This is a genomic window from Brevundimonas mediterranea (assembly GCF_014196125.1).
Classification (GTDB): domain Bacteria; phylum Pseudomonadota; class Alphaproteobacteria; order Caulobacterales; family Caulobacteraceae; genus Brevundimonas; species Brevundimonas mediterranea.
This window is the reverse complement of the sequence record NZ_JACIDA010000001.1, coordinates 949335-1398902: the sequence shown is the minus strand read 5'-3', so window position 1 is coordinate 1398902 and position 449568 is coordinate 949335. Positions and strand designations below refer to the sequence as shown.

Here is a 449568-nt window from a genome sequence, read left to right as displayed (position 1 = left end):
GCCCGAGGCCGGGGATCTGGCGGGCGCGCGTCTGGTGTTCATGGCGTTGGACGACGCGGATGAGTTGACGCGGCTGGGCGCCCTGGCGCGGGCGGCGGGGGCCCAGGTCAATGTGGTCGACAAGCCCCATCTGAGCGACTTCCAGACCCCGGCCCTGATCGACCGGGACGAGGTTGTGATCGGGGTCGCCACCGGCGGATCGGCGCCCATACTGGCGCGCGACGTGCGCTCGCGGATCGAGGGGGTGCTGCCGGCGGGGCTGGCCAATGTGGCCCGGCTGGCGCGCGAGCTGCGCGACACGGTCAAGACCAATGTGCCCGACTTCATGGCCCGGCGTCGATTCTGGGAGAAGGCGTTCCGGGGACCGGCGGCCGATCTGGCGGCGGCGGGCCGCACGGCCGAGGCGCGGCGCGAGATGTTGCGTCTGCTGAATTCGGCCGCGCCGGAACAGGGCGTGGTCCATATCGTCGGGGCTGGGCCGGGCGATCCGGAGCTGCTGACCCTGAAGGCGCTTCGGGTGCTGCAGGACGCCGACGTCATTATTCACGACCGTCTGGTGCCCGAGGCCGTGCTGGAGCGGGCGCGGCGCGACGCCAAACGCCTGTATGTCGGCAAGGCGCGCGGCGAACATTCGGTGCCCCAGGATCAGATCGAGGCCTTGATGATCGAGGAAGCCAAGGCCGGCCATCGGGTCGTGCGGCTGAAGGGCGGGGATCCCTTTGTCTTCGGCCGCGGCGGCGAGGAGCTGGAGGCCATGCGGGCGGCGGGGGTTCCGGTCTTCGTGGTGCCGGGCGTGACGGCGGCCCTGGCCTGCGCGGCGTCAGCGGGCATTCCCCTGACCCACCGCGACCACGCCCAGGCGGTGACCTTTGTGACGGCCCAGGCCAAGCCGGGCGGGGGCGACGCCGACTGGGCCAGGCTGGCCGCGCCCAACCACACCCTGGCCATCTATATGGGCGTGGACCGGGCCGAGGAGACGGCGGCGAAGCTGATCGCGGCCGGACGTCTGGGCTCGACGCCGGTCGCCGTCGTCGAGAACGGCAGCCGGCCGGACGAGCGGGTCCTGACCGGCCGTCTGGACGGGCTGGGCGCCCTGGTGCGCGGCGCCGACCTGAACGGTCCGACCCTGTTGTTCGTCGGCGAGACGGCGGCGTTTTCGGCGGCCCAACTGGACGTGCGGGCGGAGGTGGCGGCGTGAAGATCGTGACCGCCAACCGCCTGTCGGACGGCCGCGTCATCTATGCGGGCGTGGGATCTCAGCCGGTCGAGGGCATCGACCAGGCCTCGGTGCTGGACGAGACGACGGCCGAGATCGTGCTGGCCGAGGTCGCCGGGCGACCGGACATCTTCGTCAATCCCTATCTGGTCGAGGTTCAGGGCCATGTCCCCTCGGGTCGCGATCGGCTGAAGGAGCGGATTCGTTCTGCCGGACCGACTGTCGGGCACAGCGTCGCGGGAGGCGTGGGCTGATGTATCGCTACGACGAGTTCGACCACGCCCTGGTGCGTGAACGGGTCGAGGAGTTTTCCGACCAGGTGGCGCGCCGCGCGTCCGGCGCCCTGACCGAGGACGAGTTCAAGCCGCTGCGGCTGATGAACGGGGTCTATCTGCAACTGCACGCCTATATGCTGCGGGTCGCCATTCCCTATGGGACGGTCAACAGCCGGCAGATGCGCCAGCTGGCCCATATCGCCCGCGCCTATGACAAGGGCTACGGCCATTTCACCACGCGGACCAACATCCAGTACAATTGGCCGGCCCTGACCGACCTGCCGGCGATCCTGAGCGACCTGGCCGATGTCGAGATGCACGCCATCCAGACCAGCGGCAATTGCATCCGCAACACGACGACGGACGTCTTCGCCGGGGCGGCGGACGACGAGATCGAGGATCCGCGCCCGTGGTGCGAGATCATCCGCCAGTGGTCGACGATCCACCCGGAATTCAGTTTCCTGCCGCGCAAGTTCAAGATCGCGGTGATCGGGGCCGAGAAGGATCGGGCGGCGATCCGGACCCATGATGTGGGCCTCCAGATTGTCAAGGGCGAGGATGGCGGGACGGCCTTCCGCGTCTTTGTCGGCGGGGGGCAGGGACGTCTGCCGCATATCGGGCAGGAGATCGCTTCGGCCGTGCCGGCGGCGGACCTGCTGGCCTATCTGACCGCCATCCTGCGGGCATGGAATCTGCTTGGACGGCGCGACAATATCCATAAGGCGCGGATCAAGATCCTGGTCGCCTCGGTCGGGCTGGAGGCTTTCCGCGAGGAGGTGGACAAGCATTACGCCACCCTGCGCCACGAAGATCTGCGGATCCCCGAGAAAGAGGCCGAGCGGATCAAGGCCTATTTCGCCCCGCCGCCGTTCGAGGATCTGCCCAAGGCCAGCGCGCCGTTCGACCGCGCCCTGTTGGCCGACCCGGACTTTGCCAGGTTTGCGAGGAACAATGTGCGGCGTCACCGCAAGGCGGGCTACGCCTCGGTGGTGGTGTCGCTGAAGCCGCTCGGCGGGGTGCCGGGCGACATCACGGCGGACCAGATGGACGCGGTTGCGGATCTGGCCGAGCGCTACGCCTTCGACGAACTGCGCGCCGCCTATGAGCAGAACCTGGTCCTGCCGCATGTGAAGCTGGACGATGTGCCGACGCTGTGGCGGGCGCTGCGCGAGGCGGGGCTGGCGACCGCCAACGCCGATCTGGCGACGGACGTCATCGCCTGTCCGGGACTGGATTACTGCAGCCTGGCCAACGCCCGATCGATCCCGGTGGCCCAGGCCCTGTCCAAGCGGCTGGCGGACATGGATTATCAGGAGAGGCTGGGGCCGGTCCGGATCAATATGAGCGGGTGCATCAACGCCTGCGGCCATCACCACGTCGGCCACATCGGCGTGCTGGGCGTCGATCGGAAGGGCGAGGAATATTACCAGATCACCGTCGGCGGTTCGCCCGACGAACAGGCGGCCCTGGGCGACATCGTCGGCAAGAGCCTGCCGGCGGACGAGGTCGCGCCCGCGATCCAGCGGACCCTGGACCGCTATCTTGAAATCCGCGCCGAGGGCGAGCGGTTCATCGACACGGTGCGCCGCGTCGGTCCCGATCCCTTCCGCGACGCCATCTATGAGACGCTCGATGCTGCAAACGCTTGAGGGGGTTCAGAACGGACCGCGTCTGTCGGTGACGACGCCGCTGGATGAGGTCGAAGCGGCCGCCGCCGCGACCGACGTCCTGGTGCTGGAGTTCGACGCCTTTCGCGATGGGCGCGGCTTCTCGCTGGCGGCGGTGCTGCGCGAGCGGGGCTATGCCGGGCGGCTGATCGCGGCGGGCAAGGTTCTGCCCGATCAGGCGCGGCACCTGCGGCGATCGGGCTTTGACGCGGTCGAGCTGGCGCCGGGCGCGGATGCGGCGGCGTGGGACCGGATGGGTCAAGCGTTCAGCGGTTCCTATCAGCCCGCCGTCGATCCGGCGCCGACCATCTGGCAGAGGCGACGGGCGGCGTCGAACGACCCCGACCTGCAAGGTCTGGCCGACCGGCTGAACCGCGAGACGGCGGGCAAGGATGCGTCCGAGATCCTGAAGGCGGCGCTCGACCCGGCCCTGGGCCTGCGCGTCGGGGCCATATCTTCGTTCGGGGCGGAATCGGCGGCCCTGCTGCACATCGTCGCCGAGACGGACCGGGACGTGCCGGTGGTCTTCCTGGAGACGGGGCAGCATTTCCTCCAGACCCTGTCCTATCGCACCCAGCTGACCAAGGCTCTGGGTCTGACCGACGTGCGGCTGGTGACGCCCGACGCGAACGAAAAAGCGACCCTGGACGCGCGCGACGACCTGTGGCGGACCGACGCCGACGCCTGCTGCGACCTGCGGAAGGTGCGGCCGCTGGCGCGGGCGACGGCGGGGTTCAACGCCGTGATCACGGGGCGCAAACGCTATCAGGCCGCGACGCGCGCCCAGCTGAAGCCGTTCGAGGTGCTGGATGGGGTGCTGCGGATCAATCCGCTGGCGGACTGGGACGCCGACGACGTCGAGGCCTGGCTGGAGGCGCACGACCTGCCGCGTCACCCGCTGGTCGAGCAGGGGTATCGCTCCATCGGCTGCTGGCCGTGCACCCGCGCGGTTCAGGACGACGAAGAGGCGCGGGCCGGACGCTGGTCGGGGATGGACAAGGTCGAGTGCGGCATCCACCTAGGACGACGTCAGGTCGCGGCCTGATCCCCTCCCGTTCGACCTCGCCTGAAAGCTGAACCGTGTCCGTCACACCGTCCGTCATCGACCTGATCGGCCATACGCCGCTGGTCCGCCTGAACCGCCTGTCCGATGAGACGGGCTGCGAAATCCTGGGCAAGGCCGAGTTCATGAACCCCGGCGGTTCGATCAAGGACCGCGCCGCCCTGTCCATCGTCCAGGGCGCGCGGGCGTCCGGCGCGCTGAAGCCGGGCGGGACCATCGTCGAGGGCACGGCGGGCAATACCGGCATCGGCCTGGCCCTGGTCGGCGCGGCCCTTGGCCATCCGGTGGTCATCGTCATTCCCCGCACCCAGTCGGAAGAGAAGAAGTCGGCCATCCGTTCGCTGGGCGCGCGCATGGTCGAGGTGGACGCCGCCCCCTTCTCCAGCCCCAACCATTTCGTCCACTATTCCGGGCGTCTGGCGGCGGAACTGAACGACAGCGAAGAGGCGGGCGCCATCTGGGCGAACCAGTTCGACAACACCGCCAACCGCGACGCCCATTATACGACGACGGCCCCGGAGATCTGGGAACAGACGGGCGGCAAGATCGACGCCTTCGTCTCGGCCGTCGGCTCGGGCGGCACCATCTCGGGCGTCGCCGCCTATCTGCGCGAGAAGAAGCCGGACGTGACCATCGCCCTGGCCGATCCGGCCGGCGCGGCCATGTTCAACTGGTTCACCAAGGGCGAGATGACGGGCGAGGGCTCGTCGATCACCGAGGGGATCGGGGTGGCGCGGATCACCGGCAATCTGGAGGGATTCAAGCCCGACCACGCCTATCGGATCGAGGACGCGGAATTCCTGCCGATCCTGTTCGACCTGGTGAAGTATGAAGGCCTGTCGCTGGGTGGATCGGCCGGGGTCAATATCGCCGGCGCCGTACGGTTGGCGCGCGAGATCGGGCCGGGCAAGACCATCGTCACCTGCCTGTGCGATCCGGGCTCGCGCTATGCGTCCAAGCTGTTCAATCCGGAATTCCTGACGTCGAAGGGATTGCCCGTTCCGGCGTGGGCGTAAGACCCTCCGCTTGCGGGAGAGGTGGCCCGGCGTCCGCGCAGCGGACCAGGGTCGGAGAGGGGAGTCTCGTTTGAACAGAAGACTTCCCCCATCGTCAGGCGTGCCGCTTCGCGCCACGACCTGACACTTCCCCCTCAAGCGGGGGAAGGTCCTACTTCTCCGCCGCGATCCAGGCGTCCATGCGCTGGTCCAGCAGCGCAAGCGGCAGCGGGCCTTCCGTCAGCAGCGCGTCGTGGAAGGTGCGGATGTTGAACTTCGGTCCCAGTTCGCGTTCCGCCCGCGTCCGGATCTCGCGCAGGCGGATCTCGCCGATCTTGTAGGCCGTGGCCTGGCCCGGCCAGCCGATGTAGCGTTGGAGTTCGGTCTCGATATTGTGGGGCGCGAGGGCCGAGTTGTCGCGGAAACAGGCGCGGGCCTGTTCCTCGCTCCAGCCCATCCAGTGCAGGCCGGTGTCGGCGACCAGACGACAGGCGCGCCACATCTCGTAGGACAGACGGCCGAACCGCTCGTAGGGGGTGCGGTAAAAGCCCATCTCCTCGCCCAGATATTCGGCGTACAGGCCCCAGCCCTCGGTGAAGGCGCTCACATTGGCCTGACGCCGGAAATAGGGCTGTCCTTCGGCCTCCTGCTGAAGGGCGATCTGGATGTGGTGGCCCGGAACCGCCTCATGCAGGGTCAGGGCCGGCAGTTCGTACAGCGGCCGCTGGTTCAGCTTCGACGTATTGACCACATAGTGGCCGGCGACGCCGTTCTGCATCGAGCCGCCGTTGTAGCGGCCGGTGGTGTAGTTTTCCTCGATCTGGGGCGGGACCGGCTGCACGTCGTAGGGCAGGCGGGGCAGGGTGGCGAACAGGGCCGGCAGGCCGCCGTCCGCGCGCTTGGCCATCTCCGACGCCTTCTCGATCAGGGCCTCGCGCGTGGGGGCGTAGAACTGCGGATCGGTGCGCAGGAAGGCCAGGAAGCCGGCGAAGTCGCCGGTCCAGCCGGCGGCCTTCATCTCTACATCCATCCGGGCCCGTATGCGGGCGACCTCGGACAGGCCGATCTGGTGAATCTGGTCCGGCGTCAGGTCGGTGGTGGTGTGGCCGCGCACCAGATAGGCGTACATCGCCTTGCCGCCGGGACGATTTCCCAGACCGGGTTCGACCGGGGCCTTGGGCAGGTATTCGGTCTCGAGGAAGCTCAGCCAGGCCTGGCGCGCCGGAACGATGGTCGAGGCGACGGCCGACGCGGCCTGGGCCGTCAGACGATCCCTGTCCGCCTGGGACACGGTCGGGGGCAGGGTGGACAAGGGTTTCAGCAGGGGCTCGGCGTCGGGCGTGATCGCCACGTCGTTGCGCGCCCCGGCCAGGGCGCTCTCGGTCACGGAACGAGCCTGGACCAGGCCGGTGTCCAGGCCGCGCCGGGCGTTGTCCGTGGTCTGGGCGTAGATGTTTCCGAAGGCCCGGATGCGGCGGATATAGGCTTCGGCCTCGGTCACCGAGTTCAGGCGTGTGCCGCCGCCCATGTAGAGCGCCCATGTTCCAGGGCCGCCCTCGCTGTCGAAGGCCAGGCGCGAGGTGTCGTAGTCCAGCCCCTCCAAACTGCGGTTCAGGGTGTAGAGCAGGAAGGCGTGGTTGATGCCGCCGGCGTGGGAAAGACTTGCCTGGTCGATGGCGTCAAGCCGGGCGACGAAAGCCTGCAGCGGCGCGCGCTGGGCCAGTTCGAAGTTGCGTGACAGGTCGGGCACCCGGCCCATGGCCTCGACATCGCCCTCGCCGCTGGCGGCGAAGGGGTCGATCGACTTCAGATAGGCCTCGTAATCGGCGATCAGGGCGTCGAGTGCGACGTCGGACGGACTGGGGGCGAGGGCGGCGGGGGGCGACGCTAAGGCCGTCTGAGCCACGGCCGCCGCCGGCGACGCCGCAGCGAGCAGGGCCGCGACGGCCAGATAAGAGATCTTCATGACGCCCTCCAGAACAGACCTTGCAGGCAAGCCGAGCCGGACGGGCGCGTCAAGCCGTCGGGATCAGTTGCAGGCGATGAAGAAGCGTTCGATGTCGGCGCGCGTCTGGGGGTGGGCGGCGTAGGTCCGCCTCTGGTCGCCGTCCCAGACGGCGATCCAACCCAGGCGACGGAAACGCTGGAAGACCGGATCGCGTGTGCGGGCCTTGGCCTCGGCGTAATGACCGTCGGTGACGCCGGCGTCTTCGGACGTCGCCGGATAGCGTTCGGTGTCGCCGCCGGATTCCAGATGAAGCTGCCGCGACGGCTTCTCCAGTACGGCGGCCAGGTCCAGCGCGCCCGAGCCGGAGCCGCAGAACAGTTTCAGCTTCACCTCGTCGCTGTTGGCGACGCCGTAGGCCAGGGTGTTTTCACGGGCTTCCTGGTTGAGGAACCAGTCATAGTTCGGGGTCGGCGCCGGGGCGCCGGCGTCGGCCATGGAGGTCGAGACCGGCGCAGGCGTGGCGCAGGCGGCCAGGGCCGACAGGGCGAGCAGGGGCAACAGGGGCTTCAGCAGACGCATGATCGGTTTCCTATCCGGCGCAACGATCCGCGAAGCGGCGAAGCTTGGCAAGATGGGGTCGTTCGACCTTGACCGCGCCGGTTCGGTCGCCCGTCATGATCGCCATGTCGCCGGAGCCGACGAAGGCCGCGAACAGGGGATGATCGGTGCGCAGCGTGACCTCCAGCCTTCCGCCGCGCCCAATTCGCGCCGCGCTGGTGGTCGAAGCCGCGCCGGACGTCAGTCGGGCGAAGCCGGGCTGGGTCTCCGGCGCGGACCTGGCGTCGGTGTCGTAGAGAGTGACGGTCGCGACGTTGGATCGGGGCGCACACTGCAGCGTGGCCCTGAGCGCCGGGGTGTCGGTCACCTCATTGGCCAGTACGACAGGGCCTTCGCTTTCGTAAAGGGTCCAGGTCCAGGCCAATGGGGGTGAAGGCGCCTGGGCGGCCGCCTGAAGGCCCGCCGCCAGAGCGACCGCGAGAACAAGGTTCATGGATCAGCCCCCGCTGATGGCGACGCGAAATGGCGTCTCCACCCATTTCGTCAAGCGCGTGATGATCCGCAATAGGAAAGGAAGCCCGCGATCATCCGGCGCTCATCCGGGCCGGCCTTCAGGACGAACCGCCCGGAATCGCCCTGCACGCGCATCGCGCCGTGCGAAGCCAGCCCCGTCAGGCTGGCGTCCTGCAGGGAGAGGCGAGCTTCCGTGGCGTCTCCGCCGCTCATGGGATCCAGGGGCGCAGGGCCGTGAGAGGCCGCGATCAGACGCGGCGTATCCGGCTGGACGTCGCCATAGACCACGGCGGCGGCGTCGCCGGGGGAACAGGTGACCATCAGGGCCAGCTGGTCCGAGTTCTCGACTCCATAGGCCAGCTTGGCCATCGCGCCTTCATGGCTCAGATGCCAGCTCATCGTCGGCGTCTCGACGGGTGGGAAGGCGTCGAGCGGTTGCGTCCTGGCGGCGAAGGCGACCAGGGCGACAGCGGCGGCGGCGGGGATCAGAACCTTGAACATGTGAATACTCGCGTCTGACGAACAAACGCGGTTACGCATCAAGGGTTCACGGCTCGGCTTGAGCCGCCGTCGTCCTGTGGCCAAGCGGCATCAGTGGATCAGAACGGGCTGAACCGCTCGACCAGGCTCTGGGCGGCCGGCGTCGCCTGCATCCGGCTGATGTCGCCACGACCGCCGTAGGAGATGCGGGCCTCGGCGATCTGGGTGTGATTGATCGAATTGGCCGACGAGATGTCCTCGGGTCGCACGATGCCGGCGACGGTCAGTTCGCGGACTTCGCGATTGGTGCGCACTTCCTGCCGACCCTGGATCACCATGTTGCCATTGGCCAGGACGTCGGTGACCACGGCGGCGACGGTCAGGGAGACCTTTTCCGAGCGGTTGACCGAACCAGAACCGGCGGCGTTGGTCTTTCCCTCCAGCCCGACCATGTTGGCCGGGTCGAAGCCGCCGGGGAAGACGCGGCCCAGGCTGTTTTCCAGGCCGAAGAAGTTGGAGACCCCGGTCGAGGAGTCGTTCGACCGCGCTCTCTGGGTCGAATTCTGGGTCTGGGCCCGGTCGTCGATATCGATCTTGACCGTCAGGATGTCTCCGACGTGACGCGCGCGTTGATCGCCGAAGAAGGTGCGGGCGCCGACGCGCCACAGGCTGTTGGCGCTGGCGGGGGTCGCTTCCTGACGCAGGCCGGGGCCGGCCATATAGGCCTGTTGCACAGGCACAAGCGCAGCCGGATAGCCGATGGGGGCCAGTTCAGGGCCACGCACGGCCTCAATGGCGGTGGAGCAGGCGCCGAGCGAGGCGGCGGCGGAGACGGCGGCGACGATCAGGATCTTGTGCATGACGGATTTCCCTAGCGGGCGGCGAACTGTTGAGGATTGGCGCGGACCATGTCGGCGGCGGGGCCGGCGACAGCCTGGCCCGGACCGGACGCCACGGCGTCGATGACACGGTTGGAGGCGGTGTTGAGGACGGCGACGGGCTCGCCCAGCGCGGCGTTGCGCATGGCCTTGCCCATGATGCTCAGGTTCACGCCGCCGACCTGATAGGTGACGCGCACCATGTCGTTGCGAGCGATGACCTGCTGTCCGCCGCCGGCCGGACGATAGGCGGGTCGGTTCTGAGGGGCGGGGGCCTGAAGATCTGTTTGGGCGGCGGCGGCCGAAATCGGACCGGTCGAACGGCGGACGGCGACGCGACGCAGGCCGTTGGGATTGCTCCAGTCCAGACCGGCCTGGCGGGCTTGGGCCTGAAGCTGGCCGGCCTCGATCACCACCGACGGTCCGACCCGCTGGGCGACCACCACCCCGGCGGCCGCGCCGGCGCCGTCGAAGATATCGCCCAGAGTGACATTGCCGTCGTCGTCGACGGGATTGGACTTCAGCGAGACCGGTCCGGCCCATGCGGCGCTGGAAACGGCGGCGAGAGCGGCTGCGATAACCAGGGTGCGGCGGATATGGGTCATGACTTAGCCCTTCACCTGAGCGGTCACCGACAGCATTTCGTCGGCGGTCGAGATGACCTTGGAGTTCATCTCGTAGGCCCGTTGGGCGATGATCAGGGCGCTGATCTCGGCCACGGAGTCGACGTTGGAGGCTTCGGTGTAGCCTTGCATGATTTGCCCGAAGCCGGGGCTGCCCGGCGTGCCGACGTTGGCGGCGCCCGAAGCGGCCGTTTCCAGCAGCAGGTTGTCGCCGATGGCCTCGAGACCGGCTTCGTTGAAGAAGGTCGCCAGTTCGATCTGGCCGACCGTCGTCGGCGCGGTCTGACCGGCCTGGGTCACCTGGACCAGGCCCGATTTGGAGATGGTGACGTCGGTGGCGTCCTGCGGGATGGTGACGGCCGGCTCCAGCGCATAGCCGTCGTCGGTGACGATCTGGCCTTCCTGGTTGACCTGCAGATTGCCTGCGCGGGTGTAGCCGATCTCTCCCGAGGGCAGGGTGATCTGGAAATAGCCCTTTCCGTCGACCGCCATGTCATAGTCGTTGCCGGTCTGTTGGGGGGTGCCCTGCTCGGTGACGCGATAGACCGCGCCCGCCTTGACGCCCGCGCCGATCTGGATGCCGGTCGGAACGACGGTGCCCTGGCTCGACGACTGAGCGCCCATCCGTTCGACGTTCTGGTACAGCAGGTCCTGGAACTCGGCGCGCTGCTTCTTGAAGCCCACCGTGTTCATGTTGGCGATGTTGTTGGAGATGACCTCCACGTTCAGCTGTTGGGCGGCCATGCCCGAGGCTGCGGTTCTGAGCGCGCGCATTGTCCGGCTCTCCCTTAAGCGGCCTTGCCGAGGCGCTCGACGGCGCGACGGCTCAGGTCATTGGTGTTCTCGATCATTCGGGTGATGCTTTCGTAGGCCCGGCTGATCTCGATGAGATTGGTGATTTCGGTCAGCGAATTGACGTTCGACGCCTCCAGAGACCCCTGATGGATCTGGACGTCGTTGGCCTCGACCGGCTGGACGTTCGAGCCGTTGCGATAGAGGCCGTCACCGCCCTTTTCGAGCACGCCGAGCGTGTCGAAGCGGACGACCGACAGGCGCCCGGTGATCTGGCCGTTCTGAGTGATGGTGCCGTCTGCGCCGACGGAGGGGACGCCGAGGGCGGGGTCCAGCACGATCTCCGCCCCGCCGCCCAGCACGGCCTGACCCTGTTTGGTGGTCAGCCGGCCTTCCGGATCCATGGTGAAGGCGCCGTCGCGGGTGTAGGCTTCGCCGGCCGCGCCGTCTCGAACGGTGAAGAAGGCGCCCTCGCCGGCGATGGCGAAGTCGAGGGGGCGGCCGGTCTCGGACATTGAGCCCTGGCCGAAGTCGCGGCCCACGCCGTTGTCCAGCACGAAGCTGGCCGAGGGGCGGATGGAGTCGTTGCGGGCGCGCTGGCCCACTTCCGTCCCGACCATCAGCTGTTCGACCTTGAATCCGGTGGTGTCGGCGTTGGCGACGTTGTTGGCCACGATGTCGAGTTCGCGACGCAGCGTCATCTGACGGGACAATCCGATATAGGCGGCGTTTTCCACGAGTGGCGTGCTCCTTCGATTTCTCCCTCGCAACGACCGTGCCAACAGGGTTAATCCAGCAGGAATGGCGGTTTGAGAGGGCGGGAGGCCGGTGACGCCCGGCAAAAACTGCCGTTTGTAAACGTCGCGTTAACCAAGCCGGGCCGATCCTCCCCGTGAGATTCTCCGGGGCGAGCGCATGTTCAAGTTTGGCAAGAAGAAGGGCGACCCGAACGCCGATGCGCCCGCCGACAAGTCGGTCGATGCGGACGCGGCCGAGGGCGAAGAGGGCGCGCCCAAGAAAAAGAAGCTGCCGATCCTGTTCATCATCGCGCCCGTGGCCCTGCTGGTCCTGGGCGGCGGCGGGGCGGCGGCCTTCTTCCTGATGAAGCCCAAGCCGGCCGAGGCCCATGGCGAGGAAGCCGCCGCCGCAGGTCACGGCGAGGAAAAGGCTGAGGAAAAGGGCGGTCACGGCAAGGAAGAGAAGAAGGCCGAAGGCGGCGGACATGGCGCGCCCGCCGAAGGCGGCGAAGCCGATCCGGCTCTGGGCAAGATCAGCGAAGGGCCTGACGGCGTCACCTTCTACACCCTGCCGGATATGGTCATGAACATCCAGTCGGCCGACGGCCGGCCGACCTTCCTGAAGCTGAAGCTGACGCTGGAGATGCACGACGCCGAGGTGGCGACGCATCTTCAGTCCGAGATGCCGCGCCTGCAGGACATGTTCACCGGCTTCGTGCGCGAACTGCGTCCCGAGGATCTGAGCGGCTCGGCGGGCACCTATCAGCTTCGGGCGGAGATCCTGCGCCGCGTCAATCTGGTCGCCGCCCCCGGCAAGGTGGACGCGGTCCTGATCGAAGAAATGCTGGTGCAGTAGGCATGACCGATACGGCGCTCGATTCCTTCGGCGGCATGGGCGATCCGGCGGACGCCCTGTCCGAACGCGTCCTGAACCAGGACGAGATCGACAGCCTGCTGGGCTTCGACCTGGGCGACGACGACGGTTCGGAAAAGTCCGGCATACGCGCCATCATCAATTCGGCGCTCGTCTCCTACGAACGCCTGCCGATGCTGGAGATCGTGTTCGACCGCCTGGTGCGGTTGATGACGACCTCGCTGCGGAATTTCACCTCGGACAACGTGGAGGTGTCGCTGGACAATATTTCGTCGATCCGGTTCGGCGACTATCTGAACTCGATTCCGCTGCCGGCGATCCTGGCGGTGTTCCGGGCCGAGGAACTGGACAACTATGGTCTGCTGACGGTCGATTCCAATCTGATCTATTCGATCGTCGACGTGCTGCTGGGCGGGCGTCGGGGCACGGCGGCGCTGCGGATCGAAGGGCGCCCCTACACCACGATCGAACGGGTGCTGGTGCAGCGGATGGTGGAGGTGGTGCTGAACGACGCCCGCCTGGCCTTCGAACCCCTGACGCCCGTCACCTTCAACCTGGACCGGCTGGAGACCAATCCGCGCTTCGCCGCCATCGCCCGGCCGGCCAACGCCGCCATCCTGATCAAGCTTCGCATCGACATGGAAGACCGCGGCGGGCGAATCGAGCTTCTTCTGCCCTATGCGACGCTGGAACCGATCCGGAAAATGCTGCTGCAGCAGTTCATGGGCGAGAAGTTCGGCCGCGACAACATCTGGGAAGGCCACTTGGCCACCGAGCTCTGGACGACCGAGACCGAGGTGCGCGCCGTGCTGGACGAGCAGATGATGCCCCTGTCCACCGTGCTGAACCTCAAGATCGGCGATACGATGATGCTGAACGCCACGCCGGATTCGGAAGTCTCGATCCGCGCCGGCGCCATTCCCCTGACGACGGGGCGAATGGGCCGCAAGGGTCAGCATATCGCCGTCCGCATCGAAGGCCCGGTGAACCCGGAAATCGCCGCCCGCATAAGAGGACCCCGCTGATGACCGGCATGATCATGGATGCGGTGCTGATGCTGCTGCTCGTCGCGGCGGTGGGCTACGGGATCAAGCTGGAACGCAAGCTGTCGGCCCTGCGCACCGGCCAGGTCGCCTTCGCCCAGGCGGTGACCGAGCTGAACGCCGCCGCCGGTCGCGCCGAGGCCGCCCTGGCGACCCTGCGCGCCTCGGGCCAGGAGACGGACCTGCTGCACGACCGCATCATCAAGGCGCGCGAGGTGAAGCAACAACTGGAAGCCCTGATCGCCCGCGCCCCCGCCGCGGCGCCGCTGCGGCTGCAACAGGAAGAGACGGCTCCGCGCCCCGAAATTCGGCCGGTCGTGTCCGCGCCTTCGCCCGCCGCCGTGGTCAATGATGATGACGAACGCGCCCGGCGCATGGCCGCCCTGGCCCAGCGCATTCAGGGCATGTCCGGCCCCGCCGCGACGTCGCGAGCCGGGGCGCCGGCGGGTCGCGACAATGTCGCCGCCATCGTCCAGGCTCTGACCTCCGTCGGCTCCGCTAACCATTCCGCCAAACAAAGCCTCAACGCCGCGCGTCGTAATCTAGACGACGATCTGTTCGCCGCCTGAGTTCGGAACCCCATTTCATGGCTCGCATACCCCGCCTTCTGCCCCTGATCGCCGTCGCCATTGGCGGGGTTGTCGCGGTGCGCGCCGTCGGCGTCGCGCCCGGCCTGTTCGAGGGCGCCAAGGCCTGGGCGGAAGAGGCGCCGGCCGCCGCCGGCGCTCCGCCCAAGCCGGCCCTGCCCGGCACCTGCGCCCTGTCGCCCGAACAACTGGCCCAGCAGGCGGGCATTTCGCCGGCTGAGCTGAAGATCATCCAGTCGCTGTCGCAGCGCCGCACCGAACTGGACGCGCGCGACCAGGATTTCGCGACCACCCTGCCGCTGATGGTCGCCGCCGAGCAGAAGCTGGACGCCAAGGTTCAGGCCCTGGCGGCGCTGAAGGCCGAGATGAAACAGATGCTGGGCCAGGTCGACGAGCGCGAAAAGGCCGAGATCGATCGGCTGGTCCAGGTCTATTCCGCCATGCGCCCCAAGGAGGCCGCCCCGGTCATGGCCAGCCTGGAGGATCGGGTCCGCCTGCCGGTCGCCGCCGCCATGCGTCCGCGCACCCTGGCCGCCATCATGGCCCAGATGACGGCGCCCCAGGCCAAGGAACTGACCGAGAAACTGGCCGCCCGGTTCCAGGCCCAGCAGATGGCCGCCCGCGCCGCCGCCGCCGAAGCCGCGACCCCGGCCGCACAGCCTGTGGCCCAGCCGGCCGCCGCAACGCCTTCGCCCACGCCCGCCGTCGCAACAGCGCCCCAGGCGCGGCCTGCGCCTCGTTCCGCCGCCCGCCAGCCGGCCCGTCGGCCCGCCAGCCGACCGGCGGCGACCCCGGCGGCCGCCCCCGCCGCCGCCGGCCCCCAGCCCTACAAGCCGGCCGCCGCTGCAGACGCCCAGCCGCGCCAGACGGTGCAATAGGCGCATCCGCATTGATGCGTAGCCTGGCGATCTCCTGACGATAACCCTTCTGGCGGATCATATCCCTCGCGCTCCGATAGAGGGCGACGATCATATCGAGGGTGTCCGCCATGATGGGCGAGGTTCTGTATATCGCTCACCGTCTGCGACGGGTGTTGATCCTCGGACTGCCTGCTGCGGGACTGATCTGGGTCGCCGCCGCCGTTCACCACTCCCTGAGTTGATCGGCGGGTTTCGGTTGGCATGAGGGCCGGGCGCGGCTATCACCGCGCCTTCCCGATATCCGAGCCGCCGAACGATCATGTCCGACACGCCCCCCGACCGCCTTTCCGTCGATCCGTCCAGCCCCTTCCATGATGCGGACGTGCTGCAACGCGGCGTCGGCATTCGCTTCAAGGGCGAGGAAAAGACCAATGTCGAGGAATATTGCGTCTCCGAGGGCTGGGTGCGGCTGGCCCTGGGCAATCGGGTGGACCGCAAGGGCAAGGCCCTGACCGTCAAACTTCAGGGCTTGGTCGAACCCTATTTCCAGAACGGCTGAGTCTTTCTAGGCTGCGGCTCTTCCCCGAGTCTGGAGCCTGCCGATGTCCTTCCGTCTGCTGACCGTCAGCGCGCTCGCGCTCGGCCTTGTCGTCGCCTCTGCTCCTGTGGCCGAGGCCCAGGATGCGGCCACGGTCGAGCGGGCCATCGCGGTTCGTGACGCGGCGCTGAAGTCGAACATCGCCCTGGACTATGTCACCCAGCTGACCACCCGCTTCGGCGCGCGGCCGGCCGGGTCGAAGTCCGAGCAGGTCGCCGCCGCCTGGGCCGCCGACTATCTGCGCGCCCACGGCTTCCAGAACGTCCGCATCGAAGAATTCCCGCTGGTCGGCTGGGAGCGGGGCGAAGGCTCGGCCGCCATCGTCGGCAGGTACGCCCAGTCGCTGGTCGCCGCCGCCCTGGGCCATTCGCCCGCGACGCCGCGCGGCGGGGTCGAGGCGGATGTGGTGCGATTCTCCAGCCTGGAAGACCTGCAGGCGGCGCCCGACGCCGCTGTTCGCGGCAAGATCGTCTATGTCGATCTGGGTCAGATGCACCCGATGCAGGATGGCTCGGGCTATGGTGCCCAGACCCGGGTGCGCGGCGCCGGTCCCGGCGTGGCGGCGGCCAAGGGCGCGGCGGCCTTCGTCATGCGCTCGGTCGGGTCGGACGAGGACCGCATGCCCCACACGGGCACCACCCGCTATGTCGACGGCAAGCCGACCATCCCATCCTTCGCCCTGTCCGCCCCGGACGCCGACCAGGTCAGCCGTCTGATCGCCCTGGGCGAGCCGGTCCGGATGCGTCTGACCTCGACCGCACACACGTATGAAACCCACAGCCAGAACGTCATCGGCGACCTGCCCGGCGCGACCCGGCCGGATGAGATCATCGTGCTGGGCTCGCACATGGACAGCTGGGACCTGGGCACCGGCGCCATCGACGACGGGGCGGGCGGCGCCATCACGGTTGCGGCGGCCAAGGCCATCGCCGACAGCGGCCGGCGCCCCGCGCGCACCCTGCGGGTTATCTTCTACGGCTCCGAGGAAGTGGCCCAGCCCACGCCCCAGACCGGCAACGGCGGCGGCGTCTACGCCCGCAACCAGGGCGCCGCCCTGGAGAAACACTTGATCGCCGGCGAAAGCGACTTCGGCGCGGACCGGGTCTATGCGCTGCGCCTGCCGGCCGGCGCCCAGGGCTCGGACTTCCAGAAGGCGGCGACCCGCGTCCTCTATCCGATCGGCGTCCTGGCCTCGAACGAAGTCGAGACCGACGGCGGGGTCGATGTCGGTCCCATGGGGCCGCTGGGCGTGCCCTTCTTCGGCCTGGCGCAGGACGGGACCCGCTATTTCGACCTGCACCACACCGCCAACGACACCCTGGACAAGATCGACCCGGCGCAGTTGAGCCAGAACGTCGCCGCCTGGGCGGGCTTGCTCTGGCTGATCGCCGATTCCGACGTTGATTTCCGGGCCATGCAACCGGCGACGACGCCAGCGACCCCCGCCGCACACTAGGTCGCTTGGCCACACGGTCCGGTTCTGGCTATAGAGCCGGACCGGCTCGCGGGCGTGGCGAAACTGGTAGACGCAGCAGACTTAAAATCTGCCGGACGAAAGTCCTTGCCGGTTCGACCCCGGCCGCCCGCACCAGATCTTGAGGGTCCATGCGTCGTGCCCGCCAGACCGGCGCCGAAGCGCGTTGGTCGGGTCAGAACGGAAAGAAGACCGGGATGGCGATCATCGCGGCGACCCAGGTGACCAGGTTCAGCGGCAGGCCGACACGGACGAAGTCCATGTAGCTGTAGCCGCCCATGTTGAAGACCAGCACATTGGTCTGATAGCCGAACGGGGTCGCGAAAGCGGCTGAGGCGGCCATCATCACGCCCACCAGGAACGGGCGGGGATCGACGCCCAGGCTTTCGGCCAGGGCCACGGCGATGGGGGTGATCAACACGGCGACGGTGGCGTTGGACAGGAGCTCCGTCGCAAACAGGGTCACGCCGTAAAGCACGATCAGCGCGCCCAGAGGCCCCATCGGCCGGATCACGTCGATCAGCCGGTCCGCCCCGGCGGAAGCCAGGCCCGTCACCTCGATGGCGGTGCCGACCACCACCATGCCCGCGATCAGAAGCAGGATCTCGGGGCGAAGCCCGGCATAGGCCTCTTCGGGAGTGATGACCCTGAGCAGGATCAGCGCCACAGCGCCGGCGAAGGCCGAGGCCGCGATCGGGGCCCAGCCGAGCGCGGCAGAGGCGATCACCAGAGCAAAGATCGCCAGGGAGATCAGCGCGGGCCGAAGCCGGAAAGGTCGATCCGCCGCGCCGAACAGGGCGACGTCGCCCAGATGGGCGTCGCCGGAACCGTCCGACTGATTTCGGGATTCCCCCAGGCGCGGCAGGCCGAAGGGCAGGGCGCGACGGCGTCTTCCGGCCGCCTCCGCCTCGGCGCGGCGGCGCGCGCCTTCCATCTCGGCCAGACGGGCGGCCTGCGCCTCGTCCTTGGCCACCGACCGGCCAAGTTGCCGGGCGCCGACGAAATAGAGCCACAGTCCGCCGATCACGGCGATGAACAGACCCACAGGCGTGATCTCGAACAGGCCGAAGACCGGCTGGCCCGCATTGCGCGCCATGTCGTTGACCAGCAGATTGGTCGAGGTGCCGATCAGGGTCAGCAGGCCGCCCATCACCGTCACATGGCTGAGGGGCATCAGGAACCGCTTGGGCGACAGATGCAGGGACTGGGCCACGTCGCGGATCACCGGCGCCGCCAGGACCACGACCGGCGTATTGTTCAGGAAACCTCCGACGCCTCCACACAGGCCGATGACGATCCAGATGCCCATGGCCCCGATCCGGGCCGCCAGTCGGGTGGCCTGGCGGATCAGCAGGCCCAACAGGCCCGACAGTTCGATGGCGTAGGCGATGACGAACAGGCCGGCCAGGGCGATGACAGCGGGGCTGGCGAAGGCGCTCTGCACCTCGACCGGCCGCACCACCCCCAGCAACAGCAGGACGGCGGCTCCAGTCAGGGCGACGACATCGGCGCGAAGCTTGCCGTGGATCAGCACGCCGACCACGCCGATGAGCACCGCCAGGGCGGCGATCTGATCGAAGGTCATGACCCTGTGCAGACCGGTCTCCGCAGCTTTCGTCAACCTTTTTCGCACGATGGCCCCCGAAAGCGCGAACCCATGCTAGGGTGAGGTCATGCTGGAACCGACCGTGTCGCCTCGCCCATCGGTCGTCGCGCTTGCGGCGTCCCTTGTTTTCCTCGCCGCCTGCCAGCGGGAGGAGGCCGCCCCCGCTCCGCCGCCGGCCCCGGCCGTCAGCGCGCCGCCGGTCGTCGCCATCGGTCCCGCACCGGTGCTGGACCGGGCCGGGCTCTTGCAGGCCATGGATGTCGCGGCCTCGGCCTATGCCGCCGGCAAGGACCCGGGCGGGGCCACACTGGCCGGTCGCCGCTTCGTCATCCGTCAGGCCTTCGGCTGCGCCGGGCCCGCGCCGGCGGGTCGGTCGACGGTTGGGGCGACGGGGGGCGACGGGCTGGCCGCCTGGTCCTGGGGCGACAAGGGCAAGAGCCTGAAACTGACCCTGGCGCCGGCCGATTGGACGGGTTCGCCGATGGTCGCGGGCGGCGCCGACAGCTGGGAGGCGGCCGAGGGGTTCTGGCTGCCGCGCCCGTGGTTGCACACGGACGGCTGTCCGGGCGTTCCGAGCGATCCGGCGGCGGACGGCGCGACGGCGGCCTCGCCCCAGACCGTGGGTCTGGCGGCCGTATTCGAGGAAGACGGTTCGCGCCTCGGCCGCCGCAACGGCCGGGCCTATGAGTTCACCGTCCGCGCCGAAGGCGATCAGGCTCCGGTCGCGCCGACGAACGGGTATCGACTGGTGCTGGAGGGGCGGATGGCGGCCTTCGCCGACGGCCGCGCCATTCGTTGTCGCGCCGCCGGACCGGATCAGCGTCCGGTCTGTATCGGCGCGGTCCAACTGGACCGGGTCGCCTTCGAGGACGCCCAAGGCCAGGGGCTCAGCGAGTGGCGGCCGGGGTAAGGCCGGGTTTCGCCATTCGGCGGGGCCGGGTCAGGACGTGGATGGATCCTCGGGGGCGGCGCTACGGACGGACATCATCGTGGCGAGGCGATCCGCTGCGGCGGTCATCGTCTCTCGATCCATGCGCGAAAGGCCGTCGAACCGGGTCGTGAAATTCTGGCCCAGCAGGCCCGGCGACGCCGCCAACGCCTGGCGGCCAGGCTCGGTCAGGCGCGCGTGAACCACACGTCGGTCGATGCTGGACCGATAGCGAACGACCATCCCCTTGGCCTCCAGTTTGTCGAGAACGGCCACCACGGTGGGCGCCGACATGGAGACGTCGCGCGAAATGGCGCTGGTGCTCACCTCGCCCATCGCGCGGATCGATTGCAGCACAAGAAGTTGCGGCAGGGTCAGGCCTGTCAGCCGGGCGATCTCGCGCGACCGGACGTCGATCGCCTGGGCGATCCGCCGCACCGAGCGGAGCAGGGACGTGGACAGGTCTTCGGCCGCGTCGGGAGAAATATCGCTCATCCGGTTGAACTCTTTCGTGCACGAACCATTTTTACACGCTGCTTCCACAATTCAAGGAGGACCCATGTGCGGTCTTAGCGGCGAGATCAATTTCGATGGACGACCGGCCGACGCCGGCGCTGTCCAACGCATGACGGATGCGCTCTCGCCCCGTGGACCGGACGGGTCCGGCATAGTGATGCGCGGCCCGGTGGGGCTGGGGCACCGCCGGCTGAAGATCATCGACCTGTCCGAGGCGGCGCAGCAGCCGATGGTCGACGCCGACCTGGGCGTGACCCTGGCCTTCAACGGCTGCATCTATAACTACTCGGAATTGCGGGAAGAATTGCAGGGGCTGGGCTTCCGCTTCTTCTCGCATGGCGACACGGAGGTCATCATCAAGGCCTGGAAGGCCTGGGGCGAGGCCTGCGTCGAGCGGTTCAAGGGCATGTTCGCCTTCGTCCTGCATGAACGCGACACCGGCCGCACCGTGATCGCCCGCGACCGGTTCGGCATCAAGCCGCTGTATCTGGCCGAGAGCGGCAAGCGGCTGCGTTTCGCCTCGACTTTGCCGGCCCTGCTGGCGGCGGGCGATGTGGACAAGACGATCGATCCGGTCGGCCTGCACCACTACATGACCTTCCACGCCGTGGTGCCGCCGCCGCACACCATACTGAAGGGCGTGAAGAAGTTTCCGCCGGCGACGATCCGGGTGATCGAGGCGGACGGGACGGCCAAGGACCGCCTGTATTGGCAGCCCGATATGACCCGGCATCCCGAAGACGCCCGCCTGACGGCCGAGGATTGGCGCGACCGGGTGCTGGACAGTCTGCGCGAGGCGGTGAAGCGCCGCATGGTCGCCGATGTGCCGGTCGGCGTCCTGCTGTCGGGCGGGGTCGACTCCAGCCTGATCGTCGGCCTGCTGGCGGAACTGGGCCAGAAGGATCTGATGACCTTCTCGGTCGGCTTCGAGGAGGCCAATGGCGAGAAGGGCGACGAGTTCGTCTATTCCGACCTGATCGCCAAACATTATGGGACCAAGCACCACCAGATCTTCGTGCCGCATCAGCGGCTGATGGAGGCCCTGCCGGGGACCATAGGCGCCATGTCGGAGCCGATGGTCAGCTATGACAATGTCGGCTTCTATCTGCTGAGCCAGGAAGTCTCGAAACATATCAAGGTGGTGCAGTCGGGCCAGGGGGCGGACGAGGTCTTCGCCGGCTATCACTGGTACCCGCCGATGCTGGAGACGACCGATCCGGTCGAGACCTACGCCAAGGCCTTCTTCGACCGCAGCCATGAGACGCTGAAGACCCAGTTGAACGGCGCCTACATGGCCGACACCGACGTCAGCCGCGCCCTGGTCGAGGCCCATTTCGCGCAAGGGCGGGCGGCGACCCCGGTCGACCAGGCCCTGCGCCTGGACAGTCAGGTGATGCTGGTCGACGATCCGGTGAAGCGCGTCGACAACATGACCATGGCCTGGGGGCTGGAGGCGCGGGTGCCCTTCCTCGACCATGAGCTGGTCGAACTGGCCGGGCGGATTCCGCCGGAGCGCAAGCTGGCCCAGGGCGGCAAGGGGGTGCTGAAGGAGGCTGCCCGGCTGGTGATCCCGTCCGAGGTGATCGACCGCAAGAAGGGCTATTTCCCCGTCCCCGCGCTGAAATACATCCAGGGCCCGTATTTGGAGATGGTGCGCGAGGCCCTGACCAATCAGGCCGCGCGCGACCGGGGCCTGTTCGACACGGCCTATCTGGACACCCTGTTCGCCAATCCGACCGAACATATCACGCCGCTGCGCGGGTCGGAGCTGTGGCAGGTCGCCGTGCTCGAGATGTGGATGCAACAGCATGGCGTCTGACGTCCGACCTGAACGGTCCAAGGCGCACCGGCTCAAGCGGCTGCGTCATGAGGGGCTGAAGCCGCCGGTGCGGACGGGGGAGGGGCCCAGCCCCAACGCCGTGCTGGACTGCGGCTGGGGCCGGCTGCTGTTCGCCCAGACCTTCGAGACGGCCGAGCCCCTGGTGGACGCCCTGCGCGCCGAGGGGCCGGATCGTCGCGACATCGCCTTCTATGTCCGTAATCCGCATGTCCTGCTGGCCTCGGCGCCGCAGGAGCTGTTTCTGGATCCGTCGCACACCTATCGGCTGGAACTGGCCACCTATCGCGCCAGCCGCCGCCAGCCGAGGGGGTTCACCGTCCGGCGCCTGACGTCCGAGATGGACGCCCAGGCGGTCAACGACATCTACGCCAAGCGCAAGATGGTGCCGGTGCCGCCCGACTTCTTCTGGTCGCATCGCGACGACCGGACCCTGACCTATTTCGTTGCGGAGGACACGACCACCGGAGCGGTGATCGGCACGGTGACGGGGGTCAATCATGTCCGCGCCTTCGACGATCCCGAATGCGGTTCGTCCCTGTGGTGTCTCGCCGTCGATCCCCAGGCGACCCAGCCGGGCGTCGGCGAGGCCCTGGTCCGGCGTCTGGCCGAGCATTTCAAGACCCAGGGCCTAGCCCACATGGACCTGTCGGTCATGCACGACAACGATCAGGCCATCGCCCTGTATGAGAAGCTGGGGTTTCGCCGGGTCTCCTTCTTCGGGGTGAAGCGGAAGAACCCGATCAACGAGGCCCTGTTCGTCGGGCCGACCGATGATCATGACCTGAACCCCTATGCCCGGATCATCGTCAACGAGGCGCGGCGGCGCGGCATCCATACCGAGATCATCGACGCGGAAGGCGGGCTGTTCCGCCTGAACTGGGGCGGGCGCTCGGTGCGGTGCCGCGAGAGCCTGTCGGAGCTGACCTCGGCCGTGGCGCTCAGCATCTGCGACGACAAGCGGATGACGCGGCGCATCGTGGAGGCGGCCGGGGTGCGCGTGCCCGAGCGGATCGACCCCGGCGACCCGTCCGCCATCGACACCGCCCTGGCCAGGTTCGGCGCCCTGGTGGTGAAGCCCGCGCGGGGGGAGCAGGGCCAGGGCGTCGCCGTCGGCCTGACGACGATGAACGAGGTCCAGACGGCCCTGGTCCGCGCGCGTCGCATCTGTTCCGAGGTGCTGATCGAGGAGCAGGTCCAGGGCGAGGACCTGCGCCTGGTGGTGATCGACTACAAGGTCGTGGCCTGCGCCCTGCGTCGCCCGCCGCGCGTCATCGGCGACGCACGCTCCAGCCTGCGCGCCCTGATCGAGCACCAGAGCCGCCGCCGCGCCGCCGCCACAGGCGGGGAATCGACCATTCCCATCGACGGCGAGACCGAGCGGACGCTGGCCGAGGCCGGGTATCGGCTGGACGACGTCGCGCCGGAGGGGGCGGAGGTGCTGGTGCGCAAGGCGGCCAATCTGCACCTGGGCGGCACAATCCATGATGTGACGGAGGAGGTGCACCCGACACTGATCCGCGCCGCCGTCGCCGCCGCCCGCGCCATCGACATCCCCGTCACCGGCGTCGACCTGATGGTGAAGTCGCCGCGCGAGCCCGACTACGCCTTCATCGAGGCCAACGAACGCCCCGGCCTGGCCAATCACGAACCCCAGCCGACGGCCGAGCGTTTCATCGACCTGCTGTTTCCCCTGTCAGCCCCGACCTCGGCGCGCGCCGTGGTCCGGGCCGACGTCTGAAGGAGGCCCCTTGGCCCGTCCTGCGATCGACCTCGATTATCTCAAGTCCCGCCTCGCCGACCTGCTGAACACGCCCAGCCCCACCGGCTATACGGACGAGGCGGTGTGGCAGTTGTGCCGCGAGCTGGAGCGGCTCGGGCTCGCCTACGAACTGACCCGGCGCGGCGCCATCCGGGCCCGGCTGCCGGGCCGGACCGCCAAGCCCGCCCGCGCCATCGTCGCCCACGTCGACACCCTGGGCGCCCAGGTCAAACAGGTGAAGGACAATGGCCGGCTGGAGCTGGTGGCCATCGGTCACTGGTCGTCCCGCTTCGCCGAGGGCGCACGGGCCACGATCTTCTCCGAGGGCGGCGCTTATCGGGGGACCATCCTGCCGCTGAAGGCGTCGGGTCACACCTTCAACGAGGAGGTGGACACCCAGCCCGTGAATTGGCGCCAGGTCGAACTGCGCATCGACGCTGTGACCCACGGCCGTAAGGACACTCTGGCCCTGGGCGTGGACGTCGGAGACATCGTCGCCATCGACCCCCAGCCCGAGTTCATGGACACCGGCTTCATCGTCTCGCGCCATCTGGACGACAAGGCGGGGGTCGCCACCCTGCTGGCCGCGCTGGAATGCATGATCCGGGAAGAGCGCACCCCGACGGTCGACACCTGGTGGCTGTTCACCATCGCCGAGGAGGTGGGGCTGGGCGCTTCGTCCGTGCTGATCCCGGACGTGGCGGCCATGGTCACCGTCGACAACGGCACGACCGCGCCGGGCCAGAACTCGTCCGAGTTCGGCGTCACCATCGCCATGGCCGACCAGACGGGCCCGTTCGACTGGCACCTGTCGCGCAAACTGGTTCAGCTGGCGCGCGAGCATGACATCCCGCACCAGAAGGACGTCTTTCGCTATTACCGCTCGGACTCGGCCTCTGCACTGGAGTCCGGCGCGGACATCCGGACGGCTCTGGTCACCTTCGGCATCGACGCCAGCCACGGCTATGAACGCATCCACGAAAGCGCGTTGACGGACCTGGCGCGCCTTCTGGTCGCCTATGCCGAAAGCGACGTCGAGATCGGCCGCGACGCCAAACCGCTGAGCGGCGTCAAAGGCTTCACCCACCAGCCGGTGAATGAAGATCACGACTAGTTTAACCGCCGTCGCCCTCAGGGGCGCTCTTGGCCCTCCGAGCCCTTGGGAGAGGGAGATCCATCTCCACGTCCTCGCAGGAACAGGATTGCGGCGCCTCCGACCAATATGAGGCCGGCCAGGCTGGTGGCGTAGGCGGCGCCCACGAAAAAGGGCAGCCAAGGCAGGTCCACAGCGCCGAAATTCTTGAACAGCAGCAGCGCCACGCTGCCCAGATAGCCGGTGGAGTCGGCCACATAGATCAGGAAACCGGCAGTCGCGACCGTGCCCGAATAGGCGATCATCCGGTCGAACAGCATGGCGTTGAAGGGGGTGTAGGCGAGGTACAGGCCCGCGCCGCCGGCGATCATCCAGACGATCGGCGACAGCAGGCCCTGCTGAAAGGCGAGGGTCGAGGCGCCCAGGATGGCGAACCCGGCCAGAATGACGCCGTGCATGAACAGCAGGGCCCGGCCGTTGTTCTTCACCGCGATCAACACGCCCATCGCTACCAGCGACAGGGCCGCCACCGGCCCTTCGCTGGCGGTGAAGACCGAGGCGGCGTCGCCGTAGCCCAGCGCCTGCCAGATTTCGGCGGCGAAGTTGTCGCGCAGGTCGCGGAAGGCCGTCAGCATCACATAGGCGGCGACCAGCAGAAGCAGCACCGGCCAGTGCGCGGCCAGGAAGGCGGCGCGCTCCCTGGCCATCATCGGCCGACGCGCCACACGCTCGGCTTCGTCAGCGGGACTGGGCGCGGGCAGAGTGGCGAGGGCCAGCACCGAAACGGCCAACAGAGGCATGAAGACCACCCCGACGGCCGCCGGCATCCAGAACGCGCTGACCTGCCAGTTCTCCATCAAGGCCTTGCCGACCGATTTCACGACGCCGGAAGACAAAATGAAGCTGGCGCACAGGATCGCCCCAAGCACCTCGCTGGTGCGTCGTCCCTCCATGAAACCGAACACGAGGCCCCAGATCAGACCGAGCGGCAGGCCGTTGAGGAACAGGGCCGCGACATTCCATGGCGCAGGCACGACCGCGAACAGGACCAAAGCGATCCAGGACACGCCGATCAGCAGGATGATCGCGGCCGCTCGGCGTTCGGGCCGCATCTCCGCGATCACTTTGATCCCGATCAGCTTGGACAGGGCGTAGCCGGCCACCTGCGCGATCACGAGGGCGATCTTGTAGTCCAGGGCGAAATCCCACCCGGCCACGACATCGAAGGTCGCGGCGGTGAAGGGTTTGCGGAAGGCGTACATGGAGAAATAGGCGCAAAATCCCGCCAGGCCCGCGAACGCCACAAAGACAACGGGGTTGGCCTTCGCCAGCCAGAGCCGCATCCGGTTCATCGTTTGACATCATCCTGTTGCACCCACGTGGTCTAGACCACTGCTGCGACGCTTGAATGACGAGGATGATGGGATGATGGGACGGTACGACGTCGCCGTGGTAGGGGCGGGAATCGTCGGCCTGGCCTGCGCCCTGGCCGCTGCACGGCGCGGCCTTTCGGTGGTGGTGATCGATCGCGACGCCCAGGCGAACGGCGCCTCGATCCGGAATTTCGGTTTCGTCACCGTGACGGGCCAGCCGCGCGGCCGGGTGTGGCGCCGCGCGCATCGCAGCCGCGCCGTCTGGGACGAGGTCGCGGGCGAGGCGGGCGTGCCCATCCTGCAACACGGCCTCTGGCTGCCCGTGCGCAGGCCCGAAGCCGCAGCCGTGCTGGAAGCCTTCATGGCCACCGAGATGGGCGAGGGCTGTCGGCTGATGACGCCGGACGAGGCGCGGGCCCGGTCGCCGGAAACGACCGGACCCGACACGGTCGCCGCCCTCTGGAGCCCCCATGAATTGCGCGTGGACTCCCGCACGGCCATCCCGCGGCTGGCGGCGTGGCTGGAGGGGCGTTTCGGGGTCGAGCTTCTGCGTCAGACCGTCGTCCAGGCGGTCGAGCCGCCGCACGTCGTCACCGGCCGGGGCGTCGTGGAGGCCGCGCGGGTGGTGGTCTGTCCCGGAGACGATCTGGTCAGCCTGTTCCCGAATTGCCTGGCCGACGCCGGCCTGGCGCGCTGCAAGTTGCAGATGATGCGGCTGGCGTCGCCGGGCTTCGACTTGCCGGCGCCGGTCATGTCCGACCTGGGTCTGGTTCGCTACGGCGGCTACGCCGACTTGCCGGAGGCCGCCGCCCTGCGCGCGCGGCTGGAGGCGGAGCAGGGCCGGGCCCTGGCCGAGGGCGTCCACTTGATCGCCGTGCAGGACGCCGATGGCGCCCTGGTCGTGGGCGACAGCCATCACGACGCCGCCACGCCCGATCCGTTCGCCGACGAGGCGGTTGATCAACTGATCCTGGATGAATGGCGCGCCGCCACCGGCCGGCCCGCGCCGCCCGTCCTGCAACGCTGGACGGGGACCTATGCCCGCGGTCCGCACGCCGACCTGGTCGCCGCGCCGCACCCCTGCGTTCGCCTCGCCCTCATCACCGCCGGCAACGGCGCCTCCACCGCCTTCGCCTTTGGCGAAGAGGTGATCGCAGACCTGTTTCAGGAGACGTTCGAACCATGACCACCATCCGCGACAGCTTCGACATGGTCGTTTTCGACTGGGCCGGCACCATGGTCGATTTCGGCAGCCGCGCCCCGGTGCTGGCGCTGATGGAGGCCTTCGCCGTCCTCGGCGCGCCGGTCAGTGAAGAGGAGGCGCGCCGCGACATGGGCCGGGCCAAGGCCGACCACGTCCGCGCCCTGTTCGAACAGCCCCGGATCAACCAGGCCTGGCAGGCGGCCCACGCTGCGGCGCCGGACCAGCATGCGGTCAATCAGGTCATGGCCGAACTCCAGGCGCCGATGATCCGTCTGGCCGAGGAGACGGCGGATCTGATCCCCGGCACCGCGGACGCCGTGGCGCTTCTGCGCAGCCAGGGTCTGAAGATCGCCTCCTGCACCGGCTACACCCGCGAGATGATGCAGGCGATCCTGCCGCGCGCCGCCGCTCAGGGGTACGCACCCGACCTGGTGGTCTGCGCCCACGAGACGCCGCAGGGGCGGCCCTCGCCGCTGATGATCTACAAGGCCTGCGCCGACCTGGGCGTCTGGCCCCTGTCGCGTGTGGTCAAGGTGGACGATGCGGAGGTGGGCGTCGCCGAGGGGCGCAATGCCGGCTGTTTCACCATCGGCGTAGCCGTCTCCGGCAATATGGTCGGTCTGACCGCCCAGGCCCTGGCCGATCTGAACGGCGAGGAACGCGCCGTTCTGTTGAAGGTCGCCGCCGACCGGCTGCGTGACGCCGGGGCCGATCTGGTCATCGACACGGTGGCCGATCTGATCCCCGCCCTGGAGGCCGAGACGGTCCGGCGCGCCGGCCTTTCCTAACGCACCCGGATATCGACGCTGATCTTCAGGGCGTCGTGGCGCCAGTATTCGCGGTCGAACTCGACCACTCGACCCTGGGCGTCATAACTGGTGCGGACCACATTCAGCCCCGGCAGTCCCGACTTGACCTGAAGCGCCTCGGCCTCGCCGCGGGTCAGGGCGCACGGCTGCATGTCCACCCGGTTGCGGGCCACGGCGATATTATAGGCGGACTTCAGGACGCTGGTCAGCGAACCGTCCAGCGGGTGGCTGAGCAGGTCCGGGGCCAGGGCCGCGTCGACGACGATGGTCTCCACCAGTACGGCGCGGCCGTCGACTGAACGCCGTCGGCGAATGCGATACATCGGCGCGCCGACCGGGCGGCCGAAGATGGGGGCCAGGGCGGGGGTGCAGGCGATTTCCGTCTTGCTGAGGGTCTCGGTCTCCGCACGGCGGCCCTGCGCCTCGACATAGGACATGAAGCCTTCCCACCGGGTCGGATCATAGACCACCGGCGGGGGCGAGACGTACCAGCCGCTGCGGTCCTTGCGATAGATGATCCCCTCGGCCTCCAGCTGGAACAGGGCCTCCCGGATCGTGCCGCGGGCCACCCCGCCGCCCACTTGCAACTGACGTTCGGAGGGCAGGCGTTCGCCGGGCTTCAACTCTCCTCCCGCGATCCGTGTGGCGATGGCGTCGCGCACCCCGAGATAGTGAAGGCTGTCCGGCTGAGTCATGGGATCGCTCGATCGACGGTCGATTCCCGCCCCACCGGAGGATGAGAAGTCGCGTCTGTGGGGTCAAGTGAACCGGATCAGTCCCCTGACGGTTCAGACATTCGCCGCTCAAGCTTCACGAAAACTTCGCCGAAAATCTCCCTTCATCTGGTCTATACCAAAATTGAAGAGGGGGATTTGATCCATGTCAAATGATCGGCGGTCTTTCCTGCGGGGCGCGCTGGGCGGTGTAGCGGCCGGCGCAGCCTTGAACCTGCTGCCGGCGACGGTGCGCAAGGCCATGGCCATTCCGGCCAACAACGCCACCGGCACCATCATGGACGTCGAGCACGTGGTCATCTTCATGCAGGAGAACCGCGCCTTCGATCACTATCTCGGCGCCCTGAACGGCGTGCGCGGCTTCGGCGATCCCCGCCCGCAACCTCTGCCCGGCGGGGCCACGGTCTGGCGCCAGCCCAGCGATGAACATCCGGACGGTTTCGTCATCCCCTTCCACGGGGATTCGCGCACCACCAACGCCTATACGGTCGATGGGTCGGACCAGGGGCACAAGGCCGCCATCACCATCGTCAACGGCGGCCGCTACGACCAGTGGGGCCATTCAGGCGAACTGCACAAGCGGATGGCCTATTACAAGGCCTCGGACCTGCCGTTCTACTACGCCCTGGCCGGCGCCTTCACCGTCTGCGACGCCTACCACTGCTCGACCCTGACCCAGACCTATCCGAACCGTCTGCACCTCTGGACCGGCTGCAACGGCGGCGGAAAGGTCGGCGGCGATCCGGAGATGAGCAACTACGGCGAGGACGAGACGCCCAGCGCCGACATGGCCGAGGACAGGCCGATGGCCCGCGGTTCGCACGAATGGACCACCTACGCCGAACGGCTCCAGGCGGCGGGCGTCAGTTGGAAGGTCTATCAGGAATACGACAATTTCGGCGACAACATCCTGTCGGTGTTCAAGCCGTTCCGGCCCTGCCCCAAGAATTCGCCCCTGTATCAGCGCGGCCGCGCCTGGGTGTCGGAAGACAAGACCGGCGCGGATCGCACCCGCTCGGACGGCGAGCAACTGGTGGAGGCCTTCCGCGCCGACATCGCCGGCGGGCGGTTGCCCCAGGTGTCGTGGATCGTTACGGCGGCGGATCTGTCCGAACATCCCCAGGCCGAGCCGTCCAAGGGCGAGCATGTCTGCGCCAAGCTGATCGAGGCCCTGGTCGATCATCCGGAGGTCTTCTCCAAGACCGTCTTCATCGTCAACTATGACGAGGCCGGGGGCTTCTACGACCATGTCCAGCCGCCCATGCCGCCCCTGACGCCGGACCAGGGGCACAGCACGGTCTCCGTCGCCGGAGAAGCCAAGGTCTATGGGCCGGACGCCGATCCGGCCCATCGTGGGGCGCATCCCCTGGGGCTGGGCATTCGGGTGCCCGCCATTGTGGTCTCGCCCTGGAGCCGTGGCGGCTTTGTCTGTTCGGAGGTGTTCGATCACACCTCCACGCTTCAGTTCCTGGAAAAACGCTTCGGCGTCAGGGAAGAAAACATCAGCGACTGGCGTCGGACCGTCTGCGGCGACTTGACCTCGGCCTTCGACTTCGCGCGCCCGAACCAGGACTGGGCGGCCCTGTCCCTGCCGGCCACGGCCGACTACATGCAGCGCGTCGCGCGTTCCAAGGCCGCGCCCAGTCTGCGGATTCCGGAGCGCCAGACGCCGGCCTTCCAGGACGGACCCCAGCGCGGCGCACGTCCCTTGCCCTATGACCTGGCCGCTGCGGCCCGTGTCGCGGATGGGGCGGTCCTGATCGATCTGGTCAACAGCGGGCGGACGGGCGCGGTCTTCCAGGTGTTCGACAACACCGACCGGGCGGGGCCGTGGCGCTTCACCCTGGGATCCGGGGAGACCTATACGGCCGGACATTGGAACGACGGTCGGCCCGGCGTTTATGATCTGACGGTTCACGGTCCCAACGGCTTCCATCGTCGGTTCGCCGGCGACGCCACGCGGCCCCAGCCCCAGTTGACGATCTCCACCAACGCCAAGGGCCTTCTGACGGTCGAGCTGACCGGTGCGCAGGAAGGGACGGCGCAGGCGGTGCTGGACATGGACGCCGCCTATCCCCTGTCCGAAGGAGAGGCGCGCCGCCGCTTGACCCTTCGTCCCGGAACGGCGGCGCGTTCGGTCTGGGATCTGCGCGGCAGCGACCATTGGTACGATCTGACCGTGACCGTGGCGGACGATCCCACCTTCATTCAGCGCCTGGCCGGTCATGTGGAGACCGGTCGTCCCAGCCGCACCGACCCGGCCATCGGACGCATGCGCCTGTGACCGACGCCACGCCCGCCCACCCGATTTCGACCCAGCTTACAGACGGACTTTCGATGACTTCTCCCGTGGATGCCGACGCCTTCTTCACCGAACTGTCGGACCTGTTCAGCCGACTGGGCGCGCTGCATTACGGCGAAGACGTCAGCCAGCTGGAGCATGCGCTGCAGACCGCGCATCACGCGCGCGTCGATGGGGCGCCGCCGGCCCTGGTGGCGGCGGCCCTGCTGCACGACGTCGGCCATATGATGCAGAAGGCGGGCGAGGACGCCGCCGACCGCGGCATCGACACCCGCCACGAACATATCAGCGCCGGCTACCTGTCGCGCGCCTTTGGCCCGGAGGTGACCGAGCCGGTCCGGCTGCACGTCGCGGCCAAACGCTGTCTGGCCGCCACCGCGCCCGGCTATGTGGATCGGCTCAGCGCGGCCTCGCTTCAGAGCCTGGCCTTGCAGGGCGGGCCGATGAGCCCGGCCGAGGCCGAGGAATTCATGGCCCTGCCGGCGGCCGAGGCCGCGCTGCGGCTGCGGCGCTACGACGAACTGGGCAAGGCCCAGGGCGTCGAGGTCGACGGCTTCGGGGCCTATCGCGAGCTTCTCTGCGACCTGATCAACCGCAGGGCGGAAGCCTAGTTTTCATTTCAACGCATGGGGGTTGTTGAATGAGTGAGCGTTTCAATCGTCGCCGGTCCGGATAGGCGGACCAGACAGAAAACGAGCGACGTCGCCTGAAGCGACGTCGTTACAGCCGAACACGATCGGCCGGGGGGCCAACAGGGTGATCGACACCGACAGGGCGCGCACGTGCGTCGCTGATCGCTGACGGCTGCCGTGCGCCGACCCTGATCGGTCGAACCGAAATCACATCAGGATCAATGGAGACAGTCATGTCGCGTCATGTCATCGCCCGTGCGCGGGCCGTTCATCGTCAAATCTTCGCCGGCGCCGATCTGCGCACGGTCCTTCTGGCGGGTTCCGCCGTTCTGGCGGCCTCGTCCGCCCACGCCCAGACGGATCAGCCCCAAGCCACGGCTGCGGCCGAGGTGGACGAGGTCGTCGTCACGGGGCAGCGTCTCAGCACCGCCAACGCCATCGAGGCCCAACGCCGGTCGGGCGTGGTCTCGAGCGTGATCTCGTCCGACGACCTGGGCAAACTGCCCGACGCCAACGTCGCCGACGCCCTGGCGCGCGCGCCCGGCATCAATGTGGTGGTGAACCAGGAAACGGGCGAGGGCGAATATGTCTCGGTCCGGGGGCTGGCCGGCACCTTCAACGCCTATTCGATCAACGGCGTCCGCGTCGCCCTGACCGACCCCGACAGCCGCAAGATGTCGATGACGGTCCTGCCGCCCAACGGTCTGAAGAGCATCACCGTCTCCAAGACGCTGACGCCGGACATGGACGGCGACGCCATCGGCGGCTCGGTCAACTTCCAGACCCCGACGGCCTTCGACTTCACCAAGCCGGTTGCGCGCGCCTTCCTCAGCTACGGGATCAATGACCGGGCGCAGGAACAGGGCGAAGAAGACGGTTCGGGCCAGATCCAGATGGACTTCGCCAGCCGCCTGTCGTCCGACAGCCGTTTCGGCGCCTTCGTCTCGTTCAACTACGGCAAGAGCAACAGCCTGAACGAAGAAACCGAAAACGACGGCGAGTGGGAGCCCTACCGCTGGCGCAAAGATAGTGAAGAAGCGATCGACGAGCGTTCGATGTATCTGCCGGGGATCGACCTTGACTACCGCCGTATCGAACAGGAGCGGTTCGGCGGAAACTTCTCGCTGGATTACCGCGGCGACGCGAACGACTTCTATCTGCGCGGCCAGTACAGCCGGCTGGAACGGACGGGCACGAACGATTACACCGATTTCCGCAGCCGCAAGACCAAGCGCCTTCAGCAAGTCGATGTTGAAAACTCAAGCCTGATCCAGCCCGACAACGCCGTCGTCGGCTTCGGCGCCAAGGGCCGCATCTACAGCTACACCGTCGCGCAGATGAAAGACTTCGACGCCGACGGCGTGATCACGGACGCCGACCGCCAGAGCAGCTCGTCCTATTGGTCGCTGTTCGGTCGTTCCGGCGTCTGGAAGCCCGAGACCTTCCAGTTCGCGCGGACCTTCCAGACCCTGGACCAGGTCTCGACCCTGGGCACGATCAACCTGGGCGGCCAAAGCCGTCTGAACCGCCTGACCCTTGATTACGACCTCAGCTACAGCGCCGGCGAAAAGGGCGGACCGGACAGCTTCTCGATCGGCTACAACTGCGACGCCTGTTCGGCGCCGTTCAACCAGACCGGCCTGCTGTGGTCGTCCTACGACCCCCGCTTCCCCATGCCGCAACTGCCGGCCTTCGCCCAGAGCGCGCAGAACGATCCCAATCTGCTGCCCTATGACGGCGGCGGTCGCAGCCGCGACAAACAGACCGACGCGCGCACGGCGTTCAAGTTCGACGCCGTCTATGAGATGGAAGGCGTGGTTCGTCACCTGAAGGCCGGCGTCAAGGTCCTTCGGTCTGAGCGCGAATACGACGCCACGCCGATCTGGGGCGGTTCGTTCGACAACACGCCGCTGGATGGCAAGAGCCTGGGTCAGTCGGGCCTGATTGATCGTGAGGTCGGCTCCGTTCTGAACGGCCGCTACTACTATGGCGCCATCCTGAACCGCGATCGGGTGACGGCCGCCATCGAGGCCGCCCAGAAGGCCAATCCGGTCACCTATTCCTACGCTGATCTGAGTTCTAGCGATAAGAGCGGCGAAGAGACCATCTACGCCGGCTACGGCCTGGCCAGCTTCCAGTTCAACGATCTGGACGTGGTCGCCGGGGTGCGCGTCGAACACACCGAGGTCAGCAACACCAACTGGATCGAAGACGGCGCCCAGACCGGCTTCGGCGACACCGACAGCCACTATACCAATGTCCTGCCCAGCGTGACGGCGGTCTATCGTCCGTCGGACAACTTCGTTTATCGCGGCGCGATCTGGACCAGCTTCTCCCGGCCCGAGTTCAGCAACATCTCGCGGGGCGTCAGCGTCGGGCGGGCAAAGCCGAGGCCGGGCCAGACCTTGGGCGACATCGTCTCGATCAGCCGCGGCAATCCTGATCTGAAACCGGCCGAGGCCCTGAACCTGGACGTTTCGGCCGAATATTACCCGGATCGTTCCAGCCTGGTCTCCATCGGCGTCTTCCACAAGAAGATTGACCACTTCATCTTCACCAACGGCAGCGCGGTCGACGCCGACACCCAGGAAGGCACGATCACCATCAGCCAACCCAAGAACGGTGAGACGGCCAGGATCACGGGCGTCGAACTGAACCTGATCAAGTCGTTCGAGGGCATGGGCGCGCCGTTCGACGGCTTCGGCGTCGAGGCCAACCTGACCCGTCAGGTCAGCGAGGCCGAGACCGGTCTGGACTACCGCAAGGGCCGGTCGATTTCCTTCATCCAGGCGCCGGACCTGATCTACAACGCCTCTCTGACTTATCAGAAATACGGCTTCGAAGCCCGCCTGTCGTATCAGTACCAGGGCGCCTATATCGAAGACCTGCGCGACAACGCCGTCGATAAATGGGTCCAGCCGAACAAGAGCCTGGACTTCCACTCGCGCTACACCTTCCGCCCGGGTCTGACGATGGACTTCGACGTCCAGAACATCCTGGACGGCCATCGCTACTACACCACCAAGGGCGAGAGCCCCTCGTACCAGAAGGATTATATGGAGCCCGGTCGGAACTTCCTGGTCCGCCTGGCCTACTCCTACTGATCCGAAGACGAAGCGCCGGCCCGCTCCCGATCTTGCGATCGGGGGCGGGCTAGGCGTCCGGCGACCGAGCCTTAGTCGGGCGAAGCGCTGAAATCCTGACCCAGCCCGCGTCGGGTCAGTCCGCGACCAGGATGTCGGTGCGGCTTTCCCGCGCAGCGGCTTCGATGGCGGGAGCGGCCGGACGGTCGGTGACGATCAGGTCGACCTGAGACCATTCCGCCGCAATGATCCGGCCGGGCGCTTCGAACTTAGAAGCATCGGCCAGGCAGATCGTCTTGCGGGCGTTCGGCAGGACCGCCCTTGCATATTCGGCCTCTTCCGGCTCGTGGTCCAGAAAACCCCGCGCGGCGTCTATGGCGACAATGGAGAAGATGGCGAGATCGGGCACGAACCGGTTGGCGTAGGCCGCCGCCTCGGCGCCAAAGGCCGCGCGATAAGTCGTATTGACGGCGCCGCCCGCTAGGAACAGTCGTGCATCCGACGTCGCTGACAATTCGCCGGCGGTTTCCAGACTGTTGGTGATCACGGTCAGGTTTGTCACCGACGCGATCTCGCGCGCCATCCAGAAGGCCGTTGTGCTGGAATCCAGCAACAGGGTCATGCCGGGCTCGATCAAGTTCGCCGCGCAGGCGGCGATCCGCTTCTTGGCCTCCGCATTGACATTGAGCCGCTGACGCCAGGGCGCCTCGGCCCGCCGGTCGCGCAGGCGTACGCCGCCATGCACCTTTCGCACCGCCCCGTCCTGCTCCAGGCGCCGAATGTCGCGACGCACTGTTTCTTCCGAGACGGCGAAGGCCGCCGCGAGGTCGGTGATCGTGCACGATCCCTGATCCGACAGGGCTGAAAGAATGGCGTCGAGCCTGGCCGTCTGGTTCAAGGCGTCCCCCTGTAATGCATACTATGTGGCATGTGACGCCCTTCGTCGTCAAAAACCACATAAAAACACAAAACACCACAATAGTTCACATCCGTGTCACAGGGATGGCGTAGATCATCCACTGAGACGGCTTGGCGCCGTCCAAGATCAGGGGATGTCATCATGGTTCTTTCAAACACGCGCTTCGGCGCGCGCGCCCTGCTGTGCGGCGTCGCGCTCGCCGCGGTTCTGCCCGCCGCCGCCTTGGCCCAGAACGCCCAGGGCCAGACCACGCAGGGCCAGACGTCGGGCGAGCCCGCCAGTCTCGCTGAAATCATCGTCACGGGCTCACGCAACGCCACGCGTCGCGCCGAGGCGGAGCAACGTCAGGCCGACATCGTGTCCGAGGTGATCTCCGCCGATGAACTGCTGACCATTCCCTCCACCAGTGTGGCGGCCGCGCTGAAGCGGCTTCCGGGCGTCAGCACCGTCAACGACCGCGGCACGGGCGACGCGCGCTACGTCAGCATTCGCGGTCTGGACAGCGCCCTGAACGTATACACGCTGAACGGGGTGCGCCTGGCGACCTCGGGACGCGACAACCGCGCCGTGGCGTTGGATCTGTTGCCGCCGGACGGCCTGGACACCGTGCGCGTGGTCAAGAGCGTGACGCCGGATCTCGACGGCGATGCGGTCGGCGGCACCATCGATTTCCGCCTGCCCAGTCCCTTCGATTTCGGCGAGAACCTCGCCACCCTGTCCGCCCGCGCCAGCCGCGAGAACATCGCCGACAAGACGGCGACCGACCTGACCGGCGCCTTCTCGACCTTCCTGAACGAGGCCAAGACCCTGGGTCTCTATGGCGTCGTCTTCCACACCGAGCGGACCATCACCGGTGAGCGCAACGAGAACATCAGCTACAACACCAGCTGGCGCCCGAACGGAGTCCTCCCCGCCGACAATATCGTCTTGCCGGAGAGCACCGAGCTGCGGCTGGTCTCGCACGGCCTCGACCGGTTCGTGAACGACATTGATCGCACCGGCGGCAACTTCACTCTGGAATACCGCCCCTCGGCCGACGACGCCCTGCATCTGCGCGGCCTCTATTCGCAGTGGAAGAATGATCAGCTGCACGACTATATCGACGTCAAGACCGGCCTGAATGCCGCCGGCGCGATCAACGGCTTCTCGTCCCTGATGGGCGCCGAGGTGAAGCAGGAAGACAACCGGTTGGCCATGGTCGACTTCGGCGGCCGCCACGTCCGCAGCGCCTTCGAGCTGGATTACGATATCGCCTATACCTACGGCCGGACCGAGACGCCAAACCAGTGGTATATTGAGTATGTCACGGACAGCAGCCTGCCGATCTTCAACACGCCGATCAGCTTCGACGCCTCGGACAGCAAACACCCGACCTGGGTGATGAGCGAGGCGCAGTCTACCGCCATGCTTAACCCCGCCAACCTGCAGTTCGACTACGCCGAACTGTATCGCCGGATTTCCGAAGACTCCCAGGCCTTCGCCACGACCAATCTGACCTGGTCCCCCGAGGGCAAGGGGCCGCTGAAGACCGTCAAGGGCGGTTTCCGGTTCCGCCGGTCCCAGCGTGACTATGACCAGCAGCAGGACGTCGACAGCGGCACGCGGGATATTCCGGGACTGGCCGGCGGTTCGCCCCTTTCGAGCCATACCGACCTGATCGCGGGCTCGATCGATCATTTCGACGACGACCACTATCGCGACCGGACCCGCTTCGGCACGATCATGGAAATGAACCGGGTTCTGGCCCTGCTGCAGGCCGCGCCCCGCGTGACCGACGCGGAATATCCCTGGAACCTGAACGACTCCACCGGCCATGAGACCAGCTACAGCGGTTACGCCATGGCGGTGCTTGAGCGGGGCGCCTGGTCGGCTACCGCAGGCGCGCGCCTCGAGCGGACGGACGTCCACAATGAGGCGCTGGTCACGACCGAGGACGCCGTCACCGGCGTTGTCACACGCGAGTTCGGCGGCGCGACCGGCACCACCGAGGCCAACTACACGGAGTTTCTGCCCAGCCTGCACGTCGATTGGCGCCCGAACGCCGACTGGACCGTCCGCGCCGCCGTCTGGACCTCGTTCGCCCGCCCGAACTTCACCGACATTTCCAAGGGGATCAACGTCGAGTCCAACGGCCCCCGGATCGTCTCGATTTCAAAGGGCAATCCCGATCTGAAGCCGGCTGAGGCGCTGAACTTCGATCTGGGCGTTCAATACTCCGGCGACCAGGGCTTCTTCTCGGCGGGCCTGTTCCGCAAGGAGATCGACAACTTCATCTACCAGTCGGCGGGTTCGCAGGTCATCGTGGGCGAAGACGGCGTGCCGATCACGACCTCGGCCAACGGCAAGGACGCCAGCATCTGGGGTCTGGAACTGGCCGGTCGTCGCGACCTGGTCGCCGGCTTCTCGGCCTGGGCCAACTACACCTATCAGCCCAGCAAGGCGGATCCGGGCATCGCCTGGCGCGACGGCGTCGAGGTCGGCCTGCCCAATGCGCCCGAAGTGCTGGGCAATATCGGCATCGGCTACAAGCGCGACCGGTTCGACGCCGACCTGGGATACAGCTACCGGGGGCGCTACATCGCGACCCTGCGCGCCAACGCCCTGGATGAATATATCCAGCCCCAGGCGACGCTCGACTTCGGCGCGCGTTTGCAACTGACCGACCAACTGGTGCTCAGCCTCTATGGCGAGAACCTGACGGGCGAGGCCGGCTACTGGGCCACGCGCGGCAAGTCGGAACGCTACACCATCGGCTATCAGACCGCGCCGCGCATGCTGGGTCTGGGCCTGACCTGGCGTCGCTGAGGCGGCTCGCCTCAATCGTCGCAAGCCTGTCGCCCGCGCCGGTCATAAGATCGGCGCGGGCCCCTGTTTCGGAAAATACATCATGTCTGTCGATCGGCGATCTCTTCTGGCGGGTGGTTTGGCGGGCGGCCTGGGCGCGGCCCTGGCGGCGGGCCTTCCGGCGTCTCTGGCGCGGGCCCTGTCCATTCCGGCCGATGTCCGCAAGGGCACGATCGAGGATGTGGCCCATGTCGTGATCCTGATGCAGGAGAACCGCAGCTTCGATCATTATTTCGGCGCCATGGCGGGGGTGCGGGGCTTTGGCGACGCCCATCCCATTCCCGTCGCGGTCGGTTCCGACGGCGCGCCGCGCGACGTCTGGACCCAGACCGACCGCACGGTCCAGCCGCCTGCGGACATCAGCCCCTTCCATCTGTCGACTGAGGCGAATTTCGACCTGATGCGGATGGAGGGCACGCCCCACCACTGGCCCGACGCCCAGGCCGCCTGGGATCAGGGGCGGATGGCGCATTGGCCCGAGGCCAAGACCCAGCGCGCCCTGGGCTTCTACAGGCGCGAGGACATTCCATTCCAATACGCCATGGCCGAGGCCTTCACCCTCTGCGACGCCTATCACTGCTCGGTCCAGACCGGCACCAACACCAACCGGCTGTTCCTGTTCAGCGGGACCAATGATCCCCACGGCCTCGCCGGCGGGCCGGTGGTCGACAATGTCGACGACGACCTGAACAAGCCTGATGACGGCCAGCCGCGCTATGACTGGACCACCTACGCCGAGCGGCTCCAGGCGGCGGGGATCGACTGGCGCCACTACCAGAATCTGGCCGACAATTTCGGCGACAACCCCGTGCAGAACTTCATGGCCTACCGGCGGGCCTGGCGCGACGAGCCCGGCTCGGATCCGGCGCTGAAGGACCGCGCCCTGTCGACGCGCGATCTGGACCAACTGAAGGCCGACGTGTTGGGCGGCCGTCTGCCGCAGGTGTCGTGGATCATCGGCACGGCCGAGGGGTCTGAACATCCCGGCCCGTCCAGCCCGGCCCAGGGCGCGGACTATATGGCGCGGGTGATCGACGCCCTGACCGCCGATCCGGCGGTCTGGGCCAGAACCGTGCTGTTCATCAATTTCGACGAGAACGACGGCTTCTTCGATCATGTGCCGCCGCCCGCCCCGCCTTCGCCGGATCCGCAGGCGCCCGGCGGGTTCGCCGGCGCCTCGACCGTCTCGACGGCCGGCGAATACCACCGTCTGCCCGCGCCCGGCGCCGATGGCGACACGGCGGAGTTCCGCGGCCGGCCCTACGGTCTTGGGCCACGCGTGCCCATGTATGTCCTGTCCCCCTGGTCGCGGGGCGGTTGGGTCCATTCGGAAGTCGCGGACCACACCTCCGTCATCCGCTTTTTGGAGCGCCGATTCGGCGTGATGGAGCCCAATATCTCGGCCTGGCGACGCGCGGTGTGCAGCGACCTGACCACCGCCTTCGATTTCGCGACGCCCAACGACACCGATTTCACCCGGCTGTTGCCGGACACGACGGACGCCCGGTTGCGGGCCGCGGCCATTCCGCATCAGCCGACGCCCGTCCTGCCCGCCGATCACAGTCGACCGCCTCAGGAGCCCGGCGAAAGGCCGGCCCGTCCGACCCGATATCGGCTCCAGGCGACCTGCGACGTGAATGCGGACAGGAGCGAGGCCACGCTGACCTTCTCGGTTCAGGGCGAGTTGGCCGCTGTCTTCCATGTCTACGACCGGCTGCACCTGGACCGAGTTCCTCGTCGCTACACCGTCGGGGCGGGCGAGAGCCTGACGGGGGTATGGGCGCTGGCGCCCGATGGAGGACGATACGACCTCTGGGTTCTGGGACCGTCAGGGCGGGTCGGTCATTTCGTCGGCTGACCCAAGGCTGAGGCCTGGACGGCAGGGGACGAAGGCCCGAGCCGTCCAGGCGCCACGCCCTCTTCACCAGATCTGGGTTTGGGCGGGAATGCTGTTGAAATAGCTGCAGAGGTTCACATAGGGGCCGCGATTGCAGGTGGCCGGGCTCTGGATCAGGTTTCCGGAGTTGTCCGTATTCTTGGCCGGCGTGCTGCCGGGTTTGTGAGACCACAGGCCGTTGCTGTCCCTTCGATACCAGTGGAAGTCATTTCCGGGCCAGATGACCAGGCAGATGATCTGCCCCGCCGCCGGGGTGACGTTGGGATTGGGGATCAGGATCTGGCCGTCGCGCTGCGAGGCGGCGCCGACGTTGTCGCAGCTGAACGTCGTGTACATCTGACCGGACCCGCGCCCGGGCTGTGCGAAACTGTTGGTGATCTTGTCGTTGGCGTAGTTGTAGCAGTTGTTGTTCGCCATGATGTAGGGGTTGTTATTCCACTTCCCCGGATCATAGGGCGGCGCGGCGAACACCGTGGGCGCGGCCTCCGCCTTAAAACCCTCTCCGCCGATTTCCCCCGTGACATAGTCGTAGAGATCGTCCGGAAGCGCCGCCCGGCCGGTTTCGAGCAGGAACAGTTCGGTTTCGGGCGATCCGAGGTTGAGCGAAATATTGAGGCCGCCGATCTCGGCGAGGCCCTGGTGGATGAAGATGTGCGAATCCAGCGCCTTCTCGCCCGTGCTGAGGATGCTGAAGCCCCGATAGCCCAGGGCGCCGGCGATGCCGGGGGGGCGAAGAAGCGACCGCTCCTGCGTGGATCGGAGCCGTTCCGTGAGTTGAAGGACCTGGTCTTCCGCCAATTCCCAAACCGGGTCCGGACGACCAGAGAAGATGTGAAGCGTAACGATGACTGACATAGTGGCTTCTCCCTGAGTTGCAACTCGAGGGTGTTAGGTTGAGCGACAAAAGTCAATCAAAAGTAGCATCTATTTCCCGAATAAGTAGTATCGCTCAGTAATAACACGGGTTTTTTAGACTCGATCGTTACGGCCAAGGCGCGCGAAGCCGGGGTCTTAAAGCGCGATCTCGCGGCCCTCGGCCGCGCTGCGGAGACCAGCGTCGAGGATGCGCATGACGGTCAGGGCCTGGGCGGCGGGGACGGGCGGGGGGGCTTCGCCCCGGATGGCGTCGCGGACGGCGGCGTAGAAGGCGGGGTAGTCGCCGCGTTCGGGCGTGGGGGCGGTGCGGAGGGTTTCGCCGTCGATCTGTTTCGTCAGGACGCCGGGCGAGGGGTCGAGGCCCCAGTCGGGGTCGCCGGGACGTAAGCCCGCCTTGGACTGGCCCTCCTGGGCGTCGAGGCCGTGTTTGATAAAGCTGCCGCCTGTGCCGTGGACGACGTACCGGAGGCTGGCCTCGGCGGCGAGGTGGCTCATGTTCAGGATGACGCGCAGCCGGTCGTAGCGCAGTAGGACGTGGGCGTAGTCGATGGCCGTGGCGCCGACGCGCTGGGCCTGGAGGTCGGCGTAGACGCCCAGGGGCGGGCCGAACAGCTGCACCGCCTGGTCGATCAGGTGCGGGCCCAGGTCGGCCCAGACGCCGCCGTCGCGCTGGTCCTTCCAGCGGTCGGTGACGGCGGGGCGGAAGCGGTCGTAGTGGCTTTCGAACACGGCGACTTCGCCCAGTTTCCCATCCGCGATCAGGCGGCGCAGGGTCAGGAAGTCCGCGTCCCAGCGGCGGTTCTGGAAGACGCTGAATACGCCGGGCGAGGCGGCCGCGACGGCGGCGACGGCTTGGGCGTCGGCCAGAGTGGCGGCGAAGGGCTTGTCCACCACCACCGACTTGCCGGCCTGAAGCGCGGCGATCGACTGTTCGGCGTGCAGGGCGTCGGGGGTGGCGACGACGATCAGGCCGATGTCGTCGCGGGCCAGGGCCGCGTCCAGGTCGGGCAGGACTGCGACCTCGGGCAGGTCGGCGTGCACTGCCTCGGGCCGCGACGAGACGACGGCGGTCAGGGTCAGGCCGGGGGTGGCGGCGATCAGCGGGGCGTGGAAGGTCTGGCCCGCCAGGCCGTAGCCGACGACGGCGACGCCGATGGGTGCATGTGAGGTCATGCCTCGATCAATAGCGGTCCGGGCGCGGGCCATCCAGCACATAGGGCACCACGCCGCGCTCGTTCTCGGGCACGTGCAGGGCGCGGTCCAGGGGCGGGAAGGCGCGCTGGGTGCAGTCGATGCGCTCGCAGATGCGGCAGCTGACGCCGATCCGGGCGGCGGGGCCGTTCAGGTCCAGGCCGGCGGCATAGACCAGCGAGCCGGCGTACTCGACCTCGCAGCCCAGGGACAGGGCGTAGCGCCGGTCGTTGGCCAGATAGGAGCCGCTGGGCTTGGACACTGAGCGGGCGATGGAGATGTAGCGCGAGCCGTCGGGCATCTCGGCCAGCTGCACCCCGATGCGGTCGGGCGTGGCGAAGGCTTCGTGGACGTTCCACAGGGGGCAGGCGCCGCCGAAGCGGGCGAACTGGAAACGGGTGGCGCTGTGGCGTTTGGTGATGTTGCCGGCCATGTCGACGCGGGCGAAATAGAAGGGCACGCCGCGCCAGCCGGGCCGTTGCAGGGTCGAGAGCCGGTGGCAGACCTGTTCGAAACTGACCTGGAAGCGGGTGCGTAACCGGTCGATGTCGTGCTTCTCGGCCCGCGCCGCCTCCAGGAAGGCGCGGTAGGGCAGCAGCAGGGCGCCGGCGGCGTAGTTGGCCAGGCCGACGCGGGCCACGTCGCGCGCGGCCTGGGTGCGGAAGGCGGCCTGGTCCAGCTCGGTTTCGATCAGGTCGCGGAAGGACAGCAGGGCCAGCTGGTGGGCCAGCTGGAACGACCGGGTCGCGCCGGGCCGCCAGGCGTCGAGGGTCAGCACCCGGTTGGCCGGATCATAGCGGCGCAGGGCCTCCTGACCCGCGATATAGACGGTGCGGACGCCGTGCCGGTCGGCTAGCACGGTCTCCAGCGCCCGTTCGATCGGGCCGTCCTGGGGCACCTCTGCCGCCAGGGCCTCGGCCGCCGTGTCCAGACTGTCGACGTAGTTGTCGCGGTAGTGGAAGAAGTCGCGGACTTCTTCATAGGGCAGCAGGGCGACGCGGGCGCCCAGTTCGTCGCGGCCCAGGGTGTCGTCCAGCGCCTTCACCCGCTCGTCCAGCTGGCGGAAGGCCTGGTGCAGGGCCAGGAACTGATGGGCCAGGCGCGGGGTGTTGGCGACGGCCTGTTTCAGCTCGGCCGCGGTCGGGGGTTCGGCCCCGCCGCTGACCGGGCCGGCGATGTCGGTGGTGGCCTCGCGCAGGTCGGCGATCAGGCGGGCGTCGCCCTCAAGATCGAACAGGCTGGCGTCGATATGGAAGGCGCGGGTCAGGGCGATCAGGACGCGGGCGGTGGCCGGGCGCTGATTGGTCTCGATCTGCGACAGATAGGAGGGCGACAGGCCCAGACGTTCGGCGCAGGCCTCCAGCGTCCAGCCGCGCGCCTCGCGCAGCTTGCGCAGCTTGGCGCCCAGGAAAAGCTTCTCAGCCATTCGCAAGTTTGCAGTTCACAGCCGCTGCCTTTGCAAGTCCGCGCAGTTCCGCACCTTTTGCAAAGTTGCGTTTGCCATTTTGCGATGAAGCCGCCACTCCTTGCCGTTCGAACACAAGGCCGAAACCGATCATGACTCAAGCCATCCTTGAAGAACTGGAGCGCCGTCGCGCCGCCGCCAAACTGGGCGGCGGGGAAAAGCGTATCGCCGCCCAGCACGCCAAGGGCAAGCTGACGGCGCGCGAACGCATCGACGTTCTGCTGGACGAGGGCTCCTTCGAGGAGACCGACATGTTCGTCGAGCACCGCAGCCACGACTTCGGCATGGAGACGCAACGCATCCCCGGCGACGGGGTGGTGACGGGGCGCGGCACCATCGGCGGGCGTCTGGTCTATGTCTTCTCCAAGGATTTCACTGTCTTCGGCGGGTCGCTGTCGGGCGCCCATGCGGCCAAGATCGTCAAGCTGCAGAAGATGGCTCTGACGACGGGTGCGCCGATCATCGGCCTGTTCGACGCCGGCGGGGCGCGGATCCAGGAGGGGGTCGAGAGCCTGGCCGGCTACGCCGACATCTTCCTGCAAAACACGCTCGCCAGCGGCGTCATTCCCCAGATCAGCGTGATCATGGGGCCGTGCGCGGGGGGCGACGTCTATTCGCCGGCCATCACCGACTTCATCTTCATGGTGAAGGACACGAGCTACATGTACGTGACCGGCCCCGATGTGGTGAAGACCGTCACCAACGAGGTCGTCAGCCACGAGGACCTGGGCGGGGCGCGGGTCCATGCCGGCAAGTCGGGCGTGGCGGACGGGGCGTTCGAGAATGATCTGGAGGCCCTGTCGGAGGTGCGTCGCCTGATCGGCTTCCTGCCCCTGTCGAACCGCGAAAAGCCGCCGGTGCGCGAGAGCTATGACGAGCCCGAGCGGGACGAACCGTCGCTGGACACCTTGGTCCCGGCCAATCCGAACCAGCCCTATGACATGAAGGAGCTGATCCTGAAGGTGGTCGATGAGGCCGACTTCTTCGAGATCGGGGCCGACTTCGCCAAGAACATCATCTGCGGCTTCGGCCGGCTGGACGGCCAGACGGTCGGGATCGTCGCCAACCAGCCCCAGGTGCTGGCCGGGGTGCTGGACATCGATTCAAGCCGCAAGGCCGCGCGGTTCGTGCGGTTCTGCGACGCCTTCGACATCGCGCTGGTGACCCTGGTGGACGTGCCGGGCTTCATGCCGGGGACCAAGCAGGAATACGGCGCCCTGATCAAACACGGGGCCAAGCTGCTGTTCGCCTATGCCGAGGCGACGGTGCCGAAACTGACCCTGATCACGCGCAAGGCCTATGGCGGCGCCTATGATGTGATGAGTTCGAAACACCTGCGCGGCGACGTCAACTACGCCTGGCCCACCGCCGAGATCGCGGTCATGGGCGCCAAGGGGGCGGTCGAGATCATCTTCCGCAAGGAGGCCGGCGATCCGGCGGCCCTGGCGGCGCGCGAGGCGGAGTACAAGGACCGGTTCGCCAATCCGTTCGTGGCGGCGGGGCTGGGCTATATCGACGACGTCATCATGCCGCACGGGACGCGGCGGCGGCTGGTGAAGGCGCTGCGGACGCTGAAGAACAAGGTCCAGGAGAACCCCTGGAAGAAGCACGATAATATTCCGCTGTGACTCAGGTTTTTGCGAGCCGGCGCATCACTTCGATCCGCAGTTCTATGAAGTCAGATGCGGCATCGGTTGGTCCGCGTCGGCCATAGAATATGAGACTGTCCACACCGTTTTCGGGCGTGAGTCCGAGCCGCTTTCTAAGGCCAAGGATGTAATCGGTATGATAGGGTCGAAACCCTTTAATTCCCTGCTTGGAAACACGCTCCACAACCTTCCCGTCTTTCCAGACGCTGAGAAGGTTGTCGCCTTCGGGCGGATCGAGTTCGAATCCAAAGCGAGAAAGAGCCTCCTTGAGCTGCGAATACTTCAGAGGATGCTCCCCGCGTATTGCCTTACGGGAATTTGTTTCCAGCCACTGAGATATTGTCGCCACTTCGTCAACGCGCTTCTCACAAATCTCGTGAGCGGCGGCTTGGCGAGTGAACTCGTACATTTCGTTGTCCGTGGATTTTTCAAGCCATTGACCGATTTGGTCCAAGAGAACTTGAGAAGCCGTCAAGGCAATGCGTTTGTTTCCGTTGTGAAATGCATGGTTGTTGACCAGAGAATGGAAAAGCGCTGCGGCCTTATCGAAAGGCGAGGGGTATGAGTCTTTACCGCCAACTGTTTGGAATGGTCGGCCAACAGCTGATTCCAGAAGATTTCTGTTCTTTAGGCCAGGAGGCGAGATCGGGTCTTCGCTATCCTCAAACCACTCCACCAGCAATTCGTGAATTTCCAAAACTTCTTCGACGGACAGTTGCATGACATCGTTCTCCCGAGGCTACCGACGACAATGGGCACCGATAGTCAAGCTGTGACGAACGACCTGCTTGAGTCCGCCGCTTAACTAATTCCGCCCCTGTGTTGCGCAGGAACAAGGACCACCATGTTCTCCAAAATCCTCATCGCCAACCGGGGCGAGATCGCGGTTCGGATCATCAAGACCTGCCGCCGCATGGGCATCCAGACCGTGCAGGTCTATTCGGAGGCCGACGCAGGCTCGTTGGCGGTCGAGATGGCTGACGAGGCGGTGCTGATCGGGCCGGCGCCGGCGGCGCAGTCCTATCTGCTGGCGGACAAGATCGTCGAGGCGGTGCGCCAGACGGGGGCGCAGGCCGTGCATCCGGGCTTTGGGTTCCTGAGCGAGAACGCCGGGTTCGCGCGGCGGCTGAGGGACGAGGGGATCGCCTTCATCGGGCCGAACCCCGAGGCCATCGAGGCCATGGGCGACAAGATCAGCTCCAAGAAGCTGGCGGCCGAGGCGGGGGTCTCGACCGTGCCGGGGCATATGGGCCTGATCGAGACGCCGGAAGAGGCGGTGAAGATCGCCAACGAGATCGGCTATCCGATCATGATCAAGGCGAGCGCCGGCGGCGGCGGCAAGGGCATCCGCGTGGCCCATTCGGACGCCGACATGGCCGAGGGGTTTGCGGCGGTGAAGGCCGAGGCGCTGAACGCCTTCGGCGACGACCGGGTCTTCCTGGAAAAGTTCATCATCGATCCGCGCCACATCGAGATCCAGGTGCTGGGCGACAAGCACGGCCATGTGGTCCACCTGTTCGAGCGCGAATGTTCGATCCAGCGCCGCAACCAGAAGGTCATCGAGGAGGCGCCCTCGCCCCTGCTGGACGAGGCCACCCGCGCCGCCATGGGGGCGCAGGCCGTCGCCCTGGCCCAGGCGGTCAACTATGACAGCGCCGGCACGGTCGAGTTCGTGGCCGGTCAGGACAAGAGCTTCTACTTCCTGGAGATGAACACCCGGTTGCAGGTCGAGCATCCGGTGACGGAGCTGATCACCGGGGTCGATCTGGTCGAACAGATGATCCGCTCGGCCTGGGGAGAGGCCCTGGCTTTCGAACAGAAGGACCTGAAGATCAACGGCTGGGCCATCGAGAGCCGGATCTACGCCGAGGACCCTTATCGCGGCTTCCTGCCGTCCATCGGGCGGCTGGTCCGCTATGAGCAGCCCGAGGAAGGCGAGCAGGACGGCTATGTGGTCCGCAACGATTCCGGCGTCCGCGAGGGCGACGAGATCAGCATGTTCTACGACCCGATGATCGCCAAACTGTGCGCCTGGGGCGAGACGCGCGAGGACGCGGTGACGGGCATGGCTCGCGCCCTGGAGGACACCCACCTGTCGGGCCTGGGGCATAATGTGCCCTTCCTGGCGGCGGTGATGGACCAGGAGCGGTTCAAGTCGGGCGAACTGTCGACCAGCTATATCAAGGACGAGTTCCCGGACGGTTTCCACGGCCTGCGCCCCACGGTGGAGCAGGAGCGGATTCTGATCGCCTCGGCCCTGGCCATGCACGAGGTGATCGCCGAACAGGACGGCGACCCGTCGGACCGCACCGACTGGATCGTGATGATCGACAAGACGCCGCACGGCGTCGGTCTGTCCTATGACGAGGACGAGGAGATGATCCTGACCCTGACGGGCGGGGGCGACATCCGCCTGTCGGACATCGACTGGCGGCCCGGTCTGGCCCAGTTCAAGGCCGAGCTGGACGGCGAGGCCTTCACCGCCGAGGTCAAGCGCGTCGCCGACGGCTTCGACATCCGCCACCGCGCGGCGCGGGCGCGGGTGCGGGTGCTGCGGCCGCATGTCGCTGAACTGTATGCCCGCCTGCCGGAGAAGGCGGTCGCGGATACGTCGAAACTGGTGCTGTCGCCGATGCCGGGGCTGGTGGTGTCGATCCCGGTGGTGGTGGGCCAGGAGGTCAAGACCGGCGAGACGGTGGCGATCATCGAGGCCATGAAGATGCAGAACATCCTGAAGGCGGAGCGCGACGGGGTGGTGAAGGCGGTGGGGGCCAAGGACGGCGATCCTGTGGCGGCGGATGACGTGCTGGTGGAGTTCGGGTGATGCCTGCGCTTCTCTTCTTTCGTCATCCTCCGGCAAGCCGCGTTTTCGCGGCGCAGACCGGGGGACCCAGCGGCGCGCGTGAGCGCGAACCTGTCGCGGATTCGGTCTTCAACCATCGAGCGGCGGATGGATTTCGCCTTCGGCGCCGCTGGGTTCCGGGTCTCCGCTACGCTTCGCCCGGAATGACGAAAGAAGAAGGGGAGGGCCGCGCATGAGCTTCCCCACACCCAGCCCCCTCGAATGGCGCGAGGCGGCCCAGAAGGCGTTGAAGGATCGGCCGATTGAGTCGTTGATGTCCCTCGACGCCGACCAACTGGTGACGCGTCCGCTGTACGGCGGGGCGACGGGCGTCCAGTCGATCTTCGCCCCGCGTCCGTCCGACTCCGAAGGCCGGGCCTGGGATCTGCGGACCCTGGTCGAGGGGGACGACGCCGAGGCGGTCAATGAGGCCGTGCTGACTGATCTGGAGAACGGCGCCGCCTCGGTGGAGCTGAAGGGCGGAGTGCTGGAGGACTCGAGGCCTCTGGGCCGGGCGCTGGAGGGCGTGGCGCTGGAGTTGGCGCCGGTCGCTCTGGACGCCGGGATCGACGGGCCGGATGCGGCCAACGCCCTGGCGGTCGTGGCCAAGGGGTCGCCGCGCGCCAAGCTGCGGTTTCACATGGACCCTGTCTCGGCCTTCGCCGAAACGGGCGGGGCGCCGCGTTCGGTGGAAGAACATTTGAGCCTGGCGGCCAATACGGCGGCGCGCCATGCGGGCGCCTATCCCGACGCGACCTTCTTCATGGCCAGCGGGCGCGTGGCGCACGAGGCGGGCGGGTCGGCGGCGCAGGAGCTGGCCTTTGCGGCCGCCAGCGTGGTGGCCCATGTGAAGGCGGCCGTGGACGCGGGGATGTCGGTCGAGGCGGCTTTGCGCGGCACGGTGGTCGGCCTGTCGGTCGATGCGGAATATTTCGACAGCCTGGCCAAGGTCCGGGCCATGCGCCTGATCTGGGGCGGGCTGACCAAGGCTTTCGGCGTGGAGGCGCCGGCGGTGATCGAGGCGCGGTCGTCGCGGCGGATGCTGGCGGCGCGCGACCCCTGGCCCAATCTGCTGCGGCTGACGGCGGCGGGGTTTGCGGGCGCCGTGGGTGGTGCGGACGTGGTGGTGCTGGACGGCTTCACCCGCGCGACCGGGCGGTCCGACGCCTTCGCCAGGCGGCAGGCGCGGAACACCCAGCTGGTGCTGATGGAAGAAGCCAATTTGGGCCGGGTCGATGATCCGGCGGCGGGCAGCTGGTATCTGGACGCCCGGACGCGGGATCTGGCCGAGGCCGGCTGGGCCGAGTTCCAGATGATCGAGGCCGAGGGCGGTCTGGTCGAGGCCCTGAAGGGGTCGGTGATCCAGCCCCGCATCGCCCGCGCTCGCGTCCAGCGGGAGGCGGCGCTGGCGAACGGCGCGGCCCAGATCATCGGGGTGACGAAATATGTGGACGTGGACGTGCGGCCGGCGCCGGTCGAGGCGGCTGACGCGGCGCCGTCGCGGGTCGAGCGGGTATGCGAACCCCTGACGCCGATCCGCTTCGCCGCAGCCTTCGAGGAGGCGGCGCAATGAGTTTCCCCGATTTCAGCAAGATCGCCCTGAACCTCGACGCGACCGGGCAGGGGCCGACGCGCGACCCGTGGCTGACGCCCGAGGGGCTGACGGTCGAGACCGCCTATGGCGCCGAGGCGCTGGACGGACTGGATCACCAGAACGGTTTGCCGGGGTTCGCGCCGTTCGTGCGCGGGCCCTATCCGACCATGTATGCGGGCAATCCCTGGACCATCCGCCAGTACGCCGGTTTCTCGACCGCCGAGGAATCCAATGCCTTCTATCGCCGCAATCTGGCGGCGGGGCAGAAGGGCTTGAGCATCGCCTTCGATCTGGCGACGCACCGGGGCTATGACAGCGACCACCCGCGGGTGAAGGGCGACGTCGGCATGGCGGGGGTGGCCATCGACAGCATCTATGACATGCGGACCCTGTTCGACGGGATCCCGCTGGACCAGATGTCGGTGTCGATGACGATGAACGGCGCGGTGCTGCCGATCCTGGCCCTCTATGTCGTCGCGGCCGAGGAGCAGGGCGTGCCGCACGCGGCCCTGACCGGGACCATTCAGAACGATATTCTGAAGGAGTTCATGGTCCGCAACACCTACATCTATCCGCCCGAGCCCTCGATGCGGATCATCGCCGACATCTTCGCCTGGACGGCGCAGGAGACGCCGAAGTTCAACAGCATCTCCATCTCCGGCTATCACATGCAGGAGGCGGGGGCCTCGGCGGATATCGAGCTGGCCTATACGCTGGCGGACGGGATCGAATATCTGCGGGCGGGCGTCGCGGCGGGCATGCCGATCGACCGGTTCGCGCCGCGGCTGAGCTTCTTCTGGGCCATCGGCATGAACTATTTCATGGAGGTGGCCAAGATGCGGGCGGGCCGCCTGCTGTGGGCCGAGGCGGTGCGGAAAGAGGGCGGGGTCGATCCGAAGTCGCTGTCCTTACGCGCCCACTGCCAGACCTCGGGCTGGTCGCTGGCGGCGCAGGACGTGTTCAACAATGTGCCGCGCACCATGGTCGAGGCCATGGCGGCGGCGGGCGGGCAGACGCAGAGCCTGCACACCAATGCCCTGGACGAGGCCCTGGCGCTGCCGACCGACTTCTCGGCCCGGATCGCGCGCAACACCCAGATCCTGTTGCAGTCGGAGACGGGGCTGACCCGCGTGATCGATCCGTGGGGCGGCAGCTTCTATGTCGAGCGGCTGACGCACGAACTGGCCGAGCGCGCGCGGGCCCATATGGCCGAGGTCGAGGCCCTGGGCGGCATGGCCAAGGCCATCGAGGCCGGGATTCCCAAGCTGAGGATCGAGGAATCCGCCGCCAAGACCCAGGCCCGGATCGACACCGGCCAGCAGACGGTGGTGGGGGTGAACAAATATCTGAACCCCGTCGTCGACGATATTCCGATGCTGAAGGTCGATAATGCGGCGGTGCTGGCGGCCCAGATCGACAAGCTGAAACGGCTGAGGGCCGAGCGAGACCCGGCGGCGACCGATGCGGCGCTGGAGGCGCTGACGAACGGTGCGCGCGGGAAGGCGAACCTGCTGGAGCTGGCGGTGCAGGCCGCGCGGGCCAAGGCGACGGTGGGGGAAATCTCCGATGCGCTGGAGGCCGCCTTCGGTCGCCATGTGGCGACGGTCCAGACCGTGTCGGGCGTCTACGCCAAGGAGGCCGGCACCGATCCCCGCTTCGCCCGCGCCCGCGAGATGGTGGCGACCTTCGTCGAGAATGACGGCGGGCCGCCGCGCATCCTGATCGCCAAACTGGGCCAGGACGGGCACGACCGTGGCCAGAAGGTGGTCGCCACAGGCTACGGCGACCTGGGCTTCGACGTGACCGCCGGCGCCCTGTTCCAGACCCCGTCAGAGGCCGCGCGCGATGCGGTGGACAAGGGGGTCCATGCGGTGGGCGCTTCATCCCTGGCGGCGGGCCACCTGACCCTGGTGCCGGAACTGAAAGCCGAGCTGGAGAAGCTGGGCCGGCCCGAAATCATGATCGTGGTCGGGGGCGTCATCCCGCCGTCCGACGTCCAGCCCCTGCTCGATATGGGCGCCGCCGCTGTCTATCTGCCCGGTTCGGCCATCGCCGACACGGCGGTGGACCTGATCGAGAAGCTGAACCAGCGGCTGGGTTACGCCCAGCCTGCGCCTGCAAAGGACAAGCCATGATCGGCGCCCTGAACCATGTCGGGGTCGCGACCCCCTCCATCGCGGACTCGATCAAACTGTATCGGGACATTCTGGGGGCGACGAAGATCGGAGAGCCGTTCGACCTCCCGGCGCAGGGGGTTAAGGTCTGTTTCATCGACACCCCGACGGCCCAGATCGAGCTGATCGAACCCTATGACGACACCAGCCCCATCGTCGGTTTCCTGGCCAAGAACCCCAAGGGCGGCCAGCATCACGTCTGTTTCGAGGTCGCCGACATCCACGCCGCTATCGCCGAGATGCGGGCCAAGGGCGTCACCCTGCTGGGCACGGGCGAGCCGCGCATCGGGGCGCACGGGACGCCGGTCGTCTTCCTGCATCCGCGCGACATGGGCGGGGTGCTGATCGAGCTGATGGAGACGCCGAAAGGCGAGCACTGATCGCTGGAGCTTTTCGCCAGCTTCGCCGTTAAGTTCTGCGAACGGGAGAGACCTGACCATGATGCGTCGCCTGACCGCCTTCGTCGCCATCGCCGCCCTGACGGGGGTCTCCGCCTGTCAGCAGGCCGAGCCGGAACAGCCGGTCGCCCCGGTCGAGCCCCAACCGGCGGCCGCGTCGACCGCTCCGGCCGTCGGCTACGCCTGCGAGAGCGGGGCGATGGTCGAGGCGCGGTATCCCGACACGGCGACGGCGCAGCTGGCCTACAAGGGGCGGACCTATGACCTGCGCTCGGTCGAGGCGGCCAGCGGCGCTCGCTATGTCGGCTCGGGCGTCGAATGGTGGACCGCGCCGCGCGACGGCCAGGAGCGCGCGACCCTCAGCCGGCTCGGGCCCAACGAGGAGGTCGGAGTGGCGGTGCTGGAGCAGTGCGCCCGGCCGGTGGCGACGGCGGCGACCGGCGCGCCGGTTCCGCAAGTCCTGCCGGGCCAGACGACCACGCCTGCGCCGGGCGGTGTCCTGCCTGCGTCCACGCCGTGCAAGGGACCGCAGTTGAAGCTGGCGGCCGAGGGCGGCGACGCCGGGGCGGGCAATCGGGTGCGCAATTTCAGCTTCCAGAATCTCGGCGCCCAGGCGTGCAGCCTGACCGGCTATCCGGGCGTGATCCTGCTGGACGCGCAGGGGCGGCCCCTGACCACGATCCGCGCCGACCAGAGTCCCGGCAGCTATTTCCGCCAGGGCCAGGCGCCGACGCCAGTGGAGCTGGCGCCCCGGGCCAAGGCCTATTTCGAAATGGCGTGGAGCGTCGTGCCGGACGAGACGATGCAGAAGACCTGTCCGAGCGCGGCGACCCTAAGAGCCACGGCGCCGAACGATACGGCGGCGGTCAGCCTGTCCTTCGCCTTCCAGCCGTGCGGAGGCAAGGTCCGCGTCAGCCCGATCCGGGCCGAGGCCAATCCCGAGATGGCGACCTAAGACGGCTGGAATCCCGGTCGAAATCGGCGTAGGTCGCGGCCCATGACCCAGAGCTTCTACGACCGCGTCGCCGGCGAACTGACCGAGATCGACGCCCAGGGCCTGACCAAGCCCGAACGCATCATCGCCTCGCGCCAGGGACCGGTGATCCAGGTCGCCGGCCGTGACGTGCTGAACTTCTGCGCCAACAACTATTTGGGCCTGGCGGGCGACGAGCGCGTCGTTCAGGCCGGGATCGCAGCGCAGCAGAAGTGGGGCGCGGGCACGGCCTCGGTCCGCTTCATCTGCGGCACCCTGGAGATCCACAAGGAACTGGAAGCCGTCATCGCCGGCTATCTGGGTTTTGAGGACGCCATCCTGTTTGCGGCGGCTTTCGACGCCAACGGCGGCCTGTTCGAACCCCTCCTGGGCGAGAACGACGCCATCGTGTCGGACAGCCTGAACCACGCCTCGATCATCGACGGGGTGCGGCTGTGCAAGGCCAAACGCTACCGGTTCGCCAACTCCGACATGGACGAGTTGGAGACCCGGCTGAAGGAAGCCCGCGAGGCCGGCGCGCGCGACATCATCATCGCCACCGACGGCGCCTTCTCGATGGACGGCTATATCGCCAAGCTGGACGAGATTCGGGTGCTGGCGGACAAGTACGACGCCCTGATCATGGTGGACGACTGCCACGCGACGGGCTTCCTGGGCCCGCAAGGCAAGGGCTCCTTCGCCCACCACGGGGTCGAGGTGGACTTCGTCACCGGCACCTTCGGCAAGGCCCTGGGCGGCGCCATGGGCGGCTTCATTTGTGCGAAGAAGTCGGTGGTCGAACTGCTGAAACAGCGGGCGCGGCCCTATCTGTTCTCCAACGCCCTCGCGCCGGCGGTGTGCGGGTCGTCGCTGGAGGCGATCCGCATCGCCCAGGGGGCGGAGGGGGATGCATTGCGCACCCGTCTGTCGGCCAACGCCCATCGCTATCGCAACGCCATGGCCGATGCGGGCTTCACCCTGCTGGACGGCGAGCATCCGATCATCCCGGTCATGCTTGGCGACGCCAAGCTGGCGCAGGATTTCGCGGCAAGGGCGCTGGAGCTGGGCGTCTATGTGATCGGGTTTAGCTTCCCGGTCGTGCCGCGCGGCCAAGCCCGGATCCGCACCCAGATGTCGGCGGCGCATTCGTTCGAGCAGATCGACCGGACGGTGGCGGCGTTTACGCAGGCGGGACGGGAATTGGGCGTCATTTAGCCCTCTTCGCGCGCCATCGACGAAGAACAAGCGGTGAGGAGGCGTGGGGCCTCAGCCGCGGGCTTCGGAACAAAGCCGAGGCCATGATTTCAGGGAGTTGAGACTATGACCGATACGATGAAAGCCCTGGCCAAGACCGCGCCGGGCATCGGCCTGGAACTGATCGACGCCCCGATCCCCGAGGCGGGACCGGAAGACGTGCTGATCCGGGTGCACCGCACCGCTGTCTGCGGCACCGATATCCACATCTGGAACTGGGACGAGTGGTCCCAGAAGAACGTCCCGACCCCGATGATCACCGGCCATGAGTTCGCAGGCGAGATCGTCGCCGTCGGCAAGGACGTGGATCGCCCGCTGAAGATCGGCCAGCGCGTCTCGGCCGAGGGGCATGTCATCGACCTGAACTCCGAGGCGGCCCGCGCCGGTCATTTCCACCTGGACCCCAAGACGCGCGGCATCGGCGTCAACCGCCAGGGCGCCTTCGCCGAGTTCGTGGTCGCGCCCGCCTTCAACGTGATCGAACTGCCCGACGACGTCCCCTATGAGATCGGCTCGATCCTGGACCCGTTCGGCAATGCGGTGCACACGGCGCAGCAGTTCGACCTGCTGGGCGAGGACGTCCTGGTCACCGGCGCCGGCCCCATCGGCATGATGGCCGCCGCCGTGGCCCGTCACGCGGGCGCGCGCACCGTAGTCCTGACCGACATCAACGACTTCCGGCTGGAGCTGGCGCAGAAGGTGGCGCCGGGCGTGCGCACCGTGAACACGACCAAGGAAGACATCCACGACGTCATGAAGGAGCTGGGCCTGAAGGTCGGCTTCGACGTGGCGCTGGAGATGTCCGGCTCCCCCATCGCCTTCAAACAGTGCGTCGACACCCTGATCATGGGCGGCGGCATGGCGATGCTGGGCATTCCCTCAAAGCCGATGGAGACCGACTGGGGCGCCATCATCCTGAAGGCCCTGACGATCAAGGGCGTCTATGGCCGCGAGATGTTCACCACCTGGCGCAAGATGCTGGGCCTGCTGAAGGCGGGGCTGGACCTGAGCCCGCTGATCACCCACCGGCTGGGCTACGCCGATTACCGCGAAGGCTTCGAGGCGATGAAGTCGGGCCAGTCGGGCAAGGTGGTGCTGAACTGGGACAAGGCGGCCTGAGGCTTATGATCACCTCCCCGTTCGCGTAGGCGAATGGGGAGGACAGGCGATCGCGTCAGCGAGCGCCAGGAGGGGGCGACTCGGTGTCTGACGCTGGCGTGGTCATCACCGCCGTCGGAGTCGCCCCCACCTGGTCGCTGCGCGACCTGTCCTCCCCACGCGCCTTCGCGCGCGGGGAGGTGAAGTCGGCCCTCAGTTCGTCTTGCGGATCAGTTCGTCGGCCAGGGCGGCGGTCAGATAGCCGTCGGCGATGCGGCCGTTGGCCTGCTGCCAGCGGCGCAGGGCCGTGCGGGTGTTGGTGCCGATCACGCCGTCGATCCCCTGGGTGTCATAGCCCAGCCGCGTCAGGGCGGCCTGGGCGCCGATCCGCTGTTCGCGCGACATGGAGGCGTCGTTGGGCCAGGCCTTGGTCAGGCCGGGCTTGCCCATGATCCCGTCCGCCGTCAGGCCGATGGCCAGGGCGTAGGAGACCGAGTTGTTGTAGCGCCGGATCACATAATGGTTCGGCAGGGCCAGGAAGGCCGGGCCGTTGGCGCCCTGGGGCAGCAGGATGGTGGCGTCTTCCAAGGCCTCGGCGCCGTTCGGCGTGCCGCCCTGGGCCAGGCGCACGCCCTTGGCCGCCCAATAGGCCCAGTTGTGCTTGGGCCCTTCGGCCTCGGCATAGTTGAAGCCGGCGGGCAGGACGACTTCGTACCCCCAGCCCTGACCGCGCTTCCAGCCGGCCTGGGCCAGCAGATTGGCGGCGGAGGCGAGGGCGTCCGCGTCGTCGGCCCAGATGTCGACCTTGCCGTCGCCGTCCTGATCGACGCCCAGGCGCAGATAGTTGTCAGGCATGAACTGGGTCTGGCCCATGGCTCCGGCCCAGCTTCCCTTCAGGCCCGCGCGTTCACGGCGGCCGTCGACGACGATGTCCAGCGCGTCCTTCAACTGGGCCTCGGCCCAGTCGCGGCGGCGGCCGTCATAGGCCAGGGTCGCCAGCGAGCGGATGACGTCATAGTCGCCCTGAACCTGACCGAAGGCGCTCTCCTGGGCCCAGACCCCGACCAGAATCTCGGACGGCACGCCGAAGCGCTGGACCACCGACCACGGCACGCGGTCGATCCGCTGCTTGGCCTGGGCGATTCGCACCGGCGTCACCGCATTCTGGATATAGGCGCCGGCGGGCTTGGAAAATTCGGGCTGATTGCGGTCCAGCCGCACGACCGAGGCGTCGGGCGTCAGCCCGGCCAGTTCCCGTTCGTAGTCGGCGCGGCGGGCGCCGCCCTTGCGTGCCAGGAAGCCCTGTTTCCAGCCCTCGAAACCCTGCTGGTCATAGGCGGCCAGGGGCGGCGTCTGAGGCGCGGGCGTCGGCGCCGCGACGGGCGCGCCCGGGTCAGGCGTCGGCGTCGGCAAATTGACGGGCGGCTCGGGCAGCATGGGGGCGCAGGCCGCGACAGAGCAGATGAGGAGTAGGCGATAGGAAAAGCGCATGAGATTCAGACTACAGCCCCCGAGGTAATAGGTGAAATGACATCCGCGCGAATGACTTTCACGCGCCACAAAGCGCCTGTGACGCGAAAGCGTTGCCGTGAGACTCCCCTGTTGACGTCGTTAACCCTCAATTTCATCGACGCGCTAACGCACTGCGGCGTATTGGCGCAGGGTCCTCTGACGGCCTGATGGCGGAGTGGCGACGCAACGGGCGTGCAACCCCGGAAACCCTCCGTTCGACTCGGAGGTCAGGCCTCCATTTTTTTGGTGCTATCGCCCTTCGGGCTACTTGAGCACATGTTTGGGGTGCTACCGCGCTTCGCGCGACTTGAGCACGGGGTGGGGAAGGTGGTTGGGGGCAGGCAGGGACTGGCTTTTGTAGGGTTTTGGCCTGTAGCGGGTTGACCTTCTCCGGACCGCTCTCTATACGACCGCCTCCGCCGCGATCCGCCCGGATCAGCGGCTTTCTTATTGGCTTCTCTCAGGACGTCCGACCATGAAGGTCCGCAGCTCGCTCAAGTCCCTGAAGACCCGTCACCGCGACTGCAAGGTCGTGCGTCGTAAGGGCGTCGTCTTCGTTATCAACAAGACCGACCCGCGCTTCAAGGCGAAGCAGGGCTAAGCTGCTCTGTTTGCGCGCCGCTTCGGCGGCGTGCGCACGCAGGGTTCGCGCTGAAGTCGCCCAAAAGGCGATCGCGCAACAAGAAACCCTGACGATCCACAGGCTGCGGATATTGTCCGCGGCCTTTTTCGTGTTCGGCGGTTGAGCCGCGCCTCTCGGCATGGTTAGCGTCCGCGCTTGATTTCTGGAGTATTCCCATGGCTGACGACGCCGCCTTCGACGCCTCGTCCGACGTTCTGACCGCGACCGCCCAAGGCCGGCTGCGCACCATCATCGAGCGCCTCGAGCGCCTCGAAGAGGACAAACAGGCCGTCATGACCGACATGAAGGAGGTCTTCGCCGAGGCCAAGGGCGAGGGCTATGACGTGAAGATCCTGCGCAAGGTCATCCGCATCCGTAAGCAGGACAAGGCCAAGCGCCAGGAAGAGGACGCCATCCTGGACCTCTATATGTCGGCCCTGGGCGAGATTTGAGGCTGACCCGGCTTGAAGCGCACCCCCTTCAAGTCAGGCGGCGGCCTTTCGCGCTCAAGCAGCCCGAAGGGCGAGAGCGCCCCCAAGAAGCCGCTACCCAGCCCTTTTGAGATACAGCGCGAAGCGGCGAAACGCGCCGCGCTCAACGCTCTGAAACGCGCCCGCCGCTCGGCAGAGAAGGCGGGCGTTTCTCTGTCCGAATGGGAGGGGGAGTTCCTCGAGTCCGTCGGCGAGCGAGTGAAGACCCACGGCCGCGCCTTCGCCGACCCCGAAAAGGGCGCGCCCGGTCAGGCCCTGTCGGCCATGCAAGGCCGCAAGCTGAAGGAGATCACCGCCAAGGCGAAGGGCGAGGAGCCGAAGCGGCGGTGGGGACGGAAGAAGGGCGAGTGATGTTTCCCTTCTTCCCTTGCGGGAGAAGGTGGCCCGAAGGGCCGGATGAGGGGTCCGCCGGTGGGCCAGTTCGCACGACCGTGCCCCTCACCCTTTCGCGCAAGACCGATCGCTACGCTCTCGGGCGCTCAAGCCCTCTCCCGGCGGGAGAGGGAGATGTTCATCCCGCTTCCTTCAGCTGACCTTCCAGCCCTTGTTCGCGGACCTTGCGGTACAGGGTGGAGCGGCCGATGCCCAGGCGGCGGGCGATTTCGCTCATGTGGCCGGCGTAGACCTCGATGGCGTGCTGGATCAGGTCGCGTTCGATGTCTTCCAGCGTCCGCAGATGGCCGCGGTCGTCCAGGATGCGGATTGGCTGTTCCGGCAGGGGCGGAAGGTCGGCGTAGGAAGGGGCGGCGTTGGCCGGGGCGGCGGCGGCCGTGTCCGGCATGGGCGCCGTCACGCCCGAGATGGACGGGAAATCATAGGGCTGAAGGAAGGGCGAGTCGGCCAGGACGATGGCGCGGAACACCGCGTTTTCGAGCTGGCGGACATTGCCCGGCCAGTCGAAGGCCTGGAGCATGGCCAGGGTCTCGGGCGCGCAGCCCATGATTCGCTTGCCTTCCTCGGCGTTGAACCGGGCGATGAAATGATCGACCAGGGCCGGGATGTCCTCGCGACGGTCGCGCAGGGACGGGGCCTCGATCGGGAAGACGTTCAGCCGATAGAACAGATCCTCGCGGAAGGCGCCGTCCTTGACCTGTTGCGCGGGGTCGCGATTGGTGGCCGAGACGATGCGGACGTCGATCTTGACCGGCCGCTTGCCGCCGACCGGATCGATCTCGCTCTCCTGCAGGGCGCGCAGCAGCTTGACCTGGAGGTCCAGCGGCAGTTCGCCGATCTCGTCCAGGAACAGGGTGCCGCCGTCGGCCTCCCGGAACTTGCCCAGGGTCTTGTCGACCGCTCCGGTGAAGGCGCCCTTCTCGTGGCCGAACAGGATGGATTCCGCCAGATTGGCCGGCAGGGCGCCGCAGTTGACGGCGACGAAGGGCTTGCCGGCTCGGTCGCTGGCGCCGTGCAGGGCGCGGGCGATGACTTCCTTGCCGACGCCGCTTTCGCCTGTGATCAGCACCGGAATGGACGACTTGGCGGCCCGCGTTCCAAGAGCCTTGACCATTCGCATGGGGGCGCTGTCGCCGATGATGTCGTCGAAGCTGGCGCGCCCTTGCGCCCGTTTGGTCAGCCGGCCGACCTCGGCGGTCAGCTGGGTCATCTTCAGGGCGTTGCGCACCCCGACCAGCAGACGTTCGGGTCCGACCGGCTTGACGAAGAAGTCCTGGGCGCCGGCCTGCATGGCCTTGACCACAGTGTCGATGCCGCCGTTGGCCGTCAGGACGATGACCGGCGTGGTCACGCCCGCGCTGCGCAGCTCGGCCAGGCATTCCAGACCCGACATCTCGGGCATCACCATGTCCAGCAACAGCATGTCTGCGCCGCCGCCCCGGAGCATGCGGTCAATGGCTTCGCCGCCCCCGGCGGCATGGACCACGGCGTAGCCGTCGCGTTCGAGCACGGCCTGTAGCAGGCGGCGCTGGGTCGGATCGTCATCGACCACCAGAACGGTCTTGGCCATGGGAGCCCCTTGTCATCACCGATAGGCCGCCCGTGGTGCGGACTGGCCCGTTTCGGGACGATTTCTAGGGGGACGAGGTGAAAATCGGGTGAGAGGGCGTGGTGAGCGGGGGGTTAACGGGACACGGGCGGCGCGCAGCCGATCTGCGGTTGAGCCTGCAATCTCTGACCACCGACGACGAGGTCCGGCAGGCGCGCAGGAGCGACGGCGAAGCGATCCACGAACGCCTTCGCCAGTTCCTCCGACGATCCGGGCGCGCAGGCGGCGTAGATTGCGCTTTGCCACCATTGCCCCTCGCCGTTCTGTGTGAAGCTCAAGATAGAGCTGGAGGTCGCCAGCAGAACCTCCATGCGGCCGTCGCCGTCCAGATCGAGATTGCGCAGCTGGCAGGGATTGCCGACGGTGCAAGCGTACATCAGGGCGTCCTGGCGACCCAGCTGGGCGGTGAAGCTGGGCGGCGTACTCTGGCCCGCGATGGGCTGGATCCGGATGCCGGCCACCCGCGTGGCTCGGTCCTCCACCGAATAGCCCGACCGTTCCTGTCGGGCCTTGGCGGCGCGGGCCAGTTCGGCGATCTGTGGGTCCGACGACCGCGTCAGCCGGTCCAGGGCCGCGAGCCCCGCCTTGCCGCTGTCGAAGCGCAGGAAGTCAAAGTCGAAATCCTTAGCCGCCACGGCCCCACGTTCCAGCCGCGCGACCTGGTCCGCCGCCGATAGCCGCGCCGGGTCGGCGATGGGGCTGAACAGGGCCAGGATGACCGCGACCGACAGGACGGCGGCGAGGATGTTGGTCGGCTCCAGCGGCTTCATCCAGGGGCCGGGGCGGACGGCGGCGAACAGATAGCCCAGGCCATAGACCGCGCCGATCACAGCGCAGGCCGTGGCGATGATCCGATCCGGCGTCAGTCCGTGCTGGCCGATGCGCAGGGCCAAGCCCCAGAAGGCCAGGGCCACCAGGGGTGCGATCAAGGCCGAGGCGACCCGGACGCCGTAGCGCAGCACCACCGGGGGGCGATGGTCGGGACGGCCGTCCTGATAGGCAGTGTTGATCAGCACGATCAGGGCCGCCGCCGCCGACAGGACCAGGGCCGTGGCGCTGCCCGTCTGCCACAGGCCGTCCAGGCCGGTGAAGGGCAGGGCCACAAGGAAGCCGCCGACCAGCACCGTGATGACCAGCAGCAGCCAGGACAACAGCATCAGGGCCACGGTCCGCACGCCCCGGATCAAGCCGTCGCGCACATCGGTCAGATGCACCGCCGTGGCGAAAGCCAGGCTGGTCAGCGGCAGTGTGAACCAGCCCTTTTCCAGCAGGTCGCTGAGGAAGCTGAGCCCGATGATCTTGAACAGGCTCGCCCCGAGCAGAAGCAGCAGCCAGAAGGCGCCGGCGAAGCCGACCGACAGCACCCCCTGCACGCCCGCCATCCAGGCGGCGTCGAAATAGGCCGGATAGGAGGCCGCCAGCCGGCGCTCACGGTCCGCCGGCACGATCAGATGATGGGCGATGAACAGGGCCGCCGCCGCGAAGACGAACAGGGGGAAGGTCGCCTCGCGGGCGCCGTCGGCCTGACGGGCGATGTCGTGCCAGGCGAGCAGGGCCAGGACCGCGCCCGCGATCAGGCTCCAGACCACATAGACCCACAGCCGCAGCTTGCCGACGCCGGACAGCAGGACGGCGGGCAGGAAGAGTGTAGTCAGCAGGGCCGGCGCGAACAGGTCGGGATGGCGCTGCGACCAGCTGGCGCTGTCGCCCTCGGTGGCGCGCAGCAGCAGGTACAGGACTATGCCCTGCATCAGGCCGACCGCCAGGCGTACGATTGCGATCCGGCGGCGGTCGCCGTCCGGCGTGGTTCCGCCCCAGCCCGTGCCGAGAATATTCGCCGCTTCGGTGGTCATGACGCGCCCTTTTGCCCGGTTCGGAGCCCGACCTGGGCGCGCCATCTAGCCGGATCGGGGGTGTTCAGGGAAGCGGCACCTCGATCCGGCAGGCCCGCGCCAGATAGCAGCCCCGCGGGGCGAAATGGATGTGGACTTGGTCCAGCGCCGGATGGTCGAACGCCTCGGCCAGCCGCGCATCCAGATCGGCGCCGTCGATCACCAGCCCCTCCAGCATCATGTTGCGCCGGTCATAGAGGCGCAGCGACAGTGGTCGTTTGGTCAGCATCTCCGGCGCCGGTCCGGTGATCGGCGCCTGTTCCACCGCCGACTCGCGCACGAAGATCGGTCCCGAGGCGCGATAGGGCGAGTTCGGGTCGATCAGGTGGGCGTGATTGACCAGCACCAGCGCCTCTCCGGCGTCGGCGTCGCGCAGGCTGACCCGGCAGGGCGCGCGGCCGGGGGCGTCGGCGACCCACCGGCGCGCGCCGACCGCCGCTAAGTCTTTATCGGACATGGCGAAATAGGGCGCGAAAGGCGCCAGGGGCAGGGCTTCGATGCGATAGGTCATGGGGAATCTCCAGATTGAGGTCTTTCCTTGCGACGTTCGGTTCTCGCCGTCTGGCGGCTTGCGGCCGTTGCATCGCGCCCGCGCCGCCCCCACAAAGGCGGGCATGAACGCCCCCTTCAAAGCCCCGCCCCAGTCCAATCCTGCGGAAGCGCCCCTGTGGGACCTGACCGACCTCTATGGTTCGCGCGACGACGCCCGGATCGCCGCCGACCTGGATCGGGCGCGCGCTCTGGTGGACGAGATGAACGGCCTGCAAGGCCGACTGGCGGGGCAGGGCGGCGATCCGGCTTCCTTGGGCGCGGCGCTGGATCGGGCGATCAGCCTGTATGAACAGGCCTCGGACGTCCTGGGCGCCCTGGGCGCTTACGCCTTCCTGGCGGCCTCGACGGCGCGCGACGACGCGGGGGCGCAAGGGTTCGAGGCCGATGTGCGCGAGAAGATCACCGCCATCGCCACCCCGACCGTCTGGCTGACGCTGGAGATCAACCAGATCGACGACGCCGCGCTGGAGGCCGCCCTGACCGCCCACGCCGGCGCATCGCGCTGGCGGCCGTGGCTGCGGCGCGTGCGGGCGATGAAGCCGCACGAACTGTCGAGCGAGCTTGAGACCTTCATCGCCGAGCGCGGCCCGATCACGGCCCAGTGGCCGCGCCTGTTCGACGAACAGCTGGCGGCGCTTCGGGCGAAGGCCGGCAGCGAAAGCCTGACCCTGGCCGAGGCCCTGAACCGGCTGTCGGACGCCAAGCCCGCGCGCCGCAGGGCCGCCGCCGAGGGCCTGTCGGAGGCCTTGGCCGCCCGCGCGCCCACCCTAGCCCTGGTGCTGAACACGGTCGCCGCCGACAAGGCGATGGAGGACCGCTGGCGCGGCTTCAAACGGCCCGCCGACGGCCGCCACCTGGGCAATGAGGTCGACGGCGAGGCGGTGGACGCCATGGCCGAGGCCGTCGCGGCCGCCTATCCGCAGCTGTCGCACCGCTATTATACGCTGAAGGCCAAGGCCATGGGCAAGGCGCGGCTGGACCACTGGGACCGCAACGCCCCGATCGAGACCACCGCCCCGCGCGCCTTCACCTGGAGCCAGGGGCGCGAGATCGTGCTGGACAGTTTCTCGGACCTGGGCGGCGACTTCGCCGAGCGGGCCGCCGGCTTCTTCGACAAGCCCTGGATCGACGGCCGCGCCCGGCCGGGCAAGCAGTCGGGCGCCTACGCCCACCCGGTCACCGCCGACCGCCATCCCTATGTCTTCCTGAACTGGATGGGCGAGCGGCGCGACGTTCTGACCCTGGCCCATGAACTGGGCCACGGGGTGCACCAGACCCTGGCGGCGGACCAGGGCACGCTTCTGGCCGATACGCCCCTGACCCTGGCCGAGACCGCCTCCATCTTCGCCGAGGGTCTGACGTTCGACCGTCTGCTGGCGACGGCGCCCAAGCGCGAGCAGCGCGGCCTGCTGGCCGGGCGGATCGAGGACGGGCTGAACACTGTGGTGCGCCAGATCGCCTTCCACCGGTTCGAGACCCGTTTCCATGACGAGCGGCAGAAGGGCGAGGTCTCGCAGCAGCGGATCAACGAACTGTGGCTGACGGAGATGGGCGCCTCGCTGGGGCCGGCGGTGACGCTGAACCCCGGCTACGAGCACTGGTGGGCCTATGTCAGCCACTTCGTCCACTCGCCCTTCTACGTCTACGCCTATGCCTTCGGCGACCTGCTGGTGGCGGCCCTGATGGAGGCGCGGCGGGCCGATCCGACCGGGTTCACCCCCCTGTACCGCGACCTGCTGGCCGGGGGCGGGGCCAAGACCTACGTCGAGGCGCTGAAGCCCTTCGGCCTCAACCCGCGCGATCCGGCCTTCTGGAGCGTGGGCTGCAAGCGGCTGGAGCGGCTGGTGGATCAGTTCGAAGCCTTGGGGTGAGGCTGGCGTCCGGCTGAAGCCGCGCTATAGTCGCGCCAACGAAAAGACCGAGGGAGTTCTCATGGCCGACGCTCACAATCCCGCCACCGCCGAGGCAGACGCCGACGCGACCGCCTATGTCCGGGGCGGGATGCAGATCAATGAACAGGCGGCGACCTTCAAGCTGTTCATGGATTTGGCCAAATGGGGCTCGTTGGCCGTGGCCTGCCTGTTGCTGTTCCTGACCCTGTGGTTCCATCCGGGCGGCAACCTGATGGCGGCCTTGGTCGGCGCAGTGGTGCTGGGGGGCGTCGGCTTCTTCGCCCTGAAGCCCAAGGCCGACGCCGGCCACTGAGCCTCCGTCCGCAACGATGGAATAACGACGCGCTTTGACGGCGTCTTCGGAACCGGCCTAGTCTCGCGTCCCATACAGGAACAAGGGGATTCGCTTGGCCGTCGCTATCGCCGCCACCCGTGAACGTCGCGAAGGCGAGACGCGCTGCGCCGTCACGCCCGAGACGGTCAAGAAGCTGATCGCCCTGGGCGCGACCGTCACGGTCGAGGCCGGGACCGGCCTGGGCTCCTCCATTCCCGACGCCGACTACGCCGCCGCCGGCGCGGCGGTGAAGCCCGACACCCGCGCGGTGCTGGACGGCGCCGACATCGTGCTGAAGGTGCGCGGCCCCACGGCCCAGGAGACCAGCGCGCTGAAACCCGGCGCGGTGGTCGTCGCCATGCTGGACGCCTGGCGCGACAAGGCCACGGTCGAGGCCCTAACCGGCGCCAACGCCACCGCCTTCGCCATGGAATTCGTGCCCCGCATCACCCGCGCCCAGGTCATGGACGTGCTGTCGTCCCAGGCCAACCTGGCCGGCTATCGCGCGGTGATCGAGGCGGCCTACGCCTATGGCAAGGGGTTCCCGATGATGATGACGGCGGCCGGCACGGTCGCCGCCGCCAAGTGTTTCATCATGGGCGTCGGCGTCGCCGGGCTTCAGGCCATCGCCACAGCGCGGCGTCTGGGCGCCGTCGTCACCGCCACCGACGTCCGCCCCGCCACCAAGGAACAGGTCGAGAGCCTGGGCGCCAAATTCCTGGCCGTCGAGGACGAGGAGTTCAAGAACGCCCAGACCGCCGGCGGCTACGCCAAGCCGATGTCGCCCGAATATCAGGCCAAACAGGCCGAACTGACCGCCAGCCATGTGGTCAAACAGGACATCGTCATCACCACCGCCCTGATCCCCGGCCGCGCCGCCCCGGTGCTGCTGACGGCGGCTCATGTGGCCTCGATGAAGCCGGGCTCGGTCATCGTCGATCTGGCGGTCGAGGCGGGCGGAAATGTCGAAGGGTCGAAGCTGAACGAGGTGACGACCACCGCGAACGGCGTGACCATCGTCGGCTGGTCCAACCTGCCCGGCCGCATCGCCGCCGACGCCAGCGCGCTGTACGCCCGCAACCTGTCGGCCTTCGTGGGACTGATGATCAAGGACGGGGTTCTGGCCGTGGATTTGGAGGACGAGATCCTGAAGGCGGCCGTTGTGACGCACGGCGGGGCCGTGGTGCATGAGGGGGTGCGGGGATGATGTCCCGGCAAGTTCGAAGAGCTCTCACCATCCTTTCTCTTGCTGCCATGGTCGGTAGTTCGCTCCTGATTGTCCTGGGAGTGGCAGTCACGGTCTATGCCGAGATGACAGGACCACGACTTTCGGATGGTCCCTTCACAATGTTCTTGGAGGGGCGGTTGGGCGGCTTGCTCATGGGCCTGATGGCGAGTGGAATTTTGCGGACTTTGCTTAGCATTGACGCACGTCTGGAGCAGAAGGCCTGACCATGGAACACGTCGATCCCACCGTCTTCCGTCTGGCCATCTTCGTCCTGGCCATCTTCGTCGGCTACTACGTCGTCTGGAGCGTGACGCCGGCGCTGCACACGCCGCTGATGGCCGTGACCAATGCGGTGTCCAGCGTCATCATCGTCGGCGGCCTGATCGCGGCGGCGGCCGTGTCGGGCGACGTCACCGGACCCAGCGCCTGGATCGCCAAGGGCGCGGGCGTGCTGGCCGTGACCCTGGCCAGCGTCAACATCTTCGGCGGCTTCATGGTCACCCGACGGATGCTGGCCATGTACAAGAAGAAGGAGCGGCCGGCTCCCAAGAGCGCGGCATGACCGACGCCGCGCAGATCGCCATCGGGGGCTCCTGGGTCGCCACCGGCCTGGGCTTCGGCCTGTGGCTGTACGGCTGGTTCGGGACGAAGGTTCCGATCAAGCGCCAGCGGCTGCACGACTGCGGCATCGCCTTTGTCTTTTCGGCCATTCTGGTCCGGGTCGTGACCCAGGACCGGCCGTTGGGCGTCTTCGAATGGGCCCTGTTCTTCATCGGCCCGTTGTTCATCGCCGCCGCCCTGTGGCGGCTGGCGCGCACGTCTTGAGGGGAGGGGCGTGATGAACGCATCGCTGGCCGCACTGGCCTATCTGGTTTCGGGCGTCCTGTTCATCCTGTCGCTGCGCGGCCTGTCCAGCCCCGAGACCAGCCGCCAGGGCAATACCTACGGCATGATCGGCATGGCCCTGGCCATCGGCGTGACCCTGCTGACCCTGGGGACCACCGGGGCGCTGGACGCCGTCACCCTGGCCCTGATCGCGGGCGGGGTCATCGTCGGCGGCGGGACCGGCGCCCTGATCGCGCGGCGCGTCGCCATGACCGACATGCCCCAGTTGGTCGCCGCCTTCCACAGCCTGGTCGGCATGGCCGCCTGCCTGGTCGCCATCGGCGCCGTCTATGCGCCCGAGGCCTTCGGCATCCTGTCCGAGGACGGGACCGGCATCAAGACCCTGTCGATCATTGAGCTGTCGCTCGGCGTCGCCATCGGGGCCATCACCTTCACGGGCTCGGTCATCGCCTTCGCCAAGCTGAACGGCAACATGAGCGGGTCGCCGATCATCCTGCCGGGGCGGCACCTGATCAATGTCGGCCTGGCCCTGGGCCTGGTCTTCCTGATCGGGATCCTGATCGGCACCGGCGGGTCGGCGACCTGGGCCTTCTGGGGCGTCTTCCTGATCGCCCTGGTGCTGGGCGCGACCCTGATCGTCCCCATCGGCGGCGCCGACATGCCCGTCGTGGTGTCGATGCTGAACTCCTACTCCGGCTGGGCGGCGGCGGCCCTGGGCTTCACGCTCGAGAACATCGCCCTGATCATCACCGGCGCCCTGGTCGGGTCGTCAGGGGCGATCCTCAGCTACATCATGTGCAAGGGCATGAACCGCAGCTTCATCAGCGTCATCCTGGGCGGCTTCGGCGGCGCGGACGCCGCGGCTGGTCCCGCCGGCGCCAAGGAGACCCGGCCGGTCAAACAGGGCTCGGCCGAGGACGCCGCCTTCATCCTGAAGAACGCCTCCAAGGTCATCATCGTGCCCGGCTACGGCATGGCGGTGGCCCAGGCCCAGCATGCGCTGCGTGAAATGGCCGACAAGCTGAAGGAAGAAGGCGTCGAGGTGAAATACGCCATCCACCCCGTCGCCGGCCGCATGCCCGGCCACATGAACGTCCTGCTGGCCGAGGCCAACGTCCCCTATGACGAGGTGTTCGAGCTGGAGGACATCAACGCCGAGTTCGCCACCGCCGACGTCGCCTTCGTCATCGGCGCCAACGACGTCACCAACCCCGCCGCCAAGACCGACCCCCAGTCGCCGATCTACGGCATGCCGATCCTGGACGTGGAAAAGGCCGGGACCGTGCTGTTCATCAAGCGCGGCATGGGCTCGGGCTATGCGGGCGTGGAGAACGAGCTGTTCTTCCGCGACAACACCATGATGCTGTTCGCGGATGCGAAGAAGATGGTCGAGGGGATCGTGAAGGCGCTGTGAGGCTCCACTGTCGTCATCCTGGGTACGAGGCCCAGGATGACGGGTTGAGAGCACAGCTTCATGTCCGCCGTCCGGTGAAGCAGGGCAGATGAAGCAAAGGGCGCGCCGCCCATCCTCTCACCAAACACCGAAACCCCTATCGCCCGAGCTTGACCGGCGCTATCACGCGGTCGTGAACGCCCTGTCCAAACCCGCTCCCGTCGCTCATCGCCGTTTCGAGGCCTTGGATTCCCTGCGCGGGGTGTGCGCCATTTTGGTCGTCATGTTCCACATGCCGGTCGCCAGCCATTGGCGGAGCTGGGACTTCATCCAGCACGCCTATCTGTTCGTCGATTACTTCTTCGTCCTGTCGGGCTTCGTCATCGCCCATGCCTATGCCGAGCGGCTGAAGACCGGGGCGGACGCCGGGCGGTTCATGGTGCGGCGGTTCGGGCGGATCTGGCCGATGCACGTGCTGATGCTGGCCGCCTATGTCGGACTGGAGCTGGCGCGGCTGGCCTTCCATTTCGATAGTGCCGCGCCGTTTACCGGGGACCGGTCGGTGTGGGCGATCTTCACCAATCTGGCCCTGATCCAGGCCTGGCACGTCCATCCGCATCTGACCTGGAACGGGCCGTCGTGGACGCTAAGCGCCGAATGGGCCTGTTATCTGATCTTCGCCGGTCTGGTGCTGGTCGCGCCCAAGCGGTTTCGCTGGATCGGCCTTGTGCTCGCGATCATCGGCGGCGTTCTGGTGGTCAGCTACGCCCGGCGCTGGATGAACACCACCTATGACTTCGCCGTGCCGCGGGCGGTTTACGGCTTCTTCCTGGGCTGTCTGTTGCAGGGCCTATGGATGAATATCCCGCGCCTGAAGGGGCTGGCCGCCACGGGGCTGGAGATCGCCGCCGTCGTCGCCGTCTGCGTCTTCGTCGCCTGGGCCGAGGGGCCGGTGACGGTCGCCGTCACCCTGGTCTTCGTCGTTCTGGTCTGGGTGTTCGCGGGCGAGGAGGGGCGGGTGTCGCGACTGCTGGATCATCCCGCCCTGGTGACCCTGGGGCGCTGGTCCTTCTCCATCTACATGGTCCACATGTTCATCCTGACCGTGATGCTGATCATCGCGCGCAAGCTGGACTGGATGCCGGGCGGACGGCGCGTCGATTTCGGCTCGGTCTGGTTGAACGACCTGTTCGCGCTCGGCCTGTTCGGCTTCATCGTCGTGATCGCGGTCGTGGCGCACAATCGGGTCGAACGCCCGGCCCAGCGCCTGATCGACCGCTGGACCAAGCCCAAGGCCGCCTGAACCCTAGAGGCCGCGTTCAGGCCGCCATCAGCCAGGGCGTTTCCGCCGGGTCCGATCGCGCCTCGTCCCACAGGGCGTCTTCGTCCGAATAGCGGGCGATGGCGGCGGCGGAGATGACGTCCACCACCTGTTCCTCCAGCCGATCCCAGATGACGGCCAGGTCCGACGAGCCGTCGGCCTCGCACGGCACGATCAGATAGCGGTTGGCGTTGACGGCGGTGTTCGGTTGGAAGCGAGCCATTTGATGATCTCCTGAAGCGGTCGGCCTCTTGTCGATGATGGTGTTATGGCGCACTGATGCGTCAGAAACGGACGTATCATTCAGGAGCGACGGTGAGACACGACAAGGCGGCCATGGTGATCGACCTGGCGCGGCGTATGGCCGCCAGCGCCGAAGGTCTGACCATCGACGAGATGGCGCGCGACATGCGCGTCGCCCGCCGCACCGCCGAGCGCATGCGCGACGCCGTCCTCATGCTGTTCCCCCAGGTGGAGGAGGTGTCGGATCCGCCGTCGAAACGCTGGCGTATTCGCGGCGGCCTGTCGGCCTTCGAACAGGCGCCGACGGCGACCGAGATGCTGGAACTGGCCAAGGCGGCCTCGGCCCTGCGCGCGGCGGGCGAGCCGGCCCGTGCGGCGGCGCTGGAGGCGCTGGAGCGCAAGTTGAAGGCGGCCATGCGGTCCACCACACTGAACCGGATGGCGCCGGATCTGGAGGCCTTGGTTCGGGCCGAGACCATCGCCGTCCAGGCCGGCCCTCGCCCCTCGGCGGACGAGGGGTTGTTGACCGCCATTCGCGGAGCGGTGCTGGCGCAGCAGCCGCTGGGCTTCACCTATTCCCGGCCGGGCGCCGAGCCGCGCCGGCGCAGCGTCGCCCCGTGCGGGGTCATGTTCGGCCGCGCCAACTATCTGGTCGCCGCCGACCGCGAGACCGGTCGTATCCAGACCTTCCGCCTGGACCGGATGAGCAGCGTCGCCCCGCAGGACGGGGTGGCGGTTCCGCCCGCCGATTTCGACCTGGGCGTCTTCGCCAGCCAGTCCTTCGGCATCTATCAGGACGAGATCGAGGATGTGGTGGTGCGCATCGCCCCCGAGGGTGCGGCCGAGGCGAAGAGCTGGCGCTGGCACCCGACCCAGTCGTTCGAGGATCAGGCGGACGGCGCCGTCATCGTGCGGTTCCGCGCCTCGGGCATGCGCGAACTGGCCTGGCACCTGTTCACCTGGGGCGAACAGGCCATGATCCTGGCGCCCGAGCGGCTCAAGGCCGTCATGGCCGGGGAACTGGCGGCGGCCGGACGCGCTCTGGACGCGGCCCACGTATGACGAAGGCTTAAGGTGACGCCGTCGCCGGCCCTCGCTATCGCAGGCCTGACCTGTTGGAGAACTTCATGCGTCTGAAGACGGCCCTCATATGCGCCGCCCTTGTCGGCTTTTCGACCGTTGCGGCCTGCGCTTCGCCCGCCGTCGTCGCGTCGCAAGACCCGAGCATGGCCGGCGATGGCCGCGTCGACGTGGCGGTCGAACGCAACGGCGATCGCTGGACGGCGGAGTATGTGCTGGATCGTGACGCCCCGGCCTGGGCCTTCTTCCGCTCGGCCCTGCTGCGCGAGAGCCGCCAGCCGTGGCGGCCGGCCTGGTGGCGGGTGGAGACGCCGGGCGTCGTGCTGGAGCGGATCGGCGATTACGATGTGCTGCGTTCGACCGACGGCGGCCCTGTGCCGCGCAATGTCCGCATCGCCATGACGCCGCGCCCCGGCGATCTGGAGGCTGAATATGATCCGGCCCTGGTGTTCTCGGACGGGACGGTGGCGCTGTTTTCCGGTCAGTTCGACGTCATCCCGCTGGACTCGGCCGCCGCCGCCCGCGCCCTGCCGCGCGACCTGAACGGCGTCGATGTGCCCGGCGGCCCGGCTAGCGTGACCTGGCGTGACCGCGCCGGCCCCGTCCTGTTCAAGGGCGAGCGCGCGCCCAAGGTCACGGCCGTTGACGCCCAGACCTATGTCCTGTTCGGCGACGCCACCACGCGCCAAGGGGACGGCGTGACTACGGTCATCGACCCCGGTTTGCCGCGCTGGCTGGGTGACGAACTCGCCGGTTTTACGCCCCGTGTCATGGCCTATTACACCCAACGTCTGGGTCGGGCTCAGGGCGAGGCGCCGACCCTGATGGTCAGCTGGACCGGCCCGACCAAGGCCTTGTCCAGCATGGGGGGCAGCGTCCTGCCGGGCCTGATCTCGATGAATTTCGAAGGGGAGGGGGTGCTGGACCCCGACGCCCAGGCCCTGGCCCGCGCCCACTGGTTCATCGGCCATGAGGCGGCGCATTTCTGGCTGGGCTCGCAGGGGCTGAGGTACCAGTACGCCCGAGAGGCCTGGATCACCGAGGGCGGGGCCGACCTGATGGCGGTGCGCGCCCTGAAGGCCATGGATCCCGCCTATGACGACCGGGCCGAGCTGCAGCGCGAGGTGGACGACTGCGTCACCCTGGCGGCCGGCAAGCCCGTGGCCTCGGCCGGCGACCGGGGCGACAACCGCGCCTATTACGCCTGCGGCGCCGTCTGGGGCCTGGTCATCGAAGGGGCGGAGCGACGCGCGGGCGGGGGCGACTTCTTCGACGTGGTCGCCGATTTCCAACGCAGCGACAACGACGACGGCGTCCTCAGCCGCGACGAGTGGCTGGGCGCCCTGACGCGTCTGTCGCGCGACCCCACCCTGGCCAACGACATTTCGACCATGTTGGACCAGGGCGTCGCCAATCCTTCCGCCGTCATCGCCCGCCTGTTCCAGCGCACCGGCGTCGCTTTCCGTCTCGAAAACGGCCGTGTGATCCTGACCTGACGGCTTTGATGCGGATCAAGGCGGGCGGGCGCCGAAGGGCGCATCCAGGCTCCGGCAACAAGGAGCATCGCCATGACCTATGCGAGCCTGATGGTCTATGTGGACGACGAGGCCGACAACGTCGCGCGGATCGGTTTCGCGCGCGATCTCGCCGCCATCTATGATGCGACCCTGATCGGCATATCCGTCAGCGAGCCCGAGCCGCCCCTGGTGGACGCCTATGTCGCCGGCGGCATGGCCGGCGAAATCCTGGCCCTGAGGCGGGACCAGGCGGACGGCGAACTGTCCGCCGCCAAGACCCGGTTCCTCGAAGCGATGAAGGACACCGGCATTGCGCACGAGTGGCGGGCCGAGACCGGCTATCCCGCCTCCTGCGTCTCGCACCACGCGCGGGCGGCCGACCTGATCCTGGTGGGGCGTGATGCGGGGCGTCTGCCCTATCGCGCGCCGGACGCGGGCGACCTGATCATGAATATCGGCCGGCCGGTCTTGGTCGCCCCGCCTCACGCCCAGGCCGCGCCGGTCGACGGGGTCGTCCTGGTGGCGTGGAAGGAAGGGCGCGAGGCCCAGCGGGCCGTCCAGGCGGCTCTTCCGCTGTTGAAACAGGCGCGTGAGGTCAAGGTCGTCGAGATCTGCGCCTCGGCAGACGCCGCCGCTGCGGCCGCCCGCGTCGCCGATGTCGCCGCCTGGCTGCGACGCCACGACGTCATCGCCGAAAGCGAAGCCAAGGTGCGCGACGAACGCCCCGCCGGCGATCGCATCCTGGCCCTGGTCGAACAGACCGGCGCCAATCTGATCGTCTCCGGCGCCTGGGGCCATTCGCGGATGCGGGAATGGGTTCTGGGCGGCGTCACCCAGGCCCTGCTGAACCGCAGCCAATCCTGGCTGCTGCTGAGCCACTGAGGCCTCAGCGCTCTTCGCGAGCGTGGAAGATGCGGGCGACCACGACGACGTCCGCATCGACGCGGTACTGGACCACGTAGCCGCTGGCGCCGAAGGGGATGTAGAGATGGCGCAACCCGTCCAAGTCGATCCCGATCATCGGGGTCTCCGCCAGCCGGCCTATGGACCGGGTGATGATATGGCCGGCTCGTCGGGCGGCGTTTGGATTGACGCCCCGCAGAAAGCCGATGACCCGTCGGCGATCCTGAATCGCATCGAGCGACAGCCGTATCTTCAAGCCTTGGCCTTCAACATGGCCTCGATCTCAGCCTCGAAATCCGCCGCCCAGTCCTCGAACTCAATGAACTTGCCGGTGCGGTCGTACTCAGCCAGCCGACGTTTGGCCTCGGTGGTGTCGTAAGGCGTGGTCGGAGGCCAAGGCTCTGGGTTGTCCACGACGAAGGCGGCGTCTTTCTCTCGAACTTCGAAGTCGCCGGCGGCGTCGTCACGCCCGCTCGCGAGCGCCTTGTCGAGAATCGCGACGGCATAAGCCTCCGGTTCCATGCTTGCTGCGCGCGCAGCGGTCTTGAGCCGCTCAAGCGCTTCGTCGGTCAGGGGAAGGGTCAGGACGTAGTCGGCCATCAGCTCATCATGTCACAACTATGAGTAGCTGTGAACTCACATCGCCGCGAACGGATAGGGGCTGACCGACTTGGACCAGTCGTCCACGGCCAATTGCCGGTCCACCGGGGCTGCGGCGCGTTCGGCGCAGGGATGGCGGTGGCACAGGCGGCAGGCCGGGCCGATGGGGGTGACCTCGGGCCGTTCCAGATCCAGGCCGTGGGCATAGGCCAGCCGGGGCGCGTAGCGCAGCTCGCAGCCCAGGCCGACGGCCAGGTCGTGGGCGTCGCCATAGCCGTCCTGGCCCTGGCGTTCGACCGTGCGGGCGAAGGTGAACCAGCGGCCCCCATCTGGTGTTTCGATGATCTGGGTGATGATCCGGCCCGGCGTGCGGAAGGCCGAGTGCAGCCGCCACCGCGGGCAGGCGCCGCCGAAACGCGAGAAGGGAAAGGCGCCGGCCGCATAGCGTTTGGAGATATTGCCCGCCTGGTCTACCCGCATCAGGAAGAAGGGCACGCCCCGCGCCGTCGGTCGTGACAGGGTGGTCAGCCGATGCGCCGCCTGTTCGTAGCTGACCCCGAACCGGGCCTGGATCCGCCCCAAATCATAACCGGTCTCCTCCGCCGTGCGCTGAAAGGCGGCGTAGGGCATCAGGATTGCAGCGGCGAGGGTGTTGGTCAGGGCCACCTTCAGCAGGGACCGCGTTGGGCCGTCCGGGGCGTTCGTGGCCTGAACCATGGCGTTCAGGGTTGGGCCCTGCTCGGCCAGGGCCAGCTGATAGGCGATGGCGAAGGCGCGCGACGACGGCCCCAGGGCCTCGGACAGCAGCAGGCGGCGGCGGTGCAGGTCGTACCGCCTCGTCCATTCCACCATGACCTCGGCCGGCAGGGTGCGGACGCCCAGATCGTGTTTGGCCGCCAGCCGCTGGCGTGCGGCGGGTTCGAACCCGTCGGCGTGCGCCGGCGCCTCGGCCGCCAGGGCTTCGGCCAGGGCCTCGCCCATCTGATCCAGTTCGGGGAAGTGGTTGCCGCGCGACTGGATGTACTCGCGCACCCATTCGGCGGGACTGGTATCGACCAGGCCTTCGCCGTTCTCAGCGGCGGCGCGGGCACGGGCGCGGCCGTCGTCGAATGCCTGATACAGGCGCAGCAGGGCGTCGGCCACGCCCGGCGCCTCTTCCAGCAACTGCACCAGTTCGTGACGGGGCAGGGACAGGCCCGTGAACAGGGGGTCGGCCAGAACCTCGCCCAGCCGCGCCTCGTCCGCCGCGCCGCCCTGGTTCAGGCTGCGCAGATCGACGTCATAGGTCTCTGCCAGCCGCAACAGCAGCTGAGCCGAAACGGGGCGCTGATTGCGTTCTATGTGATTGAGATAGCTGGGGGAAACCCCCAGATCGGCCGCCATGGCCGTCTGAGTCAGAGCCAGGTCGCGCCGCAGCCGCTTCAGCCGGGCGCCGAGAAAAAGCTTGCGATCGGCGGCGATTTCCATGGTCGAAGAATGTCACATTATGACTGACTATGCAAAGTCACGATATGACAAACTGACATCAATGCGGGCTTCGGCGCTGTGTCATTCGTGACTGTCGCGTGTTCTTGTCTCCGAGACGGCGGCTGCGGCCGCGCCCTTCAGAGACCGAGTTCGACCATGACCACCTTCGCCGATCTGGTTCCTTCGCCCGCCGGCCGTTTCGACGGCATTGAGCGCCCCTATACGCCGGAAGACGTCCTGCGCCTGCGCGGCTCGGTGCCGGTCACCCACACCCTGGCTGAGCGGGGCGCCAATCGCCTGTGGCAGCTGCTGCACGACGAGCCCTTCATCAACGCCCTGGGCGCCGTCACCGGCAACCAGGCCATGCAGATGGTCCGCGCGGGCCTGAAGGCCATCTATCTGTCGGGCTGGCAGGTCGCGGCCGACGCCAATACGGCCGGCGCCATGTATCCGGACCAGTCGCTGTATCCGGCCAACGCCGCGCCGGAACTGTGCCGCCGGATCAACCGCACCCTGCAGCGGGCTGACCAGATCGAGCACGCCGAGGGCGGCGCCAAGCGTGACTGGTTCGCGCCCATTGTCGCCGACGCCGAGGCCGGTTTCGGCGGGCCGCTGAACAGCTTCGAGATCATGAAGGCCTTCATCGAGGCGGGCGCCGCCGGCGTTCACTTCGAAGACCAACTGGCGTCCGAGAAGAAGTGCGGCCACCTGGGCGGCAAGGTTCTGATCCCGACCCAGGCGCATGAGCGCAATCTGGTCGCCGCGCGTCTGGCCGCCGACGTCATGGGCACGCCGACCATCACGGTCGCCCGCACCGACGCCGAAAGCGCCCAGCTGATCACCTCGGACATCGACGAGCGCGATCAGCCCTTCATCGACCGCGACAACCGCACGCCCGAGGGCTTCTTCCGCCTGAAGGAAGGCACGGGTCTGGATCATTGCATCGCGCGCGGCCTGTCCTACGCCAATATCGCGGACCTGCTGTGGTGGGAGACCTCGCACCCGGACCTGGACGACGCGAAGAAGTTTGCCGAGGCCGTGCAGAAGAAGCACCCCGGCAAGCTGATGGCCTACAACTGCTCGCCCTCCTTCAACTGGAAGGCCAAGCTGGACGACGCCACCATCGCCAAGTTCCAGCGTGAGCTGGGGGCCATGGGCTACAAGTTCCAGTTCGTGACCCTGGCCGGCTTCCACGCCCTGAACAACTCGATGTTCGAGCTGGCGGACGGCTATCGCGATCGCGGCATGGCGGCCTATTCCGAACTGCAGCAGCGCGAGTTCGCCAACGAGGCTGCCGGCTATACGGCCACCCGCCACCAGCGCGAGGTCGGCACCGGCTACTTCGACCAAGTCGCCACGGTCATTTCCAACGGCACCTCCTCGACGACGGCGCTGAAGGACTCGACCGAAACCGCCCAGTTCACCCACGCGGCTTAATCAGGCTCAAGGCTTAATAAGGAACCTCTATGGAACCGCTGACCCAAACCGAAGCCATTATCGACTTCTGCCTGGCGCCCCTGTCGCTCGACGCCGGGACCGAGGCCGAACGCGAAGTGCGCCGTCGCATGACCCATGTGCTGCGGACCTATCAGGCCAAGACCGCCAAACCCATCGCCGTGGACTTCTCGTCCATGCCGTCCCAGGTGATCAATGAGGCCGCGCACGGTTACGAATAGGCCGTCCCGCGTAAAGAAAAAGGCCCGCCCCGATCACTCGGGGCGGGCCTTCGTCTGTCTGAAAGTCGCTTAGCGCGATGAGGAGGGCGTGGTGTTCAGCGAGGCCGTCGGCGACGGTGCGGGCGTCGGCGTCAGGGTGACCGAAACCGGCGAAACCGCAGCGGCGGGCGTGCTGGTCTCTTCGGGGTCGCCGACCGTGATCGAGGTGGTCAGCACCGCCTGGGTGGTGCAGGTGGCCAGGTCGCGTGCGACGTGGCGGCCCAGGCAGAACATGTCCTCATAGGCGGGGCGCGAGGCGGCCAGGCACTGGAACAGCATCAGTTTGGACATGTTCAGGCAGAATTCGCTGTTCGTCTCGACCACCAGGGCGTCGGTATTGGCCCGGGCTTCGTCACCGGCGGCCCCGAGAGCGGCCAGGGCGGCGATGGCCAGCGATCGCGTCAAGGCCGGCGTATAGGGGGGCGCCTTGCGCGACGCCTCGACCGACAGGCCCTGGCCGGTGTTGGCGGCCGTGAACAGACGGCTGGATTCATCGCCCGACGGCAGCATGGTCGCCGCCGACAGGGTCTTGGCGCCCTCCAGACGAACTTCGCGGTTGGGCACATGGGTGACGGCCCAGCGACGGCGCGGATCGTTGCGTTCCTGAACCGTATAGGCGTCAGCCTCGACGGCCTCGGCGATGGCGCGCATCGCAACGGCGTCCTTGCCGATGGTGGCGGTGATCAGGCCCGCCGCAGCGTCGGCGCCCGGCAGGGTGGCGGCATAGGCGGGATCGGCGACGATCTGGGCGATCACCTGCTGGCGTTGAACCGGATCGACGGCGAACTGGCGCACCCCGGCCACGAACTCAGGCGATTGAAGCGCGATGATCGAGCCATAGGCGATCAGGCCGCGCGACAGCTGGGCCGGTTCATACGAGGCGCCCTTGCGGATGGCGGCCTGGATGGATTCGGCGTCCGGGAAGCCGCCGGGCTGGATGGTCTCGGCTTCCCGCAGGAAGGCGACATAGATCGAGGCCGCCTGGGCCACGCCTTCGTTCAGCGAAACCGGCGGCGGAGGCGGCGGGGGAGGCGGGGGCGCCTCTGGCTCCTTGGTGGTGCAACTCGCCAGGAAAACAACGGCTGCCAGGGCGGCGATCGACAGGCCGCGGGTCATGAAGGCCTTGGGCATAGGGGCGCGTCCACAGAACTATGGCCCCGGACGGGGCGTGTACTTGAAGCCGCTTATAACGTGAGGAAAGTGGTTTGCCGAAGATTAATCGAACAACTTTGACACAGATTCTTCGTTGGCGATCCGACGGATAGCTTCACCGATAAGCGGAGCGACGGAAACCCTGCGGATTTTCGGGCACTTCAGGACTTCATCGGGTTGTTCGATGGAGTCGGTGATCACCAGCTCCTTCAGCGGCCCGTCGGTGATGCGTTGCACGGCGGGGCCGGACAGGACGCCGTGGCTGATATAGGCCGAGACCTCGGTCGCGCCCTGAGCGATCAAAGCCTTGGCCGCATTCACCAGAGTGCCGCCCGAATCGACGATGTCGTCGAACAGGATGCAGCTTCGGCCCTCGACGTCGCCGATGATGTTCATGACTTCGCTCTCGCCTGCCTTGGGGCGACGCTTGTCGACGATGGCGAGGTCGGCGTTCAGGCGGCTGGCCAGCGAGCGGGCGCGCACCACGCCCCCCACGTCGGGCGAGACGATCATCAGGTCGTCGCCGCGCGCATAATTCTCGCGGATGTCCTGGGCCAGGACCGGCGTGGCCACCAGATTGTCGGTCGGAATATCGAAAAAGCCCTGAATCTGGCCGGCGTGCAGATCCATGGTCAGCACCCGGTCGGCGCCGGCGCGGGTGATCAGATTGGCCACCAGCTTGGCCGAGATGGGCGTGCGGCCGCCGGTTTTACGGTCCTGACGGGCGTAGCCGAAATAGGGCATGACGGCCGTAATTCGACGGGCGGAGGCGCGCACCAGCGCGTCCGTGATGATCAGCAGCTCCATCAGATTGTCGTTGGCCGGATAGCTGGTCGACTGAAGGATGAAGACGTCCTCGCCGCGCACGTTTTCTTCGATGACGGCGAAGACCTCGTTGTCGGCGAACCGCTTGACTTGGGCCTTGGTCAAAGGGGCGTCCAGATGGGCGGCGATAGCCTGAGAGAGGCCGCGGTTGGAGTTGCCTGAGAGCAGCTTCATCGGCTGGTCATCCTTTCGCCGTCATCCGACCCCCATGAACGGCGGTCGGTTGGCGCGCTCTTTACCAGCGGTGCCGGGCAGGGCAAGTCGTGTGCGGAGAGTTTTCGTCGGCATGGCGCGGTCCGGTTGCGGGTGCTAGAGAACGCCGCGTTCGTTTCCGGAGCCAGGCCGAGGGCCTGTCTTCGCTCGTCATGGGGTCATCCTTGTCCGTTTCCAAGATCCGTTCCGGCCTGGTGCTGATGGCCGCGGCCGCCGCCGCAATGACAATTGCGGGCTGCGCCGGCAATGCACGCCCCAAGCTGGCTTATGAAGAGCGGCCGGTCGAGGCGCTGTACAACACCGGTTATCAGCGCCTGGAACAGAAGCGTTGGGCCGACGCCGTCGACTATTTTCAGGAGGTGGAACGCCAGCACCCCTATTCGGACTGGGCGCGTCGCTCGATCCTGATGCAGGTCTACGCCTTCTATCAGAACAATAATTACGCGGACGCCATCGCCGCCGCCGACCGGTTCATCGCCCTGTTCCCGGGCAATCCCTCGGCCGTCTACGCCTTCTACATGAAGGCGGTTTGCAACTTCGAACAGATCACCGACGTGGGCCGCGACCAGGGCTACGCCAACGCCGCCCTGGCCGGTCTGAAGGACGTCGCCCGCCGCTATCCGGGCACGCCCTACGCCAGCGACGCCGCCGTCAAGATCGACATGGTCAACGACCAGCTGGCCGGCAAGGAAATGAACATCGGCCGTTATTACCAGCGCGCCAACCAGCCGCTGGCGGCCCTGAACCGCTACAAGGCCGTCATCGCCAACCCCGAGTTCCAGCGCACCTCCCACACGCCCGAGGCCCTGTACCGCCTGGTCGAGGTCAATCTGCAGCTGGGCCTGAAGGAAGAGGCGACCCGCAACGGCGCCGTCCTGGGCTACAACTTCCCCGGCAGCCCCTGGTACGCCGAGGCCTACGCCCTGCTGACCGAAAACGGCCAGACCCCGGACAAGGCCCCCGAGGCCAAGCGCGAATCCTGGCTGCAGCGGATCATCCCCGGCTGACCCGCCAAAGACTGTCGGCGGAAAGCCTTGTGCATTTCAGCACATCTCCCGATTCTGTCGGCGTGATCCTGATTCGTTCCACCGGCGACCACCTGCCATGCTGACCGCCCTTTCCATCCGCGACGTCGTCCTGGTCGACGTGCTGGATCTCGACGTCGAGACCGGCCTGACCGTGCTGACGGGCGAGACGGGGGCGGGCAAGTCGATCATTCTGGACGCCCTCGGTCTTGCCCTGGGCGGTCGCGGCGACGCAGGCCTAGTGCGTCATGGCGCCAAACAAGCCGTGGCCACGGCTATTTTCAGCGCCCCGGACGACCCGGACCTGCTGGCCCTGATCGCCGAAAAGGGATTCGAGGTCCAGCCGGGCGAGGACCTGATCCTGCGCCGTGTGCTGAACGCCGACGGCCGCAGCCGGGCCTATGTCAACGACCAGCCCGCCGGGGTCACGGCCCTGCGCGAGATCGGCGCCGCCCTGGTCGAGGTCCACGGCCAGCATGAGACCGTCGGCCTGCTGGACTGGCGCACCCACCGGGGCCTGCTGGACGCCTATGGCGGCCTCCAGCCCCAGCTCCAGGCCGTCGCCGCCGCCTCGACCAAGCTGAAGGCCGCCGAGGCGAAACTGGCCGAGCTGAAGGCCCAGGCCGCCGACGCCGCCGCGCGTCTGGACGAGATCAGCCTGAACCTGTCCGAACTGGACGCCCTGGATCCCCGCGCCGACGAGGAGACGGAACTGGCCGGCGAACGGGCCCTGCTGGGCGCCGCCGAAAAAGCCATCGCCGACCTGGCCGACGCCCGCACCCAGCTGGGTGGCGACAAGCTGAGCCAGAAACTGGGCGCCGCCCTGCGCGCCGTCGAACACGCCCGCCAGCGCGCCGGCCAGGCGGGGGCCGAGGGCGACCATCCGGTCATCGTCAAACTGTCCGCCGCTGTCGAGGCCATCGACCGCACCATGGTCGAGGCGGCCGAGGCGGTCGCCGCCGTGGACGCCGCCGCCGACGCCTTCGACTATGAGCCGGGCCGCCTGGACAAGGCCGAGGAACGGCTGTTCGCCCTGCGCGCCGCCGCCCGCAAGCTGAACACCACGGTCGACGCCCTGCCGTCGCTGCGCATCCGCCTGCGCGAGCAGTTGCGCCTGATCGAGGACGGCGAGGAGGCCCTGGCCAACGCCGGCCGCGAAGCCGCTGAGGCCGCCGAATCCTACGACCTGGCCGCCACCTTCCTGACCTCGGCGCGCGAGGCGGCGGCCGACCGCCTGACCGCCGCCGTCATGGGCGAACTGGGCCCGCTGAAGCTGGAGCGCGCCCGGTTCCGCGTCGCCCTGGAGCCGATCGAGGGCCGGCGCGGGCCCGATGGGGTCGAGACCGTGCGGTTCCAGATCGCCACCAACGCCGGAACCGATTTCGGCCCGCTGGACGCCATTGCGTCAGGGGGCGAACTGGCTCGGTTCGCCCTGGCCATGAAGGCCGCCCTGGCCAGCCGCGAGGACATGCGCCAGCCGGTCATGATCTTCGACGAGGTGGACCAGGGCGTCGGCGGCGCCGTGGCCGAGGCCGTCGGCTCGCGCCTGAAACGTCTGTCCACCGGCGCCCAGGTCCTGGTCGTCACCCACAGCCCCCAGGTCGCCGCCCGCGGCCACGCCCACTGGAAGGTGATGAAGGCCGACCACGAGGGCACGACCACCACCACCGTCGTCGCCCTGGACGACGCGCGACGTCAGGAAGAGATCGCGCGGATGCTGTCGGGGGCGGAGATTACGGATGAGGCGCGGGCGGCGGCGCGGGCGTTGATCGGGTAGGGGCTTTGGCGCCGGCTCTGGCGGCTTGAATCAAAAGCGAAGTTACGAACGTCTGCTGTCGGCCACCATCGACCCAAGACGGGCACTAGACTACGACTGTTCCTGACATACAGGGTAAGGCAGTGGTGCTGACGAAATTGATCCGCCTTTTCCGCTGCACCGGTCCGCTACGGGTTGAGGCAATGGGTTCTTCTCTTGCTGCGAACGGTGCATTCGCGGACCACCACATCGGCGACCGCCGGGAAACAAACTATTGGGAGCCGATCTACGGACCCGAAGTCACAGTTTCGAGCGAGCCCCATAACTGGGATTTTGATAGTGATCCCAGCCCAACGCGCCAGTTCATGGCCGGCGAAAAACTAGTAAAGAAAATTCAAGCGGGCCAAACGCACAAGATAAAGGACGTCACATTTACAGAATGTGATTTTCAGGGACGATTCCATGTAACCTCCATTGTGATATTCGACAACTGCAAATTTATCGGCTGCGATTTCGCTTACTCATCTTGGAATAGCGCCCACTTCAAAAACTGCTCGTTTATCGCTAGCTCACTAGCGCTGACATCTTTTGAAAAGTGTGAGTTTCGCGGCTGCAAATGGGACCGCGTCGGTGTCTCAGGCAACAAAACAGACCTGACGCGCACCTTCATTGAAAACCCAGGTCAACTAACAGCTGCAATGTTTAGCGGCCTTGATCCGGCGAAGGCTGCTGAAAAGGAGCACGCTTGTCATCAATGGTACCGATTGGCCGGCACACGGGCGCATGTTCTGCGTTCGATCATGCTGAGCCACGCCATGGTCGGCGATGAGCACGTCTATTTCCGCACGGTCGAACTACACGAGCTTCAGCGCAATCGGGCTCGGCTTTACGAGGACTGGTATCACCTCCGCTTTTCTCAGAAGGCTCGCAAATTGAAGGCGATCTCGCAGCTACCCCTCCATGGGCTAAACCTAGCCCTTATATGGTTGCTGGGTTGGACCAATAACTGGGGCGAGTCGGTGAGCCGTCCCAGCCTCCTCTTCGGCGCGATCTTCGCCATTTTCGGCGCAATCTATGCGCTGGTGCCTTTTACGCCGGAAATCGATCATCCATGGCAAAAGAGTTTCGACATCACCCTGCTAATAGGTTTCACAAATCACAATAGCGTTGGTCAGTGGCCTCTCACGTTGCTGCAAGATATCCATGCAATCCTAGCCGTGACGCTCTACACAGTGTTCTTCGCTACACTGATCTCCAAACTTTCTCGAACGCGATGACAGGTCCAGTGCTCCTCCTTTACGGTAGCAGGGCGCGCGGCGAGGCTCGGACGGACTCTGACGTCGACCTTTTGCTGGCGTTGCCCGACAACGAGCTACTCGCACCCACCGCTACACAAGGCGTAAGCCTTCACCGCTACCCGCAGAGCTGGCTTGAGAAGAGCGCTAGGGCTGGGACGCTATTTTCCTACCATGTCGCTTTTGAAGGGTTGGCACTGGAGGACTCCGACGACTTCCTCGGTCGCTTGCGCGGTCTATTCGTTGCTAAGTCGAACTATGAGGACGAGGTAACACTCGGCGCCCTAGTCATGAGGCTTCTGCTTGATAAGGATTGGGGAGCCAACTTTGCCGTTCGCCGTCGGTTCTTCTGGGCATTACGGACCGTATTAATCGCTCACTCCACTCGCGTCGGCGCGCCCCAATTCGACTCCGACATCCTTGAGAAGCAATCTGAGATTGCGGGCGTGGCTGCCCTGATCAATGGTCGTGAGGTAGCCTCGTTCGAAGCGTGCCGACAAATCGGGCTTGAGGTACTTGAAAAATTGAATAAATCAATTCGAGTCCCTTTATCAGGCCAAGCATTGCGTGATCAACTTATGACTCAAGGCGGCATAGGGAGAGATTCGGTGCGCATACTCGAGGAAGGTGAAGCCATATCCGATATGGGTTTGCTAATCTATCTTTGATATCGAGCTGGTTGCCTAACATCCTTTCTTTAGGAATATATTTTTAGCTGATTATATAAATAGCGTTGGCTTATCTGAGCGCATCTAGCTCGCTCCAGATTCACTTTCTGTATGCCAAACTGCTTGCCCGGTGACTGCAATGGAGAACTCCAGGCAGACGATGCGGGCGCGGCGGCGGCTTCGTCCGGGGGAGACGGCCTCGACATCAATTTCCCCACATTAGCGGTCCTGTCATCATCGTGCTAAGAGCCCCGCCCTTTATAAGGGCGGCGATGTCGCCAGAGCATTTCAGTCTTCAGGAGAAGCACACATGAGCAGGGTGCTGGTCATTGGCGCCGGCGGCGTCAGTTCGGTCGCCGTCCACAAGATGGCGATGAATGCGGACATCTTCTCGCACATCACTCTGGCGAGCCGCACCAAGTCCAAGTGCGACGCCATTGCCGAATCCGTCAAGTCGCGCTTTGGCGTGACCATCGACACGGCGGCGATCGACGCCGACGACGTAGCGGCGACCACGGCCCTGATCCAGGCGGTCAAACCGGCCTTGGTCGTCAACCTGGCCCTGCCGTACCAGGACCTGGCCATCATGGACGCCTGCCTGGCCGCGGGCGTGAACTACCTCGACACCGCCAACTACGAGCCGCGCGACGAGGCCAAGTTCGAATACAAGTGGCAGTGGGCCTATCAGGACCGCTTCAAGGCCGCCGGTCTGATGGCCCTGCTGGGCTCGGGCTTCGACCCCGGCGTGACCTCGGTCTTCACCACCTATACGAAGAAGCACCTGCTGGATTCGATCGAGACGCTCGACATCCTGGACTGCAACGGCGGCGACACCGGCCTGCCGTTCGCGACCAATTTCAACCCCGAGATCAATCTGCGCGAAGTCACCGCCCCGTCGCGTCACTGGGCCGACGGCCAGTGGGTCGAGGGTCCGGCCCTGAGCCGCAAACAGACCTTCGACTTCGAGGGCGTGGGGCCCAAGAACATGTACCTCATGTATCATGAGGAACTGGAATCGCTGGCCAAATTCTATCCGGAAATCAAGCGCATCCGCTTCTGGATGACCTTCGGCGACTCCTATCTCAAGCATCTGGAAGTGCTCGAGAACATCGGCATGACCTCGATCGAGCCGATGATGTTCCAGGGCCGCGAGATCATCCCGATCGAGTTCCTGAAGGCCCTGCTGCCGGAACCCTCGTCTCTGGGACCGATCACCAAGGGCAAGACCAATATCGGCACCATCGCCACCGGTCAGAAGGACGGCGCGGCCAAGACGGTCTACGTCAAGAACATCTGCGACCACCAGGAAGCCTATGCCGAGACCGGCAACCAGGCCGTCAGCTACACCACGGGCGTCCCCGCGATGATCGGCGCGGCCCTGATGCTGACCGGCCAGTGGAAGGGCGAGGGGGTGTTCAACATTGAACAACTGAATCCCGATCCCTTTATGGACATGCTGAACAAGCACGGCCTGCCGTGGACGGTCGAGGAACTGTCCGCTCCGCTGGACTTCTGAGGATACGCCCATGGTCATGCAGACCCAGGCCGGCGGACCGGGCGCCTTCGCCCGGTTCGATCTGAACCGCGTCCCGTCGCCCGCCTTCGTGGTGGACGAGGTCGCGGTGCGTCGCAACCTGTCGGTCCTTCAGGACGTCGGGACGCGCGGCAACGCTCGGGTCCTGCTGGCCCTGAAGGCCTTCTCCATGTGGTCGCTGGCCCATGTCGTCGGGGAATACCTCGACGGCGTCTGCGCCTCGGGCCTGTGGGAGGCGCGGCTGGCGCGGGAGTTCTATGACGGCCACCTGACCACCTATTCCCCGGCCTACAAGCCCGCCGATCTGCCCGAGATCCTGCGTCTGTCGGATACGGTCATCTTCAACGCCCCGGACCAGATCGCCCGCTTCGCCGACCTGATCGCCGCCGCGCGCGCCGAGGGCCAGGTGTTCGACATCGGCCTGCGGCTGAACCCGGAGCATTCCGAGGCCGAGGTCGCCAAATACGACCCCTGCCAGCTGGGCTCGCGCCTGGGCTTCCCGGTGTCGCAGCTGAAGCCGGAGCACCTGAACGGCGTCGACGGCCTGCACATCCACGCCCTGTGCGAACAGGGGTTCGAGCCGCTGGAGCGGATCTGGGCGGCGGTGGAGCCCAAGCTGGCGCCCCTGCTGCCGGATCTGAAGTGGATCAACCTCGGCGGCGGCCACCATGTCACCCGCGCCGACTACCGGATCGACGACCTGGCCGCCTTCCTGCGCCGCCTGGGCGAGACCCACGGGCTGCAGGTCTATATCGAGCCGGGTGAGGCCGTGGCCCTGGACGCCGGCATCCTGGTGGGCGAGGTGCTGGACACCTTCCACAACGGCATGGACGTCGCCATCACCGACATATCGGCGACCTGCCACATGCCGGATGTGATCGAGGCGCCCTATCGCCCGGCCATGCTGAACGAGGCCGAAGCGGGCGTGACCTATCGCCTGGGCGGTCCTTCGTGCCTGGCCGGCGACATCATCGGGGACTATGGCTTCGCCACTGCGCCGACCGCCGGAACCCGCATCGCCTTCCTGGATCAGGCCCACTATTCGATGGTGAAGACCAACACCTTCAACGGGGTGCCGCTGCCGGCGATCGCCCTGTGGAACAGCGACACCGACGCGCTGAAACTGGTCCGCGAATTCGACTATTCCGAGTTCCGCGACCGCCTGTCCTGACCGATAGAACCTCGACAAATTCTCCAGAATTTGTCGAGGTTTTCTCCAGGTTCAGACCCCCAGAATCCAGCCTTCCTCCTGCTCGACCTGGGCGATCAGCTCGGGCGTTGCGTCCTTGGGCGGGCCGAAGGCCTTGGCCAGGTCGCCGGCCTCGTCCATCCGCGCCAGGGCCTCGGCGGTGGAACGGACCTGGGCCTGATCCTTGAACTCGCCCTCATTGGGTTTGCCGTCGAACATCGAGGGCCAGACCTCGACCACCAGGGCCGACAGGGGCTCGACATCCTCGGGCGCCAGTTCGCGCCAGCCGGTGCCGAACGGCCAGACGGCGCCGGAAGATCCCAGACTTTCCAACAACCTGCGCACGGCCGGGATGCCCACCAGGGTCTGGCCGCCCACGGCGCCCGCCCCGTGCATCTGCCACACGCTCTTGGGCTGCAGCTTGCCATTGCGCGCCGCGTTCTCGGTCGCCCGGAACTCGGGGATGTCGGCGCCTGCGCCGACCGGCGGCTTGGTCGTGGTCAGCCAGCGCTGCGCCTGTTTCGCCGGCGCGCCCCACAGCGGCCAGGCCTCGTCCGTCATCAGCCGGTTCATCTTGGCCGCCACCTGGTAGCGGTTGTTCGTATTATCGGCCTTGTCCACGACATTGGACGCGATGAACTTCCACATGGAATTCCAAGGGGTTCCGTCCAGCTTAAGCCGCGCAGCCGTGCCGACCGGATAGCCGAAATTGAAGTCCAGACCGACCAGAACCCGGTCGCCGCGCTTTCTGTGATCCGCCAGGATCGAGGCCAGCAGGGCCTCGCCCTCTGCCCGGGTCGCGACATTGTGCGTCTCGGTATAGAGGCGGAACCGCACGTCGCGCTTCGCCACCCCGATCCACAGCGAGGTGTCGCCGAGTTTCTTGGTTTCGGCGGCGGTCCAGTCGGCGACGACATAGGCGTCGAATAGGCGGGCCAAGGCGGCCTCCCGTAAAAAGGCGTGTCGATAGGAATGAGCGGGGGTTCTAGACCTCTCGCCGCCCAATCGGAAGGGGGGCGGTCAGCTCTTCAACAGGGCTTCCAGGTGCGACAGCCACCGCCGGCCCAGCCGCAGGGCCTCGCCCGGCGAGCCGGTTTCGCCCGCGAGCGCGGCGTCCCACAGGGCCAGTTCGAACTCGGGATGGCGGGCGTCTGCGAACATCAGCCGCAGCACCACCTGTTCGGCGTCGGGCGCCAGCACGTCCAGCGCCTTGCGCGCCTCGCTGCGGCGGATGCGGGCGACCACATGGCCGTCGACGATGATCTCGCCGCCCTCGACCTCCTCGAAGGCGTAGGCCAGGCCGTGGGCGCCGTTGGCCCACAGAACTACCACCTGTTCGATGTCGAAATTCAGCGCGCAGGCCCGGCCTTCGCGGGGCGAAACGGCCTCGACCTCAGGCGGGACGCCCAGGGCCTTCAGAAGGGCGCGGCGGATGCGGCGGGGCGGCTCCATCCACCAGGACAGGGCTAGAGCCAGGGTCGTCAGCAGGGCCGCCGCCAAGGCGATCAGCAGGATCACCCGCACGACCTCCGCCATGGCTCAGGCCTCCGTCCCGGCCGACAGGTCGATATCGACCACCACCGGCACATGGTCGCTGGGCTTGTCCATGTCGCGCGCGTCGCGATGGGTCTCGATCCCGCGCAGACGGTCCGCCGCCTGGGGCGACAGCAGGGCGAAGTCGATGCGGATGCCGTGGTTCCTCTGCCAGGCGCCGGCCTGATAGTCCCAGAAGCTGTAGGTCCCGGCGGGTTCGCCGCCGACCTCGTGCGCGTCGGCCAGGCCCAGGTTCTTAAGCGCGCGAAACGCCTGACGGCTCTGCGGCTGGAACAGGGCGTCCTCGGTCCAGGCGGCCGGGTTCTTGGCGTCTTCAGCCTCAGGGATCACGTTATAGTCGCCGCACAGGGCCAGCGGCTCCTCGAAGGCCAGCAGGTCGCGGGCGTGGCGGTTCAGCCGCTCGAACCAGGCCAGCTTGTAGTCGAACTTCTCGGTCCCGATCGGATTGCCGTTGGGCAGATAGATGGACGCCACCCGGAGCGGCCGGGGCGCCTCGATCATGGCTTCCAGATAGCGGGCCTGTTCGTCGGTCTCGTCGCCAGGCAGGCCGCGCCGAATGTCCGACAGCGGGTATTTCGACAGCATGGCTACGCCGTTGTAGCTCTTCTGGCCGTGGGTCTCGACGTTGTAGCCCAGGCTCTCGAAGGCCTCGCGGGGGAATTTCTCGTCCACGCATTTGATCTCCTGGAAACAGGCGACGTCGGGGGCGGCCTGCTCCAGCCAGGCCAGCACGGTGGGCAGGCGGGCGTTGACCGAGTTCACGTTCCAGGTGGCGATGCGCATGACGGCGACGGTAGGGCGCGTCACGGTTTCGGAAAAGAGGCCGCGCAAAACAAAAGGGCCGCCGGATCGCTCCGACGGCCCTTCGTCGGTTCCGCAGTGGTCGCTACGGACGGCCGCCGGCGGGCGCCGGGGCGGTGGTCGGAGCCGGCGTCAGCTTGCAGCCGCCGCCGATCTGCTGGGCGGTGGCGCAGGGATAGACCTGCTGCACAACGGTCTCGGTGTTCAGACGGGCGATGACGCCGTCGCCGGCGGCGCATTTGGCTTCATAGAAGACGCCGTTGGCGTTGCGGCCCATCAGACGAGCCTCGGTCACGTCGCAGGACGCGGCCTCAGAGCCTGCGAAATAGGACTTCACCAAAGCGGCGTTCTCAGCCGTGGTGGTGAAGGCGCAGGTTCCATTTTCAGCCAGCACCTGGATGCAGGGGGTCTTGGTCCAGGCATCGTTCAGTTGCTTGAGCCAGAAGCCGGCGCCGTCGGAGCAGCCGGCTTCGTACATGACGCCGCCGTCGTTGGCCTTGCCCAGAACCTTGACCTGATCGACCGTGCAGGCGACGCCTGCCTGGACGGCGTACTCGCGAAGGAATTTCTGCGTGTCGGTGTTAGCGGCGATCGTGCACTGGGGACCAGGGTCGGCGGCCGGGTCACGCGCACGCAGGGTTTCGGCCGAATGGGCCAGCAGGATGCAGCTGGCCGCCTCGGGCGGGGTCTTGGCTTCGATGATGAAGCCCGGACCGGCGGCGCAGGCGACTTCATAAACTGTGGTGTTGGCGGTCGTCTGGCCGAGAAGCTTGGATTCGCTGACCTGGCATCCGGTGTTGGCCAGGGTGGCCTGTTCCTGCGCGGCAGCCTGGATCTGCTCGGCCGTCGGGGCGGGGGGGCGGCGTTCGCGGCGTTGACGCGAGGCCGAGGCGCGCGAGGAGCTTTGAACGGTGGCAGGCTGGTTGTCGGGGCCGCGCTCCTGTTGCGCGAAGGCGGGAGCGACCGATATGGCGCTGAACAGGAGCGCCGCGAGGGCGGCGGCGATGCGGGCTTTCATGGAACACCTTCGGTTGGGAACGGCTGAAGGCTTCGTGGCGGTCTAATCGGGCGGGGTCAAGGCGGCTGTGGACGGCGTGGGCAAGACCTGACTAAGGTTTGATCGTTTTTATTGGAGACGCACTTGGCGGACGATGCAGCGGCCCTGAACCAGGGGATGGAGGTGCGAGGCCTGACCTATCCCATGCCCGATGCGCCCGTGCCCGGCGTGGCGGTCGAGGTCGCGCGCGGGGTGTTCTGGTTGCGGTTCGCCCTGCCGTTTCAGCTGAACCATGTGAACGTCTATGTCCTGCGTGACGGCGACGGCTGGACGGTCGTCGATACGGGACTGCGGACGCCGGACGCCGTGGCGGCGTGGGAGGAGGCGCTGGCCGGACCTTTGGAAGCGCGCTCGATCCACCGGCTGATCTGCACCCACATGCACCCCGACCACATCGGCCTGGCGGGTTGGCTGTGCGCGCGCAGCGGCGCGCCCCTGCTGATGTCGCGGCTGGAATATGTCACCGCCCGGATGTTGATGGCCGAGGGCGGCGATGCGCCCGAAGACGGTGAACGCTATTATCGCGCTGCGGGCTGGAGCGAGGCTCAGATCGATCGCTGGCGCGCGGACTATGGCGGTTTCGCCAAGGGGGTGTCGCCGATGCCGCGCAGCTATCTGCGGCTGTCGGATGAGGATGTGATCCAGATCGACGGCGACGACTGGACGGTGGTGGTCGGGTCCGGCCATAGCCCCGAACATGTCTGCCTTTGGCGACGATCAGATGATGTCTTCATCGCCGGAGACCAGATCCTGCCCCGGATTTCATCCAATATCTCGGTCTGGCCGACCGAGCCTGAAGCCGATCCTTTGGGCGACTGGATGGACTCCTTGGAGAAGCTGCGGGACCTGCTGCCTGAGGGCGCATTCGTTCTGCCGGCGCACGGCGAACCCTTCCACGGTGTTCACGCCAGGCTGGACGCGCTGAAACGCGGGCATGAAGTCGCGCTGAAACGGCTTGAGCGGACGTTGCGTCAACCGTCTAGGGTGATCGACGGCTTCCCGGCCGTGTTCGGTCGGGCGGTCGGAGACGGGGTGCTGGGCATGGCCACGGGCGAGGCCCAGGCGCACCTGAACTATCTGGAAAGACGCGGCCGCGCCCAGCGGACGCGAGACGAGAACGGCGTCGACTGGTGGACAGCCGTCAAACGGGACGAGGAAACGACGTGAGCGAACATATCCGCACCCAACTGGCCGACGGCGTCCTGACCCTGACGCTGGACCGGGCCGACAAGAAGAACGCCATCACCCAGGCCATGTATTCGGCCCTGTCTGAAGCGGTCGAACAGGCGCGCACCGACGACGCAGTGCGGGTGCTGCTGCTGCGCGCCGAAGGCGACAGCTTCTCAGCCGGCAACGACATCGGCGATTTCATCGCCATCGGGTCGCAGACCGAAAAGCCGTTCGACATGTCGGTGTTCCGCTTCCTGAAGGCGTTGGCCGATCTCGACAAGCCGCTGGTGGCGGCGGTGAAGGGGCGGGCGGTCGGCATCGGCCTGACCATGCTGCTGCATTGCGATCTGGTGGTGGTGGCGGAGGACGCCCTGCTGTCCGTGCCCTTCGTCAACCTGGCCCTGGCGCCCGAGGCGGCGTCCAGCCTGTTGCTGCCGGCCGTGATCGGCCATCAACGGGCGTTCGAGATGTTCGCCCTGGGCGAGCCGCTGGACGGCAAGACGGCCGTGGCCTGGGGCCTGGCGAACCGGGCGGTTCCGGCCGATCAGGTCGAGGGGACTGCGGCGGACCTTGCAGCCCGTGTCGCGGCCCGCGCGCCCAACTCCCTCCGCAAGACCAAACGGCTGATGCGCGACGCCGAGGGCCTGTGGGCGCTGATGCAGCGCGAGGGCGAAGCTTTCGGTTCGCAGATGAAGAGCCCGGAGGCCATGGAAGCCTTTATGGCCTTCACCCAGAAGCGGGCGCCAGACTTTTCCAAGCTGGGCTGACGCCAACGTCACAAGACTGCGCCTTGATTTGGCGCAGCTTTGGTTCTAGGTGCGCGCGCCTCTTTCTGGAGCGCCCATGTCGCACGCCCTTGCCCAGACGGCCGCTGTCGCCGGCCGTATCGACGCCGAGATCCCGGCCGACGCCGACGGCGTGGAGGCCCTGGTTCTGGCCGCCTTCGGGCCGGGTCGTTTCGCCAAGACGGCGGAGCGACTGCGCGAGGGTTCGCGCCCAGCGGCCGGATTCGTCGTGCGCCGGGACGGCCGCATCGTCGGTTCGGTACGGCTGTGGCCGGTCTTGATCGGTGAGACGCCGGGTCTGTTCCTGGGCCCCATCGCCGTGGACGCCGCCAGTCGCAGCGACGGCCTGGGCGCCGAACTAGTGCAGGCCTGTTTGGACCGAGCGCGGACCCTGGCGGTCGGCGGCGTGCTGCTGGTGGGCGACCGGGCCTATTTCGAACGGTTCGGCTTCGTCGGCGCGCCCGAAGCCGAGATGCCGGGGCCGGTGGATCGTCGTCGAGTGCTGTGGCTGGCGACGGGCGTCGAGACCGTCTCTGGGCCTGTTCGCATCGGCTGATCTTTCGCGGGGCCTTGGCGGGGCCTAAGTCATGGTCCGATATGACGCACATGGATGACCAGAAGCCGGGACTGAAAGCGATCGTCGAGGCGGCGAAACAGGCGCCCGGGCGGGGCCTGCCGCCGGTCCACCTGTGGAACCCCGAATACTGCGGCGAGATCGACATCGTCATCCGACGCGACGGCGTCTGGATGCACGAGGGATCGCCCATCGGCCGCGAGGCGCTGGTGCGGCTGTTCTCGACCGTGCTGCGCAAGGACCCGGACGGCTATCATCTGGTCACGCCGGTCGAGAAGCTGAAGATCACGGTCGAGGATCTGCCGTTTCGGGCCGTGGCGGTGCGGCGGGACGGCGACGACCTGATCTTCACCACCGACGTCGGCGACGAAACGCGCGCGGGCGAGACCGACGCGATTGTGGTGGAGACCGATCCGGAGACGGGCGAGCCGGCGCCGCGCGTGCATGTGCGCCGCGACCTGTGGGCGCGGATCACGCGCTCCGTGTTTTACGAACTGGTCGAGATGGCCGAGGAGGTCGATGGTCGGCTGGTGGTGCGGTCCGGCGGGCGGGCGTTTTCCCTGGGGGCTGTGGCGTGACCCTGGCGACCTTGAGGAACCGGCTGGTCCAGCGGCTGGACCCGGTCGAAGCCTGGCGTCCGGAAGGGCTGGCGGCGCGGTCCGACTTCGACCTGAACCCCAAGGCGGCGCGGCCGATGCGGGAGTTGCGGCCGGCGGCGGTGCTGATCCCGGTGGTGGCGCGGCCCGAGGGGGCGACGGTGCTGCTGACGCGGCGGGCCGACACCCTGGTGCGGCATACAGGGCAGATCGCCTTTCCCGGCGGACGCCTGGATCCCGGCGAAACCGCGGTCCAGGCGGCGTTGCGCGAGGCGGACGAGGAGGTGGCGCTGAACCCGGCGAAGGTCGAGGTGCTGGGCCTGTCCGACGCCTATGAGACCGGCACCGGGTTTCTGGTCACGCCCGTGATCGGCTGGCTGCACGAGGCGCCGGTCACGACGCCGGCGCCGGCCGAAGTGGCCGAGGTGTTCGAGACGCCGTGGGACTTTCTGATGGATGCGGCCAACCACCGCCAGGACTTCTATGACATGGACGAGGGACTGCGGCGCTGGTTCTGGGCCATGCCGTGGGGGGAACGCTATATCTGGGGCGTGACGGCCGGGATCCTGAAGGCGCTGCATGTCCGGCTGTACGGCGACGAGACGGCGCCCGAACTCGCGGCTGAGGAGGATGCGGCATGACCGTGTCCATGCTGGGCCAGCCCTGGCTGGAGGCCAAGGCCACACGGGCGGTCATGGCCGCCTTGCAGGCGGCCGGCGGCCCCGACTGCGCCCGGTTCGTCGGCGGCTGCGTGCGGAACAGTCTGCTGGGCCAGCCGGTGGACGACATCGACATCGCCACCCGATTGAGGCCCGAAGAGACGATGGCGGCCTTGCAGGCCGCGGGGCTGAAGGCCGTGCCGACGGGGCTGGAGCATGGCACGGTCACGGGTGTGTCCGAGCGAAAGCCCTATGAGATCACGACCCTGCGCCGGGACGTTGAGACAGACGGGCGGCGAGCAGTCGTGGCCTTCACCGAGGACTGGGCCGAGGACGCGGCGCGGCGGGACTTCCGCCTGAACGCCCTGTACGCCGATGCGGCCGGCACGGTGTTCGACCCGACCGGCGGCGGCCTGGCGGATGCGGCCGAGGGCCGGATCGTCTTCGTCGGCGAGGCCGAAACGCGGATCCGAGAAGATTATCTGCGCATCCTGCGCTTCTTCCGGTTCCAGGCCTGGTACGGGCGGGGCGAGCCCGATGCGACCGGGCTGGCGGCCTGTGCGGCGCTGAAGGCCGGGATGGCGCAACTGTCGGCCGAACGGGTGTCCAAGGAATTGCTGAAACTGCTGGCGGCGCGCGATCCACGATCTACGGTGCGGGCGATGGCCGAGACGGGCGTTCTGGGCCAGGTCTTGCCCGAGACGCAGCCGCTGAACCTGTTCGAGGCGATGTGCGGATTGACAGGCGATCCCGTGCTGCGTCTGTCAGCCCTGTTGCCGGCGGATGAGGGCGCAGTCGTGAGGATCGCGGGGAGCCTGCGGCTGTCGAACGGGATGCGGGACCGGCTGGCGGCGGCTGTTGCGGAGGGGCCGGTCGTGGCGCCCGACATGACCGAGGTCGAGGCGCGGGCGGCCATCTATCGGCTGGGACGCGACGCCTTCGAGGATCGGCTGACACGGGCCGAGGCGGCAGGCGGCGACGGCGCGGCCTTGCGACGGCTGGCGGCTGGGTGGACGCCGCCGAAAATGCCGGTGGGCGGGCGGGACCTGGCCCGACTGGGCCTGAAGCCTGGCCCGGAGACGGGCCGTGTTCTGAACGCCTTCGAAGAGGGCTGGATCGCCGACGATTTTCCCTCGGACGGTCACGAGGGGCGGCTGAAGGCCGCTATGGCGTCGCCCGCGTGAATTCGGTGACGACCGGATAGTGGTCCGACCCGGTCGGTTCGCCGATGCGGCGGCTGATCAGGGCCAGGTCCGGCGAACGATAGACCTGATCGATGGTGATGCCGGCGAAGGCGGGCAGGCGGTTCGGCCAGGTGCCGGGGAAGCCGGGCGCGGGCAACAGGTTCATGTCGGACTGGATCTGACGGCCGATCCGGGCGCTGGACACGCTGTTGAAATCGCCGGCGACGATGGTCGGATGAGGCGCTGCCTTTTCCCGTCGTGCGGTCAGGGCCATGACCTGGTTTATCTGGCCCCATTGATACTGATACGGCCAGGGGCGGGTCAGGTGGACGCCGAAGACATTGACGGCCCCAATCGGCGTTTCGACGACGGCGCCTATGGCCGCCAGATCATCGCGAAACGACGGCAGCTTGCCCTGGATCGGATAGCGCGAGGCCACGATGGACAGGGCGCGACCGCTGGGGTCTTCGATGCGGCCCATGACCGCCCGATGGGGATAGCCGGCCAGAACCTCGTCGAGCCGGTCCGACGGCGCATCTCCGACCTCGACCAGAACGACGATGTCTGCGTCGGCGGCGGCGATGGATCGGCGGATCGCGGCGACGTCGGTGTTGTCCACCCAGAGATTGGCTGAGTACAGGCGGATTATCGGCTGGCCCGGCTGCGGGCGGCCAAGGGGCGTCATCCACTGGGGCCAGGCGGCGGCCAGCAACACAAGGCCGGCCAGCACGCCTACGACAAAGGCCGGCCACAGGCGCAGGACCAGGCAGGCCAGGGTCAGCGCCGTCGCAGCCAGCAGGACGGGGGCGGTGAACTGGGCCAGGATGTCCACCCATCGATGGCCGATCCCGCTGAGACTGGCCACGCCGAAGCCCGATAGGCCGATCAGAACGAGGCTGGCCGCCGCATTGCTCGCCGCCTTCAGCAGGGACATGGCTTATTGCCTTTCTTGGTGAACGGTGTCGGCTATACCGCGTTAGGGCGACGCTTGGAGAGGCGCGACATGGCCAGACGGTCCATCACGGATATCGAGAAGATCTGGTCCAATGTCGAGGGGATCAAGAAGCTGTCGGACCGGGTGATCGGCATAGGACCGTTCGGCATCGGCATGGACGGACTGCTGACCTGGGTCCCGGTGGTGGGTACGGTCTATACGGTTGGAACCGGGGCCTGGCTGGTGATGCAGGCGGTACGCGCCAAGGCGTCGCCGGCGACCCTGGCGCGGATGGCGGCCTATATGGCGGTGGATACGGCGACAGGCACGGTGCCGATCGCCGGCGACGTGGTCGACACCTTCTTCCCCGGTCAGTTGTTGGCGGCCAGGGCGTTGCAGAAGGATATCGAGACCAGCCACTGGGTCGAGGATTCCGAAGCCAACGCCAAGGCCAGCGGCGACCACGAACGTCATTTGGAGACGGTCCGAAACGACAAGAAGCTGCGCCGCATCGTCTATCTGCACGACTGAGTTACGGGCGTCAGCGGCGCCCTGATCACCTAATTCTGGCGATTTTCTTCAACTTATACCGTGGGTTGAATGACAAATTCGCCGTTCAACCCGCCTGACCTGACCGCGCCCGCAGACTGATCTCCGACAACAACGGAGATCCTGATGAGCGACGATTTCACCGCGCGGCTAGCCCTGCCTTATCTCGCAGCCGGTCAGATGCAGAAGCATGTGACCCTGAATGTCGCCCTGACGCGGCTGGACGCTCTGTTGCAGACGGCGGTGGTCAGCCGGACCCTGACGACCCAGCCGGTCGCCCCCTTCGACGGCGATCTCTACATCCTGCCGCAAGGCGCAACAGGAGCGGCGTGGAGCGGCCGGCCCGCCGGCGCCCTGATGCGGTTCGAGAGCGGCGGCTGGAGCGTCGTGGCCGCGCCGGTGGGGCTGATCGCCCTGGTGCTGGATACGGCCGTCGTGGTGGTGTGCGGCGAAGAGGGCTGGAGCCCGTTGGGACAGTGGCTGGGCGAAGTGCAGGGGCTCTCGCGGCTGGGTCTCGGCACGACGGCGGACGCCGCCAATCCGCTGGCGGTCAAGACCAACACCGCCCTGTTCACCGCCCGCGGCGCGGCCGAGGGCGGCGACGGCGATCTGCGCCTGACCCTGAACAAGGAGGCGGCGGGGGACGTCCTGTCGCTGCTGTTCCAGAGCGGCTACGGCGGCCGGGCGGAACTGGGCCTGGCAGGTGACGAGAACCTGAGCCTGAAGGTGAGTCCGGACGGATCGACCTGGCTGCGGGCCTTTGGGGTGGATCGCGCAACGGGGCGGATCACGTTCGACAAGGGCGCGATGCGGCGGGAGACGACGGTCTTCACCGCCGACGGCGCCTATGAGCCGCCGTCGTGGGCGCGGTGGATCGAGGCGGTCTGTGTCGGCGGCGGTGGAGGCGGCGGATCGGGCATGGCGGGGTCGTCGGGAACCGCGCGCTGCGGCGGCGGGGGCGGCGGTGCGGGCGGATTGAGCGAGGCCTGTTGGGCCGCCGCCGAATTGAACGAAACCCTGATCGTCGGGGTCGGAGCCGGCGGCGTGGCGGGCACGGCCGGCTCAGGTGCGGGCGCCTTGGGCGGCGCGGGCGGGCAGAGCGCGGTGAGCCTGGGCGGAACCCTGCTGCTGCGGGCTGGAGGCGGGGCGGGCGGCCTCGGCGGAACAGGTTCGGCAGGCGCGGGAGGCGCAGGAGGGCAGGGCCTGCGGACGGGAAACGCCGGTGGCGGCGGTTCGATTACGGCGACGGCCTTCGTCGGCGGCGAGACCGCCTGTCCCGAGGGCCCTGGCGGCGGCGGAGGAGGAGGTGGGTTGAGCACAGGCGATGTGGCGCGGTCCGGCGGTCAGGGCGGTACGGGCGGCTGGGCGGTCCGTCAGGCGCCCGGCGGGGCGGCCGGCGCGGCGGGTCAGGCTTCGTCGGCGCCAAACCTGGCCTGGGTCGGCGGCGGCGGCGGCGGGGGCGGCGCTTCCGCCGTCGGTGCGGGAACAGCGGGTGGCGCGGGCGGCCTGTTCGGCGCGGGCGGCGGAGGCGGGGGGGCAGGCCTGACCCTGTCGGGCGCGGGCGGCGCGGGCGGGGGAGGCGTGGTTCGACTCACGGCTGTCGGATGAGCCGGCGGCTGAACCGACCGGAGCCTGTGGAGGTGCTGGAGCCCGAGGTCTGGGACGCACCCGACAGACTGAATGACACGGCCTGGCGCGCCCAGACCGGCTTCGACGGCCAGTGTGCGACCGAAATCTTCGACGAGGAGGACGAGGAATGACGAGATCGACGACGCCGGATCCGATCCGGCCCCAGGGCGGAACCCTGGCCGAGGGACGCTGGCTGTGGCGCAGGCTGTACGCCTTCGCCGTCAGCGTTGGTTTGTGGCTGCTGTTGATGCGGACGGTGGGGCGGATGCCGGCCGAGATGCTGCCCAAGATGACCGATGGGCTGATGGGGCTGCTGGCCCTGATCCTGATTCTGTATCTGGTTGCGCCCACGGCTGAGCAACTGGTGGCGCTCATCGCCAATGCGCGGGTGCGGTTGACGGGGGGGCGGCCATGAGCACGCCGCTGTCCGTCCGCTCCCGGGCGCGATTGAAGGGCGTGCATCCCGCCCTGGTGGCTGTGGTTGAGGCGGCGGTCGCACGCAGCCCCGTTGATTTCATGATCACGGAAGGGCTGCGCTCGCCTGAACGGCAGGCGGCTCTGGTCCAGGCCGGAGCCAGCCGAACCTTGAGGTCGCGCCATCTGAGCGGCCACGCTGTCGATGTGGCGGCCCTGATCGACGGACAGGTCCGTTGGGACTGGCCGCTGTACGGACACATCGCCTCGGCCTTCAAGACGGCGGCTGAGGAGCTGAAGACCCCCCTCGTCTGGGGCGGCGACTGGAAGAGCCTGCGCGACGGCCCGCATTTCGAACTGGACCGAAGGGCTTTCCCATGAGGGCGGTGTCGATCCTGAAGGCGCTGACGCCGCTCGGCTGGATCGCCGTAGCGGGAGTCGTCGCGGGGTTGGCGGCCACGCTTCTGGGCGGCCTGGGCTTTCGCTGGGACCCGCTGAACCTGCAGCAGCACCGGTTGGCGGCGGCCGAGGCGCGGGCTGCGGCCGGCGAGCGTGACGCCCGCGCCCAGGCGGCGGCGCGTCGTCTCGAGGCCGAGGGGGCGGACGAACAGCTGCGCCGTTTCGATGATTTTCAACAACAGCAGACGACGGCGGCCCGCTTGACCGCGACCGCCGTCGCACAGGCCAGGAGCGCCGATGACGCCGAAACTGTTCTGGAAAGCCGCCGCGCCGATCATCTGCGCGCTCATGACCGCGAGCTGTGCCGGCTCGCTCCCGATCTCGACGGTTGCGCCGGTGCGGCTCAGCCTGCCCGAGGCGGCGATGCGGCCGTGCGCCCTGGCGATCTTGCCGGCTGAACCCACAGCCGGGGACCTGGACGCCGCCTATGTGCAGCGCGGCGCCCAGATCCTGGCCTGCGACGGGGCGAGGCGGTTGGCGGTGGAGACCCTGCTGGCGGAGCGGGCCATGCAGGACGCCCATATATCGGAGGCGGCGAAAGACCGACCCTGACCGCAAAGCGGCAAAAACGACTCGGCAACTTCTGCCGCCGCGCGACGGAAGTTGCCGAGCCGATGTGCGGCTGATTTGGAAAAATTCAACAAAATCAGAAGTTCACCTGGGTTTTCTCGCCGTGCCAGCGTGGCCCCGCCTTTGCTCTTAGGAGGGCGGAGCAAAATGCTCCCGACGCCAAAACGGCGTCGTACATGCACAGAAGTGAAGAGGGCAGCCAAAATGGCGAGCATCAATACGAATTACGGCGCAGCAATTGCGCTTCAAAACCTGAACAAGACCAACGCCCAGCTGGAAATGACGCAAAATCGCGTCAACACCGGCATGAAGGTCTCCTCCGCCAAGGACAGCGGCGCGATCTACGCCATCGCGACCGGCCAACGCGCCAACATGGGCGCCATGGAATCCGTGCGGGCATCGCTGCAACGCGGCCAATCTATCGTCGACGTGGCCCTGGCCTCGGGCGACACCGTGACCGCCGCCCTGGAAGAGATGAAGGGTTTGGCCGTCAGCCTGGCCGCTTCCACCGGCGCCGCCCAGACCTCCTACTTGACCGAATTCCGTGCGCTGGGCGCTGAAATCACGTCGTCCCTGGCCGGCGCGACCTTCGACGGCGTCAATCTGTGGACAGGCGCGACCGCGACGAACCTGATCAAGGACGTCAGCGGCGGCACCACCGCCATCGGCTTCACGGTCGCCGGCGGCATGGCGGCGGACACCGACATCACCACCATCACCAGCCAGACCATCACCGCAGCAGCCGCGACGACGGCGGTCGTCGATGCGGCCATCACCAAAATCACCGGCGCCCTGTCGACGCTGGGCACCCAGTCCAAGTCGGTCGGCCGTCAGGTCACCTTCGTCAACAAGCTGCAGGACGCTACCGAGAACGGCATCGGCAACCTGGTGGACGCTGACCTGGCCAAGGAAAGCGCCAAGCTGACCGCCCTGCAAACCAAGCAACAGCTGGGCGTGCAGGCGCTGTCGATCGCCAACTCGGCCAGCCAGACCCTGTTGAGCCTCTTCCGGAACTAAGGCGGCCTTCAGGCGCGTCTCTTTCGGGGCGCGGTCGGTCGCCGGCCGCGCCACATTTTTAGACCCTGCTCGGCAAATTCTGCCGGATCATGGCCTTCAGTCGGCAAATATTGCCGGGCATCCAGGGAGGGTAAATCAATAGTAAACGCGACTTTTCAATAAGTTACGCTGATATTTCGCCGTCGCCTCTGGCCCGGCAATTGCTTCTTACCCACCGAGCAAAAAGCTCCCTTCGCCAAAATGGCGTTGGATCTCACGAAGTGAAAGGAACGCCAAAATGGCGAGCATCAATACGAACTACGGCGCGTCTATCGCGCTGCAGAACCTGAACAAGACCAACTCTGAGCTGGAGCGGACTCAAAACCGCATCAACACCGGCATGAAGGTCTCTTCGGCCAAGGACAGCGGCGCGATCTTCTCGATCGCCACGTCTCAACGCGCCACCGCCGCATCGCAGGACGCGGTCCGCTCGGGTCTTCAACGCACCCAGTCGATTACCGACGTGGCGCTGGCCGCAGGCGACACGATCACGACCGCGTTGGAAGAGATGAAGGGTCTGGCGGTCAGCATTCAGGCCTCGACGGCCGGTTCCAGCGCCGAGACCTCTTATCTGGCGGAATATAACGCCTTGAGCCTGGAAATCACCTCTGCGATCTCCGGCGCCTCGTTCGACGGCGTCAACAGCCTGACGACGCCTCTGGGCGTCGCCGGCGTGACTGACGTCAGCGGCGGTAGCAAGGCTCGCGCAGACGCCACAACCGCCAAGATCGATACCGCCATCTCCACCGTCACCGGCGCTCTATCGACGCTGGGCACCCAGTCCAAGTCGCTGGGTCGCCAGATCACCTTCGTGAACAAGTATCAGGACGCGCTTGAAGCCGGCGTGGGCAATCTGGTGGACGCTGACCTGGCCAAGGAAAGCGCCAAGCTGACGGCTCTGCAAACCAAGCAACAACTGGGCGTGCAGGCGCTGTCGATCGCCAACTCGGCCAGCCAGACGCTGCTGAGCCTCTTCCGCTAAGGCCCGGAGGCCCGGTCGTCTCGACGGCCGGGCCATAGGTCTTGAACCCCGAGCAAAACGCTCCCGGCGCCAAAACGGCGCCGGCCATCACGAAGTGAAGAAGGAACGCCAAAATGGCGAGCATCAATACGAACTACGGCGCGTCTATCGCGCTGCAGAACCTGAACAAGACCAACGCGGAGCTGGAGCGGACTCAAAACCGCATCAACACCGGCATGAAGGTCTCAACGGCCAAGGACAGCGGCGCGATCTTCTCGATCGCCACCGGACAGCGGGCGAACGCTTCCGCTCAGGATGCGGTTCGCAGTTCCATGCAGCGCGGTCAATCGATCGTCGATGTGGCCCTGGCCGCCGGCGACACGATCACATCCGCTCTGGAAGAGATGAAGGGCCTCGCGGTCAGCATCGCCGGGTCCACCGGCGCTGCAAAGACGTCTTACGAGGCTGAGTTCACGGCTCTGGGTGTGGAAATCAAGTCCGCTCTTGACGGCGCGAGCTTCGACGGCGTCAATCTGCTCACCACCGCCTCGGGCGCGACCACCACGGTCCGCACCGGCACGGGCGCTGGCGACACCAAGGTTCTGGGTACGGCTGCCGCTCTCAGCGCCAATACCGACCTGGCCAAGTTTACGGCGGCGTCGCCGACTGTCGCCGACTTCACGACCGCCAACGTCGATCTGGTCATCACGGCCGTCACCGGCGCCCTTTCGACCCTGGGCACCCAGTCCAAGTCGCTGGGTCGCAGCATCACCTTCACCAACAAGCTTCAGGACTCGATTGAAGCCGGTGTCGGCAATCTGGTGGACGCCGACCTGGCCAAGGAAAGCGCCAAGCTGACGGCTCTGCAAACCAAGCAACAGCTGGGCGTGCAGGCGCTGTCGATCGCCAACTCGGCCAGCCAAACGCTGCTGAGCCTCTTCCGCTAAGGCCCGGAGGCCCGGTCGTCTCGACGGCCGGGCCATAGGTCTTGAACCCCGAGCAAAACGCTCCCGTCGCCAAAACGGCGCCGGCCATCACGAAGTGAAGAAGGAACGCCAAAATGGCGAGCATCAATACGAACTACGGCGCGTCTATCGCGCTGCAGAACCTGAACAAGACCAACTCTGAGCTGGAGCGGACTCAAAACCGCATCAACACCGGCATGAAGGTCTCTTCGGCCAAGGACAGCGGGGCGATCTTCTCGATCGCCACGTCGCAGCGGGCCACCGCCGCGTCTCAGGATGCGGTCCGCTCGGGTCTGCAACGCACACAGTCGATCACCGATGTGGCCCTGGCCGCCGGCGACACCATAACTTCCGCTCTGGAAGAGATGAAAGGCCTGGCTGTCAGCATCGCGGCCTCGACCGCTGGTTCCAGCGCGGAAACCTCCTATCTGGCCGAATACAATGCGTTGAGCCTGGAGATCACCTCTTCGATCTCTGGCGCCTCTTTCGATGGCGTGAACAGCCTGACCACACCCTTGGCTGGCGCAACCGTCACCGCCGTCGCCGGCGGGAGCAAAGCGCGTGGCGACGCAACGACGACTGCCATTGACTCGGCCATCGCCACCGTCACGGGCGCCCTGTCGACGCTGGGCACCCAGTCCAAGTCGCTGGGTCGCCAGATCACCTTCGTGAACAAGTATCAGGACGCGCTTGAAGCCGGCGTGGGCAACCTGGTGGACGCCGACCTGGCCAAGGAAAGCGCCAAGCTGACGGCTCTGCAAACCAAGCAACAGCTGGGCGTGCAGGCGCTGTCGATCGCCAACTCGGCCAGCCAAACGCTGCTGAGCCTCTTCCGCTAAGGCCCGGAGGCCCGGTCGTTTCGACGGCCGGGCCATAGGTCTTGAACCCCGAGCAAAACGCTCCCGGCGCCAAAACGGCACCGGCCATCACGAAGTGAAGAAGGAACGCCAAAATGGCGAGCATCAATACGAACTACGGTGCGGCCATCGCGCTGCAAAACCTGAACAAGACCAGCTCGGAGCTGGAGCGGACTCAAAACCGCATCAACACCGGCATGAAGGTCTCGTCGGCCAAGGACAGTGGCGCGATCTTCTCGATCGCTACGGGTCAACGGGCGAACGCTTCCGCTCAAGACGCGGTCCGCAGCTCCATGCAACGCGGTCAATCGATGGTCGATGTGGCCCTGGCCGCCGGCGACACCATCACTTCCGCTCTGGAAGAGATGAAGGGCCTCGCGGTCAGCATCGCCGGATCCACCGGCGCTGCACTGACGTCCTACCAAGCCGAGTTCACGGCCCTGGGTACGGAAATTAACAGTGCTCTGGCCGGCGCGAGCTTTGACGGTGTCAACCTGCTGAACACCGCTTCCGGTGCGACCACTACGGTCCGGACTGGAACGGGTGCATCCGACACCAAGGTTTTGGGTACGGCGGCAGCCCTCAGCGCCAATACGGAGCTGGGTTATTTCACCGCAGGCACGGTCGCTCAGTACACGACCGCCAACGTCGACGCCGCCATCACGGCTGTCACCGGCGCCCTTTCGACCCTGGGCACCCAGTCCAAGTCGCTGGGCCGCAGCATCACCTTCACCAACAAGCTTCAGGACTCGATTGAAGCCGGTGTCGGCAATCTGGTGGACGCCGACCTGGCCAAGGAAAGCGCCAAGCTGACGGCTCTGCAAACCAAGCAACAGCTGGGCGTGCAGGCGCTGTCGATCGCCAACTCGGCCAGCCAAACGCTGCTGAGCCTCTTCCGCTAAGGCCCGGAGGCCCGGTCGTCTCGACGACCGGGCCATAGGTCTTGAACCCCGAGCAAAACGCTCCCGTCGCCAAAACGGCGCCGGCCATCACGAAGTGAAGAAGGAACGCCAAAATGGCGAGCATCAATACGAACTACGGCGCGGCCATCGCGCTGCAAAACCTGAACAAGACCAGCTCGGAGCTGGAGCGGACTCAAAACCGCATCAACACCGGCATGAAGGTCTCGTCGGCCAAGGACAGCGGGGCGATCTTCTCGATCGCCACGTCGCAACGTGCAGCCGCCGCGTCGCAGGACGCGGTCCGCAGCTCGATCCAGCGCGGTCAATCGATCGTCGATGTGGCCTTGGCCGCCGGCGATACGATCACGAGCGCGCTGGAAGAACAGAAGGGCCTGGCGGTCAGCATCGCCGGGTCGACCGGCGCCGCCCAGACTTCGTATCTGGCGGAATACAACGCCATCGGCACGGAAATCGCCAGCGCACTGGGAGGCGCCACCTTCGACGGCGTCAACCTGTACAAGGCGAACGCTGCCGCCATCACCGTGCAGACCGGTTCTTCGACCTCCTACACGCTGAAGGCCATTGCAGGTGCGGACACTGCGGTAGCGACCACGACGACGGCTGTGGCCGGCGACGCGGCCACCATCGTGGCCACGGTCGACTCGGCCATCACCGCCTTCACCAGCGTCCTGTCCGATTTCGGCACCAAATCGAAGTCGCTGGGACGCAGCATCACCTTCGTCAACAAGCTTCAGGACGCTCTTGAAGCCGGCGTGGGCAATCTGGTGGACGCCGACCTGGCCAAGGAAAGCGCCAAGCTGACGGCCCTGCAAACCAAGCAACAGCTGGGCGTGCAGGCGCTGTCGATCGCCAACTCGGCCAGCCAGACGCTGCTGAGCCTGTTCCGTTAAGACTGATCGGTCGGGACGGTTTTCGCCGTTCCGACCCTTCGCTCTCTTTCAAACCTAGAAGGGCGCGGTCCATCCGCGCGAGGAGCCATGGTAGACAATGTCGCGAGCGTACCGCCGGTAAGGATTTTTGCTTCCGAAAACACCGACCTCGCAGCCTATTCGCCTCCAGCCAAGCCGCAGTCGCCAAAGACCGCAGTCGAGGAAAAGGGCGAGTCCAGCAACTACCGCCTGACCATCGAGACGGCTGAAAACGGCCGTTACATCTATACGGTCAGCGACCCGGTAACAGGTCAGGTGGTGCTGAAACTGCCGCGAGAGGTGGTTCAGGATCTGGCCAAGGACCCGGACTACAAGGGCGGAAATCTGCTGAAGACCTCGATCTAGCGAGGCCTTTCAGTCAAGCGAACCCAACGTCGCCGGCTTGCCGGGCGGCGCAAACATGCTTTCTCCGTCGTTAACCATACGCTCACGACTCATGGTTAATCCTGCAGGGAACAGAACGTCCGGGGCTTGAAGCCATGACCACCAGCATCCACACCAATACCTCGGCGATGATCGCCCTGCAAAATCTGAACCGCACCAGCGACCAGCTGGCGTCGACGCAGAGCCGGGTGAATACGGGCCTGAAGGTCCAGGGCGCCAAGGACAACGCCGCCGTATGGGCTGTCGCCCAGGGACAGCGCGCCGACAAGGGGTCTCTGGAAGCCGTCACGACCAGCCTGAACCGGGCGACCTCGATCGCCGACGTCTCTCTGGCCGCAGGCGAACAGATCTCGGACATTCTGCTGGAAATGAAGCAGAAGGCGACCGCTGCAGCCGATCCTAGCCAGAGCACCGCGACGCGCGCCTCCTATGACCAGGAATTCCAGGCGCTGTTGAAGTCGGTGCAGTCCTTCGCCGACAACGCCATCTTCGACGGGGCCAATATTCTCGACGGCGCCGCCACGACCGACATGACGTTCCTGGCGAGTGCGGACGGCAATGAAACCATTGCGATGAAGCGTCAGAATCTGACGCTTGTCGGCCTGGGCCTGGCGGCCAACTCGTATGACTCGAACAAGGCGACTGCGGCGATCGACGCCTGGACCGACAATGCCGGCACGCCGGAAAACGAGACCCTGCTGAACGCCGCCCCTGATCTGCTCACCCAGGAAAAAGCCAAGTTCGCGCTGCAGCGGATCGACGACGCCATCTCGGTGGCCAGTTCACGACTGTCCGAACTGGGGGCGCAGGCCAAGCAGATCGAACGCCACACCACCTATGTCGGCAAGCTTTCGGACTCGCTGGAAGCCGGCATCGGCAATCTGGTCGACGCCGACCTGGCCAAGGAAAGCGCCCGTCTCCAGGCCCTGCAGGTGCAGCAACAGCTCGGCGTCCAGGCCCTGTCGATCGCCAACCAGGCGCCGCAGATGATCCTGTCGCTGTTTAAGAACTGACGCCGCGGCTTAAGACTTCGTTATCGGGCTCGGCCGCACTGTAATCGCCGGAGCCATGTGAGATGATAAACAACAGCTATCTGCTGGGTCTCTACGGGATCACGACGGACACCGGGTCGCTGATCGGCTCAAACACGCCTGCAGCTAAGCCAAAGAAGACCCAGCCCACGGCGCCGTGGGCTTCGACCGCGTCGGCGACTGCGCCCAAGGCCAGCGAGCTGGTGCGGGCGGCCCTGGCGGGACGAAACATCATCAACGAAGGTTCGGTCGAACTGGACCTGTCGGGCGCGTCCAGCGACTATCGCAAGATGTTCGCCCTTTATCAGGGACTGAACAGCCTCAGCGCCCTGGCGGATCGCGCGGGCGTCAAGGGATTGACGGCTGCGGAAGCCGCGCAGGTGTCGAAACGCTTCAGCGAGGGATTGGCCGAGATGTCGGCCTATCTTAAGACCGCCGACTTCGAGGACGTCCGCCTGGTGCAGGGCGTGTCCCAGACCAAAGTCAAGACCGGCTATGCGCTGGAGCGGGCGCCGACGACCTTCACGACCGCACCGCTTCACCAGGGCGTCGCCACAAGCCCGGTCGCCGCGTTCGAAGGCGACGTCAAGTTCTCGATAACGGCCAAGACCGAGACCGGAAGCCAGACCGTCGCCATGGACCTGTCCGAGATGGGCTCCACCGAACGGTCGATGGTCAATGTCGTCAACTATATGAACGGCAAGCTGGAGGCGGCCGGCGTCGCGACGCGGGTAGGGACGCAATACATCCCCGCGGAGCCCAAGACGATCAAGTCCGGCGACAAGACCATCACCCTGCCGGCCGGGCCGGACCAGTGGGCTCTGAAGGTCACGGGCGGTGCGGGCGAGAAGGTCAGTTTCGCGGCGGTCGATACGTCCGACGCCGTCTATGTGACCCAGGGCGTCGGCAAGGCCGGCGCGGGACAGATATTGAAGTTCCAGGCCGACGGCGGCGCTGCGCCCGCCGCGCAGCAGGGCGTAAACGATCCCTTCTGGGTCGAGGGCCGGGTCGGGCATACCGAGATGCCCGACGGCGTCGAGGCGGTGCGAGCCAGCGCCGTGGCTCCGGACGGTTCGATCTGGGTCGTGGCCGATCTGAAGGCCGGCGACGCAGCCCAGCCGATCAAGGGCACGCGCGACGTCGCCCTGATGAAGTATGATTCCGCCGGCAACCTGATGCAGACCAAGCTGTTGGGGGCGGCGTCCAGCGCGAACGGCTTCTCCATCGCCATCGACGGCGAAGGACGTGTGGCCCTGGCCGGTTCGGTCACAGGGGCGCTGGTGCCGGGCAAGAGCGGCGACAGCGCCACGACCGCCGACAGTTTCGTCACGCTTTTCGATGACTCCGGCAAGGAACTGTGGACCCAGCGTCGAGGCGCCAAGGCCGCCGACGAGGCGACGGAGGTCAGTTTCGGCGCCAACGGCGTAGTGTATGTGGCGGGACGGTCCAAATCGGCCATGTCGGGGACCGTGGCCCTGGGCGGATGGGATTCCTATCTACAGACCTTCCAGGAAAAGCCCCTGACCGTGACCGGGCCGATCGCCGGGGTGAATGTCTCCACCTTGCAGTTCGGCGGCGCCGGCGACGATTCCGTCCAGGCGATGACGGTGTCCGGTTCAGACCTCTATACGGCCGGGGTCGAGAACGGAAAGGCCATCGTCCGGCGCTTCACCCTCAATGCAGAGGGTGTGCCGACCTTGGCCTCGACTCGCGACCTGGGCTACGCCAGCGGTGAAATCGCGGGCGTATCGGTGGAAAACGGCAAGGTCGTCGTGACCGGCCATACCGATAACGGCGCGCTGGACATCGGCACGGTGACCAACGCCCACGCCGGCGGCAAGGACGTGTTCGTCGCCACCCTGTCGGCCGATCTTCAGGCGTCGGGCAGCGACCGGCTGACCTATTTCGGCGGGGCGGGCGACGACACCGCCGCCGATGTCGAAATCAAGAACGGCAAGGTCTGGATCACCGGCACGAACCGCGCCGAGGGCGCGACCAAGGACAGTCCGACCCAGGGCTATCTGGCGCGTATCGACCTGGCGACAGGCGCGGTGGACCAGAACAAGACCTGGCGCGCCGCTGACGACCAGGCCAAACCGACCAGTCTGAGCTTCGCCGCAGGCGGTTCCAGCGTGCTGGACCGGCTGGGGCTGCCGCAGGGCGAGATCATGCAGGCGGACTCCAAGCTGCTGACGATCGGGACCGCCGCGCGGGTCGGGGATCAGTTCAGCATTTCGCCGGCAGGCGGCGGGCGGGCCGTCACCGTGACGATCGAGGCCAAGGACACGCTGGAGACTCTGGCCAAGAAGATCGTGAACGCCTCGGGCCGCCAGCTGGACGCCAAGGTGGTGACGGACCTGAAGGCCGTACCCGTTACCCAGCGGCTGCAGATATCCACGGCGGCGAACCGGGAGGGCGCCATCATTTCGTCTGGCGCAGTCGGCAAGGACGCCCTGGCGGCCCTGGGATTGACCCCCGGCTTCGTCAGCCCCGTCAAGCCGGACAAGGATGCGCCAAAGACCTTCGGTCTGAATCTGTCGACCCTGTTGAACCTGAACGATCCGGCCTCGATCAAGGCGGCGAACGAGGGCATCGCCCAGGCGATGACGGCCGTTCGGTCCGCCTACAAGTCGCTGGCGCCCTCGACCGGCACGATCACCAATACCCAGACCGGAAAAGGTTCATCAAGCGCCTACTACCAGACCCAACTCGCCAACTTCCAGGCCGCGCTGAGCCGCCTGTCGGTCTGATCGGCGTCATGGGCGCCTAGGCGGTTGACGCCCGGCGCCCGTTCCGGGTTATTGGGCGCCTCAGTTGCGAAAGCCCCCTATGGCCCTTCCGAACGACAATCGCGTCATCATCGCCATCGGCGCAGGTCTGGTGATCATCGCCGCCGTGGTGCTGGCGCTTATCTTCACCGGTGGCGGCGACAAGACGCCGGAAGCCCCGCCGGCCGCGAGGGGCGGTCTGACCGTCGACCTGGCCGACGCCCCGACGCTGGAGCCGACGCGCGAGTTGCGCTGCTTCGTGGACGGCCAGTTCGTGGGCATGGCGACCCTGGCTGTCTGCGCCCAACGCAACGGCCTGGCGACGGACGCCCTGGATGTCGGCATCGACGAGACGGGCGCCCTGGCGGCCGCTCCCACCGCCGCCTTCGCCCCGCCGCCGGAACTGCCGCCGGTCGAGATGGCCCAGGCCGATCCCCTGCCGAGTCCGGCTCAGGGCGCCGCCGCGCCCAGCAATCCGGCGCCCGCGCCGTCCGCCGGCGCCCAGTGCCTGCGCCACAGCGGGTCCGACTGGCGTGTCCTGTCCAGCGGCATGAGCCTGAACGCCTGCGTCCAGGCCCTGTACGCCGGAACCTGCGTCCGTCCCGGCGACGCCCAGTACGGCCGCTGGGGCGACACGACGCTTCGCCTCGTCCCGCGTCGTGTGGAACAGTCGGGCGACAACAGCCGTTTCCGCACCCTGGCGGAGCAGGACCGCAACTGCCAATTCCCGGGTCTGAACTGATGCGCGTCTTCGCTGTTTCCGCCATCGCCGTCGCCGCCGTCCTGGCGGCGTGCAGCAACCAGCCGAAGTTCGAGTTCGAGCCGGGCGTCTGCTATTTCGTCGCCACCCCGGAGGGTCAGCCGCCGCGCCTGCAGAAGATGGGTGAGAACGTCACCCAGATCGAACTGTGCGCCGGCCAGCTGGAAGAGATGCGTTTGCGCTTCCTGCGCATGGGCGGCTCGAACCAGGAGGTCGCGGGCGCCTATCAGGGCCGCTTCATCTTCGTCGACCGCGAAGGCGTGAAATTCGGCAAGAGCCTGACGGGCAGCCGTTTCTTCGCCATGGCCCGGACCGGCGACGGCCGCCTAGCTATTCCCGGCGCCATCCAGCGTGACGAGACGGGGCGCCCGATCGCGATCGCCGCCCCGCCCCCCGAAACGAAGTAGGGCTCCGGCCGGTCGTAGAAGAGACTTGCGTGACGTGAACAAAGGTGGAACATTTCGTTAATCCACCGATTTGGCGGGTCTGATGTCGAATGCGGCTGGCGGTGACTGGCGGCGGCTCTAAGACATCCGGCTGAATTACGGAGCGGGCGAGGGACTCGCCGCTCCCTACGAGAAAGAAGTTTCCATGGCGGGCAGCGTCAACAAGGTCATTCTGGTCGGCAATCTGGGCCGCGATCCCGAAATCCGGTCGATGCCGAACGGCGACCGTATCGCCAACCTGTCGATCGCGACCTCGGAAACCTGGCGCGACAAGTCCTCGGGCGAGCGCAAGGAAAAGACCGAGTGGCACCGGGTCGTCATCTTCAACGACAACATCGTCAAGGTGGTGGAGAACTATGTGAAGAAGGGATCGACCGTCTATATCGAGGGCGCGCTCCAGACCCGCAAATGGACCGATCAGCAGGGCGTCGAGAAATATTCGACCGAGATCGTGGTCAGCCGCTTCAAGGGTGAACTGACCATGCTGGGCGGCCGTGCGGAAGGCGGCGCCTCGCAAGGTGGCGGTTACGGCGGCGGCGGCGGTGGTGGTCGCGGCGACGACGACTATTCCTCGGGCTTCTCCACCGGCGGCGCCAACAAGCCGAGCGGGCCCAAGGAGAGCTACGACCTGAACGACGACATTCCGTTCTAAGGTCGATCCGAACCAACCATGGGGCGGGGGCCTTACAGCTATCGTGAGGATCTCGCCGTTCCGGCCTTCCCGGACGACCGCCCCCTGGTTCTGTTCGACGGCGATTGCGCGCTCTGCTCCGGCTCGGCGCGCAAGATCCTGAAGACCGACGGGGCCGGCGTATTCCGGCTGGCGCCGACGCAATCGGCCTTGGGGCAGTCGCTTTTGACGCATTACGGCGTTGATCCCCAGGATCCGGCGACCATGCTGCTGATCCAGGACGGCGTGGCGCGCGAACGCTCCGACGCCGTGCTGGCCATCGTCGCCCAACTGCCCGCGCCTTATCGTTGGGCGAGCGTCGGGCGCATCGCGCCTCGGTTCATTCGTGACCGGCTGTATGATTTTATCGCGCGTCGCCGTCGTCGGTTTCCGGGCGCGACCTGGTGCGCCCTCCCTCCGGCGGGCGTCGATCTGAAGGATAGAGTGCTGGGATGAGCGGACGGGTGCTGGTGCTGGGCGCCAACGGCTTCATCGGCTCGCATGTCTCGGCCGCCCTGTCCGCCGAAGGCTGGAGCGTGAGAGCGGGCGCCCGGCGTATCGCCGAACCGTCCCGACGCGCCCCCAGCTTCGACTGGGTGGCGGCCGACTTTTTGAAACTGACGACGGCCCAGGCCTGGGCGCCGCTGCTGGACGGGGTGTCGGCTGTGGTGAACTGCGTCGGCGTCCTGCAGGACGGCGGCGGCGACAGCACCCGCGCCGCCCATGTCGACGGGCCGCGCGCCCTGATCGCGGCCTGTGAGGCGGCGGGCGTCGCCCGGCTGATCCATATCTCCGCTGTCGGCGCCGATGACGCGGCGGGCACCGACTACGCCCGCACCAAGGCGCAGACCGAACGCCTGGTCGAGGACGGCACGCTCGACTGGCTGATCCTGCGGCCGTCGCTGGTGGTGGACCGGGCGGCCTTCGGCGGCACGGGTCTGATCCGGGCGCTGGCGGCCTTCCCGCTGTTCTCGCCGGTCGTGGGCGGCGACCAGGTCTTTCGTCCGATCGCCCTCGGCGACCTGACCGCCGCCATCGTCGCGGCCTTGCGGCCCGGCGCTCCGTCGCGTCTGACCCTGGACATGCCGGGTCCGGAGGCGGTGACAATGGCCCAGACGGTGCGCCTCTATCGTGGTTGGCTGGGCTTGAAACCGGCGCCGGTGGTGCGCGTCACGCGCGCCCTCGCCGCTCCGGCCCTGGCGGTCGGCGATCTGCTGGGGCGGTTGGGCTGGTCCTCGCCGATCCGCACCACGGCCCTGCGCCAGATGGACCACGACGTCTCCGGCCACGACAGCGGCTGGGCCGAGCGTTTGGGCGTGTCTTCGCGCGGCTTTACGCGTTTCCTGGCCGAGACCCCGGCTTCGGTCCAGGACGTCTGGCACGCGCGGCTGTGGTTCGTCCGCCCGATCTCCATTCTGACCCTGGGCCTGTTCTGGCTGATCACGGGCCTGATCAGCTTCGGGCCGGGCTGGAACGGCGCCGTCGCCATTCTGCACGAGGGCGGCTACGGCCGCTGGGCCGTGCCGGTGGCCGGGTGGGGCGCGCTGCTGGACGTGGTTCTTGGGTTGGCCCTATTCGTGCGGCCCTGGACGGCGCGGGTGGCGATCTTCATGTGTCTGGCGACCGTCGGCTATCTGATCGCGGGCACGCTCAGCCTGCCCCATTACTGGATCGATCCGCTGGGGCCGTGGCTGAAGGTCCTGCCGATGATGGCGCTGTGCCTGTTCGTGGCCGCAACGGACGCCCGCCGATGAGCCTCTATTTCGCGTTGAAAATCATCCACATCCTGTCCGGCGCCGTCCTGTTCGGCACGGGGGCGGGCATCGCCTTCTTCATGCTTCGCGCCCACGCCACGCGCGACGCCCGCACGGTGGCCGAGGTCGGCCGCATCGTGGTCCTGGCCGATTTCGTCTTCACCACCACCGCCGTGGTGGTCCAGCCCATCAGCGGCCTGGGCCTGATCCATCTGCAGGGCTGGTCCCTGACCAGTCCCTGGCTGCTGGCGGCCTATGGCCTCTATGTCTTCATCGGCGTCTGCTGGCTGCCGGTCGTTTGGATACAGTATCGGATGATGAAGCTGGCCGAGCAGGCGGCGGGGCAGGGGGCGGCGCTTCCGTCCGCCTACCATCGCCTGTTCCGCTGGTGGTTCGCCCTGGGCTGGCCCGCCTTCGCCGGCGTCCTGGCCATCTACTGGCTGATGGTCGCCAAGCCTGAATTTTAAGCCGGAAACCTAAGCTCATTCAAAGTGAGCCGACGCGAGGCCTGCGTCGTGCGATAGGCGGACCATGACCGCCGCCACCCCCGCCCCGCCATCGCACAAGCCCCACGCCCTGACCGGATTGGAGATCGCCGCCATCGTGGCGATCATCGTGGTGTGGGGCGTCAACAACGCCGGCGCCAAGCTGGCGACCGAGACCCTGCCGCCGCTGCTGGTCGGGGCGATCCGTTTCGGTCTCGCAACGGCCTGTCTGATCGTCTTCGTCCGTCCGCCGTTCCCGGACTGGAGGAGCCTGCTGCTGATCGTCATCGTCGGCGGGCCGATCCAGTATGGTCTGGCCTACACCGCCTACTGGATGGCGACCGACGTCAGCCCCGTGACGGTGGCCAACCAGCTGTGGATTCCCTTTACCGCCCTGTTCGCCTTCCTGATCCTGGGTGAAAGGCTGAGCAAGGCGGCCCTGGTCGGCATGGGCGTGGCCTTTGTCGGCGTGGCCTGGATGACGCTGGACGCCCATGCGCTTCAGGACTGGAAGGCCATCCTGGTCGCCATCGCGGCGGGGGCGGCCTGGGGCGTGACGACGGTGGTCGCGCGGCGCACGACCTCGATCCCGCCGCTGAAGATGCAGGGGCTGCTGGCGCTCGGCGCCTTCCCCGTCATGGCCTTCGGTTCGGCTGTGTTCGAGCACGGGCAGTGGGAGGCGGTGAAGTCCGCCACGCCCATGGTCTGGGCCTCGTTGCTGTGGGCGGGGATCGTCTCCTCCGTCCTGGCCACCACCCTGTTGTTCTGGCTGGTGCAGCGGCGCGAGGCCGGGCGGGTGACGCCCTATCTTCTGGTGACCCCCGTGGTGTCGATGCTGATCGGCTGGGGCTTGATGGGCGACGTCCTGACGCCCCAAATCCTGACCGGCTCGGCCATTACCATGGGCGGGGTCGCCCTGGTCGCCCTGGCCGAACGGGGCTTGCGCGCGGGGGCCGCCAAGGCTTGATCTGTTTCCTGAGCGATTCAGGAATATGTCATGCCGCACGCCCCTCTCGACGCCGATCATGTCTCCCGCCGCTGGCTGGGCAAGGAGACGCATGAACTGGCTGCTAACGAGGCCAGCGTCGTTCGCAGCGCCGCCGAACGCCGCCCCATCTCGGAGGATGTGAACGAGGCCTTCGACGACCGCCAGAGTTTCGGCGACCGTTTGGCGGATCGCGTGGCGGAGTTCGGCGGATCCTGGACCTTTCTGATCGCCTTCGGCCTGTTCCTCGTGACCTGGACGTTGATCAATCTGGTTCTGAGACGGGACGCGTTCGACCCCTATCCCTTCATCTTTCTGAACCTGATGCTGTCGATGGTCGCGGCGGTCCAGGCGCCGATCATCATGATGAGCCAGAACCGTCAGGCCTCGAAGGACCGGCTGGACGCCGGCAACGACTACCAGGTCAATCTGAAGGCCGAGATCGAGATCATGGCCCTGCTGGACAAGGTCGAACACCTGACGGCACGCCAGCAGGAACAGACTGAAATGATCGAGCGGTTGCTGGCCGAGAAGGGGCGCTGACGCATCCCATCCCCCGCCATCCTCGGGTCAAGCGCGAGGATGGCGGGGAGACAGGGGACTGGCGTGGCTCAGCTCGCGCTCAGCGCCGCGCAGGCGACCCGATCTCCGGCGCCGCCGATGGGCTGGCTGGAGTGGTCGTCCGGATTGGCGTGGATGATGATCGCCGATCCGTCGGCGTCCCACAGCCATTGTCCCGGACCTTCCGACGAAATCCGCGCGCGGGTGGTGAACAGTTCGGCGTTCACCTTGCCGTCGGCGCCGGCGTAGACGTTCGGCAGGTCGCCGTCGTCGGGGCCAGCGGCGTTCAGCAGGCCGTGCGGGGCCTTGGGCTCGCCGTGGTTGATATGGGCGCCGGACGAGGTGAAGGGTGCGGCGCATTCGCCGGTCGCATGGATATGGATGCCGTGCCAGCCGGGCGTCAGGCCCGAGGCCTCGACCTTGATCACCAGGCCGGTCGGTCCCTGGCGCAGATCGACGCGTCCGATATTGGCCCCCTGGGCGTTGATCAGAACGGCCTGTCCGGTGGCGCCGACGGGCGCGCGTTCAGCCTGCATCTGGGCCGCATCGGCGGTCGAAGCGCAGGCTCCGGCGAGGGCCAGCGGGGCGGCGAGAGCGAGGGCGGCGGCGAGGGGCGTGAAGCGCATGTGGAACGTCCTTTCAGAGACGGGCTTTCACGGCGACGTCGCTTTGCCACCGAGGCCCTGGAATGCTAGAAATCGTCACAGCGGATCACGTTCCGATTCCGGCCGCATAAAGCCACGCTTCCTTGACCGACGACAGCTACGAAAACGCCGCAACTCCGATCGTTCCGGGAGGCGGCGGCTCCGACATTTCCACGATCACGATCGAGGACGAACTGAAGCGTTCGTACCTCGACTACGCCATGAGCGTGATCGTTTCGCGCGCGCTTCCCGACGCCCGTGACGGCCTCAAACCGGTTCACCGTCGCATCCTCTATTCGATGCACGATCTGAACATGACGCCCGAGCGCAGCTATTCGAAATGCGCCCGCGTGGTCGGCGACGTGCTGGGCCGGTTCCACCCTCACGGCGACGCCTCAGTCTATATGGCCTTGGTGCGGATGGCTCAGCCCTTCTCGATGGGGCTGATGCTGGTCGACGGCCAGGGCAACTTCGGCTCGGTCGACGGCGATATGCCCGCCTCGATGCGTTACACCGAGGCCAAGATGGCCCCGGCCGCCGTCGCCCTGATGGCCGACATCGACAAGGACACCGTCGATTTCCAGCCGAACTACGACGAGAAGGAGCTGGAACCGGTCGTCCTGCCGAGCCGGATCCCGAACCTGCTGGTCAATGGCGCCGGCGGCATCGCCGTCGGCATGGCGACCAATATCCCGCCGCATAATCTGGGCGAGGTCGTGGATGCGGCCCTGGCCCTGCTGGACGATCCCAACGTCACCGACGACGTCCTGCTGGACATCGTGCCCGGTCCCGACTTCCCGACCGGCGGCGAGATCATGGGCCGCACCGCGCCGCGCAACGCCCTGCGCGACGGTCGCGGCTCGGTGGTCGTGCGCGGCCGCGCCTCGGTCGAGGAGATCCGCAAGGATCGCGAGGCCATCGTCGTCACCGAACTGCCCTATCAGGTCAACAAACAGACCCTGATCGAACGCATCGCCGAAATGGTGCGCGAGAAGCGTCTGGAAGGCATTTCCGACGTCCGCGACGAATCCGACCGTCAGGGCATGCGGATCGTCATCGAGCTGAAGCGCGACGCCTCCGGCGACGTGATTCTGAACCAGCTGTGGCGCTACACGGCGATGCAGAGCTCGTTCGGCGTCAACATGCTGGCGCTGAACCACGGCCGGCCCGAGCAGATGGGCCTGCGCGACCTGCTGCAGATCTTCCTCGACTTCCGCGAGGAAGTCGTCGTTCGCCGCGTCAAGTTCGAGCTGAACAAGGCCCGCGACCGCGGCCACGTCCTGGTCGGTCTCGCCGTCGCCGTCGCCAATATCGACGAGGTCATCCACATCATCCGTTCCTCGGCCGATCCGACCGAGGCGCGCGAACGCCTGCAGGCCAAGCCCTGGCCCGTCGGCGACATGATGGCCCTGGTCGAGCTGATCGCCGACCCCCGCAGCGTCGTCATCAACGGCGACAGCCTGCAACTGACCGACGAACAGGCCCGCGCCATCCTGGCCCTGACCCTGTCACGCCTGACCGGCCTGGGCCGCGACGACATCTTCGGCGAGGCGAACGGCCTGGCCGACACCATCCAGGGCCACCTGACCATCCTGTCGGACCGCAAGAACGTCCTGGCCATCATTCGCGACGACCTGATCGACGTGAAGGACAAGTTCGCCGTGCCGCGTCGCACCCTGATCGGGGAAGGCGACGGCGAGATGGAGGACGAGGACCTGATCCCGCGCGAGGATATGGTCGTCACCGTCACCCACGGCGGCTATGTCAAGCGCGTGGCCCTGAACGCCTATCGGACCCAGCATCGCGGCGGCAAGGGCAAGTCCGGGATGACGATGAAGGATGAGGACGCCATCACCGGCGTGTTCAGCGCCTCCACCCATACCCCGGTCCTGTTCTTCGCCACCAACGGCAAGGCCTACAAGCTGAAGACCTGGCGCCTGCCGCTGGGCAATCCGCAGTCGCGCGGCAAGGCCTTCGTCAACCTGCTGCCCATCGAGCCGGGCGACAGCATCATGAACGTCCTGCCCCTGCCCGAGGACGAGACGACCTGGGGCGACTACGACATCATGTTCGCCACCCAGGCGGGCGACGTGCGCCGCAACAAGCTGTCGGACTTCGCCACGGTCAACCGCGCCGGCAAGATCGCCATGAAGCTGGAAGGCGACGACCGCATGGTCGGCGTCGGCCTGTGCACCGCCGATGACGACATCCTGCTGACCACGGCCCTGGGCCGCGCGATCCGCTTCAAGGCCGACGACGTGCGCGTGTTCAAGGGCCGGGATTCGACCGGCGTCCGGGGCGTGCGCCTGCAGGACGGCGACGAGGTCATCTCCATGGCCATCCTGGGCCGGGTCGATGCGACCCCGGAAGAACGCTCGGCTTACGTCAAACACGCCAACGCCATGCGCAAGGCCTTGGCCGGTGCGGACGCGGAAGAGGATGTCGCGGCTCCGGCTGAAGCCGAAGACGATGTCGCTGACGCCGCCCTGACCGTCGAACGGATCGCCCAACTGGGCGCCGCCGAACAGTTCATCCTGACGGTCACCGAGACCGGCTTCGGCAAGCGGTCCTCGGCCTACGAATACCGCCGCACCGGTCGCGGCGGCCAGGGTCTGACGGCTCACGGCCTGGGCGGTCGCGCAGGCGCCCGCCTGGCGGCGGCCTTCCCGGTCGAGGAAACCGACGACCTGCTGCTGGTCACCTCGGGCGGCCAGATGATCCGCACCCGCATCGACCAAGTCCGCATCGTCGGCCGCTCCAGCCAGGGCGTCACCATCTTCCGCACCGGCAAGGACGAAAAGGTCGTCTCGGTCGAACGCCTGCCCGACAGCGGCGGTTCGGATGATGCGGATGTCGCCGGTGAAGAGGGCGGCGAGGACTAAGTTCACACCCTCTCCCGCCGGGAGAGGGCTTGAGCGCACGAGAGCGAAGCGATCGTTCTGGCGCGAAAGGGTGAGGGGCAAGGGGGTGCGAACTGGCCCACCGGCGGACCCCTCATCCGGCCCTTCGGGCCACCTTCACCCGCAAGGGGAGAAGGAAGAAGGGAACGGGAGCTGGCAGTGGACATCCTGATCGACGGCCTTCCCGCCACCGCTGACGACCTGGCCCACCAGGCCCTCGTCAACTACGGCGCCTACACCTCCTTCCGCGTTGAGCACGGCGCCGTCCGGGGCCTCGACCTGCATCTCGCCCGCCTGGACCAGGCCGCCGTCGAACTGTTCGGCGAAAGCCCCGGCGAGGCCGAGTTCCGCCGCCTGATCGCGCTCGCCGTCGTTGGCCGCGACAAGGCATGGCTGCGGGTCAGCCTGTTCTCGCCCGAGATCGGCCATCGCAATCCGTCCTTCGTCGGCCGACCCAAGGTGATGACCGTCGTCTCGCCGCCCCCGCCGCCCCTGGCCACCCAGATGCGGGTGACGACCGTCCCCCATGTCCGCGAAACGCCGCACCTGAAACACGTCGCCACCTTTGGTCAGACGCGCGTGCGCCGGGCGGCGCGTGCGGCGGGCTTCGACGACGCCCTGTTCGTCGACGATCAGGGTCATGTGTCCGAAGGCGTGACCTGGAACATCGGCTTCATCCAGGGGGATCGCATCGTCTGGCCCCAGGCGCCGATGCTGGCGGGCGTGACCCAGGTCCTGATCGCGCGCGGCTTGGCTGGGCTGGGCCTATCGTCGCAGACCCGCGCGGTGCATCTTTCGGAAATCGCGAGCTTCGATGGCGCATTCCTGTGCAACAGCGCCACCCCTGCATGTCCCATCACTGCAATTGACGACACGGTTTTCGCCGTCGATCCGACCCTGCTGACGGCGATCAAAACCGCCTGGGCGGCCAATGATCCGCTGCCCTTGGCGGTCCAGCTCTCCTAATTCTGCAAGAAAAACCTAACGAATTCAGCATCGTCGTCAGCGAAATCAGCAATCAGCGCGCCTGGGTTTGCGGCGGGTGTAAAGTCGCTCAATGACCGACGTGACGCCAAAACCCGCCCCTCCGACGACCCACCTGCATTGGCGGTTTGGCGCTTTGTCACCCTGTTTTTACGACACGCCTCTACGCCAACCGGCTGCTAGGCCGAACCTTTCGCACCTGCTAAGTCACGCCGAACAGCAGGCGACAGGCTGGGGAGACACGCCATGCGCATCGGACTCTATCCGGGCACCTTCGATCCGGTGACCAACGGTCACACCGACATCATCAAGCGGGCGCTCAAGCTGGTGGATCGACTGGTCATCGGCGTGGCCCAGAACGATGACAAGGGGCCGCTGTTCACCACGGCCGAGCGGGTCGAGATGCTCCAGGCCGAGGTCGCGGGTCTGGGCGGCGATATCGTGGTCCAGCCCTTCTCGACCCTGCTGATGCATTTCGCGGAAGAGCTGAACGCCAATGTCATCATTCGCGGTTTGCGCGCGGTCGCCGATTTCGAATACGAGTTCCAGATGACGGCCATGAATCAGCGCCTCAATCAGGACATCGAGACGGTATTCCTGATGGCCGATCCGCGGCATCAGGCCATCGCCTCGCGGCTGGTCAAGGAAATCGCCCGTCTGGACGGCGCGATCGACAGTTTCGTCAGCCCCGCCATCGCCGCGCGCGTGCGGGACAAGGTCAAGAACAGAGGATGAGTGCGTCAATGCGTCTTGGTGTGATCGCGGCGGCCGCCGCCGCTCTTCTGGCGTCGGTTGCGACCCAGGCCCCGGCTATGGCCCAGGCCCAGGCCCAAGCCCCGGTTCAGGCTCCCGCTGCGGACTGGCGCACTGTCGCGCCCGAGAACCTGCTGGTCATCGACACCCCCAAGGGCCGAATCCTGGTCGAGCTGACGCCGGTCGCCGCACCCGCCCACGCCGAACGCATTCGCATCCTGGCCAACCAGGGCTTCTATGACGGGCTCAAGTTCCACCGCGTCATCCCCGACTTCATGGCCCAGACCGGCGATCCCCAGGGCACGGGCGAGGGCGGCAGCGAACTGCCCGATCTGAAGGCCGAGTTCAACTTCCGTCGCGGCCGCGACGCAGGATTCTTCGCCGTGCCGAACGCCGGTCAGGGCGTGCGCGGCCTGGTCGGCGTCCTGCCGGTCGAGACCCAGCCGGACGCCCAGATGATGATCACCGCCGACTTCAAGGTCGGCGCCCACGGCCTGTTCTGCCCCGGCGTCCTGGGCATGGCACGCGCCGGCGCGCCCGACACCGCCAACAGCCAGTTCTTCCTGATGATGGGCGACCGGGACCAGTTGAACGGCGTCTACACCGCCTTCGGTCGTGTGGTTTCCGGCCTGGATGTCGTGAACAAGCTGAACAAGGGCACGGACGCAGACGACGGCAAGGTCGCCAACCCCGACGTCATGACGCGGGTCCGCATGGCCTCGGCCCTGCCGGAGGGCGAACGCCCGACCGTGCGGGTGCTGAACCCCGCCAGCGCCGCCTTCGCAGAGCGTATCGCCGCGACCCGCACCGCGCGCGGCGGCGGCTTCAACATCTGCGACGTCCAGCCGGTGGCCGAGGTCGTCGGCGGCTAAGGACTATATGAGGGGGCAGGGGCTATGATCTTTCGAAACGCACTGATCGCGGCGGGGCTGGCCGCTCTGGTGTCCGGCCCCGTCCTGGCGCAGGAGGCGGCCGTTCCGCCGCCCCCGCCCGGCCCGACCGAATGGCGCGCCGTCGCCCCCGACAATCTGCTGGTCATCGACACGACCAAGGGGCGGATCCTGGTCGAGCTGGCGCCCGAAATCGCCCCCGCCCATGTCGAGCGGATCAAGCTGCTGGCCTCGCGCGGCTTCTACGACAATCTGGCCTGGCACCGGGTCATCGACTGGTTCATGGCCCAGACCGGCGACCCCCTCGGCACCGGCGACGGCCAGAGCTGGTATCCCGATCTGAAGGCCGAGTTCACCTTCCGGCGCGGGCCGGACATGGGCTTCACCCCCGTGGCGGCGCCGGCCGGGGCCCTGGTCGGCTTCTATCATTCCGTTCCGGTCCAGACCCAGCCCGACGCCCTGATGGCTGGCACGACCGACCGCAAGGTTCACGGCTGGGGCCTCTATTGCCCGGGCGTGGCGGGCATGGCGCGGGACGAGGGCAATGACACCGCCAACAGCCAGTTCTTCCTGATGCGCCAGGCCTATCCCGCCCTGGACAAGCGCTACACCGTGTGGGGCCGCGTCGTCGTCGGGCTGGAGGTCGTTCGCGCCCTGAAGGCCAGCCCCGAATCGAGCGGCATCGTCGCCGATCCCGACCGCATGACCCGCGTCCGCCTGGCCTCCGACCTGCCCGCCGCCGAACGCCCGGCGGTTCAGATGCTGAACACCGCTTCGCCGACTTTCCGCGCCTTGATCGACCAGGCCCGCCAGGCCAAAGGGGCGGACTTCTCGGTCTGCGACATCGACGTGCCGGTGCGGCTGGCCACGGCGGGCTGAGCCCTTATTTTTTCTGAATTATCTAAACAGACAGTAGGTTAGGCCGCCGCCGGTCCCCGGCCGCGACCCCGACGCCGCCTGCGCCGTTTGGGCGGCTTCTTGTCCTCGCGCATCTGCTGCAACAGCAGGCCTTCGCGCAGACCCCGATCGGCGACCCGGACCCGCTCCGACGGCCAGGCCCGCTGGATGGCCTCCAGGATCGCCGCCCCGGCCAGCACCAGATCGGCCCGATCCGGCCCGATACAGGCCTCCTTGGCCCGGCCGTCCGGCCCCAGGGCCTTCAGCCGCTCCGCCGCCGCCTCGCAGTCGCCGCGCGTCATCCACAGGCCATCGACCCGGTCCCGATTGTACCGGGGCAGGTTCAGGTGGATGCCCGCCAGACTGGTGATCGCGCCGGACGTCCCGATCAGATGGGCCCGGTCCCGCCGCAGCAGGTCCAGCATGCCCGGGTCCTCGATCCCGCCGCCGGCCAGGGCCGCGCCCATATCGGCGACCATGGCCTCGTACCAGTCTTCGCCCGCGCCTTCCGGTTCCGGATGCCGCTCCGCCAGGGTGACGACCCCCAGGGCCGCCGACATCCAGCCCGTGGTCGTCCAGTCCGACCCCTCGCGCTTCAGCCAGGACAGTTCGGTCGAACCCCCGCCCACGTCGATGATCACCACCCCCTCGGCCCGGGGGTCGATCAGGTTCAGACAGCCCTCGACCGCCAGCCGCGCCTCTTCCGCCGGATCGATGATCCTCAGCCTCAGCCCGGTTCCCTTGCGCACCCGATCAATGAACTCGGCCCCGTTCTCGGCCGCCCGGCAGGCTTGGGTGGCGACCGCGCTCAGCCGGACCGACTCCACGCCCTTCCTGACGATCCGGTCGGCGCACAGGGCCAGGGCGTCATAGGCGCGGTCCATCGCGCGAGGGTCCAGCCGTCCCGTCCGGGACAGGCCTTCGCCCAGCCGCACGATGCGGCTGAAGCTGTCGACCACCCGAAAGCCGTCGCGGGACGGCCGCGCGATCAGCAGCCGGCAATTATTGGTCCCCAGATCGAGCGCGCCATAGAGTTGCGCATCCCGACCCGACGCATCCCGCTCGCGGGAAGGCTGGGACCGCTCGTCGCGCCGTCGGGGCGCGCCGTGGGTCTCCGGCATGGGCCGTCATTCCGATGTGGGCGGTCCAAAGCGGCGCCCGTCCCGATCAACCTAGCCCGCTAAGATCGTCCGCGCCAAGCCATTCTGTCAGGAAGATGAACAGGCCTGCGTGGATCAGGGTCATCGGGCCAAGCGTAACAAGATCACATGACCCAGGTTCACACAGCCCGTTTCGCCATCGGCCAGATCGTCCGCCACCGCGACGACGCCTTCCGGGGCGTGGTGATGGACGTCGACCCCGCCTACGACGGCCCGGCGATCGACACGGGCGCGGTCTCTCCGGACCAACCCTTTTACCGCGTCTTCGCCCTCGGCGAGGGCGGCGGCTTCGTGGCCTATGCCGCCGAAGGCGTGCTGGAGGACGGCGAGTCGGTTCTGCTGCCCGACGACGCCCAGCGCTGGTTCACCGTCGATGCTGAAGGCCATCACGCGCCCCTGAACGAAGCCATTCACTGACCAGGCCTTTGAACGGGCGCCGAGCGGGCGTTAGGATAGGGCAAAAGAGGAGCGTCCCATGTCCGACTTCGAACACGTCTTCGAACAGCCGCCCGAGGGTGCGGCCGCCGACTGGACCATCCCCCAGAACTGGGCCGCCTATACCGAGGTCGAACACCAGACCTGGGATACCCTGTACGCCCGTCAGATGAAGATCCTGCCCGGCCGCGCGTGCGACGCCTTCCTGCGCGGCCTGGACTCGCTGGACCTGAACGCCGGCGGCATTCCCGACTTCGACGTCATCAATCCCAAGCTTCAGGCTCTGACCGGCTGGACCGTGGTCTGTGTGCCCGGCCTGGTGCCGGACGAGGTCTTTTTCGACCACCTGGCCAACCGTCGTTTCGTCTCGGGTCAGTTCATCCGGAAGCCGGACCAGCTGGACTATCTCCAGGAACCCGACATCTTCCACGACGTCTTCGGCCATGTCCCCATGCTGACCGACCCCGACTTCGCCGCCTATATGGAGGCCTATGGCAAAGGCGGGCAGCGCGCGGCGGGCCTGGGCATGCTGCCGAACCTGGCGCGGCTGTACTGGTATACGGTCGAGTTCGGCCTGATGCAGGAGGCCGGAGCCTTACGCATCTATGGCGCCGGGATTGTCTCGTCGGCGACCGAGAGCGTCTTCGCTCTGGAAGACCCGTCACCGAACCGGCTGGGCTTTGATCTGGAACGGGTGATGCGGACCCTCTACCGGATCGACGACTTCCAGCAGGTCTATTTCGTCATCGACAGCCTGGAAGCGCTGAAGGACGAGACCCTGAAGGACTTCGGCCCGATCTATGACGCCCTGAAAGGTCAGGCCGATCTGCCGATCGAGACCGTCCTGCCCAGCGATCAGGTCTTCACCCGCGGCACCCAGGCCTATGCGGCCAAGGGCGGGCGGTTCGCGGCCTAGGTCTGCTGGAACGGATAGAAGCCGCCGCCCAAATCCAGAATCGCCGTCAGTTCATCCAGCGCGCTCCGGCTCTCGTCCAGCAAGGCCGGATCGGCGAGGTCGGCGGGGCGCAATTCGTCGCGGTACCAGCGCGCGCCCCATGTCTTGAGCCGAGCGTGCAGCGCGTTCGTCAGGCGCATTGCCGGATTGGTTGCGGCCAGCTCGGCCTCGGTCAGCACAACGCGCAGGCGCAGGCATGCGGGACCGCCGCCGTTGCGCATCGACTGGCGCACATCGACATACTGGACCCGCCCGATGGGACCGTTGGAGGCGGCGAGGGATTGCGCCACCGCATGGCTGCGCGGGTTCTCGCGGGTCTCGGTCGGACAGATCAGGGTCAGGCGGTCTTCGCCCGGAATCTGGATCAGCATCGAGTTGAACAGATAGGAGCTGATGGCGTCGGCCAAGGGCAGATCGGCGGACGACACCTCGACGAAGATCGGCTCGAACAGGCCCTCGGCCGCGCGACGGATGGCGGTCTGGGTTCCGGCAGTGTCCTCGAAGGCGAGGTCGTGGAAGAACAGGGTGTCCAGCGCCCCCACGCAGACCACGTCGTTGTGGAAGGTGCCGCCGGCGATGGCGGCTTTCGACTGTTGGGCCAGGACGACGCCGCTGGCGCCGTGGCGACGACCGACGGCCTGGGACGCCTCGCGCGTCTGGCGGGCGGGGTAGGGACCGTCCCAGGGCGTGAAGGCCTCGCGCCCCCAGACAAGCAGATTGACGCCCGGCGCCCCATGCTCTGCGCACAGACGCACATGGTTGGCGGCGCCTTCATCGGCCAGATGAGCCACGGAGGGCAGGGCGTCGTGGACGGCGAAATGATCGGCGGCGGGGAACAGGGCGTCCAGCGCCCGCTTCGTCTGCTGATGCTCCAGCGACCGGTGCAGGTTGGTGATCAGATTGGCGGGGGTGAAATGCACCCGGCCGTTGGCGGCGTCGGCGCTGGGCGTCACGGTCGCGGCGTTGGCGGCCCACATGGGCGAGGCCGAGCAGGCGGCGGCGGCGAAGGACGGCGCATCCTTCCACGCCCGCTCCAGCACCTGGGCGTCCGACCCTGTGAAACCCAGGGTCCGCAGGAAGGGGATGTTCGGCCGCTCGTGCGGCGGCAGGACGAACTGGGGCAGGCCCAGGTCCGCCAGGGTCTTCATCTTGTCGAGTCCCTGCAGCACCGCCGCGCGCGGGTTGGATGCCTCGCCCTTGTTCAGGCTGGAGGCCAGATTGCCGGGCGACAGACCGGCGTAGGAGTGCGTCGGCCCGATCAGGCCGTCCGCGTTGGCTTCGACGGCGTGGGTCATTCGGCCCTCTCCCCTTGCGGCTGAGGGTCCTGCAGGCGGCCGACAGCGAGAAACCCCTCATCCGACCCGCTGCGCGGGCCACCTTCTCCCGCAAGGGGAGAAGAAATCACGACCGTAGTCCCTTGATCTCGCCCTCGATGTTCGCGACCGCGTCCGCCTCGAAGCTGGCCACCGGATATGCGCAGTAGTCGGCGGCGTAATAGGCCGACGGCCGATGGTTTCCGCTGGCGCCCAGGCCGCCGAACGGCATGTCGCCGGCCGCGCCGGTGGTCGGACGGTTGAAGTTGACCACGCCGGCGCGGATGCGACGGATGAAATGGTCCCAGTTTTTCGGATCGTCGCTGACCAGGCCCGCCGACAGACCGTAGCGGGTCGCATTGGCCGCCTGGATCGCGGCGTCGAAGCTCACAACCCGCGTAACCGACAGGAAGGGGGCGAACATCTCCTCGTCGGGGACGTCGATCCCGGTCACGTCGATGATGGCGGGCTTGACGAAGGCGCCGGGCAAATTGGCGACGGGACCGGAGGCGCGGACGACCTTGGCCCCCCTGTCGATCCGGTCCTGCAGAGCCTTCAACGCCGCCTCGGCGGCGCGGGCCGAGATCAGCGGTCCGGCGTAGGGTTCGGGGTCGCTGTCCCACGGGCCGAAGACCAGGCGGTCGGATAGGGCGGCGATGGCTTCGATGATGGCGTCGCCCTGCGCTCCCTCCGGCACGATCAGGCGTCGGGCGCAGGAACAGCGCTGGCCAGTGGTGATGAAGGCGGACTGCACCGCTATGCCCGCTACGGCTTCGGCGTCCGCCGCATCCCAGACGACCAGAGGATTATTGCCGCCCAGCTCCAGCGCCAGGATGACGTGCGGATCGTCGGCGAACTTGCGACGGAAATGGGCGCCGGCCGCGCCGGAACCGGTGAACATCAGGGCGTCGATCCCGGCGTCGAGGAGGGCCGCGCCGGTCTCGCGTCCGCCCTGGACGACATTGACCACGCCGGTCGGCAGGTCTGCGGCGGCGAAGGCCTCGGCCATGACCTGGCCGACCAGGGGCGTCTCCTCCGACGGCTTGAAGACGACCGCATCCCCGGCCAGCAGGGCGGGGACGATATGGCCGTTGGGCAGGTGGCCGGGGAAGTTGAACGGGCCCAGCACCGCCGCCACGCCGTGCGGACGGTGGCGCAGGGTCGCGCGGCCGAAGGCGGTGTCGCTGGTCCGTTCGCCGGTGCGTTCGTCATAGGCGCGGATGGAGATGTCCACCTTGCCGACCATGGCGGCGGCCTCGGTCTTGGTCTCCCACAGCGGCTTGCCGGTCTCGCGGGCGATGGCCTCGGCGATCTGGGGCGCGCGGTCCTTCAGCACGGCCTGATAGCGTTTGACCGCGTCGATCCGGTCCTGGCGCGGCCGGTCGGCCCAGTCGGGGAAGGCGGCGCGGGCGGCGTCCACGGCGGCCTGGACCTGAACGGGGCTGGCGGCTTCGCCTTCCCAGTTCACGGCTTCGGTGGCGGGGTCGGTGGAGTTGAAAATGGTCATGCCTCTATTCCAGTCCGCTCATCACGATTTCACCCGCACGCTGGCGCCGCTCTGGACCTTCAGGGTCGCAGCAGTCTCGGCGCCGATGCGAACCGTGTCGCCGTGGATGTCCGCCTTGGCGCGGACGGCGCGGAAGGCGGCGATGCTGTCGGTCGAGATCAGGGCCGGCAGTTCGGCCTCGACCCGGTCGGTGATCTCGACCGTCAGGCGGCGCGCATCGCGCACGGTGCGGATATTGTCGCGCCCGCACGACACGGTCGGACCGGCGTCGAAGATGTCCACCAGCCCATTGGGCCGAAACCCTTCGCTTTCCAGCAGGGCCATGGCCGGCACGCCCTGGGGGTGGACCTTGCCGATCACGGCGCGCGCCGGCTCGGGCAGAAGCTCGGTATAGATCGGGTGGCGCGGGGCCAGGTCCAGGATGAACTGTTTGTCGGTCGATCCGCTCATCCGGTCGGCGTGATCGAACTCCATCGGAAAGAACTTGTGCGCCACATGATCCCAGAACGGACAGGCGCCGTCAGGGGTGAAGACGCCACGCAACTCGGCCAGCACATTTTCCGCAAACAGCTCCGGCTGGGCGCCGATCAGCATGTAGCGCGACTGGCTCAGCAGGCGCCCCGCCCCGCCCTTCCTCCGATCGGCCTTGAGGAACAGCGACCCGACCTCGGTCCAGCCGGTGCATTCATTGACCAGCACCAGGGTCTGGTGATCCAGCTTGACCCCCAGGGACGGCGACGAGGCCGTGTTGTTGACGATGCGGAACGAGAAGAAGGGCCGTTTCAGCCCCACGGTCGCCTTGACCGATCCGACCCCGTCGATGTCGCCGGTGTCGCCGTCTTCCAGCATCAGGGTGTACCAGGCCTCCTGCGGCGTGACCTCGCCCCGGAAACTGGCCTGACTCAGCTCCAGCCGTTCGGCCAGGGCGTCGGGATCTTCCGGCAGGCTGGTGAAGCCGGGGCCGGACAGGATGGCCAGCTCCAGCAGATAATCGAGATCGGCAGGGCCGGCGGGACGGACGACGAGCATTCAGAGGGTTTCCATCCGCAGAGCTTTCAGTTTAGCCGCGTCGATCTCGCCCGAGGCGATCTTGCACAGGATCAGGGCGCTGAGCTGGGCGCGTTCGACGAAGCTGTCGGGCCAGGCGAACTCCTGGTCCGAATGGATCTCGCCGCCCCGGACGCCCAGGGTGTCGATGTTGGGCAGGCCGGCGGCGTGGAGGTTGTTGCCTTCGCAGACGCCGCCCGAGGGCTTCCAGGCGATGGGCTGGCCCAGCAGGGCGCCGGCTTCCTTCACCGCCTCGAACAGGGCGGTCTGGGCGGCGTCCATCGGCTTGGGGGCGCGGGTGAAGCCGCCGTGCAGGTCCAGGGTCAGCCCCTCGAACGGCGGTGCGGCGGCGATGGCGCGGACCGAGGCGTCGATCCAGTCGGCCGCCGCCTTGTCCGGCACCCGCACATTGAACCGCACCACGGCGTTGTCGGCGACGACGTTCAGGGCGCCGCCGCCTGAGATCTTGGCGACATTGACGGTGACCCCGTCCCTCTGGCCGTTCAGTCCGTGCAGGGCGGCGGCGATCATGGCCGCGCCGGCGACGGCGTTGCGGCCCTCCTCGAAGGCGCGGCCGGCGTGAGCGGCCTTGCCCGTCACGATCAGATGATAGTTGCCGCTGCCTTTGCGCGCCCCGGCCAGGGTGCCGTCCGCCAAGGCCGGTTCATAGGTCAGGCCCACATGCCCCCGCGCGCCCAGTTCGGCCAGCAGGGGGGCCGAGGCGGGCGAGCCGATCTCCTCGTCCGGGCTCAGCAGCACGGTCCAGCCGACGCCGTGCCGGTCGGGGTGGGTCTCAAAGGCTTCGAGCGCCGCCAGCAGAACGCTGATCCCGCCCTTCATGTCGGCCACGCCAGGGCCGTTCAGGGCGCCGTCCGCGCGCGTGGTCACGGTCTGGAACCGGCTGTCGGCGCCGAAGACGGTGTCGTAATGCCCGGTCAGGACCACCTGGATCGGCGCCGCCGGCCGCGTCGTGATCTTCAAAGCGTCGGCATGGGCCTCGGTCCGCACCGATCCGTCGTCGGCGACGCTGGTCGAACCCTGGGTGGCGATTCGTTCGACGACGGCGCCGGGCAGTCCCCTAGCCACGGCCTCCAGCGCGTCCAGCACGGCGTTCAAACCGGCGGCGTTGCGGCTGCCGGAGTTGATGTTCGCCCAGTCGATGGTGCGGCCGATAATCGCCTCGCGTCGCGCGGCGACGTGGTCGAGGACGGCCTGGTCCGTGGTCAGAATCCGCATCGGCCGGACCCTAGCCGCCACGACGGCAAAGGTGAAGGTCAAGGCCCTCAAGTCGGGCCGATCATGACTAGGCCTTGATCGATCAAGTCGTTCAGGCTTTTGGTTGCCCGCGAAACAAGAATGGCTTCATGACGCGTTCGACGATCGATCTCTGGCTGCGGGCGATGAATCCGTTCGTCCTGCCGCGCGGCATGGCCGAGGCCCAGCGGTCCGCGCGGGGCATGGTCGTCGGTCTGGTCATCGCCCTGGTCGTGGGCCTGGTCCCCACTTGGTGGATGTTCCACTCGGGCTGGTTCGCGACCGCGATGAACGAAGAATACAGCCGCATGAACCTTACGGCTGCTCAGCTCGCTACTCAGCGCGCGGTGATGGAGACCATGTGGCCCTATATGATCGGCTTCGGCGCGATTTTTTCCGTCGTCCTGTACGGGGTGCTGGCCGCCGTCCAGTGGCGGATGATGACCCGGGCCATTCCCCTGATCATGCTGGCCCTGGTCGCCTACAGCCTGGTCGCCAACATCGGGATGCGCCTGCTGGACAGCTTCCGGGGGCCCGAACTGCCGTTGTGGATCATGCTTCTGGTCTGGCCGGCGACGCTCGTCTCGGCCGTCATCTATGTCGCCGCCCTTCAAGGGGCGATGATGCTGCACCGTCTGCGGCGGGAGCCCTGACGCTAGTTCCGGTTCGGGCGGCGGTCGGTGCGCTGGCCGGGTTCGCGGCTTTCGCGGCGCCAGCGGATCGACAGGCTGGTGTCGCCCTGGCCGCTGAACTGCGAGCTGATGGCCAGGTTGCGACGCGGTTGCCATTCGACCTTCACGGCCGCCCCGCCTTCGCCGCCGCCGATGACCTCCAGATAGACGTTGTCGGTGATGTAGCGACCGCCGGCGACCGTCACGGCCGAGGCCTGGCCGCCGAACGACAGACGGTCAAGCCCGGCCAGCTCGCGCAGGTTCCCGATCACGTCGAAGCCGCCGCCGCCCGCCAGGGCCGCGACCCCGGCGGCCAGTTGCGCCGCCTCGAACGGCGACAGTTGCGAGGCTGAACGGCCGAACAGCACCTGGGACAGGATTTCGTCCTGGGGCAGGGCGGGGGTGGACGTCAGGGCGATCTTCGGCTGGTCGGCCGTGCCGGTCACGTCGATGGAGGCGGTCAGGGCCGTATCCTCACGCGTCGCCGACAGGTTCAGGCGGATCTGTTTCGGATCGGTCGACAGGGTCACGCGGCCGGTGTCGTCGAAGATGAATCGCTTGCCCGCGAACTCGTAATCGCCGCGCACCACATTGGCCGTACCGGTCAGTTGCGGCTGGGCGATGGTGCCCCGCACCCGGGCGTTGACGTCGAGCACGACGTTCAGGCCGCGGCCGCTGACCCGCACCTTGCCGCCGGTCGAGCGAAGACCGATGTCCAGCCCGATCTGCGGGCCACGTTGACGGGCCTCGGTCTCGACCGGGTCGCCGCCGGGGCGATTGATCTCGACCACGTCCATCGAGACGATGCCGGTGGCGCCGGGCACTTCCGGCTCGATCCGGGCCTCGTCGATATTCATCTGGCCCGACAGCTGGATGTTGCCGTCCTGACCGCGAACAATGGTGATCGGACCCGAAGCGCGGGCCTCGCCGATATCGTTGTCGATGACCCGGAACCGCGTGAGGTCCAGCCGCGCCGTCGAGCCCGAGCCTTCACGCAGCCCGATCCGGCCCTGGCCGGCGACTGTGCCGCCGGCGGTGTCATTGGCAGTGAAGGTCTCGATCAGTGCCGTGGTGTCGTCGAAACTTGTCCTCAGAGTCAGGTCGCCCAGGACCAGGCCGACCGCCTTCTCGCGATAGGAGCCCTGGGTCAGGTCGAAGCGCCCGTTCAGGCGCGGCGCGGCCAGGGTGCCGCCAAGGGTCGCCTGACCCGCGACCTGGCCCGCCAGGCTGCGGTCGCCGCCCAGGAACAGGTCCCAGATCGGCTGGATCTGGCCGTTGATCGAAACATTGCCGGACATGGGCCGCTGGCGGGCGATGGCCAGACGCAGCGGGGCGGCCGAGGCCTCGACCGGCAGAACGACATCGGCGGCCGCTTGGACCGCGCCCTCGTCGGACGCCGTCGCCTTGATCGTCAGGCTGTTGTTGATCAGGGTCGCGTCCAGCCGGCCGTCGACCGAAAGCCCGCTGGGGGCGTCGATGCTGCGGACGTCCGCCAGGGTGACGTTGGCCGACCCGGACAGGTCGTCGCCCGCGCCGCGCAGGGCGACCCGCCCGGTAGCGCGACCACGAAGATTGGGCGACAGGGTCTGCAGGTCCACGCTGGTCAGGTCGGCCTGGATGATCGCCGTGCGGGCGTCCTGACGCAGATCGGCCAGCAGCACGCCGCTGCCGACGCCCAGGTCGAGGTGGGCCGACCGGCTCTCGCCGTTCAAGGTGATCGTCGCGGCGCTGCGGGTGGTGAAGGCCACCTCGCGCACCCGGCCGCCGCCGCGCAGGGTCAGGGTCTGGGCGGCCCCGCGCCGCGAATAGACGCCTGTGCCGTTGAACTGGGCAGGAACGCCGCCGCCGACGTCCAGCGCCAGGGTGAAGGGCAGGTTGTCCAGCGTGCCGCGGCCGTCCAGGTCGATTGTGCGGATGTTCCAGCTCTGGCCGGCCAGGCGGATGTTGCGGCCGCTGACGTCCAGGATGGCGCTTTCGGATCCGCCGCCTTCGGTCAGACGAATGCGGCCGTTGGCCTCGCCCGACGCCAGGAAGGCGCCGGTGCGGGCGGTGAAGGTCAGGTCCGCGCTGGAGGGGACGTTGTTGGACAGGGCGATCGCCCCCTGGGCGGTCACCCCGCCGGCGTTGACGTCCAGATCGCTCAGCCGGATCCGCTGACCGCCCAGGAAGAAGTTCCCGGACGCCCGGGCCGGGCCGTAGTTCGAACCGCTGGTCACAGTGATCCGGCCGTCCGACGCATCCGCGCCCTTGCGGAAACTCAGGATCAGGTCGGCCTGGGTCAGGGTCAGGGCGCCGGCCGTGACCCTGTCGAACCCGGCGGTCAGATCGACGCGCGGCTGGGATAATGTGCCGGTCAGGGCGCCGCGCCCGTTCATGTCGCCGCCGATCTCGACCGGTCCGACGGCGAAGGGGCCGCGCGCGTTCCAGTCCAGCGCCAGCCGCAGCCGGCCGTCGGTCTCGATCAGGCCCTTGGCCCCGGCGCGACCGGCCGCCCCGGTCAGTTCGCCGCGATCCACCTCGATCCGGTTCCCATTCAGCTTGCCGGTCAGTTGCAGGCGGGGCGTGCGGCCCAGCAACCGGTTCAGTTCGTCCATTCCGACCGTCAGATTGCGGCCCCGGCCGTCGAAGGTCAGCACCCAGGGCGCGCCCGTTTTGGCGGACGAGGCGCGGATCGGGCCGCCAAAGGCGCCCCTGGCGTCGGGCAGGACGCGCGAGGCGTCGGTCAGTTGCGCATCGCCGCGGAAGCCCATGCCGCCCAGCAGATTGCGCGAGCCCGAGCCCTTCAGCGTCAGCCCCTGGCCTTGAAGATCAAGTTTTTCCAGCAACAGGGCGCCGTCCTTCATCCGGGCGGCCTCCATCTGCACGCGCGGCGTCGCGCCCAGCAGGCCGCCGATCAGCCCTTCGCTCGAACCGCCAACGGCGCGGATGTCCCCGTCCAGATCGATCCGGCCGTCCTTGACCTGGACGTTCAGCGGACCGGCCAAGCGGGTGGCGCGATAGCTGGCCAGATTGGCGTTCAGCAGGCTGGCCTGACCTTCCAGGGTCCAGGTCTCGGCGTCGCCCTTGAACAGGCCCGAATAGGCGGCCGGCCCGCCGACATCGGACCCGACCAGACGGCTCAGCGAGACGGTCTGGAGATCCAGCCTGATTCCATCGGGCGAACTGCGATCCGACATGCGGATCAGACCGCGCGCCTCGGACGCGACATTGTCCGACATCAGCTTCCAGCCCACGCCCTGGAACGCCTTGTCCTTGGCCGGAACCATGGCGAAGCCGAACCGGGCGGTGCGGCCCACGCGCTGAACAAAGGGTTCGAACAGGTCCGATCCGCTGAAGTCGAGGAAGCCCGAGACGCGCGAGCCGTCTTCGCCGAAGCGGCCATCGACGGTCAGGGGCGTGAACTGGCCGGTCTGGACCTTGGCGTGGACCATGTCGGCGTTCACCACGGCCACGGCCGAGAAGGGCAGGTCGGGCGAATAGCCCAGGGAGCCGGCCAGCGGCCCGCCCTGAGCCTCGTTGGCGCGCAGATTGACGCGCGTCTCTTCCAGCTTGCCGCCGAAGGTCGCCGCCAGCCGCAGATAGTCGCCGGGACGGTTCAGGCTGTCGGCGTTGACGGTGGCGTTTTTGGCGCCCCGGCGGGGCAGGGCGATGTCGCCCGTCAGGTTCCACCGGCCGTATTCCTTCGAAAAGCCTTCCAGCAGTTCGACCCTGGCGGAGAAGCGGTCGATATCGACGTCGATGGGTTGGGGGCCGCCGGGTTCGCCGCTGGGGGCGTCCAGAACCGGCCGGCGGATCAGCTGGATCACCTCTGCGCTGATGTCGGTGGCGTGGAATCGGCGGGTGATCAGCGGCCAGTAGGACCAGTCCACCCGCACATTGCGGGCGTCCAGCCAGACGCCGTCGCGGTCGGTCACCGTGACCCGGTCCAGGGTGAAGTCGTCGAACAGGTCGCCCTTCAGTCCATAGACATTGATCCGACCATAGCGGCTGATCTTCTGACCCTGGACGAAGCCGGTCACCAGGTCGCGCCCGCCGTCCGAGACGATGTACATCCGCCCGCCGATCAGGGCGATGACCAGCAGCACCAGCAGGCCGCCGACCACGCCGCCGGCGATCAGGGCCAACAGCTGCAGCAGGCTGCGCTTCTTGCGAACCTCGGCGGCGGATTCTGCCGGCGGCGCGGCGTCCTGCGTGTTTTCGGGCGGGGCTTCGGTCAAAACGCCTGCCCGATGCTGATGTAGATCTGGAAGGCGGAATCGCCCTCGCGCTTGTCCAGCGGCACGGCGATGTCGGCGCGGATGGGACCGAACGGCAGCTTGTAGCGGACGCCCAGGCCCGCGCCGTAGCGCATATTGGTCAGGTTCGGCGTCTCCTGGAAGCCGACGGCGCCCGCATCGACGAAGGCGACGGCCTGGAAGCTCTGACCGATGTCACGACGAACCTCCAGCGAGGTCTCGAACAGCGACAGGCCGCCGCGCGGGGTCAGGTCGGGCAGTTTGGGATTGACGCTCTGATAGGAGTAGCCGCGCACCGATCCGCCGCCGCCCGAGTAGAACAGACGGTCCGACGGCACGCTCAGCTCGCCGCCGCCGATGATCGAACCGATGCGGAGACGGCCGGCCAGAACCGTGCGCGCCCCGTCCTGGAGCGGCAGATAGGCCGTGGCCTGGGTTTCGCCGCGCAGGAACAGGATCGTGTCCTGGCCGGTCACGGCGGTCGGCTGGACCGAGGCGGTCACGCGCCAGCCCTGGGTCGGATTTAGCGGGTCGTTGGAGTTGTCGATATAGGCGCTGGTCCGCCCGGTGATGATGGCCAGATCGCGATCAAAGCTGACCGCACGGGGCGGGATGGAGGTGTAGTCGTACCGGATCTCGTTGTACCGGCCGGCGTCCAGCCCGACGCCATAGTTGAAGTAGGAGGTCTTGCCGATCCGCTGCTGAAGTTCGGCGGCCAGCACCAGGGCGGTGCGGTCGTAGGCGTCGGTGTCTTCCTTGACCACGCCGGCGCTCAGCTTCAGCGTCCGACCGGGCTTGCGCCAATGGGGCAGGGACAGATCGGCGCCGATACGGCTGTCGATATCGGCCAGCCGCGTTTCCAGCCTCAGGGTATCGGCGCGGCCGAAACGGTTGTAGCGGGTCCAGATCAGATCGACACCCGCGCCCTCGGCCGTGGACCAGGTGGCGCCGGCCTCCAGCACGCGGCGCGGCCGGTCCTGCAGATTGACGATGATGGGGCGGTGCCCGTCGGCGTTGGTCTGGTCGACGGGCGCCAGGGCGACGCCGACCCCGTCATAGACCCCGGTGTCCAGCAGCCGGCGTTCCAGTTCGGCCACCTGGTCGGGATCATAGCGATCGCCCTCGGTCCAGGGGGCCAGGCCCGCGACCCAGGCCGGATTGGTGCGACCGGTCCGGGGCATGACCACGCCGTCCAGCAGAACGAGCCGGCCCGAGTCTATGCGGTATTCCGGGGCGACCGTGAAGGCGGCGTGATCGACCACGACGCGGCGCGGATCGGCCTTGGCGTCGGCGTAGCCGTCGCGGACCAGGGTGGCGACCGCCCGGCCTTCGCCGGAGATGACGTCCACCGCCCGTCCGGGGGCTCCCGCCTTCAAGCCTATGGCCTTCAGGGCGTCGGCGGCGCTTTCGGCGTCAGGCGCGGGATCGGTCCAGGTAATCGTGGGCTGGGTCAGCAGGAAGCGGCGGCCAGGCTGGACGTCCACGATGGCCGACGGCCGATCCTCGCCCTCGACCACGTCTTCCAGCACGGGCTGGTAATAGGCCTCGGAACGCAGCAGGGCCTCGGCCGCCGAAAGGGCGCCCTGAGCGCGGCGACGGGCTTCGAAACGGCTTTCCGGGGCCCCATCCACCTCGCCGACCGCACGTTCCAGCATGCGGCGCAGTTCGGCGTCCATGTCGCCGCGGATCTGGGCGCGAGGATCGGCTGAGGCGGCCTGGGCGGAAAGGCTGCAGGTCGCCAGCGCAGCGAGAAACAGGGTGGGCCGGAACGTCAAACTCTAGCTTTCGTCAAGGGCGCGGACTCCAAGTCGGCGTCTCGGTACGCCCTTGCATCCTGATGTGGCGGCGAAGCGGCGCGCCTCAGTAGAACAGGGTTTCGCTTTCCGGCTGAACCGACTGTTCGGACGTCCGCTCTTCCGGCGGAAGGGGGGCTGGCGCCGGCGCCGGCGCCGGATCGGTCACTTCAGGCGCCACGACCGGCTCGGCCGAATCCTCGGCGGCGGGAGCCTGTTCTTCGACCGGAGGGGCGTCGGCATAGTCATCCTGCGATCTCGATTGGTAGTCGTCGCAGCCCGCAAGCACCAGCGCGCCCAGCGCCGTCGCGGTCAGAACGAAGATCGAGCGTCTCATCAGAAATAGTTCCCCGGATATCGTCCGTTGCAACGCCCTCGGCGCCGCCTCGTTCCCATAGCGCGGAAAACTTCAGGGGTCATCCCGCCTCTTGCTCCAGACCGCCTCGCCCAGGGAGGTCAGGGGCGGGACGGGCGGCGTTGACGGTTCGGCGCCGTCGAAGCGGGGCGCGGGAGCGGGCAGGCCGTTCCGGAAGGTCGCCCGGTCGCGATTGTGCGGATGATCCGGCGCCTCCGCCAGGCTGAGAACGGGCGTCACGCAGGCCTCGGTCCCGGCGAAATGCGTCGTCCAGTCGTCCCGGTCCCTCGCCGCGAACAGGGCGGCGAACCGGTCGTGCAGGGCGGCCCAGCCGGTCCTGTCATGCTGAGGCGCTTCGGATGGATCGATCCCAAGGCCCGCCAGCAGGGCGGCGTAGAAGCGCGGCTCCAGCGCCGCGACCGCGACGAAGCCGCCGTCCCGACAGGCGTAGCAGCGATAGAAGGGCGCGCCTCCGTCCAGCAGATTGGCTCCGCGGCGCTCGCTCCAGAGCCCTTGGCCGCGCAGGGCCTGGAACAGGCCGCCCAACAGGGCCGTCCCGTCGGTCATGGCGGCGTCCACGATCCGGCCCCGTCCCGTGGTCCTGGCCTCCAGCAGGGCCGCCAGCACCCCTGTCGTCAGCATCATCGCCCCGCCGCCGTAATCGCCGACCAGATTCAGCGGCGGGGGCGGCGGGCGGTCCGCCTCGCCCATGGCGTGCAGCACCCCCGACAGGCCGATATAGTTCAGGTCGTGCCCCACGGCGTCGGCCAGCGGCCCGGTCTGGCCCCAGCCCGTCACCCGACCGAAGACCAGGGCCGGGTTGCGGGCGTGCAAAACCTCGGGGCCATAGCCCAGCCGTTCCATGACGCCGGGCCGAAATCCCTCAATCACCGCGTCCGCGCCCTCGGCCAGACGCAGAATTCGGTCGCGGTCGTTCTCGGACTTCAGGTCCACCGGCACGGCGGACCGCCCCCGATGCAGCAGGGCCCCGCCCACCTCGGCGAAAACGGGGGCGCCCGCCGAGGCTGCGCGGGTCAGACGCAGGACCTCGGCCCCCATGTCGGCCAGCATCAGGCCGGCGAACGTCACAGGCCCCAGGCCGTCGAATTCGAGGATGCGCAGTCCGTTGAGCGGTTTCATTCGCATTGAGTAGCAGACCCGGTCTTGACCGGAAGGGCGGATTGCAACAGAAGGCGCCCTTCGACGGTTCGGGCTCGCCCCGGACGTCGCGCGGTGCGTCCTTAGCTCAGTTGGTTAGAGCATCTGACTTTTAATCAGAGGGTCCTCGGTTCGAGCCCGAGAGGACGTACCATTTTCTCCTGATCCGGAGCGCCCATGCCCCAGCCCCTCTTCTTTGCAGTCGAGACGGGCGGGACCAAGGTCGTGTGGCGCATCGCCGATGCGGCGGGCGTCGTGCTGGACGAGGGCCGGTTCGTGACCGGGCGGCCTGAGGCGGCGGTCGAGGCCCTTGTGGCTGCGGCGGCCGAAAGGCCGGTCGCCGGTCTGGGCGTCGCCAGTTTCGGGCCTCTGGTGGTCGATCCGGCCTCGCCCCAGCGCGGGCTGATGCTGGCCACGCCCAAGCCGGGCTGGACCGGGTTCAATCTGTCCAGGGCCCTGGCCGACCGTCTGGGCGCCCCGTTCGCCGTGGATACCGACGTCAACGCCGCCGCCGTGGCCGAGGCCCGACTGGGCGCCGGCCGGGGGGCGCGGGCCGTGGCCTATGTCACCGTGGGTACCGGAATCGGCGGCGGCCTGTGTGTGGACGGCCAGACGCTGAAGGGGGCGCTGCATCCGGAGATCGGTCATCTGTTCGTGCGCCGGGCCGAGGGCGACGTCCAGGCCAGCGCCTGCCCCTTCCATGCCGATTGCGTCGAGGGGCTGGCGGCCGGGCCGGCGGTGCAGACGCGGCTGGCGGGGCGAGGCCTGGAAGACGCGGATGAGGTACGGGCTGTGGTCGCCGACTATCTGGGGCAGTTGGTCGCCGGGCTGGTGTTCGCCTGGGCGCCGGATCGGATCGTGCTGGGCGGCGGCGTCATGTCCACGCCGGGCCTGATCGCCGAGGTCGAGGCGGCGGCGCGACGCCGGGTCAACGGCTATGGATCGGCGGTGGTGATGGGCGAGGGCGGCTATCTGGTGGCGGCCGAGCGTGAGCACGCCGGGCTGGATGGGGCGATGCTGATGGCGCTGGACCTGGCCGCCTGATCGCGGATAAACGCCGCCCAAGGTCGCGGGGGTTTTGATCGCGACGGCCGGGCGTGGTCTAAGAGCCGGATGAAGCCGATCCTCCCTTTGGCCCTCGCGGCCGTCCTGCTCGCCGGCTGCAACGCCGGGCGTTCGGCCATGAGCGGCGCGGAACAGGTCGGGGCGGGGCTGGGCGACGCCGTCACCGCCCCGCTGGACGATTTCAACCTGCGGCGTCAGCTGATTCCGACGGTGCTGTTGCAGGCCGAGGCCAATCCTTATGACCTGCGCAATCTGAATCAGTGCTCGACCATCGGCGCTGAGGTGGCGCGGCTGGACGAGGCCCTGGGGCCGGATACGGACGAGCCGCCACGCCAGGACGGCTCGTATCGCAGCGAACAGGCGGCCGATGCGGCGGCCAGGGCGGCCCTGGACGCCATTCGCGGGACGACGACCGATTTCATCCCCGGACGAAGCTGGATCCGCCGTCTCAGCGGCGCCGATCAGCACAGCCGCCATGTCCAGTCGGCCATCCAGTCGGGGCGGATGCGTCGCGCCTTCCTGAAGGGGATCGGCATGCAGAGGAACTGCGCTCCGCCGGCGGCGCCGAGCTGGTTCCGGCCGAAGCGGTAGGGGAACCGTATGCGCACCGGGTCTACCGACGGGATCTAACGTCTGCCGGCAGGCCGGCGCTTGTCGGTGCGATCGCCTCTGATGTGTACCGCGCCGTCCTTGGCGAAGGCCTCGAAGGACGATTTGTCGATGTTGCGGAACTCGCCGGTCCGGTCCCATTCCCAGTCGAACGAGATCCGTTCGCCCTTGTGCGCGAACTTGCCGGACCAATGGGCGAAGAATGAGTATTTGTCGCCGCCGATGATGATGACGTGGCGGTGCCGGGCCGTCTCGTTCCCCGCGTCGCGGGGCGGCTCTTCCAGATAGGTGTTGTAGGCGTGGAAGCCCGACTTCTCGACGCGCATGGTCAGTTCGACACGTGCCGCGCGTGGAAGTCGCGCCGGAACTGTTCGAAGCGGCCTTCCGAAATCGCGGCGCGCATGGCGGCGGTCAGGGCCTGGTAGAAGGCGATATTGTGCCAGCTGAGCAGGACCTTGCCGAGGATTTCGTCGGCGCGGATCAGGTGGTGCAGATAGGCCTTTGAATACTGCGACGACGGCCCGTCGATGGCAGGGTCGAGCGGATCCTGGTCCTCGGCGAAGCGGGCGTTCTTCAGGTTCAGCGGACCGTCCCAGGTCCAGGCCTGGCCGTGGCGGCCGGCGCGGGTCGGCAGGACGCAATCGAACATGTCCACGCCGCGATACACCGCCTCGACCAGGTCGATCGGCTTGCCCACCCCCATCAGATAGCGGGGACGGTCGGCGGGCAGCATCTCGGGCGCATAGTCCAGCACCGCGCACATGGCCTGGTGGCCTTCGCCCACGGCCAGACCGCCGATGGCGTAGCCGTCGAAGCCGATTTCACGCAGCTGGTCCGACGACTGGCGGCGCAGGTCCTCATAGGTCGAGCCCTGCTGGATGCCGAACAGGGCCTGGGTCTCGCGCTCGCCGAACCGGGCCTTGGAGCGCGCGCCCCAGCGGATCGACAGTTCCATGGCCTTGCGGGCGGCGTCCTTTTCGGCCGGATAGGCGACGCACTGGTCCAGTTGCATCGAGATGTCGGCGCCGATCCGGTCGGCCTGGATCTCGATCGAGCGTTCCGGCGTCAGGACGTGTTTGGAGCCGTCGATGTGGGAGGAGAAGGTCACGGCCTCTTCCTTCACCTTGGAGATGCCGGCCAGGGACATGACCTGGAAGCCGCCGCTGTCGGTCAGGATCGGCTTGTCCCAGCCCATGAATTTGTGGAGACCGCCCAGACGCTCCATCCGCTCGGGGCCGGGGCGCAGCATCAGGTGATAGGTGTTGCCCAGGATGATGTCGGCTCCGGTCGCCTTGACCTGATCCACCGTCATGGCCTTGACCGTCGCCGCCGTGCCGACGGGCATGAAGGCCGGGGTGCGGATGTCGCCGCGCGCGGTCTTCAGCACGCCGGTGCGGGCGCGGCCTTCTTTGGCGGAAATCTCGAAGGGGAAGGGCATCAGGCGATCAGTCGTTCAAGCCGTTCGACGCGCGCCAGATCCTTGGGGCGGCCGAACAGGCGGTAAAGGGCGATATGGTCCCGAATGTCGGGCACGAACAACGGGACGTCGTCGATGAAGACCCGACGCCGCGAAGTAAAGACGACCGGCCGCCATTCGGCGCCGTCGCGGGTCTCAAGGTCGGCCATGACCTCGACCAGGATCGGCTGATCCGGGGCGCGGCCGAAGACGGCCGAGCGGAACAGACCCTCGCCCGGATCGGCCACGACCTGGCCGTCCAGCGCCGCCAGCAGGGCGCGGGCGTCGCGCGGCGCGCACAGGACGTCGATGTCGGGCACATGCAGGTCGGTCAGGCCGTACAGGGCCATGGCCGCCCCGCCGAAGATCCACCAGGGCTCGCGCAGATCGCGCGCGGCCTCGCCAACGGCGATCAGGCCGTCCTGGAGATCCTGCGGAAGGTCGCTTTGGAAGTCGTCGAGGGACAAGGGGGGCTCGTTTTCGTCAGCAGGCGGCATTTAAGGGGTTGGGCGGCGGAAGGCTACAGACATGCGGCGTCATCCTCGCGCTTTCGCTGCGAAGTTATGGAGGGCTGGGCGGGGCGCCGGGCCTTCGCCCGGAGCTTTGTGTTTTGGTTACCGTTTCGACGAAGGTTTGACGCCCCGCGCGGGTGGTTGGCCTGCAAGCTCGGGGCGCCGAGCGGTGGCGGTCTTATCGCCTAACCCCATAAGCCTGCGACGGGTCGGCAGGGTCTGCGAACCCTGTCCCGAGTGCGGCCGAGTATCCCCCTCGACCCTCCGCCGACGTCCTGAGACATCGTCGGCGCGGAGGAATTTCACCCCCGCTCCCGTTCCATCCGCTCCCGCCGCCGCAAGGTCGCAGGCCTTACGAGCCCTCCAAGCGACGAGACCGGGCGTGATTATAGGGGACGGGGAAACCCTGGCGGGGAAGTTGGAGCGAGAATCTGGCAAGCGTTTGGAATCATTGGAGTGAGACCAGCGTCATTGTGACAGTTGGGCAGAGAAGGTCGTCGCTCAGATCTTCCCCCGCTCGCGGGGGAAGTGTCAGGTCGTGGCGCGCAGCGACACGCTTGACGATGGGGGAAGTCTTCTTTTTAGCGACACTCCCCTCTCCGACCCTGGTTCGCTTCGCGAACGCCGGGCCACCTCTCCCGCAAGCGGGAGAGGGTCTGGGGTTAGCCCCGGAACAGCAGGCTGCCGTCGCCGTAGGAGTAGAAGCGGTAGCCGTCGGCGACGGCGTGGGCATAGGCGGTCTTCATCGCAGCCCGGCCGGCGAAGGCGCTGACCAGCATGAAGAGGGTGGAGCGGGGCAGGTGGAAGTTGGTCATCAGCACGTCGACGGCGCGGAAGCGGTATCCGGGCGTGATGAAGATGGCGGTGTCGCCGTGGAAGGGGCGGATCTCGCCGGCCTCGGTCGTGGCGGATTCCAGCAGGCGCAGCGAGGTGGTGCCGACGCAGACGATGCGGCCGCCGGCGGCGTGGACGGCGTTCAGGGCGGCGGCGGTGTCCGGCGAGACCTCGCCCCATTCGCTGTGCATTTTGTGGTCGGCCAGGTCGTCGGCCTTGACCGGCAGGAAGGTGCCGGCGCCGACGTGCAGGGTGACGGCGTGGGTCGAGACGCCCCTGGCCCGGATGGCGTCGAGCAGGACGGGGGTGAAATGCAGTCCCGCCGTGGGGGCGGCGACCGAGCCGTCGTGTTCAGCGAAGACGGTCTGATAGTCCGACCGGTCGCGGTCGTCCTCGGGCCGTTTGGCGGCGATATAGGGCGGCAGGGGCATGACCCCGACGTCGCGGATCGCGTCGTCCAGCGCCGGGCCGGACAGGTCGAACTTCAGGGTGATCAGGCCGTCTTCGCCCTTGTCGGCCACGGTGGCGTCGAGACGGCCCAGATCGCAGGCGGCGTCGGCTTCCTGTCCGAAGCGGATGCGGTCGCCGGGCTTGATGCGTTTGCCGGGCTTCATGAAGGCGGACCAGACGTCGGGGGCGTCGCGGTGGTGCAGGGTGGCCTCTACGGCGACGGTCAGGGTGTCGCCGTCCGGCCCGGGATTGGGGTTGGGACGGGTGCGGACGCCCGACAGGCGGGCGGGGATGACGCGGGTGTCGTTGAACACCAGGGCGTCGCCGGGCTGCAGGAAGTCGGGCAGGTCGCGGATGATGCGGTCGTCCAGGGCGCCGTCCTTGACCACCAGCAGCCGGGCGGAATCGCGCGGATCGGCGGGGCGCAGGGCGATGCGGTCCTCGGGCAGGTCGAAGTCGAAATCGGCGGTCTTCATCGGCGGGGCAAAGGCCATGAGCGGGGCGGGGGGTCAAGTGCGGCGACCGGTGAACCTCCGCTCCGCTGCGGTGTTGATGGGGCATGAAAACCCTCGCACTCCTCCCGTCCGTCCTCATCGGCGCCGTCGCCAGCGCCCGCTCCATGACGCCCATGGCCGCCATAGCCGGGGCGCGGCTGGCGCACCGGAAAACGCCCGGGCGGCTGGTGCTGCTGGATCACCCGCTGTTCAAGTTCGGCGGTCTGGCCATGGGGGTGGGCGAGCTGTTCGGCGACAAGATGAAGTCGGCGCCGGACCGGACGGTGTTCCTGGGCCTGCTGGCGCGGGTGATGAGCGCGGGGATCGCCGGGTCGGCTTTGGCGCCGCGCGGGCGTGAGAAGCTGGGGGCGGCGCTTGCGGTTGGGACGGCCGTGCCGTTGGCCTATCTGGGGCTGGCGGGACGCAAGAAGGCGATGGTGCGGATCGGGCAGACGAAGAGCGGCCTGATCGAGGATGCGATCATCGTGGCGGCCGGGGCTGCGGTGGTGAGCTGGGCGGTTGGAGCGTTCGACCGAGGGCGGTGAGCGGGTATGATAGGGGCCAAATAATCAGGAGCCCTCCCATGATCACCCGCATCCAGCCCAGCGCTCGTATGAGCGAAGCCGTGGTTCACGGCGACACCGTCTATCTGGCCGGCCAGGTCGGAGAGCCCGGCGATGATGTGATCGCCCAGACGAAGACGGCGCTGGCCGAGGTCGACGCCCTGCTGGCCCAGGCGGGCAGCGACAAGTCCAAGATCCTGATGGCCCAGATCTGGCTGGCCGACATCGCCGATTTCGACGCGATGAACAGCGTCTGGGACGCCTGGGTCGATACGGCCAATCCGCCGGCCCGCGCCACGGGCGAGAGCCGGCTGGCCTCGCCGGACTACAAGGTCGAGGTGATCGTCATCGCCGCCAGGGGCTGACGGGGCGGGGGATAAGGCGGTTGACCCGGCGGTTTGCAGACTGCAAACCGCCGACATGCTTCAGAACCTCGAAATCCTCGCCCGTGAGGCCAAGTCCTGGCCGTTCGAACAAGCCCGCAATCTGCTCGCCCATGTTCTGAAAAAGCGGCTGGGCGAGAGCGAGCGGGCCGAGGCGCGGGCGCTGATCGACGCAGGCAAGGCCGACGAGGCCCTGGCGAAGTTCGAGGCCCTGCGCCGGCCGGTGGTGCTGGAGACCGGATATGGGCCGTCGGGCCTGCCGCACATGGGCACCTTCGGCGAGGTGGCGCGGACCACCATGGTGCGCAACGCCTTCCGGGCGCTGACCGGCGACCACTGGCGCACGCGACTGATCGCCTTCAGCGACGACATGGACGGGTTGAGGAAGGTGCCGGAAGGCGTGCCGAACCCGGAGATGCTGCGCGAGGACCTGAACCTGTCGCTGACCCGGGTGCGCGATCCGTTCGGCACGCACGACAGTTTCGGGGCGCACAATAATGCGCGGCTGCGGGCGTTTCTGGACGGGTTCGGCTTCGACTACGAGTTCATGAGCTCGACCGAGACCTACAGGTCCGGCGTCTTCGATGCGACGCTGCTGACCCTGCTGGAGCGGTTCGACGCGGTCATGGCCATCATGCTGCCGACCCTGGGCGAAGAGCGGCGGGCGACCTATTCGCCCTTCCTGCCGGTCAGCCCGATCACCGGCCATGTGCTGCAGGTCCCGACCCTGGAGCGGAATGTCGAGAAGGGGACCATCGTCTTCGACGACCCGGCCGGCGGACGCACCGAGCTGCCGGTCACGGGCGGTCATGTGAAGCTGCAGTGGAAGCCGGACTGGGCCATGCGCTGGGTCGCACTGGACGTCGATTACGAGATGTCGGGCAAGGACCTGATCGAGAGCGTCCGCGAGAGCGGCAAGATCTGTCGCGCCCTGGGCGGGACGCCGCCGGAAGGGTTCAACTATGAACTGTTCCTGGATATCGAGGGCAAGAAGATCTCCAAGTCCAAGGGCAACGGCCTGACGATGGACGAATGGCTGCGCTACGGCACGCCGGAGAGCCTGAGCTGGTACATGTTCCAGTCGCCGAAGTCGGCCAAGAGCCTGCACTTCAACGTCATTCCGCGCGCCATCGACGATTATCTGGCCTTCATCGAAAGCTACAAGACGCAGGAGCCGGCCAAGCGCATCGACAACGCCGTCTGGTCGATCCATGCGGGGAACCCGCCGACCCATACCTCGCCGGTGTCGTTCGCCCTGCTGCTGAACCTGGTTGGGGTGGCCAACGCCTCGACCAAGGACCAGCTGTGGGCCTATTTCGCCAAATATCTGCCCGAGGCGACGCCGCAGAACGAGCCGCTGCTGGACCAGCTGATGGACCGGGCGCTGAACTATTACGAGGACTTCGTGAAGCCCTCGAAGGCGTATCGCCTGCCCCACGACAAGGAGAAGGCGGCGCTGCTGGATCTGGCGGAGCGGCTGAAGGCCCTGCCGGCGGACACCACGGACGGCGAGCTGATTCAGAACGAGGTCTATGCGGTGGGCAAGGCGCATGAGTTCGAGCCGCTGAGGGCCTGGTTCGGGGCGCTGTACGAGGTGCTGCTGGGCGCGTCGCAGGGGCCGCGCTTCGGTTCGTTCGCGGCCATTTACGGCCTGCCGCAGACCATCGCCCTGATCGAGGCCGGGGCGCGCGGCGAACTGACGCAAGCTTGACTTAAGTAACATTTCTTAACTGTAACGCGATGGTATGTGGGCGTGGCCGGGGAGGCGACGTGCGGTACGAGATCGACGAACAGGCGCGGCTTCTGTGGTTGGACCTGGTCTCGGCCGGATCCGCAGACAAGGTGCTGACGGCGACGGTGGCGCTGATTACGGCGCGGCCGGAGCTGTGCAGTTGGGACTGGATCGTCGAGTGCCAGCCCATGCCCGACGATGCGACGGTGGATCATCTTTCGAAACTGGCCGAAGCTTGGGGTCCGCCGCCTGAGGTGGAGGCAATCACGGTCTTCGTCACTCAGGACCGGCTGCTGCACCTGTGGGCGCGGGTGCTGGACTTCCAGTTCGCGCGCCGCAAACACCTGATTGAGCGCGACACCGAGGCGGCGCGCCGATTGATCGAACGCCGACGCGGCCTGCGACCCTTAAGATGAACCGAAAATAACGGCGAAGCTCCGGGAGCCTTCAGGTTCGGCCGGGCATTGTCTCCTCATCGGCAAGCCCGATGACAGGAGATAGAGTTATGTCGAACAAGTTTCTGAAGACGGGTCTGGCCACGGCTGCGGCGTTGGCCGCCCTGGTGACCGCCGCCCCCATGGCCGCCCAGGCCCAGGCCAATGGCGTGACCAACTGCGACGCCCCCGGCGGTCGCCAGCGCGCGGGCGCCCTGATCGGCGCCGTTGTCGGCGGCGTGGTCGGCTCGAACCTGGCGCGCAATGAGCGCACGGCCGGGACCGTGGTCGGCGCCGGAGCCGGCGCGGCGGCCGGGTCCTATATCGGCTGCAATCAGCAACGCACCCGCGCGGCCGCCCAGGCCAACGCCAACACCTATCGCGCCGGCACGAACCTGCGCATCCGCAGCGGTCCCGGCACCGGCTTCCGCCAGGCGGGCAGCCTGTCGGCCGGTCAACAATTCACGGCCGTCGCCTCGCAAGGCGACTGGATCCAGATCGCCGGCGGCGGTTGGGTCAATGCGAATTACGTGACCCGCTAAGGTTCGCCTCCGGAAAGACTGTTTTCGGCGGCGGGCTGCTCACGCCCCGTCCGGTTCCGCCGTCGGGACAGTCGAAGGCTCACGGTTCGCCGTTTGAGCCGAGCCCCGTCCGGTTCGCCGGGCGGGGCTTTCTATTGGCTGACCCACAGGATGCGGGCCATCCATTCGATCTCACGCCGGGGCACGATTCGGGGCGGATAGTCGGGGTTGATCGAGGACAGGGTGGCGGCGCGGGCGGTCAGACCGCTCAGCTCCTTGGCCACCACCTCGCCCGAGGCGAGGCGCGCCACGACCCGGTCGCCGCGCCGCACAGCGGGGTCGCCGCGGTCGACGATGACGCGGTCGCCCTCGCGATACAGGGGCGACATGGAATCCCCGCTGATGCGCAGGCTGAAGGTGGTGGCGTTGACGCGGGGCAGTTCGGTCTGATCCCAGCCGTCGCCGACCGGCAGGCCTGCATCGTCAAAGAAGCCGTCCAGGCCGGCGCGGGCCAGGCCCAGCAGGGGCACGGTCGTGGACGTCGGCGGCGCGTCGTCGGCCAGGCCGGCGAACTCGGCCAGGGAGACGCCGGTCGCCTGGAGGATCAGGGTCATGCTCTCGGTCGAGGGCCAGCGGGGACGCGGCGGATCACCGGCGCCGAAGCGTTTGGACGGATTGAAACTGGTCGCATCCAGCCCTGCCCGCCGCGCCAGCCCCGACGGCGACAACCCCTCGCGCCGCGCCAGGGCGTCCACGGCCTTCCAAAGCTTTGCGTGTGACAGGGGCATGGGGTTCCCGCGACTGAGTCGGGGAATTATAGGGGATGAGATTAGGAATTTCTACCTAGACGCAAACTCGGCCTCAACCTTGCGCTCCTGCCAAGCCCAGAAGGCGCCGACGCCGATGCAGATTAGGACGCCGTAACCGGTCAAGTTTAGGATCGTGTAGAGTGAAGCGATCGGCGTTTTCGTATTGGTGAGGATCATGACATGGCTTGTTACTGCCAATAACTGAAGCGCCGCTGCCCAGATTGGCCAGGATCGGCGTGAACGCCATGATATTACACACAGAATTGCCAACATCAGCACGTCTAATATAAACACGCCATACAGGGAATACTGAGGTGACTGCTGCTGAAGAATGAGGGACGAAAACCATCCCACTATATAGGCGGCGGCCCCCGCTCGCTCAGGATTGTCGCCTTTGAGAAACGCGAACAGACAGATCGTCACGACGAAAATAGCGCCGATCTGAGCGTAAAGCATGTTCACCATAAGAAATCGCCCCCAGACGAAAGTCTGAGGACGATTATGGCGCAGTTTGCGTTAAGCCAATATGGAAACGGCTAATCTTGAATTAATTTCACGCAACATTGCGTAGGTGGGAGATGCGGCGAGTCTCCTTGGGGTCGAGCCAGTCATCGGGCTTGCCGATTGGCCCAACTGCGTAGGCGCCGTAGCCCAGGCGGCGGTGATCCTTCTGGAGTTCAGCGTGGCAGGCGACGATGGACTCGCGGGCGGCGGCGAGGGCGGCGATGGTTTCCATGGCCTTGGCCTGCGACGCCGTGGCGGCGACGGGCGAAAGGGACAGAGCGGCGCGGGCGCCGATGAAGGATTGAACCAGCGTCGTCGCCTGGGTGATGGCGGCGTCGATCGCGTGTTCGGTCGCGTGGAGATCGCCGGCGACGCTGGCGATGACTTCGGTCCGTTCCATAGAAAGCCCCTAAAACAAGGTTTACAAGAGGTGCAAGCTTAACATGGATTAACCTTGCTTGGTAGAGTCTTGTTAACCGTGAGGATCGTGGGCGTCTTTAGCGTCGATTGTTCGACGAACGGTATGCCACTTCTGTCTTTGTCCGCCCGAAGCCGCTGAAAGGCTTAGGGATTGTCCAGCAGGAAATGGGCGGTCAGGGAGGCGATGGGCTGGTTGCGGGCTTCCTGCCAGGCCTCGGCCTGGACATGGGCGACGCGCCGGCCAGCGCGGCTGATGCTGGCGCGGGCGAAGACGTCGACCGGGCGGCCGGTGCGCAGATAGGCGACGGTGACATTGATCGGGCGGGGCAGGCGCGGGCTGGGGAAGGCCAGGGCGACCTGGGCCATGGCCGTCATTTCCAGTAGGGCCGCCGTCGAACCGCCGTGCAGGGCCGGCAGCATGGGATTGCCGATCAGCCGGTCGGCGAAGGGCAGGATGACGGTGATCTCGTCGCCGCTGACCAGGGTCTGAAGGTTCAGGAAGCGGGCGTAGGGGATGCGTTCGAGAAGGTCGCTCATGCCGTGGCCTCACGGCTGGCGGCCGTCTTTTCCCGGGCGGGGCGCGCGCGGTTCAGCACATAGGCGGACTGAGCCGCCGCGACCGGGTCGGAAGGGTCTTCCTCAAAGGCCCAGGCCCGGACGAAGGCGATGGTCGGCGTCAGCCGGTAGCATTTCCCCTGGGCCAGCAGGTCCACGCGCGGATGGGCGGCGCGCATATAGTCCACCCGCAGATCCAGGGTGGCGATGGGCTGAAACTCGGCCATGGCCGTCCAGACCGCCAGGCCGCCGATGTGGTCCAGCAGGGTGGTCACGAGGCCGCCGGCCAGGACGCCGGTGTCCGGATCGCCGACCAGATCGGGCCGCCAGGGCACGCGAATGCGGGGATCGCCCTCGTACAGGCCGTCGAAGACGAAGCCTAGCGCGCTGGTGTGGGCGGACCCCGTCGCGAGCTGGGGCAGGATGGTGTCGACGAAACTGTCTTGCATGCGAAAGGAACGCCCGTGAAGCCGATGATCGTCTTCTGTATGGAGGGGGGACCCGACGGCGTCGAGAGCGTTACGGTCCCATGATCCGCCCCGAAGACCTGCTGCACCCCACGCCCGCCGGCCTGTATTGCCCGCCGGGCGACTTCTACGTCGATCCGGTGAGGCCGGTGGATCGGGCGGTGATCACCCACGGCCATTCGGATCATGCGCGGGCCGGGCACGGCGTGGTGTTGGCGACACGCCAGACCCTGGCCATCATGGCCGAACGCTATGGCGCCGAGTTCGCGGGGCAGATGCGGGCTGTGGAGTATGGCGAGGCCGCCGCAGTCAACGGCGTGGACCTGCGGCTGGTCCCGGCCGGCCATGTGCTGGGCTCGGCCCAGGTCGAGGCGAGGTGGAAGGGCCTGACCATGGTGGTGTCGGGCGACTACAAGCGCCGGCGCGACCCGACCTGCCCGGCGTTCGAGCCGACGCCCTGTCATGTCTTCATCTCGGAGGCGACCTTCGGCCTGCCGGTGTTCCGCCATCCGCCGACCGAGGAGGAGATCGGACGGCTGGTCCGGTCGCTGGGTCAGTTTCCGGAACGCGCCCATCTGGTCGGCGCCTACGCCTTGGGCAAGGCGCAGCGGATTATCGTGAGCCTGCGCGAGGCGGGATGGGAACGGCCGATCTATGTCCACGGCGCCATGGAGCGGCTGAACGCCCTGTATGAACGCGAGGGGATCGACCTGGGGCCGGTCCTGCCGGCGCGAGGTTTGGGCAAGGGCGCCTTGGGCGGCGAGGTGGTGATCGCGCCGCCGTCGGCCATCCAGGATCGGTGGGCCCGCAGTTTCGCCGATCCGGTGACGGCCTTTGCCTCCGGCTGGATGGGGGTGCGGGCGCGGGCGCGACAGCGCGGCGTGGAACTGCCGCTGGTGGTGTCGGATCACGCAGACTGGGGCGAGCTGGTCGCCACCTTCGAAGAGCTGAAGCCCGACGAGATCTGGATCACCCACGGTCGCGAGGAGGGGCTGCTGCGATGGGCCGAGCTGAACGGTCAGAAGGCGCGGGCGTTGCGCCTCGTGGGCTATGACGAGGAGGATGAGGAGGCGCTGGAGGTCCGGCCAGACTGAGCCTGGGCCTGAAGCGCGTCAGGCGCGACGGGCGGCGCGGCGCCTTGGAGCCCGGGCGTCCTCACCATCGCCGTCGCCATTCTCATCGGCGGCGGCGGCCTGGGTCGTCGAGAGGGCGGCGTTCATCGCCATGCGCAAGCGTTCGGGCTTGATCGGCTTCTCGACCACGGCGGCCATGCCGATGGACAGATAGTGTTTGGCGTCTTCCGGATCGGCGTTGGCGGTGAGGGCGACGATGGGAATGCGGCTGACGGGACCGTCCAGGGCGCGGATGGCCTGGGTGGCCTGGACGCCGTCCATGCGCGGCATCTTGATATCCATCAGGATCAGGTCGTAGCGGTTTTCCTGAACGGCCTGGAGCGCCTCGATCCCGTCTTCGGCCAGTTCCGAGCTGCAGCCGAACATTTCGCACAGGGCCTGGGCCACCACGCGGTTGGTCGCGTTGTCGTCGACGATCAGGATGTGCGGGGCGGACTGGAGGTTCAGCTCGGACAGGTCCGACACGTTCGACGGAGGCTCGACCTCGACCACGGCGCGGCGCGCGGTCAGGTCGAAGGCGAAGGTGGCGCCGCGGCCCTGGTTGTTCTCGGCCCAGATGCGCCCGCCCATGCGGTCGACCACTTGACGGCAGATCGACAGGCCCAGGCCGGCCCCGTCAGGACCCGAGCCGTGCACAAAGGGTTCGAAGACGGAATCGACGCGGTCTGCGTCCAGGCCGGGGCCGTCGTCGCGGACGCGGGCTTGCATGCGGATCTGGTCGCCCTCGACCCAGGCCTTGAGCCGGGCCTCGACCACGCCGTTGCGCGCGAATTTCAGGGCGTTGCCGATCAGGTTGTTGAACACCTGTTTCAGCCGCACGCCGTCGATGACGGCCGCCAGTTCGGTGTCGCCCTCGTAACCGACCATCAGGGTCACGCCGTCCTGGGACGCCCGCGGCTCCCACAGGGACTGGACGTCGTCCATGACGGCGCGGAGCGGGGTGGCGATGGGATTCAGCTCGAGCTCGCCCGCCTCGGCCTTGGACAGGTCGACCGCGTCCTGAAGGATGCGCAGCAGGCTTTCGGAGGAATCGACGATGGTCTGGACGTGGGCCTGGGCCGCCTCGTTCAGAGGTTGGCGGCGCAGCAGTTCGGCCACGGCCAGCACGCCGTTCATCGGGGTGCGCAGTTCGTGGCTCATGATGGCCAGGAACTGGCTCTTGGCGCGGGCGGCAGTGATGGCCTGGGCGCGGGTGTCGTTGAGGATGGCGGTCTGATCGGCCATCCGGGCGTCGTATTCACGCTGGCGGTCCGTGGCGGCCTTGAGCAGGGTCGCCGCTGTCCCGACCCCGTGGTACCGGCCGTTCCGGGTGACGATGAAGCCGCGCAGCAGGGCGGCGGGACCGCCCCGCAACATGATGTCGGAGAAGGCGTCGATCCGGGTGTCGCCTTCGACGACCGCAGGTTCGGCGTCCATGGCGAAACTGATGGGGCGATTGTCGTAAAGGGCGTGGCCGAAGCGGCCGGCGATTTTCTGAAGGAAGGCGGTGCGTTCGACCAGACCCACGGGACGGCCATTCTCGACAACCGGGATGACCAGGGTGTCGGGCTCGCGCTCGAAACGCGCAAGCACGGCGCAGCCGAGCGTGGACGGGGCGATGGGCTCGGGCCGCTCTGAAAGGGTCTCAATGATCGGCATACTGCCTGGAACTCCTTACTCCCTGACAACCTTGACCGGAAGCGCTTGCGGATTAGTTAAGCCGGATCAAAAAGTTTCGTGGATGATATGCGGCGTCAGGTCCGGACCCGCGACCGGGATTTTGCGCCATCGGCCCCTCTGGTGTAGAAGGCCGCCCCGACCCATATGGGTCCCCATCCCTTTGTGCATGCGCGCGGCCGAACGGCCGACCGCAGATTCGTCATGAGCGTCATCCTGGAAAAGACCCCCACATCGGCTCTGGTTCTGTTCTCCGGCGGGCAGGACAGCGCGACCTGTCTCGCCTGGGCGCTGGAGCGGTTCGAGCGGGTGGAGACGGTCGGCTTCGACTATGGCCAGCGTCATCTGGTCGAGATGGAGGCGCGCCAGGCCGTGCGTGCGGGGATCAAGACGGCCCTGCCGCAATGGGCCGACCGGCTGGGCGACGATCATGTGGTGGACCTGACCGGCTATGGTCGGATCGCCGAGAGCGCCCTGACCGCCGACCGTAAGATCGAAATGGACGCGCGCGGCCTGCCGACGACTTTTGTGCCAGGGCGCAACCTGATCTTCCTGGTGGCGGCGGCGGCCCTGGCGGATCGGCGCGGGCTGGAGGTGCTGGTCGGCGGCATGTGCGAGACGGACTATTCCGGCTATCCCGACTGTCGCCATGAAACGATGGAAGCCATGGCGCGGGCCCTGTCGCTGGGTCTGGACAAGCCCGTAGTGATTGACACCCCGCTGATGTGGCTGACCAAGGGGCAGACCTGGGAACTGGCCGACCGGATCGGCGGGGAGAAGCTGGTCGAACTGATCATTGAGGACAGCCACACCTGTTATCTGGGCGACCGGACGCATCGGCACGTCTGGGGCTATGGCTGCGGCGAGTGCCCGGCCTGTGAACTGCGCGCGGCGGGGTATGACGACTGGGTCGCGTCCCAAGGCGCCAGGACGTGACCTATTCGGCCAAGGAAGTGTTTTTGACCGTCCAGGGCGAGGGCGGACAGGCGGGACGGCCGGCGGTCTTCCTGCGCTTCGCCGGCTGCAATCTGTGGAGCGGGCGCGAGCAGGATCGGGCGAGCGCTGTCTGCAGCTTCTGCGACACGGACTTCGTCGGCGTGGACGGGGACGGCGGGGGCAAGTTCGCCACGGCGGACCTGTTGGCCGATCATGTCGCGGCGATGTGGCGGGGGCGGGCGGGGGATCCGAAACTGGTGGTCTGCACCGGCGGGGAGCCTCTGTTGCAGCTGGACCCGTCGCTGATCGCGGCGCTGCACGCGCGGGGTTTCGAGATCGCCATAGAGAGCAACGGCACCCTGGCGGCGCCGGACGGGATCGACTGGATCTGCGTCAGTCCCAAGGCGGATACAGGCCTGATCCAGATCAAGGGCCAGGAGCTGAAGCTGGTCTATCCGCAGGCCAAGGCCCTGCCGGAGCGGTTCGAAGACCTGGATTTCGAACGGTTCTGGCTGCAGCCCATGGACGGTCCCGACCAGGCGGAAAACACCGCCGCCGCCATCGAATACTGCCTGACCCATCCCCAGTGGCGCCTCAGCGTCCAGACCCACAAGTACATCGGCGTCCGCTAATGCCCGTCTTCGAAATCACCAAACAGGCGACGTTCGACGCCGCCCACCATTTCCCCAACGAACCCGAGGGCAGCATCTATCGCCGCGTCCACGGCCACTCCTTCACGGTCGAGGCGACCATCCGCTCCGAGACCCTGGACGCCGAGCACAACTGGGTCGCCGACCTGGGCGCGCTGGACCGGGCGCTGAAGGCGGCGGCGGAACAGCTGGACCACGGCATGCTGAACGAGCACGCGGGGCTGGAACTGCCCAGCCTGGAGAACCTGTGCCTGTGGTTCGTGAAGGCGTTGAAGCCGCAATGGCCGGGCCTCTGCCGGGTGCAGGTGGCGCGGCCGACGATCAACGAGCGGTGCGTGCTGAGCCTCTAGGCGGTCAACCACTCCACCAGCGCCGCAGTCACCACCTCGGGCTGCTCCAGCGTCGAGGCGTGGCCGCAGTTGGGCACGACGACCAGTCGGGCGTCAGGGAGGGCGGCGGCCATTTCTTCGGAACGATCCGGCGGGGTCAGGGCGTCCTTGTCGCCGACCAGGATCACGGTCGGAACCTTGATATCCGCTAGGCGCGGGCGCGAGTCGATGCGGCCGATGATGGCGGTTTGCTGTCGCACGAAGCCGGCGGCGCCGACGGCCAGGCCCATGCGGACCTGGACCTCGATCAGGCGCTGGTCCATGCGATGATCGGGGTGCAGCAGGTTGGGCGCGATCTGGCGCAGCACGGCTTCCAGCTCGCCGGCCTCGACTCGGGCGATCAGGGCGCGGCGCTGAGTCGACTGTTCGGGCGTATCGGGGCGGGCGGCGGTGTCGAGCAAGGCCAGTTTCACGACCCGCTCCGGCGCCTGGCGCAGAATCTCCAGCGCCACATAGCCGCCCATCGACAGGCCGCCCAGGGCGAAGCGGGGCGGAGCGTCGCGAAGGATGGCGGCGGCCATCCCGGCGATGGTGTCGCCCTCCAGCGTCGAGGCGATGGTAACCGGGCCGTGCGACCACAGGGCAGGAATCTGCGGCGCGAACAGTTCGGCCGTGCAAACGAGGCCGGGGATCAGGAGGGTCGGGGTCATGCCCCGACATTAGCACGGCTTTCTCTCGCCCGCTGAAGGGAAGGCGGCTTGCCTCAGTCGATCAGCAGATCTTGCCCTGGCGCTGGCGTTGTTCGCAGCGACGTTGGTCGCGTTCGTGGTCGCGCTGTTCGCGTTCGCGGCGGGCGCGGGTTTCCTCGTCGGAGGTGGTGACAGCGTCGAAGCCGGCGCCGACGACCGCGCCGGTGGCCTTGGCCGTGCCGCCCACGACGGCGGCGGTTCCGCCGACCACGGCGCCGACGACGCAGCCCTGGAGCATCAGCGCGGCGCCCAGAAGGACGGGGAGGGCGGCGGCGCGCAGGGGGCGGCGGTCGGTCATCGGAGGTTCTCTCGTGAGATGTCGAGGATACAGCCTAATGGTGAACGGGGCCTGACCGTCGCCGGGCTCACGCGCCCCGTTGCGGGAGCAGTTTGCGGCGCTGTCGCGAGATCGCCAGCGGGGTTCCGTCCGCGCCCCAGGCGGTCGCCTCGTCCACCGTCCAGCCCAGGCCCAGGTCCAGCATCCGGAACTCGAAGAAGGCCCAGCCCTCGGGCGCTGTTTCGGGCGTCGGGTCGGTCAGGATGTCGATGCGCAGATCGACGGTGGTCATGGGCGCAGGCGTGGACGAGGCTGTCCAGGCCGGGGGATAGAGGGCGTCCAGCAGATAGCAGAGCCCGACCTCGTCCAGCGGGCGGCGATCGGCCATCCGCATCCAGGTGCGCTCAATCACCGGCCGGCCCGCATTGCCGCCCAGGATGTTGGGGCCGCCGTCGAACCGGTATTCGACGTGCTGGGCGAAGTGGGGCGACATCGGCCCCTGGATGGTGGCGGCGGGGTTCAGGCTGTCCAGCGGGGGCGGCGGCAGATGAAGCGGGGTGAGGGGCGGCGTGTCCCCGTCCAGGCCATAGGTGCCGGTGGCGTGATGGGTCATGCGGCCGTCCTGCTCGGCCTCGACCGCCGCATAGACGACGTTGCGGCCGCCGCGCAGCAGGCGCGGACGAAAGGCGACCTGATCACCGAACTTGGCGGCCGACAGATACTGGACCGACAGGGTGCGCAGCGGCGCGGTCAGGGACAGGCCCTGACGCATCGACTGGGCGCACAGGGCCGCCAGCAGGCCGCCGAAGGGGAAGCCCTTTTCCGGCGCCAGGCCCGAGGGGCCGTTGGAGAAATGACCGGGAACGGGCGCCGACAGGCCGCCGTCGTCCAAAGTGTGGAAGGCCAGGGCGGCGTCGAGGGAAATGGGAGTCGTCATGTGAGCCATGGGCGCGATCCTGCGTCAGGCGAAGAAGAGGCGGAAGGCTAAAAGAGAGCCTTCCGCCAGTCGGGAACAAGGGTGGCGAACCGGGAGGTTTGTCAGTCCGTTGTCAAACAAGACTGACTTAGCGGGTTCGGTTTGGCAACCCTCTTGCCAAGCGGCTGACGCGAGGTCACTTTTGTCGCATGGGACGCACCGCAGACTACAGCCGCCAAAGCTGCTCCATCGCCGCCACGCTGGAGGTGATCGGTGATCCGTGGACCCTGCTGGTCATCCGCGACGCCTTCAACGGGGTGCGCCGATTCGAACAGTGGCAGGACAATCTGGGCGTGGCGCGCAACGTCCTGGCCGCGCGTCTGAAAAGCCTGGTCCAGCACGGGGTGCTGGAGCCGCGCCCCTATTCGGAACGTCCGCCGCGCAACGAATATGTGCTGACCGCCAAGGGCAAGGATCTGTACGGGGTTCTGGTGACCCTGCACGGCTGGGGCGCCAAACACGTCTATGGCGAGACCGACTGCGGCATCGAAATGGTCCACTCGACCTGCGGCCAGACCCTGACGCCGCGCATCGCCTGCGGCTGCTGCGGCGAGATCGTCAAGCCGAAGGAGATCCTGCTGACGCGGGCGGAGAACCGGCCGACGGTGGGGGATGTGATGCCGAGGGACGAGGCGGCTTAGGGGATCAGGCCTAGCCAAGTCTGGATAGCCGACGGGCCGTGGAGGTCGGGACGAGGGTCTGATCCTCATTCTCGTCCTCATCGGGCGCATATTCGAGAATATCGCCCGGCGCGCAGTCCAGATAGCGGCAGAGAGCTTCCAGGGTGTCGAACCTCAGCCCCCGCACCTTGCCCGATTTCAGCAGGGACAGATTGGTTTCCGAAATGCCGATGGCGCGCGCCAGGACGTTGGAGCGCACCTTGCGCCGGGCCATGACTACATCGAGACGCAGGATGATGGGCATCAGACAAACCTCGAAGCGTCGTCGTGGACCTCGGCGCCCAACTGCATCACGCGAGCGATGACCAGCAGCACAAGGCCCAGGCAGAGGGCCTTGGCGCTGTCGAGCCTGAGCCAGCCGTCATCGTCAAAGCCGCTGGCGCTGACCAGGATATGTCCCACCGTCGGCGCCACGGCGTAGGCCAGGAGCCAGAGGGCGATCCGGCCGATGCAGCGGGCGTTCTCCGCCCCAAGCACGATTCCCGCGTGGTAGAGGCCGAACAGTCGTCGCAACTCCCACAGAACGGCCAGGGCTGGACCGATCATCAAGGTGGCCGAACACGCCAGGGCCAGCTTGCGGGTGAAGGGCAGGACCCCGACCGTGGTCCAGCCGGGGGGCAGAGGCGGGACGTCGCGGCCCAGCATTATCTGCATCCCGCCTGGCCGAACCTGAAGTCGCGGTCCGTCATAGGCCAGAACGCCGACGACAGCCGTGGCCAAGATCACGGCGCCGATGACGAAGAGGGCGGCGAACAGCCATTCCAGCGGGCGGCTGAGACCTCTGATTCTCGTCAGGGAGGCGGCCTCGCCCGGAACCGGGGGCGGGAGTTCCACGATGGTGGCCATAACCACGGTCTCTTTGATTGACAGATATATTTTTATGTATTTCGATATGTGACGTTAAGCAAGCATGGGAGACGCCGCATGGGATCGCCGAGGATTTCACGATGGATCGGGCTTGTCATGCCTGTCCTCCTGTTTGCGTCCGGCGGATGCGCCACCGTGGCGGCGGTCCACCCTGTCGTCGTCTCTGAACTGGGCGCGCCCTCGCGCGCCTCCGCCCTGGAAGCCAGCCTGTCCCAGCGCGGCGTCGTGACTTTCGAGCGGGTTGTCTTCGCGCGATGGACGGCGGGACGCGGGGCGTTCATCGATCGCGATGACCCCCGTACCGCCGGCGTTCCCAAGGGGACGGAAGAGGCGGTGATCTATGCCTATGTCATCGACCACCCCCGGTTCGGTCGATATCTGATCGACAGCGGCGTTTCGGCTGATCTGGAGCCGCGGCTGAATCCGCTGATGCGGCGTGCCTTGCGCGATCTGAATATAAGGGTCGAGCAGACTACGGCCGAATGGCTGCCAAGGCGGGCGTCGCCGCGCGCCGTCTTCCTGACCCATCTGCATTTCGACCATGTGGGCGGGCTGTTGGACATGTCGGCGGACACCCCTGTCTATGTCGGTCGCGGGGACGCCGAGGAGCGGAGCTGGACGTACCGCCTGATCGGACGGCCGGCGGATATTGCGCTGGAGGGGAAGGGGCCGTTGCACGAATGGGCGTTCACGCCCGATCCCGATGGGGCTTTCGCCGGGATCATCGATATTTTCGGCGACGGGTCGGTCTGGGCCTTGAGCCTGCCGGGGCATTCACCCGGCTCAACCGGCTATCTGATCAATGCGGTGGACGGCCCGAAACTGGTGGTCGGCGACGCGGTGTCGACGCGGCTGGGCTGGGAACAGGCCATGCCCCAGCCGGCGCCGGCCTCGGGCCGGGTCGAGGCGGAAGCGTCTGCGGACCGTCTGCGCCGCTTCGCCGCCGCTCATCCCCAGGTCGAGGTCTTCCTGGGGCATCAGTCACGGACGAACCAGACCGACTAGGACTTTTGAGAAGCCCTCACCCCTGCGGCGTGATGAACACCGGGTTGGCGTAGAACCACAGGTCGCTCCAGGGGTCTTCGCCGGCGGGGTCGGGCGTGGGCTCAAGCTCGGCGCCGTTGGTTCCGCGGACGCGGATGTAGCGGGGCGTGGGCGAGGCGGGGAGGTTGTGGCGGACGGTGATGATCTCGCCGTCGCGGGTCCAGTCGGCGGCGGTGAAGCGGCGCTCGACCCGGGTGGAGGGGTTGTGGTCGGCGTCGCGGTCGGGGCGGGGGCCGGTGACGTCGCCGACGATCAGGTCCAGGCGGGCGACGGCGCTGTCCTTGCCCGAGGCGTTGGGGCCGGCGGGATCGCGCAGGCGGATGGTGACGACGACGGGCTGGTCGGCGGGGGTCGCGAGGCGGCCGCCGATCCCGGCCGAATGGCCGCCGGATTGCGCCGTCACGTCCAGTTCGGAGATCAGGTCGCCGGTGGTGACGAAGATGCGGCCCTCGCGCAGGCCGTCCAGCACATCGGCATGGTCGCGGCGGGCCAGGACATAGGTCTTGGAATATTCGCCGGGCCAGAAGTCGGCGCCGCCTTCGCTGTAGTGGCGATGGGAGTCGGAGGTCGAGGTGATCCACCAGCGGCGGCCCTCGCCCAACATGGAATCCCAGAAGCCGCCCAGCCGGGCCGTCATCTGGTCGAAACCGCCCATGGTGGGGGCGCGGCCATAGATGCCGCGCACGCCGTCGGACTTGATCGAGCCGTCGGGGTTCAGGGTTGCGGCCTGGTGGCCCGGCGCGCCCTCCATGCCGACCGCGACGCGCGGGGCGGTGTCGTTCCAGTCGCGCAGCTCTGCCGGGTCGTACTGACCGTATTCGCCCAGGCCCGTCGCCGAGCGCGACGGGTGGTTGGCGATCACCACGGGCCGGTCGTTGAGACCGTCCATGACCCGCAGGGCCTCGATCATGCGCGGCTCCTGATCGCGAGCGGGGTCGTTGGGCCAGGCCTCGCGCTTGGCGAAGCGGCTTTCGAGATCGCGCAGGGTGTCGCGCTCGGCCTCGGTGCGGGGCAGGATCAGGCTGGAATGGTCGCCGCCGGGGGTGTCGAACTCCATACCGTAGAAGAGCAGCAGGTCGGGGATTTCCCGCCGGGCCATCAGCAGTTCGGGATAGGCCTGTTCGGCGTTCAGCTTGGAATGGTTGGGGCCGCCGTGATCGGTCGAGACCATCCAGGCCAGGCCGAAATGATGGGCCATGCGGGCGTTCTGTGGGATCGGATAGACGGCGTCGCCGGCGATGACGGCCGTGGGCGGGACGTCGGGGTCCGTCGGGTCTGGCGTATAGCCGACGCTGTAGCGGCTGTGGACGTGGTGGTCGCCAGCCAGCCAGGTCCGCGCTTCGTCCGTAGCTGAGCCTGCGGCGGGCGCGACCGGCTGGAGCCGGGCCGGATGGTGGTGGTCGTGCCCCTCGTGCGCAAAGGCCGGCGCGGCGACGACGGTCAGGGCGATCAGCATCGCGGCGTGAGGGCGAAGGGTCATGCGACGGGGTCCGGCAGGGTTCGACCCCGCCTAACGGCTCCATATGACAGACTGACGAAAAGCGGGTGCGACAGATGGCGTCCAGGACGGGGTTGAGGAGGATGGATGCTGCCGCTTTCTGGCAGCAGGTCTGCTAGGATCGCGCCGTGTCCCGGTCCGAACGCCTGCTCGATCTTCTGAACGCCCTGCGGCGGCGGCGCCGGCCGGTCAGCGGCCGTGCGCTGGCGGAGGAGATGGGGGTCAGTCTTCGCACCCTGTATCGCGACATCGCCAGCCTGCAGGCCCAGGGGGCGACGATCGAGGGGGAGCCGGGGGTCGGCTATGTGCTGAAGCCGGGGTTTCTGCTGCCGCCGCTGATGTTCACGCCTGAGGAGGTGGAGGCCCTGGTGCTGGGCTCGCGCTGGGTGGCCGACCGGGCCGATGCGCGGATGCGCGAGGCGGCCCTGGGGGCGCTGGCGCGGATCGCGGCGGTGGCGCCGCCGGATTTGAGAGAGGTGATGGAGACCTCGGCTCTGCTGGTCGTGCCGGGGGCGCCGTTCCCGGTCGATCTGGTCGATCCCGCCCTGCTGAGGAAGGCGATCCGCACCGAGCGGCGGCTGAGGCTCTGTTATCGCGACGAGGCGGGGGCGGCGTCGGAACGTGTGGTCTGGCCCTTCGCCCTGGTCTTCTTCGACCGGGTGCGGCTGCTGCTGGCCTGGTGCGAGCTGCGGCAAGATTTTCGCAGTTTCCGCACCGATCGCATCGTCGAGGCCGAGGTGACGGAGGCCCGCTATCCGGCCCGCCGTCAGGCCCTGCTGAAGACCTGGCGCGAGGCGCAGGAAAAACGGGGTGAAGCGGGATCATGCTGACAGGAACTGGCAGTAGTACGGTCTAGGTTTGTTCTCATAGAGGGCGGAGGGCGAACATGACTGACATCGACGACATTCTTCTGGCGGTGGCCGATCCCGAAGCCAGCGCCCGCTTCTACGCCGGGCTGCTGGGGCGCCGACCGTTGATGGCCGGACCGGACCGAGCGCTGTTCATGATGCGCTCGGGCCGAGCGCTGGGCCTGATGCGGCGGGCTAATGCCGAGGCGGGCGTGGGGCGTGAGCTGGAGTTTCCCCTCGAAGACCCGGCGGCCGTCGAACAGGCCCACATCGACTGCTGGGACCGGGGCGCGCGCATCCTGATCCCGCCGACGGAGATGGAAGCCGGGCGCGGCTTCGTGGCGCGCGACCCGGACGGGCATCGGCTGAGGGTCTACGCCGTCTCGGCCTGAGGTTCGTTCAGTTCGGCTCGGTCGCGCGGGGGATTTCCACGGTGAACAGCGAGCCGCCGCCGACTGTGGTGCGATGGAAGGCCCGGCCGTGATGCGCGTCTGCGACCGCCCGCACCACCGCCAGCCCCAGGCCGGACCCGGAGGCATAGGTGGTGTGGCGTTTGAAGGGCTCGAAAACCTGGGCGGCGCGGTCCGCGTCTATGCCAGGGCCGCCGTCCTCGACCGACATCCGCACGACGCCGCCGAACGGGGCGGTGCGGATGCACAGGGGGCCGGGGGTGGCGTGGCAGCGCGCGTTTTCGATCAGGGCCAGAGCCGCCTGCCGCAGGCGTGTGGGATCACAGTCGATGACGGCAGGCTCCAGACGCCAGATCGTCTCGAACCCGGCGGACGTCAGGCCTGGTTGGACCACGTTACGCAGGTCGCCCACGACCTCGGCCAGGTCGACGGTCTCGAGTTCGAGGTCCAGGTGGTCGCTGTCGGCCAGGCTGACGACCCGAAGATCCTCGACCACGCGCGCCAGGCTGTCGACCTGACGCAGCAAACTGGTCACGGTGCGGTCGTCGATCTCGAACACCCCGTCCGCCACGCCTTCCAGCCGGCCTTTCAGGATGGTGACGGGGGTCCGCAGTTCGTGGGCGATCTTGGCGTTCCAGGTGATCATGCCGGCGGCCAGGGCTTCCAGCCGTTCCGCCATACGGTTGAAGTCTGTGACCAACTGAGCGGTCTCGCCCAAGGCGCGACGGCCGACCACGGCGCGGGCGGTCAGATCGCCGTCCGTGATCCGACGGGCGGCGGCGGTCAATGAGGCCAGGGGCAGGACGATGCGGCGCGCCAACTGCGCGCCGGCCAGCACGGAGACGCCGACCGCAAGGAGGACGGCGGCGGCGATCACGCCATAATCAATGGCCTGCGGCGTCCAGTGGTGCGGCGCGGCGACGGCGTCAGGATGGTTCTCGAACACCCAGGCGTAGACGAAAAAGGCACACAGGGCGCTGAGCAGGAAGCCGGTCAGGGTGACCAGAGTCACGCGAACCGCAATCTTGCGCCCCACGCCCACGCCGCGCATCAGGCGTCAGGCTCCAGCCGATAGCCGACACCGCGCACATTGGTCAGCAAACCGACGGCGCCGGCGCTCTCCAGCTTGCGGCGCAGATGGCTGACGTGGCTGTCGATCGTGCGTTCCAGCACGTCCTGGTTCGGGAAACAGGCTTCCATGATCTCGATCCGGGTAAAGACCCGCAGGGGGATGCGCGCCATATGGGCCAGGATGCGGAACTCGGTCAGGGTCAGGTCCAGCCGGCGCTTGCCGTCCGGCGTGAAGATCGCCGCCAGATAGTTCTCCAACTGCACTTCCAGCGGACCGACCCGCAGCACCTTGGCGTCCGCCGCGCCGACGCTGCGGCGCAGAATGGCGTGGACGCGGGCCACGACCTCGATCGGCTTGAACGGTTTGATGATATAGTCGTCGGCGCCGATCCGCAGGGCCTGAAGCTTGTCCAGATCCTGGTCCAGGGCGGTGACCATGATGACCGGTGTCTCGCCGCGACGGCGCAGTTCGCCCAGCACGTCCCAGCCGTCACGCACCGGCATCCTCACGTCCAGAAGGACGAGGTCGGGCTTCAGCGATGCGTGCAGGTCGACCGCCTGCTGTCCATCCGAGGCGGCGACGGTGCGGAAACCTTCGCGCCGCATATAGGCGTCAAGTATCTCGACGATTTCGCCTTCGTCGTCGGCGATCAGAATCAGGCTGCTCATGACACCTCCATTCGCCGCCATCGCGCCGGACGGCCCCGAGGTCCAGAGGAACCCGACGTCTTCGGATAAATTTCACCCGGTCTCCACAAAGACTGGATAGTCTCAAAAAGACAAACCCCCTCCCGCCGGCGGCGGAAGGGGGCTCTGGTTCGTTCCGAAGGGGAGCGATCAGTAGGAGGCGCGAAGCTCGATGCCGAAGGTGCGCGGCGTGTTGAAGTTGCCGTAGTCGCCGATCACGCCCCGGTTGGACGGGTCGCGACGATAGACGTGGGCTTCATTCAGCAGGTTGCGCGACCACAGGGCCACTTCCAGCAGCGGGCCGCCGTCACGGGTCGTGATGTCGGCCAGGGCCAGGCGACCGTTGACGATGAAGGACTTGTCGTTCTTCAGCTCGAACTGGTCAAACGCCTGGGTCGCATCGGCGTAGTTGCCGTCGACGTGCGCCTTGAAGTTCGCTCCAAACATCGGCGCCGTATAGTCGGCGGCGACGCTGAAGGCGTTTTCAGGCGTATAGGCGATGAACACCTGCTGGACCACGCCGCTGAACGGGTTGCGGGTCGGCGGCACTTCGGCGTCCGTATAGGCGTAGGAGGCCGACAGGGTCAGGGCGTCGGTGACGCGCGCCATGCCTTCCAGTTCGACGCCCTTGATCTTGGTCGTGCCGGGGGCGTTGATGGTTTCCAGCGTGTTGCGGGTCGAGGCGCCGATCACAGTGACCAGGCTGAAGTCGATCTGGCTGTCCTCGCGCTCCGAATAGAAGGCGGCGGCGTTGACGCGCAGACGGTGGTTCAGCCAGTCGCTCTTCAGGCCCAGTTCGTAGGACTTGATGTCTTCCGGACCGAACGAGCGGTAGGTCAGCGAGCGCGAGCTGGCGCCGCCGGCGCGGTAGCCCGTGGCGTATTTGGCGTAGACGTTGACGTCGTTGCTGACGTCATAGGCCACGGTGACCATCGGGTTGAAACGCTCGTTCTTCTCGTTGAACGTGAAGTTGGTCGCCGCATTGTTGACCACTGACAGGACGCCCGACTTGTCGTCCTGGGTGAAGCGGCCGCCGGCGGTGATGTGCAGGGCGTCGTTCAGAACGGCCGGGGTCCAGGTCGCCTGACCGTACACGGCCTTCGACTCGGATTCGGCGCGGCTGGCGCGGTCGATCGAGCGGGAGCCGCGGATCGTCGGGGTGGGGTCGTTGATGGTGTAGCCGGTGCCGTCCGCATTCCACTTGTTGGTCGAAGGCGTCGAGGCGTCGTCCGAGGCGGTTTCCTTGAAGTAGTAGAGGCCGCCGACGTAGTCGATGCGATCGCCCAGCGAACCGACAGCCTGGAACTCTTGGCTGAACTGGTGCTGCCAAAGGCCCGCCAGCGAGTAGCGGCTGAAGTTGCCGTTGGGTCCGGTGACGGGCGGGCGGTGGGCGCCGGCGATGTTGTCGTACTGTTCGACATCGACTTCGCGGTAGGCGGTGATCGAGCGCAGTTCGAGACTGTCTGTCGGGTGATAGGACAGGTGCAGATCGACGCCCTTGGTGTCGTCGACGCTCCATTGTTGCGGCACGCCGATGTCGGCCGACTTCATGACGCTGTCGCCATTGACCTGGACGAGCGGCGACAGGGCGCGGATGCTGCCCGAGGGAACGCTGGTCGAGGTGAAGGGGACGACTGTCAGGCCGTTGGGGTTGAAGTTCAGCAGTTGGCTGTAGAACGGAGTGTTCTTGTCCTTGCTGATGTCGGCCGCCAGATCGGCGGTGAAGTTGTCGGTCGGGGTCCAACGGACCTGACCGCGCAGGCCGCGACGGTCATAGGCGCCGAAACCTTCTTCGCCAGGCAGGATGTTCTTGGTGACGGGGCCCTGGGCCGAGATCACGCCGTCCATCTTGACGGCGAAGTCGGCGATGGCCGGGAAGTCGACGTGAAGTTCGGAGTTGTAGGAGTTGTAGTTGCCGACGCCGGCGACGGCGCGCATGCCGAACTCGCCGGTGGGCTTGCGCGTCACCAGCGACAGAGCGCCGCCTTCGGTGTTGCGGCCGAACAGGGTGCCTTGCGGGCCCTTCAGGACTTCGATGCGTTCCACGTCCAGCAGGGCGGCGCCGAGGCCGTGCTGGCGACCCAGATAGACGCCGTCAACGTAGATGCCGACGCCCTGTTCACGCGCGGGTTGGTTGGCGTCGTTCGGCACGATGCCGCGGATGCCGATGGTCAGGGCGGACTGGCGCGCTTCGAAGGTGGCGACGCGCAGGCCGGGAACGGCGCCGTCGGCCAGATCCATCAGGCTCTGGACGTGGCGGTCTTCCAGGGCCTCGGAGTTCAGGACCGAGATCGAGATCGGCGTGTCCTGCAGATTGGTTTCACGCTTGGTCGCGGTGACGACGATGTCGTCCAGACCGGCCGGCGTGGTGTCGACGGGAGCCGGCGCCGTTTGGGCGAGGGCGGAGAAAGGCGCGGCGAGTAGAGCCGTTCCCAGCAAAAGCTGGAGGCGGAGTTTGTTTTGACGGTGCATTTATATCCCCTGCTTGGTCGATGCGGGGATTACGGCGCCAATGCGATATGCAGTTTACATATCTGCAACACTGACATGCATTATTGATGTACTGCGATGCGAACAATATTCGCTATATATGCAGGCATTCTCCATTGAATCTACACAAATGGATCCGTGACGGTGCATTCCCTGGATTCATAGGGGTTCGGAGGACCATGCTCGCTAAAGCGCCTCCAAGAAAGCGACGAGGTCCGCGCGTTCCTCTGCACTGAGGTCGCGTTTGATGAGCAGGGCGTCTGTGGTTGGAAACAGCGGATCGTCGGCATGCTCGGGTTGCCGTCGCGGCCTCGCTCCTCCGACGTCATAGAAGGCGACCACGCCCTCCAGCGTCGGGAAAAGGCCGTTGTGCATCCACGGGCCGGTGCGGCTGATGTTCAGCAGGGAGGGCGTGCGGAAGGCGCCGACGTCGGCGGGGGCGGCGGTGACTTCGTAGCGGCCTAGATCCTGGCGGGCGCGGCCGTAGAAGCTGAGGCCCAGATTGTGGAACTTCTGGTCGCTGAGAAGAGGGCCAGAGTGGCAGTTGGCGCAGCCGGCCTTGGTGCGGAACAGGTGCAGGCCGCGCAGCTGTTGATCGTTCAGGGCGTCGCTCCGGCCGGCCAGGAGGCGGGCGTAGGGGCTGGAGCGGGGCTTCAGGGTGCGTTGGAAGGCGGCCAGGGCCTTGGCGATGCGGTCGGTCGTGACCTGGGGCGAGCCGAAGGCCTGGGCGAAGGGGGCGGCGTAGGACGGATCGGCGGCGATACGGGCCGTGACCACGGGCAGGTCGGCGGCCATCTCCCTGGCGTCGACGATGGGGTGCAGGCTCTGCTCTTCCAGGGTCTTCGCCCGACCGTCCCAGAACAGGCTGGTCGCCCACGCGGCGGTCGCCACCGAGGGGGCGTTGCGCCGTCCCCTCTGGCGGTCATGACCGAAGGAGGTGCGCACGCCGTCGGCGAAGCCCAGCTCCCGCGCATGGCAGGAAGCGCAGGCGATCTGGCCCGAGGCCGACAGTTTCGGTTCGTCGAACAGGCGCTGGCCCAGGGCGGCCTTTTCCGGCGTGGTCGGATTGTCGGCAGGCGCGGGCGCCGGGGGCAGGGGGGCGAACTCCGCGAAGGTCGCGCCCTCTTGCAGGAGCGGGCGGGGCCAGGTTTGGGGCGCGCCGGCGTAGGCGAGGCGCAGTTCGCCGTCGCTGGACGGCGTCTGAACCCGCGACACCGCCGCCCCTACGCCCAGATGGAGCGCGAGGACGGCGACGACGAAAGCGGTGATGTCGCGGGCGGGTTTCAATATTGGTACTTCAACGAGACCCAGAGATTGCGACCCAACTGATAGGGCTGGCTCGTCGAGGTCGAGTTGTTGTTCCGGATGGTATCGAACAGATTGTTCACTCGCAGGTCGAGGGTCGTCGTACCGTATTGAGTACGGGCGATCTCAGCCTGGATAGACAGATTGACATCGACCGAAGGATCATAGGTCACCACGCCCCACGTATCGTAGCGCGCGCCATCAACCGTTGTGGTCGTGCCGAGATCCTCGACCCGCTGAAACTCATCGCGATAACGGGCATTCACGTTGGTCCGGACGCGATCCCCCAACCAGGTTGCAGCCCAGTCCGCGTTTATCACGAGAGGAGACGCGAAGTCCTCGCGCTGGTTCTCGGATACGACCTCAATCAGGGAACGAAGTTCGCCATTATAGTAGACGATCTCGTCCCCATAGAGGGTGTCATCGCTTTGAGTGAAATAGTCGATGGCCGACGTCTTGGTCTTGGAAATGTTGGTGTTGGCGCTGATCGTGTGGCGTCCGAAGTCGCGGGTCCATTCCAGAGAAAGTCCGCGATAACTGGAGTGACCGTCGTTGGTCGGGGTGGAAGTTCTTCGGGTCGCGGTCGTGCCGATCGGGGTGGTGTAGCGTTCGGAAACCTCGACTCGGGTGATTTGGTCTTCAGCCTCGCGCAGTATGCCTTTGATGCGATAGCGCCCGCCGAGCATTCTACCTTGGGCCGCTACGGTGAATTCATCTGAATAAGGCGTCTTTAGATCAAGATTCGAATATTTGATCGGGGATGAATAGGCCGAAAGTACCCAGTTCCCGTAGACGCCTCTCACGGCTTCGCGCTTGTAAGTGTAGTTGGCGACCGAGTTTTCGCGCAGGGCGTAGCCGAGGAAGCTGTTGCTGTAATAGCGATTCAAACCGACCGTTAGGGTCGTGCCGGCCCAGGGCAGCAACCGTGCGACCGACAGGCGCGGCGCAAAGTTGTGGTTTTCTAGGAAGGATTCAAAGCCGTAGCGAAGGCCGGCGCGAACGTCGAACCCGTTCCAGTCAAAGCTGTACTCCCCCCACAAATCATAACGCTGCAGCTGCACCTCGTTGAAATAGGAAGGATAGACAAAATATGTCGTCAGGGCGTACGAGCCAGGCACGCAGGTTAGCGCCGCTGCTTCTTCAGGATATAGGCACTTGATGTCCGAGCCGGTCGCGCCGCGTGAATAGGCCCGATTGTCCTCCGGACGGTTACGAGCCGCGTCGGTCTGGGTGAAATCGAAGCCAAGACGCAGGTCGCCACCGGCCAAGGGCTGACTCCAGCTGGTTTTGAGTCCGTAGTTCTGTTGACGTTGCTCCAGGTCACCGAAACTGCCGCGGGTGCAGTTGGTCGAGGAGCACCAACCTGAAGCCGACGATGGAATACTGTAGTTGGGTGTCGGCGCGTCACGGTCGTTGTCGGAGTCGAGATAGCTGATCTGGATGCTCCAGTCGGCCTCGCCGCGGGACCCTTCCAGCTTCAGGCTCGATGCCAGGCCGCCGCCATGCTGGTACATCTGATTGTCTATGCCGTTGGCGTTGGCGTTCATGCTTTCATAGGGGCTCCAGGTTATCTGGCCGTCCAGCTTGAGGTGGTCGGCAAGGTCGTATTCGCCTTTCAGCAGATACTGTTCGCTCTTGCTTATCTGGCCGAAGGCGCTGCCGCCGTAAGTGGCGTTGCGGTAGTAGGTGACTGTTGAGTCCGAATAGCTATAGCCGGCCAAGAGGTTAAACCGCTCGGCGACGGGCAGGTCGATGGTGAAACCGTAGCGGCTCTTCTCGTATTGAGGTTTGTCCGGGTAGGCGCCCGCCAACCGCTCCCGCGCGTTGTCGGGGATGCGATAGCTGGCCATGTCGGTCTCGGTCGCCCCGTAGTAGGCAGTAAAGCCGAACGCAGAGGAGGGCGCACGGGTCTTCACATCCAGAACGCCGCCAAGGAAGCCGCCGTATTCGGCTGAGACGTTGGAGTCGAGTAGGGTGATCTCGCCGATCAAGCTGGAATCGACCCAGATGGCCTGGGCGCTGGCGGCCCCGACCTCGTCATAGTGGTCAGGGTCGCCGCTGAAGGTGTCGAGTTGGGACGTCACGCCGACACCGTCCAATATATAGAGGTTGTCCAGGCCGCTGGCGCCCGAAATGGAAATCTGGGCGGGGCGTATGTCCTGTAGGCTTTCATTGTCCGCCATGCCCTCGCTCATGCTGAACTGCACCGTCGGAGCCAGCTTCAGCAACTGGTTGCCGTCGCCGGAGCCGGGGGCGCGGTCGCGGACCGAGTCAGCGCCGAAGGTGGTCTCGCCCGAGTTGATCGGGGCGCCGTAGTTGTAGGCGGTGGAGGCGCGGGATTCGTCCGTGACGACGACGGTAGGGATGGCGGCGTCGGACTGGTCTGTCCGGCTCTGCGTCTGGTCCGGCGCCTGAGCCTGTGCAGCGCCCGCAAGCAGCAAAGCCGCTGCGCCGGCGGATGAAACGAGTGCGATACGCATGGTGATGATCCCCAAACCCACTGAGGGGAGGCGGGGTACGCCTGGCCAAATTGAATTGCAACTCATTATCAGTTGCGTTCGCAGCAATCCGGTTTTATGCGCCCCTCATGCCGTCTGAGTATGTTTCTTCGCTCGCCAAGGCAGCGACCGGGGTGGTCGTTGCGGCCGTCCAATTGGGTCTGTTGGCGATGCTGGCGGTCGGGTCTGTTCACCCGCCGACGCCCGATCAGGGCGGCGCGCCGGTGATCGAACTGACGCTGTCGCCGCGCGCGGCCTTCGACAGTGTCGATGGATCGACAGAGGCGGCGGCCTCCAAAGGAGGCGACCATCCAAAGGCGGCGCATGAACCCGAGGTCCAGACCGCGCCCGTCCGACCGGCGCCCAGACCGTCGCAGACCCGGTTTCCAACACTTCAGACGACGCCCATAGCCCTGACGTCCGCCGTTTCGGAGCCGCTGGCCTCGTTTCAGGCGGAGGGCGGATCGGAAGCTGAGCCGGGACCCGATGGGGCGCAGGACCTGCGGCGGGGCCTGACCGGCGGCGGCGCGGCGGCGACGTCCGGCGCCAACGGGGGCGCCCAGGTCGACGACTACTACGCCCAGGTTCTGCGCTGGGTGGAGACGCACAAGCGGCACCCCGGGGGCGTCACGGGCCTGGTGACGGCGGCCTTCACCCTGGATCGCCGGGGGCGTGTCAGCAACGAACGCATCTTGTCGAGCAGCGGCCGAGCGGCGCTGGACGCCGCGACCCTGAGCCAGATCAGGGCCGCAGAGCCGTTTCCCCGGCCCCCTGCCGGCACGACCTGGCGGACGCGGGAGTTCCGCGTGCGGCTGGATTATCGCCCGCGCGAGGGCGGGCGCGACGCCCGTTGAGGCTCAGACCGCGACCGCCGTCGTGTCGCGGATGAAGCCGCCGCCCAGGACGCGGTCGGGGTCGGCCGGGTCGTACAGGGCGCAGGCCTGGCCGGGGGCGACGCCTTCCTCGCCCTCGTCGAAGACGATACGGACGTCGCCGTCGACCAGGGCCAGGCGGGCGGGCGAGGGCTGGCGCGTGGAGCGGACGCGGGCCAGGACGGGGAGGCCGGCTTCTGCGGCCTCAAGGATCGTGGCTTCGTCGCCCAGCCAGTTGGTCTCTTCCAGCGTCAGGCTGGCGGTCAGCAGGGCTTCGCGCGGGCCGACGATGACGCGGCGGGTTTCGGGCTCCAGCTTGACGACGAACAGGGGCTCGCCCACGGCGACGTTCAGGCCCCGGCGCTGGCCGATGGTGTAGTCGGTGATGCCGGCGTGGGTTCCCAGCACCCGACCGTCCATGTGCACGATCTCGCCGGCCTCGCGCCCTTGCGGACGTAGCCGGTCGATCAGGGTGCGATAGTCACCCGAGGGGACGAAACAGATGTCCTGGCTGTCCGGCTTGGCGGCGATCTTCAGCCCCAGTTCGGCGGCGACGCCGCGCACCTGGGGCTTTTCCAGATCAGCGAGGGGGAAGCGCAGATAGTCGAGCTGGTCCGGCGTGGTGGCGAACAGGAAATAGGACTGGTCGCGCGAGTGGTCGATCGCCTTGCGCATCTGCGAGCGATTGCCGAGGCCATGGCGGCGGACGTAGTGGCCCGTCGCCATGGCCTCGGCCCCCAGGTCGCGGGCGACGTCCAGCAGGTCGCGGAACTTGACCGTCTGATTGCAGCGGATGCAGGGGACCGGGGTCTGGCCCTTCAGATAGGAGTCGGCGAACTGGTCGATCACCGCGTCCTTGAAGCGGCTTTCGTAGTCCAGGACATAGTGGGGGATGCCGATCATCTCGGCGGCGAGGCGGGCGTCGTGAATGTCCTGACCCGCGCAGCAGGCGCCCTTCTTCTTCAGCGCCGCGCCGTGGTCGTAGAGCTGCAGGGTCACGCCGACGACGTCATAGCCCGCCCTGTGCAGCAGGGCGGCGACGACGGTGGAGTCCACCCCGCCCGACATGGCCGCGACAATGCGCGAACCCAGCGGCAGACCGACCGCCGCCCGCGCGCTCTCGACCGCCGCATCCATGTCGGTGCGGCGAATGTCGGGAACGGGGCAGATGTCTTCGACCAGGGTCATGGCCGCCATTTAGTGCGGAACCGGCGCGATTTCGAGGCCGGTCAACGAAAAGGGCCGCATCCGTCGCCGGATGCGGCCCTCCTCGTCTTCGGGGGGAACCTTTAGGAGCGGTAGCTCTGGATCCGCGTCGTGCGCAGACCCTGCATGCCCCATTTGTCGATGGCCTTCTGCCAGGCGAGGAATTCTTCCGCCGTCAGGCGGTACTTAGCCAGGGCGTCGTCCAGGCTGAGCAGACCGCCGCGAACGGCGGCGACGACCTCGGCCTTGCGGCGGATCACCCACCGATCCGTATTGGACGGCGGCAGATCGTTCAGGGTCAGGGGCGTGCCAGTCGGTCCGACCACGTATTGTTCGCCTTTGCTATTCAGGCGTCGCTCTTGCAACATGGGCTTATGCCTCTTTCACCAACACCGTAGTGTCATGAATGTAGGCCACCCCCGCTAAGGTCGGTTTAAGGGTCGTGGTGAAGGAACTGATAAAACCCGTCCCTCCCCAAACCATTTTGTAAACCTTGCTTGAACGACGATTCATTGAGACTAACGCTTACTTACTCGCCGATCAGCGTTTGATGTTGATCAGTTCGGCGAGCATTTCGTCCGCCGTGGTGATGATCTTTGACGAGGCGGAATAGGCCCGCTGGGTGGTGATCAGGCCGGTGAATTCGGCCGACAGATCGACGGTGGAGGATTCCAGCTGCTGGGCTGCGATCGTGCCGGCGCCGCCGGTTCCGGCCGCCTTCAGGTTGAAGGTGCCGCTCTCCAGGCTGACCGCATAGGCGTTGCCGGAGACCTCTTTCAGGCTGTCGGGGCTCGGGAAGGTGGCGATGGCGACCTGGGCGATGCGGCGCATGACGCCGTTGTCGAAGATCGCGGTGACGAAGCCGCTTTCATCAATGGTGATCTCGCTCAGATTGCCGAAGGCCGTGCCGTTGGTGACGGTCGACTGCACCACGGACGCGGTGTTCAGCTGGCTGAGCCCGCCGGCGGAGGTGTTGAGGTCCAGCATCACCGTCTGGGCGGCGATGCCCAGGCCGTCGGCCCATTTGACCTTGCCGTTGTCCGACGGGTCGGCGGGATCGATCGTGTTGTTAGGGTCTGACTCGAGGAAGGAGAGGGTCGCCTGGGTCGGGTCGTCGAACAGTCCCTTGCCGGCCGGCCAGCTCTGCATGGTCTCGACATCAAGGCGGCCCGAGGGTGTGAAGGCGATCAGGCCGGTCTTGATCTGGCCGTTCGAGTAGGGGGCGCCGGTCACGACGTCACCGGCCGGGGCCGAGACGATTTCAGCATACCACTGGTTCGGTTCGGCGCTTTTCAGGAAGCGGATCTCCAGATTGCGCTGGCCGCCCTTGGAGTCGGACACCGGGATGTTCATCTTGAAGTCCGGCTTGACGCCCACCGGCGTGTCGTCGTCGGCGTTATACATCGCCATCGAGTTGACGGAGGGATCGTATTTCGTCTGGGCGACCCCGTTCGTCGCCATGCCGATTTCCGCGAAGTCGATCGCATAGGGGGTGCCGTTGACGGCCGGCGTGCCGCTGGTCGGGGTGATGGTCAGGGTGGTGGCGTTCGCCGCCGCCGATCCGTTGGCGCTGGAAGCGGCGTTGGGAACGAAGCCAGTCAGGGCGCCGGTCGCGTCATAGGTGGCCGTGCCGACGATCTTGGTGATGCCCGACTTCAAAGTGACTTCAAACGTATTGGCCCCGGTTCGCTTGTAGCCGACGGTGATGTCGTGCTTGACCGGCGGAACAGCGGCGTCTTCGACCCCGTTGTAGCTGTTGGGACCAGCGGGGCTGGACACGGCCTGGGTTGAGCGCAGGTTGGCGTTGATCTGGACGCGGGTGGTCGGCTCGGCCGTGCCGCCGACCGAGCCGATATTCACCGAGCGAAGACGCGACAGGTCGGACGGGTCGGTCGCGATCTCCCCGTTGGAATCCACCGGCCAACCCTGCAAGTACAGACCGGCGCTGTTCTTCAGATAGCCCAGATTATCGACGCGGAAGGCGCCTGCGCGGGTGAACAAGCGGGTGTCCGTGGCGCCGACGTTTTCGGCCTGGGTCGTGGTGACGAAAAAGCCCTGTCCACTGACGGCGAGATCCGTGCTGGAGGTCGTGCGCTGGAGCTGGCCTTCCTGGCTAACGAAGGCCCGGGTGTTGGCCATCACGCCGCCCGCTGAATAGGAACCGCCGGCGCGGGTCTGGCTGTTGACCAGGGTCTGGAATTCGCCCTGCGAGCGTTTGTAGCCGACGGTGTTGACGTTGGCGATGTTCTGCGAGATCGCCGCCAGGGCGGCGGAGTTGGCGGCCAGGCCGGACACGCCGGCCAGCATTGCGCTGTTCAAGCTCATGAAGACGCTCCTTGAATGGAATTCATCGGGAAGGCGGCGGAGCGCATCATGCGGCCGCCTCCTCGGTCGGGACGTCCGGATTCTCCGTATCGTCGTTGCTCGATTTGTCGGCGATCTCGTTCAGCGAGATCACGGTCGAGAGGGGAAGTATGGTCTCGCCGACCACCAGGTACGGTGCGCCATTATACATTTCGACGCCCTTGACACGGCCCTTGGTCAGAGCCTGGCTGGCGACGTTGGCGTTCTTGGAGTCCATGGCCGAGACCTTCAGCGTATAGACGCCTTCCGTCAGGACTTCGCCGCCGGTCGTCTTGCCGTCCCAGGTGAAGGAGTGAAGTCCTTCGGACTTGTCGGGCGCCGGACCTTCCCAGACGACCTTGCCCTTGCTGTCCAGGACCTTCAGCGTGACGGCGGAGGCGTCAGACGCAAGTTCGTAGTTCCAAGCCGCCTTGCCGTCCTTCAGTGTCGTGGCCGACCAGGCCGCCGTCACTTCCTTGCCGATATAGGCGGCGGCGTTGTTCAGATTACCCGATTGAGCCGCGACCAGGCTGGTCAGCAGGTCGTTGGTCAGCAGTTGCTGCTCCACACCGGCCATCTGGGTCAGTTGGGCGGTGAACTCGTTGGAATCGAGCGGCGACAACGGATCCTGATTCTTCATCTGCGTGGTCAGCAGAGTCAGGAAGGTCTCGAAGTTCGAGGCCAGCATCGTCGTGCCGCTGTTCAGGCGGCCGGAGGCGTCGACGGAAGAAACGGCGGTGGCCATGGGGTCAGACCCTCACATCGACGCGGTCACGCGTCTGGGAATGGTTGGTCCAGGCGCCTTGAGGAGGCGTGATGGAAAGATCGGCCTGGGCGGTCAGGCGCGCGCCGCCTGCGAACAGGCTCTGGCGCTGCTGCTGCTGGCGGTCGAAACCGCCGCCGGACGAGGTGTCGCGTTGGGTGAAGTCGAGCGAGTCGCCGGCGAGCTGGAAACCGGCGTCCTGAAGCTGGCGACGCAGTTCGTCGGCGCGGCCGCGCAACTCGGCGGCGGCGGCCGGATTGTCGAAGGCCAGGCGTGCGGCGAGCCGGCCATCGGCGCCGATCTCCAGGCTCACGTCCACCCGTCCCAGATCCTCCGGCGTCAGCACCATGTCGAAGCGGGTGGAGCGTCCCTCAAGCTTGCGGGCGATCTGGGCGGCGAGATGGGCGGTCGTCTCGATGGTGGCGCGCGACAGGGACGAGGCGCTGGTCGTCGGAGTCGTGGTCGTCGCCGCATCGAGCGCGCGGGCTTCCGTGGCGCCATCGACGGGCGTGGCCGGGTCAGGCGACGTCATGGCCGCATCAAGGACCGGAACGGCCCCGCTCGGCGCGGCTTCGGTCGAGGCGGCGTTTTGGGCCGGGGGCGGCGTTGCGTTCGCCATGACGATGTGGTCGCCGAGCGCGGGTTGCGCCACGTTCTGACCTGGGCTCGCCTCGGCGGGCGCGGTCTTGGTCGAGGCCGGGTGGGGTTGGGCGGCGTTCGTCACGGGCGTCGTCGCCTTGGCGGGTGCGCTTCCAGTCGGTTGCGATGTCGCGATGACCGGCGCGGGCTCTGCGTCAGACGGTTCAGTCGGGACTTCGACTTTGGCGTCTATGGCCTGAATCGCTTCGGCGACCGCCAGGCTCGAGATTACAGCGACCGTCTGGACGGGCTGCGCCGCGAGGTTGGCCGATTGGATCAAGACCTTCACGTCCATCTTCGGCGCGGCGGTCTCGATTTTGGGGGAAGTTGCGCTGGCGCCGGCGGATTGAACGGGTTCCGAGACCGGCTTCGCCGTCGTCTGTTCCGCCGGCTTCGCGATAGAGTCAGCGGCCGCCACGGCCGATTTGTCGGAGGCGGGGGCCAAGGGTGCGGCGTTCTTGACGTCAGCCGAAGACTGTCCCGTCATCCCAGAATCCGGCAAAGGCGTCTGCGTCGTCGCGTCGTCTTTGGCGACGGGGGGAGATGACGCGGCGGCGGGGACTTGCTGCGCGGCCAGAGCGGCGAGTGTCTGGTTGACATCAGGGGCGACGGGCGCAGCCGCAGCCGTTTCGTGATTCTGGGCCAGGCTCTGTTCGCGTGGTGAGGTCTCTGCCGAGCCGATGATCGGGGGCTGCCCGGGGGCGTCCGGGGTCGGCGATGGAGCTGGCGTCGCCTCGACCAATACCTTCCCGATTTCGGTTGCGGCGGTCGCGCTCTGCTGTGTGGAGATATCGGGGGTTTCGACGGTCGCGCCTGTCGCGGCGCGCTGTTCAAGGCGCGTCAGGTCAAGGGCTGCTGTCGTCGGGCCCACGCTTGCGCTGTCAGCGGCCGCTGTTTCGGGCGACGGTCCGGACGCGGTGGTCGGCGCGACAACGGGGGCGGCCAAAGGAGCCGGCTGCGGGAGAGGAGGTTGAGGCGCGGCCGCGAGATCGGAAGGCGCGACGGGCGTGTCCGTCTGTTCCGCTTCGGCGTCCGAGACCGGCGCCTCGACGGCGATCAAGGCGTCAGGTGCGGCATCGATCGCTTCCGCCAGGGCGGCAGGGGCGTCGGACGTCTCGGCCGCTTCCAGATCCGGACTGGAGATCACCGGGAGCGAGAGGCGGCCCGGCGCGCGATGTGCAGCTTCGGCCTTTGCGGCGTCTGTTTTCACGCCTTGGATGGCGTCGGCCAGGTTCGAGGAGAACAGGCCGGCCGTCTCGCTGTCCGTGACGCCCGGCGCAGCAGCGGCCGATCCGGCGGAGGCCGGCGGCGCGGAGGCGAACATGGCGAATGCGGACGGCATGAGAGGCAGGCGACCTTCAGGGGTGGGCGGCGCCTGCTGCGCCTGGTTCTTCCAACAGCCTGTCGCAAGGGGCGGGCCAGTTGCATGCTCGTTGATTTAAAAGAGAAAAATAGGCATTGACCAAAGGCTGGCCATCAAACGTGGGCCTTTCTTGCCGTGCGTTCGCTCTTTTTTGCCCGGCTTAGAATGCGTCATGTCTGGATCGAGATCGACGTCCTCAGGCCTCCGTCATGTCGCGACGGACATATTGGCCCGACGCTTGCGCACCTCGCGGACCATGAAGACTGCGCGATCCGCGATGTCGTTTAAAAACAACGCTCTGACTGAGCGGCGGCGGCGCATGGCCGGGCAAGATCTGCGCATGGCAGGGCAGGGCTTGCCGGGTGGGGCGAGAGGAACAGATCCATGTCGCTGACGTCGATCATGAATATCGCGACCTCGGGCCTCCAGACGGCCCAGGCCCAGTTGCGCGTTACATCGGACAATATCGCCAACGTCCATACGCCGGGCTATGTGCGCAAGACCGTCGATCAGACGGCGGCCGTCACCCAGGGTTATGGCGCCGGCGTCGATATCGCGCGGGTTCGTCTGGCGACCGATCGGTTCCTGCAGGCTGCCGGGATGAGCGCCAATGCGGACGCTGCGCGCGAGACCGTGCGGTATGAACTGTACGACCAGATTCAGACCCGGTTCGGCGATCCCAGCGGCGACGGCGGTTTCTTCGCGGATATAGACAAGCTGTTCGCCAGCTATGCGACCTTGGGCGAAAGCCCCACCTCTTCAGCCGCGCGCCAGGACACGATCTACAAGACCCAGGCCTTGTTCAATGAGGCCGCAGGCATCGCCGCCCAGATCCAGACAGCGCGCCAGGAAGCGGACGGGCGGCTTCAGAACGCGGTCGAGACGATCAATCCGCTGCTGGAACAGATCGCCAAGCTCAACAAGACGATCGCCGCCGGAACGGTCATCAACCAGGACGTGACGGGCGCACAGAACGCCCAACAGACGCTGATCGACCAACTGTCCAAATATATGGACGTCAAGGTGGAGGCCCGGGCCAATGGGGGCGTGACCTTGCGGACCGGGACGGGTACGACCCTGGTCGGCGAAGGGAATGCGACCCTGTCCTACAAGGCGGCGGGGACGGTGGACGCGACGACGGCCTTCTCCGACATCATGATCACCGAACCTAACGGCACGCGCTGGCCGCTTCTGGACGGGGTGTCGTCGGGCGAGATCCGTGGGCTGGTCGAACTGCGCGATATCGACGCCCCGGCCGCCGCCGCCCGTCTGGGTGAACTGACGGCCAAGATGGCCGACGAACTGAACCGCGCCCATAACGCCAACAGCGCCGTGCCCGCGCCGACCAGTCTGAGCGGACGAAACACCGGCCAGTCGCTGACGAACGCCCTGACCGGCTTTACCGGCAAGACCACGATCACGACGGTGAACAGCGCAGGCGTGATCCAGGGTTCGGCCGAGATCATCTTCTCCGGCGCGACCATGACGGTCAACGGGGTGGCCGCCGATCCGACGACCTTCCTGGCGACGGTCAACGCCCAATTGGGGGTGACGGCGACGGTCGGCTTCTCCAATGGACAGTTGCGGATCGAGGGCCAGGCCGGAAACGGAATCGCCATCGCCGACGATGCGACGACGCCGAGCAGCAAGGGCGGTCGAGGCTTCTCGCACTGGTTCGGGCTGAACGACCTGGTCAGCACCAAGACGCCGAGCTTCTATGAGACCGGTTTGAGCCTGACGTCGCAGCACGGCTTCGATGCGGGCGAGAGTCTGACGTTCCGCATCGGCAGCGAGTCCGGCGCGAGACTGCGGGACGTCACGGTGGCGGTCCCTGCCGGCACCGGAACCATGGGCGAGCTTCTGTCCGCGCTGAACGATCCGGTCGCGGGCGTAGGGCGGTTCGGCGCCTTCAGTCTGGACGCCTCTGGCGCATTGAGTTTCAAGGCCTATGACGCCAGCGCCACGACCATGAGCGTGGTCAAGGACGGCACGACCCAGGATACGTCCGGCGTGTCCATGTCGCAGCTGTTCGGTCTGGGCGGTACGGGCGCGACGCGGGCGGGGGCCTATAGCGTCCGCAGCGACATCCAGCAGGACCCGGGCAAGCTGGCGCTGGCTCAGTTGAACCTGTCGGCGGCCGCCGGAACGCCGGCCTTGAGCAAGAACGACGGTCGCGGCGGACTTCTGCTGGCGGACGCGGGCAAGAAGAACGTCAACTTCGCCTCCGCCGGCGGCAACAGCGGCGGAACCAAGACCCTGTCGTCCTATGCGGCGGACTTCGCCGGCGACATTGGGGGCAAGGCCTCGGCGGCCAAGACGCGCAGCGAGACGGCGACGGCCCTGTCGAAGGAGGCCGACAGTCGTCGCGCCTCGGCCGAAGGCGTCAACATGGACGAGGAACTGGTCAATATGACCACCTTCCAGCAAGCCTATAACGCCTCTGCCCGCCTAATCCAGGCGAGCAAGGACATGTACGACACCCTGATCGGGATGCTGAAATGACGCGTGTCGCCACCGCCGGAAACTATCAGTCCGCCCTCTTGAATCTGATGACGGCCCAGAGCCGCGCCGAACTAGCGCAGGAGCGGATCAGCAGCGAAAAGATCGCGACCGACATGGCCAGCTATGGCCGGGGCGCGGAACAGCTGACCAGTCTGACCTCGACCCAGGCCCGGCTGGAAGGGTTCATCGGCGCCGGCGAGAGCGCGGCCGCGAGACTGAGCGCCCAGGACCTGGCCATGGGCCGGATCTACGAAGCCGGCACGGGCGCCCGCGAGGCCATCGCCAATGGGCTGGCCGCCGGCAGCATCACCAATCTGATGACTGAACTGGGTCTGCACTATCAGAACGTCCAGGGCGGCTTGAACGCCGAGCATCAGGGCTCCTATCTGTTCTCCGGCGGGCGTGGCGACGTCGCGCCGGCGACGGCCAAGACCATGGCCGATCTGGCCGCCGCCCCCTCGACCGCCTCGACCTTTGCGAACGACAGCCTGAAGCAGAAGTCGCGCATCGACGAGAACACCATGGTCGAGACCGGCTTCCTCGCGAACGAAATCGGCGGACCCCTGACCGAGGTGTTCCGCAACATGCAGGCCTATCAGAACGGCACGCCGGTCACCATCGACGGCGTGACCTATACGCCCACGGGCGTCGGCACCCTGACGGGCCAGCCGGGGGCGGGCGTCACGGCCTTCCTGAACGCCCAGATGACCCAACTCGACAAGGCCAATCAGGGCGTGACCAACCAGAACGCCAAGAATGGTCTGGTGCAGAACCACGTCGAATCCGCCCTCGACGCGCACGGGTCCCAGAAGATCGCGCTCGACAAGATGATGCAGGACAAGACCGGCTATGACCCGGCCCAGGCCGTGACCGACCTGCAGATGGCGCAGGTGGCGATCCAGGCCTCGGCGCAGGTGATCAATTCGCTGCGCAGCACGTCGCTGCTGGATCTGCTGCGATAGTCTGAGCTCCAGCCTCCCTGATTCCCGAGGCGTCGCCATTCTGCATAACTAAATATACGGCTCCGCTGGACTGTGGGCCGGATTGGAACGTACCATGAACAAATGGCGCGTCTTGATCTGCGAAAAAAGCTGTCGATCCTGGCGGATGCGGCGAAATACGACGCCTCCTGCTCGTCGTCAGGAACCTCGAAGCGGGACTCGGTCGGCGGCAAGGGGATCGGCTCGACGGAGGGCATGGGCATCTGCCACGCCTATACGCCGGACGGGCGGTGCATCAGCCTGCTGAAGATCCTGCTGACCAATTTCTGCATCTACGACTGCGCCTATTGCATCAATCGGGCGTCGTCGAACGTGGAGCGGGCGCGGTTCGACGTGGACGAGGTGGTTGACCTGACGTTGAACTTCTATCGGCGAAACTATATCGAAGGCCTGTTCCTGTCGTCGGGCATCATCCGGTCCGGCGACTATACGATGGAGCAACTGGTCCTAGTGGCCAAGACGCTGAGGGAGGTCCACGACTTCCGCGGCTATATCCATCTGAAGCTGATCCCCGAGGCGGATCCGAAGTTGGTCGAGATGGCGGGCCTGTACGCAGACCGGCTGTCGGCCAATATCGAACTGCCCCGCGACGAGGCCCTGGCGCGACTGGCGCCGCAGAAGGATGTCGCCGTCATCAAGAAGGCGATGAGCCAGGTGCGGCTGGGCGTCGAGGCAGCCAGGCCGGCCAAGCGCGACAAGATCAAGCCGCCCAAGTTCGCGCCCGGCGGCCAGAGCACCCAGTTGATCATCGGCGCCGACGGGGCGCCGGATACGGAAATCCTGGACCGCAGCGCCTCCCTGTATGGCGGCTATGGTTTGAGGCGGGTCTATTATTCGGCCTTCAGCCCGATCCCGGATTCCAGTTCGGTCCTGCCGCTGTCGAAACCGCCCCTGATGCGCGAGCACCGCCTCTACCAGGCCGACTGGCTGATGCGGTTCTACGGCTTTTCCGCGCCAGAGATCGGGGAGGGGGCGGCCGGGGGCATGCTGGACCTGGCGGTCGATCCGAAACTGGCCTGGGCGCTGAACAAGCGCGCACAGTTTCCCGTCGATGTGAACCGGGCGCCGCGCGAGATGCTGCTGCGCGTGCCGGGTCTGGGGGTGAAGGCTGTCGACCGGATCGTGTCGGTGCGGCGGTATCGGACGCTGAGGCTGGAGGACGTCGGGCGGCTGACGCGGTCGGTGGCCAAGGTGCGGCCCTTCATCACCGCCCTGGACTGGACGCCGGGCGCCCTGACGGATGCGGCGGATCTGAAGGCGCGGGTGACGTCGCGGTCGCCCGAACAGTTAAGCCTGTTCTGATGAAGACGGCGGTGCTGGCGTCGGAGACGGATTTCGACGGGTGGAGGGTCGCGGCGCGGGCGTTGCGGCTGGCGGGCGTGGAGCCGGTCGCGGCGCGGTTTGTCGTGGCGGGGGCAGATGGACAGGGCGGGTTGTTCGACATCCCCTATTCCGCTCATCCCCGCGAAAGCGGGGATGAGCGGAATAGGGACGAATTCACCGTTCCCGCCGCCTTCGTGGACCTGGCGCGAGACGTGATCCTGCATCGGTCCGCCGACCGTTTCGACCTGATGTACCGGCTGCTGTGGCGTCTCCGGGACGAGCCGGACCTGACCAAGGTGGTCTCGGATCGGGACGTGGCCGATGCGATGGAGCGGGCAAGAAACGTCAGCCGGTCGTCGCACAAGATGAAGGCCTTCGTGCGCTTTCGCCAGACGCACGACGCGCACGGTGAGGCCTGGGTCGCCTGGTTCGAGCCTGCGCACCGGGTGGTGGAAAGGACCGCGCCCTTCTTTCAGCGGCGGTTCACGACCATGCGGTGGTCAATCCTGACGCCGGACGGTTCGGCCCATTGGGACACCGAGACCCTGAGTTTCGGCCCGCCGGCGACGCGGGACATGGCGCCGGCCGAGGACGAGATCGAGGCGTTCTGGAAGACCTACTACGCCTCCACCTTCAATCCTGCGCGGCTGAAGCTGAAGACCATGCAGGGCGAGATGCCCAAATCCTATTGGAAGAACCTGCCTGAGGCGGCGCTGATTCCGGGTCTGACGGCCGCGTCCCAGGGCCGGACCGAGGCCATGGTCGCAACCCCCGCGCCAGCGCCCAATGCGCGGTTCATGCGGGCGGTGGCGCGGGACCTTCACGCCGCGCGGCCCGATGCGGAGGTGGTTCCGGCGGATTTGGCGGAGGTGGAGCGCGGAGTTCAGGCCTGTCGGCGCTGCCCCCTGTATCGCGACGCGACCCAGGGGGTGTGCGGCGAAGGGCCGAAGGCGGCGCGGTTGATGATCGTGGGCGAACAGCCGGGCGATCAGGAGGATCTGGCGGGACGACCCTTCGTCGGGCCGGCGGGCCAGGTGTTGGATGAGGCGCTGGAAGAGGCGGGCGTCGACCGGGTCGACGTCTATGTCACCAACGCCGTCAAACATTTTAAGCACGAGCCGCGCGGCAAGCGACGCCTGCATCGGACGCCGGATGCGGGCGAGGTGACGGCCTGTCGCTGGTGGCTGGACGCCGAACGCCGGCTGGTTCAGCCGAAGCTGGTGCTGGCCCTGGGCGCGACGGCCGGCCTGGCCTTGCTGGGCCGCAAGCCGGCGGTGATCAGGGAAAGGGGGCAAGCCCTGACGCTGGACGACGGATCGGTCGGAATGCTGACGGTCCACCCGGCCTATCTGCTGCGACTGCCGGACAGGGCTGCCCAGAGCGAGGCGCGGCGCGCCTTCGTCGAGGATCTGTCCGCCGCGCGACACCTTATTGGTTGAAGAACGAACGAATCCGGTCTGGCGGCGTTGCCGTTGTAGCGCCAGCGTGGCGGTGAGGAATATTCCATGGGGGACGCAGGTCCGACACAGTATGAAAGGAAAGCGCCGTTGGAATGTCATCGCGCGTTGACTTCCCCCTTGGGCTTGACCATGAGGCGTGTCGGGTTTTCGGCTGTTTCTTGCGTAGGTTGGGAAAACGCTTGATTCCCGTTCTGACTTCCGGGGCGCGATGAGCCAGACCGATTACGAAATCACGGACGCGGGCGACGGGACGGCGAAGCTGCGCCTGGTCGGCGACTGGACGACGACAGCCCTGGGGCGCCTTCAGCAACGGCTGGAAAAAGATCTGGCCGGGCGCAAGGTCAAGAGCCTGGACACCCGCGATCTGGGTCGGTTCGATACAGCCGGCGCCCTGGCCTTGGTGCAGGCGTCGCATGGCGGGGTGCCCAAGTCGGCCTGGAAGGATCGGCCCGAGGCCGGTCGCATCTACACGATGATCGAGACGCTGGAGCGCAAGAGCGCGCCGCCGCTCAAGCGTCCGGACGCTTTCACCCGCTCCTTCGCCAAGATCGGTCGGGGCGTATACGACTTCGGCGGCGAGGCGATGCTATCGCTGGCCTTCCTCGGCCGGCTGATGGCGGCCGTGGTCGAGGCGGCCAAAAATCCGGGCGGCATCCGCTGGCCCGCCTGGGTCAGCCAGGCCGAGCGCGCAGGTCTGGACGCCATTCCCATCGTGATGGTGACGAATTTCTTCATCGGCGCAGTCGTGGCCTTCATCGGCGTGGACCTGCTGACCGACTTCGGCGCTCAGGTGTTCGCGGTGCAGCTGATCGGCGTGGCCATGTTCCGCGAGTTCGCGGTGGTGATCGCCTCGGTCCTGCTGGCGGGGCGGTCGGCCTCGGCCTTTGCAGCCGAGATCGGGTCCATGCGGATGAACCAGGAGGTCGACGCCATGCAGGTGATGGGCGTCAATCCGTTCCAGGCCCTGGTGATCCCGCGCGTGGCGGCCCTGGTGCTGATGCTGCCGTTGTTGACCTTCATGGGCATGATCGGCGGCCTGCTGGGCGGTCTGGTCGTGTGCTGGAGCTCCCTGAACCTGGGGCCGGCCTTCTTCTTCCAGCGATTGGTCGAGGACGGGAGCATGGCCCAGCACATGATGGTCGGCTTGGTGAAGGCGCCGGTCTTCGCCCTGGTGATCGCCGCCATCGGCTGTCGTCAGGGGATGTCGGTCGCTGGGGATGTCGAGAGCCTGGGCCGGCGGGTGACGGCGGCGGTGGTGCAAGCGATCTTCGCCATCATCCTGCTGGACGCCGTCTTCGCCCTGATGTTCCTGGAGCTGGACATATGACCGACACGACGATGTCGGCCGCCGCGCCGGACGACGAACCCGAGAATCTGATCGAGGTGCGCGGCCTGCTGAGCCAGTTCGGCGACCGGACCATTCACGAGAACCTGGATCTGGACCTGAAGCGGGGCGAGGTCCTGGGAGTGGTCGGGGGATCGGGCGCGGGCAAGACCGTGCTTCTGAACACCATCATCGGCCTGAAGGAGCCCGAGGGCGGGTCGGTCAAGGTGCTGGGCTACGACCGCGCCACCCTGACGGACGATCAGGCGGCCGACATCGAAAAGCGCACTGGCATCCTGTTCCAGCAGGGGGCGCTGTTCTCATCCCTGACCGTTCTTGAGAACGTGGCGGCGCCCCTGGTCGAACATACGAAACTGCCCAAGTCGGTGATGTACGAACTGGCCGAGCTGAAGATCGCCATGGTCGGTCTGAAACCAGAGCATCATCACCTGAAGCCGGCCGAGCTGTCGGGCGGGATGAAGAAGAGGGCCGGTCTGGCGCGGGCCCTGGCGCTGGATCCCGAATTGGTATTCCTGGACGAGCCGACGGCGGGCCTGGACCCCATCGGGGCGGCGGCCTTCGACGAACTGATCCGGCAGCTGGCCGACGATCTGGGCTTGTCCGTCTTCATGATCACACACGATCTCGATAGCCTGTACGCCATCTGCGACGAGGTGGCGGTGCTGGCGGACAAACGGGTCGTCGAAAAGGCCACGGTGCAGGAGCTGGAACGCTCCGACCATCCGTGGATCAAGGAGTACTTCCTGGGGCCGCGCGGTCGCGCAGCCCACGGTTCCGACCGCGCCTCGGCGCGGTCGGAACCGGAAATGTCAAAATGAGCGCGCAGCGGGCGGCGAAACCGGCGACCACTTTCGCCTGCTGCGCGCTCGAGACCGCGGCCTGAGGAGAGCCGAGTATGGAACGAGACGCACATTACGCCGCCGTCGGGATCGCCACCGTCTGCCTGTTGGCGGCGCTGGCGGTGTTCACCATCTGGCTGGCCCGACTGCAGTTCAACAGCGACTACGACATGTACGACATCGTCTTCTATGGGCCGGTCAATGGCCTGTCGGAAGGCGGCGAGGTGCATTTCAACGGCATCCGCGTCGGCGAGGTGACCGACCTGAACATCGACACCAAACGTGGCGACCAGGTCATCGCGCGGGTTCGCGTGGACGGGACCACGCCGGTGCGCGTGACTTCGCGCGCCCAGCTGGAGCCCCAGGGCATCACAGGCCTGAACTATATCCAGATCACCGCCGGCTCGCCCAACAGCGCCCTGCTGAAGGACCAGTATCCGGACAATGTCGTGCCGGTGCTGCAAAGCCAGCCGTCGCCCATCGCCGAGCTTCTGAGCGGTTCGGGCACGGTGCTGGCCCAGACGGTGGACGCCCTGAACCGCATCAACCGCGTCATGTCCGACGACAATATCCGCAGCTTCTCGACCAGCGTGAAGAACGTCGAGGCCCTGACGACCGAGCTGGAGGCCCGCAAGGCCATCTTCGCCGAGCTGGAGGCGGCGGTGAAGAACGCCAACGCCACCATCCTGGAATATCAGGGGCTGGCGTCCGACATGCGCGCCGTCGTCAATACCGACGGCCGCGAAGCCATCGCCAACATCAACCAGGCGACGGCGGAGGCCCGCACGGCCATCGCCTCGGCGAATCGCTCGATCACCGGCCTGGAACGACCGCTGGGCGACTTCGCGACGTCCAGCCTGCCGCAACTGAGTGGAACCATCGAGGAACTGCAGGAGGCGACCCGGTCGCTCCAGGCCCTGATCGACGACGTCCGCGCCAGCCCGCGGGACTTCATCGGGAAACCGCAATCGAAAGAGCTGGAGGTGCAGCCATGATCCGTTCCCTGGTGCAACTGGGCGCCGTCGCAGTCGTCGTCGTCTCGCTTGGCGGCTGTTCGCTGCTGTCCACGCCGGACCCGGTGCAGAACTACCGGTTCGGCCTGCCGCTGGACGCCCCGTCGGTCGAGGGCGACACGCCCGCGCCCCTGTCGGTGTCGATCCGGCGGATCGAGTTTCCGGCCGCGAGCGGGGACGACCGGCTCCTGGGCGTCACCGGGACCGAGACCGCCTATATCGGCGGCGCGCGCTGGGTGTCGCCCGCCGCGACCCTGTTCGACGACAGCCTGAAGGCGGCCTTCGCCAATCGGGCCGACCAGATCCGCGTCCTGGGTCGGCGCGAGCCCGGCACGCCGCCGCTGGTGCTTCAGGTGACGGTGACGACGTTCGAGGCGCGCTACGCCGCGCCGGGGGCGACGCCGGACGTGGTTATCACCGCCCGCGCCCAGCTGCGCTCGACGCCTGAGCGGCGCACGGGCGGGGATGCGGCGATCCGTCCTGAACAGGGGCGCTCGGTGGAGCGGGTGTTTACGGTGACCCAGCCGGCGGGCGAGAACCGGGTCTCGGCCATCGTCGCCGCCTTCGACACGGCGACGCGCGACATCAACACCCAGATCGCCGACTGGACGATACAGTCGGCGAAGTGAGGGCTGGGGCCCGGCTCAGGTGACCCACTGGAGGGACTCGGCTTCGACCGGGTTCCTGTAGGGGGTCTCGTCGCGCTGGGCGCGGAGCAGGGCGGCCTTGGAGGCGAAGTAGAAGGCGGACGGGCGGTCCGGGTCGCCGGCGAAGACCAGGGGCAGATGCGGGCTGCGGCCTTCCAGCCGCTCCAGTATGGCGACGTCCTGACGCAGGAAGGTCCGGCCCCAGGCCGACAGCAGCGGGCTGCCGAAGCGCAGGGCGGCGACCGAGCAGAGAATCAGGTTGCGGATCATGACGTCGCCCTCCGCCTGGGGGGTCACGGTGGTCAGGTTGATCAGCTCGAACCCGCGCGCGGTGACGCGCTCCAGCCGGATCGACGGCAGGCGGAACTCGATGCTCACTTTGCGATCCTCGGACACCAGATCATAGGCGGGGGTGGAGGCGAAGGCGTCCGCCGCGACGGCGGTGAAGCCGAAGGGCGAGGGGCTGTAGCTCTTGGTCTTGGTGCGTCGCGCCTGGCTGCGCCACCACCAGGCGTTATGGATCATCGGCACATGGGCCGGGTCCAGCAGACCCAGGACCGCCTGGTCATAGTCGGCGCGCGCGGGGGCCTCGGAATAGGCGATGAGGACCAGAGGAGACTCGGGCGGCGAAGGCAGGTCAGGCGGCGTCGCTGATCCGGCAGGACAGGCCCAGACCAGTCCGAACCGGTTGATCAGCCGCCAACCGCCGCACGTCGTCGTCTGGACGGCGTCCAGCGCCACCCGGGCGGGCAGGTCGATCCATTCGCCGTGCAGCCGGGTCCGCGAGGCGTTGCGGGCCAGCGCGGCACGCACCGGATACCAGGCGTGGATCGGGGCGCCGAAGCGGCGGTCCCCCGGCTGGCGCGCCGTCAAACGCGCGCCGAGGTCGAGCAGGGGGGCTGGCGAGTCTGGGCCGTCGGAGACTGCGGGCCGCGTCTGGAGCGAAGTGGCCATGTTATGGAGGTCGCCTGTTCCCGCCCCGGGAGGCGTCGGGCGCCGGACAGCGGGCGCTCGGGGTCGCTGTCCCTTCGGTCACCGAGGACCTTGGGATGAATCGACACTAGCGGGCGCGGCATTACCCAACAAGGTTCGATTAGGCGACCCCGAACGGGCCGAGGTCAGGCCGCCTTCAGTCCCGGAGCCACGGTGTAGGCGGCCTCCGTCTTGGCCGCGACCTCGTCCAGGGTGACGCTGTCGGCCAGTTCGATCAGCTCAAGGCCTGCGCCGTCAGGCTTGACGTCGAAGGTGGCCAGGTCGGTGATGATGCGGCTGACAACGCCCGTGCCGGTCAGGGGAAGGGTGCAGGATTTCAACACCTTGGACTGGCCGTGCTTGTTGGCGTGTTCCATGACAACGACCACGCGCTTGACGCCCGCGACCAGGTCCATGGCGCCGCCCATGCCCTTCACCAGCTTGCCGGGGATCATCCAGTTGGCGATGTCGCCGTTCTGGGCCACCTCCATCGCGCCGAGGATCGACAGGTTGATGTGGCCACCGCGGATCATGGCGAAGCTGTCGGCGCTGCTGAAATAGGACGATTCCGGGATCTCGGTGATCGTCTGTTTGCCGGCGTTGATCAGGTCGGGATCCTCGTCGCCCTCATAGGGGAAGGGCCCCATGCCCAACATGCCGTTCTCGGACTGGAGGGTCACGGTCATGCCGGCGGGGATGTAGTTGGCGACCAGGGTCGGGATGCCGATGCCGAGGTTCACATAGAAGCCGTCCTGAAGCTCTTGAGCGGCGCGTTCGGCCAGTTGTTCGCGTGTGCGGGGCATCAGGCATTCCCTCCTTGGGCTACCGCTTCGCTACTTGAGCCCGGCTCCCTCTGACGCACGGTGCGCTGTTCGATGCGCTTCTCGGACACGGTCTGGACCAGGCGGTCGACATAGATGCCCGGCGTGTGGATGTGGTCGGGGTCGAGCGAGCCGACGGGGACGATCTCCTCGACCTCGACGACGGTGACCTTGCCGGCGGTGGCCATCATCGGGTTAAAGTTGCGGGCGGTCTTGCGGAAGATCAGATTGCCGCGCTCGTCGGCCTTCCAGGCCTTGACGATGGACAGGTCGGCGATCAGGCCGGTCTCCATGACGTAGTCGCGGCCGTTGAAGTTGCGGACCTCCTTGCCCTCGGCGACCAGGGTGCCGACGCCGGTGGCGGTGAAGAAGGCGGGGATGCCGGCGCCGCCGGCGCGGATACGCTCGGCCAGCGTGCCCTGGGGATTGAACTCCAGCTCCAGCTCACCGGCCAGGTACTGGCGCTCGAACTCCTTGTTCTCGCCGACGTAGGACGAGATCATCTTGGCGATCTGGCGGGTGCCGAGCAGTTGGCCCAGGCCGAAGCCGTCGACCCCGGCGTTGTTGGAGATGACCGTCAGCCCTTTGACGCCGCTGCCGCGCAGGGCGGCGATCAGGTTCTCGGGGATGCCGCACAGGCCGAAGCCGCCGGACATGACCGTCATGCCGTCGAAGGTCAGGCCCTCCAGCGCGGACGTGACGTCAGCATAGATCTTTCCCATCGCTCTCCCTTTTCACCGTCTGATGAATATCGCGGCGTCTTCCGCTCATAGTCCGGAAGCGATCTTGCGGGCAAGCGGTCGCGGCGGCAATCGCGTCGCATCCGAATGTCGTCCCAAAGCGTATCCCTCGTGATCTGACGGGAGCGCCTGAATGAACCTGACCAATGTCGCCATTCGCCAGCTGCAGGACGCGCCCTTTCCGGACTTCGTCACCCGCCCGGCGATCGACAGTCTGGTCACGGAGGCGCGTCGGCGCCTGGATCGCGACGGTCCCCATGACCCGGCGGCGTTCGCGCGCGAGATGGCCGAGCGGGTCATCGCCGAACATGCGGATGCGGCGAACCGGCAGCATTACGAACTGCCGCCCGAGTTCTTCCGCCTGTGCCTGGGCGAACGGCTGAAATATTCGTGCTGCCTGTATCCGACGGGAACGGAGACGCTGGACCAGGCCGAGGTCGCGGCCTTGCTGGAGACCTGCGCCCACGCCGATCTGGCGGACGGTCAGGCCATTCTGGAAATGGGCTGCGGCTGGGGTTCGCTGTCGCTGTGGATGGCTGAGACCTATCCCCGGGCGCGGATCACGGCCGTGTCGAACAGTCACGGGCAGCGGGGTCATATCGAAGCCCAGGCCCGGGCGCGGGGGCTGAGCAATCTGACGGTCGTGACCCAGGATATGAACCTGTTCGACACCGACCAGAGGTTCGACCGGATCGTCTCGGTCGAGATGTTCGAGCATATGGCCAACTGGCGGGCCCTGCTGACCAAGGCCCGGTCCTGGCTGAAGCCGGAAGGGCGGATGTTCATCCATGTCTTCACCCACCGCGACGCGCCGTACCGGTTTGACCACACCGACAGCGGCGACTTCATCGCCCAGCATTTCTTCACCGGCGGGGTCATGCCCAGCCATGGCCTGATCCGGCAATTCCCCGACCTGTTTGCGGTCGAGCAGGAGTGGACCTGGAACGGCGGCCATTACGCCCGAACCGCCAATGATTGGCTGGCCAATATGGATCGTAACGCCGCGCGGATCGCCGTGCTGATGCGCGAGACCTATGGCGACGACGCCAAGCTTTGGACCCGGCGTTGGCGGCGCTTCTACCTGGCGACCGCCGGTCTGTTCGGCAACGACGGGGGCCGCACCTGGGCGGTCAGCCACTATCGCCTGAAACCCGCCTGAGGAGTTTGTCGTGATCAAATATGTCTTCGCCTATCTGGGCGCCGGGATCACCTTCGCGGTGATCGACGCCGTCTGGCTGACCACCATGACCGACCGGTTCTACAAGCCGGTGCTGGGGCCGATTCTGGCGGACAAGCCGGATATGAGAGCGGCGGTGCTGTTCTATCTGATCTCCATCGCCGGGACGGTCTTTTTGGCCATTGCCCCGGCCCTGAAGGACGGAAGCTGGACGCGGGCGGCGATCAACGGGGCGGCGCTGGGCTTCGTCGCCTACGCCACCTATGACCTGACCAACCAGGCGACGCTGGAGATCTGGCAGACCAAGCTGACGGTGATTGACCTGATCTGGGGGACGGTTCTGACCACGATCTCGGCGACCGGCGGCTATTTCGCGGCGCGCTGGGCCGAGGGGCGGTTCGGCTGAGGTCGCTGTCGTTTCGCCTGACACGGGACCGGCATGGCGCAGGCCGGGGTCGTTAAGCTATAGCTAACCCTGTTTTCGACGGGGGCGGTCTTGCGCGCAGGCATCAACGGATTGACGGCGGCCCTGGTCGTCGGGGTCGTGATCGGCCTGATGCTGACGCCGGACGGGCGCGGTTGGCTGCGCCATCCGACCCTGATGCTGGGCGGAACCGCCAACGCCTCGGCCAGTCCGCCGTCGGTCGCCAGTCCGGTCGAGAGCCCGGCGCCGGCGCCGGTCGTGAAGGCCGCAGTGACGCCGCTGAAGGCGCGGCTCGCGCAGGGCGGACTGAGGATCGGGGTGTTCGGCGATTCGATGGCGGACGGCCTCTGGGCCGCCCTATACCGTGATCTGCATGGCGAGAAGGGGGTCGCTGTGACCCAGTTCAGCGCGGTCTCCACCGGCCTGTCGCGCTATGACTATGTGGACATCCAGGCCAAGACGGCGCGGCAATTGAGCGAGACGCCCGTCGATGCGGCGGTGGTGATGTTCGGGACCAATGACGCCCAGGGCATCAGCCTGGACGGGGTGATCCATGATTTCGGCACGCCCGGCTGGAAGGCGGCCTACGCCAAGCGGATCGACGATCTGGTGGGCCTGCTGCGGGCCAATGACGTCGCGGTCTATTGGGTCGGTCTGCCCAAGATGAAGCGGGCCGGTTTCGACGCCAAGATGACGGTCATCAACGCCGTGGTGCGCGAGCGGATGGCGGCCCTGGGCGTGCCCCTGATCGAGACGACCGGCGTCACCGCCGATACGGCGGGCGAATACGCGGCCTATCTGCCCGGCGCTAACGGGCGGCCGCAGCTGATGCGGGCCAATGACGGAATTCACATGACCATGGCCGGCTATCGCCGCATCGGCGCGCCAGTGGCGGAGCGGCTGAAGCGCGACGCGGGTCTGGATGCGGCGGCGGCCCGGCCGCAGACGACCGGCTGACCATGAGCCTGGCGGCCGTGGGGGCGGCGGTGCTGATGCTGGGGATGCAGAGCGGGACCGAGGTCCCCTATGCGCCCATGCCCGCGCCGGCGCCGGGAGCGTCGGTCTGTCCTGAAGGCATCTGCGGCGTCGAGGCGCTGGAGGGGGTGTTCGAGGCCTTGCGGACGGCGGAGATCGGCCAGGGCGAGCGGCCGGTCCATATTCTCCAGATCGGCGACAGCCACACGGCCGGGGATCGGATCACGGGCGCCCTGCGCGCACGGTTGCAGGCTCGGTTCGGACCCGGCGGTCGGGGCGTGCTGCAGCCAGGGATTCCCTATGCCGGCTATGGGCCGATGCAGGTCGAGGTGACGGCGCGCGACTGGCCCATATCGGTCGCGTCCCTGACGGGGCTGGACGGGGCGGCGACCCTGAGGGCGGGGTTGAGCGGGGCGCGGTCGGAGGCGGGCGAGGGGGCGGTGCTGAGCCTGACCGCCGAGCCGGGCGCGGCCTTCGACATCGTGGGGCTGTGCGGCGACAGCGGGCCGCAGGCGGGACGGATCACCGTGACGACGCCGGAAGAGACGGTCGAGGCGGACTTCCGCGCGACCGAGGCGGCGCCCCTGTGCCGGAGCCTGCGGCTGGGCGCTGTGACGACTTCCGTCAGGCTGAGCCCGACGGGGGCCGTGACCCTCCACGATGTCTGGATCGAGCGGAGCGGGCCGGGCGTGGTCGTGTCCAGCCTGGGCGTGGTCGGGGCGAAGCTGCGGGATCTGGCGGCGCGGGATCAGGCGGTGGTCGCTGCGGAGTTGGCGGCATGGCGGCCGTCGCTGATCATTCTGGCCTTTGGCGTCAATGATGGATTTGAAGGGGTGGAGGCCGAGGTCTACGCGGGCCTGCTGCGGGGCCAGATCGAGCGGCTGCGGCGGCTGGCGCCGGGGGCGTCGCTGCTGATCCTGGCGGCGCCGGAGGGGCTGAAGTCGGGCTTGGCAGGCGGTTGTGGGGCGGACAGATCGCGGGCGGCCCCGGCGGCTCTGGCGGTGGTCCGGGATGTGCAGCGTCGGGTCGCGGGCGAGACGGGCGTCGCCTTCTGGGACTGGTACGGACGGATGGGGGGCGAGTGTTCGGCGGAGCGGCTGGCGACTAGCCCTGAGCCCTATATGCGGCCCGACCGGGTGCACTTCACCTCCCTCGGGGCGGAGTGGATCGGCGGGGTGTTGAGCGACGATCTGATGCGGGCCTATGACCGCTGGAAGGCGGCGAAGGGGGAGGCGGACTGATGCTGTTTCCGACCCTGGCCTTCGCGGTCTTCTTCCTGTTCGTCTATCTGGTCAGCTGGAGCCTGGATCGCGAGAACGGGCGGCGCAAACTGTTCCTGCTGCTGGCCAGCTGGTTCTTCTACGCCCAGTGGGACTGGCGGTTCGTGGGGCTGCTGATCGCCTCGGCCGTGCTGAACTGGGGCGTGGCGGCCCTGATCGTGCGCAGCGACCGGGCGGGGCGGCGCAAACTGTGGGTCGGCTTGGGCGTCGCGGCCAATCTGACCATCCTGGGCTTCTTCAAGTATTACGGCTTCTTCGTCGAACAGGCCGTTGATCTGCTGGCGCAATTGGGTTGGGAGCGTGACCTGCCGCTGTTGCAGGTGGTGCTGCCGGTGGGGATCAGCTTCTTCACCTTCCAGGGCGTCAGCTATGTGGTCGACGTCTATCGCGGCAAGACGGCGCCGGCCGAGAGCCTGCTGGACGTCATGCTGCTGATGAGCTTCTTCCCGCATCTGGTGGCGGGGCCCATCGTGCGGGCGTCGGACCTGTTGCCCCAGTTCGCGCGCGTGCCCCGGCTGACGCGCGAAATGGCGACCCATGGGCTGCTGCTGATCGTCTGGGGCCTGTTCAAGAAGACGGTGATCGCGTCCGAGCTGGCGACGCGGCTGGTGGACCCGGTCTTCTTCGACCCGTCGGCCTACGGGGCGATCGACATCGCGGCGGCGGTCTATGCCTATGCGGTCCAGATCTACTGCGACTTCTCGGCCTATTCGGACATGGCCATCGGGATCGCGGCCCTGCTGGGCTATTCCTTCCCGCGCAATTTCGACCAGCCGTATCGGGCGGCCTCGATGCAGGCCTTCTGGCGGCGGTGGCATATCAGCCTGTCCAGCTGGCTGCGCGACTATCTGTATGTGCCGCTGGGCGGGGGGCGAAAGGGGCTGTGGTCGTCGTGCCTCAATGTGATGATCACCATGCTGCTGGGCGGGCTGTGGCACGGGGCGGCCTGGACCTTCGTGGCCTGGGGCGCGCTGCACGGCGGGGCGCAGGTGGTCGAGCGCCTCGGTCGTGCGGTGGTCAAGGACCGCAAGGTCATTCCGACCTGGCTGGGCATCCTGATCACCTTCCACGTCGTCTGCCTAGGGTGGATCCTGTTCCGGGCCGAGACCTTTGACCTGGCGATGCAGATGCTGGCCGGGCTGGGGCGATTCGAGGCTTTCAGCCTGGTGACGCCCTTCGTGCTGGCACTGATCGTCGGCGGGCTGGCGATGCATTGGCTGCCGCCGCGCGCGGTCGAAGGGCTGGCGGAACGGCTGAAGACGGCGCCGTCGCCGACGCTCGGGGTGCTGATCGGGGCGGCCATATTGCTGGTCGAGGCGATGCGACCCGAGGGCGTGGCGCCCTTCATCTATTTCCAGTTCTGAGGCGTTGATCCGACGATGAGCGATCCCACGGACCCGATCGATCCCTTCCCGACACAGGCGCATCCGCCGGTGTCGCCGTTTCCGCCCCTGGACGAACCGGTGGCGGCTGATCCGTCCAGCGACTGGATCGGCGCCGCCGACGCCCACGACCTGCCGACGCGCGAGAACGCCCTGGTCGCCCTGGGCCGGTTCGCCTTTCCTCCCGCGCCGGCTCTGGACGAGGAGGGCGAGGCGTCGCGGGCGCGGCGGTGGACCAGCCAGACCCTGTTCGTGATCTGCGCCTTCCTGATGATCTTCAATGCGGGGTCTTTGCAGAACTGGGCGCGACAGCAGCCGCCGGGCTGGGGCCAGTCCACAGTCGACAAACTGGCGACGGTGTGGGTCGATCAGCTGGCCCTGCTGGGCGCGAACCTGCCGGTGGACGGCTTGCGTGACGCTTGGCGCGACGCCCAGGCGGTTCAGTTCGACGGCACGGCCAAGGACCGCTCCTAGACCGCAGGCCTCGAAACCGCATCGGCCGAGCCGATACGGTTTCGAGGGAGGAGAGTCTTAGTTGACCGTCGCCTTGACGATCTTGCCCGGCGCGCGGGGCGGCTCGCCCTTGGGCAGGGCGTCGACGTGTTCCATGCCGGATTCGACTTCGCCCCAGACCGTGTACTGGCGGTCCAGGAAGGTGGCGTCGTCCAGGCAGATGAAGAACTGCGAGTTGGCGCTGTTGGGATCGGCGGTGCGCGCCATCGAGCAGACGCCGCGCACGTGCGGCTCGGCCGAGAACTCGGCCTTCAGGTTCGGCTTCTTGGAGCCGGAGGTGCCGGTGCCGGTGGGGTCGCCGCCCTGGGCCATGAAGCCGGCGATCACGCGGTGGAAGACCACGCCGTCGTAGAAGCCTTCCGAGGCCAGTTCGGTGATGCGTTCGACGTGGCCGGGGGCCAGATCGGGGCGCAGCTTGATGACCACGTCGCGGGCTTCGCCGTCGCCGGTGTCCAGGGTGAAGGTCAGGGTGTCGGCCATTTCGGTCGTCCTCTTGGGGTTGATTTGAGGCGGGACATAGCCCGCAACGCCGGTCGGGGCTATGTGGGAACGATGAGTGAAGACGAAAAGCCCCAAGAACGCCGCCGGATGGTCAAACCGCCCACGGGCGGCACCGCCGCCGGGCGCGGCATGGGCACCAAAATGAAGACGGCCGACACCAAGTCGATGTCGAGCCAGCAATGGATCAAACGCCAGTTGGCGGACAAATGGTCCGAGAAGGCGCGGGCCGAGGGCTGGCGCTCGCGCGCGGCCTTCAAGCTGATCGAGATCGACGACAAATTCCACCTGATCAAGCGTGGCTCGAAGGTCATCGACCTGGGTGCGGCGCCGGGCGGCTGGATCCAGGTGGCGGTCAATCGCGGAGCCGGCGCCGTGGCGGGCGTAGACCTGCTGATGATCGAGCCGATTCCGGGTTCGACCCTGTTGCAGGCCGACTTCACCCATCCGGGCGTGGACCAGCAGCTGATCGACGCCATCGGCGGCGCGCCGGACCTGGTGCTGTCGGACATGGCGCACAATACGGTCGGCCACCGCCAGACCGACCACCTGAAGATCATCGCCCTGATCGAGATCGCCGCCGACTTCGCCATCCGCACCCTGCGGCCAGGCGGGAATTTCGTGTCCAAGAACTTCCAGGGCGGCGACGCCGGAGGGGTTCTGGCGCGGCTGCGCGAGGAGTTCGAGACGGTCAAATACGTCAAGCCGGAATCGAGCCGGAAGGATAGCGCCGAGGTGTTTCTGGTGGCGTTGAACAAGCTGTAGGCAGCAGAATCCGCGCCGCCGAGGCTCAAGCCGTCGCCGGCTGCCGGCCGGCGCGGCGCTGTTCGATGCGCGACCAGATGCGGTCGTGGACGGTGAAGAAGACCGTCTGGACCAGGGGCTCGATGGTGCCGATGGCCAGGGCCGTGCGGATGTCCTGGGTCAGGGCGTAGGCCACGGCCACGGCGACAGCGAAATGCATGACGCCATAGGTGACGGTCTTGACCGCCACCTGTTTGAACGAGCGGGGCAGGGCGTGGCTGTGGCCATGATGGTCGTGGACGCGGGTCTGTTCATCCGGCGACATGATGTCGAGGCGTGCGGTGAAGGCCTCGGCCGCCTCTTCGATGTTGGAGGCCATGCGGCGGCGTTCGACCCGGTGCCAGACCCTGTCGTGGATCGAATAGGCGATGGTCTGGAAGAAGGGCTCGACCATGCCGACGGCCAGGGCGATGCGCCAGTCGCGGGTGATGGCGAAGGCCACCAGAACGGCCACCACAAGGTGCATGACGCCATAGCTGGCGATCTTCAAAGCCAGTTTGCGCGCGGTGCTGAGGAGGACGCCGACCATGTTGCAAGAATGGTCATTGGCCCTGTCGGTTGCAAACCAATAAAATCTATCGGGCCCATAAGCCGCAAGACCCTTGCCGTGGCCCCCTCCGCACCGTTATACGCGGCCCGCAAAACGGAGACTCCCTATGGAGATACGCGAAGGACTGACCTTCGACGATGTTTTGCTCGAACCCGGCCCGTCCGAGTTCATGCCGGCGATGGTCGATGTCTCGACCCAGCTGACACGCGACATCAAACTCAACATCCCGCTGCTGTCGTCCGCCATGGACACGGTGACGGAAAGCCGCCTGGCCATCGCCATGGCCCAGTCCGGCGGCCTGGGCGTGCTGCACCGCAACATGACGATCGAGGAGCAGGCCGATCAGGTCCGCGCCGTGAAGCGTTATGAAAGCGGCATGGTGGTCAATCCGGTCACCGTCGGCCCACAGACGACCCTGGGCGAAGTGCGTGAGATCGTGGCGCGCAAGAAGATCACCGGCTTCCCGGTGGTCGATCCGGCCACGGGCAAGCTGGTCGGCATGCTGACCCACCGCGACATGCGGTTCGAAAGCGACCTGAACCTGACCGCCGCCTCGCTGATGACCACGGGCGACCTGATCACGGTGCGCGAGGGCGCCGGCAAGGAAGAGGCGCGCCAACTGCTGAAGACCCGCAAGATCGAACGGGTCATCGTGGTGGACGAGGATTATCGGGCCGTCGGCCTGATCACCATGAAGGACATCGAGAAGGCCCAGGCCTTCCCCCACGCGGCCAAGGACGAGCAGGGTCGTCTGCTGGTCGGCGCGGCCTCGACCGTCGGCGACGCCGGTTACGAGCGGGCCATGGCCCTGGCCGACGCGGGCGTGGACGTGGTGGTGATCGACACCGCGCACGGTCACTCGGCCTCGGTCGCGGCGGTGGTCGAGCGGATCAAGCGCGAGTCGAACCGGCTGCAGGTCATCGCCGGCAACGTCGCCACCTATGACGCGACGCGGGCCCTGATCGACGCGGGCGCAGATGCGGTCAAGGTCGGCATCGGCCCGGGCTCCATCTGCACCACCCGGATCGTCGCCGGCGTGGGCGTGCCGCAACTGACGGCCGTGATGGACTCAGCGCGGGCCGCCAGGGGCACGGGCGCCTCGGTCATCGCCGACGGCGGGATCAAATATTCGGGCGACCTGGCCAAGGCCATCGCAGCCGGCGCGAACGTGGCCATGATGGGCTCGATGTTCGCGGGCACCGACGAAAGCCCCGGCGAGGTCTTCCTGTACCAGGGTCGGTCCTACAAGTCGTACCGCGGCATGGGTTCGGTCGGCGCCATGGCGCGCGGCTCGGCGGATCGCTACTTCCAGAAGGAAGTCTCGTCCGAGAAGCTGGTGCCCGAGGGCATTGAGGGTCAGACGCCGTACAAGGGGCCGATCTCGCCGGTCCTACACCAGCTGGTCGGGGGGCTGCGCGCTTCGATGGGCTATGTGGGGGCCGGCACCATCGCGGACTTCCAGGAACGCGCCCGCTTCGTGCGCATCACCGGCGCGGGCCTGCGGGAGAGCCACGTCCACGATGTGATGATCACGCGCGAGGCGCCGAACTACAGACAGGGATAAGGCCATGACGACCGAACTGACCTATCTGGCCCTGACCTTGATCCTGGCCCTGGTGCAGATCTTCCTGCCGGCCGGGGCGCGGACGGTCGAATTCGGTTCGAAGTGGAATGCGGGTCCGCGCGACGAAACGCCGGCGGCGAAGAAGCCGCTGACCGGCCGTCTCGAGCGCGCCCAGGCCAATCTGTATGAAACCCTGCCGTTGTTCATCGGCGCGGTGCTGATCGCCCATGTGATCGGGGCGTCCGGCGCCCTGACCGTGTGGGGCGCGGCCCTCTATTTCTGGGCGCGCTTCGTCTATGTGCCGCTCTACGCCCTCGGTATTCCCTATATCCGGTCGCTGGTCTGGCTGGTCTCGCTCGCGGGACTGGTCATGGTCCTGGCCTCCCTGTTTCTTTGATCTCTGAAAGTCCGCATTGACCCCAGCCGCCCGTCTCGCCGCCGCCGCCGCCGTCCTGGACTCGATCGCCCAGGGCAACCAACCGGCGGAAACCGTCCTGAAAGCCTGGGGGACCGCCAACCGCTATGCCGGGTCCAAGGATCGGCGGGCCATCGCCGATCATGTCTACAAGGTGCTGCGCGCGCGCGGCCGACTGTCGTGGATCATGGGCGGGCGCGAAGACGGTCGGGCCCTGGTGATCGGATCGCTGCACGCCATTGACGGGCTGTCGGTGGACGAGATCGAGGCGCTGCACTCGGGCGAAGGCTACGGTCCGCGTCCGCTGTCGAAGCAGGAACGCAGCCGCATCACCGCCGCGCCGGGTGAACTGCCCGGCTGGGTCGCGGCCGGGCTGCCCGAGTTCGTGGTCGAGGATTTCAAGGCCACTTTCGGCGACCGTTGGGCCGAAGAGGCCCACGCCCTGATGGCGCCGCGCGCGCCCATCGACCTGCGGGTCAATGGCGCGACCGCCAAGGTGGAGGCTGTCGAGGCCGAGCTGCGGGCCGCCGGTCTGGAGGTCTCGCGCACCCCCTGGTCCGAATGGGGCCTGCGCGTGCCGTCGGAGCCGCCGCCCAATATCCAGGCCCTGGACGGGTTCAAGGCCGGCAAGTTCGAGATCCAGGACGAAGGCAGCCAGGTCGTCTGCTGGCTGGCGGGCGCCGAACCGGGCACGACCGTTGTGGATTACTGCGCCGGCGGCGGCGGCAAGACCCTGGGTCTGGCCCAGGCCATGACGGGGCAGGGTAAGCTGATCGCTTCGGATGTCGTCAACAAGCGGCTCGAGAACATCCGGCCCCGCCTGCAACGCGCAGGCGTCGAGGCCGAGCTGGTGTTGATCGGTCAGAACGGCGGCGGACTGGAAGCCGTCAACGGCCAGGCCGATCTGGTCTTCGTCGACGCCCCCTGCTCGGGTTCGGGCACCTGGCGGCGTCGGCCGGAGGACGCCTGGCGGCTGACGACCGAAGAGGTCGAGAAGCTGCACGCCCTTCAGGTGCGCATCCTGAGCCAGGCGACCAAGCTGGTGAAGCCGGGCGGGCGTCTGGTCTATGTCACCTGTTCGATGCTGGCGCGCGAGAACGAGGCCAGCGCTGACGCCTTCGAGGCCGCCAACCCCGACTTCCGCCCGGTCGCCGTCGCTGATGTCCTGTCGGCCCCGCAACTGACCGAGGCGGCCCGCGCCAAGTTCGCCGAACTGGCGTCGGGCGCGCGTCTGCGTCTGTCGCCGGCGACCGCGGACACCGACGGCTTCTTCGCCGCCGTCTATCAGCGCGCCGCCTGATGGGGGCTGGGCTGGCGCGGCACGGCGAGGTTTCGGTCCTCCACGTCATGGCTGCGCCCGCCGAGTACGGCGACCATCTGCGCGCCCGCATCCAGCCCCTGATGACCGGCGTCGGCCCGGTCGAGGCCGCCGTCGTCCTGACCGCCGCCCTGGCCCGGCTGGAGGCGGCGGGCGATCTGCCGGACCTGATCGTGTCGCTGGGGTCGTGCGGCTCGCGGGTGCTGAACCACGCCTGCGTCTATCAGGCCGCGTCGGTCGCCTATCGCGACATGGACGCCAGCGCCCTGGGTTTGGCCAAGGGCATGACGCCGCTGCTGGACCAGCCTGCGGTCCTGCCTCTGCCTTGCCCCATCCCTGGCGTGCCGACCGCGACCCTGTCGACCGGCGCCAATGTCGTCTCCGGCGCCGCCTATGACGCCATAGACGCCGAGATGGTGGATATGGAGACCTGGGCCCTGGTCCGGTCGGCCCAGACCTTCGGTGTGCCCCTGGTCGCTCTGCGCGGCGTGTCGGACGGCCGCGCCGAACTGAAGGCGCTCGAGGACTGGACCTCGACCCTGCATCACGTGGACGAGAACCTGGCGGCCGCCCTGGACCGTTTGATCGCCGTGCTGGAGGCCGACGGCCTCGCCGCCCTTGAAATCCCGGCCGCACAAGGCCAAGACCCCGCGCAACTCTCCCCGGATTCGATCACGCCATGACCACCCCGCACGACCACCAAAAGGTCCTCATCGTCGACTTCGGCAGCCAGGTGACGCAGTTGATCGCGCGCCGCCTGCGCGAGGCCAGCGTCTATTGCGAGATCCATCCGTTCCAGAAGGCCGAGGCCGCTCTGGCGGGGATGAACCCGGCGGCCATCATCCTGTCGGGCGGTCCCGAGAGCGTGCACGAAGAGGGCAGCCCCCGCGCGCCTCAGGCCGTGTTCGAGGCCGGGGTGCCGGTGCTGGGCATCTGCTACGGCGAGATGACCATGTGCGAACAGCTGGGCGGCAAGGTCGAGGGCGGCCACACCCGCGAGTTCGGGCGCGCCGAGATCACCGTCGAAAAGGCCTCGCCCCTGCTGGCTGACCTGGCCCCGGTCGGCGAAGAGGAGACCGTGTGGATGAGTCATGGCGACAAGATCGTCGCCATCCCCGAGGGCTTCGACGTCGTCGCCTCTTCGGCCGGTTCGCCCTATGCGGTGATCGCCGACGAGACCCGCCGCTTCTACGGCGTGCAGTTCCACCCCGAGGTGATGCACACACCGCGCGGCCACCAGATGCTGAAGAACTTCACCCACGGCATCACCGGGCTGAAGGGCGACTGGACCATGGCCGCCTATCGCGACGAGAAGATCGCCCAGATCCGCGAACAGGTCGGCGACGCCAAGGTCATCTGCGGCCTGTCCGGCGGCGTCGACAGCTCGGTCGCGGCCGTGCTGATCCACGAGGCCATCGGCGACCAGCTGACCTGCGTCTTCGTGGACACCGGCCTGCTGCGCAAGGACGAGGCGACCCAGGTCACCACCCTGTTCCGCGAGCACTACAATATCCCGCTTGTGCATGTTGATGCGTCGAAGGAATTCCTGGGCGAGCTGGCGGGCCAGTCGGATCCGGAGACCAAGCGCAAGATCATCGGCCGCGTCTTCATCGAGGTGTTCGACCGCGAAGCCAACAAGATCGAGGGCGCGGAATTCCTGGCCCAGGGCACCCTCTATCCCGACGTGATCGAGAGCGTGTCATCGTCCAGCGGCAAGGCCCACGTCATCAAGAGCCACCACAATGTCGGCGGCCTGCCCGACTATATGAAGCTCAAACTCGTCGAGCCCCTGCGCGAACTGTTCAAGGACGAGGTCCGCGCCCTGGGCCGCGAACTGGGGCTTACGGACGCGTTCGTGGGCCGCCACCCCTTCCCCGGACCGGGCCTGGCCATCCGCATCCCCGGCGAAATCACGCCCGAGGCCGTCGAGACCCTGCAACAGGCCGACGCCATCTATCTGGACGAGATCCGCAAGGCCGGCCTGTACGACCATATCTGGCAGGCTTTCGCCGTCCTGCTGCCGGTCAAGACCGTCGGCGTCATGGGCGACGCCCGCACCTACGAAAAAGTCCTGGCCCTCCGCGCCGTCTCCTCCACCGACGGCATGACCGCCGACTTCTACCAATTCCCCTGGGACGTCCTGGCCAAGACCGCCACGCGGATCATCAACGAGGTGCGGGGCGTGAACCGCGTCGTCTACGACGTGACGTCGAAGCCGCCGGGGACCATCGAGTGGGAATAGTCCCGACCCTTCGGTAGCATTCGGTATCGCTTCCGAAGCGGCCTCTAAAGGCCTGACAACATTGTGAATTCTGTCGAGACCCTTCGGAGCCATTCGGAGGGTCTTTTTTCGTTTTGTCGGACTGCCCGACGGTACGCCGCTGCATTGATCTGGCGGACTCTGGCTCATACCGTCCTGACATCGGGCCACGCCCTGACGGTATTTATTTCCAGCAAGTCGTTGAGATAAATGAGAAAAAGCCGCCTTGGCGAGACCGGATTCGAGGACCGACGGAGAGAGGCGATTATACCGTGCTTACCGACACTGCACTGAAGAATTTGCGTCCGAAAGCAAGGGCTTACAAGAGTACCGACAGGGACGGTATGTACGTCTATGTCTCGACCGGCGGCGCGATCTCATTCCGCTACGACTATCGGTTCAACGGTCGTCGAGAGACCTTGACGCTCGGTCGTTACGGTCGGGCCGGGCTGACGCTGGCGCAAGCTCGCGAACGGCTTATAGAGGTGAAGAAGGCGATCGCGGACGGGGTATCGCCCGCCGTTGAAAAGCAGCGCGCCAAACGTCGCCTGAAGGAAGCTCACGATTTCGCACAGGTCGCCCAGGGCTGGATGGACCGTGCGCCGATGGCGGACAGCACCCGAGACATGCGCCGGGCGATTTTCAATCGGGACATCCTGCCGAAGTGGAAGAACCGCCTGCTGAGCGAGATCACGCCCGACGACCTCCGAGCCCACTGCAAGGCGATTGTGGATCGCGGGGCGCCCGCCACGGCGATCCATGTCCGGGATATCGTCAAACAGATTTACGGCTGGGCGATCCTCCACGGCGAGAAGATCGACAACCCTGCGGATGACGTGGGTCCGGCTTCGATCGCCACCTTCCGGCCGCGCGATCGGTCACTCACCCCAGCCGAAATCCGGATCATGCTGATGCTCCTGGGTGAGGTGGCGACCCTGCCGACCATCAGGCTCGGCTTGAAGTTCATCCTCCTCAGCATGGTTCGGAAGAGCGAACTTCAGGACGGGGTTTGGACCGAGGTGGATTTCGAGAATGCGGTCTGGTCGATACCGGCAGCACGCATGAAGCGCTCACGCCCCCACAACGTCTATCTCTCCACCCAAATGCTCGACATCCTGGTCGCCCTGAAGACCTGCGCCGGGAACTCGAAATACATCCTGCCGTCGCGCTATGACGCCGATGCGCCGATGTCGCGGGCGACCTTCAACCGCGTCACCAGTGCAATCGCTGAAAGGGCCGGAAAGGGTGACCTGCCGCTCGAGCCCTTCACCGTCCACGACCTGCGCCGGACCGCCTCGACCCTGCTGCACGAGATGGGCTTCAACTCGGACTGGATTGAGAAAGGGCTTGCTCACGAAGAGCGATCTTCGCGAGGCGTCTACAACAAGGCGGAGTTCGAGACCCAGCGCCGCCACATGGCGCAGGAATGGTCGAACGCCGTGGATGCCTGGGAAGTCGGCCGCGCCTACACCCCGGTACTGACCGTGTCAGAGGTCAGCTCACCGCGTTTCGATCCGAGGTTCTGAACGGCCTCGCCGCAGGCCCGCTCACCAAAACCTGCCTCCCTGAGCGCAGGCGACGAGGGGCTTGTTTTGCTCCAATAGACGCCTTCGACGGTGCATCTTACGGGCCCTATGAGGCCGCCAACCGGGTCGTGGTGAGCTCCTCTGCAGAAAAATCCCGGCAGAGCCACTCCGTGCCTTTGTCGTCGGTGTGCGGGACCAACAGGTCGTCCAGAAGGCAGATTCTATACTCGAAGCGTCCGTAGGCCAGCCTGTTCCAGAATAGCAGCGCGACTGGGATGCCTGAGGCGTTCTGCGTCGCCTTAAGGTCGTTCCGGTCAACTGAAGTAATGCCGAACAGGTGGCCCTCGCTCCCCTGCTGCCGCGGCCGGTAAGTCTTCACATCGATGAGGATGCTGCCCCCGCCATAGAAGACGAGGTAGTCTGGGCGATGGGCCGTCAGGGACTTCAGGAAGGTGCTGTGGTGATCGGGGCGTTGGCCGAGGTCGATCCATCCGACACCAGCCTGATCGAAGACGCAGCTCGCGGCGAACTCACCGGCCAATCCGGCAATCTCGATGTCCTCATGATCCATCGCCACGCGGATCAGGATTTCGTCGCGACGGGTAAGGGAAGCGGAAGTTTTCTTCATGTCCGCAGGGATACTCCGTCGGCGGTCGCAGACGCGATATCTATCGTCCGGCGTGACCCTGGCCGAAGATCGCGCGTCGCGGATTTCGGAACACGGGAGGCGCCATCAATTCCGCCGGGCAGGAACCGGGCAGAGGGTCGACGTCGAGCCGTCAGATCAAGAAGCGACGCTTCTTGGCGGTGACAGCCTGCAACCCTATGTTTCCTACTCACAGCCGGTCACGCGACCCGCGAGACGACCTGGGGCCCATGACCAAGAAGAATCTTAAAAAGGCCGCAGACTGGAAGGCGGTCAAAAAGCTCGCGAAAGGCCTTGCCGCTCGACGCCCGGGCGACACCTTCCTGGCGATTGTCCTCGACGGGGCGATCCGGGTCGGGCGCGACGCCAAGAACCCCATTCGCGGCAACCTGTTGGGTGCCGCGTGCCGGGAAGCTTTGACCCACCTGCTTCACGTCATGGCCCCGGATCGCGAAGTCCGCGCGTGTCAGTGGTTCGTTCAGGCCGAGGACACCGAGACGGTGACGCGCGCTCAGCGCGCCGACTATATCGCGCGCGGCGGCCTGTCGTCGACGTACGTCGAGAAAACCCTCGGCCTGTCTCGGAAAGAGTATGTCCGGCCGCTCAACCGGGCGATTGCGCTCCTCAACAAGCTGACCCACGTCAAACCCGATACGGTCGTCGACAAACACAAACCTGTCGTCGCGCTGGCCCAAGACATCTTCGAGGCCATGGGCACCCTTCTCGATGCGGCCGATGACTGCCGAAAGGCGGTGGCCGAGGCGCTGCGCGAGGCCATCGACGAACAGGTTATGGACCGGATGATCAGCGAGACGATCGCCGAACTGGACGAGCTCTCCACCCATACGTTCATCGACGAAATCCAGGTCGAGGACATCTCGGTCGTCGAGATCGGTCCTGAACAGATCCACCTGGAGGTCGAGGGCGTGGTCTATGTGACCCTACAGTACGGGTCCGGTTCCGACGTCCGCCGGGGTGACGGTGCGACGATGGATGACAGCTATCCCTTCGAGGCGACGGTCATCGTGTCGTCGATCGACCCCGAAAAGTTTGAAGAGGTGCGTGAACCCAGGGTCGATAACCGAAGCTTCTATGAGTGAGGGGCGCCGATCAGGCGGCGCCGGCGCTCACCTCCCGCTTGGCCCTTTATCGGTGAGACTCGAGAGTGAATGCCAGTGTCGGTATCCTGCCGGCGCTGATGCGCGCGGGGTGTTCGAACGCCGTTGACGTCTAGGAGGCAGGTCGGCCCTTACGCCAGTGCTCAAGGTGTTGAAGCCGTCGCCCCCCCGCTTCGATCCTCGCGTCTGACTGGACGCGAGCGCCGTAACCGCACGTCAGGCCCGGCGGCGCGCGGGATGGGGCGGTCGCGGCGGAGCTTCAGCCAAGCTTCGATCTCGGCAAGGTCCCAAACGACGCAGCGAGGTGTCAGTAGGAACCGCCGGGGGAACTGCCCCTTCTGCTCCATCTCCCAAATGGTGCTGTCGGCCAGCGGCACCATTTGACGAAGCTCAGGCTTCTTGATGGTTCGCTTGAGCGGCGGTGAGGCGGCTTGTGCCATCGGGCTCTCCGTTGAATACGACTCAATGGAATCCGAAAGGCGACGACGGGGATACCCGCACGCCTCCTTGGGTGAAATCGCCACCGTGTCGTTGCGGATTGCCGACCCTCAGCGGGGCTGGAAAGCTCGGCCCCGGTTGCCAATCATCACCCAGCCGGCGTTGGTCGGGCGGTAACCGCCTTTTGCGACGGCCTCGGCAAGTCCGAGCACCGTCAGTTCGCGTCCGCGGTTCTCGTTGCCCGCGCGCGCCGGATCCACGAGGTCCAGCAAGGCTTCGATGCGTTCAGCGTCAGTCATGGGTTCTCTATGAACGGATCGGCAGCGAGTTCAAGGAAAGAGGTGTGTTCGTCGAAGTCAGCCGGTCGGCATGTCGGCGCGGCACGAAGGATCGAGAGCTCCAACGTACGTAGGCGCGCAAAATATGCATGGAATTTAAATCAAAATCTTTGCATAAGGGTCGGGCGCGCCCTACGTTGGTGGCGAAGGATTTTCCCAATGTCGGCGCTCAACGATGTGAAGAAGCGACTGCGGCCTGGTCAGGTCTATCGTCGTCAGGATTTCGAGAAGTGGTCAAATGCCGTGGATCGGCATCTGCGCCAGCTCGTGGAGGAAGGGCGACTGGAGAAGGTCTCCGGCGGCCTCTATCTGGCGCCGCGCCAGACGCGCTACGGCAAGGCTCCCGCCCGCCCGGAGAAGCTGGTGGAGAGCTTCCTCAAGGACGACCGCTTCCTGCTGGTCTCGCCGAATGCCTACAACGGCCTGGGGGTGGGGACGACCCAGCTGTACAACGAGCCGGTGGTCTACAATCTCAAACGCCATGGCCGGTTTGACCTCGGCGGGCGCGTCTACGACTTCCGCAAGAAGCCCTCGGTCCCGGCCAAGCTGACCGAGGAGGTCCTTCTCGTCGATCTGTTGCAGAACCTGGACCGGCTCGCCGAGACCCGCGCCGAGGTCCTGCCGCGCGCCCTGGATCGCGCCCGGCGCATGAACCCCGCGCGCCTGTTCAAGGCGGCGCGAGACTTCGGGTCCGTGCGCGCCGAACGGCTTCTCAGCCAGGCGCTGGAGGCCGCGTGAGGTCGTGACCTTCTTCCTGCACGACACCCCGGACTTCCGGGACCTGATCGAGGTCCTCGCCGGCCAGATGGGCATCGACCCGAGCCTGGCGGAGAAGGACTACTGGATCATGCATGCCCTCTGGGGGCTGCAGGTCGGCGGCTTCGTCTTCGAACTCAAGGGCGGCACCTCCCTGTCGAAGGGCTACCAGCTGATCCATCGGTTCTCGGAAGACATCGATATCCTCATCCATCCGGACGGCGATCTGCCCGTCGGGCGGAACCATACCAAGGCGGCGCATGCCGCGGCGCGGCAGGCCTTTTTCGACGGTCTGACCGAACGGATCGTCATCCCCGGCTTCCAGGCCGTCGAACGCGACGCCGCCTTCGACGACCCCACTGGCCAGATGCGCGGCGCCGGCATTCGGCTGCGCTATCCAGAACTCAATCCGCTTCCGGATGGCGTGAAGACCGGAGTCCTTCTGGAGGCCGGCTTTGACCAGGTGTCGCCCAACCGGCCCATCACCATCTCCTCCTGGGCCTATGAGTTCGCCATTCAGCAGGGTGGTGAGGAGCTTACGGACAACCGCGCCATCGATGTCGCCTGCTACGAACCGGGCTACACCTTCGTGGAGAAGCTGCAGACCATCTCGACCAAGTTCCGCCAACAGCAGGCAAGCGGCGAGATGCCGACCAACTTCATGCGTCACTACTACGACGTCTACAGTCTCCTCGGGGACGACGACGTCCAAGCCTTCATCGGCTCGGACGCCTATGTCGCGCACAAGACGGCCCGCTTTCGCGGCGCCGACGAGCCGGACATCCGGCGCAACGAGGCCTTCTGGCTGAAGGATCCCGACACCCGCAGACTCTATGATCGTGCCTACGGCGCCACCCGCGCGCTCTACTATCGCGACCAGCCGTCTCTTGAGGCCATCCTGGCGCGGATCGCCGAGGTGGCGGACCGGCTGTAGGCGGCAGAAGGGAGGCGCGGATACGGATTGGCGTCCGCCCAGTCTGACAGGCGCTGGGCTCCGCTACATTCTCCTCTTCAAGTTGCGTTGAACGCGGCTGGCTCTACCTCAATCCGACTCGGCGAAGCGCTCTCCGTCAGTCAGATCGCAGCTGTGGCGCGGTGGGGACAGCGGAATGGACGCTCGATTTTCAAAAGGCATCGTCGATACCGTGGCTCGCCGCGCGGCCAACATGTGTTCGAACCCGGACTGCGGAGCCATCACCAGCGGCCCGGCGCAAGAAGAAACACGAGCGGTCAATGTTGGGGGCCGCCCACATCTTCGGCGCTCAAGCCGGCGCGGCGCGGTTTGACCCGGCGATGGCAGACGCGGGCCGGGCGGACATCACCAATGCGATCTGGCTTTGCCGCAACTGCCACAAGCGGGTTGATGCCGACCCACAGCAGTATCCCGCTGGCCTGCTGTTCGAGTGGAGGCGTGAACATGAGACTCGTACGGGGCAGGCCTTGGGAAAGAGCGGCTCCCTAGCGCGCGAACGGTTCCGCGCCCGTGAGCCGGAGCCCTTCGCCAAGGCGAGCTACCTCGCCCAGCAGATCATTCTCGATCGTCCGGACCACTGGGAATACAAGCTTACGGTCGAGCTTCTTAGAACCGCCGCGGAGCCGATTCTAACCCGCTGGCGGCATCTTGAGCGAGGACTTTACACGCGCCCCTCGGAGCAATTGAGCCTGGACGAGTTTATGCCTTGGCACTCCGCGCATTTCGGTGAAATGAGCCGGTTCTCCGGAGCCTTGGATGGACTCATCAATCAGGTGTTCGCAGAGGCCTGGGGTGCGGATGGCGTGCCGGGGTCGGCAGTCGACATTGAAAGGGCTTGCGATCTGTTCGCCGATCTCTGTGAACAGCTTGTCCTTTGGGAGGAGAAGGTTCGATTTTCCGTGGTGCCCGATGAGTTCGAAGACGTCAGGGCGCTGATGGTCGGCGTCGGCGGTCGGCTTCTGGATCAGTTGGCGCGCGTACCGCCGAAGATGGCCGATCTTTTCTCAGGTGAGCCAAAGACGGGTGTCCATCGCTTGAGCCTGGAGCTGGACCTGCCCGACGGGTGGGTCCAACGGCACAACGCTGCGCTCTAGCGAGCGGAACGCGTGCTCAGAAAGCGATGGTGATCCGATGCAGATGACTGACGACGAAATCCGGGTCGCCGCAGCGGAGAAGCTGCTCGAAGAGCGTAATTTCGGGGCCACGATCACCGAGACGACGCCGCTGGCGATGACGCCCTATGTTATGGAATTCGCCGGCTCCCTGGGCGGCGGTTCGCCGGCGATCCTTCCGGTTTCGGAGGATCCGCTGGGGCGCTATGGCTGGTGCAACGACGGGGTCCGTCTGAAAGTCGCCGCCGAAGGCGGCGAGCCGGTTTACGGCTGGGTGATATGGGAATGGGCGCCGGCCCTGCTCACGGCCGAATTCCACTGCGTTTGGCGAAGTCCGGAAGGGGCGTTGATCGATATTACCCCGAAGCCGCGCCGGGAGGAGACCATCGTTTTCGTCGACGACGCCGCCTATCCGGCCGACTTCGATTTCGACCAACGGCCGCGCAACCGCCGCATGAACATCTACGGCCCCGCGATCCGCGCGGCGCGCCTGGAAGGACTGTTGGGCCGAATGACGCCGTCTCAACGCCAGTATGAGACCGGACGAGCGGCGAAGGCGGGTTTGTCGCTGGACCAGTGGCTCGCGCGCAAAACCTCGGCCGACGCCGTCTCCGATGCGATCGACGGGCTCATCGCCGCCTGCGATGAGTTCGAGGTCTACTATGACTCGTTGGGCATGAGCGGGTTCGTCCGCGTCGATCAGACCTTCGCCGCACTGGGACGGAAACGTCTGGCGGCTCAGGCGCGATGCAAGGTGCTCCTGAGAGGGCTGAAGAACCCCGCCGCCGGACACGCCGCGGACGTGGGAGCGGCATAGCTGCGGGAGCACGAGGGCCATGGCCAAGACGCCGACCCGCCGTCAGCACTACGTCTGGCGCTTTCACCTGGCCGCCTGGGCGGTGGAGGGGAAGATCGCCGTGCTGCGAAAGGACGGGAAGGGGTTCGTCACCAATCCGGCGAATGTCGCGGCGGAGCGCGACTTCTACAGGCTGCCCCGGCTCACCGACGGCGACGTCGAGTTCATCCACGCCTTCATTGATCACCTTCCTCAGGGCGAGGAATTGAAGTCGTCGGCGCGAGGCTGGCTGCTCAATGTTTCGATGGCAGACTGGGCCCGCCGCGAACTTGACAGTCACGCGGATGCGCACGAGGCCCGCCGCGCGCTCGAAGAGTTCGAGATCGAAGCGGACGAAAACCTGATGGGGGCCTTCGAGCTCGAAGGGCAGCCTTTGGTGCAACGGCTGCGGGAGGAGGATTCGTCTTTCCGGCGGGCCGACGAGGACGCCACCATGAGGTTTAGCCATTTCATCGCAGTTCAGATGTTGCGGACCAAGGGGACCGCCGATCGCATCGGGGATGGTGTCTTGCCCTCCGGCCATGAGGGCCGGCTCGAGCGCACCTGGCCGATCTTCCGGCATATTCTGGCCAGCAACGTCGGCTTCTCGATCTTCACCCAACGACGGGAGTTCACGCTCAGAACCGTCCGCGCCTCCGGCGGGCTCCGTTTCATCACGAGCGACCAACCGGTCGTAAACCTGGTCGCGCCCATCGGCGACAACGACCTGGCGCTCTACCTTCCCGTCACGCCCACGGTCGCTGTCCTGCTGGAGCATGCCGACGCCCGTAGCCACGTGGCCGTCGACGCCTTGTCGGACGACCACGTCGATCAGCTGAACCGGCGTCTGTTCGCGGAAGCCCACGAGCAGGTCGTGGGCGACGATTTGACCTATCTCCGGTCGCTGTCTGCTGAGATAGTCGGCCCGGCCGCGCGTTCGCCGGCGTCCGCCCGTCAGGACAGGGACGGCCAGTGACAAGGCCTCAAAGACCGTCATTCGGCGTGATAGGTTGAGCCATGATTGAACGGCCGCTCGAACACATCTCCTCCGCGGATCTGGCCACCCTCGTCACGCAACGTCGTGCCGAAGGCAGGCGCCTCGACTTCAAGCTGAAGTTTCCCGACGCCGGCGACAAGGCGGTCAGGGAACTGCTGGCGGACGTCAGCTCCTTCGCCAATACCGACGGCGGGGACATTCTTCTGGGTGTCGGCGAAGATGGGAATGGCGTGGCGGACGATATCGCGGGCGTCCCGACAGAGAGCCTCGACGCCGATATCCTTCGGATCGAAGGACAGATCCGGGACTGTCTGGACCCCCGCCTTCCGTCGTTTCATGTCCAGCCGGTGCCGCTCGAGAACGGAAGGGTCGTCGTCATTCTGCGGGTCGGAGCCAGCCTGCTCGCGCCCCATCGGGTCACCCACAAGGGCTCCAGCCGCTTCTTCGCCCGCAACAGCAGAGGGAAGTTTGAGATGGACACCAGCGAATTGCGCCTGGCCTTCGCGGCGACCGATGAAATGCCCCGCAAACTTCGGGACCTGCACGGTCGGGCGATCACGGCCACGGAGGGTCTCGATATGCCCTGCCGCCTGGCCGCAGACCCGGCGGTTGTTCTGACGATCGCGCCGCTGTCGATCCTGCGTGAGGCGCGCGATATCGCGATCACGCGGGAGACCGCCGTGCTGCCGCCTCGGCGGTCGGGCTATGAGTTCGTCGTCGGGCTGGAGGGCGTGATCGTGCACTCGCCCATCGACGAAGACACGAACGCCGTCCGGACCTGGGCGGTCAATCATCGGCGCGGCTATATCGACTTCGCCTGGAGTATCGGTCGGCGGACAGAGGCCGATTCTCTCATCTGGCGGCAGTATTTCGAGGAACTGCCCGGGCTGGCTCGCGCCTCGGTCGCGCGGTTGCGCACCTTCGGCATGGAAGGCCCATGGGTGGCGATGGCGACCATCAAGGGAGCCGTCGGGTTTCGGATGGTCCTCGGGGATTCCTACCCGACCAAAAGAGCCTGGCAGGATCCCGCCTCTCTCGGCGAAGTCATTGATGACGCCCTCGGGCCTGAAAGCCTGGCCCCCTTCGTCGACCGCTTTTGGCGGCTCTTCGGCATGGAGAGACCTCCCGCCTGATCGGTGTCGTCTCCACCGGAATCCCGTCGACCGGAAGCCGACGAAACCAGGGGCTATTCGAACCGGTCGGGCGGCTCTCGATCCCATTCGGACCGCTGGCTGATCCGGCTGTCGAGATAGGCCAGCATCTCCTCCGCCCACGCGCGCACCCGCGCATCGGGATGGTTCTGAAGCGCCTCGACCAGAGGACGACGGCTCACGAAACGGGCGTCCCGCCTGCCGCTCCAGCTGCCCGACTCGAAGCGATTGCCCAGGATGTCGAGGATGTCGGTGTTGCCGATCTCGATCAGCATCCGCGCCAGCGGCGTCCACTCGAACCGCCCCTCGGCCCCGTGCTCGAAATAGGATCCGAGATCGGCGAGGATCGCGCCCCGGGCGACCGGGTCTTCGGCCAGCCAGGGTCTGATGACGTCATCAGGGATGGCGTTGAAGAGGCTGCGCGCCGGCTGGTCGTCGTCGTCATGCTGATCGACCAGCGACCGCAGGGCGTAGCGGCGGTCATCGATCAACGCCGGCAGGAAGGCGTCGAGCGCCATGCGCGGATGCAGTCTGAACAAGGCCTTGGTCAGCTTGCGAGGCAGACCCCGGATGCGCCCGCGGCGATCCTCGCCGAGAGCGATGATCCGATCGAGCAAACTGGCGGCGGCGGCCTCTCCCTCCGGTCCCGACAGCGACCGTTCCGCGACCTTGGCCGCACGGCGATCCCAAAGGCCGTTCGGGTCGTCGCGCCGAGACAGCTCGAGTTTCGCCAACAGCCGGCGGGCGGCCTCGCGCAGGGGCGGTTCCCAGTCGCCGTCGCGGTCGCGGTAACCAAGCAGGGTCAACGCTTGCTCCGGTTCGTCAGCGGCCACGAGCGCGTCAATCAACTCCGCCTGCCGCGCGTCCTTTAAAGTCTCATCGAACCGTATGATGAACACGCTTCGGCGCTCTTCGGGGGTGGTCTTCGGATCCCGCAGTAGGGTCAGGATCCGCGCCAAACCGCGATCATTCGTGTCGCCGTCGGTCACGCACAACACGATCGCGAACGGTCGCAGCACGTCATCCGCCATGGCGGCGTCGAGCAGGGCGTCCGCCAGCTCGGGGGCCTGCGAACGAACCACGCCGAGATAGCCGGCGAACACCGACCAGTTCGGTTTGTCGGGACGAATCTCCGCCAGCAGGCGGCGGAGCCGGTCCCAGCCCGGTTGGAAGGTCGGCGCGAGAGATTGGGCGAGCCCTTGCCCGAGGTAACGCGCCTCGTAGGACGGATCGGCCAGCACGCGGCGGGCGATGTCGTCGTCGATGCCGACGCCGGCGCCTGCCGCCAAGGCGCGTCGGTGAGCTTCCGGCCAGTCATCGCGCGATTGATCGGCATGCTGCGGGTTGCGCCAGTCGTGCCAGTCCAGGCGTAGCCAAACCTCGACCTCATCGGCCAGAGACACGGGCCGCATCTCGCGCTCCAAGGCGATCACGGGGCGAGACCGCTTCTTCTTGCGCAAACGCCAGAGGGCGTCGCAGGCCGCGAACCAGCCTTTCGGCCAGAAGGTCCCGCCGGCGGCCACGCGCATCGTCTCCACCGCGGCCGGAACGACGACCGGATAGCCGGCGAGGGACGGATAGTGGGCCGCGGCGAGCTTGCGGCCCTTTTCAAGCGTGTCCGGGTCGGCCAACAGACGCCGCACCCGGACGAGGGCCTCGGCGAACCAGTCCCGCAGCTCCGCCCGGTCCTTGGGCCACCAGCCGGAATTGCGCCGTTCCGCACCGTATTCGATCTGGGGATCGGCGCCAGCGAACCGGGTTTCGAGCGCGGCGCCCAGAGCCGTCAGGCCGAGCGACCGGCGGTGCGGATCGTCCGATGACAGCCACCGGTCGATGGCGGCGAACCGCTGCGCCGGCGTCGCGTGAGTCCCGGACCGCTGGATGTGGAACATCGGGAGAATCTTGTCCCGGATGCTCTCGAAGCTGCGCTCGTCGGGGCCCTCGCGCAGGGCCAGCCGCGCCAACAGCTCGACCGCCTGATCGAAATGTTCGGCGTCGTAGGCGACCTCGACCAGCAGGCGACGCAATTCCCCGCGAAGGGGATGCCAAGACTCCAGCCGCCGGCCGTCGGCGACTAGGCGATCTGCGACGTCGAGCGCCAGGATCGGCGCCAGCGGAGCCAGATAGCGGACGGCGCGCATGTCGTGGCCGTTGTCATCGACCGGAGAAGAGAAGCGGCCACCGGGCCCCAGCAGCACCTGGGCGATCTCCGTAGCCGCCTTGACCCCCTGAAGCAGGCCAAGGCGCCGCGCGAAGGAGAGCTGCAGCCGCGGCGAGAAGATGCCGAACGCCGTCATCAGATGGTTTCGCGGCAACTTGGCCAAGGCCTCGGCGGCGAGCCAGGCGGCGATAGCCGGCGGCAAAACGGCCCTTTGGTCGCCGCGCTTCTGCGCCAGGCCGCGCTCAAGAAGGTCGGCGATCTTCTCGTGGAAGACCAGATCGCTGACGCCGGCCAACGCCGTCAGGGCGACGCCTTCGGCCACCTCCGCGCCCTCGATCGAGAAGGCGTAGACAAGCGCCGCCGCGCGGGCGACGCGCCGCAACTCCACGTCCGGATCGCGACGATCCTTCAGAAACAAACGGTCGAGCAGTTCCTCGTTCTTCAGGCCGACGATACCCTTGGCGCCGCGCGGCGCCAGGGCGATGGCCAGGGCGATGCGCGTGTTGCCGCCCGCGAACTCGATGATCCGGATCCGTTCCGCGTGGGCCAGCGTCGGCGCGCGTTGTAGCAGCAATGCGTCGATCAGATCCTCGCCGGCGTTCTGAAGCCGGAACACCTCGGTGTGATCCGGCTGATCGTCGCCGACGTCGTAGTCGATGGTCAGCAGCCGGACCCGGCTGCCGGGCTGTCGGACGATCTCCACCAGTTCGCGATGGCGGGCCGCCAGACAGTTGTCGACGATGAGCACGGCCTCGACCTGATCATCGACCAGCGATCGCGCGAGCTGGGCGGGCGAGACGGACTTGTCGAAGCCGGCGTCGCCGTAGATGGCCAGGGCCGGGTCCAGTGCGCCGTCGCCGACCCGGCGATCGAACAGGGCCTGGGCGAACCGGGTCTTGCCCATCCCCGACAGGCCGGTCAGCCGCACCGCGGACGCCGGCCCGGCCAAGGCTTCGCGCACCAAGCCCATCCCGACCAGCGCGCCGTGCAAATGGTCTTCGTCGAGGGTGGGGCGGCAAAGCCGCGCCGCCTGATCCACGAGATAGGCCTGATCCTCGGGTTCGTTTCGGGCCGACCACGGCCCCCAAGGCTCCCAGCCGTCGAGCGGACGCTTGACCTCCGATCGCAGCCACGCGGCCACGCCGGGGTGACGGACGCACCAGGTCGCGAGGTCCCGACTGTCGAGAAAGGCGACCTGATCCCTGTGCGCCGCGGGTACCTGACCGACCATCGCCGCGATCAACTCCTGCCGTCGCTTGTCGGTGAGATCCTCGCGGCCCGAGGCGATGATGTAGGTTCCTCCAGCCTTGAGCAGACCGGTGATGGACGGCCGCAGCACGCCTTTGGGGCTCATCTCCGTGCGGATTTCGGGTGGCGGCATCAGCTGCGCCTTCACCTGGATGCCAGCGGGCAACCCTTGAAGTTCGCCGGCCGGGCGCAGACTGCCGGCGACGCGAATGTCGATCCCGCCGTCCTTGGCGGCCGAATGCCCGCCCTGGGTGACCGCCGTAGCCGCGATCTCGAGGGACTGGGCTTCACGACGACATAGCCGCAGCGCCAGCTCGACGAGTTGTCCGTCGTCGAGCCGTTTCACGTCTTCGGCGGTGGGATGGAGAATCCACATGGCGTCATCCTAGGCCGCAAGCTGCGCCGGGCGACTGCCGAACCGCCGTTATCCTCTGTTTTCTTCAGCAGGCCGACGATCGCACAGCGCTAAGGGCTCCGCCCTCGCGCGGGCCAGGGTCAAGCGGCTCCGCCGCCGGACCGGCCGGTCTCCCCGACCTTCCGCGCCGGTAAAGGGCGTCACGATCATCATCAGGGTCAGGCTTGTGCAGGTCGGGCGATCCCCCTCCGGCCGGTCCGCCCTGGCCCTTGCTACCCCGGTCTCGCCGACGGGCAGGGTTGCAGGCGCGCAGTTCGCGTGCCTGCAACCCACGCCCAAAGGAGGCAGACATGACTGCTCAATCCATCGAAACCGTCGCGACCGAGGCGACCACCCCCGCGCATGGCGCGGAGATCACCGTGCCGCTCAACCGGCTCAAGGCTTCGCCGAAGAATGCGAGGAAGACGCCCCACGCGGCGGCGACCATTGAGGCCTTCGCCGCCTCCATCAAGGCCAAGGGGGTGTTGCAACCGCCCGTGGTCGAGATCGAGCGGAACGGGGAGGGCGCCCCGACCGGAAACTATCTCGTCACCATCGGCGAAGGGCGGCGTCAGGGTCTGAGGCTGCTGGCCAAGCGCAAGACGATCAAGCGGACCCATCCGGTGCGGGTTGTCGTGGACGCAGAGAATGACGCCCACGAGATCAGTCTCGACGAGAACATGACCCGCGAGGCTATGCATCCCGCCGACCAGTTCGAGGCCTTCCGCCCAGGCTCTTGCCCGTCACCAGCCAGCTCAGCGAGACCCAGGGATTGTAGGAGGCCACGCGGGTGGCGTCGGTGCCCGCGCCCACGGGGATTCCGGCCGCCAGCATCTTCGAGATCGGCGGGCTGTCGGCCAGGGCCTCGGCGCCATAGCGTTCGGCGAAGTCCTCGGCCTGGTACATCATGCGGTGCTGCACGGCGATGCCGCCGCCCAGGGCCGCGATCCGGTCGATATTGCGTTCGCTGATCGTCTCGGCGTGGTCGAAGAACCAGTGCAGGCCGTCGAACGGCATGTCCTGGTTGACCTTTTCATAGACGTCCAGCGCCCGGTCGATGGTCTCATTGTAGGTGGCGTGCAGTCGCCAGGGCCAGCGCTGCTCGACCAGCTGGCGGATCACCGGCTCCAGGTCGGTCTCCATATTGGCCGGCATGTCGGGACGCGGCTGGCGGAAGTCCTCGAAGTCGGCGGCGGAATAGACCAGCATCTCCCCCGCGCCATTGTGGCGGTAATAGTCGTCGCCCTGGCCGGGCCGCACCTGTTTACCCCAGGTCTTGAAGTCGTTCAGCTCTTCCTTGGGCTTCTGGGTGAACAGGTTGTAGGCCAGACGCACGGTCAGCTGGCCGTCTTCGTGCAGCTTCTCGATGATCTCATAGTCGTCGGGATAGTTCTGGAAGCCGCCGCCGGCGTCGATCACGCTGGTCACGCCCAACCGGTTCAACTCGCGCATGAAGTGGCGGGTGGAGTTGAGCTGGTACTCCTCCGGCAGCTTCGGACCCTTGGCCAGGGTCGAATACAGGATCATCGCATTGGGCTGGGCGATCAGCATGCCGGTGGGCTCGCCCGAGGCGTCGCGCTGGATCTCGCCGCCGGGGGGATTGGGCGTGTCCTTGGTATAGCCGACGGCGCGCAGGGCGGCGCGGTTCAAGAGGGCGCGGTCATACAGGTGCAGGATGAAGACCGGGGTTTCCGGCGCGGCGGCGTTGATCTCGTCCAGGGTCGGCAGGCGTTTTTCGGCGAACTGGTGACGGGTGAAGCCGCCGACGACGCGCACCCATTGCGGCGGCGGGGTGTCAGCCGCCTGGGTCTTCAGCATGGCCATGGCGTCGGCCAGGCTGGGCACGCCGTCCCAGCGCAATTCCATATTGTAGTTCAGCCCGCCCCGGATGACGTGGGTGTGGCTGTCGATCAGGCCGGGCACCACGCGACGGCCGCCCAAGTCGATGATCTTGGTCTGCGGGCCGGCGGTGGGGATGATCTCGCGCGCCGAACCGACGGCGGTGAAGACCCCGTCCTTGACCGCTGCGGCGTCGGCGTTGGGATTGGCGCGGTCCAGGGTGGTGAAACGGCCCCCATGCAGGATCAGGTCGGGGGCGCCAGTTGGGGCGTCGGTCATCGAGGAACTCCGGGCGAATGCGGCGGGGGCCATGCCGGCCAGGCCGAGGGCGGTGAGGGTGGTGCGACGGGTCTGGCTCATCGCGCGGCGTCGGGGGATTGGGCTTGGGCTTGGGCGGCGGCGACGGCCGGCGGGGGCGGGGTCAGCCTGTGCCGGACGTACTGTGTCGCCTGTTCGCCCAGCAGCATGCCCAGAAGGCCGAGCAGGGCCACATAGGGCGGGGCCGGAGAACGGACGTTCAGCAGGCCGTAAACCACCCCGACCAGAAGGCCGACGGCCAGGGCGATGAGGAAGGGTTTCATTGCGGGTCTTCCCGGCGGTCGATGGAGACGGGGTCGCTGGCGGGGAAGCTGTCGTCCAAAGCCTCGTCGAGTTCCTCGTCGAGGTCCGGATCAGGCGCCGCCGGGACGTCCGTTTGCTCAGGGTCGATGCGGTCGGTCATGGCGGCGCCTTTCAGATCAGGGGGTTAGAGTGGGAGATCAGCCTTCGCGGGCATGGGCGCCCAGCATGGCGCGGGCGTATTGAAGCCCGACGCCGTAGGCGCCGCCGAACTTCACCGCAGCGGCGGTGGTGGATTCGTAGGTCTCGCCGCGCGCCCAGTCGCGTTGCAGTTCGAGCAGATATTGGATCGAGGTCATCGGCCGGGCGCCGGCCTGTATCATGCGCTGGACGGCGCGTTCGTGGGCCTCGGTCGAGACGTCGCCCGAGGCGTCGGTGATGACGAAGACCTCGAACCCCTGGTCGATGGCCGACAGGACCGGACCGACGATGCAGACCGAGGTCCACAGGCCGGCGATGACGACCCGCGACTTGCCGGCGCGGTTGACGGCGTCGGTCACCTGAGAGTCTTCCCAAGCGTTCATCGTGGTGCGGTCATAGACCGGGGCGTCGGGGAAGACGTCCTTGATCTCGCTGAAGATTGGACCCGAGAAGGTCTTTTCCGCCACGGTGGTCAGGATGGTGGGCACCTTGAAATCGCGCGCCACTGTCGAGATCAGGGCGGTGTTGGTGCGCAGGGTTCCGATGTCGATCGACGCGGTGGCGAAGGCCATCTGCGACTGATGATCGACCAGGATCAGGCTGTGGTCGACGGGGGTCAATAGGCCCTTGCCGGCGGTCGGAGTAGCGGTGACGGTCATGGTCTAGTCCTCGGGTTGGCCGCAGCGCGGCGTGTCGGTGAAGGCAATGTGCCCACGCCCTCGACGGTTAGAAATGGAAACTAACAAAACTCACTGTTTCGAATTCTGAACGATCTGGGTTCGGATCCGAGCGGCGAAGGGGCGGGGGTCTCGAGGGTCGCGATCACCGAACGTCCATCCAGACGACACCGGATCGCGGCGACCGACAGCCAGTCGGAGGCCGTCGTGCGGATGGTCTGCGGTTCGGCTTGTTCGGCTCGGTGCGGCATGGCGATCTCCAGGGTCGACGCCAGGGTCGTCGCATCGCCGGCTCGGGTCTTGGACCGAAGCGCTGAAAGCTGCGGGTTCGGGTCTGTCGTCGGATCGTCCAAGCGCAGCGCTATGGTCCAAGACCGTCGCGGACCGGCGGGCCAGTCTGTCAGCGTCGATTACGGGCGCGGCCGCACCGCGTCACCCAACTGGAACAGTGCAATGCCAACCTTCGTATCCGACCTCCCCCAGGCGTCTCGTCGCGGCCTTCTGGCCGGCGGCGCGGCGCTCGGACTTTCTTCCCTCATCCCTTCCATCGCGTCGGCGCGGGCCACGACCGCCTCGGCCTCCATCTCCGGAGACGACACCATGTCTTACGTCACCACCTCGGACGGCGTTCAAATCTACTACAAGGACTGGGGCCCCAAGGACGCCCAGCCCATCGTCTTCCACCACGGCTGGCCGCTGAGCTCGGACGACTGGGATTCCCAGATGATGTATTTCGTCCTGAAGGGCTTCCGCGTCGTCGCCCATGACCGTCGCGGTCACGGCCGCTCCAGCCAGGTGTCCGAAGGTCATGACATGGACCACTACGCCGCCGACGCAGCGGCGGTCGCCAACCATCTCGATCTGCGCAACGCCGTTCACATCGGTCACTCGACCGGCGGCGGCGAAGTCGTCCGCTACGTCGTCAAACACGGCGCCGGCCGCGTGGCCAAGGCCGTTCTGGTCAGTTCGGTCCCGCCGCTGATGCTGAAGACCGCCGCCAACCCCGAGGGCACGCCGATCGAAGTGTTCGACGGTTTCCGCGCCAGCCTGGCCGCCAACCGCGCCGAATTTTACAAGGCCGTCGCCTCGGGCCCGTTCTACGGCTTCAACCGTCCGGGCGCGACCCAGATGCCGGCGGTGGTCGACAACTGGTGGCGTCAGGGCATGACCGGCGGCGCCAAGGCCCACTACGACGGCATCAAGGCCTTCTCGGAAACCGACTTCACCGAAGAACTGAAGGTCATGAACGTCCCGACCTTCGTGATCCAGGGCGATGACGACCAGATCGTTCCGTACAAGGACGCTTCGGTGAAGACCGCCGCTCTGCTGCCGAACGGCACGCTGAAGATCTATCCGGGCTTCCCGCACGGCATGCTGACGACACACGGCGACGTCATCAACCCGGACCTGCTCGCCTTCATCCAGTCCTGATCGACCGGACATGAAGAGGCCGCCCCGCAGATATGCGGGGCGGCCTTTTTCGGTTGTGAAAGGAGGGTGTTGTCCACCACGTCGCTTCTTCGCCAGGCTCAGCTACGGCGCGCTAAGGCAGCCATAGCCGCTTGAGCTCCTCCAGCTACCCGATAGGGTATTTCCCATGCCTCCGCATGAGGTTGAGATATCGGGGCGTGGTGCAATAGTCGCCGCCTTGGGGCGAGATTGCGTATTCGGTGCAATGGACGCCAAATGATCGAGTTGAACTGAGAACCCCGCGTGCGCACAGCGGATGGCTTGCTGGAGCGCCTGCGCAAGGCCCGCACAAAGACGATTGTCATGCGCTGGCGCATGTCTGCGACAGAGGTCATCCGCCATGCATGTCCTGAGCCGAAAGGTGATCGCCAGTGTCGATCCGACAAAGGACTGGGGTTGGATCGAGTCTGCCGTTCGGCGTCGACTGTCCGAAGACCGGGGCGTCGTCTGGCATGAGCTGAAAGAGGCGGACGGAACGGGCTGGCGGCTGATGAGCGCGCCCGTCGCCTCTGCGGAAGCGGTCCAGGGCCTGCAGACCTTTTATGAGACGACGATGCGGCTGTCGTCGCAATGGGTGGATTCACCCGCAGCCCTGTTGCGCAGCGACGATGAACTGCTGCTGGTCCTGGCCAGAAACCCGGGCCGCGCCGTCGCACCGGTTCGCGACAACAAGCCTGAGTCCGTGTCCCAGTTCCTGAAGACGGCTGCGGCCGCTGCAGAGGCCTTGGCCCATGTTCACGGCGCAGGGATCCTGCATCGCGCCATAAGGCCGTCCGCCTTGCTGGAAGATGAGGCGGGGGCGGTGACCTTGACGGGCTTTATTCGGGCCGTCGCGCAGGACCGGAAATCCAGCTTTCCGGTCGCCTTCGCCCATGCTCTCGATGATGCGGACATCCTGTACGCTGCGCCGGAACAGGCACGGCGGACCCGGCCGTACAGTGACGAACGCTCCGACCTCTATTCGCTGGGCGTCAGCCTGTACGAACTGCTCACCGGCAGGCCGCCGTTCGAGGCGCGCACGCGCGCCGAGTGGCTGCATGCCCACCTGGCGATCGAGCCAGCGCCGCCCAGCCGGCATCGGTCGGGCGTTCCGGCGGCGTTGGACGCCGTTATTCTCAAGCTGATGGCGAAAGATCCCGCAGATCGACATCGCAGCGCGGACAGTCTGTGCTCGGACCTGCAGCGGACGCTGACGGCGTGGCTGTCCTCTGGCGTATTCACGGCCGTCGACGCCCGTCCGGCCTACCGCGCCCGCGGCGCCGCGCGGCGGCTTTTCGGACGCGGCGACGAGGCTGCGGCCTTGGTGGAGGCCTGGCGGCGCGTTCAAGCCGATGGCGCGTTCGAGATGGTTCTGCTGGCGGGGGCAGGGGGCGCCGGAAAATCCTGTCTGGTCGAGCGGCTTCCGCAGTTTTCGGGCCAGGACAGTCTGAACATGCTGACCGGCAAGGCCGACGCCTTGCAGGAGCAGGCGCCGTTCGCCCTGATGCGGTCCGTCCTCGGCGCTCTGGTCGCTCAGCTTCTGGTCAGCAGCGCCGCCGTATTGAACGAAACCCGTACACGCATTCTCAAGGCCGTCGCCGGGCACGGCCAGCTGATCGTCGATCTTGTTCCTGACGCCAAGATCATTCTCGGCAAGTCTGCGGCCTTGTCGGACTTGCCCCCGGCCGCAGCCAGAGAACGGATCGTGCAGGTCATCCTGGCGGCCTTGTCGGCCTTCGCCAGCGAAGATGCGCCCCTGGTGCTGTTTCTCGACGATCTGCAATGGGCCGATGAAGACTCTCTGGAAGTGTTGAAGGCGGCGGTCGCGGCCCCGCCCGCGCATATGCTGTTGATCGGGGCCTATCGCGACGACGAGGCCGACCGTCTGGCCGCGCCGGGCGGCGTCATTCCCCTCGCCCGTGAGGGGGTGGCGCGACTGACGGAAATCCATCTGGGGCCCTTGAGCCAGGCCACGCTCACGGACCTGGTCGCGGCCGCCCTGGGACGAGACTCCGAGTCCGTCTTCAACCTGGCGGAGATGATCCATGAGCGTACGGCGGGGAATCCGTTCTTCGTGGATCAACTGTTGGGCCGGTTCTTCGACGATCATGTCATCGCCTATGACATCGAGCGCGGGATATGGGCCTGGAACGATGCGGATGTGGCCGCCTACAGCCATGCCGAAGACGTGCTGGAATTCCTGGGCGAGCATTTCGAACAGCTGCCGGCCGAACAGCGAGACATGCTCAGGCTTTTGGCCTGCATCGGGCGACAGGCGGACAAGCAGACTGTCGAACGGCTGGCCGGTAGCGATGCGGCCGAGGTGCGCCGCCGGATACAGCCGCTGATCGACGCCGGGCTCGTGCTTGTCCATCCGGCCCGTTACGTGATCTCGCATGATCGCGTTCTGGAGGCCGCCTACGCCCTGACGCCGCTATCCGAAAGACGTCTGCTGCACGCCCAGATCGCGCGGCTGATGATCGAAATGAACGCCTCGACCACGAGCGAAGGCGCGTTCGAGATCGCCACCCAGATCGAACGCGTGGGCGACGACGTTCCGGCCAGCGACCGGGTCCCGTTCGTGATCGCCCTGCTGGCGGCGGCCCGGGGCGCCAGGACGGCCGCAGCCGTCGTCCGTGCGCTTCAACTGCTGGAGTCCGCCCGGGCCCTGGTCCTTCCGGCGTGGTGGACCCGACACTATGAACTGATGTTCGATCTGCACCTGTTGCAGTGCGAATGCCTGATCGCCGGGGCCATGATCGACGAGGCGGAGGCCAATATCGACGCCCTGCTGCTGCGGGCGGGGCGGCCCCTGGATACGGCCGCCGTTCATCGCCTGAAGGCCATGGTCCTGACCGTGCGGTCCGATTATGTGAAGGCCATCGAGGCGGCCCTTGAGGGGCTGAACCTGTTGGGCGTCGTCCTGGAGCGGCGGCCCGTTCCCGCAGATTACGACACAGCCCTGGGGCCCATCCGGTCGGCCATGGGCGGCCGCCGGCTCGAAGACGTGTCGGGTCTGCCGACGATGGAAGATCCATCGATGCGGATGGCCATGTCCCTGCTGTCGACGCTCATCAGTTCGATGTTCGTCGAGGACGAAATGCGATTCCTACATGTCGCGAAGATGGTGGAACTGACCTTCAAACATGGGCGGACGCCGGATTCCGCCTATGGGTTGGCCTGGTTCGGGGTCATGATCGCCCATCGCTATGACGCCTATCACGAGGGTTTCGCCTATGGTCAGGCCGCGCTCGGGCTGGTTCGACGCCATGGCTACGCCGGGCAACTGACCGCAACCCTGGTGGCGGTCGATCAACTCAGCCCCTGGGTCGAGCCCCTGTCCGACACCCTGGGTCATATCCGCAGCGCGATCGCCGCAGGCCGCTCCGCCGGCGACGTCGGCATGACCTGTTACGCGCGGAACCACCTGGTCTCGGACCTGATCGTGTCGGGCGAACACCTGTCGATCATCGTCGAGGAGGCCGACGAGGCGATCGCCCTGACGCGTCAGGTGGGGTATTCGGACATCGAACATCTGATCGGCGCCCAGAGGCGTTTGGTCCGCGACCTACAGGTTGATCCGGTTCGAACCCCGATCGTCGGCGCCGAACCCCAGATCGTTTCCTATGCGTCGCAGTTCTGGGCTCGGCTTTACGAGGGCATGGGCGCCTATTTCGCCGGGGACTACGCCGACGCCTGCATCAGCCTGGGCGAGGCGGAGGCCCTGCTCTGGACGGTGCCGGCCCACATCGACTCGGCCTACTGCGTCCTGTTCAAGGCCCTGGCCGAGACCGCCGCCGCCGATGCGTCGAACGCTTCCGCCGTCGTGGCTCGGGTGCGCCCGCTTCTGGATCGACTGGCGACCTGGGCGGCGCTCAATCCGCTGACCTTCACCAACAAGCAGCGCCTTGTCGAGGCTCAGATCGCCTATCTGGAGGGCGATTCGCTTCTCGCCCTGCGGCGGTTCGACGAGTCGATCGTCGCGGCGGTCGCGGCCGGGTTCGTCCATGAAGAGGCTATCGCGCGCGAACGGGCGGCCGGCTGTTACGAAGCCCTGGGGTTTGCGGCGGCGGCGCAGCATCAACTGAACGCCGCCCATGACGCCTATGTCCGGTGGGGCGCGGCGGGCAAGGCGAGGCGGCTGGCGCAGATCCACCCCCGTCTCGCAGGACAGTCCCGAACCGAAAGAGACGCCGATGGACCTGGCCACGCCATCCTTGATCTCGACGTCATCACACGCGTCTCCCAGACCCTGTCGGAAGAGATCCCGCTGGACCGCGTGATCGAGACCCTGATGTCGAACATCATCATCCACGCCGGGGCGGACCACGGCGTCCTGGTGCTGCTAAGAGGGCCGGACCCCGTGGTCCAGGCCGAGGGCAGGGTGGTCGAGGGCGACGTGGTGATGACGACGGCGACGACGACCCCGACGAACCGCCAGGTCCCCGCCGCCATCCTGAACGAGGTGATGCGGACCTGGAAGCCCAAGGTCATCGACGACGCCAGGCTGGAGTGGAGGCGTCAGGTTCGCACCCCCATGGAGACGACGGCCCGCTCTGTCCTCGCCTTGCCGCTGCTCAGCCGGGGGGCCCTGATCGGCATGATCTATCTGGAGAACCACCTGGCCCCAGGCGTATTCACGCCCGAGCGCACGACGATGACGCAGATCCTGGCGTCTCAGGCGGCGGTGTCGATCGAGATGGCGCGGCTGTATTCGGAATTGCTGACGGAAAACGTCAACCGCACCGATATCGAATTCGCGCTTCGAAAGGCGCGGGTCGAACTGGCCCAAACCTCGCACCTGACCGTCATGGGGGAACTCGCCGCCTCCATCAGCCACGAAATCAACCAGCCGCTGGCCAGCATACTGGCCCTGTCCAGTGCAGGCGTGCGCTGGTTGCAGCGAAGCGCGCCGGACGTCGGCGAAGCATTGGAGACCTTTCACGAGCTGGAAGTCGCCGCGAACCGGGCCGCAGGCATCGTCAGCTCGCTGCGGTCCCTGGCCAAACAGACTCCGCCGGCCCTGACGTCCCTGTCCATCTACCAGATCGTCGAGGACGTGTTGCGCATCACGGCCGGGGACGTCGAGGCGAACAAGGTGGTGGTCGAGGCGCGTCTGCACTGCGCACAGCATACGGTCCACGGCGACCCGATCCAGTTGCAGCAGGTCGTCCTGAACCTGATCACCAATGCCATCGACGCCATGGAGGCGACGCCGATCTCCGAACGACGGCTGACAGTCGGATCGGCGCTCGAAGACGGGTACGTGAAGATTTCCGTGGGGGACGCCGGCAAGGGACTGCCCCAGGGCGACGCCGAACGGATTTTCGGGGCCATGTTCACGACCAAGGAAAAGGGCATGGGAATGGGGTTGGCGATCTGTCGCTCGATCATCCAGTCTCACGGCGGTCAGATCGGGGCCGTACAACGCGAGCGGGGAACCGAGCTGTGGTTCACGCTCCCCTTGCGCCCGAACTGACGGCGAGAGGAGATCGGCAACTCGCGGGATGATCGGGCGGCTTAAGCGACGCCTGGTTCCGATGCGCGAGTGCGTTAGGGCTTCGATAATACCGCGCGACTGCCAACCAATCTTACCCGAATGGGTATGTCGTATTTGTTTGTCTGCAAGTACTCCTGTGTACGGATGCCGCAGGCCGTACCTCGTTTGCGATTTTTGAGGCGTGACACGCAAATCGGAGGCTCGGCGGAGGCGCCCGTCTTGGCGATGGGCCGGGAGATTTCATGAAGGCGCTCCTGCTCGCTTTGATGGCGGTCCTAGCGGTGTCGGGTGCGGCGCGCGCTGACGGCGAGCCGCTGTCGATCTCGCAGTTCCACCATTCGCGATGGGATGTGATGGAGGGCGGGCCTTCGCTGGCGATCGCCGTCAGCCAGGCGCCGGACGGGTTTCTCTGGATCGTCTCCGCAGACGGCCTCAGCCGATTTGACGGCGTGGGGTTCGACTCCTTCACCAGCCGCCAGAACCCGGACGCCGCGGCAGCCATCCGGTCGCTGCTGACGACCCGGTCAGGCGCAGTCTGGGTCGGCTTGGGCGAGTTCGGCGGGGTCTGGACGCTGCGCGACGGCGAGCTTGTCGACACCCATATGCCCGACCCGCCCATCCAGGTCACCAATCTGGCAGAGGATCATGACGGCGTGATCTGGGCGGCGACGGCCCGGCTGGACGGGCCGTTGCAACGCTACGTCAACGGACGCTGGTCTGAACTCGACCCGTCGTGGGGCCTGCCTGAGGGGTGGGTGTTCGATCTTTTGGTGACCAGGGACGGCGCGCTCTGGGTCGCCATGATGGACCGGATCCTCGTGCTTCCAAGGGGCGCCAAACGCTTCGTCGAAACGTCTGCAGCCGTGGTGGCGGGGGCTGGTCTGGCCGAAGATTCAAACGGCAGGGTCTGGTTGGCGGACCGCAGCGGGGTGCGACGTCTGCCGGACTATCTGGACGGCGCAAAGGAGACGCGCGCAGAACCCGCCTACGCCGTTTCCGGCATAGGCCGCGCCCGTATCCGTTTCGCGCCCGACGGCAGCCTGTGGGGCGCGACGCGTGGAGACGGAATTTTCCGCATCCAGTCGCCGGACCGATCGGGAACGCTCAGCCGATACCGGGCGGCGGACGGGCTGGGCAGCGACAGCGCATCGGACGTCATGGTGGACCGGGAGGGCACGGTCTGGGTCGCGGCCGGAAGTCTGGACAGTTTCGTGTCCACGGGCCTGGTCAGGGAGGCCGAGATCCCGTCTTCGCCCGCCGGCTATAGGATGATGGTCGACGATCTGGGGCGGGTCTATGTCACCTACGAGAACGGGGTCTCCATCATCCGCCCGGGGCGCGCGCCCGAACCCCTGGGCGCGGCGGATTTCGAGGGGCTTTGCTCAGGGCGAAACGGGGCGGTCTGGGTATCGACGCGTGATCGGCTGCGCAGGGTCGTGGATGGCCGATACGGCATGTCCGTGCCGGTCGAATTGGAAACCGTGAGCTGCGGCGAGGACCGGGAGGGAAGGCTCTGGCGCATCGACTCGTCGCGTACCCTCAAGGTCTGGGAGGACGATCAATGGCGCGACATGACGGATCGGCTGCCGGTGGGAAAAGACCTGCCCTGGAGCATCGTTATGGATCGTCGGGGCGACCCCATCATCCTTATGGACCGCCGCTACCTAGTGAAGTTCGACGGGCTGCGGCCCCAGGTCCTGAGTAACGCCGCCCTGGGCGTGGGGCCGTTCATCAACTCGGTGCAGGATGGACCGAGCGGCCTGATCGTGGCGGGGACCAAGGGGCTGGCGCGCATTCGTCCGGGACAGATCCAGCGCCTGAATGTCCGTGATCATCCCTGGCTGAACTATGTGTCCTCGATTTCGTGGGGGACGAACGGCGTCGTCTGGATCATGTCGCGCGCCGGTCTGGTGCGGCTGTCCGCAGCGGATCTGGACAGGGCGTTCGATCTGCCGGGCCTGTCGATTCCGCATGTCGCCCGGCGCGGGCTGCCGGGTCTGCAAGGGGGGCGTCGGTTGATTGACGGCCTGACAGCGGCGCTGGGGGGCGACGGACGCTTCTGGTTCATCACGACCGGCGGCCTGATGCAGGTCGAGCCTCAGGGGTTGACGATGAACCGGCTGGCCCCGCCGGTGGTCATCCGCAATGTGACGGCCAGAGGCGTGTCCTATGACGCCAGCAAGCCGGTCGTGCTGCCCGAGGGCACGCGGAATCTGACCATAAACTATTCGGCCCTGAGCCTTCGCATGCCCCGGCTCGTTCGTTTTCGTTACCGGCTGGAAGGTGTTGACAGGACCTGGGTCGAGGCCGGTACTCGGCGCGAGGCCATCTATACGAACCTGGGGCCGGGCAAGCATCGCTTTCAGGTCATCGCCGCCAACGAAGACGGCGTCTGGAACACGGTCGGCGCGGGCGTCGAGGTGGAGATTCCCAACACCTTCACCCAGACCTGGATGTTCTACGCCCTCTGTGGACTTGGGCTCGCCGGCCTGTTCTGGGTGGTGGTCAATCTGCGGATGAGGGTCGTGGCCGGCCGTATCCGTTCGAAGATGACCGAACGGCTGGCGGAACGCGAACGCATCGCCCGCGAGCTTCACGACACGCTGCTGCAGGGGGTTCAGGGTCTGATCCTGCGGTTGCAGGTGCTCGTCGAGGACTTCCCGCGCCAGGCGCCGGTGCGAACCGCCCTGGAGACGGCGCTGGACGACGCCGACGAAATCGTGGGCGAGGCGCGCGAGCGGGTGCAGAACCTGCGACTGGTGCGGACCGAAGGCGATCTGGACACGGCGCTTCGCAAGCTCGTGGATTTCCGCAACGCCACCCATCAGGGGCCGATCACAATCGTGACGGAAGGCGCGCCCTATCCTCTGAATCCCATCGTCTGCGACGAGATCCTTCAGATCGTGAGCGAAGCCCTGTTCAACGCCCACCGCCACGCCCAGGCTTCGGAAATTCGAGTGGAGGTGGGTTACGCGCGGTCCGAGTTGATCGTGGCTGTCGCTGACGACGGCGTGGGGATCCCGGCCGATGTCCTGAGCCATGGCCGCGCCGGCCATTTTGGTCTCAGCGGCATGCGCGAGCGGGCGCGGACCATCGGGGCTCGGCTGGCGGTCGAAGCCGGGGCCGACGGCGGGACGACGGTCACGGTGCGAATACGCGTGCGCGGGGCCTATTTCGCACGGCTTCTGAAAGCTTTCCCGCTCTGGCTGCGGACCCCTCATGACTGAGCCCTCCCATATCCGTATTCTGGTCGCCGACGATCATCCCATGATGCGTGAAGGCATTGTGGGCCTGTTGGGGCGGCAGTCCGACATGTCGGTTGTCGGGGAGGCGCGCGACGGGCGCGAAGCCATCGACCTGTTCGAGCGGCTGAGACCGGACCTCACCCTGATGGACATCCAGATGCCCGAGCTCACGGGTCTGGAGGCCATAAGGCACATCCGCGCCCTCGATCCGCAGGCGGCCATCGTCGTGCTGACGACCTATCCCGGCGACGCCCTGGCCGTTCAGGCGCTGCAGGCGGGCGCGAGCGGCTATCTGTTGAAGAACTGCATCCGGCGCGATCTTCTAACGACGGTGCGGGACGTGGTGGCGGGACGCCGCGTCATCGCCCCCGAAGTGGCGCAGCAGATCGCGCTCTACTCGGCCGGCGACCGCCTGACCGAGCGAGAGATCGCCATTTTGAAGGACATATCCGAAGGACGGGCAAACAAGGAGATCGCGCGTCGTCTGAACGTCTCCGTGGATACGGTGAAGGCGGACATGAAGCGGATCTTCTCTAAACTGGATGTCACGGACCGGACGCGCGCCGTCATCGTCGCCATCCAGCGTGGGTCTCTCTGCATCTAGGGGGCCGGCGGCCGGTTGCAGGACCCGGTCAAGACAGCGGAATCCGATACGAGGCGGCCTAGCGCCCCTTGGTCAGGCTGCGGACCTGAAGCCCGGTCGCCAGGACGGCCGCTGCGGCCCCCAGCACGACCACGCCGGTCCAGCCGAACCGCGTCCAAGCCACTGTGGCCAGTGCCGATCCGGCCGCCCCGCCTAGGAACATCGACCCCATGAACAGGGTGTTCAGCCGACCGCGCGCCTCGGGCCGCAGGGCGTAGACGACGTGCTGGTTCGAGACCAGGGCGCTCTGCACCGCGAAGTCCAGCAGGATCACCCCCACCACCAGCCCGGCGATGGAGGTCCAGGCGCCAAACAGGATCCAGGACGCCAGGGTCAGCAGCGCGCCCAGGGCGATCACCTGGTGCGGGCCGCGCCTGTCTGCGATCCGCCCCGCGATGGGGGCGGCGACGATGCCCACGGCCCCGACCACGCCGAACAGGCCCGCCGCATCGGCTCCCAGATCATAGCGCGGCTCCTGCAGATGCAGGGCCAGTATCGTCCAGAAGGCGGCGAAGGCGCCGAACAGCAGGGCCTGGGTCGCAGCGGCCAGCCGCAGGGTCGGAAACTCGCGCCACAGATCGACCAGGGTGCGCAGCAGGGCGGGATAGGACAGGCGGCTGTCGGGACGGCTGGTCGGCAGGGCGACGGCCATAAGACCTCCGGCGATCAGGGCCAGGGGCGCGCCCAGCCAGAACATCTCGCGCCAGCCGGCGTGGGCGCCGACGAAGCCCGCCAGGGTCCGGCTCAGCAGTATGCCGCATAGGACGCCGGACATGACCACGCCCACGGTCGCGCCCCGCTTCTCGGGCGAGGCCAGGTGGGCGGCGAAGGGCACGATCTGCTGGGCCACCGTGGCGACGATCCCGACCACCAGAGACGCCACGATCACTAGGGCCGCGCCCGGCGCCACCGCCGTCGCCGCCAGGGCCAGGGCCAGGACCAGGAACTGGCCGACGATCAGCCGCTTGCGCTCGACCAGATCGCCCAGCGGCAACAGCAGGAACAGGCCCAGGGCGTAACCCAGCTGCGTCACCGTCGGCACGAATCGGGTCGCCTCGCCCGGCAGGTCGCGCTCCATCAGACCCAGCATCGGCTGGTTATAATAGATGTTGGCCACGGCGATCCCGGCGGCTGCGGCCATAGCGAACATCAGGCCCAGTCCCAGGCCGGTGGAGGCTTCGGGGGCTGTGGAAGCGGATCGGGTTTCAGCGGTCATCGGAACGTCTTTCTGCACCTCGAACGATCCGCCCTTGTCGCCCGGATGGTCCGACCGGGTCTTGTACCGGCGTGTCGTGAGACGCCCGCCCCCGCTGCGATCTAGAGGTTGGTCCGGGCCAGTTCGATCACCTCGTCGCCCCGTCCGTTCATGATCGCCTTCAGCATGAACAGGCTGAAGCCCTTGGCCTGTTCCAGCTTGATCTTGGGCGGGATGACCAGTTCCTGGCCGGCCGTGACCACGTCGATCAGCACCGGGCCGGGGTGGGCCAGGGCCTGGGCGACGACATCCTCCAGCTGGTCGGAGTCTTCGACGCGGAAGCCCTTGATCCCCATGGCCGTCGCCATGGCGGCGAAGTCCGGGTTGTTCAGATCCGTGCCGGTGTCCAGGAAGCCGCCGGCCTTCATCTCCATGGCCACGAAGCCCAGCGAGCCGTTGTTGAAGACGATCACCTTCAGCGGCAGGTCCAGCTGCGACAGGCTGATGAAGTCGCCCATCATCATGGTGAAACCCCCGTCGCCGGACAGGGAGATCACCTGCCGCCCCGGCGCGGCCGCCTGGGCGCCGATCCCTTGCAGCATCGCATTGGCCATGGAGCCGTGGCTGAAGGATCCCAGCAAGCGACGCCGCCCGTTCATCTTCAGGTACCGCGCCGCCCAGACGGTGGGGGTGCCGACGTCGGCGGTGAAGATCGCATCGTCGGACGCCCGCCGGCTGACGACCTCGGCCAGATACTGCGGATGGATGGGGCGGCCCTTCGCGGACGGCCGCGCCAGATCATCCAGACCCGCGCGGGCCGACTGATAGTGTTTGCGCGCGGCCTCCAGGAAACGCGACGACCGATCCGGCTTCAGCTGCGGCAACAGGGCGGCGACGGTTTCGGCCACGTCCCCGACCACGCCTTGGGCCAGATGGGCGCGCTTGCCCAGGCTGGACGGGTCATGGTCGATCTGGATGATCCTGGCGTCCGACGGATAGAAGTTGCGATAGGGAAAGTCGGTGCCCAGCATCACCAGGGCGTCGCAGTTCATCAGGGCGTGATAGCCGGACGAAAAGCCGATCAGGCCGGTCATGCCCACGTCATAGGGATTGTCCCATTCGACATGCTCCTTGCCGCGCAGGGCATGGACGACCGGCGCCTGAAGCGCCTCGGCCAGGGCCAGCACCTGATCATGGGCGCCGGCGCAGCCGCTGCCCGCCAGTATGGCGACCTTGTCGGCTCCGTTCAGCAGTTCGGCGGCCCGGGCCACGTCGGCGACGGCGGGGCTGATGCGTGGCTTGCCGGGCGGGGTCCAGTCGGGCGAGGCCTCCTCCGGCGCTTGGGCCAGGGCCACATCGCCAGGCAGCACGATCACCGCCACCCCGCCCTTGCCGACGGCGGTGTTCAGGGCGCGCGCCAGGACGCCCGGCATCTGGGCTGGATTGGACACCATTTCGCAGAAATCGCTGCACTCGCGGAACAGCTCCTGCGGATGGGTCTCCTGGAAATAGCCCAGGCCGATCTCGGAGGAGGGGATGTGGGCGGCGATGGCCAGGACCGGCGTGCGGTTGCGGTGGCAGTCGAACAGGCCGTTGATCAGATGCAGGTTTCCCGGCCCGCAACTGCCGGCGCAGACCGCCAGCTCGCCGGTGATCGCGGCCTCGGCTCCGGCGGCGAAGGCGGCCGTCTCCTCATGGCGGACATGCATCCATTCGATCTGGCCGAAGCGTCGAAGACTGTCGTTCAGCCCGTTCAGACTGTCGCCGGTAACGCCCCAGATCCGGCTTACGCCGGCTGAAGCCAGGGTCTTGGCCAGCAAGTCGGCAACCGTCATCGACATGAACTTGTCCTTGTGAAGTTTGCGCTCAAGGTGAGGGAAGGAACCCACCGCGTCTTGTCTGGAAATGCGTCAAGGCGTAGCCGGTTCGAACGACGGCGAAGACACCCGATCACACTTGGCGCCAACGCCTTTCGGCTGGCCGCATTCTACGATCAGGCCTCAACGCCGTCGGCGTGGGCAAAGGCCGTCCAGTGGTCCCGGCGGCGCAGGTTGAAAAGACACCCGGCCAGGCCGCGACTCCTCGCGCGGCCCGTGATGCAAAGCCCAGGGCCTGAGGCCAGGCTCTCCACCGCGCCGATCCACGGGTCTGCCAGCGGAGTCACCCAATACCTGCGTAAACTGGCAAGCTGTTCTCGCCACCGACGCCAGCTATCGCGTGAGGCGGGAGTGAACCGCAGCGTTCGTTGTCGGCGGCAATCTCTTCGGCACACCTATTCAACGGATCGGCGCTTAGGTGACATAACTATAGGCGTAAGGTCGACACCGAACGGCGGCGGGCCGGCGGATAGTCTCCGTGTCGCGCTTCTGGTCCGGGATTCGGGACTAAGGGAAGAAGCCCTGCTGCAGGGACAGGACGGCGCCGCCGAGCGATACGGCGTCGGCCGGGGCTTCGGCCTCGATCACGACCGGAAGCGGTCTGGGGCGCTGAGGGCGATCGGTCGTTGATTGGGGAGCCATGGTGAGCAATCCTCGGACTGGCCGCTTGAAATCGCCGCAGCGCTTGGCGCGCCTCCTGGAGGCGGTGTAGCCGGTGGCGAACCTGTATCGGATACGCCCGTGACCGACCCATCAACGCTTCTGAAACACTATGACGACCCCAAGGCGCGGCTGGCCGATCTGGTGGTGCACCTGACGGGTCTGGCGCTCGCTCTCGTCGGGGGCGGGATGCTGCTGGGTCTGGCGATCGGGTTCGGCCATGTGGGCCGCCTGGCGGCCTCGGCCATCTACGCAGGCGGGTTGTTGACGATGCTCGCGCTTTCGACGGCCTATAATTTCGCGCCCGCGCGGTTTCAGCCGGTGCTGCGGCGCTTCGACCATGCGGGGATATTCCTCATGATCGCAGGCTCCTACACGCCATTCACCACCCAACATCTGACGGGGGCCTGGGCGTGGGGGATGACGGCGGCGGTCTGGGCCACGGCGCTGTTCGGCGCCTTGGCCAAGTTGCTGCTGCCGGGCCTGGGGCGCGGTTTCTGGATCGCGATCTACCTGGCCCTGGGCTGGCTCATGGTGATCGCGGTGCAGCCGTTGATGGAGAGCCTCGGGATCGCGCCGCTGATCCTGCTGGCGGTCGGCGGCCTGCTGTATTCGATCGGGGTCGGCTTCTATGCGCGCAAGGCGCTCCGGTTCCGACGGACCATCTGGCACGGCCACGTGGTGGCCGCCGCCGCCGTTCACTGGGTGGCGGTGCTGCTGGCCGTGATCGCCTGAGTGCGGCGCGGCCATCGCGCGGGCTTGCGTCAGCCCTGAGTTCGGACTGGAACTGGGGCGGGAAGCGTCCCGGAGCCGTCGTCAATGATGTCGGCGATCTCGGCTTGGCCAAAGGCCTTCTGGCGATGTTCCGCTGGGACGTGGGCGCCGCGCCGAACGCCCGGCTCGAAGTCGTCGAGGGCGTATGACCGAACAGGCCTCGCCCGCTCGAACGTCTGCTGTGTGACTTTCGGAACAGCGATGACGGCTTCCGGTTACGGGTTCCATCACCCCCAGCAGGACCCTCTCAATGTTCATTCACAACAAGCGCCTGATGTACACGGTGCGCGTCGCCGAGCCGAACCCCGGCCTGGCGACGCTCATGCTCGAGCAATTCGGCGGTCCGCAGGGCGAGCTGGCGGCGGCGATGCGCTATTTCACGCAGGCGCTGGCTGAAGAGGACGCCGGCCGCAAGGACATGCTGCTCGACATCGCCACCGAGGAGCTTAGCCACCTGGAGGTGATCGGTTCGATCGTCGCCATGCTGAACCGCGGCGCTAAGGGGAAGATGGCCGAGGCGGCGCTGGAGGAGGCGGATCTGTACATGTCCCTGAACGATCGGGGCGAGAGCCACACGACCTCCATCCTGTACGGTGGCGCGCCGGCGCTGGTGAACTCGGCGGGCGTGCCGTGGACGGCGGCCTATATCGACTCGATCGGCGATCCGGCTTGCGACCTGCGGTCGAACATCGCCGCCGAGTCCCGCGCCAAGATCGTTTACGAGCGCCTGATCAACGTCACCGACGATCCGGGCGTCAAGGATGCGCTGATGTTCCTGATGACCCGCGAGGTCGCGCACCAGAAGTCATTCGAAAAGGCGCTCTACGCCATCGATCCCAACTTCCCCCCCGGCAAGATCGGCGGCGTGCCTGAGTTCAGCGACAAATACTATGACCTGTCGCAGGGCGAGGGGAATACACGCGGTCCCTGGAACGAGGGCGAGCAGTGGGAGTATGTCGAGGATCAGGAGAACCAGACGGCTGTCGACGGCGGCGACGGTTCGGCCTCGGTCGTCCTCGAGTCCGCCGACGAGTCGTCCGTGAACGCCTTCGCGCTGCGAACCGCGTCGGATCCGGACGCGAACCCCGTCACCGGCGCCGACTTGGGCGCAGGGCCAGGCGCCGGCAAGACCACCGTCCTCCTCGACTGATCCCCTCGAACCGCCGGGCGTCCATGCCGCATTATCATTTTCACATGTTGAATGGACGCCCATTCCGGGACCTCGACGGCGAGGATCTGACGGACGAGGCCGCCGCCCGTCGAATGACGTTGACGATCATGGGCGAGGTGCTGCGGGACGGCGAGATCGACATCCGGGGCGCGGGTCCGTTCCGCATTCTCTGCACGGACACCGCCGGGGCTGTCGTCACCGGGCTGATCGCCAAAAGAGATGTCGGCGAAGGCTGTGTCCCAGATGCGGGCGCAAATGAACGTCGAGGCCGTGCAAGACTAGCCTTGGAAGGATGTCCAACTCCGGACGCCGTCACGCCGTCCTCCCTGGCTGTCGAGGACACGCCACTCGGGGAGCGTCGCGCCCCGATCCGACGTAGATGAAGCAGAAGGAGGGTGGCGTACCGAAGCTCCTTCATAGGCAACCCCGAGCGCGTGTTCGACGAAGTGCATCCGCTATGTGACGACCGCTGACCCTCAACGTTCAGACCGCGGATACGTTACGCGCCAGTGGCGTGATTTTGTACGGTCTGATCGAAAAGCTGAGCCGCAGGGATGCTCTGACGCCTGAAGAGGCGGCGGCGCTTCGTGAGGTGCTGGGGCCGCTGCAACGCGTCGCCGCCGGGACCGACATCGTCCGGGAGGCGCGTGGCCGGAGCACAGCACTCTGCTCACCAGCGGCTTCACGGCTCGCTATTCGACCCTCGCGGATGGCGGACGGCAGATCACCGAACTGAACGTCAGCGGCGACTTTGTCGATCTGCATAGCTTCATGATGAAGCAGATGGACCATGGCGTCGTCGCCTTGACGGAGTGCGTGATCGCCTCTGGCGGAGTTCGATCCCGCCTTCCTGCGGCTTCAGCACGAGCCTCTCTGAGAGCCAGATCGCCGCCACCGCCTTACGGCGTCGGGGCGGGCTGTCAGAGACTGGATGTTTCGGGGCGTCGTTTACCTATGTGAATGCGCCGGCCGAAACGGAGGCGCAGGAAAGAGCATGCCCCAAGAACAATCCTCCGCTTTTGCGCCCGACTGTTTGGCAGAGGCTTGCGCGCCTGCGCGCCAACGGCCGGCCTCGGCCGCGTCGGGTCTGACGACCGAAACCCTGCGCCTGTGGAAAGCCTTCGCGCCCTTGACGCCCGAGCGACGTCGTTGGGCGCTGTCGGTGGGCGTCGTCGAGCCCCGCCGCGCGGGCGACTTCCACCTCGGGGCGGGGGAGGTGGCGGTGATCGTTTCCGGCTGCCTGGCCACCGAGGCGGCGGGGTCGGACCTGTCGGCCGAAGTCCTGGGACCGGGGCACGTGGTGGCGACCGGGACCGGCCGCTCCGTCGCCGGTCAGTGGATCACCGACGGGGAAATCTATCGGGTTGCTTTGGCCGATTGGCTTGATCGGGCAGGGGAGGCAGGGATGCTCCACCTGTTGAACGCAGAGGACCGCAGACGAGCCAGGCTGGAACGCCGTCTCGTCTGCGTCGGCCGACATCTCGCCGCCGCTCGCGTCGCGGACCTTCTGCTGTCCATTAACCGCGCGGCCCCACGCCAGGACATCCTGCTGTCGCAGGAGCGTATCGGCGACATGCTCGGGCTCCGTCGCTCCACGGTGAACGGCTCGTGCCGGGCGCTCGAGGGCGCCGGGGGAGCGCGCACCGGGCGGGGGAAGATCCGGATCCTGGATGCCTGCGGCCTGACGAAGGCCGCCTGCGGGTGTCACGCTGCCCCGTGAGACTCGGCGGGCGGTCTCCCGGCATCGGCAGTGCTTCTGGGCGGCTTCTAGAGCGGCGGGCGAACCGCTCATCTCCACCGCATAGCGCCTCCCATCGGCCGGCCGTTCCCTGTGTGCGGTGTTGGACACCCTCAGCGCCACGCGTCGTCGTCGAGCGGGTCATGACCGGCAACGGCCCGGCCTACAGCGCCAGGCTGTTCGCTAACACCCTTGGCAGGTCGGCGCCGGCCAAGAACCCGGCCTGCGCGCTTCCGCCATCAAACCTGGACCGACGACTAGAACCTGCGCCGACCATGTTTCGGCGTCAGAGGCGTCCACAGTGGTGACGCGCGTGAAATACCTCCCTGGACATGACGCCTGGTCGCGGGTGGGTTGCGGGGCTTGAGCCGTCCGTGTCCGCGGCCGACGCATAAACATCTTCATAGTTCTTGCAGGTATGTATTTCAGTATGGCGAAGCGGCCTGAAAGCCATTAGATTCCGCTCCATGGATTCGACTGAGATCTCCCCGCCGCACAGCCCCGGCGCCCTGCGCGCCCTCCGTATCAATGATCCCGCGCCGGACTTCATCGCGCGCACGACCCAGGGGGAGAAACGGCTCAGCGACTATCGCGGGCGGTGGCTGGTGCTGTTTTCGCACCCGGCTGACTTCACGCCGGTCTGCACCAGCGAGTTCATCGCCCTGGCCAGGCGGGCCGACGCCTTCGAGGCTCTGGGCTGCGACTTGATGGCCCTGTCGGTCGACAGCCTCTATTCCCACCTGGCCTGGCTGAAGGACATCTATCGCCGCTTCGGCGTGAAGGTGGCCTTCCCGATCATCGAGGATCCGTCCATGGCCATCGGTCACGCCTTCGGCATGGTGGATGCGGGCTCCAGCGACAGCGCGACTGTGCGGGCGAGCTTCGTCATCGATCCGGACGGAATCGTGCGGGCGGTCAGCTGGTATCCGATGAACATCGGCCGTTCGGTCGATGAACTGCTGCGGCTGGTGACGGCGCTGCAAACCGCCGACCGCGAGCAGGCGTCGACTCCGGCCGGATGGTCGCCCGGCGAGCCCCTGCTGGAGCCGGCCGCCACCACTCTGGATGCGGCCCTGGCACACGGCGACGGTGATGCGCCCTGGTATTATCGCGAGCGCGGCGCATGAGCGACGACCAGGCTGCGGCCATGGGACGGCTGAAGGACAAGGCGCCCCAGGCCGCCGAACTGTTGCGTCAGTTGGCCAACGCGAATCGGCTGCTGATCCTCTGCCACATCGCCGCAGAGGAGCGATCGGTCGGGCAGCTTGAGGCGGATCTGGGCATCAAGCAGCCGGCTCTGTCGCAACAGTTGGCGGAGCTGCGCCAGTACGGCCTGGTCAAGACCCGGCGGCAGTCGCGGTCGATCTATTATTCGATCGCCGACGATCGGGCTCAGGCGGTCATGGGCATGTTGTACGAAATCTTCTGCGGCGACGGCGAGGCGATCGCCGCCCGCGCCCAGCACCCTGCCGGGGCTTCGGTGCGGACGGCCGATGCGTCCGCCCGGCCGCGCGGCGACGCCGCCCAGTTCGCACGCGTCACTCCGGTCGCCCGTCGTTAGGGCAGGCGGAGGGGACCGGGGTCCTTTCGTCTAGTCAGGGCTCCGTGGGCGGCCGAAACGGTCGCAGAGGATGTCGACGAGTTGACGAACCTCGTCGTCGGCGAGGCTGTAATAGATGGTTGAGCAGTCGCGCCGCGTCTTCACCAGCCCGCCCTCGCGCAGCCGCCTCAGATTCTGAGAGACGCCGGACTGGGATGGGCCGCACAGCGCCACGAGTTGTCCGACCGACCGCTCCTCCTGCGTCAGATGACACAGCAGGAGCAGGCGATGCTCATTGGCCAGCAGCTTCAGCACTGCGGCGGCTTCGTGGGCGTGTCTGGCCAGATCCGCCACGGGGGCTCGGTGCGGCGTCATCGGGTCGCGGGTTTTCCGTCATCCCGCAGCACCACATAGATAGCCGGAATGACCAGGACGGTCAGCAGGGTCGAGGAGGCCAGACCGAACAACAGCGAGATCGCCAGGCCCTGGAAGATCGGATCGGTCAGGATCACCGCCGCCCCGATCATGGCCGCCAGGGCGGTCAGAAGGATCGGCTTGAACCGGATGGCCCCCGCCTCGATCAGGACGTCGCGCAACGGTTTTTCGGGCGAGGCCGTGTGCCGGATGAAATCCACCAGCAGGATCGAGTTGCGCACGATGATGCCCGCCAGGGCGATGAAGCCGATCATCGAGGTCGCCGTGAAGGGCGCGCCGAACAGCATGTGGCCGATGACGATGCCGATCAAGGTCAGGGGGATCGGGGTCAATATGACCAGGGGCAGTTTGAAACTGTGGAACTGGGCCACCACCAGCACATAAATCCCCAGCAGGGCGACCATGAAGGCGGCGCCCATGTCGCGGAAAGTGACCCAGGTGATTTCCCACTCGCCGTCCCACAGCAGGGTGGGAACGGATTCATCCTCCGGCTGGCCATTGAGGCGGACGGCCGGCTTTTGCAGGCCCAGCGCGTCCCAGTCATGGGCCTCGATGGCGCGATTGACCGCCAGCATGCCGTAGATGGGGGCCTCGTATTCGCCGGCCAGTTCGGCGGTCACCATGTCGAGCGGTCGGCCGTCGCGACGGAAGACGGCGTGACTGCCCGCTTCGCGGCGGCCGTCAACGACCTCGCCCAGTTCGATCAGGCGCGGTCCCGTCGGCCCGGTCGTCACCGCCACCGGCGTCGTGGCCAGGGTGCGGCTCCAGCTGCGCGCCGATTGCGGCAGGGCGACGGTAATCGGCAGGGGCGAACGGCCGTCGCCGCGCGGGGCGTAGCCGACCGTGGATCCGACCAGGATCGCGCCGATGGAATCCTGCAACTCGCGTTCAGACAGGCCGTAATAGTCCAGACGATCCCGCACGGGGACCAGCCGCAGTCGGGGCCGTTCCTGGCCGAAACTGTTGTCGACATCGACGATATAGGGAACGGAACGGAACAGTTTTTCGACCTCGAGCGCGGTCTTGCGCCGGGCCTCCGCATCGGGGCCGTAGATTTCGGCCAGAAGGGTCGCCAGCACGGGCGGGCCGGGCGGCGTCTCCACCACCTTGATCGACGCCCCTGCGGGCAGGCCCAGGGTCTTCAGCTTGTCGCGCAGATCCAGCGCGATGGCGTGGCTGGACCGGCTACGCTCATCCTTGGGCAGCAGGGAGATCATCAGATCGCCCATCTCGGGCCGGTCGCGCAGGAAATAGTGCCGCACCAGACCGTTGAAGTTGAACGGCGCCGAAGCCCCCGCATAGGCCTCCATGGCGTCCGCCTCGGGCAGGGTGCGAATCTGAGCCGCCGCCTCGTCGAGGGTGCGCGAGGTCGCTTCCAGACTGGTCCCTTCGGGCATATCGACCACCACCTGGATCTCCGACTTGTTGTCGAAGGGCAGCAGTTTCACCGTCACCGCCTTGAAGTAGAACATCGAACAGGCGACCAGGGTGGCGACGCCGACACCGATCAGGAAGTTGCGGGCCGAGGACCGGTTGTCGATCACGCGATGGGCCACGCGGGCGTAGAGCCGGCCCAGCTTGCCCCCGCCGTCTTCATGGGCGTGATCATGCTGGCCGTGCGCCAGGGTCTTTCTCGCAAACCGGATCATCAGCCACGGCGCGATCACCACCGCGACGAAGAAGGAGAAGATCATCGCCACCGAGGCGTTGACCGGGATGGGCGCCATATAGGGACCCATCAGACCTGAAACGAACAGCATGGGCAGCAGGGCCGCCACGACGGTCAGGGTCGCCACGACGGTGGGATTGCCGACCTCGGCCACCGCCTCCACGGCCGCCTCCGTTCGGCTACGCCCGTCGCGCATCCCCCAGTGACGGGCGATGTTCTCGATCATGACGATGGCGTCATCGACCAGGATGCCGATGGAGAAGATGAGGGCGAACAGGCTGACGCGGTTAATCGTGTAGCCCATCACATAGGAGGCGAAGAGGGTCAGAAGGATGGTGGTGGGGATGACCACGGCGGTGACGGCGGCCTCGCGCCAGCCGATGGCGAAGCCGATCAGCACGACGATCGACACGGTCGCCAGGGCCAGGTGGAACAGCAGCTCATTGGCTTTTTCGTTCGCGGTCTCGCCATAGTCGCGGCTGACGGCGACCTCGACGCCCTCGGGAATCAGCTTGCCTTCCAGGTTTTCCACGCGCTGATGCACGGCCTCGGACACTACCACCGCATTGGCGCCGGCGCGCTTGGCGATGGCGATGCTGACGGCGGGTGTGCTGGCCCACTGACCGTCATGTCGGGCCCAGCGCCATACGCGAGCCTGATCCTCGCGCGGTCCCTGGGCCACGTCCGCGACATCGCGCAGATAGACCGGCGCGCCGGTGACGGAGCGGACGGTCAGCAGGCCGATTTCCTGGGCTGACGACAGGGTGCGGCCCGAGGTGACGGCGACCGCTTGGCCGTCCTCGCGGACATTGCCGACCGGAAAGCTGCGATTGGCCTGAGACGCCGCCTCGATGACACGGCCCAGCGGCACGCCATACTGATTCAGCTTTGCGGGATCAGGGGCGATGCGAATCTCATCGGGCCGGCCGCCGGTGACGAAGGTCAGGCCCACATCATCGACCTTGGCGATTTCGGTGCGCAGCTTGTGCGCCAGGTCATAGAGGGCCTGATCGGTCCACTGGCCCGCCGCGCCCGGCTTGGGGGTCAGGGTCAGGACGATGGCCGGCACGTCGTCGATACCGCGCACTGTCACCTTGGGATCGGGGACGCCGACCGGAATCCGGTCCTGGTTGGCGCGCAGCTTTTCTTCGATCCGTATGGCGGCGTCCTCCGGGTTTGACCCCACCAGGAAGCGCGCCGTCACCAGCACCCCATTGTCTTCGGCCTGGGTGTAGACGTGCTCGACCCCGTTCACGCTCTTGACGATGGTCTCGAGTGGAATCCCGATCAGTTCGACCGCATCGGGGGCCGCCAGACCGGGCGCCGCCACCTGGATGTCGACCATGGGCACGCTGATCTGCGGCTCTTCCTCGCGCGGGATCGAGAACAGGGCCAGCAGGCCGACGGCGATGGCCGCCAGCAGGAACAGGGGCGTCAGCGGCGAGGTGATGGTGAAGCGCGTCAGGCGCCCGGAAAGGCCCAGTTTCATCCTTGCGTCCTCGTCGCAACCAGCCTGTCGCCGGCCTTGACGCCGCTCAGGATTTCGACCGTTTCAGGGTCGTTCGTAGGCGCCGTCTGAACCGGGACGGCGCTGGATTTCCGGTCAGGCGACATCACCTCCACATAGTCCAGGCCGTAGCGCGTCGTGACGAAACGCCGGGGTGCGGTCAGGGCCTGACGTTGGCCGATCTCGATCGAGGCGGCGACCCTGCGGCCGACCAGTTCGGTGGTCAGGCCCGGAACGGTCGCGTCGATCTGAATTCGGCCGCCGACGATGGCGGGATAGACCTGCGTCACCAGTCCCTGGCGCGCCTCAACCGGCAGGTCGTCCGACGTCAGAAGGACGCGCGCGCCGGGCTTGACCTGGCCGGCGAGGGATTCGGGCAGTTCGAGACGAAGCACGGGCGGCCCTGCGGTGATGGTCGCGACGGACATTCCGGGGCTGACCACGGATCCGGCCGTGACCTCGACCTTCAGCACCCGGCCGGCGGCCGGCGCCAGGATCGCGCCCTGGCCGGCCATGCTGGCGCTGGCGCCGCGTTCGGCGCGGGCGGCGGCGGCCTGGGCGTCGGCTGCGCGCGATGCCGCGACGGCCTGGTCCAGGCGCGCCTTGGCGTAGACATTGTGGTCATACAGGTCCTGGATCCGTCCCAGGTCGGCGCGGGCGCGCGTCGCCTCGGCCTCGGCGGCGGCGACCTGGGCGCCATAGGCGCGAGTCTCGAAACCGATCCGGTCATCGACGACCCGTCCGATCTGCTGGCCGCGGCTCACCATATCGCCCTCGCGCACCGACAGGACGACGAGGACGCCGGAGATGCGCGCCCGGGCTTGCGACTGGTCGCGGGTGGTGATCTCGCCCGCCACCGTCTTGGTGTCGGCGAGGAGGTTCGAGGCCAGGACGAGTTGTTCGCCGGCGGGCGCCGCCTTGGCGGTCGGCTCGCGCTTCTCATCTGCGCCGCCGCACGCCGACAGCGTCAGCGCGGCCGCAGCCATCAGGGTCCACATCTTCATCGCCGTCGTCCTTCCACCATCCCCGCCGATCAATCGCACGTCAGCCGCGCTCGACCGGAAGGCCCGCCGACTTCCATGCGCCGAGTCCGCCGGCCAGATGCGTATCAATCGCGGCCTGGGCCTTGGCGCAGCGCTCCAGCGCCATGCCCGACCGCTTTCCGCCCGCGCATTGCAGGACGACCGTCTTTCCGTCCGCCTGGGGAAGGCGGGCGGGGTCGAAGGACGACAGCGGCAGGTTGACGGCGCCGGCGATATGCTCGGCGGCGAACTCTCCCGGCTCACGCACATCCACCAGCATCACCTGACCCTGGGCGAGCATGGCTTTCAGATCGACCGGGCCGATCTCCCGATGGGCCTTGGGCTTTCCAAATCCGAACATTTTCAACCTCCATGGACCCGCCGACCGCGGTGTCATACTTTTATTATTGTATATATCATGTAATTATTATATTCGGTCAAGCCACATAAGGGCAATGGAAACGCCTGCGGGAGGGAAACATGGCCAAGCCCAAGATTGTGATTATCGGCGCCGGACTGGGGGGCGCCATCGCCGCCTACGAGATAAGAGCGGCCGTCAAGGGTCGCGCCGAGGTGATGATGATCGCCGAGTCCGAGACCTATTCTTTCGTTCCTTCAAACCCTTGGGTCGCGGTTCGCTGGCGCGAGCCGGAGGAGATCCAGGTTCATCTGCCGCCCATTTTCGCCCGCAAGAAGATCGGCTTCACTGCGGTGGGGGCGAACCGGCTCCACGCTGCGGAAAAACGCGTCGAACTGAACAACGGCGACAGTGTCGATTACGATTATCTTGTAATTGCGACAGGCCCCGACCTGGCCTTCGATGAAATCGAGGGGCTGGGTCCCGATGGCTATACGGTCTCGATCTGCCAGACGGCCCATGCGTCCCATGCCGCGACGATGTTCGACGCCTTCGTCGAGGCGCCCGGCCCCATCGTCGTCGGCGCGGTCCAAGGCGCGTCCTGCTATGGCCCCGCCTATGAGTTCGCCTTGATCCTGGATACCGAGCTGCGGCGACGCAAGATCCGGGACCGGGCGCCGATGACCTTCGTCACCGCCGAACCCTATATCGGCCACCTTGGCCTGGACGGCGTCGGGGACACCAAGTCCCTGATGGAAAGCAAGCTGCGTGAGCGGCACATCAAATGGATTACCAACGCCCGTGTCGCCAAGGTCGAGCCGGGCCTGATGCACGTCGAAGAGATCGCCGACGACGGCGCCGTCGCCAAGACCCATCAACTGCCCTTCGGCTATTCGATGATGCTGCCGGCGTTCCGAGGCGTGCCTGCGGTGCGCGACATCGCGGGCCTGACCAATCCGCGCGGCTTCATCCTGATCGACAAGCACCAGCGCAATCCCGCCTTCCCTGAGATTTTCGCTCTGGGCGTCTGTGTCGCCATCGCCCCGACCGGGCCGACGCCGGTCCCGGTGGGCGTGCCCAAGACTGGCTTCATGATCGAGAGCATGGTCACCGCCGTCGCCGCCAATATAGCCGCCCTGATCGCCGGCGAGACGCCCGAGGCCGAGGCGACCTGGAACGCCGTCTGTCTGGCGGACTTCGGCGACGGCGGCGTCGCCTTCGTGGCCCAGCCGCAAATTCCGCCGCGCAACGTCAACTGGGCCGCCAGCGGCAAATGGGTCCACCTGGCCAAGGTCGGCTTCGAGAAATATTTCCTGCGCAAGGTGCGCAGGGGCGAAAGCGAACCCTCCTACGAGCGGCTGGCGATGCACATCATGGGCATCCGCAAGCTTCGCATGTGACCCCTCCCTCTAGATCTGGAGCCTACCGATGAACCTTGATCGTGCTGTTGTGATCTTCGCCGGATGCGTCGTGCTGGCGGGCGTGGGCCTGTCCTACGCCGTCCATCCCTGGTGGATCGCCCTGACCGTCTTCGCGGGGCTGAACATGATCCAGTCCGGTTTCACCGGCTTCTGCCCGGCGGCCATGGTGTTCAAGGCCCTGGGCCTGCGTCCGGGAAACGCCTTCCGATGAGCCTGCGCCGCGCTGCGCCCTGGGCCTTGGCTCTGTTCCTGGCCACGCCGGGCCTGGCCCAGGCGACGACGCTGGACGAGGCCATCGCCGCCGCGCTCGCCCACGCGCCCGAGATCGCCGCCGCCGATGCCGAGGGCGACGCCGCGAAGGGCCGATTGCAGCAGGCGCAATCGGCCCGCGCCCCGTCGCTAAGCCTCAGCGGCACGGTCGGCCAGGGCCGGCTGGACCCGAAGGAATTCTTCGGCCTGGGCGCGGCGGACGTCACGCCGCGGGCGGCCCAGTTGACGCTGGAACAGCCCCTGTTCACCGGCGGTCGCGCGGCGGCCGGGATCGCCCGCGCCCGCGCCGGCATGGCGGCGGCCGACGCCGGCGGCGACGCCGTTCAAGGGCAGGTCGTCCTGGCGGTGGTTCAGGCCTACGGCGATATGCTCGCCGCCAGCGAAGTGTTGAGGCTGTATCGCGAGCTGGCGGCCCAGACGGTGGAAATCGAGCGACAGGCCCGTGAGCGCTTCCGGACCGGCGAAACCCCCAGCACCGACGTCGCCCAGGCCGCGTCACGCGCCGCCGAGGCCCGCGCCGACCTGGCCCGCGCGGAGGGCATGCAGGCTTCCGCCCGCGCCCGTTACCGCAATCTGACCGACCTTGAGTCGGTTGATCTGCAACCGATTCCACCCAATCCGCCTCTGCCCGGCTCACTCGACGATGCGATGGCGATCGCCATGGGCGGCAGCCCCGCCCTGCGTCAGGCGCGGGCCAATCTTGAGGCGGCCGAGGCCGCCGCCCGCGCCGCGCGCGGCGAACGCCTGCCGACCGTCAGCGCCTTCGTCGAGGCGGGTTCGGTTCGTGACCAGTTCTTTCCCGACTATCGCGCCGACAGCGCGACCGTGGGAATCCGCGGCCGCTGGACCCTGTTCAGCGGCGGCCTGACGTCCGGCAAGATCGCCGAGACCAGCGCCGATGTCCGCGCCGCCTCCGCCCGGCTGCGCGCCGCCCGCATGGGCCTGGAGGAACAGGTTCTCGCCGCCTGGCAGGACATCCACACCGCCGAACTGGTGGCGAAGGCGTCCGACGAACAGAGCGCGGCCGCAGTCCAGGCCCTGACCAGCGTCCGGCATGAAGTCCGCGTCGGCCTGAAACCTCAGATCGACCTGCTGAACGCCGAGCGCGAAGCCACGGCCGCCGCCGCTGCCGCCACCCAGGCCAAGACCGCCCGGATCGTCGCCGCCTATCGCCTGAAGAGCCTGATCGGATCAGCCTTGGGTTAGGGGGCGACAGGGCTCCGACGGATGGTGGTCCTGGAGGCGTTTCGACGGGCGGCGCGTCGGATCGCGAAGCCCGAGTTCTGCAAGACGGTTCATGCCGGGTGCTTTTCCCGCTTCTGCGAACGTGTCTGCTGGACGAAGAGGGCGAGTGTTCCTATGATCCGCTCCGGCCGCAGGCTATTTTTCTGCGGGAATTTCGCGTGGGTTTTGACGACGTGCTGAACAAGATTTTCGCCTGGTGGAACGGGGCCACGATCGGCACCCTCTTCACGATCGCCAAGCGCGGCCGTTTCGTCGGGACCGACGAGATCGGCAACAAATACTACGAGGCCAAGGACAACTCGAGCTACGACGGCCGCAAGCGCCGATGGGTCGTGTACGAAGGCTATGCCGACGCGTCCAAGGTGTCGGCCGACTGGCACGGCTGGCTGCGCTACACCTTCGACCTGCCGCCCACCGAGGCGCCCCTGCCGCGCCGCGCGTGGGAGAAGGATCACCTGCCCAACTTCACCGGCACCCCGATGGCCTGGCGTCCGCAGGGTTCGCTGGCCGCCGAGGCCAAACGCCCCGCCGCGACCGGCGACTATCAGGCCTGGACGCCCGAGTGAGACCGAATCGGCTCCTGCTGGGCGGGGCGGCCGTCGTCGCGGCGCTCAGCGCCGGGGCGGTGACCGCCAGCGTCCTTCAGGATTCGCCGCGCGACGCCCGTCCGGTTCAGGATCCCATCGGCGACATCCTGCGCACGACGCCGGCCCAACCCGCCAATGCGCCGACCGAGACCGCGCCCGCCGCCGCACCCGCGCCCCGGACGCCGGTGGCGGTGACGCCGCCGCCCTCCGTCGTCATCGCCGAGGATGAGGCCGTCGCCGAAAAGGCCGAGGAAGAAGCCGCTTCCGAAAAGCCGGTCGTCGAAAAGGCCATCGAACAGCCGGCCACGCCCGCCCGGCGCCAGCGGCGTAAGTTCGCCGTGATCCAGGCCATCGACAAGACCACAGCCGAGACCATGAAGTTCGAGGTCGAGGTCGGCGGCCGTCCGGTCCGCTTCAACCGCAACCTGATCTTCAGCGTCCGCGCCTGCGAAGTCTCGACGCCTGACGAACTGACCGAAGACGCCATCGCCTATGTCGATGTCTCGCTGCAGTCGCGGGGCGCCAATCAGCCGGCCGAACCGCGCCAGATCTACCGCGGCTGGATGTTCGCCTCGTCCCCGGCCGTCAGCGGGCTTCAGAATCCTAATTACGACGCCTGGGTGGTGGGCTGTAAGAATTGAGCGCGAGGAGGCCGGAATGAACCGCCAAAGACCCCTCAAGAAGAGCGAGACGGTCGAGATCCGACTGCCGCACGCCACCAAGACCGCCTTCATGGAAAAGTGCCGCGCCGAAGGCCGCACGGCCAGCGACGCCATCCGCCGCTTCATCGACAGAGAACTGGACCGCTCCACCACAAGCCGTTCGTCGATCCGTATGGGCTGGCGTCAGTTGCTGGCGGCGGCTGTCGCCGGACTGGCCCTGGGCGCCGTCGCCGCACCGTCCCTGGCCCAATCCGTGACCTCGGATCGGACGGCGTTCGAGCGCCTGGATCGGAACCATGACGGCGCGGTCAGCTTTGAGGAATTCCGCGCCCGCTAGCGGATGGGCTTCAGGAAACGGCCCCATTGCAGGTTCAGCCAGGTCCAGGGCTTGAACAGCCCGGCGCCGGGTTTCCAGGAGGCCGCCACGATCTCGGCGCGCCCGACGATGTTTGTGGCAGGCAGCAGGCCAACGCCCAGGCCTGCGGGCCAGCGGCTGTCCAGCGAGTTGTCGCGATTGTCGCCCATCATGAAATACTGACCCGCCGGCACGTGATAGATCAGCGTGTCGTCGCCGGGCTGATCCGGCCCGCCGTCGTAGGTGACATAGGTCTTGCCGCTCGCCAGGGTCTCGCGCACTTCGAGCACGCGTCTTTGGGGGGCGTCGTGGTCGTTGACCGCCTGGAGAGGCGTCTGAGCGACGCCCTGTCCATTGACGAAAACCCGGCCGCTCCGGACCTGAACAGCGTCGCCAGGCAGGCCGATGACGCGCTTGATCCAGACCTGGTCCGGGTCGTGGGGGCGTTGGAAGACCACCACGTCGCCCCGTTTCGGCTGGCGTCCCAGCACCCGGCCGTCGGGCAGAGGCGGGTTGAAGGGCAGGGACGCCCGGCTCCAGCCATAGGCGTATTTGGACACGAGGATATAGTCCCCGGTAACCAGTCCCGGCTCCATCGACGAGGAGGGAATGGTGAAGGGCTGGAACAGCAGAATGCGGAAGAGGGTCGCCAGGATCAGGGCGACAAGCACGGTGACGCCGATCTCCCTGACTTCGCGCAGGCTGGAGACGAGGGTCGGGGCGTCAGCGGATGAGGCGGTGGTTTGGGTCATGCCCCCTTAGGCCGCAAGCCTGCCGGTCTGCGCCAGTTCAAGCTTGTCCGGACAGGCCGGAAATCGTGTCCGGACAGGGATCAGGCGGGGCGAAGCGCCCAGTCGACCGCCTCTGTCCCGGTCATCGGCGCCGTCAGAGCCGTTTCGTCCACCGCTACCGTCAGGGCGGGTTTCAGCCGTCGCAGATAGGCCGTCTGGGGCGTCTCGACCGCCCCGAACTGGCTTAGGTGGTCAGTCAGGAACTGGGCGTCCAGCAGGGACCAGCCGCCTTTTCTCAGGCGCGCGACCAGATGCACCAGCGCCACCTTCGAGGCGTCGCGTTCGCGGCTGAACATGCTCTCGCCGAAAAAGGCGCCGCCCAGAGAGACTCCGTACAGGCCGCCAACCAGCCGCTCGTCCTTCCAGCATTCGACGGAATGGACGTATCCCTTGGCGAACAGGGCGGCGTACAGGCGGCGGATCGGGGTGTTGATCCAGGTCTCCTCGCGCTCGGGCCCTTGGGCCGCCGCGCAGCCGTCCAGCACGGCCTCGAAGGCGGTATCGATCCGCACCTCGAAGGGTTCGCCGCGCACGGTGCGGCGCAGGCGGGTGGGGATGTGGAAGGCGTCCAGGGGTATGACGCCGCGCTGCTCCGGCTCGATGATGAAGACGCGCGGATCGTCGCGCGTCTCGGCCATCGGAAACACGCCCCGGGCGTAACAGGCCAGCAGGTCCTCGGGGCCGAAGCCGCCGAAAGGCCCGCTGGCGCTGTCGTCGGGTTCGGTCAGGCGTCGCCCTTCTGACGTGCGGCCCACTTCTCCAGCCAGTGGATGTCATAGTCGCCGGACAGGATGTCCGGCTCCTGCAACAGCTTCTGGAACAGGGGGATGGTGGTGTCGACGCCGCCGATGACGATCTCGTTCAGGGAGCGCTTCAGGCGGGCGATGGCCTCTTCGCGGTCGCGGCCGTGGACGATCAGCTTGCCGATCAGGCTGTCGTAATAGGGCGGGATCGAATAGCCGGCGTAGATGGCGCTATCCAGCCGCACGCCCAGGCCGCCGGGGGCGTGGAAGTCGGTGATCTTGCCCGGCGACGGGGTGAAGGTCTCCGGGTTCTCGGCGTTGATCCGCACCTCGATAGCGTGGCCCTGGAACTTGATGTCCTCTTGCGTGAAGGACAAGGGCAGGCCGGCGGCGATGCGAACCTGTTCGCGGACCAGGTCGACGCCGGTGATCATTTCCGTAACCGGGTGTTCGACCTGAAGGCGGGTGTTCATCTCGATGAAGAAGAACTCGCCGTCCTCCCACAGGAACTCGATTGTGCCGACGCCCAGATAGCCGATGGCGGCGATGGCCTTGTTGACCGTCTCGCCGATCTGCTTGCGTCCCTCGGCCGACAGGGCGGGCGAGGGGGCCTCTTCCAACACCTTCTGGTGACGGCGTTGCAGCGAGCAGTCGCGTTCGCCCAAGTGGACGACATTGCCGTGGCTGTCGGCGATGACCTGGATCTCGATATGGCGCGGCTTCTGGAGATAGCGCTCCATATAGACGGCGCCATTGCCGAAGGCGGCCTTGGCTTCCGACTGGGCGGTCTGCACCGCCTCGACCAGATCATCAGGCGTCAGAGCCACCTTCATGCCGCGTCCGCCGCCGCCCGCCGCCGCCTTGACGATCAGGGGGAAGCCGATGGACTTCGATGCCTCGATCGCCGCCTCGACGGTCTCGACCTCGCCCTTGGAGCCGGGGACCACGGGGATGCCGGCGTCCATGACGGTCTGTTTGGCGCTGATCTTGTCGCCCATGACCCGGATATGTTCGGGCTTGGGACCGATGAAGGTCATGCCGTGGGCTTCGACGATCTCGGCGAAGCGGGCGTTCTCGGACAGGAAGCCGTAGCCGGGGTGGATCGCCTGGGCGCCGGTGATCTCGGCCGCCGCGATGATCGACGGGATGTTCAGATACGACTTGGCCGCCGAGGCGGGGCCGATGCAGACGCTCTCGTCCGCCAGCCGCACCCACATGGCGCCGCGGTCGGCTTCGGAGTGGACGGCGACGGTGGAGATGCCCATCTCCTTGCACGCCCGGTGGATGCGCAGCGCGATCTCGCCGCGGTTGGCGATCAGGACTTTGGTGAACATCAGGGCGCCTTAGGCTTCCAGCAGGACGAGGGGCTCGCCGAACTCGACCGGCTGGGCGTCGCCGACCAGGATCTCGGCCACGACGCCGTCGCGCGGGGCCTGGATCGGGTTCATGGTCTTCATGGCCTCGACGATCAGCAGGGTCTGGCCCTTCTTGACCTTATCGCCCGGCTGGACGAAGGCCGGCGCCTCGGGCGAGGCCTGCAGATAGGCGGTGCCGACCATCGGCGACTTCACCTCTTCGCCGGCGCGGGCGACGATGGTGGCCGGGTCCGACGGCATGGAGACCGGAGCAGCGGCGGCGGCCGCCGGCGCAGCGGCCGGAGCGGGGGCGGCGGCGTACTGGACCGGGGCGGCGTGCATGGTGATCTCGCGGGCCACGCGGATGCGCAGCTCGCCGCGCTCGACCTCGACCTCGGTCAGGTCGGTTTCGTTCAGGATCTCGGCCAGCTGGCGAACCAGGGCGGCGTCGATCTCGGCGTGTTTCTTGTCATCGGCCATTGGGGTGCGCCTTTGTCTTTCGTCTTGGAATGCGAACGGGTCGGCCCTCAGGCGCGTTCCCGAACCTTGGTGAGAGCCGCCTGGACGGCCAGTTCATAGCCGGCCGCGCCGAAGCCGGCGATGACGCCGGTCGCCGCGGACGACACATAGGAGTGATGACGGAACGCCTCGCGCGCCGCCGGATTGGACAGATGAAGCTCGATCACCGGGATCGACAACGTCTTCAATGCGTCGTGCAGGGCGACCGAAGTGTGGCCATAGGCCGCCGGATTGATGATCAGGGCTTGCGCGCTCTCACGCGCCTCCTGGATCCAGTCCACCAGCACGCCTTCGTGGTTGGTCTGGCGGAACACGATCCGGGCGTCGCCCGCCGCCGTCACGCAGCGCTGTTCGATGTCCGCGAGGGTGTCGCGACCATAGATTTCCGGCTCTCGCACCCCGAGAAGGTTGAGATTGGGGCCGTTCAGCACATAGATGACGGACGTGTCGGACATCGGTTCTCGAATCGAGGCTCCGGAATCGGGCGACCTCTGACGGTTCAGGGGCGGCCTTGTAGCTTAGGCGCGGCGCGGGTCAAAGCGCAGCGTGGAAACGGGTTGACCTAACGTCATGCGCATTCAAGTCAACGGTGATCAACGCGAAGTCTACGCCGCGACCATATTGGACCTGGTCGAGGAACTGTCGCTAGACCCCCGCAAGGTGGCGGTCGAGCGCAATCTGGAGATCGTGCCCCGGTCGCTGCACGCCGTCACCGCCCTGGCCGAGGGGGACCGGATCGAACTGGTCCAGTTCGTCGGCGGCGGGTGACGACGTCCGCTAGCTGCGCGGCTCGCAGACCCCGTCGTCATAGTCGCCGACACGTCGGATGATTTCCTGCTGTGAAGGTTCGATGCGGCGGCCGGAGATGATGCCGTCCAGAACCCGCCGCAGAAGGGCGTCGAGCCGGGTAACGACGTAGCATTTGACCTCGGGCGCTGCGTGCGGATTGCCCACGCCGCTATCGTCGGTCAGGAACAGGTAGCGGCTCTGGGTCACCGCCGCCATTGAGCGCATGACGAACTCGGCCTTGTCGGCCACACCGCTGGCCGCGACGGGAATGATCTGGATGCGCTTGTCCCGGGCCTGCAGGGTTGTCGCCCAGGTGGCCTGGATGCGGTCGTCGTGGGGCGGGGCGTCGGCGACAAGCACCAGGGCCTTGGCCGCCTCGGCGCGCCATGGATAGGCGACCGCAGCCGCCATGGCCTCGTCCATCGCCTCCGGATAGTCGCCGCCGCCGTTGGCGCTCTGTTTCGACAACTGGGTCTGGAGCGCGCCGACATTGGCGGTGAAGGGGTATTGGCGGACCACATATTCGTCGCCTGTGTCGCGATAGACGATCAAGCCGATACGGGCGTCCAGACCGGGATGGCGCTCGGCCAGGGAGGCCATGATCGCTTCGATCTCGGTCTTCAGGTAGTTCATCTCGTCGCTCATGCTGCCGGTGGCGTCGATGACCAGCAGCAGGTCCATCGCCCCGACCGGGGCAGCCCGGCCGGGCAGGTTGAGCTCCAGTCGCCGGTCCGTACCGACCGCCAGGGTCCGACGCGTTGCGCCGCCGCCGGGGGCGCGGATCGAAACCTCGGCCGTCCGGCCCAGTCGATCCAGGGCCGGGAACAGCACGACTGTGCCGTCCGACACGGTCGTCAGGGTCAGCGGCCCGCCGTTCGGCCTTGAGACGCTGACGTCTGCGAAGGAGATCGGCGCGCCGCGCGAATCGGTCACGGCGATGGTGATGGCGGCGCGGGTGTCGACGAAGGGCAGGGCCTCGCCGTTCTGGATTTTCGATTCGACGTAGCGGGCATAGGCGCGGGGGTTGAGCAGGTCGTCATAGTCGCCGGCCGTCAGCAGGCCGGACTGCGGCGGAGGCGGCCTCCGCCCGGGTACGGGGCGCGGCGAGGGCGTGGTCTCACCCGATGCCTTACCGTCCACCCGGGATCCCGAGACGATGACCTCGTCCACTGTGCTGGAGTCGACCATGCCCGGCGGAGCGGCGTATTCCACGCGATCTTCCCGCACGCTCGGTGCCATCGCCCCGTCTGCCAAGCCGCTGTCGTCCATCGGCGCACAGCCCGCCAGAGCCGCCAGCACGGCTACTAGACCCATGCCCGCGCCACGACGAAGCCTTTTGGTGTTTGCGTGCATCGTGGGTCTCCCGTCCCGCCTGTGGTCTTGAACGCAGAACACGGGTCGTCTGTGGCGAAATTTGGCTCGACCCTTCCTGAGTCTTCGCATCCTGCGCGGGAAGGTCTAAGTCCGGGCCATGAACGACACAGCCGCCACCCCGGACACCTGGACCGTCGCCGGTCGCACCTTCAACTCGCGCTTGATCGTGGGCACCGGCAAATACGCCGACTACGCCCAGAACGCCGCCGCCGCCGAGGCGGCGGGGGCCGAGATCGTGACCGTGGCCGTGCGCCGGGTGAACCTGACCGATCCGAACCAGCCGATGCTGGTGGACTATGTGAAACCCGACCGGTTCACCTTCCTGCCCAACACCGCCGGCTGTTTCACCGGCGAGGACGCGGTGCGCACCCTGCGCCTGGCGCGCGAGGCGGGGGGATGGAGCCTGGTCAAGCTGGAGGTGTTGTCCAACACGACCCACCTGTATCCCGACATGATCGAGACGCTGCGGGCGCTGGACCTGCTGATCAAGGACGGGTTCGACGTCATGGTCTATTGCACCGACGACGTGGTCATGGCCAAGCGGCTGGAAGACGCCGGCGCCGCCGCCATCATGCCGGCCGCCGCCCCGATCGGCTCAGGCCTGGGCATCCAGAACGAGGTCAATGTGCGGCTGATCGTAGAACAGGCCAAGGTGCCGGTGCTGGTGGACGCCGGCGTGGGCACGGCCTCGGATGCGACCCGGGCGATGGAGCTGGGCTGCGACGCCGTGCTGATGAACACCGCCATCGCCGGGGCCAAGGATCCGATCCGGATGGCGCGGGCGATGAAGCATGCGGTGATGGCGGGGCGCGACGCCTATCTGGCAGGTCGGATGCCGAAGCGGATGTATGCGGACCCGTCGTCGCCGCTGGCGGGGTTGATTTAGGTAGACCAACCCTCTCCCGCCGGGAGAGGGCTTGAGCGCCCGAGAGCGTCAGCGATCGGTCTTGCGCGACCCGAAGGGCGGCGCGAAGCAGCCAAAGGGTGAGGGGCACAGTGTTGAAAGGGTGAAGGGCGCGGTGGTGCGAGCTGGCCCACCGGCGGACCCCTCATCCGGCCCTTCGGGCCACCTTCTCCCGCAAGGGGAGAAGGAAAGTCGGTGGGGCCCATCGCGCACAATGACGCTGGTTCCGTCCCAGGATTTTCAACCGCTTGCCCGTTTCTCACGCGGCCTTTCCCACCGGGGTTCGCCGCGCCTGTAAAATGCGTCCATGACCCACGGCGACGCACTCTCAACCCCTATCAGCCACCTGGCGCTTTTGGCGCCTTTGGCGCCTTGTCACCCTGTTTTCGTGCCAGTGTCAGATCCTCACCAGTCCAGCGCGGCCTCGCCCCTCAGGATCGCCTCGGCCTCGGGCGTGTGTTTCGCCCCTGTGCGGTCGTGCAGCACCAGAGGCGGCAGCAGGCGCAGGGGCGCCTTGCCGGTCTTGATCGCCTGGACCAGCACCCGCTTGGCCGGTTGGTCGGCGAAGGGTTGCACCGGGCGGATGGCGAAGGAACCGGCCTTTTCGCCCAGCAGGGCCAGCAGGTCGACCAGACGGTCGGCGCGGTGGATGATCACGATCCGGCCCCCCTCGCGCACCGATTTCAGCAACAGGCCGGTCCAGGCCGCCAGGCCGTCGTCGGCCATCCAGGCGCCCTGTTTGCCCGTCGCCGGCGCGCGCAGGGCGCCGGGATCGTCGAAGAAGGGCGGGTTGGACACGGCCCAGTCGAAGGGCGCCAGGTCCAGGGCGCGGAACCCCGCCGCCACATCGCCGTCCAGGATGGTGGTGCGATCCCCGAACCCGTTCAGCGCCGCATTCTCGCGCGCCAGGCCGGCGGCGAGCGAATCGCGTTCCAGCCCCGTCAGCGAAACCCCGGTATGACGTGCGGCGATCTGCATCAGTACGGCCCCCGCGCCGCAGCCCGCTTCGAACAGGCGTTCGCCCGTCTTGGGCGCCGCAGCCGCGGCCAGCAGGGCGGCGTCCATGCCGGCGCGATAGCCGCGCGCGGGTTGGCGCAGCCGAACGCGGCCGTTCAGCAGGGCGTTCTCCACGACATCCGGCGCGGTGGGGACGCTGTCCAAACCTCAATCTCCTTGACCCTCCGGGGGTCGATCACCATTGTGCGCGCCATCGCGATCCGGCAAGCGGACGCGGTCGGAATTAGCTGCGCGGCCGAGGTCGCGCGACGTGTGAAAGAATATCCCTTGGACGCAGTCCTCGCCGCCTCTCCCCGACCGAAGGGGGATGTGAACGCCCTCGTCCGGCTGGCCGGAACCGACATGGCCGAGGTGGATGCGCTGATCATCGACCGGATGCAATCCGACGTGCCGATCATCCCCAAACTGGCCGAACACCTGGTCTCGGCGGGGGGCAAGCGGTTGCGGCCCCTGCTGACCGTCGCCGCTGCAAGGGCGTCGGGCGCTGAGGGGGACATCCTGTCGCCGAAGAAGCTGGCCGCTGCGGTCGAGTTCATCCACACCGCCACCCTGCTGCACGACGACATTGTCGACGCCTCCGAACTGCGGCGCGGCAAGGTGGCGGCCCACCTGATCTGGGGCGCGCCCACCAGTGTCCTAGTCGGGGACTTCCTGTTCGCCCGCGCCTTCGAACTGATGGTCGAAACCGGTTCGATGCGGGCCCTGGGCATTCTGGCCCAGGCGTCGCGGGTGATTTCGGAGGGGGAGGTGCTGCAACTGACCCGCGCCCACGACCTGAACCTGGATCAGGCCACCTATCTGCAGATTATCTCGGCCAAGACCGCCGAACTGTTCGCCGCCGCCGCCGAGGCGGGTGCCGTGGGCGCCGGCGCCGATGCGGCCGCGACCCAGGCCCTGCGCGACTACGGCATGGCCCTGGGCATCGCCTTCCAGCTGGCCGACGACGCCCTCGACTACGGCGCGACCGCCGAGGCCCTGGGCAAGAACGCCGGCGACGACTTCAACGAGGGCAAGGCCACCCTGCCGCTGCTGCTGGCCGTGGCCCGCACCCGGGGCCGCGAGGACGATTTCTGGGAGCGGACCGTGACCAAGGGCGAACGCACGCCCGAGGACTTCGCCCGCGCCCGCGAACTGGTCGTCGGTTCCGGCGCCATCGGCGCGACCCTGGATCTGGCCGGCGACTATGCCGATCAGGCCAAGGCCGCCCTGGCCGTCCTGCCGGCCTCGGACTGGCGCGCGGCCCTGGAAGACCTGGCCGATTTCGCCGTTTCGCGTGCCGCCTGAACCAGTGAATGAACCCGATCCGGCGGCGACGGTCGCGGCGAGCCTGGACGCCCAGGTTCGCGCCGCCGACCTGGACCGCTGGCTCTCCAGCCGCCTGGTCGCCGACGACCGCGCCCGCGCCGATCTGATCACGCTCTACGCCTTCGAGGCCGAGCTGATGTCGATCCCGACGCGGGTGACCCAGCCCCTGCTGGCTGAGATGCGCTACACCTGGTGGGCCGAACAGCTGGACGGGGTCTTCGCCGGGATCCCCCGCAAGGGCCATCCGGTGCTGGAGGCCCTGACCGACCTGGTCGCCCGCCACGCCCTTGACCGCGCCCCCCTCGACGCCCTGATCGAGGCTCACATCGGCCGCGTCCACGGCGAACCCCACGACCTGGACGCCTTCTACGTGGGGCCGATGCAGGCGGCGGTCCATGTGCTGGCCGGGCCGGGCCATGCGGACAAGGTGATAGAAGCGGGGCGGGTGCGCGGGCTCGGTCAGGTCGGGCGGGCGGAGGAGGCGAGGGCGGGGCGCAGGGCGGCGAACGCAGCGTTGAAGAGCTTGCCGGCCGAGGGTTTCCCGGCTGTGGCCTCAGCCGCCCTGACGCGCCAGGACGAGCCCGAGCCCTTCAAGAGGCTGCGCCTGCTTTGGGCGACGTTGCGCGGGCGGATCTAGAGATAGGCCGACTGGGTGAAGGCCGCCTCGACCGTCTCGCCGCCTCGGCGCAGACGAATACCCACCTCGCGGCCTGCAGCGCCGCCGACGCGGTCGATCCCTTCGCGCAGGTTCGAGACGTCCAGCAGTATGTCGCCCACGCGGACGTCCGCAGCGGCGGCTGGACTGCCGGCCCCGACGACGTCCACGCGCACCCCGCCCCGCGTCTCCGAAAGCCAAAGGCCTGACAGGCCATAAGTCGGTTCGGTGACCTTGAGACCGTTGCGCCGAACCCATATGGCGTTGTCGGCGCGAGCGATGGACAGATCCAGCGTCTGGATGATCGGCAGACCCAGTATGGTCTCGCCGCCGATGTTCTCGGCGGCGTTGAGGGCCACCAAGACATTCTCATAGATCGCCGGGCCTATGGCCAGGCGGGGCGCTCGAACCAGGCGCGACGGCTCCGGCGACCGTCCCAATATGTTCGAATGGGGAATGGGGGCGAACGGAAGTGCGTCGCTCCATAGACCCAAGGTTTCGGCCCGCTTGCGAGACAGAGATAGGGGGCGCGGGCCTCCGGTGTCCAGGACGACCCGTTCAGTCTGGCCGTTCAGATCCACCTTGGCGAACGGTCGTGCCGACAAGCCTTCCACCTTCGCCGGCTCAATCGCGCCGTCCAACCGGGTGAAGCCCGTTCGGTCCGGTCCGCCCGAGGGATGCACGCGCCAGAGGCCGGCCTCAAACAGCAGTTCGCTGTCCATGGACGTCAGCAGGCCCGCCGCCAGCAGGCCCTCGGCCCCCAGGATTCGACCTTCGAGGCCGAAGAGGCCAGCGTTGGTTTGACGCACTGCGCCGCCGAACACCATCTCGCTGACGCCGTAGAAAGGGAACATCGCTCCGCCGAGGCGAATCCGGCGGAGTTCGCGCAGGCCCAGCCTCTGGGCGAGCGCCAACCGAAGCCCTGCCACTTCGGCGCCGGTGTCGAGGGCGAAGGGGAAGGGGCCCGCGCCGTTCAGCGTGACATCCATCAGCACCCGACCGTTCTCCAGCCGGATCGGCGCCTCGATAACGGACGTCTGGGCGCGCGCCCGACTGAAGACGCTCGCTCCTCCGAGGGCAATGGTCAGGGCGAGCAATTGGCGGCGGCTGGCAGACATGGCGGCTCCGAGAGCTCGGACAGCGGGGTAAGTCTGAATATAGCCGCCCAGCGCCGCCCCGCAATCAGGCGAGCGCGCCGGTATGGTCGTCCCGCCAGGCCTTCAGGCTCTCCATCGCGCGGATGCTCATCAGGCGCTTCTTGGCCCGGCCGCGTTCCTTCAGCGGGATCTTCTTGCCCTCTTCATCGACCTTGGGCGCCTCCAGTGGTGGCAGTAGGCCGTAGTTGATGTTCATCGGCTGGAACTTCGAGCCTTCCAGGTGCCCGCCGGTGATGTGTTCGACCAGGGCGCCCATGGCGGTCTCGGGCGGCGGAGCGGCAAGGTCGCGGCCCAAGGCCTGGGCGGCGGCGAGGCGGCCGGTCAGCAGGCCCATGGCCGCGCTCTCGACATAGCCTTCGACGCCGGTCACCTGGCCCGCGAAGCGCAGGCGGGGCATGGCCTTGAGCCGCAGCTGCTTGTCCAGCAGCTGGGGGCTGTTCAGATAGGTGTTGCGGTGCAGGCCGCCCAGGCGCGCGAACTGGGCGTTCTGGAGGCCGGGGATCATGCGGAAGGTCTCGGCCTGGATCCCGTGCTTCAGCTTGGTCTGGAAGCCCACCATGTTGAACAGGGTGCCCAGGGCGTTGTCCTGGCGCAGCTGGACGATGGCGTAGGCCTTGACCAGCGGGTCCCGCGGGTTGGTCAGGCCGACGGGCTTCATCGGCCCATGGCGCAGGGTCTCGCGGCCCCGCTCGGCCATGACCTCGATGGGCAGGCAGCCGTCGAAATAGGGGACGTGCTCCCAGTCCTTGAACTCGGCCTTGGGTCCGTTCAGCAGGGCGTCGATGAAGGCCTCATACTGGGGCTTGTCCATCGGGCAGTTGACGTAGGCGGCTGCGTCGCCGCCTGGACCTTCCTTGTCGTAGCGCGACTGGCACCAGGCGATGTCGAAATCGATGCTGTCGGCGTGGACGATCGGGGCGATGGCGTCGAAGAAGCTCAGGCTCTCCTCGCCCGTCGCCTTCAGGATGGCCTCGGCCAGGGCGGGCGAAGTCAGGGGGCCGGTGGCGACGATGACATTGTCCCACTCCTGCGGCGGCAGGCCTGCGATCTCCTCGCGCACGATGGTGATCAGCGGGTGGGCCGCCAGTTTCGCCGTTACGGCGGCGGAGAAGGCGTCGCGGTCCACGGCCAGGGCGCCGCCCGCCGGCACCTGATTGACGTCGCCACAGGCCATGATGATCGAGTCGAGCGCCCGCATCTCGGCGTGCAACAGACCGACTGCATTGTGCTCCCAGTCGTCCGACCGGAAGGAGTTGGAGCAGACCAGTTCGGCCAGGCCGTCGGTCTGGTGGGCGTCGGTCTTCACGCCGGGCACGCCGCGCATCTCGTGCAGGATCACGGGCACGCCGGCCTGGGCGATCTGCCAGGCGGCTTCTGAGCCGGCGAGGCCCCCGCCAATGATGTGGACGGGGGAAACGGAAGAGTTCGGGGAAACGGTCATCGCGGCCTTCTAGCGGCCGGGTGGCGCGGTGTCATGATCCCCTGCTATGTCGGCGGTGGGATATGGGGCGATGATCGTGACGAACGGCAGGCGATTGCGGCTGGGCGAGGCGCTGAGGGCGTCGGTCGTCGGCCTGGTCAGGGCATGGCGTTGGGCCTGGGGCGCCATGGCGGTGTGCGCCCTGGTCTGGGCTTTGCGGCCCGTCATGGTCGGCGTCCTGGGCTGGGTCTGGGGTGCGGGGGCGCTGGTCGCCGGTCTGGTTCTGATCGGCGCTTTGGCGCGCACGGCCATCAGCGACGACCGGGAGGCCGCACGGCGGCTAGGCCTGGGGGCGGCGGGCCTGCAACTGGGTTTGCCTGAACTGCGCCTGCTGGGCGCCGCCCTGCTGTGCGCGGTCTTCATGGCCATGATCCTGTCGGTCGTGGCCCTGGTGCTGCTGGCCGTGTTCGGCATGGCCGAGCTGAACGCCGAGGCGATCCGCCTGCGAGACTGGGCCGAGGTGGGGCCGATCTGGAAATTGGCCCTGCTGGCGGTGGTGACGCTGCTGGCGCTTTATGGCGCGCTGGTGATGCTCGTGCGGTTGTCGTTGTTCGCTCCGGCCACCCTGGGGCGCGGGCATATGGTCTCGCTGAACAGCATGGGGATCGCGCAGGGCCGTTTCTGGCCGCTGCTGGGGGGACTGGTCGTGGTCGTCGGCCTGCCGATCCTGGGACTGCTGATCCTGACTGCGACCGGTTTTTTGACCGGCATGGCCGGGTGGATCGTGTGGGCGGTGATGATTTCGGTGTTCCAGGCGCCCCTGGCCCTGGCTTTCCTGGGTGCGGCCTATCGCCGACTAGAGTACTGGACGCCGCAAGGAGCGACCCATGACTGAGACCTTTTCCATCGGCGAGGCCATGGCGACGCCGGGGCGCGTGATCCGGCGCCATCCGTTGGCGGTCTTCGTCTGGGGGTTTCTGATGATGGGCTTCAGCCTGTTGGCGGTCGCTCTGATGTTCGGAACCCTGGCGGATCTGCCCCTGGCGGACGGCGCCGAGCCGCCGCCAGAAATGTTCGGGAAACTGATGGCGGTTCAGGGCCTGTCCATGCTGCTGAACGTCGGACAGGCCGTGTTGGCGGTCGTGATCTGGGCGGCGACCATGCGGGCGACTTTGATGATCGGCCGGCCCGACCGAACCTTCTTCCTGCGCATCGGGATGGACGAACTGCGGCTGGTGGTCGTGGGGCTGGCGCTGTTTGTCGGGGCCTATATCGCCGTGATCATTCTGGTGCTGTTGGGCGCGGCCCTGGTCGCCACCCTGTGGCAGGCCAATGAGGCGGCGGCGATGATCGGCGGCTTCGTTCTGGTGCTGGGTCTGATCGCGCTGGTCGTCGTCGCCATGGCGCGGCTTTCCCTCATCGCGCCCGCCACCCTGATCCTGAAACGGTTCGCCTTCGTCGAGGGCTGGGCGCTGGGCCGCGGGCGCACCCTGCCGTTGCTGGGCCTGCTGGTCTGCACTTGGCTGGTCTATCTGGTCGTCTATTTCGTCCTGGCCTTTGTCGTGATCGTCGCCCTGTTCGCCAGCGGCGTTTTCGCGAACATTACGGCCCAATCGCCCCCCGCCACCCTGGGCGAGCTGTTTCCATCGCCGCCGGTGTTGGCGACGGTGGCTGGGCTGATGCTCGTGCCCGGCGGCTTTGTTTATGGGGCGGTCATGACCCTGCTCAGCGCGCCCTTCGCCTCCGCCTGCCGTCAGCTTCTGGATGGGCCGTCCGGCGCCGTGTTCGCCGCAGCGACGTCGCCCGCCGCCACCTCGGCGGGCGACGCGGCCGACACGATGGTCTAGGATCGCGCCAATCTGATCTGGAGTGCAGCATGAGCTTTTCCGCCACCGACGCGGCGTTCGAAGGATTTCGGGTGGTGCGTCGCCATCCGGTGACAGCCCTGATCTGGGGTCTGGCCTATCTGGTCTTGTATGTGGCGACCTTCGGGCTGGGCGCCGGCCAATGGGCCGCGATCATGGCCTCGGCCCAAACGCTGGAACAGTCGTCCAATCCGTCGCCTGAGGAGATGATGGCCCTGGGGCAGGCCTATATGGGCCTGCTCGTCTGGTTGGCGCCCCTGGGCCTAGTGATTGGGGCTGTGCTCAGCGCCGCCGTGGCGCGGTCGGTTTTGCGTCCCGCCGAGAATGCCTGGGGCTATCTGCGGTTGGGCATGGACGAGGTTCGGGTGTTCGCGGTCACGCTGGCGATCGGGGTGATCGTCGGGCTTTTGAGCGGGGTGCTTTCCGCCATCGTCGTGACCGTGTTCGGCCTCGGTGTCGCCTCGGGTCAGGCGGTCATGTATCTGATCGCCTTGATCCTGGGCCTGGCCGCGGCGGCTCTGGTGATCTGGCTTTCGATCAAGCTCTGCCTGGCCGTGCCGATGACGATCGACCGGCGCAAGTTCACCCTGTTCGAGTCGTTCAAGGCCACCAACGGCCAGTTCTGGCCCCTGCTGGGCATGACGATCATCGCCGTGATCATGAGCCTGATCGTCAGCATTCTTGGCGCGATCATCAGCGCGGGCACGGATCTGGCGACCGGCGGCATCTCCGTTCTGGCGGGCATGGACGGTCTGTCCACCCTGGATGTCCTGGCGCGCGCCTGGCCCGCCATCTTGGTCTGGTCCGTGGTCAACGCCCTGATGTCCGCCTTGCAGCTGGCCGTGCTTTACGCGCCCTTCTCGGCGGCCTGGCAGGGTCTGCGGGACCGCTGACCCGTCCCGCAGACCGGCGTCGAAGGCGTCAGGCTGACGCCTTCACCCTCTTCTTTTTGGCCGGTTCGCCCACGGGTCCGCCGACCGAGCCGCCCAGGGCCGCGACCCGCGCCTTGCGGCGGGTCTCGTGCCGGTCCAGCACCTCCTTGAGGTATTTCCCCGTCCAGCTGGCGCTGTTGTCGGCCACCTGTTCCGGCGTGCCGACCGCGACGATCTCGCCGCCGCCGTCGCCGCCTTCGGGGCCGAAGTCGAGCAGATAGTCGGCGACCTTGATGACATCCAGATTGTGCTCGATCACCACGATGGTGTTGCCGGCCTCGACCAGTTCCTGAAGCACCTCAAGCAATTTGCGGGTGTCCTCGAAATGCAGGCCGGTGGTCGGTTCGTCGAGGATATACAGGGTGCGGCCGGTGGCGCGCTTGGACAGCTCCTTGGACAGCTTGACCCGCTGGGCCTCGCCCCCCGACAGGGTGGTGGCCGGCTGGCCGACCTTGACGTAGCCCAGGCCCACCCGTTCCAGCGTCAGCATCTTGTCGCGGATCGGCGGCACGGCCTTGAAGAAGGTCGCGGCTTCCTCGACCGTCATGTCCAGCACGTCCGAGATCGACTTGCCCTTGAACACGATCTCCAGGGTCTCGCGGTTGTAGCGTTTGCCCTTGCAGACGTCGCAGGTGACATAGACGTCGGGCAGGAAGTGCATCTCGATCTTGATGACGCCGTCGCCCTGGCAGGCCTCGCAGCGACCGCCCTTGACGTTGAAGCTGAACCGGCCGGGGCCGTAGCCGCGCGCCTTGGATTCCGGCAGACCGGCGTACCAATCGCGGATGGGGCCGAAGGCCCCGGTGTAGGTGGCCGGGTTCGAGCGCGGGGTGCGGCCGATCGGCGACTGATCGATGTCGATGACCTTGTCGAAATGCTCCAGCCCTTCGATCCGGTCGAAGGGGGCGGGGGCTTCGGACGCATTGTTCAGGCGGCGCGCGGCGGCCTTGTACAGGGTCTCGATGGTGAAGGTGGACTTGCCGCCGCCGGACACGCCGGTGATGCAGGTGAAGACGCCGACGGGGATTTCGCCGGTCACGCTCTTGAGGTTGTTGCCGCTGGCGCCGCTGATCTTCAGCATCCGCTTGCGGTCGATGGGACGGCGGCCGTCGACGGGGATTTCGATCTCGCGCTCGCCGGTCAGATATTTGCCGGTCAGCGACTTCGGATTGGCCATGACCTGAGCCGGCGTGCCCTCGGCGCAGACCTCGCCGCCGTGGACGCCGGCGGCCGGACCCATGTCGATGACATAGTCGGCGGTCAGGATGGCTTCCTCGTCATGCTCGACGACGAGCACGGAGTTGCCCAGGTCGCGCAGCCCCTTCAGGCTTTCCAGCAGGCGGGTGTTGTCGCGCTGGTGCAGGCCGATGGAGGGTTCGTCCAGCACATAGAGGACGCCGGTCAGCCCCGAGCCGATCTGCGACGCCAGACGGATGCGCTGGCTCTCTCCGCCCGACAGGGTGCCGGAGGATCGCGACAGCGAGAGATAGTCTAGGCCGACGTTATTCAGGAACCGCAGCCGGTCGCCGATCTCCTTCAGGATGCGCCGGCCGATCTCCATCTGCTTGTCGCTGAGCGCCTCGGGCAGGGCCTGGACCCAGTCGTAGGCCTTCTTGATCGACAGGGTGGAGATGTCGGCGATATCCTGGCCGCCGACCTTGACCGCCAGGGCCTCGGGCTTCAGCCGTTTGCCGTGGCAGGCGTCGCACGGGGTCTCGGACTGGTAGCGGGCCAGTTCCTCGCGCACCCAGGCGCTGTCGGTCTCGCGCCAACGGCGCTCCAGGTTCGGCAGCACGCCCTCGAACGGCTTGGAGACCTCGTATTTGCGGGCGTTGTCGTCGTAGGTGAATTTGATCTTCTCGGCGCCGGTTCCGTACAAGATGGCCTTGTGGGCCTGGGCCGGCAGTTCGCGCCAGGCCACGTCCATCGAGAAGCCGTAGTGGCGGCTGAGCGACTGAAGCGTCTGGGTGTAGAGGGGCGAGGGGCCGCGCGCCCAAGGGGCGACGGCGCCCTTGTGCAGGCTCTTGTCTCGATCCGGGATCACCAGATCGGCGTCGAAGGCCAGCTTGACCCCCAGCCCGTCACAGACCGGGCAGGCGCCGAAGGGATTGTTGAACGAGAACAGCCGCGGCTCGATCTCCGAGATGGTGAAGCCGGACACCGGGCAGGCGAACCGTTCCGAGAACAGCAGGCTGCGCGGCGCGGTCTCGCCCTCGGCCGTCGAGGCCCATTCCGCGTTGGCAATGCCGTCAGCCAGACCCAGGGCGGTCTGCAGACTGTCGGCGTAGCGGGCTTCCTGGTCAGGCTTGGTGACAATCCGGTCCACGACGATGTCGATGTCGTGCTTGAACTTCTTGTCCAGGGTCGGGGCTTCGTCGATGGGGTAGAACTGGCCGTCGATCTTCAGCCGCTGGAAGCCCTGACGCTGCCACTCGGCGATTTCCTTCTTGTACTCGCCCTTGCGGCCCCGAACGACGGGGGCCAACAGCAGGATACGCTCGCCGTCGGGCAGGGCGACCAGCTTGTCGACCATCTGGCTGATGGTCTGGCTCTCGATCGGCAGGCCGGTGGCCGGCGAATAGGGCACCCCGACCCGCGCCCACAGCAGGCGCATATAGTCGTGGATCTCGGTGACCGTGCCGACGGTCGAGCGCGGGTTCTTCGACGTCGTCTTCTGTTCGATGGAGATGGCCGGGGACAGACCCTCGATCAGGTCCACGTCCGGCTTGCCCATCAGCTCCAGGAACTGGCGCGCATAGGCCGACAGGCTCTCGACATAGCGACGCTGGCCCTCGGCGTAGATGGTGTCGAAGGCCAGGGAAGATTTGCCCGAGCCCGACAGGCCGGTCATCACCACCAGCTGTTCGCGGGGAATGTCGAGGTCCACGCCCTTGAGATTATGCTCGCGGGCGCCGCGAACGCGGATGAAGTTGTGCTTTTCGGTCATGCTGTCCGGGAACGCGGGAAGGGCCGGGCGGGTCCGGCGCGACATCGCTATATGGGGATGAATCGCGCGATTGAAGCAAGAACAATGTGGGAACATTGCGGCGCCTGGCGTACTCAGGCCCGGTGGCTTATTCCGGCGTCCACGCCTGCGTAGTCCGCACGAACCGTTCGCCCTTGGCCAGCATCACCCCGCTGGCCGTGGCGATCCCCAGTTCCAGGCTTTCGGCGATGCGGCGGGCGCGTTCGATAAAGTGGTCGGCGGCGGTGGGTGGGCAAAGGTCGCGGGCCGTCTCGGCGAAAACCTCCAGCCAGCGATCGAAATGGCGGGCGTCGATGGGCAGGGGCAGGTGTTTCGGCATCGGCCGCCCCTGATAGACCCCGGTCGACAGGGCGACGGACGACCAGAACAGTTTCATCTGCGCCAGGTGCGGCGCCCAGTCCGTGATGCGGTCAGCGAAGACCGGGCCGATCAGGCGGTCGTCACGGACGCGGGCGTAGAAGCCCTCGACCAGGGCGTCGATCATCGCCTCGTCTATGCCGGTCTCGTCGCGCAGCCGCTGGACGGCGGCTTCGCGGCGGGCGGCGGCGCCAGCGGGGTCTTCGATGCGGAAACGGCTTTCCATGGAGGCGTCCTAGCTGTCTGGCGAGCAGATCGCCACTGGACCGACGGTCCACCCTGGAAGGGAGGGTTCACGCGGCCGTGTTCACCTCAGGGACGACGCGGACTTGCACATCGCACAAATACGACCCATCCTCTTGTCTCTGACGAGTTTTGAGCAGGAGGCTCGAAGATCATGATCATCGCACTGGCAACCGGTTCCGCCCTGTCCGCCATGCTGTTCGTGATCCTCCATGCCAACCAGCCCAAGCCGAAGCGCGTCCCCGTCCGCGCTCGCGACTCTCGACAAGGTCGCCGCTAGAACGCCCGCCGGCGTTACTCTTTTCCACAATCTGAGCCTGACGTTCGGGCCTGAACGCACCGGTGTCGTCGGTCGCAACGGCGCGGGGAAGAGCACCCTGCTGCGTTTGATCTCGGGCGACCTCTCGCCGGCCGAAGGCGTGGTGACGCGCGTCGGGACGATCGGCGTGCTGGATCAGCGCGGTGAGCCTGCGCCGGACGAGACCGTCGCCCGAACGCTGGGCGTCGGCGAAGCCCTGGCGGTGATCGAGCGGGTGCTGGCCGGCGAGGGCGAGGCAGAAGATCTCGCGACTGCGGACTGGACGCTTGAACTGCGGATCGCCGAGATTCTGGCCGAGGTCGGGCTGGCGGACATTGCCATGGATCGTGCGACGATCAGCCTGAGCGGCGGCGAACAGACCCGACTCGGGCTCGCCGGCCTGCTGCTGGCGCGGCCGGACTTGATCCTGCTGGACGAGCCAACCAATCATCTGGATGTCGAGGCGCGGCGACTGATCGCCGAGGTGCTGGACCGCTGGGACGGCGGGGCCGTGGTGGTGAGCCATGACCGCGATTTGCTGCGGAGCATGGACCGGATCGTCGAGGTCTCCGGTCTGGGCGTGACCGTATACGGCGGGAACTACGACCTCTTCGCAGAGCGCAAGGCGACCGAGCGGGCGGCTGCGGAACGCGATCTGGCGGGCGCCGAACGGACGGCCGCCAGGGTGGGGGCGGACGCCCAGCGCCGTGCGGAGATGAAGGCGCGGCGCGACGCAGCCGGACGGCGCAAGGGCGCCAAGGGTGACATGCCGAAGATTCTGATTGGCGCGAGGGCGGAGCGGGCCGAGAACAGCGGCGCCGGCGACCGGCAGCTGGCGGCGCGGCAAGCCGCGGAGGCGGAGGCGGCCCTGGCGTCGGCGCGCGAGCGGGTTGAGCGCACCCGCGCCCTGTCGATCCCCATGCCATCGAGCGGGCTGGCTTCAGGGCGGACCTTGCTGGTTCTGGACGATGCGACGTGGGAGGCGCCGCAGGGGCGCTCCGTCGTGGGGCCGGTCAGCCTGCGGCTGACAGGGCCGGAACGGGTCGCGATCACGGGGCCGAACGGGGCGGGCAAGACGACTCTGCTGCGACTGATCCACGGGGCGCTGGAGCCGACGACCGGACGGGTGGAACGGCCGAGCCGGGCGGTGCTGCTGGATCAGGAGGCCGCGATTCTGAAGCCGGATGAAACCGTGGTCGAGGCCTGGCGGCGGCTCAATCCCGAGGGCTCGATCAATGACGCCCAGGCGGCGCTGGCGCGGTTTCTGTTCCGGAATGTAGCGGCGCATCGCGAAGTCGGCGAGTTGTCGGGCGGCGAACGGCTGCGGGCGGCCCTGGCCTGCGTCATGACCGGAACGAAACCGCCGCAACTGCTGATTCTGGACGAGCCGACCAATCACCTCGACCTCGATTCCGTCGCCGCCGTGGAAGTCGCGCTGCGGGCCTATGACGGCGCCTTGATCGTGGTCAGTCATGACGCCGATTTTCTGGACGCCATAGGGATCGAGCGGACAATCGCTCTCTAGCCGATCCCGCCTGTTTGCCGCAGCCCCTCCCACAGGGCGACGCCTGCGGTGACCGACAGGTTCAGCGAACGCGCTTCAGGACGCAGCGGAATCACCACGCGGGCGTCCACGGCCGCGTGGACATAGTCCGGCGCGCCGGATGTTTCCTTGCCGAACAGGAGCGTGTCGTCGGGGTGAAAGACGAAATCGGAAAGGGGCGTCGCGCCGCGGGTGGTGAACAGAATCAGTCGGCCGGCGGGGCGGTTACGCTGAAACCCATCCCAGTCGGCGTGCCGCGTCATGTGCGACAAAGGACCATAGTCGAGCGCCGCTCGCTTCATGGCGCGGTCGTCGAAATGAAAGCCCGTAGGCTCCACGACGTGCAGTTCCACCCCGAAACAGGCCGAGAGCCGGATGCAGGCGCCGACGTTCTGAGGAATGTCAGGTTGAAAAAGAGCGAGACGCATTCTAATCCCTAGATATACGCGACCTGGGGGTTTGTCGCGGTCTGTCTGCGAACGTTTCGCAAGAAACGTCAGCGACTTGCGGCCTTAGGCCGCAAATACAGGCCGAGGGGAATACTGGGTCTCGCTTTTAGGGTTCGTGCCGCAAAAGAGGAGCGCCAATACAGGCGGTCCCGGCGGTTTTCGAGAGGTGAAACGTGGCCGAGACGGGCGTGATTCCGGAAGGCGAGGGCGATCCGAATCGCCGCGACTTCATCCATATCGCAGCGGGCGCCGCTGCGGTCGGCGCCGGGGCGATGATCGCCTGGCCGCTGATCAACCAGATGAACCCCGCCGCCGACACCCTGGCCCTGGCTTCGATCGAGTTCGATCTGACCAAGGTGCAGGAAGGCCAGCAGGTCGTGATCAAATGGCAGGGCAAGCCGGTCTTCGTGCGCTATCGCACCCCGGCCGAACTGCAGCGCGTCATCGCGGACGATCACGCCTCGGACCTGAAGCAGCCCCAGACTGACGCCGAGCGCACCAAGCCGGGGCATGAGAAATATCTGGTCGTGGTCGGATCCTGCACCCACCTGGGCTGCGTGCCGACCTTTGGCGCCGGGGACTACGGCGGCTGGTTCTGCCCCTGCCACGGTTCACACTATGATGCGTCCGGGCGGATCAGGAAGGGGCCCGCACCTCTGAACCTGGTGGTGCCCGACTATGAATTTGCGTCCGACACTCGCGTCAAGATCGGGTGAGGGCCAGGGGGAGGAAATGAGCGAACACGAATCCACCTACGTCCCTAAGACGGGCGTCGAGAAGTGGCTGGACACCCGGCTGCCGATCATCCGCTTCGGCGCAGACTACATGTCGCTGCCGACACCCAGAAACCTGAACTACTGGTGGACCTTCGGCGGCATCCTGGCCCTGTGCCTGATGACGCAGATCGTCACCGGCATCGTTCTGGCCATGCACTATACGCCGCACGTCGATCTGGCCTTCGCCTCGGTCGAGCGGATCATGCGCGACGTGAACGGCGGCTGGCTGATCCGTTATGTCCACGCCAACGGCGCGTCGATGTTCTTCGTCGCCGTCTATCTGCACATGCTGCGGGGGCTGTACTACGGCTCGTACAAGGCGCCGCGCGAAATGATCTGGATCATCGGCTGCGTGATCTTCTTCCTGATGATCGCGACGGCCTTCCTGGGCTACGTCCTGCCCTGGGGCCAGATGTCCTTCTGGGGCGCCGAGGTGATCACCAATCTGATCGGGGCCATTCCGGGCATCGGCGAGCCGATCCTGATCTGGCTGCGCGGCGGACCGGCGATCGACAATGCGACGCTGAACCGCTTCTTCTCGCTGCACTATCTGCTGCCCTTCGCCATTCTGGGCTGCGTCGTCCTGCACCTGTGGGCGCTGCACTCGGCGGGTCAGAACAATCCGGTCGGCATCCTGATCCCCAAGGATCGGACGAAGAAGGACATGCTGCCCTTCCACCCCTATTTCACGCTGAAGGACGGGTTCGCGATCATCCTGTTCCTGCTGCTGTTCGCGATCTTCGTCTTCTATCAGCCGAACGCCCTGGGCCACGCCGACAACTATATCCCGGCCAACCCTCTGCAGACCCCGGCGCACATCGTGCCCGAGTGGTACATGCTGCCCTTCTACGCCATCCTGCGCGCCATTCCGGACAAGTTCGGCGGCGTGGTGGCCATGTTCAGCGCCATCGGCGTGCTGTTCGTCCTGCCCTGGCTTGATACGTCCAAGGTCCGGTCGATGCGGTATCGCCCGACCATGCGTACCTTCTTCTTCATCTTCCTGGTGGTGGGCGTGGGGCTGGGCTGGTGCGGCGGACAGCTTCCCGACGCTCCGGTCGTTCCGGGTTTCGGCGGCGTCGTTTTGTTCGACGGCAACCTGAACTCCTATCTGTGGCTGACGCGGCTGTTCACGGCCTACTACTTCCTCTTCTTCCTGGTGATCCTACCGTTCGTGGGGTTGAAGGAGACGCCTCTGCCGATCCCGGCGACCATCTCCGAACCGGTCCTGACCGGCGCCCACGCGATGCCGGCCGCAGCGCCGGCCTCGCCCGAGAAGAAGGGGTGAGGGCCATGATGATCGGAACAATCAAGGTGTCGATGCCAAGGATCATCGCTTCAGCCGCTGTGGCCGTCGGCCTGCTGGCCGCGGCCCCGGCCCCGGCCCTGGCTGCGGGCGGGGCGGCTCATCCGCGGTCGGGCGGGTTCAGCTTCGAAGGGCCGTTCGGCGTCTATGACCAGGGCCAGCTTCAGCGCGGCTACAAGGTCTATCAGGAGGTCTGCTCGGCCTGCCACGGCATGAACCTGATGCACTATCGCAATCTGGGTGATCGCCACGGGCCGTTCTGGAATCCGAAATATCCGAACCCGAACGACAATCCGGTTGTCAAGGCCCTGGCCAAGGAGGTCCAGGTCCCGGACATCGACAGCGAGACCGGTGAACCGATCCAGCGCGACGCCACCCCGGCCGACAAGTTCCGCAGCCCTTATCCGAACGCCACGGCCGCCGCCGCAGGCAACGGCGGAGCGGCGCCGCCTGATCTGTCGGTGATGGCCAAGGCCCGCCACGACGGCGCCAACTATATCTACTCGCTGCTGTCGGGTTATCGCGCGGCGCCGGCGGGCCTGACCATCCGGGAGGGGCAGCATTACAACCCCTATATGGCCGGCGACCTGACGCCCTTCTGGACGGGGGACAAACACCACGTGCCGGAGGGGGGCTTCATCGCCATGCCGCCGCCGCTGCGGAACGGCCAGGTGACCTATGACGACGGCTCGCCCCAGACGGTGGACCAGTACGCCAAGGATGTGGCGGCCTTCATCGCCTGGACGTCCGAACCGAAGATGGTCGAACGCAAACAGGCCGGCTTTGGTGTGATCATCTTCTTGCTGATCTTCGCCGGCCTCACCTACGCCAGCTATCGCCGCGTCTGGAAGGGCGTCGCTCATTAGGCGCAGGTTCTCATAAACTGATCATCAGCCCGCCGAAGTCCGCTTCGGCGGGCTTTTGTTTGCGACAAATGGCGCGTGACACGGAATCGACATGGTGGATTTCGCCCCCTAGGGTCGGCGACTTCATCTCCGGCTGTGGGGCCTCCTGTTCATGCGTATCGTCTCTTCTTTCGCGGTCCTGCTTTTGGCCGGCGCGAGCCTGTCTGCCTGCGCCACGTCGCCCCATCCTGGTGCGGTCCACACGGTTCCCGCCTTCGACGCCGCGCGGATCTCGCAGGATATCAAGACCCTGTCGGATGACAGTTTCGAAGGCCGGGGCATCGCCACTCCGGCCGAGGACAAGGTCGTGCGCTATCTGAGCGAGGGCTACGCCGCCGCTGGGTTCGAGCCGGGCGGGCCGAACGGCCAATGGACCCAGGACGTCATCCTGAACCGGTTCGTCCAGTCCAACGTCCAGGCCTCGCTGAAGCTGGGCGACTGGAGCCTGCCGATGACTCAGGGACGCGAGGTGGCCATTTCCACCCGCCGTCCGGCCGAGCACGTCAGCCTGAAGGACGCGCCCCTGGTCTTCGTCGGCTATGGCATCACCGCGCCCGAGCGGAACTGGAACGACTTCAAGAGCCAGGACCTGCGCGGCAAGATCCTGGTCGTCCTGGTCAATGACGCCGATTTCGAGGAGCCGGCGTTGAACACCTTCGGCGGCAAGGCCATGACCTACTACGGCCGCTGGACCTACAAGTACGAGGAGGCCGCCAAGCACGGGGCGGCGGGCGTTCTGATCGTCCACGAGACGGCGCCGGCCTCCTACGGCTGGGCGACGGTCGCCAACTCCTGGGGCGTGCCGCAGTTCGACATCCTGCGTCCCAATGCGGCGGCCGAGCGTGTGCCGATGGAGGGTTGGATTCAGCGCGATGTGGCGGTGGACCTGTTCCGCCGCGCAGGACTGGATTTCGAAGCCCTGAAGGTCCAGGCGCGCAGCCGCGACTTCCAGCCCGTCGCCCTGACCGGCGCGGCCTTCTCGACCGAGTTCGACGTGGCGACCAATCAGGTCACCAGCCACAATGTCATCGCGCGCCTGCCGGGCACGACACACCCGGATGAAACCGTCCTCTACACCGCACACTGGGACCATATCGGCATGGGCGAGCCGGACGCGACGGGTGACCGGATCTTCAACGGCGCCGTCGACAACGCCTCGGGCACCGCCGGCCTGCTGGAATTGGCGCGGATGTACGGACGCGCCCCTCGCACCGAACGCTCTGTCGTTATGATCAGCTTCACCGGCGAGGAAAGCGGTCTGCTGGGTTCGGAATACTACGCCGTGAACCCGGTCTATCCGCTGGCCAAGACAGTCGGCGGATTCAACATGGATTCGATGAACGTCTATGGCCGCGTCACGGGGCTGGGCGTCACCGGATACGGCCAGTCCGATTTCGATGAGCGGTTGGCCGTCGCGATCCAGTCACAGGGCCGTAGTCTGGTCCCGGATTACGAGAACGCGGCCGGCACCTATTATCGCTCGGACCACTTCCCCCTGGCCAAGCGCGGCGTTCCCATGGCCTACGCCGGCAGCCGAGGCGACTTCCGCGATGAACCGATCGCCGAACGCCAGGCCGCGCGCGCTGAATACGGCGCCAAACGCTATCACCAGGCGGCGGATGAATGGTCGCCGGACTGGGATTACAGCGGCATGATCGAGGATCTGACGGTCTTCTACGACGTCGGACGCGCCCTGGCGAACGGCCGGGACTGGCCGGAATGGAAGACGGGGTCCGAGTTCGGCCCCGTGCGGGCCGCGACGGCGTCCGAGCGTCGCTGATTTCCCTGAAAACCGGGGGCCGGGACGCGATCCTGGCCCCTATCCATTCGTCTGTTCGAACCGCCCGCATGATCCTACGCCGTTCCCCCTTCATCGCCCTGGCGGCGCTGGTCCTGACCGCCTGCGCCCGCGCGCCCGTCACCCCGCCGCCCGCCCGGCTGGACGCCTTCGCCACGGCCTCGGCGGCGACGCCGCAGTTCAGCGCCCAGCGTCTGTCGGACCACATCAAATACCTGGCCTCCGACGAGTTGGAGGGGCGTTTCCCTGGCCTGATCGGCGAGCAACTGACTCTGGCCTATCTGCAGCGTCAGTATGAGGCCATGGGGCTGGAGCCGGGCGGACGGGACGGATCCTGGCTGCAACCGGTCGATCTGGTGCGGTTCACGCCGGAGCGTGCGCCGACGGCCGCCTGGACTGGCGCCGACGGCGTCCGTCATGCCCTGGTTTCGGGAGCGGACATCACCCTGCGCGCGGGGCCGGCCAATCCGATGTTCAAGATCGACGGTGCGCCTCTGGTCTTCGCCGGCTACGGAATCGTGGCTCCGGAGCGGGGATGGGACGACTATGGCGACGCCGACCTGACGGGCAAGGTGGTGGTGATCCTGCGCGCCCAGCCCGACGCCCTGGGCGTCGATCCTAACTTCTACGGCTCGGGCACGCATAAGACCCAGGAGGCGCTGAAGCGCGGCGCGGTCGGCGTGATCAGTCTTCAGGACAACGATGGCCGTTGGCGCCGCGCCGTCGGCGGCGCGACCCGGCCGCAGATGACGGTCAAGGGCGCAAAGGATGCGCGATTCACCGGATCCATCAGTCCGGCGACGGGGACCGCCATCGGTGGAGACGTTCTGACGGTGGCCCTGGCGCGCGCCAAGACCGGCGGCCTGGGCGGAGTTGTGGATTTGGGCGTGCGACTGGACGTCGATATCGCAGAGACGGCCGAGGTCATCCATTCGAACAATCTGTTGGCCAGGATTTCCGGGACAGTGCGGCCCGACGAATATGTCGTCTATTCCGCCCATTGGGATCACGTCGGCAAGGCCAAGGAGCCGAACGCCGAGGGCGACGACATCTTCAACGGCGCCTGGGACAACGCCTCGGGCACGGCGGGCCTGATCGAGATGGCGCGCGCCTTCAAGGCCGGGCCGGCGCCGGAACGGACGGTGGTCTTCCTGCACGTCACGGCCGAGGAACAGGGACTGCTGGGCTCGGAAGCCTATGCCGCCGATCCGATCTATCCGCTGGCGATGACCGCAGCGGACATCAATATCGACATGCTGCCTTTCACCCCCGCAACGCGCGACGTGGCGGCGTTCGGCGTCGGCAAGTCGGAGCTGGAAGACATCCTGGGCCGGTTCGCCGCTGTGCAGGGTCGCACGGTGACCGGTGACGGCTATCCGCAGGAAGGCTTCTACTACCGCTCCGACCATTTCAACTTCGCCGCGGGCGGGGTGCCGGCCCTGATGCCGTGGAGCGGTCGTGACTTCGTAGAGGGCGGGCTGGAGGCGGGCACGCCGTACTACGAGGTCCAGATGGCGCGCTATTATCACAAGCTGAGCGACGAATGGCGGGCCGACTACGACTTCACCGCCGCCGTCCAGAACCTGGATCTTCTGTACCGGCTGGGGCTGACGGTGGCCGACAGCGAGACCTGGCCGGCCTGGAAGCCGAGCGCCGAGTTCAACGCCATCCGCGACGCCAGCGCCGATCAGCGGCGGTAGAGACCAAACGGCGGCCCGGAGGGGAGTCCGGGCCGCCGTCGATCATCCGCTGGCTTGTGACAGTCAGCGTGCGGATGTCGCCTGGGTGATCAGGACGCGGGCCTGGGCGACGGCGTCCGCTTCGGTAGTTTCGCCGTCGGCCAGGGACTGGGCCAAGTCCATCAAAGGCGCGCCGGTGACGGAGCCGGTCTGGGCCTCCTGCTGCAGATGGACGCCGTTTCCGGCGGCGATAGCGTCGTCCCAGGCCTGGCGTACGGCGGCCCAGAAGCCCTGGGTCCTGGCCCAATAGGCGTCGCCGGCCGCAGGGGAATAGCCGGTCGATCGGTCATAGGTGTTGATCACATCCTCCTGGACCACGGCGACCGGCTGGCCGCCCGCTTTGCCCGACATTTTCACATTGTCCTGGATATGGACCCAGCCGTTCGGCGTCAGGATGTGGCGATTGGTCCCCAGATAGCGGTCATAGACGGGGTTCCGCACTGCATCGCGACGCGCCAGCGGCCGCCAGGTCGGGTTGGACGTCCAGGCCGACAGGCCGTTGTCATAGGTCCAGCGGCCGACGCCGCCGTATCGGGGTGAATCGTCTGTCTGCCACACCGTCTGGGACCAGGCGCCGTCGCGTTGATCGGCCGGAACCTGCGTCACGACCCACTGGTTCGGCCCGGCGTAGGTCAGCACCGTCTGGGGCTGATAGACCCAGTCCTGACGCCAGTGTTTGATGACGATGACCTGGCCCTCATGCTCCATGACCAGGATGTGTTGCAGGCTGATCTTGTCGCCTTGATCATAGACGACGCGGACGATCTCGCTGCCGCCCGACAGCTTCTCTTCCAGCGGGTCGTAATCGGCCTGGAAGCTGACGTTCTCTCGCATGTCGAAATGGACGCGGTACTGGCCGGCCTGGGCCAGGATCGACTGGCGATCCCGTTCGAAGGCGCTGGCGGGAGTGGAAGCCGCAGTCGGGGCGACGGCCCCGGTTTCCAGCGCCTGGGCGGCGGGCGCCGCGGCGGTCAGCAGGGCGGCGGCGATCAGGATGGCGCGCATGGGGCGGGGGCTCTTGCTGTCGGAGGGGTGCATGGTCGCTTACAGGCGCAGGGTCAGGGACAGGCCGAAGTTGCGGCCCGGCTGGGTGTAGGCGTCCTTGACGGTTGAGGCGGCGGACAGGCCGCGCACGTCGCTCCACCAGCCGTATTTCTCGTCGAGGACGTTGAAAGCGCCGGCCCGCAGTGTGGCGCGCTCGGTGACGTTCCAATAGGCGGTGACGTCGAGGAGGGTGAAGCTGTCGCCGGTGTAGCAGGCCGACCCGCACGACAGTTCATAGGTAGCGGCGTCCTTCCTGTCCGACCAGGTCACGACGGCCGAACCGCCCCAAACGCCTGAAGGCGCTGCATAGTTCAGCCCGCTGACCAGCTTGATCGGATCGATGCTGCTGAGCTGGGTCTTGTCACCGTCCGTTTCCTGTTCGCCATCCGCGAAGGCGGCGGAGACGATCAGGCTGAGGCCATTGCTCCAGGCGATGTCGCCCCGGGCTTCCAGTCCCCAGATGTCGACATTGGTCAGGTTGACGTACCGATAGATCAGCGGATCCACGCCCGGCACGCCCGTGCCCGACACCACCACCTGTTCGATGAAGTTGTCATAGTGGGTGCTGAAGGCCGTGGTCTGGAGCCGCAACTCGCCCCCGAAGGCCGCGATGTCGCGGAACCGCAGGCCGCCTTCGATACTGTCGCTGGTCTCCGGCTCCAGGTCCGGGTTGGGGATCGAGGTGTAGCCGAAGACCGGATTTTCGAAATAGTTGTTCACCTGCATCGGCGACGGGGCGCGGAAGCCCTCGGCGTAGTTGGCGAACAGGCCAAAGTGGCGGTCGGCCCACCAGACGACGCCCAGCTTGGGCGAGATATGGTCTTCCGACTGGCCCGTGGCGGACGCCGGGAACAGGGCGTCGACTTCCGGCGACAGGTCGTACCAGTCGTAACGCACGGCCGGGATGATGCTGAGCGCGCCCCCCAGCAGTTCGATCTCGTCCTGAATGAACAAGCCCGCCAACTGATAGTCGGTCTTGGGGAAGGCGCGGGTCGGGAAGGTCTCGCCAACGGGCGGAGTGACGCCGTCGCGAACCCCTTCCTGTGTGGTCATGGACCAGTCGCCGCCGACCGTGACGCGGTGTTCCATCGCTCCGCCCGCGCCGAAGACGCGCGCCCCCTGGGCGGCCAAGCCGTAGACGGTGTTGTCGAAGGTGGTGTCGCGGACCCGGTCCACGGCCGGGGTGCGGTCTTCGTAGGTATATTGGCGCGTGGTCGCATCCTGCCAGTAGGCGCTGACCGAACCGCTCTCGAAGCCGGCGAAGTCCTGGAAACGCCACTCGCCCTTGAGACTGTCGCGCTGGGCTTCGTCATGGGCGGTGACGGCCAGAACCGTCGCCGATCGGGCGGTCAGGGCGTCGCCGTCCATTTCCGAGTCGAGGTGATCATAGGTCAGGCGCAGCGAATGGCCGGGCGCCACGTCCCAGACCAGCTTGCCCAAGATGGCGTTGGAGACGAAGTCCTGCGGATTGGGTTGGGTCCGGGCCGAACCGACCCCGCCGACCTCGCCCTGGTTCTCCGTCTCCTGGTGATCGCGGCGGGTGTAGGCGAGCAGGCCCGAAACCGAGCCCGTGCGGCCGGCGAAGGCCAGGCTCTCGGTCCAGCCTTCGTCCGCCGAACTATAGGCCGCCCGCGCCCGTGCGCCGAAATCCCGGCTGCCCTTCAGAAAATCGGACGGGTCCTTGGTGGTGAAGGCGACGGCGCCTGCGACGCCGTCCGAACCATACAGGGCCGATGCGGGGCCGCGCAGGATCTCAACCGATTTGACCATGTCCAAGTCGTTATAGTCGCCGCGACCGACTGCCTGGGCGCCGAAGCTGAAGCCGCTGGGCAGGCGCACCCCATCGTTGATGATCAGCACGCGGTCGCCGCCCATGCCGCGAATGGTGAAGCCCGAATTGCTGTCGCGACCGCCGCCTGATAGCGCCAGGTTGAAGCGGGCGGGGGAGGTCGGCACGCTGACGCCCGGTTCGAACCGGATCAGGTCCTTGATGTCAGTGGCCAGCATGGCCTCGATCTGGTCGGCGTTGATGACGCTGACCGTGGCGGGCGTGCGCGAGGCCAGGCGTTCGGACCGCGTGCCGATCACGATGATCGGATCGACCTCGGTCGCCGGCGCGTCGGCCGCTTCGGCGCACGCGGGCTGGGCGATCAGGACCGAACCGAAGGCGGCTGCGGCGGTGGAGAGGAGGAGTAGGTTGCGCATAATGGCCCCGCTTGATGATAGGCAGGGTGTTACTGCGAACGATTATCAGAATCAACCGCAATGAAGGCGCGGGTTTGAACCTTAGCCTTGGCCGTGGTGTTGTAGGCGGATGAAATATGCGTTGTTCCCGGTGGTTGCGGCCATCGCCCTGCTGACCGCCTGTGGCGACAACAGGGTCAATCCTCCGGACGAGCCGGCGCGTCCGCTGAGGACGCCCGAGGCGATGCAACAGGTGGAGCCGCCGGGCCCGTCCTCTCTGGCCGGCCGCGGCCCGCGCAGCTTTGTGGGAATCTGGGCGGCCAACCCCGTCTGGTGCGCCCATCCGCAGGGCGAGCGGGCGCCCATCACCCTGACTCCGATGCGGTTCGAAGCCCCTGGCGTCGCCTGCGACATCGCTCGGATTGACGAGACCGGTGCGGGCTATGTGGCCACCTTGGCCTGCGCCGCTCAGGGGCAGGCCAGGAGCGAGCGGGTTCATATGGCCGCCACGGGCGACGTGATGAACCTGACCTACGTCGACCGGGACATGAAAACGGTGAAACTGGCGCGCTGCCCCGGCTCGCCGCGCGCGCCGGATCCCGCCAATCCGTTGGAAAGCATGATGAAGAAGAGGCCGGAGGCCTCTGCTTCGAAGCCTAGTTGAACAGGAAGTTCATTACGTCGCCGTCCTTGACGACATAGGTCTTGCCTTCGGCGCGCAGCTTGCCCGCCTCGCGCGCCTTGGCCTCGCCGCGCAGGGCGACGAAGTCGTCGAAGGCGATGGTTTCGGCGCGGATGAAGCCCTTTTCGAAGTCGGTGTGGATGACGCCGGCCGCCTGGGGCGCGGTGTCGCCGACGTTGATGGTCCAGGCGCGAGCTTCCTTGGGGCCGACCGTGAAATAGGTCTGCAGACCTAGCAGCTTATAGGCTTCGCGGATCAGGCGGTTCAGGCCGGGTTCTTCCAGACCCAGGGTCTCGAGGAACTCTTTCTGCTCCTCGTCGTCGAGCACGGCGATCTCGGACTCGATCTGGGCCGAGATGACGACCGAGTTGGCGTTGTCCGTGGCGGCGCGGGCGGCGACCTTGTCCGACAGCTCATTGCCCTTGTCGGCCGAACCTTCCTCGACGTTGGAGACATAGAGGGCGGGCAGGGCGGTCAGCAGTTGCAGCATGTGCCAGGCCTTGGCGTCCTCCTTGGACACTTCGGCGGTGCGCGCGGGCTTGCCGGCGTTCAACTGGGCCAGGGCCAGATCGACCAGTTTCAGCGTCAGGCCGGAGTCCTTGTCGCCGCCCTTGGCGCGCTTCTCCAGCTGGGGCCGGCGGCGCTCCAGACTTTCCATGTCGGCCAGCATCAGCTCGGTCTCGATGATCTCCAGATCGGCGATTGGATCGATGCGGTTTTCGACGTGGGTTATGTCGTCGTCGACGAAGCAGCGGGCGACGAAGGCCACGGCGTCGCAGTCGCGGATATTGGCCAGGAACTGGTTGCCCAGGCCCTCGCCCTTGGAGGCGCCGCGCACCAGGCCGGCGACATCGACGAAGGTGATGCGGGCGGGGATGATTTCCTTGGAGCCGGCGATCTCGGCCAGGGCGTTCAGACGCGCCTCGGGCACGGCCACGTCGCCGGTGTTCGGCTCGATGGTGCAGAACGGATAGTTGGCCGCCTGGGCCGCCGCCGTCTTGGTCAGGGCGTTGAACAGGGTGGACTTGCCGACATTGGGCAGGCCGACGATCGCGACTTTAAGGGCCATGGTATTCCTCGTGAGGCGCGAGCCTTTAGCGGGTTCCGACCCGTTTGTCAGGCTCGCGCTTCAAAAGGCGTCAGTGAGCGCTGTGGTCCATGCCCGCCATGGCCGGCTGACGCACCGCCGCCTGCACCGTCACGGACGGCGCCGAGGCGAATTCAAAGGTCAGGGGCACGGTCTCGCCGGCCACCAGGGGCGCGGTCAGGCCGATCAGCATCAGGTGATTGCCGCCGGGCGCCAGGCTGACCGCCTGACCGGCCGGCAACGGCAGGCCCTCGGTCAGCTGGGCCATCTTCATCATGCCGTTCTCGGTCTTCATTTCATGGACCTGCAACTCGCCGGCTCGGGGGCTGGAGCCGCCGGTCAGCCGGTCGTCGTTCGTCGCGGTCAGGGTGACATAGCAGCCGCCGGCCTTGGCGCCGTTCGGCGACGGGCGGCACCAGGCGTCGGCGGCAGTCACGACAGCAGCCGTGGCGGTGGGGGCGGGCGTCGTCGCCTCCGGCGCGGTCTTGGCTTGTTCCGGCGGATTGCAGGCCGCCAGGGCGAGGACCAGAATCGGGGCGGCGAAGGCGAGGGACAGAGGGGTCTTCATGGCGTCGGTTCTTTCAGGAAACGGCGGGACGGCGCCGGATCATCGGCCGCACGGCTCGATCGAGCAACACGGCGACGACCAGGCTCAGGCCCGTCAGGGGATAGAGGACGGCGAGAGGCAGGACGATGCCCAGGACAGCGGCGCGGACGCGCGGTCCGGGCGGGGCGGGCGGGGCGCCCAGTCGCAGGCGCGACAGGTTGGGCGGGCGGCGTTTCCACCACATGACCAATCCGCTGATCGCCAGCAGCCAGACGCCGATACAGCCCAGCAGCATGATGATCCGGTTCACCTGCCCGTACTGGGTGCCCTGGTGGGCATAGATCCCCCATTCGATGGTTTTGGCGCCGACGCCGAACCGGTCGTAGCCGAGGTCGGCCAGCAGGCGCCCCGAGGCGGCGTCGATGTACAGGGACCGGTTGTCCTGAACCCGGCGGGCCTGGGTCGTGATCGTATAGGCCGTGCCGCCGGCGGCGGGGATGTTGACGGCGTAGGGTCGGGCCAGACCGGCATCGTCGGCGGCCTTCAGCACCCGGTCCAGGGCGCCGTGGCCCGCGTGGTCGTGGGTCATGACCATTCCGTTCATGGCCCAACCGGCGCCGATGGGCTGGTCATGGTGTTCGGCGCGCTGCCAAGCCCCCGCGACAGGCGCCGGCGGGCGGCCAAGACCGCTGGACTTGACCGCGTCCATGACCGTGTCGCCCCAGAAGGCCGACCAGGGCATGCCGGTGACCGCCAGGAACAGAACGACCCCGCCGACATAGACGCCTGTCAAGGCGTGCAGGTCGCGCCAGAAGGGGCGTCGTCGTGTGTCGTTCGTCTGGGGCGAGAAGGTCGCCACCGCCCGTCCGCGCGGCCACCACAGATAGAGGCCGGTGGCGAACAGTATGATGGTCCAGCCCGCCACGATCTCGACCAGGATGTTGAATGGTCGACCCAGCAGGGTCAGGCTGTGGGTCTTCTTGACCAGTTCCATGAAGCCGCCGGCGGGAATGACGCCGGTGGCGCGGCCCGTGTGCGGATCGACGAAGACCGTCTTTTGCACGCCGTCGGGCCGATCCACGCGCAGGCGGACGGCCTGGTCCGCCCGGGCGGGCAGGACCAGATTGGCGACCCGACCGCCGCCGGCGGCCTGGGCCGCTGACGCCACCCAGGTTTCCGGCGCCGGCTGAGCCTCAACCGCCGGCACGCGGATCATGTCGCGATAGAGGGCGCCGTCGATCTCGTCCTTGAACAGATACAGGCCGCCGGTCAGGGCCATCAGCATCAGAACCGGCATGACGAAGACGCCGGCGTAGAAATGCCAGCGCCAGACGGCGCGGTAGGCGCCGGACAGTTCGTCCGGCGCCTGGGTTGCGGCCTTGCCGGCCATCAATAGCTTATCCTCACGCCGACATAGGCCGAGCGGCCCTCGCCGGGGAAGAAGACGGCGGTCGAGACGCCGGGACGCTGGGCGTCCGTTACGGCGCTGAAGTTCGAGACATAGGCCTCGTCGAACAGGTTGCGGACGTCGGCGAAGACGGTCAGGCGCCGGCGCACCGTCCAGCCCATGTTCAGGTTCGCCACCGTATAGGCGGGCGACTTCAGGGTGTTGGCGTAGTCGACCCAGGAATCGGCCATCGACCATTCCACGCTGGGCGCCACGAACCAGCCGGCCGGGTGATCATACCGCAGCTCGGCCCGGTACAGGTGCGGCGGCACGACCGGCAGGTCATTCTCGCCGTAAACCTTGTCTCCGTCGAAGAAGAAGTCCGAGAAGGCGTAGGTTTGGCGTAGCCGCCATTGCGGCGCGATCCGCCAATCCAGCCCCGCTTCGATCCCCTGGTGAACCGTGGGCCCGGCGTTGAAGGTGGAGGCGGGAATGCCCAGCGCGTTGTCGATCACGAAGTTCAGCAGTTCGTGGTCCAGGTCGGCGCGATAGGCGGTGACGTCCCAGGTCACCGGGCCGCGGCGACCGCGCGTGCCGACTTCCCAGGTGACGGCCTCCTGCGGAACCAGGGGCTGATAGCCGTCGGCCGTCGGCGACAGGGCCGAGAAGTTGGGCGGTTCGACCGAGCGGGTGACATTGGCGAAGACCTGATCGCCTTCCTCGCTTTCCCACAACAGGCCGGCGCGGGGGGCGAACCAGTCAAACGTCTTATCGACGGTCAGGTCGATCGTGCCGGCGACGCCGGGGACCACATAGCTCTGATAGTCCCGCTCGGCGCGGCCCCAGGTGCCCCCGGCGACCAGGGCCAGGCGGTCGGTTACGAACAGCCGCCCCTCGCCGAAGACGTCCAGCCCCTTGCCGTTCTGGAAGCTGCGGGCGCGCAGACCGTTCTGTTGTCCGTCGAGGTTCGCCCACTGTTTGGCGTCCAGATCGCCCTGGCGGTACCAGGCGCCGTAGAAGGCGTCTGCGCGCATGCCGGCGACCTGACCCTGCCAGTCGAACCGGCCGAAGGCGCCATAGTTGCGGCTTTGTTGGTCGATGACCTGGAAGATGGGGTGGTCCAGATCCTTCCAGGTTCCATAGACGGCGCCCTCGAACACGGTGGATTGGTCCAGCCGCCAGTGCGTCTGCACCGTCGTGCGGATCGACTGCATATTGCGCTGATAATTCAGGCTGACATTGCCCAGGTTGGCCTTTTCCGGCTGGGTCAGGGCGTCCGACAGGCTGACGCTGCCGGGGATCTCCTGATGGATGTCGCCGCCGGAGAGCAGCAGGCGCACCTCGCGGTCCTGGCCGAAGCTGCGGCCGATGTTGGCGGACAGGTGCAGGGACTTACCGTCGCTCTGCTGGCGCCAGCCGTCCACGGTCTGGCCGGTGACGGCGGCGAAGCCGTCCCAGTCGCCGCGCACGCCTGCGACCTCGGCATGGGCGCGCGCCGTGCCATAGGAGCCGCCGTCCAGACGCAGGCTCAGGTTCGACGCCGCCGTACGGCCGGTCGGCGTCACCAGATTGATCGCCCCGCCCAGCAACGCCCCGCCGAAGCGCAGGGCGTTGCCGCCCTTGTAGACCTCGGTATAGCGGGCGATCAGCGGGTCGATCAGCTGGAAGTCGCCGAAGCCGTCGGCCTCGTTGAAGGGGACGCCGTCCTGGGCCAGCAGGGTGCCGCGGTTGTGGACGGAGTTGCCGATGCCCGAGCCTCTGATCGACAGGCGGATGTCGCCGCCCCACTTCTTCTGGGCATAGACGCCGGGGGCGTCGCGCAGAACGTCGGCGAGGTTCGGCGCATAGCGGTCGGCGTAGGATTCGGCTGATACGACGGCGACCGCGCCGGGCGTGCGCGACAGACGCTCCCGCGCCTCGGCGACGACGGCGGGATCGTCGGCGTTGCGGCGGGCGGTGACTATGACGGTGTCGAGGACGACGGGCTCGGAGGCCTGTTGCGCAAGGGCGGGGCTCGCCCCGGCGCCACTGGCCAGCGTGGCGAGCAGCAGGGCGCAGGGCGCCACGGTGGTCTTGAGAGACATGATGATCCTGAAGTCAGAATAAAACGGGCGCGCGGGCGAAGGGCCGGCGCGGGCTTTGGGTCTGGTTCAGGCGTGGGGTGGTGCGGTGGACGGCGGACGCGGCGGCGCGCGCGCCGGGGGCGGCGGGCTGACGCGGGCGGGCGAATAGACGACCGTCTCGACCGTGCGGATGACCGGCGCGGGTTCGGGCGCGGGCGGGCAGGGCAGGGCGGCCGCCAGAGGCACCACACAGGCCGCGCACTTGGCCCCCATGTGCTTGTTGACCGGGCCGTCCATGCCGCCGGACTGGATGGTCTGGGGGCCCTCTGCGGAACAGATGATCAGAGGCTGTCCGGGTTGCACCGCCGCCAGCGCCGCAAAGGGCAGCAGGGTCCCGAGCACGAGGGCGAACAGCGCCGCCAGGAAGGCGAGCGATTTCGATGTCGACCAATGATCGGCGTCGGAACGGTTCACGCCTCGCCTCTACGGCGTTTCCGCCGGGCCGTACAGGCTACAGTTCGCCGCGCGCCGCCTGGCGGGGGCTGAACTTGGGCGCAGGAGCCAGGCGCATGACCTCGCCTTGGTAGCGTTCGTCGTCGCCGGCGGCGGCGAAGGGCAGGGCGTCGGCGCAGGCCTGGAGCAGGGCGTCCAGCCAGGGCTGTTCGGCCTTGTGGAAGTCGCCCAGGACATGGGGCATGACCATCTCCTTCTCGCCGGGATGGCCGATCCCCATGCGCGCGCGACGGAAGTCGGCGCCCAGATGGCTGATCAGCGAACGGACGCCGTTCTGGCCCGCCGCGCCGCCGCCGGTCTTCATGCGGAACCGGCCGGGGGCCAGGTCGATCTCGTCGTGGAAGACGATGATCTCGGACGGCTTGATCTTGTAGAAGCGTGCGGCCTCGCCCACGGCCCGCCCGCTCTCGTTCATATAGGTCTGGGGCTTCATCAGCAGGACCTTGACCAGTCCGTCCGCCGTATCGACCAGGCCCTCGCTGACGATCGACTGAAACTTGGCCCGCTCGGGCCCGAAGCGCCAGCGCCGCGCGATCTCATCGGCGGCCATGAAGCCGATGTTGTGGCGGTTCTTCTCGTATTTGGCGCCCGGATTGCCGAGCCCGGCGATGATGATCATGGCGTCCTCATGCCGCGTGCGTCGCCCAAAGAAAAGCCCCGCCGCGGCGAACCGGGCGGGGCCTGATCTTGTCGATGCGACGAAGGCTTAACCTTCGGTCTTCTCGATCGGAGCGGCTTCGGCGTCGGCGGCTTCATCGGCGGCGGCCGACATGGCGGCGGACGAGACCTTGATGGTGGCGATCACGAAATCGCGGTCGGTGATGGTCGGCTCGACGCCCTTGGGCAGTTCGATGTCCGAGAAGCGGATGGTGTCGCCCATCTGCGACTTGATCAGATCGACGACCAGTTCTTCCGGAATGCTGTCGGCCTTGACCATGATTTCGACCGCGTGGCGGACGACTTCCAGCGAGCCGCCCTGACGGACGAACGGCGCGTCATCGGCGTTCTTGAAGTAAACCGGAACCTCGATCTTGATCGGGGCGTGTTGATCGACGCGCATCAGGTCGAAGTGCATCGGACGGTCCGACACCGGGTCGAACTGGATGTCCTTGGCGATGACCGGCTGGGTCTCTTCGCCGTACTTCAGCGTGACCAGGTGGCCCAGCAGCTTGCCGGTGTAGAGCGACTTGCGGAAGTCCTTCTCGTTCACCGCCACGGCGACGGGGGCCTTGTCGCCGCCGTACAGGACGCCCGGCACGAAACCGGCGCGACGGGCGGCGCGTGCGCTGCCGGTGCCGACGCCATCGCGGACGTCCACGTTCAGAATGATCTCGGCCATCTGGCTCGCCTCAACAACAACGGAAACACCGCGCCAACCCTGGGCCCGCGCGGCGGGGGTCATGAACCCTCGAATTCAAGAGCGCGGGCTATTACACGCATCATGACGGATGTGCAACCGCCCTGACGGTAAATGGAACGGCAGGACGGTCTTGGCGGCGCTTTCGATCAGGCCGCCTTTGCGGCGTCTTTGAGCAGAGCGTCCGGATCGGCGACGATTGCAAGCAGTTCTGTCGTGTTGAAAGGCTTGGCCAGATGGTGATCGGCCCCGGCGGCCCGTCCGGCGGCGACGTGTTCGGGCATGGCGTTGGCCGTCAGCATGACGATGGGAGTCCGGCGGCCGCCTGCAGTCGCTTCGTGCAGGCGAATCTCCTGAGTCGCCGTCAGCCCGTCCATGATCGGCATCTGCATGTCCATCAGCACCAGATCGAAGTCGCCGGCGCGGAACGCCTCCAGCGCCTCCGCCCCGTTCTCGGCCATGGAGATCACCGAGGAGATTTGACTCAGTATCAGTTCCAGGACGCGACGGTTTGTCGGGTGGTCGTCGGCCACCAGCACCCGGACGGGACGCCGATCGCCATCTATGGCGGGTGAAGCCTTCGCCTCCAACTGGACCGGCGCTTCGCAGGTGATCAGGGGGAGGGTCAGGATGAAGGCGGATCCGCCACCCGGTTCGCTTTCGCAATCCAGGTCGCCGCCCATCATTTCGGCCAACTGACGGCAGATCGACAGGCCCAGTCCGGAGCCGCCGAATTGACGGGTGATGCCGCCGTCGGCCTGTTCGAAACGGCTGAAAAGGCGCTCGCGGGTGGCGGCGTCGAAGCCAATTCCCGTGTCCTCGACCATGAACCGCAGGGTGGGCGCGCCCTCCTTCTCCGGGCCACGCTGGACGGTCAGGCCGACGAAGCCTTCGCTGGTGAACTTGACCGAGTTCGAGATCAGATTGGTCAGGATCTGCTTCAGCCGCACCACGTCGCCGCGGATCCAGAGACCGGCGTCCACGTCGATATCGATGTGGAAGCCCAGATGTTTCTCACGCGCGTTTTCGGCATAGAGTTGCGCGGCTTCGCGCACAGCTCTTTCCAGTTCGAAGGCGTCGTTGGTCAGTTCAAGCTTGCCTGATTCGACCCGCGCCAGATCCAGGATGTCGCTGAGCAAAGTCTGAAGCGTGCGTCCCGAGGCCTGCATCAGGTCCAGCATCTCATGCTGATCCGCCGTGAGGTCGGTCTTTGACAGGGCTTGCGACAGACCGATCACGCCATTCAAAGGCGTGCGAATCTCGTGGCTCATGTTCGCAAGAAACTGGCTCTTGGCGACATTGGCCGCCTCGGCCGCGTCTCGCGCCTCTCTCAGGGCTTGGGCGTCGCGCTTCAGGGTCGTGATGTCGTTACAGACTGTGACCGTACCGCCCTCGGCGGTGCGTCGATCCTGAATTTGCAGCCATCGGTCGCCGGCCACCCGCTGTTCTATCGTCGCTGCACCCTGGCGGCGGATACGGATGCGTTCGGTGATCCATTCGTCCTCGCGGCCAATGGCTTCGTCATATCGGCCTTCATTGATGCCGATCTGAAGGACTTCGCGAAAAGTAATTCCGACCCTGAGGAAGGGCGCAAGTTCCGGATTGACCTCAGCGTAGCGCGCATTCCACAGCACCAGGCGGTCATCGGCGTCGTAGAAGCCCAGTCCGTCTGACATGGCCTCGACCGCTTCGCGGATATGGCCGAGCGCGTTGGCCCGCGCCATATAGGCCATGAAAACCAAGGCGCTGCCGATACCGAGGATGGACAGGGCGATGAGGAACACCAGGGTTCGCATAGCGTCGGGCGAAAGGCCGGACTGCGGACTCAAGGTTGGGTCCGGCGTAACGGTTATGGCGGCCATGCCGACGAAATGCAGGAACAGGATGCACAGAGAGGCGCCGAGGACCGTCGTCGCCAATCGTACCAGTCCTCCACGCCTGTAGAAGAAGGCGGTGGTTCCACCGATCACCATGCCACCGGTGATGGACACGATCACGAGTTCGGGCCGCCAACTGAGATGCACCGGCGCCTGAAGCGCCGCCATCCCCACATAATGCATGGCGGCTAAGCCCGAGACGGCGACGAGGGCGCCCATGACGCGGCGCCAACGGTCGTCGCTGCTCAAGGCCGCGAAAATGGCCACGCCTATCGCGGCCAGGATCACCAGCGTGGAGACCAGGGTCATCGCCACATCGTAGGTCAGGGGGCCGACGCCGACATAGCCTTGCATGGCGATGAAATGGGTGGTCCAGATCGTGATCGAGCCGATCAATCCCGCCGAGATTGCGAGGCGGCGGCGGCGTACTCCATCGGTGATGCGGGCGCGCTCCATGAAGCGGGAGGCTGAACCCATGCCGACGAGGCATACGATGACTGCCAGCAGGCTCACCCGCCAGTCGTGATCACGTACGATGCAATAAAGTATCCGGTCCACGGCGTCCCCTTCAGCGCCATGCTGGACCAAACTCCTAAACAAACGGTGCGGCCACGCTTGGAAAAATCAATGTCTTCTGTCGGCGCGCCGTCACAGAATCCGTGCAAGGATTGGATTCCTTAGGCTGCTCACACGAGTCTGGCGCCGCATATGCCTTATGAATCCTCGCCTTCGCCGGTGGCGCCGATCTCGACCTCCCGTTTCTGGACGGTGGGCATCAGCATCGCAATCGCCCTGGTTGTGATGGTGGGGCTCGCCTTCATCCATCCCGAGATCGCGAATTGGCTGATCGGCGGAGCGGTGGTCGTCGCGGCTTCGGCCTGGATTCTGAACGTGCAGTCGCCTTCGGTCGCGACCTTGCCTGAAACATCGGGCGCCCCGATCGAACGGTCGGCGGATCCAATGACTGCGGAACTGCTGGACCGGGTGTTCGAAGCCCTGGACGACCCTGTGCTGATCATCAGCGGGGGCGAGCCAGACGACATCGCGGGCCGCCGGGTCGTCATGGCCAACAAGGCGGCGCGAGACCTGCTCCGCATCCAGAGTCAGGGCGCCTTGCTGGTTCAGGTGATCCGGGAGCCCGGCGTGCTGGAAGCCGTGGACGAGGCCCTGTTCGGCGGCGTTTCTCGAACCACGGACTACGCCACCGGAGGGCAGCGCGACCGGCGCTGGCGCGCCTGGACGCGCCCCTTGGGCGGCGGAGAAGGAAAGGGGCAGGGCTCTCTCGCCCTGGTCATTCTTCGCGACGAGACCGACGCGCGGCGCACCGAGATGATGCGCGTCGATTTTCTGGCCAACGCCAGCCATGAACTGCGCACGCCGCTGGCGTCCCTGAGCGGCTTCATTGAGACGCTCAAGGGACATGCGCGCGACGATGTCGCGGCCCGTGATCGCTTCCTGGACATCATGTCGGCCCAGGCGGATCGGATGGGGCGGCTGGTCGCGGACCTGTTGTCGCTCAGTCGGATTGAGCTGAACGAGCATATTCCGCCGTCCGGGCGGGTCGATCTGGATCGCGCGGCGTCCGATGTCGTCGACGCCGTCAGCGTGTTGACGCAAGAGAAGCAGATCAATGTCGTGGTCGATCAGGGCGAGGCGAGAGCCTCGATCAGCGGCGACAGGGATGAGATATTGCAGGTGGTGCAGAACCTGCTCGACAACGCCGTCAAATATTCGGCCAAGGGCGGAACGGTGGAAATTTCGGTGCGGTCCGATCTGTCGTTCGACGAGGCCTGGGCTTCACGGATGCCCGGCGCGACACGATTGCCTCTGGTGACGCCCGATCGGGCGGTCGGCGTCCTCTATGCAGCCGTCACGGTTCGCGATCACGGACCGGGCATGGCGCGGGAACATCTGCCGCGGCTGACGGAACGCTTCTATCGGGTCGAGGGCCAGAAGAGCGGCGAACGTCAGGGGACGGGACTGGGTCTGGCCATCGTCAAGCACATCATAAACCGCCATCAGGGCGGGCTGGTGGTGGAGAGCGCGCCCGGGCTCGGGGCCGCGTTCACGGCCTGGTTCCCCATGGTGGTCGAGCGTCGTGACGTCCGGACGACCGCCTGATGGCGCGGGAGGCCGTCGCTGTTACCGAACTGTCATCAACGTGTCTTATTCCGCTGACCATTCGCAGGCAGTAGTCGCGCCGCGTCGAAGCCGGATTCCCGGTCGCCATTCGATTCGCGCCTGCCCGCTTCGGACCCGGAATGATCTGGATTTATTTGCTGATCCTCACCGCGCTCAGCGCCGCCGCCTTTTTGGGCGGACGCGAGCTGGCGCGCCGTCGCGCCGTCGGCGCGCACCCTCATTCGCGTCCGGGCCAGCACGGCGCGTATGCTCTGATCTGGGTCGCTGCGCCCGCTCTGCTGGTTCTGATCCTTCTGAGCGTATTCGCGGCGCCGCTGGAACGCCAGCTGACCGCCGCCGGCACGCCCGATGTGGTGGCCGAGCTTGAGCATTTCCGCCGCGACGCCTTCTTCGCCGACGCCCACCGGGTCGGCCGGGGCGAGCCTGCCCTGCAGATCTGGGAACGGCCGCTGGCCGAACAGCTCCCTGTCGAAGCCCGCCGCATGGTGCGTATCGAACGGACGCTGCAATGGGGCGGCGGGGCCGCCGCCATCCTGGCCGCCATTCTCGGCGGACTGTTCGCCCTGACCCAGATCAAGCCCCAGACCCGCGCCCGCAACCGGGTCGAAGGCTGGATCTACGGCGCCCTGTTCATCTGTTCGGCCATCGCCGTGCTGACGACCCTGGGCATCATCGCCTCGCTGGCCTTCGACTCCTTCCGCTTCTTCCAGAAGGTGCCGATCTTCGACTTCCTGTTCGGCGCCCAATGGAGCCCGCAGATCGCCATCCGGGCCGACCAGGTGGGATCCACCGGCGCCTTCGGGGCCGTGCCCCTGTTCGTCGGCACCATGCTGATCATGTCGATCGCCATGTGTGTGGCGGCGCCGATCGGTCTGCTGTCCGCCATCTATCTTTCGGAATACGCCAGCCGAACCACACGGGCCGTCATCAAGCCTCTGCTCGAGATTCTCGCCGGCGTGCCGACCGTGGTCTACGGCTTTTTCGCCGCCCTGACGGTGGGACCCATCCTGCGGGTCTTCTTCAATGAGATCGGCCTGTTCCTGATGGGCGGACCGCTGGACGGACTGGGTCAGTATCTCGCCCTGGTTCAGAACCAGATGGCCCTGACGGCCGGCGCGGTGATGGGCATCATGCTGATCCCCTTCGTCTCGTCCCTGTCCGACGACATTCTGAACGCGGTGCCGCAGTCGCTGCGCGACGGCTCGTTCGCCATGGGGGCGACCAAGTCCGAGACGGTCAAGCGGGTTCTGTTGCCCGCCGCCCTGCCGGGCATCGCCGGCGCCCTGCTGCTGGCCGTGTCGCGCGCCATCGGCGAGACCATGATCGTCACCATGGCCGCCGGCCTCGCCGCCAACCTGACCTTCAATCCGCTGGATACGGTGACCACCGTCACGGTGCAGATCGTGACCCTGCTGACGGGCGACCAGGAGTTCAACAGCGCCAAGACCCTGTCGGCCTTCGGCCTGGGACTGACCCTGTTCATGGTCACTCTGGTGCTGAACATCATCGCTCACCGGATCGTCCAGACCTATCGGGAACAATATGACTGACGCGACCCCCGATCATATCGACGGCGCGGCCGCAAAAGGGCGGCTGGATCGTCTGCGCGCCGGCCTCAAGCGTCGTCACGCGAAAGAGACGCGGTTCAAGTGGTACGGCCGTCTGGCCATCGCCGCCGCCATGATCTTCCTGGCGATCCTGATGGTGCGCATCGTCGCCCAGGGCCACACCGCCTTCTACACCCACACAGTCACCGTGCCGGTCTATATGGACCCTGCACGTGTGGACCGGGCCTATCCGCAGGGCTCGAACTTCGAGCAACTGGCGGCCGAGCAGCAACTAAAGCGCTGGGGCATACAGGACGATGCGGCGGGCGACGCCTCTCGCCAGATGAAGGCCCTGTTTTCTTCCGAGCTGAAGTTCGTCGCCGCCGACTTGGTCGCCAAGCGGTCGGACGTCATCGGCGAGACCGTGCCCTTGGCCGTGCCTCTGTCGGACGAGGCGGACCTGTATCTGAAGGGCGAAATCTCGAAGGAGACGCCGGAAGACCAGCGCCGTCTGACCGACCAGCAACTCGCCTGGCTGGACCGGATGCAGGCCGAAGGCGTCGTCGGTTCGCACTTCAACACAGCCCTGTTCACCAACGGCGACTCGACCCAGCCGGAACTGGCGGGCGTGCTGGGCGCCGTGGTCGGTTCCGCCCTGATGCTGATGGTCACGGCCCTGATCGCCATTCCGCTGGGCGTCGGCGCCGCCGTCTGGCTGGAAGAGTTCGCCCCGAAGAACAAGCTGACCGACATCATCGAGGTCAATATCAACAACCTCGCCGCCGTGCCGTCGATCGTCTACGGCCTGCTGGGTCTGGCCCTGTTCATCAACTGGATGCATCTGCCGCGCGCCAGCCCGATCGTCGGTGGTCTGGTCCTGGCCCTGATGGCCCTGCCGACCCTGGTGATCGCCACGCGCTCGGCGCTGAAGGCCGTCCCGCCGTCCATTCGCGAAGCCGCCCTGGCCATGGGCGCCTCCAAGACCCAGACGGTGTTCAGCCACGTCCTGCCTCTGGCCATGCCCGGCGTGATGACCGGCGCGATCATCTCCATGGCGCACGCCCTGGGCGAGACCGCACCGCTGCTGCTGATCGGCATGGTCAGCTTCGTTCCCGGCGTGCCGCATGCGATCGACCAGCCGGTCGGCGCCCTGCCTTCGCTGATCTACATCTGGGAGAACGCCTCCGAGCGGGCGTTCCACGAACGCACCGCTGCTGCGATCATCGTTCTTCTGGTCTTCATGATCATCATGAACACGGCGGCCATCATCCTGAGGCGGCGCTTCGAGCGTCGGTGGTAAGAGAATGAAATTCCGTATTTTCCGTTCTGCCGAAGACCAGACCGGCGCCGGCGCTGCCGATCCGACCGAATCCGTTCGCATGGGCGGCCAGGTCTTGCCCGAAGCCACGTCCTCCAAAGCCGCCTCCGCCGTGGAAGCCCGCCTTGAAGACGCCACGCCTGTGAGCGGCCCGACCGTGGTCGCCACTCCGCCGACCGGTCCGATCAAGATCGCGGCGCGTGACGTCTCCGTCTTCTATGACGGCAAGCAGGCGCTTTATGACGTCTCGCTGGATATTCCGGACAAGACGGTCACGGCCCTGATCGGCCCTTCGGGCTGCGGCAAGTCGACCTTCCTGCGGACCATGAACCGCATGAACGACACGATTGCGGGCTGCAAGGTCACCGGCCGCATCGCGATGGACGACGAGGACATCAACGATCGGTCCATCGACCCGGTCCTGTTGCGCGCCCGTGTCGGCATGGTGTTCCAGCGCCCGAACCCCTTCCCGAAATCCATCTACGAAAACGTCGCCTACGGCCCCAAGATCCATGGGCTGGTCAGCGCCAAGTCCGAGATGGACGGCGTGGTCGAAAGCGCCCTGAAGCGCGCCGGCCTGTGGGAAGAGGTCGCCGACCGCCTGCAGTCGTCGGCCATGGGGCTGTCGGGTGGTCAGCAGCAGCGTCTGGTCATCGCCCGCGCCATCGCGGTGAACCCCGAAGTCATCCTGATGGACGAGCCCTGCTCGGCCCTGGACCCCATCGCCACCGCGCGGATCGAGGAACTGATCGACGAACTGCGTGAGCGGTTCTGCATCGTCATCGTCACCCACTCGATGGCCCAGGCTGCACGGGTTTCGCAGCGCACCGCCTTCTTCCACATGGGTCGTCTGGTCGAGACCGGCGACACGGAAGACATCTTCCAGAACCCGCGTGAGCGGCGCACCCTGGACTACATCACGGGACGCTTCGGCTGATGAACCAGCACACGGTCAAGGCTTATGGCGACGAGCTGAACCAGATCACGGCCGAGGTCGCCCGCATGGGCGGCCTGGCCGAGGCCCAGGTCTCGGACGCCATCGATTCCGTCGCCCGGCGGGACGTGGCCTTGGCGCGCGCCGTCGTGGATCGCGACCTGAAGCTTGACGCCCTGCAACGGGATATCGAGCGCAAGGCCATCCGTCTGATCGCCCTGCGCCAACCGGTCGCCAGCGACCTGCGTCGGACCCTGGGCGCCATGAAGATGGCGTCAGACCTGGAACGCACAGGCGACCTGGCCAAGAACATCGCCAAGCGGGCGCTGATCCTGGCGGAAGCCGAGCCGATGCAGCCCCTGACGCGTTCGATCGAACGGATGGGCCGTCTGGTTTCGACCCGTCTGCGCGACGTTCTGGACGCCTACACTGCTTCCGAGCTCGATCGCGCCGTGGCTGTCTGGCAGACAGATGACGAGGTGGACGAGCATTACAACGCCATGTTCCGCGAATTGCTGACCTACATGATGGGCGACCCGCGCACGATCGGCGCCTGCACCCATCTGTTGTTCATGGCAAAGAACCTGGAACGGATCGGCGACCACGCGACCAATATCGCCGAGACCGTCCACTACGAGATCACCGGCGACGACATGGTGGGCGAGCGTCCGCGCGCCCTGCCGGGCGCGGAAGACGAGACCTCGACGCCCAACTTGACGACCAACTCGCACTAAGCCGAGACTGGAGACCTGAAGTGCAGCCCTATATTCTTGTGATGGAAGACGAGGACGCGCTGGCGACCTTGCTTCAGTACAATCTCGAGAAGGAAGGTTACGACGTCGCCGTCGCTTCCGACGGCGAAGAGGGCATGCTGCAGATCGACGAGCGTCAGCCCGATCTGGTCCTGTTGGACTGGATGCTGCCCAAGCTCTCGGGGATCGAGGTCTGCCGCCGTATTCGGGGCAAGGCCGAGACACGCAACCTGCCGGTCATCATGCTGACGGCGCGGGGCGAGGAAAGCGACCGGGTTCGCGGCCTGGACACCGGCGCCGACGACTATCTGACCAAGCCCTTCTCGATGGTCGAGCTGATTGCCCGCATCCGCGCCGTTCTGCGTCGCATCCGTCCGGGTCTGGCCGACGACCGGCTGAACCACGGCGACATCATCATCGACCGCGTCTCCCATCGGGTGAAGCGCTCGGGCCAGGAAGTGCATCTGGGCCCGACCGAGTTCCGACTGCTGGATCATTTCATGCAGCATCCGGGCCGGGTCTTCAGCCGCGAACAGCTGCTGGACGCCGTCTGGGGCTCGGACGTCTATGTCGAGGCACGCACCGTGGACGTCCACGTGGGCCGTCTGCGCAAGGCCCTGTCCATCGGCGACGACAGCGCCAACCCGATCCGCACCGTGCGCTCGGCGGGTTATTCGCTGGATCTGGAAGGCTAGATAAAAAAGGGGCGGCCGCATCGGCCGCCCCTTTTTCCATTCAAATCTGCTCGGCCACGATCTCGTCCGGCTCCAAGGCGTAGACGGTGGCGCAGTATTCGCAGGTGACGCGGATCTTGCCGTCGTCCTCGACCATGTCGCCACGTTCGGCGGGGTCGAAGGAAGCCAGGACCGAGGCGATGCGCTCCCTGGAACAACGACAGACGGCCGTCAGCGCCCGTGCGCCTTCCAGCCGCACGCCGTCTTCGTGGAACAGTCGGAACAGCAGGGTTTCAGGCGAAATGGTCGGGTCGATCAGTTCGTCGTCGCCCAGGGTGCCGAACAGGGCGCGGGTGCGGTCCCAGACCTCCTCGGTCGAGCCGCGCGCCTCGTCGCCGGCGATGATCTGGATCATCGCCCCGCCGGCGCGCCACTGTGATCCGGCCTCGGTCAGAACCTCGCCGACCGCCAGGCGGACCTTGGTCGGCACCTGTTCGGACTGCTGGAAATAGTGTTCGGCGCACAGCGACAGGCTTTCGCCCTCTATGGGCGTGATCCCCTGGGTGCGTTCGAAATCGGGGCCGCGATCCAGGGTCATGACGAAGACCCCCTGGCCCAGCAGGGTCTGGGCGCCGGGACGGGCGAACCCCTTGGACGCCTCGGCCACTTCGGCCTCGTCATAGCGGCAGTAGCCGCGCAGCGAGCCGTCCGTGCCGTAGTCGGCGACCACATAGCGCACCGGGCCGTCTCCCTGGGCCTGGACCATCAGGCGGCCGTCGAACTTCAGGCTGGAGCCGATCAGGGCCGCAAGCGCGCAGGCCTCGCCCAGCAGGGCGGCGACCGGCTCGGGATAGGCGTGGGCGGCCAGGATCTTGTCGATGGTCGCGCCCAGCCGGACCAGACGGCCGCGCACAGGCCAGCCCTCGATCTGGAAGGCGGCGGCCAGATCGTCGGAAACGGCGGATTGAGGCGCGTGATCGGTCACGGCAAGGTCCTTGAGCGGCGTCATTTCGGGATCGCGGCTATTTAGGCGCCCGAAGCCCCGTTGATAAGGGGGGGATGATCGGCCCCGAGTTTGCACACGGGCGTGACGGGCCGCAAACCCGCGCGCAAACCTCGAAAAACCTGTAGAATCCGCCTCGACAAACCCGGAGAAACCTCGAGAAATTGTCGAGGTCTGGACGCGAGGAACGGTCAATGCGCGAGAAACCTGTGCTGAAGCCCTTGGGCGAACAGTCCATCGTTGTCACCGGCGCGACCTCGGGCGTGGGGCTGGCGACGGCGCGACGCGCGGCGCGGGCCGGCGCGCGGGTGTTTCTGATCGCGCGGGGCGAAGGCGACCTGCGGGCCCTGTGCGAAGAGTTGCAGGCCCAAGGGGCGCGGGTGGCCTGGGCCGCCGCCGACGTGGCCGATCCGGAGGCGCTGAAGGCGGCGGTGGACAAGTGCGTGCGGCTGTTCGGCGGTTTCGACACCTGGGTCAACAACGCCGGGGTCGGGATGTTCGGGTCGATCCGCGAGACCCGGCTGGAGGATCAGCGCCGCCTGTTCGAGACCAACTATTGGGGCGTGGTCAATGGGTCTCTGGCGGCGGCGGAGCATCTGCGGACGCGGCCGGGCGGCGCGGCGATCATCAATGTCGGCTCGATCCTGTCGGACCTGCCGCTGCCGGTGCAGGGCGTCTATGCGGCGTCCAAACATGCGGTGAAGGGGTTCACCAACGCCCTGCGGATCGAACTGTTGCGCGAGCAGGCGCCCGTAACGGTCAGCCTGGTCAAGCCCGGCGCGATTGATACCCCCTACAGCCGTCACGCCCGCAACCTGACCGGCCAGGCGGCGCATAATCCCCAGCCGGTCTATGCGACCCATGTGGTCGCCGACACCATCCTGTATTGCGCCACCCATCCGATCCGCGAGATCACGGTCGGCGGGGGAGGGCGCGTCATCGCGTCTTTCTACTCAGCCTTGCCGGGGATTGCGGAACCTCTTCTGGCGCGGTTCGCTCCATCTTTGATGCGGGACCGCCGTTCCGCCTATCGGCCGTATGACGACGGGCTCTATGACCCGACTGAGGACGGCCTCGATGAAGAGGTTCACTATCCCATGGTCCGTAATTTCAGCGCCCTGGCCGAAGTCCGCAAACATCCCGGCATCACCGCAGGCAGTCTGGTCGCCCTTGCCGTCGGCGCGGCTGCGGTTCTGTATCTGACGCAACGCAGCGGCCCGACCCGCTATCAGCGCATCCGGACCCGCATCGATCCGCGCGGCTGGGTCGATACTGCCGACCTGCGCGACCGGTTCCATGACGCCGTCGACGCCTTCCGTTATCGTGCCGAAGAAGCAGGCGAGCGGGCGGGCGAGTTCTCGCGCGACGCCGGCCACCGCGCCTCGGACGCCGTGCATGACGCGCGCGAGCGTGCGGATGAAATGTTCCGCTCGGCCCGCAAGGGCTCCAGGAAGGCGCTGAAGAAGCACGGCAAGACGGCGCGTCGTTATGCTGACGACGCAGGAACCTATGCCCGCGATCACGCCCGCGAGGGTGGGGCGCTGTTGGCCGTGGCCACCATCGCCGCCGCTGTCGGCGCGGCCGTTCTGGAAAGCCGCCGCCCGGACAGCCACGTGCGCCGGATCGCACGCTTCTGATATTTCTTGCCGCCCGCCGTGACGAAATTCACGGCGGGCGGCAAGGTTTAAGCGAAACTGAGCCCCTTCATCAGCAAGGCTCGGCTTTGCTGCGGCGGCGAAGGCCGCTAAGACGCCGCCCATGAGCGCGCGCCCCACACTGATCTTCGACTTCGATTCGACTCTGGTCGGGTTCGAGACCCTTGAAGCCTTGGCCGATATCGTCTTGGCGGGATCGCCCGAGGCCGATCAAGTCCGGGCTCAGATCGCAAATCTGACAGACAGGGCCATGTCCGGTGAAATCGCATTCGGCGAGGCGCTACGCCGTCGCCTGGCCCTGCTGCCCCTGACCCGCGCCCATGTCGCGGCCCTGGCGGAGACGGCGCCGGATCATCTGACCGCCTCGGTGCGGCGCAATCTGAACTTCTTCCAGCAGAACAAGGGCAAGGTGATCATCATGTCCGGCGGCTTCCGCGAGGTGATCGCCCCGGTGGCCGAGATGCTGGGTGTGTCGCCCGACAGGGTGCTGTGCAACGACCTGGTCTATGACGCCGAGGGGCGGGTGACTGGAGTCGATGACGCCAATCCCCTGTCGCAGGCCGACGGCAAGCCCGCCGTGATCCACAGCCTGAACCTGTCTGGGCGCGTGGTCATGGTCGGCGACGGCTGGAATGACGCGGAGGTCAAGCTCGCCGGCGCCGCCGACGCCTTCTACGCCTTCACCGAGGTCGCCCGCCGCGCGCCGGTGGTCGAGGTCGCCGACGCCGAGGCCGCATCGCTGGACGAGGTGCTGCACGCCGAGGGCCTGGTCGGCCGCTGGTCCTTCCCGCGCAGCCGGATGAAGATGCTGCTGCTCGAGAACATCCACCCCGCCGCCGTCGAACGGCTGGAGGAGGCCGGCTATTCGGTCGAGACGGTCAAGGGCGCCCTGGACGAAGACGACCTGATCGCCGCCATCAAGGGCGTCCATGTGCTGGGCATCCGCTCCAAGACCACGGTCAGCCGCCGGGTGCTGGAGGAGGCCGACCGGCTGATGGCGGTCGCCGCCTTCTGCATCGGCACCAACCAGATCGATCTGGACGCCGCTTCGGACCATGGGGTCGCGGTGTTCAACGCCCCCTATTCCAACACCCGTTCGGTGGTGGAGTTGGCCATCGGCCTGATGATCGTTCTGATGCGCGACGTGGTGGACAAGTCCGCCGCCATGCATGTCGGCCAGTGGAACAAGTCGGCGACCGGATCCAAGGAACTGCGCGGCAAGACCCTGGGCATTGTCGGCTATGGCGCCATCGGCAGCCAGTTGTCGGTGCTGGCCGAGAATCTGGGGATGCGGGTGCTGTTCTATGACCTGTCGGAACGGCTGGCCCTGGGCAACGCCCGGCGGATGCGGTCGCTGGACGCCCTTTTGGCCGAGAGCGACGTCGTGACCCTGCACGTCGACGGGCGTCGCGAGAATTCCAACATCTTCGGCGCGGCCCAGTTCGCCCGAATGAAGGAGGGCGCGCTGTTCCTGAACCTGTCGCGGGGTCATGTGGTCGACGTCGGCGCCCTGGCCCAGGCCATGGGGTCGGGCAGGGTCGCGGGGGCGGCGGTGGACGTCTTCCCCGAGGAGCCGCGCACCAACTCGGATCCGTTTGAAAGCCCGCTGCAGGGGATGAAGAACATGATCCTGACCCCGCACATCGGCGGATCGACCGAGGAGGCCCAGGAGGCCATCGCCGAGTTCGCGGCCGAGCGCCTGCTGGGCTATCTGAACCGGGGCGACACCACCTTCAGCGTCAACCTGCCGAACGTGCAACTGGCCGAGGTGTCGGGCGCGCACCGTATTCTGCACATCCACAAGAACCAGCCGGGCGTGTTGGCCGAGCTGAACCGGGCCCTGGCGGCGGCGGGGCTGAACATCTTGGGTCAGCATCTGAAGACGGATGAGCGCACCGGCTATGTCATCACCGACGTGGACCGCGACTACGACCCCGAGGCGCTGCGGACGTTGAAGACCGTGCCGGGAACGCTGAAGTTCCGCACCCTGCACTGACGGAACGACCCGTTATCTTCCGAAGGCTGACGTAACGGCATCTTGCGCTCGCCGCAGAGTGGCGCATCCTCCCGGGTAACGGCCGCGATACACGACGGCTGTGGGAGGAAATACATGTCACGCTATCTCACCGGCGGCGCAGTCGCCGCCCTGGTCGTCGCCGCCTGCGCCTTTGCGGCCTCGGCCTCGGCCCAGACCTACAACCGCCTGGTCGTGTTCGGCGACAGCCTGAGCGACAACGGCAATCTGTATCTGGCTTCGGGCGGGACGCAGCCGCCCAGTCCCCCCTATTTCCAGGGGCGTTTCTCGACTGGTCCGGTCTTCACCGAACTGCTGGGCTTCAACGCGGTCAATTTCACCGGCTCCGTCAGCGGCAGCATCAACTACGCCTTCGGCGGCGCGCGCACAGACGCCTCGGCCGGCCCGCCGCCCGGCATGCTGACCCAGCTGGCCGCCTACACCAGCCGGGGCGGGACCTTCGGGTCCAATGACCTGGTCAGCGTTCTGGGCGGGGCGAACGACATCTTCCAGGGACTGCCCGCCGCCGGTGCATCGGCAAGCCCGGTCGGCGCCATCACACCGGTCGCGACGTCGGCCGCCGCCAACATCAACAGCCTGGTCAACAGCGTCGCCGGCGCGGGGGCGGGGACCATTCTAGTCACCAACCTGCCCAAGCTCAGCCTGACGCCGCAGTTCCGCGGCACGGCTGCGGCGCCCTTAGCCGACTATGCGGTTACGACCTTTAACTCGAGCCTGCTGACGGGTTTGAACACGACCGCGGCAGCGCGTCCCGGCAGCAACATCATCCTGATGGACCTGTTCAAGATCGGCGACACACTGGCCGCCAATCCCGGGCAGTTCGGCATCACCAATGTCACCCAGGCCTGTTTCAACGGGGTGACGGTCTGTTCGAACCCCAGCAGCTATTTCTACTTCGACGGGGTTCATCCCACGGCAGCCGGGCATCAGATCATCGCCCGTCTGGCGACCGACTATCTCTACTACGGCGACATCGGGTCCCAGGCGGCCTTGCAGGGCGAAACCACCTTCCGGCACCGCGAGGACGCCCTGGATGCGGCGAGCGAAGCCCTGTCCGGTCGTGAAGCTTGGGAGGCGGGCGTCGCGATCACAACCTCGGCCATGGTCGACAGCGTGGACACGGATGCGCGGGGGGCGGTTACTGAATCGTCCAGCGACGGCTGGGGCGGTCGGATTGCGCTTGAGGCGGGACCGTCGGCGAACTGGCGGTTCGGCATGGCCGGCACGGCGCGCAAGACCGATGTCGAAAGCCAGGCCCTGACGTTCAACGTCGAAAGCTTCGGCCTGGACCTGTATGGGGGCTGGCGCTCCGGTGACCTGTTCGTAAATGCGGCGGTCGGGGTGGCGCGCGACAATATCGACGACATCGAGCGCGTCACCAGCCTGGCGCCCATCGTCCACACGGCCGAGACCCGCGCCTTCAGCACGGGCGCTCGGCTGCAGGGCGGGATGTGGTTCGACATGGGGGGCGTGGCCCTCTCGCCCCGTGCGGCCGTGACCTGGGCGACCAGCGACGTCGACGGCTATTGGGAGCAGGGCGTCGCCGCCCAGTACGAATATGAAGACCGCGAGATGAAGGCCATCAGCGGCGAAGTGGCGCTGCGGGCCGAGGCGGAGATGGGCGGGTTCGGCCTGTTCGCCGAGGGCGGCTATCGCGACGCCCTGGACGACAGTTCCGACCCGGTGCGCGTCGGCCTCTACAACAACCCGGCGCAGGTGCTGGAGCGGGAGGTCGAGGATCCGTTCGGCGGCCAGTTCCTGGCCTCGGCCGGGGTCGAAGGCTCAGTGGGGCCGGTCAAGGTGACGATCGCCTATCGCGGCCGATACGGCGAACACGCCGACAGCCATATGGGCGGCGTTCAACTGCGGCTGCCGTTGTAAGAGGGAAGGCGGGGAAGGGGCCTCAGCGCCCCTTCTTGCGCACCCACATGGCGGCGTCCGCCTCGGTCAGCCAGATTTCGGGGTCGGTGTGGCCGTCCCAGGCGCGCACGCCGAACGAGCCGCCCAGCGGCGTCTGCTGGCCGTTCCAGACGAAGCCCTCGGTCTTCAGCGCCTCGGCCAGCTGGCGCGCCTTGGCCCGGCCTTCCTCGACGCCGGCGTTCAGCATCAGCAAGGCGAACTCGTCACCGCCCAGCCGACCCACGGCGTCCGATTCGCGCAGGTGCCCCAGCAGCATCCGCGCCACGGCCACCAAGGCGGCGTCGCCCGCGGCGTGGCCCATCCGGTCGTTGACCCCCTTGAACCCGTCCATATCCAGATAAAGCAGCACCGCCGGCACGCCGTGGCGCTGGCAATAGGCCATGGTCCGCTGCAGGGCGGCGACGAAGCCGCGGCGGTTCAGGGCCGGGGTCAGGACGTCGTGGTCGGCCGCCGCCTCGGCCGCAGCGGCGCGCTGTTTCCAGGCGTCCAACTCGGCGCGCAGGCGCGCGATCTCGGCGGTCAGGTCGTGTTCGGCCACGTCGGTCACGGCGCAGGCTGGCTCCGGCGGCGCGACTCAACCGGACGCGCGATAAACCGATGTTAGAGGCTGAACGGCCGAGATTGAAGGCGGAGCCGTAGCGAAACCCGCCGTAAACACGGGCTGTTTCGGTTGCGGGCGTCCGCCGCGTGCTGTAACGGGCGGCCTTTCCGCGAGGGGCCTTGAAGATATGGCGACTTCCGCAACGCCGGTGGCGATCATCATGGGCAGTCGTTCGGACTGGCCGACGATGAAGCTGGCCGCCGACAAACTGGATCAGTTGGGCGTCGCCTGGACGGCCAAGGTCGTCAGCGCGCACCGCACTCCCCAACGCCTCGTCGAGTTTTCGACCGGCGCCAAGGCGGCGGGTTTCAAGGTCATCATCGCCGGGGCCGGGGGCGCCGCCCACCTGCCGGGCATGGCCGCCTCGATGACCGAGCTGCCGGTGCTGGGCGTGCCGGTCCAGTCCAAGGCCCTGAAGGGCATGGATAGCCTGTTGTCCATCGTACAGATGCCCGCCGGGGTTCCGGTCGCCACCCTGGCGATCGGCGAGGCGGGCGCCGCCAACGCCGGCATTCTGGCCGCTCAGATCTTGGCGCTGTCGGACGAAGCCCTGGCGGCGCGTCTGGCCGCCTTCCGCGCCGCCCTGACGGATTCCGTCGCCGAAACCGTCGAGGACTGAGTGCCCACGCTTCCGCTCCCCCCCGGTTCGACCCTCGGCATTCTCGGCGGCGGCCAACTGGGCCGGATGCTCAGCCAGGCCGCCGCGCGCCTGGGTTTTGACGTGGTCATCCTGGATCCGGAACCCGACAGCCCGGCGGGCCGGGTCTCCACCGCCCAGATCGTCGCCGCCTATGACGACCCCGAGGCCCTGACGGCCCTGGGCCGGGCCGCCGACGTCGTGACTTTCGAGTTCGAGAACGTGCCCGCCGCCTCCATCGAACGCCTGGCCGAGGCCGGCGCCCTGGTCGCGCCCGGACCGACCGCCCTGCGCGTGTCGCAGGACCGGGTGGAGGAAAAGACCTTCCTGAACGCCGTCGGCGCTCCGACAGTCGAGTTCGCTGTGGTCGATACGCTGGATGATCTGATCCTCGGCCTGACGACCCTGGGTCTGCCCGCCCTGCTGAAGACTCGCCGCGAAGGCTATGACGGCAAGGGCCAGGTCTGGATCCGCACTCTGGAGGAGGCCCCCGCCGCGCTGGAAAGCCTGGGCGGCCGCCCGGCCATTCTGGAGGCCAGGGCGAGCTTCGTGCGCGAACTGTCGGTGATCGCCGCCCGCGACTGGGACGGCCATATGGCGGTCTATCCGCTGGGCGAGAACCGGCACGAGGGCGGGGTGCTGCGCACCACCCTGGCGCCGGCCACAGTGGACGAGAAGACCCAGGTCCGCGCCCGCGCCATCGCCGAAGCCATCCTGGACGGGCTGGACTATGTCGGGGTTCTGGGGGTCGAACTGTTCGATATTCCGGTTGCGGGCGGCGACGACGTGCTGCTGGTCAACGAGATTGCGCCGCGCGTCCACAACACCGGCCACTGGACCCAGGACGGCTGCGTCTGCGACCAGTTCGAACAACATATCCGCGCGGTGGCCGGATGGCCTCTGGGGCCGACGTCGGCTCACGCCCGCGTCGAGATGAAGAACCTGCTGGGCGACGAGGTCGAGCAGTGGCGCGCCCTGGCCGGCAAGTTGGACGAGCGGCTGCACCTGTACGGCAAGGCCGAGGCCCGTCCCGGCCGCAAGATGGCCCATGTGAACCGCGTGCTGGGCGCAGTCTGAAACAATGCGGGCGAAGCGCCGCAGCTAGGACGAAAGGTCCGGGCGGGGCGGCTTGCATTCCGGGCGTCGCGGGTCGATCTGGACATGGTGATGTCTTCCCCTGCCATAGTGATCATCGGCGCCGGCGTGCTGGGCCTGAGTACGGCCTTCGAGCTGACGCGACGCGGCCATAGGGTGACTGTGGTCGACCCCGGCGGACCCAACGCCTCGCGGGTGGCGGCGGGCATGGTGGCGCCGGCCATGGAGGCGGCGATCGACGATGTCTCGCCGGACCGGGCGGCGCTTCTGCGTGCGGGACGCGATCTGTGGCCCGCCTTCGCCCAGGCGTCCGGCGTGGCCTTCGCGCGGCGTCCGGCCGAATGGCGCGGCGGAGACGTGGACGCCATGGCGGCGCGGCTGAAGACCCTGGGTTTCGAAGCCCGCCGCGACGGTGATCGGGTGATCACGGACGAGGACGGTCAGATCCAACCGGAACAGGCGATGGCGGCCCTACGCGACGCGCTGGGCGACGGGATCATCCAGGGGCGTGTGATCCGGTTGACCGCCCAGTCCGACGGCTGGACCATCGAACTGGACGATCAGACGCTGGCGGCCTCGGCCGTCGTGCTGGCGACAGGAGTCGGCGACGCGATTCCGGGTTCGCCGGAGGCGACGCGGACCTTGGTCGAGAACGTCCAGCCGATCCGGGGGCAGATCGGGGTGGCCAAGGCGGATCTGGCGTCCCACGCCTTGCGCGGGCCGGGGGCCTATGTCGCGCCTATGACCGGCGGAGCGGTCATAGGCGCGACGATGGAGCCGGGACGCCGCGACACCGTGCCCGACGCGGCTGTCGGCGAACGCCTGCTTGAGGCGGCCTGGCGGGTGCTGGGGCGCCCGCCCGAACCGCTGGACATCGAATGGCGCGCCGGGGTGCGCGGGGCCTCGCCGGACGGGTTGCCGATGGCGGGCCCGGCGCCGGACGGCGCAGGTCTGTTTCTGGCCTTGGCGCCGCGTCGCAACGGCTGGCTGCTGGCGCCGATGGTCGGGGCCGTCGTGGCCGATGCGATCGAGGGGCGGGCGCCGTCGCCCGCAGCCCGCGCCCTCGATCCTCGACGGTTCTAGTCCGCCATCGCGAAACGGACGGTGAAGTTGACCGTCGCCCCGTCCACCGCGCGGCCGTCAACCGTGCGGGGGTTCATGCGGAAGTCCCGCGTCAGGCTCATGGCCGCCCGGCCGAAGCCCTGGCCGTTCGGGGTTTCGCCAGCGACGCGGCAGGCGGTCAGGCCGCCGTCGATGCGCACGACGCAAGAGAGGCTCGCGGAGCCTGACAGGCCATTCTCGGCCGCGCGCGTCGGATAGGCCCGCGCCATCTGCGCCGCCGACGGACGGCTGGCCCAGGTCGGGTTGTTGATGACCGAGACGGCGCGGATCGGCGTTTCCGTCGTCGCCGTGCCGCCTTGGACGCCGGTTGGGGCCGTGCTGACGACCAGACCCGGGGTCGTGTCGACGACAGGGACGTCCGGCGCGGCGAAGGGCGAGGGCTCCGTCGTCGGGAAGACCACCGGCGGCTTGTGGGTCGGATTTTGCGGCGCGGGCGGCGCCTTGGCCTCGACCTTCGGCAGGGGTTTCGGACGCGGCAGGTCCAGGGTGACGATGGTCGGCGGCGGCGCCGGCGGAGCGACGTCGGGCGCCTTCAACTGGAACCGCTGGTTATAGAGCACCACGCCGGCGCCGACATGGGCCAGGACCGACAGGCCGATGGCCGCCCACATCCAGCGCGGCAGTGGTTTTTTGCGTTCCCCGAAGTCGATGGGGCTGACGGCGCCGGGACCCCCGGCGGCACGGATCATCATGACTGCACTCCCTCGTTCACCGCCCCCGCAGCGCCCGTAACAGAAAGTGAGCGCTCAGGTTGTGGCGGCTTTGCGGCGAAGATATGCGGTTCGACAAACGTCGATCATGGGTCGGCTGTTAACGCTGTCGTTAACGATTAACGGTTGATTAACCACGTTCGACGACCCTCCGCTTGTCATGGGCGTCAGAGCGATTCCATCTTCCGGCGGGGTAGAGGCGGCCATTCAGCGCGCCTCGACCGCCGTGGGAGTCGATTACGACTTCCTGGTCAAGACGGCGCGGCGCGAGAGCGCCATGAACCCGTCGGCCAAGGCGCCCACCTCGTCGGCGGCAGGCCTGTTCCAGTTCATTGAACAGACCTGGCTGGGGACGGTCAAACAGCATGGCGCCCAGCACGGCTACGGCCAGTACGCCGATCTGATCCACCGGGGATCTGACGGACGCTGGCGGGTCGAGGGATCGGCGCGCAATGTGGTGCTGGACCTGAGATTTGATCCGCACGCCGCCTCGGTCATGGCGGCGGAGCTGACGGCGTCCAACGCGGCCTATCTGCGTGGCCGCACCGGCAAGGAGCCGGGAGCCGGAGATCTGTACGCCGCCCACTTCCTGGGTCCGGCGGGCGCGGCAAGTCTGATGAACGCCCTGGACCGCAATCCGGGCGCCAGCGCCGTCGCCCTGTTCCCCGATGCGGCCCGGGCCAACCGCAGCATCTTCTACAAGAACGGGCGGGCGGCCACGGTGTCCGAAGTCCATGCCAATCTTCAACGCTCGGCGGGCGACGGCGCGCCGGCGGCCGGGGCAGGGGATGTGCGGTTCCCAACCCCCGAATTGAGTGGCGGCGACCAGGTTCTGGCGGCGCGGATGGATCGGCTGAAGCAGGATCAGGGCATCCTGGCCCTGCTTCTGGGCCAGGACGGATCGAGCGGAAGCGGGTTCGGCGGCGCCTTTTCGCCGAACGGCGGGGAAACGACCTGACCGCCGCCCGGTCTCTCCATAGTAAACCGGCCGTTAAGCATGGCAGTCTCATGATATCGGACACGCCCGATTCCCTGACGAGCCGTCCATGACCGCCCACCGCGCCCGACTGACCGAAATGGACATCCAGCGCCTGGTGAAGGCGGCCGATGACGATGAACGCGCGGAGGCGGCGCACAAGCTGTGCCGCAATATGGATCGCGCCGATCTGGATGACCGGGACCGGCAGGCGGCGCAGAAGATCGTGCGGCTGTTGGCCAATGACGCGGCCGAACTGGTGCGTCGGGCCATGGCCGTGACGCTGAAGGCATCGGACCTGATCCCCAATGACATCGCCCGCCGGCTGGCGGCGGACGTGGACAGCATCGCCCTGCCGATCATCGGCGCTTCGCCGGCCTTCAGCGACGAAGACCTGATCGAGATCGTGCGCGGGGGCGCGGCCTTGCGTCAGGTCGCCGTCGCCGGTCGACCGCGCGTGTCGCGCGACGTGGCCCAGGCGCTGGCGGACGAAGGCTGTGAACAGGCGGTCAGAGCCCTGGCGGCCAATGACAACGCAGACCTGTCGGAACGCGCCCTGGGGGCGATCGTCGATCGTTTTCCGGACTCGGCCGAGGTGGTGACATCCGTCGCCTATCGCCAGGTGCTGCCGCTGCATATCACCGAGCGCCTGATCGAACTGGCCAGCGAGACGGTGCGCGAACATCTGGTCTCGCGGCATGCGATGGCGCCCGAGACCGCCATTCGCCTGGCCCAGTATGCACGTGAGCGAGCCACGGTGGACCTGGTGGATCAGGCCGCGAGCAGCGCGGACCTGGGCGCCTTCATGGCGCAGTTGAACCTGCGCAAGGCGTTGAACGCCTCGCTGCTGCTGCGTGGACTGGCGCGGGGACAGATGGCGATGTTCGAGCACGGTCTGGCTGAACTGGCCAATACGCCGCATCATCGGGCCTGGCTCATGATCCACGATGCGGGGCCGCTAGGGCTCAAGGCGATCTACGATCGGGCCGGCCTGCCGCCACGGCTGTTCCAAGCCTTCCGCGCGGGGGTCGACACCTGGCGCGCCCTGTCGGCCGAGGGGGTGGATACGGCGAGCGAGGTCTTCCGCCAGCGCATGTTGGAACGGTTCCTGACCCAGAGGCCGAACGTCCTCCGCGACGACCTGGCCTATCTGATGGAGCGGCTGGACCAGGCGCCCGTCCGCCCCGCAAGGATCGCCGCCACCGCCGCTTGAGTCCTGGGGTACAGCAAAGAAAAGGCCCGCCTGACGGCGGGCCTTTTCATTTTTGGAGAGGGCTGAAGCTCAGCGCGCCTTGTGTTCGGCGACCTTGGCTTCCAGGGATTCAGCCAGGATGCGGCCGGTCGGGTTTTCGTCGGTCTTCACCTGGTCGCGAACCACGGCGCGGATGGCGTCGATATGGGCGTCGATAATGATCAGGGGTGCGTTCTGGCGGGCGCCGGCGTCGTCCAGCAGGCGGCAAAGCGAACCGGCGATACGAGTCACCAGCGGGTATTCATACGTCGTTCCCAGCCCCTTCAGGTCATGGGCGCGGAAGTACAGGGCCTCGGCGGTCTCTGCGTTCAAGCCCTGTTCACGGACGTCGGCCTGGGCCTTGTCCAGCTTGACGATCTCGTCGTTCAGCCACTGTCCGAACTGGGCGGACATGGCCTTCAGCGCTTCCTCCGCCCGTGCGATGGCGTCGGCGTTGATGCCGAAACCGCCGCCGACCTTCGTGCGAAGGGGGGGCGTGGGGCGAATGACGTGCGCCGGGTCGCTCATGGGAGACTCCATAGAAATTTCGGCGAAGCTTATCCGCGCGCCCTTAAGAAGGGGTATAGGGGCGGTCGTCAGTTGGCGAACTGCTCGGCCATGACCCGCTCGTCGAACGACCGGCCTGCGTCAAACAGCATGGTCAGGGCGACGTCGCGGCGTTCACGCACCTCGACCCGCGCCACGCGCCGAACTTCGAAATTGTCGGCCGTGGCGGAGACCGGCCGCTTGTCCGGCTCCAGCACGTCGAACCGCACCTTGGCGCCGTGGGACAGCAGGGCGCCGCGCCAGCGACGGGGACGGAAGGCGCTGATCGGGGTCAGTGCCAGAATACGGGCGTCCAGAGGAATGATTGGGCCGTGGGCCGACAGATTATAGGCGGTGGATCCGGCCGGGGTCGCCACCAGGCATCCGTCGCACGACAGCTCTTCCAGCCGCACCCGGTCATCGACCGTGATCTTCAGCTTGGCGCTCTGGCGGGTCTGGCGAAGCAGGGAGACCTCGTTGATGGCCAGACCCGTATGGACCTCGCCGCTCTCGGTCCAGGCGTCCATCTGCAGCGGGTGGATCACAGTGCGTTCAGCGGCGACCACGCGAGCGATCAGATCGTCCTCGTCATAGTCGTTCATCAGAAACCCGACCGAACCGCGGTTCATGCCGTACACCGGGGTGCGACGACGCAGGTTGGCGTGCAGGGTCTCCAGCATCTGTCCGTCGCCGCCCAGGGCGACGATGACGTCGGCCTCTTCTTCCGGGACGGCGCCGTAGCGCGCGATCAGACCCTGGCGCGCCGCCTGGGCCTCGGGGCGGTCGCTGGCGGTGAAGGCCAGGGCGGGGACGGGCGGAGTCGGGTTCACGCGCGAACGTGAGCCTCAGCTTGGCGCCGAAGTCAAACGGTCGCGAATCTTTCCATCATCTGGCGGAAGGCGCGGGCTGCGGAATGACTGTTCATAGGCGTGGCGGACCAGCCGCCGTCGCCGGGCAGGCCATCGGTCAGCTTGCGCAGTTCGGCCAGGACGGAGGCGAAAACCGCCCTGTCCAGGCCCACTGCGGTGCACGCCAGATAAAGGGGTTCTGCGGTCGACGAGTGAATCGCGGCCCGGACCTGGGCGGGGCTGAATCCGCCCAACTGGCCCAGAGCCTGTTCGAACAAACCGTATCGCTGCTCGCGCAGGGCGCGGATGAGGATGCCGGGACGCAGTTGGCCGGCCGCCTGCAGCTTGTCGACCAGGCGACGCTCCATTTCCTGGCGTTCGCGATCCTCGGCGTTGCGGCCGTTCGGCAAGGGGCGCCAGACCGGGATGCGTGACGCCTTTGCGGACGCTTCCCGCACGGCGGCGTTCAACAGCCGATCGTCGATCTGGAAACGTTCGCCGATCGACTGGCGCAGGGCCTGGCCGACCCATTGGTACAGTTCCTGCGCCAGGGACTCGCTGAGCCTGGGATGGCGCGCCAGGGGCGCGCGCAGTCCGGCGATACGGCGGGAGTGTTCGACCAGGCGTTGCATGGCGGCCTCGCCAATCTCGGCGCTGCGGTTGGAGGCCAGGGCGGTCATGGTGACAGGATCCGCGCGGTCCAGAATGGCGTCCACGACGCCGCCCGACAGATTGGGGCGGCGGGCCACGGCGATCTGGTGTTCCAGCGTGGTCTCGACCAGGACGCGGATCAGGGCGGCGTCCTTCAGCAGGGGGCTGGCCGCGATGACCGGGGCGGCGATGTCGATTTCGTCCAGCGCCAGCATATCGATCAGCGCCGGCGGGGCCCAGTCGGCGTGAGCCAGGCGTTCGGACAGCTGCCTGCGAATCTCGTGCTCGGCCTGGGCGGCCAAGGTCAGGAAGATCTCGCCGAGCGCGATCGGCAAGGGCGTGGCGGGCGCGGCGCTTTCACACAGGGCGATGACGCCCATCAACAGGCGGTGACGATCGTCTGGAGCCTTGCTGCGAGCTAGATCGACAAGATCCTGCGGCGACAGATCTCTGTCCGTTCTGGACGAGGTCCTCAGTTGAACGACAGCGGACACGGCGACTCCCGGACGCAGCAAACTCTCGCGATCATCATGGGTCTGCGGCGTGAAGACGCGGTTAACGGAATCTGAAACGTGACGGTTAACCCCCTGCGGACTGGGCCTTCAGCCGCTTGACGGATCGAGGACGGAGGGAGACGCTGAAGCAAAGCCCAGCAGAGGCCCTGCCATACAGGAGGAACCCATGGCCGACGGCGCCCATCCCGCATTGAAATCCCGCGTGTCCGAGGCCGAATGGCAGGTGCGTGTCAATCTGGCCGCCCTTTATCGCCTTGTGGCGCTGAACGGGTGGGACGACATGATCTTCACCCACATCTCGGCCCGCGTGCCCGGCCCCGAGCATCATTTCCTGATCAATCCCTACGGCTATTATTTCGACGAGATCACCGCCTCCTCGCTGGTGAAGGTCGATCTGGAGGGGAACGTCGTTCAGGAGACGACCGACTTCATCAATCCGGCCGGCTTCACCATCCATTCGGCGGTCCATGCGGCGCGCGAGGATGCGAAATTCGTCATCCACCTGCATACGGTCAACGGGGTCGGAGTGGCCGCCCAGCAGCATGGATTGCTGCCTATCAGTCAGAACGCGTGTTTACTACAGCATCAGGTTGCGTATCATGGGTATGAGGGATTGGCCCTGAACCTTGACGAACGCGAACGTCTGGTGGCCGACCTCGGGGACAAGTCACTGATGCTGCTGAGAAATCACGGCACTCTGGCGGTCGGGGAGACGGCGGCGCAGGCATGGATCGGGATATTCTTCCTCGAGAGGGCCTGCGCGCAGCAGGTGGCCGCCCTGTCGGGCGGCCGCGAACACGTGCTGATTGCGCCGGACCAAGCCCAGTCCGAAACCAGGGAACAGGGGCGAGGCATCAGCTTCGTTTCGTCCCTGGCCTGGCCGGGCGCCCTGCGTCAGCTGGATCGGAAGTCGCCCGGCTACGACGCCTGAGGTGCGGCGGGGCGTTCGGCGCCCTGGCGGCCGTCGTCGGCCTGTGCGGAGGTCTTCTGGCCGAGGAGGCCTTCGCCGGGGCCTGGACCCAGCCCAGGGGCCGGGGACAGGCGATCGTCAAATACGACGACATGCGCGCCGAAACGGGCTTCGATCCCTCAGGCGAAGAGCAGCCGCTGGAGGCTGACCGCACCGACACGACGCTGGGTCTGTTCGCCGAATACGGGCTGACAGATCGTCTGACCCTTCAACTGAGGGTCGATTGGCAGCGGGGGGAAGACGCCTTCGTCGACTATGAAGGGCGCGGGCCGGTCGAGATCGGGGCGACCTGGCAGGTCTGGCGCGACGATCACAATGCCGTCAGTCTCTATGGCGGATACGCTCAAGCAGGCGAGGGGCGCAACGCAGGCTACGCCTCGCCGGGCGTCGGCGAATACGACTGGGAGGCGCGGGCTTCAGCGGGTCGATCGTTCGGCGGGGCCGGGGCCCGGTGGGGCATGGATCAGTCCTTCGTCGAACTGCAGGTCGCTCGCCGGCTGCGCGACGGTCTGCCTGATGAAACCCGTGTGGACGCTACGCTGGGCGGGCGTATCGGGGGCCAGTGGCTGGTGATGGGCCAGGCTTTCGGCGGCGCGGCGGACGGCGGCGCACGCTGGTTGTCCCTTGAGGCGTGCGTGGTGCGCGACATGGGCGGCTGGAGCATCCAGGCCGGTTGGCGCCAGACGGTCGCGGGTCGGGAGACGGCCATAGCCCGTGGACCGGTTGTGGCGATCTGGCGCAGGTTTTGAACGTAATCCCTGCGACGGATTTCAGCGTAGGCGACGTTACCAATAGGTAATGTTGCGCATGGCGGAGAGAAGCCGCTAAGCGTGCGCGTCCTCTGAATTGAAAGACCGTTGCGTGATAAAACGCCACTTCTTCCTGATCGCCGCAGCGGTTCTGCTGGGGCTGATGGTGCTTGCCGCTGTGCTGAAAGTCGCTTTCGCAGACGATGATGCGGGCGGCCCGCCAGGCGGGGGAAGGCGCGGAGGCCAGCAGGTGTCCGAAGCCACGGTGTCCCAGCGGTCGTTTTCGGACCAGATCCGCGTCCTGGGCGTGGCGCGGGGACAGCGATCGGTCAACATCACCTCGTCCACCACTGAACTGATCACCCGCGTTCTGTTCACCGACGGCCAGACTGTGTCGGCAGGCGCGCCCCTGGTCGAACTGCAGGCCCGAGAAGAGGACGCGGACATCATCGAAGCCCGCGCCAACGTCGCCCAGGCCCAACGCGAGTATGACCGCTACAAGGCCCTGGCGGATCGGGGGGTCGCCCCTCAGGTGCTGCTTGAACAGGCTGAGACGGCGCTGGAGACGGCGCGCGCCTCGTTGCAGGCGGCGCAGGCGCGTCGCGGCGACCGGGTCATTCGTGCGCCCTTCGCCGGGACCCTGGGCCTGACCACGGTGACGCCGGGCACGCTGATCAATCCGGGCGCCGTCATCGCGACCCTGGACGACACATCGACCATCCGCGTCGACTTCCCTCTGCCTGAGCGGTATCTGGATGTGCTGAAAGCCGGAGCGCCGATCACGGCGACGGCCGACGCCTATGGCGAAACGCCGTTCCAGGGGCGGATCGCCCTGATCGACACGCGCGTGAACGAGACCACCCGCGCCGCCACGGCCCGCGCCCAGTTTCCCAATCCCGGCGGTCGTATCCGCCCCGGCATGCTGCTGCGCGTCGTGGTCCAGCAGGGGCAGCGCCAGGCGCCGGCCGCGCCCGAATCCGCCGTCCAGTACGAAGGGGCGGGCGCCTTCGTCTATCGCATCGCCGCCGGGGCCGAGGGCTCGACCGCCCAGCGGGTCGAGATCGTGGCCGGCGCCGTCGAGAACGGCTTCGTCGAGATCCTTTCGGGCGTTGACGTCGGCGACCGGATCGTCGGCTCGGGCCTGAACCGGATCCAGCCGGGGGCGCCCGTCAGCGTTCCTCGCGCCCAAGGCCAGCGGGCCGCCGCCCGATGATGCTTTCCGATGTCTCGGTCCGGCGTCCTGTCTTCGCGGCGGTCGCCGCCATCGTCCTGTGCGTGATCGGGGCCGCCGCCTTCTTCTTCCTGCCCGTGCGCGAACTGCCGGACGTCGATCCGCCCATCGTCTCGGTCAACACCAGCTACGCCGGCGCCTCGGCCGAGGTGATCGAGAGCCGGATCACTGAGCCCATCGAGCAGCAGATCGCCGGCATCCAGGGCGTCGAACGCATCAACTCGACCAGCCGCGACGGCCGGTCGAACGTGAACATCGAGTTCTCGCTGGACCGCAATATCGACGACGCCGCCAATGACGTGCGCGACCGGGTCAGCCGCGTCGTGGGCCGCCTGCCGGATCAGGCCGACCCGCCGGAAGTGGCCAAGGCGGATTCCGACAGCCAGCCCATCATCATCGTCTTCCTGCGCTCGACGACGATGAACCGGCTGCAGCTGACCGACTACGCTGACCGCTATCTGGTGGATCGGATGGCGACGGTGCCGGGCGTGGCCCAGGTCAACATCTATGGCGAGCAACGCTATTCGATGCGCATCTGGCTGGATTCCGCCGCCATGGCCGCGCGCGGGTTGACGGTCAACGACGTCGAGACGGCCCTGACCAGTCAGAACGTGGAACTGCCCGCCGGCTCGCTGGAATCGACTGACAAGGACTATACCGTCCGGGTGGCCCGCACCTACGCCCGGCCTGATGATTTCCGCCAACTGCCCATCGGCACGCGGGGGTCCGCCTCCGCCTCGGCCGCCGTGGCGACCGGCGCGGGCAGCGGCTCTTCCGCCATCATCCAGGGCCAGCCGACCTATGTGACCCGCCTGGGCGACATCGCCCGGGTCGAGGAGGCGCCCGAGGAGCCGCGTCGTCTGTTCCGCGGCAACAGCATGGACCAGATCGGTTTGGCGGTGACCCGCCAGGCCCAGTCGAACGACCTGGCCATCTCGGACGGCGTCCACAAGATGATCGACGAGATCCGGCCCAGCCTGCCGCCGGGCGTGACGCTGGAGATCGGGTCGGACAACTCCGTCTTCACCTCACACGCCATCGACGAGGTCTGGATCACCATCGGCATCTCCATGGCCCTGGTGGCCCTGGTCAACTTCATCTTCCTGGGCAGTCTGCGCGCCGCCCTGATCCCGTCCATCGTGGCGCCCATCTGTCTGCTGGCGACCTTCATCGTCCTGGCGCCCCTCGGCTTCTCGCTGAACCTGCTGACCCTGCTGGCCCTGGTTCTGGCCATTGGCCTGGTCGTCGATGACGCCATCGTGGTGGTCGAGAACATCCAGCGTCGTCTGGACCATGGCGAGCCGCCGCTGGTCGCGGCCGAACGGGGCGCGCGCCAGGTCTTCTTCGCTGTCGTGGCCACGACCATCGTCCTGTTGTCGGTGTTCGCGCCCCTGCTGTTCCTGCCGGGCTATGTCGGACGGCTGTTCGTCGAGCTTGCAGCCGCCATCGCGGCGGCGGTGGCGTTCTCGGCCTTCCTGGCGCTGAGCCTGTCGCCGATGCTGGCGTCCAAGATCCTGAAGCCGGCGCATGGCGGCGGCTGGGTCGCGCGCCGGGTCGACTGGGGCATGGACCGACTGAAGACCTCCTATGGCCGGTCGCTGGACATGCTGCTGGGCAAGCGGATCGCCGTCATCGGCGTCGGGGCCCTGATCGTCCTGGTGGCGGCCGGAGCCGGGGGCATCTTCCTGGTCCTGCCCAATGAGCTGGTGCCGGATGAAGATCGAGGCCGGGTCTCGGTGCGTGTCGCCGGACCTGAGGGCGCGGGCTTCGACTATACCCGCAAGATCATGATGGGGCTGGAACCCCTGCTGGCCGAATACAAGAACAGCGGCGAGGCGGATTCCTATCTGGTTTCGGCGCCCGGCTTCGGCGGCGGCAGCTTCAACTCGGGCAACGGCGTCCTGGTCCTGTCCGACTGGTCCAAGCGGGACCGCACCGCCGCCGAGATCGCCCAGGAGCTGAACGGCAAGCTGCGCGGCCAGACGGACGCCCAGGTCAACGCCTCGACCCCCGGCGCCTTCCAGCGGGGGGGCGGCAACTCCAACTCGGTTGAACTGATCGCCACCGGGACCGATTACCAGCAGATCTACAACTGGCTTCAGCCCCTGCTGGCGGCGGCCCAGGCCAATCCCGGTTTCTCGCGTCCGCGCCTGAACTACGAACCCAATTCGCCGCGCCTTCTGGTCGATGTCGATCCGCAGAAGGCCGCGGCGCTCGGCGTCTCGTCCCAGTCCATCGGGCGGACGCTGGAGACCATGTTCGGGTCGCGCACCGCCACCACCTATATCAAGGGCGGTCAGGAGTATGACGTCATCCTGCAGACCGACCGGGACAACCGCCGCGAAGTGGCGGATCTGGAAGCGCTTTATGTCGCGACCGGCGCGGGCCAACTGGTGCCTCTGTCGGCGGTGGTGACGACCAAGACCTCGGGCGACACGCCGGATCGCCGGCGCCTGGATCGCCAGCGGGCCATCTCGCTTCAGGCCGATCTGAACCCCGGCATGACCATCGACGATGCGATCCAGTTCCTCAGCGCCGAGGCGGCCAGACAACCGACGGGCGGGGTGATCACCCAGTGGGGCGGCGCCGCGCGCGATCAGCAGGAGGCGGGCGGCGCGGTGCTGGCGGCCTTCGGCCTGGCGCTGTTGCTGGTCTTCCTGGTGCTGGCGGCCCAGTTCGAGAGCTGGATCACCCCGGCGGTCATCATGCTGACGGTGCCGCTGGCGGCGGCGGGCGGTCTGTTCGGCCTGCTGATGGCCGGGTCCAGCCTGAACATCTACAGCCAGATTGGCCTGATCATCCTGATCGGGGTGGCGGCCAAGAACGGCATCCTGATCGTGGAGTTCGCCAACCAGTTGCGCGACCAGGGGCGGTCGATCCGCGAGGCGATCATTGAGTCGTCGTCGCTTCGCCTGCGGCCGATCATCATGACCTCCATCGCCACCGCCTTCGGCGCCCTGCCGCTGGTGCTATGGCAGGGGGCGGGCGCCGGCAGCCGTCAGACCATCGGCGTGGTGATCTTCACGGGCGCCATCTTCGCCACCGTCCTGACCCTGTTCGTCGTGCCTGTGATCTATGGCGTCCTGGCGCGCTTCACCAAGTCGCCGGAATGGACCGCCCGCAAGATCGAGGAGTGGGAGGCCCAGGAGATGCGCGAGGGCGGACCCAAGCCTATCGAGGAAGGCTGAAGGATCAGGAGGCGGGCGCCGCCGGCGTCTGGGGCGTGTACCCCGTCTCCACCTTCAGGAAGGCGATGACGTCCCGGCGGTCCGTCGCGTCGGGTAGGCCGGGATAGTTCATCTTGTTGCCCGGCAGGAAGGTCTTCGGATTCTGCAGCCAGTGGTCCAGCTTTTCGGCGTCCCATGTGAATTCCGCCGTGCGCATGACGTTGGAATAGTTGAACCGCGGGCGATCTCCCGCCTTGCGCCCGAACACGCCGTACAGATTCGGTCCCGCCAGATCCGGCCCGTCCTGGCCGATGGTGTGGCACGAACGACAGCGAGCGAAGACGCGACGACCATTGGCTAGATCCCCGGCGTTGTAGGGGGCGGGCAGGGCGGCCCGCAGGCTGGCCTTTTCCGCATCCGTCGCGACGCGCGCCGGCTTGGCCGCCGGTCGGCCGTCGTCGCCCGCCTTGTTCGGGGCATTGCCCTGACCGCAGGCGGCAAGGGCCAGAATCAAGGGGACGGCGAGGGGGGTGAGACGGCTCATCAAGGGCTCCAGTTTCGCGCCACATAGGGGAAACGCGTGGCGCGGCAATTGGTCAAGCTGTCCTGCTGGACGGATGGGGCACGCACCTGATAATCAGTGTCAAAGAAACGCGGAGTCGCCGGGGGGCGGCATCCGCCGGTGCGAGCCTAGATTTGACCGATACCATAAAGCTGAGCCAGGCCCGACGCGGCGATCAAGGCGTCATCACTCAGGTGGGCGCCCATTGTCATCATCAAGGCGAGGCGGTGGAACTTGAACGCCGACTGCTTGAACTGGGCTTCGTCGAGGGCGCCCACGTCGAACTGCTGCATGAAGGCCTGTTCGGTCGCGATCCCATCGCGATCAAGGTGGACGACATGCGCGTGGCCCTGCGCCGCCACGAGGCCGCCAGCCTGACCATCCGGCTGGACGCCGCCTGATGGACATGGCCCTGAAGACCGCCCGCGTCGCCCTGGTCGGCAATCCCAACAGCGGCAAGACGGCCCTGTTCAACGCCCTGACCGGCGCCCACCAGAAGGTCGCCAACTACGCCGGCGTTACGGTAGAGCGCAAGGAGGGGCTGATCCGCACCGCCTCCGGCCGGACCATGTCGGTGCTGGACCTGCCCGGCACCTATTCGCTGCGCGCCCGCAGTCCGGACGAGGAAGTCACCCGCGACGCGGTCCTGGGCCGTCTGGCCGGCGAAGTCCCGCCTGATGTGCTGGTCTGCGTGGCCGACGCCACCAACCTGCGCCTGATCCTGCGCCTGGTCCTGGAACTGAAGGCCGTCGGCCGGCCCATGGTCCTGGCGTTGAACATGTACGACATCGCCCAGCGTCAGGGGCTGCGGATTGATCTGGAAAAACTGGGCGCCGAACTGGGCGTGCCGATCATCACCACGGTGGCGACGCGCAAGCGCGGCATCGACGACCTGATCGCCGCCGTCGAGACCCAGGTGGATGTGGCCGCCGCCAGCGAGAACCACTGGCGCAGTCCCGACGCGACCGAGCTGCGCACCGCCGCCCGTGAGGCCGAACGGATCATGAAGGCCTGCGTGCGTCCGCCCGAGCGGCCGGACACCCTGACGGGGCGGATCGACGACGTCCTGCTGCATCCGCTGGGCGGGATGGTCATTCTGATGGTCATCCTGTTCGCCATGTTCCAGGCCGTGTTCAGCTGGGCCGCGCCCCTGATGGATGGGATCGAGGGGATTGTCGGATGGTTGGGCGCCGGGGTGGCGGCGCTGCTTCCCGACGGCCTGCTGCAAAGTCTGATTGTCGATGGGATCATTTCAGGCGTCGGCAGCGTCCTGGTCTTCCTGCCGCAGATCCTGATCCTGTTCCTGTTCATCATCGCCCTGGAAGACTTCGGCTATATGGCGCGCGCCGCCTTCCTGATGGACAAGATCATGGGCGGGGCGGGGCTGCACGGCCGGGCCTTCATCCCGCTGTTGTCCAGTTTCGCCTGCGCCATTCCCGGCATCATGGCGGCGCGGGTGATCGATTCGAAGCGCGACCGCCTGACCACCATCCTGGTCGCGCCGCTGATGACCTGTTCGGCGCGGATTCCGGTCTATACGCTGATCATCGCCGCCTTCATTCCCAACGAGACCGTCTGGGGCTTCGTCAATCTGCAAGGCCTGGTGATGTTCGGTCTCTACGCCGCCGGCATCGTCAGCGCCCTGCTGGTGTCGCTGGTGATCCGCAAGGTCTTCTGGCGCGGGGCGGTCGAGCCCTTCATGATGGAACTGCCGACCTACAAGGTGCCGGACTTCAAGAGCGTCGTCTTCAACCTGTGGATTCGCGCCAAGATCTTCATCAACCGCGCCGGCCGTATCATCCTGCCGCTGGTGATCATCCTGTGGGTTCTGGCGACCTTCCCCTATCCGCCCGAAAACGCGACGATGCCGGGCATCGACTATTCGTTCGCGGGCATGATCGGCCGCGCGCTGGAGCCGATCTTCGCCCCTATCGGCTTCAACTGGCAGATGGTCGTGGCCCTGATCCCCGGCATGGCGGCGCGCGAGGTGGCGGTGGCCGCCCTGGGCACGACCTACGCCATCGCGGACGCCGAGAATGCGACCGGTCTTCTGGCCTCCACACTGTCGGCGCAATGGTCGCTGGCGACGGCATTGTCCTTCCTAGCCTGGTATATCTTCGCGCCCCAGTGCGTGGCGACCCTGGGCGTGGTGAAGCGCGAGACCAACTCGTGGAAATGGACCTGGATCATGATCGGCTACATGTTCGGTCTGGCCTATCTGGCCTCCTTCGTGACCTATCATGTGGCGGTTGCGCTCGGAGGCGGCTAAGCGGGGCCGGTTCTCCACCAACCGGACCTTGAGATGAGCCCTGCCGTCGCCGCCGTCGTCCTGGGCCTGCTGGGCCTGATCATCGGCAGCTTCCTGGCGGCGGTCAGCGTGCGCCTGCCGCGCGACGAGGATATCGTGGCCGCGCGGTCGCGCTGCATGGGCTGTGACCAGACCCTGCGGCCGTGGGAGTTGGTTCCCCTGTTCAGCTGGTTTGTTCTGCGTGCGCGGTGCGCGCGGTGCGATGCGGCCATCTCGCCGCGCTATCCGCTGATCGAGCTGGGGGCCGCCCTGATCGGCGTCTGGGCGGGCTTCAGCGGGGCGTCGTGGCTGATGGTCGCCGCGACCGCGCTCCTGGGCTGGCAACTGCTGTTGATCGCCATCATAGACGCCGAGAATTTCTGGCTGCCCGACGTTCTGACCTGGCCGCTGGCGGCGACAGGCCTGATCGCTGCGGCTCTGATCGACCGGGATTCAGTTCTGACGCACCTGATCGGGGCGGCGGTCGGCTTTGGCGGTCTTTGGCTGGTCGGCTGGCTGTACAAGGCGATCCGCAAGCGCGACGGCCTGGGCGGGGGCGACCCCTTCCTGTTCGCGGGCGCGGGGGCCTGGGTCGGGTGGATCGGCCTGCCCAGCGTGCTGTTGTGGGCCTCGGCGGTCGGTCTCAGCCTGGTGTTCGGCATGCTGGTGGTGCGCCGCTCGGTCAGCGCGACGCAGAAACTGCCGTTCGGCGTCTTCTTGGCCGTCGGTATCTGGCTGACCTGGCTATACGGGCCGCTCGGGCTCTAACGCCCGGTCGTCAACTTGACGATGATGATGGCCGCCGTGTCGAGAATGGCTTCAGGCGTATCGGCGCGGCGCAACAGGTCGAAGCTGGCGGCGGTCGATTCGGCGATGGAGGCGATCTGGTACGAGGCCAGGCGGGGGCTGTAGTCCTTCGGGTGCAAGCCCGCAGCATGGGCCTGGGCGACGCGGCGTTCGATCGCCAGGTGCAGGCGACGCAGGCGACGCACCCGGCTCTCGACGAAGGCGGCCTCGCCGTTGTCGGCCAGCATGTGCTCGACCCGCAGCACCTGACCGTGATCGCGCCAGATGGCCATGACGTCCAGTATGAAGGCCCGGCCGATGGCGAAGGCCTTGTCGCCCGGCCAATCCGCCTGGAAATGGGCGGCCAGTCCCTGAAAATCGGTCGCCGCCGCCTCGCACAGGGCCAGGACCGGCTCTTCGACCGTCTTGAAATAGGTGTAGAAGTTGGAAGGCGACACCCCGGCGACCGAGGCGAGGTCCGCCACGCGGATTTCGCCATAGTGCCGCTCGTTCAGCAGGGCGCGGGTCGCGTCGAGGATCGCCTGGCGCGTGCGACCTCCCCGTGCGCCGATCTTGTGCCCCAGCTTGTTGGTCGTGTCGGCCATGTCCTCGATGGTCGGAAACTGAACGGAGTCGTTCGCGGATATGATCCGCGACATCCGCTCAGATAAGGGAAAAGAACGTCGTTCTCAGACAGTTCAGGGTATTTGAACCTCGCCGGAAAGACCAGCGCCGAAGGCGATTCAGCCGCTTTTCAGTCGGGACGGATGACCATGCAGGTGACGCGACGTTCCGACAAGGCGTCGCAGGCGGCCTTGGCGGTGTCTTCGGTCAGGCCTGTGAAGCGTGAACGGTACCAGTCGCCGGCCGTCTGAACATTACGCTCGGCGCTGGCGAACTGGGCGCGGAAACGGCGATTGACCTCGGCCAGCCAGTCGGTCGCGACCTTCTCGTCGCGGAAGGCGCCGACCTGCACCGCCCAGCGGCCGGACGGGCGAGCGGCGGCGCGAGCCGGTTCGCGGGCGGGCGGCGGCGCGGCGCGGCGCGGCGTGGTCGAGGGCGCGACGGCGGCCCCGGACGGCGCGCCGTTCAGAGAGGCGGTGACATTGGCGGGCGCGCGGCGGGTCGGGACGGCGGGTTGGACTTGAGCCGGGGCTGCGGCGCGCTGAGTGGCGGCGGCGCTGCGTTCCGAAGGGGAGGGCGTGATCCGCGTCGGCAGAGCGGCGGGCGCCGGAGCCGCCGTATAGGCGACGGCGCTGGACTCGGCTCCGATATCGTCTTCGTCATTGCCGATGGAGGCGTAGGCGACGGGCGCGCTGGGCGACAGGGACTCGCCGCCGACGCCGAAGCCGCGCTGTTCGAAGAAGGTCTGGGCGATCTGGATGTTTTCGCCCTGGCTCCGACGACGCTCGACCTCGAAGCCGGTGTCCATCAGTTCGGCGACGTGGGCGTTGCGGCTGGCGCTGGATCGACCGCCCAGGACGACGGTGATCAACCGACGACCGTCGCGCACCGCCGAGGCCGCCAGATTATAGCCCGAGGCGTTGGTGTAGCCGGTCTTCATGCCGTCGTAGCCGTTTCCGGTCGGCAGCAGGCCGTTGGTGTTGCGATAGTTGCGACCGTTATAGGCCCAATCATGCAAGCCGAAGTAGCTATAATACTGGGGAAAATCCCGCATGATGGCGCGCGCCAGGATCGCCTGGTCGTGCGCCGAGGTCGTTTGGCGTGCGTCGGGCAGGCCATTGGCGGTGAAATAGCGCGTCTGGGTCATGCCCAACTGTTGCGCCTTGGCCGTCATCTGGCTGGCGAACCGGGTCTCTGAGCCGCCGATATGCTCGGCGATGGCCACGGCCATGTCGTTGGCGGACCGCACGGCGGTGGCGCGCATGGCGTCGTCCAGAGTGATGGTCTGGCCCGCAGCAAGGCCCAGTTTGGACGGCGGACGCGACGCCGCATAGGGCGAAATCGTGAGGATGTCGTCGGCCCGGACCTTGCCCTGTGACAGGGCCTCGAACGCCAGATACAGCGTCATCATCTTGGTCAGGGACGCCGGATATCGGCGGCTGTCGGCATGACGCGAGAACAGCACCTCGCCCGACGCAGCGTCGATGACGATGGCGGCGTAACGACTGTTTTCCTGCGACTGGGCCTCGATCGGCCTGACGTTCGCCCCAAGGACGAGCGAAAGCGCGAGAACGGCGAAAAGACCACGACGGAAAAAAGCGATCATGGGCGGTTACGACCCTCGGTGAGCTAGGGTGCGACAGGCCCCCCGGCCGACGCGACTAAACGACTAGCATAGGAAAAGGGGGTTTCGTGGTGGTTAACCGGCCGTCAACGAGAATTTGAAGCGTCGAACCAGGTTATCACCGTTCATATGCTGCAGCGCACAAAAACCTTGAATCGTCTTCGCACTTGCAGCATAACAAGCGCAGGCGGGGTTCGTCTCGCGCCTCGATTTCGCCGTGCCTATTTCCCCCTCTTCCTTCATCTGGAGACACGATCATGGCTGACAGCGCCGAAACCGTGAAGAAGACCGTCGAACAAACCGCCGCCAAGGCGAAGGCTCAAGCCGCCGAGTTTCAGGCCGCCGGCGCCAACGCCTTCCGTGAAGGCATCGAGAAGTCGGTGGCTTCGCTGGGCGAACTGAACGCTCACAGCAAGAAGAACCTCGACGCCATGGTCGAGTCGGCCACGGTCGCCCAGAAGGGCGCCGAAGCCCTGTCGCAACAGGCGCTCGGCTTCGCCAAGACCGCCTGGGAAGACGGCGTCGCCGCCAGCAAGGAACTGTCGACCGCCCGTTCGGTGCAGGAGTTCTTCGAGCTTCAGACTAGCTGGGCCAAGAAGTCCATGGAACGCTATATGTCTGAAATGACCCGGACGAACGAGATCGTCACCGCAACGGTCAAGGACAGCCTCAAGCCCATCAACGAGCGCGTCACCGCCTCGGTCGAGACCTTCCAGGCCGCCCGCTGATTTTGCGGCGATCCTGAACGGATTCGAAAGGCCCCGGGGTTCGCCCCGGGGCTTTTTTCGTTCTGGGGCCGTGGTTTGCGCTTCACGAAACCTGTGACTGGACGCCGCTTCAATTCAGGCCATCATTCCCTATCTGATAGAGAAGACGACTCCCCGATTACGGAACACGAATGCCCATACAAAGGCCCGGTGAAAACGGGGGAGGCGCAGGCGCCGCCACCGTCACCGAAACAAAGCCGAAGCTTCAGAAGCCCTCGCTCTATCGAGTGCTGATCCTGAACGACGATTATTCGCCGATGGAATTCGTCGTCTATGTGCTGGAGCGGTTCTTCCAGAAGAGCCGGGAAGAAGCCACCCGCATCATGCTGCATGTGCATCAGCATGGCGTGGGCGTGTGCGGCGTCTTCACCTACGAGGTCGCCGAGACCAAGGTCGCGCAGGTCATCGAGACCGCGCGCCGCCACCAGCACCCTCTGCAATGCACGATGGAAAAGGACTGAGAGGAGCCTCCCTATGCCTTCATTTTCCCGTCCTCTCGAAGAAACCCTGCATCGCGCAGTCGGCTACGCCAATGCGCGCAGGCACGAGTATGCGACGCTCGAGCACCTGCTGCTCGCGCTGATCGACGATCCCGACGCGACCGGGGTCATGAGCGCCTGCAATGTCGATCTGAGCGCGCTCAAGGCCGCCCTGACGCTTTATGTCGATAATGATCTCGCCGCCCTCGCCACGTCCGACGGGGAGGAAGCCAAGCCGACCGCTGGTTTCCAGCGCGTGATCCAGCGCGCCGTGATCCACGTCCAGTCATCCGGCCGCGAGGAAGTGTCCGGCGCAAACGTGCTGGTCGCCATCTTCTCCGAGCGCGAGAGCCACGCCGCCTATTTCCTGCAGGAGCAGGACATGACGCGGTATGACGCGGTCAACTTCATCGCCCACGGCATCGCCAAGAAGGCGGGCGCCGGCGAAACGCGCCCGGCCAAGGGCTCTTCGCCCGAAGAGGCGGAGGATCAATCGGCCGTCAAATCCGGCGGCGAGGCGCTGCAGGCCTATTGCGTCGACCTCAACGAGAAGTCGCGCCAGGGCAAGGTCGATCCGCTGATCGGTCGCCAGGCCGAGGTCGAACGCTCGATCCAGATCTTGTGCCGCCGCACCAAGAACAACCCGCTGCTGGTCGGCGACCCCGGCGTCGGCAAGACCGCCATCGCCGAAGGCCTGGCCCGCAAGATCGTCAACGGCGAGGTGCCCGACGTCCTGAAAGACGCCACCATCTATTCGCTGGACATGGGCGCCCTGCTGGCCGGCACCCGGTATCGCGGCGACTTCGAGGAGCGGCTGAAACAAGTGGTCAAGGAGCTGGAGAGCCACGACAACGCCGTGCTCTTCATCGACGAGATCCACACGGTGATCGGCGCCGGCGCGACCTCGGGCGGGGCCATGGACGCCTCCAACCTGCTGAAGCCGGCCCTGGCCTCGGGGTCTCTGCGCTGCATGGGGTCGACGACCTACAAGGAATATCGCCAGCACTTCGAGAAGGACCGCGCCCTGGTGCGTCGCTTCCAGAAGATCGACGTCAACGAGCCGACGGTCGAGGATACGGTGAAGATCCTGAAGGGTCTGAAGACCTATTACGAGCAGCACCACAAGGTCCGCTATACCGACAGCGCCATCCGCACTGCGGTGGATCTGTCGGCCCGCTACATGACCGACCGCAAACTGCCGGACAAGGCGATCGACGTGATCGACGAGGCCGGGGCGTCGCAGATGCTGGTGGTCGAATCCAAGCGCAAGAAGGTCATCGGCCAGAAGGAAATCGAGACCGTCATCGCCAAGATGGCCCGGATCCCGGCCAAGTCGGTGTCCAAGTCCGACACCGAGAGCCTGCGTGAGCTGGAAGTCGATCTGAAACGGGCCGTCTTCGGCCAGGAACAGGCCATCGAACAGGTGTCGGCGGCGATGAAGCTGGCGCGGGCGGGTCTGCGCGACCCGGACAAGCCGATCGGCAGTTTCCTGTTCAGCGGACCGACCGGCGTGGGCAAGACCGAGGTCGCCAAGCAGCTGGCTTCGACCCTCGGCATCGAGATGCAGCGCTTCGACATGTCGGAATATATGGAGCGCCACACCGTCAGCCGCCTGATCGGGGCCCCTCCCGGCTATGTCGGCCATGACCAGGGCGGTCTGCTGACCGACGCCGTCGATCAGCACCCGCATTCGGTGGTGCTGCTGGACGAGATCGAAAAGGCGCACCCGGATGTCTACAACATCCTGCTGCAGGTGATGGACAACGGCATGCTGACCGATGCGGTCGGCAAGAAGGTCGATTTCAGGAACGTCATCCTGATCATGACCACCAACGCCGGCGCCGCCGACAACGCCCGCGCCTCCATCGGCTTCGGCCGGGGTAAGGTCGAGGGCGAGGACGACAAGGCCATTCAGCGCCTGTTCGCGCCGGAGTTCCGCAACCGCCTGGACGCCATCGTGGCCTTCAAGCCGCTGCAGGCCGACACGATCCGCTCGGTGGTGACCAAGTTCATCCTTCAGCTGGAAGCTCAGCTGGCGGACCGGAACATCACCATCGAACTGACCGACGAGGCGGCCGACTGGCTGGCCAAGAACGGCTTCGACGAACTGTACGGCGCGCGTCCGCTGGCGCGGGTCATCCAGGACTCGATCAAGAAGCCGCTGGCCGACGACATCCTGTTCGGGCGCCTGACGCGCGGCGGGCATGTGAAGGTCCAGCTGAAGGACGGCAAGATCGACTTTGATATCAAGAGCGCCGGTAGCGTGGCGGTGAAGTCGGAGGAAGAAGAGACGGCCTGATCGGGCCCGATCAACGCCAATGGGAGGCCCGGGCGGAGACGTCCGGGCCTTTTTTCATGCGCGGAGCGCACGGCGGCGGCATATTGGGCCGATGGGGCAGGTTGAACAGATTGAAGAGGCGCGGGCTTTGCTCGCCCAGGCGGAGGGGCGGCTGGCGGACGGGGACCTGCACGGAGCCTTTGCGGCCTACAAGGCCTGCCTGAAAGCCGGGCCGGATTTTGCGCCCGGACTGGCGGGCCTGGGCCTGTTCCTGGCCGAGCACGGCGATACAGGAACGGCGGCCCAACTGCTGAGTCAGACGATCTCGATCGGGGATACCGTGCTGCAGCGGCGGATCGCGCCGACGTTCGCTCGGCTGCTGGAGGGATTGAAACCCAACGCCTGGAATGCCGCGCTGGATCGCGATCTACGGATTTGCCTGGCTGAGCCGGTCGTGGACCCGCAGTCCCTTGCGCGGGTCACTGCGGAAACCCTGTTGTTGAAGCAGGTCCGGTTCGACGGAACGCCGGCGGCTCTGGCGGCCATGGGGCGCGATCCGCTGTGGCTGGGCTTTCTGTCGCGGTGTGTGAACGTCAGCCCCGCCATGGAGGCGCGGCTCGACGCCGTGCGAACGGCCGTGGCGGAGATGCAGGTGGAGCGGGGCGACAGACTGGAGGCTCCGATCGGGCTCTTGGTCGCCGCCCTGGGGCTCAGCGGGTTCGCGTCCGAATATGTCGCGCCGGTACAAGACGCCGAAGGGACGGTGGCTATCCTGTATCGGCGGCCCAGCCGAGCGGAGGCTGCGGCTCTGGGAGAAGGCGAGATCCAAGCTCAACTGATCCGCCGCGCCATTGATGAGCCGGCGCGTGAGCGGGACCTGGCCCGGACGGTCCCCGCTTTCACGCCCCACGGTGGAGACGCGGTTTCAGAAGCGGTCAAGGATCAGTACGAAGCCAACCCCTATCCGCGCTGGTCGGCGCCGCCAGCGCCCAGACCTCGGCCGCTTCGTGACGCCGTTTCGGTCCTGCCGGGACTGGATCGCAAAACCTGTGGCGACCGTGTGGAGTCCGTCCTGGTCGCGGGGTGCGGCACGGGGTTCGAGCCCATCGACATGGCGCGGATCGACCCCTCTCTGGCGATCACCGCCATGGACCTGAGCCGCGCCAGCCTGGCCCATGGCATGAGGGTCGCCGAAGACCTGGGTCTGACGCAGATCCGGTTTGTTCAGGGAGACATCCTGAAGCTGGATCCGGTTCAGGGACCGTTCGACGTCATCACCAGCACGGGGGTGATCCACCATATGGCGCGGCCCGAAGACGGGCTGGCGAGGTTGGCCGGCGTCTTGCGACCGGGCGGAGTGGTGCGGCTGGGGCTCTACAGCGAGCGGGCGCGGGCGGTGGTGCAGGCGGCGCATGACCTGATCCGGCAGATGGGTTGGACGCCGGTCGACGCGGACATCCGGGCGTTCCGCGCCCATGTCCTGGCTCTGCCGGACGGGGAGCCCTTGGCGGCGTTGAAGCAGAGCGCCGACTTCTACAGTCTCAGCGGCTGTCGCGACCTGGTCTTCCATGTGCAGGAGCATCGCTATACGCCGCCCCAGCTGGGCGACCTGATCGCGGGGGCCGGGCTTCGACTGGTCGGGCTCGAGGCGTCGCCCCAGGCGAAGGCGGCGTTTGCAGCGGCGTTCGGGCCGGCTGATGCGCTAGACCTCGGCCTGTGGGATCGGGTGGAAATGCGGCGACCGGACCTGTTCGCCGGCATGTACCACCTTTGGGCGCAGAAGCCGGCGGTTTGAGAGGGGTTTAGCCGTCCTTTTTGTACGGCGACAGTTCCTCGGTCATCTCCAGCCTTTGCGCCTCGACGGCCGGGCCTTCGCGCCGGAGATAGTCGGCCACCGGACCGCGCAGCGCGGGGTCGGCGATGAAATGGGCGGAATAGACAGGGGAGGGCAGATAGCCGCGCGCGATCTTGTGGTCGCCCTGGGCCCCGGCCTCGACGCGGGACAGGCCTCGCGCAATGGCGAACTCGATGGCCTGATAATAGCAGAGCTCGAAATGCAGGAAGGGCACGTCTTCCAGCGTGCCCCACTGGCGGCCGTACAGCGCGTCGCGGCCGATGAAGTTCAGGGCGCCGGCGATGGGCGTCCCGTCCCGGAAGGCCATGACCAGGGCGATCCGGTCGGCCATCGTCTCACCGACCCTGCGGAAGAAGTCCCGCGTCAGATAGGGCCGCCCCCATTTGCGGTCGCCCGTGTCCATGTAGAAGGCAAAGAAGGCGTCCCAGTGGGCCTCGGTGATCTCGGCGCCGGTCAGGACGCGGATGTCGAGATCGGCCTGGGCGTCGCGGCGTTCGCGTCGGATGGTCTTGCGCCGGTTGGCCGACAGGGCGGCCAGGAAGTCGTCGAAGGTCTGATAGCCGTCGTTGCGCCAGATGAACTGGATGTCCTGGCGCGGCAGCAGGCCCGACTGAGCCATGTCCGTCCATTCGGTCTCGGTCGGGAAGTTGACGTGCAGGGACGACACCCCCATCCGCTCCACCAGGGTCAGGGCGCCCTGGAGCAGGGCCTGGCGCACGGTGGCGGCGTCCGTGTCGGGATGATGCAGGAAGCGCGGGCCGGTCGCCGGAGTGAAGGGCACGGCGCCGAGCAGCTTGGGATAATAGCGCCCGCCGGCACGCTCATAGGCGTCGGCCCAGCTGTGGTCGAAGACGTATTCGCCCTGGCTGTGGCCCTTCAGATAGAGGGGCATGACGCCGAGGACGGCGTTGTCCTCGTCACGCAGGGCCAGGTGGCGCGGCGCCCAGCCTTCCTGCGGGGCCGCGCTGCCGGAGGCCTCGCAGGCGTGCAGAAAGTCGTAGGAGACGAAGGGATCGCCGGTGGGACGCGCGCAGGCGTCCCAGGCCTCGCGGCCGATGTCGGCGATCCCCTCGTGGACCGTGAGGGTGAAGGTCAACGGATCTCCACGATGGCGTCGACCTCGACGGCGAATCCGAGAGGCAACTTGTAGACGCCCACGGCCGAGCGGGCGTGGCGGCCGGCGTCGCCGAACACCTCGACCATCAGGTCCGAGCAGCCGTTGATGACGGCGGGAATGGCCTCGAAATCCGGACCGGCCTGGACGAAGCCGCCCAGTTTCACGATCCGCACCACCCGGTTCAGGTCGCCGTCGCAGGCGGCCTTGATCTGGGCCAGCAGGTTGATCCCGCACAGGCGGGCGGCAGCGTTGGCCTGGTCCGGCGTCACGTCCACGCCGACCGTGCCCTTGACCCCGCCCGAGGCGTCGTTCGACAGCTGGCCCGACACATGGACCACGGCGCCCGTCTGGACAAAGGGCACATAGTTGGCCACCGCCTTGGCGGGTTCGGGCAGGGTGATGCCGAGTTCGGCGATGCGGGCGTCGATGCTCATGATGTCTCCTTGATCTGGTCGGCGGTTTAGCGCGGCGCAAGGGCGGCGTCACCGGTCGCGTGCTTTAAAGCTTCGCCAACCGGGCCGTGTCATGGTGTGGCCCATGGATCTGCACCTGACTCCCGACGTCTCCGCCTTCCAGGCCGTTCTGGCGCGACTGTCGCCCGAGGATCGGGCGCGCGTGGACGCGGCTCTGGAGCCGGCGGCGGTCAGAGCCGCCGAGGCTGCGCCCCACTGGGACTTCGAAATGCCGGCCAAGGCGGTGGACGGCCTGCTGGGGCAGGGCGTGTCGGACGACGTGCGACGCGGCCTAGTCGCGGCCTGGGCCCTGGGTCTGCCGGACCGGGTGAAGGCCATGGCCCTGCCGGCCGAGGTCCTGACGCTTTATCCCTATTGGATCGACCAGCTCGCCGCCTTTCTGAGCAAGGCCGAGGGGGATTACGACTTCGATCACTGGTCCAAGGACGTGCGCTTTTCCCTGGCGCTCAGCGTGCCCGGCGCCAAGAGCCAGGTGATCGACCTCAGTTCGCCGGTCGGCCCGGGACAGATCATCAAACATGTCCGCGAGGGCTGGGGCTTCGGCCCGCTGTTCCGCTATCTGGCGGCGGGGGCGAAACGCGAGCCCTGGCTGGAGGTCCATACCGAGAGCCGCTGGCTGCGCGGCTTCAACGAGGACGGCTGGAACGAAGCCTGGGTCACGGCGGCGGAAATCTGCCGGACGCGGCCGGAGCTGGCGGGGATGATCGGCTCCAGCTGGTTCTATGATCCGCCCCTGACCGAGATCAGCCCGCGCCTGGCGCACCTGCGGCTCAACCCGCTGAAGGGCGGGGCCTTCATGGTTCACCAGGGGCCGGGCGAGATCCATACGGAGCGGGCGGGAACGGCCTCGGCGTCGCGTAAGGCCTTGATCGACAGCGGTGAATACACCGCGCGGTCGTGGCTGATGGTCTGGCCGAGGAAGGAGCTGATCGCCTGGGCGGATCGGCGGAAGATGGAAGAGGCCGCTTCTCATCAAGCGTAGGCGCAAGTGACGGCGGTGGCTAATAGGCCGCCATCGCCCACGCCGCCGCGACCGGCTGTATGTCCAGACCGGCCGCCTTGGCCAGGCGGATCAGACGATCGATATCCTCAGGGCGGCAGCCGTAGGGGGTGGGGGCGTCGCTGACGTCATGGCCGTAGGCGATCAGCCAGCCTTTTGACGCCGCCGTGTCTGCGACCATCTGTTCCAGATCATAGCCGGGCAGGCGGCGGCTCTCCAGCCCGACGGCCTGCAACAGATTGCGGTCCACGCGGCCGGCGTTGATCCCGTCGCGCACGCCGCGGCCGCAAAGGAAGCGGCGGTCGATCACCGGCTTGGCCCCGAGGGCGCAGTCGCCGAACGGATAGGCGAAGCTGAGCATCTGATAGTCGTCCAGACGTTCCGACACCCAGGCGGCGTTGCGGGCCAGGCTGGCGTCCAGTTCGGCGGGAGACAGGGTCAGGGTCGAGACGTGTTCATAGGTATGGCAGCCGACCTCGTGCCCGGCCTCGTGCAGGGCCTGGAGGTGTTCGGTCTCGAACTGCGGCAGGTCCAGATTGCGACCGCCCGACAGGCCGCCGCAGACATAATAGGTGGCCTTGACGCCATGCTCGGCCAGGATCGGCCCGGCCTCGAGCCAGGCCGAGGCGGGGATGTCGTCGAACGACAGGCTGAGGACGCCGCGCGCGGGCTGGACCATCTCCGCGCGGACGTCAAGGTAACGGCCGGCGCGGCGGCGCATCTTGTCGATGAAGGCGTTCATCCCGCCCTTATGGCCGAAAGGGGCTTAAGGCCGGGTTTCAGACGACGACGGGCTGGGCCGTCAGGCCGCGCACGCCGAAGACGCGGCGATAGCGTTCGATCTCGGCCGGATCGCCGACGGCCTTTTCCGGATTGTCCGACAATTTGACGGCCGGCCGGCCGCCGGCCTCCGCCACCTTGCAGACCAGGGAGATGGGCTCCAGCTCGGGCGCGAAGGCCGGCGAACAGTCGCGGAAGTCATTGGTCAGATTGGTGCCCCAGCCGAAGCTGAGGCGGACGCGGCCGTGGAAATGGGCGTGGGCGGCTTCGATGCCGTCGATGTCCATGCCGTCCGAGAAGATCAGCAGCTTCTCCTTCGGATCGCGGCCGTGGGCGCGCCACCAGTCGATCAGCCGTTCGCCCGCGGCGATGGGCGGGGCTGAATCGGGACGGAATCCGGTCCAGTCGGCGACCCAGTCGGGCGCCTGGTCCAGAAAGGCCTCGGTGCCGAAGGCGTCGGGCAGGACGACCAGCAGATTGCCGCCATAGTGGCGCCGCCATTCGTCCAGCACCGCATAGGGGGTCCGGGCCAGGGCCGCGTCGTCGGGCGCCAGGGCGGCCAGGACCATCGGCAGTTCGTGGCCGTTCGTGCCGATGGCCTCCAGGTCGTTCTCCATGGCGTGAAGCACATTGGAGGTGCCGATGAAGGCCTGGCCCAGCCCCTCCTTGAGCGCCTGGATGCACCAGCGCTGCCACAGGAAACCGTGGCGACGGCGGGTGCCGAAGTCGGACAGGGCCAGATCGGGCAAGGCCCGCAACCGCTCGACCTTGGACCAGAGCCGGGTCTTGGCGCGGGAGTAGAGGACGTCCATCTCGAACCGGCCCAGCCGCCGCAGACCAACGCGGCAGCGCAGTTCGTTCAGGATCGCCAGGGCCGGAATCTCCCACAGTGTCACCTCGGCCCAGGCGCCCGCGAAGGTCAGGACATACTGGCCGTCCAGAACCGACAGATCGTAGTCCGGCAGGCGATAGTCAGCCAGCCAGGCGATGAAGTCGGGCGAGAAGATCTGCTTCACGCCATAGAAGCTGTTGCCCGCCAGCCAGACCAGTTCCTTGTTGGTGAAGCTCAGGGTTCGGGCGTGGTCCAGCTGTTCGCGCAGGGCGCCGATGTCGATCTCGTCGGCCAGGCGGACGGACCGGGTGCGGTTTATGACTTGGAAGACGACCGGCGTATCGCGATGCTCGCGCCAGATCATCTGCAGCATCAGCAGCTTGTAGAAGTCGGTGTCCAGCAGGCTGCGGACGATGGGGTCCAAGCGGAAGCCGTGGTCGTAGGCGCGTTTGGCGAGATCCATGCCGCTTCCTAGGGCTTCAACGCCCGCCCCGCCACCACGGCGTCCTTGCCGAATTTTTCGCGCAGGGCGTCGATGGCGCGTTCGGTTTTCAGGGTCCGGGTCTCAGAGGTCTGGAACAGGCCGGCGGGGGCGTCGTCGGCGTCCTGGATCTCGGCCATGCCGATGCCGATCAGCCGGTAGGGCGGGCCCAGTTCCGGCTTGAGCAGGTCGCGGCCGGCGGCGAACAGGGCGCGGGCGGTCTGGATCGGGTCGGCCAGGCTGACGCGGCGGGTGATGATCTTGAAATCGCTGCGTCGCAGTTTCAGCACCAGAACGCGGCTGGCGACGCCGTCGCGCCGGGCCTTGGACGCCAGCTTCTCGCACAGGGGCCAGAGCTCGGCCTCCAGCGCCTCCTGAGAGTTCAGGTCTTCGTTGAAGGTCGTTTCGGCGCTCATGCCCTTGCGGTCGCGCTCGGGGTTCACCGCTCTGGCGTCGCGGGCGTGGGCCAGATCATGCAGGCGCAGGCCCGATTCGCCGTAGCGTTTGACCAGGTCGCGCAGGTCCGCCTTCGCCAGGTCGCCGATGGTGGCGTAGCCGTCGCTGCGCAGCGCCTTGCCGAACACCGGGCCGACGCCGGGCAGGGCGGTGACGGGGCGCGGGGCCAGAAGAGCCTGGGCGTTGGCGGCGCCGACGACGGAAAAGCCCCGCGGCTTGTCCATCTCCGACGCCATCTTGGCCAGGAAGCGGTTGGGGGCCAGGCCGATGGAGACCGTCAGGCCGGTTTCTTCCTCGATCTGTTTCTGGAAGCGAATCAGCTGGAAGGCGGGCGGGCCGCCGTTCAGCCGCTCGGTCCCCGAAAGGTCCACCCAGGCCTCGTCCAGCGACAGCGGCTGTATCAGGGGCGTCAGCCGGCCCAGGGCGCCGAGGATGCGTTCCGATTCGAAGACATATTTGGCGAAGTTCGGCTTGATCACCACGGCCTCTGGACAGGCCTTCAGCGCCTTGAACATCGGCATGGCGCTGCCGACGCCGTATTGGCGCGCGACATAGCAGGCGGTGGACACCACGCCGCGCTTGCCCCCGCCGACGATGACCGGCTTGTCGCGCAGTTCGGGCCGATCACGCTTCTCCACCGAGGCGTAGAAGGCGTCGCAGTCCATGTGGGCGATGGACAGCTGGTCCAATTCCGGATCGGCGACGACACGGCGCGAGCCGCACGACGGGCAGCGGCGGTCCGGCGGTCCGGCGGGGTCGGCGCCGCTCCACAGGCAGTCGCGGCAGACGGCCTTCATGGCCACGCTTAAGGTCTCCGTAACCTTGGCTTCACCCCAACTTAAGACTGGGCGCCCACTATTCCACCACACGAGGCGCCCCGTTGTGAGGGGCCCCGCAGGTCAGGTGATGATGTCCAAGAAAGTCCTCATCGTCGAGGATAACGAGCTGAACATGAAGCTTTTTCATGATCTGCTCGATTCCCAGGGCTACGAGACCCTGCAGACCCGTGAGGGACTGCAGGCTCTGGCTCTCGCGCGCGCGCATCATCCGGACCTGATCCTGATGGATATTCAGCTGCCCGAAATCTCCGGTCTCGAAGTCACCAAATGGCTGAAGGACGACGAGGAGCTGAACCATATCCCGGTGATCGCCGTTACGGCCTTCGCGATGAAGGGCGACGAGGAACGCATCCGCCAGGGCGGGTGCGAGGCCTATATCTCCAAGCCGATCTCCGTCATGCATTTCCTCGAAACCATCCGGCAGCATCTGGGATGAGCGCGCGGATTCTGGTGGTCGACGACGTGGACGTGAACGTCCGTCTGCTCGAAGCCAAGCTGACCATCGAATATTACGACGTCCTGACCTGCAACGACGGGGCGACCGCGTTGGATCTGGCGACGGAGCATCAGCCGGACATGATCCTGCTGGATGTGATGATGCCCGGCATGGACGGGTTCGAGACCTGTCGGCGCCTGAAGGCGCGGGCGGAGACGCGGCACATACCGGTGGTGCTGGTGACGGCGCTGGACGGCCGCGAGGATCGAATCCGAGGGCTTGAGGCGGGAGCCGACGACTTCCTGACCAAGCCGATCGACGACGTGGTCCTGTTCGCGCGCGTAAAGTCACTGACGCGGCTGAAACAGGTGATGGACGAACTGCGCGAGCGCGAGGAAAGCAGCCGGCGCATGGGCGTGGACGGCGAGGGGGCCGCGCGGTTGCGCAGCGAGGGCGGCCGGGTCCTGATCATCGACGACGATGCGAGCCAGGCCGAGACGATCGCCGCCGAACTGGGACGCGAGCACCGCGTCTCCATAGAGTCCGATCCGGAGGCCGCCTTGGCGACCGCCAAGGGTCCGCTGGACCTGATCATCGTCAATGTCGCAGCCGAGAGCTTCGACGGGCTGCGGGTCGTGGCCCTGGCCAAGTCGGGCGATGCACGTCGCGCCCCGATCCTGGCCATTGTCGAGCCGAAGGAACGGCCGCGCATGGTCAAGGCGCTGGAACTGGGCGCCACCGACATCCTGCCGCGCCCGATCGATCCCGAGGAGCTTTCGGCGCGTGCGCGCACCCAGATCCGCCGCAAACGCTACACCGATTTCCTGCGTCAGAAGCTGGACAGCAGCCTGGAGATGGCCGTCACCGACGCCCTGACCGGTCTGCATAACCGTCGCTATATGACCGGGCAGTTGCAGGCCCTGGTCGGGCGGGCCGCGCATGGGGGCGCGACGGTGGCGGTGCTGGTGCTGGACATCGACCACTTCAAATCCGTCAACGACGGCTTCGGTCATGACGCCGGCGACGAAGTTCTGGCCGAGTTCGCGGTTCGCCTGGCCACCAATGTCCGCGCGGTGGACGTGCCGTGCCGGATGGGCGGGGAAGAGTTCGTGGTGGTCATGCCGGGCGCCAGCCTGGAAGACGCGCGGATGGTGGCGGAACGGATTCGCCGGGACATCGCCTCCGCGCCCTTCCGGGTCATGGGCGGCAAGGAACTGCTGACCATCACCATCTCGATCGGGGTCGCCGCCACGACCGGCGCTGGCGATACGCCCGAAGCCCTGCTGAAACGCGCCGACGAAGGCGTGTACGAGGCCAAGGCGAGCGGCCGGAACAAGGTCATCGCCAAGGCGGCCTGACGTCGCTGGTCTCCGTCGTCAGACGGCGTCGAGAAGAACGACAAGCAACTGAAAACGCCCGGCGGTTGACCCGCCGGGCGTTTCATTTTCAGTCTCAGATCAAGGCGCCCTCGGGTCGTGCGAGGGTCGCCGGGCCTTGAGCCCTTACTTGATCTTGCCTTCCTTGAAGTCGACGTGCTTGCGCACGACCGGGTCGTACTTCTTGACGACCATTTTTTCGGTCATGGTGCGGGCGTTCTTCTTGGTGACGTAGAAGAAGCCGGTGTCGGCCGTGGAGTTCAGGCGGATCTTGATGGAAGCCGGTTTGGCCATCGGAATTACCTCTGCGACGGCGAAAGCCGCTTAAAATAAGAGGCGCGGAACATACTCAGCCGCGCCCCAAAGTCAACGGGCGCGATGCCACGTTGATGCGGCGCGGCGCACATATAATGTCGTCGCATGAAAATCGCATCCTTCATCGCCGCCCTGGCTGTTGTTTCCGCGCCTTTCGCAGGCGCTGCGAACGCCTTTTCCACGCCGGAGCAGGACGCCTTCCTGGCGCGGCTCACCGCCCTGTGCGGCCAGAGATTCGAAGGCAGGGTCGTCACGACCGACGCGGCCGACGCCGCCTTCGCCAGTCAACGGCTGATCATGCATATCCGCGACTGTTCGGCGGATGAGGTGCGGATTCCCTTCGCCGTGGGCGAGGATCGGTCGCGGACCTGGGTGGTTACGAAGACGGACACGGGCCTGCGGCTGAAACACGATCACCGGCACGAGGACGGAACGACCGACGTCCTGCACTGGTACGGCGGGGATACGGCGGAGGCGGGCACGGCCGAGCGGCAGGCCTTCCCGGTGGACGCCGAGTCCATCGCCCTGTTCGACGCCAACAACGCCTCGGTCTCGACCACCAATGTCTGGGCGATGGAGGTCCATCCGGATCGAATGTTCGCCTATGAGTTGCGGCGTCCGAACCGTCATTTCCGCGTCGAGTTCGACCTGGCCAGGCCGATCGCCGACTAAAGGATCAAACGACGCGCCAGGCCTGAAGCGGTCGCACGGTGGCGCAGGCCGGGCCGCCGTCGCGGGCGCGGCCGGGCAGAATGGCTTCCAGCACGCGCCCGTCGCGCGCCAGGGCCAGAAGGTCGGCGGGAATGTCGTGGACGTCGATCTTGGCGCGCCGGCTCCATTCGCTGTGCTGTCCGGCCGACGTGCCGATGGCGATATAGACGAAACGTCGCGACGGCCCTTCGCGTCGCACGAAGAGACCGGTCAGCCGCCCGTCGTCGGACAGGGTGACGGGGACGTCGAAGCTGATCGGGGCGTCGCCGGCGACGCGTGGCTCGACCGGCATGTTCGCCTTGTCCTGCAAGCTATAGGCGACGCCCGCGACCGGGTCGGCGATGGTCAGGCGCAGGGTGATCGTCGATCCGGCCATCTCAGTCCCTGTGTTCGACCGTGTGACGGCCCCGCACCATCCGCACGAAGGGCAGGGGGCGGTCCGGCTGTTCCAGACGTTCGGCCAACTCCCCCAGCACGAAGCGGGTGATGGCGGGCAGGTCCAGGGCGCGGGCGTCCTCCAGCGGTAGCCAGGCGATCTCGTCCAGTTCGCCTGACCCGGCGGTCGGTTCCGGGCTCAACAGGGCCTCAGCCGGCGCCATGAAGAAGCGGGCGTCGAACCGCCGTGTGCGACCCGGAGGGGTGATGGCCCGGGCGATGTAGGACAGGACCGACAGATCGGGCAGGGCGCCCGCCTTACGATACTCCCGCCACGGCCCCGCGATGCTGGCTGACGGTGCGGACCGCCCCAGGATCAGCCCGGTCTCTTCGAAGGTCTCGCGCACCGCCGTCAGCGCCAGGGCGCGCGCACGGCGGGCCGGCAGTTCGGCCTCCAACCGCCGCGCGACATCGGAGGGCAGATCTGCCGTCGCTGCGGCGATGAAGTCGCTGCGGTCTATCCGCCCGCCCGGAAACACCCATTTCGACGCCATGAACACATGCCCCGGCGCCCGCCGCCCCATCAGCACCTCGGGCCGGGACCCGCCCCGCGTCAGGATCAGGGTCGCGGCGTCCTTGGGCCGCTGGGCGCCGCCGACGCGCGGGGCGTCGGCCAGATCCTGGGCGGCGTCGAAGGGGGCGGTCGGCATACCCGATTCAATGAACCGAGACGCGGTGGGGGGCAAGGCGCTCCCTGGTCAGGTCAGGTCTTTCGACGCCAGTAGGAGACGAACAGGGCGGCGGAGGACGGGCCGTCGGTCAAGCTGAAGTGGTGGACGACCGAGTCCAGCGGCAGGCTCGGCTCCGATCTGTTCAACTCCTGAACGCCCTCCATGACCACATTCATGTCGTCGCTGGACACATCGGGACGGGCCTTGCCGGCGACTTCACAAAGCGTCGCGGCGCAGGTCACGTTGAGAGTTTCGATGCTTTTCTCGAAGCCGGGAAGGGCGCGGTAGCGCTGCGTCAAGGTCTGTTCCATAGCGGAAGACCACGCTTGGTCGGTCGAGGGCGCGGTCGCCTCGGCGTGAAGCGCGGAGATGTCGGGCGAGGGCGGCATTCCCGCCAGGATTTTCGAGATGGGGTCGTCGCCGGTCGATGGCTGGGGCGAGGCGACCGGCGGCGTGGCGGTCTGATAGGCCAGCAAGCCGGCGGCCAGCAGGGCGGTGATGATCACGATCAGTCTCCATCGTCTGGTGAGGAACGCGCGGCCGGAGGGCGGCGCGTCGGGACGAGGAAGGCTTGCGGTTTGGCTCGGGGCGGCGGCCAGATCGATTAAATCGTCACGATTTTCTTGGGCGACCAGCAGCCGGGCGATCTCGCGACTGCTGGCGAGGCCGCTCTTGCGTCGGGCGGAGCGGAACCGCTCGTTAACCGCTGCGACCGAAAGGTCTTTCATGGTCGCAATGGACTTGGCGGTATGGCCTCGCCCCAGCAGAAGCAGCAGTTCCCGTTCCGTCGCGTTCAGGCGGGCGAGCGCTGGCAATGTTTCCGCCGGGACCATGGGCGACTACTTCCGCTTGCCCTTGCGCACACCCTTCAGCCCGCCTGAGGGCCTGCCGCCCTTTGCTGGCTTGGGACCGCCCGGCCGCCCCTTGCCGCGCATCGGCGGGCCGTCGCCGCCGCGTCCCCGGACGCCATAGCGCGGGGCCGGGGCGTTGGGATCGCGGGCCTCGGGCTCGCTGAGCATTTCGAACACCAGGCCGCCGGTGACCGGGGTGGCCTCCATCAGCTTGACCTCGACCTTGCGGCCCAGGGTGAACCGCTTGCCCGTGCGTTCGCCGACCAGGGCGTGGGCGCGGTCGTCGTGGGCGAAATATTCGCTGCCCAGGGTCGAGACCGGGACCAGGCCGTCGGCGCCGGTCTCGTCCAGGCGGATGAACAGGCCGAAGCGGGTGACGCCGGTGATCCGCCCGGTGAAGGTGGCCCCTACTCGGTCCTCCAGGAAGGCGGCGATATAGCGGTCCATGGCGTCGCGCTCGGCCGCCATGGACCGGCGCTCGGTCATGGTCACGCCCTCGGCGATGGCGGGCAGTTCGGCGATCTCGCGGTCGGTCAACCCGTCCTTGCCCAGCCCCAGCGCCCGGATCAGGCCGCGGTGGACGATCAGGTCGGAATAGCGCCGGATCGGCGAGGTGAAGTGGGCGTAGCGATCCAGGTTCAGGCCGAAGTGGCCGACATTGTCGGGCGAATAGATGGCCTGCATCTGGGTGCGCAGAACCACCTCATTGACCACATCGGCGTATTCGCCGTCGCGGGTCTCGTCCAGCAGCTTGTTGAACCGTTTGGTCGTGCCCGGCTCGCCCTTGTTCCACGGCTTGCCGATGGTCGACAGGAAGTCGGCCAGGTTGAAGATCTTTTCCTGGCTGGGGGCGTCGTGGACGCGGTAGATCAGGGGCGTCTTCTTCTGCTCCAGGGTCTCGGCGGCGCAGACGTTGGCCTGGATCATCATCTCTTCGATCAGCCGGTGCGCCTCCAGCGACGCGCGCTTCTCGATCGAGGCGATGCCGCCGTCTGGAGCCATTCGGATGCGGCGTTCAGCCGATTCGATCTGTAGCGGGCTGCGCTTCAGCCGGCCCTTCAGCATGGCGTGATAGGCGTTCCACAGCGGATAGAGGATGGCCTCCATGATCGGGCCGGTGGCGTCGTCTGGTTGCCCGTCGATGGCGGCCTGGGCTTGTTCGTATGACAGCTTGGCGTGCGACCGCATCAGGCCGCGCACGAACTTGTGGCCGGTCTTTCGGCCGTCCTTGTCGAACACCATCCGCACGGCCATGCAGGCGCGGTTCTCGCCTTCCTTCAGGCTGCACAGGCCGTTCGACAGCACCTCCGGCAGCATCGGCTCGACGCGGTCGGGGAAATAGGTCGAGTTGCCCTTGTCCCGCGCCTCGCGGTCCAGATGGGTGCCGGGCCGGACATAGGCGGCGACGTCGGCGATGGCGACCCAGACGATCCAGCCGTTGGGGTTCTTGGGATCCTCGTCACGCGCCGCATAGACGGCGTCGTCGTGGTCGCGCGCATCGGCGGGGTCGATGGTGATGAAGGGGACCTCGCGCAGGTCCTCGCGGCCCTTCAGCGTTGGCAGGGCCTGATCCTCGGCCTCACGCTCGACGGCCTCGGAGAAGCCGGTCGGGACGCCATGGGCGTAGATGGCGATCAGGGAGGCGGCGCGGGGGTCGTCCTCCTTGCCGATATGTTCCAGGATCTTGCCGCGCTTGGGACCGAACCGCTGCTCGCCCTTTTCGATGGCGGCCAGGACCAGGTCGCCGTCGCGCAGGTCGCCGGACTGGGCCTGGGGCACCAGCAGCACGTCCTTGGAGCGGCGGTCGACCGGCTCCACCCGGGTCTCGCGCGCCGACTTGCGGATCACGCCCAGGACACGGTTGGTCCCGACGTCCAGCTTCTTGATCAGCCGGGCCTCCCAGCCGTCGCCGCCGCGCTGGAACTTGACCAGAACCCGGTCGCCCAGGCCGGGCGCGGGACCGGGCTTGGACTTGTCGGGCATCAGGATGGCGCGCGGCGCGTCAGCGCTGGCCTCGACCAGGCGGACATATAGTTCGCCGTCGGCGTCGCGCTCGATCACATCGGCCACGCCGACGGGGGGCAGGGCGCCGGCCTCGGCGAAGCCCTTGCGCCCGCGCTTGCCCAGTTTTCCTTCTTCTTCAAGTTCGCGGATCATTTCGCGCAAGGCCCGGCGGTCGCCGCCCTTCAGGCCAAAGTGGCGCGCGATATCGGTCTTCTCGGCCGATCCGGCCTCGCGCAGGAAGGCGAGGAGAGTGTCTTTATCGGGCAGGCCGGCGGGCGGCCTCTTGGATGAATTGGTCATTATGTCTTTCGTAGCGCGGAACCGCGCCCTTGGGTAAATCTTGAGGTCAAATCTTGCGTGAGTTGACCGAGTGAATGCGGGGCTTCAGCTTCCGCCGTCCCCGAATGGAGTCTTCGATGTCCCTGCATGCCCCCGCCCTGAGCGCGACCGTGAAGTCGCCGCTGGATCTGATCGGCAAGACGCCGATGGTGGAGGTGACGAAGATCGACACCGGCAAGTGCCGGCTGCTGCTCAAGCTGGAGTCCCAGAACCCCGGCGGCTCGATCAAGGATCGGATCGCGGTCGAGATGCTGGATGCGGCCGAGAAGGAAGGCTGGCTGAAGGAAGGGGGCACCATCGTCGAGGCGACGGCGGGCAATACGGGCCTGGCCTTGACCCTGGTCGGCCGGGCGAGGGGTTATAAGGTGCTGCTGGTCATCCCGGACAAGATGTCGAAGGAAAAGATCCAGCATCTCAGGGCCATGGGCGCCGATGTTCGCCTGACCCGTTCGGACGTGCCGCACGGCCATCCGGAATATTACACCGACATGGCCGAGCGTTTGTCCCAGGCCATCCCCGGCGCCTATTACGTCAACCAGTTCGCCAACCATTCGAACGCCGACGCCCATGTGAAGACGACGGGGCCGGAGATCTGGGAGCAGACGGGCGGCGATATGGACGCCTTCGTCGCCGGCATCGGCTCGGGCGGCACCATCACCGGCGTCGCGCGCTATTTGAAGAGCGTCGGCTCCAAGGCTCAGATCATACTGGCGGATCCGGTCGGTTCGACCTTGGCCGGGATCGTCAACGAGGGCGTGCCGGGGCCGGACGGCAGCTATACCGTCGAGGGCATCGGCCAGAATTTCGTGCCCGATACGGCGGACATGAGCCTGATCGACAAGGCCTATTCGATCCCGGATGCGGAAGCCATCGCCACGGCGCGCGAACTGCTGCTGAAGGAAGGCATCTTGGCGGGATCGTCGTCTGGCACCTTGATCGCCTCGGCACTGCGCTGGTGCCGCGAGCAGACCGAGGCCAAGACCTGCGTCACCTTCGTCTGCGACACCGGGGCCAAGTATCTGTCCAAGGTCTACAACGACGCCTGGCTGGCGGATCAGGGGCTGGGCGAGCGCGAGCTGCACGGCGACCTGTCGGACCTGATCAACCGCAAATACGAGAAGGGCGACGTGGTGGTCGCCGGTCCGGGCGACACCCTGGACACCGCCTTCAAGCGGATGAAGGGCGCCGACGTGTCCCAGCTGCCGATCATCGAGGACGGCCGCCTGGTCGGCATTCTGGACGAGAGCGACCTGATCCACGTGATGAACACCGACGAGATCACCCGCAAGGAACGGTTCGCCAAGCCGGTGGCCTCGGCCATGACGCGCGATCTGGACACGCTTCAGGTCAAGGAGCCGCTGGACGCCCTGATCCCCGTCTTCGACCGTGACCGGGTGGCCATCGTGCTGGACGGCGAAACGTTCGTCGGCCTGATCACCCGCACCGACCTGATCAACCACCTCAGCCTGAATCGGTAAGCCCATGACTGATAAGAAGAACAGCCAAGGCTTTTCGACCCGCGCCATCCATGCCGGGCAGCATCCCGACCCGACGACGGGTGCGGTGATGACGCCGATCTACGCGACCTCGACCTACGCCCAGGAAAGCCCGGGCGTGAACAAGGGCTATGAGTATGCGCGGGGCAAGAACCCGACGCGCGAGGCGTTCGAGGCCTGTATCGCGGACCTGGAGGGCGGGACGCACGGGTTCGGCTTCGGATCGGGCATGGCGGCGACCTCGACGGCGCTGGAGCTGTTGGATGCGGGCGATCACATCGTGACGGGCGACGACCTGTACGGCGGCTCATGGCGGTTATTTGAGCGTGTGCGCCGGCGCACCATGGGGCTGGACTTCGCCTATGTGGACCTGAGCGACATCGCCGCGGTCGAGGCGGCCATCACGCCCAAGACGAAGATGCTGTGGGTCGAGACGCCGACCAACCCGCTGATGAAGCTGGCGGACATCGCGGCCCTGTCCAAGGTGGCCAAGGCGCGCGGCCTGCTGCTGATCGTGGACAACACCTTCGCCACCCCCTTCTGCCAGCAGCCGCTGAGCCTGGGGGCGGATGTGGTGATGCACTCGGCGACCAAATACCTGAACGGCCATTCGGACATCATCGGCGGGGTGCTGGTGACGGGCGACGCCGACCTGGCGACGCGGATCAAGTTTCTGCAGAACTCGGTCGGCGGGATCATGGGGCCGTTCGACGCCTTCCTGGCCAACCGGGGGCTCAAGACCCTGGCGTTGCGGATGAAGGCGCACTGCGAGAACGCTCTGACCGTCGCCCGGTGGCTGGAGACGCGGGCGGGGGTCGCCAAGGTCGTCTACCCCGGCCTGATCGCCCATCCGCAGCACGAACTGGCCGCGCGCCAGATGCACGGCGGCTACGGCGGCATGGTGACGGTGGTGTTGGAAGGCGACCTGGAGCGGACCAAACGGGTGCTGGAACGGGTGCAGGTCTTTACGCTGGCGGAGTCGCTGGGCGGGGTCGAGAGCTTGGTGAACCACCCGGCGATCATGACCCACGCCAGCGTGCCCAAGGACATCCGCGAGAAGGGCGGCGTCACCGACAGCCTGATCCGGCTGTCGGTCGGGGTCGAGAACGTCGAGGACCTGATCGCGGATCTGGATCAGGCCCTGGGCTGATCTCAGCTGGAGGGAAGGGCGGTCTGGTGGCCGGTGACGGGCGGCAGCTTCTTCTTGGGAGCGGCGCGCTTCACCGGCGCCTTGGCGGCCTTGGGCAGGGCGGCGCGGCGGGCGACTTCGGCGTCGATGACGGGCAGGATGTCGCTGGCGGCCATGACCTGGGTCGAGGCGCCGTGTTCGACCAGACGGGCGGCGTTGGCGCGCAGGGTCACCAGATCGGCGTCGGTCATCGAGGGGATCATGTCGGCGAGCGGGGTCATGCGGGCGTCCTGTACGGAATAGGCGTCAGGGCCGGCGCGCAAGGCGCCAGCCCTTCAGCTGATTGAAGGCGATCTCGACCACGACCGGATCACCCAGCCCGGAGACGCCCTGAGGCGTACCGAGCGTGGGCAGGACCGTTACGACGTGGCCGTTGTCCAGGCGGACCTTGCGGCCGCCCAGCGGCAGGAGCTTGGTCACCTCGCCGTCGAAGGCGATGGTGTTCCGAAGCGTGTCCTACTCAGCCGCCGTAAGGCGACCGGCGGATTCCTTGCCGGAGCGCGAGTCGCGCTCGATCTCGTACGAGATCTTCTGGCCTTCGTTCAGCGAACCAACGCTCGAGGTTTCGACGGCCGAGGCGTGGACGAAGACGTCCTTGCCGCCGTCATCGGGAGCGATAAAGCCGTAGCCTTTGGTGGGGTTGTACCATTTAACAGTGCCGGTAGCCATTTGGAGACCTCCGTCTGGCGTTGACCGCAGGGAGGGATCCCTGGTCGGCCTGTCGGGTCTGAATGGGATCGGCGTTTGGACCTCGGTGCGTGATGCAAAGGGAGCAGCGGCGTTACGCAGAGAGATATCGACAGACCCAATATGGGCCTTCAACACCGTTTCCGCAAGGCGCGGGCTCAGAAGGCGTAGGCGACCTTGGCGACCAAGGCGTCTTCGTACTGTTCGCCGACGGTGTGGGCGTTGGTGTCGTAGTAGCGCAGGTCCAAGTCAATCGCGTCCGTCAGGGCGTAGGTCACGCCGGCGTTCCAGCCGGTGTAGTCGGGGGCCTTGTCCTGCTCGCGGCGGCCCACGGCGACGGACCCCTCCAGCCGGTCGCTGAAGGCCCAGCCGGCCTGGGCCTCGACCCAGGTGAAGGCCTCGGTCGAGCCGGCGGCGTCGGGAGAATACTGGAGCTGGAGCCGCGCCGTGGCCGGACCGATAGCGCGGCTGATGTTGGTGGTGACCTCCCAGCCGTCCTCGTCATAGCCGGCCTCGGCGTCGAGGCGGTTCTTGTAGGCGAGGTTGAAATCAAAGTCGTAGCCGAAGGCCTCGGGCCGATAGCCGGCGACGAACTCCGCCTCGACATTGGAGCCGCCCGCCTGGATCGTCTCCAGGCCCGGACCGACGTAGAAGCGGCCGTCCGCGCTTTCCCACGTCGCCGCGCCGTAGACGTAGCCGTCATTGCCCGATTTCGACGCGGCCTTGGAACGGTTGTCCGTGCCGGCGCCGACCTCGAACGACCAGCCGCCGTCGGGCGCGGACTGGGCCATGGCAGGAGCGGCCAGGGCGGCTGAGGCGAGGGCGGCGAGGACGGTGGTGCGGATCATGGGGGCTCCAACGCGCGAGATGCGGTTTGGCGCCTTTAGCGTGCTCCGGTCTTGATGGCGAATTCATCCGTAGCCTGAGCGAACTCTTGTCGCAGGCGGGCGACCAGTTCGGCGGTGGGCAGAACGTCGTGAATGGCGCCCGCGCCCTGACCAGCGGACCAGACCGTCTTCCAGGCCTTGGCCTCGTCGCCCATGTCCAGCTTGTGCTCGGGCAGGTGTTTGGGGTCGATCCCGTTCTCGATCAGCGACTTGGACATGAAGTTGGCCGGGATGCCGGACACGGCCGGGGTGTGGACGATGTCGGTCGAGCCGCTGTCGATGATCATCTGCTTGTAGGCGTCGGCCGCCATGGCCTCGGTCGTGTTGATGAACCGGGTGCCCATATAGGCGAAGTCGGCGCCCAGCATCAGGGCCGCCGCCACGTCCTGACCGGTCGAAATCGCGCCGGACAGGATGATGGTCCCGTGGAAGAAGCTGCGGACCTCGTTGACCAGGGCGAAGGGGTTGATGATGCCGGCGTGGCCGCCGGCGCCGTTGGCGACCAGGATCAGGCCGTCGACGCCCGCCTCGGCCGCCTTACGCGCATGACGGATGTTGGCGATGTCGTGGAAGACCTGACCGCCGTAGCCGTGAACCGCATCCACCACGTCGCGCACGGCGCCCAGCGAGGTGATGATCAGCGGCACCTTCTCCTCGACCGATACCATCATGTCGGCCATCAGACGGGGATTGGTCGGATGGACGATGTGGTTGACGCCGAAGGCGGCCGCCTCGGGCTTCAGCCGGCCCTTGATCTCGTGAATCCAGTCGCGATAGCCCTCGGTCGTGCGCTGGTTCAGCGACGGGAAGGTGCCGATGATCCCGGCGTTGCAGGCCTCGACCACCAGATCCGGGCCGGAGACCAGGAACATGGGCGCCGAGATGATCGGCAGGATCAGGCCTTTTTGAAGCGAAGCGGGAATGGCCACGGGCGTCTCCTGGGTTTTGTTTCGCTACGCTTAGCGGGCTGTCGCGGGGGAAGGCAATCGGGGAGAATTCGGGCGACGGGATTTCAGACTCGCCGACGAAAAAACAGAGTCTGAATCGTATGAATCGTCTGAAATCGGCGGCGAAACTGGACGGTGAAAACACAGTCCAATGAGTCCAATAAGTCCAGTTTCGGCCCTTCCATCCGATGGAGGTGATTATAGCCGGGTTTCAAGGCGTGGTGGGCCGAGGGTCGTTTCGGGACATCAGGGCGTTGAATGGGTTAGGGAAAATCTGCGGAATTAGGGGCGCTGAACGCCAGAAGCCTCGTGCGCGGCAAGCCCCCTCCACCACCGCGCGAAGAGGCGCGGCGCTCCCCCTCCCCCCATGGGGAGGATTTCGGCGTCGTAGTCCTCCCCCGTTTTGGGGGAGGGGGACCGCGTCTTCGCAGTGGAGGGGGCCGGACGCGGATGGGGTCTGGAATGGGGCGGTTCGCGGGGAGGATTTTCTTACGCGCCGCAAACGCCTAAATGCGCGGCATGACCCACTACACCGACAACCTCAGCCAGCTCGGCGCCCAGACCGCCGCCCCGACCAGCCCCGAGACGGCCGTGCTGGAGCGGGTGCCGAACCCGCATGCGGACACGCTGTATCTGGCCCGGTTCACGGCGCCCGAGTTCACCAGCCTGTGCCCGGTGACGGGCCAGCCGGACTTCGCCCATATCGTCATCGACTATGCGCCGGGCGACTGGCTGGTCGAGTCCAAGAGCCTGAAACTGTACCTGACCAGTTTCCGCAATCACGGCGCCTTCCACGAGGACTGCACCGTCGCCATCGGCCGGCGCCTGGCGGACCTGCTGGCGCCGAAGTGGCTGAGGATCGGGGGGTACTGGTATCCGCGCGGCGGGATACCGATCGACGTCTTCTGGCAGACGGGCGTCGCGCCGGAGGGGCTGTGGCTGCCGGATCAGGGCGTGCCGACGTATCGCGGGCGGGGGTAGGGGCTCCATTTCCTGTCGTCATTGGGGTCCTCCGATCTGCGCCGCTACGCGGCTTGTTGGAGGATGACGAGAAGATGTCAGGCGGTGCGGGCCAGTGAGGTCGTCGCGCGGGGCCACGCGACCGGCGTCAGGGCCTCGACCGCCGGCTTGGCCAGCAGATAGCCCTGCATCAGGGTGACGCCCAGGTCGCGCAGGACGTCGTGTTCGGCCAGGGTCTCGACCCCTTCGCACACCGGCTCGACGCCTAGGTCGCGCAGCATGTTAAGGGTGTTGCGCACGACGGTGCGCTTGACCGGGTCGGTGTCGATGTCGCGGATCAGGGCCATGTCCAGCTTGACGATGTCGGGCTGGAACAGGGCCAGCAGGCCCAGGCCCGCATAGCCGGCGCCGAAGTCGTCGATGGCCGTCTTGAACCCCATGGCGCGATACGAGCGCAGGATGTTCAGGATGTGATCGGCATCCATCGCCTCGCTCTCGGTGAACTCGAAGATGATCCGGTTCACCGGGAAGCCGGTGCGCATCGCCGCCGCCAGGGTGGTGCGGATACAGGCGCGCGGCTCATAGACAGCATTGGGCAGGAAGTTGATCGACAGGTTCGCGCCCTCGGCGGTCATGTCGAGCGCGGCCGCCAGTTCGATGGCCGTGGTGCGGCAAATCTGGTCGAAGGCGTAGCGGTTGTCGGCTGAAATCTGGGCCAGCACCTGGCCGGCGCCGGCGCCGTCCTTGCCGCGCACCAGGGCCTCGTAGGCGAAGACGGTCTGGGTCGAGACATCGACGATCGGCTGAAACGCCATGGTGATCGGCAGGTCGAAACCCGTTCCGTCTTTGCAACCCACACAGGACATCGGCCGTAACGTCTCCAGTTAAGGCGCTGATGTTAGAGAGGAAAGATTAATATCCGCCACTGCTCCGCTTAAGGCAGTCTTGTGACCTTGGCGGCCATGTCCGGGCGGGGGCGTTCCAGGGCGGGCTCGGTCAGGGTTCCGATGTGGATGAAGCCGGCGACGGTTTCGCCCTCGGTCAGGCCGAACAGGGCCGTGGCTTGAGGGTCGTAGCTGTACCAGTCGGTGATCCAGCTGGAGGAATAGCCGAAAGCGCCGGCGGCGTGTTCCAGGTTCATGCAGACGGCGCCGGCCGACAGATGCTGCTCCCAGATCGGCTTGGCGTTCGGTACGGGGGTCGAGATGACCAGGATGGTGAGGGGGGCGGCGGTCAGCTTGGCCAGGACCGCCTGGTCCTTGGCCGGCTTGTCGCGGGTCTCGGCCAGGACGGCCAGTTGTTCGGCGATCCGGGCGCGGCTTAGCGGGCCCAGGACCACGAACCGCCAGGGGAAGAGCTTGCCGTGGTCGGGGGTGCGGGCGCCCAGGGTCAGGATCTGGTCCAGCTCGGCCTGGGTCGGGCCGGGAGCGGTCAGGGCCTGGGCCGGGGCGGAACGGCGCGTGGCCAGCCGGTCGCGCAAATCCTGCGAGGGGACCGGGGCGGGCAGGGGGGCGTTCAGGGGGATCAGGGGCAGTTCCGTCATGTGGTCTAGCTAGGCTTTCGTCCCCGCCTTCGCCATAGGTGAGCCATGAGCAATTCCGACGAACCGAAATGGGCTGCAGGTCTGGCGAAACCGCCGGCTTGGCGCAGCGACGGAACCGAGATTGTGTTCGACAGCCCGTGGCTGGCCCTGACCCGACATCCGGCGACGGCGCCGACGGGTCATGCGGCCGACTACGCCGTCGTGCGGTTCAAGAACGTCGGGACAGGCGTGTTGCCGGTGCATGACGACGGGACGGTGGTGCTGGTGGGCCAGCAGCGGTTCGCCTTGGGCAACTACTCTTGGGAAATGCCCGAAGGCGGGGCGCCCCTGGACGAGGATCCGTTCGATGGCGTGCGGCGAGAACTGGCCGAGGAGGCGGGGCTGGAGGCCGCGCACTGGGCGCAGGCCCTGACGGTCGAGATGTCCAACTCCGTCACCGACGAGATCGGCATGACCTGGATTGCCTGGGGCCTGAGCCCCGCGCCGATTGCGCCGGACCCGACGGAGATCATCGCCGTGGTCCGCGTGCCCTTCCTTGATCTGCTCGACGAGATCGGGCGCGGGACGGTGCGCGACAGCCTGACGGTGGCGACGGCCTACAAGGCCTATCATATGGCGCAGAATGGAGGCCTGCCTCCGGCGCTGGCGCAGGCCATGCTGGGGCGGGTATGATGTCGCCGAAGGAGTCCGGCATGGCCAAGCTTGAGATCGTCACCGAGACCGACAGCGTCTGGCGCCAGCTGCGCGCCTCCGCCGAGGCCGCCTCGCGCGAGGAGCCCCAGCTGGGCTCGCAGATGAACGCCGTCATCCTGTCGCATGACGATCTGGCGGGCGCCCTCAGTTTCCAGATCGCGCGCAAGCTGGCCGACGGGGAAATGAGCGCCATGTCGGTGCGCGAGGTCTGCCTGTCGGCCTTCGTCGCCGATCCGGCCATGGTCGCGGCGGCCGAGGCCGATCTGCAGGCCGTGGCCGAGCGCGATCCGGCGATCCGCAACCTGTTGCAGCCCTTCCTGTATTTCAAAGGCTTCCAGGCGCTTCAGGCTTGGCGCGTGGGCCATTGGCTGTGGGGGCAGGGGCGCGAGACCCTGGCCTTCCATTTCCAGAGCCGAATCTCCGAACTGTTCCAGCTGGACATCCATCCGGCGGCGCGGCTGGGCCAGGGGCTGTTCCTGGACCACGGCACCGGCATCGTCATCGGCGAGACGGCGGTGGTCGGCGACGACGTGTCGATGCTGCACAACGTCACCCTGGGCGGCACGGGGGCCGAACGCGGCGACCGTCACCCCAAGATCGGCAAAGGCGTCCTTCTGGGCGCCGGGGCCAAGGTGCTGGGCAATATCCACGTCGGCGACTACGCCAAGGTGGCCTCGGGTTCGGTGGTGCTGAAGGATGTGCCGTCCGGCTGCACCGTGGCCGGGGTGCCGGCGCGGCTGGTCAACTGCCCGACCGGGGCGGAACCTGCGCGGACGATGGACCACACGCTGGCTGACGTGGTGTACGACTTCGTGATCTGACGGGTTTCCCTCAACGCCCGACTTCTCTAGGGTCCGCCGCCAACCCAAGACCATGAGGCCCCCCGTGAAAGACACCGACCTGAAGCGCATCGAGGCCCACCTCAAGCGCACCTTCAACACCGGCGGCATCATCGTGAAGGCCCGTCCCAAGCAGAACGACTCGGCCGAGGTCTATGTCGGCGACGAGTTCATCGGCATCGTCTTCGAGGACGAGGACGAGGAAGGCTCGTTCATGTTCGAAATGGCGATCCTGGCCGAAGACCTGCCGGAATAGGCTGTCGTCCCATTCGTGATCGTCCGGCCCAGACCGGGCGATCACGCACGACGGCGGGCGGAGGCCTCTAGAGCCAGCCCGCCTCTTTCAGCACGGGGCCGTGGGTCCGGCTGACCGGCGCCGTCAGGCCGCCGACGAGGCGTATTTCGCCGGCGCCGCGCCGCCAGCGCACCGCTTCCACCGCATCGGCCGCCACCCACCACGAGCGATGGACGCGCCATCCGTGCGCGCGTGACAATTCATCCAGCGCGTCGGCGAAGCGCAACGTGATCAACTCCGCGCCCGCATCGGTATGGACCCTCAGATAATGGTCGTGCGCCTCGATGGCGATCAGCCGCGCGCTGCGCCGTTTGGCCGACAGTCTGCGCCGGAAGACCGCCTCGGCCTCGGGCAGGGGCGGGACGACGAGGGTGCGGGTCTCGACCCGCGTGGGAAGCCGACGCCAGACCAGGGCCCGAACCGCCATGGCCGCCAGCATGATGGGCCAGACCTGCCAGAGCAGCGGCAGATAGATCGACCAGCGCTGCTCTGCGAACATCAGGTGCTGGGTCACGACGACGAACAGGGTCACCAGCGGGGTGGCGAGCGCCGAGGTGAGGAACACGCGTCTCCACAGGACGGGCAGGCGCCGGCCCAGGCTCTCGTCCACCGCGACGGCGATCAGCCCGCCGCCCAGCATACAGGTCATCCAATAGGCATAGCGGGGCGCGATGGGGGCATCGTCCGAGTCGAAGGGGCCGAGAAACCCGAGCAGCAGCCCCATGGCGGCGAGCATGAGGGCGTCGACAGCCCAGCGTCGCGCGGTCGTCGCCCCGATGATGGTCTTCGCCCTGTGGCCCATGCCGTCCCGTTCGCGCACCCACGGCGCCGTTCGCGAAGTCGGGCCTAGCGAGCCGGCGGCGGTGCGGCAATGGCGTTGGGCGAGAACCCACCCCCTGATCGGAACACCCATGTCGCAATCCTGGCTCATCGCCGCCCTGACCCTCGTCGTTTCCGCTGTCGCCGTTCCCGCTCTGGCCCAGGCGCCGGGAGCCGACGTCGATGCGCGGCCTGATCCGGCCGTGGCCTGTCATGTTGGGGTCTATCGGCTGGACGACGGCAGTTGGGTGGACGTCGCGCCGCTGGCGGACGAGGGGCTGCGGTGGCGTCGGCTCGACGGGTCCACGGGCAGGATGATGCTGGACGCCCGAGGCCAATGGGTCAGTACGCTGGGGTTCACCGCCCGCGTCGAAGGTCCGCAGCCGCAGCTTGGGTCCTGCGAAGGGGGACGGATTGCTTTTGAGGGTCAGACAGGGCGCCGTCTGGTTCTGGAAGTGCGGGAGACGACTTTCGTCGGGCAGGGCGGGACGCGGCTCAAGGGGCGGCTGATCCTGCCGCCGGGCGACGGGCCGTTCCCCATCATGGTCGAGGTGCATGGGTCGGAAGGCGCCAATGCGCTGGACTTCAACGCCTTCCAGCGGTTCGCCCCGACCGAGGGCGTGGGCGTCTTCGTCTACGCCAAACGGGGTTCAGGCGGGTCGGAGGGGCGTTACACCCAGGACTTCCATGTCCTGGCCGAGGACGCCGCCGCAGCCGTGGTCGAGGCCCGTCGGCTGGCTGGAGATCGGGCGGGCCGGGTTGGCCTGCATGGCGCCAGCCAGGGCGGCTGGATCGCGCCGCTGGCCGCCAGCCTGACGCCGGTGGACTTCGTCACCGTCGGCTTCGGCCTGGCCTATGGCGCGCTGGCGGAGGACAGTGACCAGGTGATGCTGGACCTGAAGGCCAAGGGGTGGGGCGCCGATGTGCTGGGCCAGGCGCGCGAGATCACCGATGTGACGGGCGCCTTCATCGCCTCGCGCGGGGCGGTCGGCTTCGACGGTCTCGAGGCCGTTCGGACCAAATATCGCGCCCAGCCCTGGTTCGGCGACATCCGGGGCGAGTTCACCGGCCTGTTGCTGAACACGCCGAACGAACAGATCGTCGCCATGGCCCCGGTGCTCGATGTCGGAACCTCGTGGGACTACGACCCGCTGCCGGTGCTGAGCCGTCTGGACGCGTCCATGCTGTGGATCCAGGCGGAAGACGACACCGGCGCCCCGCCTGAAGCCACGCGCCAACGGCTGATCGACCTGGCGGCCCAGGGGCGGCCGGTCACCCTGTTGGAATATCCCGACACCGACCACGGCATCGTCCGGTTCGAAACGGCGGCGGACGGCAAGCGCACCGCGATCGGCTATGCGCCCGGCTACTACCAGGCTGTGCTGGATTGGGCGCGGACGGGACGGCTGGACGGCGCCTATGGCGACGGGCGTCTGCTGGCGACGCCCAGGCGGTGAAAGACGTCGGCGGCGGCCCTGCGACATCGTGCGCAGTGCGATCCTGAGAACGTTCTCAAAAATGGCTTGACGGTTCGTCGCGTCCCGTCCCTAATCCGCGCCGAAGGGCGGCGGATCGATCGCTCGGGAGCAGACGCACGGGGTGAAGGGTCGGAACGTCGTCGTTCCGCCGCGCATCTCCGCCTGTCTTCCGATCCGTCAGACGCACGCCTCCTGGTTCATCCTGCGAGGAAATCCGATGCGCACGACTGTGTCCCTGATGGTTCTGGCCCTGGCCGTGAGCGGCGGCGCGCCCGCCCTGGCCCAGACGGCGGCGGTTCCCGAGGCGGCGCGGGCCCGTCCTGCGCTGTGGCCCCAGGCGGCGACCCCGGCGGCGATCAGCGACGCGCGGACCGAGGCCTTCGTCACCGAACTGATGGCGAAGATGACGCTGGAGGAGAAGGTCGGGCAGCTGATCCAGGCCGACATCGGCTCGATCACGCCGGACGATCTGAAGACCTATCCGCTGGGCTCGATCCTGGCGGGCGGCAGTTCCGGCCCTTGGGGCGACGACAAGGCGACGGCGCAGAAGTGGCTGGACCTGGCCCGCGCCTTCCGCGCCGCCAACGAAGCGCGCGGGGGCACGACCATCCCGCTGATCTACGGCATCGACGCGGTGCACGGGCACAACAACGTCCCCGGCGCGACCATCTTCCCGCACAACATCGGCCTGGGCGCGGCGCGCGATCCGGACCTGATCCGGCGCATCGGGGCGGCGACGGCGCTGGAGGTGGCGGTGACCGGGGCGGAATGGACCTTCGGTCCGACCCTGGCCGTGCCGCGCGACGACCGCTGGGGCCGGTCCTATGAGGGCTATGCCGAGGACCCGGAGGTTCAGCGGTCCTACGCCGGGCCGATGACCCTGGGGCTTCAGGGCGAGCTGCAGCCGGGCCGGCCGCTGGCGCCCGGCCATATCGCCGGATCTGCGAAACACTTCCTGGCCGACGGCGGCACCTTCGAGGGCGAGGACCAGGGCGATTTCCGGGGCACGGAGCAGGAGCTGATCGACGTCCACCTGGGCGGCTATGTCCAGGCCATCGACGCCGGCGTGCTGTCGATCATGGCCAGTTTCTCGGGCTGGAACGGCTACAAGCATTCGGGCAACCCGACCCTTCTGACCGACGTGCTGCGCGGGCCGCTGGGCTTCAAGGGCTTCGTGGTGTCCGACTGGAACGCCCATGGTCAACTGCCGGGCTGCACCAATGAGAGCTGCGCCCTGGCGGTGAACGCGGGCATCGACATGCTGATGGCGCCCGACAGCTGGAAGCCGCTGTACGCCTCGACCCTGGCCCAGGCCAAGTCGGGCGAAATCCCGATGACGCGGGTGGACGAGGCGGTGCGCCGAATCCTGATCGCCAAGGCCAAGACCGGCCTGTTCGAGCCGACGCGGCCGATGGAGGGCCGGTTCGAGGAACTGGCCTCGCCGGCGCACCGCGCCCTGGCGCGCGAGGCGGTGCGCAAGTCCCTGGTGCTGCTGAAGAACGACGGCGTCCTGCCGGTCCGCGCCAAGGCGAGGGTCCTGGTGGCGGGGACGGCGGCCGACGACATCGGCCAGGCCTCGGGCGGCTGGACGCTGAGCTGGCAGGGGACGGGCAATTCCAACGCCGACTTCCCGCAGGGCCAGTCCATCTGGGGCGGGATCGATGCGGCCGTCAAGGCCGGCGGCGGGAGCGCGACCCTGAGCGCGGACGGGAGCTTCACCGACAAGCCGGATGTGGCCATCGTCGTCTTCGGCGAGACCCCCTATGCCGAGTTCCAGGGCGACGTGGACAATCTGGACTATGTGCCCAGCGCGCCGCTGGAGACGCTGACGCGGCTGAAGGCGGCGGGAATACCGACCGTCTCGGTCTTCCTGTCGGGGCGGCCGATGTGGACCAATCCGGAGATCAACGCCTCGGACGCCTTCGTGGCCGCCTGGCTGCCGGGGACCGAGGGCGGCGGGATCGCCGACCTGCTGGTGGGCGGCGCCGACGGCAAGGCGCGCAACGACTTTACCGGCAAGCTGTCGTTCAGCTGGCCCAAGGATGCGACTGGGACGCCGCTGAACCACGGCCAGCCCGGTTATGATCCGCAGTTCGCCTATGGCTATGGCCTCAGCTACGCCGCGCCGGCGACGGTGGGGATGCTGTCGGAGGCCAGCGGGGTATCGGCCCAGGCGACCAATCTGGACCGCTACTTCGTCGACGGGCGGTTCGTCTCGCCGTGGAGCCTGCTGCTGAACGACGCGGGCGGGCAGACGCGGCCCGGCACAGCCAAGACGGCGTCCAGCCCGCGCAGCGGCGTCGCTTCGCGCCCGGTCGACGACCTGGCCCAGGAGAGCGGCCAGCAGTTCGTCTTCGCCGGAACCGGCGCCGCCAGCGTCGAGATCTGGGGCACGCCTGTCGATCTGACGCGTCAGGCTAATGGCGCGGTGGCCTTGGGCTTCCGCTACCGCGTGGACGCCGCGCCGAGCGCGCCGGTGGCCTTCAAGCTGGGCGGCGGGGCGGTGGACCTGACCGGCCTGCTGCGTTCGGCCCCGGTCGGCCAGTGGCGCGAGGCCCGTATCCCCCTGACCTGTTTCCGCACCGACGGCGGGGATCTGTCGAAGGTCGAGGTTCCGTTCCACATGGCGACGTCGGGCAAGATGACGGTGTCAGTGTCTGAGATCCGGCTGGACGCCAGCCAGACGGAGACGCGCTGTCCGGGGTGAGGGGGGTAGCAGACATGAAAACGGCTCCCTCCTTGCCGGTCGATCCCTTTGCAGAACCTTCCGGCAGTCTGGTCAGGGTGACGTTCACTGTGCATTCATCGGCAAGCTGTGAACCATGGCGCTGGCTTGACTGGCCAACCAACAGAGGGGAGACAATTATGAGGCTCGCGATCATCACCGGATTTGCGCTGGTCGCCGCTGTCAACGCGACGGCGGCGGAACAGGCGGCGCCCGGTCCCGTGCCGCTGCCGACGCAGCACGCCCGGCCAGGGACGCCTCCGGCGTCCGCTCCGGCTCCGGCTCCGGCGACCGCTGCGGCGCCTCCGGTGAACCCCAACCCGGCCGCGCCGGCCGCCAAGAGCATCAGCGAACAAGGCGTCAGCGGTCCTGCGCCCGAAAGGCCGCCATCGCGGCCCAAGCCCGCAGCCGGCGTCAAGTTCTGACAGGGAGAAGGTCGGCCGGATCAGGGGCTGCCGCAGGGCCCATTGCAGCGGTCGTGGCCCGACCTTGCCATCCGGCCTATACCACCGTCTCCACTGGAAGTCCGCAAGGGGTCGAACTGTGACTTGGGGTGCGTTCCGGAAAGCGAACAAGGGTTAGAGTTGTCCGTATGCGTCGAGGAAGGCCCTCCGGCCTCCGCTCTCGACCTGAAGGCTCGGCTCAGGCAGGCGTTTGCAGCGGGTCTAGCGGGAAGGCGACTTCGACGATGAGCCCGTCCGGCGCCCACTCTCGGGTCAGGGCGCCGCCCAGCTGGCGGACCACGCTGGCCTTCAGGGAGGATCCGAAGCCTTCTCGGGTCGGCGGAACAACCGTCGGGCCGCCGGTTTCGCGCCACCGGAGCGTCACCTGACCCTCCTTCAGCGTCCAGGTCACCGAGACACGTCCGCCTCCATTGCTGCAGGCTCCGTATTTGTTGGCGTTGGTCGCCAGTTCGTGGAGCAGCATGCTGAGGGGCTGGACCTGGTGTGGCGAAAGACCGATCTCGGGGCCTTGCGTATCCACGGTGTCCCTGGGGCAAAGGGCTTCCAGCTCTTCCCTGACCACATCCTCCAGCCGCCCGCCTTCCCAACGTCGACTGGCCAGGGAGGTCTGCGCGCGCGCGAGGGCGCCGATGCGCCCGGCCAGGACGTCCTTGTAGGTCGCGACATCGTCGGCGCGGGTCAGTCGCGTGAGCGACTGGATGATCGAGAGAACATTGCGCGCCCTGTGATCGACCTCGTTCATCAGCAACTGGCGGGCCTCCTCGTTGCGCTTCTCCTCACTGATGTCGCGCGCTTCGATGACGGTACCTATGGCCTTCGCCTCCCTGTCGTAGATCGGGCTGGCCGTGAAGGCGACAGGGTAGAAGGAGCCGTCCTTATGGACAAAAACCTCCTCGCCCTGTGTCCCGGCCTGTTCCGGAAAGGCGCGGTCGATGGCGCACTCCGAGAGGGGGAAGGGTGAGCCGTCTGGATAGGTGTGATGAATCACGTCGTGGAGGGGGCGTCCGGTCGTTTCCGCGAAGGCGTAGCCCGTGAGTTTCTCCGCCGCCCTGTTCATGAATACACAGTGCTGTCGTTCATCCATGAGGAAGACGGCCATGGTCGTGTTGCTCAATATAACATCAAGCCGGGTGGCGGTGTCGCGCAAAGCGGCCTCAACACGTCGATAATCCGTCGTATCCTTGATGGCGGCATAGAAGACCGCGTCATCGCCGTCGTCAAAGAGCTGAAGCTTGACGGACACGTTGTATGTGCTGCCGTCCTTGCGTTTGTGAAGGGTGTCGAAGTCAAGTCTGTCGACCTCGCCAGATTGGAGAGGTTTGATCAAGCTCAGGAAATCGGCACGACTGATGTTCGGCTTCAGATCCCACGGTGTCAGGCGGGCGAGCTCTTCGGAATTATAACCGAGATTGTCGCGTGCGCCCTTGTTGACGAGTCGAAAGTAGAAGTCGGCTGCGCCGAATATATAAACTTCACTCGCAGCTTCTTCGACGATGCGTCCAAGGCGCTCGCTGGTCACACCAATAGATTTATTCATGACCAAATCTGTTCCGACGGGCTGATGACCGTAGATAGTCGCTCGACCCGTGGCAATGGGCGGATGCGACCAGCAATGGCCAAGCTTTCGTCGGAAGCCGGTGATCTGGAGGGTGAAGTAAATTCTTCTGAGCGAATCGAAGTGCCGAACAACGGTGATCCCGCGTCTCACCCCGCGTCGGCGATGAAGGTCAGGGTGTGGGTGTAGCTGCGGTAGGGGGTGGGGCTGCCTGAGGGGGCGGCGGTGCGGTGGCGGACCTGGGTCATATAGGCGCCGGGGGTCGAGACGCGCAGGGTCAGGACGCCCGAGGCGTCGGTGACGGTTTCTGTCTCGATCTTCTTGCCGTCGTATAGGCCGGCTTCGCGGAAGACGGTGACGGGGGCGTTGGCCAGGGGCTGGCCGTCGAACAGCAGGCGGAAGCTCGCGTCTTCGCCGGCGACGATCTGGTTCGGCTGGATCAGGGGCTGGAGCTCCAGGCCCTGGCCGGTGGGTTTAAGGGCCGCGTCGTCGGGGGCGCCGCGCACCACATAGACCTCGGCGACGGTGATGCTCTGGACATCGACCAGTTCGGCGCCGGGCGGGGGCGGCGTGTCTTCCTCGCCGACCATCTTCCAGCCGGAGGGAGTGTTGTACATCTTGGCCGCGCGGCCGGCGCGGGCGCCGGACGACAGGCGGTAGAGGCCGTCCACCGGGGTCGGCGCCTCGAACACCGCCAGGTCGCGCAGATAGGTGACGGCGCTGATCGGCGCAGCCCCATTGGGGCCGACGATGTGGAAGCTGTCGGAGCGCATGACAACCTCGGCGTTGAAGACATCCTCGGTGAAGCTGGCCTCGACTGTAACATGGTCGCGCCGCCCGGCGTCGAAAAGGTTGGGCCGTAGATAGGGGGAGTGGGCCTGGGCCGCCCCGGCGCTCCAGACCGCCAGGACGGAGGCCAGCAGGCCGGCGTGGATGGTGGGGCGAGTCATGGGGGCGTCCTCCGCTTTCGGGTGGGGAATAATAAGATTGAGAGTCGTTTGCAATTCATTTCAGCTTGCACGACCGTCGCTTCGACGGGCAGGCTGGCGGTTCAGACATCCCCGCTTTTGAGGTTTCCATGCCCGTAAAGACCGTCGCCGAGTTCGTCGCCGCCTACAGGGAGAAGGACGTCAGCCCCGACGCCTTCGAACTGGAGAACCAATATCTGCTGGAGGTGCGGCTGAACGGGTCGGTGTGGGCCAAGGCCGGGACCATGGTGGCGCGAACCGGGCAGGTGAAGTTCACGCGTCAGGGCCTGATGGAACAGGGCCTCGGCAATCTGCTGAAGAAGGCGGTCAGCGGCGAGGGCATGGTGCTGATGAAGATGGAGGGCCAGGGGCGGGTCTATCTGGCCGATACGGGCAAGAAGATCACCCTGCTGCGGCTCGCTGACGAGACCATCTTCGCCAATGGCAATGACGTGCTGGCGCTGGAGACCGGCGTCAGCAACCAGATCACCATGATGAAGCGGGTCGCCGGGATGATGTCCGGCGGCCTGTTCAATGTGAAGCTGAGCGGCAGCGGCATCGTGGCCATCACCTCCCACTATGATCCGCTGATCCTCAAGGTCAGCGCGGCGACCGGGCCAGTGTTCACCGATCCGAACGCCACCGTGGCCTGGTCAGGCGGCCTGTCGCCTGAGATCGCCACCGACATCTCGTTCAAGACCCTGATGGGTCGGGGCTCGGGCGAGAGCATCCAGATGAAGTTCGCCGGGGAGGGCTGGGTCGTGGTCCAGCCCTATGAGGAAACCTATATGCAGGCCGGCAGCGGGGGCTGACGCTGCTGGGGGCGGAGCAAGGGCGCTCCGCCCGCCTCATTCGCCGCGTTCCAGTCCGGCGATGGCCTCCGAAATGTCGTCGGCCTTTTTCTTGAGCACGGCCTGAGCGTCATAAAGGGCGCGGTTGTAAAAGAAGGGGCCGATCTCGGCGCTGAGAAAGTCGACCAGCATCTGGGCCTGAAGGTCGCGCAGTTCGACGTCCAGTTCGTCCCGGAAATAGGGACGCAGCTTCGCCGCTATCGCGGCGGTCTCCTCCCGACTGAACTTGATCGGCTTCATCACGACACCTCGGCGAGCGCCTCTTCCGCTGCGACCCAGGCGACTTCGGCGGCGTCCAGGTCGGCTTGAGTCTTGGCGCGGGCCCGGGTCAGGCCCTCCAGCGCCTTGGGATTGTTGATCGAGGCGGTGGCCATGTCGTCGTCGATGCGCGCGATCTCGGCGGTCAGGCGGGCCATGGTTTCTTCGGCCTTCTTGACGGCGTGACGCAGGGTCGAAGGGGAGGGGCCGGATTTGCGGTCGTTCTTCTTGCCCTTGTTGTTCTGGGCGGCCGGCGCGGCGGCGGCCTCTTCCTTCTTAATCTGGCTGGGTTTGGCGATGGCCTGTTTGGCGCGGTCCAGAACGAACTTGGCGTAGTCGTCCATGTCGCCGTCGAACGGCTTGACCGTGCCGTCGGCGGCCAGCCACAGCCGGTCAGCCACCATCTCCATCAATGAGCGGTCGTGGGTGATCAGGATGACGGCGCCGGAATAGTCGTTCAGGGCGTCCAGCAGGGCCCGGCGGCTGTCGATGTCCAGGTGGTTGGTCGGTTCGTCGAGGATCAATACGTGGGGCGCGTCCATCGCCACCATGTTCAGCAGCAGGCGGGCGCGCTCGCCGCCCGACAGGCTGTCGACCGTGGTCTCCTGCTTTTCATAGCCCAAACCGAACTGGGCCAGTTTGGAGCGGCGCGCGCTTTCGGGCGCGTCCGGCATGGCGCGGCGGATGATCTCCAGCGGGGTGTCGGTGGGGTCCATCGCCTCGATCTGGTGCTGGTGGAACCAGCCCACGCGCATCTTCCTGTCGCGGTGCAGTTCGCCCTCGGACACGTCCAGGGCGCCGGCGATCATCTTGGCGAAGGTGGACTTGCCCGCGCCGTTGACGCCCAGCAGGCCGATACGGTCGTCCAGGTCCATCCGCAGGTTCAGATTGCGCAGGATCGGCTTGCCGACGTCATAGCCGACGTTGGCCCGTTCCAGCCGGATCAGCGGCGGGGCCAGGGGGCGCGGCGGCGAGGGCAGGGTGAAGGGGGCGACCCGCTCCTCGATGGTGGTGGCCACCGGCTGCATCTTCTCCAGCCGCTTCATCCGCGACTGGGCCTGGGCGGCCTTTGACGCCTTGGCCTTGAACCGGTCGACGAAGGCCTGGAGGTGGGCGCGTTCGGCGTCCTGCTTGGCCTTGGCCGACAGCTGCAGCCGGGCCTTCTCGGCGCGGGCCTTTTCGAAGGCGTCGTAGTTGCCTGTGTAGAGGGTCAGGGTGTGGTTCGCGAGGTGCAGGATATGGGTGCAGACCTCGTTCAGCATCTCGCGGTCGTGGGAGATGATCAGGGCGGTGTGCGGGTATTTCTTCAGCCGCGCCTCGAGCCAGAGGGCGCCTTCGAGGTCGAGGTAGTTGGTCGGTTCGTCGAGCAGCAGCATGTCCGGCTCGGCGAACAGGGCGGCGGCCAGGGCGACGCGCATGCGCCAGCCGCCCGAGAACTCAGACATTGGCCTAGCCTGGTTCTCCTGGTCGAAGCCCAGGCCGACTAGGATTTCGGCGGCCCGCGCAGGGGCGGCGTCGGCGTCGATCTCGATCAGGCGGGACCATATCTCGCCCATTTCCTCGGGTTCGGCGGTCTCGAGCCGACCCAGCAGGGTGTGGCGTTCCACGTCGGCCTCAAGGATGGTGTCGATGACGCTGACGGGGGTGGCCGGGTGTTCCTGATCGACCGAGCCGATGCGGGCGGTCTTGGGCAGGCTGATTTCGTCGCCGGCGGCGTGAAGCTCGCCGAGGATCAGTTTGAACAGGGTGGACTTGCCGATGCCGTTGCGGCCGACCAGTCCAACCTTGGCGCCGGGCGGCAGGCTGACGGAGGCGTCCACAAGGAATTTGCGGCCCCAGGCGTTGAAGGTCAGGTCGGTGATCTGGAGCATGGGAGGCGCAATGGACTTTCTGACCGGTCATCTCTATATGACCAGTCATGACGTATGATCTTGTAAGCGGCGAGGTCGTCATAACGGCCACGGAGTTCAAGGCCAAGTGCCTGGACCTGCTGGATCGCGTGAACTCGGGCGAGATCCGCCGGGTTCGCATCACCAAACGCGGCAAGGAGGTGGCGGTGGTGGCGGGTTCTGCTGCGCCAGCGGATAGAGGCGACTTCATCGGCTGGCAGGCTGGAAGCGTCAATCTGCCGGACGATCTCGACATCGATGGTCCCATCTATGACCCCGAAGTGGATGGCGTCTGTGATCCGATGAGCGGTCTGCGTTGAGCTTGAGGCCGACAAAGGCCGTCGGGCGAGGGTTGGGGGCTCTGTCCAAGGTGGGGCAGGCCCAAGCTGCTGCAATTCTGTTGGACACCAATGCGATCATTCGGGCGCAACTGGATCGCGACCTGGGCTCGGAGGCGCGGGCCGCAATACAGGCCGCGCAGGCGGAAGACGGAATCCTCGTGTCTGTGGTCTCCGCATGGGAGATCGGACTGCTGGCGCGCAATCGGCAAAGCCCGACAGGGCGATTGTTTCAACCCGACGCCGCGAGATGGTTCGACAATGTCCTCAGCGCGCCGGGGGTTCGGATCGCTCCGATGAACCATCAGATCGCGTTTGCGGCTTGGAACCTGCCGGAGCCGATCCATGGCGATCCGGCTGATCGGCTGATGATCGCCATAGCGCGCGAACTGAATGTGCCGCTCGTCACCCGCGACCGCGCCATTCTGGACTATGCCGCTGCTGGTCACGTGCACGCCATCGCCTGCTGATAAGACGGGCTTGGCGCGGGGGCGGGGCGTCGCTATAAGCCCGCGACCTTATTCTCCCTAACAAGAAGTCAACTCCCATGACCGAACGCACCTTCTCGATCATCAAGCCCGACGCGACCCGCCGCAACCTGACCGGCGCGATCAACGCCGTGATCGAAGGCACCGGCCTGCGCATCGTGGCCCAGCGTCGCGTCAAGCTGTCGACCGACCAGGCCAAGAAGTTCTACGAAGTCCACGCCGAACGCCCGTTCTACGGCGAACTGGTCGAGCAGATGACCGCCGAGCCGGTGGTGGTGCAGGTGCTGGAAGGCGAGAACGCCGTCGCCGCCTATCGTGAAATCATGGGCGCCACCAACCCGGAACAGGCCGCCGAAGGCACGATCCGCAAGCTGTTCGCCCTGTCGATCGGCGAAAACTCGGTCCACGGTTCGGACAGCCAGGACAACGCCAAGATCGAGATCGCCCAGTTCTTCACCGACGACCAGATCGTCGGCTAAGACGCTCAAGCCGCGAGGGACCGCGTCCCGAGCGTAGCGTCAGTATAAAGGCCCGCGTCCGGAACCGGACGCGGGCCTTTTCGTTGGGTCAGTCTCGTATCGTCCCCCTCCCGGAGCAGACCCATGAAGACCATCCTGAAACTGACCCCCGTCATCGGCGCCGTGGCCCTGCTGGCCGCCTGTGGCCAGACCATGGAACAACGCGCCGCCACCGGCGCCCTGGGCGGCGCCGTCGCCGGACAGGTGGTCGGCGGCAACACCGGCTCGACCGTGGCGGGCGCCGCCATCGGCGCCGTCGCCGGCGCGGCGACCACGCCGAAGTAAGAGCTTCAGCCCCGCGCTGAACAAGAAAGGCCCGGAGCGATGCTCCGGGCCTTTTTCGTTCGAACTTTGCGACCGCTTACCAGATGCGGGCGCGGGCCTCGGGGGCGATGTACGCCTTCTGATCGGGCGAGACGCCGAAGGCGGCGTACCAGGCGTCGATGTTGCGCGGCGAGGTGGCGGCGCGGACCGAACCGGGCGAATGCGGATCGGTGGTCAGCTGTTCTTTCAGCGCCGCCTCGCGCGACTTCTCGCGCCAGACCTGGGCCCAGCCCAGGAAGACGCGCTGGTCGCCCGAAAGGCCGTCGATCACCGGGGCCGGCTGGCCGTTCAGCGACTTGTGGTAGGCGTCGAGCGCCAGCAGCAGGCCGCCCAGATCGGCGATATTCTCGCCCATGGTCAGGTCGCCGTTGACGTGGACACCGGGCAGGGGTTCCAGCGAATTATAGATGTCGCCCAGCACCTTGGCGCGCGCCTCGAAGCGGGCGGCGTCCTCCGGCGTCCACCAGTCGCGCAGCACGCCGTCGCCGTCGGACTTGCGGCCCTGGTCGTCGAAGCCGTGGGTGATCTCATGGCCGATGACCGCGCCGATGCCGCCGTAGTTGACGGCCGGGTCCGCGTTCGGATCGAAGAAGGGCGCCTGAAGGATGGCGGCCGGGAAGACGATCTCATTGCGCGGCGGGTTGTAATAGGCGTTCACCGTCTGGGGCGTCATGCCCCATTCCAGCGGATCGACGGGCTTGCCGATCTTGCCGCGCTGCCAGGCCCATTCGAAGGCGCTGGAGCGTTCGACATTGCCGTACAGGTCGCCGGCGGTCAGCTCCAGCCCGTCATAGGACCGCCACTTGTCCGGATAGCCGATCTTCACCCCGAACTTCGACATCTTGTAGAGGGCCTGTTCGCGGGTCGCCTCGCTCATCCAGTCCAGTGTCTTCAGACGTTCTGTCATGGCCGCGCGGATGTTGTCGACCAGGGTCTCCATCTGGGCCTTGGACGAGGCGGGGAAGTGCAGGCGGACATATTCCTGAGCCAGGACCTCGCCCAGCTGGCCGTCGACCAGGGCCACGCCCCGGTTCCAGCGCGGACGGTTCTCGGGTTGGCCGCGCAGGGTCTTGCCGCGGAACTCGAAGCGGGCGTCGACGAAGGCCTTGGACAGATAGGGGCTGGCCTGATCGACGATCTGGGTCGCCTCCCACGCCTTCAGGGTCTCGATCGGGGTCTCGGCGAAGACCTGGGCGATGCCCGGGAAGGCCGTGTTCTCCATCAGGACCAGGGTGTCGAGGTTCCCGACCTGGGCGCCGTCGAGGAAGGCCGTCCAGTCGAAGCCTGGGGCGAAGGTCGCCAGGTCAGCGACCTTGGTCGGGTTGTAAAGCTTGTCGATCTGGCGACGCTCGACCGTGGTCCAGTGTTTCTCGGCGACCTTGGTCTCGAAGGCCAGGATGTCGGCGGCGCTCTGGGCCGGGTTGGTCCAGCCGATGGCGGTGAGCGTCTGGGTCAGATAGGCCAGATAGGCCTCGCGCTGTGCCGCGAAGTCCGGCTTCAGATAATAGTCGCGGTCGGGTAGGCCGAGGCCGCCCTGGGCCAGATAGGCCGAGTTGATGTTCGGGTTCTGCAGGTCCTCGAACACGGCGACGCCGAACAGCGAACCGCCGAAGCCCGAATGGCTGGCGCCCATCAGGCGGGCCATGGCGGCGTGGTCGGTAATCGCCTTCACGGCGGCGAGGTCGGCGGCCATGGGCGCAGCGCCCAGCTGTTCGACGCGGGCCTCGTCCATGAAGCTAGCGTAGAGGGCGCCGACCTTCTGGGCGTTGGCGTTGACCGGATTGGCGGCGCTGGCCTCGATGATCGACTTCAGCTGGGACTGGGCGTTCTCATAGAGGACGTCGAAGGGACCGAACCGGGCCTTGTCGGCGGGGATCTCTGTGGTGCGGAGATAGGTTCCGTTGGCGTACTCGTTGAAGTCGTCGCCCGGCTTGACGCTGGTGTCGCGGCCGGCGAGGTCAAAGCCCCAGGCGCCGAAGGGGGCGGGGGCGCCGTGCGCGCCGTGCGAGTGGTCCTGGGCCGAGGCGCCGCCGGTCAGGGCGACGACGATACAGGCCGAGCAGGCGGCCATAAGGCGAATACGATTCATGAAGGATAGGGTCCCGATTTTTGTCGGCCGCACCTTTGCGCCGGTGCGGCGGCCTGTCGCATGAAGTTTTCGTAATCCGGCGAGGGGCGGTTCCTGGTGGATGCGGTCAGCGGCCCACGCCTGAACCTCATCGCCTTCCCTGGAAGTCGTCCATCGAATGATAGACGCCCAGCCAGCGCCCGCCGACCAGGTCGAACCATCGTACCGGCAGAAGACCGCGGACCAAGGGCAAAAGGTTCACGATCCACGGCAGTCGCAGAACGATCCTGTTCGTCTTGATCGCAGCGACGATCCGATCGACGACCTTGTCGGGTCTGAGGATGGGGATAACGGGCGAACGCACGCCCTGGAACATGCCGGTGTCGATGTAATAGGGCATGACGGTCGTGACCTTCACGCCGGTCGCCTCTTGCTCCATTTCGATCCGCAGGGAATCGGACCAGCCGATCACGGCCCATTTACTGGCGCAGTAGACCGACATTTTGGGATTGGAAACTAGGCCGGCTGCGGAGGCGATGTTGACGATATGGCCGCCGCCGCGGGCGATCATGCCGGGCAGGACGGCGTGCGCCACATACATCGGCGCCAGCGCGTTCACATCCATGGTTCGCGCGATGTCGTCGGGGCTGTGGGCGACGAAGGGCCGACCGGTCACCACGCCGGCGTTGTTCACCAGTATGTCCACCTTGATCCCGGCCTCGTTCATCTCTTGAACCGTAGCGCGGATACGTTCGGGGTCGGCCAGATCGACCAGATAGGTCGACACGGCGACGCCGCCCCCGGCCAAGTCGGGGGCCAGTCGCTCCATGGCCTCCGCCTGGATATCCCAGAGAACCAGATGCGCGGCGCCCTCAGCGACGAACCTCCGCGCCATCAGCGCGCCGATCCCGGACGCCCCGCCGGTGATCAGAACCGTCTTGCCGCCAATCCTGCTCATGAGAGTCCCTCCGTGTTCCGCAGGTTTCAAGAACTGGAGTATTTGCTCTCATTTGACAAGGCTGGTAGCTGGGGAAGCCCTTCGGTCCGTCGCCGCCGAATGAGGCCGAGCGAAGTCCAAGTCACAGGGAGATCCATGGCCGCCAATCCGACGGATGCTCAGGACGGTTCCGGGCCGACCGAAAGCGGGTCTGCGCGGCGGTCGCCGGTCCAGGATCGCGGCCGCCGGCGGGTTGAGCAGATCCTCGACGCCGCCGCCGAAGTGATCGGCGAAATGGGCGTGGACAACGCCACGACCAATATGATCGCTGCGCGGGCCAGCACCTCGGTCGGGGTGCTCTATCGCTTCTTCCCCCACAAGCGCGCGATCATCGAGATGCTGGCGATGCGCTATGTGCACGAGACCGAACAGATTCTGAGCCGTCAGGAGCAGGCGGGCATTGCGGTTTGGCCCCTGCGTCAGGCGGTCGAATGGGTCCTGCATGCGCTGACGGACTTTCATCAGGCCCATCCCGCCTATCAGCACGTCTATCGGGCCGTGCGCGGCTCCAGCAGTCCGGAAAGCATCGCATTGCTCGATCACACCCGGGTCGTCGTCGATCGCTTGCTGGCGCTCCGCGCACGGCATGTCCTGCCCCAGGACCGCGAGTGGCACGCCACCACAGTGGTCGAGGCGGCGCATGCCCTGGTGGTTCAGGCCTGCGCCCTGACGACCGACAAACGCGCGCGGCTTATCGAGGAAACCGCCCTGATGCTGACCCGGTACCTGACGCCGGATTATGCGCCTTCGGACCGGGCCTGACGGCGCAGCATGGAGCGGTTCAGGCCCGCGCCAAACCCTTGCAGAAGCTCGTCAGCACCTGCGGATACAACCCATGTTCCGCCGTCTTCACCCGCTCGGCCAGGGCGGCGGGCGTGTCGTCGCCCAGGATCGGCACGCGGGCCTGGTCCAGGATCGGACCTTCGTCCACGCCTTCGGTGACCAGATGAACGGTGCAGCCGGCCTCGGCGTCGCCGGCGGCGATGGCGCGAGCGTGGGTGTCGAGGCCGGGATAGAGGGGCAGCAGGCTGGGGTGGATGTTCAGCATCAGGCCGTCCCATGCGCGCACCAGCCAGGGCGTCAGGATCCTCATATAGCCGGCAAGGGCGACCACCTCGACGCCGGCCGCGCGCAGGGCCTCGTCAACCGCCCGCTCATGGGCCTCGCGGTCCTTGCCGAACGGCTTGTGGGGGATGGAGGCGGTCGCGACGCCCTTGGCCGAGGCGATGGCCAGACCGCCCGCGTCTTCGATGTTGGACAGAACCAGGGCGACCTCATAGCCGCTGTCGGCGGCCTGACCGGCGTCGATCAGGGCGGCCATGTTGGAGCCGGTCCCGGAGATCAGGACGGCGACGCGGACGGGAGAAACGGCTTGGGACGACATGGCCGCCCCCATGGCGGGGCGGGCGACGCTTGGCAAGGATCAAACGCGATCCGCTCTTGTTGTCCGCCGTGTTCGGACGTTACCGTGTAACGCCGCCCATCCGACGAGGGGTCCTGAGGGGCGGCGGGTAAAGGGGACTATCGCATGAAGAGACTGATCTGCCTCGCGGCCATGGCCGCGATTCTGAGCGCGCCCGCAGCGTCCTTCGCTCAGGAGAGCGGCTCGAACAGCGGCGCCAGCGGCGGCGGCGCGATGCGCTCGGCGGCGGACCGGTTCCGCAACGCCAACGCCGACGCCATCGAGAAGGACTGGGCGCGCGCGCCGGTCGAGGAGGCCGAGGTCACGACGGCCCATTCGGTCAACGCCCATGGCAAGACGCTGCGATATCACGCGACGGCGGGGACGCTGACGATCCGCGACGACGCGGGCATGCCGACCGCCAGCCTGTTCTACACCGCCTATACGCTGGACGGTCAGCCGGCGGGGACGCGGCCGGTGACCTATCTGTACAACGGCGGGCCGGGTTCGCCGACGGTGTGGCTGCACATGGGCTCGTTCGGGCCGATGCGGGTCCAGACCGACGAGCCGACGGTGGTGCGGCCCGCGCCCTTCGCCTTTGGTCCCAACGACATGACCCTGCTGGACCAGACGGATCTGGTCTTCATCGACATGGTGGGGGCGGGCTTCTCGCGGCCGCTGGGCGAGACAGCGGGTTCGGCCTTCTGGGGCGTGGATCAGGACGCCGACGCCTTCGCCCGCGCCATCATGCGCTACACGACCAAGTTCAGCCGCTGGTCCAGTCCGAAGTACATCATCGGCGAATCCTACGGCACCCTGCGCACAGGCGCTGTGGCCTTCCAGTTGGAAGACCGGGGCATGTCGCTGAACGGGGTGGTGCTGCTGTCCTCGATCATGAACTACGGCGTGCGCCAGCCGGGCTATCCGCAGAATTTCGTGACCCTGTTGCCGACCTATGCGGCGACGGCCTGGTATCACCGCAAGCTGGCCCATCCGGCGGCGACGGTGGAGGACCAGGTGCAGCGGGCGCGCGACTTTGCGCTCGGGCCCTACGCCTCGGCCCTGGCCAAGGGGCATATGATCTCGGACGCCGAGCGTGCCGACATCGTGCGTCAGATGAGCGAACTGACCGGCCTGTCGCCCAATTTCATCGACAACGCCAACCTGCGGGTCGAACTGAGCAGCTTCCGCAAGGAACTGCTGCGTGACCGGCGCCAGACTATCGGGCGACTGGACACCCGCTATCTGGGTCTGGACGACGACGCCTCTGGGGATTCGCCCGAGGACGATCCCTCCAGCTCGGCCGTGACGGGGGCCTATTTCGGCATCTTCCGCGACTATGTGGCCAATGAGCTGAAGTACGACACCGATGTCGAATACCGGATGTCGGCGCGAGGGCTGCCGGGCTTCAACTGGAACTGGAACCACCGTCCGCCGGTCGGTGGGCCGCAGACGACGCCGAATACGGCGGTCGATCTGGCCACGGCGATGCGGCGCAATCCGTATCTGAAGGTGATGGCGCTGAACGGCTATTACGACGCCGCCACCCCCTTCTTCTCGACCGAGTTCGACCTGGCCCAGATGATGCTGGAGCCCAGCCTGAGGCCGAACCTGGAGTTCACCTATTATGAGGGCGGGCACATGATGTACCTGAGCCACGACGCCTTGGTGAAACTGCACGCCGACCTGTCGCGCTTCTACGGCGAAACGGCGAACGGCGGGGCGCGCTGATACGCAAGAGGGCCGGGGGCGTCGCCGCCTCCGGCCCCTGTTTCATTCGAAATCGGCGCGTCGAAGGATCAGGCCGCTTCCAGCTGTCCGCAGACGAAGGCGACCTCGCCCGCGTTCAGCAGGGCGGCCAGCACCGGCTCGGCATTCTCCGGCGAGACGATCAGCATGAAGCCGACGCCGCAGTTGAAGGTGCGGCGCATCTCGTGGTCGCTGATGCCGCCGGTTTCGGCCAGCCACTGGAATACGTGGGGCATGGGCCAACTGTTCCAGTCGAACGAAGCCTTCAGCCCTTCGGCGATACAACGCGGCGGGTTTTCGATCAGGCCGCCGCCGGTGATATGGGCCGCGCCCTTGACCAGGCCGGCCTTCATCAGGGGCAGGACCGGCTTCACATAGATGCGGGTCGGCTCCATCAGGGCCTGGGCCAGGGAGCGGTCCTTGGCGAAGGGGGCGTCGTCGCCCCAGGCCAGGCCGGACTTCTCGACCACCTTGCGCACCAGCGAATAGCCGTTCGAGTGCGGGCCGGTGGAACCCAGGCCGATGATGATGTCGCCGGCCGCCTGGCGATCCAGGTAGGGCAGGGCGTGGCCGCGTTCGACCGCGCCCAGGCTGAAGCCGGCCAGGTCATAGTCGCCGTCGGTGTACATGCCCGGCATTTCAGCGGTCTCGCCGCCGACCAGAGCACAGCCGGCCTGGCGGCAGCCCTCGGCGATGCCGGCGACGACGCGGCGGGCGGCGTCGATCTCGAGCCGGCCGGTGGCGTAATAGTCGAGGAACAGCAGGGGCTCCGCGCCCTGGGCCAGCAGGTCGTTGACGCACATGGCGACCAGGTCGATTCCGACGCCGTCATGACGGCCGGTCTCGATAGCGATTTTCAGCTTGGTGCCCACGCCGTCGGTGGTGGTGACGATCAGGGGGTCTTCGAAGCCGGCGGCCTTGAGGTCGAACAGGGCGCCGAATCCACCCAGCGAGGGCTCCGAACCGGGACGCGCCGTGGACTTGGCCAGGGGCTTGATGTGTTCGACCAGCATCTCGCCTGCGTCGATGTCCACGCCCGCATCGGCGTAGGTCAGGCCGTTTTCGAGAGGCTTTTGGGTGTCGCTCATGGTGTTCGGGCCTGGAATCGGGGCGGAAATGCAGCGCGGCTCTTGCCACAGGTGGGTTGCGGGGGGCTATAGCATCGGAATGACGCCGATCACCACCAATGAGGCGCTGGCCGATTTTTGCGCCCGCCTCGCCACCGCCCCGTTCATCACGGTCGACACCGAGTTCATGCGGGAGACGACCTACTGGCCCAGGCTGTGCCTGATCCAGGCCGCTTCCGCCGATCACGCCGGGATCATCGATCCCATGGCGGAAGGCCTGGACCTGGAGCCCTTCCTGGACCTGTTGCGCGATCCCAACATCATCAAGGTGTTCCACGCCTGTCGACAGGACGTCGAAATCTTCGTGCGTCTGGGCGCCATGCCCAAGCCGATGTTCGACACCCAGGTCGCGGCCATGGCGGCCGGATTCGGCGAACAGGTCGCCTATGATTCGCTGGTGCGGCAGATGCTGCGCGTCGAACTGGACAAGGGCAGCCGCTTCACCGACTGGGCGCGACGCCCGCTGTCGGACAGCCAACTGGTCTATGCCCTGGGCGACGTGACCCATCTGGCGGCCCTGTATCCCAAGCTGCGCGACCGGCTGCAGAAGGAGGGGCGGCTCGACTGGGTGATGTCGGAGATGGAGAGCCAGGTCGATCCGGCCCTGTACGACACCAATCCCGAGAACGCCTGGAAGCGGCTGAAGCCCAAGAAGTTCTCGGCCAAATATCTGGCTGCCTTCAAGGCCGTGGCCGTCTGGCGTGAGCGTGCGGCCCAGGAACGCGACCAGCCGCGCGGCCGAATCCTGAAGGACGAAGGCATCGACGAGGTCGCGCAACAGACCCCGACCGACCCCGAGGCCTTCAACCGCCTGCGCTCGGTGCCCAAGGGGTTCGGCGGGTCTCGCCTGGGCCTGGAACTGGCCGAGGAGCTGAAGCGCGTCCTGGCCGATCCCGAATCCCATGCCCCTGACATGGAGCGTCCGGCGCACCGTCAGCCGGCGCCGCCTTCGGTGGTGGAACTGCTGAAGGTGCTGCTGAAGGCCAAGAGCGACAACGCCGGGGTGGCGTCCAAGCTGATCGCCACCGTGGCCGATCTGGAGAAGATCGCCGTCAGCGACAACGCCGATGTGGATGCGCTGAAGGGCTGGCGGCGTCAGATCTTCGGCGAGGACGCGCTGAAGCTGAAGCGCGGCGAGATCGCCTTGGTGCTGAGCGGATCGCGGGTCGAGGTCGTCGAGATCGAGGGCTAGCCGCCGGCCGGCGGCTCCCATAGTTCGATGGGATTGCCCTCAGGGTCGTGGATGCGGGCGAAGCGTCCGACCTCGGGGCTGGCGTCCCAGTCTTCCTTGGTGACGACCTCCAGGCCGGCGGCTTTTAGGGAGGCGAGCAGGGCGTCCAAGCCTTCGACGCGCAGGTTCAGCATCCAGCGCCTGTCTTCGGCGAAATAGTCGGTCGTCTCCTTGAACGGGGAGAATACGGTTGGACCCGCCTGCTGGTCCCACAGGAACTGGCCCTCAGGTGCGCCGACGCCCAGATGGGTCAGATACCAGGCCGAAAGCGCCTGCGGATCCTGGGCGCGAAAGAAGAAGCCGCCGATTCCGGTTACGGGCATGAGTGTTCCTCTCGTTCGACGAAAGGCTGAACCCTGTTCGTCGACCTGTCTAGATCGACAGTCCCAGTCCCATCGCCTCGGCCAGGGCCTTGGCGCGCTTTTTCGTCTGTTCGCCCAGCAGCACGTCGGCGTAGCCTTCAGTGGCCGTCAGCTTCAGTTCGGCCTTGCCCACCGTGGCGGTGGCGTTGGCGAGCAGTTGCGACGACCGGCCCGACAGATCGCAGGCCAGGCGGATGGCCAGGCCCAGGGCGCGGGCGCGTTTGGCGGCGTCCTCGTTCAACAGGCGGCTGATGATGTCCGGCTGGGGCGTGGCCAGACCGCCACCGTAGCGGGCGTTCATGGCGCAGGCGAGGAAGGCGCGCTCCGCATGGCTGACGCCCGCGACGGGCGCGCGCAGAACCTGGTCGAAGACCAGTTCCAGACGGTGGTCTGGATGCAGGCGGGCGCCCAGGTCCGACAGGCGGCAGGCGGCGGCGGACAGGACGCCGTCGCGCGCGGCGCCGAAGGCCGACGGCAGGGCCGAGACGACGTCTGAAATCCAGCCGTTCAGGGCGCCGGGCAGGGCGGGGTCGATCCCCTGCCGTCCGCCCAGGGCCGCGCACCCGGCCAGCAGCGGATCGGCCGCCTGGGTCGCCTCGTCCAGGGTTTCGAACAGCAGGCCTTCGCGCACCCCCCAGGCGGACATCTCGATCCGCTTCAGGTTCAGATGCTTGATCAGACCTTCCAGCACCAGGCCGGCGTAGGGCAGGGTTTCGGCCCGCTTCTTGGACACGCTTGGCAGTTTCGCGAGGCCGGCCGCCGACTGTTGCGCGACCAGACGTGCGGTCTCCAGCGCCTCGTCCGCCGTGATCTCGTACTGGTGCACGACCTTCAGCGGATAGGATTTCAGCGCCATATGGACCTGGGCCAGGGTGCGCCAGGCGCCGCCGACGGCGTAGAGGCGGTCGGTCTGGAACTGGGCCGCGACGGGTTTCAGTCTCTGGTCGATGCGGGCCTTGATCCGGTCGGCGTCGAATCCCTTGCCCTCGGCCAGGGCGAAGGGGCCCAGCGGCAGGGTCAGCCCCTGTTCGACGCTGTGCGCCGCGCCTGGGGCGCCGCCCAGACGAGTCAGCTCCAGACTGGCGCCGCCCATGTCGGCCGAGACGCCCCGGGCTTGGGGCGCGCCGGCCAGCACGCCCATGGCGGCGTATTTCGCCTCTTCCTCGCCAGACAGGACACGGATCTGCAAGCCCGTCTCAGCGGCGACGCGCTGGCAGAACTCAGGGCCGTCCCTGGCTTCGCGAACGGCGGCGGTCGCGGCGATCAGGGTGGCGTCGGGGCGAACCCCTTCCAGCACGGCGGCGAAACGGCGCAGGGCCGTCATGGCCATGACCACCCCCTCGGGCGACAGCCTGCCGGTGGTCGGCAGGTCGCGACCCAGGCCGGCCAGAACCTTTTCGTTGAAGACGGTCCAGATCGCCCGACCTTCCAGCCGGTAGAGAACCAGACGGACCGAGTTGGACCCGATGTCGATGGCCGCGACGTCGCGGCCGGTAAGCGCCAGATCCGGCATCAGCGGCCGGGACGCTCGTAGCTGAGAGCGGACGGCAGGGTCTTCACCTTGCGCCCACGGCCCGACAGGCTGGGATTGGTCATGAAATATTTGTGGGCCGAGAAGGGCCGCTCCGGATCGGCGGGGATGAGGCGGGTATAGCGCCCTTCGGCGTCCAGCACCCAGCTTTGTGCGTCGTCCTTCAAATTGGCGACCATGATCTGGTCCAGCACCTGGTCGTGGACGGTGGCGTTGCGGATCGGGGTCATCAGCTCGACCCGGCGGTCCAGGTTGCGCGTCATCCAGTCAGCCGAGGAGATGAAGACCTTGGCCTTGTCGTGGGGCAGGTCCTTGCCATTGGCGAAACAGACGATCCGGCTGTGCTCCAGGAAGCGGCCGACGATCGACTTGACGCGGATGTTTTCGGACAGGCCCGTCACGCCCGGCCGCAGGCAGCAGATGCCGCGCACGACCAGGTCGATCCGCACGCCCCACTGGCTGGCCCGGTACAGGGCGTCGATGATCTCGGGATCGACCAGGGAGTTCAGCTTGACCCAGATGGCGGCCGGCTTGCCCATGGCGGCGGCCGACATCTCCTTGCCGATCAGTTCGATCAGGGTGGACTTCATGTTCAGCGGCGAGACCACCAGGGCCTCCAGCTCGTCCGGGGTGGCGTAGCCGGTGATGTAGTTGAACACCCGGCTGGCGTCGCGGCCCAGGACGGGATCGCACGAGAACAGCGACAGGTCGGTGTAGATCTTGGCCGTGACCGGGTGATAGTTGCCGGTGCCGAAGTGGCAGTAGGTGCGCAGGGCCTCGCCCTCGCGGCGCACGACGACGCTGAGCTTGGCGTGGGTCTTGTATTCGACGAAGCCGAAGACGACGTGGACGCCGGCCCTCTCCATCGCCCGGGCCCAGCGCAGGTTGGCCTCCTCGTCGAACCGGGCCTTCAGCTCGACCAGGGCGGTGACGTTCTTGCCGTTCTCGGCCGCCTCGATCAGGGCGGCGACGATGGGACTGTCCTTGGAGGTGCGGTACAGGGTCTGTTTGATGGCGATGACGTTCGGATCGCGCGCTGCCTGACGCAGGAACTGCACCACCACGTCGAAGCTCTCGAACGGGTGGTGGATCAGCAGGTCCTTCTCTCGGATGGCGGCGAAGACATCGCCGCCGTTGTCGCGGACCCGCTCGGGATAGCGGGGCTCATAGCCCTTGAACTTCAGGTCGGGGTGGCCGCCGGGGATCAGATCCGACAGCTGGGCCAGGCCCAGCATGCCGTCCACCAGCACCACGTCCTGAGGCGCGGCCTCAAGCTCGCCGACGATGAAGTCGCGCAGGTCGGTCGGCATCGAGGCCTCGATCTTGACGCGAACGACCGAGCCCAGGCGCCGCTGTTTCAGCGCCTCCTCGAACTCGAGCACCAGGTCCTCGGCCTCTTCCTCGATCTCGATATCGCTGTCGCGGATCAGGCGCAGAAGCCCCTTCTCGAGGATGTCACAGCCGGGGAACAGGTGGTCGATGAACAGCAGCAGCACGTTCTCAAGCGTGATGAACCGCTTGCGACCGGGCGCCGAGCGGCCGTCGGTCGGCAGTTCCCAGAAGCGCCGCACCTGGGTCGGCACGGGCACCAGGGCGTAGAAGGTCTTGGCCTCGCCCTTGCGCTTCAGCTTCAGCGCCAGGGAGAAGCCGAGGTTGGGCAGGAAGGGGAAGGGATGGGCCGGGTCGATGGCCAGGGGCGTCAGGACGGCGAAGAGCTGGTTCAGGAACTCGGGCTCCAGCCGCTCCTTCTCGGTCTTGGTCAGGCGGTTGCGGTCGACCACCTCGATGCCGACGGTCGCCAGTTCCTTTTTCAGCTGGCGCCAGCGCACCTGCTGTTCGGCCATCAGTTCGCCGGCCGAGATATTGATCCGCTCGAGCTGTTCGGCCGGGGTCAGGCCGTCGGCCGAAAGCACCCGCACCCGCTCGCGCAACTGGCCCTTCAGGCCGGCGACGCGGGTCATGAAGAACTCGTCGAGATTGTTGGCCGAGATCGACACGAACCGCAGGCGTTCCAGCAGCGGGTGGTTCGGATTGGCGGCTTCCTCCAGCACGCGCTCGTTAAAGGCCAGCCAGGAGATTTCGCGGTTGAAGAACCGCGTGGGCGAGGCGATCAATTCCTCATTCAGGGCAAGCTGGGGAGCGCGGGAAGCAGGGACTTCCTCGCCCCGGGTGGCGTCGTGGATCGCGGCGTCGGTCATAGCCCGGTTCTCGCGCGCGACTGTGACGGCCGCAAGCGGGCATCGACATTTTCATGGGCGGCCATTCGCCCCGGCCCTCAGTCGGTCTCGACCTCGACGGCGGCGTTCATTTCGTCCAGCACCTGCCGGGCCAGGGCGCGGGTGACGGGGCGGTGCAGGGCGTCCAGACGTTCGACCGCAGTCGCGGCGGTGTCGGCGGACCGGTCCAGCCGCCGCACCAGATAGGCGATCACTTCGTCGGTCGGCGCGATGCTGCGCTCGGCGAACCGGGTGCGCAGAATGGCGGACAGCACCCGGTCATCCGGCGCCTCGACGGCGACAGTGCGGACCGCATCCAGGCGAGAGCGCAGATCGGGCAGGGCGACAGACCAGTTCCGCGGCGCCGAGCGCGACACCAGCAGCAGAGCGCCGCCGCCCGTATGGGCCAGATTGATCAGGTGAAACAGGCTTTCGTCGTCCGCGTCGGGCGCGCAATCCAGCAGGACCGGCCGCCCCTCCAGCTCCAGCGGATCGACCAGGGCCGCCTCGACGCCGTTCAGCGGCACGGCCCCGATCCGTTCGGCCCAGTCGGCGGCCAGCCGGCTCTTGCCCGATCCCGCCGGTCCGTAAAGGGCCAGGACCGAACCGGCGCCGTCCGGCCAGCGCGACAATACGCGGACGGCCTCGGCATTGCTGTCCGACGATACAAAGGCCTCGCCCGCAAGCGGGCGTTCCAGCGGCAGACGCAGCTGTTCGGCGTTCGGTCGGATCATGGCGCTCTGCGCGGGCATGAGCCTGTCATAGCAGAGGCGGAGACGAACTGCGCAGGCGCATCCTGTTGGTACAGGGGAGCGAAGGCCCGCCCTGTGGACGGAATCAGGCGAATTCGGTCAGGGCGGGGTTGAACTTGCCTGCCTTGAACTCGGTGATCCTGTAGTCGGCCAGGCCGTGGACCTGGAAAGGATCGTCCTTCAGCAGGGTCTCGAGCTCCTCTTTCGTGCCCCCGCTGCGGACAACGAGTATGCCGCCGGTGCGCGGAACCATGGGACCGGCGGCGATGATCAGGCCGCTGGCGACATGGATGTCCAGCCATTCGCGATGCTCGACCGTCTTGGCCTCAATGGCTTCAATGGGCTGGGTGTAGGTGAGGGTGACGATAAACACGGGAAATCTCTAATTTCGGACGCTCGACGAGCGGGCGGCTCGTTCGCGTTCGTATGACTGACGTTGTTCTTCCTGTCCGGCAAGCGTGGGGACGCCGACCGCGATTCGTGCGCTGTCGGGAAGAAGGTCGCGATTGTAGCTTCTCTGGGTCACTGGATCGCCGTTGAACGGTATTTGAAATTGGGTGCCGTAAATCTGGGCGCTGCCGCTTTCCTGCAGGTAGCGGTCCAGGGTCGCCGCCGCGATCCAACCCGCATCGGAGAAGCCCTTGGCCATAGCCGTCACGGCCAAAACATGCGCCAGGAGGTAATCGTCAGGCTGGTCGCCATGCTGATAGATGAAGGCCGCCCGATAATAGTCGCGACCACTCTTCAAAACCCCGGCTTGCATCAGTTGGGTAAGTTCGGCGCGTCGTGCGGCGTCTTTCACGGCAACTTGCGGCCCGACCGTCAGCATATCGTCGCGATCCGCCTGGTCGGCGTCGAACAACGCCTTGACGGCCGGGTCGTCCGAGACATCGGTATCGGGTTCCAGGCGGCCATAGGCGCGGTCTCCACCCCAGTCCGTCTCGACTGTGGCCGGATCATGCGGTCGATATAGGGAAAGAGGTGACATGGGCGGGCCTCCGACGAAGGCGAATGTCGCCCAATCCTTTGCCGCCAGACGTATTTCGTAAACTTCGTCGTTCGGCCGCGTCAGAGTTATGTGATCGGCGGTCAGGGCATTGACCTTCAGGTCTTCAGTGAAGACAGGGCCGTTTACGCCGCTCAATGCGCCGTCCTGAAGCAGGACCAGGCTGGAAGGACGGGTCAGGGTCGCGACCGGCGAGTCTCTATCAGGGATGTCGATGATGAAGACCGTGCGGCCCTCGACAGCCCAAACCCATCGTCCGGACAGGTCCGGCGACATCTGCGCCCAAGACGGAAGGGCTGTCATGAAACTGGCGGCCGATATCGCGAGGGCAGCGAGGACAAGGCGGTGGAGCATCGGAGGCTTTCTTTTGAGGGGCGACGCAGTTTGTGGACGGCCACGCCGCTTCACAAGACAGTCAGGTGGATTTGATGGAGCGTGCAAGCATGACCGAAAGCCGCCCCGACCTTGACTTTCGGGGGCGATAATGCGCCCTACGCCGCTTCGATTTCAGGCGCTCCGGCGTCAGATTCCACCGCAGAATTCCAGACGGTCCATCCATGCACGCCTACCGCTCTCACACCTGCGGCGCCCTGCGCGCCTCCGACGCCGGTTCCGCCGTCCGCCTGTCCGGCTGGGTGCATCGGAAGCGCGATCACGGCGGCCTGTTGTTCATCGATCTGCGCGACCACTACGGCCTGACCCAACTGGTGCTGCACCCGGAGACGCCGGGCTTTGCGGCCGTCGAACGCCTGCGCGCCGAGAGCGTGATCAAGATCGACGGCGAAGTGGTGGCGCGTGAGGCCGGGGTGGTGAACCCGAACCTGCCGACCGGCGAGGTCGAGGTCCGCGTCCAAGGCGTCGAGGTCCTGTCGGAAGCCGCCGAACTGCCGATGCCGGTCTTCGGCGACCAGGAGTATCCGGAAGATATCCGCCTGGCCAACCGCTTCCTCGACCTGCGTCGCGAGCGGCTGCACAAGAACATTGTGCTACGCTCCAGGGTCATCTCTTCGATCCGCCAGCGTATGGTGGCCCAGGGCTTCCTGGAGTACCAGACCCCGATCCTGACCGCCTCGTCGCCGGAAGGCGCGCGCGACTTCCTGGTGCCGTCGCGTCTGCACCCTGGCAAGTTCTACGCCCTTCCGCAGGCGCCCCAGCAGTTCAAGCAGCTGCTGATGGTCTCGGGCTTCGACCGCTATTTCCAGATCGCCCCCTGCTTCCGAGACGAAGACCTGCGCGCCGACCGTTCGCTGGAATTCTACCAGCTCGACGTCGAGATGAGCTTCGTGACCCAGGAAGACGTCTTCGCCGCCATCGAGCCGCTGATGCACGGCGTGTTCGAAGAGTTCGGCGAGGGCAAGCCGGTCTCGCCCATCGACGGCGTCCACACCTTCACCAACGACTTCGGCGAAACGTTCGAGCACAAGGGCTTCGAGCGCCTGACCTACGCCCAGTCGATGGCCTGGTATGGTTCGGACAAGCCGGACCTGCGCAACCCGATCAAGATGCAGGTGGTCTCCGACCACTTCCGCGACGGTGGTTTCGGCCTGTTCGCCAAGATCCTGGGCGCGGACGAGAAGAACGCCGTCTGGGCCATCCCGGCGCCGACCGGCGGATCGCGCGCCTTCTGCGACCGCATGAACTCGTGGGCGCAGGGCGAGGGCCAGCCGGGCCTGGGCTATATCTTCTGGTCGGACGACCAGGGCGCCTGGGGCGGTCCCATCGCCAAGAACCTGGGCCAGGAGCCGACCGAGACCCTGATGGCTTCGCTGGGTCTGGGCAAGGGCGACGCGGCCTTCTTCACCGCCGGCCTGCCGTCGGTCTTCGCCAAGTTCGCCGGCCTGGCCCGCACCCGCGTGGGCACGGAGCTGAAGCTGATCGACGAGAACCAGTTCAAATTCTGCTGGATCGTCGACTTCCCCATGTTCGAATGGTCGGAAGAAGAGAAGAAGGTCGACTTCAGCCACAACCCCTTCTCGATGCCCCAGGGCGGGCTGGAGGCCCTGGAGACCCAGGATCCGCTGACCATCCGCGCCTTCCAGTACGACATCGTCTGCAACGGCTATGAGCTGTGCTCGGGCGCGATCCGGAACCATAAGGCCGAGATCATGCTGAAGGCCTTCGAGATCGCCGGCTACGACGCCTCGGTGGTGGAAGAACAGTTCGGCGGCATGCTGAACGCCTTCCGCTACGGCGCGCCGCCCCACGGCGGCCTGGCCCCCGGCATCGATCGCATCGTCATGCTGCTGGCCGGCGAGACGGCCATCCGCGAGGTCATCGCCTTCCCCCTGAACCAGCAGGGCGAGGATCTGTTGATGAACGCCCCGACCGAGGCGGAGGAACGCCAGTTGAAGGACGTCCATATCCGCACGGCCTTGCCGATCAAGGTCTGATCGGCCACGCCTGATCGCCGAAGCGAAGAAGGGGACGCTGCGGCGTCCCCTTTTTGCTGTTCAGTGTTCAGCGGACACGAAGTGGCGCACGGCTGGGGGAGCCGGCGGCGCAGGCGGGGTGCGGATCACCCGGATGGTTCCGCGGCAGGCCTGGGGCGTCAGACGACCGGGCAGGCGGGTGGCGCCGTCGCCGCAGGCCTCGCTGATCTGGTCCTGGGTCAGGTTGCGCGCGCCGGACAGGTCGGCGCCCCGGATGTCGGTGCGGCGCAGCGAGGCGTCGTTGAAGTCGGCGCGGGTGAAGGTCGCCCCGGTCAGACGGGCGCCGTCCAGGCTGGCGTCACGGAAGGAGGCGTTCGAGAAGTCGCCGCCGGACAGGTTGGAGGCGTTGATCTCGGCGTCGGAGAAGTTTGCGCCGATGGCGTGGACATTGGCCAAGGTGGCGCCGAACAGTTCGCTGTTCGAGAAATTCGCGCCCGCCAGGGTCGCGCCGTTGAAATTCACGCCGTGCAGTTCGGCCCCCGACAGGTCGGCCCGCGACAGGTTGGCGCGCACGAAGAACGAGCCCTGGGCCTCGGCCCCCGTCAGGACGGCGCCGGTGAAATTGGTCGAGGTGAAGTTGGCCCCGACGATCTCGACCCCCGTCAGATTGGCGCGGCTGAAGTCGCTGCCGGTGAAGTTGGAGCCGACCATTTCCGCGCCGCGCAGATTGGCGCCGACCAGGGTGGCGTTCATGAAGCTGGCGCCGGTGAAGGTGGCGCCCGACAGATTGCGGCCCGACAGTTCGCAGCGATTGCACGAACCGCCCAGGGACACCGACCGGGCCACGTCGCGATCCTGGACCGTCATCTCGATCCCGGCGAAGGCGGGGGTGGCGAGCATCAGGCCCGCCGCCGCGATCAGCGCGGTTTTCAATCGGATGGGGTTTGGGCGGGCGATCTGTTTCACGCAGTCTGAATGCCTCGAAATACTGCCCGGACCTACTTAAATCGAGGTAATTTCGTTAAATCCCGGCAAGACGGATGGCCGTCAGCAGGCGGGAATACGCAGGTTTCCGGACAGAATGGTCGAGCCGTCGCCGCAGGCGCGGTTCAGCTGACCCTGGGTCAATCCGGTGGCGCGCGACAGGTCGGCGCCGGACAGGTTGGTCCCGATCAGCTTTGCGCCCGAGAAGTTCGCGCCTTGCAGATAGGCGCCGACGAAGCTGGCGTTGGTCAGGTCGGCGCCCGAGAAGTTGGAGCTGGAGAAGACCCCGCCGTAGGCTTCGACGTCGCGCATGTCGGCGTTGGAGAAACGGGTGCGGTTCATCACGCTGAGGCTGAGGTCCGCCTGGCGCAGGCGCGCGCCGGACAGGTTCAGACCGCGCGCCTCAAGACCGGAGAAATCACCTTGGAACAGGTTGCAGCCGGCGCAGGATGCGCCGCGTTTCACGCTGGCGATCTGGCTGGCGTTCTGCGCCAGGGCAGGGGGGGCGGCGGTCGCAAATACGGCGACGGCGATGGACAGGGCGGTAAGGCGGGACATGGGGTCGCTCCAGCGAAAACGTCGCGTGGCGGCACTCTAGAGCCCAGCCGTTAACTTAGCCCTGATCGCCGCCGTGAACCGCCCGGGCGTCTCCGCAGGTGTCGCAGACCCAGACGCCGCCGCGATTTTGCAGGCTGAAATCGCCGCAGGACGGACAGGCGACGGCCTCGGTGTTGGCGACGACCTTCGGTTCAGGCTCGGCCTTCTTGCCGAAGGGCAGGACCACGAGATTGTCGGGCGCGGAGCCGCGGGCGAAGCCCTTCGAGATGAACCGGGCGGCAGGAACGGTCTCTCCGCCCTCGGCCTTGCCGTGGCCCAGGCCGTCGGCGTTCAACTCATCGGGGCCGGCGTTGGCCAGTTCGTGGCGGTCCAGATAGGAGACGCCCAGCTCGCGGAAGATATAGTCCAGGATCGAGGTGGCCGAGCGGATCGAGTCATTGCCCGTGACCCGTCCGGCGGGCTCGAACCGGGTGAAGACGAAGGCGTCCACGAACTCGTCCAGCGGCACGCCGTATTGAAGCCCGATCGAGATGGCGATGGCGAAATTGTTCATCAGGCTTCGGAAGGCGGCGCCTTCCTTGTGCATGTCGATGAAGATCTCGCCCAATTCGCCGTCGTCGTATTCGCCGGTGTGGATATAGACCTTGTGCCCGCCGACGGCCGCCTTCTGGATATAGCCCTTGCGGCGGTCGGGCAGTTTGCGGCGGGCGCGCTCGCGTTCGACCACACGTTCGACGACGCGCTCCTGCGGGGCGGGCGTGGGAGCGGGGCGGGGCGTTTCGGGGCGCAGGGCCGTATCGGTTTTCGGCAGGGTCAGCAGGGGGCCTGGGGGCGGAGGCGCGCGACGCAGCCGCACCGCGCGGCGACCCTCTGCGGCGGCCTGGGCCAGGCGGCGGGCGGCCTGGGCGGCGGTGGCGCGCCAGTCCAGAAGGTCCAAGGCCGTGTCGGGCGCGTCGCTGAACGGTTCGACGGCGCGGCGCAGATTCGCCTCGACGCTCGCTGGATCGGCCAGCAAGGCGGCGACGGCCGGTGGCGCCTCGGGCCAATCCGTCAGGTCGCCGTGACCGAAGACCCAGCGCGCGGCCTCGGCCTCAGCCTCTTCGGGCACGCCCAGCAGGTTCAGCAACGGGCCGTCGCCGTCTTCCAGTCCCAGGACGTCGCGGATGAAGCCGGGGTCCAGCACCGGGGCGGTGAAGACGGCGTCGAAGCCGTCGGCCCCGGCCAGGGCCTGTTCGACGGCGGCCAGTTCGATGTCGGTGAACCCGAATCCGCGCAGGGCGGCGTGATCGACGCCCGGCGCCTCGACCAGGGTGCGACGGCCGAACAGCCGGCGCTCGGCCGCCTGGACGTCGCCGCCCGCGCGGGCCAGGGCGGCGGCCAGGGGTGGGGCCAGGCGGCGGCCGATCTGGCCGTCGGCGGTCTGGAAGACGTCGATGACCGAAGGGGCGCCCAGACCCAGACGCAGCCGGGCCTCGGCGTCATCGACGAACAGGCTGATGGTCGCATGGCGCCGGGGCGCGCCCAGCTTGCCGATCCGCTTCAGGGCGATGGCGGCGAGAGGATCCGGATTGGCCTTCAGGCGGGCGCGGCGGGTGCGGTCAGCGTCGGCGACCTGGCTCTTCAGGCCGTCCCATTCGGCGCAGGGGCCGCGCAACTGGGCCAGTTCCACCGAGGTCTGAGCCGCCACGACCGCCGTCAGGCCCGCGAGAGCCTCGGCCCGGGCGGACAGGTCGCCGCCAGCCGGGATCAGCGCGGCCGAGAGGCCCTCCAACCCCAGGGAAATGGCGGCGCTCGCGGCCTGAATATCCAGGGCCACGGTCCACAGACGCGTCAGATCCGGCAGCAGGTCGAAGGTCCCGCCGTCCAGGGCGGCGACGGCGGACAGATCCAGCAGGGCGCGACCGACCGCGCCCTCGGCCAGGGCCTCGGCGTCGCGGGGAGAGAAGATCGCGATCAGGCCGCCGTCCAGAGCCGATTCGGCGGCCAGCAGGGCCTCGGGTGCGCCGGCGGCGATCTGGGTGCGGTCGGCCAGGGCGATCAGGGGCGGGGTTTCGTGGAAGGGGCGCAGGGCCAGGGCCGGACGTTCGCCATCGACGGCGCGCAGGATGTCGGCGTCGGTGGCGCCGCGACGCCGCGCAGTGGCGGCGGCGCGACCCAGGGCGGGGTTGCGCGACGGATCGGCGCAGTGGCCGTCCGGTCCCTCGCAGCGGTCCACGGCGTCGGCGACCGCGCACAGGGCGTCGGCCAGGGCCTCGGCCGACTGCAGCGCCAGCCGGGCGGTCATGCGGTCGGCGCGGTGTTCGGCCAGATGGGCCGGCGCGGCGGGATCGGACAGGTCGAGAATGTCGGCGGAGCCTGAGCCAGCCTCGAGCCCACCGGCAGGCGAGGCCAGGCCCAGTTGAATGGTGGCGGCCAATTCGGCGGCGAAGACATGGGCCTCGGCCCGATCGGTGAAGACGCCCTCGGCCAGGCCCCGGCCGGCCAGACGTTCGGCCCAGGCGTCCACGGCGCCGTTCAGCCAGCCGCCGGTCGGAGGCAGGTCGGGGACCAGGGATTCGCTCCAGTCCAGCCAGGATTCGATCCGGGCGTCCGACCATGCGGCCGGCGCCGTGATCTCCTGGACTGTGGCGGCGCGCTCGACAGCGCGGGTCTCCATCGTGACCCGGCGGGCCAGATCCACGAAGCCGGATTGAAAGCGCATGGGCCGCATCTCCCGGGAAGCCTGCCACCAGATTACGGCGATCCATCAAGGCGCGCCACTATATGTAGTAGTTATCAACCGCTGAATCCATTTGACGCTCATTCAGCGCCTTTGGGGCGGACGCCGGCTCGATCCAGTGGTCATCAGGCGAGGCGCGGGCGCCGGCGGGCCAGAAATCGACACAAAGCGACATTGCGCCGCTTGCGGCCGACATTGCTCCTGTGTCATGTAACCGATTACATCAGGTTATCGACAGACCTTCGACAAGAAGGCTGGCGCGATGACGCTCAGAGGGAAACACTTGGATATCGCCGCCTCATCAGCCGTGAACGGACGTGCGCCCGCCGCCAAGGCCGCCACGATCCGCGACGTCGCCGAACGGGCCAAGGTGTCCGTGGCCTCGGTGTCGCGCGTGCTGAACGGGTCGGACGCCATCACCGAAACCACGCGCCAGCGGGTGCTGGATGCGGTCGCACATCTTCACTACGTCCCCCATGTCGGGGCGCGCAGCCTGTCCACCAGCCGGACGGACACCATCGGGGTCATCCTGCCGGACCTGTACGGCGAGTTCTTCTCCGAACTGATCCGCGGCATGGACTTGGCCGCGCGGGCGCACGGCAAGCACCTGATCGTCTCCAGCTCCCACGGCGACACCGAAGAGACCATGGCGGCGCTGCGGTCGATGCGGGGCCGGGTCGACGGCATGATCGTGCTGTCGCCCCATGTGCGGGCCGCCAATCTGGCCGCCGACGTGGCGGGCCGGACTCCGGTGCTGGTCATGAACGGCGGTCTGGACGAGGGCGGCCGGCCGGCGATCGCGGTGGACAACCACGGGGGCGCCGTGGCGGCGGTCGAACATCTGATCGCCACCGGTCGTCGCCGCATCGCCCATATCCGGGGCGCCGCCGGCAACCTGGAAGCCGATATCCGCGCCGAGGGCTACGCCAGCGCCCTGGCCGGGCAGGACCCGATCATCGTCGAGGGCGATTTCACCCAGGCCGCCGGGCATCGCGCCGCCACACAGTTGATGGCGCTGGACCAGCGCCCGGACGCGGTGTTCGCGGCCAATGACATGATGGCCCTGGGCGCCCTGCTGGCCTTCCAAGAGGCGGGGGTGCGCTGTCCCGAGGACGTGGCGGTGGTCGGCTTCGACGACGTGCCGCTGGCCGCCCTGGTCCGGCCGACGCTGACCACGCTCAGAGTGAATATTGCGGAAATGGGTCGCCGGGGCGTCGAACGCCTCATCGGCCTAGTCCAGGCCGGCGCCAACGCCGACCTGGACTCCGCCTGCGAAATCGTTCGGCCGGTTCTGGTCGTGCGTCAATCCACCGCGGCGGCCGCAACCGCCGGGTCAAACCCCGATCAGACAGCGGCGTCGCTGTCGTGAATCGGACCTATCAGGAGGGGACATCAGGATGATCAAGTTCAATACGCGTAGCGCGGCCCTGGCCGCCGTATCCGCCTTCGCCATCACCGCAGGCTTCGCCGGCGCGGCGACGGCGCAGACATCGAGTTCGACGCTCCGCGGCGCAGTGACTGAAGCGGGCCAGCCTGCGCCGGGTGCTGTAGTGACCGCTGTCGACACCGCGTCGGGTTTCTCCGCTCGAGCGACTGTGCGGTCCGACGGCACCTACGTGATTTCCGGCCTCAGAGCGGGCAACTACCGCGTGACGGTCACGACGCCTGACGGAGAGACCGACACAGACACGGTCAATATCGCAGTCGCGGCCACGAACCGCCTTGATCTTGAAGTGGGCTCCGAAGAGACGGCCGCACCGTCAAACGAAGCGGCCGAACTGGGCGACATCGTGGTCGTCGGTCGTCGTCTTACCGAAGTGACGACGTCCGAAGTCGCGACCAATGTGTCGCAGGTTCAGATTAACAGCCTGCCCCAGACGGATCGTAACTTCATGTCGTTCGCTCGCTTGGCTCCGGGCGTTCGTTACAACGATGGCGAGAACAGCCGGACCTTCCAGTCGGGAGCTTCGACGGCGTCGGGCGTGAACGTCTTCATCGACGGCGCGAGCTTGAAAAGCCAGGTCCTTCCCAATGGGGTCGCCGGGCAGGACTCGAGCCGAGGCAATCCGTTCGCCCAGCTGGCGGTTCAAGAGTTCAAAGTTCTGACTCAGAACTACAAAGCGGAGTACGAGCAGGCTTCGGCCGCCATCATCACGGCCGTGACCCGGTCGGGCAGCAACGAGTTTCATGGCGAAATCTTCGGCGCCTATCAGGACCGAAGCATGATCGAAGACAACTATTTCGACGAGCGGGCTGGGCGGTCGAAGCCGGAGTACAAGCGTCAACAGTATGGCGCTGCGCTGGGCGGCCCGATCATCCAAGACCGCCTGCACTTCTTCGTCGCCTACGAAGGTAACGATCAAGACCGTGCCAGTTCCGTGACCTTGGGCAATCGCTCCGCCGCCAATCTTGCTCGGTTTGGCCAGTACGAAGGCAACTTCGTCAGCCCGTTCCGGCAGGACACCTACTTCGGCAAGCTGAGCTTCTCGCCCGATGATCTGCAGGTCTTCGACCTGAGCTACAGCCGTCGGCGCGAAACCGACATTTCCGGCTTCGGCGGCACCACGGCCTACACGGCCGCTGAAAATAAGGTCGGTACGACCGACGAATACAATCTGCGCCATACTTATCGCGGCTCGAACTTCCTGAACGAAGCCTCGATCAGCTACCTAGACAGCGTCTTCAACCCGACGTCGTTGTCTCCTGGTCAGCCGACTGAAGAGTATCAGGGTATCATCACGATCGGTGGGAAGAACTCATCGCAATACATCCAACAGAAAGGGTTCACCCTTCGCAACGATCTGACGCTGACAGGTCTGAACAACCACACCGTCAAGATGGGCGTGAAATATAGCGATCAGGACTACATCTTCCGCAAGCTATTCTTTACTGCACCCCAGTTCACCTACCAGAGCGACATAGATCCGACCTTCAGCTACCCACAGCAGGCGCGTCTCGGTCTGGGTGACCCGAATATCGAGGGCAGCAACAAGATTTTCGGCGCCTACATCCAGGATGACTGGCAGTTGACGCCCAAGTTGGAACTGAATCTCGGCCTGCGCTGGGATTACGAAACCAACATGAACAACAACAAGTACGTCACGCCGACGAATGCGGCTAATGCCCTTCGAGCCAACGCTGCGGCCGGTCAGTACAATGCCGACGACTTCATCACTGACGGCAGCGACCGCCCGACGTTCAAAAGCGCATTCCAGCCACGTATCGGCTTCTCCTACGACATTTTCGAGGACCAGCGATCGGTCATCTTCGGCGGCTATGGTCGGTATTACGACCGGATCATTTTTAATGACCTGTTGGACGAGAGCTTCCGACTGCAATACGCCATCGGCACCTTCTACTTCTCCCGCGACGGGTTGCCGGACAGAGACGGAAACCCGACTGTTGTGTGGAATGAAAGCTATCGCACCGCTGAAGGCCTTGCGGCGCTGCGTGCCTCTGCGCAGACCGGCCGCCCGGAACTCTTCGCCCATACCAACAAGGCTAAACCGCCTTCAACCGACCAGTTCAGCCTCGGCTTCCGTCAAAAACTCGGTGAAGACTGGCAGGCCAGCGTCACCGCGACCTACATCAAGGGGCAGAACGGTTTCACTCATATCTTTGGCACTCTGAACGCCGATGGGGGCTGCTGTAATACAGCGACCGCAAACTCGTTCGGTTACGCCAATATCATTCTAGGCGTCGACGAGTTGGAAACCCGTTACAAGGCGCTCTACTTCACACTCGACAAAAACTACACGGCCGACTCTGGATGGGGCGTGAACCTGGCCTACACGCTGGCTGACGCCCGCCAGAACGGTAACGATCTCTTCAGCCTGGACGCACGTCGCCCTGCTGATTACGGCTTCTATCGCAAGCCCGGATCGGAACGTCACCGCATCGTCTTGTCGGGAATCAAGGATCTGCCATACGGCTTCCGCATTTCCTCGATCGCTGAGCTGGGTTCTGGCGCCTATTACAACATCGATGATTTCTCGCGTGGCTTCGGGGTCAGCGAGAGAAACTTCCGTCGCGGCGAAGGAGAGCCGGATACCGACTGCCTCAGCTTCTTCGCCACCTGCAACGTCGATGTGAAGTTGGAGAAAGAGCTGTCTGTCTTTGGCAACCAGAAGGTCGGTCTTCAGCTCGATATCCTGAACCTGTTCAACAACCGCAACTTTGGAGGCTACAACGCCTTCATTCCGCCCACCCCGGAAGTGAACGCCGATTTCGGCAAGCCCACCAACCTGATCACCCGCCCGCGGAGCATTCAGGTCGGTCTGCGCTACTCCTTCTAACTCCCCCTGAGCCTGGGCCGCCTTCCGCTTGCGCGGGAGGCGGCCTTCTTCTTGATACAGACCCAGTGAGCGTGCCCATGAACCGTCGACACTTCCTGATGCGAACCACGGCCGGCGCTGCGGCTCTGGCGGTGGGCGGCGTCGTCGCGGGACAGGCGGCAGCGCAGCAGGCGGTCACTGGCGCAGTCAACGGGACCGAACGCCGACCCCTGCGGCTGGACCGCGAGATCAACGAGCTTCAGGAACGCACCTTCCGCTGGTTCGAGAAGGTCACGGACCGGCGCACAGGCCTGACGCCCGACCGCTGGCCCACCCCGTCCTTCTGCTCGATCGCTGCGGTGGGCTTCGCCCTGACCTGCTGGCCCATCGGCGTCGAGCGCCGCTGGATGACACGGGACGAGGCGCGCGAACGCACCCTGATCACCATCCGCTATTTCCACAGCCTGCCCCAGGGGCCGGAGCCGACCGGCACGGCGGGGCACAAGGGCTTCTTCTATCATTTCCTCGATATGGAGACCGGTCACCGCTACCGGACCAACGAGCTGTCGACGGTGGACACGGCCCTGCTTATCGCCGGCATGTTGTTCGCCGCCCGCTATTTCGACGGCGACCATCCCGACGAGGTCGAGATCCGCAGCCGGGTCCAGGCCCTGTACGAGCGGATCGAATGGGACTGGGCCGTCGTGCGCGACAACCGGATCACCATGGGCTGGCACCCCGAGAGCGGCTTCATCCCGTCGGACTGGCACGTCTATAACGAGGGGATGCTGCTGCTGCTGCTGGCCATCGGCAGCCCGACCCACCCGGTCTCGGTCAATGTCTGGCACGAATGGGCCGCCAGCTATGACGAAAGCTGGACCGATCGCTGGGGCAGCTGGCACCTGAATTTCGCCCCGATCTTCGGCCATCAGTACAGCCATATGTACGTCGACTTCCGCGGCATCCAGGACGCCTGGATGCGGGGCCAGACGGCCCAGCTGGGCGAGTATCTGGACTATTTCGAAAACAGCCGCCGCGCCGTCTATGCCCAGCAGAAATACGCCCACGACAATCCGGGCCAGTGGGCCGGCTATTCTTCCGAGACCTGGGGCCTGACGGCCTGCGACGGGCCGGGCGATTTCAAACAGACGATCAACGGGGTCGAGCGGGACTTCTTCAGCTATTCGGCGCGCGGCCCCGGCGAGCGCGACGACGGCACCATCGCACCCACGGCGGCGGCCAGCTCCATCGCCTTCGCGCCCGAGATCGTCGTGCCCTGCATCAAGGCGATGAAGAGCCGGTTCGGCGCGGGGATCTATACCGAGTGGGGCTTCCTCGACAGCTTCAACCCGACCCTGACCCAGCGCGACGGCCCCTTGCAGCACGGCAAGATTGTTGACGGCGTGGGCTGGGTCGCCGACGACTATCTGGGCATCGACCAGGGGCCCATCGTCGGCATGACCGAGAACCACCGGTCGGAGTTCATTTGGCGCTATATGCGCGGCGAACCCAACATCCGCCGGGCCCTGGACAAGGCCGGATTCACCGGCGGCTGGCTGACCGCATGAGGCCTGGCCCGCACAGGCGGGGCGCGTTGGCGCTGCTGGCGGGCGGCGCGGCGGCGGCCTGTACGGCGCGTCGTGAGGGCGAGACGGTGCTGCGCTTCTGGGCCATGGGCAACGAGGGCGGGACGGTGGGCCAGTTGATGCCCGAGTTCGAGCGCCGCAACCCCGGCGTCCGGGTCGAGGTCCAGCCCCTGCCGTGGACGGCGGCTCATGAGAAGCTGCTGACCGCCTATGCCGGCGCCTCGCTGCCGGACGTCAGCCAGATCGGCAACACATGGGTCGCGGAGCTGAGCGCCATCGGCGCACTGTCGCCGACCCCGCCCGAAGCCGCCGACCTGATGACCGACCAGTTTCCTGCTGTGCTGGAGACCAACCAGATCGCCGGCCGGGCCATGACCACGCCATGGTACGTCGACACCCGGCTGCTGTTCTATCGCAAGGATCTGCTGGCCCGCGCCGGCTTCGACGCGCCGCCGCAGGACTGGGCCGAATGGAAGCGGGCCATGCACGGGGTCAAGCGGGCGGCGGGCGGCGACAACTACGCCATCCTGCTGCCGCTGAACGAGTTCGAACAACTGCTGACTTTCGGGCTTCAGATCGAAGAGCCGCTGCTGCGCGACCGCAACACGCGAGGCAATTTCTCCAACCCCGGCTTCATCGCGGCCCTGGCCTTCTATCGCAGCTTGTTCGCCGAGGGGTTGGCGCCCCTGGCGTCCTCGGCGCAGATCTCGAACGTCTGGACCGAGTTCGCGCGCGGCTATTTCAGCTTCTATTTCTCCGGCCCGTGGAGCGTCGGCGATTTCCGTTCGCGCCTGCCGGCGTCGTTCCAGCCGAACTGGGCCACGGCCGGGGTGCCGGGGCCGAACGGCCTGGGCGCCTCAGCGCCGGGGGGCTCCAGCCTGGCGGTGTTCAAGTCTTCGCCGCATCAGGAGGCGGCCTGGGCCCTGGTCCGCTATCTGTCCGAACCGGCCGTCCAGGCCCGGTTCAACACCATCGTCGGCGACCTGCCGGCGCGGAAAAGCGCCTGGGACATCGCCCAGGTCGAGCGCGACCCGATGCTGGCGCCCTTCCGGGGCCAGCTGGAGCGGGCCAAGGCCGTGCCCAAGGTGCCGGAGTGGGAGCGGATCGTCACGGAGATGCAGATCGTCGCCGAACGGATGGTGCGCGGCGAATATACGCCCGAGACTGCGGCCGCCGAGATCGACCGCCGCGCCGACCGGCTGCTGGAGAAACGCCGCTGGATGATGGAACAAGGCAGGGCCGTATGACCGTCGCCGATCCCGCAATACCTGCCGTCAGACGGTCACGTGGTCCGGCAGCCCGCGAACGCGCGGCCTGGGCCTTCGTCGCCCCGGCGATGATCGCCATCGGCCTGTTCTTCGCCCTTCCGGTGATTGCGGCCCTGCTGCTCAGCCTGACCGACTTCGACATCTACGCCTTGGCGAACCTGGACAATCTGCGCTTCGTCGGCCTGCAGAACTACGAGCGGCTGATGACCAATCCCCTGTTCTGGGGGGCGATGAAGAACACCCTGACCTTCGCCGTCCTGGGCGTGCCCCTGTCCATTGCGGCCTCTCTGGCGGCGGCGGTGATCCTGAACGCGCGGGTGGTGAAGTGGCGGCCGATCTGGCGGGTCATGTTCTTCGCCCCCTATGTCACAACCCTGGTCGCCACGGCCGTGGTGTGGCGCTATCTGCTGCACACCCGCTACGGCGTCATCAACTGGGGGCTGGAGAGCATCGGCCTGCCGGCGGTGGACTGGCTCGGCCAGCCCTCGACCTCGATCCCCGCCATCCTGATGTTCGTGGTCTGGAAGATCTTCGGCTACAATATGCTGATCTTCCTGGCGGTGCTTCAGACCGTGCCGGACGACCTGTACGAGGCGGCCCGCATCGACGGCGCCGGGCCGTGGAAACAGTTCCGCCATGTCACTCTGCCGGCCATCGCGCCGACCATGCTGCTGGTCTCGATCATCTCGGTCGCCAGCTTCTTCCAGCTGTTCGCCGAACCCTATGTGATGACGCAAGGGGGCCCGGCCCAGAGCACGGTGACGGTGCTCTACTTCATGTACGAGGAAGGCTTCAAATGGTGGAACCTGGGCTCCGCCAGCGCGGTCGCCTTCGTGCTGTTCCTGTGCATCCTGGCTATCACCCTGGTGCAGTTGGCGGTGGCCAAGCGGGTGGGGGCGTATCAGTGAAAATCCGCTCCATCCTGCTCAATCTCGCCGTCGCGCTCATCGCGCTCATCGTCCTGTTCCCTCTGGTCTGGATGGCGTCGGTCAGCTTCATGCCCACCGGCGAAGCGGCGACCTTCCCGCCGCCGCTGGTCCCTTCGCGCTGGACGCTGGAGCACTATCAGGACCTGTTCCTGAACCAGGGCATGGGCCGCTATCTGTGGAACAGTTTCGCCCTGGCGACCTTAGCGACGCTCCTGGCGCTCAGCTTCACCGTCCCGGCCGGCTACGCCTTCGCCAAGCTGAAATTCGCCGGGCGCGAGCGGCTGTTCCAGTTCCTGGTCGCCGCCTTGGTGGTGCCGGCCCAGATCGGCACCCTGCCGCTGTTCCTGATGCTGAAGGGGATGGGGCTGGTGAACACCTATGCCGGGGCGCTGGTGCCCTGGCTGGCCTCGATCTTCGGCCTGTTCCTGGTGCGCCAGTATGCGCTGAGCATTCCCGACGAGATGCTGGAGGCCGCGCGGATCGACGGCGCCAGCGAAGGCCAGATCTTCCGCCGCATCGTCCTGCCGACGCTGCAGCCGATCATCGTGACCCTGGGCCTGTTCGTCTTCCTGGGCAGTTGGAACGACTTCCTTTGGCCGCTGATCATCCTGACGGACCAGTCGAACTACACCCTGCCGGTTGCACTGGCGGCGCTCTCTCGCGAACATGTGCAGGATGTCGAACTGATGATGGCGGGCGCCGTCGTCACCGTCGCGCCCGTCCTGATCCTCTTCCTCGCCCTGCAACGCTACTACATCCGCGGCATGCTCGCGGGCAGCGTGAAGGGCTGACCAGAACTGCGAGTTCGTATGCGTAACCTCCTGGCCGCCGCCTCGGTCCTGACGCTTGCCTTTGCCGCCCCCGCCGTCGCGCAGGACACGCGCGTTCTCGACACCATGGACGACGCCTCGCGGTGGCAGGCCAGCGCCTCGACCGATGTTCACGCCGTCGTTTCCGCCGTCGCCGGGCATGATGGGCAGGGGGTGCGGCTCGACTACGATTTCGATGGCAAGGCGGGCTATGCGGTGCTCAGCCGTCCGCTGCCGTTCGACCTGCCCGACAATTACGAGATCAGCTTCTGGGTGCGCGGCGCAGGGCCGGCCAACACCTTTGAGGTCAAGCTGACCGACGCCTCGGCCGAGAACGTCTGGTGGAAGCAGACGGCGCGCTACGACTTCCCCGACGGCTGGACAAAGTTCGTGATCAAACGCCGCCAGGTGTCCAAGGCCTGGGGCCCGAGCCCCGAGACGGTGCTGCGCCGCGCCGAGCGGGTCGAGTTTGTCGTGGTCGCGGCCGAGGGCGGCAAGGGGGCGGTCGAGATCGACCAACTGAGCCTTCGCGCCCTGCCGGTCGATCCCGCCGTGCCGCCGCAGCCGGTCGCCGCAGACGAACGGGCGGAGACGACCGCCGCCAACGCCGTCGATCTGGACCCTAAGACGGCCTGGACCCCGCCTATGGGCGAACCGTCGGCCCTGACCCTGGACCTGGGCTATGAGCGCGAGTTCGGCGGCCTGACCCTGCGCTGGGGCGAGCGGGGGGCGGCGGCGGACTATCGGATCTCGGCCTCGACCGACGGGCGCGACTGGCGGAACCTGGCGACAGTTCAGGGCGGAAACGGCGGCGTCGACTGGCTGCGCACGCCCGAGGCGACGGCGCGCTGGCTGCGGCTTGAGCCGTTGCGGCCCGTTCCGGCGCCCGACGTCGTCGGATCCTCCGGCGCCGGCCAGCGGCTGGGCGCGGGGCAGGTGACGACCTATGCGTTGAACGAGATCGAGGTCGAATCCCTGGCCTTTGGCGAGGACGCCACGGCCTTCGTGGAGGCGGTGGCCAAGGAGAACCGGCGCGGCCTCTATCCACGCGGCTTCTTCGGGGAACAGCCCTACTGGACCCTGGTCGGCGTCGACGGCGGCGGCGAGAGCGGCCTGATCGGCGAGGACGGCGCCATCGAACTGCGCCGGGCGGGGCCGAGCATCGAACCCTTTGTGGTCGACAACGGGCGGCTGATCACCTGGGCCGACGTCAAGATCGAACAGGGGCTGAGGGACGACGACCTGCCCATACCGTCCGTGACCTGGACCGCCGACGACTGGACGCTGAAGATCACCAGCTTCGCCGACGGCGCGCCGGACCGGGCGCGGTTGTGGGGCCGCTATGACCTGACCAACACCTCCAACCGGCCGCGTCGCCTGACCCTGGCCCTGACGGCGCGGCCGTTCCAGGTGAACGGACCGGTGCAGTTCCTGGCCATTCCGGGCGGCGTGGCGCCGGTCGAGCGGATCGCCTGGGACGGCGCGAGCTTGACGCTGAACGACGACGTCCGGGTCCACGCCCTGACTGCGCCGGACGCCGTCGCGGCCTCGAGCTTCGATGCAGGGGCCGATCCTCAATCATTGATTTTGCCGACGGCGCGACGGCCCGCGGGCGAGCCGGTCGCCGTCTCCGACGCCACGGACCTGCCGGCCGGCGCCCTGCTGTACGAGGTGACGCTTCAGCCCGGCGAGACGCGCACCTTCGGCTTCCTCTCGCCGCTGGCGGGCGAGACGCCGCAGCCGCAGGCGGGGCAGGGCGTCGCCGCGCTGGATCAGGCCGAGCAGGCGCTGGCGGCGGAGTGGCGCGAGAAGCTGGACCGGGTGGACCTGACCCTGCCGCCCGCCGCCCAGCGGATCGAGGACGCGCTGAAGTCATCCCTGGCCCATATGCTGATGACGCGTCAGGGGCCGATCCTCCAGCCCGGCACCCGCAGCTACAACCGCTCCTGGATCCGCGACGGGGCCATGATGGCTGAGGGGCTGAACCGGCTGGGCATGGCCGAGCACTCCGCCGACTATCTGCGCTGGTACGCCCCCTATGTGTTCGACAACGGCAAGGTCCCTTGCTGCGTCGATGCGCGGGGCGCCGATCCGGTGCCCGAGAACGACAGCCATGGAGAGTTCGTCTTCCTGGCCGCCGAGACCTATCGCTACACCGGCGACGAGGCCCTGCTGCGCCAGGTCTGGCCCCAAGTCCAGAAGGCCGTCGCCTATATGGACGCGCTGCGCGCCTCCACCCGCACCGCCGCATTCCAGACGCCGGACCAGCGCCACCTCTATGGCCTGCTGCCGCCGACGATCAGCCACGAGGGCTATTCGGACAAGGCGGCCTATTCCTACTGGGACGATTTCTGGGGCCTGCTGGGCTACAAGGACGCGGTCTTCATCGCCGAGACCCTGGGCGACGCCGAAGCCGCCGCCCGCTATGCCGCGGCGCGGGATCAGTTCGCCGCCGACATCCGCGCCTCCATCGTCGCGACGGCCCAGCATCACGACATCGACTGGATCGCGGGCGCCGCCGACCGGGGTGATTTCGACGCCACCTCGACCACGATCGCCCTGTCGCCGTCGGGCGAACAGGATAATCTTCCGCCCGAACTGATGGCGCGAACCTTCGACCGCTATTGGGAAAACTTCCAGAACCGGCTGACCAATCGCACGACGTGGAAGGACTACACCCCCTACGAATGGCGGCTGGTCGGCGCCTATGTGCGGCTGGGTCAGAAGGACCGGGCCCTGGCGGTGCTGGACTTCCTGATGGCTGACCGCCGGCCCGAGGCCTGGAACGGCTGGGCCGAGGTGGTGGGGCGCGACAAGCGCGAGCCCCGCTTCATCGGCGACATGCCGCACGCCTGGATCAGTTCCGACTATATCCGCTCGGCCCTGGACCTGTTCGCCTACGAACGGGACCGCGACCACGCCCTTGTGCTGGCCGCCGGCGTGCCTGAGGCCTGGCTGGACACCAAGGAGGGCGTGGGGGTGCGGGACCTGCGCACGACCTATGGGGCGCTGACCTACGCCTATCGCAAACGGGGGGCGGCCTATGTGCTGACCCTGGGCGGGGAGGCGATGCCGCCGGGCGGCTATGTATTGCAGTGGCCGGCGGGCGAGGGGCGGCCTGGGTCCGTCCGGATCGATGGGCGCGCGGCGCAGTGGTCGGGCGACGAACTGGCGATCCCCATGGGGGCGCGAAGGGTCACGCTGAACTGATCCCTTCTCCCCTTGCGGGAGAAGGTGGCCCGTAGGGCCGGATGAGGGGTTGCCCCATCTCCAACGGAAAAGGGCCGGTCATGCATTAACCGACCCCTCATCCGACCTCGCTTCGCTCGGCCGCCTTCTCCCGCAAGGGGAGAAGGACGTCAGTCTTCCGCCTTCGCCTTGGCGCTCTTCTTCGCCGGCGCCTTCTTGGCCGCCGGTTTCTTCGCCGCAGCCTTCTTCGGCGCGGCCGCCTTCTTCGCCGGGGCCTTCTTCTTCGGCGCCGCGCCGGCCTTGGCGGCCAACAGGGGCAGGGCGTCTTCCAGGGTCAGGTCTTCGGGCGCGGTTCCCTTGGGCAGGGTGGCGTTGATCTTGCCCGATTTCACATAGGGGCCGAAACGGCCAGCCATGACGTGGATCGGCTCGCCCGTCTCCGGGTGGACGCCCAGGTCCTTCAGCGGGGCCGTGGCGGCGCCGCGACCGGGACGACCGGCGCGCTTCTCGGCCAGCAGGGCGACGGCGCGGTTCAGGCCGACCTCGAACACCTCGTCGATGTCCGAGACGTTCGCATAGGTGCCGGCGTGCAGGACGAAGGGTCCGTAACGACCCAGGCCCGCCGTGATCATCTTGCCGTCCTCGGGGTGGACCCCGACCTCGCGCGGCAGGGCCAGGAGGCGCAGCGCCTGGTCCAGCGTCAGGGAAGCCGGCGACCAGCCCTTGGGCAGGGACGAGCGTTTGGGCTTTTCACCCTCCGGCGGCGTGATTTCGACATAGGGGCCGAAACGACCGATCTTCAGCTGCACCGGCTGGCCGGTCTCGGGATCCATGCCCAGTTCGCGGTCGCCGCTTTCGGCTGATCCGTCTTCAGCCGACGGGCTGGCGACGGGGCGGGTGTATTTGCAGTCGGGATAGCGGGCGCAGCCGATGAAGGCGCCGAACCGGCTGGTCTTCAGGCTGAGCTGGCCCTGATGGCACAGGGGGCATTCGCGCGGGTCCGACCCGTCTTCCTTGGCCGGGAAGATATGGGCGCCCAACGACTCGTTCAGCGCGTCCAGGATGGCCGTGGTGCGTAGTTCGCCGGCGGCCTGGGTCGCGGCGTGGAAGTCCGACCAGAACTCGCGCAGCAGCACCTTCCAGTCCAGCTGACCGGCCGACACCTCGTCCAGACGCGTCTCCAGCGCGGCGGTGAAGTCGTATTCGACCCACTTGGCGAAGAACTGTTCCAGGAAGGCCGTGACCAGCCGTCCCTTGTCCTCGGGATAGAAGCGGTTCTTGTCGACGCGAACGTATTCGCGGTCGCGCAGGGTCGACAGGGTCGAGGCGTAGGTCGACGGACGGCCGATGCCCAGCTCTTCCAGCTTCTTGACCAGGGTGGCTTCCGAATAGCGCGGGGGCGGTTCGGTGAAATGCTGGTCGGTGCGGATGGCGTCGACCTTGGCCTTGGCGCCTTCCTTCAGCGCAGGCAGGCGGCTGGTGTCGTCGCCCTCGTCCTCTTCGGCGCCCTTCTGCTTTTCGTCGCGGCCTTCCTCATAGACGGCCAGGAAGCCGTCGAAGGTCACCACCTGGCCGGTGGCGCGCAGGCCGGTCAGGCCGTCCGGGGTTTCGATCTCCACCGTGGTGCGGTCCATCCGGGCCGCCTCCATCTGCGAGGCGACCATCCGCTTCCAGATCAGTTCGTAGAGCCGCTGAAGATCGGATTCGAGGCGCAGGCTGTCGGGATGGCGAGCGATGTTGGTCGGCCGGATCGCTTCGTGCGCTTCCTGAGCATTCTTGGCCTTGGTCTTGTAATAGCGCGGTTCCTGCGGAACGAAGGCCGGGCCGAATTCCTTGGCGATGACCTCTCGCGCCTGGGCGATGCCCTCGGGCGTGGTCTGGACGCCGTCGGTCCGCATATAGGTGATCAGACCGCCGGTCTCGTCCACGCCCTCATACAGTTTCTGCGCCGCCTGCATGGTGCGCTGGGCGCTGAAGCCCAGCTTGCGCGAGGCTTCCTGTTGCAGGGTGGAGGTGGTGAAGGGCGGGGCCGGATTGCGGCGGACGGGCTTCTTCTCGACCGAGTTGATGGTGAAGTCGCCGGCGTCGATGGCCGCGCGCGCAGCGGCGGCGGTCGCCTCGTCCTTGATGTCCAGACGCTGGACCCGCTTGCCGGCGTGCTTGACCAGGCGGGCGGTGAAGGGCGGGCTGTCGGCGTTCAGGTCGGCCTCGATGGACCAGTATTCCTGCGCCTTGAACTTCTCGATCTCCATCTCGCGATCGACGACGATGCGCAGGGCGACGGATTGAACGCGACCGGCGGAGCGCGCGCCCGGCAGCTTGCGCCACAGGACGGGCGACAGGGTGAAACCGACCAGATAGTCCAGGGCGCGGCGGGCCAGATAGGCGTTCACCAGCTCCATGTCGATCTGGCGCGGCGCGGCCATGGCGTCCAGGACGGCGGACTTGGTGATGGCGTTGAAGGTGACGCGCTCGACGTGCGTATCCTTCAGCACCTTCTTCTTGTTCAGCACCTCGAGCACGTGCCAGCTGATGGCCTCGCCTTCGCGGTCGGGGTCGGTCGCCAGGATGACGCGGTCGGCGCGCTTGGCGGCCTCGGCGATTTCGGACAGGCGTTTGGCGCCCTTGGCGTCGGCCTCCCAGTGCATGGAGAAGTCGTCGTCGGGCAGGACCGAGCCGTCCTTCGACGGCAGGTCGCGGACGTGGCCGTACGACGCCAGAACCTCATAGCCGGAGCCGAGGTATTTATTGATGGTCTTGGCCTTTGCGGGGCTCTCGACGATAACGAGGTTCATGCGTGTTCGGTCTCGGGAAGGGGCGCGAACGTGGTTGGAGCGGAGCCATGTGTCAATGCACCGGCCGCCGGACGCCCGTAAACTAGCCCGTAATCTGGGATTGGGATCAGCCGCTGACTACCACGGATTGAACGCGAGTCAGGAAGAGACTTCACTCTATCGACGCCACTATATCGACGCGAGGCCGCCGGGCAGCAGCTCGGCGCGGCCCGCTAGGCTCAGCTCCAGCAGGGCGGCCGCCACCTGGCCCATGGGGGCGTTCAGGGCGCGGGCGATCTCGTCGCGCGGCGTCGGCGTGGGGGACAGCAGGGCGGCGACCCGGTCCAGGAAGGCATCGTCCACCTCGCCATAGTCCATGGGATTCGACGGCGGCGCGCGCAGGGTGCGTAAGGTGTTGAAGGCGCGCTCGATATCCTCGATCCCCTCGCACAGGATGGCGCCCTGGCGCAGCAGTTCGTTGGGGCCCTTGGCGCGCGGGTCCAGCGGCGAGCCCGGCACGGCGAAGACGTCGCGCCCCTGTTCGGCCGCCAGCCGGGCGGTGATCAGCGAACCGGACTTGATCTCGGCCTCGACCACCACGACGCCGCGCGACAGGCCGGAGATGATGCGGTTGCGCCGGGGGAAGTCTCTCGCCTGGGCGCGGGCGCCGACGGGGCTTTCGGACACGACGCAGCCCTGATCAACCAGGCGGGCGTAGAGGTCCGCATGTTCGGGCGGATAGATGTCGTCTACCCCGCCGCCCAGGACGGCGACGGTGCCGGTCGCCAGGGCGCCTTCGTGGGCTGCGGCGTCGATGCCGCGCGCCATGCCTGAGACGACGACATGGCCGGCCTGCCCCAGTTGCAGCGCCAGGCCGCGCGCGATCCGCTGTCCGCCGGCCGAGGCGATGCGAGCGCCGACGATGGCGACGCAGGGCGCGTTCAGCAGTTCGACCCGACCCCGGGTCCACAGGACCGGCGGCGGCGGATCCAGCGCCGCCAGCATCTCGGGATAGTCGGCGTCGCCCAGCACCAGCAGCCGGGCGCCGATCCGCTCGCCGTCGGCCAATTCGCGTTCGATTCGCGCCATGGGCGGCGGAATGGAGGCCGCGCCGGACTTGCGGACCAGATCGGGCAGGACCTCCAGCACGCGAACAGCCGCGCCGTAGCGGCTCAGCAGCTGGGAAAAGGCGACGGGACCGATGCGGTCGGTGCGGGCGAGCCGCAGCCGGGCGAACCGCTCGTCCGCCGACAGGCTCACGCCTTCTTGGCCCCGATACGCGGTTCCTCGCCCTTCAGCAGCCGGGCGATGTTCTCGTGGTGGCGGACCCAGATCAACACGGCGGCGAAGACGGTCAGGGCGAGGATCGGCATCGCCACCGGCAGGCCGACGGCGGCGAGCGGCAGCAGGGCCAGCAGGGGCGCGGTCGCCGACGAGATCAGGGCCGCCAGCGACGAATAGCGGAAGACGAAGGCGCTGATCAGCCAGACGGCGCCGGCCATCAGGCCCAGCGGCCAGGCGGCGGCCAGCAGCAGACCATAGAAGGTGGCCACGCCCTTGCCGCCCTTGAACTTCAGCCAGACGGGAAACAGATGACCCAGGAAGGCCGCGCCGCCGGCGATGGCGCCCGCGACCTCGCTGTCGAACAGCGCCCGGGCGATCAGCAGGGCGACGGCGCCCTTGCCGGCGTCCAGCAGCAGGGTGGCCAGGGCCAGGTCCTTGCGCCCGGTGCGCAGCACATTGGTCGCGCCGATATTGCCGGAGCCGATATTGCGCACGTCGCCGGCGCCGGCGGCGCGGGTGATCACCACGCCGAACGGAATCGAGCCGAGCAGATAGCCGCCCAGCGCGACCAGCGCCAAGGTCCCGATCGCGGGGCCCACCAGATCCTGCACGTTGATTCTCTCCCCGCGAAATGCTGCGGCAAAATGCGTCGGCAAGCGTTGCGGAGCAAGGGCGATCCGACCTCTTGACCCGATGATTGACGCGGGGTCAGGTCCGCCCGCCCTGCCGGAGAGTCTGATGACCCGAATCCCCACCGCCGCCGCCCTGATTTTGCTGATTTCCACCTCGGCTTGCGTGGGCGCCTCGCCGGCGAGCCCCAGCCCCATGGGCGGACCAGCCCTGGCCGCCTATTTCGACTGTGTCCGCGACGGCGGCGTGGCCATTTCGGCGCACCGGGCGGTCTCGGCTATGGACCAGCCCGAGAACTCCATCGCCGCCATCATGGCGACGGGCCGCGCCATTCCGGGCGCCATCGTCGAACTGGACGCCGTCCTGACGAAGGACGGCCATCTGGTCCTGATGCACGACGAGACGATGGACCGGACCACGACCGGCCAGGGCCGCGTCGCCGACCTGACACTGGCCCAGGTCAAGGCCGCCCGGCTGAACGCCTCGAACGGCGCCCTGACCGACGCCGCGCCCCCGACCCTGGCCGAGGCTCTGGACGCCGCCGGGCGTGTCGGCGCCATCGCCAGTCTGGATCTGAAGCCGGCCGACGGCGGGACCACGGTCGATCTGGCGCGCGCCGTGATCGATCAGGTACGCCGCTCGGGCGCCGCCAACCGGGCGATCCTGATCACCTATAATGACGCCGACGCCCGCGCCGTGGCTGCCCTGGCGCCGGAGATGATGATCTCGGTCGGTCTGGACGGCGTCGAAGATCTGGACGGGCTGAACGCGTCGCAGATCCTGGCCTGGACCGGCACGCGCGAGGAAAGGCCCGCCCTGTGGTCGGCCCTGCGTCAGGCGGGGATCGAGGTCCAGTTCGGCACCTTGGGCGCCGAGGGCCGCCGCCGCGACGACCGCTACGCCGCCGACGGCGACGTCTCCGAATATCGCGACCTGTTCCGCCAGGGCGTGACCGTCATCGCCACCGACACCCCTCTGGCGGTCCAGTCGGTGCTGGGCGCAGAAGTCTCCAAGGCCGCCGCCTGCCGCCGCCCGCGCTGACGCGACGATTTGCGCTCGATCAAGGAGAGGACGAACCGGCTAGGGCAGGAGGAAGATCAGGAGTTCAGCATGCGCGATGATCTGATGTTCGACGTGGCCGTGGTCGGGGCCGGACCCGCAGGCCTGGCCTTCACCCGGTCGCTGGCCGGGGCCGGGCTGACGGTCGCCGTGATCGAGGGCCAGGACGAGGATGCTCTACGCGATCCGGCCTTCGACGGGCGCGAGATCGCCCTGACCCACAACTCCATCCGCCTGCTGAAGAGCCTGGGCGCCTGGGATCGGGTTCCGGCGGAAGATATCTCCGACCTGCGCGAGGCGCGGGTGCTGGACGGCGGCTCGCCCTTCGCCCTGACCTTCGACGCCGGCGGCGCCGACCGACTGGGCGTCCTGATCCCCAACCACCTGATCCGCCGCGCCCTGTTCGAAGTCGTGGAAGGCCAGCCGGGCGTGACCCTGATGGCCGGGCGACGGGTGGCCAGCTGCGCCGTCCAGGGCGCCGCCCCGCGCGGCCGGATCGTGCTGGACGACGGCGCGACGCTCCGGGCCCGGCTGATCGTGGCTGCGGATTCCCGCTTCTCCGGCGTGCGCGACCAACTGGGCGTTGGCGTCGAGATGACCCGGCTGGGCCGGTCGATGATGGTCTGCCGGATGCGCCACGACCAGGCGCACGGCCATGTCGCCACCGAATGGTTCGACCATCGCCAGACCGTCGCCCTGCTGCCGGTCGCGGACCCGCAGGAACGCGTCTCCTCCGTCGTTCTCACCCTGGCCGCCCCCGCCATCGCCGACCTGATGCGCCTGTCGCCCGAGGCCTTTGCGGTCGAGATGGAACGGCGGCTGAAGGGGCGGCTGACCGGGCTGGAACTGATCGACACGCGCCACGCCTATCCGTTGGCCACGACCTGGAGCCGCCGGTTCGCCGGCGAGGGGTTCGCCCTGATCGGCGACGCCGCCGTGGGCATGCACCCGGTCACCGCCCACGGCTTCAACCTGGGTCTGCGCGGACAAGACACGCTGGCCAAGGTGTTGAAGTCGGCGCGCGGCGGGGACATCGGCGCGGAACGCCTGTTGGCCCGCTATGAGCGCGAGCACCGTCTGGCCAGCTGGCCCCTGTACCAGGGCACCAACGCCCTGGTCCGTCTGTTCACCGAGGAAACGCCCCCGGCCCGTCTGGCGCGCGGCGCCGCCCTGCGCGCCGGCCAGGCGACGGCGCCGTTCAAACGGGTGGTGAAGCGGATGCTGACGGCGTGAACTGAGCTTTCGTCATGGTGCGGCGGACGCATCGCCTTCGGCGCCGCTGGGTCCCCCGGTCTGCGCCGCGAAGGGGCGGCTTGCCGGAGGATGACGAAAGCAAGGTCAGAAAACCTTCCGGCCGCCCACCCAGGTCCCGATCACCTTGCCCTGCAGCCGTCGCCCGTCGAACGGCGAGTTCTTCGACTTCGACCGCAACTTGTCCGCATCGACGATCACCGGCGCGCCGGGATCGAACAGGACCAGGTCGGCGGGCGCGCCTTCGGCCAGCACCCCGGCGTCGAGGCCCAGCAGCGAGGCCGGTCCCTGGGTCAGGGGCCGCAGCACGTCCAGCAGGTCCAGCCCGTCCTCGTGGTGCAGGGTCAGGGCGGCGGGCAGCAGGGTCTCCAGGCCGATGGCGCCCGGCGCGGCCTCGGCGAAGGGACGGCGCTTGTCCTCGGCGGGGGCCGGGGCGTGGGCCGAGGTGATGACGTCGATCAGCCCCTCGCGCACCGCCTCGATCAGGGCCTGACGATCCGCTTCGGAGCGCAGCGGCGGGTCCAGCCGGTAGAAGGTGCGATAGTCGCCGATATCCACCTCATTGAAGCACAGGTGGTTGATCGAGACGCTGACCGCGACCTCCAGCCCCTTGGCCCGCGCCCGCGCCAGGGTCTCCAGCGCGCCCTCGGTCGAGATCTGATCCACCAGGAACCGGGCGCCGGTCTGTTCGACCAGGGCCAGGTCGCGCTCCAGCCCGATGCGCTCGGCGATGGCCGGGCTGCCCGACAGGCCCAGACGCGTGGCCAGTTCGCCGGAGGCGGCGACGGCGCCTTCCGTCAGCCAGGGATCGGACGGGCGGCAGGCGATCAGGGCGTTGAAGGCGGCGGCGTAGCTCATCACCCGCTGCAGGGTGCGGCTGTTGACGATGACCTTGTCGCCGTCGGTGAAATACAGGGCGCCGGCCTCGTCCATCAGGCCGATCTCGGCCATCCGCTGGCCATCCAGGGCCTTGGTCGCGGCGCCGGCCGCTCGCACATTGACCAGGTTCAGGGCCGCCCCGCGCCGCTGGATGAAGTCGATCATGGCCGGGTCGTCCACGGCGGGATCGGTGTCGGGCTGGACGACGATGGTGGTCACACCCCCGGCCGCAGCGGCCAGGCTGGCGGACTTCAGCGTCTCCTTGGGCTCGGCCCCCGGTTCGCCGGTCTTGACCCGGATGTCGATCAGGCCGGGCGCTAGGCAGCGGCCGTCGGCGTCGATCACCTGATCGGCGTCGATCTGAGCCGCGCCGTGCACCACGCGCACGATGCGGCCGTTCTCGATCAGGACGCCGCCGGGGCCGTCATAGTCGCTGGCGGGGTCCAGCAGCCGGGCGTTGAGGATGGCGACGGTGGTCATCACTTGTCCCCCCAACGGGCCGACAGGGAGGCCAGCACGGCCATACGGGCGGCGACGCCCATCTCGACCTGATCCTGGATCAGGGAGACGTCCAGGTCGTCGGCCACGTCGGAATCGATCTCGACCCCCCGGTTCATCGGCCCGGGGTGCATGACCCTGGCTCCCGGCTTGGCCCAGGCCAGCTTCTCGCGGTCCAGGCCCCAGAAGCGGAAATATTCGCGGGTCGAGGGCACCAGGGCGCCGGCCATCCGCTCCAGCTGCAGCCGCAGCATCATCACCACGTCGCAGCCGGCCAGCCCCTCGCGCATGTCGTGGAAGACCTCGCAGCCCCAGCGGTCGGCGTCGCCGGGCACCAGGGTCGGAGGGCCGACCAGCCGCACCCGCGCCCCCATCATCTGCAACAGGGCGACGTTCGACCGCGCTACGCGGCTGTGGGTGATGTCGCCGCAGATGGCGACCGTCAGGCTGGTCACGTCGCCGAAGGCGCGGCGCATCGACAGCAGGTCCAGCAGGGCCTGGGTCGGGTGCTCATGCCGGCCGTCCCCGGCGTTGACGACCGCGCAGCCGACCTTCTGGCTCAGCAGCTCCGCCGCGCCCGAGGCCGAGTGGCGGATGACCAGAATGTCCGGCTTCATCGCATTCAGCGTCACCGCCGTATCGATCAGGGTCTCGCCCTTCTTCACCGAGGACGAGCCGACCGGCATGGTCACAACATCGGCGCCTAGTCGCTTGGCGGCGATCTCGAATGAGGAACTGGTGCGGGTCGAGTTCTCGAAGAACAGGTTCACCACCGTGCGCCCGTGCAGCAGGTCTAGGGCCTTGGACGACTGGCGATTGAAGTCGACGAAGGCGTCGCCCAGGTCCAGCAGTTGCGGGGTGACGAAGGGGTTCAGATCCGAGGCGGCCAGGAAATGGGCCTTGGGGAACGGAACCAGCCGTTCGCGAATGGTCTGGTCGGTGACGTCTTGGGGCTGGGTCATCGAGACGCGCCTATAGGCGGGAGTCGCCGCAAACGCCAGACCGGGCTCCGGCCGGGCCCCGGATCAAACGAAGTGGAACAGGGCCAGAAGCACCGGAATCACCACGGCGCTGCCGACGGTGGTCGAGGCGATGATCCCGGCGATCAGGGGCGCATCCCCGCCCATCTGGCGCGCCAGTATGTAGGAGGCGGCCGATCCCGGCGCGGCCCCGCAGATCAGGGCGATCCCCTGGGCCAGACTGTCGCCGCCCAGCGCCCAGGCGATGAACCACATCAGCGGCGGCATGACCCCCAGCTTGACCAGGGTCACGGCGGCGATGGTTCCCTGGCGGCGCTTGACCTCGGAGAACGAAAGCCCCGCCCCGGCGACGATCAGCCCCAGGGGCAGGGCGGCCGCGCCCAGCAGGTCCATCGCGTCCGACAGGCCGGGGATCAGGGGGACCCGCAGCAGGTTCAGCGCCAGACCGATCAGACAGGCCAGCAGGATCGGGTTGGCGATCATCGACTTGGCCAGGCCCAGGGCCGAGGGCTCGCGTTTCAACGACCCCCATTTGGCCAGCACCGCCACACAGGTGATGTTGGTCACTGGAATGATGAAGGCGATGGCGACGGCCGCCATGGCCGTCCCCTCCGAGCCGTAGACCGACTGGATCACCGGCACGAAAACGAAACTGTTCCAGCGGATCACCCCCTGGAACACGCTGGTATAGGCCGGCCCGTCCAGCGGGATCAGCGGCCGTGCCGCGAACGTCGCCGCCGCCACGATCAGCGTCGCCCCCACCGCCGCCGCGCCTGCCACCGTCGCCCCGCCGCCGGCCAGGTCCGCGTGCCAGATCGCGGGGATCAGGAAGCTGGGATAGAAGATGTTGATCGACAGCTTCTCGATCGGCCGCCACGCCTCGTCGGGCAGAAAGCCGGATTTTCGCAGCCCATAGCCCAGGGCGATCATCAGAAAGACCGGCAGGACGCCGGCGATCAGCCCCGTCAAACCCAGGTCGCCTGATCCCGCACCCGATCCAGCGCCCCCTGCAGAATCCAGGCGGCGGCGGTGCGGTCCACGACCTGCGCCCGGCGCTTGCGGTTCAGGTCCAGATCCTCGATCAGGAACCGCTCGACCGCGCTGGTGGACAGCCGCTCGTCCCAGAAGGCGATGTTGACCGGCCGCAGCCGTTCCAGATTTCGGGCGAAGGCGCGGCAGGACTGGGCGCGCGGCCCCTCGGTCCCGTCCATATTGGCGGGCAGGCCGATCACCAGGGCCGAGACCTTACGATGGGCCATCAGCTTGAACAACTGCTCGGCCTCCAGCGTGAACTTGGACTTGCGGATCAGCTCCAGCGGCGAGGCGATCAGGCGCGTGGCGTCCGACACCGCCACTCCAATGGTCTTCTCGCCCAGATCCAGCCCCATCCAAGGCGTGTCGGGTGGGCAGGCGGCGGGCAGGTCGAGGAGGTCGAGGACGGGCACGGGCGGGCGGTAGGCCGCAATCCTGCGGAAGTCAAAGGCGTCACCTTGTGAATCCGAGGTCGGAAGGCTAATCCCGCCGATACATTCCCTATCGACGTGCATTGGAGGGCCGCATGGCCATCGACGCTGCGACGGTGCGCAAGGTTGCGCATCTCGCCCGCATCAAGACCCCCGAGGATCGGCTGGAGCCGCTGGCCCAGGAGCTGAACGGCATCCTGCAGTGGATCGAACAGCTGAACGAGGTCGATGTCGACGGCGTCGAGCCCATGACCTCGAACGTCGCCCAGCCCCTGCGCCTGCGCGAAGACGTGGTCACCGACGGCGGCAAGATCGACGCCGTCCTGTCCAACGCCCCGAAGTCGGCCGACGGCTTCTTCGTCGTGCCCAAGGTGGTCGAATAGTCATGAGCGACCTGACCAAACTGACCCTGAAGGGCGCCGTCGACGGCCTGAAGGCCAAGGACTTTTCCTCGGCCGAAATCACCCAGGCTTTCCTGACCAATATCGAGGCCGCCAATCCGACCCTGAACGCCTATGTCGAGGTGACGGCGGACAAGGCCATGGACATGGCCCGCGCGTCCGACGCCCGCATCGCCTCGGGCGAGGGCGGGGTGCTGGAAGGCGCGCCGCTGGGCATCAAGGACCTGTTCTGCACCGAGGGCGTGCAGACCACGGCCGGCTCCAACATGCTGCGCGGCTTCGTGCCGCCGTATGAATCGACCGTCACCGCCAATCTGTGGCGCGACGGGGCGGTCATGCTGGGCAAGCTGAACATGGACGAGTTCGCCATGGGCTCGTCGAACGAGACCTCGGCCTTCGGTCCGGTCAAGAACCCTTGGAAGTCGACCGGTTCCAACGCCGATCTGACGCCGGGCGGGTCTTCGGGCGGTTCCGCCTCGGCCGTCGCCGCCGACCTGTGCCTGGCCGCCACCGCGTCCGACACCGGCGGCTCGATCCGCCAGCCCGCCGCCTTCACCGGCACGGTCGGGATCAAGCCCACCTACGGCCGCGCCAGCCGGTTCGGCATGGTGGCCTTCGCGTCATCTCTGGATCAGGCGGGACCGATCACCAAGACGGTCGAGGACGCGGCCCTGCTGCTGCAATCCATGTGCTCGTTCGACGCCAAGGATTCGACCAGCCTGGACGTCCCGACGCCCGACTGGACCGCTTCGGTCGGCAAGTCGGTCAAGGGGCTGCGTATCGGCGTGCCGCGTGAATATGTCGTGGACGGCATGCCGACCGAGATCCAGGCCCTGTGGGACCAGGGCGTGGCCTGGCTGAAGGACGCGGGCTGCGAGATCGTCGAGATCAGCCTGCCGCACACCAAATACGCCCTGCCGACCTATTATATCGTGGCGCCGGCCGAGGCCTCGTCGAACCTGGCCCGCTATGACGGGATGCGGTTCGGACACCGGGCGGACCAGTTCAGCTCGCTGGACGACCTCTACGCCACCTCGCGCGCCGAGGGCTTCGGCAAGGAGGTTCAGCGTCGCCTGACCATCGGCGCCTATGTGCTGTCGGCCGGCTTCTACGACGCCTATTACGTCCGCGCTTTGAAAGTCCGTCGCCGCATCGCCGAGGACTTCGACAATGTCTGGGGCCAGGTGGACGCCATCCTGACCCCCTCGACCCCTTCGGCCGCCTTCGCCCTGGGCGACAAGCAGATCGACCCCCTGACCATGTATCTGAACGACGTCTTCACGGTCACGACCAACCTGGCCGGCCTGCCGGGCATCTCGGTCCCCGCCGGCGTCGATTCCGTCGGCCTCCCGCTGGGCCTCCAGGTCATCGGCAAGGCCCTGGACGAGGCGACCGTCTTCCAGGTCGGCGCGGCGCTGGAACGGGCGGCGGGCTTCACGGCCAAGCCGGGCCAGTGGTGGTGAGTTGAAAAAGGGCCGGCGAGATCGCCGGCCCTCCCTTATTGATCAAGCCGCCGGAAGCGCCTTCAGATCCGCGTCGATCGCCGCGATCTTCTCGTCGGTGATGTTGCCTTGGGAGTAGGGCGCGACCTGGCGCAGGGTCATGCCCTTGAACTGGCCATAGGCGGGATGCTTGTCCATGCCGGGCAGGTGCTTCTCCAGCACCGCCTTGGTCGCCGGATCGTTCACCAAGGCCTCGATCGGGCTGTCGATGGTGGGATGCGCAGCGTGGTGCTCGTCATGGGCGTGATCTTCGGTCGGAGCGGGCGCGGTCTGGGCGGAGGCGGCGCCGGCCAGAAGCAGAGAGGCCGCAGCAGCGGCGAACAGGGTCTTGGACATGGGATTCTCCATTGAGGCGACCGAAGTTGAGCGCGATTTCGCGACACCCTCAAGACAGCCTCTTTCTCGCCGCCGCCGACGGCGCTAGGACGACCCCATGACCGACACTGTTCCGAACCCGAAAACCATCAAGGGCCGCACCGGCGATTGGGAAATCGTCATGGGGCTGGAGATCCACGCCCAAGTGGCCTCGAAGGCCAAACTCTTCTCCGGCGCCGCCGTCGGCTTCGGCGCGGGGCCGAACGAACAGGTGTCGCTGGTGGACGCCGGCTTCCCCGGCATGCTGCCGACGCTGAACAAGCACTGCGTCGAACAGGCGGTGAAGACCGGCCTGGGCCTGCGCGCGCAGATCAACAAGCGCAGCCAGTTCGACCGCAAGAACTACTTCTATCCCGACCTGCCGACCGGCTATCAGATCAGCCAGCTCTATTATCCGATCGTCGGCGAAGGCGTGGTCGAGGTGGAGGCCGAGGACGGCAGCTTCTTCAACGTCGGAATCGAGCGGCTGCACCTGGAACAGGATGCGGGCAAGCTGATCCACGACCTGTCGCCGACCGAGAGCTATGTCGACCTGAACCGGGCCGGCACGGCCCTGATGGAGATCGTCTCGCGCCCCGACCTGCGCACGCCGGAAGAGGCGGTGGCCTACGTCAAGAAGATCCGGACCATCCTGATCTACCTGGGCACCTGCGACGGCGACATGGAGAAGGGCAATCTGCGCGCCGACGTGAACGTCTCGGTCTGCCGTGCGGGCAACTACGAGAAGTTCAAGGCCAGCGGCGATTTCAGCTTCCTGGGCACGCGCTGCGAGATCAAGAACGTCAACTCGTTCCGCTTCATCTCCCAGGCGATCCAGTACGAGGCGCGCCGCCAGATCGAGATTCTGGAGGACGGCGGCTCGATCACTCAGGAAACGCGCCTGTACGACCCGACGGCCGGCGAGACGCGCTCAATGCGGTCCAAGGAAGAGGCGCAGGACTATCGCTATTTCCCGGATCCGGACCTCCTGCCGCTGGATCTGGAACAGGCGTGGATCGACGAGATCAAGGCCTCGTTGCCCGAACTGCCGGACGACAAGCGCAAGCGCCTGATAAGCCAATACGGCCTGTCGCAGTACGATGCGGTGGTGCTGATCTCGGAACAGGCCAAGGCGGACTATTTCGAGGCCGCCGCGAAGGGGCGCGACGCCAAGCTGGTGTCCAACTGGGTCACCAACGAGGTCTCGGCGCGCCTCGCCGCCGACGGCAAGGACTTCAGCGAGAACCCGCTGCCGGCCGCCCATGTGGCCCAGCTTGTCGAGCTGATCGAGACGAACGTCATCTCGTCCAAGATCGCCAAGGAGGTCTTCGACCACGTCTGGAACGGCGAGGGTTCTCCGGCCGAGGTGGTCGAGAAGCACGGCCTGAAACAGGTCACCGACACCGGCGCCATCGAGAAGGCGATCGACGACATCATCGCCGCCAACCCGGACAAGGCGGCGGCGGTTGCCGAAAAGCCCCAGGCCCTGGGCTGGTTCGTGGGTCAGGTCATGAAGGCGACGGGCGGCAAGGCCAATCCGGCCGCGGTCAACGACATCCTGAAGGCCAAGCTGGGTCTTTGATTTTTGGGGGCTGCCCCCAAACCCCCGGCTGGTCGCTAACGCTCGCGGCGCGGCCGCTCTCTGCTTGAGCGACCCATTCTAGTAAGAAGGCCCGGAGATCGCTCTCCGGGCCTTCTTCGTCGAGACTACCAGCGCCAGGCGTCGCGGATGACGTCGATGATGTAGCCGTCACGCTCGTCGATCAGATAGATCGTATTGTCGACCAGAACCCAGCGCGCGCCCTCAGGCGGATAGCCGAGACCATAGGTGCGCCAGTCGCCCAGTCGATACCGCCAGAAGGTGTCCGGCAGATAATCGCCGGCCGACCAGTCGCGGCCCCAATAGGAGCGGGGCACGCTGTAGTAGCCCCAGCCCGGCGCGAAATAGAACCCCATGCGGACGCCGCTGTAGCCATGGAAGCGACGGTCATCCCGCCACCAGTCGGACCGGTGGTTGCGATAGAAGTCGCGCCGCCACTGATCACTGCTGAAGCGACGGCGGAATTCGTCGTGCCGGTCGCGGTTCTGGTTCCAGCCAGAGCCCGGCCGGTGGGGCTGGCCGGGCCGCGTGTGACCATTGTCGGGCCGATCCGGCCGGTTCCAGCCGCCGTCCGGGCGATGGGGCCGCCCGACGCTGTCGCCCGGGCGATCCGGTAGGCCGCCGCTTGACGGGCGGTCAGGGCGAGATCCGCCGGTCTGGGGTCGGTCGGGGCGAGTCCAACCGCCCTCGGGACGGTCGGGACGAGGCGGCCGGCCGGGGTTGGCGCCTTCCGGGCGGCCGGGCCTGACGTAGGGACGATCCGGCCGTGCGCCGCCGTAATTCGGACGATCGGGCCTGTCGGCCCCTGTCTGCGGGCGGTCCGGACGCGCCGGCCGTGTCTCACCGAAACTGGGTCGCTCCGGACGGGGCTCGGGACGCGCAGGCGCTTCCGGCCGGGATTGTAAAGGACGGTTCGGCGCGGGACGCTCGCCCCGCGTGATCTGCGGCCTTTGGGGGCGGTCGGCGTCGCGTTGTTCGCGGTCGGGCTGACGGTCCTGGGCCAGGGCCTGGATCGGGGCGGCCAGCGGGGCGCCCAGGGCGGCGACGGCGGTGAAAGCCATCAGGAGGCGTTTCATGGTCTTTTCATTCCTGCACGCTGGTTTTCCAGCGGCTTAAGGTGATGATCGCGCTTGGTCGATGAACCCCGGCTGAATGCCGGATAGGGGACGCCCCAGACAAAAGCCCCGCGAGATTTCCTCGCGGGGCTTGTCGGCTCAACGGCTCAGCGTCCTCAATAGACGTTGGACAGGACGCTGGCGATCAGGCCCGTGGCGACCGCGACCATCAGAATGTCGCTGCCGGCGTGGACGTAGCGATAGCCGCGAGGCGCTTCGCGAAGACCATAGAAATACGGGTCGCGGACATAATAGGTCCGGTACTGCGACGGCAGATAGCCGCCCGTCCGCCAGCGATAGCCGTAGTAACGGGGTTCGACCCGGTAATAGCCGTAGCTGGGCGCGTACCAGTATCCCGAGCGCGGGCCGTTGTAGCCCCGGAAGTCCGACCGGCCGCGCCACCAGTTGCGATTGTTGCGATCCCAGCGGTCATCGCGGCGTTCGTGGCGGAAGTCGCGACGGTCGTCCCACCGGTCATGACGATAATCCTGCCGATTGTCGTAGCGGCCCTGACGCCAGTCACGACGGTCGTCGCGGCGTTCCGAGCGGTAGTCTCGCCGGTCGTCGCGGCGGTCCTGGCGATATTCCCGACGATCGTCGCGGCTCTGCGCCTCGGCCAGCAGGGGAACGGCCGTGGTGGACAGGGCGATAGCGACAACAGCGGCCTTGGTGAGGCGGTTCATCTGCGTGCTCCATTCTGGGCCGCCGACGGAAACGACGAACTGGCCCGTTAATGAGGTGAAGGTCGGATTTCGCGCCTGAACGCGTCCTGAATGACCGTGTCAGGATCGAAATGCGGATTGCGGCTGCGTGTCGCGGCCCCCAGATGCGAGGCACGCCACAGGAAAGACCGCCGCAATGACCGCTCCGATCCAGCTCTGGTACTGGCCCACGCCGAATGGATGGAAGGTGTCCATCGCGCTGGAGGAGATGGGGCTGGCCTATGAGGTCAAGCCGGTGAACATCGGAACGGGTGAGCAGTTCGAGCCTGGGTTCCAGGCCATCAGTCCGAACGGCCGCATGCCCGCCATCGTCGATCCGGAGGGGCCGGGCGGCCAACCGATCTCGATCTTCGAATCCGGCGCAATCCTGCAGTATCTCGGTGACAAATCCGGCCGCTTCTATCCGACCGAGGCGCGAGCGCGCGTCGAGGTGAACGAGTGGCTATTCTGGCAGGTCGGAGGCCTGGGCCCGATGGCGGGTCAGACCCACCATTTCCGCCAGTATGCGCCCGCCATGATCCGCGACCAGCGCCAGATCGCCTATGGGGTGCAGCGCTATACGAACGAGACCCACCGTCTGTATGGCGTCATGGATCGACGTCTGAAGGACCGCGACTATCTGGCGGGCGACTATTCGATCGCCGACATGGCCGCCTGGCCGTGGATATTGCCGACGCTGCAGGGGCAGACTCTGGCGGACTTTCCGCATCTGGCGGCCTGGATGGATCGGGTCGGGTCGAGGCCCGGGGTCAAGGCCGGGCGTGCTCTGCTGGAAGATCGGCGTGGAAACGCCGGCGCGGCGGGCAAGGACGCAGAGGCGGCGCGCAGGGTCCTATTCGGTCAGCGGGCCACCAAGACGTAAACAAGCCCCTTCCAAATCGTATCGGAACGCTGAACGCTTTTGGCAGTATTCATTCCTGCTTTACTTAAAAGTTTGGCGGCGCTTTGCGCCGTTAACTTTAACTTCAAACCGGCGGTATTTGATGCGGTATCAGAGGCGGGCCCAGAACGGCGCCCGTTCAGGAGATACGGTAATGAACGCGCAAGAAATGGCGCACGACCTGCAGGCCGACGTGGAAGTCGTGTCCTTGCCGCTGCCGACCGTCGACATGTCGGGCGACGACCTGTTCAAGCTGGGCATGATGTATTCGGCCGGTTCGGGCGGTTGCCCGATGGACCGGGTTTCGGCTCACATGATCTTCAACCTGGCCGCCATGAAGGGTTCGATCGAGGCGCGCGTCTATCGCCGCGAGATGAGCCAGGAGATGGAGCGCGAAGAGATCGCCGAGGCCCAGAAGGCCGCCCGTCGCTATATCGACGCCGGCGTGGTGCGGCTGGCCGCCTGAGACTTCAGAAGGTGGCGTAGCCGTTGCCGTTCGATCCATTGATCGAATAGCTGAAGCCGATGGGCAGGGCGGCGCGCACCTGGGTGAAGAAGGCGGCGAGTTCGCCCAGGGTCGACCGCGGCACGAAAATGATGTCGCCCCGACGCAGGGCCACGACCTCGCCGCGACGCGGGCGCAGGTCCACCACCCGCATCATGCGCGATCCGCCGGGACCACGCCGGATCAGGGCCGCGCGCTCGGGCTTGCCCGACGGCAGGAAGCCGCCCGCCTGGACCACGGCCTGGTAGGCGTCCAGATCGCCGGTCATCTCGATCACGCCCGGGGTCCGCACCTCGCCGTCGATCCAGACGCGGATCGGCCCTGCCTGGCGCAACGTCACCTCCACGACCGGCCGCACCAGTTGCGAGGCGTAGGCCGAAGACACCTCCCGCTCCAACTCCGGCAAGGTCCGGTCCGCCGCCATGACCTGGCCGACCAGGGGCAGGGCGACCCGACCGTCGGGTCCGACCTTCAGGGTGCGGGTCAATTCAGATGCGGTGGGCAGGGCCACCTCGATCTCGTCCCCCGGATAAAGCAGATAATCCGGCTCTTCGTCCGTCCAGTCGGCGAAAGGGATGTTGGGGAAGTCGCCGCGTCCCGCCGCCTCGACTCGCTGCACGTCGCCCCTCGGGCGCGGCATCCGGGCGGCGTTGCCGCCGCAGGCCGCCAGGGCGGCGCAGCCCGATCCAAGGGCCAGCAGGAATAGTCGGCGATCTGGCGTCATGGAATCGATCTGGTCCGACGAAAGGAGCGTTGGGTCGCAGACTCGCCGCTTATGGGTAACCGATGGTTAACGCCGGTGGGCGAAAGGTGGATTCGCAAGAGACTTTCCAGGATTCGGCCCGCCTATGCGCTCGACGGCATATGTCACGACCCGACCGCGCTACGGCGTGCTGGACGTCGTCGGCCTGCTGTTCCGCGAACTGCTGCTGATGATCATCGTCTTCCTGGTGATCTTCGCTCTGGGCGCCGCCGCCGCCTTCACCCTGAAGAAGAACTACACGGCCCAGGGCGCGGTCTTCGCCGGCGTGGGACAGGAATATGTCTATCAACCGCGCGTCGGCACGGCCGAGCGGGGCCAGGCTCCACAGGGCGACGAGGTCGCCAATTCCGAGGCCGCGATCCTGAGTTCGGGGCAGGTGCGCCAGCGCGTGGTCGAGGCGCTGGGGCCGGCGGCGATCCTGGGCAAGACGCCGACGGGATCACGGGACCGGGCAGAGGCGGCGGCGCGCAAGCTGATCGGCGCCAGTCTGAGCGTCGGCACCGCGCCGGGCAGCGCGATCATCCGTCTGAGCTACGAGGCCGACGACCCGGAGCGTGCGGCGCGCGTGCTGAACACGGTGATCGAGCAATATCTGGCCTATCGCCGCGAGGTCTTCCAAGACAAGACTCCCGCCATCGCCACCCAGAGACTGGCGTTCCAGGATGATCTGAACGCGGCGGATCAAGCCTATGAGCAGTTCCTGACGACCAATGACATCGGTGACTTCACGGCGGCCAAGACCACGCTGGCGGCCGTCTATCAGACGGTCTTCACCGACCGGCTATCGACCCAGAGCCAGCTGAACCAGACCAGCCAGAGGCTGAACACTCTGGTGGCGCAGCAGGCGGCGACCCCGGCGGAGGTGGCGCTTCAGCAGGACCTGAACATCTCGGCCCAGGATCAGGTGCTGCAACTGCGGACCGAGCGGGAACAGCTGCTGTCGCGCTATCAGCCGGACGCCCAGCCTGTGAGGGACATCGAGGCGCGGATCGCCCAGCTGCAGGCCTATGTGGGCACGGGAACGGCGGTGGGGGCCAAGGAGGTCCGCACCGGGCCGAACCCTGTCTGGACCGAGCTGGAGACCAACCGGATCAACACCCAGGCCGACCGCGACGCCCTTGCGGCGAGGCTCTCGGCGCTGGATCGTCAGTTGACGGACATTCGGTCGCGGCAGGCCCGGCTGACGGCGCTGGAGTCCGAAAACGCGACCCTGGCCGGCAATCGCGAAGTCCTGACCGCCAATATTCGCGAGTTCCAGCAGCGCGAGAGCCAGAGCCGGGCGGACAACGCCCTGGTCGCCGCCGGCGCCGACAACGTCACCGTGATCGAACGCGCCCAGCCCCCCTCGACCGGCAAGAGCCTGAAGGCGCCGGCCCTGGCGGCGGTCTTCCTGTTCGCCGCCTTCACCGCCCTGTGCATCGGCCTGCTGCGGATCTTCTCGCGGCGCGGCTTTGCAACGCCGGACTCGGTGCGGCGGACGCTGGATATGCCGGTCCTGGCCGTGGCTCCGGCGAAGGCGCACTAGCCTCATGCCCGTGTTAGGCTGAGCCGATGGAGCGCGTGGCGATTCGATGGTCGATCTGACGTCCGAAATGGCGGGCCTGTGGGCGGCGCTGGGTCCGGCGCCGGCGCACCGCGCTCGCGTGATCCAGTTCGCCGCCGCCACGACCGGAGAAGGCGTCTCGACCGTAGCGCGGGAGTTCGCGCGCCTGGCCGCTGTCCGCGCGCGCAAGCCGGTCTGGCTGGTGGACGGGGATCTGGCCCAGCAGGGTCAGCTCGAAGCCATCGCCGCCGAACCGGATCGGTTCGGCCAACTGGGCAAGCCGGCCCAGGCCTCGCCCGACGGCTCCAGCTTCTTCGCCGTCACGCCGGCGCCGACGGGACGGGACGGCAAGCCGATTCCGCCCGCGCGCCTGCTGACTGCGCGATCCTGCCTGGGCGGCCGGTTGTGGATCACGCGATTCCACATGGAGGCCCTGCGCTCTGGCCACCGGGTCGAGGCGATCGGCGAGGCCGGCTATTGGGACGCCCTGCGGCCGCACGCCGACACCATCGTCATCGACAGCCCGGCCGCCGACCGCAACGACATGGCGATCATCCTGGCGCCCTTCGTGGACATGACGGTTCTGGTGGTCGCGGCCGGCGGCGCGACCGCGAGCGGACCGGTGATCCTGCGCGACGAGATTGAGGCGGTCGGCGGCCGCATCGCCGGGGTGGTCATGAACCGCTCGACCTACAAGCCGCCGAAATTCCTGAGCCGGCTGGCGGGCTAGGCGCGCCTTCGCAACATGGCCGCGCCGTATAATTTCGGTTCGAACCCTTTGGTCCAGAAGACCTTTCCCAGGCCGCGCGCGGTGCGGTCCAGGGTTTCGGCGCGGGCGGGGCGGCGCAGCAGGGTCAGGGCGAGGGAGGCGAGGCCCCAGACGGCGGCCTGGGCGACGCCGATCAGCATCCAGCGGGCGACGCCGGGCCAGTCTCGGCGGGCGGCGGCCATCTGGCTGGGGCTCTGGCCATAGGCGAAGGCGCGCAGCAGGGCGTAGTTCAGGGTGGCGCGGTCGGGGGGCGCGAACTCGTCCACCCAGGCGTCGGCGGCCCAGCCGAACCGGCCGCCGCGCGCTTGCAGGGCGGTGAAGAGACGGTCGTCCTCGCCGCCGGTCTGGTCCATGGCGGTGTCGAAGGGCGCGGGGCCGGGCAGGGCGGAGGCGCGGACCATCAGACTGTTGCCGCAGCCGTGAATCTGGTCGGTCAGGCCGGTCTGTGTCGGGCCGTCGCGGCCGAAGAAGCGCTCGAGATATGCGGCGGTCCAGCCGGTTCCGTCGGGCGCCCGACCGCGGATCGGGCCGAACAGGACGTCGGCGCCCGTTTGGGCCTGAGCTTGCAGCAGTGCGGCCAGCCAGCCGGGGGAGGCGGCCTCGTCGTCGTCGAGGAAGGCGATCAGGGGGGCGTCGGTGGCGGCCAGGCCGATGTTCCGGGCCGTGGCGACGCCGGGGACCGGGGCGTGGGCGTAGGTCAGGGGAACCGGCGCCTCGACGCGCAGGCGGTCGATCAGGGCGGCGGCCGAGCCGTCGGGGTCATTGTCGGCGACGACCACGGCGGCGATCCGGTCCAGCGATCCAACCTGGGCGAAGACCGAGCGCAGGGCGCGCTCCAGCATGGCGGGGCGGCGCAGGGTGGGAATGAGGACGGCGACGTCCCGCATCAGATGGCGTCCGCATAGACGGCCGCGCGGTACAGGCGCAGGGCGAAGGCGCGGGTGCGGGTCGGCAACAGGGGCGACAGGGCGGCGCCCCTGGCCATGCGACGGATCAGCGGCTGGGACGGCAGGCGTTTCAGGGCGCGGGCGGCCTTGTAGCTGGGGTAGGTCTGGATGATGGCCGGGTGCAGGGCGACGACGCGGGCGAAGTTGGCGGCGCCCTGGTCGAACTTGCGCGCCAGGTCCGGCACGGTGTCCAGGCCCATGTGGGTGGCGGGGTTGTCGATGTGGACCACCTGGAACCGGCGGGCGACCCGCATGGCCCATTCGACGTCTTCCCAGCCCCAGCCGGTGAAACCGGGGTCGAAGGATTCGACGGCGAAGACATCGCGCCGGACCAGCAGGTTGGAGGTGTAAACGTATTTCTCGGGCGTCTTGGCGCGCTGGGCGGCGCGGACGCATTCACTGGCGCCGGACAGGGCGCGGTGGACGGCGAAGCGGCGGTCGCGCGGCGCCTGTTTCAGCGAGAAGCCGCCGAAGGCCACGGCCGGATCGTCGCGCGCGATCAGATCGACCCAGGTCTGGAGGAAGCGCGGGCTGTCCGGCTTCATGTCGCTGTCGAGGAACAGCCAGGAGCCGGCGCGGGCGGCGATGGTCAGCCGGTTGCGACCGCGCGCCCGGCCTTCGTTGGCGGACAGGGTGACGAGCCGGGCGGGCAGGGCCAGTGCGTCCAGCGCCGCCTTCAGCCGGGCGGTCAGGGCGGCGTCGCCCGTGCCGTCGTCCAGCAGGATCAGCTCGACCCGGCCGGCCAGGGCGGCGCCTTCCGTATTCAGCCGGCGCAGCAAGGGCTCGGGATCGTCGCGCAGGAAGGGGATCAGGACCGACAGGGCGGGTCGGGCGGCGGCCCAGCCGGGGTTGTCGTGAATATCGGCGCGGGAGCCGCTCATGCCGTCGCCCCTCTTCGGGCCTGGATCAGGCGGTTCAGCACGTCGCGCACCCCGGCGGCGTTCAGGGTCAGCGCCAGGGCCGCATAGACCAGTCCGCCGACGCTCGCGTCCAGCACCAATTCGACAAAACCGCCCAGCGGCGGAAGCCTCCAGACCACCAGGGCCATGCCGGTCGAGGCCACGCCGCACCGGATCAGGGCTTCCCACGGAATGGGCAGGGCGATGGCGCGGCGGCTGATGAGCAGGCAGGCGACCAGGCCTATGGCGAAGCTGAGGGCCGTGGCGACGGCGGCGCCCAGGACGCCCAGTCGGGGGATCAGGACCAGGTTCAAAACGATATTGGCGAGGGCGGGAATGGCCATGGTGATGAGCAGCAGGCCGGTCTTCTTGCCCAGAGTGAAGCCGAAGCCGAAATAATAGGCGATCAGGCCGGACATAAAGGCCGAAGCCGCGATCCAGGGCGTGACCAGGGCGGCGGCGACGCGCAGCTCGGGGCCGATCATCAGCTCGGCCAGGGGGCGGGCGACCAGGGACAGGCCGACGGCGGCGGGCAGGCCGATCAGGATCAGGGTCGAGCCCTGTTCCAGCGCCGTCTGGCGCAGGGCCTCGCGGCCGCCGCGCTCCAGCGCCATGACCATGGCCGGGGCGCCGGCTGCGCCCAGCCAGATGAACATCACGTCCAGGGTGCGGTTCGCCAGGCTGTAGCTGGCGTGATAGGCGCCGACCGCCGCCGCATCCATGAAGGCGGCCAGCAGGAAACGGTCGGTCGAGGCCAGGACCAGGGCCAGGGTCAGCGACGCCGCGATCGGATAGCCGTAGGCGGCGTAAGCTTTCAGCCGCGCGCGATCCACGGTTCCGCCGGCCGACTGGCGCAGTTCGCCCGGCAGGATGAAGGGCAGGGCGAACAGGGGGGCGATCATCAGCCCCAGCATGGGCGAGGCCGCGCCGGCGCCGGCCAGGGCGAAACCGGCCCCGACAAGAAAGCCCAGAACGGCGACGCCCATGTCCACCGAGGCGGCCTTGGACACCTCGCCGGCGGCGCGGTAGCGCTCCTGCGCCAGCTTGGCGAGGTTCCGGATCGGGGCTCCGGCCAGGCCGAAGCCGATCGCGAGCTTGAAGGCCGGGGTCAGGGGCAACAGCCAGACCGTCACGGCGGCGACCGGCAAGAAGACGGCGATGACCGTGAAGGAGGTGCGGTACAGGCTGGCGAAATGGGTCGCCAGTCCGTCGGGGGTGTGCTCCGCCGCCCAGAAGCGCGCCATGGACGCCTCCAGCCAGGTGAAGGTCGCCGTATGGGCCAGGGACGTCACTGAAAACGCCAGGGCGTAGCGGCCGAAATCCTCGGGGCTGAGCAGGCGGGTGAAGACGACGATGGTCAGGAAACCGACCACGCCCTGGACGATCTGGGCCGGCAGATAGCCCCAGACGCCGCGCCAGAACATGCGCTTCTCGCTCACCGCACGGCCGCCCGGTCGCCCAGCAGGACGGGGATGGTGATCAGGATGATCCACAGATCCAGCCAGAAGGACTGGCGCTGGATATAGTCGATGTCCAGTTCGACGCGGCGGCGCACCTCGGCCTCGGTGTCCACCGGACCGCGCGACCCGCGAACGGCGGCCCAGCCGGTCATGCCCGGCTTGATGCGATGGCGGTGGGCGTATTCGGCGACCAGAAGCGCGGATTCGGTCTCGCCGGTCCTCATACCGATGGCGTGGGGGCGCGGGCCGACCAAGGACATCTCGCCCCTGAGCACGTTGAACAACTGGGGCAGTTCATCCAGGCTGGAGGCGCGGATGAAACGGCCGACGCGGGTGACGCGGTCGTCGTCGGCGACGACCTGGCGGCTGGCGGTCGCATCGGCGTCGCAGTGACGCATCGAGCGGAACTTCCACACCACGATGGTCTCCTGGTTGAAGCCATGGCGACGCTGGCGGAACAGGATCGGGCCGGGACTGTCCAGCCGCACGGCCAGGGCGACGGCCGCCATGACCGGGGCGAAGACGACCAGGGCCAGGGCGCCGATTACCAGATCCTGCACCCGTTTGGCGAAGGCGCGGCGGTCGTCGTCGGGGGCGGCGCCGATTTCGGCCAAGGACGGACCGGCCAGACGGTTCAGCGCCGCCTCACGACTGGCGTCGGAATCGAACAGGACGGTCAGGGGATTGGGCAGGGTCTCCAGACGGCGCGTCAGCTCGCGGACCCGCGCCCCGGCTTCGGCGTCGATCGCCAGAACGATCCGATCGACATAGGGCAGCATGCGATGGGTCAGCAGGGCGTTGGCCCCGCCCAGCACCGGCACGCCGGCCAGGCGGTCGGGCGAGCGGGCCAGACGGTCGTCGAACACGCCCAGCACGTTCAGGTCGCGCCGATCCAGCGCCCGCTGGATCAGGGCCTCGGCGTTTCGGGTCGCCCCGACGATGACGATATTGGGCGACAGCAGGCCCTGCCGCCGCCACCGGGCCGCCAAGACCCGCCATAAGCCGTGCAGGGCGGCCAGACAGACCGTGGCCGCAAGACCCCAGGGCAAAACCGGCCCCAGGCCGTGCCCGTCCAGGCCCAGGCCGACCAGCAGCGCCGCCATGATCGCCAGGGCGACGATTCCGACGACCCCGACTAGGTGGAGCAGGGGCGTCGGCTCCGGTCCGAAACGATACAGGCCCAGGCTGCGCAACAAGGCCAGGGCGACGACGACGCCGGTCGCCAGGGGCAGGACGGCGCCGACGGTCAGGGTCTTCACATCCAGAGACCCCAGCGACCACAGCGCCAGAACGGCCAGGCCGACGACGGCCACAACATCGGCGGCGCGGAAATAATAGGCGGCCAGGCGCACGGTCGAGCGCTGGCGCGCGTTCCGCCACACCTCCGGCCGGAAAGGCCCGCGTTCGGCATGCGGCGCGAGGCTTTCGGACGCGCAGCCGTTCGCGCTCGCCGCGGTCGGCGCGGCAAGGGGATGGGCGCAGTCGGGGATGTCGATCCGGAGTTTCCGCACGGCCGCACCGTGCATACGCCGCCTCTATGTCGCGTTAACAACAGGTCTTTGTCTCGAACCGGATTGCACGACGCATCATGCTCGGCTATCGAGCCCTTCGCTGGAGACGTGGCCGAGTGGCTGAAGGCAACGGTTTGCTAAATCGTCGTACCCTGTAAGGGGTACCGAGGGTTCGAATCCCTCCGTCTCCGCCATCTGCCTTTTCCAATAAATCTGACGCTCGGCAGCGGTTGTGTCGTCGAACTTGCCGCTTCGAGAGCGGCGACCTAGGCTCATCAGGTGTCGCCGCAAGGCGGCGTCTCCGGAGCCTTAGCATGTCCGATGCCTCGCTGATTCTGTCCCGACGCGATCTGGATTTCATTCTTTACGAATGGCTGGAGGTCGAGCGGCTGACGCAGCGGGCGCGGTTCGCGGATCATGATCGAGTGTCGTTCGACGGGGTGCTGGACACTTGCGCCCAGATCGCCGCCGATTGGTTTGCGCCACACAATCGCAAGGCCGATCAGAACGAGCCGACCTTCGACGGCGAGCGGGTGACGATGATCCCCGAGGTGGCCGAGGCCCTGGCGGCGTTTCGCGAGGCGGGGCTGTTTTCGGCGTCGCAGGACTATGATCTGGGCGGGCTGCAACTGCCCAATGTGATCGAGCGCGCCGGTTTCGCCTGGTTCCAGGCGGCCAATGTCGGCACGGCCGCCTATCCGTTCCTGACGATTGGGGCGGCCAATCTGCTGAAGACCCACGGCACGGCCGCGCAGATCGACGCCTATGTGCGGCCGATGCTGGAGGGACGGTTCTTCGGCACCATGTGCCTGTCGGAGCCGCAGGCGGGATCGTCGCTGGGCGACATCCGCACCCGCGCGGTTCCGCAGGCCGACGGCAGCTATCGGCTGTTCGGATCGAAGATGTGGATCTCGGGCGGGGACCACGACCTGTCGGAGACCATCGTCCATATGGTGCTGGCGCGGATGGAGGGGGCGCCGGCGGGGGTGAAGGGGATCTCGCTGTTCGTGGTTCCCAAGCATCTGCTGGACGAGAGCGGCGCGCCGGGCGAGCGCAACGACGTTGTTCTGGCCGGGCTGAACCACAAGATGGGCTATCGCGGCACGACCAACACCCTGCTGAACTTCGGTGAAGGCCGGCATGCGCCGGGCGGGCAGGGGGGCGCGGTCGGCTGGCTGGTCGGGGCGCCGCATCAGGGGCTGGCCGCCATGTTCCACATGATGAACGAGGCGCGGATCGGGGTTGGGGCGGGGGCGGCGGCCCTGGGATACACCGGCTATCTGCACGCCCTGGACTATGCGCGCGGGCGGCCGCAGGGACGGCCCCTGTCGGCCAAGGATCCCGCCAGTCCGCCCGTGCCGATCATCCAGCACGCGGACGTGCGCCGCATGCTGCTGGCGCAGAAGGCCTATGCCGAGGGTGCGCTGGGGCTGAACCTGTATTGCGCGCGGCTGACCGACGACCAGACGACGGCCGAGGACGCGGCCGAGCGGGACCGCGCCGGACGGCTGCTGGACATGCTGACGCCCATCGCCAAGAGCTGGCCGTCGCAATGGTGCCTGGAGGGCAACAGCCTGGCGATCCAGGTGCTGGGCGGCTACGGCTATACCCGCGACTATCCGGTCGAGCAGTTCTATCGCGACAACCGGCTGAACCCGATCCACGAGGGCACGCACGGGATCCAGGGGCTGGACCTGTTGGGCCGCAAGGCGATCATGGACGGCGGCTCGGGCCTGAAGCTGCTGGGCGAGACGGTGATGGCCACCGTGGCGCGAGCGTCGGCCGATCCTGAGCTGAACCCCTATGGCGAGGCCCTGGCCCAGGCCATGGGGCGGATCGGCGCGGCCACGGCCACGGTCTGGCAGGACGGCGACCCGGAGCGGGCCCTGGCCAACGCCTCGACCTACCTGGAGGCCGTGGGCCATGCGGTGCTGGCCTGGATCTGGCTGGAGCAGGCGCTGGCGGCGGCGGGCAAGACCGGCGACTTCTACGACGGCAAGCGCCAGGCCGCGCGCTACTTCTTCCGCTGGGAACTGCCCAAGATCGGGCCGATGCTGGACCTGCTGGTCAGCAAGGACGAAACGACGCTGGCGATGCAGGACCGGTGGTTCTGATCAGGCGGCGGGTTGAGCGTCAGTCGCGGATGAAGTGGGGCACGAAGCGCGAGGTGTTGCGGGTGATGCGCCCCTGATCCTCGCGCAGGCTGATGCCGGCCGGTTCTTCGCCGACGACCCAGGAGCCGACGATGACATAGTTGTCGTCGAAACGCGGCGGATTGTGCAGGGCCTGACGGATGTAGCGGCCCTCGCCGTAACCGCCGTCCACCACCTCGGCGGCGCTGAGGCCCTGATCGATCAGTTCGACATTGTCGCCTTCGCGCGAGAACAGGGGCTTGCGGACATAGGAGGTCCCCAAGGCCGTCGCCTTAGGGTCGCCCTCGAAATAGGATTCCAGCAGATTGGGGTGGCCGGGGTGGCGTTCCCACAGCAGGGGCAGGATGGCCTTGTTGGACAACAGGCTCTTCCACGCCGGTTCCAGCACCGTGACCTCGGCGGTCGGCAGGGGGGCGGCGTAGTCGTCGCGCAGCATCTGCTCCCACGGATAGAGTTTGAACATCGCCTGGATGATCCAGTTCTCATGATCGACAAACCGGCCGTCTTCGTTCAGGCCGATCTGATCGATGGCGACGAACTGAGGGTCCAGCCCGGCCTGACGCGCGAGATCCTCGAGGAAACGCACGGTCTGGCGGTCCTCGACGAAGTCGGCGTCGGAGCTGAAGTGGAGGAAGCCGCCGTTCGGGAAGATGGCGCGAAACCGGTCGACCAGCTTCTCGTGCAGGCTGTTGAACTGGTCGGCGTCGGCGGGCAGGACGCCGGCGGCGATCTGGTCCTCCAGCCACAGCCATTGGAACACCGCCGTCTCATAGATGCTGGTCGGGGTGTCGGCGTTGTATTCGTAGAGCTTGGCCGGACCCGCGCCGTCATAGGCGAAGTCGAACCGGCCATAGAGGGACGGCTCCTGCCGTTTCCAGCTGTCGGCGACATAGTCCCGCATCGGCTCGGGAATATCGAGCTGTTCCATCAGGCGCTCCGACTGGACCGCCTCATTGACGAGGTCCAGGCAGAGGCCGTGCAGTTCGGCGGTCGGCGCCTCGATCCCATCCTCGATCTGGGCCAGCGAGAAGGCGTAGGCCGCCGTCTCGTCCCAATAGGGTTTGCCGTCGGTATGGCGCCAGGTGAAGCCGAGTTCCTCGGCCTTGGCGTCCCAGTCGGTGCGGGGTTCGAGGCGCAGACGTTCCATGGTCAGGCCGGGTCTTTGTCGGGCGTCGATTGGCCGATGCGCGGCGTGACCACCGTGACGTCGGGCTGGCTGAGGCGGGCCAGGACGTCGTCGGCCGACGAATGGCCGGGCAGGATGCCGGCGTCGCGCAGCTTGGCGTCCAGGTCGGCGCCGGTGCGGCGGTCTTCCAGGGCCTGGCTGGCGTTCAGCTTTTCTTCCTGGATCGCCTGACGCTGCTTGATGCGTTGCAGGCTGTCGGCCGCCGAGCCGATGCGCGACTGGGCGCCGGCCGAGTTCAGGGCGACCGAGGTCTGGGCGCGCTGGACGGAGTCGTTGACCTTGACGATGTCGATCTCGCGACGAAGCGTCTCGATCTTCTGGTCGGTCGAGGCGATGGCAGTGCGCAGACGCGTCTCGGCCGTCTTCATGTCCTCGATCAGCGGGCCGCGGCTGGTGATCTCGACTTCCAGCTCGGCGATGCGGCCGGCGACTTCGCGGGCCAGGTCGGTCTTGCCCTGACCCAAGGCCGAGCGGGCCGAGCTTTCGTATTTGGCGATCTGGTCGCGGAAGCTGGCCATTTCGTTTTCGGCCATGCGGCGACGGGCCACCAGGCCGGCCAGGTCGTCGCGCGCCTTGCCCTGGGCGTTGTCGGCGTCGCGGATTTCCTGGTCGAGGATCTTCAGCGCATTGGCGTCGACGACGCCCTGGGCGGCGTCATGGGCCGAACCGCGGAACAGGGCGGAGAGTTTTCTGAGCATGGACATGGTCGGGTCTCCGGATCAGGCGGCGTCGGCGCCGAAGGTTTCACGCAGTTCGGTGGCGTCGATCGCATTCTCGGCCAGGGTGCGCAGTTCGATGAGGATGGTCTGCAGGGTCGTCTTGCACGACAGTTCGCCCATCAGCTCATACACGTCTTCGCCGCCGACGTTGGTGATGGCGAAGTTGGACAGGGGCACCACGCGCTGGGCCTTCAGCAGGAACTCGTTGAAGGCGTGGCGGTCGGCCTGTTCGGCGACGGGCCACAGCAGGACCGAACAAACGATCTGGGCGCCGCCGACGCTCAGATAGACCGGCAGATCGCCGTATTCGTGCATGGTCGCCAGCAGCACAGGCTCGGCGCCCTCCAGCACGCGCAGGGTCATCTCGCCCTCGCGCAGCAGAGGGGATTCGTCCAGCGCCGCCTTTATGGCGGGCACGGTCCAGGGGGTTTCGATCACGGCGTCCATGTGGTGGTCGTCTCCAGGGGTGATGAAATGAGAAGTGGGGCGGCGCGAGCGGCCGGCAAGGCTCTGAGCAGCAAGCCGGGGTCCGCGGGTGGAATCGGTGATGATGGCGCGGACGGCGGCCTTAACGTCGTCGCGGGCGGATTCGGGCACCCAGAGCTCCAGCTTGACCAGTCCCGCCTCGCGACGCGCCTGCCGCCACGCACGGATGCGATCATTGGCGGCGGACGAGGGCGGGCTGGCGCTGGGCATGTTTCATGAAACGCGTAACATGAACGCTTGACTTCGCCTAGGGGTCTGCGATCAATTGGCTCGGACCGAGGGGATGGCATGTTGTTGCCGAGGATGAAACTGGCGCTGATCTTCGACCGGGCGTTTCACGCCATGGCCGATATGCACTGGCGGATGCTGACCGGGCTGATCCTGTTTCATGCGGTTTCGTCCTGGCTCCTGCTGGCCTTGGCGGGAGAGACCGAGCTTCATCCGCCTGCGACTTTTATCTACTGGTACGCGACGACCGCCTATACCGTAGGTTATGGAGATCTCAGCCCGCAAGGCGCAGCCGGACGGCTGGTCACCGCGATCTGGATATTCCCCGGCGCCATCGCCGCCTTCACGACCGTGGTGGCCAAGGTTCTGGGCGCAATCGGCGAAATCTGGCGTACGCGCCGGGCCGGAAAGGGAGACTATTCCAAGATGAGCGACGCGATAATTCTCATCGGCTATCATCCGGCCCGAACGCCCAAGATGATCAGCGAACTGTGCGCTGAACTGAACACGACCCAGACCCTGGTCCTGATGACGCGCCAGGTCATCGCCGATCTGGATTCGCGGGTTCGGTACGTCCAGAGCGAGAGCCTGACCTCCGCCGAAGGATTGGCCCGCGCCGGCGCGGCCGGCGCAAGCCGGATACTGGTGTACGCCGACAACGATTCCGATACCCTGACCGCGACTTTGGCTGCATCGGCCGCAGCGCCTACGACGGCGCATATCGTCTGCTTCTTCGAGGACGCGGACAGCGCCCGCCTATTGGCCCAGCACTGTCCGCACGTCGAAATCGTGCTGTCGTCGGGGCCGGAGATGCTGGCCCGTTCGGCACGTGACCCTGGCTCGAGCCAGGTGATCAGCGCCCTGACCAGCCAGTTGGACGAAAGCGCCACCCTGTTCAGCCTGAAATGGCAGGGCGGGGTTCGGTCAGTCGGCAATCTGACCCAGGGACTTCTGGACCACAACGCGACCCTTCTGGCGCTGCAGCCGCAGGGCGCCGATGCGCCGCGTTTCAACCCGCCGGCCGAAACGGACGTAGAGGCCGGCGACCGCTTGTTCTATGTTTCGTCCGTCCGGCTGGATCAGGCCAGCCTGGCGGGAAACGCGTAAAAGATGTTCAAGAAGCTCTTTGGATCATCGAACAAGGTCGAGCCGGCCTCCAAGCTGGCGACCGTGCGAAACATCACCGTGGGTCGGACGGTGTCGCTGGATCCGCTGGCCTGGCGCCGGTTGGGCGACGAGACCCATTTCGTGCTGGATCGGGACGTGCTGGACATCTCGGCCCAGGGCCTGGTCAGTCTGGACAGCGGCCAGTTCGTCCACCGCTTCTACACCGACGATCACGTCATGCTTCAGGCCATGAGCGACGACAAGGCGGGCGCCGAAAGCTATGATTTCAGCCTGTTCATCCCCTGGACCTCGGCCTATCCGCCCGGCGAGCGGGAACGCCGGATCTGGCGCGACCGTCTGTCGGCGCCGGTCTTTCACGGTGCGGCGGAGGAACTGCCGGACTATCCGCGTTTCTGGTTCGCCGAGAGCGACGCCGTCCAGCCGCCGGTCACTCTATGGGAAACCATCTGGGACGACCGGACGGCGACCACGCCCTACGCCAAGATCTTCCAGACCTGCATGCTGTACGCGCGAGAACTGGCGGACGGCCGCGAACTGATGATCGCCCTGGAGCAACAGCCCGAGGGCGGCGAGACCACCCACGAAATCATGATCGGCATTCCATTGGAAATGGCCGAGTTCCGCGCCTGACCGCGCGATCCGAAAGGGAAGACTGAATGTTCGACTGGTTCATTTTTCAGCAGGGCGCGATCGCCTTCCTGATCGCCTTCGCCGTCGCCGGCGCCTTCACCCTAGCCTTCAAGCTGGTTTACCAGTGGGTCACGCCCTATCACGAGCATACGCTGATCCGTGAGGGCAACACCGCCGCCGCCATTGCGCTGGGCGGGGCCCTGATCGGCTATGTCCTGCCTCTGGCCTCGGCCCTGTCGCACACCGTCAGCCTGATGGAGTTTGCGGCCTGGGCCCTGTTGGCCGGCATGATCCAGATCGTGGTCTTCGTCGCCATCAGCCGCATGGCCTTCCGCAATCTGGTGGCCCGTATCGAGGCGGGCGAAATCGCCGCGGCCGTCTATCTGGCCTCCATCTCCATCTGCGTCGGGCTGCTGAACGCCGCCTGCATGACGTCGTGACCGCCATGACCGATCCCAAGGACCTGCCCAAGACGGAAACCATGCGCCGGCTGAAACGGTCGCGTATCCTCCATGTCAGCAGTCTGATGGCGACCGCCAGCTTCTCGCTGGCCGCCTGTGGCTCGCCTCAGGTCCGGGCGCCGGAGCCCGAGCCGGAACCCGCCCTGGCCTACGCCAATCTGGACGAGTGCCGCGCCGCCAACGACATCCCTGATGACCAGTGCGACGCCGCCCTAGCCAAGGCTCAGGAAGAAGCCGCCAAGACCGCGCCACGCTATGCGACGCGCGAAGAATGCGAAGGCCAGTGGGGGCCGTCGCAATGCCAGCCCAACAATCAGGGCGGCAACGGGTCGTTCTTCACCCCTCTGCTGGCGGGATTCGTGGTCGGCCAGTTGTTGAACGGCGGCGGTTATCGCGGCGGCGGCCCGCTGTATCGCGACCGCGAGAACCGCTACTCGAACGGCTATGGCGGCGGGTACACCTACCGCGACTATCGGACCGGTCGCACCGTCGCCAACGCCCGCGAACATGGCGATGTGGCGCGTCAGGCGCCGGCCCGGGTTCAGAGCCGCACGGCCGTCGTGTCGCGCGGCGGCTTCGGCGGGGGCGGCCGGAGCTACGGCGGCTGACCGTTTCAGGCGGAAACAAATCAGGCTGAACAGCGGCCCGTCAGACGTCTTTCAGACGTCTGACGGGCCGTTTTGCTGTCCGGAAGCGGCGAACGCGACAGCGCCGTGAAGTTTGAATGAAAAGCCCTGTCACACATTGAGGGGCTGCGAGGCCCGGTCGTTGAAGCGCCTAGAACTCACTGGGGGCTACCTGAAATGAAGAACCGAATCCTTGGCACCACGGCTTTCGCCATGGTCGCCGCGTCGCCGTTCGCCGCCCTGGCGCAATCGGCCGATCAAGCCGTCGTGACCGCGCCGAACTCCGCCGAAGCCACCGTGGTCGACGAAATCGTCGTCACCGGCTCGTATCGCCGCAGCCTCGAAGAGGCGGTGGACATTAAGCGCAAGACGGTCGGTTTCTCGGACTCCATCGTCGCGACCGACGTGGCCAACTTCCCCGAGCAGAACCTGGCCGAGGCGCTGCAGCGCATCCCCGGCGTGACCATCGAACGCAACAAGGGCCTGGGCCAGCGCGTCAATGTGCGCGGCCTGCCCAGCGAGTTCACCTTCGTCAGCATCAACGGCCTGGCGACCGCCTCGGGCAGCGGCGGCCGTGACGTCGAGTTCGACATCTTCGCCTCGGAAATCATCCAGCAGGTGACGGTCCAGAAATCCCCGCGCGCCGCCGATGAAGAGGGCGGCATCGCCGGCTCGGTCAATATCTCGACCGCCCGCCCGTTCGACTACGCCGGCCGCCGGGTCGTCGGTTCTGTCGAGGGCGCCTATAATTCGATCTCGGAAAAGACCGATCCGAAACTGTCCTTCCTGGCCAGCGACACCTGGGGCGACCTCGGGGCCTTGGTATCCTTCTCGACCGCGCGCCGGACCAACCGGACCGACTCGAACTCGGGCATCAACTTCCGCCCGATGACCCGTTTCCTCGCCAACTCGACGGGCGCCCGGGGCGCCCAGGCGATGGCTGTGCTGGCGCGCGACGCCGGCGTCGTCGTTCAGAACCGCGCCAATACGGCCGAGACGGACCGCATCATCTTCCAGGACAAGGTCGGCGACCGCGCCTATCTGAACACCCAGGACCAATGGGGCGGCGCCCTGTCGCTGCAATACCGTCCGTCATCGAACTTCAGCCTGGCCTTCGACGCCCTGATCGGCCGGTACGAAACCACCGAAGACGAATATGACGCGGCGGCCTATTCGGCCTCCAGCCGCTCGACGCTGGAAACCATCCACGAGTACGACAAGACCACCCTGGCTGACTCCGGCCTGATCGTGCTGCGCGACGTATCCTATACCCTTACCCAGCATGAGATGCTCAGCAAGGAGCGGATCAACGAGACGGACTATCGGCAGTTCGGGACGGAACTGAACTGGAGCGGCGACAGCTGGAAGCTGCACGCCCTGGCCGGCTATTCCGGCGCGGAAAAGACGCTGGACTACGCCAACCTGAAGCACACGGCCTATGCGCCGTCGCGGACGCGCTGGACGGCCCAGGGCGGTGAGACGATCAAGAGCGCCAACCCGGCGTCGATCGACATGTACAACTCGCCGTCCAGCTATCTGTTCGAAGGCTACGAGACGTCGCTGGAGCAGATCAGCGACGACAAATACGCCGCCCAGATCGACTTCACCAAAGACCTGAATCTGGACTTCTTCCCGGCCCTGACCAGCGTCCAGGTCGGCGCCCGCTATACCGACAAGTCGAAGGAGCGCCAGTACGGCTCCCTGAACATCCAGGGCACCGGCGCCGGCAAGGTCGACTACCTCGGACGCCCGATGTCGCAGAGCGAACTGACGGCGATCAGCGATCTGGTCCCCGGCGGCGCCTACAGCGTCCGTGACCTGACGTGGAGCCAGGTGTCCAACGACTACGCCCGCCGCACCTTCCGCTACGACGGCTTCTACACGCCGTTCAACGTGGGCGACTATTACGAGGTGTCGGAAGAGGTCGTGTCGCTGTACGCCATGGCCGACTTGAACTTCGACCTGGGTGCCGTGCCGGTCGCGGTCAACGGCGGCGCTCGCTACGTCGATACCTCGATCACTTCGTCGGGTTACCACCAGATCCAGAACCCGAACGGTTCGACCGGCTATACGCCCGAGCCGGTGTCGAGCGACGGCAGCTATGACAAGGTTCTGCCCAGCCTCAACATCACGGCCGATCTGACGGACAGTCTGATCTTCCGCGCCGCCGCGTCGGAAACCCTGATCCGTCCGGCCCTGACCGACCTGGCCTACAAGCGCACGGCCAGCTGGAACTCGTTCCGCTTCACCGACGGCAATCCCAATCTGAAGCCGACCTACGCCAAACAGTGGGAAGTGGGCCTGGAACAATATCTGGGCGACGGCGGTCTGCTGGCCGTGTCCTACTTCTGGAAAGAGATCGAGGGCGTCGTGCGCCAGGCCCTGACGGGCACGGTGCCGAACGTGACCAAGTACAACGCCAACGGCTCGATCGACGGCGTCTACACCTTCGACGTCTATCAGCCCATCAACGAGCCGGGTTCGTATGAAGTCAGCGGCGTTGAACTGGTCGCCGTCGTGCCGTTCGGCCAGTTTTATGCGCCGCTGGAAGGCTTCGGCATCAACGCCAACTACACGGTGTTGGACAGCTCGCTGACGTCCACGACAAAACTGGGCATCAGCATGCCGCCCGTCGGTCTGGCCGACAACACCTACAACTTCACCCTCTACTACGATAACTCCAAGTTCCAGGCGCGCGCGTCCTATAACTTCAAGGACAAGTACGTCGAAGGGATCGGCTACGAAATGTATCCGATCTGGCGCGAAGGCTATGGTCAGATCGACCTGTCGGCCAGCTACAATGTGACCGACAGCCTCCAGATCAACCTGGAGGGCATCAACGTCACCGACGAGGCGACGAAGGGCTATACGATGGATCCGTCCTTCCCCACCATGTACGAACTGTCGGGTCGCCGTATCAACCTTGGCCTGCGGATGGAGTTCTGATCCATTTCCGGAACGCCAAACCATGGAGGGCTGCGGACGGCCGACGTCGTCTGCAGAACTTCCAGCCGGCCCGCTCATGCGGCCGGCTGAGGCGCCGGCTCGCTTGGGAGCCGTGACCATGGCAGCAGTTCAGACCACCACTTCTGATCCCCTAGAGGTTGGCCTGGCGCGACGTCCCCTCCGCAAGAGGGGACGTCTTTGCGCGTTTGACCGACAGGAAGACGGCGGCCATGTCGGTTGAGCGTCTCGTCGTCGAGCTGCGCCGCGACCTGATCGGCTATCTGCAACGCAAGGGGCAGACGATCGAGGACGCCGAGGACGTGGTGCAGGAGGCCTTTGTTCGGTTTCATCGCGCCGGCCACGATCTGTCAGAGGCCGACGCCCGACCCCTGTTGTTTGTGATCGCCCGCAATCTGCAGACGGACCGCTGGAAATCGGCCGGCCGCAAGGGCGTGCGCGGGACCGACGACATTCACGCCCTGGACGCCGGCCCGCGGGCCGTGGCCAGCGACGCCCCCGCCGCGGATCTGCATCTGATCGGCCGGGAAAACCTGGCCGCCGCGGCCCGGATCATTCGCGCCCTGCCGCCGCGAACGCGCGACGCCTTCCTGCTCAACCGGTTCGAAGGGCAGACCTATAGCCAGATCGCCAAACGCCTGGGCGTCTCGGTCAGCATGGTCGAGAAACACATCGCCGAAGCCCTCCGTCAGCTGAAGATTTCCAGGGAGGGTTGAGGTGTCGTACCCCTGTGTCGTTGTGAATATTGAAGGCGTCGGCGCCTTATCCCCCTGCCGCGTCCCGGAGCGTTTCGTTCGCGCATGATTCAGCGCCTGACATCCCTGTTTGATCGTCGGCCGCGAACCGCCGAAGACTGGCTGGCGCGCATGCGTCGGCAGACTGTCCGCGCACGCGATCAGGCGGCCTTCCTCGACTGGCTGGAGAAAGACGACAACCTGCCAGCCTACGAAACCGCGAAGGCGCGTCTGGCGGGCCTCGCGCCTCTGGCCGGCGCCTTCGAAGGCGATCTGTCGCGGCTGCGGGGGCGCAAGCCCGTGAACGCCGGCCGACGAATCCTGATCGGCGGCCTGGCGACCTCGGCCGTCGCGGCCATCGTCGTCCTGATGATCCTGCCCGGCCTGGGATCCCAGAGCGCCGACGAGGGGGCGGTGGTCTACGCCAGCGCGCCCGGCGAAATCACCGATCTCGCCTTGGCGGACGGCTCTCGCGTCACCCTGGACGCCGATTCGCAAATCCGGCTGCGGTTCGAGGATGACGCCCGGCGCGTCGTCCTGTTGCGGGGCGCGGCCTATTTCGATGTCGTCCACAATCCTGCCCGCCCGTTCCAGGTTGCTGTTGCGGATCGGAATGTCATCGTCACGGGCACGCGGTTCACCACCACCTTGCGGCGGAACCGGGCGGAGGTCTCCTTGCTGGAAGGGCGTGTCGCCATCGGCCGCCATGACGTCGGCAAGAGGCGCTCGCTCGATCACGCGTTGATGCTGGCGCCAGGCCAGAAGGCCGTCTTCACCCCCGGCCTGGACCGCGTCCGGCTGAGCCGTCCGGACGTCGAGTCCGCCACGGCCTGGCGCGAACGGCGACTGATCTTCCATGACGCCCCGCTGTCCGACGTGATCGCCGAGGCTGCCCGTTACGCCGACAGGACGATGGTCATCGCCGATCCCGCCCTGGCGAAGACGAGGGTGACGGTGGTGTTGCCCTTGACCGGACAGGTCGGACTGATCGACCGCATGGACGATCTGTTGCCGATTTCCATTGAACGGACCTCGGACGGTCGCGCCCTGATACGAGCAGACTAGGTCAGTGCAGGCTGGGGCCATCGCAGAGCTGTCACGCGGTCGCGCTAAGGATCGACGCTGAACTTCGTCCCATTGTCCTAAGGCCTGTTCCGCTTGAAGCCGTTCGCACCATCGACGCCGCTCGGTGCGCGACGTGTCGTTGTCGCGGGGGCGGTGGTGTCTGTGCTGGTCGGCGGCGGATGGGCCGGGACCGCCCATGCGCAGGACGGGACACGCACCTTCGACATTCCGGCCCAGGACGCTCGGCGCGCCCTGGTGGACCTGTGTGTGGCGGCGGGGTGTGAACTGGCCTTTGTCGCCCCACCAGGCGAGACGCGGCGCAGCCGTGCCGTTCGGGGGCGAATGACCTGGCGTGCGGCGGTCGGTCGGATGCTGGACGGCGCCGGCCTCCAGTACCGCTTTATCGGCGCGCGGGGCGTTCGGGTCTGGGCGGCGTCTTCCGCGCCGGATCGCGCGCAGCCCATAGCGCCGACCGAGCTGGAAGAGGTGACGGTGATCGGTCGGCTGTCGGAACAGATCGAAGAGTCCCTGCGCCGCAAGCGCAACGCCGACGTCATATCCGACAGCGCCTCTTCGACCCGGATCGGCGAACTGCCGGCCGCCAATCTGGCCGAGGCCCTTCAGCGCGTCCCCGGCGTCGCTATCGAGCGCGAGGTTGGGGAGGGACAGTTCGTCAGCGTCCGGGGGCTGGGCCCCCTGTTCCAGTCGGTGACCCTGAACGGCGCGCCGGTGGCCTTCAACGAGAACATCCGCAACTCGACCCAAAGCGGCCGCCAGTTCCGCTTTCGCGCCTTGTCGGCGGACCTGCTGGCCGGCGCGCAACTGACCAAGTCCGCGACGCCGGATCTGATCGAGGGCGGCATCGGCTCAAACATCAATATCGAGACGGTGGGGGGGCTGGACGGCGATCCGTTCCTGAGTCTGCGGATCGGCGGCGCGGGCGAGGCGCGGCTGCAGGATCCCCGTCTCGACCTGTCCTTGGCCGGACGGCTTGTTTCGGATGACGGCGACTGGGGGTTGGTCGGAGGTTTGTCGCAGGAGGGGCGTTCGGTCCTCTACGACAGGTTCCAGATTCAGCGTTATCTGCCGGTGATCATCGACGGCGAACAGGTCGTGGCCCCCAGCGATGTTCGCACGACCGTCGAACAGGAGGACCGCCTGCGTCGAAGCCTGTTCCTGGGAGGAGAATGGCGGGCGACGCCGTCCGTCCATCTGCGGTTCGATAGCCTGGTTTCGACCTTCGACAACGCCATCCGTGAAGACCGGATCGTCTATGGGCTCGGCAAGTTGCTGGAAGCGGCCGACGCCCAAGCGACGATCACGGACGGGGTGGTTTCGGCCGGCGCGGTCCAGTCGGGCACGATCGACAACAACACCGAGTTTTCCGACCAGGCGCATCTGAATATCGTGGTCTCGGGAACGGCCAGGGTCATGGTGGGGGCATGGAGGTTTCAGCCGCGCGTCAGCCTGTCGCGCGCGCGATCTAAATTGGATACGCCGCTCGAACGCCTGTCCTTCAGCGCGCGTGTTTCCCCGTCCTACAGCTTTGACGTGGGCGACGCCGCTTCCGTGCGAAAGGCGGCCCTGCTGCAGACCGACTTCGATCTCGGCGACTCCTCCGCCTTGAAATGGCAAAAGCTGGGCGTGCGCGCCATTGCATCCGTTGATGACGACGCCACGGCCCTGATCGACATCGGCCGGACCGCAGATGTCCGGATCGGCGGACTGAGCCTGTTCGACTTCCGTTTCGGCGGCCAGGTCAGCGACCGGTCCCGCGACTATCAGCGCCGGGACCGCGAAGCCGCCCTGCGGCCGGAGGCCGTGTTGACCTCGGATTTCTTCAGGTCGCGGGTTCAGGACGACGTCTTCGACGCCTTGATCGGCCGGCATCCGGGCGACTGGGTCGTCGCGGACTTCGCCTCCTTGCAGACCGCCTTCATCCTTCCGGGCGAAAGCGACAGCATCGTGGTCTCGCCGGGCGACCTGAAGCCCACCGGGGCCGACCTGCAGAACTCCTACCGGGTGGGGGAGCGGGTCGGGGCTGTCTATGGACGGATCGATTTTGAAGGGGATGCGGGGGCGGCGTCCTTCTTCGGCAATCTGGGCCTTCGCCTGGTGGCGACCCGGACGGCTGTGGACGGCGCGCTGCTGACGACGGACGACAAGGGCGTGGCGGCGATCCGGAACGTATCTCATACGGGGTCGGATATCCGTCTGCTTCCCAGCCTGAACATCGCCTTTGACCTTGATCAGGGGCGCCGGCTGCGGCTGGCGGCGTCCCGCACCATGACCCGGCCGTCCCTGGCCGATCTGCGGTTGGCGACGGCGCCAGCCAGTTCCCTGGTCTCGTCCATCTACGAGCGCGGACAGGCCGAGATCGACGATCCTTCGCCGGGTTCGCTGTTCGTCGGGGTGGGCGGAAATCCGGACCTCGACCCCTATATGTCGACCAATCTCGACGTCTCCTATGAGTGGACCTTCCCGCAAGGCGCGCTCAGCATCGCCGCCTTCCACAAGACCATCGACGATTTCATCGGACTGGTGGCCGCGCCGGAGATGCTGGTGTTCGAAACCCAGGCCGGTCCCCTGGTGCGCGCCGAGGTGCTGATGTCGCGGCCGGCCAATCTGGGGCGGGCGATCAGCCAGGGGCTGGAGATCAGCCTGCACCGTCGGCTGCCGTCCGGCTTCGGCCTTTGGGCCAGCGGGACCTGGACGGACGGCCACGGCCCCGGCCGGCGCAGCCTGGCGGGGGTGTCGCGCCTGGCCTATTCGATCAACCCCTTCTTCGAGCGGGGGCCGATCGCCATCGGCCTGTCCTGGTCCTGGCGGTCCGCCTTCCGATCCGAGGCGGACATGCAGGGGGGAGGGGTGTCGGACTTCACAGTGGCGGACGCCGGCTATCTGGACGCCCAGGCCTCGTTCGACATCGGATCGGGCGGTGAACTGGTGATCGCCGCCTCGAACCTGACCGACACGACCGACCTCGCCTATGAGCACGACACGCGACGCCTGCTGCAACTCGGCCGCGTCGGTCCCAGCGTCACCGCCAGCCTGCGCTGGTCGCTATAGCCCCCACACCGCGCGGCCCAGGCCCTTCCTGTTCCAAACCCAAGGAGTTCCCCATGTTTACCCCGATGGCCGCCCTGTTGGCCGGATCCGCCCTCAACGCCGTACAGCCGGCCTGTGATCTGAGCGCGTCGGACGTTCGGGCGGCGGGCGGCGACGCCTGTGCTGTGGCCTGGATGGATCGGCGTCTGGGGATGAACGATCTGACGGCCGTGGGGACCCATAACAGCTACAAGCTGCCGATCCCGGCCGCCGAGCTGCAGGCCATGATCGCCGTCAATCCCGCCGCCGTGGCCCTGGACTATTCGCACCGGCCCCTGACCGAACAACTGGACGCCGGCGCACGCCAGATCGAGATCGACGTGCTGAACGATCCGCAGGGCGGGCGCTACGCCCATCCCCTGTCCGCCCTGGGTCGGCCGGGGCAGGGCGCGCCGACCAGCGCCGCCTTCGCCGAAGCCATGGCCCGACCCGGCTTCAAGACCCTGCATATGCCGGACGTCGATTTCCGCAGCACCTGCCTGACCTTTGTGGCCTGTCTGACCGAAATCCGCGACTGGTCGCGCGCCCATCCCGATCACGCCCCGATCCTGATCATGCTGAACGCCAAGACGGGCAGCGCGTCCATGCCGGGCGGGGTGACGCCCCTGGAATTCGACGTCGCCGCCTGGGACGCCCTGGACGCCGAGGTCCGCTCGGTCTTCGACGCTGACCGGCTGATCACGCCGGACGGTGTCCAGGGCGATCATCCCACCCTGCGTGACGCGGTTCTGGCCGGCGGCTGGCCGACGTTGGGAGCCGCGCGGGGCAAGGTCTTCTTCGCGCTGGACGAAGGCCCGGAAAAGGTCGCCAGCTATCGTGGCGCGCGCCGCTCGCTGGAAGGCCGCGTCTTCTTCGTCAACACCGATGAGGCCTCGCCGGCCGCCGCCTATCTGACGCTCAACGACCCCGTCGCCGAGCAGGCGCGTATTCAGGCCGCCGTCCGCGCCGGCTTCATCGTCCGGACGCGGGCCGATGCGGACACGGCGGAGGCTCGCTCCGGCGACGTCGCGCGCCGCAGCGCCGCCTTCGCCAGCGGAGCGCAATATGTATCGACGGACTATCTGTGGGCCGATCCGCGCTTCCCGGGCTATGAGGTGCGGCTGACGGGCGCGGACGCCGCCGCCTGCAACCGGCTGCGGACCGAGACGCGCTGCGACGGTCTGGCGATCGAGCCGACCGGCGCCGCCGTCCCGCGCGGCTATCTGGCCAAGCCGGACCGGCCGGACCTGACCGCCGTCCTGGCGCCCCCGCCCGCGCCGGGTTCGCCACGCGACATCGCCAATCGGGGCGTCTTCCTGCAGACCCGCAGCCTGGAGGGCACGCCGCGCTGGGTTCTGGCCACCCACGACGTCACCGGGGACGCCTATGATCATTTCGCCGAGGCCTTGGGCGTGCGCCTGACGCGCGAAACCGCGCCGGTCCTGACGGCGCTGCTGGACCGGGCGGGCGCCGACCGTTCGGCGGTCGGTGACGCCAAGACTCACTGGGCCACCAAACGCCCCTATATCGGCACGGACCAGCCGATCTGCGAAGCCAAGAGCGACCATCTGGCCGCCAATCCCGACTATCCGTCCGGTCACTCGGCCCATGGGGTGCATGTGGCGATGATCCTGGCCGAACTGGCGCCCCAGCGCGCCGACGCCCTCTATGCGCGCGGCCGCGAGTTCGCCGAGAGCCGCTACATCTGCGGATCCCACAGCTACAGCGCCGTCGAGGCCGGCATCCAGTCGGGCATGGTCATCTATGGCGCCGAACAACGCTCCGACGTCTTCCGCCGCGACATGGAAGCCGCCCGGGCCGAGGTCCAGGCCGCGCTGGCGGCCCAATAAGGCACAGGCGCTCCGTCGCGGCGTGATCGCGGCGGAGCCCTCCTTCAGGCTGCGGAACACGGGGGGCGTGGCCCGATCCGAGCCCTGCTGATTCAATTCGAAAGGTTGATTCCGCCGGCCCCGTTTTGGGCGCCAAGGCGAATGGCGGGCCGTGCCGGATGATGATGAGCAATACGTCTACGCTATAGCGTTCTAAGCCCGCCTTTCGCAGCTATTCGAAAGGGAGGTGCGATGTCCGCCATCATTGTACGGACCTGTTGATCCGCAATTTTCTGAATCAAGATTGTGTTTTGCTCTCAGGAGGAAGTCTGACGCCCCGGTCGAATGCCTCGGAAACGACAGCTTACAGCGCCGGTTAACGCCGGGGCGGGTCGAAGCTTTGGGCGACGCTGCTGAACGACGCCATGGCTTCGCAACGTTGGGCGTGCGCGGTGAGCGCCGTCCAGTTGGACATGGCGGCGATGTCAGGATGCGCCTCTCGGAGAAAGCGCATGGCGCAGGCTACGGCGATGTCTGCGTGTCCCGGCCGCTCGCCAAACCAAAAGGGAGTCACCAGAGCGGCGCATTGCGTTTCCAGGGCGCTCAGAACGCCAGACACCTGTGTCGTGCACCGCGCGATCCAGACGTCCGAAGTCTCTGCATGCAGAACACGCTCGTACACCAAGCTGACCATCTTGTCGCACAGCCCGGTCGCAAGAGCGCAGGTTTTCAGCGCGGCACGCCGGTCCGCGCCGGCTCCCGGTAACAGTCGGCGGTCCGGGCCGGCCTGCTCGTCCAGGTGATCGAGGATCGCCATGCTTTCGATCAGAACCTCGCCGTTCTCCAGAACCATCGTGGGCACGCGACGAAGGGGATTGTAGACGGCGAGTTTGTCGGCGTCGGCAAAGGTCGACCACGGCCAGTGCTCATAGCCGAACCCATGGAGGTTCAGGGCGACCGCTACGCGCCGAACAAAAGGAGAATCATACTGGCCGATCAGGATCAAGGTCATGGGTCACTCAATTTCAGCCAGCCGGCGTTGAAGATCCGACTTGGGGCCGAGCTCGGAAAAGGCGCCATGACGGTTGATAAGTGCAACGCAGAAATAAGGGCACGGGACAGGATTGTGCGGATGTCGCCCAAAAAATCTACCGGTGTTCGGGGTCTATATTTCGCACCCGCTCGGAGAGTTGGCGGATGCTGTCTGGATCATAGCTGAGAGACCGCCGCTGCGAGGATGGCGGCCGCTTCGCGACCGACAGTCCGGGTCTCCATTCCGTCGCCGGGCGGATGGGACGCGGGGTGAAACCGCCGCCACAATTGGGGCAGACATTGTGCAACTGCGTCTCTACGCATACCGCGCAAAAGGTGCATTCATAGGTGCAAATCCGAGCATCCGTCGCGCTCGGCGGCAGATCGCGGTCACAGAATTCGCAGTTGGGTCGAAGCTCCAGCGCCATATCTCTCTCCCGGTCGAGGCTATTCGGTGAACTCGGCGTGGTGAACGACTTCGCAGAATGACGGCATCGAACAACACGCCTTTTCCCGGGCGACGTCGCTCATCAGATTGAAGGCGCCGGTGTGCGGCTTGCGCCGGATGACTGCCGCCATTGCGTCGAGAAATGCCTGTTTGAACCCAAGTCTCGGATACTCGGCCAGGATCATTTCGACCACCTCGGTCGATATCAGCGCGCGGGGTACAGCGCCGATGTCGATGCCCGCACCCAGTTGCACCAATGCGATCTCCGGCGCCTTGCGCTGCGGCACCGCAAAAGTCGTGTGCAGCGCGATGGCATCCCAGATCAGCGCGATCTTTCTATCGGGATAGCCGTGCCGGGACAGGAAGACAGCCGCTGCGTCCGCCCCGTCGATCTCGAAACGATCTTCGCGGACGAATTGATCGACCAAACCCAGATCGTGCAGCACCGATCCGATGAACAGCACTTCCGGATCATAAACGGCATTCTGCAACGCGCCCGCCGCCTGACCGAAGGCGTAGCTGCGCATCACATGGTTGAACAGGTAGGCTGGGGAATGGTCACGAGCCAGTTCCATCGAGGCGACGCAGATAGTCGTGTCCGGGAATTGCATGGTCTTTCCCCCCGTTGTTTTGGCTCCCGATAATGTGGCAAAGAACTGCATGGCTGAAAGGACAGAGAATCGATGATTTCGGCCACCCCCAATCCTGTCGTGGAGAGGAGAATGCCGCACCGGATTGCCTTCGTCGTCGCACCGGGATTCGAGATGCTCGACCTCGCCGGCCCGCTCTGCGCGTTCAATCTCGCCAGGAAGCTGCATGGCGCGGATTATGAGCTTGCCGTCGTGTCGGCCACAGGCGGCATGGTCGAGGGAAGCGCCGGCTTGCCTGTCGATACCCGCGGCCCGAAGGCCGCGGAAAAGGCACGCACTGTCATAGCGATCGGCGGCCCGATGGCCCATGTTCCACAGTATTGCGTTGAAACCGTTGCCTGCCTCGCCTCTGTCTCAGCCCGCCTCGGCCGGATCGCGAGTGTCTGCACAGGCGCTTTCTTCCTGGCCGAGGCAGGAATTCTCGATGACCGTCGCGCCACGACGCATTGGCGCTGGGCGCCCTTGCTTCAGTCACGCTTCCCGCAGATTTCGGTCGAGGCCGATCGTATATTCGTCAACGACCGTAACGTGTGGACTTCGGCCGGCATCACCGCCGGCATAGACATGGCGCTGGCGCTGATCGAAGTGGATCATGGGCCGGACCTTGCCCGGCGGATCGCACGCGACATGGTGGTCTATCACCGGCGGCCGGGCGGGCAATCCCAATTTTCCGCGATCCTCGACATGGAACCGGCATCGGATCGCATCAGAGCCGCGCTCACCTATGCCCGCGAGCATCTGACGGAGGATTTGTCAGTGGAGCGGCTCGCACAGGCTGCCTGCATGAGCGTCCGGCAATTTTCCCGCGTATTCGCCATGGAAACCGGCGAGACGCCAGCCAGGGCGGTCGAGCGGCTGCGCGTCGAAGTCGCTCGTTCGAGTGTGGAAGACAGCAACCGACCTTTCGATGCGCTGGCGCGCGAAGCGGGGTTCGGTGACTCTGAACGGATGTGCCGAAGCTTCATTCGCGTCCTTGGCCTGTCTCCGCAGGAACTACGACGGATATCGCGGCGTCGTGCGCAATGATACGCAGCCCGGAATGCGGAAAATTGGGATCGGGCGGGGAGCATCGCTTTTGGCTCGCGAACGCTCCGCCAGAAGGTCCGACAGGCTTCGTCGTCATCCTGCCGTTCGACACCCTGTTCGAGTTGCGCGCCAAAGCGGCGTTGCGCTTCTAGCTGTCGCTAGCCGGACGCCGGCTCGGCGAGGTGACAGGTATCGTTCAGGGCGGATCGGTGTCGTGGCAAATGGGGCGGCAGCGGGGATTGGCGCTGTGACGGCTTCCGCAAATACCTAAAGGGAAACCTTCGGCTTGGATTCGGCTAGCAACGTGACAAGCCGCCTCAACTCAGGGTCATGAAAGTTGGCATAGCCGATCCTGAACGCTTCCGGCGCGTTTGCAGCATCCAGCGCAAACCGCAGGCCCGGAGAGACGATAAGTCCGGCGCGCGCGGCATTGGCGGCCCAGGTCTCGGCGCTCAGCCCCGATCGGAGCCGCAGCCAGATGGCGAGACCTCCCCGCGGCAGATCGAAGGCGATGTCGTCACCCAGGGTCTGGTGCAGTTCATCAGCCAGGATATCGCGTCGCGCCTCGTAGATGCGGCGCGCCTTGCGGGCATGGCGACCGAGTTCGCCATCCTCGATCAGTGCCGCCAGCGCCAGTTCGAGCGGCAGATCGCCTTGCCGGTCGATCGCTTCGCGCCGGTCGGCCATGCGGGTGAGGATATCGGGCCTCGCCACCACGTATCCCAGACGCACGACCGGGGCGAGCAGCTTGGAGAGCGACCCGACATAGATCACCTGCGTATCCGGGTCCGCGCGCGCTGCCATTGGCAGCACCGGGCGACCATCGAACCGATATTCGTGATCGTAGTCGTCCTCAATCACATAGAGGCCGTGCCGCCGGGCGATGTCGAGCAGCTTGAGACGCCGACCCGCACCCATCGTCACCGTCGTGGGATACTGATGATGCGGGGTGACGTAGATCGCGCGCAGTGTCGGCTCTCTCTCGGCCAACCGGGCGAGATGATCGATATCGATGCCGCCCGCGTCAACGGGCACGCCAATCACCCGCGCGCCTGCCGCGCGGAAGGCCGACCAGGCGAGCGGATAGCCGGGAGTCTCGACCGCGATCGCCTGGCCGGCTTCGATGATCGCGGCGGCAGTCAGAAAAAGCCCCATCTGGCTGCCGCGCGTCACCATCAGGTCGGAGGACGATGCCGCCAGCCCGCGTTCGCGCGATAGATAGCCGGACAGCGCCGTCCGCAGCGCTGGCGCGCCCCGCGGATCGCCATAGCCCGCGTCGGTCAGGAAGGTCGGCCCGGTCAACGCCCGCCGGAACGCGCGCGCCAGTTCGACGCGCGGCATGATCCGGGGATCGGGCGCACCATCCGAGACCCGTAGCGATGGTGGCAGCGGACCCGTGACAGTTTCGGCATCGACGCTGGTTGGCGGAGTTCGAGGGCGTGCGCTGCGCCCGCCGGGCTTTGCGGTCGGCAGATCACGCGCCACGAACGTGCCGCGCGATGGTTCGCTGACCAGCCAGCCCTGCATGGTCAATTCATGGAAGGCGGCGTCCACCGTATTGCGATGGACCTTCAGGCTTCTGGCGAGCGTGCGCGTTCCCGGAAGCGCGTCACCGGGCTTCAGGCGACCGCGCTCGATGTCGCCGACGATCGACGCGGCGATGTCGAGGAAGACCGGCCGTTGACCGCTCTTTTCCAGGTCGATCGTCAAGTCCTTCAGCGCCAACCGGCCTATCTCCTATTTTCAAACTGGCACTAAGGAATAGGCCAGATAGAAGCTATGTCATGGCGCGACCGTGGCCGAAATCGTGCGGGCCCGAAGGAGGAAAAGAGCCATGACCGAGAAAGCCATTTTCTATCACGCGGGATGCGCCGTCTGTGTCGATGCCGAGCAGCGGTTCGCCGCTGCGTTGGACAGCAGCCGGTACGATGTCGAGGTCGTCGATCTCGGCGAAGCCAAAGACCGCATTGTCGAAGCCGAGCGGGCGGGCGTCACATCCGTGCCGGCCATGGTGATCGGCGGAGGCGTCTATCACATTAACCACGGCGCCGATCTGTCGGCGCTCGGCTGACCCCGATGACGAGGGGAGCACCCGCCATGCTGAAGACGGCCGTCGCCATCCGCCACGTTCACTTCGAGAATCTCGGCAGCTTCGAGGCCGTGCTGACGGCGGCCGGCTACCGGGTTCACTATTACGATCTCGGCGTGAACGAGCTTTGGACGCTCGACCCATTGCTTCCCGATCTGCTGGTGGTGCTGGGCGGGCCGGTCGGGGTCTATGAGGCGGAGGCTTATCCATTTCTGGCGCAGGAACGGCAGCTTCTCGAAGCCCGGCTGGCCGCGCGCCGCCCCACGCTCGGCGTCTGCCTCGGCGCACAGTTGATGGCGGCGACGCTCGGCGCAGCCGTCGCGACGACCGGCGCCAAAGAGATCGGCTTCTCCGAGCTTTCCTTGACGGAAGCCGGCGCCGCCGGCCCGCTCCGCCATCTCGACGGTGTCTCGGTGCTGCACTGGCATGGCGACGCCTTCGCCATTCCCGACGGGGCGATCCATCTGGCGGCGACGCCTCTTTGCGCCACGCAGGCCTTCGCGCTCGGACCGAACATCCTCGGGCTTCAGTTTCACCCCGAGGTGGATGCCTGTGCCGGCATCGAGCGCTGGCTTGTCGGCCATGCCGCCGAGTTGGCCGCCGCCGGGATCGATCCCCGCCCTCTGCGCACCGAGGCTGAACGCTGCGGACCGCCGCTGCGGGAGGCCGCGCGCCGGATGCTCGCCGAATGGCTGGAAGGATTGACGGCATGACAATGGGCTTCGACGCGGAACTTGCCCAGGCGATCGGTCAGGAGGCGCAGCGCCAGCAGGATCATATCGAACTGATCGCGTCGGAAAACATCGTCAGTGCGGCGGTGCGGGCGGCGCAAGGGTCGATCCTCACCAACAAATATGCCGAAGGGCTTCCGGGCCGGCGCTATTATGGCGGCTGCGAGGCCGTCGATATCGTCGAACAACTCGCCATCGACCGTGCTTGTGAACTTTTCGGCGCGGCGTATGCCAATGTCCAACCGCATTCCGGCGCCAACGCCAATATCGCGGTATTGTTCGCGCTGCTGAACCCCGGCGATCGGATCATGGGCCTTGATCTCGCCTGCGGCGGTCATTTGACGCACGGATCGCCCGTCAGCCTATCGGGGCGCTGGTTCGACGTATCGGCCTATGCGGTGCGCCGGGATGACGAGCGGATCGACTATGACGATCTGGAACGTCTGGCCCGGGAGACCCGCCCGCGCCTGATCTTCGCCGGAGGATCAGCCTATCCGCGCGTCATCGACTTCGCCCGGATGCGCGCCGTCGCCGATGGTATCGGCGCATATCTTGTTGCCGATGTCGCCCATTACGCCGGGCTGATCGCGGCGGGACTTTATCCGAACCCGGTCCCGCACGCCCATGTGGTGACATCGACCACCCACAAGACGCTGAGAGGGCCGCGCGGCGGCCTCATCCTGACGACCGATCCCGATCTGGCGAGGCGGATCGACAAGGCCGTTTTTCCGGGCACGCAAGGCGGCCCGCTGATGCACGTCATCGCGGCCAAGGCCGTCGCCTTCCACGAGGCGCTGCAACCCGCCTTCGCCGAATACAGTCGCGCCGTCGCGCGCAACGCGCAGGCGCTCGCCGAGACACTGACAGCCGGCGGCTTGCGGCTCGTGACGGGCGGCACGGACTGCCACTTGCTGCTGGTCGATCTCCAGCCCTTCGGCCTCACCGGCAAGGCGGCGGTCGAGGAACTGGAGCGCTACGGCCTGACAGCCAACAAGAACGCCGTGCCTTTCGACCCTCGCCCGCCGACCGTCACGTCCGGCATCCGCCTGGGAACACCCGCGATCACGTCGCGTGGCTTCGACGAGGCTGAGTGTCGCCGAGTGGGAGACTTGATCCTCACCGTCCTCGGCAGCTTGCGCGGCGAGCCGATCGACGCCGCCGCCGTCCGAGACGAGGTGAGACGGCTGACGGCGACGTTTCCCGTCGAGAGGAATGTCGATGTCTAGCGTCGTCGCCAATCTGGCGACCGTGCGGGCGAACATCGACGGCGCAACGCGACGTGTCGGACGCGATCCGGCAGACGTGCGGCTGGTCCTCGTCACCAAGACCGTCGCAGCCGAGCGCGTCCAGGAGGCGGTCGAAGCCGGCCAGAGCGACCTCGGCGAGAACAAGGTGCAGGAAGGACGCGGCAAGGCGCAAGCGCTCGCCGGGCTGCCGATCCGCTGGAGCATGATCGGCCATCTCCAGTCGAACAAGGTCAAGGACGTGCTGCGCTTCGCCGACGAGGTGCAATCGCTCGACCGGCTGTCGCTGGCAACGGCCCTCGACAAGCGGCTTCAGCACCTTGGGCGCGGTCTCGACGTGCTGGTCCAGGTGAACACGTCCGACGAGGCCAGCAAATACGGCCTGCATCCCGATGAGGTGCAGGCATTCCTTCGCGAACTG

At 67.1% G+C, this 449568-nt stretch carries 418 protein-coding genes, 4 tRNA genes and 2 pseudogenes (2 of these 424 running past the window's edge); 246 read left to right on the top strand and 178 right to left on the bottom strand.

Features of this window, described 5'->3' with window-relative positions; all coding sequences use genetic code 11:
* The 5 genes in view from cysG to GGR11_RS06965 are tightly spaced (at most 35 nt apart) and all read left to right on the top strand, a layout consistent with a single transcriptional unit that may run on beyond the window.
* On the top strand, positions 1-1198 hold the 3' portion of the coding sequence (cysG, locus tag GGR11_RS06985; RefSeq protein WP_183196001.1) for a siroheme synthase CysG. It extends 188 nt beyond the left edge of the window; only the last 1198 of its 1386 coding nucleotides appear in the window; its start codon lies beyond the left edge, outside the window; it ends in the stop codon at positions 1196-1198.
* Entirely contained in the window at positions 1195-1470 is a 276-nt protein-coding gene (locus GGR11_RS06980; RefSeq protein ID WP_183196000.1) for a DUF2849 domain-containing protein, read from the top strand. The genes cysG and GGR11_RS06980 overlap by 4 nt, the downstream gene beginning before the upstream one ends.
* The gene (locus GGR11_RS06975) at positions 1470-3140 is read left to right on the top strand and encodes a nitrite/sulfite reductase (protein WP_183195999.1); all 1671 of its coding nucleotides are present in this window, start codon (positions 1470-1472) and stop codon (positions 3138-3140) included. Before GGR11_RS06980 ends, GGR11_RS06975 begins: the two co-directional genes overlap by 1 nt.
* Positions 3124-4203 (top strand): phosphoadenylyl-sulfate reductase, encoded by a 1080-nt coding sequence (locus GGR11_RS06970; RefSeq protein WP_183195998.1) that lies wholly within the window; start codon positions 3124-3126, stop codon positions 4201-4203. Before GGR11_RS06975 ends, GGR11_RS06970 begins: the two co-directional genes overlap by 17 nt.
* Before the next feature lie 35 nt (positions 4204-4238).
* The gene (locus GGR11_RS06965; protein WP_183195997.1) at positions 4239-5237 is read left to right on the top strand and encodes a cysteine synthase A; all 999 of its coding nucleotides are present in this window, start codon (positions 4239-4241) and stop codon (positions 5235-5237) included.
* A gap of 151 nt (positions 5238-5388) precedes the next feature.
* On the opposite strand, the gene GGR11_RS06960 is transcribed toward GGR11_RS06965, so the two are convergent.
* From GGR11_RS06960 to flgF, 8 genes are all read right to left on the bottom strand, one after another.
* Entirely contained in the window at positions 5389-7182 is a 1794-nt protein-coding gene (locus tag GGR11_RS06960) for a DUF885 domain-containing protein (protein ID WP_183195996.1), read from the bottom strand.
* Positions 7183-7245: 63 nt separating this feature from the next.
* Positions 7246-7743: a hypothetical protein gene (locus GGR11_RS06955; protein ID WP_183195995.1), complete on the bottom strand. Its 498-nt coding sequence runs from the start codon at positions 7741-7743 to the stop codon at positions 7246-7248.
* 10 nt (positions 7744-7753) lie between these two features.
* Positions 7754-8215 (bottom strand): hypothetical protein, encoded by a 462-nt coding sequence (locus GGR11_RS06950; protein ID WP_183195994.1) that lies wholly within the window; start codon positions 8213-8215, stop codon positions 7754-7756.
* A gap of 50 nt (positions 8216-8265) precedes the next feature.
* Positions 8266-8736 (bottom strand): hypothetical protein, encoded by a 471-nt coding sequence (locus GGR11_RS06945; RefSeq protein ID WP_183195993.1) that lies wholly within the window; start codon positions 8734-8736, stop codon positions 8266-8268.
* Positions 8737-8834: 98 nt separating this feature from the next.
* Positions 8835-9575: a flagellar basal body L-ring protein FlgH gene (gene flgH / locus GGR11_RS06940; protein ID WP_183195992.1), complete on the bottom strand. Its 741-nt coding sequence runs from the start codon at positions 9573-9575 to the stop codon at positions 8835-8837.
* An 11-nt stretch (positions 9576-9586) separates the two neighbouring features.
* A complete protein-coding gene (locus GGR11_RS06935) occupies positions 9587-10198 on the bottom strand; it encodes a flagella basal body P-ring formation protein FlgA (protein WP_183195991.1) in 612 nt (203 codons plus the stop codon).
* Positions 10199-10201: 3 nt separating this feature from the next.
* A complete protein-coding gene (gene flgG / locus GGR11_RS06930) occupies positions 10202-10990 on the bottom strand; it encodes a flagellar basal-body rod protein FlgG (RefSeq protein WP_183195990.1) in 789 nt (262 codons plus the stop codon).
* A gap of 14 nt (positions 10991-11004) precedes the next feature.
* Complete coding sequence (gene flgF / locus GGR11_RS06925) at positions 11005-11745, bottom strand: flagellar basal-body rod protein FlgF (RefSeq protein WP_183195989.1); 741 nt, start codon at positions 11743-11745, stop codon at positions 11005-11007.
* Positions 11746-11923: 178 nt separating this feature from the next.
* Here flgF and GGR11_RS06920 point away from each other — a divergent pair, with 178 nt between their 5' ends.
* From GGR11_RS06920 to GGR11_RS06890, 7 genes are all read left to right on the top strand, one after another.
* Positions 11924-12601: a flagellar basal body-associated FliL family protein gene (locus GGR11_RS06920; protein WP_035309203.1), complete on the top strand. Its 678-nt coding sequence runs from the start codon at positions 11924-11926 to the stop codon at positions 12599-12601.
* A 2-nt stretch (positions 12602-12603) separates the two neighbouring features.
* On the top strand, positions 12604-13644 hold the full coding sequence (gene fliM, locus GGR11_RS06915) for a flagellar motor switch protein FliM (RefSeq protein ID WP_183195988.1): 1041 nt from the start codon (positions 12604-12606) through the stop codon (positions 13642-13644).
* Positions 13644-14231, top strand: coding sequence for a DUF6468 domain-containing protein (locus GGR11_RS06910; RefSeq protein WP_183195987.1), 588 nt, complete (start codon positions 13644-13646; stop codon positions 14229-14231). Before fliM ends, GGR11_RS06910 begins: the two co-directional genes overlap by 1 nt.
* A 17-nt stretch (positions 14232-14248) precedes the next feature.
* The gene (locus GGR11_RS06905; protein WP_183195986.1) at positions 14249-15127 is read left to right on the top strand and encodes a MotE family protein; all 879 of its coding nucleotides are present in this window, start codon (positions 14249-14251) and stop codon (positions 15125-15127) included.
* Between the two features lie 301 nt (positions 15128-15428).
* Positions 15429-15668, top strand: a complete 240-nt coding sequence (locus GGR11_RS06900; RefSeq protein ID WP_008263719.1) for a DUF3297 family protein — start codon at positions 15429-15431, stop codon at positions 15666-15668.
* A 43-nt stretch (positions 15669-15711) separates the two neighbouring features.
* The gene (locus GGR11_RS06895; RefSeq protein WP_183195985.1) at positions 15712-17163 is read left to right on the top strand and encodes a M20/M25/M40 family metallo-hydrolase; all 1452 of its coding nucleotides are present in this window, start codon (positions 15712-15714) and stop codon (positions 17161-17163) included.
* A gap of 48 nt (positions 17164-17211) precedes the next feature.
* Positions 17212-17298, top strand: a tRNA-Leu gene (locus GGR11_RS06890).
* Positions 17299-17356: 58 nt separating this feature from the next.
* Here the strand turns inward: GGR11_RS06890 and GGR11_RS06885 are convergent.
* Positions 17357-18766 (bottom strand): SLC13 family permease, encoded by a 1410-nt coding sequence (locus GGR11_RS06885; RefSeq protein WP_183195984.1) that lies wholly within the window; start codon positions 18764-18766, stop codon positions 17357-17359.
* 88 nt (positions 18767-18854) lie between these two features.
* Here GGR11_RS06885 and GGR11_RS06880 point away from each other — a divergent pair, with 88 nt between their 5' ends.
* Positions 18855-19697: a hypothetical protein gene (locus tag GGR11_RS06880; RefSeq protein WP_183195983.1), complete on the top strand. Its 843-nt coding sequence runs from the start codon at positions 18855-18857 to the stop codon at positions 19695-19697.
* A 30-nt stretch (positions 19698-19727) separates the two neighbouring features.
* On the opposite strand, the gene GGR11_RS06875 is transcribed toward GGR11_RS06880, so the two are convergent.
* Positions 19728-20210, bottom strand: coding sequence for a MarR family winged helix-turn-helix transcriptional regulator (locus GGR11_RS06875; RefSeq protein WP_183195982.1), 483 nt, complete (start codon positions 20208-20210; stop codon positions 19728-19730).
* A gap of 64 nt (positions 20211-20274) precedes the next feature.
* On the opposite strand from GGR11_RS06875, the gene GGR11_RS06870 reads away from it, so the two are divergent.
* Genes GGR11_RS06870 through GGR11_RS06860 form a run of 3 tightly spaced genes read left to right on the top strand, consistent with a single transcriptional unit; the run spans position 20275 to position 24944 of the window.
* The gene (locus GGR11_RS06870; RefSeq protein ID WP_183195981.1) at positions 20275-22050 is read left to right on the top strand and encodes an N-acetylglutaminylglutamine amidotransferase; all 1776 of its coding nucleotides are present in this window, start codon (positions 20275-20277) and stop codon (positions 22048-22050) included.
* Entirely contained in the window at positions 22040-23809 is a 1770-nt protein-coding gene (gene ngg, locus GGR11_RS06865) for an N-acetylglutaminylglutamine synthetase (RefSeq protein ID WP_183195980.1), read from the top strand. Before GGR11_RS06870 ends, ngg begins: the two co-directional genes overlap by 11 nt.
* A gap of 10 nt (positions 23810-23819) precedes the next feature.
* Complete coding sequence (locus GGR11_RS06860) at positions 23820-24944, top strand: osmoprotectant NAGGN system M42 family peptidase (protein ID WP_183195979.1); 1125 nt, start codon at positions 23820-23822, stop codon at positions 24942-24944.
* Positions 24945-24961: 17 nt separating this feature from the next.
* Here the strand turns inward: GGR11_RS06860 and GGR11_RS06855 are convergent, their stop codons facing one another.
* The gene (locus GGR11_RS06855) at positions 24962-26275 is read right to left on the bottom strand and encodes a DUF5690 family protein (protein WP_183195978.1); all 1314 of its coding nucleotides are present in this window, start codon (positions 26273-26275) and stop codon (positions 24962-24964) included.
* A gap of 73 nt (positions 26276-26348) precedes the next feature.
* Between GGR11_RS06855 and GGR11_RS06850 the strand changes: the two genes are divergently transcribed.
* Positions 26349-27482, top strand: coding sequence for a TIGR03364 family FAD-dependent oxidoreductase (locus GGR11_RS06850; RefSeq protein WP_183195977.1), 1134 nt, complete (start codon positions 26349-26351; stop codon positions 27480-27482).
* Complete coding sequence (gene phnX, locus GGR11_RS06845) at positions 27479-28288, top strand: phosphonoacetaldehyde hydrolase (protein WP_183195976.1); 810 nt, start codon at positions 27479-27481, stop codon at positions 28286-28288. The genes GGR11_RS06850 and phnX overlap by 4 nt, the downstream gene beginning before the upstream one ends.
* Here phnX and GGR11_RS06840 read toward each other — a convergent pair.
* Entirely contained in the window at positions 28285-29004 is a 720-nt protein-coding gene (locus GGR11_RS06840) for a UTRA domain-containing protein (protein WP_183195975.1), read from the bottom strand. The two genes, phnX and GGR11_RS06840, sit on opposite strands and share 4 nt — an antisense overlap.
* Before the next feature lie 184 nt (positions 29005-29188).
* On the opposite strand from GGR11_RS06840, the gene GGR11_RS06835 reads away from it, so the two are divergent.
* From GGR11_RS06835 to GGR11_RS06825, 3 genes are all read left to right on the top strand, one after another.
* Positions 29189-31327, top strand: a complete 2139-nt coding sequence (locus GGR11_RS06835) for a phosphocholine-specific phospholipase C (RefSeq protein ID WP_183195974.1) — start codon at positions 29189-29191, stop codon at positions 31325-31327.
* A 53-nt stretch (positions 31328-31380) separates the two neighbouring features.
* On the top strand, positions 31381-31956 hold the full coding sequence (locus tag GGR11_RS06830) for an HD domain-containing protein (RefSeq protein WP_183195973.1): 576 nt from the start codon (positions 31381-31383) through the stop codon (positions 31954-31956).
* Positions 31957-32210: 254 nt separating this feature from the next.
* Complete coding sequence (locus GGR11_RS06825; protein WP_246331583.1) at positions 32211-35081, top strand: TonB-dependent receptor; 2871 nt, start codon at positions 32211-32213, stop codon at positions 35079-35081.
* A 115-nt stretch (positions 35082-35196) separates the two neighbouring features.
* On the opposite strand, the gene GGR11_RS06820 is transcribed toward GGR11_RS06825, so the two are convergent.
* Positions 35197-35958 carry a DeoR/GlpR family DNA-binding transcription regulator gene (locus GGR11_RS06820; protein ID WP_183195971.1) on the bottom strand — a complete coding sequence of 254 codons (762 nt, stop codon included), beginning with the start codon at positions 35956-35958 and terminating at the stop codon, positions 35197-35199.
* Positions 35959-36120: 162 nt separating this feature from the next.
* On the opposite strand from GGR11_RS06820, the gene GGR11_RS06815 reads away from it, so the two are divergent.
* Both GGR11_RS06815 and GGR11_RS06810 read left to right on the top strand, forming a co-directional pair.
* Entirely contained in the window at positions 36121-38784 is a 2664-nt protein-coding gene (locus tag GGR11_RS06815; protein ID WP_183195970.1) for a TonB-dependent receptor, read from the top strand.
* A gap of 79 nt (positions 38785-38863) precedes the next feature.
* Positions 38864-40681, top strand: a complete 1818-nt coding sequence (locus GGR11_RS06810; protein ID WP_425485670.1) for a phosphocholine-specific phospholipase C — start codon at positions 38864-38866, stop codon at positions 40679-40681.
* Positions 40682-40744: 63 nt separating this feature from the next.
* On the opposite strand, the gene GGR11_RS06805 is transcribed toward GGR11_RS06810, so the two are convergent.
* The 4 genes from GGR11_RS06805 to GGR11_RS06790 all read right to left on the bottom strand — a co-directional run bounded on the left by GGR11_RS06805 (position 40745) and on the right by GGR11_RS06790 (position 44346).
* Positions 40745-41575 carry a hypothetical protein gene (locus GGR11_RS06805; RefSeq protein ID WP_183195968.1) on the bottom strand — a complete coding sequence of 277 codons (831 nt, stop codon included), beginning with the start codon at positions 41573-41575 and terminating at the stop codon, positions 40745-40747.
* Between the two features lie 156 nt (positions 41576-41731).
* Entirely contained in the window at positions 41732-42769 is a 1038-nt protein-coding gene (locus tag GGR11_RS06800; protein ID WP_183195967.1) for an oxidoreductase, read from the bottom strand.
* Between the two features lie 7 nt (positions 42770-42776).
* Entirely contained in the window at positions 42777-44213 is a 1437-nt protein-coding gene (locus GGR11_RS06795; protein ID WP_183195966.1) for a helix-turn-helix domain-containing protein, read from the bottom strand.
* Positions 44206-44346 (bottom strand): hypothetical protein, encoded by a 141-nt coding sequence (locus GGR11_RS06790; protein ID WP_183195965.1) that lies wholly within the window; start codon positions 44344-44346, stop codon positions 44206-44208. The genes GGR11_RS06795 and GGR11_RS06790 overlap by 8 nt, the downstream gene beginning before the upstream one ends.
* Between GGR11_RS06790 and GGR11_RS06785 the strand changes: the two genes are divergently transcribed.
* The gene (locus GGR11_RS06785) at positions 44345-45880 is read left to right on the top strand and encodes an acyl-CoA carboxylase subunit beta (RefSeq protein WP_183195964.1); all 1536 of its coding nucleotides are present in this window, start codon (positions 44345-44347) and stop codon (positions 45878-45880) included. The two genes, GGR11_RS06790 and GGR11_RS06785, sit on opposite strands and share 2 nt — an antisense overlap.
* A 1-nt stretch (position 45881) precedes the next feature.
* Here GGR11_RS06785 and GGR11_RS06780 read toward each other — a convergent pair whose 3' ends face one another.
* On the bottom strand, positions 45882-46622 hold the full coding sequence (locus GGR11_RS06780; RefSeq protein WP_183195963.1) for a type II toxin-antitoxin system death-on-curing family toxin: 741 nt from the start codon (positions 46620-46622) through the stop codon (positions 45882-45884).
* 123 nt (positions 46623-46745) lie between these two features.
* Here GGR11_RS06780 and GGR11_RS06775 point away from each other — a divergent pair, with 123 nt between their 5' ends.
* From GGR11_RS06775 to tdh, 7 genes are all read left to right on the top strand, one after another.
* Complete coding sequence (locus GGR11_RS06775) at positions 46746-48725, top strand: acetyl-CoA carboxylase biotin carboxylase subunit (RefSeq protein ID WP_183195962.1); 1980 nt, start codon at positions 46746-46748, stop codon at positions 48723-48725.
* A 211-nt stretch (positions 48726-48936) separates the two neighbouring features.
* On the top strand, positions 48937-50316 hold the full coding sequence (locus tag GGR11_RS06770; RefSeq protein ID WP_183195961.1) for a methylmalonyl-CoA mutase family protein: 1380 nt from the start codon (positions 48937-48939) through the stop codon (positions 50314-50316).
* Positions 50313-52472: a methylmalonyl-CoA mutase gene (scpA, locus tag GGR11_RS06765; protein ID WP_183195960.1), complete on the top strand. Its 2160-nt coding sequence runs from the start codon at positions 50313-50315 to the stop codon at positions 52470-52472. The genes GGR11_RS06770 and scpA overlap by 4 nt, the downstream gene beginning before the upstream one ends.
* Complete coding sequence (gene mce, locus GGR11_RS06760; RefSeq protein WP_183195959.1) at positions 52469-52891, top strand: methylmalonyl-CoA epimerase; 423 nt, start codon at positions 52469-52471, stop codon at positions 52889-52891. The genes scpA and mce overlap by 4 nt, the downstream gene beginning before the upstream one ends.
* Before the next feature lie 58 nt (positions 52892-52949).
* Positions 52950-53864: a DUF4232 domain-containing protein gene (locus GGR11_RS06755; RefSeq protein WP_183195958.1), complete on the top strand. Its 915-nt coding sequence runs from the start codon at positions 52950-52952 to the stop codon at positions 53862-53864.
* A gap of 42 nt (positions 53865-53906) precedes the next feature.
* Entirely contained in the window at positions 53907-55097 is a 1191-nt protein-coding gene (locus tag GGR11_RS06750; protein WP_183195957.1) for a glycine C-acetyltransferase, read from the top strand.
* Between the two features lie 105 nt (positions 55098-55202).
* Positions 55203-56255: an L-threonine 3-dehydrogenase gene (gene tdh, locus GGR11_RS06745; protein WP_183195956.1), complete on the top strand. Its 1053-nt coding sequence runs from the start codon at positions 55203-55205 to the stop codon at positions 56253-56255.
* 192 nt (positions 56256-56447) lie between these two features.
* Here tdh and GGR11_RS06740 read toward each other — a convergent pair whose 3' ends face one another.
* Positions 56448-57725 (bottom strand): lytic murein transglycosylase, encoded by a 1278-nt coding sequence (locus tag GGR11_RS06740; RefSeq protein ID WP_183195955.1) that lies wholly within the window; start codon positions 57723-57725, stop codon positions 56448-56450.
* A 182-nt stretch (positions 57726-57907) separates the two neighbouring features.
* On the opposite strand from GGR11_RS06740, the gene GGR11_RS06735 reads away from it, so the two are divergent.
* From GGR11_RS06735 to GGR11_RS06720, 4 genes are all read left to right on the top strand, one after another.
* A tRNA-Ala gene (locus tag GGR11_RS06735) sits at positions 57908-57984 on the top strand.
* Between the two features lie 237 nt (positions 57985-58221).
* Positions 58222-58347 (top strand): type B 50S ribosomal protein L36, encoded by a 126-nt coding sequence (gene ykgO / locus GGR11_RS06730; RefSeq protein ID WP_008263184.1) that lies wholly within the window; start codon positions 58222-58224, stop codon positions 58345-58347.
* A gap of 197 nt (positions 58348-58544) precedes the next feature.
* The gene (gapR, locus tag GGR11_RS06725; RefSeq protein WP_183195954.1) at positions 58545-58820 is read left to right on the top strand and encodes a nucleoid-associated protein GapR; all 276 of its coding nucleotides are present in this window, start codon (positions 58545-58547) and stop codon (positions 58818-58820) included.
* Between the two features lie 12 nt (positions 58821-58832).
* Complete coding sequence (locus tag GGR11_RS06720; protein ID WP_425485663.1) at positions 58833-59210, top strand: hypothetical protein; 378 nt, start codon at positions 58833-58835, stop codon at positions 59208-59210.
* A gap of 160 nt (positions 59211-59370) precedes the next feature.
* On the opposite strand, the gene GGR11_RS06715 is transcribed toward GGR11_RS06720, so the two are convergent.
* The 3 genes from GGR11_RS06715 to GGR11_RS06705 form a co-directional block, all read right to left on the bottom strand.
* Positions 59371-60822 (bottom strand): sigma-54-dependent transcriptional regulator, encoded by a 1452-nt coding sequence (locus GGR11_RS06715; RefSeq protein ID WP_183195953.1) that lies wholly within the window; start codon positions 60820-60822, stop codon positions 59371-59373.
* Positions 60823-60935: 113 nt separating this feature from the next.
* Positions 60936-62714, bottom strand: a complete 1779-nt coding sequence (locus tag GGR11_RS06710; RefSeq protein WP_183195952.1) for a DUF4153 domain-containing protein — start codon at positions 62712-62714, stop codon at positions 60936-60938.
* A gap of 64 nt (positions 62715-62778) precedes the next feature.
* Positions 62779-63264 carry a DUF1203 domain-containing protein gene (locus GGR11_RS06705; protein WP_183195951.1) on the bottom strand — a complete coding sequence of 162 codons (486 nt, stop codon included), beginning with the start codon at positions 63262-63264 and terminating at the stop codon, positions 62779-62781.
* 103 nt (positions 63265-63367) lie between these two features.
* Here GGR11_RS06705 and GGR11_RS06700 point away from each other — a divergent pair, with 103 nt between their 5' ends.
* The 7 genes from GGR11_RS06700 to GGR11_RS06670 all read left to right on the top strand — a co-directional run bounded on the left by GGR11_RS06700 (position 63368) and on the right by GGR11_RS06670 (position 70301).
* Positions 63368-65176, top strand: a complete 1809-nt coding sequence (locus GGR11_RS06700) for a M3 family oligoendopeptidase (RefSeq protein WP_183195950.1) — start codon at positions 63368-63370, stop codon at positions 65174-65176.
* Positions 65177-65237: 61 nt separating this feature from the next.
* Positions 65238-65510, top strand: a complete 273-nt coding sequence (locus GGR11_RS06695; RefSeq protein WP_008264067.1) for an aa3-type cytochrome c oxidase subunit IV — start codon at positions 65238-65240, stop codon at positions 65508-65510.
* A 94-nt stretch (positions 65511-65604) separates the two neighbouring features.
* The gene (locus tag GGR11_RS06690; RefSeq protein ID WP_183195949.1) at positions 65605-66738 is read left to right on the top strand and encodes a Re/Si-specific NAD(P)(+) transhydrogenase subunit alpha; all 1134 of its coding nucleotides are present in this window, start codon (positions 65605-65607) and stop codon (positions 66736-66738) included.
* Positions 66739-66985: 247 nt separating this feature from the next.
* On the top strand, positions 66986-67321 hold the full coding sequence (locus GGR11_RS06685; RefSeq protein WP_183195948.1) for an NAD(P) transhydrogenase subunit alpha part 2: 336 nt from the start codon (positions 66986-66988) through the stop codon (positions 67319-67321).
* Positions 67318-67584, top strand: a complete 267-nt coding sequence (locus GGR11_RS06680; protein WP_183195947.1) for a hypothetical protein — start codon at positions 67318-67320, stop codon at positions 67582-67584. Before GGR11_RS06685 ends, GGR11_RS06680 begins: the two co-directional genes overlap by 4 nt.
* 13 nt (positions 67585-67597) lie before the next feature.
* Positions 67598-69019 (top strand): NAD(P)(+) transhydrogenase (Re/Si-specific) subunit beta, encoded by a 1422-nt coding sequence (locus GGR11_RS06675; RefSeq protein WP_183195946.1) that lies wholly within the window; start codon positions 67598-67600, stop codon positions 69017-69019.
* A gap of 172 nt (positions 69020-69191) precedes the next feature.
* Positions 69192-70301, top strand: coding sequence for an acyltransferase family protein (locus tag GGR11_RS06670; RefSeq protein ID WP_183195945.1), 1110 nt, complete (start codon positions 69192-69194; stop codon positions 70299-70301).
* 16 nt (positions 70302-70317) lie between these two features.
* Here the strand turns inward: GGR11_RS06670 and GGR11_RS06665 are convergent, their stop codons facing one another.
* A complete protein-coding gene (locus GGR11_RS06665; RefSeq protein ID WP_035307121.1) occupies positions 70318-70542 on the bottom strand; it encodes a hypothetical protein in 225 nt (74 codons plus the stop codon).
* A 92-nt stretch (positions 70543-70634) separates the two neighbouring features.
* Here GGR11_RS06665 and GGR11_RS06660 point away from each other — a divergent pair, with 92 nt between their 5' ends.
* From GGR11_RS06660 to GGR11_RS06650, 3 genes are all read left to right on the top strand, one after another.
* Positions 70635-71624 (top strand): helix-turn-helix transcriptional regulator, encoded by a 990-nt coding sequence (locus tag GGR11_RS06660; protein ID WP_343051097.1) that lies wholly within the window; start codon positions 70635-70637, stop codon positions 71622-71624.
* A 65-nt stretch (positions 71625-71689) separates the two neighbouring features.
* A complete protein-coding gene (locus GGR11_RS06655) occupies positions 71690-73138 on the top strand; it encodes a YgdI/YgdR family lipoprotein (RefSeq protein WP_246331582.1) in 1449 nt (482 codons plus the stop codon).
* A gap of 72 nt (positions 73139-73210) precedes the next feature.
* On the top strand, positions 73211-74041 hold the full coding sequence (locus tag GGR11_RS06650; protein ID WP_183195943.1) for a universal stress protein: 831 nt from the start codon (positions 73211-73213) through the stop codon (positions 74039-74041).
* A 4-nt stretch (positions 74042-74045) separates the two neighbouring features.
* Here GGR11_RS06650 and GGR11_RS06645 read toward each other — a convergent pair whose 3' ends face one another.
* The 3 genes from GGR11_RS06645 to GGR11_RS06635 are packed head-to-tail and all read right to left on the bottom strand — an operon-like array spanning position 74046 to position 76129.
* Positions 74046-74318: a type II toxin-antitoxin system RelE/ParE family toxin gene (locus GGR11_RS06645; RefSeq protein ID WP_183195942.1), complete on the bottom strand. Its 273-nt coding sequence runs from the start codon at positions 74316-74318 to the stop codon at positions 74046-74048.
* A complete protein-coding gene (locus GGR11_RS06640) occupies positions 74315-74662 on the bottom strand; it encodes a hypothetical protein (protein WP_183195941.1) in 348 nt (115 codons plus the stop codon). The genes GGR11_RS06645 and GGR11_RS06640 overlap by 4 nt, the downstream gene beginning before the upstream one ends.
* Before the next feature lie 36 nt (positions 74663-74698).
* Positions 74699-76129: a helix-turn-helix domain-containing protein gene (locus GGR11_RS06635; RefSeq protein ID WP_183195940.1), complete on the bottom strand. Its 1431-nt coding sequence runs from the start codon at positions 76127-76129 to the stop codon at positions 74699-74701.
* A gap of 156 nt (positions 76130-76285) precedes the next feature.
* Here GGR11_RS06635 and aceA point away from each other — a divergent pair, with 156 nt between their 5' ends.
* Complete coding sequence (gene aceA, locus GGR11_RS06630; RefSeq protein WP_183195939.1) at positions 76286-77566, top strand: isocitrate lyase; 1281 nt, start codon at positions 76286-76288, stop codon at positions 77564-77566.
* 29 nt (positions 77567-77595) lie between these two features.
* Positions 77596-77805 carry a hypothetical protein gene (locus GGR11_RS06625; RefSeq protein ID WP_183195938.1) on the top strand — a complete coding sequence of 70 codons (210 nt, stop codon included), beginning with the start codon at positions 77596-77598 and terminating at the stop codon, positions 77803-77805.
* A 69-nt stretch (positions 77806-77874) separates the two neighbouring features.
* Here the strand turns inward: GGR11_RS06625 and GGR11_RS06620 are convergent, their stop codons facing one another.
* Together GGR11_RS06620 and GGR11_RS06615 are read right to left on the bottom strand one after the other, a co-directional pair.
* On the bottom strand, positions 77875-78975 hold the full coding sequence (locus GGR11_RS06620; RefSeq protein WP_183195937.1) for a hypothetical protein: 1101 nt from the start codon (positions 78973-78975) through the stop codon (positions 77875-77877).
* A gap of 84 nt (positions 78976-79059) precedes the next feature.
* Positions 79060-79995, bottom strand: a complete 936-nt coding sequence (locus GGR11_RS06615) for a ribose-phosphate pyrophosphokinase (RefSeq protein ID WP_183195936.1) — start codon at positions 79993-79995, stop codon at positions 79060-79062.
* Between the two features lie 191 nt (positions 79996-80186).
* Here GGR11_RS06615 and GGR11_RS06610 point away from each other — a divergent pair, with 191 nt between their 5' ends.
* The 6 genes from GGR11_RS06610 to GGR11_RS06585 all read left to right on the top strand — a co-directional run bounded on the left by GGR11_RS06610 (position 80187) and on the right by GGR11_RS06585 (position 87483).
* Positions 80187-81041, top strand: a complete 855-nt coding sequence (locus GGR11_RS06610; protein ID WP_183195935.1) for an outer membrane protein assembly factor BamD — start codon at positions 80187-80189, stop codon at positions 81039-81041.
* A gap of 97 nt (positions 81042-81138) precedes the next feature.
* Complete coding sequence (gene recN, locus GGR11_RS06605) at positions 81139-82836, top strand: DNA repair protein RecN (protein WP_183195934.1); 1698 nt, start codon at positions 81139-81141, stop codon at positions 82834-82836.
* 122 nt (positions 82837-82958) lie between these two features.
* Entirely contained in the window at positions 82959-84092 is a 1134-nt protein-coding gene (gene halA, locus GGR11_RS06600; RefSeq protein WP_183195933.1) for an anti-phage Hailong system effector protein HalA, read from the top strand.
* Between the two features lie 8 nt (positions 84093-84100).
* Positions 84101-84778 (top strand): anti-phage Hailong system nucleotidyltransferase HalB, encoded by a 678-nt coding sequence (halB, locus tag GGR11_RS06595; protein WP_221205097.1) that lies wholly within the window; start codon positions 84101-84103, stop codon positions 84776-84778.
* Between the two features lie 310 nt (positions 84779-85088).
* The gene (locus GGR11_RS06590) at positions 85089-86294 is read left to right on the top strand and encodes a saccharopine dehydrogenase family protein (protein WP_183195931.1); all 1206 of its coding nucleotides are present in this window, start codon (positions 85089-85091) and stop codon (positions 86292-86294) included.
* 10 nt (positions 86295-86304) lie between these two features.
* Positions 86305-87483, top strand: coding sequence for a carboxynorspermidine decarboxylase (locus GGR11_RS06585; RefSeq protein WP_246331581.1), 1179 nt, complete (start codon positions 86305-86307; stop codon positions 87481-87483).
* 51 nt (positions 87484-87534) lie between these two features.
* Here the strand turns inward: GGR11_RS06585 and GGR11_RS06580 are convergent, their stop codons facing one another.
* The 4 genes from GGR11_RS06580 to GGR11_RS06565 all read right to left on the bottom strand — a co-directional run bounded on the left by GGR11_RS06580 (position 87535) and on the right by GGR11_RS06565 (position 90874).
* Complete coding sequence (locus tag GGR11_RS06580) at positions 87535-88440, bottom strand: cobalamin biosynthesis protein CbiG (protein WP_183195930.1); 906 nt, start codon at positions 88438-88440, stop codon at positions 87535-87537.
* A gap of 81 nt (positions 88441-88521) precedes the next feature.
* Positions 88522-89037, bottom strand: a complete 516-nt coding sequence (locus GGR11_RS06575; RefSeq protein ID WP_183195929.1) for a hypothetical protein — start codon at positions 89035-89037, stop codon at positions 88522-88524.
* A 3-nt stretch (positions 89038-89040) separates the two neighbouring features.
* Positions 89041-89838: an exodeoxyribonuclease III gene (gene xth, locus GGR11_RS06570; protein ID WP_183196400.1), complete on the bottom strand. Its 798-nt coding sequence runs from the start codon at positions 89836-89838 to the stop codon at positions 89041-89043.
* Between the two features lie 103 nt (positions 89839-89941).
* Entirely contained in the window at positions 89942-90874 is a 933-nt protein-coding gene (locus GGR11_RS06565; protein ID WP_183195928.1) for a hypothetical protein, read from the bottom strand.
* A gap of 123 nt (positions 90875-90997) precedes the next feature.
* Between GGR11_RS06565 and GGR11_RS06560 the strand changes: the two genes are divergently transcribed.
* The 6 genes from GGR11_RS06560 (at position 90998) to GGR11_RS06535 (ending at position 95881) form a co-directional block, all read left to right on the top strand.
* Positions 90998-92080, top strand: a complete 1083-nt coding sequence (locus tag GGR11_RS06560; protein WP_221205096.1) for an MBL fold metallo-hydrolase — start codon at positions 90998-91000, stop codon at positions 92078-92080.
* Positions 92077-92850, top strand: coding sequence for an enoyl-CoA hydratase (locus tag GGR11_RS06555; RefSeq protein WP_183195927.1), 774 nt, complete (start codon positions 92077-92079; stop codon positions 92848-92850). The genes GGR11_RS06560 and GGR11_RS06555 overlap by 4 nt, the downstream gene beginning before the upstream one ends.
* Positions 92851-92926: 76 nt before the next feature.
* Entirely contained in the window at positions 92927-93424 is a 498-nt protein-coding gene (locus GGR11_RS06550) for a GNAT family N-acetyltransferase (protein WP_183195926.1), read from the top strand.
* 50 nt (positions 93425-93474) lie between these two features.
* On the top strand, positions 93475-94020 hold the full coding sequence (locus GGR11_RS06545) for a DUF1285 domain-containing protein (RefSeq protein WP_183195925.1): 546 nt from the start codon (positions 93475-93477) through the stop codon (positions 94018-94020).
* Entirely contained in the window at positions 94017-94679 is a 663-nt protein-coding gene (locus GGR11_RS06540; RefSeq protein ID WP_183195924.1) for a CoA pyrophosphatase, read from the top strand. The genes GGR11_RS06545 and GGR11_RS06540 overlap by 4 nt, the downstream gene beginning before the upstream one ends.
* Positions 94676-95881: a CCA tRNA nucleotidyltransferase gene (locus tag GGR11_RS06535; protein ID WP_183195923.1), complete on the top strand. Its 1206-nt coding sequence runs from the start codon at positions 94676-94678 to the stop codon at positions 95879-95881. The genes GGR11_RS06540 and GGR11_RS06535 overlap by 4 nt, the downstream gene beginning before the upstream one ends.
* Here GGR11_RS06535 and GGR11_RS06530 read toward each other — a convergent pair.
* Positions 95862-96815, bottom strand: a complete 954-nt coding sequence (locus GGR11_RS06530; protein ID WP_183195922.1) for an endonuclease/exonuclease/phosphatase family protein — start codon at positions 96813-96815, stop codon at positions 95862-95864. The genes GGR11_RS06535 and GGR11_RS06530 overlap by 20 nt on opposite strands.
* Before the next feature lie 69 nt (positions 96816-96884).
* Here GGR11_RS06530 and GGR11_RS06525 point away from each other — a divergent pair, with 69 nt between their 5' ends.
* The 24 genes and pseudogenes from GGR11_RS06525 (at position 96885) to GGR11_RS06410 (ending at position 115953) form a co-directional block, all read left to right on the top strand.
* Entirely contained in the window at positions 96885-97346 is a 462-nt protein-coding gene (locus tag GGR11_RS06525) for a DUF4112 domain-containing protein (RefSeq protein ID WP_183195921.1), read from the top strand.
* A 144-nt stretch (positions 97347-97490) separates the two neighbouring features.
* Positions 97491-97814: pseudogene (locus GGR11_RS17000) on the top strand (DUF2793 domain-containing protein); the annotation flags it as partial.
* A 1154-nt stretch (positions 97815-98968) separates the two neighbouring features.
* Positions 98969-99124: a hypothetical protein gene (locus GGR11_RS06515; protein ID WP_183195919.1), complete on the top strand. Its 156-nt coding sequence runs from the start codon at positions 98969-98971 to the stop codon at positions 99122-99124.
* Positions 99121-99408 (top strand): hypothetical protein, encoded by a 288-nt coding sequence (locus GGR11_RS06510; RefSeq protein ID WP_183195918.1) that lies wholly within the window; start codon positions 99121-99123, stop codon positions 99406-99408. The genes GGR11_RS06515 and GGR11_RS06510 overlap by 4 nt, the downstream gene beginning before the upstream one ends.
* Entirely contained in the window at positions 99405-99788 is a 384-nt protein-coding gene (locus GGR11_RS06505; protein ID WP_183195917.1) for a M15 family metallopeptidase, read from the top strand. The genes GGR11_RS06510 and GGR11_RS06505 overlap by 4 nt, the downstream gene beginning before the upstream one ends.
* On the top strand, positions 99785-100264 hold the full coding sequence (locus GGR11_RS06500) for a hypothetical protein (protein ID WP_183195916.1): 480 nt from the start codon (positions 99785-99787) through the stop codon (positions 100262-100264). Before GGR11_RS06505 ends, GGR11_RS06500 begins: the two co-directional genes overlap by 4 nt.
* Positions 100254-100418: a hypothetical protein gene (locus GGR11_RS06495; protein ID WP_221205095.1), complete on the top strand. Its 165-nt coding sequence runs from the start codon at positions 100254-100256 to the stop codon at positions 100416-100418. The genes GGR11_RS06500 and GGR11_RS06495 overlap by 11 nt, the downstream gene beginning before the upstream one ends.
* A gap of 222 nt (positions 100419-100640) precedes the next feature.
* Complete coding sequence (locus GGR11_RS06490; protein ID WP_183195914.1) at positions 100641-101453, top strand: flagellin; 813 nt, start codon at positions 100641-100643, stop codon at positions 101451-101453.
* Between the two features lie 277 nt (positions 101454-101730).
* Positions 101731-102474, top strand: coding sequence for a flagellin (locus GGR11_RS06485; RefSeq protein ID WP_183195913.1), 744 nt, complete (start codon positions 101731-101733; stop codon positions 102472-102474).
* Between the two features lie 113 nt (positions 102475-102587).
* Positions 102588-103400: a flagellin N-terminal helical domain-containing protein gene (locus tag GGR11_RS06480; protein WP_183195912.1), complete on the top strand. Its 813-nt coding sequence runs from the start codon at positions 102588-102590 to the stop codon at positions 103398-103400.
* Positions 103401-103513: 113 nt separating this feature from the next.
* Entirely contained in the window at positions 103514-104257 is a 744-nt protein-coding gene (locus GGR11_RS06475) for a flagellin (protein ID WP_183195911.1), read from the top strand.
* 113 nt (positions 104258-104370) lie between these two features.
* The gene (locus GGR11_RS06470) at positions 104371-105177 is read left to right on the top strand and encodes a flagellin (protein WP_183195910.1); all 807 of its coding nucleotides are present in this window, start codon (positions 104371-104373) and stop codon (positions 105175-105177) included.
* Between the two features lie 113 nt (positions 105178-105290).
* The gene (locus GGR11_RS06465; protein ID WP_183195909.1) at positions 105291-106088 is read left to right on the top strand and encodes a flagellin; all 798 of its coding nucleotides are present in this window, start codon (positions 105291-105293) and stop codon (positions 106086-106088) included.
* A gap of 87 nt (positions 106089-106175) precedes the next feature.
* On the top strand, positions 106176-106472 hold the full coding sequence (locus GGR11_RS06460) for a hypothetical protein (protein ID WP_183195908.1): 297 nt from the start codon (positions 106176-106178) through the stop codon (positions 106470-106472).
* 134 nt (positions 106473-106606) lie between these two features.
* Positions 106607-107524, top strand: a complete 918-nt coding sequence (locus tag GGR11_RS06455; protein ID WP_183195907.1) for a flagellin — start codon at positions 106607-106609, stop codon at positions 107522-107524.
* Between the two features lie 62 nt (positions 107525-107586).
* Positions 107587-110292 carry a transcriptional regulator gene (locus GGR11_RS06450; protein ID WP_183195906.1) on the top strand — a complete coding sequence of 902 codons (2706 nt, stop codon included), beginning with the start codon at positions 107587-107589 and terminating at the stop codon, positions 110290-110292.
* A 79-nt stretch (positions 110293-110371) separates the two neighbouring features.
* Positions 110372-111052 carry a hypothetical protein gene (locus GGR11_RS06445; RefSeq protein ID WP_183195905.1) on the top strand — a complete coding sequence of 227 codons (681 nt, stop codon included), beginning with the start codon at positions 110372-110374 and terminating at the stop codon, positions 111050-111052.
* Positions 111052-111477, top strand: a complete 426-nt coding sequence (locus GGR11_RS06440; protein WP_183195904.1) for a PDC sensor domain-containing protein — start codon at positions 111052-111054, stop codon at positions 111475-111477. Before GGR11_RS06445 ends, GGR11_RS06440 begins: the two co-directional genes overlap by 1 nt.
* Positions 111478-111661: 184 nt before the next feature.
* Entirely contained in the window at positions 111662-112168 is a 507-nt protein-coding gene (ssb, locus tag GGR11_RS06435) for a single-stranded DNA-binding protein (protein ID WP_183195903.1), read from the top strand.
* 18 nt (positions 112169-112186) lie between these two features.
* Positions 112187-112642 carry a thiol-disulfide oxidoreductase DCC family protein gene (locus tag GGR11_RS06430; RefSeq protein WP_183195902.1) on the top strand — a complete coding sequence of 152 codons (456 nt, stop codon included), beginning with the start codon at positions 112187-112189 and terminating at the stop codon, positions 112640-112642.
* Positions 112639-113940 carry an SDR family oxidoreductase gene (locus tag GGR11_RS06425; protein ID WP_183195901.1) on the top strand — a complete coding sequence of 434 codons (1302 nt, stop codon included), beginning with the start codon at positions 112639-112641 and terminating at the stop codon, positions 113938-113940. Before GGR11_RS06430 ends, GGR11_RS06425 begins: the two co-directional genes overlap by 4 nt.
* A complete protein-coding gene (locus tag GGR11_RS06420; protein WP_183195900.1) occupies positions 113937-114407 on the top strand; it encodes a DUF2269 family protein in 471 nt (156 codons plus the stop codon). Before GGR11_RS06425 ends, GGR11_RS06420 begins: the two co-directional genes overlap by 4 nt.
* A gap of 64 nt (positions 114408-114471) precedes the next feature.
* Positions 114472-115392 (top strand): DMT family transporter, encoded by a 921-nt coding sequence (locus GGR11_RS06415; protein WP_183195899.1) that lies wholly within the window; start codon positions 114472-114474, stop codon positions 115390-115392.
* Positions 115393-115422: 30 nt separating this feature from the next.
* Positions 115423-115953, top strand: a complete 531-nt coding sequence (locus GGR11_RS06410; protein WP_183195898.1) for a DUF1003 domain-containing protein — start codon at positions 115423-115425, stop codon at positions 115951-115953.
* A 68-nt stretch (positions 115954-116021) separates the two neighbouring features.
* On the opposite strand, the gene GGR11_RS06405 is transcribed toward GGR11_RS06410, so the two are convergent.
* Positions 116022-116597: a superoxide dismutase family protein gene (locus GGR11_RS06405; RefSeq protein WP_035309653.1), complete on the bottom strand. Its 576-nt coding sequence runs from the start codon at positions 116595-116597 to the stop codon at positions 116022-116024.
* A 122-nt stretch (positions 116598-116719) separates the two neighbouring features.
* Between GGR11_RS06405 and gyrA the strand changes: the two genes are divergently transcribed.
* From gyrA to GGR11_RS06380, 5 genes are all read left to right on the top strand, one after another.
* The gene (gyrA, locus tag GGR11_RS06400) at positions 116720-119497 is read left to right on the top strand and encodes a DNA gyrase subunit A (protein WP_183195897.1); all 2778 of its coding nucleotides are present in this window, start codon (positions 116720-116722) and stop codon (positions 119495-119497) included.
* A gap of 177 nt (positions 119498-119674) precedes the next feature.
* Positions 119675-120481 (top strand): aminotransferase class IV, encoded by an 807-nt coding sequence (locus GGR11_RS06395; RefSeq protein ID WP_343051095.1) that lies wholly within the window; start codon positions 119675-119677, stop codon positions 120479-120481.
* Between the two features lie 264 nt (positions 120482-120745).
* The gene (gene coaD, locus GGR11_RS06390; protein WP_183195896.1) at positions 120746-121234 is read left to right on the top strand and encodes a pantetheine-phosphate adenylyltransferase; all 489 of its coding nucleotides are present in this window, start codon (positions 120746-120748) and stop codon (positions 121232-121234) included.
* An 8-nt stretch (positions 121235-121242) separates the two neighbouring features.
* The gene (locus GGR11_RS06385) at positions 121243-122124 is read left to right on the top strand and encodes a peptidylprolyl isomerase (RefSeq protein WP_183195895.1); all 882 of its coding nucleotides are present in this window, start codon (positions 121243-121245) and stop codon (positions 122122-122124) included.
* A gap of 24 nt (positions 122125-122148) precedes the next feature.
* On the top strand, positions 122149-123021 hold the full coding sequence (locus GGR11_RS06380; protein WP_183195894.1) for a peptidylprolyl isomerase: 873 nt from the start codon (positions 122149-122151) through the stop codon (positions 123019-123021).
* 38 nt (positions 123022-123059) lie between these two features.
* Here GGR11_RS06380 and GGR11_RS06375 read toward each other — a convergent pair whose 3' ends face one another.
* Positions 123060-124160: a Ppx/GppA phosphatase family protein gene (locus tag GGR11_RS06375; RefSeq protein WP_183195893.1), complete on the bottom strand. Its 1101-nt coding sequence runs from the start codon at positions 124158-124160 to the stop codon at positions 123060-123062.
* A 147-nt stretch (positions 124161-124307) separates the two neighbouring features.
* On the opposite strand from GGR11_RS06375, the gene hspQ reads away from it, so the two are divergent.
* Together hspQ and phhA are read left to right on the top strand one after the other, a co-directional pair.
* The gene (hspQ, locus tag GGR11_RS06370; protein WP_183195892.1) at positions 124308-124616 is read left to right on the top strand and encodes a heat shock protein HspQ; all 309 of its coding nucleotides are present in this window, start codon (positions 124308-124310) and stop codon (positions 124614-124616) included.
* Between the two features lie 58 nt (positions 124617-124674).
* Positions 124675-125550 (top strand): phenylalanine 4-monooxygenase, encoded by an 876-nt coding sequence (phhA, locus tag GGR11_RS06365; RefSeq protein ID WP_183195891.1) that lies wholly within the window; start codon positions 124675-124677, stop codon positions 125548-125550.
* On the opposite strand, the gene astB is transcribed toward phhA, so the two are convergent.
* From astB to GGR11_RS06345, 4 genes are all read right to left on the bottom strand, one after another.
* Positions 125547-126884: an N-succinylarginine dihydrolase gene (astB, locus tag GGR11_RS06360; RefSeq protein WP_183195890.1), complete on the bottom strand. Its 1338-nt coding sequence runs from the start codon at positions 126882-126884 to the stop codon at positions 125547-125549. The two genes, phhA and astB, sit on opposite strands and share 4 nt — an antisense overlap.
* 106 nt (positions 126885-126990) lie before the next feature.
* The gene (gene astD, locus GGR11_RS06355; protein ID WP_183195889.1) at positions 126991-128409 is read right to left on the bottom strand and encodes a succinylglutamate-semialdehyde dehydrogenase; all 1419 of its coding nucleotides are present in this window, start codon (positions 128407-128409) and stop codon (positions 126991-126993) included.
* Between the two features lie 21 nt (positions 128410-128430).
* Entirely contained in the window at positions 128431-129438 is a 1008-nt protein-coding gene (locus tag GGR11_RS06350; protein WP_183195888.1) for an arginine N-succinyltransferase, read from the bottom strand.
* Positions 129439-130692 (bottom strand): hydrolase, encoded by a 1254-nt coding sequence (locus tag GGR11_RS06345; protein ID WP_183196397.1) that lies wholly within the window; start codon positions 130690-130692, stop codon positions 129439-129441.
* 128 nt (positions 130693-130820) lie between these two features.
* On the opposite strand from GGR11_RS06345, the gene GGR11_RS06340 reads away from it, so the two are divergent.
* Entirely contained in the window at positions 130821-131363 is a 543-nt protein-coding gene (locus GGR11_RS06340; protein WP_183195887.1) for a hypothetical protein, read from the top strand.
* A gap of 2 nt (positions 131364-131365) precedes the next feature.
* On the opposite strand, the gene GGR11_RS06335 is transcribed toward GGR11_RS06340, so the two are convergent.
* The 4 genes from GGR11_RS06335 to GGR11_RS06320 all read right to left on the bottom strand — a co-directional run bounded on the left by GGR11_RS06335 (position 131366) and on the right by GGR11_RS06320 (position 138904).
* Positions 131366-135598, bottom strand: a complete 4233-nt coding sequence (locus GGR11_RS06335; RefSeq protein WP_183195886.1) for a translocation/assembly module TamB domain-containing protein — start codon at positions 135596-135598, stop codon at positions 131366-131368.
* Positions 135595-137391, bottom strand: a complete 1797-nt coding sequence (locus GGR11_RS06330) for an autotransporter assembly complex protein TamA (protein WP_183195885.1) — start codon at positions 137389-137391, stop codon at positions 135595-135597. The genes GGR11_RS06335 and GGR11_RS06330 overlap by 4 nt, the downstream gene beginning before the upstream one ends.
* Before the next feature lie 85 nt (positions 137392-137476).
* A complete protein-coding gene (locus GGR11_RS06325; RefSeq protein WP_008258639.1) occupies positions 137477-137746 on the bottom strand; it encodes a hypothetical protein in 270 nt (89 codons plus the stop codon).
* Between the two features lie 72 nt (positions 137747-137818).
* On the bottom strand, positions 137819-138904 hold the full coding sequence (locus GGR11_RS06320) for a CaiB/BaiF CoA transferase family protein (protein WP_246331579.1): 1086 nt from the start codon (positions 138902-138904) through the stop codon (positions 137819-137821).
* Between the two features lie 95 nt (positions 138905-138999).
* Here GGR11_RS06320 and GGR11_RS06315 point away from each other — a divergent pair.
* From GGR11_RS06315 to GGR11_RS06305, 3 genes are all read left to right on the top strand, one after another.
* A tRNA-Lys gene (locus tag GGR11_RS06315) sits at positions 139000-139076 on the top strand.
* Positions 139077-139099: 23 nt separating this feature from the next.
* Positions 139100-139966, top strand: a complete 867-nt coding sequence (locus GGR11_RS06310; protein WP_183195883.1) for an ROK family protein — start codon at positions 139100-139102, stop codon at positions 139964-139966.
* Positions 139967-140035: 69 nt separating this feature from the next.
* On the top strand, positions 140036-140578 hold the full coding sequence (locus tag GGR11_RS06305) for a hypothetical protein (protein ID WP_183195882.1): 543 nt from the start codon (positions 140036-140038) through the stop codon (positions 140576-140578).
* 35 nt (positions 140579-140613) lie between these two features.
* Here GGR11_RS06305 and GGR11_RS06300 read toward each other — a convergent pair whose 3' ends face one another.
* From GGR11_RS06300 to queA, 4 genes are all read right to left on the bottom strand, one after another.
* Positions 140614-140922, bottom strand: coding sequence for a hypothetical protein (locus tag GGR11_RS06300; protein ID WP_183195881.1), 309 nt, complete (start codon positions 140920-140922; stop codon positions 140614-140616).
* Between the two features lie 2 nt (positions 140923-140924).
* Complete coding sequence (tgt, locus tag GGR11_RS06295; protein ID WP_183196396.1) at positions 140925-142037, bottom strand: tRNA guanosine(34) transglycosylase Tgt; 1113 nt, start codon at positions 142035-142037, stop codon at positions 140925-140927.
* Positions 142034-142519 (bottom strand): hypothetical protein, encoded by a 486-nt coding sequence (locus tag GGR11_RS06290; RefSeq protein WP_246331577.1) that lies wholly within the window; start codon positions 142517-142519, stop codon positions 142034-142036. Before GGR11_RS06290 ends, tgt begins: the two co-directional genes overlap by 4 nt.
* A gap of 707 nt (positions 142520-143226) precedes the next feature.
* On the bottom strand, positions 143227-144324 hold the full coding sequence (gene queA, locus GGR11_RS06285; RefSeq protein WP_183195879.1) for a tRNA preQ1(34) S-adenosylmethionine ribosyltransferase-isomerase QueA: 1098 nt from the start codon (positions 144322-144324) through the stop codon (positions 143227-143229).
* A gap of 83 nt (positions 144325-144407) precedes the next feature.
* Between queA and GGR11_RS06280 the strand changes: the two genes are divergently transcribed.
* The 5 genes from GGR11_RS06280 to GGR11_RS06260 all read left to right on the top strand — a co-directional run bounded on the left by GGR11_RS06280 (position 144408) and on the right by GGR11_RS06260 (position 147996).
* Positions 144408-144887 carry a hypothetical protein gene (locus GGR11_RS06280; protein ID WP_183195878.1) on the top strand — a complete coding sequence of 160 codons (480 nt, stop codon included), beginning with the start codon at positions 144408-144410 and terminating at the stop codon, positions 144885-144887.
* Between the two features lie 38 nt (positions 144888-144925).
* Entirely contained in the window at positions 144926-145270 is a 345-nt protein-coding gene (locus GGR11_RS06275; RefSeq protein WP_183195877.1) for a RidA family protein, read from the top strand.
* Between the two features lie 55 nt (positions 145271-145325).
* A complete protein-coding gene (locus GGR11_RS06270; RefSeq protein WP_183195876.1) occupies positions 145326-146999 on the top strand; it encodes a lysine--tRNA ligase in 1674 nt (557 codons plus the stop codon).
* Between the two features lie 59 nt (positions 147000-147058).
* Positions 147059-147436, top strand: a complete 378-nt coding sequence (locus tag GGR11_RS06265; protein ID WP_183195875.1) for a hypothetical protein — start codon at positions 147059-147061, stop codon at positions 147434-147436.
* A gap of 89 nt (positions 147437-147525) precedes the next feature.
* Positions 147526-147996, top strand: a complete 471-nt coding sequence (locus GGR11_RS06260) for an SH3 domain-containing protein (protein ID WP_183195874.1) — start codon at positions 147526-147528, stop codon at positions 147994-147996.
* 131 nt (positions 147997-148127) lie between these two features.
* Here GGR11_RS06260 and GGR11_RS06255 read toward each other — a convergent pair whose 3' ends face one another.
* The 5 genes from GGR11_RS06255 to GGR11_RS06235 form a co-directional block, all read right to left on the bottom strand.
* Positions 148128-148763, bottom strand: a complete 636-nt coding sequence (locus GGR11_RS06255) for a S24 family peptidase (RefSeq protein WP_183195873.1) — start codon at positions 148761-148763, stop codon at positions 148128-148130.
* 51 nt (positions 148764-148814) lie between these two features.
* Positions 148815-149249 carry a hypothetical protein gene (locus tag GGR11_RS06250; RefSeq protein WP_183195872.1) on the bottom strand — a complete coding sequence of 145 codons (435 nt, stop codon included), beginning with the start codon at positions 149247-149249 and terminating at the stop codon, positions 148815-148817.
* An 88-nt stretch (positions 149250-149337) separates the two neighbouring features.
* On the bottom strand, positions 149338-149688 hold the full coding sequence (locus tag GGR11_RS06245) for a hypothetical protein (protein WP_183195871.1): 351 nt from the start codon (positions 149686-149688) through the stop codon (positions 149338-149340).
* A gap of 164 nt (positions 149689-149852) precedes the next feature.
* Positions 149853-150245 (bottom strand): PaaI family thioesterase, encoded by a 393-nt coding sequence (locus tag GGR11_RS06240; protein WP_183195870.1) that lies wholly within the window; start codon positions 150243-150245, stop codon positions 149853-149855.
* Positions 150242-150712 carry a PaaI family thioesterase gene (locus tag GGR11_RS06235; RefSeq protein WP_183195869.1) on the bottom strand — a complete coding sequence of 157 codons (471 nt, stop codon included), beginning with the start codon at positions 150710-150712 and terminating at the stop codon, positions 150242-150244. Before GGR11_RS06235 ends, GGR11_RS06240 begins: the two co-directional genes overlap by 4 nt.
* An 80-nt stretch (positions 150713-150792) precedes the next feature.
* On the opposite strand from GGR11_RS06235, the gene GGR11_RS06230 reads away from it, so the two are divergent.
* The gene (locus GGR11_RS06230; protein WP_183195868.1) at positions 150793-151824 is read left to right on the top strand and encodes a ligase-associated DNA damage response exonuclease; all 1032 of its coding nucleotides are present in this window, start codon (positions 150793-150795) and stop codon (positions 151822-151824) included.
* An 18-nt stretch (positions 151825-151842) separates the two neighbouring features.
* Here the strand turns inward: GGR11_RS06230 and GGR11_RS06225 are convergent, their stop codons facing one another.
* Positions 151843-153501, bottom strand: a complete 1659-nt coding sequence (locus GGR11_RS06225) for a response regulator (RefSeq protein WP_183195867.1) — start codon at positions 153499-153501, stop codon at positions 151843-151845.
* A 222-nt stretch (positions 153502-153723) separates the two neighbouring features.
* Between GGR11_RS06225 and queC the strand changes: the two genes are divergently transcribed.
* From queC to GGR11_RS06210, 3 genes are read left to right on the top strand one after another with little or no spacing between them, the layout of a single operon-like run.
* The gene (gene queC, locus GGR11_RS06220; RefSeq protein ID WP_183195866.1) at positions 153724-154455 is read left to right on the top strand and encodes a 7-cyano-7-deazaguanine synthase QueC; all 732 of its coding nucleotides are present in this window, start codon (positions 153724-153726) and stop codon (positions 154453-154455) included.
* Entirely contained in the window at positions 154452-155087 is a 636-nt protein-coding gene (gene queE, locus GGR11_RS06215) for a 7-carboxy-7-deazaguanine synthase (RefSeq protein ID WP_183195865.1), read from the top strand. The genes queC and queE overlap by 4 nt, the downstream gene beginning before the upstream one ends.
* Positions 155087-155455, top strand: a complete 369-nt coding sequence (locus GGR11_RS06210; protein WP_183195864.1) for a 6-pyruvoyl trahydropterin synthase family protein — start codon at positions 155087-155089, stop codon at positions 155453-155455. Before queE ends, GGR11_RS06210 begins: the two co-directional genes overlap by 1 nt.
* Here the strand turns inward: GGR11_RS06210 and GGR11_RS06205 are convergent.
* The 3 genes from GGR11_RS06205 to GGR11_RS06195 form a co-directional block, all read right to left on the bottom strand.
* A complete protein-coding gene (locus GGR11_RS06205) occupies positions 155452-156144 on the bottom strand; it encodes an alpha/beta fold hydrolase (RefSeq protein WP_183195863.1) in 693 nt (230 codons plus the stop codon). The two genes, GGR11_RS06210 and GGR11_RS06205, sit on opposite strands and share 4 nt — an antisense overlap.
* Before the next feature lie 61 nt (positions 156145-156205).
* Positions 156206-156481 carry a hypothetical protein gene (locus GGR11_RS06200; protein ID WP_183195862.1) on the bottom strand — a complete coding sequence of 92 codons (276 nt, stop codon included), beginning with the start codon at positions 156479-156481 and terminating at the stop codon, positions 156206-156208.
* Positions 156482-156548: 67 nt separating this feature from the next.
* Positions 156549-157406, bottom strand: a complete 858-nt coding sequence (locus GGR11_RS06195; protein ID WP_183195861.1) for an acyl-CoA thioesterase — start codon at positions 157404-157406, stop codon at positions 156549-156551.
* Between the two features lie 179 nt (positions 157407-157585).
* Here GGR11_RS06195 and GGR11_RS06190 point away from each other — a divergent pair, with 179 nt between their 5' ends.
* Positions 157586-158077: a winged helix-turn-helix transcriptional regulator gene (locus tag GGR11_RS06190; RefSeq protein ID WP_183195860.1), complete on the top strand. Its 492-nt coding sequence runs from the start codon at positions 157586-157588 to the stop codon at positions 158075-158077.
* A 10-nt stretch (positions 158078-158087) separates the two neighbouring features.
* Here the strand turns inward: GGR11_RS06190 and GGR11_RS06185 are convergent, their stop codons facing one another.
* Entirely contained in the window at positions 158088-158360 is a 273-nt protein-coding gene (locus tag GGR11_RS06185) for a helix-turn-helix domain-containing protein (protein WP_183195859.1), read from the bottom strand.
* The gene (locus GGR11_RS06180) at positions 158360-158962 is read right to left on the bottom strand and encodes a DUF2975 domain-containing protein (RefSeq protein ID WP_183195858.1); all 603 of its coding nucleotides are present in this window, start codon (positions 158960-158962) and stop codon (positions 158360-158362) included. The genes GGR11_RS06185 and GGR11_RS06180 overlap by 1 nt, the downstream gene beginning before the upstream one ends.
* A gap of 117 nt (positions 158963-159079) precedes the next feature.
* Here GGR11_RS06180 and GGR11_RS06175 point away from each other — a divergent pair, with 117 nt between their 5' ends.
* The gene (locus GGR11_RS06175; protein WP_183195857.1) at positions 159080-159988 is read left to right on the top strand and encodes an MBL fold metallo-hydrolase; all 909 of its coding nucleotides are present in this window, start codon (positions 159080-159082) and stop codon (positions 159986-159988) included.
* A gap of 16 nt (positions 159989-160004) precedes the next feature.
* On the opposite strand, the gene GGR11_RS06170 is transcribed toward GGR11_RS06175, so the two are convergent.
* On the bottom strand, positions 160005-161507 hold the full coding sequence (locus GGR11_RS06170) for a CehA/McbA family metallohydrolase domain-containing protein (RefSeq protein ID WP_183195856.1): 1503 nt from the start codon (positions 161505-161507) through the stop codon (positions 160005-160007).
* A gap of 146 nt (positions 161508-161653) precedes the next feature.
* On the opposite strand from GGR11_RS06170, the gene GGR11_RS06165 reads away from it, so the two are divergent.
* Both GGR11_RS06165 and GGR11_RS06160 read left to right on the top strand, forming a co-directional pair.
* Positions 161654-162355, top strand: coding sequence for an HTH domain-containing protein (locus GGR11_RS06165; RefSeq protein ID WP_183195855.1), 702 nt, complete (start codon positions 161654-161656; stop codon positions 162353-162355).
* Positions 162356-162411: 56 nt separating this feature from the next.
* Positions 162412-162765, top strand: a complete 354-nt coding sequence (locus GGR11_RS06160; protein ID WP_183195854.1) for a VOC family protein — start codon at positions 162412-162414, stop codon at positions 162763-162765.
* A gap of 7 nt (positions 162766-162772) precedes the next feature.
* On the opposite strand, the gene GGR11_RS06155 is transcribed toward GGR11_RS06160, so the two are convergent.
* From GGR11_RS06155 to GGR11_RS06135, 5 genes are all read right to left on the bottom strand, one after another.
* On the bottom strand, positions 162773-163834 hold the full coding sequence (locus tag GGR11_RS06155) for an ATP-binding protein (protein WP_183195853.1): 1062 nt from the start codon (positions 163832-163834) through the stop codon (positions 162773-162775).
* Positions 163834-164523 carry a response regulator gene (locus tag GGR11_RS06150; RefSeq protein ID WP_183195852.1) on the bottom strand — a complete coding sequence of 230 codons (690 nt, stop codon included), beginning with the start codon at positions 164521-164523 and terminating at the stop codon, positions 163834-163836. The genes GGR11_RS06155 and GGR11_RS06150 overlap by 1 nt, the downstream gene beginning before the upstream one ends.
* Positions 164524-164691: 168 nt before the next feature.
* Entirely contained in the window at positions 164692-167013 is a 2322-nt protein-coding gene (locus tag GGR11_RS06145; RefSeq protein ID WP_183195851.1) for a TonB-dependent receptor, read from the bottom strand.
* 204 nt (positions 167014-167217) lie between these two features.
* Entirely contained in the window at positions 167218-168318 is a 1101-nt protein-coding gene (locus GGR11_RS06140; protein ID WP_183195850.1) for a cytochrome-c peroxidase, read from the bottom strand.
* Positions 168315-170816 (bottom strand): TonB-dependent receptor, encoded by a 2502-nt coding sequence (locus GGR11_RS06135; protein WP_183195849.1) that lies wholly within the window; start codon positions 170814-170816, stop codon positions 168315-168317. Before GGR11_RS06135 ends, GGR11_RS06140 begins: the two co-directional genes overlap by 4 nt.
* A 107-nt stretch (positions 170817-170923) precedes the next feature.
* Here GGR11_RS06135 and GGR11_RS06130 point away from each other — a divergent pair, with 107 nt between their 5' ends.
* A complete protein-coding gene (locus tag GGR11_RS06130) occupies positions 170924-171688 on the top strand; it encodes a TonB family protein (RefSeq protein ID WP_183195848.1) in 765 nt (254 codons plus the stop codon).
* A 3-nt stretch (positions 171689-171691) separates the two neighbouring features.
* On the opposite strand, the gene mnmA is transcribed toward GGR11_RS06130, so the two are convergent.
* From mnmA to GGR11_RS16750, 5 genes are all read right to left on the bottom strand, one after another.
* On the bottom strand, positions 171692-172903 hold the full coding sequence (gene mnmA / locus GGR11_RS06125) for a tRNA 2-thiouridine(34) synthase MnmA (RefSeq protein WP_183195847.1): 1212 nt from the start codon (positions 172901-172903) through the stop codon (positions 171692-171694).
* Positions 172904-172995: 92 nt separating this feature from the next.
* Positions 172996-173280, bottom strand: coding sequence for a CtrA inhibitor SciP (gene sciP, locus GGR11_RS06120; protein ID WP_026108337.1), 285 nt, complete (start codon positions 173278-173280; stop codon positions 172996-172998).
* A gap of 172 nt (positions 173281-173452) precedes the next feature.
* Positions 173453-175237: a flagellar hook protein FlgE gene (gene flgE / locus GGR11_RS06115; RefSeq protein ID WP_183195846.1), complete on the bottom strand. Its 1785-nt coding sequence runs from the start codon at positions 175235-175237 to the stop codon at positions 173453-173455.
* Positions 175238-175283: 46 nt separating this feature from the next.
* Positions 175284-176000 carry a flagellar hook assembly protein FlgD gene (locus GGR11_RS06110; protein WP_183195845.1) on the bottom strand — a complete coding sequence of 239 codons (717 nt, stop codon included), beginning with the start codon at positions 175998-176000 and terminating at the stop codon, positions 175284-175286.
* 4 nt (positions 176001-176004) lie between these two features.
* Positions 176005-177999 (bottom strand): flagellar hook-length control protein FliK, encoded by a 1995-nt coding sequence (locus GGR11_RS16750; RefSeq protein ID WP_246331575.1) that lies wholly within the window; start codon positions 177997-177999, stop codon positions 176005-176007.
* Positions 178000-178404: 405 nt separating this feature from the next.
* Here GGR11_RS16750 and flgK point away from each other — a divergent pair, with 405 nt between their 5' ends.
* From flgK to GGR11_RS06065, 8 genes are all read left to right on the top strand, one after another.
* A complete protein-coding gene (flgK, locus tag GGR11_RS06100; protein ID WP_183195844.1) occupies positions 178405-180522 on the top strand; it encodes a flagellar hook-associated protein FlgK in 2118 nt (705 codons plus the stop codon).
* Entirely contained in the window at positions 180519-181484 is a 966-nt protein-coding gene (locus GGR11_RS06095; protein ID WP_183195843.1) for a flagellin, read from the top strand. The genes flgK and GGR11_RS06095 overlap by 4 nt, the downstream gene beginning before the upstream one ends.
* A gap of 102 nt (positions 181485-181586) precedes the next feature.
* On the top strand, positions 181587-182825 hold the full coding sequence (locus GGR11_RS06090; protein ID WP_183195842.1) for a putative DNA modification/repair radical SAM protein: 1239 nt from the start codon (positions 181587-181589) through the stop codon (positions 182823-182825).
* Complete coding sequence (locus GGR11_RS06085; protein ID WP_183195841.1) at positions 182825-184285, top strand: UdgX family uracil-DNA binding protein; 1461 nt, start codon at positions 182825-182827, stop codon at positions 184283-184285. Before GGR11_RS06090 ends, GGR11_RS06085 begins: the two co-directional genes overlap by 1 nt.
* Before the next feature lie 229 nt (positions 184286-184514).
* Positions 184515-185633 (top strand): MlaE family ABC transporter permease, encoded by a 1119-nt coding sequence (locus GGR11_RS06080; protein WP_183195840.1) that lies wholly within the window; start codon positions 184515-184517, stop codon positions 185631-185633.
* Positions 185630-186469: an ABC transporter ATP-binding protein gene (locus tag GGR11_RS06075; protein WP_183195839.1), complete on the top strand. Its 840-nt coding sequence runs from the start codon at positions 185630-185632 to the stop codon at positions 186467-186469. Before GGR11_RS06080 ends, GGR11_RS06075 begins: the two co-directional genes overlap by 4 nt.
* Before the next feature lie 77 nt (positions 186470-186546).
* The gene (locus tag GGR11_RS06070; protein ID WP_183195838.1) at positions 186547-187485 is read left to right on the top strand and encodes an MlaD family protein; all 939 of its coding nucleotides are present in this window, start codon (positions 186547-186549) and stop codon (positions 187483-187485) included.
* Positions 187482-188132 (top strand): ABC-type transport auxiliary lipoprotein family protein, encoded by a 651-nt coding sequence (locus tag GGR11_RS06065; protein ID WP_183195837.1) that lies wholly within the window; start codon positions 187482-187484, stop codon positions 188130-188132. Before GGR11_RS06070 ends, GGR11_RS06065 begins: the two co-directional genes overlap by 4 nt.
* A 15-nt stretch (positions 188133-188147) precedes the next feature.
* Here the strand turns inward: GGR11_RS06065 and GGR11_RS06060 are convergent, their stop codons facing one another.
* The 3 genes from GGR11_RS06060 to GGR11_RS06050 all read right to left on the bottom strand — a co-directional run bounded on the left by GGR11_RS06060 (position 188148) and on the right by GGR11_RS06050 (position 190665).
* The gene (locus GGR11_RS06060) at positions 188148-189104 is read right to left on the bottom strand and encodes a hypothetical protein (protein WP_183195836.1); all 957 of its coding nucleotides are present in this window, start codon (positions 189102-189104) and stop codon (positions 188148-188150) included.
* A 164-nt stretch (positions 189105-189268) separates the two neighbouring features.
* Positions 189269-189925 carry a 3-oxoacid CoA-transferase subunit B gene (locus GGR11_RS06055; RefSeq protein ID WP_183195835.1) on the bottom strand — a complete coding sequence of 219 codons (657 nt, stop codon included), beginning with the start codon at positions 189923-189925 and terminating at the stop codon, positions 189269-189271.
* Positions 189925-190665: a CoA transferase subunit A gene (locus tag GGR11_RS06050; RefSeq protein ID WP_183195834.1), complete on the bottom strand. Its 741-nt coding sequence runs from the start codon at positions 190663-190665 to the stop codon at positions 189925-189927. Before GGR11_RS06050 ends, GGR11_RS06055 begins: the two co-directional genes overlap by 1 nt.
* Before the next feature lie 151 nt (positions 190666-190816).
* Between GGR11_RS06050 and GGR11_RS06045 the strand changes: the two genes are divergently transcribed.
* From GGR11_RS06045 to GGR11_RS06020, 6 genes are all read left to right on the top strand, one after another.
* A complete protein-coding gene (locus tag GGR11_RS06045) occupies positions 190817-191842 on the top strand; it encodes an SAM-dependent methyltransferase (protein WP_183195833.1) in 1026 nt (341 codons plus the stop codon).
* A 10-nt stretch (positions 191843-191852) separates the two neighbouring features.
* On the top strand, positions 191853-192266 hold the full coding sequence (locus GGR11_RS06040; protein ID WP_008260687.1) for a DUF2177 family protein: 414 nt from the start codon (positions 191853-191855) through the stop codon (positions 192264-192266).
* Between the two features lie 90 nt (positions 192267-192356).
* Entirely contained in the window at positions 192357-193241 is an 885-nt protein-coding gene (locus GGR11_RS06035; protein WP_183195832.1) for an SGNH/GDSL hydrolase family protein, read from the top strand.
* Between the two features lie 2 nt (positions 193242-193243).
* On the top strand, positions 193244-194500 hold the full coding sequence (locus GGR11_RS06030; RefSeq protein WP_183195831.1) for a GDSL-type esterase/lipase family protein: 1257 nt from the start codon (positions 193244-193246) through the stop codon (positions 194498-194500).
* Entirely contained in the window at positions 194500-195903 is a 1404-nt protein-coding gene (locus GGR11_RS06025) for an MBOAT family O-acyltransferase (RefSeq protein ID WP_183195830.1), read from the top strand. The genes GGR11_RS06030 and GGR11_RS06025 overlap by 1 nt, the downstream gene beginning before the upstream one ends.
* A 15-nt stretch (positions 195904-195918) precedes the next feature.
* A complete protein-coding gene (locus GGR11_RS06020; protein WP_183195829.1) occupies positions 195919-196395 on the top strand; it encodes a hypothetical protein in 477 nt (158 codons plus the stop codon).
* 57 nt (positions 196396-196452) lie between these two features.
* Here GGR11_RS06020 and GGR11_RS06015 read toward each other — a convergent pair whose 3' ends face one another.
* Positions 196453-196914, bottom strand: coding sequence for a peptidylprolyl isomerase (locus GGR11_RS06015; RefSeq protein ID WP_008263882.1), 462 nt, complete (start codon positions 196912-196914; stop codon positions 196453-196455).
* Between the two features lie 72 nt (positions 196915-196986).
* Here GGR11_RS06015 and GGR11_RS06010 point away from each other — a divergent pair, with 72 nt between their 5' ends.
* Entirely contained in the window at positions 196987-197697 is a 711-nt protein-coding gene (locus GGR11_RS06010; protein ID WP_183195828.1) for an RlmE family RNA methyltransferase, read from the top strand.
* A gap of 25 nt (positions 197698-197722) precedes the next feature.
* On the opposite strand, the gene GGR11_RS06005 is transcribed toward GGR11_RS06010, so the two are convergent.
* The gene (locus tag GGR11_RS06005; protein ID WP_183195827.1) at positions 197723-198265 is read right to left on the bottom strand and encodes a DUF2061 domain-containing protein; all 543 of its coding nucleotides are present in this window, start codon (positions 198263-198265) and stop codon (positions 197723-197725) included.
* Between the two features lie 127 nt (positions 198266-198392).
* On the opposite strand from GGR11_RS06005, the gene guaB reads away from it, so the two are divergent.
* The 6 genes from guaB to GGR11_RS05975 all read left to right on the top strand — a co-directional run bounded on the left by guaB (position 198393) and on the right by GGR11_RS05975 (position 205369).
* A complete protein-coding gene (gene guaB / locus GGR11_RS06000) occupies positions 198393-199850 on the top strand; it encodes an IMP dehydrogenase (RefSeq protein ID WP_183195826.1) in 1458 nt (485 codons plus the stop codon).
* 4 nt (positions 199851-199854) lie between these two features.
* Positions 199855-200247 (top strand): MAPEG family protein, encoded by a 393-nt coding sequence (locus tag GGR11_RS05995; RefSeq protein ID WP_183195825.1) that lies wholly within the window; start codon positions 199855-199857, stop codon positions 200245-200247.
* A gap of 16 nt (positions 200248-200263) precedes the next feature.
* Positions 200264-201565, top strand: coding sequence for an RsmB/NOP family class I SAM-dependent RNA methyltransferase (locus GGR11_RS05990; protein ID WP_183195824.1), 1302 nt, complete (start codon positions 200264-200266; stop codon positions 201563-201565).
* Positions 201565-202266 carry a 5'-methylthioadenosine/S-adenosylhomocysteine nucleosidase gene (locus GGR11_RS05985; protein ID WP_183195823.1) on the top strand — a complete coding sequence of 234 codons (702 nt, stop codon included), beginning with the start codon at positions 201565-201567 and terminating at the stop codon, positions 202264-202266. The genes GGR11_RS05990 and GGR11_RS05985 overlap by 1 nt, the downstream gene beginning before the upstream one ends.
* Positions 202263-203825: a glutamine-hydrolyzing GMP synthase gene (gene guaA / locus GGR11_RS05980; RefSeq protein WP_183195822.1), complete on the top strand. Its 1563-nt coding sequence runs from the start codon at positions 202263-202265 to the stop codon at positions 203823-203825. Before GGR11_RS05985 ends, guaA begins: the two co-directional genes overlap by 4 nt.
* A gap of 290 nt (positions 203826-204115) precedes the next feature.
* Complete coding sequence (locus GGR11_RS05975; RefSeq protein WP_183195821.1) at positions 204116-205369, top strand: tyrosine-type recombinase/integrase; 1254 nt, start codon at positions 204116-204118, stop codon at positions 205367-205369.
* Positions 205370-205475: 106 nt separating this feature from the next.
* On the opposite strand, the gene GGR11_RS05970 is transcribed toward GGR11_RS05975, so the two are convergent.
* Positions 205476-205997, bottom strand: a complete 522-nt coding sequence (locus tag GGR11_RS05970) for a hypothetical protein (RefSeq protein ID WP_183195820.1) — start codon at positions 205995-205997, stop codon at positions 205476-205478.
* A 248-nt stretch (positions 205998-206245) separates the two neighbouring features.
* Here GGR11_RS05970 and GGR11_RS05965 point away from each other — a divergent pair, with 248 nt between their 5' ends.
* The gene (locus GGR11_RS05965; protein WP_183195819.1) at positions 206246-207115 is read left to right on the top strand and encodes a pPIWI-associating nuclease domain-containing protein; all 870 of its coding nucleotides are present in this window, start codon (positions 206246-206248) and stop codon (positions 207113-207115) included.
* A gap of 161 nt (positions 207116-207276) precedes the next feature.
* Here GGR11_RS05965 and GGR11_RS05960 read toward each other — a convergent pair whose 3' ends face one another.
* Both GGR11_RS05960 and GGR11_RS05955 read right to left on the bottom strand, forming a co-directional pair.
* The gene (locus GGR11_RS05960) at positions 207277-207573 is read right to left on the bottom strand and encodes a helix-turn-helix transcriptional regulator (protein ID WP_183195818.1); all 297 of its coding nucleotides are present in this window, start codon (positions 207571-207573) and stop codon (positions 207277-207279) included.
* Between the two features lie 108 nt (positions 207574-207681).
* Complete coding sequence (locus GGR11_RS05955) at positions 207682-207870, bottom strand: hypothetical protein (protein ID WP_183195817.1); 189 nt, start codon at positions 207868-207870, stop codon at positions 207682-207684.
* 198 nt (positions 207871-208068) lie between these two features.
* On the opposite strand from GGR11_RS05955, the gene GGR11_RS05950 reads away from it, so the two are divergent.
* The 6 genes from GGR11_RS05950 to GGR11_RS05925 all read left to right on the top strand — a co-directional run bounded on the left by GGR11_RS05950 (position 208069) and on the right by GGR11_RS05925 (position 213715).
* Positions 208069-208647 carry a hypothetical protein gene (locus GGR11_RS05950; protein WP_183195816.1) on the top strand — a complete coding sequence of 193 codons (579 nt, stop codon included), beginning with the start codon at positions 208069-208071 and terminating at the stop codon, positions 208645-208647.
* 4 nt (positions 208648-208651) lie between these two features.
* Complete coding sequence (locus GGR11_RS05945; RefSeq protein WP_343051091.1) at positions 208652-209599, top strand: nucleotidyl transferase AbiEii/AbiGii toxin family protein; 948 nt, start codon at positions 208652-208654, stop codon at positions 209597-209599.
* Between the two features lie 299 nt (positions 209600-209898).
* Positions 209899-210732 carry an HNH endonuclease gene (locus GGR11_RS05940; protein ID WP_183195815.1) on the top strand — a complete coding sequence of 278 codons (834 nt, stop codon included), beginning with the start codon at positions 209899-209901 and terminating at the stop codon, positions 210730-210732.
* Between the two features lie 43 nt (positions 210733-210775).
* Positions 210776-211567: a hypothetical protein gene (locus GGR11_RS05935; RefSeq protein ID WP_183195814.1), complete on the top strand. Its 792-nt coding sequence runs from the start codon at positions 210776-210778 to the stop codon at positions 211565-211567.
* 19 nt (positions 211568-211586) lie between these two features.
* Entirely contained in the window at positions 211587-212561 is a 975-nt protein-coding gene (locus GGR11_RS05930; protein ID WP_183195813.1) for a DUF4238 domain-containing protein, read from the top strand.
* Between the two features lie 41 nt (positions 212562-212602).
* The gene (locus GGR11_RS05925) at positions 212603-213715 is read left to right on the top strand and encodes an AlbA family DNA-binding domain-containing protein (RefSeq protein WP_183195812.1); all 1113 of its coding nucleotides are present in this window, start codon (positions 212603-212605) and stop codon (positions 213713-213715) included.
* Between the two features lie 53 nt (positions 213716-213768).
* On the opposite strand, the gene GGR11_RS05920 is transcribed toward GGR11_RS05925, so the two are convergent.
* Positions 213769-217518 (bottom strand): hypothetical protein, encoded by a 3750-nt coding sequence (locus GGR11_RS05920; protein ID WP_183195811.1) that lies wholly within the window; start codon positions 217516-217518, stop codon positions 213769-213771.
* Positions 217519-217847: 329 nt separating this feature from the next.
* On the opposite strand from GGR11_RS05920, the pseudogene GGR11_RS05915 reads away from it, so the two are divergent.
* Positions 217848-218264: pseudogene (locus GGR11_RS05915) on the top strand (ParB/Srx family N-terminal domain-containing protein); the annotation flags it as partial.
* Here the strand turns inward: GGR11_RS05915 and GGR11_RS05910 are convergent.
* The 5 genes from GGR11_RS05910 to GGR11_RS05890 all read right to left on the bottom strand — a co-directional run bounded on the left by GGR11_RS05910 (position 218230) and on the right by GGR11_RS05890 (position 221164).
* The gene (locus GGR11_RS05910; RefSeq protein WP_246331708.1) at positions 218230-219654 is read right to left on the bottom strand and encodes an amidohydrolase; all 1425 of its coding nucleotides are present in this window, start codon (positions 219652-219654) and stop codon (positions 218230-218232) included. The pseudogene GGR11_RS05915 and the gene GGR11_RS05910 overlap by 35 nt on opposite strands.
* 77 nt (positions 219655-219731) lie before the next feature.
* A complete protein-coding gene (locus tag GGR11_RS05905; protein ID WP_183195810.1) occupies positions 219732-219956 on the bottom strand; it encodes a DUF1427 family protein in 225 nt (74 codons plus the stop codon).
* Positions 219953-220096, bottom strand: a complete 144-nt coding sequence (locus tag GGR11_RS05900) for a hypothetical protein (protein WP_183195809.1) — start codon at positions 220094-220096, stop codon at positions 219953-219955. Before GGR11_RS05900 ends, GGR11_RS05905 begins: the two co-directional genes overlap by 4 nt.
* 37 nt (positions 220097-220133) lie before the next feature.
* Positions 220134-220793, bottom strand: a complete 660-nt coding sequence (locus tag GGR11_RS05895) for a hydrolase (protein WP_183195808.1) — start codon at positions 220791-220793, stop codon at positions 220134-220136.
* Positions 220794-220873: 80 nt separating this feature from the next.
* Positions 220874-221164 carry a hypothetical protein gene (locus tag GGR11_RS05890; RefSeq protein ID WP_183195807.1) on the bottom strand — a complete coding sequence of 97 codons (291 nt, stop codon included), beginning with the start codon at positions 221162-221164 and terminating at the stop codon, positions 220874-220876.
* 100 nt (positions 221165-221264) lie between these two features.
* On the opposite strand from GGR11_RS05890, the gene GGR11_RS05885 reads away from it, so the two are divergent.
* From GGR11_RS05885 to GGR11_RS05870, 4 genes are all read left to right on the top strand, one after another.
* Entirely contained in the window at positions 221265-222242 is a 978-nt protein-coding gene (locus tag GGR11_RS05885; protein ID WP_183195806.1) for an alpha/beta fold hydrolase, read from the top strand.
* A 379-nt stretch (positions 222243-222621) separates the two neighbouring features.
* Positions 222622-227739 carry an ATP-binding sensor histidine kinase gene (locus GGR11_RS05880; protein WP_183195805.1) on the top strand — a complete coding sequence of 1706 codons (5118 nt, stop codon included), beginning with the start codon at positions 222622-222624 and terminating at the stop codon, positions 227737-227739.
* 263 nt (positions 227740-228002) lie between these two features.
* Positions 228003-230987: a sensor histidine kinase gene (locus tag GGR11_RS05875; protein ID WP_183195804.1), complete on the top strand. Its 2985-nt coding sequence runs from the start codon at positions 228003-228005 to the stop codon at positions 230985-230987.
* Positions 230980-231609, top strand: coding sequence for a response regulator (locus GGR11_RS05870; protein WP_183195803.1), 630 nt, complete (start codon positions 230980-230982; stop codon positions 231607-231609). The genes GGR11_RS05875 and GGR11_RS05870 overlap by 8 nt, the downstream gene beginning before the upstream one ends.
* Before the next feature lie 58 nt (positions 231610-231667).
* Here GGR11_RS05870 and GGR11_RS05865 read toward each other — a convergent pair whose 3' ends face one another.
* The 3 genes from GGR11_RS05865 to GGR11_RS16870 all read right to left on the bottom strand — a co-directional run bounded on the left by GGR11_RS05865 (position 231668) and on the right by GGR11_RS16870 (position 235362).
* Positions 231668-232864: an MFS transporter gene (locus GGR11_RS05865; RefSeq protein ID WP_183195802.1), complete on the bottom strand. Its 1197-nt coding sequence runs from the start codon at positions 232862-232864 to the stop codon at positions 231668-231670.
* Positions 232865-232965: 101 nt separating this feature from the next.
* On the bottom strand, positions 232966-234684 hold the full coding sequence (gene poxB / locus GGR11_RS05860; RefSeq protein ID WP_183195801.1) for a ubiquinone-dependent pyruvate dehydrogenase: 1719 nt from the start codon (positions 234682-234684) through the stop codon (positions 232966-232968).
* 543 nt (positions 234685-235227) lie between these two features.
* On the bottom strand, positions 235228-235362 hold the full coding sequence (locus GGR11_RS16870; protein ID WP_281380139.1) for a hypothetical protein: 135 nt from the start codon (positions 235360-235362) through the stop codon (positions 235228-235230).
* 99 nt (positions 235363-235461) lie between these two features.
* On the opposite strand from GGR11_RS16870, the gene trhA reads away from it, so the two are divergent.
* The 6 genes from trhA to GGR11_RS05830 all read left to right on the top strand — a co-directional run bounded on the left by trhA (position 235462) and on the right by GGR11_RS05830 (position 240624).
* Positions 235462-236115 (top strand): PAQR family membrane homeostasis protein TrhA, encoded by a 654-nt coding sequence (gene trhA, locus GGR11_RS05855; RefSeq protein ID WP_343051090.1) that lies wholly within the window; start codon positions 235462-235464, stop codon positions 236113-236115.
* 289 nt (positions 236116-236404) lie between these two features.
* Positions 236405-237304 carry a manganese catalase family protein gene (locus GGR11_RS05850; protein WP_183195800.1) on the top strand — a complete coding sequence of 300 codons (900 nt, stop codon included), beginning with the start codon at positions 236405-236407 and terminating at the stop codon, positions 237302-237304.
* A 23-nt stretch (positions 237305-237327) separates the two neighbouring features.
* Positions 237328-237708, top strand: coding sequence for a DUF6894 family protein (locus tag GGR11_RS05845; protein WP_183195799.1), 381 nt, complete (start codon positions 237328-237330; stop codon positions 237706-237708).
* A gap of 611 nt (positions 237709-238319) precedes the next feature.
* Positions 238320-239045 carry a Crp/Fnr family transcriptional regulator gene (locus GGR11_RS05840; protein ID WP_183195798.1) on the top strand — a complete coding sequence of 242 codons (726 nt, stop codon included), beginning with the start codon at positions 238320-238322 and terminating at the stop codon, positions 239043-239045.
* 485 nt (positions 239046-239530) lie between these two features.
* A complete protein-coding gene (locus GGR11_RS05835; protein ID WP_183195797.1) occupies positions 239531-240190 on the top strand; it encodes a peroxiredoxin in 660 nt (219 codons plus the stop codon).
* Positions 240187-240624 carry an ArsR/SmtB family transcription factor gene (locus tag GGR11_RS05830; RefSeq protein ID WP_183195796.1) on the top strand — a complete coding sequence of 146 codons (438 nt, stop codon included), beginning with the start codon at positions 240187-240189 and terminating at the stop codon, positions 240622-240624. The genes GGR11_RS05835 and GGR11_RS05830 overlap by 4 nt, the downstream gene beginning before the upstream one ends.
* A 30-nt stretch (positions 240625-240654) precedes the next feature.
* On the opposite strand, the gene GGR11_RS05825 is transcribed toward GGR11_RS05830, so the two are convergent.
* Genes GGR11_RS05825 through GGR11_RS05810 form a run of 4 tightly spaced genes read right to left on the bottom strand, consistent with a single transcriptional unit; the run spans position 240655 to position 245597 of the window.
* Positions 240655-240957, bottom strand: a complete 303-nt coding sequence (locus GGR11_RS05825) for an ArsR/SmtB family transcription factor (RefSeq protein WP_343051088.1) — start codon at positions 240955-240957, stop codon at positions 240655-240657.
* A gap of 17 nt (positions 240958-240974) precedes the next feature.
* The gene (locus tag GGR11_RS05820) at positions 240975-244196 is read right to left on the bottom strand and encodes an efflux RND transporter permease subunit (protein ID WP_183195794.1); all 3222 of its coding nucleotides are present in this window, start codon (positions 244194-244196) and stop codon (positions 240975-240977) included.
* Positions 244193-245218 (bottom strand): efflux RND transporter periplasmic adaptor subunit, encoded by a 1026-nt coding sequence (locus tag GGR11_RS05815; RefSeq protein WP_183195793.1) that lies wholly within the window; start codon positions 245216-245218, stop codon positions 244193-244195. The genes GGR11_RS05820 and GGR11_RS05815 overlap by 4 nt, the downstream gene beginning before the upstream one ends.
* 40 nt (positions 245219-245258) lie before the next feature.
* A complete protein-coding gene (locus GGR11_RS05810) occupies positions 245259-245597 on the bottom strand; it encodes a rhodanese-like domain-containing protein (RefSeq protein ID WP_183195792.1) in 339 nt (112 codons plus the stop codon).
* A 119-nt stretch (positions 245598-245716) separates the two neighbouring features.
* Here GGR11_RS05810 and GGR11_RS05805 point away from each other — a divergent pair, with 119 nt between their 5' ends.
* The 6 genes from GGR11_RS05805 (at position 245717) to GGR11_RS05780 (ending at position 250116) form a co-directional block, all read left to right on the top strand.
* Complete coding sequence (locus GGR11_RS05805; protein ID WP_183195791.1) at positions 245717-246994, top strand: NAD(P)/FAD-dependent oxidoreductase; 1278 nt, start codon at positions 245717-245719, stop codon at positions 246992-246994.
* A 28-nt stretch (positions 246995-247022) separates the two neighbouring features.
* On the top strand, positions 247023-247226 hold the full coding sequence (locus tag GGR11_RS05800) for a YgaP family membrane protein (protein WP_183195790.1): 204 nt from the start codon (positions 247023-247025) through the stop codon (positions 247224-247226).
* Positions 247223-248491 carry a TolC family protein gene (locus tag GGR11_RS05795; protein ID WP_183195789.1) on the top strand — a complete coding sequence of 423 codons (1269 nt, stop codon included), beginning with the start codon at positions 247223-247225 and terminating at the stop codon, positions 248489-248491. The genes GGR11_RS05800 and GGR11_RS05795 overlap by 4 nt, the downstream gene beginning before the upstream one ends.
* A gap of 212 nt (positions 248492-248703) precedes the next feature.
* Entirely contained in the window at positions 248704-249096 is a 393-nt protein-coding gene (locus GGR11_RS05790; protein ID WP_183196392.1) for an NADH:ubiquinone oxidoreductase subunit NDUFA12, read from the top strand.
* On the top strand, positions 249093-249758 hold the full coding sequence (locus tag GGR11_RS05785; RefSeq protein ID WP_183195788.1) for a DUF2155 domain-containing protein: 666 nt from the start codon (positions 249093-249095) through the stop codon (positions 249756-249758). The genes GGR11_RS05790 and GGR11_RS05785 overlap by 4 nt, the downstream gene beginning before the upstream one ends.
* 16 nt (positions 249759-249774) lie before the next feature.
* Entirely contained in the window at positions 249775-250116 is a 342-nt protein-coding gene (locus tag GGR11_RS05780; RefSeq protein WP_183195787.1) for an EF-hand domain-containing protein, read from the top strand.
* On the opposite strand, the gene lepB is transcribed toward GGR11_RS05780, so the two are convergent.
* The 5 genes from lepB to aroQ form a co-directional block, all read right to left on the bottom strand.
* Entirely contained in the window at positions 250113-250886 is a 774-nt protein-coding gene (gene lepB, locus GGR11_RS05775) for a signal peptidase I (protein ID WP_183195786.1), read from the bottom strand. The genes GGR11_RS05780 and lepB overlap by 4 nt on opposite strands.
* An 80-nt stretch (positions 250887-250966) precedes the next feature.
* Positions 250967-251653 carry a leucyl/phenylalanyl-tRNA--protein transferase gene (aat, locus tag GGR11_RS05770; RefSeq protein WP_183196391.1) on the bottom strand — a complete coding sequence of 229 codons (687 nt, stop codon included), beginning with the start codon at positions 251651-251653 and terminating at the stop codon, positions 250967-250969.
* Positions 251650-253002 carry an acetyl-CoA carboxylase biotin carboxylase subunit gene (accC, locus tag GGR11_RS05765; protein WP_183195785.1) on the bottom strand — a complete coding sequence of 451 codons (1353 nt, stop codon included), beginning with the start codon at positions 253000-253002 and terminating at the stop codon, positions 251650-251652. The genes aat and accC overlap by 4 nt, the downstream gene beginning before the upstream one ends.
* 9 nt (positions 253003-253011) lie before the next feature.
* Positions 253012-253503: an acetyl-CoA carboxylase biotin carboxyl carrier protein gene (gene accB / locus GGR11_RS05760; protein ID WP_183195784.1), complete on the bottom strand. Its 492-nt coding sequence runs from the start codon at positions 253501-253503 to the stop codon at positions 253012-253014.
* A gap of 47 nt (positions 253504-253550) precedes the next feature.
* Entirely contained in the window at positions 253551-253997 is a 447-nt protein-coding gene (gene aroQ, locus GGR11_RS05755) for a type II 3-dehydroquinate dehydratase (RefSeq protein ID WP_183195783.1), read from the bottom strand.
* Between the two features lie 115 nt (positions 253998-254112).
* Here aroQ and thiS point away from each other — a divergent pair, with 115 nt between their 5' ends.
* Positions 254113-254310 carry a sulfur carrier protein ThiS gene (gene thiS / locus GGR11_RS05750; protein WP_183195782.1) on the top strand — a complete coding sequence of 66 codons (198 nt, stop codon included), beginning with the start codon at positions 254113-254115 and terminating at the stop codon, positions 254308-254310.
* Positions 254311-254319: 9 nt separating this feature from the next.
* On the opposite strand, the gene GGR11_RS05745 is transcribed toward thiS, so the two are convergent.
* Positions 254320-255645: a VWA domain-containing protein gene (locus tag GGR11_RS05745; RefSeq protein WP_183195781.1), complete on the bottom strand. Its 1326-nt coding sequence runs from the start codon at positions 255643-255645 to the stop codon at positions 254320-254322.
* A gap of 157 nt (positions 255646-255802) precedes the next feature.
* On the opposite strand from GGR11_RS05745, the gene GGR11_RS05740 reads away from it, so the two are divergent.
* Positions 255803-256591, top strand: a complete 789-nt coding sequence (locus tag GGR11_RS05740) for a HisA/HisF-related TIM barrel protein (RefSeq protein ID WP_183195780.1) — start codon at positions 255803-255805, stop codon at positions 256589-256591.
* A 423-nt stretch (positions 256592-257014) separates the two neighbouring features.
* Here the strand turns inward: GGR11_RS05740 and GGR11_RS05735 are convergent, their stop codons facing one another.
* Positions 257015-257770 carry a tRNA1(Val) (adenine(37)-N6)-methyltransferase gene (locus GGR11_RS05735; protein ID WP_183195779.1) on the bottom strand — a complete coding sequence of 252 codons (756 nt, stop codon included), beginning with the start codon at positions 257768-257770 and terminating at the stop codon, positions 257015-257017.
* A 165-nt stretch (positions 257771-257935) separates the two neighbouring features.
* Between GGR11_RS05735 and GGR11_RS05730 the strand changes: the two genes are divergently transcribed.
* On the top strand, positions 257936-258910 hold the full coding sequence (locus tag GGR11_RS05730; protein WP_343051085.1) for a polyprenyl synthetase family protein: 975 nt from the start codon (positions 257936-257938) through the stop codon (positions 258908-258910).
* A 4-nt stretch (positions 258911-258914) separates the two neighbouring features.
* Positions 258915-259568: a squalene/phytoene synthase family protein gene (locus tag GGR11_RS05725; protein ID WP_183195777.1), complete on the top strand. Its 654-nt coding sequence runs from the start codon at positions 258915-258917 to the stop codon at positions 259566-259568.
* Here GGR11_RS05725 and GGR11_RS05720 read toward each other — a convergent pair.
* Positions 259565-260704: an aspartyl protease family protein gene (locus tag GGR11_RS05720; protein WP_183195776.1), complete on the bottom strand. Its 1140-nt coding sequence runs from the start codon at positions 260702-260704 to the stop codon at positions 259565-259567. The two genes, GGR11_RS05725 and GGR11_RS05720, sit on opposite strands and share 4 nt — an antisense overlap.
* A 64-nt stretch (positions 260705-260768) precedes the next feature.
* The gene (gene trmFO / locus GGR11_RS05715) at positions 260769-262184 is read right to left on the bottom strand and encodes a methylenetetrahydrofolate--tRNA-(uracil(54)-C(5))-methyltransferase (FADH(2)-oxidizing) TrmFO (protein WP_183195775.1); all 1416 of its coding nucleotides are present in this window, start codon (positions 262182-262184) and stop codon (positions 260769-260771) included.
* A 70-nt stretch (positions 262185-262254) separates the two neighbouring features.
* On the opposite strand from trmFO, the gene GGR11_RS05710 reads away from it, so the two are divergent.
* The 3 genes from GGR11_RS05710 to GGR11_RS05700 are packed head-to-tail and all read left to right on the top strand — an operon-like array spanning position 262255 to position 264921.
* Positions 262255-263058 carry a hypothetical protein gene (locus tag GGR11_RS05710; protein ID WP_183195774.1) on the top strand — a complete coding sequence of 268 codons (804 nt, stop codon included), beginning with the start codon at positions 262255-262257 and terminating at the stop codon, positions 263056-263058.
* Positions 263051-264010: a hypothetical protein gene (locus GGR11_RS05705; protein ID WP_183195773.1), complete on the top strand. Its 960-nt coding sequence runs from the start codon at positions 263051-263053 to the stop codon at positions 264008-264010. The genes GGR11_RS05710 and GGR11_RS05705 overlap by 8 nt, the downstream gene beginning before the upstream one ends.
* Positions 264011-264039: 29 nt before the next feature.
* Entirely contained in the window at positions 264040-264921 is an 882-nt protein-coding gene (locus tag GGR11_RS05700) for a hypothetical protein (protein WP_183195772.1), read from the top strand.
* 28 nt (positions 264922-264949) lie between these two features.
* Here GGR11_RS05700 and uvrA read toward each other — a convergent pair whose 3' ends face one another.
* Both uvrA and GGR11_RS05690 read right to left on the bottom strand, forming a co-directional pair.
* The gene (gene uvrA / locus GGR11_RS05695; protein WP_183195771.1) at positions 264950-267907 is read right to left on the bottom strand and encodes an excinuclease ABC subunit UvrA; all 2958 of its coding nucleotides are present in this window, start codon (positions 267905-267907) and stop codon (positions 264950-264952) included.
* A 127-nt stretch (positions 267908-268034) separates the two neighbouring features.
* Positions 268035-268529 carry a group III truncated hemoglobin gene (locus GGR11_RS05690; protein WP_183195770.1) on the bottom strand — a complete coding sequence of 165 codons (495 nt, stop codon included), beginning with the start codon at positions 268527-268529 and terminating at the stop codon, positions 268035-268037.
* Positions 268530-268758: 229 nt separating this feature from the next.
* Here GGR11_RS05690 and GGR11_RS05685 point away from each other — a divergent pair, with 229 nt between their 5' ends.
* Entirely contained in the window at positions 268759-270369 is a 1611-nt protein-coding gene (locus GGR11_RS05685) for an ABC-F family ATP-binding cassette domain-containing protein (protein WP_183195769.1), read from the top strand.
* Here GGR11_RS05685 and GGR11_RS05680 read toward each other — a convergent pair.
* A complete protein-coding gene (locus tag GGR11_RS05680) occupies positions 270366-270815 on the bottom strand; it encodes a tRNA (cytidine(34)-2'-O)-methyltransferase (RefSeq protein ID WP_183195768.1) in 450 nt (149 codons plus the stop codon). The two genes, GGR11_RS05685 and GGR11_RS05680, sit on opposite strands and share 4 nt — an antisense overlap.
* A gap of 194 nt (positions 270816-271009) precedes the next feature.
* On the opposite strand from GGR11_RS05680, the gene petA reads away from it, so the two are divergent.
* The 5 genes from petA to GGR11_RS05655 all read left to right on the top strand — a co-directional run bounded on the left by petA (position 271010) and on the right by GGR11_RS05655 (position 277318).
* Positions 271010-271552, top strand: coding sequence for a ubiquinol-cytochrome c reductase iron-sulfur subunit (petA, locus tag GGR11_RS05675; protein WP_008260246.1), 543 nt, complete (start codon positions 271010-271012; stop codon positions 271550-271552).
* Between the two features lie 16 nt (positions 271553-271568).
* Entirely contained in the window at positions 271569-272897 is a 1329-nt protein-coding gene (locus GGR11_RS05670; protein WP_183195767.1) for a cytochrome b, read from the top strand.
* A gap of 32 nt (positions 272898-272929) precedes the next feature.
* Positions 272930-273781, top strand: coding sequence for a cytochrome c1 (locus tag GGR11_RS05665; RefSeq protein WP_183196390.1), 852 nt, complete (start codon positions 272930-272932; stop codon positions 273779-273781).
* Positions 273782-273932: 151 nt separating this feature from the next.
* The gene (locus GGR11_RS05660) at positions 273933-275600 is read left to right on the top strand and encodes a M28 family metallopeptidase (RefSeq protein ID WP_183195766.1); all 1668 of its coding nucleotides are present in this window, start codon (positions 273933-273935) and stop codon (positions 275598-275600) included.
* Between the two features lie 68 nt (positions 275601-275668).
* The gene (locus GGR11_RS05655; RefSeq protein WP_183195765.1) at positions 275669-277318 is read left to right on the top strand and encodes a M28 family peptidase; all 1650 of its coding nucleotides are present in this window, start codon (positions 275669-275671) and stop codon (positions 277316-277318) included.
* Between the two features lie 63 nt (positions 277319-277381).
* On the opposite strand, the gene GGR11_RS05650 is transcribed toward GGR11_RS05655, so the two are convergent.
* Both GGR11_RS05650 and GGR11_RS05645 read right to left on the bottom strand, forming a co-directional pair.
* Positions 277382-278362, bottom strand: a complete 981-nt coding sequence (locus tag GGR11_RS05650; protein WP_183195764.1) for a DUF6607 family protein — start codon at positions 278360-278362, stop codon at positions 277382-277384.
* Between the two features lie 39 nt (positions 278363-278401).
* A complete protein-coding gene (locus tag GGR11_RS05645; protein WP_183195763.1) occupies positions 278402-280606 on the bottom strand; it encodes a TonB-dependent hemoglobin/transferrin/lactoferrin family receptor in 2205 nt (734 codons plus the stop codon).
* A gap of 109 nt (positions 280607-280715) precedes the next feature.
* Between GGR11_RS05645 and GGR11_RS05640 the strand changes: the two genes are divergently transcribed.
* Positions 280716-281249, top strand: a complete 534-nt coding sequence (locus GGR11_RS05640; protein ID WP_183195762.1) for a hypothetical protein — start codon at positions 280716-280718, stop codon at positions 281247-281249.
* On the opposite strand, the gene ychF is transcribed toward GGR11_RS05640, so the two are convergent.
* From ychF to GGR11_RS05600, 8 genes are all read right to left on the bottom strand, one after another.
* On the bottom strand, positions 281242-282336 hold the full coding sequence (gene ychF / locus GGR11_RS05635; RefSeq protein WP_183195761.1) for a redox-regulated ATPase YchF: 1095 nt from the start codon (positions 282334-282336) through the stop codon (positions 281242-281244). The two genes, GGR11_RS05640 and ychF, sit on opposite strands and share 8 nt — an antisense overlap.
* Before the next feature lie 70 nt (positions 282337-282406).
* Positions 282407-282922, bottom strand: a complete 516-nt coding sequence (locus GGR11_RS05630) for a copper chaperone PCu(A)C (protein WP_183195760.1) — start codon at positions 282920-282922, stop codon at positions 282407-282409.
* A gap of 13 nt (positions 282923-282935) precedes the next feature.
* On the bottom strand, positions 282936-284291 hold the full coding sequence (locus GGR11_RS05625) for a PepSY-associated TM helix domain-containing protein (RefSeq protein ID WP_183195759.1): 1356 nt from the start codon (positions 284289-284291) through the stop codon (positions 282936-282938).
* Entirely contained in the window at positions 284291-286372 is a 2082-nt protein-coding gene (locus GGR11_RS05620) for a TonB-dependent receptor family protein (protein ID WP_183195758.1), read from the bottom strand. Before GGR11_RS05620 ends, GGR11_RS05625 begins: the two co-directional genes overlap by 1 nt.
* 66 nt (positions 286373-286438) lie before the next feature.
* Positions 286439-286825: a DUF2946 family protein gene (locus tag GGR11_RS05615; protein ID WP_183195757.1), complete on the bottom strand. Its 387-nt coding sequence runs from the start codon at positions 286823-286825 to the stop codon at positions 286439-286441.
* 37 nt (positions 286826-286862) lie between these two features.
* The gene (pth, locus tag GGR11_RS05610) at positions 286863-287483 is read right to left on the bottom strand and encodes an aminoacyl-tRNA hydrolase (protein ID WP_183195756.1); all 621 of its coding nucleotides are present in this window, start codon (positions 287481-287483) and stop codon (positions 286863-286865) included.
* A gap of 87 nt (positions 287484-287570) precedes the next feature.
* A complete protein-coding gene (locus GGR11_RS05605) occupies positions 287571-288203 on the bottom strand; it encodes a 50S ribosomal protein L25/general stress protein Ctc (RefSeq protein WP_183195755.1) in 633 nt (210 codons plus the stop codon).
* 167 nt (positions 288204-288370) lie between these two features.
* Positions 288371-290611, bottom strand: coding sequence for an ATP-binding protein (locus tag GGR11_RS05600; RefSeq protein WP_183195754.1), 2241 nt, complete (start codon positions 290609-290611; stop codon positions 288371-288373).
* A 195-nt stretch (positions 290612-290806) separates the two neighbouring features.
* On the opposite strand from GGR11_RS05600, the gene GGR11_RS05595 reads away from it, so the two are divergent.
* The 6 genes from GGR11_RS05595 to phoB all read left to right on the top strand — a co-directional run bounded on the left by GGR11_RS05595 (position 290807) and on the right by phoB (position 297486).
* Complete coding sequence (locus tag GGR11_RS05595; RefSeq protein WP_183195753.1) at positions 290807-292219, top strand: sensor histidine kinase; 1413 nt, start codon at positions 290807-290809, stop codon at positions 292217-292219.
* Positions 292220-292359: 140 nt separating this feature from the next.
* Positions 292360-293790: a phosphate ABC transporter permease subunit PstC gene (gene pstC, locus GGR11_RS05590; RefSeq protein WP_183195752.1), complete on the top strand. Its 1431-nt coding sequence runs from the start codon at positions 292360-292362 to the stop codon at positions 293788-293790.
* Entirely contained in the window at positions 293783-295087 is a 1305-nt protein-coding gene (gene pstA, locus GGR11_RS05585; protein WP_183195751.1) for a phosphate ABC transporter permease PstA, read from the top strand. Before pstC ends, pstA begins: the two co-directional genes overlap by 8 nt.
* 4 nt (positions 295088-295091) lie before the next feature.
* The gene (gene pstB, locus GGR11_RS05580) at positions 295092-296042 is read left to right on the top strand and encodes a phosphate ABC transporter ATP-binding protein PstB (RefSeq protein ID WP_183195750.1); all 951 of its coding nucleotides are present in this window, start codon (positions 295092-295094) and stop codon (positions 296040-296042) included.
* Positions 296042-296773: a phosphate signaling complex protein PhoU gene (gene phoU, locus GGR11_RS05575; protein WP_183195749.1), complete on the top strand. Its 732-nt coding sequence runs from the start codon at positions 296042-296044 to the stop codon at positions 296771-296773. The genes pstB and phoU overlap by 1 nt, the downstream gene beginning before the upstream one ends.
* A 20-nt stretch (positions 296774-296793) precedes the next feature.
* The gene (gene phoB, locus GGR11_RS05570; protein ID WP_035307610.1) at positions 296794-297486 is read left to right on the top strand and encodes a phosphate regulon transcriptional regulator PhoB; all 693 of its coding nucleotides are present in this window, start codon (positions 296794-296796) and stop codon (positions 297484-297486) included.
* Positions 297487-297526: 40 nt separating this feature from the next.
* Here phoB and GGR11_RS05565 read toward each other — a convergent pair whose 3' ends face one another.
* A complete protein-coding gene (locus GGR11_RS05565) occupies positions 297527-298450 on the bottom strand; it encodes an Hsp33 family molecular chaperone (RefSeq protein ID WP_343051083.1) in 924 nt (307 codons plus the stop codon).
* Between the two features lie 212 nt (positions 298451-298662).
* Here GGR11_RS05565 and GGR11_RS05560 point away from each other — a divergent pair, with 212 nt between their 5' ends.
* The 3 genes from GGR11_RS05560 (at position 298663) to GGR11_RS05550 (ending at position 304039) form a co-directional block, all read left to right on the top strand.
* Complete coding sequence (locus GGR11_RS05560; RefSeq protein WP_183195747.1) at positions 298663-300105, top strand: SDR family oxidoreductase; 1443 nt, start codon at positions 298663-298665, stop codon at positions 300103-300105.
* A gap of 121 nt (positions 300106-300226) precedes the next feature.
* On the top strand, positions 300227-302119 hold the full coding sequence (serA, locus tag GGR11_RS16995; RefSeq protein WP_183195746.1) for a phosphoglycerate dehydrogenase: 1893 nt from the start codon (positions 300227-300229) through the stop codon (positions 302117-302119).
* 114 nt (positions 302120-302233) lie between these two features.
* Positions 302234-304039: an autotransporter domain-containing protein gene (locus GGR11_RS05550; protein ID WP_183195745.1), complete on the top strand. Its 1806-nt coding sequence runs from the start codon at positions 302234-302236 to the stop codon at positions 304037-304039.
* 22 nt (positions 304040-304061) lie between these two features.
* Here GGR11_RS05550 and GGR11_RS05545 read toward each other — a convergent pair whose 3' ends face one another.
* Complete coding sequence (locus GGR11_RS05545) at positions 304062-304625, bottom strand: diguanylate cyclase (RefSeq protein ID WP_183195744.1); 564 nt, start codon at positions 304623-304625, stop codon at positions 304062-304064.
* Between the two features lie 181 nt (positions 304626-304806).
* Between GGR11_RS05545 and purE the strand changes: the two genes are divergently transcribed.
* The 3 genes from purE to GGR11_RS05530 all read left to right on the top strand — a co-directional run bounded on the left by purE (position 304807) and on the right by GGR11_RS05530 (position 307494).
* On the top strand, positions 304807-305298 hold the full coding sequence (gene purE / locus GGR11_RS05540; RefSeq protein WP_008263824.1) for a 5-(carboxyamino)imidazole ribonucleotide mutase: 492 nt from the start codon (positions 304807-304809) through the stop codon (positions 305296-305298).
* Positions 305299-306393: a 5-(carboxyamino)imidazole ribonucleotide synthase gene (locus GGR11_RS05535; RefSeq protein WP_183195743.1), complete on the top strand. Its 1095-nt coding sequence runs from the start codon at positions 305299-305301 to the stop codon at positions 306391-306393. It abuts the gene before it with no gap.
* A 90-nt stretch (positions 306394-306483) separates the two neighbouring features.
* Positions 306484-307494, top strand: coding sequence for an NAD(P)/FAD-dependent oxidoreductase (locus tag GGR11_RS05530; protein WP_246331571.1), 1011 nt, complete (start codon positions 306484-306486; stop codon positions 307492-307494).
* On the opposite strand, the gene GGR11_RS05525 is transcribed toward GGR11_RS05530, so the two are convergent.
* Positions 307491-308225, bottom strand: coding sequence for a TonB family protein (locus GGR11_RS05525; protein WP_246331569.1), 735 nt, complete (start codon positions 308223-308225; stop codon positions 307491-307493). The genes GGR11_RS05530 and GGR11_RS05525 overlap by 4 nt on opposite strands.
* 178 nt (positions 308226-308403) lie before the next feature.
* Between GGR11_RS05525 and GGR11_RS05520 the strand changes: the two genes are divergently transcribed.
* Both GGR11_RS05520 and spbR read left to right on the top strand, forming a co-directional pair.
* On the top strand, positions 308404-309201 hold the full coding sequence (locus GGR11_RS05520; protein WP_183195741.1) for a transglycosylase SLT domain-containing protein: 798 nt from the start codon (positions 308404-308406) through the stop codon (positions 309199-309201).
* 88 nt (positions 309202-309289) lie between these two features.
* Positions 309290-310432, top strand: a complete 1143-nt coding sequence (gene spbR / locus GGR11_RS05515; protein WP_183195740.1) for a SpbR family protein — start codon at positions 309290-309292, stop codon at positions 310430-310432.
* Positions 310433-310501: 69 nt separating this feature from the next.
* On the opposite strand, the gene GGR11_RS05510 is transcribed toward spbR, so the two are convergent.
* From GGR11_RS05510 to GGR11_RS05500, 3 genes are all read right to left on the bottom strand, one after another.
* Entirely contained in the window at positions 310502-310978 is a 477-nt protein-coding gene (locus GGR11_RS05510; RefSeq protein WP_008264077.1) for a hypothetical protein, read from the bottom strand.
* Positions 310979-311046: 68 nt separating this feature from the next.
* A complete protein-coding gene (locus GGR11_RS05505; protein ID WP_154725186.1) occupies positions 311047-311826 on the bottom strand; it encodes an NAD kinase in 780 nt (259 codons plus the stop codon).
* A gap of 32 nt (positions 311827-311858) precedes the next feature.
* Positions 311859-312989 carry a DUF2336 domain-containing protein gene (locus tag GGR11_RS05500; protein ID WP_287929685.1) on the bottom strand — a complete coding sequence of 377 codons (1131 nt, stop codon included), beginning with the start codon at positions 312987-312989 and terminating at the stop codon, positions 311859-311861.
* Between the two features lie 187 nt (positions 312990-313176).
* Between GGR11_RS05500 and GGR11_RS05495 the strand changes: the two genes are divergently transcribed.
* The 4 genes from GGR11_RS05495 (at position 313177) to GGR11_RS05480 (ending at position 319148) form a co-directional block, all read left to right on the top strand.
* Positions 313177-313941 (top strand): class II aldolase/adducin family protein, encoded by a 765-nt coding sequence (locus GGR11_RS05495; protein ID WP_008264051.1) that lies wholly within the window; start codon positions 313177-313179, stop codon positions 313939-313941.
* A gap of 131 nt (positions 313942-314072) precedes the next feature.
* Positions 314073-314729: a hypothetical protein gene (locus GGR11_RS05490; RefSeq protein WP_183195739.1), complete on the top strand. Its 657-nt coding sequence runs from the start codon at positions 314073-314075 to the stop codon at positions 314727-314729.
* A gap of 112 nt (positions 314730-314841) precedes the next feature.
* Positions 314842-315942 (top strand): efflux RND transporter periplasmic adaptor subunit, encoded by a 1101-nt coding sequence (locus tag GGR11_RS05485; protein WP_183195738.1) that lies wholly within the window; start codon positions 314842-314844, stop codon positions 315940-315942.
* Positions 315942-319148, top strand: a complete 3207-nt coding sequence (locus tag GGR11_RS05480; RefSeq protein ID WP_221205180.1) for an efflux RND transporter permease subunit — start codon at positions 315942-315944, stop codon at positions 319146-319148. Before GGR11_RS05485 ends, GGR11_RS05480 begins: the two co-directional genes overlap by 1 nt.
* A 4-nt stretch (positions 319149-319152) precedes the next feature.
* Here the strand turns inward: GGR11_RS05480 and GGR11_RS05475 are convergent, their stop codons facing one another.
* Positions 319153-319671: a c-type cytochrome gene (locus GGR11_RS05475; protein WP_183195736.1), complete on the bottom strand. Its 519-nt coding sequence runs from the start codon at positions 319669-319671 to the stop codon at positions 319153-319155.
* 152 nt (positions 319672-319823) lie between these two features.
* Here GGR11_RS05475 and GGR11_RS05470 point away from each other — a divergent pair, with 152 nt between their 5' ends.
* From GGR11_RS05470 to GGR11_RS05460, 3 genes are read left to right on the top strand one after another with little or no spacing between them, the layout of a single operon-like run.
* The gene (locus tag GGR11_RS05470) at positions 319824-320090 is read left to right on the top strand and encodes a FeoA family protein (RefSeq protein ID WP_008258842.1); all 267 of its coding nucleotides are present in this window, start codon (positions 319824-319826) and stop codon (positions 320088-320090) included.
* Positions 320090-321958: a ferrous iron transporter B gene (gene feoB, locus GGR11_RS05465; RefSeq protein ID WP_183195735.1), complete on the top strand. Its 1869-nt coding sequence runs from the start codon at positions 320090-320092 to the stop codon at positions 321956-321958. The genes GGR11_RS05470 and feoB overlap by 1 nt, the downstream gene beginning before the upstream one ends.
* 33 nt (positions 321959-321991) lie before the next feature.
* Positions 321992-322744, top strand: a complete 753-nt coding sequence (locus tag GGR11_RS05460; protein WP_183195734.1) for a prepilin peptidase — start codon at positions 321992-321994, stop codon at positions 322742-322744.
* Here GGR11_RS05460 and GGR11_RS05455 read toward each other — a convergent pair.
* Together GGR11_RS05455 and GGR11_RS05450 are read right to left on the bottom strand one after the other, a co-directional pair.
* Positions 322741-323367, bottom strand: a complete 627-nt coding sequence (locus GGR11_RS05455) for a TetR/AcrR family transcriptional regulator (RefSeq protein ID WP_183195733.1) — start codon at positions 323365-323367, stop codon at positions 322741-322743. The two genes, GGR11_RS05460 and GGR11_RS05455, sit on opposite strands and share 4 nt — an antisense overlap.
* Before the next feature lie 149 nt (positions 323368-323516).
* Positions 323517-324992 (bottom strand): D-alanyl-D-alanine carboxypeptidase, encoded by a 1476-nt coding sequence (locus GGR11_RS05450; protein ID WP_183195732.1) that lies wholly within the window; start codon positions 324990-324992, stop codon positions 323517-323519.
* Positions 324993-325267: 275 nt separating this feature from the next.
* On the opposite strand from GGR11_RS05450, the gene GGR11_RS05445 reads away from it, so the two are divergent.
* The 4 genes from GGR11_RS05445 to GGR11_RS05430 all read left to right on the top strand — a co-directional run bounded on the left by GGR11_RS05445 (position 325268) and on the right by GGR11_RS05430 (position 330329).
* A complete protein-coding gene (locus GGR11_RS05445; RefSeq protein ID WP_183195731.1) occupies positions 325268-325738 on the top strand; it encodes a phasin family protein in 471 nt (156 codons plus the stop codon).
* Positions 325739-325908: 170 nt separating this feature from the next.
* Positions 325909-326238, top strand: a complete 330-nt coding sequence (clpS, locus tag GGR11_RS05440) for an ATP-dependent Clp protease adapter ClpS (protein ID WP_035309618.1) — start codon at positions 325909-325911, stop codon at positions 326236-326238.
* Between the two features lie 13 nt (positions 326239-326251).
* Positions 326252-328555: an ATP-dependent Clp protease ATP-binding subunit ClpA gene (gene clpA / locus GGR11_RS05435; RefSeq protein ID WP_183195730.1), complete on the top strand. Its 2304-nt coding sequence runs from the start codon at positions 326252-326254 to the stop codon at positions 328553-328555.
* Between the two features lie 91 nt (positions 328556-328646).
* Positions 328647-330329 (top strand): class I SAM-dependent methyltransferase, encoded by a 1683-nt coding sequence (locus tag GGR11_RS05430; protein ID WP_183195729.1) that lies wholly within the window; start codon positions 328647-328649, stop codon positions 330327-330329.
* A 7-nt stretch (positions 330330-330336) separates the two neighbouring features.
* Here the strand turns inward: GGR11_RS05430 and GGR11_RS05425 are convergent, their stop codons facing one another.
* Entirely contained in the window at positions 330337-331485 is a 1149-nt protein-coding gene (locus GGR11_RS05425) for a GNAT family N-acetyltransferase (protein WP_183195728.1), read from the bottom strand.
* Positions 331482-331940, bottom strand: coding sequence for a RidA family protein (locus GGR11_RS05420; RefSeq protein WP_035309623.1), 459 nt, complete (start codon positions 331938-331940; stop codon positions 331482-331484). Before GGR11_RS05420 ends, GGR11_RS05425 begins: the two co-directional genes overlap by 4 nt.
* Positions 331941-332043: 103 nt before the next feature.
* On the opposite strand from GGR11_RS05420, the gene GGR11_RS05415 reads away from it, so the two are divergent.
* Positions 332044-332961 carry a hypothetical protein gene (locus GGR11_RS05415; RefSeq protein WP_183195727.1) on the top strand — a complete coding sequence of 306 codons (918 nt, stop codon included), beginning with the start codon at positions 332044-332046 and terminating at the stop codon, positions 332959-332961.
* A gap of 19 nt (positions 332962-332980) precedes the next feature.
* On the opposite strand, the gene GGR11_RS05410 is transcribed toward GGR11_RS05415, so the two are convergent.
* The 3 genes from GGR11_RS05410 to GGR11_RS05400 are packed head-to-tail and all read right to left on the bottom strand — an operon-like array spanning position 332981 to position 336325.
* Positions 332981-333721, bottom strand: coding sequence for a polysaccharide deacetylase family protein (locus GGR11_RS05410; RefSeq protein WP_183195726.1), 741 nt, complete (start codon positions 333719-333721; stop codon positions 332981-332983).
* A 37-nt stretch (positions 333722-333758) separates the two neighbouring features.
* Positions 333759-335054 (bottom strand): nicotinate phosphoribosyltransferase, encoded by a 1296-nt coding sequence (locus GGR11_RS05405; RefSeq protein ID WP_183195725.1) that lies wholly within the window; start codon positions 335052-335054, stop codon positions 333759-333761.
* 8 nt (positions 335055-335062) lie between these two features.
* A complete protein-coding gene (locus GGR11_RS05400; protein WP_221205179.1) occupies positions 335063-336325 on the bottom strand; it encodes a DNA polymerase IV in 1263 nt (420 codons plus the stop codon).
* 112 nt (positions 336326-336437) lie between these two features.
* On the opposite strand from GGR11_RS05400, the gene GGR11_RS05395 reads away from it, so the two are divergent.
* Positions 336438-336803, top strand: a complete 366-nt coding sequence (locus GGR11_RS05395) for a response regulator (RefSeq protein WP_164952723.1) — start codon at positions 336438-336440, stop codon at positions 336801-336803.
* Positions 336800-338161 (top strand): PleD family two-component system response regulator, encoded by a 1362-nt coding sequence (locus GGR11_RS05390; RefSeq protein WP_183195723.1) that lies wholly within the window; start codon positions 336800-336802, stop codon positions 338159-338161. Before GGR11_RS05395 ends, GGR11_RS05390 begins: the two co-directional genes overlap by 4 nt.
* A gap of 144 nt (positions 338162-338305) precedes the next feature.
* Here the strand turns inward: GGR11_RS05390 and rpmG are convergent, their stop codons facing one another.
* Positions 338306-338473 (bottom strand): 50S ribosomal protein L33, encoded by a 168-nt coding sequence (gene rpmG / locus GGR11_RS05385; RefSeq protein WP_008262536.1) that lies wholly within the window; start codon positions 338471-338473, stop codon positions 338306-338308.
* Positions 338474-338599: 126 nt separating this feature from the next.
* Between rpmG and GGR11_RS05380 the strand changes: the two genes are divergently transcribed.
* Positions 338600-339166: a hypothetical protein gene (locus GGR11_RS05380; RefSeq protein WP_183195722.1), complete on the top strand. Its 567-nt coding sequence runs from the start codon at positions 338600-338602 to the stop codon at positions 339164-339166.
* A gap of 4 nt (positions 339167-339170) precedes the next feature.
* Here GGR11_RS05380 and GGR11_RS05375 read toward each other — a convergent pair whose 3' ends face one another.
* From GGR11_RS05375 to rnr, 4 genes are read right to left on the bottom strand one after another with little or no spacing between them, the layout of a single operon-like run.
* Positions 339171-339581, bottom strand: a complete 411-nt coding sequence (locus GGR11_RS05375) for a DUF5990 family protein (RefSeq protein WP_183195721.1) — start codon at positions 339579-339581, stop codon at positions 339171-339173.
* A gap of 1 nt (position 339582) precedes the next feature.
* Positions 339583-340290, bottom strand: coding sequence for an NUDIX hydrolase (locus GGR11_RS05370; RefSeq protein ID WP_183195720.1), 708 nt, complete (start codon positions 340288-340290; stop codon positions 339583-339585).
* Positions 340291-340343: 53 nt separating this feature from the next.
* On the bottom strand, positions 340344-341144 hold the full coding sequence (locus GGR11_RS05365; RefSeq protein WP_183195719.1) for a hypothetical protein: 801 nt from the start codon (positions 341142-341144) through the stop codon (positions 340344-340346).
* 6 nt (positions 341145-341150) lie between these two features.
* Positions 341151-343466, bottom strand: a complete 2316-nt coding sequence (gene rnr / locus GGR11_RS05360; RefSeq protein ID WP_183195718.1) for a ribonuclease R — start codon at positions 343464-343466, stop codon at positions 341151-341153.
* A 116-nt stretch (positions 343467-343582) separates the two neighbouring features.
* On the opposite strand from rnr, the gene GGR11_RS05355 reads away from it, so the two are divergent.
* The gene (locus GGR11_RS05355) at positions 343583-344983 is read left to right on the top strand and encodes a pyridoxal-phosphate dependent enzyme (protein WP_183195717.1); all 1401 of its coding nucleotides are present in this window, start codon (positions 343583-343585) and stop codon (positions 344981-344983) included.
* Between the two features lie 4 nt (positions 344984-344987).
* On the top strand, positions 344988-346151 hold the full coding sequence (locus GGR11_RS05350; RefSeq protein ID WP_183195716.1) for a cystathionine gamma-synthase: 1164 nt from the start codon (positions 344988-344990) through the stop codon (positions 346149-346151).
* A gap of 2 nt (positions 346152-346153) precedes the next feature.
* On the opposite strand, the gene GGR11_RS05345 is transcribed toward GGR11_RS05350, so the two are convergent.
* The 5 genes from GGR11_RS05345 to GGR11_RS05325 all read right to left on the bottom strand — a co-directional run bounded on the left by GGR11_RS05345 (position 346154) and on the right by GGR11_RS05325 (position 348693).
* Positions 346154-346411 (bottom strand): hypothetical protein, encoded by a 258-nt coding sequence (locus tag GGR11_RS05345; RefSeq protein ID WP_008260096.1) that lies wholly within the window; start codon positions 346409-346411, stop codon positions 346154-346156.
* Positions 346412-346436: 25 nt separating this feature from the next.
* Complete coding sequence (locus tag GGR11_RS05340; RefSeq protein WP_008262128.1) at positions 346437-346610, bottom strand: hypothetical protein; 174 nt, start codon at positions 346608-346610, stop codon at positions 346437-346439.
* A 36-nt stretch (positions 346611-346646) separates the two neighbouring features.
* Positions 346647-346859, bottom strand: a complete 213-nt coding sequence (locus GGR11_RS05335; protein WP_008260450.1) for a cold-shock protein — start codon at positions 346857-346859, stop codon at positions 346647-346649.
* A 176-nt stretch (positions 346860-347035) separates the two neighbouring features.
* A complete protein-coding gene (locus tag GGR11_RS05330; RefSeq protein WP_183195715.1) occupies positions 347036-347725 on the bottom strand; it encodes a TorF family putative porin in 690 nt (229 codons plus the stop codon).
* Positions 347726-347760: 35 nt separating this feature from the next.
* Positions 347761-348693 carry an NAD(P)H-dependent flavin oxidoreductase gene (locus tag GGR11_RS05325; protein ID WP_183195714.1) on the bottom strand — a complete coding sequence of 311 codons (933 nt, stop codon included), beginning with the start codon at positions 348691-348693 and terminating at the stop codon, positions 347761-347763.
* A gap of 537 nt (positions 348694-349230) precedes the next feature.
* Between GGR11_RS05325 and queF the strand changes: the two genes are divergently transcribed.
* The gene (queF, locus tag GGR11_RS05320; protein ID WP_040349994.1) at positions 349231-349692 is read left to right on the top strand and encodes a preQ(1) synthase; all 462 of its coding nucleotides are present in this window, start codon (positions 349231-349233) and stop codon (positions 349690-349692) included.
* Positions 349693-349769: 77 nt separating this feature from the next.
* Here the strand turns inward: queF and GGR11_RS05315 are convergent, their stop codons facing one another.
* Both GGR11_RS05315 and GGR11_RS05310 read right to left on the bottom strand, forming a co-directional pair.
* Positions 349770-350537 carry an EAL domain-containing protein gene (locus GGR11_RS05315; RefSeq protein ID WP_183195713.1) on the bottom strand — a complete coding sequence of 256 codons (768 nt, stop codon included), beginning with the start codon at positions 350535-350537 and terminating at the stop codon, positions 349770-349772.
* A 68-nt stretch (positions 350538-350605) separates the two neighbouring features.
* On the bottom strand, positions 350606-351214 hold the full coding sequence (locus GGR11_RS05310; RefSeq protein ID WP_183195712.1) for a nitroreductase family protein: 609 nt from the start codon (positions 351212-351214) through the stop codon (positions 350606-350608).
* A gap of 45 nt (positions 351215-351259) precedes the next feature.
* Here GGR11_RS05310 and GGR11_RS05305 point away from each other — a divergent pair, with 45 nt between their 5' ends.
* The 3 genes from GGR11_RS05305 to GGR11_RS05295 all read left to right on the top strand — a co-directional run bounded on the left by GGR11_RS05305 (position 351260) and on the right by GGR11_RS05295 (position 353002).
* Positions 351260-351886, top strand: coding sequence for an NUDIX domain-containing protein (locus tag GGR11_RS05305; protein WP_183195711.1), 627 nt, complete (start codon positions 351260-351262; stop codon positions 351884-351886).
* 20 nt (positions 351887-351906) lie between these two features.
* Positions 351907-352728, top strand: coding sequence for a serine O-acetyltransferase (gene cysE / locus GGR11_RS05300; protein WP_183195710.1), 822 nt, complete (start codon positions 351907-351909; stop codon positions 352726-352728).
* A gap of 64 nt (positions 352729-352792) precedes the next feature.
* Positions 352793-353002, top strand: coding sequence for a DUF3126 family protein (locus GGR11_RS05295; protein WP_008261149.1), 210 nt, complete (start codon positions 352793-352795; stop codon positions 353000-353002).
* A 67-nt stretch (positions 353003-353069) separates the two neighbouring features.
* On the opposite strand, the gene GGR11_RS05290 is transcribed toward GGR11_RS05295, so the two are convergent.
* Positions 353070-353954, bottom strand: coding sequence for a LytTR family DNA-binding domain-containing protein (locus tag GGR11_RS05290; protein WP_246331567.1), 885 nt, complete (start codon positions 353952-353954; stop codon positions 353070-353072).
* Between GGR11_RS05290 and GGR11_RS05285 the strand changes: the two genes are divergently transcribed.
* The 3 genes from GGR11_RS05285 to GGR11_RS05275 all read left to right on the top strand — a co-directional run bounded on the left by GGR11_RS05285 (position 353953) and on the right by GGR11_RS05275 (position 358488).
* Positions 353953-355317, top strand: a complete 1365-nt coding sequence (locus GGR11_RS05285) for an alpha/beta hydrolase family protein (protein ID WP_183195709.1) — start codon at positions 353953-353955, stop codon at positions 355315-355317. The genes GGR11_RS05290 and GGR11_RS05285 overlap by 2 nt on opposite strands.
* A 238-nt stretch (positions 355318-355555) precedes the next feature.
* A complete protein-coding gene (locus GGR11_RS05280) occupies positions 355556-358045 on the top strand; it encodes a glycoside hydrolase family 3 protein (protein ID WP_183195708.1) in 2490 nt (829 codons plus the stop codon).
* A gap of 158 nt (positions 358046-358203) precedes the next feature.
* A complete protein-coding gene (locus tag GGR11_RS05275; RefSeq protein ID WP_183195707.1) occupies positions 358204-358488 on the top strand; it encodes a hypothetical protein in 285 nt (94 codons plus the stop codon).
* A 217-nt stretch (positions 358489-358705) separates the two neighbouring features.
* Here GGR11_RS05275 and GGR11_RS05270 read toward each other — a convergent pair whose 3' ends face one another.
* A complete protein-coding gene (locus tag GGR11_RS05270) occupies positions 358706-360064 on the bottom strand; it encodes a PAS domain S-box protein (protein WP_183195706.1) in 1359 nt (452 codons plus the stop codon).
* A gap of 167 nt (positions 360065-360231) precedes the next feature.
* Positions 360232-361032 carry a DUF4198 domain-containing protein gene (locus GGR11_RS05265; RefSeq protein ID WP_183195705.1) on the bottom strand — a complete coding sequence of 267 codons (801 nt, stop codon included), beginning with the start codon at positions 361030-361032 and terminating at the stop codon, positions 360232-360234.
* Between the two features lie 128 nt (positions 361033-361160).
* Between GGR11_RS05265 and GGR11_RS05260 the strand changes: the two genes are divergently transcribed.
* Positions 361161-361862 (top strand): AIM24 family protein, encoded by a 702-nt coding sequence (locus GGR11_RS05260; protein ID WP_183195704.1) that lies wholly within the window; start codon positions 361161-361163, stop codon positions 361860-361862.
* Between the two features lie 36 nt (positions 361863-361898).
* Here GGR11_RS05260 and GGR11_RS05255 read toward each other — a convergent pair whose 3' ends face one another.
* Complete coding sequence (locus GGR11_RS05255) at positions 361899-362141, bottom strand: DUF2164 domain-containing protein (protein ID WP_183195703.1); 243 nt, start codon at positions 362139-362141, stop codon at positions 361899-361901.
* Positions 362141-364030: an ABC-F family ATP-binding cassette domain-containing protein gene (locus tag GGR11_RS05250; RefSeq protein ID WP_183195702.1), complete on the bottom strand. Its 1890-nt coding sequence runs from the start codon at positions 364028-364030 to the stop codon at positions 362141-362143. The genes GGR11_RS05255 and GGR11_RS05250 overlap by 1 nt, the downstream gene beginning before the upstream one ends.
* Positions 364031-364077: 47 nt before the next feature.
* Between GGR11_RS05250 and GGR11_RS05245 the strand changes: the two genes are divergently transcribed.
* From GGR11_RS05245 to GGR11_RS05230, 4 genes are all read left to right on the top strand, one after another.
* Positions 364078-364368: a type II toxin-antitoxin system Phd/YefM family antitoxin gene (locus GGR11_RS05245; protein WP_183195701.1), complete on the top strand. Its 291-nt coding sequence runs from the start codon at positions 364078-364080 to the stop codon at positions 364366-364368.
* A 32-nt stretch (positions 364369-364400) separates the two neighbouring features.
* Positions 364401-364856 carry a type II toxin-antitoxin system VapC family toxin gene (locus GGR11_RS05240; RefSeq protein WP_221205094.1) on the top strand — a complete coding sequence of 152 codons (456 nt, stop codon included), beginning with the start codon at positions 364401-364403 and terminating at the stop codon, positions 364854-364856.
* Positions 364857-364933: 77 nt separating this feature from the next.
* Positions 364934-365353, top strand: a complete 420-nt coding sequence (gene ndk / locus GGR11_RS05235) for a nucleoside-diphosphate kinase (protein ID WP_183195700.1) — start codon at positions 364934-364936, stop codon at positions 365351-365353.
* A 123-nt stretch (positions 365354-365476) separates the two neighbouring features.
* On the top strand, positions 365477-365677 hold the full coding sequence (locus GGR11_RS05230) for a hypothetical protein (RefSeq protein WP_054766136.1): 201 nt from the start codon (positions 365477-365479) through the stop codon (positions 365675-365677).
* A 76-nt stretch (positions 365678-365753) separates the two neighbouring features.
* Here GGR11_RS05230 and GGR11_RS05225 read toward each other — a convergent pair whose 3' ends face one another.
* Positions 365754-367805 (bottom strand): M13 family metallopeptidase, encoded by a 2052-nt coding sequence (locus GGR11_RS05225; RefSeq protein ID WP_183195699.1) that lies wholly within the window; start codon positions 367803-367805, stop codon positions 365754-365756.
* Positions 367806-367932: 127 nt separating this feature from the next.
* Positions 367933-368742 (bottom strand): SDR family oxidoreductase, encoded by an 810-nt coding sequence (locus tag GGR11_RS05220; protein WP_183195698.1) that lies wholly within the window; start codon positions 368740-368742, stop codon positions 367933-367935.
* A 135-nt stretch (positions 368743-368877) separates the two neighbouring features.
* Here GGR11_RS05220 and GGR11_RS05215 point away from each other — a divergent pair, with 135 nt between their 5' ends.
* Complete coding sequence (locus tag GGR11_RS05215) at positions 368878-369543, top strand: TetR/AcrR family transcriptional regulator (RefSeq protein ID WP_183195697.1); 666 nt, start codon at positions 368878-368880, stop codon at positions 369541-369543.
* A 19-nt stretch (positions 369544-369562) separates the two neighbouring features.
* On the opposite strand, the gene purN is transcribed toward GGR11_RS05215, so the two are convergent.
* Positions 369563-370165, bottom strand: a complete 603-nt coding sequence (purN, locus tag GGR11_RS05210) for a phosphoribosylglycinamide formyltransferase (protein WP_246331565.1) — start codon at positions 370163-370165, stop codon at positions 369563-369565.
* 144 nt (positions 370166-370309) lie between these two features.
* Here purN and GGR11_RS05205 point away from each other — a divergent pair, with 144 nt between their 5' ends.
* Positions 370310-371914, top strand: coding sequence for a S10 family peptidase (locus GGR11_RS05205; RefSeq protein WP_183195696.1), 1605 nt, complete (start codon positions 370310-370312; stop codon positions 371912-371914).
* A 68-nt stretch (positions 371915-371982) separates the two neighbouring features.
* Here GGR11_RS05205 and purM read toward each other — a convergent pair whose 3' ends face one another.
* A complete protein-coding gene (gene purM, locus GGR11_RS05200; protein ID WP_183195695.1) occupies positions 371983-373020 on the bottom strand; it encodes a phosphoribosylformylglycinamidine cyclo-ligase in 1038 nt (345 codons plus the stop codon).
* Positions 373021-373099: 79 nt separating this feature from the next.
* Here purM and rnd point away from each other — a divergent pair, with 79 nt between their 5' ends.
* Positions 373100-374251, top strand: a complete 1152-nt coding sequence (gene rnd / locus GGR11_RS05195; protein ID WP_183195694.1) for a ribonuclease D — start codon at positions 373100-373102, stop codon at positions 374249-374251.
* On the opposite strand, the gene GGR11_RS05190 is transcribed toward rnd, so the two are convergent.
* From GGR11_RS05190 to GGR11_RS05165, 6 genes are all read right to left on the bottom strand, one after another.
* Positions 374248-374613, bottom strand: coding sequence for a VOC family protein (locus GGR11_RS05190; RefSeq protein WP_183195693.1), 366 nt, complete (start codon positions 374611-374613; stop codon positions 374248-374250). The genes rnd and GGR11_RS05190 overlap by 4 nt on opposite strands.
* Positions 374614-374662: 49 nt before the next feature.
* A complete protein-coding gene (locus tag GGR11_RS05185) occupies positions 374663-376165 on the bottom strand; it encodes a Ppx/GppA phosphatase family protein (protein ID WP_183195692.1) in 1503 nt (500 codons plus the stop codon).
* A complete protein-coding gene (locus GGR11_RS05180; RefSeq protein WP_183195691.1) occupies positions 376165-378381 on the bottom strand; it encodes an RNA degradosome polyphosphate kinase in 2217 nt (738 codons plus the stop codon). Before GGR11_RS05180 ends, GGR11_RS05185 begins: the two co-directional genes overlap by 1 nt.
* A gap of 77 nt (positions 378382-378458) precedes the next feature.
* Complete coding sequence (locus tag GGR11_RS05175; RefSeq protein ID WP_246331563.1) at positions 378459-379151, bottom strand: P-loop NTPase family protein; 693 nt, start codon at positions 379149-379151, stop codon at positions 378459-378461.
* Positions 379152-379236: 85 nt separating this feature from the next.
* Positions 379237-379524 (bottom strand): YciI family protein, encoded by a 288-nt coding sequence (locus GGR11_RS05170; RefSeq protein ID WP_183195690.1) that lies wholly within the window; start codon positions 379522-379524, stop codon positions 379237-379239.
* Positions 379525-379533: 9 nt separating this feature from the next.
* Positions 379534-380511 carry a hypothetical protein gene (locus tag GGR11_RS05165; protein WP_183195689.1) on the bottom strand — a complete coding sequence of 326 codons (978 nt, stop codon included), beginning with the start codon at positions 380509-380511 and terminating at the stop codon, positions 379534-379536.
* 203 nt (positions 380512-380714) lie between these two features.
* Here GGR11_RS05165 and aspS point away from each other — a divergent pair, with 203 nt between their 5' ends.
* Complete coding sequence (aspS, locus tag GGR11_RS05160) at positions 380715-382547, top strand: aspartate--tRNA ligase (RefSeq protein ID WP_183195688.1); 1833 nt, start codon at positions 380715-380717, stop codon at positions 382545-382547.
* Between the two features lie 60 nt (positions 382548-382607).
* On the opposite strand, the gene GGR11_RS05155 is transcribed toward aspS, so the two are convergent.
* The 3 genes from GGR11_RS05155 to GGR11_RS05145 all read right to left on the bottom strand — a co-directional run bounded on the left by GGR11_RS05155 (position 382608) and on the right by GGR11_RS05145 (position 386769).
* Positions 382608-383426, bottom strand: a complete 819-nt coding sequence (locus GGR11_RS05155; protein WP_246331561.1) for a pentapeptide repeat-containing protein — start codon at positions 383424-383426, stop codon at positions 382608-382610.
* Positions 383427-383573: 147 nt separating this feature from the next.
* Entirely contained in the window at positions 383574-384068 is a 495-nt protein-coding gene (locus tag GGR11_RS05150; RefSeq protein ID WP_183195686.1) for a pentapeptide repeat-containing protein, read from the bottom strand.
* A gap of 55 nt (positions 384069-384123) precedes the next feature.
* On the bottom strand, positions 384124-386769 hold the full coding sequence (locus GGR11_RS05145; protein ID WP_183195685.1) for a TSCPD domain-containing protein: 2646 nt from the start codon (positions 386767-386769) through the stop codon (positions 384124-384126).
* Positions 386770-387070: 301 nt separating this feature from the next.
* On the opposite strand from GGR11_RS05145, the gene GGR11_RS05140 reads away from it, so the two are divergent.
* From GGR11_RS05140 to GGR11_RS05110, 7 genes are all read left to right on the top strand, one after another.
* The gene (locus tag GGR11_RS05140; RefSeq protein ID WP_246331560.1) at positions 387071-388156 is read left to right on the top strand and encodes a LacI family DNA-binding transcriptional regulator; all 1086 of its coding nucleotides are present in this window, start codon (positions 387071-387073) and stop codon (positions 388154-388156) included.
* A gap of 28 nt (positions 388157-388184) precedes the next feature.
* Positions 388185-391082 carry a TonB-dependent receptor gene (locus GGR11_RS05135; RefSeq protein ID WP_183195684.1) on the top strand — a complete coding sequence of 966 codons (2898 nt, stop codon included), beginning with the start codon at positions 388185-388187 and terminating at the stop codon, positions 391080-391082.
* 77 nt (positions 391083-391159) lie between these two features.
* Positions 391160-392629 (top strand): glucoamylase family protein, encoded by a 1470-nt coding sequence (locus tag GGR11_RS05130; protein WP_183195683.1) that lies wholly within the window; start codon positions 391160-391162, stop codon positions 392627-392629.
* 26 nt (positions 392630-392655) lie between these two features.
* Positions 392656-393894 carry a sugar ABC transporter substrate-binding protein gene (locus tag GGR11_RS05125; RefSeq protein WP_246331558.1) on the top strand — a complete coding sequence of 413 codons (1239 nt, stop codon included), beginning with the start codon at positions 392656-392658 and terminating at the stop codon, positions 393892-393894.
* Positions 393891-394823 (top strand): carbohydrate ABC transporter permease, encoded by a 933-nt coding sequence (locus GGR11_RS05120; RefSeq protein ID WP_183195681.1) that lies wholly within the window; start codon positions 393891-393893, stop codon positions 394821-394823. Before GGR11_RS05125 ends, GGR11_RS05120 begins: the two co-directional genes overlap by 4 nt.
* A complete protein-coding gene (locus GGR11_RS05115; protein WP_183195680.1) occupies positions 394820-395635 on the top strand; it encodes an ABC transporter permease subunit in 816 nt (271 codons plus the stop codon). The genes GGR11_RS05120 and GGR11_RS05115 overlap by 4 nt, the downstream gene beginning before the upstream one ends.
* A gap of 18 nt (positions 395636-395653) precedes the next feature.
* The gene (locus tag GGR11_RS05110; RefSeq protein WP_183195679.1) at positions 395654-398863 is read left to right on the top strand and encodes a discoidin domain-containing protein; all 3210 of its coding nucleotides are present in this window, start codon (positions 395654-395656) and stop codon (positions 398861-398863) included.
* 149 nt (positions 398864-399012) lie between these two features.
* On the opposite strand, the gene topA is transcribed toward GGR11_RS05110, so the two are convergent.
* The 3 genes from topA to plsY all read right to left on the bottom strand — a co-directional run bounded on the left by topA (position 399013) and on the right by plsY (position 403511).
* Positions 399013-401637 carry a type I DNA topoisomerase gene (gene topA, locus GGR11_RS05105; protein ID WP_183195678.1) on the bottom strand — a complete coding sequence of 875 codons (2625 nt, stop codon included), beginning with the start codon at positions 401635-401637 and terminating at the stop codon, positions 399013-399015.
* 168 nt (positions 401638-401805) lie between these two features.
* Positions 401806-402876, bottom strand: a complete 1071-nt coding sequence (gene dprA, locus GGR11_RS05100) for a DNA-processing protein DprA (RefSeq protein WP_183195677.1) — start codon at positions 402874-402876, stop codon at positions 401806-401808.
* Complete coding sequence (plsY, locus tag GGR11_RS05095) at positions 402873-403511, bottom strand: glycerol-3-phosphate 1-O-acyltransferase PlsY (RefSeq protein WP_183195676.1); 639 nt, start codon at positions 403509-403511, stop codon at positions 402873-402875. Before plsY ends, dprA begins: the two co-directional genes overlap by 4 nt.
* Positions 403512-403638: 127 nt before the next feature.
* Between plsY and GGR11_RS05090 the strand changes: the two genes are divergently transcribed.
* Positions 403639-404571 carry a glycerophosphodiester phosphodiesterase family protein gene (locus GGR11_RS05090; RefSeq protein ID WP_183195675.1) on the top strand — a complete coding sequence of 311 codons (933 nt, stop codon included), beginning with the start codon at positions 403639-403641 and terminating at the stop codon, positions 404569-404571.
* A 69-nt stretch (positions 404572-404640) separates the two neighbouring features.
* Positions 404641-405822 carry a 5-demethoxyubiquinol-8 5-hydroxylase UbiM gene (gene ubiM, locus GGR11_RS05085; RefSeq protein WP_183195674.1) on the top strand — a complete coding sequence of 394 codons (1182 nt, stop codon included), beginning with the start codon at positions 404641-404643 and terminating at the stop codon, positions 405820-405822.
* 105 nt (positions 405823-405927) lie between these two features.
* On the opposite strand, the gene pyrC is transcribed toward ubiM, so the two are convergent.
* From pyrC to ruvX, 4 genes are all read right to left on the bottom strand, one after another.
* On the bottom strand, positions 405928-407199 hold the full coding sequence (pyrC, locus tag GGR11_RS05080; protein ID WP_183195673.1) for a dihydroorotase: 1272 nt from the start codon (positions 407197-407199) through the stop codon (positions 405928-405930).
* A complete protein-coding gene (locus tag GGR11_RS05075; protein ID WP_183195672.1) occupies positions 407199-408179 on the bottom strand; it encodes an aspartate carbamoyltransferase catalytic subunit in 981 nt (326 codons plus the stop codon). The genes pyrC and GGR11_RS05075 overlap by 1 nt, the downstream gene beginning before the upstream one ends.
* Positions 408180-408242: 63 nt before the next feature.
* On the bottom strand, positions 408243-409166 hold the full coding sequence (locus GGR11_RS05070) for an AEC family transporter (RefSeq protein WP_183195671.1): 924 nt from the start codon (positions 409164-409166) through the stop codon (positions 408243-408245).
* Positions 409163-409642: a Holliday junction resolvase RuvX gene (gene ruvX / locus GGR11_RS05065; RefSeq protein WP_183195670.1), complete on the bottom strand. Its 480-nt coding sequence runs from the start codon at positions 409640-409642 to the stop codon at positions 409163-409165. Before ruvX ends, GGR11_RS05070 begins: the two co-directional genes overlap by 4 nt.
* Before the next feature lie 113 nt (positions 409643-409755).
* On the opposite strand from ruvX, the gene gatC reads away from it, so the two are divergent.
* Positions 409756-410043 (top strand): Asp-tRNA(Asn)/Glu-tRNA(Gln) amidotransferase subunit GatC, encoded by a 288-nt coding sequence (gene gatC / locus GGR11_RS05060; protein ID WP_008261275.1) that lies wholly within the window; start codon positions 409756-409758, stop codon positions 410041-410043.
* Positions 410044-410045: 2 nt separating this feature from the next.
* Positions 410046-411524 (top strand): Asp-tRNA(Asn)/Glu-tRNA(Gln) amidotransferase subunit GatA, encoded by a 1479-nt coding sequence (gene gatA / locus GGR11_RS05055; RefSeq protein WP_183195669.1) that lies wholly within the window; start codon positions 410046-410048, stop codon positions 411522-411524.
* A 42-nt stretch (positions 411525-411566) separates the two neighbouring features.
* Here gatA and GGR11_RS05050 read toward each other — a convergent pair whose 3' ends face one another.
* The gene (locus tag GGR11_RS05050) at positions 411567-411899 is read right to left on the bottom strand and encodes a hypothetical protein (RefSeq protein WP_246331556.1); all 333 of its coding nucleotides are present in this window, start codon (positions 411897-411899) and stop codon (positions 411567-411569) included.
* Between the two features lie 97 nt (positions 411900-411996).
* Between GGR11_RS05050 and gatB the strand changes: the two genes are divergently transcribed.
* Positions 411997-413499: an Asp-tRNA(Asn)/Glu-tRNA(Gln) amidotransferase subunit GatB gene (gene gatB / locus GGR11_RS05045; protein WP_183195667.1), complete on the top strand. Its 1503-nt coding sequence runs from the start codon at positions 411997-411999 to the stop codon at positions 413497-413499.
* Positions 413500-413624: 125 nt separating this feature from the next.
* Here the strand turns inward: gatB and GGR11_RS16745 are convergent, their stop codons facing one another.
* Together GGR11_RS16745 and GGR11_RS05035 are read right to left on the bottom strand one after the other, a co-directional pair.
* Positions 413625-414593 carry an RcnB family protein gene (locus GGR11_RS16745; protein WP_246331554.1) on the bottom strand — a complete coding sequence of 323 codons (969 nt, stop codon included), beginning with the start codon at positions 414591-414593 and terminating at the stop codon, positions 413625-413627.
* A gap of 155 nt (positions 414594-414748) precedes the next feature.
* Complete coding sequence (locus tag GGR11_RS05035) at positions 414749-415315, bottom strand: RcnB family protein (protein WP_183195666.1); 567 nt, start codon at positions 415313-415315, stop codon at positions 414749-414751.
* 175 nt (positions 415316-415490) lie between these two features.
* Here GGR11_RS05035 and GGR11_RS05030 point away from each other — a divergent pair, with 175 nt between their 5' ends.
* Together GGR11_RS05030 and GGR11_RS05025 are read left to right on the top strand one after the other, a co-directional pair.
* Complete coding sequence (locus GGR11_RS05030; protein ID WP_183195665.1) at positions 415491-416216, top strand: glutathione S-transferase N-terminal domain-containing protein; 726 nt, start codon at positions 415491-415493, stop codon at positions 416214-416216.
* A 172-nt stretch (positions 416217-416388) separates the two neighbouring features.
* Positions 416389-416700 (top strand): hypothetical protein, encoded by a 312-nt coding sequence (locus GGR11_RS05025; RefSeq protein ID WP_008262819.1) that lies wholly within the window; start codon positions 416389-416391, stop codon positions 416698-416700.
* 4 nt (positions 416701-416704) lie between these two features.
* Here the strand turns inward: GGR11_RS05025 and GGR11_RS05020 are convergent, their stop codons facing one another.
* Positions 416705-417463: a polysaccharide biosynthesis/export family protein gene (locus GGR11_RS05020; RefSeq protein WP_154726219.1), complete on the bottom strand. Its 759-nt coding sequence runs from the start codon at positions 417461-417463 to the stop codon at positions 416705-416707.
* A gap of 124 nt (positions 417464-417587) precedes the next feature.
* Between GGR11_RS05020 and GGR11_RS16865 the strand changes: the two genes are divergently transcribed.
* A complete protein-coding gene (locus GGR11_RS16865; RefSeq protein WP_183195664.1) occupies positions 417588-419027 on the top strand; it encodes a GumC family protein in 1440 nt (479 codons plus the stop codon).
* A 46-nt stretch (positions 419028-419073) separates the two neighbouring features.
* Entirely contained in the window at positions 419074-419775 is a 702-nt protein-coding gene (locus GGR11_RS05010) for a P-loop NTPase family protein (RefSeq protein ID WP_183195663.1), read from the top strand.
* Here GGR11_RS05010 and GGR11_RS05005 read toward each other — a convergent pair.
* From GGR11_RS05005 to GGR11_RS04990, 4 genes are read right to left on the bottom strand one after another with little or no spacing between them, the layout of a single operon-like run.
* On the bottom strand, positions 419772-420701 hold the full coding sequence (locus GGR11_RS05005; protein ID WP_183195662.1) for a glycosyltransferase family 2 protein: 930 nt from the start codon (positions 420699-420701) through the stop codon (positions 419772-419774). The genes GGR11_RS05010 and GGR11_RS05005 overlap by 4 nt on opposite strands.
* Entirely contained in the window at positions 420701-421642 is a 942-nt protein-coding gene (locus GGR11_RS05000; RefSeq protein ID WP_183195661.1) for a glycosyltransferase, read from the bottom strand. The genes GGR11_RS05005 and GGR11_RS05000 overlap by 1 nt, the downstream gene beginning before the upstream one ends.
* On the bottom strand, positions 421639-423084 hold the full coding sequence (locus tag GGR11_RS04995; protein WP_183196381.1) for an oligosaccharide flippase family protein: 1446 nt from the start codon (positions 423082-423084) through the stop codon (positions 421639-421641). The genes GGR11_RS05000 and GGR11_RS04995 overlap by 4 nt, the downstream gene beginning before the upstream one ends.
* 11 nt (positions 423085-423095) lie before the next feature.
* Complete coding sequence (locus tag GGR11_RS04990) at positions 423096-424646, bottom strand: exopolysaccharide biosynthesis polyprenyl glycosylphosphotransferase (protein ID WP_183195660.1); 1551 nt, start codon at positions 424644-424646, stop codon at positions 423096-423098.
* Positions 424647-424733: 87 nt separating this feature from the next.
* On the opposite strand from GGR11_RS04990, the gene GGR11_RS04985 reads away from it, so the two are divergent.
* Positions 424734-424825: transfer RNA gene (locus GGR11_RS04985), tRNA-Ser, on the top strand.
* 120 nt (positions 424826-424945) lie between these two features.
* Positions 424946-426745: an acyl-CoA dehydrogenase gene (locus GGR11_RS04980; protein ID WP_183195659.1), complete on the top strand. Its 1800-nt coding sequence runs from the start codon at positions 424946-424948 to the stop codon at positions 426743-426745.
* Between the two features lie 19 nt (positions 426746-426764).
* On the opposite strand, the gene GGR11_RS04975 is transcribed toward GGR11_RS04980, so the two are convergent.
* Genes GGR11_RS04975 through GGR11_RS04965 form a run of 3 tightly spaced genes read right to left on the bottom strand, consistent with a single transcriptional unit; the run spans position 426765 to position 429385 of the window.
* On the bottom strand, positions 426765-427931 hold the full coding sequence (locus tag GGR11_RS04975; protein ID WP_183195658.1) for a glutathionylspermidine synthase family protein: 1167 nt from the start codon (positions 427929-427931) through the stop codon (positions 426765-426767).
* A 2-nt stretch (positions 427932-427933) separates the two neighbouring features.
* Positions 427934-428674 (bottom strand): PspA/IM30 family protein, encoded by a 741-nt coding sequence (locus GGR11_RS04970; protein WP_183195657.1) that lies wholly within the window; start codon positions 428672-428674, stop codon positions 427934-427936.
* Between the two features lie 15 nt (positions 428675-428689).
* Positions 428690-429385, bottom strand: a complete 696-nt coding sequence (locus GGR11_RS04965) for a YjfI family protein (protein WP_183195656.1) — start codon at positions 429383-429385, stop codon at positions 428690-428692.
* Positions 429386-429463: 78 nt separating this feature from the next.
* Here GGR11_RS04965 and GGR11_RS04960 point away from each other — a divergent pair, with 78 nt between their 5' ends.
* The 9 genes from GGR11_RS04960 (at position 429464) to GGR11_RS04920 (ending at position 441948) form a co-directional block, all read left to right on the top strand.
* The gene (locus GGR11_RS04960; RefSeq protein ID WP_183195655.1) at positions 429464-430510 is read left to right on the top strand and encodes a potassium channel family protein; all 1047 of its coding nucleotides are present in this window, start codon (positions 429464-429466) and stop codon (positions 430508-430510) included.
* Positions 430511-430513: 3 nt separating this feature from the next.
* Complete coding sequence (locus GGR11_RS04955; protein WP_183195654.1) at positions 430514-431161, top strand: YjfK family protein; 648 nt, start codon at positions 430514-430516, stop codon at positions 431159-431161.
* A 26-nt stretch (positions 431162-431187) separates the two neighbouring features.
* Positions 431188-431601, top strand: a complete 414-nt coding sequence (locus GGR11_RS04950; RefSeq protein WP_183195653.1) for a DUF350 domain-containing protein — start codon at positions 431188-431190, stop codon at positions 431599-431601.
* Positions 431602-431606: 5 nt separating this feature from the next.
* Positions 431607-432230, top strand: coding sequence for a DUF1190 domain-containing protein (locus tag GGR11_RS04945; RefSeq protein WP_221205091.1), 624 nt, complete (start codon positions 431607-431609; stop codon positions 432228-432230).
* Positions 432231-432425: 195 nt separating this feature from the next.
* Positions 432426-435194 carry a TonB-dependent receptor gene (locus GGR11_RS04940; protein WP_183195651.1) on the top strand — a complete coding sequence of 923 codons (2769 nt, stop codon included), beginning with the start codon at positions 432426-432428 and terminating at the stop codon, positions 435192-435194.
* Between the two features lie 230 nt (positions 435195-435424).
* Positions 435425-435928 (top strand): RNA polymerase sigma factor, encoded by a 504-nt coding sequence (locus GGR11_RS04935; RefSeq protein ID WP_183195650.1) that lies wholly within the window; start codon positions 435425-435427, stop codon positions 435926-435928.
* Positions 435929-436078: 150 nt separating this feature from the next.
* Complete coding sequence (locus GGR11_RS04930; protein ID WP_183195649.1) at positions 436079-437011, top strand: FecR family protein; 933 nt, start codon at positions 436079-436081, stop codon at positions 437009-437011.
* Between the two features lie 93 nt (positions 437012-437104).
* Entirely contained in the window at positions 437105-440080 is a 2976-nt protein-coding gene (locus GGR11_RS04925) for a TonB-dependent receptor (protein ID WP_246331552.1), read from the top strand.
* A 53-nt stretch (positions 440081-440133) separates the two neighbouring features.
* Complete coding sequence (locus tag GGR11_RS04920; RefSeq protein WP_183195648.1) at positions 440134-441948, top strand: Ca2+-dependent phosphoinositide-specific phospholipase C; 1815 nt, start codon at positions 440134-440136, stop codon at positions 441946-441948.
* Between the two features lie 355 nt (positions 441949-442303).
* On the opposite strand, the gene GGR11_RS04915 is transcribed toward GGR11_RS04920, so the two are convergent.
* The 3 genes from GGR11_RS04915 to GGR11_RS04905 all read right to left on the bottom strand — a co-directional run bounded on the left by GGR11_RS04915 (position 442304) and on the right by GGR11_RS04905 (position 444018).
* Positions 442304-442939, bottom strand: a complete 636-nt coding sequence (locus tag GGR11_RS04915; RefSeq protein ID WP_246331550.1) for a glutathione S-transferase family protein — start codon at positions 442937-442939, stop codon at positions 442304-442306.
* Positions 442940-443075: 136 nt separating this feature from the next.
* Positions 443076-443387 carry a DUF1272 domain-containing protein gene (locus GGR11_RS04910; RefSeq protein WP_183195647.1) on the bottom strand — a complete coding sequence of 104 codons (312 nt, stop codon included), beginning with the start codon at positions 443385-443387 and terminating at the stop codon, positions 443076-443078.
* A gap of 19 nt (positions 443388-443406) precedes the next feature.
* Positions 443407-444018: an HD domain-containing protein gene (locus tag GGR11_RS04905; RefSeq protein ID WP_183195646.1), complete on the bottom strand. Its 612-nt coding sequence runs from the start codon at positions 444016-444018 to the stop codon at positions 443407-443409.
* A gap of 72 nt (positions 444019-444090) precedes the next feature.
* Here GGR11_RS04905 and GGR11_RS04900 point away from each other — a divergent pair, with 72 nt between their 5' ends.
* Positions 444091-445083 (top strand): GlxA family transcriptional regulator, encoded by a 993-nt coding sequence (locus tag GGR11_RS04900; RefSeq protein WP_246331548.1) that lies wholly within the window; start codon positions 444091-444093, stop codon positions 445081-445083.
* Between the two features lie 267 nt (positions 445084-445350).
* Here the strand turns inward: GGR11_RS04900 and pdxR are convergent, their stop codons facing one another.
* A complete protein-coding gene (gene pdxR / locus GGR11_RS04890) occupies positions 445351-446808 on the bottom strand; it encodes a MocR-like pyridoxine biosynthesis transcription factor PdxR (protein WP_183195645.1) in 1458 nt (485 codons plus the stop codon).
* A 109-nt stretch (positions 446809-446917) separates the two neighbouring features.
* Here pdxR and GGR11_RS04885 point away from each other — a divergent pair, with 109 nt between their 5' ends.
* The 4 genes in view from GGR11_RS04885 to GGR11_RS04870 are tightly spaced (at most 26 nt apart) and all read left to right on the top strand, a layout consistent with a single transcriptional unit that may run on beyond the window.
* The gene (locus GGR11_RS04885) at positions 446918-447154 is read left to right on the top strand and encodes a thioredoxin family protein (RefSeq protein ID WP_183195644.1); all 237 of its coding nucleotides are present in this window, start codon (positions 446918-446920) and stop codon (positions 447152-447154) included.
* Positions 447155-447180: 26 nt separating this feature from the next.
* Positions 447181-447885: a glutamine amidotransferase gene (locus GGR11_RS04880; RefSeq protein ID WP_183195643.1), complete on the top strand. Its 705-nt coding sequence runs from the start codon at positions 447181-447183 to the stop codon at positions 447883-447885.
* A complete protein-coding gene (glyA, locus tag GGR11_RS04875) occupies positions 447882-449129 on the top strand; it encodes a serine hydroxymethyltransferase (RefSeq protein WP_183195642.1) in 1248 nt (415 codons plus the stop codon). The genes GGR11_RS04880 and glyA overlap by 4 nt, the downstream gene beginning before the upstream one ends.
* A protein-coding gene (locus GGR11_RS04870) for a YggS family pyridoxal phosphate-dependent enzyme (RefSeq protein WP_221205089.1) crosses the window boundary here: on the top strand, positions 449122-449568 show its 5' portion. The gene runs 288 nt beyond the window's last position; 447 of the gene's 735 nt are visible here — the first part of the coding sequence; it begins with the start codon at positions 449122-449124; its stop codon lies off the right edge, out of view. Before glyA ends, GGR11_RS04870 begins: the two co-directional genes overlap by 8 nt.

What these genes read in the sequence shown, in the direction of transcription:
- GGR11_RS06975 (WP_183195999.1), top strand. Translation starts at nt 1,470, where the DNA reads ATGTATCGCTACGACGAGTTCGACCACGCCCTGGTGCGTGAACGGGTC.
- GGR11_RS06970 (WP_183195998.1), top strand. Translation starts at nt 3,124, where the DNA reads ATGCTGCAAACGCTTGAGGGGGTTCAGAACGGACCGCGTCTGTCGGTG.
- GGR11_RS06960 (WP_183195996.1), bottom strand. Translation starts at nt 7,182, where the DNA reads ATGAAGATCTCTTATCTGGCCGTCGCGGCCCTGCTCGCTGCGGCGTCG.
- GGR11_RS06955 (WP_183195995.1), bottom strand. Translation starts at nt 7,743, where the DNA reads ATGCGTCTGCTGAAGCCCCTGTTGCCCCTGCTCGCCCTGTCGGCCCTG.
- GGR11_RS06950 (WP_183195994.1), bottom strand. Translation starts at nt 8,215, where the DNA reads ATGAACCTTGTTCTCGCGGTCGCTCTGGCGGCGGGCCTTCAGGCGGCC.
- GGR11_RS06945 (WP_183195993.1), bottom strand. Translation starts at nt 8,736, where the DNA reads ATGTTCAAGGTTCTGATCCCCGCCGCCGCCGCTGTCGCCCTGGTCGCC.
- flgH (WP_183195992.1), bottom strand. Translation starts at nt 9,575, where the DNA reads ATGCACAAGATCCTGATCGTCGCCGCCGTCTCCGCCGCCGCCTCGCTC.
- GGR11_RS06935 (WP_183195991.1), bottom strand. Translation starts at nt 10,198, where the DNA reads ATGACCCATATCCGCCGCACCCTGGTTATCGCAGCCGCTCTCGCCGCC.
- flgG (WP_183195990.1), bottom strand. Translation starts at nt 10,990, where the DNA reads ATGCGCGCGCTCAGAACCGCAGCCTCGGGCATGGCCGCCCAACAGCTG.
- GGR11_RS06920 (WP_035309203.1), top strand. Translation starts at nt 11,924, where the DNA reads ATGTTCAAGTTTGGCAAGAAGAAGGGCGACCCGAACGCCGATGCGCCC.
- fliM (WP_183195988.1), top strand. Translation starts at nt 12,604, where the DNA reads ATGACCGATACGGCGCTCGATTCCTTCGGCGGCATGGGCGATCCGGCG.
- GGR11_RS06910 (WP_183195987.1), top strand. Translation starts at nt 13,644, where the DNA reads ATGACCGGCATGATCATGGATGCGGTGCTGATGCTGCTGCTCGTCGCG.
- GGR11_RS06905 (WP_183195986.1), top strand. Translation starts at nt 14,249, where the DNA reads ATGGCTCGCATACCCCGCCTTCTGCCCCTGATCGCCGTCGCCATTGGC.
- GGR11_RS06900 (WP_008263719.1), top strand. Translation starts at nt 15,429, where the DNA reads ATGTCCGACACGCCCCCCGACCGCCTTTCCGTCGATCCGTCCAGCCCC.
- GGR11_RS06895 (WP_183195985.1), top strand. Translation starts at nt 15,712, where the DNA reads ATGTCCTTCCGTCTGCTGACCGTCAGCGCGCTCGCGCTCGGCCTTGTC.
- GGR11_RS06885 (WP_183195984.1), bottom strand. Translation starts at nt 18,766, where the DNA reads ATGACCTTCGATCAGATCGCCGCCCTGGCGGTGCTCATCGGCGTGGTC.
- GGR11_RS06880 (WP_183195983.1), top strand. Translation starts at nt 18,855, where the DNA reads ATGCTGGAACCGACCGTGTCGCCTCGCCCATCGGTCGTCGCGCTTGCG.
- GGR11_RS06875 (WP_183195982.1), bottom strand. Translation starts at nt 20,210, where the DNA reads ATGAGCGATATTTCTCCCGACGCGGCCGAAGACCTGTCCACGTCCCTG.
- GGR11_RS06870 (WP_183195981.1), top strand. Translation starts at nt 20,275, where the DNA reads ATGTGCGGTCTTAGCGGCGAGATCAATTTCGATGGACGACCGGCCGAC.
- ngg (WP_183195980.1), top strand. Translation starts at nt 22,040, where the DNA reads ATGGCGTCTGACGTCCGACCTGAACGGTCCAAGGCGCACCGGCTCAAG.
- GGR11_RS06855 (WP_183195978.1), bottom strand. Translation starts at nt 26,275, where the DNA reads ATGAACCGGATGCGGCTCTGGCTGGCGAAGGCCAACCCCGTTGTCTTT.
- GGR11_RS06850 (WP_183195977.1), top strand. Translation starts at nt 26,349, where the DNA reads ATGATGGGACGGTACGACGTCGCCGTGGTAGGGGCGGGAATCGTCGGC.
- phnX (WP_183195976.1), top strand. Translation starts at nt 27,479, where the DNA reads ATGACCACCATCCGCGACAGCTTCGACATGGTCGTTTTCGACTGGGCC.
- GGR11_RS06840 (WP_183195975.1), bottom strand. Translation starts at nt 29,004, where the DNA reads ATGACTCAGCCGGACAGCCTTCACTATCTCGGGGTGCGCGACGCCATC.
- GGR11_RS06835 (WP_183195974.1), top strand. Translation starts at nt 29,189, where the DNA reads ATGTCAAATGATCGGCGGTCTTTCCTGCGGGGCGCGCTGGGCGGTGTA.
- GGR11_RS06830 (WP_183195973.1), top strand. Translation starts at nt 31,381, where the DNA reads ATGACTTCTCCCGTGGATGCCGACGCCTTCTTCACCGAACTGTCGGAC.
- GGR11_RS06825 (WP_246331583.1), top strand. Translation starts at nt 32,211, where the DNA reads ATGTCGCGTCATGTCATCGCCCGTGCGCGGGCCGTTCATCGTCAAATC.
- GGR11_RS06815 (WP_183195970.1), top strand. Translation starts at nt 36,121, where the DNA reads ATGGTTCTTTCAAACACGCGCTTCGGCGCGCGCGCCCTGCTGTGCGGC.
- GGR11_RS06805 (WP_183195968.1), bottom strand. Translation starts at nt 41,575, where the DNA reads ATGTCAGTCATCGTTACGCTTCACATCTTCTCTGGTCGTCCGGACCCG.
- GGR11_RS06800 (WP_183195967.1), bottom strand. Translation starts at nt 42,769, where the DNA reads ATGACCTCACATGCACCCATCGGCGTCGCCGTCGTCGGCTACGGCCTG.
- GGR11_RS06795 (WP_183195966.1), bottom strand. Translation starts at nt 44,213, where the DNA reads ATGGCTGAGAAGCTTTTCCTGGGCGCCAAGCTGCGCAAGCTGCGCGAG.
- GGR11_RS06785 (WP_183195964.1), top strand. Translation starts at nt 44,345, where the DNA reads ATGACTCAAGCCATCCTTGAAGAACTGGAGCGCCGTCGCGCCGCCGCC.
- GGR11_RS06790 (WP_183195965.1), bottom strand. Translation starts at nt 44,346, where the DNA reads ATGATCGGTTTCGGCCTTGTGTTCGAACGGCAAGGAGTGGCGGCTTCA.
- GGR11_RS06780 (WP_183195963.1), bottom strand. Translation starts at nt 46,622, where the DNA reads ATGCAACTGTCCGTCGAAGAAGTTTTGGAAATTCACGAATTGCTGGTG.
- GGR11_RS06775 (WP_183195962.1), top strand. Translation starts at nt 46,746, where the DNA reads ATGTTCTCCAAAATCCTCATCGCCAACCGGGGCGAGATCGCGGTTCGG.
- GGR11_RS06770 (WP_183195961.1), top strand. Translation starts at nt 48,937, where the DNA reads ATGAGCTTCCCCACACCCAGCCCCCTCGAATGGCGCGAGGCGGCCCAG.
- scpA (WP_183195960.1), top strand. Translation starts at nt 50,313, where the DNA reads ATGAGTTTCCCCGATTTCAGCAAGATCGCCCTGAACCTCGACGCGACC.
- mce (WP_183195959.1), top strand. Translation starts at nt 52,469, where the DNA reads ATGATCGGCGCCCTGAACCATGTCGGGGTCGCGACCCCCTCCATCGCG.
- GGR11_RS06755 (WP_183195958.1), top strand. Translation starts at nt 52,950, where the DNA reads ATGATGCGTCGCCTGACCGCCTTCGTCGCCATCGCCGCCCTGACGGGG.
- GGR11_RS06750 (WP_183195957.1), top strand. Translation starts at nt 53,907, where the DNA reads ATGACCCAGAGCTTCTACGACCGCGTCGCCGGCGAACTGACCGAGATC.
- tdh (WP_183195956.1), top strand. Translation starts at nt 55,203, where the DNA reads ATGACCGATACGATGAAAGCCCTGGCCAAGACCGCGCCGGGCATCGGC.
- GGR11_RS06740 (WP_183195955.1), bottom strand. Translation starts at nt 57,725, where the DNA reads ATGCGCTTTTCCTATCGCCTACTCCTCATCTGCTCTGTCGCGGCCTGC.
- ykgO (WP_008263184.1), top strand. Translation starts at nt 58,222, where the DNA reads ATGAAGGTCCGCAGCTCGCTCAAGTCCCTGAAGACCCGTCACCGCGAC.
- gapR (WP_183195954.1), top strand. Translation starts at nt 58,545, where the DNA reads ATGGCTGACGACGCCGCCTTCGACGCCTCGTCCGACGTTCTGACCGCG.
- GGR11_RS06715 (WP_183195953.1), bottom strand. Translation starts at nt 60,822, where the DNA reads ATGGCCAAGACCGTTCTGGTGGTCGATGACGATCCGACCCAGCGCCGC.
- GGR11_RS06710 (WP_183195952.1), bottom strand. Translation starts at nt 62,714, where the DNA reads ATGACCACCGAAGCGGCGAATATTCTCGGCACGGGCTGGGGCGGAACC.
- GGR11_RS06705 (WP_183195951.1), bottom strand. Translation starts at nt 63,264, where the DNA reads ATGACCTATCGCATCGAAGCCCTGCCCCTGGCGCCTTTCGCGCCCTAT.
- GGR11_RS06700 (WP_183195950.1), top strand. Translation starts at nt 63,368, where the DNA reads ATGAACGCCCCCTTCAAAGCCCCGCCCCAGTCCAATCCTGCGGAAGCG.
- GGR11_RS06695 (WP_008264067.1), top strand. Translation starts at nt 65,238, where the DNA reads ATGGCCGACGCTCACAATCCCGCCACCGCCGAGGCAGACGCCGACGCG.
- GGR11_RS06685 (WP_183195948.1), top strand. Translation starts at nt 66,986, where the DNA reads ATGGAACACGTCGATCCCACCGTCTTCCGTCTGGCCATCTTCGTCCTG.
- GGR11_RS06680 (WP_183195947.1), top strand. Translation starts at nt 67,318, where the DNA reads ATGACCGACGCCGCGCAGATCGCCATCGGGGGCTCCTGGGTCGCCACC.
- GGR11_RS06675 (WP_183195946.1), top strand. Translation starts at nt 67,598, where the DNA reads ATGAACGCATCGCTGGCCGCACTGGCCTATCTGGTTTCGGGCGTCCTG.
- GGR11_RS06665 (WP_035307121.1), bottom strand. Translation starts at nt 70,542, where the DNA reads ATGGCTCGCTTCCAACCGAACACCGCCGTCAACGCCAACCGCTATCTG.
- GGR11_RS06655 (WP_246331582.1), top strand. Translation starts at nt 71,690, where the DNA reads ATGCGTCTGAAGACGGCCCTCATATGCGCCGCCCTTGTCGGCTTTTCG.
- GGR11_RS06650 (WP_183195943.1), top strand. Translation starts at nt 73,211, where the DNA reads ATGACCTATGCGAGCCTGATGGTCTATGTGGACGACGAGGCCGACAAC.
- GGR11_RS06640 (WP_183195941.1), bottom strand. Translation starts at nt 74,662, where the DNA reads ATGGCCGACTACGTCCTGACCCTTCCCCTGACCGACGAAGCGCTTGAG.
- GGR11_RS06635 (WP_183195940.1), bottom strand. Translation starts at nt 76,129, where the DNA reads ATGGAAATCGCCGCCGATCGCAAGCTTTTTCTCGGCGCCCGGCTGAAG.
- aceA (WP_183195939.1), top strand. Translation starts at nt 76,286, where the DNA reads ATGACCACCTTCGCCGATCTGGTTCCTTCGCCCGCCGGCCGTTTCGAC.
- GGR11_RS06625 (WP_183195938.1), top strand. Translation starts at nt 77,596, where the DNA reads ATGGAACCGCTGACCCAAACCGAAGCCATTATCGACTTCTGCCTGGCG.
- GGR11_RS06620 (WP_183195937.1), bottom strand. Translation starts at nt 78,975, where the DNA reads ATGCCCAAGGCCTTCATGACCCGCGGCCTGTCGATCGCCGCCCTGGCA.
- GGR11_RS06615 (WP_183195936.1), bottom strand. Translation starts at nt 79,995, where the DNA reads ATGAAGCTGCTCTCAGGCAACTCCAACCGCGGCCTCTCTCAGGCTATC.
- GGR11_RS06610 (WP_183195935.1), top strand. Translation starts at nt 80,187, where the DNA reads ATGGGGTCATCCTTGTCCGTTTCCAAGATCCGTTCCGGCCTGGTGCTG.
- recN (WP_183195934.1), top strand. Translation starts at nt 81,139, where the DNA reads ATGCTGACCGCCCTTTCCATCCGCGACGTCGTCCTGGTCGACGTGCTG.
- GGR11_RS06590 (WP_183195931.1), top strand. Translation starts at nt 85,089, where the DNA reads ATGAGCAGGGTGCTGGTCATTGGCGCCGGCGGCGTCAGTTCGGTCGCC.
- GGR11_RS06585 (WP_246331581.1), top strand. Translation starts at nt 86,305, where the DNA reads ATGGTCATGCAGACCCAGGCCGGCGGACCGGGCGCCTTCGCCCGGTTC.
- GGR11_RS06575 (WP_183195929.1), bottom strand. Translation starts at nt 89,037, where the DNA reads ATGGCGGAGGTCGTGCGGGTGATCCTGCTGATCGCCTTGGCGGCGGCC.
- xth (WP_183196400.1), bottom strand. Translation starts at nt 89,838, where the DNA reads ATGCGCATCGCCACCTGGAACGTGAACTCGGTCAACGCCCGCCTGCCC.
- GGR11_RS06565 (WP_183195928.1), bottom strand. Translation starts at nt 90,874, where the DNA reads ATGAAAGCCCGCATCGCCGCCGCCCTCGCGGCGCTCCTGTTCAGCGCC.
- GGR11_RS06550 (WP_183195926.1), top strand. Translation starts at nt 92,927, where the DNA reads ATGTCGCACGCCCTTGCCCAGACGGCCGCTGTCGCCGGCCGTATCGAC.
- GGR11_RS06545 (WP_183195925.1), top strand. Translation starts at nt 93,475, where the DNA reads ATGGATGACCAGAAGCCGGGACTGAAAGCGATCGTCGAGGCGGCGAAA.
- GGR11_RS06535 (WP_183195923.1), top strand. Translation starts at nt 94,676, where the DNA reads ATGACCGTGTCCATGCTGGGCCAGCCCTGGCTGGAGGCCAAGGCCACA.
- GGR11_RS06530 (WP_183195922.1), bottom strand. Translation starts at nt 96,815, where the DNA reads ATGTCCCTGCTGAAGGCGGCGAGCAATGCGGCGGCCAGCCTCGTTCTG.
- GGR11_RS06525 (WP_183195921.1), top strand. Translation starts at nt 96,885, where the DNA reads ATGGCCAGACGGTCCATCACGGATATCGAGAAGATCTGGTCCAATGTC.
- GGR11_RS06515 (WP_183195919.1), top strand. Translation starts at nt 98,969, where the DNA reads ATGAGCCGGCGGCTGAACCGACCGGAGCCTGTGGAGGTGCTGGAGCCC.
- GGR11_RS06510 (WP_183195918.1), top strand. Translation starts at nt 99,121, where the DNA reads ATGACGAGATCGACGACGCCGGATCCGATCCGGCCCCAGGGCGGAACC.
- GGR11_RS06505 (WP_183195917.1), top strand. Translation starts at nt 99,405, where the DNA reads ATGAGCACGCCGCTGTCCGTCCGCTCCCGGGCGCGATTGAAGGGCGTG.
- GGR11_RS06500 (WP_183195916.1), top strand. Translation starts at nt 99,785, where the DNA reads ATGAGGGCGGTGTCGATCCTGAAGGCGCTGACGCCGCTCGGCTGGATC.
- GGR11_RS06490 (WP_183195914.1), top strand. Translation starts at nt 100,641, where the DNA reads ATGGCGAGCATCAATACGAATTACGGCGCAGCAATTGCGCTTCAAAAC.
- GGR11_RS06485 (WP_183195913.1), top strand. Translation starts at nt 101,731, where the DNA reads ATGGCGAGCATCAATACGAACTACGGCGCGTCTATCGCGCTGCAGAAC.
- GGR11_RS06480 (WP_183195912.1), top strand. Translation starts at nt 102,588, where the DNA reads ATGGCGAGCATCAATACGAACTACGGCGCGTCTATCGCGCTGCAGAAC.
- GGR11_RS06475 (WP_183195911.1), top strand. Translation starts at nt 103,514, where the DNA reads ATGGCGAGCATCAATACGAACTACGGCGCGTCTATCGCGCTGCAGAAC.
- GGR11_RS06470 (WP_183195910.1), top strand. Translation starts at nt 104,371, where the DNA reads ATGGCGAGCATCAATACGAACTACGGTGCGGCCATCGCGCTGCAAAAC.
- GGR11_RS06465 (WP_183195909.1), top strand. Translation starts at nt 105,291, where the DNA reads ATGGCGAGCATCAATACGAACTACGGCGCGGCCATCGCGCTGCAAAAC.
- GGR11_RS06460 (WP_183195908.1), top strand. Translation starts at nt 106,176, where the DNA reads ATGGTAGACAATGTCGCGAGCGTACCGCCGGTAAGGATTTTTGCTTCC.
- GGR11_RS06455 (WP_183195907.1), top strand. Translation starts at nt 106,607, where the DNA reads ATGACCACCAGCATCCACACCAATACCTCGGCGATGATCGCCCTGCAA.
- GGR11_RS06450 (WP_183195906.1), top strand. Translation starts at nt 107,587, where the DNA reads ATGATAAACAACAGCTATCTGCTGGGTCTCTACGGGATCACGACGGAC.
- GGR11_RS06445 (WP_183195905.1), top strand. Translation starts at nt 110,372, where the DNA reads ATGGCCCTTCCGAACGACAATCGCGTCATCATCGCCATCGGCGCAGGT.
- GGR11_RS06440 (WP_183195904.1), top strand. Translation starts at nt 111,052, where the DNA reads ATGCGCGTCTTCGCTGTTTCCGCCATCGCCGTCGCCGCCGTCCTGGCG.
- ssb (WP_183195903.1), top strand. Translation starts at nt 111,662, where the DNA reads ATGGCGGGCAGCGTCAACAAGGTCATTCTGGTCGGCAATCTGGGCCGC.
- GGR11_RS06430 (WP_183195902.1), top strand. Translation starts at nt 112,187, where the DNA reads ATGGGGCGGGGGCCTTACAGCTATCGTGAGGATCTCGCCGTTCCGGCC.
- GGR11_RS06425 (WP_183195901.1), top strand. Translation starts at nt 112,639, where the DNA reads ATGAGCGGACGGGTGCTGGTGCTGGGCGCCAACGGCTTCATCGGCTCG.
- GGR11_RS06420 (WP_183195900.1), top strand. Translation starts at nt 113,937, where the DNA reads ATGAGCCTCTATTTCGCGTTGAAAATCATCCACATCCTGTCCGGCGCC.
- GGR11_RS06415 (WP_183195899.1), top strand. Translation starts at nt 114,472, where the DNA reads ATGACCGCCGCCACCCCCGCCCCGCCATCGCACAAGCCCCACGCCCTG.
- GGR11_RS06410 (WP_183195898.1), top strand. Translation starts at nt 115,423, where the DNA reads ATGCCGCACGCCCCTCTCGACGCCGATCATGTCTCCCGCCGCTGGCTG.
- GGR11_RS06405 (WP_035309653.1), bottom strand. Translation starts at nt 116,597, where the DNA reads ATGCGCTTCACGCCCCTCGCCGCCGCCCTCGCTCTCGCCGCCCCGCTG.
- coaD (WP_183195896.1), top strand. Translation starts at nt 120,746, where the DNA reads ATGCGCATCGGACTCTATCCGGGCACCTTCGATCCGGTGACCAACGGT.
- GGR11_RS06385 (WP_183195895.1), top strand. Translation starts at nt 121,243, where the DNA reads ATGCGTCTTGGTGTGATCGCGGCGGCCGCCGCCGCTCTTCTGGCGTCG.
- GGR11_RS06380 (WP_183195894.1), top strand. Translation starts at nt 122,149, where the DNA reads ATGATCTTTCGAAACGCACTGATCGCGGCGGGGCTGGCCGCTCTGGTG.
- GGR11_RS06375 (WP_183195893.1), bottom strand. Translation starts at nt 124,160, where the DNA reads ATGCCGGAGACCCACGGCGCGCCCCGACGGCGCGACGAGCGGTCCCAG.
- hspQ (WP_183195892.1), top strand. Translation starts at nt 124,308, where the DNA reads ATGACCCAGGTTCACACAGCCCGTTTCGCCATCGGCCAGATCGTCCGC.
- phhA (WP_183195891.1), top strand. Translation starts at nt 124,675, where the DNA reads ATGTCCGACTTCGAACACGTCTTCGAACAGCCGCCCGAGGGTGCGGCC.
- astB (WP_183195890.1), bottom strand. Translation starts at nt 126,884, where the DNA reads ATGACCCACGCCGTCGAAGCCAACGCGGACGGCCTGATCGGGCCGACG.
- astD (WP_183195889.1), bottom strand. Translation starts at nt 128,409, where the DNA reads ATGACCATTTTCAACTCCACCGACCCCGCCACCGAAGCCGTGAACTGG.
- GGR11_RS06350 (WP_183195888.1), bottom strand. Translation starts at nt 129,438, where the DNA reads ATGCTCGTCGTCCGTCCCGCCGGCCCTGCCGATCTCGATTATCTGCTG.
- GGR11_RS06345 (WP_183196397.1), bottom strand. Translation starts at nt 130,692, where the DNA reads ATGCGGATTCTGACCACGGACCAGGCCGTCCTCGACCACGTCGCCGCG.
- GGR11_RS06340 (WP_183195887.1), top strand. Translation starts at nt 130,821, where the DNA reads ATGACGCGTTCGACGATCGATCTCTGGCTGCGGGCGATGAATCCGTTC.
- GGR11_RS06325 (WP_008258639.1), bottom strand. Translation starts at nt 137,746, where the DNA reads ATGAGACGCTCGATCTTCGTTCTGACCGCGACGGCGCTGGGCGCGCTG.
- GGR11_RS06320 (WP_246331579.1), bottom strand. Translation starts at nt 138,904, where the DNA reads ATGAAACCGCTCAACGGACTGCGCATCCTCGAATTCGACGGCCTGGGG.
- GGR11_RS06310 (WP_183195883.1), top strand. Translation starts at nt 139,100, where the DNA reads ATGCCCCAGCCCCTCTTCTTTGCAGTCGAGACGGGCGGGACCAAGGTC.
- GGR11_RS06305 (WP_183195882.1), top strand. Translation starts at nt 140,036, where the DNA reads ATGAAGCCGATCCTCCCTTTGGCCCTCGCGGCCGTCCTGCTCGCCGGC.
- GGR11_RS06300 (WP_183195881.1), bottom strand. Translation starts at nt 140,922, where the DNA reads ATGCGCGTCGAGAAGTCGGGCTTCCACGCCTACAACACCTATCTGGAA.
- queA (WP_183195879.1), bottom strand. Translation starts at nt 144,324, where the DNA reads ATGAAGACCGCCGATTTCGACTTCGACCTGCCCGAGGACCGCATCGCC.
- GGR11_RS06280 (WP_183195878.1), top strand. Translation starts at nt 144,408, where the DNA reads ATGAAAACCCTCGCACTCCTCCCGTCCGTCCTCATCGGCGCCGTCGCC.
- GGR11_RS06275 (WP_183195877.1), top strand. Translation starts at nt 144,926, where the DNA reads ATGATCACCCGCATCCAGCCCAGCGCTCGTATGAGCGAAGCCGTGGTT.
- GGR11_RS06270 (WP_183195876.1), top strand. Translation starts at nt 145,326, where the DNA reads ATGCTTCAGAACCTCGAAATCCTCGCCCGTGAGGCCAAGTCCTGGCCG.
- GGR11_RS06260 (WP_183195874.1), top strand. Translation starts at nt 147,526, where the DNA reads ATGTCGAACAAGTTTCTGAAGACGGGTCTGGCCACGGCTGCGGCGTTG.
- GGR11_RS06255 (WP_183195873.1), bottom strand. Translation starts at nt 148,763, where the DNA reads ATGCCCCTGTCACACGCAAAGCTTTGGAAGGCCGTGGACGCCCTGGCG.
- GGR11_RS06250 (WP_183195872.1), bottom strand. Translation starts at nt 149,249, where the DNA reads ATGGTGAACATGCTTTACGCTCAGATCGGCGCTATTTTCGTCGTGACG.
- GGR11_RS06245 (WP_183195871.1), bottom strand. Translation starts at nt 149,688, where the DNA reads ATGGAACGGACCGAAGTCATCGCCAGCGTCGCCGGCGATCTCCACGCG.
- GGR11_RS06240 (WP_183195870.1), bottom strand. Translation starts at nt 150,245, where the DNA reads ATGAGCGACCTTCTCGAACGCATCCCCTACGCCCGCTTCCTGAACCTT.
- GGR11_RS06235 (WP_183195869.1), bottom strand. Translation starts at nt 150,712, where the DNA reads ATGCAAGACAGTTTCGTCGACACCATCCTGCCCCAGCTCGCGACGGGG.
- GGR11_RS06230 (WP_183195868.1), top strand. Translation starts at nt 150,793, where the DNA reads ATGATCCGCCCCGAAGACCTGCTGCACCCCACGCCCGCCGGCCTGTAT.
- GGR11_RS06225 (WP_183195867.1), bottom strand. Translation starts at nt 153,501, where the DNA reads ATGCCGATCATTGAGACCCTTTCAGAGCGGCCCGAGCCCATCGCCCCG.
- queC (WP_183195866.1), top strand. Translation starts at nt 153,724, where the DNA reads ATGAGCGTCATCCTGGAAAAGACCCCCACATCGGCTCTGGTTCTGTTC.
- GGR11_RS06210 (WP_183195864.1), top strand. Translation starts at nt 155,087, where the DNA reads ATGCCCGTCTTCGAAATCACCAAACAGGCGACGTTCGACGCCGCCCAC.
- GGR11_RS06205 (WP_183195863.1), bottom strand. Translation starts at nt 156,144, where the DNA reads ATGACCCCGACCCTCCTGATCCCCGGCCTCGTTTGCACGGCCGAACTG.
- GGR11_RS06200 (WP_183195862.1), bottom strand. Translation starts at nt 156,481, where the DNA reads ATGACCGACCGCCGCCCCCTGCGCGCCGCCGCCCTCCCCGTCCTTCTG.
- GGR11_RS06195 (WP_183195861.1), bottom strand. Translation starts at nt 157,406, where the DNA reads ATGGCTCACATGACGACTCCCATTTCCCTCGACGCCGCCCTGGCCTTC.
- GGR11_RS06190 (WP_183195860.1), top strand. Translation starts at nt 157,586, where the DNA reads ATGGGACGCACCGCAGACTACAGCCGCCAAAGCTGCTCCATCGCCGCC.
- GGR11_RS06185 (WP_183195859.1), bottom strand. Translation starts at nt 158,360, where the DNA reads ATGCCCATCATCCTGCGTCTCGATGTAGTCATGGCCCGGCGCAAGGTG.
- GGR11_RS06180 (WP_183195858.1), bottom strand. Translation starts at nt 158,962, where the DNA reads ATGGCCACCATCGTGGAACTCCCGCCCCCGGTTCCGGGCGAGGCCGCC.
- GGR11_RS06175 (WP_183195857.1), top strand. Translation starts at nt 159,080, where the DNA reads ATGCCTGTCCTCCTGTTTGCGTCCGGCGGATGCGCCACCGTGGCGGCG.
- GGR11_RS06170 (WP_183195856.1), bottom strand. Translation starts at nt 161,507, where the DNA reads ATGACCCTTCGCCCTCACGCCGCGATGCTGATCGCCCTGACCGTCGTC.
- GGR11_RS06160 (WP_183195854.1), top strand. Translation starts at nt 162,412, where the DNA reads ATGACTGACATCGACGACATTCTTCTGGCGGTGGCCGATCCCGAAGCC.
- GGR11_RS06155 (WP_183195853.1), bottom strand. Translation starts at nt 163,834, where the DNA reads ATGCGCGGCGTGGGCGTGGGGCGCAAGATTGCGGTTCGCGTGACTCTG.
- GGR11_RS06150 (WP_183195852.1), bottom strand. Translation starts at nt 164,523, where the DNA reads ATGAGCAGCCTGATTCTGATCGCCGACGACGAAGGCGAAATCGTCGAG.
- GGR11_RS06145 (WP_183195851.1), bottom strand. Translation starts at nt 167,013, where the DNA reads ATGCACCGTCAAAACAAACTCCGCCTCCAGCTTTTGCTGGGAACGGCT.
- GGR11_RS06135 (WP_183195849.1), bottom strand. Translation starts at nt 170,816, where the DNA reads ATGCGTATCGCACTCGTTTCATCCGCCGGCGCAGCGGCTTTGCTGCTT.
- GGR11_RS06130 (WP_183195848.1), top strand. Translation starts at nt 170,924, where the DNA reads ATGCCGTCTGAGTATGTTTCTTCGCTCGCCAAGGCAGCGACCGGGGTG.
- mnmA (WP_183195847.1), bottom strand. Translation starts at nt 172,903, where the DNA reads ATGGCGGCCATGACCCTGGTCGAAGACATCTGCCCCGTTCCCGACATT.
- sciP (WP_026108337.1), bottom strand. Translation starts at nt 173,280, where the DNA reads ATGTTGCAAGAGCGACGCCTGAATAGCAAAGGCGAACAATACGTGGTC.
- flgE (WP_183195846.1), bottom strand. Translation starts at nt 175,237, where the DNA reads ATGAGCTTGAACAGCGCAATGCTGGCCGGCGTGTCCGGCCTGGCCGCC.
- GGR11_RS06110 (WP_183195845.1), bottom strand. Translation starts at nt 176,000, where the DNA reads ATGGCCACCGCCGTTTCTTCCGTCGACGCCTCCGGCCGCCTGAACAGC.
- GGR11_RS16750 (WP_246331575.1), bottom strand. Translation starts at nt 177,999, where the DNA reads ATGCCGTCCGCATTCGCCATGTTCGCCTCCGCGCCGCCGGCCTCCGCC.
- flgK (WP_183195844.1), top strand. Translation starts at nt 178,405, where the DNA reads ATGTCGCTGACGTCGATCATGAATATCGCGACCTCGGGCCTCCAGACG.
- GGR11_RS06095 (WP_183195843.1), top strand. Translation starts at nt 180,519, where the DNA reads ATGACGCGTGTCGCCACCGCCGGAAACTATCAGTCCGCCCTCTTGAAT.
- GGR11_RS06090 (WP_183195842.1), top strand. Translation starts at nt 181,587, where the DNA reads ATGGCGCGTCTTGATCTGCGAAAAAAGCTGTCGATCCTGGCGGATGCG.
- GGR11_RS06085 (WP_183195841.1), top strand. Translation starts at nt 182,825, where the DNA reads ATGAAGACGGCGGTGCTGGCGTCGGAGACGGATTTCGACGGGTGGAGG.
- GGR11_RS06080 (WP_183195840.1), top strand. Translation starts at nt 184,515, where the DNA reads ATGAGCCAGACCGATTACGAAATCACGGACGCGGGCGACGGGACGGCG.
- GGR11_RS06075 (WP_183195839.1), top strand. Translation starts at nt 185,630, where the DNA reads ATGACCGACACGACGATGTCGGCCGCCGCGCCGGACGACGAACCCGAG.
- GGR11_RS06070 (WP_183195838.1), top strand. Translation starts at nt 186,547, where the DNA reads ATGGAACGAGACGCACATTACGCCGCCGTCGGGATCGCCACCGTCTGC.
- GGR11_RS06065 (WP_183195837.1), top strand. Translation starts at nt 187,482, where the DNA reads ATGATCCGTTCCCTGGTGCAACTGGGCGCCGTCGCAGTCGTCGTCGTC.
- GGR11_RS06060 (WP_183195836.1), bottom strand. Translation starts at nt 189,104, where the DNA reads ATGGCCACTTCGCTCCAGACGCGGCCCGCAGTCTCCGACGGCCCAGAC.
- GGR11_RS06055 (WP_183195835.1), bottom strand. Translation starts at nt 189,925, where the DNA reads ATGCCCCGCACACGCGAACAACTGGCCGAACGCGCCGCTCAAGAGCTT.
- GGR11_RS06050 (WP_183195834.1), bottom strand. Translation starts at nt 190,665, where the DNA reads ATGGGAAAGATCTATGCTGACGTCACGTCCGCGCTGGAGGGCCTGACC.
- GGR11_RS06045 (WP_183195833.1), top strand. Translation starts at nt 190,817, where the DNA reads ATGAACCTGACCAATGTCGCCATTCGCCAGCTGCAGGACGCGCCCTTT.
- GGR11_RS06030 (WP_183195831.1), top strand. Translation starts at nt 193,244, where the DNA reads ATGAGCCTGGCGGCCGTGGGGGCGGCGGTGCTGATGCTGGGGATGCAG.
- GGR11_RS06025 (WP_183195830.1), top strand. Translation starts at nt 194,500, where the DNA reads ATGCTGTTTCCGACCCTGGCCTTCGCGGTCTTCTTCCTGTTCGTCTAT.
- GGR11_RS06020 (WP_183195829.1), top strand. Translation starts at nt 195,919, where the DNA reads ATGAGCGATCCCACGGACCCGATCGATCCCTTCCCGACACAGGCGCAT.
- GGR11_RS06015 (WP_008263882.1), bottom strand. Translation starts at nt 196,914, where the DNA reads ATGGCCGACACCCTGACCTTCACCCTGGACACCGGCGACGGCGAAGCC.
- GGR11_RS06010 (WP_183195828.1), top strand. Translation starts at nt 196,987, where the DNA reads ATGAGTGAAGACGAAAAGCCCCAAGAACGCCGCCGGATGGTCAAACCG.
- GGR11_RS06005 (WP_183195827.1), bottom strand. Translation starts at nt 198,265, where the DNA reads ATGGTCGGCGTCCTCCTCAGCACCGCGCGCAAACTGGCTTTGAAGATC.
- guaB (WP_183195826.1), top strand. Translation starts at nt 198,393, where the DNA reads ATGGAGATACGCGAAGGACTGACCTTCGACGATGTTTTGCTCGAACCC.
- GGR11_RS05995 (WP_183195825.1), top strand. Translation starts at nt 199,855, where the DNA reads ATGACGACCGAACTGACCTATCTGGCCCTGACCTTGATCCTGGCCCTG.
- GGR11_RS05985 (WP_183195823.1), top strand. Translation starts at nt 201,565, where the DNA reads ATGGGGGCTGGGCTGGCGCGGCACGGCGAGGTTTCGGTCCTCCACGTC.
- guaA (WP_183195822.1), top strand. Translation starts at nt 202,263, where the DNA reads ATGACCACCCCGCACGACCACCAAAAGGTCCTCATCGTCGACTTCGGC.
- GGR11_RS05970 (WP_183195820.1), bottom strand. Translation starts at nt 205,997, where the DNA reads ATGAAGAAAACTTCCGCTTCCCTTACCCGTCGCGACGAAATCCTGATC.
- GGR11_RS05965 (WP_183195819.1), top strand. Translation starts at nt 206,246, where the DNA reads ATGACCAAGAAGAATCTTAAAAAGGCCGCAGACTGGAAGGCGGTCAAA.
- GGR11_RS05960 (WP_183195818.1), bottom strand. Translation starts at nt 207,573, where the DNA reads ATGGCACAAGCCGCCTCACCGCCGCTCAAGCGAACCATCAAGAAGCCT.
- GGR11_RS05955 (WP_183195817.1), bottom strand. Translation starts at nt 207,870, where the DNA reads ATGACTGACGCTGAACGCATCGAAGCCTTGCTGGACCTCGTGGATCCG.
- GGR11_RS05950 (WP_183195816.1), top strand. Translation starts at nt 208,069, where the DNA reads ATGTCGGCGCTCAACGATGTGAAGAAGCGACTGCGGCCTGGTCAGGTC.
- GGR11_RS05940 (WP_183195815.1), top strand. Translation starts at nt 209,899, where the DNA reads ATGTTGGGGGCCGCCCACATCTTCGGCGCTCAAGCCGGCGCGGCGCGG.
- GGR11_RS05935 (WP_183195814.1), top strand. Translation starts at nt 210,776, where the DNA reads ATGACTGACGACGAAATCCGGGTCGCCGCAGCGGAGAAGCTGCTCGAA.
- GGR11_RS05930 (WP_183195813.1), top strand. Translation starts at nt 211,587, where the DNA reads ATGGCCAAGACGCCGACCCGCCGTCAGCACTACGTCTGGCGCTTTCAC.
- GGR11_RS05925 (WP_183195812.1), top strand. Translation starts at nt 212,603, where the DNA reads ATGATTGAACGGCCGCTCGAACACATCTCCTCCGCGGATCTGGCCACC.
- GGR11_RS05920 (WP_183195811.1), bottom strand. Translation starts at nt 217,518, where the DNA reads ATGTGGATTCTCCATCCCACCGCCGAAGACGTGAAACGGCTCGACGAC.
- GGR11_RS05910 (WP_246331708.1), bottom strand. Translation starts at nt 219,654, where the DNA reads ATGACCGACGCCCCAACTGGCGCCCCCGACCTGATCCTGCATGGGGGC.
- GGR11_RS05905 (WP_183195810.1), bottom strand. Translation starts at nt 219,956, where the DNA reads ATGAAACCCTTCCTCATCGCCCTGGCCGTCGGCCTTCTGGTCGGGGTG.
- GGR11_RS05900 (WP_183195809.1), bottom strand. Translation starts at nt 220,096, where the DNA reads ATGACCGACCGCATCGACCCTGAGCAAACGGACGTCCCGGCGGCGCCT.
- GGR11_RS05895 (WP_183195808.1), bottom strand. Translation starts at nt 220,793, where the DNA reads ATGACCGTCACCGCTACTCCGACCGCCGGCAAGGGCCTATTGACCCCC.
- GGR11_RS05885 (WP_183195806.1), top strand. Translation starts at nt 221,265, where the DNA reads ATGCCAACCTTCGTATCCGACCTCCCCCAGGCGTCTCGTCGCGGCCTT.
- GGR11_RS05880 (WP_183195805.1), top strand. Translation starts at nt 222,622, where the DNA reads ATGCATGTCCTGAGCCGAAAGGTGATCGCCAGTGTCGATCCGACAAAG.
- GGR11_RS05875 (WP_183195804.1), top strand. Translation starts at nt 228,003, where the DNA reads ATGAAGGCGCTCCTGCTCGCTTTGATGGCGGTCCTAGCGGTGTCGGGT.
- GGR11_RS05870 (WP_183195803.1), top strand. Translation starts at nt 230,980, where the DNA reads ATGACTGAGCCCTCCCATATCCGTATTCTGGTCGCCGACGATCATCCC.
- GGR11_RS05865 (WP_183195802.1), bottom strand. Translation starts at nt 232,864, where the DNA reads ATGACCGCTGAAACCCGATCCGCTTCCACAGCCCCCGAAGCCTCCACC.
- poxB (WP_183195801.1), bottom strand. Translation starts at nt 234,684, where the DNA reads ATGTCGATGACGGTTGCCGACTTGCTGGCCAAGACCCTGGCTTCAGCC.
- GGR11_RS16870 (WP_281380139.1), bottom strand. Translation starts at nt 235,362, where the DNA reads ATGGCTCCCCAATCAACGACCGATCGCCCTCAGCGCCCCAGACCGCTT.
- GGR11_RS05850 (WP_183195800.1), top strand. Translation starts at nt 236,405, where the DNA reads ATGTTCATTCACAACAAGCGCCTGATGTACACGGTGCGCGTCGCCGAG.
- GGR11_RS05845 (WP_183195799.1), top strand. Translation starts at nt 237,328, where the DNA reads ATGCCGCATTATCATTTTCACATGTTGAATGGACGCCCATTCCGGGAC.
- GGR11_RS05840 (WP_183195798.1), top strand. Translation starts at nt 238,320, where the DNA reads ATGCCCCAAGAACAATCCTCCGCTTTTGCGCCCGACTGTTTGGCAGAG.
- GGR11_RS05835 (WP_183195797.1), top strand. Translation starts at nt 239,531, where the DNA reads ATGGATTCGACTGAGATCTCCCCGCCGCACAGCCCCGGCGCCCTGCGC.
- GGR11_RS05830 (WP_183195796.1), top strand. Translation starts at nt 240,187, where the DNA reads ATGAGCGACGACCAGGCTGCGGCCATGGGACGGCTGAAGGACAAGGCG.
- GGR11_RS05820 (WP_183195794.1), bottom strand. Translation starts at nt 244,196, where the DNA reads ATGAAACTGGGCCTTTCCGGGCGCCTGACGCGCTTCACCATCACCTCG.
- GGR11_RS05815 (WP_183195793.1), bottom strand. Translation starts at nt 245,218, where the DNA reads ATGAAGATGTGGACCCTGATGGCTGCGGCCGCGCTGACGCTGTCGGCG.
- GGR11_RS05810 (WP_183195792.1), bottom strand. Translation starts at nt 245,597, where the DNA reads ATGTTCGGATTTGGAAAGCCCAAGGCCCATCGGGAGATCGGCCCGGTC.
- GGR11_RS05805 (WP_183195791.1), top strand. Translation starts at nt 245,717, where the DNA reads ATGGCCAAGCCCAAGATTGTGATTATCGGCGCCGGACTGGGGGGCGCC.
- GGR11_RS05800 (WP_183195790.1), top strand. Translation starts at nt 247,023, where the DNA reads ATGAACCTTGATCGTGCTGTTGTGATCTTCGCCGGATGCGTCGTGCTG.
- GGR11_RS05795 (WP_183195789.1), top strand. Translation starts at nt 247,223, where the DNA reads ATGAGCCTGCGCCGCGCTGCGCCCTGGGCCTTGGCTCTGTTCCTGGCC.
- GGR11_RS05780 (WP_183195787.1), top strand. Translation starts at nt 249,775, where the DNA reads ATGAACCGCCAAAGACCCCTCAAGAAGAGCGAGACGGTCGAGATCCGA.
- lepB (WP_183195786.1), bottom strand. Translation starts at nt 250,886, where the DNA reads ATGACCCAAACCACCGCCTCATCCGCTGACGCCCCGACCCTCGTCTCC.
- accC (WP_183195785.1), bottom strand. Translation starts at nt 253,002, where the DNA reads ATGTTCACCAAAGTCCTGATCGCCAACCGCGGCGAGATCGCGCTGCGC.
- accB (WP_183195784.1), bottom strand. Translation starts at nt 253,503, where the DNA reads ATGGCCGATGACAAGAAACACGCCGAGATCGACGCCGCCCTGGTTCGC.
- aroQ (WP_183195783.1), bottom strand. Translation starts at nt 253,997, where the DNA reads ATGTCCGACACGTCCGTCATCTATGTGCTGAACGGCCCCAATCTCAAC.
- thiS (WP_183195782.1), top strand. Translation starts at nt 254,113, where the DNA reads ATGCGCATTCAAGTCAACGGTGATCAACGCGAAGTCTACGCCGCGACC.
- GGR11_RS05745 (WP_183195781.1), bottom strand. Translation starts at nt 255,645, where the DNA reads ATGGGTCTAGTAGCCGTGCTGGCGGCTCTGGCGGGCTGTGCGCCGATG.
- GGR11_RS05740 (WP_183195780.1), top strand. Translation starts at nt 255,803, where the DNA reads ATGAACGACACAGCCGCCACCCCGGACACCTGGACCGTCGCCGGTCGC.
- GGR11_RS05720 (WP_183195776.1), bottom strand. Translation starts at nt 260,704, where the DNA reads ATGTCTGCCAGCCGCCGCCAATTGCTCGCCCTGACCATTGCCCTCGGA.
- trmFO (WP_183195775.1), bottom strand. Translation starts at nt 262,184, where the DNA reads ATGACCGTTTCCCCGAACTCTTCCGTTTCCCCCGTCCACATCATTGGC.
- GGR11_RS05710 (WP_183195774.1), top strand. Translation starts at nt 262,255, where the DNA reads ATGATCGTGACGAACGGCAGGCGATTGCGGCTGGGCGAGGCGCTGAGG.
- GGR11_RS05705 (WP_183195773.1), top strand. Translation starts at nt 263,051, where the DNA reads ATGACTGAGACCTTTTCCATCGGCGAGGCCATGGCGACGCCGGGGCGC.
- GGR11_RS05700 (WP_183195772.1), top strand. Translation starts at nt 264,040, where the DNA reads ATGAGCTTTTCCGCCACCGACGCGGCGTTCGAAGGATTTCGGGTGGTG.
- uvrA (WP_183195771.1), bottom strand. Translation starts at nt 267,907, where the DNA reads ATGACCGAAAAGCACAACTTCATCCGCGTTCGCGGCGCCCGCGAGCAT.
- GGR11_RS05690 (WP_183195770.1), bottom strand. Translation starts at nt 268,529, where the DNA reads ATGGAAAGCCGTTTCCGCATCGAAGACCCCGCTGGCGCCGCCGCCCGC.
- GGR11_RS05685 (WP_183195769.1), top strand. Translation starts at nt 268,759, where the DNA reads ATGCCAACCAGCCCAAGCCGAAGCGCGTCCCCGTCCGCGCTCGCGACT.
- GGR11_RS05680 (WP_183195768.1), bottom strand. Translation starts at nt 270,815, where the DNA reads ATGCGTCTCGCTCTTTTTCAACCTGACATTCCTCAGAACGTCGGCGCC.
- GGR11_RS05670 (WP_183195767.1), top strand. Translation starts at nt 271,569, where the DNA reads ATGAGCGAACACGAATCCACCTACGTCCCTAAGACGGGCGTCGAGAAG.
- GGR11_RS05665 (WP_183196390.1), top strand. Translation starts at nt 272,930, where the DNA reads ATGCCAAGGATCATCGCTTCAGCCGCTGTGGCCGTCGGCCTGCTGGCC.
- GGR11_RS05660 (WP_183195766.1), top strand. Translation starts at nt 273,933, where the DNA reads ATGCGTATCGTCTCTTCTTTCGCGGTCCTGCTTTTGGCCGGCGCGAGC.
- GGR11_RS05655 (WP_183195765.1), top strand. Translation starts at nt 275,669, where the DNA reads ATGATCCTACGCCGTTCCCCCTTCATCGCCCTGGCGGCGCTGGTCCTG.
- GGR11_RS05650 (WP_183195764.1), bottom strand. Translation starts at nt 278,362, where the DNA reads ATGCGCGCCATCCTGATCGCCGCCGCCCTGCTGACCGCCGCGGCGCCC.
- GGR11_RS05645 (WP_183195763.1), bottom strand. Translation starts at nt 280,606, where the DNA reads ATGCGCAACCTACTCCTCCTCTCCACCGCCGCAGCCGCCTTCGGTTCG.
- GGR11_RS05640 (WP_183195762.1), top strand. Translation starts at nt 280,716, where the DNA reads ATGAAATATGCGTTGTTCCCGGTGGTTGCGGCCATCGCCCTGCTGACC.
- ychF (WP_183195761.1), bottom strand. Translation starts at nt 282,336, where the DNA reads ATGGCCCTTAAAGTCGCGATCGTCGGCCTGCCCAATGTCGGCAAGTCC.
- GGR11_RS05630 (WP_183195760.1), bottom strand. Translation starts at nt 282,922, where the DNA reads ATGAAGACCCCTCTGTCCCTCGCCTTCGCCGCCCCGATTCTGGTCCTC.
- GGR11_RS05625 (WP_183195759.1), bottom strand. Translation starts at nt 284,291, where the DNA reads ATGGCCGGCAAGGCCGCAACCCAGGCGCCGGACGAACTGTCCGGCGCC.
- GGR11_RS05620 (WP_183195758.1), bottom strand. Translation starts at nt 286,372, where the DNA reads ATGTCTCTCAAGACCACCGTGGCGCCCTGCGCCCTGCTGCTCGCCACG.
- pth (WP_183195756.1), bottom strand. Translation starts at nt 287,483, where the DNA reads ATGATCATCATCGCCGGGCTCGGCAATCCGGGCGCCAAATACGAGAAG.
- GGR11_RS05605 (WP_183195755.1), bottom strand. Translation starts at nt 288,203, where the DNA reads ATGGCCGAGATCATTCTGAACGTGGACGTCCGCGATGGCGTCGGCACC.
- GGR11_RS05595 (WP_183195753.1), top strand. Translation starts at nt 290,807, where the DNA reads ATGCCTTATGAATCCTCGCCTTCGCCGGTGGCGCCGATCTCGACCTCC.
- pstC (WP_183195752.1), top strand. Translation starts at nt 292,360, where the DNA reads ATGATCTGGATTTATTTGCTGATCCTCACCGCGCTCAGCGCCGCCGCC.
- pstA (WP_183195751.1), top strand. Translation starts at nt 293,783, where the DNA reads ATGACTGACGCGACCCCCGATCATATCGACGGCGCGGCCGCAAAAGGG.
- pstB (WP_183195750.1), top strand. Translation starts at nt 295,092, where the DNA reads ATGAAATTCCGTATTTTCCGTTCTGCCGAAGACCAGACCGGCGCCGGC.
- phoU (WP_183195749.1), top strand. Translation starts at nt 296,042, where the DNA reads ATGAACCAGCACACGGTCAAGGCTTATGGCGACGAGCTGAACCAGATC.
- GGR11_RS05560 (WP_183195747.1), top strand. Translation starts at nt 298,663, where the DNA reads ATGCGCGAGAAACCTGTGCTGAAGCCCTTGGGCGAACAGTCCATCGTT.
- serA (WP_183195746.1), top strand. Translation starts at nt 300,227, where the DNA reads ATGAGCGCGCGCCCCACACTGATCTTCGACTTCGATTCGACTCTGGTC.
- GGR11_RS05550 (WP_183195745.1), top strand. Translation starts at nt 302,234, where the DNA reads ATGTCACGCTATCTCACCGGCGGCGCAGTCGCCGCCCTGGTCGTCGCC.
- purE (WP_008263824.1), top strand. Translation starts at nt 304,807, where the DNA reads ATGGCGACTTCCGCAACGCCGGTGGCGATCATCATGGGCAGTCGTTCG.
- GGR11_RS05530 (WP_246331571.1), top strand. Translation starts at nt 306,484, where the DNA reads ATGTCTTCCCCTGCCATAGTGATCATCGGCGCCGGCGTGCTGGGCCTG.
- GGR11_RS05525 (WP_246331569.1), bottom strand. Translation starts at nt 308,225, where the DNA reads ATGATGATCCGTGCCGCCGGGGGTCCCGGCGCCGTCAGCCCCATCGAC.
- GGR11_RS05520 (WP_183195741.1), top strand. Translation starts at nt 308,404, where the DNA reads ATGGGCGTCAGAGCGATTCCATCTTCCGGCGGGGTAGAGGCGGCCATT.
- spbR (WP_183195740.1), top strand. Translation starts at nt 309,290, where the DNA reads ATGACCGCCCACCGCGCCCGACTGACCGAAATGGACATCCAGCGCCTG.
- GGR11_RS05510 (WP_008264077.1), bottom strand. Translation starts at nt 310,978, where the DNA reads ATGAGCGACCCGGCGCACGTCATTCGCCCCACGCCCCCCCTTCGCACG.
- GGR11_RS05495 (WP_008264051.1), top strand. Translation starts at nt 313,177, where the DNA reads ATGGCCGACGGCGCCCATCCCGCATTGAAATCCCGCGTGTCCGAGGCC.
- GGR11_RS05490 (WP_183195739.1), top strand. Translation starts at nt 314,073, where the DNA reads ATGCGCGCCGAAACGGGCTTCGATCCCTCAGGCGAAGAGCAGCCGCTG.
- GGR11_RS05480 (WP_221205180.1), top strand. Translation starts at nt 315,942, where the DNA reads ATGCTTTCCGATGTCTCGGTCCGGCGTCCTGTCTTCGCGGCGGTCGCC.
- GGR11_RS05475 (WP_183195736.1), bottom strand. Translation starts at nt 319,671, where the DNA reads ATGAGCCGTCTCACCCCCCTCGCCGTCCCCTTGATTCTGGCCCTTGCC.
- feoB (WP_183195735.1), top strand. Translation starts at nt 320,090, where the DNA reads ATGGACATGGCCCTGAAGACCGCCCGCGTCGCCCTGGTCGGCAATCCC.
- GGR11_RS05460 (WP_183195734.1), top strand. Translation starts at nt 321,992, where the DNA reads ATGAGCCCTGCCGTCGCCGCCGTCGTCCTGGGCCTGCTGGGCCTGATC.
- GGR11_RS05455 (WP_183195733.1), bottom strand. Translation starts at nt 323,367, where the DNA reads ATGGCCGACACGACCAACAAGCTGGGGCACAAGATCGGCGCACGGGGA.
- GGR11_RS05450 (WP_183195732.1), bottom strand. Translation starts at nt 324,992, where the DNA reads ATGATCGCTTTTTTCCGTCGTGGTCTTTTCGCCGTTCTCGCGCTTTCG.
- GGR11_RS05445 (WP_183195731.1), top strand. Translation starts at nt 325,268, where the DNA reads ATGGCTGACAGCGCCGAAACCGTGAAGAAGACCGTCGAACAAACCGCC.
- clpS (WP_035309618.1), top strand. Translation starts at nt 325,909, where the DNA reads ATGCCCATACAAAGGCCCGGTGAAAACGGGGGAGGCGCAGGCGCCGCC.
- clpA (WP_183195730.1), top strand. Translation starts at nt 326,252, where the DNA reads ATGCCTTCATTTTCCCGTCCTCTCGAAGAAACCCTGCATCGCGCAGTC.
- GGR11_RS05430 (WP_183195729.1), top strand. Translation starts at nt 328,647, where the DNA reads ATGGGGCAGGTTGAACAGATTGAAGAGGCGCGGGCTTTGCTCGCCCAG.
- GGR11_RS05420 (WP_035309623.1), bottom strand. Translation starts at nt 331,940, where the DNA reads ATGAGCATCGACGCCCGCATCGCCGAACTCGGCATCACCCTGCCCGAA.
- GGR11_RS05415 (WP_183195727.1), top strand. Translation starts at nt 332,044, where the DNA reads ATGGATCTGCACCTGACTCCCGACGTCTCCGCCTTCCAGGCCGTTCTG.
- GGR11_RS05410 (WP_183195726.1), bottom strand. Translation starts at nt 333,721, where the DNA reads ATGAACGCCTTCATCGACAAGATGCGCCGCCGCGCCGGCCGTTACCTT.
- GGR11_RS05405 (WP_183195725.1), bottom strand. Translation starts at nt 335,054, where the DNA reads ATGGATCTCGCCAAACGCGCCTACGACCACGGCTTCCGCTTGGACCCC.
- GGR11_RS05400 (WP_221205179.1), bottom strand. Translation starts at nt 336,325, where the DNA reads ATGAAGGCCGTCTGCCGCGACTGCCTGTGGAGCGGCGCCGACCCCGCC.
- GGR11_RS05395 (WP_164952723.1), top strand. Translation starts at nt 336,438, where the DNA reads ATGTCCAAGAAAGTCCTCATCGTCGAGGATAACGAGCTGAACATGAAG.
- GGR11_RS05390 (WP_183195723.1), top strand. Translation starts at nt 336,800, where the DNA reads ATGAGCGCGCGGATTCTGGTGGTCGACGACGTGGACGTGAACGTCCGT.
- rpmG (WP_008262536.1), bottom strand. Translation starts at nt 338,473, where the DNA reads ATGGCCAAACCGGCTTCCATCAAGATCCGCCTGAACTCCACGGCCGAC.
- GGR11_RS05380 (WP_183195722.1), top strand. Translation starts at nt 338,600, where the DNA reads ATGAAAATCGCATCCTTCATCGCCGCCCTGGCTGTTGTTTCCGCGCCT.
- GGR11_RS05375 (WP_183195721.1), bottom strand. Translation starts at nt 339,581, where the DNA reads ATGGCCGGATCGACGATCACCCTGCGCCTGACCATCGCCGACCCGGTC.
- GGR11_RS05370 (WP_183195720.1), bottom strand. Translation starts at nt 340,290, where the DNA reads ATGCCGACCGCCCCCTTCGACGCCGCCCAGGATCTGGCCGACGCCCCG.
- GGR11_RS05365 (WP_183195719.1), bottom strand. Translation starts at nt 341,144, where the DNA reads ATGGTCCCGGCGGAAACATTGCCAGCGCTCGCCCGCCTGAACGCGACG.
- rnr (WP_183195718.1), bottom strand. Translation starts at nt 343,466, where the DNA reads ATGACCAATTCATCCAAGAGGCCGCCCGCCGGCCTGCCCGATAAAGAC.
- GGR11_RS05355 (WP_183195717.1), top strand. Translation starts at nt 343,583, where the DNA reads ATGTCCCTGCATGCCCCCGCCCTGAGCGCGACCGTGAAGTCGCCGCTG.
- GGR11_RS05350 (WP_183195716.1), top strand. Translation starts at nt 344,988, where the DNA reads ATGACTGATAAGAAGAACAGCCAAGGCTTTTCGACCCGCGCCATCCAT.
- GGR11_RS05345 (WP_008260096.1), bottom strand. Translation starts at nt 346,411, where the DNA reads ATGACCCCGCTCGCCGACATGATCCCCTCGATGACCGACGCCGATCTG.
- GGR11_RS05335 (WP_008260450.1), bottom strand. Translation starts at nt 346,859, where the DNA reads ATGGCTACCGGCACTGTTAAATGGTACAACCCCACCAAAGGCTACGGC.
- GGR11_RS05330 (WP_183195715.1), bottom strand. Translation starts at nt 347,725, where the DNA reads ATGATCCGCACCACCGTCCTCGCCGCCCTCGCCTCAGCCGCCCTGGCC.
- queF (WP_040349994.1), top strand. Translation starts at nt 349,231, where the DNA reads ATGACCCACTACACCGACAACCTCAGCCAGCTCGGCGCCCAGACCGCC.
- GGR11_RS05315 (WP_183195713.1), bottom strand. Translation starts at nt 350,537, where the DNA reads ATGTCCTGTGTGGGTTGCAAAGACGGAACGGGTTTCGACCTGCCGATC.
- GGR11_RS05310 (WP_183195712.1), bottom strand. Translation starts at nt 351,214, where the DNA reads ATGACGGAACTGCCCCTGATCCCCCTGAACGCCCCCCTGCCCGCCCCG.
- GGR11_RS05305 (WP_183195711.1), top strand. Translation starts at nt 351,260, where the DNA reads ATGAGCAATTCCGACGAACCGAAATGGGCTGCAGGTCTGGCGAAACCG.
- cysE (WP_183195710.1), top strand. Translation starts at nt 351,907, where the DNA reads ATGGCCAAGCTTGAGATCGTCACCGAGACCGACAGCGTCTGGCGCCAG.
- GGR11_RS05285 (WP_183195709.1), top strand. Translation starts at nt 353,953, where the DNA reads ATGTCGCAATCCTGGCTCATCGCCGCCCTGACCCTCGTCGTTTCCGCT.
- GGR11_RS05290 (WP_246331567.1), bottom strand. Translation starts at nt 353,954, where the DNA reads ATGGGTGTTCCGATCAGGGGGTGGGTTCTCGCCCAACGCCATTGCCGC.
- GGR11_RS05280 (WP_183195708.1), top strand. Translation starts at nt 355,556, where the DNA reads ATGCGCACGACTGTGTCCCTGATGGTTCTGGCCCTGGCCGTGAGCGGC.
- GGR11_RS05275 (WP_183195707.1), top strand. Translation starts at nt 358,204, where the DNA reads ATGAGGCTCGCGATCATCACCGGATTTGCGCTGGTCGCCGCTGTCAAC.
- GGR11_RS05270 (WP_183195706.1), bottom strand. Translation starts at nt 360,064, where the DNA reads ATGAATAAATCTATTGGTGTGACCAGCGAGCGCCTTGGACGCATCGTC.
- GGR11_RS05265 (WP_183195705.1), bottom strand. Translation starts at nt 361,032, where the DNA reads ATGACTCGCCCCACCATCCACGCCGGCCTGCTGGCCTCCGTCCTGGCG.
- GGR11_RS05260 (WP_183195704.1), top strand. Translation starts at nt 361,161, where the DNA reads ATGCCCGTAAAGACCGTCGCCGAGTTCGTCGCCGCCTACAGGGAGAAG.
- GGR11_RS05255 (WP_183195703.1), bottom strand. Translation starts at nt 362,141, where the DNA reads ATGAAGCCGATCAAGTTCAGTCGGGAGGAGACCGCCGCGATAGCGGCG.
- GGR11_RS05250 (WP_183195702.1), bottom strand. Translation starts at nt 364,030, where the DNA reads ATGCTCCAGATCACCGACCTGACCTTCAACGCCTGGGGCCGCAAATTC.
- GGR11_RS05245 (WP_183195701.1), top strand. Translation starts at nt 364,078, where the DNA reads ATGACGTATGATCTTGTAAGCGGCGAGGTCGTCATAACGGCCACGGAG.
- ndk (WP_183195700.1), top strand. Translation starts at nt 364,934, where the DNA reads ATGACCGAACGCACCTTCTCGATCATCAAGCCCGACGCGACCCGCCGC.
- GGR11_RS05230 (WP_054766136.1), top strand. Translation starts at nt 365,477, where the DNA reads ATGAAGACCATCCTGAAACTGACCCCCGTCATCGGCGCCGTGGCCCTG.
- GGR11_RS05225 (WP_183195699.1), bottom strand. Translation starts at nt 367,805, where the DNA reads ATGAATCGTATTCGCCTTATGGCCGCCTGCTCGGCCTGTATCGTCGTC.
- GGR11_RS05220 (WP_183195698.1), bottom strand. Translation starts at nt 368,742, where the DNA reads ATGAGCAGGATTGGCGGCAAGACGGTTCTGATCACCGGCGGGGCGTCC.
- GGR11_RS05215 (WP_183195697.1), top strand. Translation starts at nt 368,878, where the DNA reads ATGGCCGCCAATCCGACGGATGCTCAGGACGGTTCCGGGCCGACCGAA.
- purN (WP_246331565.1), bottom strand. Translation starts at nt 370,165, where the DNA reads ATGTCGTCCCAAGCCGTTTCTCCCGTCCGCGTCGCCGTCCTGATCTCC.
- GGR11_RS05205 (WP_183195696.1), top strand. Translation starts at nt 370,310, where the DNA reads ATGAAGAGACTGATCTGCCTCGCGGCCATGGCCGCGATTCTGAGCGCG.
- purM (WP_183195695.1), bottom strand. Translation starts at nt 373,020, where the DNA reads ATGAGCGACACCCAAAAGCCTCTCGAAAACGGCCTGACCTACGCCGAT.
- rnd (WP_183195694.1), top strand. Translation starts at nt 373,100, where the DNA reads ATGACGCCGATCACCACCAATGAGGCGCTGGCCGATTTTTGCGCCCGC.
- GGR11_RS05190 (WP_183195693.1), bottom strand. Translation starts at nt 374,613, where the DNA reads ATGCCCGTAACCGGAATCGGCGGCTTCTTCTTTCGCGCCCAGGATCCG.
- GGR11_RS05185 (WP_183195692.1), bottom strand. Translation starts at nt 376,165, where the DNA reads ATGCCGGATCTGGCGCTTACCGGCCGCGACGTCGCGGCCATCGACATC.
- GGR11_RS05180 (WP_183195691.1), bottom strand. Translation starts at nt 378,381, where the DNA reads ATGACCGACGCCGCGATCCACGACGCCACCCGGGGCGAGGAAGTCCCT.
- GGR11_RS05175 (WP_246331563.1), bottom strand. Translation starts at nt 379,151, where the DNA reads ATGCCCGCGCAGAGCGCCATGATCCGACCGAACGCCGAACAGCTGCGT.
- GGR11_RS05165 (WP_183195689.1), bottom strand. Translation starts at nt 380,511, where the DNA reads ATGCTCCACCGCCTTGTCCTCGCTGCCCTCGCGATATCGGCCGCCAGT.
- aspS (WP_183195688.1), top strand. Translation starts at nt 380,715, where the DNA reads ATGCACGCCTACCGCTCTCACACCTGCGGCGCCCTGCGCGCCTCCGAC.
- GGR11_RS05155 (WP_246331561.1), bottom strand. Translation starts at nt 383,426, where the DNA reads ATGCTCGCCACCCCCGCCTTCGCCGGGATCGAGATGACGGTCCAGGAT.
- GGR11_RS05150 (WP_183195686.1), bottom strand. Translation starts at nt 384,068, where the DNA reads ATGTCCCGCCTTACCGCCCTGTCCATCGCCGTCGCCGTATTTGCGACC.
- GGR11_RS05145 (WP_183195685.1), bottom strand. Translation starts at nt 386,769, where the DNA reads ATGCGCTTTCAATCCGGCTTCGTGGATCTGGCCCGCCGGGTCACGATG.
- GGR11_RS05135 (WP_183195684.1), top strand. Translation starts at nt 388,185, where the DNA reads ATGATCAAGTTCAATACGCGTAGCGCGGCCCTGGCCGCCGTATCCGCC.
- GGR11_RS05130 (WP_183195683.1), top strand. Translation starts at nt 391,160, where the DNA reads ATGAACCGTCGACACTTCCTGATGCGAACCACGGCCGGCGCTGCGGCT.
- GGR11_RS05120 (WP_183195681.1), top strand. Translation starts at nt 393,891, where the DNA reads ATGACCGTCGCCGATCCCGCAATACCTGCCGTCAGACGGTCACGTGGT.
- GGR11_RS05110 (WP_183195679.1), top strand. Translation starts at nt 395,654, where the DNA reads ATGCGTAACCTCCTGGCCGCCGCCTCGGTCCTGACGCTTGCCTTTGCC.
- topA (WP_183195678.1), bottom strand. Translation starts at nt 401,637, where the DNA reads ATGAACCTCGTTATCGTCGAGAGCCCCGCAAAGGCCAAGACCATCAAT.
- GGR11_RS05090 (WP_183195675.1), top strand. Translation starts at nt 403,639, where the DNA reads ATGACCCGAATCCCCACCGCCGCCGCCCTGATTTTGCTGATTTCCACC.
- ubiM (WP_183195674.1), top strand. Translation starts at nt 404,641, where the DNA reads ATGCGCGATGATCTGATGTTCGACGTGGCCGTGGTCGGGGCCGGACCC.
- pyrC (WP_183195673.1), bottom strand. Translation starts at nt 407,199, where the DNA reads ATGACCACCGTCGCCATCCTCAACGCCCGGCTGCTGGACCCCGCCAGC.
- GGR11_RS05075 (WP_183195672.1), bottom strand. Translation starts at nt 408,179, where the DNA reads ATGACCCAGCCCCAAGACGTCACCGACCAGACCATTCGCGAACGGCTG.
- gatC (WP_008261275.1), top strand. Translation starts at nt 409,756, where the DNA reads ATGGCCATCGACGCTGCGACGGTGCGCAAGGTTGCGCATCTCGCCCGC.
- gatA (WP_183195669.1), top strand. Translation starts at nt 410,046, where the DNA reads ATGAGCGACCTGACCAAACTGACCCTGAAGGGCGCCGTCGACGGCCTG.
- GGR11_RS05050 (WP_246331556.1), bottom strand. Translation starts at nt 411,899, where the DNA reads ATGTCCAAGACCCTGTTCGCCGCTGCTGCGGCCTCTCTGCTTCTGGCC.
- gatB (WP_183195667.1), top strand. Translation starts at nt 411,997, where the DNA reads ATGACCGACACTGTTCCGAACCCGAAAACCATCAAGGGCCGCACCGGC.
- GGR11_RS16745 (WP_246331554.1), bottom strand. Translation starts at nt 414,593, where the DNA reads ATGAAACGCCTCCTGATGGCTTTCACCGCCGTCGCCGCCCTGGGCGCC.
- GGR11_RS05035 (WP_183195666.1), bottom strand. Translation starts at nt 415,315, where the DNA reads ATGAACCGCCTCACCAAGGCCGCTGTTGTCGCTATCGCCCTGTCCACC.
- GGR11_RS05030 (WP_183195665.1), top strand. Translation starts at nt 415,491, where the DNA reads ATGACCGCTCCGATCCAGCTCTGGTACTGGCCCACGCCGAATGGATGG.
- GGR11_RS05025 (WP_008262819.1), top strand. Translation starts at nt 416,389, where the DNA reads ATGAACGCGCAAGAAATGGCGCACGACCTGCAGGCCGACGTGGAAGTC.
- GGR11_RS05020 (WP_154726219.1), bottom strand. Translation starts at nt 417,463, where the DNA reads ATGACGCCAGATCGCCGACTATTCCTGCTGGCCCTTGGATCGGGCTGC.
- GGR11_RS16865 (WP_183195664.1), top strand. Translation starts at nt 417,588, where the DNA reads ATGCGCTCGACGGCATATGTCACGACCCGACCGCGCTACGGCGTGCTG.
- GGR11_RS05010 (WP_183195663.1), top strand. Translation starts at nt 419,074, where the DNA reads ATGGTCGATCTGACGTCCGAAATGGCGGGCCTGTGGGCGGCGCTGGGT.
- GGR11_RS05005 (WP_183195662.1), bottom strand. Translation starts at nt 420,701, where the DNA reads ATGCGGGACGTCGCCGTCCTCATTCCCACCCTGCGCCGCCCCGCCATG.
- GGR11_RS05000 (WP_183195661.1), bottom strand. Translation starts at nt 421,642, where the DNA reads ATGAGCGGCTCCCGCGCCGATATTCACGACAACCCCGGCTGGGCCGCC.
- GGR11_RS04995 (WP_183196381.1), bottom strand. Translation starts at nt 423,084, where the DNA reads ATGTTCTGGCGCGGCGTCTGGGGCTATCTGCCGGCCCAGATCGTCCAG.
- GGR11_RS04990 (WP_183195660.1), bottom strand. Translation starts at nt 424,646, where the DNA reads ATGCACGGTGCGGCCGTGCGGAAACTCCGGATCGACATCCCCGACTGC.
- GGR11_RS04980 (WP_183195659.1), top strand. Translation starts at nt 424,946, where the DNA reads ATGTCCGATGCCTCGCTGATTCTGTCCCGACGCGATCTGGATTTCATT.
- GGR11_RS04975 (WP_183195658.1), bottom strand. Translation starts at nt 427,931, where the DNA reads ATGGAACGTCTGCGCCTCGAACCCCGCACCGACTGGGACGCCAAGGCC.
- GGR11_RS04970 (WP_183195657.1), bottom strand. Translation starts at nt 428,674, where the DNA reads ATGTCCATGCTCAGAAAACTCTCCGCCCTGTTCCGCGGTTCGGCCCAT.
- GGR11_RS04965 (WP_183195656.1), bottom strand. Translation starts at nt 429,385, where the DNA reads ATGCCCAGCGCCAGCCCGCCCTCGTCCGCCGCCAATGATCGCATCCGT.
- GGR11_RS04960 (WP_183195655.1), top strand. Translation starts at nt 429,464, where the DNA reads ATGTTGTTGCCGAGGATGAAACTGGCGCTGATCTTCGACCGGGCGTTT.
- GGR11_RS04955 (WP_183195654.1), top strand. Translation starts at nt 430,514, where the DNA reads ATGTTCAAGAAGCTCTTTGGATCATCGAACAAGGTCGAGCCGGCCTCC.
- GGR11_RS04950 (WP_183195653.1), top strand. Translation starts at nt 431,188, where the DNA reads ATGTTCGACTGGTTCATTTTTCAGCAGGGCGCGATCGCCTTCCTGATC.
- GGR11_RS04945 (WP_221205091.1), top strand. Translation starts at nt 431,607, where the DNA reads ATGACCGATCCCAAGGACCTGCCCAAGACGGAAACCATGCGCCGGCTG.
- GGR11_RS04940 (WP_183195651.1), top strand. Translation starts at nt 432,426, where the DNA reads ATGAAGAACCGAATCCTTGGCACCACGGCTTTCGCCATGGTCGCCGCG.
- GGR11_RS04935 (WP_183195650.1), top strand. Translation starts at nt 435,425, where the DNA reads ATGTCGGTTGAGCGTCTCGTCGTCGAGCTGCGCCGCGACCTGATCGGC.
- GGR11_RS04930 (WP_183195649.1), top strand. Translation starts at nt 436,079, where the DNA reads ATGCGTCGGCAGACTGTCCGCGCACGCGATCAGGCGGCCTTCCTCGAC.
- GGR11_RS04920 (WP_183195648.1), top strand. Translation starts at nt 440,134, where the DNA reads ATGTTTACCCCGATGGCCGCCCTGTTGGCCGGATCCGCCCTCAACGCC.
- GGR11_RS04915 (WP_246331550.1), bottom strand. Translation starts at nt 442,939, where the DNA reads ATGACCTTGATCCTGATCGGCCAGTATGATTCTCCTTTTGTTCGGCGC.
- GGR11_RS04910 (WP_183195647.1), bottom strand. Translation starts at nt 443,387, where the DNA reads ATGGCGCTGGAGCTTCGACCCAACTGCGAATTCTGTGACCGCGATCTG.
- GGR11_RS04905 (WP_183195646.1), bottom strand. Translation starts at nt 444,018, where the DNA reads ATGCAATTCCCGGACACGACTATCTGCGTCGCCTCGATGGAACTGGCT.
- GGR11_RS04900 (WP_246331548.1), top strand. Translation starts at nt 444,091, where the DNA reads ATGATTTCGGCCACCCCCAATCCTGTCGTGGAGAGGAGAATGCCGCAC.
- GGR11_RS04885 (WP_183195644.1), top strand. Translation starts at nt 446,918, where the DNA reads ATGACCGAGAAAGCCATTTTCTATCACGCGGGATGCGCCGTCTGTGTC.
- GGR11_RS04880 (WP_183195643.1), top strand. Translation starts at nt 447,181, where the DNA reads ATGCTGAAGACGGCCGTCGCCATCCGCCACGTTCACTTCGAGAATCTC.
- glyA (WP_183195642.1), top strand. Translation starts at nt 447,882, where the DNA reads ATGACAATGGGCTTCGACGCGGAACTTGCCCAGGCGATCGGTCAGGAG.